At 64.3% G+C, this 363,495-nt stretch carries 327 protein-coding genes, 5 tRNA genes, 2 other RNA genes and 2 pseudogenes; 145 read left to right on the plus strand and 191 right to left on the minus strand.

Annotation, left to right across the window (positions count from 1 at the left end; all coding sequences use genetic code 11):
• Positions 1 to 15: 15 nt before the first annotated feature.
• The 5 genes from ATE64_RS06390 to ATE64_RS06410 all read right to left on the minus strand — a co-directional run bounded on the left by ATE64_RS06390 (position 16) and on the right by ATE64_RS06410 (position 6,127).
• Entirely contained in the window at positions 16 to 945 is a 930-nt protein-coding gene (locus ATE64_RS06390) for a glycosyltransferase (protein ID WP_058453911.1), read from the minus strand.
• A gap of 341 nt (positions 946 to 1,286) precedes the next feature.
• Positions 1,287 to 2,249 carry a glycosyltransferase family 4 protein gene (locus tag ATE64_RS21045; protein WP_082657610.1) on the minus strand — a complete coding sequence of 321 codons (963 nt, stop codon included), beginning with the start codon at positions 2,247 to 2,249 and terminating at the stop codon, positions 1,287 to 1,289.
• A gap of 24 nt (positions 2,250 to 2,273) precedes the next feature.
• Positions 2,274 to 3,578 (minus strand): hypothetical protein, encoded by a 1,305-nt coding sequence (locus ATE64_RS06400; RefSeq protein ID WP_156416534.1) that lies wholly within the window; start codon positions 3,576 to 3,578, stop codon positions 2,274 to 2,276.
• Positions 3,579 to 3,641: 63 nt separating this feature from the next.
• The gene (locus tag ATE64_RS06405) at positions 3,642 to 5,378 is read right to left on the minus strand and encodes a hypothetical protein (RefSeq protein ID WP_231729100.1); all 1,737 of its coding nucleotides are present in this window, start codon (positions 5,376 to 5,378) and stop codon (positions 3,642 to 3,644) included.
• 41 nt (positions 5,379 to 5,419) lie between these two features.
• Positions 5,420 to 6,127: an exosortase C-terminal domain/associated protein EpsI gene (locus ATE64_RS06410; RefSeq protein WP_082657612.1), complete on the minus strand. Its 708-nt coding sequence runs from the start codon at positions 6,125 to 6,127 to the stop codon at positions 5,420 to 5,422.
• A 146-nt stretch (positions 6,128 to 6,273) separates the two neighbouring features.
• Between ATE64_RS06410 and ATE64_RS06415 the strand changes: the two genes are divergently transcribed.
• The 4 genes from ATE64_RS06415 (at position 6,274) to ATE64_RS06430 (ending at position 10,832) form a co-directional block, all read left to right on the plus strand.
• Positions 6,274 to 7,491, plus strand: a complete 1,218-nt coding sequence (locus tag ATE64_RS06415) for a glycosyltransferase family 4 protein (RefSeq protein WP_058453915.1) — start codon at positions 6,274 to 6,276, stop codon at positions 7,489 to 7,491.
• Between the two features lies 1 nt (position 7,492).
• Positions 7,493 to 8,695 (plus strand): glycosyltransferase family 2 protein, encoded by a 1,203-nt coding sequence (locus ATE64_RS06420; protein WP_058453916.1) that lies wholly within the window; start codon positions 7,493 to 7,495, stop codon positions 8,693 to 8,695.
• Positions 8,692 to 9,714: a glycosyltransferase family 2 protein gene (locus ATE64_RS06425; protein ID WP_058453917.1), complete on the plus strand. Its 1,023-nt coding sequence runs from the start codon at positions 8,692 to 8,694 to the stop codon at positions 9,712 to 9,714. The genes ATE64_RS06420 and ATE64_RS06425 overlap by 4 nt, the downstream gene beginning before the upstream one ends.
• A 119-nt stretch (positions 9,715 to 9,833) precedes the next feature.
• Positions 9,834 to 10,832, plus strand: a complete 999-nt coding sequence (locus ATE64_RS06430; RefSeq protein WP_058453918.1) for a glycosyltransferase family 2 protein — start codon at positions 9,834 to 9,836, stop codon at positions 10,830 to 10,832.
• 39 nt (positions 10,833 to 10,871) lie between these two features.
• Here ATE64_RS06430 and ATE64_RS06435 read toward each other — a convergent pair whose 3' ends face one another.
• From ATE64_RS06435 to ATE64_RS06450, 4 genes are read right to left on the minus strand one after another with little or no spacing between them, the layout of a single operon-like run.
• Positions 10,872 to 11,387 (minus strand): DapH/DapD/GlmU-related protein, encoded by a 516-nt coding sequence (locus ATE64_RS06435; protein ID WP_058454144.1) that lies wholly within the window; start codon positions 11,385 to 11,387, stop codon positions 10,872 to 10,874.
• A gap of 48 nt (positions 11,388 to 11,435) precedes the next feature.
• Positions 11,436 to 12,194, minus strand: a complete 759-nt coding sequence (locus tag ATE64_RS06440) for a WecB/TagA/CpsF family glycosyltransferase (RefSeq protein ID WP_058453919.1) — start codon at positions 12,192 to 12,194, stop codon at positions 11,436 to 11,438.
• Positions 12,184 to 13,635 carry an undecaprenyl-phosphate glucose phosphotransferase gene (locus ATE64_RS06445; RefSeq protein WP_058454145.1) on the minus strand — a complete coding sequence of 484 codons (1,452 nt, stop codon included), beginning with the start codon at positions 13,633 to 13,635 and terminating at the stop codon, positions 12,184 to 12,186. The genes ATE64_RS06440 and ATE64_RS06445 overlap by 11 nt, the downstream gene beginning before the upstream one ends.
• Positions 13,620 to 15,236, minus strand: a complete 1,617-nt coding sequence (locus ATE64_RS06450) for a tetratricopeptide repeat protein (protein ID WP_058453920.1) — start codon at positions 15,234 to 15,236, stop codon at positions 13,620 to 13,622. The genes ATE64_RS06445 and ATE64_RS06450 overlap by 16 nt, the downstream gene beginning before the upstream one ends.
• Before the next feature lie 160 nt (positions 15,237 to 15,396).
• On the opposite strand from ATE64_RS06450, the gene ATE64_RS06455 reads away from it, so the two are divergent.
• From ATE64_RS06455 to ATE64_RS06485, 7 genes are all read left to right on the plus strand, one after another.
• Positions 15,397 to 16,038, plus strand: a complete 642-nt coding sequence (locus ATE64_RS06455) for a polysaccharide biosynthesis/export family protein (RefSeq protein ID WP_231729101.1) — start codon at positions 15,397 to 15,399, stop codon at positions 16,036 to 16,038.
• Positions 16,039 to 16,118: 80 nt separating this feature from the next.
• Positions 16,119 to 17,261 (plus strand): hypothetical protein, encoded by a 1,143-nt coding sequence (locus ATE64_RS06460; protein WP_156418164.1) that lies wholly within the window; start codon positions 16,119 to 16,121, stop codon positions 17,259 to 17,261.
• Positions 17,258 to 18,724, plus strand: coding sequence for a Wzz/FepE/Etk N-terminal domain-containing protein (locus ATE64_RS06465; protein ID WP_058453922.1), 1,467 nt, complete (start codon positions 17,258 to 17,260; stop codon positions 18,722 to 18,724). The genes ATE64_RS06460 and ATE64_RS06465 overlap by 4 nt, the downstream gene beginning before the upstream one ends.
• An 8-nt stretch (positions 18,725 to 18,732) precedes the next feature.
• Entirely contained in the window at positions 18,733 to 19,518 is a 786-nt protein-coding gene (locus ATE64_RS06470) for a CpsD/CapB family tyrosine-protein kinase (RefSeq protein ID WP_058453923.1), read from the plus strand.
• Between the two features lie 719 nt (positions 19,519 to 20,237).
• Positions 20,238 to 20,876: a PEPxxWA-CTERM sorting domain-containing protein gene (locus ATE64_RS06475; RefSeq protein WP_058453924.1), complete on the plus strand. Its 639-nt coding sequence runs from the start codon at positions 20,238 to 20,240 to the stop codon at positions 20,874 to 20,876.
• A gap of 21 nt (positions 20,877 to 20,897) precedes the next feature.
• Entirely contained in the window at positions 20,898 to 21,593 is a 696-nt protein-coding gene (locus tag ATE64_RS06480; protein ID WP_058453925.1) for a PEPxxWA-CTERM sorting domain-containing protein, read from the plus strand.
• Positions 21,594 to 21,692: 99 nt separating this feature from the next.
• The gene (locus ATE64_RS06485; RefSeq protein ID WP_058453926.1) at positions 21,693 to 22,709 is read left to right on the plus strand and encodes a cell wall hydrolase; all 1,017 of its coding nucleotides are present in this window, start codon (positions 21,693 to 21,695) and stop codon (positions 22,707 to 22,709) included.
• A 30-nt stretch (positions 22,710 to 22,739) separates the two neighbouring features.
• On the opposite strand, the gene ATE64_RS06490 is transcribed toward ATE64_RS06485, so the two are convergent.
• The 4 genes from ATE64_RS06490 to ATE64_RS06505 form a co-directional block, all read right to left on the minus strand.
• Entirely contained in the window at positions 22,740 to 24,101 is a 1,362-nt protein-coding gene (locus ATE64_RS06490) for an efflux transporter outer membrane subunit (RefSeq protein ID WP_058453927.1), read from the minus strand.
• Positions 24,098 to 25,255: an HlyD family secretion protein gene (locus ATE64_RS06495; protein ID WP_058453928.1), complete on the minus strand. Its 1,158-nt coding sequence runs from the start codon at positions 25,253 to 25,255 to the stop codon at positions 24,098 to 24,100. Before ATE64_RS06495 ends, ATE64_RS06490 begins: the two co-directional genes overlap by 4 nt.
• The gene (locus tag ATE64_RS06500; protein WP_058454147.1) at positions 25,252 to 26,934 is read right to left on the minus strand and encodes an MFS transporter; all 1,683 of its coding nucleotides are present in this window, start codon (positions 26,932 to 26,934) and stop codon (positions 25,252 to 25,254) included. The genes ATE64_RS06495 and ATE64_RS06500 overlap by 4 nt, the downstream gene beginning before the upstream one ends.
• Before the next feature lie 132 nt (positions 26,935 to 27,066).
• The gene (locus ATE64_RS06505) at positions 27,067 to 27,699 is read right to left on the minus strand and encodes a cation transporter (RefSeq protein WP_058453929.1); all 633 of its coding nucleotides are present in this window, start codon (positions 27,697 to 27,699) and stop codon (positions 27,067 to 27,069) included.
• 66 nt (positions 27,700 to 27,765) lie between these two features.
• Between ATE64_RS06505 and ATE64_RS06510 the strand changes: the two genes are divergently transcribed.
• Entirely contained in the window at positions 27,766 to 28,176 is a 411-nt protein-coding gene (locus ATE64_RS06510) for a helix-turn-helix domain-containing protein (protein WP_058453930.1), read from the plus strand.
• A gap of 5 nt (positions 28,177 to 28,181) precedes the next feature.
• Here the strand turns inward: ATE64_RS06510 and ATE64_RS06515 are convergent, their stop codons facing one another.
• Positions 28,182 to 29,186, minus strand: coding sequence for an NADPH:quinone reductase (locus ATE64_RS06515; protein WP_197410111.1), 1,005 nt, complete (start codon positions 29,184 to 29,186; stop codon positions 28,182 to 28,184).
• A 116-nt stretch (positions 29,187 to 29,302) separates the two neighbouring features.
• On the opposite strand from ATE64_RS06515, the gene ATE64_RS06520 reads away from it, so the two are divergent.
• Entirely contained in the window at positions 29,303 to 29,725 is a 423-nt protein-coding gene (locus ATE64_RS06520) for a helix-turn-helix domain-containing protein (protein WP_058453932.1), read from the plus strand.
• A 49-nt stretch (positions 29,726 to 29,774) separates the two neighbouring features.
• Here ATE64_RS06520 and ssrA read toward each other — a convergent pair.
• Positions 29,775 to 30,130: a transfer-messenger RNA gene (gene ssrA / locus ATE64_RS21050) on the minus strand.
• Positions 30,131 to 30,167: 37 nt separating this feature from the next.
• Entirely contained in the window at positions 30,168 to 30,584 is a 417-nt protein-coding gene (mscL, locus tag ATE64_RS06525; RefSeq protein WP_058453933.1) for a large conductance mechanosensitive channel protein MscL, read from the minus strand.
• Positions 30,585 to 30,702: 118 nt separating this feature from the next.
• Between mscL and ATE64_RS06530 the strand changes: the two genes are divergently transcribed.
• The 5 genes from ATE64_RS06530 (at position 30,703) to ATE64_RS06550 (ending at position 34,002) form a co-directional block, all read left to right on the plus strand.
• Positions 30,703 to 31,305 (plus strand): LemA family protein, encoded by a 603-nt coding sequence (locus tag ATE64_RS06530; protein WP_058453934.1) that lies wholly within the window; start codon positions 30,703 to 30,705, stop codon positions 31,303 to 31,305.
• A gap of 1 nt (position 31,306) precedes the next feature.
• Complete coding sequence (locus ATE64_RS06535) at positions 31,307 to 31,831, plus strand: TPM domain-containing protein (protein WP_058453935.1); 525 nt, start codon at positions 31,307 to 31,309, stop codon at positions 31,829 to 31,831.
• Positions 31,828 to 32,643, plus strand: coding sequence for a TPM domain-containing protein (locus ATE64_RS06540; protein WP_058453936.1), 816 nt, complete (start codon positions 31,828 to 31,830; stop codon positions 32,641 to 32,643). The genes ATE64_RS06535 and ATE64_RS06540 overlap by 4 nt, the downstream gene beginning before the upstream one ends.
• A 12-nt stretch (positions 32,644 to 32,655) precedes the next feature.
• Entirely contained in the window at positions 32,656 to 33,336 is a 681-nt protein-coding gene (locus tag ATE64_RS06545) for a hypothetical protein (protein WP_058453937.1), read from the plus strand.
• Positions 33,337 to 33,459: 123 nt separating this feature from the next.
• Positions 33,460 to 34,002: an NUDIX hydrolase gene (locus tag ATE64_RS06550; protein WP_058453938.1), complete on the plus strand. Its 543-nt coding sequence runs from the start codon at positions 33,460 to 33,462 to the stop codon at positions 34,000 to 34,002.
• Here the strand turns inward: ATE64_RS06550 and ATE64_RS06555 are convergent.
• The 5 genes from ATE64_RS06555 to carA form a co-directional block, all read right to left on the minus strand.
• Positions 33,999 to 34,634, minus strand: coding sequence for a rhomboid family intramembrane serine protease (locus tag ATE64_RS06555; RefSeq protein ID WP_058453939.1), 636 nt, complete (start codon positions 34,632 to 34,634; stop codon positions 33,999 to 34,001). The two genes, ATE64_RS06550 and ATE64_RS06555, sit on opposite strands and share 4 nt — an antisense overlap.
• A 25-nt stretch (positions 34,635 to 34,659) precedes the next feature.
• Entirely contained in the window at positions 34,660 to 35,136 is a 477-nt protein-coding gene (gene greA / locus ATE64_RS06560) for a transcription elongation factor GreA (protein WP_058453940.1), read from the minus strand.
• A gap of 97 nt (positions 35,137 to 35,233) precedes the next feature.
• Positions 35,234 to 38,554: a carbamoyl-phosphate synthase large subunit gene (carB, locus tag ATE64_RS06565; protein ID WP_058453941.1), complete on the minus strand. Its 3,321-nt coding sequence runs from the start codon at positions 38,552 to 38,554 to the stop codon at positions 35,234 to 35,236.
• A gap of 2 nt (positions 38,555 to 38,556) precedes the next feature.
• Complete coding sequence (locus tag ATE64_RS06570; RefSeq protein ID WP_058801286.1) at positions 38,557 to 39,279, minus strand: hypothetical protein; 723 nt, start codon at positions 39,277 to 39,279, stop codon at positions 38,557 to 38,559.
• Positions 39,276 to 40,460, minus strand: coding sequence for a glutamine-hydrolyzing carbamoyl-phosphate synthase small subunit (gene carA / locus ATE64_RS06575; RefSeq protein ID WP_058453943.1), 1,185 nt, complete (start codon positions 40,458 to 40,460; stop codon positions 39,276 to 39,278). Before carA ends, ATE64_RS06570 begins: the two co-directional genes overlap by 4 nt.
• Before the next feature lie 131 nt (positions 40,461 to 40,591).
• Between carA and ATE64_RS06580 the strand changes: the two genes are divergently transcribed.
• From ATE64_RS06580 to ATE64_RS06620, 9 genes are all read left to right on the plus strand, one after another.
• The gene (locus ATE64_RS06580; protein WP_058453944.1) at positions 40,592 to 41,044 is read left to right on the plus strand and encodes a GatB/YqeY domain-containing protein; all 453 of its coding nucleotides are present in this window, start codon (positions 40,592 to 40,594) and stop codon (positions 41,042 to 41,044) included.
• Positions 41,045 to 41,099: 55 nt separating this feature from the next.
• Positions 41,100 to 42,977 (plus strand): DNA primase, encoded by a 1,878-nt coding sequence (dnaG, locus tag ATE64_RS06585; RefSeq protein ID WP_058453945.1) that lies wholly within the window; start codon positions 41,100 to 41,102, stop codon positions 42,975 to 42,977.
• 37 nt (positions 42,978 to 43,014) lie between these two features.
• A complete protein-coding gene (gene rpoD, locus ATE64_RS06590; RefSeq protein WP_058453946.1) occupies positions 43,015 to 45,042 on the plus strand; it encodes an RNA polymerase sigma factor RpoD in 2,028 nt (675 codons plus the stop codon).
• Positions 45,043 to 45,271: 229 nt separating this feature from the next.
• Positions 45,272 to 46,147 (plus strand): glycosyltransferase family 4 protein, encoded by an 876-nt coding sequence (locus ATE64_RS06595; RefSeq protein ID WP_167541746.1) that lies wholly within the window; start codon positions 45,272 to 45,274, stop codon positions 46,145 to 46,147.
• A gap of 27 nt (positions 46,148 to 46,174) precedes the next feature.
• A complete protein-coding gene (locus ATE64_RS06600) occupies positions 46,175 to 46,942 on the plus strand; it encodes a glycosyltransferase family 25 protein (protein WP_058453948.1) in 768 nt (255 codons plus the stop codon).
• A gap of 344 nt (positions 46,943 to 47,286) precedes the next feature.
• The gene (locus ATE64_RS06605; protein WP_058453949.1) at positions 47,287 to 47,583 is read left to right on the plus strand and encodes a PspC domain-containing protein; all 297 of its coding nucleotides are present in this window, start codon (positions 47,287 to 47,289) and stop codon (positions 47,581 to 47,583) included.
• 265 nt (positions 47,584 to 47,848) lie between these two features.
• On the plus strand, positions 47,849 to 48,520 hold the full coding sequence (locus tag ATE64_RS06610; RefSeq protein ID WP_058453950.1) for a hypothetical protein: 672 nt from the start codon (positions 47,849 to 47,851) through the stop codon (positions 48,518 to 48,520).
• A 95-nt stretch (positions 48,521 to 48,615) separates the two neighbouring features.
• Entirely contained in the window at positions 48,616 to 49,461 is an 846-nt protein-coding gene (locus tag ATE64_RS06615; protein ID WP_058453951.1) for a MoxR family ATPase, read from the plus strand.
• Positions 49,461 to 49,886, plus strand: a complete 426-nt coding sequence (locus ATE64_RS06620) for a GFA family protein (protein WP_058453952.1) — start codon at positions 49,461 to 49,463, stop codon at positions 49,884 to 49,886. Before ATE64_RS06615 ends, ATE64_RS06620 begins: the two co-directional genes overlap by 1 nt.
• On the opposite strand, the gene ATE64_RS06625 is transcribed toward ATE64_RS06620, so the two are convergent.
• Entirely contained in the window at positions 49,877 to 51,274 is a 1,398-nt protein-coding gene (locus ATE64_RS06625) for a methyl-accepting chemotaxis protein (protein WP_058453953.1), read from the minus strand. The two genes, ATE64_RS06620 and ATE64_RS06625, sit on opposite strands and share 10 nt — an antisense overlap.
• Before the next feature lie 614 nt (positions 51,275 to 51,888).
• Here ATE64_RS06625 and ATE64_RS06630 point away from each other — a divergent pair.
• Together ATE64_RS06630 and ATE64_RS06635 are read left to right on the plus strand one after the other, a co-directional pair.
• The gene (locus ATE64_RS06630; RefSeq protein ID WP_058454148.1) at positions 51,889 to 53,067 is read left to right on the plus strand and encodes a VWA domain-containing protein; all 1,179 of its coding nucleotides are present in this window, start codon (positions 51,889 to 51,891) and stop codon (positions 53,065 to 53,067) included.
• A gap of 133 nt (positions 53,068 to 53,200) precedes the next feature.
• Positions 53,201 to 54,007, plus strand: a complete 807-nt coding sequence (locus ATE64_RS06635) for a lipid II flippase Amj family protein (RefSeq protein ID WP_082657615.1) — start codon at positions 53,201 to 53,203, stop codon at positions 54,005 to 54,007.
• Here the strand turns inward: ATE64_RS06635 and ATE64_RS06640 are convergent.
• From ATE64_RS06640 to ATE64_RS06650, 3 genes are read right to left on the minus strand one after another with little or no spacing between them, the layout of a single operon-like run.
• Positions 54,004 to 55,248 carry a Xaa-Pro peptidase family protein gene (locus ATE64_RS06640; protein WP_058800163.1) on the minus strand — a complete coding sequence of 415 codons (1,245 nt, stop codon included), beginning with the start codon at positions 55,246 to 55,248 and terminating at the stop codon, positions 54,004 to 54,006. The two genes, ATE64_RS06635 and ATE64_RS06640, sit on opposite strands and share 4 nt — an antisense overlap.
• A gap of 14 nt (positions 55,249 to 55,262) precedes the next feature.
• Complete coding sequence (locus ATE64_RS06645) at positions 55,263 to 56,468, minus strand: DUF1343 domain-containing protein (protein WP_058800161.1); 1,206 nt, start codon at positions 56,466 to 56,468, stop codon at positions 55,263 to 55,265.
• The gene (locus tag ATE64_RS06650; RefSeq protein WP_058453955.1) at positions 56,465 to 57,031 is read right to left on the minus strand and encodes a DOMON-like domain-containing protein; all 567 of its coding nucleotides are present in this window, start codon (positions 57,029 to 57,031) and stop codon (positions 56,465 to 56,467) included. Before ATE64_RS06650 ends, ATE64_RS06645 begins: the two co-directional genes overlap by 4 nt.
• A 181-nt stretch (positions 57,032 to 57,212) precedes the next feature.
• Between ATE64_RS06650 and tyrS the strand changes: the two genes are divergently transcribed.
• Both tyrS and ATE64_RS06660 read left to right on the plus strand, forming a co-directional pair.
• Complete coding sequence (gene tyrS, locus ATE64_RS06655; RefSeq protein ID WP_058453956.1) at positions 57,213 to 58,439, plus strand: tyrosine--tRNA ligase; 1,227 nt, start codon at positions 57,213 to 57,215, stop codon at positions 58,437 to 58,439.
• A 75-nt stretch (positions 58,440 to 58,514) separates the two neighbouring features.
• A complete protein-coding gene (locus ATE64_RS06660; protein ID WP_058453957.1) occupies positions 58,515 to 58,856 on the plus strand; it encodes a PilZ domain-containing protein in 342 nt (113 codons plus the stop codon).
• On the opposite strand, the gene recG is transcribed toward ATE64_RS06660, so the two are convergent.
• Entirely contained in the window at positions 58,853 to 60,919 is a 2,067-nt protein-coding gene (gene recG / locus ATE64_RS06665; RefSeq protein WP_058453958.1) for an ATP-dependent DNA helicase RecG, read from the minus strand. The genes ATE64_RS06660 and recG overlap by 4 nt on opposite strands.
• A 173-nt stretch (positions 60,920 to 61,092) precedes the next feature.
• Here recG and ATE64_RS06670 point away from each other — a divergent pair, with 173 nt between their 5' ends.
• Positions 61,093 to 61,353, plus strand: a complete 261-nt coding sequence (locus tag ATE64_RS06670; protein WP_058454150.1) for a succinate dehydrogenase assembly factor 2 — start codon at positions 61,093 to 61,095, stop codon at positions 61,351 to 61,353.
• Positions 61,350 to 64,844 carry a transcription-repair coupling factor gene (mfd, locus tag ATE64_RS06675; RefSeq protein ID WP_058453959.1) on the plus strand — a complete coding sequence of 1,165 codons (3,495 nt, stop codon included), beginning with the start codon at positions 61,350 to 61,352 and terminating at the stop codon, positions 64,842 to 64,844. Before ATE64_RS06670 ends, mfd begins: the two co-directional genes overlap by 4 nt.
• Here mfd and ATE64_RS06680 read toward each other — a convergent pair.
• Entirely contained in the window at positions 64,841 to 66,040 is a 1,200-nt protein-coding gene (locus ATE64_RS06680; RefSeq protein ID WP_058453960.1) for a GGDEF domain-containing phosphodiesterase, read from the minus strand. The genes mfd and ATE64_RS06680 overlap by 4 nt on opposite strands.
• A 60-nt stretch (positions 66,041 to 66,100) precedes the next feature.
• Between ATE64_RS06680 and moaA the strand changes: the two genes are divergently transcribed.
• From moaA to ATE64_RS06695, 3 genes are all read left to right on the plus strand, one after another.
• Positions 66,101 to 67,108 (plus strand): GTP 3',8-cyclase MoaA, encoded by a 1,008-nt coding sequence (gene moaA / locus ATE64_RS06685; RefSeq protein WP_058454151.1) that lies wholly within the window; start codon positions 66,101 to 66,103, stop codon positions 67,106 to 67,108.
• A gap of 43 nt (positions 67,109 to 67,151) precedes the next feature.
• Positions 67,152 to 67,922, plus strand: a complete 771-nt coding sequence (locus ATE64_RS06690) for an NAD kinase (RefSeq protein ID WP_058453961.1) — start codon at positions 67,152 to 67,154, stop codon at positions 67,920 to 67,922.
• Between the two features lie 61 nt (positions 67,923 to 67,983).
• A tRNA-Asn gene (locus tag ATE64_RS06695) sits at positions 67,984 to 68,058 on the plus strand.
• 916 nt (positions 68,059 to 68,974) lie between these two features.
• Here the strand turns inward: ATE64_RS06695 and ATE64_RS06700 are convergent.
• The 4 genes from ATE64_RS06700 to ATE64_RS06720 all read right to left on the minus strand — a co-directional run bounded on the left by ATE64_RS06700 (position 68,975) and on the right by ATE64_RS06720 (position 74,507).
• Positions 68,975 to 69,622: an outer membrane beta-barrel protein gene (locus ATE64_RS06700; RefSeq protein ID WP_058453962.1), complete on the minus strand. Its 648-nt coding sequence runs from the start codon at positions 69,620 to 69,622 to the stop codon at positions 68,975 to 68,977.
• 352 nt (positions 69,623 to 69,974) lie between these two features.
• Positions 69,975 to 70,577 carry a hypothetical protein gene (locus ATE64_RS06705; protein WP_058453963.1) on the minus strand — a complete coding sequence of 201 codons (603 nt, stop codon included), beginning with the start codon at positions 70,575 to 70,577 and terminating at the stop codon, positions 69,975 to 69,977.
• Between the two features lie 1,137 nt (positions 70,578 to 71,714).
• A complete protein-coding gene (locus ATE64_RS06715) occupies positions 71,715 to 73,400 on the minus strand; it encodes a caspase family protein (RefSeq protein ID WP_167541747.1) in 1,686 nt (561 codons plus the stop codon).
• A 111-nt stretch (positions 73,401 to 73,511) separates the two neighbouring features.
• A complete protein-coding gene (locus tag ATE64_RS06720) occupies positions 73,512 to 74,507 on the minus strand; it encodes a hypothetical protein (protein WP_156416536.1) in 996 nt (331 codons plus the stop codon).
• Positions 74,508 to 74,671: 164 nt separating this feature from the next.
• Here ATE64_RS06720 and ATE64_RS06725 point away from each other — a divergent pair, with 164 nt between their 5' ends.
• The 4 genes from ATE64_RS06725 (at position 74,672) to ATE64_RS22180 (ending at position 79,854) form a co-directional block, all read left to right on the plus strand.
• Positions 74,672 to 76,378, plus strand: a complete 1,707-nt coding sequence (locus ATE64_RS06725; RefSeq protein ID WP_058453967.1) for a hypothetical protein — start codon at positions 74,672 to 74,674, stop codon at positions 76,376 to 76,378.
• A gap of 616 nt (positions 76,379 to 76,994) precedes the next feature.
• Positions 76,995 to 78,107, plus strand: a complete 1,113-nt coding sequence (locus ATE64_RS06730; RefSeq protein WP_058453968.1) for a helix-turn-helix transcriptional regulator — start codon at positions 76,995 to 76,997, stop codon at positions 78,105 to 78,107.
• Between the two features lie 140 nt (positions 78,108 to 78,247).
• Positions 78,248 to 78,856, plus strand: coding sequence for a PEPxxWA-CTERM sorting domain-containing protein (locus tag ATE64_RS22325; protein WP_156416538.1), 609 nt, complete (start codon positions 78,248 to 78,250; stop codon positions 78,854 to 78,856).
• Between the two features lie 23 nt (positions 78,857 to 78,879).
• Complete coding sequence (locus ATE64_RS22180) at positions 78,880 to 79,854, plus strand: PEPxxWA-CTERM sorting domain-containing protein (protein WP_082657618.1); 975 nt, start codon at positions 78,880 to 78,882, stop codon at positions 79,852 to 79,854.
• 556 nt (positions 79,855 to 80,410) lie between these two features.
• Here ATE64_RS22180 and ATE64_RS06740 read toward each other — a convergent pair.
• Positions 80,411 to 81,049: a hypothetical protein gene (locus tag ATE64_RS06740; protein WP_156416539.1), complete on the minus strand. Its 639-nt coding sequence runs from the start codon at positions 81,047 to 81,049 to the stop codon at positions 80,411 to 80,413.
• A 191-nt stretch (positions 81,050 to 81,240) separates the two neighbouring features.
• Positions 81,241 to 81,849, minus strand: coding sequence for an outer membrane beta-barrel protein (locus tag ATE64_RS06745; RefSeq protein ID WP_058453970.1), 609 nt, complete (start codon positions 81,847 to 81,849; stop codon positions 81,241 to 81,243).
• 1,043 nt (positions 81,850 to 82,892) lie between these two features.
• Between ATE64_RS06745 and ATE64_RS06750 the strand changes: the two genes are divergently transcribed.
• Positions 82,893 to 83,159, plus strand: a complete 267-nt coding sequence (locus ATE64_RS06750) for a DUF3892 domain-containing protein (protein WP_058453971.1) — start codon at positions 82,893 to 82,895, stop codon at positions 83,157 to 83,159.
• A gap of 242 nt (positions 83,160 to 83,401) precedes the next feature.
• Positions 83,402 to 84,549, plus strand: a protein-coding gene (locus ATE64_RS06760; protein ID WP_104959270.1) for an IS3 family transposase whose coding sequence is annotated in 2 segments (ribosomal slippage) — positions 83,402 to 83,660 and positions 83,660 to 84,549 — 1,149 coding nt in all. Because the reading frame shifts where the segments join, the coding sequence is not laid out codon by codon here.
• 52 nt (positions 84,550 to 84,601) lie between these two features.
• Here the strand turns inward: ATE64_RS06760 and ATE64_RS06765 are convergent.
• Positions 84,602 to 87,040 carry a S8 family peptidase gene (locus ATE64_RS06765; protein ID WP_231729331.1) on the minus strand — a complete coding sequence of 813 codons (2,439 nt, stop codon included), beginning with the start codon at positions 87,038 to 87,040 and terminating at the stop codon, positions 84,602 to 84,604.
• 31 nt (positions 87,041 to 87,071) lie between these two features.
• The gene (locus ATE64_RS06770; RefSeq protein ID WP_058453974.1) at positions 87,072 to 88,103 is read right to left on the minus strand and encodes an ATP-binding protein; all 1,032 of its coding nucleotides are present in this window, start codon (positions 88,101 to 88,103) and stop codon (positions 87,072 to 87,074) included.
• A gap of 338 nt (positions 88,104 to 88,441) precedes the next feature.
• Here ATE64_RS06770 and ATE64_RS06775 point away from each other — a divergent pair, with 338 nt between their 5' ends.
• Positions 88,442 to 89,779 carry a DUF4365 domain-containing protein gene (locus ATE64_RS06775; protein ID WP_058453975.1) on the plus strand — a complete coding sequence of 446 codons (1,338 nt, stop codon included), beginning with the start codon at positions 88,442 to 88,444 and terminating at the stop codon, positions 89,777 to 89,779.
• Entirely contained in the window at positions 89,769 to 91,226 is a 1,458-nt protein-coding gene (locus tag ATE64_RS06780) for a hypothetical protein (RefSeq protein WP_058453976.1), read from the plus strand. Before ATE64_RS06775 ends, ATE64_RS06780 begins: the two co-directional genes overlap by 11 nt.
• A 6-nt stretch (positions 91,227 to 91,232) precedes the next feature.
• Here ATE64_RS06780 and ATE64_RS06785 read toward each other — a convergent pair whose 3' ends face one another.
• From ATE64_RS06785 to traA, 3 genes are all read right to left on the minus strand, one after another.
• On the minus strand, positions 91,233 to 92,093 hold the full coding sequence (locus ATE64_RS06785; protein ID WP_058453977.1) for a hypothetical protein: 861 nt from the start codon (positions 92,091 to 92,093) through the stop codon (positions 91,233 to 91,235).
• Positions 92,094 to 92,258: 165 nt separating this feature from the next.
• Positions 92,259 to 92,720 carry a DUF6118 family protein gene (locus ATE64_RS06790; RefSeq protein ID WP_058453978.1) on the minus strand — a complete coding sequence of 154 codons (462 nt, stop codon included), beginning with the start codon at positions 92,718 to 92,720 and terminating at the stop codon, positions 92,259 to 92,261.
• Positions 92,721 to 92,729: 9 nt separating this feature from the next.
• Positions 92,730 to 95,681 (minus strand): Ti-type conjugative transfer relaxase TraA, encoded by a 2,952-nt coding sequence (gene traA, locus ATE64_RS06795; protein ID WP_058453979.1) that lies wholly within the window; start codon positions 95,679 to 95,681, stop codon positions 92,730 to 92,732.
• A gap of 173 nt (positions 95,682 to 95,854) precedes the next feature.
• Between traA and ATE64_RS06800 the strand changes: the two genes are divergently transcribed.
• Together ATE64_RS06800 and ATE64_RS22090 are read left to right on the plus strand one after the other, a co-directional pair.
• Positions 95,855 to 96,175: a conjugal transfer protein TraD gene (locus ATE64_RS06800; RefSeq protein ID WP_058454154.1), complete on the plus strand. Its 321-nt coding sequence runs from the start codon at positions 95,855 to 95,857 to the stop codon at positions 96,173 to 96,175.
• Between the two features lie 16 nt (positions 96,176 to 96,191).
• On the plus strand, positions 96,192 to 96,407 hold the full coding sequence (locus tag ATE64_RS22090; RefSeq protein ID WP_058453980.1) for a conjugal transfer protein TraD: 216 nt from the start codon (positions 96,192 to 96,194) through the stop codon (positions 96,405 to 96,407).
• Here the strand turns inward: ATE64_RS22090 and ATE64_RS06810 are convergent.
• The 5 genes from ATE64_RS06810 to ATE64_RS06830 all read right to left on the minus strand — a co-directional run bounded on the left by ATE64_RS06810 (position 96,394) and on the right by ATE64_RS06830 (position 99,629).
• Positions 96,394 to 96,951, minus strand: coding sequence for a lipocalin family protein (locus ATE64_RS06810; protein ID WP_058453981.1), 558 nt, complete (start codon positions 96,949 to 96,951; stop codon positions 96,394 to 96,396). The genes ATE64_RS22090 and ATE64_RS06810 overlap by 14 nt on opposite strands.
• A gap of 83 nt (positions 96,952 to 97,034) precedes the next feature.
• The gene (locus tag ATE64_RS06815) at positions 97,035 to 97,481 is read right to left on the minus strand and encodes a MucR family transcriptional regulator (protein WP_058453982.1); all 447 of its coding nucleotides are present in this window, start codon (positions 97,479 to 97,481) and stop codon (positions 97,035 to 97,037) included.
• A gap of 28 nt (positions 97,482 to 97,509) precedes the next feature.
• The gene (locus ATE64_RS06820) at positions 97,510 to 98,430 is read right to left on the minus strand and encodes a HEPN domain-containing protein (protein ID WP_058453983.1); all 921 of its coding nucleotides are present in this window, start codon (positions 98,428 to 98,430) and stop codon (positions 97,510 to 97,512) included.
• A 60-nt stretch (positions 98,431 to 98,490) separates the two neighbouring features.
• Entirely contained in the window at positions 98,491 to 98,727 is a 237-nt protein-coding gene (locus tag ATE64_RS06825) for a sigma factor-like helix-turn-helix DNA-binding protein (protein ID WP_167541749.1), read from the minus strand.
• Between the two features lie 8 nt (positions 98,728 to 98,735).
• Positions 98,736 to 99,629 (minus strand): zincin-like metallopeptidase domain-containing protein, encoded by an 894-nt coding sequence (locus ATE64_RS06830; protein ID WP_058453985.1) that lies wholly within the window; start codon positions 99,627 to 99,629, stop codon positions 98,736 to 98,738.
• 541 nt (positions 99,630 to 100,170) lie between these two features.
• Between ATE64_RS06830 and ATE64_RS06835 the strand changes: the two genes are divergently transcribed.
• On the plus strand, positions 100,171 to 100,395 hold the full coding sequence (locus ATE64_RS06835; protein WP_058453986.1) for an AlpA family phage regulatory protein: 225 nt from the start codon (positions 100,171 to 100,173) through the stop codon (positions 100,393 to 100,395).
• A 56-nt stretch (positions 100,396 to 100,451) separates the two neighbouring features.
• Here the strand turns inward: ATE64_RS06835 and ATE64_RS06840 are convergent, their stop codons facing one another.
• The 7 genes from ATE64_RS06840 to ATE64_RS06875 form a co-directional block, all read right to left on the minus strand.
• On the minus strand, positions 100,452 to 100,775 hold the full coding sequence (locus ATE64_RS06840; RefSeq protein WP_058453987.1) for a DUF736 family protein: 324 nt from the start codon (positions 100,773 to 100,775) through the stop codon (positions 100,452 to 100,454).
• 723 nt (positions 100,776 to 101,498) lie between these two features.
• Positions 101,499 to 103,274 (minus strand): ParB N-terminal domain-containing protein, encoded by a 1,776-nt coding sequence (locus ATE64_RS06850; RefSeq protein ID WP_058453989.1) that lies wholly within the window; start codon positions 103,272 to 103,274, stop codon positions 101,499 to 101,501.
• A gap of 431 nt (positions 103,275 to 103,705) precedes the next feature.
• On the minus strand, positions 103,706 to 116,149 hold the full coding sequence (locus tag ATE64_RS21550) for a calcium-binding protein (protein ID WP_167541750.1): 12,444 nt from the start codon (positions 116,147 to 116,149) through the stop codon (positions 103,706 to 103,708).
• A gap of 643 nt (positions 116,150 to 116,792) precedes the next feature.
• The gene (locus tag ATE64_RS06860) at positions 116,793 to 117,284 is read right to left on the minus strand and encodes a toxin-activating lysine-acyltransferase (protein ID WP_058453991.1); all 492 of its coding nucleotides are present in this window, start codon (positions 117,282 to 117,284) and stop codon (positions 116,793 to 116,795) included.
• Between the two features lie 1,001 nt (positions 117,285 to 118,285).
• Positions 118,286 to 119,755, minus strand: coding sequence for an HlyD family type I secretion periplasmic adaptor subunit (locus ATE64_RS06865; RefSeq protein ID WP_058453992.1), 1,470 nt, complete (start codon positions 119,753 to 119,755; stop codon positions 118,286 to 118,288).
• On the minus strand, positions 119,752 to 121,956 hold the full coding sequence (locus tag ATE64_RS06870) for a type I secretion system permease/ATPase (RefSeq protein ID WP_231729218.1): 2,205 nt from the start codon (positions 121,954 to 121,956) through the stop codon (positions 119,752 to 119,754). The genes ATE64_RS06865 and ATE64_RS06870 overlap by 4 nt, the downstream gene beginning before the upstream one ends.
• Positions 121,957 to 122,169: 213 nt before the next feature.
• Positions 122,170 to 123,339 (minus strand): site-specific integrase, encoded by a 1,170-nt coding sequence (locus tag ATE64_RS06875; RefSeq protein ID WP_058453993.1) that lies wholly within the window; start codon positions 123,337 to 123,339, stop codon positions 122,170 to 122,172.
• A gap of 393 nt (positions 123,340 to 123,732) precedes the next feature.
• Between ATE64_RS06875 and ATE64_RS06880 the strand changes: the two genes are divergently transcribed.
• Positions 123,733 to 124,206 carry a hypothetical protein gene (locus tag ATE64_RS06880; protein ID WP_156417336.1) on the plus strand — a complete coding sequence of 158 codons (474 nt, stop codon included), beginning with the start codon at positions 123,733 to 123,735 and terminating at the stop codon, positions 124,204 to 124,206.
• A 94-nt stretch (positions 124,207 to 124,300) separates the two neighbouring features.
• On the opposite strand, the gene ATE64_RS06885 is transcribed toward ATE64_RS06880, so the two are convergent.
• Together ATE64_RS06885 and ATE64_RS06890 are read right to left on the minus strand one after the other, a co-directional pair.
• A complete protein-coding gene (locus tag ATE64_RS06885; protein ID WP_058453995.1) occupies positions 124,301 to 125,062 on the minus strand; it encodes a crotonase/enoyl-CoA hydratase family protein in 762 nt (253 codons plus the stop codon).
• Positions 125,063 to 125,128: 66 nt separating this feature from the next.
• Positions 125,129 to 126,679, minus strand: coding sequence for an acyl-CoA synthetase (locus ATE64_RS06890; RefSeq protein WP_058453996.1), 1,551 nt, complete (start codon positions 126,677 to 126,679; stop codon positions 125,129 to 125,131).
• A gap of 133 nt (positions 126,680 to 126,812) precedes the next feature.
• Between ATE64_RS06890 and ATE64_RS06895 the strand changes: the two genes are divergently transcribed.
• Genes ATE64_RS06895 through ATE64_RS06915 form a run of 5 tightly spaced genes read left to right on the plus strand, consistent with a single transcriptional unit; the run spans position 126,813 to position 131,927 of the window.
• Positions 126,813 to 127,121 (plus strand): hypothetical protein, encoded by a 309-nt coding sequence (locus ATE64_RS06895; protein ID WP_058453997.1) that lies wholly within the window; start codon positions 126,813 to 126,815, stop codon positions 127,119 to 127,121.
• A gap of 5 nt (positions 127,122 to 127,126) precedes the next feature.
• A complete protein-coding gene (locus ATE64_RS06900; protein ID WP_058453998.1) occupies positions 127,127 to 128,632 on the plus strand; it encodes an AMP-binding protein in 1,506 nt (501 codons plus the stop codon).
• 9 nt (positions 128,633 to 128,641) lie between these two features.
• A complete protein-coding gene (locus ATE64_RS06905) occupies positions 128,642 to 129,634 on the plus strand; it encodes an enoyl-CoA hydratase/isomerase family protein (protein ID WP_058453999.1) in 993 nt (330 codons plus the stop codon).
• A complete protein-coding gene (locus ATE64_RS06910; RefSeq protein WP_058454000.1) occupies positions 129,631 to 130,596 on the plus strand; it encodes a CoA transferase in 966 nt (321 codons plus the stop codon). Before ATE64_RS06905 ends, ATE64_RS06910 begins: the two co-directional genes overlap by 4 nt.
• Positions 130,593 to 131,927, plus strand: a complete 1,335-nt coding sequence (locus tag ATE64_RS06915; RefSeq protein WP_058454001.1) for an amidohydrolase family protein — start codon at positions 130,593 to 130,595, stop codon at positions 131,925 to 131,927. The genes ATE64_RS06910 and ATE64_RS06915 overlap by 4 nt, the downstream gene beginning before the upstream one ends.
• On the opposite strand, the gene ATE64_RS06920 is transcribed toward ATE64_RS06915, so the two are convergent.
• Positions 131,924 to 133,108, minus strand: coding sequence for a thiolase family protein (locus ATE64_RS06920; RefSeq protein ID WP_058454002.1), 1,185 nt, complete (start codon positions 133,106 to 133,108; stop codon positions 131,924 to 131,926). The two genes, ATE64_RS06915 and ATE64_RS06920, sit on opposite strands and share 4 nt — an antisense overlap.
• Positions 133,105 to 133,518, minus strand: a complete 414-nt coding sequence (locus ATE64_RS06925; RefSeq protein ID WP_058454003.1) for an OB-fold domain-containing protein — start codon at positions 133,516 to 133,518, stop codon at positions 133,105 to 133,107. The genes ATE64_RS06920 and ATE64_RS06925 overlap by 4 nt, the downstream gene beginning before the upstream one ends.
• 107 nt (positions 133,519 to 133,625) lie before the next feature.
• On the opposite strand from ATE64_RS06925, the gene ATE64_RS06930 reads away from it, so the two are divergent.
• The 5 genes from ATE64_RS06930 to ATE64_RS06950 are packed head-to-tail and all read left to right on the plus strand — an operon-like array spanning position 133,626 to position 140,086.
• On the plus strand, positions 133,626 to 134,939 hold the full coding sequence (locus ATE64_RS06930) for an amidohydrolase family protein (protein WP_058454004.1): 1,314 nt from the start codon (positions 133,626 to 133,628) through the stop codon (positions 134,937 to 134,939).
• A gap of 3 nt (positions 134,940 to 134,942) precedes the next feature.
• On the plus strand, positions 134,943 to 136,211 hold the full coding sequence (locus ATE64_RS06935; RefSeq protein WP_058454005.1) for a cytochrome P450: 1,269 nt from the start codon (positions 134,943 to 134,945) through the stop codon (positions 136,209 to 136,211).
• Between the two features lie 22 nt (positions 136,212 to 136,233).
• Positions 136,234 to 137,709 (plus strand): aldehyde dehydrogenase family protein, encoded by a 1,476-nt coding sequence (locus ATE64_RS06940; RefSeq protein WP_058454006.1) that lies wholly within the window; start codon positions 136,234 to 136,236, stop codon positions 137,707 to 137,709.
• Positions 137,710 to 137,720: 11 nt separating this feature from the next.
• Positions 137,721 to 138,953, plus strand: coding sequence for a CaiB/BaiF CoA-transferase family protein (locus tag ATE64_RS06945; protein ID WP_197410112.1), 1,233 nt, complete (start codon positions 137,721 to 137,723; stop codon positions 138,951 to 138,953).
• 14 nt (positions 138,954 to 138,967) lie between these two features.
• The gene (locus ATE64_RS06950) at positions 138,968 to 140,086 is read left to right on the plus strand and encodes a Gfo/Idh/MocA family oxidoreductase (protein WP_058454007.1); all 1,119 of its coding nucleotides are present in this window, start codon (positions 138,968 to 138,970) and stop codon (positions 140,084 to 140,086) included.
• Here ATE64_RS06950 and ATE64_RS06955 read toward each other — a convergent pair.
• From ATE64_RS06955 to ATE64_RS06970, 4 genes are read right to left on the minus strand one after another with little or no spacing between them, the layout of a single operon-like run.
• A complete protein-coding gene (locus ATE64_RS06955) occupies positions 140,083 to 141,252 on the minus strand; it encodes a thiolase family protein (protein ID WP_058454008.1) in 1,170 nt (389 codons plus the stop codon). The genes ATE64_RS06950 and ATE64_RS06955 overlap by 4 nt on opposite strands.
• Complete coding sequence (locus tag ATE64_RS06960; protein WP_058454009.1) at positions 141,249 to 141,644, minus strand: Zn-ribbon domain-containing OB-fold protein; 396 nt, start codon at positions 141,642 to 141,644, stop codon at positions 141,249 to 141,251. Before ATE64_RS06960 ends, ATE64_RS06955 begins: the two co-directional genes overlap by 4 nt.
• The gene (locus tag ATE64_RS06965) at positions 141,641 to 143,041 is read right to left on the minus strand and encodes an MFS transporter (protein ID WP_058454010.1); all 1,401 of its coding nucleotides are present in this window, start codon (positions 143,039 to 143,041) and stop codon (positions 141,641 to 141,643) included. The genes ATE64_RS06960 and ATE64_RS06965 overlap by 4 nt, the downstream gene beginning before the upstream one ends.
• 1 nt (position 143,042) lies before the next feature.
• Positions 143,043 to 143,825, minus strand: a complete 783-nt coding sequence (locus ATE64_RS06970; protein ID WP_058454011.1) for an SDR family NAD(P)-dependent oxidoreductase — start codon at positions 143,823 to 143,825, stop codon at positions 143,043 to 143,045.
• A 118-nt stretch (positions 143,826 to 143,943) separates the two neighbouring features.
• Here ATE64_RS06970 and ATE64_RS06975 point away from each other — a divergent pair, with 118 nt between their 5' ends.
• The gene (locus ATE64_RS06975) at positions 143,944 to 144,600 is read left to right on the plus strand and encodes a TetR family transcriptional regulator (RefSeq protein ID WP_058454012.1); all 657 of its coding nucleotides are present in this window, start codon (positions 143,944 to 143,946) and stop codon (positions 144,598 to 144,600) included.
• Positions 144,601 to 144,745: 145 nt separating this feature from the next.
• Here the strand turns inward: ATE64_RS06975 and ATE64_RS06980 are convergent, their stop codons facing one another.
• The 7 genes from ATE64_RS06980 to ATE64_RS07010 form a co-directional block, all read right to left on the minus strand.
• Positions 144,746 to 145,573, minus strand: coding sequence for a coniferyl-alcohol dehydrogenase (locus ATE64_RS06980; RefSeq protein ID WP_058454013.1), 828 nt, complete (start codon positions 145,571 to 145,573; stop codon positions 144,746 to 144,748).
• A gap of 35 nt (positions 145,574 to 145,608) precedes the next feature.
• Positions 145,609 to 146,982, minus strand: coding sequence for a phosphotransferase family protein (locus tag ATE64_RS06985; RefSeq protein ID WP_058454014.1), 1,374 nt, complete (start codon positions 146,980 to 146,982; stop codon positions 145,609 to 145,611).
• Entirely contained in the window at positions 146,982 to 149,189 is a 2,208-nt protein-coding gene (locus ATE64_RS06990; RefSeq protein ID WP_058454015.1) for a CoA transferase, read from the minus strand. The genes ATE64_RS06985 and ATE64_RS06990 overlap by 1 nt, the downstream gene beginning before the upstream one ends.
• Before the next feature lie 3 nt (positions 149,190 to 149,192).
• Complete coding sequence (locus ATE64_RS06995) at positions 149,193 to 149,621, minus strand: OB-fold domain-containing protein (protein WP_058454016.1); 429 nt, start codon at positions 149,619 to 149,621, stop codon at positions 149,193 to 149,195.
• Between the two features lie 5 nt (positions 149,622 to 149,626).
• On the minus strand, positions 149,627 to 150,844 hold the full coding sequence (locus ATE64_RS07000) for a hypothetical protein (RefSeq protein ID WP_058454017.1): 1,218 nt from the start codon (positions 150,842 to 150,844) through the stop codon (positions 149,627 to 149,629).
• Positions 150,845 to 150,911: 67 nt separating this feature from the next.
• Positions 150,912 to 152,138 (minus strand): alpha/beta fold hydrolase, encoded by a 1,227-nt coding sequence (locus ATE64_RS07005; RefSeq protein ID WP_058454018.1) that lies wholly within the window; start codon positions 152,136 to 152,138, stop codon positions 150,912 to 150,914.
• Complete coding sequence (locus tag ATE64_RS07010) at positions 152,135 to 152,845, minus strand: FCD domain-containing protein (protein WP_058454019.1); 711 nt, start codon at positions 152,843 to 152,845, stop codon at positions 152,135 to 152,137. Before ATE64_RS07010 ends, ATE64_RS07005 begins: the two co-directional genes overlap by 4 nt.
• 130 nt (positions 152,846 to 152,975) lie before the next feature.
• On the opposite strand from ATE64_RS07010, the gene ATE64_RS07015 reads away from it, so the two are divergent.
• Positions 152,976 to 154,091: an amidohydrolase family protein gene (locus ATE64_RS07015; RefSeq protein WP_058454020.1), complete on the plus strand. Its 1,116-nt coding sequence runs from the start codon at positions 152,976 to 152,978 to the stop codon at positions 154,089 to 154,091.
• Positions 154,092 to 154,126: 35 nt separating this feature from the next.
• Here ATE64_RS07015 and ATE64_RS07020 read toward each other — a convergent pair whose 3' ends face one another.
• The 8 genes from ATE64_RS07020 to ATE64_RS07055 all read right to left on the minus strand — a co-directional run bounded on the left by ATE64_RS07020 (position 154,127) and on the right by ATE64_RS07055 (position 163,764).
• Positions 154,127 to 155,377 (minus strand): MFS transporter, encoded by a 1,251-nt coding sequence (locus ATE64_RS07020; RefSeq protein WP_058454021.1) that lies wholly within the window; start codon positions 155,375 to 155,377, stop codon positions 154,127 to 154,129.
• 81 nt (positions 155,378 to 155,458) lie between these two features.
• Positions 155,459 to 157,927, minus strand: coding sequence for a TonB-dependent receptor (locus ATE64_RS07025; RefSeq protein WP_058454022.1), 2,469 nt, complete (start codon positions 157,925 to 157,927; stop codon positions 155,459 to 155,461).
• A 119-nt stretch (positions 157,928 to 158,046) separates the two neighbouring features.
• Positions 158,047 to 159,066 (minus strand): DUF2889 domain-containing protein, encoded by a 1,020-nt coding sequence (locus tag ATE64_RS07030; protein WP_058454023.1) that lies wholly within the window; start codon positions 159,064 to 159,066, stop codon positions 158,047 to 158,049.
• Positions 159,067 to 159,076: 10 nt separating this feature from the next.
• Entirely contained in the window at positions 159,077 to 159,871 is a 795-nt protein-coding gene (locus ATE64_RS07035) for an SDR family oxidoreductase (RefSeq protein WP_058454024.1), read from the minus strand.
• A gap of 23 nt (positions 159,872 to 159,894) precedes the next feature.
• Entirely contained in the window at positions 159,895 to 160,689 is a 795-nt protein-coding gene (locus ATE64_RS07040; protein WP_058454025.1) for an SDR family oxidoreductase, read from the minus strand.
• On the minus strand, positions 160,689 to 161,507 hold the full coding sequence (locus ATE64_RS07045; RefSeq protein WP_058454026.1) for an SDR family oxidoreductase: 819 nt from the start codon (positions 161,505 to 161,507) through the stop codon (positions 160,689 to 160,691). Before ATE64_RS07045 ends, ATE64_RS07040 begins: the two co-directional genes overlap by 1 nt.
• On the minus strand, positions 161,507 to 162,997 hold the full coding sequence (locus tag ATE64_RS07050; protein ID WP_058454157.1) for a class I adenylate-forming enzyme family protein: 1,491 nt from the start codon (positions 162,995 to 162,997) through the stop codon (positions 161,507 to 161,509). Before ATE64_RS07050 ends, ATE64_RS07045 begins: the two co-directional genes overlap by 1 nt.
• A gap of 8 nt (positions 162,998 to 163,005) precedes the next feature.
• Complete coding sequence (locus ATE64_RS07055) at positions 163,006 to 163,764, minus strand: SDR family oxidoreductase (protein WP_058454027.1); 759 nt, start codon at positions 163,762 to 163,764, stop codon at positions 163,006 to 163,008.
• Between the two features lie 95 nt (positions 163,765 to 163,859).
• Here ATE64_RS07055 and ATE64_RS07060 point away from each other — a divergent pair, with 95 nt between their 5' ends.
• Genes ATE64_RS07060 through ATE64_RS07085 form a run of 6 tightly spaced genes read left to right on the plus strand, consistent with a single transcriptional unit; the run spans position 163,860 to position 169,401 of the window.
• Positions 163,860 to 164,639 carry an enoyl-CoA hydratase/isomerase family protein gene (locus ATE64_RS07060; RefSeq protein WP_058454028.1) on the plus strand — a complete coding sequence of 260 codons (780 nt, stop codon included), beginning with the start codon at positions 163,860 to 163,862 and terminating at the stop codon, positions 164,637 to 164,639.
• Entirely contained in the window at positions 164,640 to 165,551 is a 912-nt protein-coding gene (locus ATE64_RS07065; protein WP_058454029.1) for an SDR family oxidoreductase, read from the plus strand. It abuts the gene before it with no gap.
• The gene (locus ATE64_RS07070) at positions 165,548 to 166,303 is read left to right on the plus strand and encodes an enoyl-CoA hydratase/isomerase family protein (RefSeq protein WP_058454030.1); all 756 of its coding nucleotides are present in this window, start codon (positions 165,548 to 165,550) and stop codon (positions 166,301 to 166,303) included. The genes ATE64_RS07065 and ATE64_RS07070 overlap by 4 nt, the downstream gene beginning before the upstream one ends.
• A complete protein-coding gene (locus tag ATE64_RS07075; RefSeq protein ID WP_058454031.1) occupies positions 166,303 to 167,454 on the plus strand; it encodes an acyl-CoA dehydrogenase family protein in 1,152 nt (383 codons plus the stop codon). Before ATE64_RS07070 ends, ATE64_RS07075 begins: the two co-directional genes overlap by 1 nt.
• A 4-nt stretch (positions 167,455 to 167,458) precedes the next feature.
• Positions 167,459 to 168,361, plus strand: coding sequence for an acyl-CoA dehydrogenase family protein (locus ATE64_RS07080; protein WP_058454032.1), 903 nt, complete (start codon positions 167,459 to 167,461; stop codon positions 168,359 to 168,361).
• The gene (locus ATE64_RS07085) at positions 168,358 to 169,401 is read left to right on the plus strand and encodes an NAD(P)-dependent alcohol dehydrogenase (RefSeq protein ID WP_058454033.1); all 1,044 of its coding nucleotides are present in this window, start codon (positions 168,358 to 168,360) and stop codon (positions 169,399 to 169,401) included. The genes ATE64_RS07080 and ATE64_RS07085 overlap by 4 nt, the downstream gene beginning before the upstream one ends.
• A 10-nt stretch (positions 169,402 to 169,411) precedes the next feature.
• Here the strand turns inward: ATE64_RS07085 and ATE64_RS07090 are convergent, their stop codons facing one another.
• The gene (locus tag ATE64_RS07090) at positions 169,412 to 169,975 is read right to left on the minus strand and encodes a TetR family transcriptional regulator (RefSeq protein ID WP_058454034.1); all 564 of its coding nucleotides are present in this window, start codon (positions 169,973 to 169,975) and stop codon (positions 169,412 to 169,414) included.
• Between the two features lie 62 nt (positions 169,976 to 170,037).
• On the opposite strand from ATE64_RS07090, the gene ATE64_RS07095 reads away from it, so the two are divergent.
• The 4 genes from ATE64_RS07095 to ATE64_RS07110 are packed head-to-tail and all read left to right on the plus strand — an operon-like array spanning position 170,038 to position 173,963.
• Positions 170,038 to 171,225: a cytochrome P450 gene (locus ATE64_RS07095; protein ID WP_058454035.1), complete on the plus strand. Its 1,188-nt coding sequence runs from the start codon at positions 170,038 to 170,040 to the stop codon at positions 171,223 to 171,225.
• Between the two features lie 4 nt (positions 171,226 to 171,229).
• Positions 171,230 to 171,664 (plus strand): VOC family protein, encoded by a 435-nt coding sequence (locus ATE64_RS07100; protein ID WP_058454036.1) that lies wholly within the window; start codon positions 171,230 to 171,232, stop codon positions 171,662 to 171,664.
• Positions 171,665 to 171,687: 23 nt separating this feature from the next.
• Positions 171,688 to 173,172, plus strand: a complete 1,485-nt coding sequence (locus ATE64_RS07105; protein WP_058454037.1) for an aldehyde dehydrogenase family protein — start codon at positions 171,688 to 171,690, stop codon at positions 173,170 to 173,172.
• A 2-nt stretch (positions 173,173 to 173,174) separates the two neighbouring features.
• Positions 173,175 to 173,963, plus strand: coding sequence for an SDR family oxidoreductase (locus ATE64_RS07110; protein ID WP_058454038.1), 789 nt, complete (start codon positions 173,175 to 173,177; stop codon positions 173,961 to 173,963).
• Here ATE64_RS07110 and ATE64_RS07115 read toward each other — a convergent pair.
• The 5 genes from ATE64_RS07115 to ATE64_RS07135 form a co-directional block, all read right to left on the minus strand.
• Entirely contained in the window at positions 173,960 to 175,465 is a 1,506-nt protein-coding gene (locus ATE64_RS07115) for an AMP-binding protein (RefSeq protein ID WP_082657626.1), read from the minus strand. The genes ATE64_RS07110 and ATE64_RS07115 overlap by 4 nt on opposite strands.
• Positions 175,462 to 176,217: a GntR family transcriptional regulator gene (locus ATE64_RS07120; RefSeq protein WP_167541751.1), complete on the minus strand. Its 756-nt coding sequence runs from the start codon at positions 176,215 to 176,217 to the stop codon at positions 175,462 to 175,464. Before ATE64_RS07120 ends, ATE64_RS07115 begins: the two co-directional genes overlap by 4 nt.
• A gap of 123 nt (positions 176,218 to 176,340) precedes the next feature.
• On the minus strand, positions 176,341 to 177,201 hold the full coding sequence (locus ATE64_RS07125; protein WP_058454040.1) for a glucose 1-dehydrogenase: 861 nt from the start codon (positions 177,199 to 177,201) through the stop codon (positions 176,341 to 176,343).
• Positions 177,194 to 177,697 (minus strand): hypothetical protein, encoded by a 504-nt coding sequence (locus ATE64_RS07130; protein ID WP_058454041.1) that lies wholly within the window; start codon positions 177,695 to 177,697, stop codon positions 177,194 to 177,196. Before ATE64_RS07130 ends, ATE64_RS07125 begins: the two co-directional genes overlap by 8 nt.
• Positions 177,694 to 178,551 (minus strand): SDR family oxidoreductase, encoded by an 858-nt coding sequence (locus tag ATE64_RS07135; protein WP_231729105.1) that lies wholly within the window; start codon positions 178,549 to 178,551, stop codon positions 177,694 to 177,696. The genes ATE64_RS07130 and ATE64_RS07135 overlap by 4 nt, the downstream gene beginning before the upstream one ends.
• A gap of 108 nt (positions 178,552 to 178,659) precedes the next feature.
• Here ATE64_RS07135 and ATE64_RS07140 point away from each other — a divergent pair, with 108 nt between their 5' ends.
• Genes ATE64_RS07140 through ATE64_RS07165 form a run of 6 tightly spaced genes read left to right on the plus strand, consistent with a single transcriptional unit; the run spans position 178,660 to position 183,540 of the window.
• On the plus strand, positions 178,660 to 179,520 hold the full coding sequence (locus ATE64_RS07140) for an SMP-30/gluconolactonase/LRE family protein (protein WP_058454043.1): 861 nt from the start codon (positions 178,660 to 178,662) through the stop codon (positions 179,518 to 179,520).
• Positions 179,513 to 179,935 (plus strand): nuclear transport factor 2 family protein, encoded by a 423-nt coding sequence (locus ATE64_RS07145; protein ID WP_058454044.1) that lies wholly within the window; start codon positions 179,513 to 179,515, stop codon positions 179,933 to 179,935. The genes ATE64_RS07140 and ATE64_RS07145 overlap by 8 nt, the downstream gene beginning before the upstream one ends.
• 42 nt (positions 179,936 to 179,977) lie before the next feature.
• Positions 179,978 to 180,439 (plus strand): helix-turn-helix domain-containing protein, encoded by a 462-nt coding sequence (locus ATE64_RS07150; RefSeq protein WP_058454045.1) that lies wholly within the window; start codon positions 179,978 to 179,980, stop codon positions 180,437 to 180,439.
• Entirely contained in the window at positions 180,436 to 181,503 is a 1,068-nt protein-coding gene (locus ATE64_RS07155) for a phosphotransferase family protein (protein ID WP_058454046.1), read from the plus strand. Before ATE64_RS07150 ends, ATE64_RS07155 begins: the two co-directional genes overlap by 4 nt.
• A gap of 13 nt (positions 181,504 to 181,516) precedes the next feature.
• On the plus strand, positions 181,517 to 182,797 hold the full coding sequence (locus tag ATE64_RS07160) for an acyl-CoA dehydrogenase family protein (RefSeq protein WP_058454047.1): 1,281 nt from the start codon (positions 181,517 to 181,519) through the stop codon (positions 182,795 to 182,797).
• The gene (locus ATE64_RS07165) at positions 182,794 to 183,540 is read left to right on the plus strand and encodes an SDR family NAD(P)-dependent oxidoreductase (protein ID WP_058454048.1); all 747 of its coding nucleotides are present in this window, start codon (positions 182,794 to 182,796) and stop codon (positions 183,538 to 183,540) included. The genes ATE64_RS07160 and ATE64_RS07165 overlap by 4 nt, the downstream gene beginning before the upstream one ends.
• On the opposite strand, the gene ATE64_RS07170 is transcribed toward ATE64_RS07165, so the two are convergent.
• Both ATE64_RS07170 and ATE64_RS07175 read right to left on the minus strand, forming a co-directional pair.
• Complete coding sequence (locus ATE64_RS07170) at positions 183,537 to 184,388, minus strand: NAD(P)-dependent oxidoreductase (protein ID WP_058454049.1); 852 nt, start codon at positions 184,386 to 184,388, stop codon at positions 183,537 to 183,539. The genes ATE64_RS07165 and ATE64_RS07170 overlap by 4 nt on opposite strands.
• A 4-nt stretch (positions 184,389 to 184,392) precedes the next feature.
• Complete coding sequence (locus tag ATE64_RS07175; protein WP_058454050.1) at positions 184,393 to 185,373, minus strand: nitronate monooxygenase family protein; 981 nt, start codon at positions 185,371 to 185,373, stop codon at positions 184,393 to 184,395.
• Positions 185,374 to 185,442: 69 nt separating this feature from the next.
• Here ATE64_RS07175 and ATE64_RS07180 point away from each other — a divergent pair, with 69 nt between their 5' ends.
• On the plus strand, positions 185,443 to 186,441 hold the full coding sequence (locus ATE64_RS07180) for an NADPH:quinone oxidoreductase family protein (RefSeq protein ID WP_058454051.1): 999 nt from the start codon (positions 185,443 to 185,445) through the stop codon (positions 186,439 to 186,441).
• Here ATE64_RS07180 and ATE64_RS07185 read toward each other — a convergent pair.
• Genes ATE64_RS07185 through ATE64_RS07205 form a run of 5 tightly spaced genes read right to left on the minus strand, consistent with a single transcriptional unit; the run spans position 186,438 to position 192,003 of the window.
• On the minus strand, positions 186,438 to 187,367 hold the full coding sequence (locus tag ATE64_RS07185) for a nitronate monooxygenase (RefSeq protein WP_156417337.1): 930 nt from the start codon (positions 187,365 to 187,367) through the stop codon (positions 186,438 to 186,440). The genes ATE64_RS07180 and ATE64_RS07185 overlap by 4 nt on opposite strands.
• Positions 187,368 to 187,372: 5 nt before the next feature.
• On the minus strand, positions 187,373 to 188,431 hold the full coding sequence (locus ATE64_RS07190) for a hypothetical protein (protein ID WP_058454053.1): 1,059 nt from the start codon (positions 188,429 to 188,431) through the stop codon (positions 187,373 to 187,375).
• Positions 188,428 to 189,798: a wax ester/triacylglycerol synthase domain-containing protein gene (locus tag ATE64_RS07195; RefSeq protein ID WP_058800302.1), complete on the minus strand. Its 1,371-nt coding sequence runs from the start codon at positions 189,796 to 189,798 to the stop codon at positions 188,428 to 188,430. The genes ATE64_RS07190 and ATE64_RS07195 overlap by 4 nt, the downstream gene beginning before the upstream one ends.
• Positions 189,799 to 189,801: 3 nt before the next feature.
• Entirely contained in the window at positions 189,802 to 190,788 is a 987-nt protein-coding gene (locus ATE64_RS07200; protein WP_058454055.1) for an acyl-CoA dehydrogenase family protein, read from the minus strand.
• Between the two features lie 3 nt (positions 190,789 to 190,791).
• A complete protein-coding gene (locus tag ATE64_RS07205) occupies positions 190,792 to 192,003 on the minus strand; it encodes an acyl-CoA dehydrogenase family protein (RefSeq protein WP_058454056.1) in 1,212 nt (403 codons plus the stop codon).
• Between the two features lie 97 nt (positions 192,004 to 192,100).
• Here ATE64_RS07205 and ATE64_RS07210 point away from each other — a divergent pair, with 97 nt between their 5' ends.
• A complete protein-coding gene (locus ATE64_RS07210) occupies positions 192,101 to 192,892 on the plus strand; it encodes an acyl-CoA thioesterase domain-containing protein (protein ID WP_058454057.1) in 792 nt (263 codons plus the stop codon).
• A 2-nt stretch (positions 192,893 to 192,894) separates the two neighbouring features.
• Here ATE64_RS07210 and ATE64_RS07215 read toward each other — a convergent pair whose 3' ends face one another.
• The 3 genes from ATE64_RS07215 to ATE64_RS07225 are packed head-to-tail and all read right to left on the minus strand — an operon-like array spanning position 192,895 to position 195,812.
• Complete coding sequence (locus ATE64_RS07215) at positions 192,895 to 193,692, minus strand: enoyl-CoA hydratase/isomerase family protein (RefSeq protein ID WP_058454058.1); 798 nt, start codon at positions 193,690 to 193,692, stop codon at positions 192,895 to 192,897.
• Positions 193,685 to 194,479 carry an enoyl-CoA hydratase-related protein gene (locus tag ATE64_RS07220; RefSeq protein ID WP_058454059.1) on the minus strand — a complete coding sequence of 265 codons (795 nt, stop codon included), beginning with the start codon at positions 194,477 to 194,479 and terminating at the stop codon, positions 193,685 to 193,687. The genes ATE64_RS07215 and ATE64_RS07220 overlap by 8 nt, the downstream gene beginning before the upstream one ends.
• 46 nt (positions 194,480 to 194,525) lie before the next feature.
• On the minus strand, positions 194,526 to 195,812 hold the full coding sequence (locus tag ATE64_RS07225) for a MaoC family dehydratase N-terminal domain-containing protein (RefSeq protein WP_058454060.1): 1,287 nt from the start codon (positions 195,810 to 195,812) through the stop codon (positions 194,526 to 194,528).
• Positions 195,813 to 195,887: 75 nt separating this feature from the next.
• Here ATE64_RS07225 and ATE64_RS07230 point away from each other — a divergent pair, with 75 nt between their 5' ends.
• Positions 195,888 to 197,375 carry a class I adenylate-forming enzyme family protein gene (locus tag ATE64_RS07230; protein WP_058454061.1) on the plus strand — a complete coding sequence of 496 codons (1,488 nt, stop codon included), beginning with the start codon at positions 195,888 to 195,890 and terminating at the stop codon, positions 197,373 to 197,375.
• 32 nt (positions 197,376 to 197,407) lie between these two features.
• Here the strand turns inward: ATE64_RS07230 and ATE64_RS07235 are convergent, their stop codons facing one another.
• Both ATE64_RS07235 and ATE64_RS07240 read right to left on the minus strand, forming a co-directional pair.
• A complete protein-coding gene (locus ATE64_RS07235; RefSeq protein ID WP_058454062.1) occupies positions 197,408 to 198,631 on the minus strand; it encodes an acyl-CoA dehydrogenase family protein in 1,224 nt (407 codons plus the stop codon).
• Position 198,632: 1 nt separating this feature from the next.
• On the minus strand, positions 198,633 to 199,724 hold the full coding sequence (locus ATE64_RS07240) for an acyl-CoA dehydrogenase family protein (protein ID WP_058454063.1): 1,092 nt from the start codon (positions 199,722 to 199,724) through the stop codon (positions 198,633 to 198,635).
• A 103-nt stretch (positions 199,725 to 199,827) separates the two neighbouring features.
• On the opposite strand from ATE64_RS07240, the gene ATE64_RS07245 reads away from it, so the two are divergent.
• The 4 genes from ATE64_RS07245 to ATE64_RS07260 are packed head-to-tail and all read left to right on the plus strand — an operon-like array spanning position 199,828 to position 204,252.
• The gene (locus tag ATE64_RS07245) at positions 199,828 to 200,628 is read left to right on the plus strand and encodes an enoyl-CoA hydratase/isomerase family protein (RefSeq protein ID WP_058454064.1); all 801 of its coding nucleotides are present in this window, start codon (positions 199,828 to 199,830) and stop codon (positions 200,626 to 200,628) included.
• A 59-nt stretch (positions 200,629 to 200,687) separates the two neighbouring features.
• Entirely contained in the window at positions 200,688 to 201,782 is a 1,095-nt protein-coding gene (locus ATE64_RS07250; protein WP_058454065.1) for an acyl-CoA dehydrogenase family protein, read from the plus strand.
• Positions 201,779 to 202,984 (plus strand): acyl-CoA dehydrogenase family protein, encoded by a 1,206-nt coding sequence (locus tag ATE64_RS07255; protein ID WP_058454066.1) that lies wholly within the window; start codon positions 201,779 to 201,781, stop codon positions 202,982 to 202,984. Before ATE64_RS07250 ends, ATE64_RS07255 begins: the two co-directional genes overlap by 4 nt.
• A 17-nt stretch (positions 202,985 to 203,001) precedes the next feature.
• Positions 203,002 to 204,252, plus strand: a complete 1,251-nt coding sequence (locus tag ATE64_RS07260) for an acetyl-CoA C-acetyltransferase (RefSeq protein ID WP_058454067.1) — start codon at positions 203,002 to 203,004, stop codon at positions 204,250 to 204,252.
• 775 nt (positions 204,253 to 205,027) lie between these two features.
• On the opposite strand, the gene ATE64_RS07265 is transcribed toward ATE64_RS07260, so the two are convergent.
• Complete coding sequence (locus tag ATE64_RS07265; protein WP_058454068.1) at positions 205,028 to 205,330, minus strand: hypothetical protein; 303 nt, start codon at positions 205,328 to 205,330, stop codon at positions 205,028 to 205,030.
• Positions 205,331 to 205,551: 221 nt separating this feature from the next.
• Between ATE64_RS07265 and ATE64_RS07270 the strand changes: the two genes are divergently transcribed.
• The gene (locus ATE64_RS07270; RefSeq protein ID WP_058454069.1) at positions 205,552 to 207,453 is read left to right on the plus strand and encodes a potassium transporter Kup; all 1,902 of its coding nucleotides are present in this window, start codon (positions 205,552 to 205,554) and stop codon (positions 207,451 to 207,453) included.
• A gap of 3 nt (positions 207,454 to 207,456) precedes the next feature.
• Here the strand turns inward: ATE64_RS07270 and ATE64_RS21555 are convergent, their stop codons facing one another.
• From ATE64_RS21555 to kdpF, 7 genes are all read right to left on the minus strand, one after another.
• A complete protein-coding gene (locus tag ATE64_RS21555) occupies positions 207,457 to 207,600 on the minus strand; it encodes a hypothetical protein (RefSeq protein WP_156416547.1) in 144 nt (47 codons plus the stop codon).
• Positions 207,601 to 207,699: 99 nt separating this feature from the next.
• Positions 207,700 to 208,437 carry a response regulator transcription factor gene (locus ATE64_RS07275; RefSeq protein ID WP_058454070.1) on the minus strand — a complete coding sequence of 246 codons (738 nt, stop codon included), beginning with the start codon at positions 208,435 to 208,437 and terminating at the stop codon, positions 207,700 to 207,702.
• The gene (locus ATE64_RS07280) at positions 208,434 to 211,103 is read right to left on the minus strand and encodes a sensor histidine kinase KdpD (RefSeq protein ID WP_058454071.1); all 2,670 of its coding nucleotides are present in this window, start codon (positions 211,101 to 211,103) and stop codon (positions 208,434 to 208,436) included. Before ATE64_RS07280 ends, ATE64_RS07275 begins: the two co-directional genes overlap by 4 nt.
• Positions 211,100 to 211,690 carry a potassium-transporting ATPase subunit KdpC gene (gene kdpC, locus ATE64_RS07285; RefSeq protein ID WP_058454072.1) on the minus strand — a complete coding sequence of 197 codons (591 nt, stop codon included), beginning with the start codon at positions 211,688 to 211,690 and terminating at the stop codon, positions 211,100 to 211,102. Before kdpC ends, ATE64_RS07280 begins: the two co-directional genes overlap by 4 nt.
• 10 nt (positions 211,691 to 211,700) lie before the next feature.
• Complete coding sequence (kdpB, locus tag ATE64_RS07290) at positions 211,701 to 213,737, minus strand: potassium-transporting ATPase subunit KdpB (protein ID WP_058454073.1); 2,037 nt, start codon at positions 213,735 to 213,737, stop codon at positions 211,701 to 211,703.
• Positions 213,738 to 213,749: 12 nt separating this feature from the next.
• Entirely contained in the window at positions 213,750 to 215,453 is a 1,704-nt protein-coding gene (gene kdpA, locus ATE64_RS07295) for a potassium-transporting ATPase subunit KdpA (protein WP_058454074.1), read from the minus strand.
• A gap of 12 nt (positions 215,454 to 215,465) precedes the next feature.
• Entirely contained in the window at positions 215,466 to 215,555 is a 90-nt protein-coding gene (gene kdpF, locus ATE64_RS07300) for a K(+)-transporting ATPase subunit F (RefSeq protein ID WP_058454075.1), read from the minus strand.
• 414 nt (positions 215,556 to 215,969) lie between these two features.
• On the opposite strand from kdpF, the pseudogene ATE64_RS21105 reads away from it, so the two are divergent.
• Positions 215,970 to 216,263 (plus strand): annotated as a pseudogene (locus ATE64_RS21105) (diaminopimelate decarboxylase); the annotation flags it as partial.
• A gap of 152 nt (positions 216,264 to 216,415) precedes the next feature.
• On the opposite strand, the gene hemN reads toward ATE64_RS21105, so the two are convergent.
• The 10 genes from hemN to ccoN are packed head-to-tail and all read right to left on the minus strand — an operon-like array spanning position 216,416 to position 225,668.
• Positions 216,416 to 217,708, minus strand: a complete 1,293-nt coding sequence (gene hemN, locus ATE64_RS07310; RefSeq protein ID WP_058454077.1) for an oxygen-independent coproporphyrinogen III oxidase — start codon at positions 217,706 to 217,708, stop codon at positions 216,416 to 216,418.
• Positions 217,709 to 217,766: 58 nt separating this feature from the next.
• Positions 217,767 to 217,997, minus strand: a complete 231-nt coding sequence (locus tag ATE64_RS07315) for a hypothetical protein (protein ID WP_058454078.1) — start codon at positions 217,995 to 217,997, stop codon at positions 217,767 to 217,769.
• The gene (ccoS, locus tag ATE64_RS07320; RefSeq protein ID WP_058454079.1) at positions 217,994 to 218,146 is read right to left on the minus strand and encodes a cbb3-type cytochrome oxidase assembly protein CcoS; all 153 of its coding nucleotides are present in this window, start codon (positions 218,144 to 218,146) and stop codon (positions 217,994 to 217,996) included. Before ccoS ends, ATE64_RS07315 begins: the two co-directional genes overlap by 4 nt.
• Positions 218,143 to 220,257, minus strand: coding sequence for a heavy metal translocating P-type ATPase (locus ATE64_RS07325; RefSeq protein WP_058454080.1), 2,115 nt, complete (start codon positions 220,255 to 220,257; stop codon positions 218,143 to 218,145). The genes ccoS and ATE64_RS07325 overlap by 4 nt, the downstream gene beginning before the upstream one ends.
• Positions 220,254 to 220,724: a FixH family protein gene (locus ATE64_RS07330; protein ID WP_058454081.1), complete on the minus strand. Its 471-nt coding sequence runs from the start codon at positions 220,722 to 220,724 to the stop codon at positions 220,254 to 220,256. Before ATE64_RS07330 ends, ATE64_RS07325 begins: the two co-directional genes overlap by 4 nt.
• Positions 220,721 to 222,178 carry a cytochrome c oxidase accessory protein CcoG gene (gene ccoG / locus ATE64_RS07335; protein ID WP_058454082.1) on the minus strand — a complete coding sequence of 486 codons (1,458 nt, stop codon included), beginning with the start codon at positions 222,176 to 222,178 and terminating at the stop codon, positions 220,721 to 220,723. The genes ATE64_RS07330 and ccoG overlap by 4 nt, the downstream gene beginning before the upstream one ends.
• Entirely contained in the window at positions 222,165 to 223,088 is a 924-nt protein-coding gene (ccoP, locus tag ATE64_RS07340) for a cytochrome-c oxidase, cbb3-type subunit III (RefSeq protein WP_058454083.1), read from the minus strand. The genes ccoG and ccoP overlap by 14 nt, the downstream gene beginning before the upstream one ends.
• On the minus strand, positions 223,081 to 223,239 hold the full coding sequence (locus ATE64_RS07345; RefSeq protein ID WP_058454084.1) for a cbb3-type cytochrome c oxidase subunit 3: 159 nt from the start codon (positions 223,237 to 223,239) through the stop codon (positions 223,081 to 223,083). Before ATE64_RS07345 ends, ccoP begins: the two co-directional genes overlap by 8 nt.
• Complete coding sequence (gene ccoO, locus ATE64_RS07350; RefSeq protein WP_058454085.1) at positions 223,236 to 223,997, minus strand: cytochrome-c oxidase, cbb3-type subunit II; 762 nt, start codon at positions 223,995 to 223,997, stop codon at positions 223,236 to 223,238. The genes ATE64_RS07345 and ccoO overlap by 4 nt, the downstream gene beginning before the upstream one ends.
• 12 nt (positions 223,998 to 224,009) lie before the next feature.
• Positions 224,010 to 225,668 carry a cytochrome-c oxidase, cbb3-type subunit I gene (gene ccoN / locus ATE64_RS07355; protein ID WP_058454159.1) on the minus strand — a complete coding sequence of 553 codons (1,659 nt, stop codon included), beginning with the start codon at positions 225,666 to 225,668 and terminating at the stop codon, positions 224,010 to 224,012.
• A 166-nt stretch (positions 225,669 to 225,834) separates the two neighbouring features.
• Here ccoN and ATE64_RS07360 point away from each other — a divergent pair, with 166 nt between their 5' ends.
• The gene (locus ATE64_RS07360; RefSeq protein ID WP_058454086.1) at positions 225,835 to 226,506 is read left to right on the plus strand and encodes an OmpW family outer membrane protein; all 672 of its coding nucleotides are present in this window, start codon (positions 225,835 to 225,837) and stop codon (positions 226,504 to 226,506) included.
• Positions 226,507 to 226,533: 27 nt separating this feature from the next.
• Here the strand turns inward: ATE64_RS07360 and ATE64_RS07365 are convergent, their stop codons facing one another.
• The 3 genes from ATE64_RS07365 to ATE64_RS07375 form a co-directional block, all read right to left on the minus strand.
• Positions 226,534 to 226,761, minus strand: coding sequence for a hypothetical protein (locus tag ATE64_RS07365; RefSeq protein WP_231729106.1), 228 nt, complete (start codon positions 226,759 to 226,761; stop codon positions 226,534 to 226,536).
• Between the two features lie 236 nt (positions 226,762 to 226,997).
• Positions 226,998 to 228,287 (minus strand): acyl-CoA dehydrogenase family protein, encoded by a 1,290-nt coding sequence (locus ATE64_RS07370; protein ID WP_058454087.1) that lies wholly within the window; start codon positions 228,285 to 228,287, stop codon positions 226,998 to 227,000.
• Positions 228,288 to 228,306: 19 nt separating this feature from the next.
• The gene (locus tag ATE64_RS07375) at positions 228,307 to 229,662 is read right to left on the minus strand and encodes a phosphotransferase (RefSeq protein ID WP_058454088.1); all 1,356 of its coding nucleotides are present in this window, start codon (positions 229,660 to 229,662) and stop codon (positions 228,307 to 228,309) included.
• 271 nt (positions 229,663 to 229,933) lie between these two features.
• On the opposite strand from ATE64_RS07375, the gene ATE64_RS07380 reads away from it, so the two are divergent.
• Entirely contained in the window at positions 229,934 to 230,740 is an 807-nt protein-coding gene (locus ATE64_RS07380) for an enoyl-CoA hydratase-related protein (RefSeq protein WP_058454089.1), read from the plus strand.
• A gap of 59 nt (positions 230,741 to 230,799) precedes the next feature.
• On the opposite strand, the gene ATE64_RS07385 is transcribed toward ATE64_RS07380, so the two are convergent.
• From ATE64_RS07385 to ATE64_RS07395, 3 genes are read right to left on the minus strand one after another with little or no spacing between them, the layout of a single operon-like run.
• Positions 230,800 to 231,402: an HD domain-containing protein gene (locus tag ATE64_RS07385; protein WP_058454090.1), complete on the minus strand. Its 603-nt coding sequence runs from the start codon at positions 231,400 to 231,402 to the stop codon at positions 230,800 to 230,802.
• 33 nt (positions 231,403 to 231,435) lie between these two features.
• Positions 231,436 to 232,152, minus strand: coding sequence for a hypothetical protein (locus ATE64_RS07390; protein WP_058454091.1), 717 nt, complete (start codon positions 232,150 to 232,152; stop codon positions 231,436 to 231,438).
• Entirely contained in the window at positions 232,136 to 232,702 is a 567-nt protein-coding gene (locus tag ATE64_RS07395; protein WP_058454092.1) for a hypothetical protein, read from the minus strand. Before ATE64_RS07395 ends, ATE64_RS07390 begins: the two co-directional genes overlap by 17 nt.
• 146 nt (positions 232,703 to 232,848) lie before the next feature.
• Here ATE64_RS07395 and ATE64_RS07400 point away from each other — a divergent pair, with 146 nt between their 5' ends.
• The gene (locus ATE64_RS07400; protein WP_058454093.1) at positions 232,849 to 233,295 is read left to right on the plus strand and encodes an Rrf2 family transcriptional regulator; all 447 of its coding nucleotides are present in this window, start codon (positions 232,849 to 232,851) and stop codon (positions 233,293 to 233,295) included.
• A gap of 51 nt (positions 233,296 to 233,346) precedes the next feature.
• On the opposite strand, the gene ATE64_RS07405 is transcribed toward ATE64_RS07400, so the two are convergent.
• Together ATE64_RS07405 and ATE64_RS07410 are read right to left on the minus strand one after the other, a co-directional pair.
• Positions 233,347 to 233,422: transfer RNA gene (locus ATE64_RS07405), tRNA-Ala, on the minus strand.
• 143 nt (positions 233,423 to 233,565) lie between these two features.
• Complete coding sequence (locus ATE64_RS07410) at positions 233,566 to 233,889, minus strand: FYDLN acid domain-containing protein (RefSeq protein WP_058454094.1); 324 nt, start codon at positions 233,887 to 233,889, stop codon at positions 233,566 to 233,568.
• 125 nt (positions 233,890 to 234,014) lie between these two features.
• Here ATE64_RS07410 and aroA point away from each other — a divergent pair, with 125 nt between their 5' ends.
• Positions 234,015 to 235,343, plus strand: coding sequence for a 3-phosphoshikimate 1-carboxyvinyltransferase (aroA, locus tag ATE64_RS07415; RefSeq protein ID WP_058454095.1), 1,329 nt, complete (start codon positions 234,015 to 234,017; stop codon positions 235,341 to 235,343).
• Positions 235,340 to 235,969, plus strand: a complete 630-nt coding sequence (locus ATE64_RS07420; RefSeq protein ID WP_058454096.1) for a (d)CMP kinase — start codon at positions 235,340 to 235,342, stop codon at positions 235,967 to 235,969. Before aroA ends, ATE64_RS07420 begins: the two co-directional genes overlap by 4 nt.
• Here ATE64_RS07420 and ATE64_RS07425 read toward each other — a convergent pair.
• Entirely contained in the window at positions 235,953 to 237,239 is a 1,287-nt protein-coding gene (locus ATE64_RS07425; RefSeq protein WP_058454097.1) for an adenylate/guanylate cyclase domain-containing protein, read from the minus strand. The two genes, ATE64_RS07420 and ATE64_RS07425, sit on opposite strands and share 17 nt — an antisense overlap.
• 433 nt (positions 237,240 to 237,672) lie before the next feature.
• Here ATE64_RS07425 and rpsA point away from each other — a divergent pair, with 433 nt between their 5' ends.
• The gene (rpsA, locus tag ATE64_RS07430) at positions 237,673 to 239,388 is read left to right on the plus strand and encodes a 30S ribosomal protein S1 (RefSeq protein WP_058454098.1); all 1,716 of its coding nucleotides are present in this window, start codon (positions 237,673 to 237,675) and stop codon (positions 239,386 to 239,388) included.
• A gap of 208 nt (positions 239,389 to 239,596) precedes the next feature.
• Positions 239,597 to 239,875, plus strand: a complete 279-nt coding sequence (locus ATE64_RS07435) for an integration host factor subunit beta (protein WP_054587431.1) — start codon at positions 239,597 to 239,599, stop codon at positions 239,873 to 239,875.
• A gap of 134 nt (positions 239,876 to 240,009) precedes the next feature.
• Here the strand turns inward: ATE64_RS07435 and ATE64_RS07440 are convergent, their stop codons facing one another.
• Together ATE64_RS07440 and ATE64_RS07445 are read right to left on the minus strand one after the other, a co-directional pair.
• Positions 240,010 to 240,777, minus strand: coding sequence for an ABC transporter permease (locus tag ATE64_RS07440; RefSeq protein ID WP_058454099.1), 768 nt, complete (start codon positions 240,775 to 240,777; stop codon positions 240,010 to 240,012).
• Positions 240,774 to 241,718 carry an ABC transporter ATP-binding protein gene (locus tag ATE64_RS07445; protein ID WP_058454100.1) on the minus strand — a complete coding sequence of 315 codons (945 nt, stop codon included), beginning with the start codon at positions 241,716 to 241,718 and terminating at the stop codon, positions 240,774 to 240,776. The genes ATE64_RS07440 and ATE64_RS07445 overlap by 4 nt, the downstream gene beginning before the upstream one ends.
• A gap of 89 nt (positions 241,719 to 241,807) precedes the next feature.
• On the opposite strand from ATE64_RS07445, the gene ATE64_RS07450 reads away from it, so the two are divergent.
• The 6 genes from ATE64_RS07450 (at position 241,808) to ATE64_RS07475 (ending at position 249,280) form a co-directional block, all read left to right on the plus strand.
• Positions 241,808 to 241,893, plus strand: a tRNA-Leu gene (locus ATE64_RS07450).
• Positions 241,894 to 242,039: 146 nt separating this feature from the next.
• Entirely contained in the window at positions 242,040 to 243,533 is a 1,494-nt protein-coding gene (locus ATE64_RS07455) for an ABC transporter substrate-binding protein (protein ID WP_058454101.1), read from the plus strand.
• A 42-nt stretch (positions 243,534 to 243,575) separates the two neighbouring features.
• Positions 243,576 to 243,998, plus strand: coding sequence for a DUF4112 domain-containing protein (locus ATE64_RS07460; protein ID WP_058454102.1), 423 nt, complete (start codon positions 243,576 to 243,578; stop codon positions 243,996 to 243,998).
• 90 nt (positions 243,999 to 244,088) lie between these two features.
• Positions 244,089 to 246,200 carry a prolyl oligopeptidase family serine peptidase gene (locus tag ATE64_RS07465; protein ID WP_058454103.1) on the plus strand — a complete coding sequence of 704 codons (2,112 nt, stop codon included), beginning with the start codon at positions 244,089 to 244,091 and terminating at the stop codon, positions 246,198 to 246,200.
• 197 nt (positions 246,201 to 246,397) lie between these two features.
• Positions 246,398 to 247,792 carry a phosphomannomutase/phosphoglucomutase gene (locus tag ATE64_RS07470; protein ID WP_058454104.1) on the plus strand — a complete coding sequence of 465 codons (1,395 nt, stop codon included), beginning with the start codon at positions 246,398 to 246,400 and terminating at the stop codon, positions 247,790 to 247,792.
• 156 nt (positions 247,793 to 247,948) lie between these two features.
• Positions 247,949 to 249,280: a dicarboxylate/amino acid:cation symporter gene (locus ATE64_RS07475; RefSeq protein ID WP_058454160.1), complete on the plus strand. Its 1,332-nt coding sequence runs from the start codon at positions 247,949 to 247,951 to the stop codon at positions 249,278 to 249,280.
• Here the strand turns inward: ATE64_RS07475 and ATE64_RS07480 are convergent.
• Genes ATE64_RS07480 through ATE64_RS07495 form a run of 4 tightly spaced genes read right to left on the minus strand, consistent with a single transcriptional unit; the run spans position 249,277 to position 254,116 of the window.
• Complete coding sequence (locus ATE64_RS07480) at positions 249,277 to 250,593, minus strand: mannitol dehydrogenase family protein (RefSeq protein WP_231729107.1); 1,317 nt, start codon at positions 250,591 to 250,593, stop codon at positions 249,277 to 249,279. The two genes, ATE64_RS07475 and ATE64_RS07480, sit on opposite strands and share 4 nt — an antisense overlap.
• Positions 250,590 to 252,002 (minus strand): glucuronate isomerase, encoded by a 1,413-nt coding sequence (gene uxaC, locus ATE64_RS07485; protein WP_058454105.1) that lies wholly within the window; start codon positions 252,000 to 252,002, stop codon positions 250,590 to 250,592. Before uxaC ends, ATE64_RS07480 begins: the two co-directional genes overlap by 4 nt.
• A complete protein-coding gene (locus ATE64_RS07490) occupies positions 251,999 to 253,306 on the minus strand; it encodes an MFS transporter (RefSeq protein WP_058454106.1) in 1,308 nt (435 codons plus the stop codon). The genes uxaC and ATE64_RS07490 overlap by 4 nt, the downstream gene beginning before the upstream one ends.
• Before the next feature lie 24 nt (positions 253,307 to 253,330).
• Positions 253,331 to 254,116, minus strand: coding sequence for a hypothetical protein (locus ATE64_RS07495; RefSeq protein ID WP_058454107.1), 786 nt, complete (start codon positions 254,114 to 254,116; stop codon positions 253,331 to 253,333).
• 173 nt (positions 254,117 to 254,289) lie between these two features.
• On the opposite strand from ATE64_RS07495, the gene ATE64_RS07500 reads away from it, so the two are divergent.
• On the plus strand, positions 254,290 to 255,342 hold the full coding sequence (locus ATE64_RS07500; RefSeq protein WP_058454108.1) for a LacI family DNA-binding transcriptional regulator: 1,053 nt from the start codon (positions 254,290 to 254,292) through the stop codon (positions 255,340 to 255,342).
• Between the two features lie 6 nt (positions 255,343 to 255,348).
• Here ATE64_RS07500 and ATE64_RS07505 read toward each other — a convergent pair whose 3' ends face one another.
• The 3 genes from ATE64_RS07505 to kduI form a co-directional block, all read right to left on the minus strand.
• A complete protein-coding gene (locus ATE64_RS07505; RefSeq protein WP_058454109.1) occupies positions 255,349 to 256,359 on the minus strand; it encodes a sugar kinase in 1,011 nt (336 codons plus the stop codon).
• Between the two features lie 9 nt (positions 256,360 to 256,368).
• Positions 256,369 to 257,136: a 2-dehydro-3-deoxy-D-gluconate 5-dehydrogenase KduD gene (gene kduD / locus ATE64_RS07510; protein WP_156416548.1), complete on the minus strand. Its 768-nt coding sequence runs from the start codon at positions 257,134 to 257,136 to the stop codon at positions 256,369 to 256,371.
• A gap of 139 nt (positions 257,137 to 257,275) precedes the next feature.
• Complete coding sequence (gene kduI / locus ATE64_RS07515; protein ID WP_058454110.1) at positions 257,276 to 258,118, minus strand: 5-dehydro-4-deoxy-D-glucuronate isomerase; 843 nt, start codon at positions 258,116 to 258,118, stop codon at positions 257,276 to 257,278.
• Between the two features lie 264 nt (positions 258,119 to 258,382).
• Here kduI and paoA point away from each other — a divergent pair, with 264 nt between their 5' ends.
• The 3 genes from paoA to paoC are packed head-to-tail and all read left to right on the plus strand — an operon-like array spanning position 258,383 to position 262,186.
• Entirely contained in the window at positions 258,383 to 259,027 is a 645-nt protein-coding gene (paoA, locus tag ATE64_RS07520) for an aldehyde dehydrogenase iron-sulfur subunit PaoA (RefSeq protein ID WP_058454111.1), read from the plus strand.
• Positions 259,024 to 259,974, plus strand: coding sequence for a xanthine dehydrogenase family protein subunit M (locus tag ATE64_RS07525; RefSeq protein ID WP_058454112.1), 951 nt, complete (start codon positions 259,024 to 259,026; stop codon positions 259,972 to 259,974). The genes paoA and ATE64_RS07525 overlap by 4 nt, the downstream gene beginning before the upstream one ends.
• 4 nt (positions 259,975 to 259,978) lie before the next feature.
• Positions 259,979 to 262,186 (plus strand): aldehyde oxidoreductase molybdenum-binding subunit PaoC, encoded by a 2,208-nt coding sequence (paoC, locus tag ATE64_RS07530; RefSeq protein ID WP_058454113.1) that lies wholly within the window; start codon positions 259,979 to 259,981, stop codon positions 262,184 to 262,186.
• A 16-nt stretch (positions 262,187 to 262,202) separates the two neighbouring features.
• Here paoC and ATE64_RS07535 read toward each other — a convergent pair whose 3' ends face one another.
• Complete coding sequence (locus ATE64_RS07535) at positions 262,203 to 262,781, minus strand: nucleotidyltransferase family protein (RefSeq protein WP_058454114.1); 579 nt, start codon at positions 262,779 to 262,781, stop codon at positions 262,203 to 262,205.
• Between the two features lie 33 nt (positions 262,782 to 262,814).
• Between ATE64_RS07535 and ATE64_RS07540 the strand changes: the two genes are divergently transcribed.
• Positions 262,815 to 263,786, plus strand: a complete 972-nt coding sequence (locus tag ATE64_RS07540; protein ID WP_082657631.1) for an XdhC family protein — start codon at positions 262,815 to 262,817, stop codon at positions 263,784 to 263,786.
• A 15-nt stretch (positions 263,787 to 263,801) separates the two neighbouring features.
• Here the strand turns inward: ATE64_RS07540 and ATE64_RS07545 are convergent, their stop codons facing one another.
• From ATE64_RS07545 to ATE64_RS07555, 3 genes are read right to left on the minus strand one after another with little or no spacing between them, the layout of a single operon-like run.
• Positions 263,802 to 265,202 (minus strand): efflux transporter outer membrane subunit, encoded by a 1,401-nt coding sequence (locus ATE64_RS07545; RefSeq protein ID WP_082657644.1) that lies wholly within the window; start codon positions 265,200 to 265,202, stop codon positions 263,802 to 263,804.
• Positions 265,195 to 268,362 carry an efflux RND transporter permease subunit gene (locus ATE64_RS07550; RefSeq protein ID WP_058454115.1) on the minus strand — a complete coding sequence of 1,056 codons (3,168 nt, stop codon included), beginning with the start codon at positions 268,360 to 268,362 and terminating at the stop codon, positions 265,195 to 265,197. The genes ATE64_RS07545 and ATE64_RS07550 overlap by 8 nt, the downstream gene beginning before the upstream one ends.
• 10 nt (positions 268,363 to 268,372) lie before the next feature.
• Positions 268,373 to 269,539 (minus strand): efflux RND transporter periplasmic adaptor subunit, encoded by a 1,167-nt coding sequence (locus ATE64_RS07555; RefSeq protein WP_058454116.1) that lies wholly within the window; start codon positions 269,537 to 269,539, stop codon positions 268,373 to 268,375.
• Between the two features lie 111 nt (positions 269,540 to 269,650).
• Here ATE64_RS07555 and ATE64_RS07560 point away from each other — a divergent pair, with 111 nt between their 5' ends.
• Positions 269,651 to 270,298, plus strand: coding sequence for a TetR/AcrR family transcriptional regulator (locus tag ATE64_RS07560; protein ID WP_156416549.1), 648 nt, complete (start codon positions 269,651 to 269,653; stop codon positions 270,296 to 270,298).
• Between the two features lie 81 nt (positions 270,299 to 270,379).
• Here the strand turns inward: ATE64_RS07560 and ATE64_RS07565 are convergent, their stop codons facing one another.
• Together ATE64_RS07565 and pepN are read right to left on the minus strand one after the other, a co-directional pair.
• Positions 270,380 to 270,904, minus strand: a complete 525-nt coding sequence (locus tag ATE64_RS07565) for a hypothetical protein (protein WP_058454118.1) — start codon at positions 270,902 to 270,904, stop codon at positions 270,380 to 270,382.
• A 124-nt stretch (positions 270,905 to 271,028) separates the two neighbouring features.
• Complete coding sequence (gene pepN, locus ATE64_RS07570; RefSeq protein ID WP_058454119.1) at positions 271,029 to 273,644, minus strand: aminopeptidase N; 2,616 nt, start codon at positions 273,642 to 273,644, stop codon at positions 271,029 to 271,031.
• A gap of 47 nt (positions 273,645 to 273,691) precedes the next feature.
• On the opposite strand from pepN, the gene ATE64_RS07575 reads away from it, so the two are divergent.
• Positions 273,692 to 274,483 (plus strand): hypothetical protein, encoded by a 792-nt coding sequence (locus ATE64_RS07575; RefSeq protein ID WP_058454120.1) that lies wholly within the window; start codon positions 273,692 to 273,694, stop codon positions 274,481 to 274,483.
• Here the strand turns inward: ATE64_RS07575 and ATE64_RS07580 are convergent.
• The 14 genes from ATE64_RS07580 to ATE64_RS07645 all read right to left on the minus strand — a co-directional run bounded on the left by ATE64_RS07580 (position 274,480) and on the right by ATE64_RS07645 (position 292,201).
• Positions 274,480 to 275,745, minus strand: a complete 1,266-nt coding sequence (locus ATE64_RS07580) for a DUF445 domain-containing protein (RefSeq protein WP_058454121.1) — start codon at positions 275,743 to 275,745, stop codon at positions 274,480 to 274,482. The genes ATE64_RS07575 and ATE64_RS07580 overlap by 4 nt on opposite strands.
• A 70-nt stretch (positions 275,746 to 275,815) precedes the next feature.
• A complete protein-coding gene (locus tag ATE64_RS07585; RefSeq protein WP_058454122.1) occupies positions 275,816 to 279,232 on the minus strand; it encodes an efflux RND transporter permease subunit in 3,417 nt (1,138 codons plus the stop codon).
• Positions 279,233 to 279,278: 46 nt separating this feature from the next.
• Complete coding sequence (locus ATE64_RS07590) at positions 279,279 to 280,454, minus strand: efflux RND transporter periplasmic adaptor subunit (protein WP_058454123.1); 1,176 nt, start codon at positions 280,452 to 280,454, stop codon at positions 279,279 to 279,281.
• A 298-nt stretch (positions 280,455 to 280,752) separates the two neighbouring features.
• Positions 280,753 to 281,025 carry a GlsB/YeaQ/YmgE family stress response membrane protein gene (locus tag ATE64_RS07595; RefSeq protein ID WP_197410113.1) on the minus strand — a complete coding sequence of 91 codons (273 nt, stop codon included), beginning with the start codon at positions 281,023 to 281,025 and terminating at the stop codon, positions 280,753 to 280,755.
• A gap of 1,078 nt (positions 281,026 to 282,103) precedes the next feature.
• Positions 282,104 to 283,093 (minus strand): quinolinate synthase NadA, encoded by a 990-nt coding sequence (gene nadA / locus ATE64_RS07600; protein ID WP_058454124.1) that lies wholly within the window; start codon positions 283,091 to 283,093, stop codon positions 282,104 to 282,106.
• Positions 283,094 to 283,164: 71 nt separating this feature from the next.
• Positions 283,165 to 283,878, minus strand: a complete 714-nt coding sequence (locus ATE64_RS07605; RefSeq protein WP_058454125.1) for a hypothetical protein — start codon at positions 283,876 to 283,878, stop codon at positions 283,165 to 283,167.
• Positions 283,879 to 283,941: 63 nt separating this feature from the next.
• Positions 283,942 to 284,589: a DUF4230 domain-containing protein gene (locus tag ATE64_RS07610; RefSeq protein WP_058454126.1), complete on the minus strand. Its 648-nt coding sequence runs from the start codon at positions 284,587 to 284,589 to the stop codon at positions 283,942 to 283,944.
• The gene (locus ATE64_RS07615) at positions 284,586 to 285,362 is read right to left on the minus strand and encodes a hypothetical protein (RefSeq protein ID WP_156416550.1); all 777 of its coding nucleotides are present in this window, start codon (positions 285,360 to 285,362) and stop codon (positions 284,586 to 284,588) included. The genes ATE64_RS07610 and ATE64_RS07615 overlap by 4 nt, the downstream gene beginning before the upstream one ends.
• Positions 285,347 to 286,264, minus strand: coding sequence for an MBL fold metallo-hydrolase (locus ATE64_RS07620; protein WP_058454166.1), 918 nt, complete (start codon positions 286,262 to 286,264; stop codon positions 285,347 to 285,349). Before ATE64_RS07620 ends, ATE64_RS07615 begins: the two co-directional genes overlap by 16 nt.
• A gap of 155 nt (positions 286,265 to 286,419) precedes the next feature.
• Positions 286,420 to 288,114 carry a M56 family metallopeptidase gene (locus tag ATE64_RS07625; protein ID WP_058454128.1) on the minus strand — a complete coding sequence of 565 codons (1,695 nt, stop codon included), beginning with the start codon at positions 288,112 to 288,114 and terminating at the stop codon, positions 286,420 to 286,422.
• A complete protein-coding gene (locus ATE64_RS07630) occupies positions 288,111 to 288,479 on the minus strand; it encodes a BlaI/MecI/CopY family transcriptional regulator (RefSeq protein WP_058454129.1) in 369 nt (122 codons plus the stop codon). Before ATE64_RS07630 ends, ATE64_RS07625 begins: the two co-directional genes overlap by 4 nt.
• 263 nt (positions 288,480 to 288,742) lie before the next feature.
• Complete coding sequence (locus tag ATE64_RS07635) at positions 288,743 to 290,017, minus strand: glycosyltransferase family 4 protein (protein WP_156416551.1); 1,275 nt, start codon at positions 290,015 to 290,017, stop codon at positions 288,743 to 288,745.
• A 389-nt stretch (positions 290,018 to 290,406) separates the two neighbouring features.
• Positions 290,407 to 291,297, minus strand: a complete 891-nt coding sequence (locus tag ATE64_RS07640; RefSeq protein ID WP_058454131.1) for an OmpA family protein — start codon at positions 291,295 to 291,297, stop codon at positions 290,407 to 290,409.
• Positions 291,298 to 291,592: 295 nt separating this feature from the next.
• Entirely contained in the window at positions 291,593 to 292,201 is a 609-nt protein-coding gene (locus ATE64_RS07645) for a hypothetical protein (RefSeq protein ID WP_058454167.1), read from the minus strand.
• 14 nt (positions 292,202 to 292,215) lie between these two features.
• Between ATE64_RS07645 and ATE64_RS07650 the strand changes: the two genes are divergently transcribed.
• The 4 genes from ATE64_RS07650 (at position 292,216) to ATE64_RS07660 (ending at position 294,269) form a co-directional block, all read left to right on the plus strand.
• Complete coding sequence (locus ATE64_RS07650; protein WP_156418169.1) at positions 292,216 to 292,560, plus strand: hypothetical protein; 345 nt, start codon at positions 292,216 to 292,218, stop codon at positions 292,558 to 292,560.
• Between the two features lie 96 nt (positions 292,561 to 292,656).
• Positions 292,657 to 293,106: a hypothetical protein gene (locus ATE64_RS22095; RefSeq protein ID WP_156416553.1), complete on the plus strand. Its 450-nt coding sequence runs from the start codon at positions 292,657 to 292,659 to the stop codon at positions 293,104 to 293,106.
• Between the two features lie 454 nt (positions 293,107 to 293,560).
• Positions 293,561 to 293,947 carry a DUF805 domain-containing protein gene (locus tag ATE64_RS07655; protein ID WP_231729108.1) on the plus strand — a complete coding sequence of 129 codons (387 nt, stop codon included), beginning with the start codon at positions 293,561 to 293,563 and terminating at the stop codon, positions 293,945 to 293,947.
• Positions 293,948 to 293,954: 7 nt separating this feature from the next.
• Complete coding sequence (locus ATE64_RS07660) at positions 293,955 to 294,269, plus strand: I78 family peptidase inhibitor (protein ID WP_058454133.1); 315 nt, start codon at positions 293,955 to 293,957, stop codon at positions 294,267 to 294,269.
• Positions 294,270 to 294,278: 9 nt separating this feature from the next.
• Here ATE64_RS07660 and ATE64_RS07665 read toward each other — a convergent pair whose 3' ends face one another.
• On the minus strand, positions 294,279 to 294,764 hold the full coding sequence (locus ATE64_RS07665) for a YHS domain-containing (seleno)protein (RefSeq protein ID WP_058454134.1): 486 nt from the start codon (positions 294,762 to 294,764) through the stop codon (positions 294,279 to 294,281).
• 139 nt (positions 294,765 to 294,903) lie between these two features.
• On the opposite strand from ATE64_RS07665, the gene ATE64_RS07670 reads away from it, so the two are divergent.
• The 14 genes and pseudogenes from ATE64_RS07670 (at position 294,904) to ATE64_RS07730 (ending at position 303,196) form a co-directional block, all read left to right on the plus strand.
• Positions 294,904 to 295,308, plus strand: a complete 405-nt coding sequence (locus ATE64_RS07670) for a hypothetical protein (protein WP_058454169.1) — start codon at positions 294,904 to 294,906, stop codon at positions 295,306 to 295,308.
• A gap of 116 nt (positions 295,309 to 295,424) precedes the next feature.
• Complete coding sequence (locus tag ATE64_RS07675) at positions 295,425 to 295,913, plus strand: rhodanese-like domain-containing protein (protein ID WP_058454135.1); 489 nt, start codon at positions 295,425 to 295,427, stop codon at positions 295,911 to 295,913.
• 67 nt (positions 295,914 to 295,980) lie between these two features.
• Positions 295,981 to 296,355 (plus strand): hypothetical protein, encoded by a 375-nt coding sequence (locus ATE64_RS07680; protein WP_058454136.1) that lies wholly within the window; start codon positions 295,981 to 295,983, stop codon positions 296,353 to 296,355.
• Positions 296,356 to 296,633: 278 nt separating this feature from the next.
• Complete coding sequence (gene leuA / locus ATE64_RS07685; protein WP_058454137.1) at positions 296,634 to 298,298, plus strand: 2-isopropylmalate synthase; 1,665 nt, start codon at positions 296,634 to 296,636, stop codon at positions 298,296 to 298,298.
• A 127-nt stretch (positions 298,299 to 298,425) separates the two neighbouring features.
• Complete coding sequence (locus tag ATE64_RS07690; protein ID WP_058800164.1) at positions 298,426 to 298,734, plus strand: antitoxin Xre/MbcA/ParS toxin-binding domain-containing protein; 309 nt, start codon at positions 298,426 to 298,428, stop codon at positions 298,732 to 298,734.
• A gap of 8 nt (positions 298,735 to 298,742) precedes the next feature.
• A complete protein-coding gene (locus ATE64_RS07695; protein WP_331458595.1) occupies positions 298,743 to 298,952 on the plus strand; it encodes a hypothetical protein in 210 nt (69 codons plus the stop codon).
• 14 nt (positions 298,953 to 298,966) lie between these two features.
• Positions 298,967 to 299,212: pseudogene (locus ATE64_RS07700) on the plus strand (alpha-isopropylmalate synthase regulatory domain-containing protein); the annotation flags it as partial.
• Between the two features lie 66 nt (positions 299,213 to 299,278).
• Positions 299,279 to 300,076 carry a HipA family kinase gene (locus tag ATE64_RS07705; RefSeq protein WP_058457543.1) on the plus strand — a complete coding sequence of 266 codons (798 nt, stop codon included), beginning with the start codon at positions 299,279 to 299,281 and terminating at the stop codon, positions 300,074 to 300,076.
• Positions 300,073 to 300,921, plus strand: a complete 849-nt coding sequence (locus tag ATE64_RS07710) for a DUF3037 domain-containing protein (RefSeq protein WP_058457544.1) — start codon at positions 300,073 to 300,075, stop codon at positions 300,919 to 300,921. The genes ATE64_RS07705 and ATE64_RS07710 overlap by 4 nt, the downstream gene beginning before the upstream one ends.
• Before the next feature lie 94 nt (positions 300,922 to 301,015).
• Positions 301,016 to 301,948 carry a hypothetical protein gene (locus ATE64_RS07715; protein WP_058457545.1) on the plus strand — a complete coding sequence of 311 codons (933 nt, stop codon included), beginning with the start codon at positions 301,016 to 301,018 and terminating at the stop codon, positions 301,946 to 301,948.
• A 304-nt stretch (positions 301,949 to 302,252) separates the two neighbouring features.
• Positions 302,253 to 302,459, plus strand: coding sequence for a cold-shock protein (locus ATE64_RS07720; protein ID WP_058457546.1), 207 nt, complete (start codon positions 302,253 to 302,255; stop codon positions 302,457 to 302,459).
• 2 nt (positions 302,460 to 302,461) lie between these two features.
• On the plus strand, positions 302,462 to 302,725 hold the full coding sequence (gene infA / locus ATE64_RS07725; RefSeq protein WP_058457547.1) for a translation initiation factor IF-1: 264 nt from the start codon (positions 302,462 to 302,464) through the stop codon (positions 302,723 to 302,725).
• A 105-nt stretch (positions 302,726 to 302,830) separates the two neighbouring features.
• Positions 302,831 to 302,974, plus strand: a complete 144-nt coding sequence (locus ATE64_RS21570) for a hypothetical protein (protein ID WP_156416554.1) — start codon at positions 302,831 to 302,833, stop codon at positions 302,972 to 302,974.
• A 27-nt stretch (positions 302,975 to 303,001) separates the two neighbouring features.
• Positions 303,002 to 303,196 carry a hypothetical protein gene (locus tag ATE64_RS07730; RefSeq protein ID WP_058457548.1) on the plus strand — a complete coding sequence of 65 codons (195 nt, stop codon included), beginning with the start codon at positions 303,002 to 303,004 and terminating at the stop codon, positions 303,194 to 303,196.
• A gap of 9 nt (positions 303,197 to 303,205) precedes the next feature.
• Here the strand turns inward: ATE64_RS07730 and ATE64_RS07735 are convergent, their stop codons facing one another.
• The gene (locus ATE64_RS07735; RefSeq protein ID WP_058457549.1) at positions 303,206 to 303,883 is read right to left on the minus strand and encodes a DUF6445 family protein; all 678 of its coding nucleotides are present in this window, start codon (positions 303,881 to 303,883) and stop codon (positions 303,206 to 303,208) included.
• A gap of 80 nt (positions 303,884 to 303,963) precedes the next feature.
• On the opposite strand from ATE64_RS07735, the gene ATE64_RS07740 reads away from it, so the two are divergent.
• The 3 genes from ATE64_RS07740 to ATE64_RS07750 all read left to right on the plus strand — a co-directional run bounded on the left by ATE64_RS07740 (position 303,964) and on the right by ATE64_RS07750 (position 305,901).
• Positions 303,964 to 304,587, plus strand: a complete 624-nt coding sequence (locus tag ATE64_RS07740) for a TetR family transcriptional regulator (RefSeq protein WP_156416555.1) — start codon at positions 303,964 to 303,966, stop codon at positions 304,585 to 304,587.
• A gap of 67 nt (positions 304,588 to 304,654) precedes the next feature.
• The gene (locus ATE64_RS07745; protein WP_058457551.1) at positions 304,655 to 305,110 is read left to right on the plus strand and encodes a nuclear transport factor 2 family protein; all 456 of its coding nucleotides are present in this window, start codon (positions 304,655 to 304,657) and stop codon (positions 305,108 to 305,110) included.
• The gene (locus ATE64_RS07750) at positions 305,107 to 305,901 is read left to right on the plus strand and encodes an arylamine N-acetyltransferase (protein ID WP_058457552.1); all 795 of its coding nucleotides are present in this window, start codon (positions 305,107 to 305,109) and stop codon (positions 305,899 to 305,901) included. The genes ATE64_RS07745 and ATE64_RS07750 overlap by 4 nt, the downstream gene beginning before the upstream one ends.
• A gap of 1 nt (position 305,902) precedes the next feature.
• Here ATE64_RS07750 and ATE64_RS07755 read toward each other — a convergent pair whose 3' ends face one another.
• A complete protein-coding gene (locus ATE64_RS07755) occupies positions 305,903 to 306,496 on the minus strand; it encodes an SRPBCC domain-containing protein (RefSeq protein ID WP_058457553.1) in 594 nt (197 codons plus the stop codon).
• Positions 306,493 to 307,503: a GlxA family transcriptional regulator gene (locus ATE64_RS07760; RefSeq protein ID WP_058457554.1), complete on the minus strand. Its 1,011-nt coding sequence runs from the start codon at positions 307,501 to 307,503 to the stop codon at positions 306,493 to 306,495. Before ATE64_RS07760 ends, ATE64_RS07755 begins: the two co-directional genes overlap by 4 nt.
• 139 nt (positions 307,504 to 307,642) lie before the next feature.
• Here ATE64_RS07760 and ATE64_RS07765 point away from each other — a divergent pair, with 139 nt between their 5' ends.
• From ATE64_RS07765 to ATE64_RS07780, 4 genes are all read left to right on the plus strand, one after another.
• Positions 307,643 to 308,470 carry an alpha/beta hydrolase gene (locus ATE64_RS07765; protein ID WP_058457555.1) on the plus strand — a complete coding sequence of 276 codons (828 nt, stop codon included), beginning with the start codon at positions 307,643 to 307,645 and terminating at the stop codon, positions 308,468 to 308,470.
• A 59-nt stretch (positions 308,471 to 308,529) separates the two neighbouring features.
• Entirely contained in the window at positions 308,530 to 309,024 is a 495-nt protein-coding gene (locus tag ATE64_RS07770; RefSeq protein WP_058457556.1) for a hypothetical protein, read from the plus strand.
• Positions 309,025 to 309,163: 139 nt separating this feature from the next.
• Positions 309,164 to 310,054, plus strand: coding sequence for a carbon-nitrogen hydrolase family protein (locus ATE64_RS07775; RefSeq protein WP_058457557.1), 891 nt, complete (start codon positions 309,164 to 309,166; stop codon positions 310,052 to 310,054).
• A gap of 82 nt (positions 310,055 to 310,136) precedes the next feature.
• Positions 310,137 to 311,108 (plus strand): nitronate monooxygenase family protein, encoded by a 972-nt coding sequence (locus tag ATE64_RS07780; RefSeq protein WP_058457558.1) that lies wholly within the window; start codon positions 310,137 to 310,139, stop codon positions 311,106 to 311,108.
• A 193-nt stretch (positions 311,109 to 311,301) separates the two neighbouring features.
• Here ATE64_RS07780 and ATE64_RS07785 read toward each other — a convergent pair whose 3' ends face one another.
• From ATE64_RS07785 to ATE64_RS07840, 13 genes are all read right to left on the minus strand, one after another.
• Positions 311,302 to 311,781 (minus strand): AHH domain-containing protein, encoded by a 480-nt coding sequence (locus ATE64_RS07785; protein ID WP_058457559.1) that lies wholly within the window; start codon positions 311,779 to 311,781, stop codon positions 311,302 to 311,304.
• Positions 311,778 to 312,614: a hypothetical protein gene (locus ATE64_RS07790; protein WP_058457560.1), complete on the minus strand. Its 837-nt coding sequence runs from the start codon at positions 312,612 to 312,614 to the stop codon at positions 311,778 to 311,780. The genes ATE64_RS07785 and ATE64_RS07790 overlap by 4 nt, the downstream gene beginning before the upstream one ends.
• Positions 312,615 to 312,704: 90 nt before the next feature.
• Complete coding sequence (locus tag ATE64_RS07795; protein ID WP_058457561.1) at positions 312,705 to 314,666, minus strand: potassium transporter Kup; 1,962 nt, start codon at positions 314,664 to 314,666, stop codon at positions 312,705 to 312,707.
• Positions 314,667 to 314,722: 56 nt separating this feature from the next.
• Positions 314,723 to 315,385, minus strand: coding sequence for a cytochrome c biogenesis factor (locus tag ATE64_RS07800; protein ID WP_058457562.1), 663 nt, complete (start codon positions 315,383 to 315,385; stop codon positions 314,723 to 314,725).
• Entirely contained in the window at positions 315,382 to 315,807 is a 426-nt protein-coding gene (locus ATE64_RS07805; RefSeq protein WP_197410114.1) for a cytochrome c-type biogenesis protein, read from the minus strand. The genes ATE64_RS07800 and ATE64_RS07805 overlap by 4 nt, the downstream gene beginning before the upstream one ends.
• Positions 315,808 to 315,935: 128 nt before the next feature.
• Positions 315,936 to 316,466, minus strand: coding sequence for a DsbE family thiol:disulfide interchange protein (locus ATE64_RS07810; RefSeq protein WP_058457563.1), 531 nt, complete (start codon positions 316,464 to 316,466; stop codon positions 315,936 to 315,938).
• Entirely contained in the window at positions 316,463 to 318,430 is a 1,968-nt protein-coding gene (locus ATE64_RS07815; RefSeq protein WP_058457564.1) for a heme lyase CcmF/NrfE family subunit, read from the minus strand. Before ATE64_RS07815 ends, ATE64_RS07810 begins: the two co-directional genes overlap by 4 nt.
• Before the next feature lie 112 nt (positions 318,431 to 318,542).
• Entirely contained in the window at positions 318,543 to 318,980 is a 438-nt protein-coding gene (gene ccmE, locus ATE64_RS07820) for a cytochrome c maturation protein CcmE (protein ID WP_058457565.1), read from the minus strand.
• A complete protein-coding gene (locus ATE64_RS21980) occupies positions 318,977 to 319,132 on the minus strand; it encodes a hypothetical protein (RefSeq protein WP_167541752.1) in 156 nt (51 codons plus the stop codon). Before ATE64_RS21980 ends, ccmE begins: the two co-directional genes overlap by 4 nt.
• Positions 319,133 to 319,135: 3 nt before the next feature.
• Entirely contained in the window at positions 319,136 to 319,882 is a 747-nt protein-coding gene (gene ccmC, locus ATE64_RS07825; protein ID WP_058457566.1) for a heme ABC transporter permease CcmC, read from the minus strand.
• Positions 319,883 to 320,315: 433 nt separating this feature from the next.
• On the minus strand, positions 320,316 to 320,669 hold the full coding sequence (locus tag ATE64_RS07830; protein ID WP_058457567.1) for a YbaN family protein: 354 nt from the start codon (positions 320,667 to 320,669) through the stop codon (positions 320,316 to 320,318).
• Positions 320,670 to 320,818: 149 nt separating this feature from the next.
• Positions 320,819 to 321,868 (minus strand): Glu/Leu/Phe/Val dehydrogenase dimerization domain-containing protein, encoded by a 1,050-nt coding sequence (locus tag ATE64_RS07835; RefSeq protein WP_058457568.1) that lies wholly within the window; start codon positions 321,866 to 321,868, stop codon positions 320,819 to 320,821.
• A 98-nt stretch (positions 321,869 to 321,966) separates the two neighbouring features.
• Positions 321,967 to 322,043 (minus strand) — tRNA-His (locus ATE64_RS07840).
• 102 nt (positions 322,044 to 322,145) lie between these two features.
• Between ATE64_RS07840 and ATE64_RS07845 the strand changes: the two genes are divergently transcribed.
• Positions 322,146 to 322,826, plus strand: a complete 681-nt coding sequence (locus tag ATE64_RS07845; protein ID WP_231729109.1) for a 2OG-Fe(II) oxygenase — start codon at positions 322,146 to 322,148, stop codon at positions 322,824 to 322,826.
• Positions 322,827 to 322,900: 74 nt separating this feature from the next.
• Here the strand turns inward: ATE64_RS07845 and ATE64_RS07850 are convergent, their stop codons facing one another.
• Entirely contained in the window at positions 322,901 to 323,647 is a 747-nt protein-coding gene (locus ATE64_RS07850; RefSeq protein ID WP_082657636.1) for an SIMPL domain-containing protein, read from the minus strand.
• A gap of 134 nt (positions 323,648 to 323,781) precedes the next feature.
• Here ATE64_RS07850 and ATE64_RS07855 point away from each other — a divergent pair, with 134 nt between their 5' ends.
• The gene (locus ATE64_RS07855; RefSeq protein ID WP_058457569.1) at positions 323,782 to 325,560 is read left to right on the plus strand and encodes an ATP-binding cassette domain-containing protein; all 1,779 of its coding nucleotides are present in this window, start codon (positions 323,782 to 323,784) and stop codon (positions 325,558 to 325,560) included.
• Between the two features lie 743 nt (positions 325,561 to 326,303).
• Here the strand turns inward: ATE64_RS07855 and ATE64_RS21575 are convergent.
• Together ATE64_RS21575 and ATE64_RS07860 are read right to left on the minus strand one after the other, a co-directional pair.
• Positions 326,304 to 326,855 (minus strand): hypothetical protein, encoded by a 552-nt coding sequence (locus ATE64_RS21575; RefSeq protein WP_156416556.1) that lies wholly within the window; start codon positions 326,853 to 326,855, stop codon positions 326,304 to 326,306.
• Positions 326,856 to 326,944: 89 nt separating this feature from the next.
• A complete protein-coding gene (locus ATE64_RS07860) occupies positions 326,945 to 327,352 on the minus strand; it encodes a DUF6456 domain-containing protein (protein ID WP_058457453.1) in 408 nt (135 codons plus the stop codon).
• 161 nt (positions 327,353 to 327,513) lie between these two features.
• Between ATE64_RS07860 and ATE64_RS07865 the strand changes: the two genes are divergently transcribed.
• Both ATE64_RS07865 and ATE64_RS07870 read left to right on the plus strand, forming a co-directional pair.
• Positions 327,514 to 328,074 carry a helix-turn-helix transcriptional regulator gene (locus ATE64_RS07865; protein ID WP_058457425.1) on the plus strand — a complete coding sequence of 187 codons (561 nt, stop codon included), beginning with the start codon at positions 327,514 to 327,516 and terminating at the stop codon, positions 328,072 to 328,074.
• 106 nt (positions 328,075 to 328,180) lie between these two features.
• On the plus strand, positions 328,181 to 329,350 hold the full coding sequence (locus ATE64_RS07870; RefSeq protein WP_058457426.1) for a glycosyltransferase: 1,170 nt from the start codon (positions 328,181 to 328,183) through the stop codon (positions 329,348 to 329,350).
• A gap of 4 nt (positions 329,351 to 329,354) precedes the next feature.
• Here ATE64_RS07870 and secF read toward each other — a convergent pair whose 3' ends face one another.
• Genes secF through yajC form a run of 3 tightly spaced genes read right to left on the minus strand, consistent with a single transcriptional unit; the run spans position 329,355 to position 332,350 of the window.
• The gene (secF, locus tag ATE64_RS07875; protein WP_058457427.1) at positions 329,355 to 330,335 is read right to left on the minus strand and encodes a protein translocase subunit SecF; all 981 of its coding nucleotides are present in this window, start codon (positions 330,333 to 330,335) and stop codon (positions 329,355 to 329,357) included.
• A gap of 15 nt (positions 330,336 to 330,350) precedes the next feature.
• Positions 330,351 to 331,970, minus strand: coding sequence for a protein translocase subunit SecD (gene secD, locus ATE64_RS07880; RefSeq protein ID WP_058457428.1), 1,620 nt, complete (start codon positions 331,968 to 331,970; stop codon positions 330,351 to 330,353).
• 50 nt (positions 331,971 to 332,020) lie between these two features.
• A complete protein-coding gene (gene yajC, locus ATE64_RS07885) occupies positions 332,021 to 332,350 on the minus strand; it encodes a preprotein translocase subunit YajC (protein WP_058457429.1) in 330 nt (109 codons plus the stop codon).
• 272 nt (positions 332,351 to 332,622) lie between these two features.
• Between yajC and ATE64_RS07890 the strand changes: the two genes are divergently transcribed.
• The 4 genes from ATE64_RS07890 to ATE64_RS07910 all read left to right on the plus strand — a co-directional run bounded on the left by ATE64_RS07890 (position 332,623) and on the right by ATE64_RS07910 (position 335,458).
• Positions 332,623 to 332,699: transfer RNA gene (locus ATE64_RS07890), tRNA-Pro, on the plus strand.
• A 202-nt stretch (positions 332,700 to 332,901) separates the two neighbouring features.
• On the plus strand, positions 332,902 to 333,795 hold the full coding sequence (locus tag ATE64_RS07895; protein ID WP_156418596.1) for a hypothetical protein: 894 nt from the start codon (positions 332,902 to 332,904) through the stop codon (positions 333,793 to 333,795).
• Between the two features lie 392 nt (positions 333,796 to 334,187).
• Complete coding sequence (locus tag ATE64_RS07905; RefSeq protein ID WP_197410115.1) at positions 334,188 to 334,772, plus strand: hypothetical protein; 585 nt, start codon at positions 334,188 to 334,190, stop codon at positions 334,770 to 334,772.
• Positions 334,773 to 335,224: 452 nt separating this feature from the next.
• On the plus strand, positions 335,225 to 335,458 hold the full coding sequence (locus ATE64_RS07910; RefSeq protein WP_231729110.1) for a zincin-like metallopeptidase domain-containing protein: 234 nt from the start codon (positions 335,225 to 335,227) through the stop codon (positions 335,456 to 335,458).
• Positions 335,459 to 335,577: 119 nt separating this feature from the next.
• Here the strand turns inward: ATE64_RS07910 and ATE64_RS07915 are convergent, their stop codons facing one another.
• Positions 335,578 to 335,928, minus strand: a complete 351-nt coding sequence (locus tag ATE64_RS07915; RefSeq protein WP_058457432.1) for a hypothetical protein — start codon at positions 335,926 to 335,928, stop codon at positions 335,578 to 335,580.
• Between the two features lie 77 nt (positions 335,929 to 336,005).
• On the opposite strand from ATE64_RS07915, the gene ATE64_RS07920 reads away from it, so the two are divergent.
• Positions 336,006 to 337,184 carry a recombinase family protein gene (locus tag ATE64_RS07920; protein WP_082657637.1) on the plus strand — a complete coding sequence of 393 codons (1,179 nt, stop codon included), beginning with the start codon at positions 336,006 to 336,008 and terminating at the stop codon, positions 337,182 to 337,184.
• Between the two features lie 155 nt (positions 337,185 to 337,339).
• A complete protein-coding gene (locus ATE64_RS07925) occupies positions 337,340 to 338,083 on the plus strand; it encodes a sulfite exporter TauE/SafE family protein (protein WP_058457433.1) in 744 nt (247 codons plus the stop codon).
• 39 nt (positions 338,084 to 338,122) lie between these two features.
• Here ATE64_RS07925 and ATE64_RS07930 read toward each other — a convergent pair whose 3' ends face one another.
• Both ATE64_RS07930 and ATE64_RS07935 read right to left on the minus strand, forming a co-directional pair.
• Positions 338,123 to 338,467 (minus strand): EF-hand domain-containing protein, encoded by a 345-nt coding sequence (locus ATE64_RS07930; protein ID WP_058457434.1) that lies wholly within the window; start codon positions 338,465 to 338,467, stop codon positions 338,123 to 338,125.
• A 140-nt stretch (positions 338,468 to 338,607) separates the two neighbouring features.
• Positions 338,608 to 339,585, minus strand: a complete 978-nt coding sequence (locus tag ATE64_RS07935) for an NADPH:quinone oxidoreductase family protein (protein ID WP_058457435.1) — start codon at positions 339,583 to 339,585, stop codon at positions 338,608 to 338,610.
• A gap of 72 nt (positions 339,586 to 339,657) precedes the next feature.
• Here ATE64_RS07935 and ATE64_RS07940 point away from each other — a divergent pair, with 72 nt between their 5' ends.
• The gene (locus ATE64_RS07940) at positions 339,658 to 340,227 is read left to right on the plus strand and encodes a glycosyl hydrolase 108 family protein (RefSeq protein ID WP_058457436.1); all 570 of its coding nucleotides are present in this window, start codon (positions 339,658 to 339,660) and stop codon (positions 340,225 to 340,227) included.
• Positions 340,228 to 340,289: 62 nt separating this feature from the next.
• Positions 340,290 to 340,703 carry a holin family protein gene (locus tag ATE64_RS07945; protein WP_058457437.1) on the plus strand — a complete coding sequence of 138 codons (414 nt, stop codon included), beginning with the start codon at positions 340,290 to 340,292 and terminating at the stop codon, positions 340,701 to 340,703.
• A 111-nt stretch (positions 340,704 to 340,814) separates the two neighbouring features.
• On the opposite strand, the gene ATE64_RS07950 is transcribed toward ATE64_RS07945, so the two are convergent.
• The 15 genes from ATE64_RS07950 to dapA form a co-directional block, all read right to left on the minus strand.
• Complete coding sequence (locus ATE64_RS07950) at positions 340,815 to 341,291, minus strand: SRPBCC family protein (RefSeq protein WP_058457438.1); 477 nt, start codon at positions 341,289 to 341,291, stop codon at positions 340,815 to 340,817.
• Positions 341,292 to 341,302: 11 nt separating this feature from the next.
• Positions 341,303 to 343,948 carry an alanine--tRNA ligase gene (alaS, locus tag ATE64_RS07955; RefSeq protein WP_058457439.1) on the minus strand — a complete coding sequence of 882 codons (2,646 nt, stop codon included), beginning with the start codon at positions 343,946 to 343,948 and terminating at the stop codon, positions 341,303 to 341,305.
• Between the two features lie 63 nt (positions 343,949 to 344,011).
• Positions 344,012 to 344,596: a hypothetical protein gene (locus ATE64_RS07960; protein WP_167541753.1), complete on the minus strand. Its 585-nt coding sequence runs from the start codon at positions 344,594 to 344,596 to the stop codon at positions 344,012 to 344,014.
• A gap of 15 nt (positions 344,597 to 344,611) precedes the next feature.
• Complete coding sequence (locus ATE64_RS22330) at positions 344,612 to 344,746, minus strand: hypothetical protein (protein ID WP_269433201.1); 135 nt, start codon at positions 344,744 to 344,746, stop codon at positions 344,612 to 344,614.
• A 100-nt stretch (positions 344,747 to 344,846) separates the two neighbouring features.
• A complete protein-coding gene (locus ATE64_RS07965; protein ID WP_058457441.1) occupies positions 344,847 to 345,446 on the minus strand; it encodes a hypothetical protein in 600 nt (199 codons plus the stop codon).
• Positions 345,436 to 346,062, minus strand: a complete 627-nt coding sequence (locus ATE64_RS07970; protein ID WP_058457442.1) for a glutathione S-transferase — start codon at positions 346,060 to 346,062, stop codon at positions 345,436 to 345,438. The genes ATE64_RS07965 and ATE64_RS07970 overlap by 11 nt, the downstream gene beginning before the upstream one ends.
• A gap of 17 nt (positions 346,063 to 346,079) precedes the next feature.
• Complete coding sequence (gene speB, locus ATE64_RS07975) at positions 346,080 to 346,895, minus strand: agmatinase (protein ID WP_058457443.1); 816 nt, start codon at positions 346,893 to 346,895, stop codon at positions 346,080 to 346,082.
• Between the two features lie 236 nt (positions 346,896 to 347,131).
• Positions 347,132 to 348,214, minus strand: a complete 1,083-nt coding sequence (gene recA, locus ATE64_RS07980) for a recombinase RecA (protein ID WP_058457444.1) — start codon at positions 348,212 to 348,214, stop codon at positions 347,132 to 347,134.
• Positions 348,215 to 348,331: 117 nt separating this feature from the next.
• Positions 348,332 to 348,688, minus strand: coding sequence for a response regulator (locus ATE64_RS07985; protein ID WP_058457455.1), 357 nt, complete (start codon positions 348,686 to 348,688; stop codon positions 348,332 to 348,334).
• On the minus strand, positions 348,681 to 351,041 hold the full coding sequence (locus ATE64_RS07990; RefSeq protein WP_058457456.1) for a response regulator: 2,361 nt from the start codon (positions 351,039 to 351,041) through the stop codon (positions 348,681 to 348,683). The genes ATE64_RS07985 and ATE64_RS07990 overlap by 8 nt, the downstream gene beginning before the upstream one ends.
• A gap of 107 nt (positions 351,042 to 351,148) precedes the next feature.
• Positions 351,149 to 353,197, minus strand: coding sequence for a M13 family metallopeptidase (locus ATE64_RS07995; RefSeq protein WP_231729111.1), 2,049 nt, complete (start codon positions 353,195 to 353,197; stop codon positions 351,149 to 351,151).
• Positions 353,198 to 353,320: 123 nt separating this feature from the next.
• Complete coding sequence (locus tag ATE64_RS08000) at positions 353,321 to 355,390, minus strand: M13-type metalloendopeptidase (RefSeq protein WP_058457446.1); 2,070 nt, start codon at positions 355,388 to 355,390, stop codon at positions 353,321 to 353,323.
• A 96-nt stretch (positions 355,391 to 355,486) separates the two neighbouring features.
• A complete protein-coding gene (locus tag ATE64_RS08005) occupies positions 355,487 to 356,074 on the minus strand; it encodes a DUF2062 domain-containing protein (RefSeq protein ID WP_058457457.1) in 588 nt (195 codons plus the stop codon).
• 32 nt (positions 356,075 to 356,106) lie between these two features.
• Positions 356,107 to 356,592, minus strand: coding sequence for an SsrA-binding protein SmpB (gene smpB, locus ATE64_RS08010; protein ID WP_058457447.1), 486 nt, complete (start codon positions 356,590 to 356,592; stop codon positions 356,107 to 356,109).
• A gap of 9 nt (positions 356,593 to 356,601) precedes the next feature.
• Positions 356,602 to 357,477: a 4-hydroxy-tetrahydrodipicolinate synthase gene (gene dapA / locus ATE64_RS08015; RefSeq protein ID WP_058457448.1), complete on the minus strand. Its 876-nt coding sequence runs from the start codon at positions 357,475 to 357,477 to the stop codon at positions 356,602 to 356,604.
• A gap of 99 nt (positions 357,478 to 357,576) precedes the next feature.
• Between dapA and ATE64_RS08020 the strand changes: the two genes are divergently transcribed.
• Together ATE64_RS08020 and greB are read left to right on the plus strand one after the other, a co-directional pair.
• On the plus strand, positions 357,577 to 359,604 hold the full coding sequence (locus tag ATE64_RS08020; protein ID WP_058457449.1) for a lytic transglycosylase domain-containing protein: 2,028 nt from the start codon (positions 357,577 to 357,579) through the stop codon (positions 359,602 to 359,604).
• Positions 359,605 to 359,609: 5 nt separating this feature from the next.
• Positions 359,610 to 360,092 carry a transcription elongation factor GreB gene (gene greB, locus ATE64_RS08025; protein ID WP_058457450.1) on the plus strand — a complete coding sequence of 161 codons (483 nt, stop codon included), beginning with the start codon at positions 359,610 to 359,612 and terminating at the stop codon, positions 360,090 to 360,092.
• 3 nt (positions 360,093 to 360,095) lie between these two features.
• Here the strand turns inward: greB and ATE64_RS08030 are convergent, their stop codons facing one another.
• Positions 360,096 to 361,808: a caspase family protein gene (locus ATE64_RS08030; RefSeq protein ID WP_058457451.1), complete on the minus strand. Its 1,713-nt coding sequence runs from the start codon at positions 361,806 to 361,808 to the stop codon at positions 360,096 to 360,098.
• 258 nt (positions 361,809 to 362,066) lie between these two features.
• Here ATE64_RS08030 and ATE64_RS08035 point away from each other — a divergent pair, with 258 nt between their 5' ends.
• Complete coding sequence (locus ATE64_RS08035; RefSeq protein ID WP_058457452.1) at positions 362,067 to 362,729, plus strand: hypothetical protein; 663 nt, start codon at positions 362,067 to 362,069, stop codon at positions 362,727 to 362,729.
• Positions 362,730 to 362,735: 6 nt separating this feature from the next.
• On the opposite strand, the gene ATE64_RS21985 is transcribed toward ATE64_RS08035, so the two are convergent.
• Together ATE64_RS21985 and rnpB are read right to left on the minus strand one after the other, a co-directional pair.
• Complete coding sequence (locus ATE64_RS21985; RefSeq protein WP_167541754.1) at positions 362,736 to 362,891, minus strand: hypothetical protein; 156 nt, start codon at positions 362,889 to 362,891, stop codon at positions 362,736 to 362,738.
• Positions 362,892 to 362,965: 74 nt separating this feature from the next.
• Positions 362,966 to 363,350, minus strand: an RNA gene (rnpB, locus tag ATE64_RS08040) — RNase P RNA component class A.
• Positions 363,351 to 363,495: the final 145 nt, after the last annotated feature.

Below are 363,495 nucleotides of genomic sequence, written 5' to 3' on the forward strand. Positions count from 1 at the left end.
TGCCGGAATCGCGCATTAGTCCAATATGGTGGCCAAACGATGGCGCCAGTCATGCCGGGTGCGAACATGTTCCACATTGCGTTCGCGGATGGTCGCTAGCTTCTGCGGTTCGGCGCACAAGGCGTGGAGCATGGCCAACGCCTCTTCTGGGGCCTCCGGTAGTTCGATGGTCGCCTCCGGCCAGTCGAGCAATTCGTCGGCTTCCTCGGTGGAGGGGCGGGAGCCAGCGACTATGCAGCCTGCCGCGAGCGATTCGAACCAGCGCTGGCCGACGATGGACATCGGCACCCGCAGCGGACTGGTGATATGCGGGTCATAAGCGAGCGCGATCAGGGACGATTGCGCCAACTTCCAGAAATGCATGCGGTGTAGCCGCATATCATCGATGGCACCGATAGACAGATGATCGGTGTGGTGGAAGATGTAAGGGCTTTCCGGGGTATTCATCGCTTCGGCGACCGTACGGGTGATACCTGGCAGCTGCCGTCCGTAAGCGAGCACGGCAATCGGACGATCACTGTTAAGACCATTCACCAGCGTCGTATCTGTCGCCAGCGGCACGTGCCGCGCAATGGCGCGATGCTCCGGTCGGAGGCTCTCATAAACAGGGCGGAATGGCAGGCACAGCCGGTCGACGCTATCCTCCAGGCTGAACGCCGGGCGCAGGCGGCTTGCGATGGCTCGCGCCGGACCGGGCAGCCGTTCGATGAACTGCTGACCGCGCGAATAGAGTATGTGCGGCGTATCCCAGCAATCGAACAGGTAAACCACGACGCGATTGCCCGCTTCACGGAGAGCGCGCAATTGAGTCTCCAGAGGCGGCAATTGATAGAAAGCCAGCAGGACACAGACGATCGTCGCGTTCCTTGCTTGGGCGGGGCTTTCCGGCAGGAGACACAGCTCGGCGTCATGCTCCCGCAGCAATATATTCTCCAACTCCGCCATGCAGCACATGGCCGGAGACCGATCGAGATTCCGCATCGACAGAACGTAAATCTTCCCGCCGGTACCGGATGTATAAACAGGAGCTCTACTCACTGCCTTCACCATATCAGGATCGGCGTTTATAGGGTGCGGCAGGCCGCGCCGCGCCTGACGTCGCGAAAAGTGGAACAGATGACACTTTCCGGACGAACGGACGCCAAGGCAGCTTGACTGGGCCTGAGCCAAATGCGGAATGGTACGGCGATGGCATCCCTTGCGTCCTTTTCATCCCCGGTCGCCAAATCGGGCAACGCCGTTTAAGTTCCAGGCGATCTTCACGGTCGAGGGCTGGTTCGCCTGTGTCAAATTCGCAAAACTACTCTCGCAAGCTGCGCCCCCCATGATCGGTCGCGATCATAGAGCGCCTCGCGAACGACTGCCAGTTGATCCGACATTGCCGCAACACGCCCTTCGTTCACCATCAAGTCGCGCAACTCCGCTTCCATCGCGTCCTGACTGTCCGCCTCGAATATCGCGCATCCGTCACCCAAAGCAGCTATAGCGGGAACGATCGAACTCATGAGCGAGGGGACGCCGTGAGCAGCCGCCTCGAAGCCCACCACGGCAAGCCCCTCGTTGAAAGCCGTTCGCGTCGGACAGACCAGTAAATCCGCGGCATCGATTGCCCGATGCACCGCTGTCCCGTCCAGCTTGCCCACGAAGGAAACGCGCGGGTCATCGAGCTTGGCGATCAGCGCTTCGAGTTCGGCGGTTGCGCTCCCTGCACCCGCAAACACCAAAGTGAGATCCGGAAAGTCCGACTTCAACGCAGCAAACGCGTCCAACAGCATAAAGACGCCTTTGTCGTGCTCGATCCTGCCAAGATACAAAAGGTTACGAACTCGGCTGACGCGTTTCACAGCATGCCGATGCGCCATCTGAGGAATCTGTGCCAATCCCTGTACCCGCCCCAAAGTCACTTGCGCAATCTGCCTCGCGCATTCGGCCGATGTGCAAATCGCATCGTCGATCGACCGGGCGCGCCATGCAGTTTGTGCTTTTCGATAGACTCCTTTTGCACCGCCCAAGCGTTGCCCCATAGGCCAGAATGTATTGTGCGCCGTCAGCAACAAGCGCTGGCTGCGCCGCGCGAGCCTCGGCCAGAACGCCGACGGAAAGTCGGTTGCCGCAAGGATCAGATGGGGCGCAAATGCATCGATTGCAGAACACACCCGGTTTCCATAGTCATTCTGCGCCGCAAAATATTCCTTGCGGCTATTCCAGCTACCTCGCGCGATCCGATGAAAAGAGTGGGACCGGTCCATCTGGTCCTTCGGAACGGATATCTTTTACCGAGTACGAGCCGGGCGTCCGGGCGAGCTCGCAGTCGCGAACACGGCGCCGGCGATCAACCACGTCAGTGGCACGATCGATGAGTTGGGAACGCTGTCCAGCAGATTGATGGCGAGCAACGCGCAGAGGGCGGCCGATGGAACCGAAATGGCCTCGAGCGCCTTGCGCCGCCACAAGAGGCTGACGGCTCCGATCGACAGCAGGCCGAACATCGACAAATACCCCGCCCAGCCCCACGTGCCGAACGCAATGATCCAGCTGCCGTCGGTGACGCTGTTGTCCCTCCCCGTTTCGGGGTCGTAAATGCGATTCCGGCCCCAGCTTCCCCAGCCGAACATCGGCTTTTGCGCGACTTTCTGAAGCAGCTCATCCTCGTTTATCAGCCGCACTCCGAGCGAATCGCCGCGATCGGTGCTGAAAGCGTTGGTCATTTCGGATATCGTCGCCGTGGGGATCAGTCCGGCGGCGCGCACCGCGGGGTAGAGCAGCACCAAGCCGCATAGCGCCGCGCTCAGCAGGGCAAGCCGCCGGGCGCGCAGGAACGCGATCGCCGGGACCGTCACCGCGGCGAGCACGAACGCCCCCAGCGATTTGCACAGCACCAGAATCAGCGCCAGATAGGCTGCGAACAGTCCCGACCGGGTACGGCGCGTTCCCGTGGCATCCTTCCACCGCGCGGCGGCCGCCGCCAGCGCCATGGCACAGAAGATCGCGACTAGCAGACCGTGGCCCAGGAACACCACGGGGCGAAAGCCGCCTCCGCGCACCTGTTGCCCGAAGCTGTGCGGAAAAAAGCCGTAGATCAGCCGGTGCAACTGCGGACTGAGCCGGATTTCGATCAGCATCAATACCGAATAGGCCAGCGCCGCGAGCACCAGCGCAAAGAGGAACTGGCGGCGGCGCTCGTCATTGTTCAACAAGCCATAGCCAGCCACAAACGGGATAAGCGTGATGACGTTCAAAGCCGCCTGCGACGCAGCGTCGTACAATGTCATCGGCGGAATGAAGCGGTCGCCGTAGAGGAAGGATTCGGGATTGAAGACCGATGTCGCGAAGGGCGAGAAGACGAACAGCACGGCCAGGCCGACGATCGCGGGATTCTTGAAGGCGCCGAGCCATCGTTCGCGCGCGAACAGCGCGCAGCCGATCAGGATCGAGAGGTTGGAAATGCTGGTCTTGTCGAGCGGCGGCACACCCGAAAACTCGAACGAGGTCTTGACGGGGAGCAGCAGATAAGCGCCGAGAACCGACCACATGAGCGCCCGGTGTGCGGGGAGCGTCGCAAACAGCAGGATCGCCACGCACGGCCAGACGCCGAGGACCAAATAGGCAAACAGATTCGGAATCGAACGCCCCCCGCGCGGTTATTCAGCGGTCGGCATATGCGGCCGCGGGACGTTGCAGTCCAGCAGCGCGCGCATTTTGGGGCTGTTTTCATTCGGCGTGTCATAGCTCGCCTTGGCGCCCCAGCTTCCCCACCGGGTCCCTTGCCGCCCCACACTGTTGAAATGGGCGAGCAGGCTGCAACCAAGGTCGCGATGCACCCGCATGAGTTCGACATAGAGATCATACATGCGCGGATGCGACTGCGCCGGCGCCAGCGCCGGACCATAGGGCAACTCCGCCTGCCCCTTGGGCTGGATATGCTGTCCTCCCTCATAAGCGATGTAGGCAAGTCCATTGCGCTTCGCGAAATCGATCGTCCGGGACAGGCTGTCGCCGGCGCGCAGTTCCGCCAGCGTCGCCGCGACATCGTCGATCACCATATCGGCTGTCAGCGCCGCGCCAAGGCTCGCCCATTTCTCATAGGCCGCGTCGCGAGGCCCGACATAGGCAGCGGGCGACACCGTATCGACCCCGCCGTTTTTGAGACACCACCGGATCGTGCGTTGCGACGCGTCGAACCAGGCCGCCTGGACCGCGCCGACCCGCACCAGCCGCTTCGCATCGGCTCCCGCCCATTCGCGCTCCCATATGGCGAACGTCCGCCTGAACAGCGCCCCGATCCGCTCGGGGTGATCCTTCCCCTCGGTCTTCGCGGCATCCTTCCAGGGATTCCCGCCCTTCGCTTCGACCAAGGCGCCCGCCAGCGGCGAATTCAGCATCCAGCCGGCCTGCAGAAAGCCCCAGTTCCAGACCTCGTTCGAATATTCGAGATAGACTTTCAGCTTGGGGTCAAGCGTCTGATGCACCAGCTTCGCAAACTGTGCGATATAGTCGTCGGTCGCACGGTGCGGGATGCAAAACCACGGATCGATCTGAAGCGTGTTGCATAGCTGGACCATCAATTCGATCGAGACGCCGCCCGAAAACTTCATCTGGAACGGTGTCGGCGCAGGACCGAAGCGGGCGTCGGGATCGCCCCGCGTCGCCACCATCGTATAGAATGTCGGCCGTTTCCGGTTGCGCCAATGTTCTTCGATCGAGTTGTTCGTGCCTGCCCAATCCATGAACCGCAGGCAATGGAACGGACGGCAGAAATCGAGGAATTCGGGCAGGAACGGATCGCGCGTCAGGTCCGCATTCTCGTCGGCTTCCGCAACCAGCCGGATATTTCGGATGTGATTGCCGCGCTTGGACCGCCTGATGATGATCCCTTCGTAATTCTTCCTGTCATTCCGCATGCTCAGTTTCACGCGGCCCGGTCTGCTCGATATGATCCGGGTAGAGGCCGTCGCGTCGATCTCGCCTTCCCCGTCATAAAGCAGAATATAGGTTCCTGGCGGTCGCCAGTTAGGGACAAGGGTCGCGACCGTTTGAGGTTCCGAAAGCCCGGGGCTGCGGACCGGCACCTCGAGCGGGTAACCGTCCTCGTCATACTGGAACGCTGCCGGGACATTGGTGTTGTCCGGCCCGGCCTTGCTGAGATTCTTCGTGTACCAAGGCCTTGCCCCCAGAAACAGGTTCCGGAAGGGAAAGCCCGGCTCCCAGTCCGCGATTCCGGCCAGATTCATGCCGATGGGCAATTTGGGAAAGCTGTCGCCGCGCGGGATGGGAATCGGTTCCTCACGCGTCGCGGCCCACAGTCCGCCGAGACCGGCCGTAAAGACGCCCGCGCCGGCCGCGGAAGCCAGCATCAACGACCGACGATCAATCTTCATCGGCCGGCAGCCCGTCGGTTATCGAGCCGCCGACGCGGCGTTCAAAACAAGACATTGTTCCGGAACTCGCTGGAACAGGCTCGGGCAAAAGCCTGCAGGAATTCCTCGAGCGCGTCGGGCGAATAGCCGGATGCCCCCTCTATCGTCGAGACGCGGAAAAGCAGCCCGTCGGGAGAAACACCCCGAACATTCGCCAGCGCCATTGAGATTCTCTGTTCGGCCCACCCAACGGGAAAATCCCTACCTACACGGACCCAGTACAGAATCTCCTCCTTCGGGCCGCCACGATCGGCGATCAGCTTTCGCGCGGCGATGCGGCGACCGTCGAAATCGAGCGACACAGCCTTGGAAAAAACGATCGGGAAACCCGCCGCCGGATAGCAAACCTCGGGCCGATGGACCTGAACGTCATTCTGCTGGATATTGTTGTACGCTAGTAGCACCATCATTGTGGGCAACCCGTCGCCTTGGTAGATACGGGTTTCGAGATTCTGATAGAGATTGTCGGAAAACGGGTCGGGGGCAGCGGTTACCAGTTCGCTGCTCGTCCGCGACCGCCACCTGCCCGCAGCCCCAGGGATCATCTTGCGGAACCGCTCTTTGGGGATGGGCGCGGCCAAGGCTCTCGGCATGTTGAGGGAGGAGATGGCGGCGGCCGCCGCCAGCCCTAGGCCAATCAGGGCGCCTCGCCGGTCGATCATCCTGCTATCGGCACGTTCGCCCGGCGAAAAAATGTTGCGTCTGGTCATATTAGCCCTTTGGATCGGCCGCTCATGCTTAGTCGCCGTCGGACAAACTCGCCAACGAAAAAGTTCCCCACTATAAAAGGGCGCGGCTTGCAAAGCTGTTCGAACAGCCTAGGCGGGAAACAACGCAAGCGTTCGGGGGGCCAAGCTTGAGAATTGCGTATCTGGTAAATCGCTATCCGGCGACAAGTCACAGCTTCATTCGCCGCGAGATCGCAGCAGTCGAGGCCGCAGGCGCAGAGGTGTTTCGCTTCTCGGTCCGCCCCGCGGACCTCGCCGCCTTGCCCGACCCGCGCGACCAGGCGGAAGTCATGCGAACCGAGACGCTTCTAACCCCAGGCGGCCTGCGACTCCTGCTGCGGTTGGCGGGGCGATTCCTCCGATATCCGGGCCGCGGCATCGTGGCGACGCGGACAGCCTTTGCGCGCGGGGAATGGAAGGTCGCGCCGATTATAAGGCGCGTCGCCTATTTGGCCGAAGCCGCCGAACTGGCCGCGCGGATGCGGGCGTTGAAGGTCGATCACCTGCACGCCCATTTCGGGACAAATCCCGCAATAGTGGCCCGGATCGCCAGCAAATGGAGTAGCATCCCCTACAGTTTCACGGTCCACGGGCCCGACGAATTCGACCTCGCCGCCCCGCTCGACCTCACCGGGAAGATCGCCGACGCCCGATTTTGCGTGGCAATTAGCAGCTTCGGGCGCAGCCAGTTGATGCGCTGGAGCGCGTTCGACGACTGGAGCAAGATTGAGGTGGTCCGGTGCGGCGTAGACGAAATGTTCCTCAATGACGGCGCCCCGTCGCCTGTGCCTGCCACGCCGCGCCTGTGCGCCGTCGCGCGATTGAGCGCGCAAAAGGGCATACCGCTGCTGATCGAGGCCGCGAAGCGCCTCAGGGACGAAGGCAGGCATTTCGAACTTGTCCTGATCGGCGATGGCGAAATGCGGGACGAGATCGAACGGATCGTCGATCGCCACAGCCTCAAAGCGATAGTTCGGATCACTGGATGGGTGAGCGCCGACGAGGTGGTCGCGCATCTGTCCGAGGCGCGCGCTATGGTCTTGCCCAGCTTTGCCGAAGGGCTTCCGGTCGTGATCATGGAGGCGCTGGCACTCGAACGCCCTGTCGTTGCCACCGCAATTGCCGGCACCCCCGAACTCGTCGACCATAGGTGCGGCTGGCTTATTCCCGCGGGATCCGTCGACGCGCTGACCGATGCGATGCGCGCGGCGCTAGACGCCTCGCCTGCCGAGCTCGCCGCGCTGGGCAGTGTCGGAAGGGAAAGAGTGCGCGACCGGCACGATGCGAGCCGGAATGGCCGCGAACTCTATCGCCTGTTCCAGCTCCATCACGACATCGGCCGATGACATGATCGCGCTGCTGGCCTGGCTCCTCGCCCTCCCCCCTCTGATCGCTCTTTCGATTTTCGTTCTTGAAACGCTGCTCGGCCTCGGGCGGCTTCGCGAAGCACCGCCACCTCCGGGGCAGCCGAAAACTGTCATAGTGATGCCCGCGCACAATGAAGCCACGACGATCGGGTCGACTCTCGACCGGCTGCAACCAGCCCTCAGCCAAAATATTCGCCTGCTAGTCGTCGCTGACAATTGCACCGACGACACGGCGAAAATCATCCAGTCGCGGGGTCATGCGGTGGTCGAGCGCCATGACCCGGAGAACCGGGGCAAGGGCTTTGCGCTGGCGTTCGGACGCGACCATCTGCTCGCTTCTCGCGACGAGCGCACGCTCGAATGCGTCGTCGTCCTCGACGCCGATTGCGAGACCGACGCGGCATCGCTGTCGACGCTCACGCGGACCTGTGTCGCGCGGCGCGTGACTGTCCAGAGCCGCAATATCCTCCGGGAAGCGAGCGATGCCCCCGCAAAGGTCCAGATGTCCAGTTTCGCGTTCTGGATCAAAAGCGTCGTCCGCCAGCGCGGCGGGATGCGTTTGGGTGGCGCGGCCCTGGTGACCGGGACCGGAACGGCCTATCCTTGGGCCCTGTTCAAGACGCTTCCGCTGGCAACCGCGAACATCGTCGAGGACTTGGCGATTGGTATCCACCTGACGCGGAACCGGCAGGCGCCAATCTATCTGGACAGTGCCTCGGTCCGGAGCGCGGCCGCCGATGAGGCGGCGACGCTGAGCCAGCGCACGCGCTGGGAGCACGGCTTCCTCCAAACTGCCCGGACATTCGCTTTCAGCGCGATCCACGACGGCATCCTGTCGCGGAATCAAAAGCTGCTCCACCTCGGCCTTCACCTTCTCGTTCCACCCCTGACGTTGCTCCTGCTCGTATCGCTCACAGCGCTCGCAGCAACCGGCGTTCTGGCGTGGCTCGGCGGAGATTGGTCTGCCTTCGTCGCGCTGGCTGCCGCGATCCTGCTGGCAGCCGCCGCTATCCTGCTCAATTGGGCGGTCGAGGGGCGGCGTTGGCTCAGCGCCCGCGCGATGCTCCAGCTGCCGCTCTACATGGTATGGAAGCTGCCGGTCTATCTCGGTTTCGTGCGCGGCAAGAGCGTCGGCTGGGTCAGGACCGAACGAACCGACGCGGGAACGGAACAGCGGCCTTGACCAAAATCCTGACCATCATCGTCAATTACCGCACCCCCGAACTGGCCGAAAAATGCCTTGCAGCGCTCGCCAGCGAACGATCGGGTGACGCCGGTCTCTCGGCCATCTTGGTCGATGGCAATTCTGGCGACGGGTCGGCGGAGCGGCTCGCCGGCTTTCTGGCGCTTACCGGGTTCGACGGATGGACCGACCTGCTTCCGCTCGATTTCAACGGCGGGTTCGGTTGGGCGAACAATCAGGCGATCCTCAGCCGCGGCACCGACCTTCCCGACTATATCTACCTCCTCAATCCCGACGCCGAGGTCACGCCTGGCGCCGTCGCGTCGCTCGCCACGGCGCTCGATACGCATCCCCGGGTCGCGGCCGTGGGTAGTCAGCTTATCGAACCCGACGGCGCCCCCGCCGCCTCGGCCTTTCGCTTCCCCTCCCCGGGCCGCGAGTTCGTGCGCGGATCGCAAACCTTTGCTCTGCATCGGCTGCTGGGCATTCCGCCGATCGTTCTGGCGCCGGGCGAGGCAGGTCCGGTCGGCTGGGTAACCGGCGCCAGCGTAATGCTGCGCCGCGATGCGCTCGCCGCAACCGGCCTGTTCGACGACGGCTTCTTTCTCTATTTCGAGGAAGTCGAACTGATGCGACGCCTGACCCGCGGCGGCTGGCAGATATGGTGCGAACCACAAAGCCGAGTCCGCCATATTGGCGGCGCATCGACCGGCGTCGACGGGAAACAGGTACGAAAGCCGAAACCGGCCTATTGGTTCGCATCGCGCAACCGATACTTCACGCGCAGCGGTGGAGCCGCCTACGCCTGTCTCGCGAACCTTGCCTGGCTGTCCGGCTTCGCGCTGATCGGGGGCCCGCGCATGTTGCTGTCACGAACGGCACGTGCCAACGCAACTGCGGGGGAGACGCGGGGCATCATCCAGGAGGGCATCTGGCCCGCGGCACGGCATCGCAGGGCCTCGATCGCCAGAATTGGCTCGGCCTTTGGTCAATTGCCCCGCTGGGCGGAGGATAGTTGACCGATCCGGAATATCGCCCGCGGACGTATCGAAACGCAGAAAGTCCAAAGCAATCATCGCTAATCGAGTGAGCGCATGACAAGAAGATTCCTGAGCCCCTCTCTGTGGATACTACCTGCATGACGTCGCGACACAAACTCGGAATCGTGGTGATCGGACGCAACGAGGGCGAACGCCTCAAGGCCTGTCTGGCGAAGCTGCCTAACGGGCCCACCACCGTATATGTCGATTCCGGATCGCAAGACGGCAGCGTGGAGTTCGCGCGGGGACGGGGAATCGACGCGTTTTCGCTGACGTCAGACAAGCCGTTCACGGCTGCACGCGGACGCAACGCCGGTATCTGTCACCTGTTGGAACGGCACCCCGATCTTGAGTTCATCCAGACCGTCGACGGCGACTGCCTGATCGATGATCACTGGCTTGAAAAGGGCGTCGCCGCGCTGGAGGCGCATCCCACGGCAGGGGTCGTCTTCGGAAGCCTCCGCGAAGTGAACCCCGAAGGCAGCCTGTACAATTACCTGTGCGACAGATCGTGGAACGCACCCGTCGGCGAGGCCGAAAGCTGCGGCGGCATCGCGATGCACCGGGTTGCCGCGATCCGGCCGGCGGGCGGCTTTGACGAAACGCTGATCGCCGGAGAAGAATCCGACCTTTGCCTGAAGATCAGGAAGGCCGGCTGGTCTGTGCTGAGCGTCGACGCAGAAATGGGCCTTCACGATGCCGCGATATTCGAATTCTGGCAATGGCGACGCCGGATGCGGAGGACGGGCTATGCCTACGCCGAACATGTCGCGCGAAACGGCAAAGAAAGCCTGCCGAGCTGGAAGAGAGAGGTGCTCAGATTTTCTTTCTGGGGCTTGGCCCTCCCCCTGTTCATCGTGTTCGCCGCCTTCTCCCTGTTCTTCGCCAACAGGTCGTTGTTGTGGTTGGCGGCACCCCTTTCGCTGTACCTCCTTCAATTCTTCAGGATATGGAGGCGCGAGAGGGGGAAGAGCCGATATGCGATCCGGATCGCGCTGCTGACGGTGTACGAGAAATTTGCCGAGTTGGCGGGCGCTTTTCAATTCTTGACGAAACCGTTCGCCGGCAAGCGATCGAAGATCATCGAATATAAGTAGAGCCGCGCCGCCGCGATCCGTCGCCGCGCGTAAGCTTGCTCAGTTTTCGGGCACGAGCCGACCCGGATTTCCGACCACGACGCCATAGGCGGGGACATCCTTCAGCACCACCGCATTCGCCCCGACGCGCGCATGGTCGCCGATCGTGACCGGCCCTATGATCTTCGCGCCCGCGCCGATGTCGACATGGCCGCCGATCGTGGGAATGCCCCGGTCGTTCGCCCCGATCGTCACTTGCTGAAAGATCAGGCAATTGCACCCGATCTCGGCGCCGGGGTGGAGGACGATGCCGTTGGGATGCGGGATCAACAGACCACCACCGATCCGGCTGTTGATCGGAATGTCCGCGCCGGTCACGGCCGACCAGAAGCGATGCCGCAGGACCGCCAGCTTGCGCGCGAAGGGCGCCAGGATACCCCGTGCGTCCTGATAGCGCCGGATGCTGGCCAGCAGCGCCCGGGGCGGATCCCATGCGCCCGCTGCCTTGCGCTCGCGCGACCAGTCAGGGTCGGACGCCGATATTGCCGGCTGGCCTTCGGGATCGAGGATCGCCATGGGATATCGCTGTTCCTTCGAAATGCTGTCCGTCGGCGCCATCAGGGTCTAATGCCTGCGCCCGCGCCACGCCAAGGCGAAAATACGCGGGCCGGTGACCAGGTAACGCTTCCACAGGCGCCTCGGTTCGCTGAGCAGGCGGAACGCCCATTCAAGATGGAGGTGCTGCACCCAGATGGGGGCTCGCCGTTTGCGGTCGACGAGGAATTCGATCGAGGCCCCGATGCACAGTCCGATACCGCGGCCACGCGGGTCGGCCTTGCATTTCGCAGCGACAATCTCGCTTTGCGGCGAGCCGATCGCGAAAAAGGTGAAATCGGCGCGTTCGCGCGCTACGAAATCGACGATCGCATCGATGGCCCGTTCGTTGCGGAGCACGCCCATCGGCGGAAGATGCTGGACGATTTCAAGGTCCGCGAAGCGCTCGCCAAGTTCGGCCATCATCGCCTCGTCACCGCCGACGAGAGCGATCTTTCGACCGGCGAGCCATCGGTTGCGAAACAGATAGGCCGTAAGGTCGCTGCCCGTCACGACATCGAGCCGGATCCCGCGGAAGCGCGCCAGAAGCTGGAGAATACGGCTATCGCACAGGCGCATCGCCGCGTTGTCATAAGCCCCCTCCAACCGTCCGGTCGTCGCGTTTCGGTGCCTGGGATTGAGCAGCAGGACGTGGTCGACGTTGGGCGTGACGACATAGGAAAAGCAATCGCGGCCCGCGAGCTCGACAAGCTCGCGCGCAACCTGTTCATAAGACGATCCGGTAAATTCGATGCCGAGAAACCGAACACCGTCTGCGTCAGTAGGCATTCTTGTCCCAGACCAGCTTGAACAGGGTTTCGATCATGATCCTGAGGTCGAGCAGCGGCGACCAGTTCTCGATATAATAGATGTCATATTCGACCCGCTTCCGCGCCCGATCGGTGGTCGCGATCTCGCCGCGCAATCCGCGGATCTGCGCAAGGCCGGTGATCCCCGGCTTGACGCGATGCCGCGCCGTATAGCCCCGGACGGCGTCGAAATAATATTTGTCGCCGACGCGCATCATCGTCGCGTGCGGGCGCGGCCCGACCAGCGACATATCGCCGCGCAGGACGTTGAACAGCTGCGGCAATTCGTCGATGCTGGTGCGGCGGATGATCCGCCCGACCCGGGTGACGCGGGGGTCGTCCTTCTGCGTCCGCGCCGCGCCGCTGACGTCCTGCCGGTCGACATACATCGAGCGGAATTTCAGCACCGAAATCTCGTTGTTGTTGAAACCGAAACGCTTCTGCCGGAACAGGATCGGCCCCTTGCTTTCGAGGCGGATCGCCAGCGCCGTGAGCAGCAGGAGCGGCGATAGCAGGAGCACGGCGATCAGCGCGATGCCGCGGTCCATGACCTCCTTGAGAATGCCGTCGACGTCGCGGACGGGCTGTTGCCAGATCGTGAAGACGGGGATCGAGCCGAGGAAGTTGATCCGGTATCCCGCCTTGAGTTCGAGCGCTTCGGTAGGCAGAACACAGATGTCGATCGACGCGGCGCTCAGCGTCTCGGCGATATAGGCCAGCCGGTCCTGCTTGATCTCGGGCAACGCGAGGATGACCTGATCGAGATCACCGTCGCGCGCAAGGTCAAGAAGCGCTTCGAAACCGCCGAGATAGGGCAGTTCCTCGACATCGTTCTTCGTACGGCTGCGATCATCGGCGTAGCCGATGATCCGCAAATGCGGCAGGCGCTGGATTTCGAGAAGTTCCAGCACCTTGTCGATCGTCGCCTTGCCCGACGCGTAAAGCGCGACCCGCTGCCCGACGACGCCCTTTTCCATCAGGTTCCAGATCAGCTTCCGAAAAACGATGCGACTCACGAAGAGCGCAATCATGCTGAAACCGATGAAGTAAAGCGCGAACCCCCGCGAGAATTCACGCATCATCTCGAGCTGGAAAATCACCAGGCTGGTAAGCGCCGACGCGAGCAGGAAGTCCGCGATGGCACTCCCCCCTACATCCTCGCCCTGCCCTCGGAAGACCGTATAGCCATCGCGCGAGATGCGGATGAGGAAATAGTTGATGCACATGATGATCGCGCCGGTGCTGTGCAGACGCGCGTCGTAATAGTAGCCGATCGTCAGATCATAGACCACGACCGTCAGGAGATAGGCGCAGAAGAAGCAGGCCACATCGTTCGCGACGCCGAGCGACCGCAACACATTCGACGTGAAACGGATATGACCGCTGCTACGCCGCGGGACGGGCTTCAGCTTCCCGTGCATACGCCCCCCGAGGTCGCACATATTTTTTCGGGGCTGATGCGCGCGAACAGGCCGCGCCGCCGCGGCGTGCCCGGCGGGTCGTCGACGAGGAAGGATACGCGCGCGCGGGCAAGGCCGGCCTCGGCCTTCGCCGCACATAGCGCGTCGCCATATTGCGAACAGGTCCGCGAGTAGACGGCCCAGGCGCGAACCGAAGAGGGTTTCGCGATCGCAACATCCTGGTCGAGCGTCACCGCCCGCTGCCGGTCGCCGACGCGGAGCAGGAAGGCGCGATAAGCGTCGGCGAGTTCCAAGCTTTGCGGCAGAAAATCCATGCCGCGCTCGAAGGTCTGCCGCGCCCGGATGTCCTGCCCCTTGGCGATATAAGCGCGGGCCAGTTCGACATAGCCAAGGTAGTTTTCCGGAGAGTCCGAAACAACGACGTTCGCGTCCTCGATCGCCCGATCGAGGTTCCGTTCCCAAAGGCTCCGGGCTGCCCTCACCAGGAGGGCGTCCTCGTTTCGCGCGTCGGCCGCGAGCACCCTGCTCGCCAGCTCATAGGCATTTTTCTTGTCCCCCTGCGCCAGCAAGATCCTGGCCATTAGCGCCTGGCCCTCAAGGACATGCTCGTCGAAGAGTCTCGAAATCAGGCGCTTCGCTTTATCGGATTCCCCCGCGTCAAGATAGAAGCGCGCCAATATTATCTGCTGGGCCCGCGTTCCGCTCCCCGAAATATATTGGAGTTGCGCATCGGAAAGCGGGCGGCGATCATATTCCCGCCACAGCTGAACGAGCCTTGCGAGAAGCTCCCGATCATTGGGTGACCTGCCCATAGCCTTGACAATCTCGCTCCGCGCGGCCGCGATTTCGCCTGTCTTGTAAAGCAGATTGGCATAGTCGAGCACAAAATCTTCATTATAATCCATCGTCTTCAATATGTCGGGGAGGATCGCCTTCATCCGCTTCCCGTCGCCCTGCAACCGGTAGATCTCAAGCCGCGTGACGTTGAGCGCGGGCGTCGTACTGCCGCTGGCGATCGCCTCATCTACGGCTTTCAGCGCGACATCCGTTTTCCCGTCCAGAGCATCGAGGCGCGCGAGCAGGATGATACCTCCTTCATCCCTGGCATTGAGCGCGAGAATATCCGACGCCATCTTCCGCGCGTCGGCCGGGCGCCCATCGTCGATCGCGATAAAGCCCTTGACCAACATGGCCTGGGTCGCACCCGGCATAAGCAGCAACAGCCGGTCGGCCGCGTCATTGGCCTCGCGAACGCGTCCCGTCTGCAGGCCAAGTTCGGCGATCGCCTGAAGAATTTCCGGATTGTCGGCCTGCAGGTCGAGCGCCATCGAATAGGCATTGAAGGCGCTCGTCAGCTGTTGCGCCCGCAATTCGATCCGCCCCAGCAGGATATAATAGTCCGCGACGTCGTCCCGCTCGGCAATCGCCTCGCGGATCGATTTGCGCGCCGCCTCGACGTCGCCGGCCGCCAGCTGGCTTTCGGCGATAGCGGCGTTTTCGGCGGCGCGTTGCGCCGAATCGGCACACCCCGATGCGACCGCCAGCCACAGGGCGAGCGGCAGCATCCGCATTGCGAGCCGAAAAGTCGGGAGAAGTGCCAAGCCGCTGCCTTATGTTAACATATGAAGCCGGTCGTTGTTACGAACGCTTCTGGATAGGCCGTTGATATCGCTGTTGGGTTAATGCGGTTGACTTTTCCCGGCAAGTAGGTCCAATCGATCCAACCGCTTAAGAGCGGTGTATTTCCATTAGAGGTGATCCGTGAACAGAGCGACCGCGGTGCTGTTTATAGGCCTGGCGGCCGGTTTTGTCACAACGGCTGCGGCGCAGCCATCGCTGCCCGTCGCGATTCAGTCGACCCCGGCGGCCGGCGCCTCGCCCGCAGCCTCCCCGCTTCCGGTTTACCGTATCAACCCGGGTGACGAGCTGGAGATCAACGTCTGGCGCGAGGATCAGCTCCAGCGCGTCGTCAAGGTTTTGCCCGACGGTTCACTGAGCTTTCCGCTCGTCGGATCGATCCAAGGCGCGGGCCGGACCCCCGTGGAGATCGAACGCATCATATCCGCCGCGCTCACCAACAAATATGTCGACGGCAAGGTGCCGGACGTCACCGTTGCAGTGCGCAGCCCGTCGGGACTCCAATTTTCGGTCATCGGTAAAGTCAAAGGTCCGGGCATCTTCACGCCCGGACGCTATGTCACGCTGCTCGAGGCGTTGAGCTTCGCCGGCGGCGCGGACGAGTTCGCAAGCCTCGACAACATCGTCATCGTCCGCAAGTCGGGCGCGGGGCTGGTGTCGATCCCGGCGCGGCTCGGCGGGATCCTGCGCAGCAAGTCGGTGAGCAGCGAAGCGGTGAAGAATATCCCGATCATCGAAAGCGGCGACACGGTCATCGTGCCATGAGCGAACGGCCCCTGTTCCGACATCGTGCTCTTGGCTATTCGCTGCGACGTGGCGCTTGCACCGGCGCGGTCGCAGTCCTGATGACGACGCCCGCCTATGCACAGATTGACAGCGAGGTCGTGGTTTCGGCGTCCGCCGGCTATGACAGCAATCCGTTCCTCGCGTTCGGCGGCGATCGTGACGTCGCCTCGTTCAGGCTTGAGTTGGTACCGACGATTTCGCGGTCCGACGAGATCAGCAGCATCCGTGTTTCAGGCCGGGTCGAGCATGTCGAATATGCCCGTCTTTATGATTCGGCGCAAAATCTGTCGGCGAACGTCGATGCGACCTATCGGATCAACGAACGTCTCGACGTTGCCGCGCGCGTCCAGATCGCCAGCACGATATCGACGACCGACTTCACCCGCCCGGTCGAAGCCGGCGGAGATGGTGACGGCCTTCCGCCGCCGATCGACGACGACATCACCTTGCTGGGCGACCGGCAGCGGCGGAACACCGCGTCAGCGCAAGCCTCGTTGCATTATGTCGCGAGCGAGTTCGACGATATCCGCTGGACCGCGCTCGTGCAGACGCAACGCTATCCCTCGTCGAACAACCTCGAAGATTCCGACTATGCGTCACAGCAGATCGCCTATACGCGGCGGCTGAACGAGGATATCACGCTCGGCGGGGTGCTTGCGGGAAGCATCAGCAATTTCCGCAACGGCCGCGCCGGCGACGCCAAGATGATTTCACCGCAACTGTCGTTCGGCATCCGCTTGGCGCCGCGGTTCGAAGTATCGGGCAGCGCCGGCCTCTCCTTCACACGCACCAAATTGGCGCAGGGGACGAGCAGTTCCACGACCTTCGCGGGCAATCTGAGCCTTTGCTACAAGGTGACGCTCGACAATTTCTGTTTGACCGGCTCGCGGCAGGTCCTGCCCTCCGCGATCGGCGGCGTCCGCGAGCAAAGCTCGATCGGCGCGTCCTATTCGCGCCGGCTGTCGGAGCGTGACACGATCCAGCTCGGTGGCAGCTATGCAACCGCCTCCAGCCCGTTGACCGGTATCGGCGGCGATTTCGAGAGCGTCCGGGGCTATGCACGTTACGACCGCCAGCTCACAGAGAAGCTGACGCTCTTCGCGAGCGCGGGTTATTCGGATTCGTCCGACGATTTGGGCGGCAAACGGTCGAACGTTCAGGGGGTCATCGGCATTTCCTATCGGTTCGGGGGCGTGCGATGAGCGACGATCGTTTGGAACGGGAGGACGAAGGCGGGAATATCCTCACCCACCTGCCCACGATCATCCGCGAGCGCTATCGCTGGCTGCTGATTCCGGCTGTCCTCAGCTTGATCGCCGGGGTTGCCGCGGCCTTCCTGCTACCCACCGTCTATCGCTCGACCGCGACCCTGCTCGTCGAATCGCCGCAGCTTCCCGAGGATGTGGTCGGGACGCAGGACGGCGACGTTGTCGACCAGCGGATCGCCAAGATCCGGCAGCAGGTTTTGAGCCGCCCGCGTCTCATCGAGCTGATCCAGAAATATCGCCTCTATTCCGACGAGAGAGCGCGCAAGTCGCTTTCCGAAACGATTGAGCAGATGCGCAAGGCCACGACGATTGAGGCAGTCTCCGCCGAACTTCAGCGCTCGGGAGGAAAGTCGTCGACGATCGCCTTCACGCTCAGCTTCGATTACAAAACGGCGGCGCAGGCACAGGCCGTTGCGCAAGATATGACCGAGCAGGTGCTGCTGCTCGACGCCACGAAGACCTCCGAGCAGGCGGCGAACACAGTACAATTTCTGACCGATCAGGCCGCGGCGCTGCAAAGCCAGATCAGCGAGCTCGAAAACGCAATCGAGACGGTCAAGGCGCAGAACGGCCTGGCGCTGTCGAACAGCGGGGCGCTCATTTTTGGCGGATCTACCGGCGGCTATGATGCCCAGATCATCGCGTTGCAGCGCGACAACGCACAGCTGGCGGCGCAAAAGGAAGCGCGCAAAAGTTCCGCCGACCGCGATCCGATCGTTGCGGCCGCCGAAGCCGAACTCGCCGCGGCGCAGGCGCGCTATTCCGACGACCATCCGGACGTCGCGATCGCACGCCGCCGCCTTGCGCAAGCCAAAATCCTTGCCGCGAGCAATGCGGCCAAGTTGCCTCCCGACATGATCGACCAGCAGATTGCGTCGAACAGCGCGCAAATCGCAGCGCTTCAGGCGGCGAAGGCTCAGGAGGTCGGACGGCTGTCGGCCGCGCAAAGCGCACAGGCGCGCGGCCCGCTCGTCCAGGAACAGATCGCGCAGCAACAGCAGAAGCTCGACGGCCTCAACAAGCAATATGAGAGCGTATCGACGCGGCTGCTGTCCGCGCAGGCGAGCGCCAAGGCCGAAACCGAACAGAAGGGCGAGCGCCTTTCGGTCATCGATCCGCCGGTCGTCCCCGAAGATCCGAACTCTCCCAACCGGCCGCTCCTGATCGCTGGCGGGCTGGCCTTTGGCCTCGGCTTCGGGCTGTTTCTGATCCTGGCGGTCGAGCTGTACCTCCGCCCCATTCGCGACGTCCTTGACATCCGTGCGGTGACGGGAGCGATGCCCATGGTCTCCATTCCGACCATCGATCCGGCAAACCAGCCTTCCACGAGCTGGTGGCAGCGGCTTCGATCCCTTATTCCACGCCGCAAGCACGCCTTGCAAAGTTCGGGTGACTAGAGCGGCCGATGAACAGCTTTCCCAACCTTCCACAACCTCTCGGGGGCACACCGCTCATAGCGGGCCTTCCGGGAATCGGCGAAGTACCCGATGCGCGCGACCTGGAGCTCAGCGAAAAGCTGGTCGGCTTCGAATCCAAGGATCCCCGCTCGCGCTCGTTCAACCTGCTCCGGACCCAATTGATCAAGAAGCTGGCGGAAAGCGGCGGCCGGCTCGTCGGCATCACATCGCCGGCGCCCCATGCCGGCAAGTCGTTCGTCGCCTCCAACCTTGCTGCGTCGATCGGGCAGCTGCCGAACAAGCGAACCTTTCTCATCGACCTCGATCTGCGGCGCGCAACGATCGCCCGGATCTTCGGCCTCGATGTGCCCGAAGGTATCACCGAATTCCTTATCGGCGACGAGATCGAACTGCGGCAGATCGGACGGCGCATCGGCGAGAGCAATCTTGTCGTCTATCCGACCCTCGCGGCTCCGGTGAATTCGGCCGAACTGATGGTCAGCGAACGGCTCGATGATCTGGTGGCGCGCGCGCGCGCGCTCGGCGACGACGCCATCGTCATCTTCGACCTTCCGCCCGTGTTCGCAAACGACGATGCCATTCTGGTGGCAGAGAAGCTCGATGGGGTGCTGCTCGTCATCGAACAGGGCGTGACGACGAAGAAGCAGCTCCAGGGCGCGATGCAACTGATCCATCCGACGCCGCTGCTGGGGACCGTGTTCAATCGCTTCACCGGCGGCAATGGCGATCCTTATGGATATGGCGGGAAGTACGACAGCTATTACAATAGCTGAATAAAGGCAGGCGCAGCCGACGAACCCGGCGACTGGTGGCTTAGTCGCTGCGTTGCCTATTGGTCCCGATTCTCGTCCAAACTGCGCCAAAACGGGCCACCGCTCTTTCGCCCGGCCAAATTCGGCACGACGAGCCCGCCACCCTCGCGCGCCTCGGCGAAGTATCTGAGCCCGCGCCGGTTGCGCCATCGCTCTTGCGCGGAATTCCGTCAAACGGACGGGATTCCGGACTTTACAAAATAAAGCAGCAACAGCGGGTTATACCTCATTTCGGCGGCATTACCATTCGCGGCGATGATGTTTCACTATGGAACACACTTGCGACCATCCGGCTCCGATCACGCAGGTGCCCCGCGCTGGCCAAATTTTTTCCCTTTTAGAATCAGGATTCTAGGATGAACCGCCGCCTTGACGCTCGAAAGCGCCAACGGCGGAAATCTGTCCACGGTCGTTACAAATCATAACAACACATTGACAAACTTTAGCAAATCACAGTAACCCGAATGCGGAAGCAAGCAGCAGACTTGCTGTGAATATCGCGCAGTTCGGGTCGGAATTTGCGCTGGAAGCACACCCAATGGGGCTTCCGGCGACGAGTCCTTTTGGCCCGACGGGCGCGGCTTCGCGTTCAATCGGGATCGGGTGCTGTCGAGGGACGGTGCTCGCCTTCGGGGATCACCCCCGATGCTTGGGGTCTCGGAAACCAAAGTGGGGGTAAAGTGAAGAAATTTCTGCTGGCGGCTGCGGCTGCCCTTGCATCCTTGTCGGCCCCGCAGGCCGCATCCGCATCGACGATCGTCAACGCAGGCTTCGAAGCTGGCCCGGTCGGCCTTGGCGCGCCGACCGGATGGTTCACCCTCAACCCGCTGCGCGTCGCGACCGTATCGTCGTTCGGCGGCTACACGGCGCAGGAAGGCTCGCAGTTCGCGGTCATCGCCACAGGCATTCAGGGCATTCCGACCCTGCTGACGCAGCTCTTCTCGATGACGCAGGGCGAAACGATCAGCTTCATGGTCGCCTTCGCGACCACCGAATCAAACTTCAACGACTTCGGCGGTCTCGGCATCTTCGATTTCTCGAACCTGTCCGGAACGACATTGTTCAGCCAGTCGGTCAGTTCGGTCGGTGCCGGCACCGCGGGTCCGTGGACGAAGGTCAGCTTCACCGCGCCCACCAGCGGTTTCTACTCGATCAACGCGACGGTCCAGAACGTCGGGAACAGCCGCAACCCCAGCTATCTGCTGCTCGATGCGCCCGGCGTGCCCGAACCCGGGACGTGGATGCTCATGCTTCTCGGCATCGGCGCGGTCGGCTTCTCGATGCGCCGCCGCCGGAACCTGCGCGTAAATTTTGCCTGAAATCAGTTTGGAAGATTGGGGATGACCATGATCAAGAACAGCCTTGCTTTAGCGTTGACGCTTACCGCGGTGACGCTGTCGGCAACCACGGCCAACGCCGCGACCACGGTCGACGTCAAGACCGGAGTCGGCGCACCGGGAACGACCGACGCAAATTGGTCGATCGAAACGCCGAGCGCCGAGCTGGTGGCGTCGATCCCGCAGCTGATCCACGCAAACTGGTACAGCGGCGGTGCTCCGGCCGGCCAGAATGGCAATGTAGATGGCGCGCGATGGATCACACCGAATGCCGACGGCACGCTCAACCAGCCGGTGGGGACGGTAACTTACTCGACCATTTTCAAACTTAGCGAGATCGCGACCGCAGCGACGCTGACGGGCAATTTCTGGTCTGACAATCGCGTCACCCAGATCCTGCTCAACGGCATTGCGATCTACAACAACGGCAGCAGCGCTTCGCAGTTCGGTGGCGGCACCGGCGTTCCGCTGAACATCAGCACGAACCTCCTCGCTGGCGCGAACACGCTTTCGTTCCTCGTCCAGAACGACTCGGGCACCAGCGGTCCGGGCTCGAACCCGGCGGGCCTCCGCGTTTCGGCGGTCTTCTCGGCGGTCCCGGAACCGGGCACGTGGATGTTGATGCTCCTCGGTTTCGGCGCGGTCGGTTTCTCGATGCGCCGCCGCCAGAAAACGCAGGTCCGGTTCCAGTTCGCCTGAACTCGACCGCGGCCAGCTTCTTGGGCAAAGAAGGGGCGGCCTTGATGGCCGGCCCTTTTTGCTTCAGGCTTGGGTCGAAAGAGAGTGGTTGACGTGCAGATGAAGCAGCGATCCCTGCGACTTCCTGCCCTGCTCGGCGCAAGCGGGTTGCTGATGCTTGCGGCGCTTTATGCCATCTATCTGTCGCTCTCGCTGCCGCACCGGTCGTCGGTCGATTCCCCGTCCCGGCGCGAAGCGGCTGCACGTCCCGCCCCCGAGCCCGAAGCTTTCCGCTTCCGCCCGGGCATCGACGCGCAAACCGCCGAACAGATCAACGCGGCGGTGCCGCAATCCGACGAGCCGCTGGTGGCCGCGCGGCCGTTCGCACTGAACCTGCCGTCGACCCAGATGAACACCAAATTGTCGGCGGTCGATTGCCTGACCGCGGCGGTTTACTACGAGGCGGCGTCCGAAACGCTGACCGGTCAGCGCGCGGTCGCGCAGGTCGTCCTCAACCGGATGCGCCACCCCGCCTACCCCAATTCGGTCTGCGGGGTCGTCTTTCAGGGCTCGCAGCGCAAGACCGGTTGCCAGTTCACCTTCACCTGTGACGGTTCGCTGAACCGGCGCCCCTCGGCGAGCGGCTGGGCGCGCGCGCGCGCCGTCGCGGCGGCGGCGCTATCCGGCTATGTCGAACCCAGCGTCGGCCTCGCGACGCATTATCATACGCTTTGGGTGGTTCCCTACTGGAGCGCCAATCTCACCAAGCTGCGCACCGTCGGATCGCATATTTTCTACCGATGGAGCGGCCGCAGCGGCACGCGCAGCGCGTTCGTCAACCCCTATGCCAATGCCGAGCTGCTTCCGGCGTCGGCGGTCACGAGCCTGTCGGGCTATCTGCTCGAGACCTCCGGCGCGCTCCCGCTCGACCCTGCGATCGCGGACGGCGATGCCGCGGCCTCGGTGCCCGCCGTCCAGACGGGACTGATCGCACCGCCGAGAGGCGAACTCAGTTCCGCGGCCCAACCGGTCCTCGGCAAGAGAGGCAGCGAGCTGGCGCCGACCGACTCCAGGCTCAAGAGCGACGCATCCGAACACCGGCTCCTCGAGGATCAGGCGCCGCGCCTCAATCGCTGAGCGCCGCCGCCTTCCGCGCGCAGCGCTGCCTCACGGCTGGGCCGTGCCCCCGCCCAGGGCTTGATAGAGCGCGACATAGGAGGTCAGCCGATCGGCGCGCAGCTGAATCAGCGCGAGATCGACCGATAGCAGCGCTCGCTGCGCATCGATTTGCTCCAGATAGGGCGAATAACCGGCGCGGTAGCGGTTCGTCGCGTGGCGGAGCACTTCGGCGACCGCGGCGCGCTGTGCAAGCAAGGCTTGTTCCTGCGCGCCCAGCCGGTCGATCAATGCAAGCTGGTCCTCGACCTCGCGAAACGCGGTCAGGACCGCCTTGCGATAGGCGAATGCGGCCTGGTCGCGCTGTGCGGTCGCAGCATCGAACTGCCCCTCCAGCCGCCCGCCCGAGAAGATAGGGGCGAGGATGCTGCCGCCGATCGACCAGATGGTGATCGGATCGCTGAGCAGAGACGAGATCGCCGCGCCGCCCGATGCCGACAGGCGGATCTGCGGCAGGAATTGCCCGCGCGCGGCGCGCAGATTGGCGTCGGTTGCGGCGAGCGAATATTCGGCCTGCGCGATGTCGGGACGGCGGCGCACAAGGTCCGACGGCACGACCGCCGGCACGACGGGGGTCGCCAGCGCATCGAAATCGGCCCCGCGCGTTATTGCGTGCGGGGTATCGCCGACGAGCAACGACAGCGCATTTTCCTGCCGCGCAATCGCCGCTTCGATTGTCGGGATTTGCTGTTCGGCGGCGCGGTATTCGGCTTCGGACTGACGGAGTTCGAGCTCCGACGTATAGCCCGCCTCGGCGCGGTCGCGCGCGATGCGCAGCGCCTCGCCGCGCTGGACGAGCGTTTCCCTAAGCACCTTGAGGCGATCGTCGAGCGCGAGCAAGGTGATGTAGCCGCTCGCCGCCGTCGCGCTGACCGACAGCGTCGCCGCTTCTTGCGCGGCGGCCAAGGCGGCGGCGCTGGCACGCGCGGCATCGTGCCGCGCCGCGTTGACGCCGAACAGATCGACCTCATAAGCCGCCTGGAATGTCGGCTGCGCCGAGGTGCTTTCGCTCGGCTGGCCAAACGCGTTGACCGTGCGCGCCTCCGACCCCGGCACGCTTGCCGACAGGCTGGGCAGCAGCAGCGAGCGTGCGACGCGTTCCTGCGCGCGCGCCTCGGCCACGCGCGCCGCGGCGATGGCGAGGTCCGTATTGTTCGCGCGCGCCTGCTCGACCAGCGCAGAAAGCTGCGGGTCGCCGAACCGTGCCCACCATTCGCGCTCGACCGTGCCCTCGGCAGGCAGCGACGTGCGCCAGTCGGCGGGCGGCGCAACGACGCTCGCCTCGGGCCGCGGACTGATGGCCGGGGCGCACCCCGCGATCAGCAGCGGCAGCAACAGCGCCGCGCGTCTCACCGCCCGCCGTCCGTTTCGACCGTCGCGATCACCGACATGCCGGGCCCGAGCCGCTTGGCGAGCGGCTGTCCGGGATCAATGCGGATGCGCACCGCGATCCGCTGCGGCACCTTCACGAAATTGCCCGATCCGGTGTCAGGCTTGATGATGCTGAACTCGCTCCCCGCCGCCGGGGCGACACTTTCGACCGTCCCCTTGAGCTCGACCCCGCCGAGCGCATCGACCCGGAAATGCGCCTTTTGCCCGACCCGGATGCTCGCGGTCTGCGCCTCCTTGAAATTGGCGACGACCCAATGCGTTTCCGGCACCAGATACATGAGCTGGGTGCCGGGGTTCACGAGTTGTCCGACGCGGACCGCGACCTCGCTCAGCCGGCCGGCGCGCGGCGCCCGGATCACCGTGCGCTCCAGATCGATGTCGGCAAGTCCCCGCGTCGCTTCGGCATTCTGGACGCCCGCCTTCAGCCCGCCGCGCCCGACGGTGACCGAGCGCACCTGCTCGAGCGCAATCTGCCGCTGCGCCTGCGCCTGACGCACCGCCGCCTCGGCCTGCCGGAGCGCCGCGAGCGTCTGGTCGCGCTCGCGCAGCGACACTGATCCGGCGTCGACAAGTTCGTTGACGCGGCGCATGTCGGCCTGCGCGCGCTGGAGCTGCGCACCGGCATTGGCCACCGCCGCATCCTGCAGGCGCACCTGCGCCTCGGCCGAACGTTCGCTCTGCTCGCTGTTGCTGAGGCTCGCATTCTGCGCCGCGATGTTCGCCGCGCCCTGCGCGACGCGCTCGCGATAGATCCTGTCGTCGATCCGAACGAGGACCTGCCCCGCCGCGACGCGCTCGAAATCCTGCACCAGCACCTGCGTCACATAGCCGCCGACCTGCGGCGAGATGATCGTCGTCTGGCCGCGAACATAGGCATTGTCCGTGGTCTGGCTGTCGGGCCGGAACGGCGGCAGGCCCCAAGCATAGAGGACCGCGAGCGCGCCGAGCAGGATCAGCCCGCTGAACAGGATGATCTGCGATCGCGACCGGTCGGGTCGCCAGCCGCCACCGCCTTGAGGCGGTTCGGGCTCGGCCGGCGCCGCTTCAGCCGGCGCGGGAGGAGCGGGAGGCGGCGTCTGTTCGGTTGCGGGTGCCGGTTTCTTGTCGTCGGTCATTTTCTTTGCGCCAACATCTGCTGGAGGATGGACAGGTCCGCTGCGAGCGGGCTGTAGCCGCGCCGTCGATCGCGCAGCCAGCGAACCAGCATGATCACGAAGCCGAGCGCGGCACCACAGCCGATCAGGAAGAATACGTCATTATAGGCGAGGACACCCGCCTGACGCACGGCTTCCTGAACCGCATTGCGTCCGGCGACCGCCGACCGCAGCGCCGGATCGCCGATCGAGCCGTTCAGGCCGCTCGACAGATAGGCGAGCGCCTGCACCAGCGCGGGGTCGTCCGTTGCGAGCCCCTGCCCCAGCGTCGTAAGATGTGCCTTCGCGCGGACGGTGAAAAAGGCCGACAGCGCCGCCGTGCCCGCGAGCCCGCCGATCGTCTGCGAAAGATTGAACAGCGCCAGAAAGCTGACAATATAGGACGGCCCGCGCGTCAGGGCGCGCAGGAAACCCTCCATCAGCATGGGTCCGATGAAATAGACCGACGCGAAGGCGATCGCTGCCTGCGTCAGGTAGAAATCGGACGGCCGCGACATCAGTCCCGTCCGTGTGTCGGCGAAAGCCGCCACCGCGATGATCGCCAGCGATATCAGGGTCGAGATGCGAAGATCGGTGGGATTGAGCCCGACCAGCGGCACGAATACCCCGGCCAAAGCCGCCAGGGCAGTTATTGCATAGAAGGTCACGAGCTGGTCGTTGACATAGCCGAGCGACGTCAACAGCCCGGTCGCGCCGAAATTCTGCTCCGACAGAACGACGCGAATGAACGCACCGGCCAACGCCAGCTTCAGCAGGTCGCTGCTCGCCATCCAGCGCGTCTCGAGCATCGGCTTCTCGCGGTTATGCTCGATCAGCAAGGCGGCACCGATCAGCAGCACCGCGGGCGCCAGCAAGGTGCCCAACCACGGCGTCGGCCACCAGATGATGCGCCCCTGCACCAAGAAACTGCAAAGCAGGCCGACCCCGACGGCAAGCAAGGGAAAGCTGATCATATCGAGCAGCCCGAAGGCGCGCACTTTCACCCCTTGCGGAAGCGGCAGGATGTTGACGAGGCCGACAGTGACGAGCGAAAGGCCGAACTGCAACGCGAACAGGTTTCCGATGTCGCCGTCGTACACAAGGATCGGAGAGATCGCCCGGGCGAGCGGCAGTCCAATCTGAACGACGCCAATGCCAAGGACGAGTGCGATCAACTTTTGCGGACCCGGCAGGCTTTGCATCATGTAGAAGATCGCAAGCGTCACCAGCCCGCTCGCGGCGATCCCGGAGATCGCGCGCGAGACAAGCTCGACCTGATAGCCCGCATCGAAGAGCTGCACGAAATTGGCGACGACCAAGGCCAGCATCGTTGCGCGCACGAAGCGCTGTATTCCGAAATGCTGGCGAACCTTGAATAGCAATATGCTCATGCAGGCGTTGGTCAGGTTGTAGGCCACCGTCACCCAGCCGGTATCGACCGGCGTCAGCGCCATATTCCCCTGCAAGACAAGCAGATTGGCGAGAAGCAGGCCGTTGGTCAGCCCCGCCACCAGCCCCAAATAGATGCCGATCGCGAAATAGGCGATCCGGCGTCCTTTGGGGTGGTCCGGATTGGCTGGCGATCCTGGTATCAGCGGCCGCTCGTGCGGCTTCAGCACATATTCCGCGGGCGGAGCGACGGGTACGGCTGGATCAGCCACGCCGGTCGACCCGCGACGGACGGGGCGCTGCATTTCTATAGGTCAGTTCAAGCCCCGTTGCCATTCTGCGCCGCACAATATGCGCGAAGACCGCATTGGCAAAGGGCAGAAAATCACATCTCGATCTCGGCATTAAGCCGCTTCGGCTGCGGCGCGGCCGAGATCGCCGCGCGCGTGGCGGAACACGTCGACGCTGCCCCATATCGCCAGCGCTGCCATGATCGCCGCGACCGCAAGGTCGGGCCAGCCCTGCCCCGTTCCCAACACACCGAGCGCCGCCGCGAGGACTGCAAGGTTCCCGATCGCATCGTTGCGCGAGCATATCCAGACCGAGCGCATATTCGCATCGCCCGTCCGATAGCGATAGAGCATCAGCGCGACCGCAACATTCGATGCCAGCGCCAGCGCACCGATGATTCCCATCGTCTCGGCCTGCGGCGCGGTGCCGGCGACAAAGCCCCACACCGCCGAGCCAAGCACCCAAAGTCCGAAAGCGAGCATCGTCGCAGCCTTGAGCAGCGCTGCGCGGGCACGCCACGCCAGCGCCATGCCCGCGACGCCCAGACTGATCGCATAATTGGCCGCATCGCCCAGGAAATCGAGCGCGTCCGCCTGGAGGGCCCGCGAATCGGCGGCGACGCCCGCGACGATCTCGACCCCGAACATCGCGGCGTTGAGGATCAGCGCAATCCACAGGATGCGGCGCCACCTGGGATCGTTCAGCGCGGTCTTGCCGCTTTTTCCTGCGCAACATTGGTCGGCCATGCGAAACCTCTTGGTTCTTCGATTCGACATCCCATATGCACCCTGTAGCAACTACAGGGTCAAGCAATGAAAATCGGCGAACTGTCGAAGGCCACCGGCACCAACATCGAGACCATCCGCTATTACGAGCGGATCGGACTCCTCCCCGCCCCGCTTCGAACCAATGCGAATTATCGCAGCTATGGTGACGCGCACCGAACGCGGCTCAGTTTCGTGCGTCACTCGCGCGACCTCGGCTTCACGATCGAGGAAATCCGGTCACTGCTCGACCTTTCCGACCACCCGGACCGCGATTGCGGCGACGCGGACCGCATCGCGTCTGCGCATCTCGAACAGGTCGAGGCGAAGATCGACCAGCTCTCGGCGTTGCGCGACGAACTGACCCGCATCGTGGGCCGCTGCCGCGGCGGCCTCGCCGGCGATTGCCGGGTGATAGAGGCGCTCGGCGACCATGGACAGTGCAGCCGCGCGCATTAGCCCGGTCAGGGGGTCACGATAATCTTGCCGACGGTCGTTCCCGCTTCTTGCGCCCGATGCGCATCGACGATCCGCTCGAGCGGATAGCGCGCCGCAATATTGTGCGTGAGCTTGCCCGCGGCCAGCGCCTCGCCGATCGCCTGCGCGGCTTCGGCGTGGGCCGCGGCATCCATGACATAGACGAGCACGAAACGAACCGTCGCGTCGAGCATGACGAGCGGCCAGAACGGCAGTGCGGGTTCCGGAACCGCGTCCGACGCATAGGTCGCGACGACGCCGCGCGGCGCGAGCAGGCTCATGATGACATCGAGGTTCGCACCGAAAGCGACTTCGACGAAACGATCGATGCCGCGCTCCCGCCCCGTGATCTCGCGAACGCGCGCGACGATGTCGTCGGTCTTGCGGTTGACGATGAAGTCGGCGCCCGCCGCCCTTGCCGAATCCGCCTGCTCGTCGCGGCTCACGCTCGCGATCACCGTCGCACCGCCGAGCTTGGCGAACTGAATTGCATAACGGCCGACCGCGCCCGCGCCGCCCGAGACGAAGACCGTCTTCCCCGCGACCGGACCATCGGCAAAGACACTGCGATGCGCGGTCATCGCGGGCACGCCGAGGCTGGCGCCGTCTTCGAACGAGGCGTTGTCGGGCAGGATCGAGACCTGCCGCACCGGCAGCACGACATATTCGGCAGCGGCGCCGAGCGCCCGGCCCAGCTGCGCTTCGTAGAACCAGACGCGCTTGCCGATCCAGTCGCCGTCTTCGGCCGATCCGGCCGCGACGACTTCGCCCGCGCCATCCTGATGCGGGATGACCAGCGGATAGGGCATCTCGGTGCGTCCGCGTGCGCCCTGCCGCGCCTTGGTGTCCGATGGGTTCACGCCCGAGGCGCGCACGCGAATGAGCAATTCGCCCGGCGCAGCGACGGGGACGGGCTGCTCGCCGACGATCAGCACATCTTCGGCGCTTCCCTTCCGCTCGTACCAGGCGGCCTTCATGACGGATTGTTCCACGGCATTATCCTCTTTCGGGTTCGACTCGCTGGGCAACAGACCGTGCCCGTTGCCCGAATCGATATATGCCGGTATCTATAAATTCATAAGTACGCACATTTTGGACATGTACAATCATGAATGTAAGTATTACTGAAAATATTGGAGAAAATTCGAAAACGCGGTCCGTCCGTCGTCGCGCCGGGCGGACGGGTTGCAGCGTCGAGGCGACGCTGTCGGTGATCGGCGGTGTGTGGAAACCGGTGCTGCTGTTCCACCTGCTCGGCGGCCGCCTGCGCTTCAACGCGCTCTGCCGCCTGACGCCGAATGCGACGCAGCGGATGATCACGCTGCAGCTTCGCGAACTGGAGGCGGACGGCATCGTCGCCCGGACTGTCTATCCCGAGGTGCCGCCGCGCGTCGAATATGAACTGACGCCGCTCGGCCATTCGCTGAAGCCCGTGCTGCTGAGCATGCGATCGTGGGGCGCCGATTTCCAGGCGAGCCTCGACGAAAGCCGCGTCGCGGCGCAGCCATGCGAGGGCGCAGAGCCGGCGTAATTGAGGGAAAGGTGGGACGATTCTGTTGCCCGGCTCGTCCCCAGCCGCTGGTATCCGATTCTGTTGCCCGGTTCGGTCCGAACCGCGTTCTATTTGAATAACCTTAGGCCGTGAGGCTTATCGGTTACGCAGCCAGAGCGAGTGCTTCGTTATCGTTAGCACTTATAGGTTTGAGCCTTGAACGGGTTACTCAGCCCGGAAGAAAACATCGTCTTTGAACACACGTCGATCCTGGTTCGGCCCCGTCAGAAACCCTCGATCCCTTTGGGAGAGCGTGGGTTTGTGGTGGAGCCGCCGGGTACTGCCCCCGGGTCCGCTGTGTCTATTCCACGACACCATTTATCCTCATAGCCGGTCGAAACCGGCACAACCCATATAGGAAACCCGCCCGCGCTTTGGAAGAGCGCAGGCGGGTCATTCGTCCTGAATCGGGCTCAAACCCCTATTTTTTCCGCAGTTCGTCCCGGATTTCCGTAAGCAGATCGACCTCGCTCGGGCCGGCCGGCGCATCGGGTCCGCGGCGCATCACCTTGTTCACCCACTTGACCAGCAGGAAAATGACGAAAGCGAGAATGAGGAAGTTGATGACCGCGGTTAGGAAGGCGCCATAGCCGATCATCGCGACGCCGGCCTTCTTGAGCGCCGCATAGTCGGTCGCTGCGATGCCTTCGGGGATGCTGCCGAGCAGGATGAACTTGCTCGAGAAATCGACCCCGCCGAAAATCCAGCCGACCAGCGGCATGATCAGGTCGGCGGTCAGCGAGGTCGTGATCGTCGCAAAGGCGCCGCCGATGATGACGCCGACCGCGAGGTCCATGACATTGCCCTTGGCGATAAATTCCCTGAATTCGCTCAACATGTTGCGGCTCCCCGGATCGTCGATCTTGCGCCCTGAACGTGCCGCGGTGATTGCACAAAGGCAAGCGCGATCCTATTATGTGTGTTGTTGCGGCAAAACGCCGCGCGAGGGAGCATTGATGACCATGACCTATCGTTCCGCCCGCTGGCTGATTGTCCCGGTTGCCGCGCTGTCGCTGTCCGCCTGCGGCATCAACAGCGTTCCCACCAAGGAAGAGGCCGCGAAGGCCAAATGGGCCAATGTCGAAGCGGCGTACCAGCGCCGCGCCGACCTGATCCCCAACCTCGTCGAAACCGCAAAGGGCGCCGCGAAGATCGAGCAATCGACACTCGAAGGCGTCATCCAGGCGCGCGCGTCGGCGACGCAGGTCAAGCTGACCGCCGACGACCTTGAGGATCCCGCGAAGGTACAGGCCTTCCAGCAGGCGCAGGGCAATGTGTCGAGCGCGCTCGGCCGCCTGCTGGTCACCGTCGAGCAATATCCCGATCTCAAGAGCCAGGCGCGCTTCGCCGATCTGATGACCCAGCTTGAGGGCACCGAGAACCGGATCAACATCTCGATTCAGGACTATAACGCCGCGGTGCAGGATTATAACACGACGATCCGCACCTTCCCTGACATCATCGGGGCCAAGATCGTTCATGGTGCAAAGCCGATGACGCCGTACAAGGCGGTCAGCCCGAACGCGAACCAGGCGCCGAAGGTCGACTTCGGTCAATAAGGTGCGCGCCGCCGCCCTTGCCTTCCCGCTCGCGATCCTTGCCGTCGCGGGCGGATGCAAGGCGGCGCAGGAGTCTGCAGCCGCCGGCGAGACAGCGGCGTGCGACGGCGTCCCGCCAGTGAAGATGGCCGGTCGCGTAACCGATGCCGCGGACATTTTGACCGCCGACCAGGAGGCACACTTGTCCGATCGGCTGGCCCGTTACGAACAGCGCACGAAACATCAGATGGTCATTGCAACGGTGCCTGACCTGCGCGGCGCGCGCGTCGACAATTTCGGTACCTGCCTCGGCAATCGCTGGGGCATCGGGCGCAAGGATCAGTACGACGGTGTCGTGATCCTCGTCGCACCGAACGAAAGGCAGATGCGCATCGCGACGGGCAGTGGAATGGAACAGATGTTGACCGACGAAGAAGCCCTCGCCGTCGTCCACCAGATGACGCCGCGCTTCGGGGATCGCGACTATGCCGGCGGCCTGTCGGCAGGTATCGATGCCATCGCGGCACAGACCGGAGATCCGCAATGAGATCGCTTTTGCTCGGCTGGGCGCTGGGCCTGTCGTTGCTGGCGGCCCCCGCGACCGCACAAACCTTTCCCAAGCTGACGGCGCGCGTCGTCGATCAGGCCGACATCATCCCGCCCGCCGAGGAAGCTGACCTCAACATCCAGCTTGAACAGGTCGAAAAGACGACGGGCCACCAGTTCGTTGTCGCGACCGTGAACAGTCTCGAAGGCTATGACATCGCCGACTACGGCTATCGCCTCGGCCGCGACTGGGGCATCGGCGACAAGGAGAAGGACGACGGCGTCGTATTCCTCATCGCTCCGAACGAACGGAAGATGCGGATCGAAGTCGGCCTGGGCCTGGAACCCGTGCTGACCGACGCGCTATCGGGCCGGATCATCCGCGACGTCGTGACGCCGAAGTTCAAGGACGGCGACCTTCCGGGCGGCATCCAGGCCGGCGTCAACGCGATCGCGCAGCAGATCCAGCTCCCGCCCGAGGAAGCCGCCGCGCAGGCCGCCGCGGCCGACAGGGCCGAGCGCGACCGCGCCGACGACGGCGACATCGGCGGGCTGATCTTCATCGGCTTCATCGTCTTTTTCTTCTTCATCCTGCCGATGCTCTCCGCCTTCGGGCGGCGCGGCAGGAAGCATCGCCGCAACCGTCCATGGGGCGGCGGTCCGATCATCATCTGGGGTGGCGACGACTGGGGCGGCGGCTCTTCGGGAGGCTCCTCATGGGGCAGCGGCGGCGGGTCGAGCTGGGGCGGTGGCGGCGGCTTTTCGGGCGGCGGCGGCAGCTTCGGCGGCGGCGGTGCCTCGGGCGGCTGGTAGGGGAACGGAGCCATGAAAGTCAGTCACGTCAGCGCCGCCGATCACGACCTCGTCACAGCCGCGGTTGCCGCGGCCGAGGATCAGACGAGCGGCGAGATCGTCACCGTCATCGCGGCGCAGTCGAACGATTATGACGATGTCGCACTGGTCTGGGCGAGCGTCATCGCTTTCCTTGCCATGTCGGTGATCGCGCTGTTTCCCGAATTCTACCGGGGGCTTTACGATCGCCTGACCGGCGGTTGGGGGCATGAACTAACCGCCAATCAATGGCTCGGGACAGTGATCGCTGTGGGCGTCCTGAAGTGGATCGGGATGTGGCTGATCCTGCTGTGGCGCCCCTTGCGCATCTGGCTGACCCCGCGCGCGATCCTTGCGGCCCGCGTCCGTGCGCGCGCGATCGACCTGTTCAAGGTCGGGACAGAGGCAAAGACGCTCGGACGCACCGGCGTCCTCCTCTACGTCAGCCTGCGCGAGCATCGCGCCGACATCGTCGCCGACGAGGCGATCGCGGCGAAGGTCACTCCCGAGGTCTGGGGCGATGCGATGGTGGCGCTCATCGACCGCGTGCGCGCGGGCAAGCCCGGCGAAGGCATGGCCGAGGCGGTGCGCCAGATGGGCGTCGTGCTCGCCGCACATTTTCCGCGCGGCAGCGAGAATCCGAACGAACTGCCCGACCGGCTGATCGAGCTTTAATTCCTTCGTCATTGCGAGCGGCAAAGCCGCATGGCAATCCAGAACGGCGCACACCGCTCTGGATTGGTTGGCCTACCGGCCGCCTCCGGCACCGCTTCGCTCGCAATGACGACAGGATAAGATATGACCCGCCCCTCCCCCGACACCCCCATCGAGACGCGGTGGGAAGGCCGCTTCATCACCGTCAAGCAGCAAGGAACGTGGGAATATGTGTCGCGCTCGCGCGGCATCCACGCGGCGGTGATCCTTGCCATCGACGAAGCCGCGGACGGGCGCCACATCATATTGGTCGAGCAATATCGCGTGCCGTTGAAGGTCCAGTGCCTCGAGCTGCCCGCGGGGCTTGTCGGCGACGACGCCAGCGGCGAGGCGGCGGAAACTGCAGCCGAGCGCGAACTTGAGGAGGAAACGGGCTATCGCGCCGCAAACTGGCGCACGGTTGGCGAATTCTTCAGCTCGCCGGGGATGGTCAGCGAAAGCTTCACGCTGCTCGTCGCGACCGGCCTGACGAAGGTCGGCCAAGGCGGCGGCGTCGATGGCGAGGATATCATCGTCCACCGGGTGCCGCTGGACGGGATCGAGGATTTCGTCGCGGCGAAACGCGCCGAAGGGTGCGGGATCGACGTGCGCGTCGCGATGCTGCTGGCGGGCGGGCTGCTCGCCTAACGCCCCCCGAAGCGCCAGCGCAGCAGCGGACGCGCGAGGAGCAGGCCAGCGAGGAAGCCGCCGACATGCGCCCAGATTGCAATCGCGCCGAAATCGCCGCCGCCGCTGAGACCGAGGAGCAATTGCAACCCGATCCACGCCAGCGCGAGCCACAGCGCGCGCACCCAATGCGCAGGGATCGGCCCGATCGCCTTCGTCTGCGACCGACTGAAGATCAGCGCGAACACCGCAATCAGCGCCGAAATCGCACCGCTGGCCCCGATCATCGGCACGGCCGATGCGGGATCGGCCAGATATTGCGCAAATGCGCCGGCATAAGCCCCGACGACGAGCAACACCCCCATCGCCTTCGCGCCCAGCGGCGCTTCCAGCTGGCGGCCGATGAACAGCAGGATGATCAAGTTGAAGATCAGGTGGAGCCAACCCGCATGCAGGAAGGCCGAGGTCAGCGGCGTCAGGATAAAGGGCACCATCGTGCCCGGCGACGCGATCAGCTCGCTGCCGAACCGCGCGGGAATGAAGCCCGCACGGATGAATGCGTCGAGCTGATATCCGCTGACCCAGGTCAGGAGAAAGACGACGACGCACGCGAGCGCGTAGCCCGTGACCAGCGGCGCATCCTGCGGCTTCATCGCCTTGGCTCCGTTCGCCCCCGGCTCAGACGAACTCGATCTTCGTCACCAGATAATATTTGTCGCCCGACGGCACGGTCACTTCAACCTCGTCGTCGACCTTGCGGCCGATCAGCGCCCGGCCGAGCGGCGAGTTGTAGCTGATCTTGCCGTCCTTCGCGTCCGCCTCGGCCTGGCCGACGATCTGGTAGCGCACCGGCTTGTCATCCTCGTCGGCGAGCGTGACGGTCGCGCCGAAGACGATGCGGTCGCCCGACAGCGTCGTGGGGTCGATGATCTGGGCGCGCGACAGACGATCCTCAAGGTCGCCGATCGAGGCTTCGACCTGACCCTGACGTTCCTTCGCGGCGTGATATTCGGCATTTTCCGAAAGGTCGCCATGCGCGCGCGCTTCCTCGATCGCATCGACGATCAGGGGTCGCTCGGCCTTCAGAGCCGCGAGCTGGGTGCTCAGCTTCTCATAGCCTTCCTGCAGCATCGGAACCTTTTCAACGCTTGCCATTATCCTGTTGTCCTTCGTCAATAATCCTGCCTCGGCGGTTGAGCGCCGAGCGGCTGAGCCGCTGTTTCCGTAATGTCGGGGAGGTGGAGCGGTACCCTCAATAATAGTCCTGAAGCGGCTTTACTTCAAGACTATGCGCGCGCAGCGCCCCGATCGCCTGCGTCGCGGCATCGCTTGCCGCGGCCGTGGTATAATAGGCGATGTCGGCCGCCAGCGCCGAGGCGCGGATCGATTGCGAATCCTGCAGCGACTGCCAGCCTTCGGTCGTGTTGAAAATCAGCTGCACGTCGCCGTCCTTGATCCGGTCGACGATATGCGGCCGCCCCTCGGCGACCTTGTTGACGCGTTCGACCTCGATACCCTGCTGCGCGAGATAGTCGGCGGTGCCGCCGGTCGCGATCACCTTCCAGCCCCAGGCGCGGAGCTGCTTCACCGCACCGACGATGCGCGGCTTGTCGCTGTTCTTCACCGACACGAACAGGCGCCCCTCTGTGGGGAGGCGGTCGCCCGCGCCGAGCTGTGCCTTGGCGAATGCAAGGTTGAAATTGCGATCGATTCCCATGACTTCGCCGGTGGACTTCATTTCCGGTGACAGGACAGGGTCGGTGCCGGGGAAGCGCGCGAAGGGGAAGACCGCTTCCTTGACCGCGACATGCGCGATGTCGCGATTGATCTTCGGCAGGTCGGCGAGCTTCTCGCCCGCCATCACGCGCGCCGCGATCTTGGCGATCGGCGAACCAACGGCCTTAGCAACGAAGGGCACGGTGCGGCTGGCACGCGGATTGACCTCGATGAGATACACATCCTCGTCCTTAACCGCGAACTGGATGTTCATCAGGCCGCGAACGCCCAGCGCGCGCGCCAGCGCATCGGCCTGGCGCTCGATTTCGGCGACGATATGCGGCGGAAGGCTGTAGGGCGGGATCGAGCAGGCGCTGTCGCCCGAATGGACCCCGGCTTCCTCGATGTGCTGGAGCACGCCCGCGACCACCACATCGGTCCCGTCGCACAGCGCATCGACGTCGACCTCGATCGCGTCGCGCAAATAGCGGTCGATCAGCACCGGCGAATCGCCCGACACCTGGACCGCGGTCTCGATATAATTTTCGAGCTGCGCCTGATCGTCGACGATCTCCATCGCGCGGCCGCCGAGCACATAGGAAGGCCGCGTCAGCACCGGATAGCCGATGCGCGCCGCGACCGCGACGGCTTCCTCGCGGCTGCGCGCGATACCATTCTCGGGCTGCTTGAGCTTCAGCTTGTTGACCAGCGCCGCGAAGCGCTCGCGGTCTTCGGCGAGGTCGATCGCGTCGGGCGAAGTGCCGAGGATCGGGATTCCCGCTTCGGCCAGCGCCTGCGCGAGCTTCAGCGGCGTCTGGCCGCCGAACTGCACGATCACCCCGACAAGCTCGCCCTTCGACATTTCGACGTTGAGGATTTCGAGCACATCCTCTGCGGTCAGCGGCTCGAAATAGAGGCGATCCGACGTGTCATAGTCCGTGCTCACCGTCTCCGGGTTGCAGTTGACCATGATCGTCTCATAGCCCGCCTCTTCCAATGCGAAGCACGCGTGGCAACAGCAATAATCGAACTCGATCCCCTGCCCGATGCGGTTCGGACCGCCACCGAGGATGACGACCTTCCTGCGATCGCTCGGGTTCGCCTCATTCTCGGGCTTGCCAAAGGTTGGCGCCTCATAGGTCGAATAGAGATAGGGCGTCTGGGCCTGGAATTCGGCGGCGCAGGTGTCGATCGTCTTGAACACCGGCCGCACGCCGAGCTTGTGGCGCAGCGCGCGCACCTCGGCCTCGGTCACGCCGCCGGTCATCGCCTTGACGGCCTCGTGGATCAGCCCGCTGCCATGCGCGGTCGCGCGGCGCGTACCGGGGCGCAGGTTCGCCGATTGCAGCGCCAGATAGGCGAGCCGCTTGTCGGAGAAGCCCATGGCCTTGAGCCTGCGCATCCCTTCGGTGTCGCGCGGCAGGCCGTTCGCCATCACCTCGTTCTCGGCCTCGACGATCTCCGCGATGCGTTCGAGGAACCACATGTCGTAGCCCGCGATGCGGTTGATGTCCGCGAGCGGCAGGCCTTCGCGGATCGCCTGCGCGGTGTTGAGCAGGCGGTCGGGCGTGCGCTTCGCGAGCTCGCTCTTGAGTTGCTCGTGGCTCGCACCAACCAGCCGGTCGACGAAGTTGAAGCCGCTGAGGCCGGTTTCGAGCCCGCGCAGCGCCTTCTGCATCGATTCATGGATCGTGCGCCCGATCGCCATCACCTCGCCGACCGACTTCATCGCGGTCGAGAGCGTCGCCTCGGCGCCCTTGAACTTCTCGAAGGCAAAGCGCGGGATCTTGGTGACGACATAGTCGATCGTCGGCTCGAACGACGCCGGGGTCACGCCGGTGATGTCGTTCATGATCTCGTCGAGCGTGTAGCCGACCGCGAGCTTCGCCGCGACCTTGGCGATCGGGAAGCCCGTCGCCTTCGACGCCAGCGCCGACGAACGCGATACGCGCGGGTTCATCTCGATCACGATCAGGCGGCCGTCCTTCGGATTGACCGCGAACTGCACGTTCGAACCGCCTGTTTCGACACCGATTTCACGCAGCACCGCGATGCTCGCGTTGCGCATGATCTGATATTCCTTGTCGGTCAGCGTGAGCGCCGGCGCGACGGTGATGGAATCGCCGGTATGGACGCCCATCGGATCGACATTCTCGATCGAACAGATGATGATGCAATTGTCCTTGCGGTCGCGCACCACCTCCATCTCATATTCCTTCCAACCGAGAAGCGACTCCTCGATCAGGACTTCGGTGGTCGGCGAGGCGATCAGGCCGCCGCGGACGATATGCTCGAACTCCTCGCGGTTATACGCGATGCCGCCGCCGGTCCCGCCCAGCGTGAACGACGGGCGAATAATCGACGGCAGCCCGGTGCGTTCGAGCACCGCGAACGCCTCGTCGACCGTATGTGCGACGCCGCTGCGCGCGCTTTCCAGACCGATCTTGTCCATCGCGTCGCGGAATTTCTGCCGGTCCTCGGCCTTGTCGATCGCCTCGGCATCGGCGCCGATCATCTCGACGCCATATTTCGCCAGCGTCCCGTCGTTGAAGAGCGCGAGCGCGGTGTTGAGCGCGGTTTGCCCGCCCATCGTCGGCAGCACCGCGTCGGGGCGCTCCTTCGCGATGATCTTCGCAACGATCTCGGGCGTGATCGGCTCGACATAAGTGGCGTCGGCGAGGTCGGGATCGGTCATGATCGTCGCCGGGTTGGAGTTGACGAGGACGATGCGATAGCCCTCCTCCTTCAACGCCTTGATCGCCTGCGTCCCCGAATAGTCGAACTCGCACGCCTGACCGATAACGATCGGGCCGGCGCCGATGACGAGGATGGATTGGATGTCGGTTCTTTTGGGCATCGCTATTGTTTTTCTTCAGTCTGTAGATTGGCTGGAAAAGCTCTGGCTGCATCGGACTGGACCTGCCGCGTGCACCAGTCCACCGCCGCCTGCAGGCCCGCAGTCTTGATCGGATAGCGGCGCGTCTCCCATCCGTCAGGCAGCTGGTTCTCCGCCTCACGCTGGTCAACGTCGCGCCAATTGCGCGATTTATAGCCCCATTCGATCTTCTTCGCGCCAATCAGGTCCGGATAAATGCGCGAGAGGTGCATAAAGGAATCCGATTCTGATGCACGAACCGCTTGGTGACCGCGCCAGACAGGGAGGATCACTCGCTCGGGGTCCGGGTCGGGCGGATAACTATGGTTGGAGAATGTCGGCGCTGGCGTGGCGATATTCCGATACTCGTAGCGCCGCCCGTCGACATAAAGCCAGAGCGCGTCGCCAGTAAGCGTGATATCGGACCTCTCGTCATCCTCGTCGGGTAGTCCGTGGAAGCTCAGGCGGAGTGATCGAAAACTTCCATCGCCCTCAACCTCAAACAAAACGTCTTCGCTCGCCCCTTCGCACAGGATTTCGCCGACATAAGGTTGCCCCTCATGCCAGTTGATTTCAGTCTGGGCCTTCAGCTCGAAGCCATCCAGTTTGGCTATCGCGAAATCGAAGGCCTGCGGCAACGTCGCTCCGGGTTGCCCAACGGCAACCGAAGGCAAGAGCATCAGGAAAAGGGCGAGCGAACGCCTCACTTCAACCCACCCACAAACTTCTCGAACAGATAGAAACTGTCCTGCGGCCCCGGGCTCGCCTCGGGATGATATTGCACGCTGAAGGCGTTCTTGCCGGTGATCGCGATGCCGCAGTTCGATCCGTCGAACAGGCTCTTGTGCGTTTCGACCACACCGCCGGGCAGCGTCGATGCATCGACCGCAAAGCCGTGGTTCATGCTGGTGATCTCGACCACGCCGTCCTCGGCACGCTGCACCGGATGGTTCGCGCCGCGGTGGCCCTGATGCATCTTCACGGTTTTCGCGCCCGCCGCGATGCCAAGCATCTGGTGGCCGAGGCAGATGCCGAAGATCGGGACGCCCCGCTCGAGCAGACCCTTGATCACCGGCACCGCATATTCGCCCGTCGCGGCGGGGTCGCCGGGGCCGTTCGACAGGAATACGCCTGCGGGGCGCAATGCCATGATCTCGTCGAGGCTGGTCTTCGCGGGCACCACGGTCACGCGCGCGCCGGCCTTCACGAGGTTGCGGAAGATATTGTCCTTCGCGCCATAGTCGACCGCGACGACATGCGGCGCGGGATCGCCCTCGCGCTTGTGGTCCGACGCCTCATATCCCGACCCAAGATGCCACACGCCCGCGTCCCAGCTGCCCTGCCGCTCGCGCGTGACGGTCTTGGCGAGGTCCATGCCCTCCAGCCCAGGCCAGCCCTGCGCCAGCATCAGCAGCTTATCGAGGTCGAACTTGCCCTCGGGGCTGTGCGCGACCACGCCGGTCGGCGCGCCGCCGTCGCGGATGCGGCGCGTCAGCGCGCGCGTGTCGATACCCGCGAGCCCGATCAGACCCTGCGCCGCCATCCAGTCGGGCAGCGTCTGGACGCTGCGAAAGTTGCTGGGCAGCGTCGGCAGCTCGCGCGTGATGCAGCCGATCGCGGCGCGCTTTTCGCGCTCCATATCCTCGGGGTTCGCGCCGACATTGCCGATATGCGGAAAGGTGAAGGTGATGATCTGCCCGGCATAGCTCGGGTCGGTCAGGATTTCCTGATAGCCGGTCATCGCCGTGTTGAAACAAATCTCGCCTACGCCCGCGCCGCTGGCGCCATAGCCCACGCCCCACAGGATCGTGCCATCGGCAAGGACAAGAACGCCAGTCGCGCCCGTGGGCGGGGTTTTGGGCGCGGCAGAGGGGTTGGCTGGTGCCATTCAACATGCTCCGGACGGGGGGCTAAACGGCCGACCAAGTAGGAGGCAAAAAAGTGATTCACAAGCTATCGGATTCGGAATCTTGCCGCTAGAGAGGGCCTTTCCGAAATTTGTGAGCCATGGGGACACGCATGATTCGTGACGACATCAAGGCTGCGCAGGTCGCCGCGATGAAAGCCGGCGACAAGGCGCGTCTGGGCACCATCCGGCTGATGCTGGCCAAGATCAAGGACAAGGACATCGAACTCAGGACCGGCACCGCGCCGGCCGACGACGATGTGCTCGTCACCGACGTGCTGCAGAAAATGGTCAAGCAGCGCCGCGAGTCGATCGCCATGTACGAACAGGGCGGCCGCCCGGAACTCGCCGACGTCGAGGCGGCCGAGGTCGTCGTGATCGAGGAATTCCTGCCCGCGCAGCTCAGCGATGACGAGGCGACGGCGGCGATCAAGGCGATCGTGACCGAGCTGGGCGCCGAGAGCCTGAAGGATATGGGCAAGGTGATGGCCGCGGTGAAGGACCGGCTGGGCTCGCAGCTCGACATGAGCAAGGCGAGCGGGTGGGTGAAGGCGGCGCTCTCCTGAGACACACGCTCGCCGCCTGCTTGCGGGCGGATGCAGGCAGAGGCATATCGAAGATATGACCCTCACCCCGCAATGGCTGGACGAACTGCGCTCGCGCATCACGCTGTCGACCCTCATCGGCCGCACCGTGAAGGTCACGCGTGCCGGGCGCGAGTATAAGGCCTGCTGTCCCTTCCATAACGAAAAGACACCCAGCTTCACGATCAACGATGAAAAGGGCTTCTACCACTGCTTCGGCTGCAGCGCGCACGGCGATGCGATCCGCTGGATGACCGACCAGCGCGGCCTCAGCTTCATGGACGCGGTCAAGGAACTGGCCGCCGAGGCCGGCATGGAAGTCCCGGCCGCCGACCCGCGCGCCGCGAAGAAGGCCGAGGAGCAGGCTAGCCTCCGCGACGTCGTACAGGCCGCGGCCGACTGGTTCACCGCGCAGCTCGCGAGCAGCAACGGCGCTCCAGCGCGCGACTATCTGGCGAAGCGCGGCATTTCGGAGGCAACGCGCAAGGCTTTCGGCTTCGGCCTTGCCCCCGACAGCCGCTCGGCGCTGAAGGAAGCGCTCAAGAAATTTCCGACCGCGATGCTCGTCGAATCGGGGATGCTGATCGCCGTCGACGACAAGGAGCCCTACGACCGCTTCCGCGGCCGCCTGATGATCCCGATCCGCGATGCGCGCGGGCGGGTGATCGCGTTTGGCGGGCGCATCCTCGGCGACGGCGAGCCCAAATATCTGAACTCGCCCGACACCCCGCTCTTCGACAAGGGGCGCACGCTCTACAATCTCGACAAGGCAAGCCCCGCGTCGCGCCAGACGAACCGGATCATCGTCGTCGAAGGCTATATGGACGTCATCGCGCTCGCCGAGGCGGGGATCGCCGATGCCGTCGCGCCGCTCGGCACCGCGCTCACCGAGAACCAGCTCGGGATGATCTGGCGGATGGTACCGGTGCCGGTGCTCTGCTTCGATGGCGACAGTGCGGGGCAGAAAGCAGCGATGCGCGCGGCGATGCGCGCCCTGCCCCTGCTCCGTCCGGGCTTCAGCCTCGCCTTCGCGACCTTGCCCGCGGGGCAGGATCCGGACGATCTCGTCCGGGCGCGCGGATCGGCCGGTTTTGTCGATATTCTGGAGGAAGCCCAACCGCTCGTTGAACGCCTCTGGGCGCACGAAGTCGCGGCAGGGCCGCTCGCGACGCCCGAGGAGCGCGCGGCGCTCAAGACCCGGCTGCTCGCCCATGCCGACGCGATTCAGGACGCCGACGTCCGCCACCATTATCGCGAGGCGTTCCGCGAAAAGCTCGACGCGCTCTTCGCCCGCAAGCAGCCCGACCGCGGCCCCCGCGTGCCCTGGGCGCCGCAACCCCAGCGCGGCGGCCGCCGCTTCCAGCCCGACCCTCGCCTTCAGCCGCCCGGCGAGGAGACGCGCACGCTCAGCCAGAGCGGCATCGCCGGGCCGCTCGCCGCGGCGTTGCTCGGCGGATTGCTCCGCTATCCGGAGGCGCTTCGCCGGCACGAGGACGAGCTGTTTCGCCTCCCCATCCCCGATTCCGGCGACGCCGAACTGCTCCGCGCAATGCTTGACATCGCAAATGGCCAAGAAGGGCTTGATTGCGAGGGGTTGCTTGCCATATTGGAGCCAATGAAAGTGTATAATAGGGCGATGACATTGCTCAGAGCCGACGGAATGCACTTCTCATTCAATCGCAGGCTCGAAGGCGAAGAGGTTGATGCAGCACGCGAAATCGCGCTGCGTGATCTTGACGAATATATCGGCGTGCTGGTCACCCAGCCCGAAATCCGCGCCCGGCTTGCCGAGGCGACCGCGGATTTCCAGCGCACGATGGACGACGAAGGCCTGGCGCGTCAGCAAAAACTGCGCGCCATGGATGAGGAACTGACCCGCCGCCTGGCCGCGCTGTCCGACAGCACGAACCAGTGACGACCATTTTACAGATGCCCCAAGGCAGGAAGAATTGATGGCCACCAAGAACACCGCAGCCGACACCGATACCGACACCGACGGCCCGCTGATCGACCTAAACGAGGCCGACGTCAAAAAGCTGATCGCGCGCGGCAAGAAGCGCGGTTACCTGACCTATGACGAGCTCAATGCGGCGCTGCCGCAGGACGAGATGTCGTCCGAGCAGATCGAGGACATCATGTCGGCGATCAGCGACATGGGCATCAACATCGTCGAGAGCGACGAAGATGTGCAGGAAGAGGCCGAGCAGGAGGCCGACGACGATATCGACGTCACCTCGAACTCGGGTTCGCTGACCGCGCCCGCCATCGAGAAGAAGAAGGAAACGGTCGATCGCACCGACGATCCCGTTCGCATGTACCTGCGCGAAATGGGCGCGGTCGAGCTGCTCAGCCGCGAGGGCGAAATTGCGATCGCGAAGCGCATCGAGGCGGGCCGCGACACGATGATTCTCGGCCTGTGCGAAAGCCCCCTCACCTTCAACGCGATCATCGAATGGTCGAACGCGCTCAACAACGGCGACATGCAGTTGCGCGAGATCGTCGACCTTGAGGCGATGCTGTCGAAGGATCCCGCGCCCGAAAACCTCGACGAGGAAGGCGCCGAGGACGACGGCGAGATCAGCGAAAAGACCGCCGGCGTCTCGTTCAAGGACGAGGATGAGGTCGAGGAAGAGCCTTCGGCCGACGAAGACGACGAAGATGGCGAAGGCTCGTCGGGCAAGCGCGAGACCTTCGAGGAGGACGACGAGGACAACACGCTGAGCCTCGCGGCGATGGAAGAATTGCTCAAGCCCGACGCGCTCGAGAAGTTCGCGAACATCACCAAGAGCTTCAAGGCGTTCCAGAAGCTGCAGGAAGCGCGCCTCGAATCGCTGTCGGGCGGCGAGGAATTTCCGTCGGCGTCGGAAAAGAAGTACCACAAGCTGCGCGAGGAACTCACCGCGCAGGTCGAGAGCGTGCAGTTCCACGGCACCAAGATCGAATATCTCGTCGACCAGCTCTACAGCTACAACCGGCGCCTGACCGCGCTGGGCGGCCAGATGCTGCGCCTCGCCGAGCGCCACAAGGTGCCGCGCAAGGCGTTCCTCGACAATTATGTCGGGCGCGAGCTCGAAGAGAATTGGCTCGACCAGGTCGGCGGCATCGACAAGAAATGGGCTGCTTTCGCCGAAAATGAAGCCGGCGCGGTCGACCGCATTCGCGTCGAGATCAGCGAAATCGCGCAAGCCGCGGGCATGAGCCTGGTCGAATTCCGCCGCGTCGTGAACATGGTCCAGAAGGGCGAGCGCGAAGCGCGCATCGCCAAGAAGGAGATGGTCGAGGCGAACCTGCGTCTCGTGATCTCGATCGCGAAGAAGTACACGAACCGCGGCCTGCAGTTCCTCGACCTCATTCAGGAAGGCAATATCGGCCTGATGAAGGCGGTCGACAAGTTCGAATATCGCCGCGGCTACAAGTTCTCGACCTATGCGACCTGGTGGATCCGGCAGGCGATCACCCGCTCGATCGCCGATCAGGCGCGCACGATCCGCATCCCGGTCCACATGATCGAGACGATCAACAAGCTGGTCCGCTGCAGCCGCCAGTTCCTTCACGAAAGCGGCCGCGAGCCTACCCCTGAGGAAATGGCCGAGCGCCTGTCGATGCCGCTCGAAAAGGTCCGCAAGGTGATGAAGATCGCCAAGGAGCCGATCAGCCTCGAAACGCCGATCGGCGACGAGGAAGACAGCCACCTCGGCGATTTCATCGAGGACAAGAACGCCGTCATTCCGGTCGACGCCGCGGTGCAGTCGAACCTCAAGGAAACGGTGACCCGCGTCCTTGCGTCGCTGACACCGCGTGAGGAGCGCGTGCTTCGCATGCGCTTCGGTATCGGCATGAACACCGACCACACGCTCGAGGAAGTCGGCCAGCAGTTCAGCGTGACCCGCGAACGCATCCGCCAGATCGAGGCCAAGGCGCTGCGCAAGCTGAAGCACCCGAGCCGCAGCCGCAAGATGCGCAGCTTCCTCGACCAGTAAGCCGAAGGCCGGGGGATATCGGACGATGGGGGGAACGCGCGGTTCCGCTGCCATGTCAGAAGCCCCCTCGCCGACGCGAGATTCGCGCCACGGTTCCCGCATTCTCGTCGTCTCGATCGGCGATGCCGGCGATGTCGGGCATCCGCTGACGGGTTATAGCGCGCTACTGGCCGACAGCGGATGCGGGGTGGAACAGCGCGTCATTCGTGAAGGATCGAGCCCGCGCCAGGTGCTGCGCGCGCTGTGGCTGACCCGTGATGTCCGCTCGTTCGACGCGGTTATCGCAAGCGATTATACGGGGGCCTTCGCAGTGGCGGTCATGGCGCTGTTGCTCCGCAGCCGCGCCTTGCTGATCGCGGTCGGGTTCAACCTCTCGCGGCGCCCTTTCCGGTCAGGCCACGCCGCGATCGACCGGATCGTCGACAGGGTCTTCGCGCGGCTGGACAGGATCGTCGTTCACTCCACTCCCGAAGCCGATCAGTTCGTGGCGCTACACACCCTGGATCGGCGAAGGTTCTCCGTCGTCCCTTGGGGCTTCGACCTGCCGCCCGTCGCGGACGACGTCGCGGCCCTGGTTCCTCGCACGCCTTATGTGGCCATGATTGGCCGCAACAATCGCGATTTCGAGGCAGCCGCGGTCGGATTGCAGGGGACCGGCATCGGCGGCGTGTTCGTGGGTTGCGGCGACCTGCAAGCGGCCGGAGACACCGAACTGCGGACATTTCCGACGCTTCCGTTCGACCAGTGCCTCGGGATCATGCGGAATGCGATAGCCAGCCTGATCATCCTCAACGACGGAAATCGCGGCGCGGGCCATATCACCGCGGTCGCCGGCATGCTGCTCGAACGGCCGCATATCTTTTCCGACGCGCCGGTCATCGGCGATTATCTGCAGGACCGGGTGCACGGCATTGCGGTTCCCTTTGGTAAGCCGGAAGCCTTGCAGCACGCGATCCGGCAGTTGGCGGACGATCCCGCGCTGCGCGAGCGATACGGCCGCCAAGGCCGCGAGACCGCGCTCACCCAGATGAGCAACGCGGCATTCAGCCGCAAGATCGCGCATATTGTGCTGGGCGAACTCGGCCGACGGCGCGTCGGGCCATAGACTGAACGTCGCGGGAGCCGGACACATATGACGGACAATCAGGCTTCGCAAGGACCGGCGACGACGCGGGACGGGTCGTCCGGACGTCATCTGCTCGACCTGTTCGGCGCCGTCCGCATCATCAACCTGCCGAACCGGACCGATCGGCAGCGCGAGATGCTCGATGAACTGGGGCGCATCGGCATCGCGGGCAACGACCGCGTCGCATTCCACGCCGCCAGCCGCTTCGAAGATGCCGCCGATTTCCCCACGACCGGCGCGCGCGGCTGCTTCCACAGCCACCTCTCCGTCCTGGAAGAGGCTGCGGCAAGCGGCGCGCGAGCAGTTCTGATCCTCGAAGACGATCTCGATTTCGAACGCGATTTCGACGCGCTTATGCCCGCGGTTCGCGAGGCGCTCGATCGGGTCGGCTGGTCAGTCTTTTTCGGCGGCGCGCTCAATCTGTCGTCCGACGGACCGGTGACGCCGATTGAAAGGCTGGTCCCCGAAACAGCGGTGATGGGCGCGCATTTCATCGCCTTTCGCGGCGATGCGATCGGTGCCGCGGCGTCCTACCTCCGCGCGATGCTCGACCGTCCGGCGGGCTCGCCGCTGGGCGGCCCGATGCACGTCGATGGCGCCTACAGCTGGTTCCGGCGCGAAAATCCCGCGTTCGAGAGCTGGATCGCTAAGCCTTTCCTCGGCCACCAACGCCCGTCGCGCACCGACATCCACGAGCTTGGCTGGAAAGACCGAATCCCGCTCGTTCGCGATCTGATTGCACTAGGCCGCCGATTGCGGCGGCGCATACAATAGGGCTGCGCGTTTTCGTCGACGCCCTTTCAACAGCGCACGCTTGCGCACACCGTGACCAGAAATGCTGCACCGCACAATTAGCGGCTGCGCGACTTCGGTTTTTCATATTTTGCTCCCAGATAGCGCCAATGGCGGGACCGGTGTAACCGGAAGGCATTGCGCCACCGAATGGCAATCAGCCCCATTAAATGGGAATCGCTTTGCCATGAGGCAGGACCAACCGACCCGCTTGGACAAGAAAAAGCGGAAAAAACATGGGGATGCATAAATTGGCACGCGCATTGCTTAGCAGTGGGTACGAACGCGGCTCCCCCTCCGCCGCGGCCAAAGGGAAAGACAAGACGATGCAGACCGAAACCACCAATCTCTTCCGCCGCCGCGATACCTTCTTCGGCATCTGCGAGGCCGTGGGCCAGGATTTCGGGTTCAACCCGCTCTATCTGCGTCTGGCGTTCATCGCGCCGCTCTTCTTCTTCCCGGTGCAGACCTTCGCCGCCTATTTCGCGCTCGGTTTCATCGTCCTCGCCTCGCGCCTGCTCTTCCCGAACAAGGCGGCGGCGGTCGAAACGCCGGTGCAGACCGCGGCTGAACCCGCGGCCGCCAAGGAAGAAAAGACCGAGGAGTTCGCGCTCGCGGCTTGACGGGACACGGACCGGGCATCCCCCTCTCCCCGCCCCGTCCGCACCCGCAACGCATGGCGTCCATGTGCGCCATGGCAATCGGGACCGGCAAGTTTCCCCCGTGCTTGCCGGTCCCTTTGCGTGCATCCTGTCCCCATCCGGCACAGCCCGTCATGCAATTGAAAGCTGGCTTATAAACGGGACGTTTACGACGTTCGCGTAAGGCTCTCGTCTTGCAATCACGCGCGTCGGGCAGCGATCCGGCGCCACAGGCAAGGATCCAGCGTTGAGCCAGTCGACCCAGCCCAAGCTGCAAACGCGCGGCGTCGCCGAACTGCTCGACAATCTGGTCGCCAGCGAGGGCACCGGCGCGCATCCGCACATCAGGACCGGGGCGCTGTCGAGCGGCCCGCAAGCGATGCGCAATCTTGCTGATGCCGTCCATTTCATCGGGCTGCTCCACGGTCGCTACCCCGGCGTGGTCGACAGCGCCGCGCGCAAGGCGATCGATCCCGCGTCGCGCAAATGGATGGAGGAAGCCGCGCAGGCCTTTGCCCAGGAACGCGCCTTCCTGTCGAAGATCGCTGCCGCCGCCGGCCCGGTGCCCAGCACGCAAGGCCAGGCGCAATGCGAAGCCGCCGTCGCGGCGCAGCGCCGCGCGCTCGACATGCTCGCCGAGTCGGACCGCCAGGGCTGCGCCATCGGCGCCGCGATCGCGCTGACGCTCGACTGGCGCACGATCCGCGTCCTCCTCGACATCAGCGCGCAGCGGCTCGAGATGACGGTGCCGCGCTGCACGCTCCCCGACCTTCGCGACACGGCGCGGGTCGCGGCGCAGGTTGCCGAAACCCCCGCGGTCGAGCGCGCGATAGCGTTCGGCGCGCAGCAGCTGATCGCCCAGCATAGCGGCCTATGGGATCTGCTCGCCGCGCGCGCCGCCAGCCGCGCCCATAGCTGACCAACGCCTCCCTCTGCCGACGGAGGGGAGATTCGCTTGCGCCCCCTGCGCCGCTGTGCCATTTCGCTTGACGTTCACGTTAAGGGAAAGAGCCGATGCGTTTCGAGGGTACCAGCGCCTATATCGCCACCGACGACCTGAAGGTCGCGGTCAACGCCGCGACGATGCTGCGCCGCCCGTTGCTCGTGAAGGGCGAACCCGGCACCGGCAAGACCGTGCTGGCCGAGGAAATCGCCAAGGCGTTCGACGCGCCGCTGATCACCTGGAACATCAAGTCGACCACGAAGGCCCAGCAGGGCCTGTACGAGTATGATGCGGTTGCGCGCCTGCGCGACGGCCAGCTCGGCGAAGAGCGCGTTCACGACATCCGCAACTATATCAAGAAGGGCAAGCTGTGGGAGGCGTTCACCTCGCCCAAACTCCCCGTCCTCTTGATCGACGAGATCGACAAGGCCGACATCGAATTCCCGAACGACCTGCTCCAGGAACTCGATCGCATGGCCTTCCATGTGTACGAGACCGACGAGACGATCAGCGCCAAGGAACGCCCGATCGTCGTCATCACCTCGAACAACGAGAAGGAACTGCCCGACGCCTTCCTGCGCCGCTGTTTCTTCCACTATATCAAATTCCCCGACCGCGACACGATGGCCGACATCGTCGAGGTTCACTTTCCCGGCATCCAGAAGACGCTGGTCAGCCGCGCGATGGACATCTTCTACGACGTCCGCGACGTGCCGGGGCTCAAGAAGAAACCCTCGACCAGCGAACTCATCGACTGGCTGAAGCTGCTCCTCGCCGAGGATATGCCGCTCGAGGTCCTCCAGAACCGCGACGTCGGCAAGGCGATCCCGCCGCTCCACGGCGCGCTGCTCAAGAATGAGCAGGACGTGATGCTGTTCGAAAAGCTCGCCTTCATGGCGCGGCGCCAAGGCGCCTGATGGTCTATACCGGCCGCTGCGCGTGCGGCGCGGTCGAAGTCCGCATCGACGGCGAACCGCTCGCTGTACGCCAATGCTGGTGCCAGCACTGCCAGAAGATCGCGGCGGGAGGGCCCACGCACAATGCGATCTTCCCGACCGATGCCATTATGACCGACGGCATCACGGCGTCCGACAGCTATGTCGCCGACAGCGGCAACACCCTCACCCGCTCGCATTGCGCCGCGTGCGGAACGCCGATGTTCAGCGCGTCATCGGCGCGGCCGCAGATGCGCGTCGTGCGCTTGGGCGTGCTCGACCAGCCGCACGGTCTCAAACCGACCGCGGCGATCTGGACAGGCGAAGCGCCCGACTGGGCGATCCTCGATCCGGCGCTAGAGCAGTTCCCAGCGCAGCCACCTGCGCCGCCCAGCCCTCAGAGCTGATAGGCGACCTCGACGTCGCCCCAGCGGCGGCCGTTGATCACCGCGGGCATATAGACGTTGCGCACGGTCAGATAATTGATGCCGTCGCCTTCCTGGCGATAGACCGTCATGAAGAAGGGCGCCGTGCTGCGCTTCGCCGCCGCGTCGGTTTCGTCATACAGGATGCGGCCGTTGCGGCAGTGCGCCGTATCATGCTCCAGATCGCCCGTCGGCGCGCGCGAGCATTCGGTGATGTGCGTCGGCAGGAAGCCGTTCATGTCGCCCGCCGACGACATCTTGATCTCGGGATGCTCGGCGACGATGCGGTCGAACAGCGGGCGCCAATTGGCATCCGCCCAGTCGCACAGCGTGGTGCGAAAGCGTTCGGGGTTCGAGTTCGGCACGCGCACATAATTGGTATCGAACAGCTGCTCCATCGAGAGTTCGCCGCGCTCGATCGCTCGTTCGGCAAGCCCGACGAATTCGTCGCGAACCTGCGCCGCGAGCGCGACGATCGCCGAGTCCTGCGGGCTGACCCCGGCCGAAATCACCGCGTTGAACATGCGATTGGAGACATGCTCCATCGACAGGATCGAATCGCGCGTGCCGTCGAGGGTCGCGCTGTTGTCGCGCACCGAGGTGACGACGCGGTCCAGCGCCTCGCGAACCTTGGCGCCATTTGCATGGACCATTGCCGAGCTTTGCGCGATGCGGTCGCTCTGATCGTCGAGCAATGCGACAAGGTGGGTCGCGTCGTGCAGCGCCTCGGTGATCGTCTCGAACTGCGCCTCGGCGCGGCTCGACTGCTCGACCCCCGACTGGATTTCGGTGACGAGCCCGCTCGCCTCGGCGGCGAGGCTGCCGATGCTGCGGCGAATCTCGTCGGTTGCGCCGCGGGTATTCTGCGCGAGCTTCTTCACCTCGGCGGCGACGACCGCAAAGGTGCGTCCCGCGTCGCCTGCGCGCTCTGCCTCGATCGCGGCGTTGAGCGCCAGCATATTGGTGGTCTTGGCAATCTGTTCGATCGACTGGCTGACCTGCTGCACCTGCTCCATCACCGCCGCAAAATTGGTGACGTGGGTGCCGAGCCGCGCGACAAGGTCGATGACCGAGCGAAATTCGCTGACCGCCGCGTTGACGCGTTCGGCGCCGGTGTCGAGCTGTTCGCACGCACGCGCCGAGAGCAATTTCGCCTCGTCGGTCGAATCGGCGATCTGGCGCTGGTCGTTTTCCAGACTGACGACGAATTCCTCGAGCCGGCCGAGCTCGGAGATCTGCCGGTCCATCTGGTCGGTCGCGCGCTTGATGCGCCCCGCCGCGTCGCTGCACCCGACGGCAAGCTCGCCGCAGTCGCTGGCGACCGACTGGTCGAGCAGCTGCGCGGCCGGATTGATCGGATCGAATTTCATTGCGCACCCACGTCCCTGAATGATCGCAAAGCTATGCCGAACATTGGTTAACACGGGGTCAAGACGCTTTCCCGACGGCGGCGCGATATGGCAAAGTTCAGGAAAGTTCAGCCTTGTGCGCCGCCCGTTTCGGACCGGGGGATTGCCGAACGCCTCTCGCCCGCCTTGCCGCGTTGATCCACCACATGAAAGAGCCGGATGAAGGCTGGCACGGCCGGACAATGTAGGAAAGGCCTTTATTTGCGTCGGCTTTGGGGTGGTTTCCAGACATTCGTCACCCCGGACTTGATCCGGGGTCCACGACTTCAACGCCGCGATGGATCCCGGATCCAGTCCGGGATGACGAAGAAAGGAATATCCTCCCTGCGGCGCAGCCATGGGGAGGGGGACCGTCGCCGCAGGCGATGGTGGAGGGGCCCCGACCTCGCGCGAATTGCCCCTCCGTCAGCGCTTCGCACTGCCACCTCCCCATGGCTTCGCCACGGGGAGGAACCAAACGGCAACCTCCGGTCGAAACTCGTCATCGGCAAAACCGTCCCGCACCTCTTGGCAATCTGCTTTACGTTCACGTAAAGTGATTGCGCGCGCCGCGCGAACGCGATACGCCTGCGCTCATGCTTCTGGGCTTTCTCGACGAACTTCGGGCCGCGGGCATTCCCGCCAGCCTGAAAGAGCATCTGCTGCTGCTGGAGGCGCTCGACCGCGAGGTGATCGACCGGACGCCCGAGCAATTCTATTATCTCAGCCGCTCGATCTATGTGAAGGACGAGGGGCAGCTCGACCGTTTCGATCAGGTCTTCAACAAGGTCTTCAAGGGTCTGCTCACCGATTACGGCCAGAACCCCGTCGATGTGCCCGAGGAATGGCTGAAGGCGGTCGCCGAGAAATACCTCACCCCCGAGGAGATGGAGGCGATCAAGTCTCTGGGCGACTGGGACGAGATCATGGAGACGCTGAAGAAGCGGCTCGAGGAACAGCAGAAGCGCCATCAGGGCGGCAACAAGTGGATCGGTACCGGCGGCACGAGCCCCTATGGCAATTCGGGCTATAATCCCGAGGGCGTCCGCATCGGCGGCGAGAGCAAGCACAAGCGCGCCCTCAAGGTCTGGGAGAAGCGCGAGTTCCAGAATCTCGACAACACCAAGGAACTCGGGACACGCAACATCAAGATCGCGCTCCGCCGCCTGCGCAAATTCGCGCGCGAGGGCGCCGCCGACGAGCTCGACATTCCGGGCACGATCGACGGGACCGCGCGGCAGGGCTGGCTCGACATCCGCATGCGCCCCGAACGGCGCAACGCGGTCAAGCTGCTGCTGTTTCTCGACGTCGGCGGATCGATGGACCCGTTCGTCAAGCTCTGCGAAGAATTGTTCAGCGCCGCGACGACCGAGTTCAAGAATCTCGAATTCTTCTACTTCCACAACTGCCCGTACGAAGGCGTGTGGAAGGACAACAAGCGCCGCTGGTCCGAGCGCCACCAGATGTGGGACATCCTCCACAAATATGGCCACGACTATAAGCTGATCTTCGTCGGCGATGCGTCGATGAGCGCTTATGAGATCACCCACCCGGGCGGCAGCGTCGAACATTTCAACGAGGAGTCGGGCGCGGTCTGGATCCAGCGCATGACGCATGTCTATCCGGCCGCGGTGTGGCTCAATCCGGTGCCCGAGGCGCATTGGGGTTACACCCAGTCGGTGAAGTTGATCAAACAGCTGATGAACGACCGCATGTACCCGCTGACCCTCGCCGGGCTCGACGATGCGATGCGCGAGCTGACGCGCAAGCACTAGGCGCCAACCACTCCATTTCCGTCATTGCGAGCGGCGAAGCGCCGTGGCAATCCAGCGCCCGCGTAAACCGCCCTGGATTGCTTCGCTTCGCTCGCGATGACGAGACATCCGCTTCCTCCCTATTAGGCCCGCCATGATCGACCTCCCCCTCGTCACCATCCTGCTGCTGACCGGCTTCATCAACCTGATCGGCGCGCTCGCCTATGCCGCGCGCATCGCCGGCGTCCGGACGCGCCGCATCGCGATGTCGTTCGCGCTGTTCAACATCCTCGTGCTCTTCTCGCGCACCTCGAACAGCTTTTTGGGTCCGTTCCTCGCAAAGCGGATCGAAACGCGCATCCACGCGGGCAGCGGCGCCTCGCTGTTCGTCGACATGCAACTGGTTCTGGCGGCCGCCAGCGTCGCGACCTTTATCGGCATCCTGCTGGTCCCCACGGGCCAGCGCATGTTCGCCGCCGCGATCGGCTGGTATCAGAACAACCGATCGACGACTAAGCTCGCGATGAAGGCGATGAGCCCGAGCGGCCTTCGCACCCTCCGCGCATCGCTCACCATTCCCAGCTTGTCGCACCTGAAAGCGTGGAAGATGCCGAAGGGGATCGGCTGGGGCGTGCTGATCGCCAACTGCCTCGCGCAATCGCTGATCGCGGTCGGCGTCGTGGCCTCGCTCTACGCGGGCTATCTCGCCCCCGAATTCCGCGTCACCGCCTCGCAGCTGTCGGCGCTGATCAACGGCTTCGCGACCATCCTTCTGTTCGCGTTCATCGACCCACAGCTATCGGTAATGACCGACGACGCGGTCGAGGGGAAGGTCGACGAGGCCGATTTCCGCCGCGCCATCACCTTCATCTCGCTGAGCCGCCTCGCGGGCACGATCCTGGCGCAGGCGCTGCTTATCCCGGCCGCGACCTTGATCGCGTGGGTCTCGGTCCACGTCTAACCGAAGGGCCGATCGATCGAAGGCGGCGGTTCGCTGAACCATTTCGGGCCGTTGTCGGTCATGTAGAAACAGTCTTCGAGGCGGATGCCGAATTCGCCCGGGATGTAGATACCCGGCTCGTTCGAGAAGCACATGCCCGGCGCCAGCTTCGTCATCTCGCCATGGACCAGGTTGACCGGTTCGTGCCCGTCGAGGCCAATGCCATGACCGGTGCGGTGCGAAGTGCCGGGCAGCTTGTAGCCCGGTCCCCAGCCGAGATTCTGGTAATAGGCGCGCACCGCGTCGTCGACCGCCCCCGCGGGCGTGCCGAGCTTCGCCGCGGCGAAGGCGACATCCTGTCCCTTGCGCATCTGCTCCCACACCTGCCGCTGGCGCGCGTTCGCCTTGCCGTACACGAACGTCCGCGAAATATCGGACTGATAGCCGTGCACCGTCGCGCCGCAGTCCATCAGCACGACCTCGCCATCCTTCACCGCCTGCGGCTTGCCCGACCCGTGCGGATAGGCGCTCGCCTCGCCGAGCAGGATCAGCTCGAATTCGCTCTGCCCGCCGAGCGCCTGCGTCGCGGCCTTCATGATCGCGCCGATGTCGGCGGGTGTCATCCCCGCCTCGATCCGCGGCGCCGTGTGGCGATAGGCGGCGATGGTGATGTCGGCGGCGATCTGCATCAGCGCGATTTCGGCCGCCGATTTGTGCATCCGGCATCCGCGCACGACCGGCGCGCCATTGACGACGGTCGCGCCCGGCATCACCCTTTGCAGGCCGTCCACGGCGAAATAGCGCACCGTCTCCTCGACTCCGATCCGGCCCTTGGCGAGCCCGCGCTTGCCCAGCCATGCCGCGACCGCCGCCAGCGGATTCTCATCCTCGTTCCACATCAGCACCTCGGCCTCGATGCCCAGGCTCTCGCGTACCGACGGTTCCTCGAAAAAGGGCGTGACGATCGCCACCTCGCCCTCGCGCGTCAGCACCGCGGCGGTCAGCCGCTCGCTCCGCCACCATTCGACCCCGGTGAAATAGATAAGGCTCGACCCCGGCTCGACCAGCAACGCGCCGATGTCGTTCGCGCGCATCAACTCGGTCGCCCTGGCGATCCGCGCCATGCGCTCGGCCTTGCCGATCGGGACGGCCTTTGCGGCAAGGTTGGGAAGGCCTGCGGTATCGGCGGCGAACCCCGATACCGGCATTGTCGCTGCCAGCCCGGTCAGCGCCGCCTTCCCGAGAAATTGACGCCTCTGCATCGCCGTCCCCTTCTTCAATAGATCAGAAGATCCGAAATTTCTTCGCGCCCCCCCGCCTCATCCGGCAGCGCGAGCGCGTCGAGGTCGCCCGGCGTCGCACTCGCGTCGTCGACCCATAAGCGCAGGCTCGGGCCGCCATTGATCACGTCGATCGCGAGCACATCGTCGGTATATTCATATTTGAAATCCTTGCCGCGCCAGATCGGATAGTCGGGGTAGAGCGACCGGATCGCCTTGAACCCCAGCGCCTGCACGCGCCACGGCCGGAACGCCGCATGATCGTACCACGCACCCTCGGCATGGATGTGAATGCCGTTGTTGAGCTGCTTCATATGCTTGTGAAAGGTCGGCTCGAACCAGATATCGCGCAGCTTGCAGCCAGCGAGCCATTCGGGCGCGAGGCGGCGCATTTCGGCGATCACCGCCTTGGCATCGATATCGGGCGCGCCGAACAGTTCGAGCGGGCGGGTCGTCCCCCTGCCCTCGCTCAGCGTCGCACCCTCGACCATCACCGTGCCAGCATAGGCGCGCGCCATGTTGAGGTTCGCGGCATTGGGGCTGGGGTTGATCCACACACGCTCGGCGGGCCAGCCGAAGCCCGGCCCCTCGGGCTCCCAGCCCTCCATTTCGATCACGCGATAATCGACGTCGAGGTTGAAGTGGCGGATGAACCAGCGCCCCATTTCGCCCATCGTCAGCCCATGGCGCATCACCATCGGCCCGGCGCCGACGAAGCTTTCCCAGCCTTCGCGCAGCCGCGTCCCCTCGGCGGGGCGGCCCGCGGGGTTCGGGCGGTCGAGCACCCATACCGCCTTGCCATGCTGCGCTGCGGCTTCGAGCACGTAGAGCAGGGTCGTCACATAGGTGTAGATACGGCAGCCGAGATCCTGCAGATCGACGAGCATGACGTCGAAGGTGTGCATCGACTGCCCCGACGGCCGCCGCACCTCGCCATAGAGGCTGAACACCGGCATGCCGTAAGTGGGATCGGTGAAGTCGGGCGACTCCATCATATTGTCCTGAAGGTCGCCGCGCACGCCATGCTGGGGACCGAACACCGCGGTGACCTCGATCCCCGCCGCGACGAGGGCGTCAACGCTGTGGGTGAGGTCGGCGGTGACCGAGGCGGGATGCGCGAGCAGCGCAACACGCTTGCCCTGGAGCGGCGCGCGAAGCGCGGGATCGGCGAGCAGGCGGTCTATACCGAAGAGGGTCGTCATGCCCGCCCGCGTGCCTCAAGCGTCAGCGCAAAGCAATCGGGATGATGGAAGTCGGGCTTGCCCGGCGGATGCCGGAGCGCCCAGTAGCTTTTGGTGCCGTCGACTTCCTCGATCACCGCGGCGAGCGCGAGCTTCGATCCGGTGTCGGGAAAGATACCGGGCTCGACGCGCAGGGCATAGCGGCCGACCTCGCGCTCGACCTCCATCATCCACGGCGCGAGATCGTCGGCGCGCAGCAGCGAGCGATAATCGTCGAACTGGTAACAGGCCCATCGGCCGTCGGGGGCATAGTTGAACTCCGTATAGTCGGGCTGCCCCTCCTCGGTCAGGAAAGCCTCGAAGCAGGTGCCCTGCCACAGGCCGTCGGTGCCGCTGTCGGCGATCACCAGTTCACCCTCGCCCTGCGGCAACACGATCGCTCCGATCTCTCCCTCGACGACGAAGCGCAGCGCAAAGCCCTCCTCGAACGACAGGTCGACCTCGACCGCGATCGAACGCACCCCCCGGGCCGGCGTGTCGGGGTGGCAAATCAGTTCGCGCCGTTCGCTAGAATAGCCCGACATTCAACCCTTCTCCGTTCATCCCGAGCTTGCCGAAGGCAATCCCTCTTCGTCACCCTGGACTTGATCCGGGGTCCATCCACCCTTCTTGAGGAAGCGGGACCCCGGATCAAGTCCGGGTGATGATAATGGAAACATGAACCAGTTGGGTTTGCCGCACCGCCATGCTAAGCGCCCGCCCACCATGACGAACTTCAAATCCGACCTTCTGCGCCTGCTGGACGAGCGAGGCTATATCCACCAGATGACCGACGCGGAAGGGCTCGACGCCCTTGCCGCGAAGCAGATCGTCCCCGGATATATCGGCTTCGACGCGACCGCGCCCAGCCTGCACGTCGGCAGCCTGGTCCAGATCATGATGCTGCGCCGCCTGCAGCAGACCGGACACAAGCCCGTCGTCCTGATGGGCGGCGGTACGACGCGCATCGGCGACCCCACGGGCCGCGACGAGAGCCGCAAGATGCTGTCTGACGAAACGATCGCGGCGAACATCGCGTCGATCTTCAGCATCTTCCAGCAGTTCCTGACCTTCGGCGACGGTCCGACCGACGCGGTGATGGTCGACAACCAGGACTGGCTGGGCAAGCTTGGCTATATCGAATTGCTGCGGGAAGTGGGCACGCATTTCACGATCAACCGTATGCTGACGTTCGATTCGGTCAAGCTGCGGCTCGACCGCGAACAGCCGATGACCTTCCTCGAATTCAACTACATGATCCTGCAGGGCTACGATTTCCGGCACCTGTCCAAAGAGCGCGGCGTGCGCCTCCAGATGGGCGGGTCGGACCAGTGGGGGAATATCGTCAACGGCATGGAACTCGGCCGCCGCATGGACGGTGCCGACCTCTATGGTTTGACGACTCCGCTGCTCACGACCGCCGCGGGGACCAAAATGGGCAAAACTGCTTCGGGTGCCGTGTGGCTCAATATGGGACAGCTGCCCCATTTCGATTACTGGCAATATTGGCGCAATTGCGACGACCGCGACGTGGGTCGATTCCTGAAGCTGTTCACCGACCTGCCGCTCGACGAAATCGCGCGGCTGGAAGCGCTCGAGGGTGCCGAAATCAACGAGGCGAAGAAGATCCTCGCGAACGAAGCGACGGCGATGTGCCGCGGCGCCGAGGCGGCGCGAGTTGCCGCCGAAACGGCGGCGCAAACCTTTGAAAAGGGCCATATTGGTGGCGATCTGCCGCAGGTCGTGGCCCCCGCCGACGGCATCACGATCGTCGACGCGCTGCGCGAGCTCGGCTTCGCGGTTTCGAACAAGGAAGCGCGGCGCAAACTCGACGAGGGCGCGGTCAAGGTTGACGGGGTCGTGGTCCGCGATCCGCATCACCGGATCGAGCCCGCGAACGACCCGGTTCCACTGAGCCTGGGCGCAAAAAAACACGGGCTGGTGACGCGATGACCGCGCCGATGTCGTTTACCGATTCTTCAGCATTCGCGTAGAACGTCCATGGCAAACCACAAAGGTCCGGGACGTATGCGTAAGATCGATACCAGCAAAGCCCATTATGTCGGGCTCGACCAGCGGATTGCGCCGCGTAGCGACGTTTATTGCCGCCTTCCCTTCGTGCTGCCCGACGGGCGGCAGGAAATGTGCACCTGCGTCAACATCAGCGCCGACGGTTTGCTGATGCGCTACGAACGCGGGCTCGAACCCGGCGACCTCGTCGTGTACCGGATGCCGATCATCGGCCGCGTCGCGGCGAAGGTCATCTGGTCGCTCGGCGGCAAGGCCGGTGTGCAGTTCGAAAAATCGATCGCCGCCGAAGATTATCTGCCGATGATCCGCGCCATGGGCGCGCGCGGCGACGTCAACTAGCCGCTCCTGAGCAGCGGCACCGCGGCGTCGCGCTCGAACAGATAGAGACAGAGGCGCACCGCCTCGCCTCTTGCTCCCTCCATGCCACCGTCGCGCTCGACGAACAGGCGCGCATCGTCGTGGGCCACCGGCAAGAGCCGTACCAACTGCTCGGGCGTCGCGACGCGATAGTCGGCATCGCCCGACTGCTTGAGCCCCAGCAGTTCGCCGCCGCCGCGCAGTTCCAAATCCTTTTCGGCGATGACGAAGCCGTCGTTCGTATCGCGCATCAGCGCGAGCCGCTCGCGCGCGGTCTCGGAGAGATTTTGCGAGCGCAGCAGCAGGCACACCGACTTGGCAGCGCCGCGCCCGACGCGGCCGCGCAACTGGTGGAGCTGCGCGAGCCCGAAATTCTCCGCATGTTCGACGATCATCAGGCTGGCCGCGGGGACATCGACCCCGACCTCGATCACCGTCGTCGCAACCAGGACGCCGATCTCGCCCGCCTGGAAGCGCGCCATGACGTCATCTTTCTCTGGCCCTTTCATCCGCCCGTGGACCAGCCCGACGCGCTGGTCGCCAAGCCGCGCGCGGAGCAGCGCGGCGCGATCCTCAGCCGCCGCGAGTTCGCTGCCCTCGCTCTCGGCTACGAGCGGGCAGACCCAATAGGCCTGCGCCCCCGTTGCGAGATGCCGGTCGAGCGCGTCGATGACATCATCGAGCCGGTCGAGCGAAATGACGCGCGTATCGACCGGCGTGCGCCCCGGCGGCATCTCGTCGAGCTGCGACACGTCCATCTCGCCATGGTTGGCGAGTTGCAGCGTCCGCGGGATCGGGGTGGCGGTCATCACCAGCAAGTGCGGCGGCCGCGCCGCCTTTTGGGTCAGCATCAGCCGCTGCGCGACGCCGAAGCGATGCTGTTCGTCGACCACGACAAGGGCCAGATCCTTGTACGTCACCGCCTGCTGGAAGATCGCGTGCGTGCCGACGAGAATGTCGATGCTCCCATCAGCCAGCCCCATCAGCGTCGACTCGCGCACCTTCCCCTTGTCACGCCCGGTCAGGATCGCGAGGTTCACCGGCAGCCCGCCGAGCATCCGCTGCAAGGTCGCATAATGCTGGCGCGCAAGAATTTCGGTCGGTGCGAGCAGCGCCGCCTGCGTCCCCGCCTCGACCGCGGCGAGCATCGCGCGGAGCGCGACGAGCGTCTTCCCCGATCCGACGTCGCCCTGCAGCATCCGCAGCATCGGCGTGTCCTGCGCCATGTCGCTGGCGATCTCGCGCCCGACGCGTTCCTGCGCACCGGTCAGCCCGAACGGCAGCTGCAGCGCCTCGACCAGCCGGCCGTCGCCGCGCACCGCCCTGCCTCGCCGGTTCCTGAGCCCTTGGCGGATCAGCATCAGCGCGACCTGGCTTGCGAAAATCTCATCATAGGCCAGCCGATCGCGCGCCGCCTCGTCGCGCGGGCTGGCGTGCGCGCGCTCGATCGCTTCGCGCCAGGTCGGCCAGCTTCGGTTCGCCAGCAGCGGCGCGTCGATCCATTCGGCAAGCTCGGGTCGCCGTTCCAGCGCCACCGCGGCGAGTTGCGACAGCCGCGCGTTGGTCAGCCCCTCGGTCAGCGGATAGACGGGCTCGTGCACCGCGATCCCCGCCTCGTCGTCCGGCTCGGCGACATGGTCGGGGTGCACGATCTGGCGCATGTCGCCATAAAGGTCGAGGCGCCCCGACACGCGGCGCTTTTCGCCCAAGGGAAACAGCTTGCGCGCCAGCCCCGAGGTCCGCCCGAAATAGACGAGCCGCACATGATCGCCCGCACTGTCGAACGCTTCGACCCCGAAAGGGGCGCGCGGGCTGCGACCGGGGCGGTAATCCTGTGCCGTCAGCTCGACGATGATCGTCTGACCGGGAAGCGCTTCGTCGAGCCGGTCGACCGGGACGCGTGAGATCAGCCCGGTCGGCAGGTGGAACAACACATCGACGACGCGCTCGAGCCCAAGCCGCGTCAGCGGCTTGGCAAGCTGCGGCCCGACGCCTTTCAGGTCGGTCAGCGCGGCAAAGAGCGGATTGAGTATCTCGGGTCGCATCGCTAGGGCGTGTCTAGACCTGAACCCTTCGTTTTGCCCAGCCCTTCATCTCCGTTCGCATCGAGCGAAGTCGAGATGCCCGTCGGCGCTGCGCAAGACCGGTGGGTGTCTCGACTTCGCTCGACACGAACGGATCGGGACGATGTTTGTCGATCGCATTCTGGAAACCCGCCATGCAAGACCGCCTCAAACGCCTGAAATTCCGCGCCTGGCACCGCGGCACGCGCGAGGCCGACTATATGATCGGCGGCTTCTTCGATCGCTATGCGGCTGAGTGGAGCGAAGAGGAACTTCGCTGGTACGAGACCGTTGTCGAGGAAGACGATGTCGACATCATGAGCTGGGCGCTCGGCACCGGCGAGCCGCCCGCGCATCTCGACAACCCGCCGCTGATCGCGGCGATGCGCCGGCTGGACTATATTCCGCTGCCATGACCCGAAGCGCCGCCGATATTTTTGCCGCCATTGCGTCGGCTTCGGCGCCGCTGACGCTCGCGCGCGCGGCCGACGGGTTTCTGCCGCTGCTGCTCGCCGACCTCGCGCGCGCCAGCGACAAGCGGCTCGTCTATGTCGCGACCGATGATGCCGCGATGCAGGCGGTCGCCGACGCCGCGCCCTTCTTCGCGCCCGACCTGATCGTCCATCGCTTTCCGGCATGGGACTGCCTGCCCTACGACCGCGCGGGCCCGTCGATGCGGGTCAGCGCCGACCGGCTCGCGACGCTTTCCGCCCTGCAGGCGGCGCCGAAGCGCGGCGAGTTGATCTTGACCACCGTCGCCGCACTCACCCAGCGCACGCTCACGCCGTTCCGCATCCGCCAACTTGCGACGACGCTCGCTGCGGGGCAGCGGATCGACCGCGATGCGCTCGCCGAGCTGCTCGTCTCGAACGGTTTCAACCGCGTCGATACCGTTGCCGATCAGGGCGAATTTGCCGTGCGCGGCAGCCTGCTCGACCTGTTCCCGGCGGGCGAGGAGACCGGCCTTCGCGTCGATTTCTTCGGCGACGAGATCGAAAGCATCCGCCGCTTCGACCCCGCCGACCAGCGCAGCCTTGGCCCTGCCAAGGCATTGCAACTGCTCCCCGCGGCCGAAACCCTGCTCGACGAAGCGACGATCAAGCGCTTCCGCTCGAGCTACCGCGAAATCTTCGGCGCGCAGGCGACCGGCGATCCGCTCTATCAGGCGGTCAGCGAAGGCCGGCGGCAGGCGGGCATGGATCACTGGCTGCCGCTGTTCGAAGAGCGGCTGGCAACCCTGTTCGACCATATCGATCCCGCAACCCCGGTGCTGCGCAGCCACCGCACCGACGCGACCGCCGAGACGCGCTTCGACGCGATCACCGACTATCATGCGAACCGCGTCGCCGCCGAGCGCGAGCAGGCGGGCAGCTATCGCCCGCTCGCGCCCGAAACACTCTATCTGACTGCAAACGAGTGGGCATCCGCCGAGCGCGCCCGCCCGATCCACATGGTCTCGCCCTTCGACGTCCCGCCGTCGCCATCGGTGATCGACCTCGAAACCTTTGCGGCGCGCGATTTCACCCCCGAGCGCACCGCGGACCTCAATGTCTATGACAAGGTCGCCGACCATCTGTCGGACGAGCGCCGCAAGGGGCGCAAGACGATCATCGCCAGCTATTCGGGCGGTGCGCGCGAGCGCCTGTCGGGGCTGCTGCGCGACCATGGGGTGACGTCGCTCGCTCCCGCCGACAGCTGGCAGGACGCGCTCGGCACCGCATCGGCCGAAAGCGGCGGCGCGACCGCGATGGTCGTCCTGCCGCTCGACCATGGCTTCGCGAGCGATGCGATCAGCCTGCTGACCGAGCAGGACATTCTGGGCGAACGCCTCGTCCGCCGTCAGAAACGCCGCAAGAGCGCCGACGCCTTCCTCGCCGAGCTCGCGACGCTCAGCGTCGGCGATCTCGTCGTCCACCTCGACCATGGCATCGGCCGCTACGAGGGACTGACCTCGATCCCGGTCGGGAGCAGCCCGCACGATTGCGTCGCGCTCACTTACTCCGGCGGCGACAAGCTCTACGTCCCGGTCGAAAACCTCGACGTCCTCTCGCGCTACGGCGGCGAGAGCGACGGCGTCGCGCTCGACAAGCTCGGCGGCGAGGCGTGGCAGCGCCGCAAAGCGCGGATGAAGGAACGCATCCGCGAGATCGCGGGCGAACTGCTCGCGACCGCGGCGCAGCGCGCGCTCCGCCCCGGCGAGGTTCTGGCGCAGGACGCCGCCTACCCCGCCTTCGCCGACCGCTTCCCCTATCAGGAAACCGACGATCAGGACCGCGCGATCGGCGACGTGCTGGAGGATATGGCGTCGGGCCGCCCGATGGACCGCCTCGTCTGCGGCGACGTCGGCTTCGGCAAAACCGAGGTTGCGCTCCGCGCCGCGTTCGTCGCGGCGATGGCTGGCGTGCAGGTCGCGGTCGTCGTCCCGACGACCTTGCTCGCGCGGCAGCATTACACGAATTTCGTCGAACGCTTCAAAGGCTTCCCGGTCAATATCGGCCGCCTGTCGCGGCTCGTGCCCGCGGGTGAAGCGCAGAAAACGCGCGACGGCCTTGCCAGCGGCCAGATCGACATCGTCGTCGGCACCCATGCGGTGATCGCGAAATCGGTCGAGTTCAAGAACCTCGGCCTCGTCATCGTCGACGAGGAGCAGCGTTTCGGCGTCGTGCACAAGGAACGGCTGAAGCAGCTCAAGGCCGACGTCCATGTCCTGACCCTCACCGCGACCCCGATTCCGCGCACGCTCCAGATGGCGATGTCGGGCCTCCGCGAACTCAGCGTCATCCAGACGCCTCCGGTCGATCGCCTCGCGGTACGAACCTACGTCGCTCCATGGGATCCGGTGGTCATGCGCGAGGCGCTGCTGCGCGAGCATGATCGCGGCGGCCAGAGCTTCTTTGTCGTGCCGCGGATCAAGGACCTGCCTGATATCGAGGAATTCCTGCGCAGCCGCGTACCCGAAATCAAATATGTCGTCGCGCACGGCCAGATGACACCGACCGAGGTCGAGGACCGCATGAGCGCCTTCTACGACCGCAAATATGATGTGCTGCTATCGACGACGATCGTCGAAAGCGGGCTCGATATTCCGAGCGCGAACACGTTGATCATCCACCGCGCCGACCGCTTCGGCCTGGCGCAGCTCTATCAGCTCCGCGGCCGCGTCGGGCGGGCGAAGACGCGCGCCTATGCCTATCTCACCACGCCCGAGGGCCGCGCGATCACCGACACCGCCGAAAAGCGGCTCAAGCTGCTCGGCGATCTCGATACGCTCGGCGCGGGTTTCCAACTCGCGAGCCACGACCTCGACATTCGCGGCGCCGGGAATCTCGTCGGTGACGAGCAGTCGGGGCATATCCGCGAGGTCGGCTTCGAACTTTACCAATCGATGCTCGAAGAGGCCATATTGGTGGCCAAGGCCGAGGGCATGGGCGCCGCGCCGCCGCGCGAAGCCTTGTCGCCGGTCATCACCGTCGACGCGCCGATCCTCATCCCCGAGGATTATGTCCCCGACCTGCCGCTGCGCATGGCGCTCTATCGCCGCCTCAACGAGGCCGAAGACCGCCCGGCGCTCGACGCCTTCGCGGCCGAGATGATCGACCGCTTTGGCCCGCTGCCACTCGAAACCGCGAACCTGATCCAGCTGATGGAGATCAAGGCCAACGCCAAGGCGGCGGGCATCGCCAAGCTCGACGTCGGCATGAAGGGCGCGCTCGTCAGCTTCCACGGCGACGCTTTCGCCAATGTCCCCGGCCTTATCGCCTATGTCGAGCGGCTGAAGGGCCGCGCCCGCATCCGCCCCGACAACAAATTGTCGATCAGCGGCGATTGGGTGAGCGCCGGAGCGCGGCTCAACGGCGCGCTTCAGCTGTCGAAGGGATTGGGCAAGCTCGCGAAACAGGCCGCCTAGGCGGCGAGAAGCCCGGGAAGCTGGTCGCCTGCCACTGGCCCCGACTTCAGGAAACCCTGCCACGTCGCGACACCCAGCTCCTTCAGCCGTTCGAGCTGTTGCGGCTTCTCGATGCCTTCGGCAACGACCAGCAGGCCGAGCGCGCGCGCGAGGTCGACGATCGCGCGCACGACGATGCGGTCGCGATCGCTGTCGTCGATCGTCCGCGTAAAGCCGCTGTCGATCTTCAGATAGTCGATCGGCAGCCGCGCGAGCAGCGACAGGCTCGAATAGCCCGTGCCGAAATCGTCGATCGCAATCGCGCAGCCGAACGCACGGATCTGCGCCAGTTGCTCCGCCGCGCTCGCAGGGTCGCTCAGCATCGCCTGCTCGGTGAGTTCGAGCGTCAGGCGCGCGGGGTCGACATTTGCCTGCCGTGCCATACCGGCGAACCGTTCGGCGAATTCGGGATCGCCAAGGTCGGCGGCGGTGATGTTGAGCGAGACGCGAATGTTCGCCAGCGCCTCGGGCCATGCCGCGATCTCTGCCAATGCGACATGGTGCGCATGTTCGGTGAGTTCGCGTTCGAGGCGCGCCGCGCGGGCCGCGGTGACGAGCGGCCCGGCGCCGAGCAGGCCCAGCTCCGGGTGCTGCCAGCGCAGCAGCGCCTCGACCCCGCTCATCGCGCCGGTCGCGACATCATATTGCGGCTGATAGTGGATCACCACCTCGCCGCGCGACAGCGCAGCCATCACCATCGCGCCGTCGCGCGCCGACGCCGGGCGCGCCAGCTGGTCGCTCGCGGTCCGGAGCTGCTCGACGACAGGTTCGTCGCGCGCGATCAACGCCGCGGCGATGCGAATCGCGAGGCGGCCCTTGGGATCGCCCACCATCGGCTCGGCCAGCGCAACATGCAGCGCGCGTTCTTGCGCCCTCAGCGCGCCAAGCGACAAAGGCACCGCCGGAACGATCAGGAAGCGCGGCCCGTCAATCCGGTCGACGCGGCTCCCCTGCCCGAATTCGTCGGTCGCGAAACTTTCGAGTCGACGGCCGATCTCGTCGAGCACGGCGTCCCCCGCTGCGGTCCCGGCGCTATTGTTGATGCGCGCCATCTGGTCGACCTGAACCAGCATGACGCCCACGTCGGCGTCGTACCGTAAATGAAGATTTTCCAGCGTTCGGACGCAGCCGGACAGCGACTCGGATATGCGATTCATCGCGCCGCCTTATCAGGCTTTCCTTGCCAAGCCCTTCCATTTTGCATCATGATCGTGCCGATGTCCGCGCTTTCGCCCCGGCCCGCCGCAACGTTGACCGACGCCCATGGCCGCCGGATCGAGTATCTGCGCCTTTCGGTCACCGACCGCTGCGACCTGCGCTGCCGATATTGCATGGCCGAGGACATGCAGTTCCTGCCCAAGGCGGCGGTGCTCAGCATCGAGGAAATGGGCGAACTCGCAGAGCTTTTCGTCGCGCGCGGCATCCGACGTATCCGCCTGACCGGCGGCGAACCGCTCGTACGGCGCGGTATCGACACGCTCGCCATGCGACTCGGCGCGCTGATCGGCAACGGACTCGACGAACTGACGCTGACCACCAATGCGATGCGGCTGGCCGAGCATGCCCCGATGCTGGCGGCTGCCGGCGTGCGGCGGATCAACGTCAGCCTCGACACGCTCGACCGCGAGGCTTTTCGGCACATCACGCGGTTCGGCGACCTCGACGTCGCGCTCCGCGGGATCGCGGCGGCGCAGCGCGATGGCATCGCGGTCAAGATCAACATGGTCGCTCTCGCCAACCTCAACGAGGATCAGCTCCTGCCGATGCTGCAGTGGTGCGCCGCGAACGGATGCGACCTTACGTTGATCGAGACGATGCCGCTGGGCGAGGTCGAGGGCGACCGCAGCGATCATTATATCCCGCTCCACCAGTTCGTCGCGCCGCTGCGCGCCGAACGGCAGATCTGGCCCGTCGACAAGTCGACCGGCGGCCCGGCACGCTATTTCGCGATCGAGGACAGCCCGGTGACGCTCGGCCTCATCACCCCGCTCAGCGACAATTTCTGCGCGACGTGCAACCGCATCCGCCTGACCGTAGAGGGGCGCATCTATATGTGCCTTGGTCAGGACGACCATGTCGACCTGCGCGCGGCGCTGCGCGACGGCGGCGACGTCGACGGCTTGATTGACGCCGCATTGGCTGGCAAACCCCGCGCGCATGACTTTCATATCGAACGAAAGTCCACACCGGCGGTCGCGCGTCATATGAGTGCAACGGGCGGCTAGGATAGCCTCGCCCAGGGATTTTTCAGGGGGCTCGGGGACCAAAATGCAACGCAAGATCGCGCTCGTCGCGTCGAACGCGCCGGCGGCCGAGGAGGCCGAGGCCGAGCTTCGGCCGCTCTACGATTTCGTCGACCTCAACGAGGCCGACCTGCTGATCGCGCTCGGCGGCGACGGCTTTCTGCTGCACATGCTGCACCAGTTGCTCGACCAGCGGCGCAGCCTGCCCGTGTTCGGCATGAACCGCGGCACGATCGGCTTCCTGATGAACGAGTTTCGTGTCGAGGGGCTGCTCGACCGCCTCGCCGCCGCGCGCCCCTATCTGATCCACCCGCTGTCGGGCGACATCACGACGATCAGCGGCGAACGGCACATCCTACCCGCGATCAACGAAATCTCGCTGCTCCGCGAAACGCGCCAGGCCGCCAAGCTCGAGGTCATGATCAACGAAAGGACGATGCTCGAGGAACTCGCCTGCGATGGCGTCCTCGTCTCGACCCCCGCCGGATCGACCGCCTACAACCTCAGCGCGAACGGCCCGATCCTGCCGCTCGATTCGGCGATGCTCGCACTGACGCCGATCAGCCCCTTCCGCCCGCGGCGCTGGCGCGGCGCGCTCGTCCCCGAATCGACGAGCATTCGCTTCAACGTCCGCGAGGCCGCAAAACGCCCGGTCAGCGCGGTCGCCGACCAGCGCGAAATCCGTGACGTGAAGACGGTATTGGTCACCACCGACCGCAGCCGGCCGCTGACTTTGCTTTTCGATCCCGACCAGGGATTGGACGAACGCATCGCGATGGAACAATTTATCGTTTGAGGTCTTGCAAAATCATTCGCGCGGCGGCAAAGGGGCCGCCTTGCCCGCCACGGCGGGGTGTTCCTCGGTAGCTCAGCGGTAGAGCAATCGACTGTTAATCGATCGGTCGTAGGTTCGAATCCTACCCGGGGAGCCACTTTAAACGTCCAACATATTGATAAGATTGAAAAATCTTGCGCCGGCGTTTACTGTCCCCACATATGTCCCCACAATTAGAATGCGCTCAGAAGAGATATTCTGTGTCGGCCACGCGTCACTGATGGGTTCCGCATTGATCGCGACCCGATCCATCGAATCATGATCCGCTTGCCGCGAAACCAGGTAACGCTATCGGGGATTAGTCATAGGCCTGCGCTGTCCGCCTATCGCGCTTTGCGGATAGAAATCGAAATTGCGCGGACGCGCTTTTTGTAGAGGGCGACACCAGCCGGCACCGCTATCCCGTCAATCTGGGTCCATTACGCAAAATCACTCCACTTCGGATTGCCTGGCCCGAGCTCGGGCGATCGCCGCCACGTCTGCGCCCGACAATTCTGTTTGCGCAGAGTCCGTGATTTGCCCGGTGACACTGAACTTTGGGCTTGAGCCATTTGTCGAATGAGCATCAAGCCGTCCTTTCGGAACACCCGCTGCGTTTGGGCGCGCACACCGCAGCCAGTCAGGCGCGGGGTGATCTCGTACCATCCATTCAATGCGGCTGCTCGGACAACGGCATTCACGTCGGGGAAGTTTTGCCGGCACATCGTGTCAAAAAACGGCGTCATAGAGTGCCGGGTCGGGATCAAGTGCCTTCTCTGCGTGCGCGCAATTGATGAGTGCCGCGCTCAGAAGCAGGGAATAGCCTTGTTTGCGCAATTTCATTCGCCAACTCCCCCTGCACCGGTGTTGGCATAATGGCGTGGGCATTAAGGCCGCATAAGATTGGAAGACAAATGTGCGAATAGTTCGGGCGGCTTCTCGCGCCCCGGGGGAACTTGAAGGGGAAGCGAAGTCACCATATTCTTCGCATCATGAATGGCCGGCCCGGAGACATGTCCGGACCGGTCTCGAATTCAAAAGCGAACGCCAAATCCAGCCAGAACTTGGTGACGGTCGAAACCAAGTGACACCTTCTCGGTGCCTTCGCTGACCTTGTAGTCCTTATAATTGGTATAGCGATATTCGGCTTTGGTGTAGAAGTTGCCGGCAATCTGAGCCTCGATACCACCGCTAAATCGAACGCCTCCGCGGCTGTCCGACAACGAGAAATTATTCGCCGCGTCGAGCTCGTCAACATAGCTTACGCGGGCCTTTCCGTTGGCGTAGGCAGCACCAACGTAGAGCCGCGCCGTTTCGGCAACATATGCACCAATGCGTCCGCCGATCGCATAGCTACGCTTCACCGAAAAACACGCAGAGTCGTTACCAAAAATCTCTCCGCAACGCTTGTTGCTGGCAAGGTCGATGCTTCCTTCAACGCCGACAAAGGCCTTACTCGAAATGCCGAGATCGTAGCCAATCGTTCCGCCAAAGGCGGCACCGCTCGAAGACTCGCTCTCGCTGAAATCGCCCGCAGGATCGGCGCTATCGGCATAGGAGATTTTGCCGCTCGTGTTGTCGTAACCCGCCGTGAATTCGACCCGCGCGCCGCCAGCGTTCTGTGCCATGGCTGGGGTCGACACGAGCGCCGCGATCGACAGCGTTGCAAGATATTTAAGCAATTCAACCTCCTGGAATGCTAGGCAAACTTTCCTGATTGCCTTTCTTTAACCGGAGACGATATCTGCCCCACCGTGGTTAACAATTCCTTTCCCGCCGACTGCGGGCTCGGAGATAAATGTTCATTATGGACGCAATTGTGCTCGGCAATTTGGGTGGCCGACCGATATCGACACCCGTAACATCCCACGTCGCTTCAAGACTGGGTGTCAAAGGGCACAATCATGCCATCTTTGAAACCCCGGTACACGATACGGAGTGACGAGTCGCACGGGGCCGGACCGGACCAAAAACTGCAAAGAGTTCGTTTTTTGGACCTTTGTACCCGTCACCCCCTACAAGCGGACAGGTGGATCAGTCCGGCAGTGCTGAAGAGACGACATTCCGCCCTGCGGCCTTTTCCTCAGATTGCGGCAAGAGTGCCATAAGGGCGTCCTTATCAGGACGCCAAGCAAAACGCAGAGGCTCCGCAATATATGCCGTCACAGACGTTTCTGCCGGAATGCTTGCGCTCGTACCGTGAATCAAAAATCCCCCAAGTGGTGAAACGAGGAGCATCGTCCCGACCGAGAGGGCGGTGTGACTTTTACCTTCATCGGACACGTTGCCGGTCAACCGCACGGGCCCATCAGGCATTTCTATGCTGATCAATTGGATATCGAGCTTGCCCTTTTTGCCGACATGACCGTTGCGCTGCGCCCGCGACACCTGTCCGATGACCGAAGTGCCGACCGGGACCACGACCGTGCCGCGAAAACTCACATCTTCGACGACCTCAAGGCGCACGCGGTCGCCGGGCTTACTGTCCTTCGTGGAAAGCGGCGCCGTCGTTTGCAGACGCAGCGGTGTCCCAATGGGCAGATAATAGCGCTTCGTCGATACCGAGGGCGGATAGTCAACCGCCGACTCCAAATCGGCCGTCTGTGCGTGCGCGCTCCCGGCCACCAACAGTGCCATCGTACCGCAAATGGTTCCCCAGTTTCTCATAGCCCCGCCTCCGCTTCGACTCATGTCGAACGAAGTTAGGCTGCGAGAGTTAAGAAAAGACAATCAACAGCTTATCTATTTGCGAAATGCGTTCGCTATAGTAAGGATCGCACAAGCGGACCGACGCATGAACAGCAAGCCTAGCGGCGGAGAGAGTGATTGTGTCGCCTGTTAGGCAAGAGACTATCCGCTTCAGCGAGGAAGCGCCTCCGATCGGGCACTGAGTCGGCCCGGGACCGAGATCCGATCGGAGCGTCGACAATTCAGCTCGGAGTTGCAGGGACCAGTTGAGGAACGAGACGAGATCGCAAGCATATGCGTCGGTGATGCGACCGGTCTGGTTGTTCGCTCCTACATGAACATGGTCGGTGCGCGTCCCATTGCTGATGGGGCACCGCAGCCGGGCTCGTTACTCTTGCAGCCTGCAAGACCGATGACCTCAGGCCCGTTCCACTGCTGGACCTGGCCGGTTTGAGACAGTCTGCTTTCAATCTTCAAGGTGTTGAAAGCTGCCGTGGGTGGAGATCATGCAGCCCTGAACCGGAGCGTATCCACCAAGAGCTTGAATGCCGGCGAGGCGAAGCGGCGATTGGGGTAATAGAGGTGATCGCCGGGTTCGGATGGCGGCGGGTGTGCCGCAAAATAAGCGGGCGAACCGACCACCGCCATCGGGATGTCGGGTCCGAGACGTGCCGCGATTATATCCTTGTCGACCTGTCCGCCGAGCCGCATCCCGGCGTCGAAGCATTCGGAGACGATGTCGGTCAGGCCATAGTCGATGATGTCACCACCACTTAAAGAGCGGGTTTGAGTGAGCGACTTCCGGAATGTGCGGTCGTCCCGCGGCCGGTGGGGTGTTTTGGGCGAATGGTCGATACATCCTCGTATAGCGTCGACCCCATGCTTTGCCGGCAGCGCGGCGGCCCTGCCGTCTGCTCTCCCGGAGGATCGAGCGGCCTTTGCGCGCGTGGCTATTCGTCCAGCGATTGCGTAATGGAGGTATCGCCGCGGACATTTGTGCCGGCAACGGGAGAACAAAGGCGGAAGATTGGTACGTCCGGGACATTCAGGGCGCCGATGCGAAGGCGCGGTTGACCGGGGTCGCGGTTATTTCGGGCGAGCGGCCGGGTCGAACAGATTGTTGCGCGACGGAAGAAATACCGACCCGACGCGAAGCCGATCGGAGTGCTTGGGCTTGCGCTTTCCGAGCCAGACTTCGAGCGTTCCCGCTGAAGACGTGGCTCCGGTCGGAGTCATCAGCTTTGCGGTCACGCCGTACCCAAGCGCGTGCTGCAGTGAATCGGCTAGCTTGAATGCAACGTCACGGTCGTCGGCGCTGTAAAAGCGCACCTCGGTGTTTTCCGGCGACGCCTCGACTATTTCGACGTCTGGCACCGATCGAAAGCGCCCTTTTTCTTCGCTCATCTGACCCTTGAGGCGGCGAGCCAAATCGCGGCCCGATTTCGTCGGCGCGTGCCAATATACGGTCGCCTCAGATGCCCTAGGCGGAACCGCACATAGGAAGACGCTTACGTAAAACGGTGTCGTACTTGAGAAATACCGCTGGAGACCAACGGTATTGCCTTCCATCAATAGCTCGGCAATCTCATCCTCTCCGGATCCTTTCCAAGGATCGGCAACGACCGCATTGTTGAGAAAACGATATTCTGCGCGACTGTTGGTCTTCGTACTCAATGCGCGAAGCCTGACAGCGACAATCTGGCCCGGGGATATCTTTGCGCGCTCGGCAATCATATTCGCATAGTCCGTTGCCTGGGCCTTGCGTCCGTCCGCGTCGGCCCCGTCGTCGCAATAGAATATGTCGACCGTTTTTCCTCGCTGTTGCGGCAGGCCCCGCGATCCATAGACACTATAAATGTCATTTGGCGACTTCGCTGCGCCCGAACCTTGCCGCACCGGCAGGGTCGACGAGCCGTCCGACTGGATTTCCGCGCGTCGCATAGGCGGATCGAGTTGGGCATATTGGACGCGCGCCGTTGATACGGCGGAGGTCGAGACCGGTTGCTCTTTCCGGTCATCCGGGACGCAGTCTGCAAAACAAGGGATATAGAGCGAACCCATCACTGCGGGGATCTGTGGCGGAATATTGGTTCGAGTCTTCCTCAAAATCTCGCTGTTGACCGAATGGAAGATCGCCAGCACGTCATCTCTGGGTTTCAGCGCATCACGCAGCGTCCTTGCATAGAGGCCGTTGTCCGGGGTGCTCGCCCGGCCTTGCGCCGAGACGGCGACCACGATGCCCGGGAGCAGATTATCTTCGGGGCGCGGCACGGTGATGCGCCGAAATCCGTCTCCCTTCAGTTCCTGTATGACGGGATCGCTTCGGCAAGCATCGAGAATGATGGTCAGCCCGCCCTCGGTAATATTGCCGACCGCCGAAGTGAAATCCGCCGATACGTCCAGCGCATCCCCGATCAGCAGCTGGGCCTCGGACCCTGTTGCGATCTGCGTCCGGACGGTTTCGAAATCGGGCCGCGCGTTGACGCCGAAGAGGAACGTCCTGCTATCGATTTGTACGCCATGCCCGGCATAGTAGAATACTGCGATCGAGTATGGGTTTCGCAGTATCTTCTCGACGAACTGGCGAACCTCGGCAACCATCTCGAGTGTAGTGAGGTCGCATTTCTGTACGATTTCGGTCTCTGCCCACCCGATCGTGACGAGACCGTCGGCGACATTCTGGGAATCGCGGCAGGCATTCGGAAGATCGTTGAGCGGCGCCGCGCCAGTCTCGCTCGGCTGAGCGGGCTTGTACTTGCTGTTTCCGATCATTAGTCCGATATGCTTGGGCTCCTGTTCGGAGCTCCGCGTTTGCGCCGTTGCCAGCTCCGTCGTCGTCAGGAGAAGCGCGACCAGTCCGAGGCGGCATGCATGCATCGGCTATCACCAACCGATATCGTCATATTTTCGGGGAACCCGATCCGGCAGCTCTCTGGTGTCCAGTTCGATCTCCGCCGACCGGGTCGGAATCCCTTTCCCCGTCATCTCCGCCAAACGCTTGTTTCGCATTTCGGTGATTTTTTCGGTTACCGTCCATTTCGACGGCATCCAGAGCCGACCGGCGTTCAATATGCGGCTGTTCGTCGTCCGCTTGATGTTGCAATCCCGCACCTGTCCGGTCGGGAGCGCAGGGCATGTCCCCTGGAAAAAGGCCCAGCGATAACCAAAACCGGCGTCGCTGCGCCCCTTGCCTTGCGCAGAGAAATATTTGAATCCTTTTGCGCCCGTGGAGGTCGGTAGCGGAGCGCCCCGCCCGTCGAGATAGCCGAGGAACACGACATTGTGTCCCGAGTTGTTGCTGCGGTTGAAATTGATGAAATCCCCCGGAACAAGCTTTTCGAAGGGAAGCTCCTCGCCCATGCCAAACCTTGCCAGCGTATGGCCCGTCCCGTTCGACGTGACTTCGGCATACATGAAGAAATTCGCGCGCAGGGAGAGTTCGGTACCGCGAGCCCAAAGCGGGAGCGGAGCCTTCGCATAGGGGCTCTTGTCGCCGGTGTCGGCAGCATAAAGGTTGATCGCCGTGAGAATGGTCTCGGTAACGGCCGCGACGCACATGCTGGGCGCGGGCGCCGGCGCACCGCTCGTCTTCTTCACGAAGCCTCCCCCATAAGGAATGTCGTGCGTAAAGGCCTTCTGGATGTCGTATCCGCCATTGGCGCGCTCAGCGTTCAGTTTGGCGACGGCGCGCAATATATAGGGATTAAAGTCCTGTGCGGCCGCAGCCGGCCATGCGGCGCTCGCAAGAAGTATGACCCCCGACACGCGTAGAAAATTGCCCATTCTATCCCCCTCCGGATGCTCAGCAACAATTAATTCTTGCGAAAAAGGTAATATCAGGTCGGCATACTCAATAAGGTAAGCGACTAAGGAGGTCAACGTGTCGAACCCGTATCTAAGTCAAATTGGATCATTCTCTTTCGTGATGTTCAGGCGGACGGACGAGATCCCACACACGCCTTCGCGATCGGACATGATTCCTGTTTGCGCAGCCTCGATTGAATAATATAGTTCTACCAAATGCGAACGGTGGGGGATTGATCATGCAACTCGCTCGGCTTGGATTTTGGTGTGCAGGCGCCGCCGCGGCCCTGTTCATGCCGTGCGCGGCGATGGCTGCGGAGGGGCAGGCCTGCCCAGCGAACAGCAGCCCGGAGCCGGAGGTCAAGCTCGGGCCGCTCAAGGTGGACCGCTGTTACGAGTCCTACAGCCAAACGGAAAGGACCGCCTTTCAGGATATTTCCAACTATTACGGACAGGTGCTGATGTCCGTAAGTGGCGGCACGAGCATGGATCTCGACAAGAGCTTCGGAAAGGCCCTTGCGAACTTCTTCGGCGTCAAGGACCGCTTCACCGCCCTCGTCACGGTCGCCGTCTATGCGAAGATCGCCGACGAAAATGTCCTTGTGTATGAGAAGCCGGTTTTCGACATCACCCGTGACAATAGCGGCAAGACGACCCTCTCGGCCAGTATCCTCGGCGGCAGTGCGATCGCCGCCTCGCCCACCTTCGCGCTGGACGCCTCGAACACGGAGGTGTCGACGCAGATCAAGGTCGCGCTGGTCAATAACCGCAAGCTGGAAAGCCTGGGCGTCATCAAGGAAGGTGTCGAGCTCGCCTCGAAGATGGGCGGCCCCGGCAGCCTGGTGACCGCCGTCGGAGAGCCGGCCTTTGCGGCAGTTGCCGCCCGCATCCAGTCGACTTACGAAGCAACGCTGTCGGACCAGGAAACCAGCAACCTCGATACTGTTCTGAAGTTCGACCATGATGCGGGCGTGAAGGCCGTTACCTACCGGGTAGCCTTTCCCGTCGCGGGCGGCGCCGCCTCCAAGATCGATGTCAAGCTGTGGCTGGCGACCAGACAATCGTTGCTCACCGGCGAACTGCGTACCGATGCGCAGGGCCGCAAATGGCCCGACGCATCGGCGGTTCCGGTGTCGCGCTGGGCCGACCGCATCCGCCTCGCAACGCGGTCGGGAGGAATCGCGCCGACCTATCTTTCGACGGCGCTCGATCAGCAAGGCGTCCCGCAGAAGCTTGAAGAATTGAGCCTCGCGAATGCGGCAGGAGAGCAGATCAGCCGGCAGGAGGCGGTCAACAAGAGTTGCCGCGCGCTGCTATCTGCCCTTCAGAAGGGTCCCTATCGACTGAGCGAGGCCGATGCCCAGCTGATACTGTACAACGAGCTCGAGCGAGGCGGCGTCTTCGAACGATATGACGCCAGCACGCTCGGCTGCACCAGCCTGCTCGTGCCGGTCTGGAAGACGCGCTACGATCTGGCGCCTGCGAGCCACAGGCCGAAACGGGATATACCCTTGCAGGCGAAGGTCAAGCGGCTCACTCGAATGGCCGGCAGCTGGGCCCAGCCGACGCCGGAATCGCGGCTCTTCGCGCTCAGTGACGATTTTGCACCTCGCGATGTACACATGCAAGCGCCTGTCGGGTTCATTCAGGGCGTCGTGGTCAGCGAAGACCCGCCCGGCTTTCAGAAATATCCGGTCGCGGTGAAGCATCTCGCGGAGCGAAAGAAGAGCTGCTTCGGCAATTTCAAGCCGACCGCCGACACCGACCCCACCGCAACCGCCTTCATCCAGTTCGAGGGCGATCCGACGCTGTATCTCGCGACACTTCGTTTCGACGATCGTGCGGACTTCCTCATGGACCCCGGTCCGCGCGTCGAGGGCATGGATCTGCGCCTGGCATCAGAAGCGGACCGGGCGACCTATAATCAGAATGGCAAGTGCCTCTGATCGCGAAGGGTTAGGCCTCGCCCAAAAGCCGGACGAAATGTGCGTCCGGCGCGCGCGGGTTTTCGAACTGGATTCGTGCGGCGATTGCGGAACTTCACCCGGAATAGGCTGGCGCTCCTGGCCGATTTCAGACTGGCAGGTCTCGGGCTGGAAACTTCGGGAGCGGACATTCACCTTCGCCGAGCGCTACGATGGATCGGTCGCCGGAAAGCGCAATGTCGCCGCAATCTCTGCTTCGGCCGTGGTTTCTTCGGCGATAGGCAGCCGGAGGGTCATTTCCTAAGCGTTTGCCCCCCCAAAGGTTCGGCCAGAGTCCGTAAATGGTGTCAAAGCAGCCTCATTCTGGTGGGTTCAAGAATAAGGCGTACCAGGGTTCGCGACACGGGCCAGAGTTCGCGACACGGGATTGATTGCAGATATGGAGCTATTGACTGGATCTTTGGCTCGGACTCTTGCAACCCAACTTTATCATTCCGAAGCGACCGCTTTTGCCGAGGTCTTGGCGCCACGTCGCACCGGAAGAGAAATTTATATGGTTGCTGGCTCAACCGCAGATGATAGCTTTGGGACGAGAGCATAATTTTCATGCCGGAAGGTTGGTCGAATGGGGCGATCAATGACTTTGACCGAAGCCGATGCAGGCCGCATTATTCAAGGCTTCGCCGACGCGACGCTGGACCCCAAGTTATGGATGCCGGCGCTTCAGGTAATGAGCGACGTCATGGGCTCGGCATCGTCGGCTATGGAGCTTGCTGATCTCAATACGGGCGAGGCAGTCATGAACTGCACGTTCCCGCTGGATGACGATACTGTGGCTCTGTACGAGGAGCGCATCTTTCATATCAATCCTCGCGTAGGCAGGGCGCGCCGGGCAGCGGTCGGCGCGATCATCGACGATCGTACGCTGTTGGTCGAGGGCGATCCCCACATGGCCGAGTTTATGGACTGGCTGCGGCACACGCCGCATCGATATGTCAAAGGGACCAAGCTGTTTCAGGCCGAAGGGCACGAAATCTACTTTGGTTCTTACTTCTCAGAAGCACATGGTCCGCCAGAGGGATGGCACCACGACGCCCACGAACGAATTATTCCGCATCTCGTGAATTACATGCGCGCCGGTCGGGTGTTATCACAGGGAAAGCTCTCTAATGAACTTGTGCGGCTTGAGGCTCTGCATTCAGATCGTCCGTTTGCGCTGCTGAGCCGATCTGGCAAGATCATCGAATGCTCTGTCGGCTTTGAGTCGGTCATACGATCCAAGGGCATCCTCGACACGCACAACGGCGTGCTGGCAGCGTCAAGCTCACGCCACCGACGTTCGCTTGAGAGCTTCTTTCGGGCTGCGCTCGGTGAAGATCGACTGACAAAGCCCCCTATGCCTGTGAGGCTATCCAGCGCTGCGGCGCCGCGGGGTATTGTACTGCACGCAGTACCGATTGCGCCGGGCAACGATGTCTTCGACGTCTTCCGACCCGCGGTGCTCGTCACGGTGACCGATCTGGACAAGCCAGCGTCATTGAGCGTGGAAAAGCTGACGGCGATATTCGACTTCACTGTTCGCGAGGCAGAGGTCGCCGCTTTAATCGGCACCGGGCAATCGACCGGTCGGGCTGCCAAGGCGCTCGGTATCACCGAACATACCATTCGACATCATCTGAAGGCGATTTTCGGGAAGCTGGAAATTTCTCGGCAGGCCGAGCTTATATCCATCGTCATGAAGCTCGGTTAGCCCAAGCGCCGCACGCCTTTGTGCCAGTTCGGCGCATCTCCCATCGGTTGGCACTTCATGTCCCCTGTTTGAGGGAGGACGTGATAAATGAGCGTCGGCTAAGCTTCCGCCATCTAACCTGCTAAAAAATGGGGGTTCACATGGAGACGGGAGCGCGCATCGCATTGTTTGCGGCTGCTTGCTGGTTTTCAACGACTGCAAACGCCGCATACTTTATCCAGGCGAGCGAAATTGGCGGCAATGTCGTGTTTACGGGTAGTGGAAGCCTGAATCTTACCGCGCTGACTCCGTCAAGTCTCATCGCGCCAAACACGTCATTCGTCTACGCTTCTGGTAGTAGCATAATACTTGGCAACCTCGAGGCTACTCAGTTGTTTTCCGGGATCCTGCCGCCTGGCAATTTTGGGAGCGGGAATTTCGCCGGTACTACCACTACAACTGGCGCTCAAATTGGCGTTCTAGGCACCAATCTTCGCGCTCCCCTAGGCTATATTTCGGGCGCGTCTTTAGGCACTTCTACCGCCACGTTCGAAAGTTCGACCCTTAGCTCGCTTGGATTGGCTGCTGGCAATTACGTGTGGAGCTGGGGCCAAGGAGCGTCATCCGACACGCTTACGTTGCAGATCGGAGACGTTTCGGCTGTGCCAGAACCCGAAGCTTGGGGGATGATGCTGCTCGGCTTCGGACTCATCGGGGGCGCCCTGCGTGCTCAGCGTCGGCAGACCACGATCCGAGTATATTACGCTTAGCAGATTTGAAGGAGGTTCGTCTCATGACGGTGCGTTCGTTCCTAACTATCGTGTTAGCCAGCTCTTCCCTTTTGCTCTCACCCGCAGATGGGGCACGTGCCGCCGAAGTCATTGGCGGCTTCGCTATCACCGGGACACAGGACGCGTATGACGCGAGTTATACGTCCGGAAACGATACGGTCTCTGCTCAAGCCGGATCTCCGGGATTTGAGATGTCGGCTCGTTCGCAAACGTCCGCCTGGCAAAACAAGATTGAGATACTTTCTGACCTTTCAATGCCACCCGGCGGGGCTGGGACCTATGCCTACGCTGCTGCGCAATCATTCTACGCAGTCAATCAGGTGCTGACGGGACCGGGTAGCACCGCGCAAGCGAGCTATCAGTTTAGCGTCGGTGGAAGTTTTGTGCCTGGTCCGGAAGAGTATTTTCCGGACACCGTAACACCCCAAAATTTGGCGATATTTCTCGTCGCCTATTATGGCAAATCGCTGTCGACCGAATTACGGCCTGACGGCGTGTTTGTGGTCAAAACGACGAATGGGCAAACGACGCTGAACCTGCTTCCCGATCATCCGGCATATATCGACGAAAACCTGCCTTTCATAATTCCTGGCAGTTTTGCCTCTGCATGCGCTGGACTTTCATGCAGGTCGCCCATCGATTTCAATAATTACCTGATGAACATCAACGTCGACATCGAAACTGGTCGGGATTTCAGCGTGATCGCTTATGTTTCGTCATTCACCAACGGTCGGACGGATTTCTTTAACACAGTCAAGCTCAATTCGATCACCATCGATCCAGCATACACGCTCACCGCCGACGACGGAGGCGCGCTGGTCCGCGGTGCCGGCGGAGAATATACTTTGGCTGCCGCCGTCCCTGAGCCAGCCACGTGGGCGACCATGCTCCTCGGGCTCAGCGTGATCGGCGGCGCGATGCGCTATCGCAGGCGGCCCAAGGACGTTGTTGGCTACGCCTGCCCCCGCGAGGTATGAGGCAACATCTGCGCCGCCTATGCGTTTGAATTTTAACCTCGTCTCGCGGGAGCGACTCCGCGAGGCGGGGCCCGCTTTTTCACAAACTGCCCCCGCCAACGCGACGGGGGCAGTTGGGAAGGTTGAGGCACAATGGCATGGTCGCATGATCCATTGCGCCGAGACACTTTACCGGACGCCGCTTCCGAGACATTGATCAACGTCAAATTGGAGGCGAAAGTTCCTCCGGCTGCGGTAATCGTTAGATAAGCTGCGGCCCCTCAACGAACGCGCGGCGCGAATGGGCAATGTCGACCTGCGGTCGCGCGCCAGCACGCTTAGCGCATCCGCCTCGGACATTCGAGCGTGGCTTTTCGAGGCTGAGTCCCGTGTCGTTTGCCATCTATGACAGCCACAAATTGAGCGGCGAGGTATGCACGGCCGCAGGCGTCATGCTATGTTTGAGTGAGGTGGCGATCTTCTAGCTGGGTCGCGACAAGTCAACCTGAAACTACGGGAAAGACCCGAAAGGGGCAGCGAGTTGATTCCCGCTCCCCCCCGATGATCGCGGAATCCCTTATCCGCCGCTAGGCGCGCTTGTTGCCGGCGCTGCGACTGGGACGGTCATTGGTGGCGCTGCGACGGGAACGTCCAGCGGTGCGGGGCTAACGTTTGCGAACGACAACTCGACATCCTCGTCGATGAAGCCGCCGACCGTACCTCCCTTGGGCAAGACTGCGCTCGTTCCGGTCATGAAGAAGCCCGCTATGGGAACAAGCACGACCGCGCCCACGACACCTGCGGTGCCGGTGACCCCCTTATCGTCGAACGTGCCGGTGAGCCTGATCTGGCGACCGTTGATGCGCAGATAGAGCACGCGCGCATCGAGCTTGCCCGACTTGCCCCACATGCCCTTGTTGCGGACATTGGTGATCTCGCCCCAAGCGGGCGTTCCCGATGGAATGACGGTGATGTTGTTGACGACAACCGGCTCTGCGACTTCCAACATGAAGCGCTGGCCCACGCGAGCGGCCTTCTTCTTGGTCGTGATCTCCTCCATCAAGCGGAGGACAACCGGGGTTCCTGCCCGAAGGACGGCATTGGTTTTCGGCATCTCGGCAATAACAGCGGACGGCGCAGCTCCCACATCCTGAGCATAGGCGACTGGCGCGCAGGCAAGAGCCACCGCAGACGCGGCAAGCATATAGATATTCATGATAGACCCACTCCCCCAAATAGAACCGCACCTATAATTGGATGTGCGGCTGATCGACAATATTGAGCAGCCCAATATTGCCATAATGGATCAGATATTTGCGTCGCTCTACGAAAAGAAAATCCGTCTTGCCCAAAAAAAGGGGACAGAGACACCCCCGCCCGCAAAGATCGCAGTTGCTGGCGATTGAATCAGAAGCGGTAGCCGCCCGAGAGGACGACCTGGTTCCGCTTGGTGCTGATGCCCGTATTGAAACCGTCGTACTTGTAGTCGCCATAGTCCGAGTAGCGATATTCAAGGCGGCCGAAGATCGGACCCGAAACATACTCGGCGCCAGCGCCAATGCGGAAGCCTCCGAGATTGTCACCGGCAGAGAAGGTATCCACGCCGTCGTTGTAGCGGAGCTTCACGCGAGCATTGGTGTAGCCACCCTTAGCGTAAAGCAGCACATTCTCGCTGACCGGCACGCCCAGGCGAGCGCCGACATAGAGATCGCGACCCGCAGCAAGCGATGCTTCGTCGCCGACAACATCGATATCGGTCACTGTTTCCTTGGTGGTCGAATCGGAAAACTCGCCTTCGAGACCGAGAATGACGCCGCCGAGGTCAAAGTCGTAGCCCGCGGTGACGCCGTAGTTGAGGCCCCCTTTCGAGCCATCTTCGCCCGCGAAACCTATTGTGACGCTATCGTACCCAACAACAGCGCCCAGCTTAAATCCATCAAGCCTTTCGCTATCCTGAGCATGGGCAGGAACCGCGATGAATGACGCCGCCAAAACCAGACCAAGAAAATTTTTCACTATTATTTCTCCATTGTCGCTCTTTTGAGACGAAGCGCGTAAAGACTTTATCTTTCAGATAAGTCAACCGCGATCAGGAGAATTACTGAAAATTCACTCAAGTGTTGCAAACGGGCAACGAAACGGTGAATGTTTCCCGGCGCTTAGCAGCGAGCGTAGTCGGATGCAAAAATCAGAGCGACAAGAATTGAAACCAGAATGAAATTACCCCGGGCGGCCACGGAGCGACCGGCCCAGCCGGTCAATCGTAAGATTCCCCATTTTCTTGCCAAATGGCGATGCCTCGCGGGCCACACCTGCAAGTCGTCCTTTCATTACAATCGCATAGCGAACCCCTGAAGCATCAGTGGAGGCGACACTGCGGCTCTGCAAAGCTGCCATTCAGCCCCGCACGCCCAAGAAGACTGTGCGCCAAAAATTCTGTCGACTGGAAATCACCCGCTGGATCTGGCCGGTTGCGGTCAGGCGGCTATCGGGTATCAGTCCGGGGATAGCCGACGATGGCCTCACCTGGATAACCGCACCCACTCGGCGAAGTAACGGTATTGCACTTTTGAAGGAAAATCCGAGCGAACGAAGCCGCCGAGATTCCGAGTCGGCGAAGATCACTAAAGGAACTATCCGACGCAGCGCCGTTACCACGCACCGATAAACTGGTCGAAACGATATCAGTTGGCGCAATTGATCCGGCACCCGTTCAAACATAGTCAGCCTAACCTCAGCATTTACCGCGATTCTTTGCCGCGAGCTGGGCCTGTCACAAATAGAATGCTGAATTTAAATCAGAAAACCAGACATTTGCGCGATTCCGACCCGCGCGACGAGTCAAGATTTTTATTTCAGTATTTTTACACGCGCCACTCTTGATCGATTCGCGATTTATGTGGTGACAGTAACGCATGTCCGGCGCCGTTATCCCTGGCAGGTCAGCGGCACCGGACATGCTTTGATTGAAACGCACCGTCAGGCAGCGTTCCGTCGCCGGGTTTGCGACCCGTCGCGCGCAGCGTCAAGCCCTGCCGGTCCATTAGGAATGGACTATTATGAGCGATTACCAGATTACCGCCATCCGGCCGGACGGCAACGATACCGATCGGAGGATCGATGCAGTGCAGATCAACGGCACCCTCTTCCCCATCGACAGAGTGATTGGCTGGATCCAGTCTGGCGAGCACAGGTTCTGGGTACTTGCCCAAGCGCGCAGCGTATGGGTCATGGTTGGGCGGCATACGCAATCGGGCCGCTATTATCTTACAACGGAGGGCGATGGCTTCCCGCCGAACAATTTGCTCAACCTGCCGCGCGTCTGAACCGACGCCCCTCATCGTTCCCACTGACGATGGGGGGCACTGCACTCGCGCTTTCAAATCTCGTAGTGAGGAACAAAGACCTCAATCTGATTGCGATGCTAGAAAGTGAAGCGACGAGCTACTTAGACACCCCCAGCCCTGCCATAGCGAAGTGGCTCGACCCTCGTAAGCCTGAGCCAAGTGGCCTGCTGCCGGTTTGGTGGACACCGAGATAGGGTGTTTCCACCTATCGGAGGTCCACAATGCAAAGAAGGAAGTTCAGCCGCGAGTTCAAGCTTGAGGCGGTGAGGATGATCCGCGAACGCGGGGTGACGATCGCCCAGGCATCGCGCGATCTGGATGTGCATGCGAACGTGCTGCGTAAATGGGTTCGGGAGCTTGCCGCCGATCCGGGTCATGCCTTTCCCGGTCACGGTCAGATGAAGCCGGAGCAGATGGAGATCGATCGCCTGCGGCGCGAGCTGGCCAAGCTGAAGGCGGAGCGCGACATCCTAAAAAAAGCCGCCGCCTACTTCGCGAGGGACTCGATATGAAGTTCCAGTTCATCGCGAAGCACCGAGGGATCTGGCCGGTGGCATGGATGTGCGGGGCGCTCGGTGTCTCGCGAAGCGGCTTCCATGCCTGGCTGATCCGCCCGCCGTCGCAGCGTGCCCGCGACGACGAGGTGATCGGTGCGAAGGTCCGCGCCAGCCATGTAGGAAGCTATCGCACCTATGGTGCGCGCCGTGTCTGGCACGACCTGCTGGCCGACGGGATATCCTGCGGCCTGCACCGGATCGAACGGCTCATGCGGGCACAGGGTCTGCGAGCCAGGCCGCGGCGACGCGGGCTTCCCAAGGATCATGGCGATCGCTCGGTCATCGCCGGCAACGTGCTCGATCGCCAGTTCACGGCCGACAGGCCGAACCAGAAGTGGGTGGCCGACTTCACCTATATCTGGACAGCCGAGGGATGGCTCTATGTCGCCGCGGTGATCGACCTGTTCTCGCGCCGGGTGGTCGGATGGTCGATGAGCGTCAACATGACGGCACAGCTCGTCACCGACGCGCTGATCATGGCGATCTGGCGGCGCGGCAAGCCCGACGCGCTGCTGCATCACTCGGATCAGGGAAGCCAATATACCAGCGAGCAGTTCCAGCGGCTCATGGCCGATAATGGGGTCACCTGCTCGATGAGCCGGTCCGGCAATGTATGGGATAATGCCGCCATGGAGAGCTTCTTCTCCTCGCTCAAGACCGAGCGGATCGGGAAGAAGGTCTACCGCACGAGGGCGCAGGCGAAGGCCGACGTGTTCGATTATATCGAATGCTTCTACAACCCGACCCGGCGTCACTCGACCCTGGGTTACCTCAGTCCTATCGACTTCGAACGTGAAGCTGGGGTAGCCTGAATGAACCTATCTCGGTGTCCATCAAACCGGCAGCAGGCCAAAGCGGTAGCAATTAGGCCGGGCCTGCGGCCGCCCTAAGCTGAGGCCGTACAATCGCGCGGACCTGATCGTATATTTCGACAACGCCCGGCATGGTCATCGTGACCGCCAGTCCGAACACGACGGGTTCGTCGATCACTGCCGCTTGATCGGGATCGCGTTGCACATGCAGCGGAATCGTCATCTGCGGTGTGACAGCGGGCGCGCGGTCACCGCTCCAAGAGCGTGTGAAGATTGTGCCGCGGTTTGTCTGGTTCCCATCGGGCTGGCTCGCATGCGCCCTTATTGCAAACCCTTGCGCTTCCGGCTCCAGTATCTTGAGCCGGCAGCTGCGATAGCTTTTCCGTCCCGGTGAGACGGGAGAGAACCAGGCGAGAGTTGCCGACAAGCTGTGCGGCCGCGCCCGCCCGCCCATAGCGAGCGGCACGGGCACCTCGACGGTCACTGTTCTGTCGCGGAGAAGCTGCCCTGTAGCGAAGAAGGTCGCGCGGTCGGCGGCGCACGCAACGGCGTCATCAGCTTCCACGTAGCCGAATCCTAGAAAGCGACGAATGCTGTCTTTCTGGCGGCTCGCTTGTCCCTGTCCTGCCGGGCCAATCGTCTGCTTGATCAGGCTGGCGATGTCGACGGGCCACTCGGCCGGATGGACGAGAAGCGCCTTCAGGATTACGGCCCGGCTGATGGGAGGTAGGCCGAGGAACTCGTCACCATATTCGGCCTCGAGCGCATCGTGGATGCGGTGACAGGTGCGCGACGCCAGCGCTGCAGCGGCGCTCGTGCCGCTCGTGTAGCCATCGATGTTCTCGCGACCGTTTGCCGGCGGCGCGGCGACCCTGAGGCCGGCGTGCCGGGTCGGACGATTTGGCCGGACGTCGATATGATCGTGTGTTCGAACCACCTGTAGATGCTCGCGCGCGCCGGGCATCAGGATATCAGGCTTCACGGCATTGGCGAAGCCAGGCCCGAGTGCACTCGAAGGGTTTGAGGTGCGGTACTCAGGATAAGGGTCGATCAGCATACGCGCGAGCCCCCTCTCCTCCGCCGTCACGGCATCTTCGTTGCATGCGCCGACTGTAACGCCGTTCAGTGTCTCCGCGGGCGACAGAAGCCGACGGTTGCCAGCGATATTGTTGATTGCGACCTTCGTCGCTGCAGCGCGTTCGAGCGCATTCGCCCCCTCGAACGCGATGCTCGTTGGGAAGGCGCTGACGCCGAAGGGAGCAGTCTGGTTGCCCGCGCTGACGATAAAGAGAAGTCCGAAACGATGCGAGAGCCGGTCGATCAGGCGCGCCCAAGCCGACAATTGGCCATGAAACGGGCGGTGGGCGTTGCCAAGCGATAGATTGACGATCAGGACGTCGGGCATAGTTTCGCGGAGCCGCAGAACTGCCAGATAGATAAGGTCGATCACTAGGCGGTCGTCCGGAAAGGCGTCGCAGTTCCCCATTACCGGTAGTACATGGATCTGCCTCGGCAGCGGCATCTCGTGCCGGTTGCGGTCACCGTGCACGATGAGCGATGCCATCGCGGTGCCATGCGTGCGATTTGCGACGAGCGCGCCAGGCACGAGATCGAACGGATCGTCGATGCGGATATGGTTTGCGAGCAGGCGGTGATTGGCGACGGGTACGCCGTCGAATAACGCGAGGATAGGCGCGCCGAGAAGCGCGGGCGCCGCCTCTGGCGCATCACCGTCTTGCGGATCATCTACGTCGAGCGACGTTGCGACCGCCTGCGGCCGAATATACATCACAGACTCCAGTCCGGCGATGCCTTCCTCGGCGCGCTGAATGATCTGCTGCACTGCCCAGACTGGGAGATCAGCGAGGAGCGAATGATAGGCGATGTCCGGGATACGCGCGCTTGATATCAGCTTACCCCCGCGCGCAGCGATAGCGGCGATCACATTAGCTGCATTCTCGTCGGCGGCTGGCTGATTGCTTCGAAACACTAGCTCGATCTCGAGGCGTACGGGATCGTTGTCGGGGCGCCCCTCGACCTCAAGCGCCAGTACGCCCGCTTCATGGTCGTTGACGCGATCGGCAGGGCCCCAAGGCCGGAGATCGCGAAGGCGTTCAAAGACATTCGCCCAAGGAGTCTCGCCACGCTCAAGCCTTCCCGCCTGCCAGCGGCGCCAGAGCGATTCGATATTCCGGAGCGCCGCGAGATCGGGAACCATGAGATAAGCGACGGGAGCTTTGTCGTCGTCGTCGCCCTGCATTTCCTCCTCGTCGATCAGTTCGAGCCCCGCGATCGAGCGCACAGCGTTCGCGAAAGGTCCGATCGCGCCGCGGACCTCAAAGACCAACAAGCGTTCGGGCGCGAGCGCGGTAGCGTCGGCGCGAAGCTCGAGCGCGCTACCCCCGCGAGCCAAGATATCGGACAGACGCTGGAACTTGGGGCCAATGCGTGCCGTCTGGCGAGCGCCCGAAAATGCATCGGGCTGCGGCACAGGCCTTGGCTGGCCAATTGCGCGCGGGCGATCAGCTTGGGGTTGGAGCCTTAGAAGCGGCTTCGTTGGATCGCTCGGCATCAAGTACCTCAGGCGTTACGCGCTTAGCCCAAAGGTCGAGTTCCGCCTGCAAAGCAGCATCGATGGAAGACTCCCCCAAGCCTAATATTTGTCTGCGCCGGACATTCTGGCTGAAGTCCAACGCCTCTGCGTAGCTTATATTCCCGAGCTTGGCAGCAATCTTTGGCGCGGAAAGCTTGGGCAATTCGCTCCAATTTGACATGATCCGATCGAGAAACACCGATATTTCGGTTTTGCCGGGCGCCGGCATCGCCAACCGCATCTGGAATCGCCGCCAGACGGCCCGGTCGAGGAGCTCTCCGTGATTGGTTGCGGCTACGACAATCACATAGCTCGGGAGCTGGTCGAGCTGCATCAGGAGAAATGAGACGACGCGCTTGATCTCGCCGGTCTCATGGGTATCGCCACGCTCCTTCCCGATCGCGTCAAACTCGTCAAAGAACAGAACGCTCGGCTGCGTACGGACGTAGTCGAAAAGCTTGCGAAGACGCGCATTCGTCTCCCCGAGGTAGCTCCCGATGAGCGCGTCATATCGAACCGTGAAGAAAGGTAGACCCAATCCCTCGGCAATCGCTTCCGCAAACGAGGTCTTGCCATTGCCGGGCGGACCCGACAGCAGCACCCGATGCCTGGGTTCGAATCCGCTCGCGCGAAGCACGTCCGCACGCTGATGTTCTTCGATGAGCTGGCGGCCGCTTTCGCGTGCCGGGAGAGGTAGCAACAGATCGGAAAGCGAAAGCCGAGCCTCCACCTCTAGAATAGCCTCACGGCCGTTCGCGACATTCAGATGTGGCGAGGTCGCGGTGAGCGCCGGGGGCGTGACGGGAACGGCTGCGAGTGCGCGTTCGATCCGGTCGGCTACGATAAAGTGCTTCTTCGACCGTTCGTCCGCGACAAGAGCCTCAGCTGTGCTGCGCAGGCCCTCGCGGTCACCAGCCGCGCCAGCGCGAACGAGCGACACCAAGAGATCACTACGGGCCATGGCCAACTATCCTTTTCCCCGGGACGCCGAACAAGGCGATTCCCATCGTAGAATCGTTTCAACGCCGGCTGTCTGCCTTCCGACAGCCGAAACCAAGCTGAGTCGAATCGAAAACGGGCTGAACCGAATCGGCCATCCACGTGCATGACGCTATTGATGCCTGCCACCGCGCCGCAACTTCTTTAACACCGACGAGTGCGACGGCTGTGGATGAAAGCGGGATAACCGATGGGTCGTGACATTTCCGACTCAGACCATAGAACAAAAATAGAACAGTTTCTAGCTCTGCCTGCTAAAAACAACATGGCTTTGTTGCCAAGATGTTCTATCAAAGGCGGATGGCGAAGAAGATCACCGACAACCAGCTGATCGGCGAGCTAGGCGAAGCCGCGGTCCGCAAGCGTTTCCTTTCGATCGGCTTTCAGTTCGATCACCGAAGCCGCTTGGAGGCAGGTATCGACGGGCTGGCTGAGGTCATGATCGACGGCGAGCCGACGGCCCGCATGATTGCCGTCCAAATCAAATCGACCAGAGCCGGCAAATACCGGTCCGAGACCGATACCGGCTTCACTTATCTGCTCGAACTCAAGGATCTTAACTACTGGAAGACATCCAATCTGCCCGTCATTCTCGTCCTGTATCGCGAGAGCGACGACAGCCATTACTGGTGCCAAGTTCAGACCCAGCCTGGAACGGAGCAGCGACTGCTGTCGTTCGACAAGAGCGGCGACAGCCTCGACCGAGCCGCACTCGACCGGCTCGCCGCACTAACAGTCCCGGTGAATGGTTTTGGCTACTATGTTCCCCCGCTGGGCGGCGGCGAGACCGCGCTCGTGAACATGCTGCCGCTCACGCTGCCGCCGGAGATTTACGTCGCGAGCACAGCCTTTGATCGCAAGTCAGCCATTAAAGAGCTCTTCGACCAAGAAGAACCACCCCGCTTCGATTGGGTCATTAAGGATGGCACCTTCTGGTCCTTCCATGACCCACGGGAGGCGGTCACCAGCGCCATCGTCGATGTCGATCAGGTCGAAGCGATCGAAACGCCCCTGATCGCCTTTCATGACGAGATCGACGAGCAGAATAACTTCTCGTTTCTACTGCGTCAGACATTGCAGCATCAGATGCAGGATGACCTCGCCTGGAATAAGGAGAACAAGCTGTTCTTCATTCGAGCGATCGAAGACAGCCAACCGCGAACATTCCACTACCAGTCTGCCAAGGTGAAGACGAAAGCGGACGTCGTGAACGTAACGATGAGCACGAAGGTGCCCGGTAAGGTCGGCTTCGTAAGGCATCACGCCTTTGTGCCTAGGTTCGAGTGCATGATGGATCAGTGGTTCCTCATGGTCACCCCGACCTATCATTTCACAACCGACGGCTTTTATCCCCACCCCCATCCCGACGCCTTGCTCTCGGGAAAGAAGAGGTTGGAAAACAACGCGTCAATCCGCGGACAAGTGATCATGTGGCACCGCTTTCTGACACAATATGAACAGCACGATAGTGGTTTGTTTTCAGAAGTGCAGACAGCAACGGCAGTGACGCTTCGGTTCGGACCTCCGCCTGAGGTGGATTTGCCGACCACAGTCCCCGATGATGTATGGGGCCGCCCGAAGAAGAGCCCATCGCTTCAGGACGACACCAGCAAGGCGGGGCTGTTCGATGAAGTTTGAGTGCAGGATATTCGACGAGCCGATGCTCGAATTTGGCGATCAGCATAGTCATCCCGACCCGCGGCTGGGGTTGACCGACGCCGGTCCCCTTCAGGCGCCACTCGGCGACAAAATCCGCGTTGGCGTTGTGGGCGACGCCAAGACCGTGGAAGGTTCGAAAGAGTATCTTGCGGCTGCCGCAGGCGGTTTTGCCTCGAAGGCGGAGAGCCATCCGAACATGAACCCTAATTTTCCGGGATTGAATAACAACAATCCCTTTCGATGCGGGTTCGAAATTGATGATGAAGCGTGCGGCACGCTGACGAAAGCGCAGATCGACAAGATACGGAAAGAGCCGAACCACGCCAAAGCCGTCGAGATGGCTGTCGATGCGGTCATGGATATGCTTCAGGCCATGGATGACAGCGGAAACCGGCCTGACGTGGCCCTCATCGCGCTGCCGGTCTCTCTTATAGAGCGGGTCTGGAACGCCAAAACCGACGCAGAGGGCACGACGGAGAAGGAAGATGCAGGAGGTTCGGATGCGCCGAACTTTCGCGGCCTGCTGAAGGCACGCGCCATGCCGCTCAACTTTCCGATCCAGATTCTCTGGGAGGATGTGATCGACGAAAGTGCGAAGATACCGCGCAAGGTGAAGGTAAGCAGCGAACGTAAAATCCAAGATCAGGCCGGCAGGACCTGGAATCTCCTGACGACGCTCTATTACAAGGGAACCGGAAGAATTCCGTGGCGCCGCCTGCCGAAAGAAGGCGAGTTCCGAGCCTGCTATATCGGCGTCAGCTTTTATCGCGATATCACAGGCCAGCAGCTGTGGACGAGCGCAGCCCAGATGTTCGATGAGCGCGGTCGCGGTTTCATTCTCAAGGGCAAGCGTGCGCAGACCGAGACGCGCGGCCGTCATCCCTACATGACGGACGATGATGCCTATGAGCTCGTAAAGGGCGCCCTCAAGGCCTATCGCGATCACCACAAGCATCCGCCAGCGCGGGTCATCGTCCTGAAGACGTCGCGCTTCCGGGACGAAGAGGCCGAAGGTATTCTGCGCGCGTTGGACGAAGCGGAGACCGAGTACCGCGATCTGGTATGGGTGCAAGAATCATACGACGCCAAGGTTTTGAGGGATGGCGATTATCCCGTCTTGCGGGGAACATTTGTCGAACTCGACGGCAAGGGGCTTCTCTACACGAACGGCAGCATTCCCTATTATGGTACGTACCCGGGGTCATATGTGCCGCGTCCGCTGCTTTTATGTCCCCATCCGAGCAGCGACAGCACCATCGCCCAAATCGCGGAGGAGGTGTTTTCTCTGACAAAGATCAACTGGAACTCGACACAGATGAACCAGCGCCTGCCCGTGCCGATACGCGCTGCCCGTAAAGTCGGCGAGGTTTTGAAATATATGAAAGAAGGGCAGATTGTCAGTCCGGATTACCGCCGCTACATTTAAGGACAACTAGGCGGTATTGCCCTTCATCCTTTCGTCGAAGACTTCGTCCCGGGCGCGCTCAAGTTCACCATATCGACCATCGGCAGCGGCGCGCGCTACGCGACCTTGGAAGCACGCGACCTCGCCATGCGATGTGCCGAATACATCCTGGTAGTCGGCTACGACCTTTACCGTAACGGCAATAAAGACGGCTCCTTCGAGCAAGGCACCGACCTCTACATCATCCCCCTGCCGCAATGCGAGGGGAGCTGAAGTCCAGGATTCTGCCGAAGGAATATCCTGCCGCCAATGCGCGTTTTCTAATTCAGGCTCGATGCCCAAGACTAGGCTGCGCGCTTCGCCCTCGGCGTAGGTTACTGCCAGATGCGCATTGTATAGCCAGCGCAGCCGGCGCGCTGGCGAAAGGCCGGAGTTCTGGAATTTTACTCTCGTCTTAAGCTGACCATCCTCGCCGAGCTGGCACTCGACCGATTGCACAACGACATATGCGCGGGCTTGTACACGGCTATTTTCGGTCGCGATCCGGTTCGCGGCTGCCGCCAGCGCGATAGTGCGCTGCCCTTGCAAGAACGCGAAAATTAAGCCGATCAGTGCAAAGGAACTCGCCAATAGAGATCCGAAGGTAAGCCACAGCGACCATCGGGCAATCGAGGTGCCATCTTCGGCAGCTACGGCGGACCGCAATGCTATGCAGTTCGCGATGTCGCCTCTTTGCAGGTGCCGACACACGTTCGACACGTCGTCTGGGCCGTGCAGTGCTTGCCGACCAACCAAGAACCCGACGCCGATGGTAAGTGTGACCGCTAGTGTGATGGCCAGTATTATGATTGCCCAACGGTATTGGGTCGGTTCAGCTGCCTTTGTCATGGAGCTGCTTCTAGCATGATGCTCGGGCAATTCGGCAACGCGTAACCTAGGCGGTCAGGTCGGCGCCGGATCATATCGTCGAAAGGCCGCTTTCGGGTACCGTTCAATCGATGCCCGCATGGCAGACATCAGGCGCATAGCGGCTGCACCGCATTGCGCCCGAGGCTAGACCCAGACGGCTACGCCGACCAAGGTCAAGAACATTCCGCACAGCACCCCACCCGTACCTGCCCAAGTTACCCACCAATCCTGCTCGTCGTTCGAGCGCTTCTGCTTGATCATGCCCTCGACCCGGCCAAGCGACCGCGCGAGCGCATCGCGCGCCTCCACGAGGAGCTTGCGGTCATCAGCCCGGTAGGTGATCAATCCTTCGTGCATTTCCGTGGCGATGGTCAGCGGCGTGAGCCGCATCGCCGGTCGATCGTCGATGCGGGCAAGCCACTCCTCCACTTGCGTGAGCCGCAACGCCATGTCGCGGAGCGTTAGCGAGTAATCGGGCAGCTTGTCCTTGGCCGCGGTGAGGCCTTCGATCGCGGAGCGCTGAAACGATATCTCCCGGCGCAACTGTTCGAAGGCGGTGGCGGCATCGGCGGGTTGCTCGGCGGTGGGGGCTGGTTTCTCGGTCATGGACGCAGTCTACATCCCTATCCCCATGCCGCGTCCACGGCCTAGACTTAGCTGGAGATCCTGAGACAGCGTTTTCGTGCTCATTACGTCCAGCCCGAGCTGGGCGCGGCGATTCTGGAGCAGCGACTCGAGCTGCGGATCGCGGTGCAGGCTCTTCGCCATGTCGCTGAGATTGGCACGCGCCGCGTCGCGCGCGGCATAGGTCGGGGCGTCCTTCACGCGCGCGCTCTCCTTCTTCCATGCCGCAACGAACAGATCGGCCCGCTTCTCGGTATCGGCGGCCAGCCGGACGCGATCGCGCGCCGCGCGTTCGGCCGCAACTCGCTCGGCAGCGCGGCCTGCGTCTCGGCGGTCCATCTCGGCCATCGCGCCATCGGTCCGACCCTCCGCCGCATCCTTCGTGAGCTGGTAGCTCTTCCCGAACGCTTCGCGCAGATCGTTCGCGCCCCCGGGGCGCAGCGCATCGAGCTCCGCCCGGGCCGTGCGATAGGCATCGAGCTCGTGCGGCAGTTCCTTGCCGCCGGCGCGCCGGATATCGACGATCTGCTTCGTGATGCCGGCAAAGCGCTCGACGGCCTTGTCGAGCGGTGAACGCGACGGCGCGGCTTCGAGCGACCGGGCGCTGATGCGGACCTTGGCAAGCCTGACCGAGCGCTGCCGTTCCGGCGGCACCGCCGCGGGCGTCGCGCGCGCGATGGTGAGGTTCAGCCCGTCAAAGATGCCGCGCTTGGGCTCGGTCGACTTCGCGGGTGCCGCCACCCGATAATCGCTCGCCATATCCTTGCCTCGTTCGCGCGAGGCAGCACGCACAAGCTTGTTCTGGCTCGCAAAATCGTCGCGGCCATAATATAAATCCACCTGCTCGCGGTGCCTGGATAGCGCGACATAAGTCGAGTGGCTGTCTACCCCCGGCGTCGCGAGCACCTGCACGCGGTCGACGGTCATGCCCTGCGCCTTGTGGATGGTCGCGGCATAGCCATGATCGACATGGGCATAGTCCTTCAGGTCGAAGGCGATGCTACGTCCGTCGTCGAGCATCACTGCCATCCGAGTCCGGTCGACATTCTGGACCGTGCCGAGCGAACCATTCTTCACGCCGATGCTCCGCTCGTTCCTAAGGAACATGACGCGGTCGTTCTCGGCGAACATCCGCTCGCCGTGTTCGACGGTGATAGCAACCTCGGCCCCGAGCGCGCCGTTCGCCTTCAGCCGGTCACGCACTTCCGCATTGAGCGCGCGCACCTCGTCGTTGGTGTGGGTCAGGATGATCCGGCTGGCATCGGGATGCGGCTGACGATCACGATCCCAGGCATCGACCAGCTCGGTCCGGGCCGCTTCGCGCGTGTCGGCCGCATGGACAAATCCAGCCTCGGCATAACGCCCGATCGCCTCGCCGGTACGCCCGGTCGCAAGCTCACGCGTCGCTTCGCGCTGCCAGTCCTCCTGCTGCCGGCGGATGTCCATGATCTCTACAGCGCCATGGCGTTCGGCCGCAGCGCGGAACGCCGCACCTGCTTCGATCGCCTGAAGCTGCTGCGGATCGCCGACCAGGACGACCTTGGCGCCCTGACGCTCCGCTTCGGACACGACGCGTTCGAGTTGCCGCGTGCCGACCATCCCCGCCTCGTCGATGACGAGGATATGTTTGTCGGTGAGCCGCTCGCGATCGTTCGCCCATTGATGTTCAAGGCTCGCCAGGGTTCGCGAACCGATGCTCGAGCCATGCTCCAAACCCTCGGCGGCGATACCGGACAGCGCGGCGCCCTGCACCTGATAGCCCGCCGCCTCCCAAGCCTCTCGCGCAACGCCGAGCATCGCGCTCTTCCCCGTCCCGGCGTAGCCAATGACATTGCAGATACCACGCGACGACGTGACATGCTCCAGAGCCCCGCGCTGTTCGGCGGAGAGCTCGAGCCCCCGCGCCGAGGCATTCGCCAGCGCTCGTTCGCGAAGGCGGTCGGCGACAGCGTGATTACGCCGCGCGTCGAGGGTTGCGGTAGCGCGCTCGAGGCGCTGCTCGGTCTCGATCATCGATCGCGAGGTGAACCTATCCTCCCCGCGCCCGTCCTGCCCGAGCGCCACCAGATCGGGTGACGCCCTCACCGCCGACATCACCGCGTCGAACTGCTCCTTGCCGTCGCTATGCCGGTGCACGAACATCGCAAGGTCACGGTTCGTGAACGTTGCTTGGCGGTGGGTGATCGCGTCGAGCGCAATGCCGGGATCGGCGATGATCTTTGCGCCGTTCGATCGCGCGATCTCCAGATGCTCGGCGAGACGGTCGGCCTCCAGTCCCTCTGCCGCCATGCGTGATGCTGCGGGGCCGATCTTGTGCTGCGGCTCGAGATCAATGCCCTGCGCTTCGAGCGATCGATGATCGACGCGCGCATCGATGTCGAGTGACGCCAGCCGTTCGTTCACATGGTCCGCCCAGGCTTCGCGCCAATGGGTCAGAAGCTCGGTGCGGTTCCACTCGCGCGCCTTGGCGCCGAACTCCGCGCTGCCATCCTCGCCAATCTTGATCTCGCGCATCGTCAGCATGACGTGCGCGTGCGGCTTGGCGAGCCCGTCGGCAACGATATCCCAATGGACATTGAGATCGGCGATCATGCCGCGTTCGACAAACTCGCGGGCCACGAAGTCGCGCGCAAGCTCGATGCCTTGCTCCTCGGTCATCTCGCGCGGGATCGCGAACTCGATCTCGCGGGCGAGCTGAGCATCCTTCCGAAGCTCGGCAGCCTCGACATCATTCCAGAGCTTTTCGCGATCCAGCCAGCGTTCGTCCGCTCCTTCGGGCAGCATCACTTCGCTGTGGGCGACGCCCGCCTTGTTCGAGAAGTCGTGGCTGCGACCGAGCCGCTCGTCGTGCAGGCGACCGGCCGAACGATAGGCTGCGGCAGCGACTGCGCTGCTGCCGACCGCGCGGGAAATGACTTTTGCCGAGAAATGATAGATCGCCATGGCGGCCATCCATTTACGGCAAAACGAGCACGTCGGCACGACGTATAAGCGCGCCCTCACACGATTTCATCGCGCTCGGGATCACAAAGTCGCAAGAGATTTCAGCGCCTTGTAAGCGCTTGAGACTCAGCATAGCTGGCTCGTCCGACCCCAGGACTATGGAAGGACAGATGATGCGCAAACCACGTGATTACGACGCCGAGCTTCAGGCGCTCACCGACAAGGCCAAGGCGCTCAAGACGAAGAAGCAGGGGCAGCTCGGCGAGCTGGTCATAGCAACGGGCGCCGACGTGCTGTCGATCGAACAGCTTGCAGGCGCGCTGCTCGATGCCGCGAGCACCGACGGATCGCGGAAGGAGGCGTGGCGCAAGAGCGGCGCGGCCTTCTTTCGCGATGGCGCCCGCGCTCGCAAGGGGGCTGGCCGCGACGCGAGCGGCGCACCGGCGAGCGGTTCAGGCGCGGAACCGCCTCCAAGCGAAGCGGGCGCGGCATGACACGCGAGGTTGGCAGGTGAAGCGCCGCGAGCGAACGCGCCAGCTAATCGAGCTCGGCGGCCTCGTCGCCAAGGCCGATCTCGTCGAGCTTACCGGTGACGATCGCGCCGTGATCCTCGGGTTGCTTGTCGAAGCCGCCGCAACGCTACGCGGCGAAGCGCGCGAACAGCAATTGCTGCTATGGCGCCGCCGGGGGCGGCGCGCGTTCGCGGACGCGATCAGTGCCGGGTGAAGTGGATCATCGACCAGTTATAGCCAAGCGCGCGAACGCGCGCTTCGAGCTCGCCCAGAGGTACCGCGCCCGGCTTGGCGTTGCGGGTGAGCACCCAAAGGTAGCGGCCTGATGGCTCGCCGACGATCGACCATTCATAATTGTCGCCATGGTCGAGCACCCAGTAGTCGCCGTAGAAGGGGCGGAAGAAGGACACCTTCAATTTTGCATTCGTTGCCGTGTCCTCGACCTTGGCCTTGCCGACCGACTTGCTTAGCTTTCCAGTCGGTCCGCCCTTGCGGCCCTGATTGACGACGCGCACGCTGCCGTCACGGTTCAGCGAATAGTCCGCGGTGACGGCTTCGAGCCCTTCTTCGAAGGAGGCGTCGTAGCGATATTGCTCGTACCAGCGGCCCATGTAGCGGCGAAGATCAACCGCCTTCGCGGGCTCGGGCACCGCGTAGTTCCCCACCGGGCCGGGACGCGGATAATATTTCCAGATAAGATAGCCGATCGGCGCGGCCAGAGCGGTTGCCGCGCCGACGGCAAGAACCGGTTTCTTCATGGATACTCCGTGGAATGTTGGTCCACGGTTTTACGCACGGCGGCGAAGTTCGTTGCCGCGACAAGGGCGCGGCCAACCGGACGCTACTTCGCTTTCGCGCGGCCGCGCGCGGCGGGCTTGCGGCCGCCGCCGCGGCCTTTCGTGCCGAGACCGATCTGCTTCGCCAGTTCGCGGCGCTTTTCGGCATAATTGGGAGCGACCATCGGATAGTCCTTCGGTAGGTTCCATTTGGCGCGATAGTCGTCCGGCGTCATGCCGAAGTTGGTCATCAGGTAGCGCCGCATCATTGTGAGCTTTTTCCCGTCTTCGAGACAGACGATGTAATCCGGCTTCACCGATGCGCGCACCGAAACGGCTGGCTTTTGCGGTTCAGGCTGGGGCTCGGCCTCCGCCGTCGAGGACAGACCGGCAATCGCGTCGTGGACCGCACGGATGACCAGCGCGATATCCGATATGGCAACACTATTGTTGCTAACATGGGCGGCGACAATGTCGGCGGTCAGCATGACCAGCGTTTCGGAATTTTCCATCGAATGTCCTTTTGGAGAGCAGGCGCGATTACTTCGCCCGCGCCTCTAGCAGCGCGATGCGCTCCGAACAAATGGCATGAACCGCGCGACCCAATTCTTCGACGCGTTCGCCGAGCCAGACGAGCTCTTCCTCGGTGATGCGGTAATGTTTCGAGTAGCGCGCCTTCACATAGGCTTCCTTGAGCTTTTCAAAGCGCGAGCGATCGGCCTTCAACTCGCGCGGCCAGGCATCGACCAAGCGCATGTCGATGCGCTCGGCCTGTGTGCGCAGGAATCCGAGATTGTGAACGTGGGGGGTGTAGAAAGTGCAGACGAGGAGAACGCAGTGATAAAGGCGCTCTGCAGCCTGATGAAGGATGAATGCTGCGTCGCGGAGCTCATTCTGCGAGACGAAGAAATGAAATCCTTTTTGAGCGCTGGCCGCTAACGGCATCCACTCGTCAAAATACTCCTGCGCCATAGCCAGCGCCTGCTCGGGCGTCTTCGGTTTGGGCTGGTGCAGTTCCTTGTCGTCGCTCTGGTAGAGCGCGATCCCGTCGCGCGCGACGTCCATGAAGAAATATCGCCCATGCGCGAGCCCGTCATTCACCTCCTGAATGGTGTGGACGATGAAGTTCACCGGGGTCTTGAGTGTCTGGTCGATCAAAAGCTCGCGGGCCAGCCGGTCATCGAGCTTCGACCAGACATCGACCTTGTCGGTCAGCCGCTTGTCGGTGACGATAATCAGCAGATCGAAGTCCGAGCGATAGCCTTTCGCGGTGTGCGGCTCGTCGACCCACCCGCCGCGCGCGTAGCTGCCATAGAGGATGATCTTGTCGATCCGGCCCTTCTTCTTCCAGTTCATCGTCGCGAGCGCGAGCGCATCCTCAAATTCCTCGAAGATGATCTGCTTCACCCGCTCAAGTTCGCGCTGCTTGTTTGCCGGGAGATGATCGAGATCGGTACGCATTGATTTCACCCTGTAATCGCGCGGGCCGGATGGCAAGCGCCATCCGGCCCGCGCGGCTTCCTAAAGCCGGAATCGCCACAACCATGGATCCTTCTCGTCCATGGCAGTCATGAGGACGCGAAGCGCACCCGCAAAATGCCATTCGACGTCTGCGATCGTGACGCCGAACCGCTTCGCGATGTCAGAGTAGCGCATCTCTTCGACACGGATGGCGAGAAAGACTTTGCGGTCCATCTCCTCCATACGGTCAACGGCGCGCTCGGCGCGCCACAGGCGCAGCCGGTCTTCGCGCGACATGCGCGGGCTCATTGATCGCCTCCCGCGAAGGTGAGCAGATAATCGCTCGCCTTGCTGGCCGCGCTTGCCGCGCGGAAGATCGCCTTCTCGTCGCTGCGCAGCACCGAGAGCCACGAGCCGATATAATCCGAATGGCGAACCGTCGGTGCGATACCGAGCGAGGCGCAGGTGAACGCCGCCGCCATCTCGGCCACAAGCTCTTCCTTAGCGTAGGCCTCCGACCCGAACCCGCCCTTCTGGTCGCGATTCAAACGGCTGCCGTGACCGGTCCAATGGCCGAGTTCATGCAATGCGGTGCGATACCAGTTCACAGGCTCGGGAAACGCAGCCTGCGGCGGCACCTGCACAAAGTCATGGGAAGGGCTGTAGAACGCCTCGCCGCCGCCAATGTTGAACGTGGCGCCGCTGGCGGCGATCAGCGCGTCGGCCTCGGCAATTGCCAGCACCGGATCGGGACCGACCATCGGCGCGATATAATCCTCGGGCAGTCCCTCGCACTGATCGACGTTAAACACGACAAAGCGCTTGAGGAATGCCACCTGCCGCGCCTCGCGATCCTCGCCGCGCGCAGCCTCGGCTTCGGCCTTTGGCGTGAAGCGGTCGGCGTAACAAATGACCGTGCCTTTCTCGCCGCGCCGGACATTGCCGCCTGCGGCTTCTGCCTGGCGATAGGTCAGCCAGCGCTGCGAGGCGTAGCCCTTGGCGATCACCTCGGCCCAGAGGATCAGGACATTGATGCCCGAATAGTACCGCGCGGTTCCGGCATTCTGCGGCATCATGCAACCGCATGCCGCACTGTCCCACGGCTGCACCCATGGCAGCCGCCCTTCTTCGAGCTCCACGATGATCCGGTTGGTGACCTCCGAATAAAGGCTCGCCCTCTCGGTACGTTCCTTGCGCATATTCTTTCTCCTTCCAGCCACCGCACCCCGGCCCGGAAGGGGGCGGAGGTGGGCGGCAGGAAGGAGCCGGCAGACTCGCATCATCGGGCGGGCTGCATCCGCAGGATCGCAACGAAGTGTAGAACCCGCGGAGCGGGTTGCGGGCCGTCCGGGCGGGGCTAAGGCGAGTGACGCCCGCCTCCGCCCCCGCAGCGCCGGGGACAATCAACGCCGCCGCAACGCGGCGACAGCCTGCGCGCCAGCGACGCCCTTCGTACGATGGAACGGACCGACGCCGCGCCGCTTTCGGCGCACCACTTACGAAGCGCGACCGGTCCAATCAGACGGCTTGAGACGGAAAGTGCGCGGATGCGAAAATTATTTCATCTGCCTCTTGTCGTACTGCGGGAAGCAGCAGGAAGCACCGGGATACGTCAGCGCCGCATCTGGCCGCTTGTGACCGGCTTGGGTCCCTTTTCAGGCGATTGAAGCTGACCGAAATTCTCCCACATGCTGAGCGCTGAGAGGTGGCACGCAGCGTCAACTGAAGGAGAATATGTCCATGGCATCCCAGTCCCCTCCCGATCGCTTCCTCCGCCTGAACAGCGTTCTCGATCGCACCGGTCTCAGCCGGGCGACGCTCTACCGGAAGATCGCAGACGGTACCTTTCCACCGCAGAAGAAGCTCGCGACGCGTTGCTGCGGCTGGCGCGAATCCCACGTCAATATCTGGCTTCGCAATCCGGTGTCGTTCACCCTGAAAGACCTGCCACCATCCGAAGACTGAATGCCAGACACGGCAAGGCCCCGCGCCGCGGAAGCGGCGCGGGGCGGAAGTCCGCCTCAGTCGGCGGGGTTCCAGATGAGCGCGTAGCCGTCCTCGCCATCCTGGCCGGCAGCGCGGCCGAGGTTCGCATAGAGCCGGCGCGGTCCGAACTCGGGAGCGGCGAGGCTCAGCGACACATAGGGCTCGCCCGATTGCTGTCCGACGCGGATCCAGCCGGCACCGATCTCGACGCCTTCGGACCAGACCCGGTAATCGGGCTGGACGTCGCCGCTCTTCGAGCGGTTGGTCCGGATTTCGATCGCCGCGCGGATCGAGAGGGTTTTGAGCTGGCCCACGAAACCCGTTTCGATGGTGCCGTTCACAAAGCCGATAGCTGCCATTGGTCGTCTCCTTGAATGTGCCGCGGGACCATCCCTGCGACATGGGCGGACCAAGGACCGGCGCATGAGGCGGCTCGCGAACCCGCAGGGCCGCAGCAAAGCGGAGGGGTGCGGCGGCGCGATTATTTGGAGCAAAGCGGCCGCGAGGAGACTGCGCAGCATGCGGGGAAATAATCGCGCCGCCGCGCTTTCGCGGGGCGCCGCGCCGGTTCAAGTCACATCGCCCGTCGCCGGGATGGTCCTGCAGAACGGGTGGAGCGAGCCCGCGCTATCCGCGTGAACGATCAAACGCAGAAACTTGAGTGAGAAATGCGATCTAACCGCGAACTGTGGCTACGATCAGAGCGACCGCGCCCGAGTTGGCAGTCCGTCTTCCTATCGGCTCATGCCGCGCGGCAAGAAAACGATGTCCAAGGCATGCGATTTGGCGTTTTCGTACAATCCTAGGGTCAGAACCGATATTATCGGGCTCGCCAACTTCCGTCCGGGCTTGGCGATTAGCGACCCCGGCAAGTCAGGATGGTGGGGCGAAGGATGCAGCATCCTCGTATGGGCGGCGCGAAGGCAACTTCGCGTCGCCTCTTTCCTTGGCTGAACCGCGGGCCGTCGCCGCTTGCGGCGGCGGCGCGCCCAAGTCATGAGCGCCGCGCCGGCCCACAAGGCCGCGCGTCATTTTGCGCCCGCAGAAAATATGGCGGGCGACCGAAGCCGCCCGCCGTCCTTTCATGCTGCCAAAGGCTGTGCGTCTTTCGCATCGGGTTCGGGCGCTGCCGGAGCCGCAAGCTCGTGCGCGACCCGCTGCGCCGATTTGACGCTGCCGACCCCGCCCCGCGTCGTATAGGCCGACGGCGGGAAGGCCATCCACAGCGGCACCCACGGCTCTGCCTTGGCGCGGCCGTTCGTGCCCTCAAGGCAATCGGCGATGATCGCTTTCAGCGTTATGCCCTTCTCACCGGCGTTCGCTGCGGCAACCTCCGGTCCCGCGACCTCGCCGGTGATGGCGAGCAGCACTTCGCGGTCGCGAAGCTGGTCGAAGAAGGCCGCGTCCGCCGACCAGTGCTGGCGCATGTCGGTGCCAAGATGAAGGCCGATCATCTCCACCGCCTCGCTTCCCGCCTGCAACGTCTCGCCCATGACGATCGCCACAATCTCCAGCACCACCGGATCGGGAAGGTCGAGCAGCCGCGCAAACAGCGGGGCAAAAGGGGGACGGTTCAGCGGCCTTCCCGTGACGGTGGGAGCTTCCGCATCAAACCCCAACACCGCCAGCACCGCGCGGCGTTTCTCGTCGAACGCCGCTTCGGCGGAACAGCTCTCGACGCTCTCGGCAATATCTTCCTTCGGCGCGCGCTGGCTCTCGACATCGACGCGCCAGAGGTCGGCGCCCGCGATGACGTGCGCGAGCATCGCCCGCAGCGCGACGCCGCCATGCCCCGCGAGATCGGCGCGTACCGCCGCATGACGATGAAGGTCGATATAGGCATTGAGCGGGCCCGACACCTCGGGACGAACAGGCTTGGCGATTTCGGCATCGCCCTCCCCGTCTCCGCCCTCAGTCGAAAGCCGCTTCGCTTCCTTGGCGGTGACGAAGCCTTCGTGGAAGGTCACCTCGCCGCTCTCGCGAACCTCGACATAGATGCGGCCGCCCTTACGCTTGCCCGCATGGGCAAAATCCCACGACCGGAACCAGTCGCCGCGCCCCATGACGACGACATCGGACCATCCCGCTTCGAGATACTCGGCCCTGCGCGCCTCGATGGCCGCCATCTGCGCCGACCAGAAGCCATCGGCGTCGGCAAAGAAGCTGTCCTCACCGAACAGGTCGGACACGACAGCAAGCTTCGCTTCACCGGCATCGAACAACGCGTGCTTCACCGCGATAGCCGTGCCGCCGAACAGCCATGCTTTCAGCTGATGGCCGGTCGGGCAATAGGCGCCTTCGTCGTCGAACAGCGCGAGCCATGATTTCTGCTGACTCTTCGATGCGAGGGTCAGGTGGCGAACCGTGCCCGCATCGATCTCGCCGCCGCGATAGAGGGTGCGGATACGCGGGAGCAGATTGCCGAGCGCGAGAATGCGCTTCACGGCGCGCGGCTCGAACCCGAAACTGTCTGCGACCTCCTCGACGCTGCGCCCCGCCTTCACGAGAGCCACGAACGCTTCCCACTGGCTGACCTCGTCGGGCTGCACCCGCGCGAGATTTTCGAGCATCGACGCTTCGAGCGCATCGGCATCGTCGCCTTCGTCAAGAATGGCGCAAGGAATGGGCCGAACCGCCCCGCCCTCACGTGCAACGGCGCCTACGGCGGTAAAGCGCCGACGCCCCGCAACGATCTCGTAGTGGCCTTCGGAACAATTCGGCCTAACCAGCAGTGGTACCAGCACCCCGCGCGCGCGGATGCTCGGCATAAGGTCGGTGACGTCGGGGTCTTTCCCCTTCCCGCGCATATTGGCGGCTGCGATGGACAGGTTGCCCAGTTCAATGAAATCCAGCTTCATGACTTTCTTCCTTCTCTCACCACACCCGGCCCCGGACGGCGGGGCGGGCGGCGAGAAAAGGCGACGGGATCGCGCCAAAGGACGGCGCGCACCCGAAGGGCCGCAACGATGAGGAGGAGCCGGGCATCGCCCGGCTTGTGCGACGGCCGAGCGGTCCCATAGCCGTGCGCCGAACGACACGCTGTCCGTGGCCGGCCCACCGGCAACGCCGCCGTGCGGCCAGCGCGGCGTCCTCGTCGGATAAGAGACGCGCCCTTGGCGAAGCCGCAGGCGGGGCGGCGTGCGTGCGCAACTGTGCCTAGCCGCCGCCCCGCCAAGATCAGCAAGCCAAGAGCGCCGCGCGGCAACCCAAGCAAACGCGCGACCTCTGGCGGCAGCCTGCCGCTGCCAGTGTGCGCTCATTTGAGGCCCGCTCTTTTTGCGCCTGGGCGCTATGCGAAGAACTCCAGAATGGGATCGTTCCCGCGAGACCATTTGGACATTTCTCCTGCCGGCTGGGCGCCAAAGGATGCCATGTCCTGAATCATCGCGGCCAACCTTTGATCCATGTCGGTTCCGCGATCATTGCTATCAACATCGATGCGCGCCGAGCCGCCCGACCAGAGTTCGACATCGAAAATCTCCGGTCGATGGAGCATATGGCGACCCGAGCCGTCGATAGCTCCGAAATATTGGCGAGCGCCGCGAATATCGCGCAGCGCTCTCATTTCCGAGCGAAGTGCCATATTCGAAACATCACCTTCCGAAGAAGACGGAGCCTTGTCCGACGCCCCGGCATCGCCCGAGTTGCCCGCCACAAAGCTCAGCGCGACATCCGAGAGAGCGGCCGTCGAGCCGTTGAGCCGGGTGAAACCACCCGTGTTGACAACGACATTGTCATTCCATCCCCAGCTTTGCTCGGTCGCGGTGCCTGCGAGATTAATCGAACGGATCCCGGCCTGCGACATCGAGAGATACTCTCCGGTGCCAACAACACCGTCACCGTTCGCGTCCTTCCAGACGTGGAAACTGCCCCACGCCTGATCCGCAACCGACAGAAGGCCATCACCGTTGGTGTCAAAGGCAGAGAGGCCATCAAGGTCGGACTTTGCGCCATATTTGTCATCGACGAACGACAGTTCGCGAGCGTCGGTTACGGTGCCGTCGCCATCCCGATCCAAAGTCAGGAAGCCGTCGCCACTGCTGATCCAGCCTGTAGCGTCACGAATGCCGTCACCCGTCCAATCAAAACGAGCCGTCGAGAGCGAACGATCGATGAGCTTTGCCCCATTGCCGTCGAGATCCAGCACGATTGGCGAGGACAAGGAAACCTGAACGCCATTTTTAAACTCTGCCGTCTCGATGCCGGAAAGCGTGTCGGTGCCGTCGTTTCCATCGACACTCGCCTGATTGTCGACAATCTGGATCGCCCCCGCGCTGGTCGTGATCGAATAGCTCGCCTGAAGCCCGGCGAATACGGCGATGTCATTGCCGGCACCCCCGATCAGCGTGTCGTTCCCCGCATTGCCGCGCAGGACGTCGTTTCCGTCGCCGCCGTCGAGCACATTTGCAGCCGTCGTGCCCGAAATCGTGTCGGTACCCGCACCGCCGATGACATTCTCGATCGAAATCAGCGTGTCGGTTTCGGTGCCGGACTGGGCGTGATTGGAACTCGCGGCAAGATTGATCGTCCAGCCGTTCGCCTCCGCGCTATAATCCGCGGTATCGGTGCCCGATCCGCCATCGATCGTGTCATTGCCAAGCCCGCCGGTGATCCGGTCATTGCCCGCCCCGCCCACAAGATTGTCGGCTCCGGACGACCCGATCAGAATATCGTTGCCGTCATAGGCGTCGATCTTGGTAATACCCGTGAGCGTAATGCCGGCAAAGCTAAGAATATCCGCTCCCGTCGAGCCCCAGACGGCGACATTCGAGAAGCCACCGGAACTGATCGCCTCGATCCCCGAAATAGAGCGGAGTCCGATCCAGCTATTATTGGCCGTAGCGACGATCAGATCGTTTCCATCGCCGCCGCTCACATAATCATAGCCATCGCCAGCGGCACCATATTGGAAGATGTCGTCACCCGCACCGCCATACAGGCCGTCGTCCGCAGCGCCACCGTTGATCGTATCGTTTCCATTACCGCCATACAGGCGATCGGCGCCGGCTGCGCCGGTGATCATGTCATTTCCGTCGAGACCGAAAATGGTGTCAGCGGCTGAAGTCCCGATCAATGTGTCCGCCGCAGCCGTACCATAAAGCGCCGTTCCGATTGTCGTAGCACGATCCCAGATCGTGCCATCGGCAAAACGGACTTCCTCGACCCAGTAGGAGGTCGTGCTGCTCGCCTGGTTCTTGATCGTGACCTTCTCGCCGGTCGATCCGATTGTCAGGATTATGTCGTTACCCGAGCGCGAGATAGACACATCGTCAGCGAGAATACCGGCTCCGAAAACAAGCGCGTCCAGACCACCAGAACCTCCGCTGCTCGTGCTCACATATTCCAGAATGACGTCCTGGCCATCGCCAAGGTTGAAGACATAGGTGTCGTCGCCGCCATTTCCGGTCAACGTATCGTTGCCAAGGCCCGCCAGTATCTGGTCTGCTCCCGCCGACGCGACAATCGTATCGGCCCCGGCCCCGCCATCGATCGAGGTAATGCCGCTGAGGATTATCCCGGAGAGGTTGATATTGTCGTTGGTGCCACCGAATATCAGCTGCGACGACATGCCGTAGATGGCTTCCACCCCGACCGGGGGCGCTGCCAGACGAATGGCGAGGCCAGACGCGGTCACGCGAAGCTGGTCCGTGCCGTTGCCCCCGTTTATCGTGTCAGCGCCATCGGTGGCACTGGTGATTTCGAAAATATCGTCGCCGTCACCGCCCGACAATATGTCATCGCCAGCGCCGCCGCGAATGACGTCGGACTGCGCCGAACCGGTGATCGTATCGGCGCCATCGCCGCCCTCTATCCGCAAAATTCCCGTCAGCGAAACGGCGGCGAAATTGAGGGTGTCGGCCTGATTGCTGCCGGCAACAATCACGTTGGCATGCGAACCGGCGCTGATCTGTTCGATACCAGCAATGCTGCTGAGGCCGATAACGCTGTTGCCAGCGATCGCTTCGATCCGGTCCAGGCCATCGCCACCAACGACGCCCGCCGCGCCATAGTTGCCCGAGACCTTGTACACATCGTTGCCCAGACCGAGATCGACAACTGCGAAACCGCCGGAGCCAGTGAAAACATCGTCTCCGGCCGCAAGATAGACCTGAGAAATTCCGTCGACAGCTGTCGCGCTGAAGTCGAGAATATCAGCCTCGTCGGTCCCCGTTATCGAGACATTCGTAAATCCGCTTGCCGAAATTTCTTCAATACTGTCGATCGACGCGAGGCCGATCACCGTGTCATTTTCGGCGGCCTCGATCCGGTCGTGTCCAGAACCGCCGTTAACGGTATCGAGTCCAGCCTCGCTACCGCGATAGACAAAAATGTCATCGCCGCCGACGCCGCTCAGTACGTCGTCATTTTCGTCGCCCTCCAAGCGGTTGCCCAGATCGTTTCCAGTCAGTTGGTCGCGGCCCATCCCGCCCACGACCGCTTCGATACCGGTGAACAACTCCTGTCCTTCAGCCGCTCCGGACGTTACGATCGATGCCGTTCCAGTCGTGAGGTTGATCGACCAGTCGTCAAGCGAGAAGGAATAGTCGAGCGTATCGAATCCGGCGCCGCCGTCGAATTCATCGGCGCCGGTTCCGCCGGACAAGATATCATCGCCATCGCCGCCGTTGAGGATGTCCTCGCCACGACCACCACGGAGATCGTCGTTTCCATCTCCGCCATTGAGGGTGTCGTCGCCAGCCCCTCCATCGATGATATCGCCTCCACCAAGCCCGGCGAACAAGTTGTCGGTATCGCCTCCCATGATGAAATCGCCATCAGACGTGGCGGGCTGGTTGCCGTAATAAGCCAGCAATTGATCGCGGCTCCAGGTTGTGCCGTCATGGAAGCGAACCAGTTCGACACCTTGGCCGCTCGTTCCGGCAAGCTGGTTGACCAATCGAATCTCATCCCCGCCGGTCCCGATCAAAAGGACAAGATCGTTCGGGCTTTCGGCGCGACGCCTCAGCGACAGGTTCGCCGACGAGATGCCTGCCCCAAAGATCAACTCGTCCGTATCCGTCGAAGCCGAATACTCAAGGAGGGTGTCCACACCGTCCCCCAGGCTGTAAAGGTAGCGATCTGAGCCAAGCCCTCCAGCTAGCAGGTCGTTACCCAAGCCGCCGACCAAATCGTCCGAAGTGATAAAGCCGCTGATCGTGTCGACGCCTGTTGTAGCGACACCCGCCAATGACTGCGCGAGCAACGTTTTCATCGACATGATGGAGCCATCGGAGAATTCGAGGAATTCGATTCCGGCGCCGACCTGAGCCCCCTTATTCTGATCCTTTAGCAGGATCGAACCCGAGTTTCCGGAGAAGGTCAAAAGAATATCGGACGAATTGCCAACTGCGTGAGAAGCCCGGAGGTCGACCGCAAGAATCCCCGTTCCGAAAATGATCCGGTCGTCTGCGCCGACGGGACTAGTCCCGTTCGCCACCGCGTTGCTGGAGCCCTTTTCAACAATTACGTCGTTGCCGTTGCCAAGAGCGTAACGGTAGGCATCACCGCCAGCTCGTCCCTCCAGAATATCGTCTCCGCCCAGCCCTTCTATGGCTTCGCCGAAATTCGTGCCGATCAGCGTGTCATTGCCGGACGTCGGGACAAGGCCCGACCGGGCCAAGAGGTCGCTCCTGTTCCAGGTCACACCATCCGCAAATCTGACCTCCTCGACACCGCTTGACGCGCTGGCCTTTTGTTGATCGAGATAGATGAGATTATGGTCGTCGATGTAGAGAACGATGTCCTGCGCATCAGTCGGAGAGGTGAGAACGCGCACGTCGGTGCTGTTGACGCCTTCCAGGGTCAGAATGTCTGTCGCCGCAGCATCCATTGGATCGTAGATCGTGTCATAGCCATCGCCGCGCCGGAAAACGTAGGTGTCCGACCCTGCGCCGCCGCGTAGCGCGTCATCCCCGCCCATGGCACGGATCGTATCGCCGGAACTCGCACCGATGACTTCGTCGTCGCCCATGGTGACGGGCTGCGCCATTCCTCCGATCGTCGTCCCGGATGTCAGCAGTTTGAGATCGGCCAGCGTTACCACCGTACCGTCAAGAAAGCGCACTTCCTCAATTGTGCCTGAACCGCCAGCGTTGCCGCCCACGATCTGAATCCGATCCTGCGTTCCGATTATGGAAAGCAAGAAATCCGCTCCGTTGTTGAGCTGCGTCACGGCGATATCGCTCGCGGCGATCCCGGGCCCGAACTCGATCCGGTCGACACCATTACCATAATCGCGGACTGCGTCACGACCATCGCCGCGGTTGAATATATAAGAATCGGCACCGTCGCCGCCGCTCAGATAATCGTCCCCCGTGCCGCCTATCAGCCGATCGACACCGGCATTGCCCCAAAGGGAATCATTGCCCGCCCGCCCTTCGAGCGTCTCGCCGGAAGTGCTGCCATAGAAGCGATCGTCGCCGCCCGTCGGCTCTGTTCCGCGTTGTAGAATATCCGTGAGGCTCCAGACGGTGCCATCAACAAAATGAACTTCTTCCACGGTGTTGCCGGCGCCGCTTGCATTCCCTCCGATGACCTGGATCTGATCGTTGGTCCCAATAATCGAAAGCAGGAAGTCCGCGCCATCGTTCATCTGGGTGACGATTACATCGGATGCGGAAATACCCGCGCCGAACTCGATTCTGTCTACCCCGGATCCATTGTCGTAAATCGCGTCACGGCCATCACCGCGGTTGAACACATAAGTGTCGGAATCGGTCCCGCCGCTCAAATAGTCGTCACCGGCACCGCCGATCATCCGGTCGGCACCGGCATTGCCCCACAGCGAATCGTCGCCCGCCTGACCTTCGAGTGTCTCACCTGTGCTGCTGCCGTGGAAGAGGTCGTCGCCGGCCGTCGGCTGTGTTGCGCGCTGAAGAATATCGGCGCGGCTCCAGACCGTGCCATTTGCGAAGTGGACTTCCTCGACAATGTTGCCCGCGCCGCTTCCGTTGCCCCCGATGATCTGGATCTGATCATTGGTGCCTGCGATCGAGAGCAGGAAGTCGGCGCCATCGTTCAGCTGGGTGACAATCACATCGGATGCCGCGATGCCCACCCCGAACTCGATCTTGTCCGTGCCCGATCCGCCCTCGTTGATTGCGTCACGGCCATCGCCGAGATTGAACACATAGGTATCAGAGTCGGTGCCGCCGCTGAGATAGTCGTCACCGGTGCCGCCAATCAGCCGATCGGCACCGGCATTGCCCCACAGGGAATCGTCGCCCGCTTGGCCCTCGATCGTTTCGGCGGCACTGCTCCCATAGAATCGGTCGTCGCTCGCCGTCGGCAGTGTTGCGCGCTGGAGCATGTCTGCCCTGCTCCAGACCGCGCCATTGGCAAAGTGGACCTCTTCGATGATATTGCCCGCGCCGCTTCCGTTGCCCCCGACAATCTGGATCTGATCGGTCGTGCCCCCGATCGACAGCAGGAAATCCGCGCCATCGTTGGTCAGGGTAACAATCACATCCGCGGTGCCGATGCCCGCACCAAACTCTATCCGGTCGACGCCGGAGCCATTGTCACTGATGACGTCCCGGCCATCGCCAAGGTTGAAAACATAGGTGTCGGCATCATTGCCGCCGCTCAGATGATCGTCACCGGCTCCGCCGATCAGCCGGTCAATGCCGCCATTCCCGAAAAGCCTGTCGTTCTTTGCAGCGCCGTTGATCACTGTCGCGGCGTTGGTGTCGTTCACCGTGATTCCCGCCGACAGAGCCGCGCTTGCGAGCACGGCAGCGTGATTCCAAATCGTGCCGTCGGCGAACCGAATTTCTTCGATCGCATAACTTGTGTTGGCGCCGTTACGGATCAGTATCTGGTCCGATGTGCCGGTGATGCGGAGCAGCAAATCGTCACTTATCCGGCTTATGGTAACGTCGGCCGCCGCAATACCCGGTCCGAATTGGATCGCGTCCGTAGCGGTACCGGTGCTCTCGAGTATGACATCCTGTCCATCCCCAAGATTGAACAGATATGTGTCGCTTCCCGTACCGCCGGCGAGGAAATCGTGCCCCGATCCGCCGATCAGTTGGTCATCGCCTTCGCCTGCCGAGATGGTGTCGTTTCCGGCACCCGTAGAAATGATGTCGGCGAGACGCGATCCGGTAACGCCATCACCGCTTGCGGTCGAATCGGCCGCCAGCAGTTGTCCAAAGATCTGGGCCCGGTTCCACACCGTCCCGTCCGCAAACTCGATCGCATCGAAACCCCAATCATAAAGGGCGCCCCGATAGCTTTGTGTATAAAGCTGGCCCTCGAGAACAATCGAACCTTCATGCCCGGCAAAGCCGATAAGCATATTGTTGGCGTTCGCCGGGTCGCGGGCGAAAATGATGTTCGAAGTGGTGATTCCCGCCCCCAGCACCAGCCGGTTTACGCTGGAGCCGTCATCCGTACGCTCGTCATGCAGCCGGTCGTGCCCGTCGCCCAGATTGTAGAAATAGGTGTCCGAACCATATCCCCCGTCCAGATAGTCATTGCCCTGTCCACCGGTCAGTTGGTCATTGCCTTCGCCCGCCGAGATAAGGTCGTTGCCGCCCCCGCCAGAAAGAATGTCGGCATAGCGTGAGCCAATGATGCCATCCTTGTTCCCCGTCGAATCCGCCGCCAGCAACTGCGAAAAGAGCTGTGTCCGGTCCCAGACAGTACCGTCGGCGAACTCGATCGCATCGAACCCCATATCGTAGCGAGCGCCCTGATAGTCCTGCGTGTAGAACTGCCCCCTGAGGGTGATCGATCCCTCGTGTCCGGCAAAGCTGATGCGAAGATGGTTGGCGTCGGCAGGGTCGCGCACGAGCACGATATTCGCAGTAGTAATACCCGCGCCCAAAACCAGCCGGTTTACGCTACCACCATCGCCCTTCCGCTCGTCATAGATCTGATCATGGCCGTCACCGAGATTGTAAAAATAGGTGTCGCTGCCCCAACTGCCGTCCAGATAATCATTGCCCTGTCCGCCGGTCAGCTGATCATTTCCTTCGCCTGCCGAGATAAGGTCGTTGCCGGTCCCGCCTGAAAGGATGTCGGCATAACGCGAACCCGTGATGCTATCGTTGTTCGCGGTCGAATCGGCCGCCAGCAACTGCGAAAAGAGCTGCGCCCGGTTCCAAACCGTTCCGTCGGCAAACTCGATCGCATCGAAGCCCCAATCGTAGCGCCCACCGCGCCAGTCAGACGTGTAAAACTGATTGTTGAGAACCAGCGATCCTTCATGTCCAGCAAAGCTGACACGGAGATCGTACTCGTCGGCCGGGTCGCGTACGAGAATGATGTTCGAGGTGGTTATCCCCGCACCAAATACCAGTCGGTTTACGCTGCCGCCATCGCCCGTGCGATCGTCGGTGATCCGGTCGTGTCCGTCGCCGAGATTGTAATAATAGGTATCGCTTCCGTCGCCACCATCGAGGTGATCATCGCCGAGACCACCCCTCAGCTGGTCATTGCCGGCAAGGCCGGTAATTTGCTCATCCAGCGGAGTTCCCTCAACAACATCTGCGCCGCTTGTCGGAACCAGAAGAATGCGGGCAAATATGTCGCGCAAGGTCCAGCTTGTGCCGTCAACGAACCGAACTTCTTCGATCGCGTTCTCACCTTCCGACAGCGACTGCGCGGCAAGCGTTACGCTCCCTTGCCCGCCCGCAATCGTCAGCTTGATGTCGCGCTGTGCCGCTGCCGACCATGTAACCGCAATATCACCGGCACTGATTCCGACACCGAATTCCAGCACGTCGACATCTGCTGCATAGCCGATATCGGAAATGATGTCGTCACCACCGCCGAGATCGAAGACGTAGATATCCGAGCCAAACCTACCAGCGAGCTGGTCGTTGCCCCCACCGCCGCTAAGGCGGTCATCGTGGATTGTGCCCGAAAGTTGCTCATCGGTCGCGTTGCCGATGACATTCTGCCCTGCATTTTTGGAGAAAATAGCGCGAGAGATCAGGTCACTGCGGCTCCAGGCCCCGGTCTCGAAGCTGACTTGGTCAATGCCCGAAACCGTCCCGAACGAAACGCCGCGCAGGTCGAGCCGGTCGCCTCCACCCATCTCCCCGACAAACAGCAACAAGGCTTCGCCGGCAGAGCGCGCCACGACGCTAATCTCGTTCTGCTCGATGCCGTGCCCGAACTCGAGCGTGTCGCGGTCGGCAGCGCCCAGGCCAGTATCGGAAATCAGATCGATCCCGTCACCGATGCGATAGATGGCCGTGTCGCTGCCTTCCCCTCCATCGAGCCGATCATTGCCACGTCCGCCCTCCAGAAAGTCGCCGCCACCGCGGCCATTGATGGAATCATCTCCTGCACCGCCGTTCAACCAGTCTGAGCCTTCGTCCAAAACGCTGGGCGCGCCATCCGCCCCGGTCAAGTAGTCGTTGCCAGCATCGCCCGAAAGCACATTGCCGCTACCAGTCCCAGCCCACAGCACATCGTTTCCGTTGCCGCCGAAGAGCCAGTCGTCGAGGGTACCGCCGATCAGGCGATCATTCCCGTCTTCGCCGAACAGATCATCGCCGGTGTTGCCACCTATCACGATGTCATCGCCGGCACCCGCGCGCACGACGGTAGCTACCGAAACGCTGTTGCCCGCTTTGATGATCTCGCTGGCCGACGTGCCTTCCTGAATCGTCTTGGATCGCGTATCGATCGTGTCATCGAGCGCTTGGTTGCCCAAATAGATGGCACGCTCGCCGTTCCGGCGATCGCCGCCAATCGTCTCGAACCGGAACCTTACATCGCGGGCGTCGACCTCTGCCTGATTCACGAGATAGGCGAACCCCCCGTCCCAATCATGTTCGTTGCGTTTGAACAACCCGAGATCGGATATTCGCGAAAAGGTCAGGAGCCAATCGGCAGTGAAGACCGAATTGGGTTCCGCGGCGATCAGAGCGTTCACCGACGACGATAAGGCGAGGTAGGTTTTCAAGCGGTCGGCTACAGCCAAATTGCCGAGCAGGACATCCAGACCGAAATCGACATTTGTCACCAGACCGTCTGGATCGCTCATATCGTCGGCATTGGTGCTGTCCTTATACCCCGAAGCCATCGTCGCGAAGAATGCGCGCTTCAAATAGACATCACCGCCGAGAAACTGAAAATCGCTGGCGGCTTTCATCACCCCATATTCAATGAGATCCCTGGCTTCCTTGAACTTGACGCGATTCTCGCTGCTGAAATCGTCCTCCCAATAGACATAGCGCTTGCCCCGCATGCCATAGGATCCGGTTTCGATATCGGTGCCATTAACCAAGGTTCCGCCAATTTTGTCGATGATGCCGTTCATCGAGCTGGCTGCCATATTGCCGAGTTCGCGAGCGGCCGCGCGCTTGCCGCCGTCCTCCTTCCAAACCTGCGATACGAGGAAAGTCCCATTTTCCTCATCGAACTGGACGATAGCACCCGACTTCGGCGTGCCCGTGAAAATTCCTCCGATCAAACCTCCGAGCAGGTTACCCAAAAGCGAGCCAATGGCTGCCCCCAGCACGGGGACCGGGATTGTCGTCTGCCCGACCAGACTGCCCAAACTCGTACCGATCGACGAACCGATTTGCTCGCCTACTTCATCCCAGCTGGCAATTTCATTGGCCAGCGTGCTGCCGATGAAACTTCCCGCGACGTTGCCAAGGTTGTTGAGGAAATCTTCACTGCCGATACCGTCGAAAACGCCGCTATCGCCACCGCCGATGATGTCAGCAATATTATCCGCTATGACGCTCAGCGTATAATTTGCGAGACTGCCGACGGCCTGCCCTGGGATGCCTTCGATTCCAAGTTGATCGATCAGCTCGGCCGTTATCATTGCGCTGAGCGTACCGAGGCCCGCCTGCTGCAGGTCGGTCAGAAACTCCTCTCCGATCCCGCCAAATGCCTGCTCGATGCGAGAGATCGTGTTTTCGCCGCTATCGAACACCAGCGTGTTCAAAACGTCGCCAAAATTCGCCGATAAGGTGGATATGACGGCCGAAGACAGGGTCTGTGTGAGAGCGTCTCCGCCAATGAAGTAACGGCCAAAGACGTTTGCAATAGTTTGGCTGGCATTGACAAAATCAATGCCGATTTCGCTATTCGCCAAGCGGATCGTCGTGGGCTCGCCTCCCCCCGATTTGACGATCACATCCCCATCGCGATGGTAGACCACCCCGGTTTCATAGAGCTTGCCACCGACGATGTAGGCCTCGATGGAAATTTCGCTCGACACGGGCACCGAGACGAGGGCCGCGTCAGGATTCCGCGGATCCTGAGCGATCCCTTGCACCAATCGGCCATTGACCGAAATCGTGCCGTCAGAATTGCGTACCACCGTATATGCAGGCAGCCTGCCAGATGGAGTTTGGGCGACGCTGTCTCCAGCAGCCAAATCGCTTCCTCCCCACGACCCGCCACCGCTTCGTCCGCCGCCGATTAAAGTCACGTCGCCATTGGGAAGCCGGTCAAGAAAGTCCCTGAAAATGTTTGCCGCTTCGCCCAGCAGGTCTCCGCTGACAAGAAACTGCCCTTCGCCCGTAACCGGGTCGCGAAACTTTACATAGGCCGATCGAACGGTTCCATCGCGATTAGCAGTGACGACAATCTCGCCCTGCTCGCCCGGATCGAATGTTCCTACCCTGATTTCGTCGCTGTCGATTCTTTGCCGCGCACGACTAACGCGCAACTGGCCGTTCGCATCCCGCGTATAGATGTCGACGAACAAACCCATGCCGTCGCGGCCATAAAATACTCCGGAGCCACCACTGAACAGGAGGTCGACGACATTCTCGCCAGCTACCGATGAAGCCACGCCCGCTGCGCCGACGAGTATTACGTAGCCGGTGATACCGATCGGTCCGCCCAACAACATCGGCGAGAGCAGCTCGGCCGCAGCGGCAGAACCTGCCGCGCCCGCCAAGAGCGAGGTAGAGACTTTTGCGGTTTCGCGTGCGACGCCCTCCTTGTCACCGATATCGTAAAGATGCTTGATGGTAACCGCCGCGGCGGCGATTTCCAGCAGATCCCCGATCGGGCCCGCATAAGTTCCAGCGACTTTTGCTCCCTTTAGGAAGGTGGCAGTCTTCGCCAACCGCTCGAGATCCGAGTCTGCGAGTGGCTTCGCAACTTCGTCAAATGCGAAGGCCGCTTCGCCCGAAATACTATTGATTCCGCTGGTTGCTGCCGGAGTACCATCCGGGAAAAATTCAGCGGCAACCTTGATACCTCCTGTGGCGCCAAACTCCACCTTCCCTTTCATATTACTTAAGGACTGGCCGGAGACTATATCTAATACCTCCTTGCGGGCTATTTCGGCAGCCTCTACAGCAGTTGCACCACCAGAAAGTGCTTGCGACAATGCGCTATTATGGAGGTTAACGAGGTCGAGCCTCGAGATACCATCGATCGAAGTTACGTTTGGGTTAGCAAGAAGCTCAGGAAGCTCTACAGACGAAAAGACCGTCGCAAAATCGTCAGAATTAGTTAGCTTAGCATATGGGCTTATAGTAATTACATCGCCCGATGCCCTAGATGCTAGCTCCATCGATGCTTGAGACCATAGCGGCTGAATAGCATCATACACATATTCTTGTGAAAGCCCATCTATATCTAAGCGCTCGGCTATGAAGAGTTCGAATTCAGAACTAGATAAAACCTGACCAATACCAGTATCGTTATCGATGAAGAGAGCATCATTCGCTTTGCGCATTTCCTGCGCTATTTCATATGTTCTGCTGAAGGTCTCCTTTCTAGAAACGGCATCAGCACTCATTACATCACCGCTGTACAGGACAACGGTCTTCCCAGGAGGCATTTCCCATTCTATTGTGGCAATCTCAGATAAAAGCGAGTCAATATTTAAATCTGCACTGCCAGTTCCACTCAAATATGCCCTGATCTTGTTAAGAACTGCATCTGCCGTTGTCATATCAAATGCCCCAATAATCTAAATAAATGAAACATTTGAAATACGCTTTGCTTTCGCATTAATTCTAGAGCTTGACAAAATGTCCCTCTCTTTGAAATATAAAATTATTAGATCTTTGGCGCTTATTCCATGAAACAATCCAGAAGATTCAACATCTTTTCTAGAAAAAATCCAGTTGTCATAAAATATGGCCTTTCCGTCAGTCTCGTCGAAACTGCTATTAGGACTCTCGACCTTCTCGCAATAAAGCTTCCTTTCCAAACCATTCCCCTTGATCGTAAGGGCAGATCCATCACGGAATGACTGGACGTACATTTCGAACCCGCTGGTCCCGAGAATCAGACTAGCTTCACTCCAATGTACATTTTCGATATTTTGGTCAGTCACATTGTTCTCCGCAGGTACACGTTGCACGCATTCACAACTAGCGATCCATTCTCGCAAGTAAGATGCGGGAAAGCCAATAATCTCAACTGCCTATTTGGAATCATCGACTGGAAACGAGTTCTGCAAGCGCCTGCTTCGTGGCGCCCACCAATTCGATCCCTGCCGAAGACGGCACTTGGATTACATGGGCATCCAACGTGACAGGATCGACTCGAAGCATACTGAAGCCCCGGCCTGACAGCGGCCCCGTCACGAGGTCCGCCATCATGAGTTCGGCATGTCGGTTTAGCTCCGTCGCGAATGGCGCGATGAATTCGATCAGCCAAAGGCGATCTCCCGCCCTCCATTCCCTTTCTTCCAGGCGGAGTTTCTTGGCACGGAGTCCGGCAAGCATCTTTCGCTCTCCCACCTCGCCAAGCAACGCCCAAAGCGCAACCCCCACGGGACGTTCGCCGTCACGGAAGATGTGGAATTGCCGGTGGAGGATTGCAGGCATCACAAGCCAATTCAAATCACCCACGGTGATGTCGCGATGGTTACGAGACTGGCTCAACAGCCAAGTGATTTCTCCCAGCGCATGGCTGACCGTCACAGGAAACTTCGCACCGGCAGTGCGGCCACGGGATGTCACGACGCCGCGACCTTTCGGTTCTCGGCATGCGCCTCGATTTTCGGAATCCGAACCAGAATCGCCTCCCTCGTCAAATGTTATCGTCTCGGATTTTCTGTCGGAAAACAATCGACAAAAGGACCAATACGGATACTTTTAACGCGCAGTTACGGCGTCGGCAGGACTTCCGCGGCGATCAAGAAAATGGTTAACGCGATCATGGCTTCAATCGGATTGCTCGACCGACGGGAGAAACGTCGCAATGGCGCATTGAGAATTGGTGCCCGGATCAGAAAACCCATCCGACCATAATAAGCGGAGCTTTCACACCTTGCCTCGACGGCATGCGCGAGGGTTCGTCGTGATCTGATCCACGCGACCACTCAGCCGAAGCGCTCAAACTTGCAAGCCAGTCAAACAATAGCCCGCGCCTACGCTCAACCGCTGTCGGACCGCAACCGACCCACGACGCAAAAATCAGTCCGACTTCCTAAGAGATCGCAACTGAAGAAGCCTTTCCCTTGCCTCCGACAACCCTGGCGAATTCGTGGATTCGCCTGCGGGTATGGCGCGGCCATATCTCTCGTTGCCGACGGGTGGCGAATAAACATATCGACCGTTGCGATCTGATCTCGCCGCTTGCACATAAAGCTTTTCCGCGTGCGAAAGGTCGCGCGGGACGCCGTCGCCGTATTCATACCGAATGCCCAACTCCAACTGAGCAAGCTTGTTGCCCGACGAGGCATGACAAGTCAGGTCGCTCACTGAAGCAGAGCGGTAGTCCGATATGGAGCCGCATGTTTCCCGATGAGCGCAACTCGATAAGAGAACAGGTAGAATTAAAATCTTTAACATTTTAATCGCTTCCATTAAGTCCTCCTGAATATTTACTCCATAATTTTACAAAAAATGAGATTCTTCGCTGATATCTCTCTTCTAATATATATAATAGCGTAGAATATCCGGATTACGACCGATTTATTCTACCGTTCTCGCGCAGCCTCATCCAAGGACCGCGTTATGGGCGATAGCAAATACTGGATTATCCGACGCTCGCCAGTTTTGATTTCCGCCTGAACGGCCAAACCCGGCCCGATTGGCTGACTGCCGCCGTCAACGTAGATCGTTCGGCGCAGCAACCGGATACGCGTCGTATATACGAGCCCCGGCTGCACCATACGGCCATCACGATCACGCTGCTCCGCGGCGCCCGGCTCGCTCGTATCGACCGCATCGCTGCTGATGCTTTCAACAATACCTGGGACGACACCATAATCAGTGAAGGGGAAGGCTTCGAGCTTCACGCGCACCGGCTGACCTTCTCGGATGAAGCCAATGTCTTTGTTCTGGATGCGCGCCTCTACCACGGGGTCTGCATTGTCCGGAACGATGATCATCAAGATTTGCGCCGGTTGAACAACACCGCCAATCGTCGCGATTGCAAGCTGCTGTACCGTTCCCGACACAGGCGCACGCAACTGCAAATAAGCTTGGCGCCGTTCGGTCTTGATGACCTCTCCCTGCGCCAATCCCGACCTCTCTTGGCTTTCGGCCAATTCAGTAGCCGCTATCTTACCAAAGCTGCCACGCAACCTCGCAAGCTGCGCGTCGATATCAGCGATGGTCGCGCGCGCACGCGCAGCATTTGCTTGCTGAACCTCGACATTTTGGACGTGTTCAATTTTGAGCTGCTCATACTCGAGCAATCGGATTTTCGAGAAATATCCTTTTTCGGATAGCTCGCGCCGCGCCGCGAGCTGCTGCTCAACGATAGGCAATGTCTGCTTCAGTTTCGAGATTTCAGCATTTACGCTGGCCATTTCCGCAACTTTTTCTGCGCGTTGTTGCATCAGGCTCGCCCGCTCTCCCTCATATTCAGCCACGGCCGAGCGGACGTACTGCGATTGCGTTTTGGCAATATCATCCGGCGTTCCAGCGGGCGCGGCGAAACGCGAAGCCTTCCCGTCCAAATGCCCAAGCAGCGCCCTATTCCGAGCAGCATCGATCTGGGCGTTACGCAGCCCATTGTTAGCCTGCTCGGCTTCAGCACCGATCACCGTCGGATCGAGCTCTATAAGCAATTGCCCAGCCTCTACATGTTGACCATTCTTAACATGGATTGCTCGGACATAACCGATCTCGATCGGCTGAATCTGTTTCACATTGCCGGAAGGAATCACCTTGCCGCTCGCAGTCGCAACGACGTCGACCCGGCCGACAATCGACCAAATCAGTGCAATGACGAAAAGTCCGCACAGCGAGAGCATCAGCCAGCGCCAGCCCGGGCTCGGCGGCTTCTCGACGATTTCGAGCGCGGCGGGCAGGAATTCATGGTCGGTGCGCGGTTTCGCTGCCGCATCGGCGGCATCCTGCAGGCGCCAGCTCGTCCTGAGGATCGCCCAGTGACGCGCAAACGCGGGGAAACGTTCGCTGAAGCGGTTGCCGAGGCTCATGCCGCGGTCACTCCCATCTGCTTCGTATAGAGCTGCGCATAGCGTCCACCGGCACGGAGCAATTGCTCGTGGCTGCCCTGCTCGGTGACCTCGCCCGCCTCGACGGTGATGATCCGGTTGCACTGGCGGACGGCCGACAGACGGTGCGCGATGATAATCACGGTGCGGCCGTTGGCGATACTCGCGAGATTGTGCTGGATGATTTCCTCGCTCTCGGCATCGAGCGCCGAGGTCGCTTCGTCGAAGATCAGGATGCGCGGATCGTTCACGAGTGCACGCGCGATCGCGATGCGCTGGCGCTGACCGCCGGACAGGTTCGCGCCGCGCTCCTCGATCACCGTGTCATAGCCGTGATTCATCTGGAGGATGAATTCGTGTGCGCCCGCAAGTTGCGCCGCTGCCATCACGCTTTCCATGGGCCGCGTCGGATCGCCCAGCGCGATATTCTCGCGCACCGTCCGGTTGAAGAGGATATTCTCCTGCAGCACGACGCCGATCTGGCGCCGGAGCCAAGGCGGATCGACAAGTGCCAGGTCGACGCCGTCGACGAGCACGCGCCCCTGTTCGGGAATATAAAGGCGCTGCACCAGCTTGCTCAGCGTCGACTTGCCCGATCCCGACGGCCCGACGATGCCGAGCATTTCGCCGGCCTTGAGTTCGAGCGTAATCCCGCGCAAGGTTTCGGGCATGTCAGGGCGATAGCGGAAACGCACCTTGTCGAAGCTGACGTCGCCGCGGATCGGCGGCAGGCTGGCGCGACCCGGGTTATATTCGGGCTCGGCGGGCGTGTTGAGGACGTCGGCGAGGCGGTCCACAGAGATGCGGACCTGCTGAAAGTCCTGCCAGAGCTGCGAGAGACGCAGGATCGGCGCGGCAACGCGGCCCGAGAGCATGTTGAAAGCGACGAGCGCGCCGACCGACAGATCGCCCGCGATCACCGCCTTCGCGCCGAAATAAAGGATGGCGACGGTCGTCAGCTTCGAGACGACCTGGATCAGGTGGCTGCCGGTGTTGGCAAGCTTGGCGACATCGAACCCGGTGTTCGTATAGCCCGAGAAGAGCTTTTCCCAGCGGTCGCGCATCTGCGGTTCGACCGCCATGGCTTTGAGCGTTCCGATCCCGGTCACGGTCTCGACCAGGAAGGACTGGTTCTCCGCGCCGCGGCGGAATTTCTCCTCGAGCAGGACGCGCAACGTCGGCGAAATGGCCATCGAGATCGCGACATAGCAGGGGATCGAGAGGAGGACGATCAGCGTCAGGAAAGGCGAATAGAGGAGCATCACCGCGAAAAAGACGATCGTGAAGAAGAGATCGATGACGACCGTCACCGCGTTCGAGGTCAGAAACTGGCGAATATTCTCGAGCTCACGAATGCGCGCGACGCTGTCACCGACCCGCCGCGCCTCGAAATAGCCGAGCGGCAGGTTCAGCAAATGGCGGAACATTTTCGACGACAGCTCGCTGTCGACGCGGTTCGTCGTGTGCGAGAAGAGCCAGTTGCGAAGCGCCGACATCACCGTCTCGAACAACAGGATGACCGCGAGCCCGAAGGCGAGCACGTCAAGCGTCGTCATCGACTGGTGGACGAGCACCTTATCGATCACCAGCTGGAAGAAGATCGGCGACACCAGCCCCATCAGCTGGAGAAAGAAAGAGCCGATGAGTACGTCGCGCAGCGGCTTGCGGTATTTGACGAGCGCGGGGATGAACCAGGCAATGTCGAAGGGTCGCTTGTCCCCCGCCATCGCCTCGCGTGAAGTCAGGAGCAGCAGCTTGCCGGTGAAGCGCTCGGCCGCCTCCTCCGCAGTCCATATTTCGGGTCGCTCGGCATCGCCGCGCTGCACGAGATAGCGGGGCTTCAGGCTCGCATCCTCGATCTTGAGGACAATTACATTGCCCGCGGAGCGGCTTTCGGCGAGCGCGGGGAGCGGAAGCTTGACCAGTTCGTCGGGCCGCGCGGTGCGAATCCTGGCGATCAGCCCGAGCCGTTTTGAAATGCGCGCGAAATCCTCGACCGTCCAGGGATCGTCGCCGCGCCCGCGATCGTGGATTATTTGCGCCGGATCGGCCGCCGTGCCGAGAAACTTCGCGAGCAGGATGAAACAGGTCAGCGAGGGATCGAGCGGATTTTTCTGCTCCGGTCGGCTGGGGTCTGCGGCAGACGTCCGTCCAGCCACATTCTCTCCGTCCATTTCCGACATGTGTTACCCCATTAGACTGAACACTGCCCCAGCGAACCCGAATCGCACTCCGCGGTCAAATCCAAGTCGGCAGTTTTCGGCCTCTACCATTCTTTATTTCGTAGAGAACTAGGCATCTCAAATTGCTATTTAATCTGGATACGATTCAGAGACGGTCACGACCTTCCCGCCGTTCTAGGTTACCAAATCAGGCTTGGCCCGTGCCCTACATTGCTAACTCCGATCAAATGGCAGTTTCGAATTTCCCGCCATCACGAATGCGCCCCAATCTGTCATCAATTGCAACCGGAGCGCCTTGAGATCACTCCTGAGATATGCCTTTTCAACCGCAGTGCCGACGCTGTGAGCTAGAGCCATCTCGGGAACCATCGCGGGAACGTGAGGCAGTTTCTCCGCTGCCCAGTCGCGAAAGCTCGAGCGAAAGCCGTGGACCGTTTCGGACCGTCCGGCGAGCTTCATCATCCTAGACAGACTCATGTCAGTGAGCATCAACCCGTTGCGCGAGGGGAAAATCAGGCCGTCATCGCCGAAGCGATCCCGCGCGAGTTTCAGAACGGCAGCCGCGTGATCGCTAAGCATGACCACATGAGGCTCTCCGGACTTCATGATCGAGGCTGGTCGTCGCCATTCTCGTGCCCGCAAATCAACCTGGGTCCAATCGGCTTTCCTGACCTCTCCGCTTCTAGCAGCCGTCAGGATAGTGAACATCAGTGCGAGACGGGCAGGCGACGCTTCTTTCACTCTTTCCGAGGCGAAGAATTTTGGCACCTCCGGAAAAGGCAGCGCGGAATATCCCTTAGATTTGGGTTGCCTGGCCAGCCCGCGACTTAGATCGGCAATTTCTGGCACCGATTTGGAGCGCCATCCATTTGACTTGGCAAATGCGAGAACTTGCAGAATGCGGTGCCGGACCTTGCGGGCGATCTGCGGCTTCGTCGTCCATATAGGAGCCAGCGCGCCGAGAATATGTGACGTCTCGATATCGCCTACCCGTTTTCCTCCTAAAGACGGAACCGCGTGCAGATCCAGGGAGGCCTTGAATTGGAGGGCAGTCTTCTCTGTCCACCCCTTGCCAAGTTCGGCATAAGCAAGTGCAACAGCCTCTTGGAAAGTAACAATGCGAATCTTCCCCCGGTCACGCTCGGCGATCGCGTCATCGCCTAGCCGAGCAACTCTCCTAAGCCGAGCAGCTGCATCGCGCGCCTCGGCCAATGTCACATAGTCCACCGAGCCCAATCCGATGTCTTGCCGTCGACCCTGATGCTGCACGCGCAAAATCCACGATCGCGACCCGCTAGGCTTTACGCGGAGATAAAGGCCTTTGCCGTCGCCATAAGTGCCGGGACGGGCATTCTTCACTTTCAGGCAGGTCAAATTCGTCATGTGGAGCCATCATTTCTGTCCCCACATTCATACCCACATCACGTTTGCGCTGCAGAGAAATGCAAAGGAATTTCTTGAGATGATTATATCACAATTTCAATGAGAAAGATACCCATCTGGGCATCCCATGAGATAGCCTGAAAACAGGAAAAAATGGCTACCCGGGGAGCCAACTTCTCTGAAATTATCTCGCCTCGTCATCGGTCAGAGGTCGTCCATAGTGTGGCTCCCACAAAGCCTTCGCCTCATCGACAAAGGCGGCCGAGAAACTTGATGGACGGACATCCGGAAGCGTGTCTGCGGCGCGAAGCCGCTTGACGCCCTCTCGCTTTCTGCTGGCTGAATAGTCGTGCAATTTCACTGATCCCGTCAGCGTCATGATATTCCGATCCGGTGAACGCGAGCCGCCGCTTCGCCTGCGTCCGGAGCATGCTCCGCCGTCACCTGGAGCAAGAACCCGCGTCGCCGTTCGGCGAAAGATTTGACCGCTTCGATCATAGCCATCTATGGTCTCCACAACCGTCGGCCGGAGACCCGAGCATGAGCAACATCGCGGATTTTCGATCCCAGCTGATCGAGCTCTCGGCGCGCGCTGCCAGAAGGCCGGAGGATTTCGGCGAAGGCGTGCGCCTGCTTTTCTCGTGCGGAAGCCGCAATCTGCCATCGGCGCTCGCCCAGGCCGAAGCCTGCGGCATGGAAGCTCGGGGCGTTGGCCGGCGCCATATCCTCGTCGAAGTCCAGAACCGCGCGCCGACGGCTGAATGGCTTGCCGGCGAAGGGGCAGCGATAGCGGGATATTTCGAGAGCATCGGGGGCGTCAATCCGCAGATCGGCATCGACCGGGGTCCGGTCGACATCGACGACTAGGCACGCGAACCAGCTTCGGGTGAAAGCCCGCAGGCCCGCATTCCTGTCGGCACCATGCCCGGCAACCCGGATGGGCTGACCCCGGCGCTTTCCCTTACTGCCCCGTCCAGTTCGGCTTGCGCTTCTCGGCGAAGGCCGCAGCGCCTTCGCGCGCATCGGGCGACTGAAACACCTCCGGCAGAAGCGCGTCCTGCCTTTCCCATCGCTCACCCTGCGGCCAGCCGCGCGACTCGCTGATGATCTGCTTCGACACGCGTACCGCAGCCGGCCCGTTGTCCGTGATTTCGCGGGCGAGTGCCATAGCCCCGTCGATCGCCGGCCCTTCGCTGATCCGGTTGATTAGCCCCAGCGCCATGGCCCGCTCGACATCGACAAAATTGCCCGTAAGCGCCAACTCCATGGCGACACGATAGGGAATCTGGTCGGGCAGACGCATCAAACCGCCTGCGCCCGCTGCGAGGCCCCGCTTGGCTTCGGGTATCCCGAACTTCGCCCCGGCACTGGCAACGACGAGATCGCAAGCGATCATCAGTTCGAGCCCGCCGGCAAGTGCATAACCATCGACTGCGGCAATGAGAGGTTTAACGGGCGGCTTCAAGACCAGTCCGCCGAAACCGCGTCCTTTGACCACCGGGCTCTCCCCCCGCAGGAAGCCCTTGAGATCCATGCCCGAACAGAAAGTGCCGCCGGCGCCGGTCAGTATGGCCACGCGCAACGCAGGTTCGGCGTCGAGACGGTCGAGCGCCTCCGCAATGCCTTCGGCCACCGCCTTGTTCATTGCGTTCCGTGCCTCGGGCCGGTTCATCGTGATGACAAGAATCCCGTCTTCAACGCGCGTCGCAAGCTCTTCGCTCATAAATGTTCCTCCTTGATAACCGGGCAAGCTGTCCGCCCGGGCGACCTTCGCGCCGATGTCCCCGATTCAACCGGTGCGCTCGTGCGCCCAGTATCGATCACGGATCAGCCTCTTGTATAATTTCCCGGTATCGAGCCGCGGCAGCGCGGGATCGAAATCGACCGAGCGCGGACATTTGACCGGACTGAGGTTCGAGCGGCAGAAGTCGATCAGTTCCTGCGCGAATTCGGGCGTCGCATCAGCGGGGTCGAATGGCTGCACCACCGCCTTCACCTCTTCGCCGAAATCGGAATTGGGAACACCGATCACCGCGGCATCGGCGACGCGCGGATGCGTGATGAGCAGATTTTCGGTTTCCTGCGGATAGATATTCACGCCGCCCGAAATGATCATGAAGCTCTTCCGGTCGGTCAGGAAGAGGTAACCATCGGCATCGACATGACCGATATCACCCAGCGTACTCCATTCCGGATGCGCGGGATGACGCGCATCGCGCGTCTTTTCGGGATCGTTCAGATACTGGAAATCCCAGCCGCCTTCAAAATAGACGAGGCCATCGACGCCCGGGGCCACCTCCTCGCCCGCTTCATTGCAGATATGAAGCGTTCCCCAGTCGGCGCGTCCGACCGATCCCGGGCGTTCGAGCCATTCCTCAGGCGTGATGAAGGTCGATCCATTGCCCTCCGATCCACCGTAATATTCGTAGATGATCGGCCCGAGCCATTCGATCATCTGCCGCTTGATTCCGATGGGACAAGGCGCCGCGGCGTGGACGATCTTGCCGAGTGACGAGAGGTCGTAGTGCAACCGGACAGCCTCGGGCAGCGCGAGCAGGCGGACGAACATCGTCGGAACCATCTGCATGAAGGTCACCCGGTAGCGCTCGATCAGGCGGAGCGTCTCTTCGGCGTCGAATTTGTCCATGACCACGAGCGTTGCGCCGAGGCGGTGCGCGACCATGCCATAAGCGAGCGGCGCGGTGTGGTAGAGCGGAGCCGGCGACAGGATTACACTGCCCTCCCCGACACCATAACGTCCCGATATGCGCTCGGCGAGCATGTGGGGCTCGTCGGCAGGACCGCCTGTCAGCGGCAGGCGTATTCCCTTCGGGCGCCCCGTAGTGCCCGACGAATAGACCATGTGAAAGCCGGCCGATTCATCCGCAATGCGATCCGCCGGTTGGGCAGCAAGAGCCTTCTGCCAGGACAGGAGCCCATCAAGTCCGCTACCGAGATCGAAAATGTCGGCCACCCCGGGGACCAGCACGGCGCGATCGCGAACGAGGGTGGCTGCTGCCGGGATATCGGCGTGGGTTACGAGCAGCCGTGCCTGGCTGTCGTTCGCGATATAGGCGGCTTCCTCGGCGGTCAGCTGGCTCGATATCGGGCAGATATAGAGGCCCGCACGCTGGGCTGCCCAGTAGATCTGGAAATATTCGAGACAATTTTTCAGCCAGATAGCGATCGTGTCGCCTGCGGCAATACCGCGTGAGCGGAAGAGCTGCGCACCGCGGTTGGCGATGGTTTCCAGTTCGCAATAGCTGACCGAGACACCGCTCGCAGCCATGACGATTGCCGGCCGATCGGGGGCTGTCTGCGCAAATTGCCTCGGATGCATCCCCGTCCCCCTCTCCGTGCACACGCTTTTTGAGTTATATAACTACGTTTACTTTCTTTGTCGATTGACTTATTGATGTCGGGAAAGCGACAGGTGGCCGGATCCGAACGGCGACGGGAAAGGATGGAAGAGGATGGATTTGAGACCGGGATCGCGATGGAAGAGCGCGGTGTGCGACGCGCAACTGGTAGTGGTCCGCCCGCCGAGCAGTGCCGGTGAACTGCAGTGCGGCGGGGTCGCGGTCGTCCCTATCGACGATATGAGGGCACCGACCGGCGCGATCGACCCGCGGTTCGCGGACGGCGTCGCGATCGGAAAACGCTATGTCGATGAAGCAAGCGGACTCGAAGTGCTCGGTGCCAAGGCCGGTGCGGGCTCGCTCGCCTTCAACGGGGTCGCGATGGCGATCAAGGGTGCTAAGCCGCTGCCGGCCTCGGACTGATATCGATGCGGACGCCGCTGCTCCTCGATATTGCCGCCGATGCCTGTCCCGATCGCCCTGCGCTCGGCGGCGGCGAGGAAGGTGATGATTTCGCTTCCTATCGCGCTCGTGCCAGCTGCGTCGCAGCATGGCTCGCAGCGCAAGGAAAGGCGAACACCGCCTTTCTGGGGATGAACGGCACAGCGCTGCCCGTGCTGGTCTTCGCCTGCGGTATGGCCGGGACGCCTTTTATTCCGCTCAATTACCGCCTCGCGGACGACGACCTCAACAAGCTCGTCGCCCGAAGCGCGCCGTCGACCCTGATCGTCGACGACGACATGCTGCCACGCATCGCGCCAACCGACGGCGTCACGCTCATCGCCCGGAGCGATTTCGAGGCCGAGTTCATGGCGGGGGCGCCCCCCGAAAAAATCGACCTGCCGGAAGCCGAGAACGAAATTGCCGTCCTGCTGTTTACCAGCGGCACGACGGGCGACCCGAAGGCCGCGGTGCTGCGTCACGCCAATCTGACATCCTATGTCATGTCGACGGTCGAGTTTCTGGGCGCGGGCGAAGAGGAAGCGGCGCTGATTAGCGTCCCCTCCTATCATATCGCGGGGATCTCGGCGATATTGACCGCGGCCTATGGCGGGCGGCGGATCGTCTATCTGCCCGCGTTCACTGCGGAAGATTGGGTCGCGACCTGCGCCGCGGAAGCCATCACCCATGCGATGGTCGTGCCGACAATGCTCGACCGTATCCTCGACGTCATGGAACGGACCGGCGAGACGCTGCCCGCGCTGCGCGCACTTTCCTATGGCGGCGGCAAGATGCCCGAACCGGTCATCGCGCGCGCGCTGGCGAAGTTGCCGCATGTGGCCTTCGTCAATGCTTATGGCCTTACCGAAACCAGTTCGACGATCGCGCTGCTCGGCGCCGAGGATCATCGCGCCGCCTTCGCCTCGGACGAGCCGGCCGTTCGCCGCCGGATCGCGTCGGTCGGCCAGCCGCTTCCGAGCATCGAGCTCGAGATCCGGCGCGAGGACGGCAGCCCGTGCGCGCCCGGCGAGCAGGGCGAGATCCATGTCCGCGGCGAGCAGGTGTCGGGCGAGTATTTGCACAAAAAGGCGATCGCCGACGACGGCTGGTTCGCGACCAACGACGCCGGCTGGCTCGACGAGGGCGGCTACCTGTTCGTCGAGGGACGGCTCGACGATGTCATCGTGCGCGGCGGCGAGAATATCTCGCCGGGCGAAATCGAGGATGTGCTGCGCAGCTTCGACGATATCGCCGATTGCGCCGTACTCGGTATTCCCTGCGTCCGATGGGGCGAAAAGGTGGTGGCGGTTATCGTCTCAAAGTCGGGTCAACCCGATACGGTGGCGATGGCGGCGGCGATACGCGCGAAACTACGCTCGACCAAGACGCCCGAGCAATGGTTCGTGCGCGACGCCCTGCCCTATAACGAGACCGGCAAGCTGCTGCGCCGGGTCCTCAAGGCCGAACTGGCGGAAGAGGTCTGCGCCGGATAGGAAGGCGCGATGACCGGGCCCGACCATCTCGATGCCGACCGCCTCTCCGCACCGGGCGGACATCCTCTGTGGCTGGTCGATGCAGCGGCCTGGCGCCGGCCCGTACCTCCGATCCAGGCGGTGGTGATCGGGATCGATCGCGCGGGCACCCTCCCGGACACCCGCACGGACGATTTCGACCTGCTGTTGACGTCGGCGGCCGACGCCCCCCGGCCATGGGTTTCGCTCGGCGCGCACGATTTTAATGCCGGCGTCGAGCGATTGGGCGCGGCGGTCTCGGCCAATCCGCTGGCGGCGACAATCGCCGCGCAGGTACTGCGGCTCACAGAAAAGCTGACGATGGCCGATGCACTCGCGGTGGAATCGCTCGCCTATTCCTCGCTGCTCGGCGGTGGTGAATTTGCGCGTTGGCACGCAGCGGCGAAGATCGATGCGGGCGCACCGGTCCCGCCTGCGCCGGTCCTGATCGAACGCGCCGGCAACCGGATCACCCTGACGCTCAACGATCCCGCCGCTCGCAACGCGATGACGGCGACGATGCGCGACGCACTATACGAGGCGCTCGCCAACGCCCTCGACGACCCCACCCGGCCCGAGCTCATCCTGCGCGGCGCCGGAAAATGCTTCTCGACCGGCGGCGCGCTGCCCGAATTCGGCACCGCGCGCGATCTGGCAGAGGCCCATGCCGTACGGACGCTGCACAGTTGCGCCCGCGCGCTCGACGCGCTCGGCGCCCGCGCAACCGTCCGGCTGCACGGCGCCTGCGTCGGCTCGGGTGTCGAGGTCGCTGCTGCCGCGCATTGGCGGATCGCGACATCAGATGCATGGTTTCAGCTGCCCGAGCTTTCGATGGGGCTGATCCCGGGAGCGGGTGGCACAGCGACGGTCACGCGCGCGATCGGACGGCACCGGACTCTGTGGATGCTGCTGTCGGGCAAGCGCGTCGGCGCGGCGCAGGCGCATAATTGGGGACTGGTGCACGCGATCGAGGGCGGCGCATGACTGCGCTGCTCGATGCGGTGGCGGCGGCTGGCGAGCGGCTGGTCGCCGCATCGGGCGGGCGCATCGCCTTCGACCCGCGCCGCGCGCTGTCCCGGCACGATGACCTGACGCTCGCCGCGCCGGGCGAGTGGTCGCCGAACCGCCATTGCCGGATGGTGAAGTGCAGCGAGGGCTGGATGGCGGTGTCGCTGGCCCGCGCGGAGGACCGCGAACTGGTGCCGGCGTGGACGGGCGCGGGACTCGACGACGAACCGTGGCAGGCGATCCTGGCCGCGGCCGGGGGGCGTACGGCGGACGCGATGGTGACGGCGGCGGCGGAGCTGCATATGCCGGTGGCACGGGTCGGCGAAGCCTCGCCGCTGGTGCTATCCGAGCTCCGGAACTGCGAGGCGAAGGACGGGATCGTACTCGACCTGTCGGCACTTTGGGCGGGTCCCTATTGCGGGGCGCTGCTCGCAGCGGCGGGGCATGCGGTGGTCAAGGTCGAGAGCGACGGGCGGCCCGACCCGACACGGCTGCATACGCCGCAGCTCGATGCGCGCCTGAATGGGGACAAGCGTCACGTGTCGGCCGAAATCGACGGCGCCGAACTGCGCTCGATGATCGGCGAGGCGCGGGTGCTGATCACGTCGGCGCGGCCGCATGCGCTGGCGCGGCTGGGGCTCGATGAAGAGCGTCTGTTCCGCATCAATCCCGACCTGTTGTGGATCGCAATCACCGCGCATGGCTGGCGCGGCGAGGCGGCGATGCGGGTGGGGTTCGGCGACGATTGCGCTGCGGCGGGCGGGCTGGTGCGCTGGACCGAGGAGCGACCGCAGTTCGTCGGCGATGCCCTCGCCGATCCGCTGACGGGATTGACCGCAGCGACGCTGGCGCTCGAGGCGCTGGCGGGGCAGCAAGGCGGGGTGATCGACGTTTCGCTTGCAAGGACGGCGGCGACTTTCGCAAAAGCGGTGGCGTGAGCGACAGTTTCGACCTGATCATCCGCAATGCACGCGGCGCCGACGGCGCCCCGCTCGCGGCGGGGGTGCGCGATGGGCGCATCGCCGCCATGGGCCCGGCGGTAGCCGGGCATGGCCCCGAATATGATGCGCGCGGGCTGACGCTCGGCGGCGGGTTGCACGATCACCATCTGCATTTGCTGGCGACCGCGGCACGGATGGAGTCGGTCGATTTGACCGATTGCCGCAGCGTCGATGCGGTGATCGCCCGGGTGCGTGCGGGTGCCGGCGCACCGGGGACTTGGGTGCGCGCGATCGGCTATGACGAGCGGGTGGCCGGGCTACCCGAGCGCGCAACGCTCGACCACTGGCTGGCTGACCGGCCGCTGCGGGTGCAGGATCGCACAGGGGGTTATTGGTTGCTCAACAGCGCGGGGGTGACGCTGCTCGGCGAAGCCCCCTTTCCCGCATGTGTCGAGCTTGGCGCGGACGAACAGCCGAATGGGCGGATCTGGCGCGGCGATGCGTGGCTGCGCGACCGGATCGGCGCCGCGCCGCCCTCGCTGGCGGCGCTGGGAGAGAAGTTCGTCAAATGGGGTGTGACCGGCGTGACCGATGCCGGGGCTTCGAACGGCGCGGCCGAGGCGGCACTGCTGTCGGGGGCGATGCCACAGCGGCTGGTGATGATGGGAACCGAGGCTTTGCCCGTGTGCGACGGCTATGCTCTTGGGCCCGTGAAGCTGCTGCTCGACGAAAATGATCTGCCGCCGGTCGAGGCGGTGGCGGCGCGGATTGTGGCGGCGCGGGCGCTGGCGCGGAATGTCGCGGCGCATTGCGTGACGCTGGGTGAACTGGTCTTCTATCTGGCGGCGCTGGAGGTTGCAGGCGGCGCGAAACCCGGCGACCGGATCGAGCATGGCGGGGTGATAGCGGCGAGCCTGATCCGCGACATCGCAGCGGCGGGTCTGACGGTGGTGACGCAGCCCAACTTTATCCATGATCGCGGGGATCGCTATCGGGCCCAGATGGACGGCGATATGCTGGGCGACCTCTATCGGCTCGGCTCGCTGGCGCGTGGCGGGGTGCGGGTGCTCGGGGGGTCGGACGCGCCTTATGGCGATGCGAACCCCTGGGTGGCCCTGCGCGCGGCGACCGATCGGCGGACGCGGGGCGGTGATGTGATCGGGGGCGGCGAAGCGGTCGGCCGGGCCGCGGCGCTGGCGCTATATCAGGGACCGCTTGCGGTCGGGGCGCCGGCGGACCTGATGCTGTACGATTGGCCCGGCGATAGCGACGGGCTTGGCGCCGTGGCGCTGACGCTGATCGGCGGCGAGATCGTCTGGCAGACCTAGTCGCGGACCAGCAGCATCGCACCCGCGAGCGGGCCGCCCGAAGTGGAGGTCGCACAGATGCGGGGGTCGCCCTTCACCTGCCGCGCCCCCGCGCGTCCCCATAGTTGCGTGCAGGCTTCGTGCACCGCGCCGTAGGCATGAAGCCGGCCGCCCGACAGCGCGCCGCCGCCGGTATTGACGGGCAGGTCGCCATCGAGCGCGATCCGCCTTCCGCCTTCAATGAAATCCTTGGCGCCGTAGCGCTCGCAAAAGCCGAAATTTTCGAGCCAATTGATCGTGTGGAAGCTGAAGCCATCGTAGAGCTGCGCGATGTCGACGTCGGCGGGTTTGAGGTCAGTGCGGCCCCACATCATCTCGGCGACTCTGGGCTGCGCCTGCGTGTCGAGCTCGGCGAGTTGTGTCCAGCTGTTGCGGTAACGCATCGACGAGCCGATCGCCTCGATCCGGATCGGCTGGTTCCTTAGGCCCCGCGCGACGTCCATCCGCGACACTATGATCGCAGCGGCGCCGTCGATCGGCACGTCGCAATCGTACAAGCGCAGCGGCGTCGCGATGATCGGCGAAGCGAGATAATCGTCGAGGCTGATCGGCGTCTTGTAGATTGCCTTGGGATTGAGCGCGGCATTGCGACGCTGGTTGACCGCGATCTGCCCGACCTGCTCGGGAGTAATCCCGCTCTTGTGGACATAAAGGTTGAAGAACAGCGCCTGCTGCAGCGCCGCGGCGTAGGTGTAATAGGGCGCGTACCACGAAAAAGGCCCAGCCTGCCGCTGCCCTTCGCGGAGCAGCGAGTTGGCATAAGCGGTTTTGCGCGCGGTCGCTTCGTACATCGTCCGAAAGATCAATACATTGCGACACAGCCCCGCTGCGATCGCACCGATCGCGTTGAATACCGCACCATATTGGCCCGGTGCTTCACCGCCGCCCGCATACCAGTTCACCTCCAGCCGCAACGCGTCCTGCAACGCCGCGCAGCCGACCGGCGAGAAACCCGAACCGTCCGCGCGCTCGCCTGGCCAGGTCGCAATGCCGTCGATATCGGCGCGTGTCAGGCCCGCATCGGCGATGGCCTCGAGCGCGGCGTCGACGGTCAGCGCAAGCGCCGACCTGGTCGCGCCGCGCGACACGTCGGACATGCCGACGCCGCTGATCGCGGTATTCTTTTCGGCGAAGCGGATCATGATTGGACCGGCCGGAAAAGCGGGATCCACAGATCGCCGGACGGCTCGAAAACGACTTCGACAGCCATGTCGAACGTCACGTCCTCGGTCGCACAGTCGACAATATTGCAGGGGATGCGGACATCGTCCTGCTCGTCGATTGAGACAAGCGCGAGCACATAGGGAACCGGCAGACCCGGTACCCACGCCTTGTGATTGACCGTGAAAGTGACGACGCGCCCGCGCCCCGACACCGCTTCGGGCGCGACCTTGCGGCTTTCGCATTGTGGGCAGAACGGGACCGGCGGATGCACGTAATATTCGCAGTCCCCGCAACGATGGATGGCAAGCCTGCCCTCTCGCCCCCACGTCCAATAGGCTTCGCTGTCGCGGTCAATGACGGGCAGGATGCGCGGCGGTGCTTCAGTCATTCTGACTCTCCCACTTATAACACCAGGTCATAAACCAATAGTTGACACATCGTCAATTTTTGCGATGATGCGCGCAACAACAAATCAGCTGGAAGAGGAGAGTCGCCATGCGGATGGACGATATGGTCATCATCAGTGTGGACGATCACGCGATCGAACCGCCGGAGGCGTTCATTCGCCACTATCCCGAGGGCAAGAAAGATCGCGCGCCGCGCATCGTCCAGGACAAGGGCAAGGACGTCTGGCTGTGGAACGGCCAGCGCTTTCCGACGATCGGGCTGAACGCGGTGGTCGGCCGGCCGCGCAGCGAATATGGGATGGAGCCGAGCTCGTTCGAGCAGCTGCGCCCCGGCACCTATGATCCGAAGCTGCGCGTCGACGACATGAACGCGAACGGCGTGCTTGCGTCGCTCAACTTCCCGACGATGCCCAGTTTCGCCGGTGGCACCTTCGTCGGCATGGCGCAGAAGGATCCCGAAGAGGCACTGCTCGCCTGCCGCGCGTGGAACGACTGGCATGTCCAGGAATGGTGCGCCGCCGCGCCCGGCCGCTTCATTCCGATGTGCCTGATCCCGATGTGGAGCATGGACGACACGCTCGCCGAACTGAAGCGGATGCGCGATCTGGGCGTTCATGCCGTCAGCTTCTCCGACAATCCGTCGAACATCGGCCTGCCGAGCATTCACAACGAATATTGGGAGCCGTTCTGGAAAGCGTGCAGCGACTACAAGATGGTGATCAACTGCCATATCGGCACCGGCGCGCGCGCGATGCATCCCTCGCCCGAAAGCCCGATCGATGCGTGGATCACCGCGATGCCGATCTCGATCGCCAACTCGGCCGCCGACTGGACCTTCGCCAAATTCTGGCAGCGCTACCCCGATCTACGCATGGCGCTGAGCGAGGGCGGCATCGGCTGGATCCCCTATTTCCTCGAGCGCGCCGATTTCACGCACGAGCATCATCACGAATGGACCTTCACCGATTTCGGCGGCGAGCGTCCGTCGGACCTGTTCAAGCGCCACATCATCTGCTGCTTCATCGACGACCAGTTCGGGGTGAAGAACCTCGAATATATGAACGAGGACATGGTCTGCTACGAGTGCGACTATCCGCACTCGGATACAGTATGGCCCAATGTTCCCGAATATCTCTGGGCATCGGTCAATGGGTTGCCCAAAGAAACGATCGACAAGATCACGCACCTCAATGTGATGCGCGAATATAGCTTCGACGCCTTCGCGCTGAACGGCGGGCGCGAGAATTGCACCGTCGCGCACTTGCGCGAACTCGGCAAGGACGTCGACGTCAGCCCAAGGCACAATCTGGGCGGGCTCAAGACCGACAGCATGGATGCGATCGGCCAGGCGCGGCGTCCGGTGACGTCGGGCGACATCGAACGCATGTTTGCTTCGGCCTGATCGATGGCAACGATCGCCGAACGCTGCCCGGTTGCGCGCGCCGGGGCCGATGCTCCGCCCGCGCCGGCGCATGTGCCGCCCGAGCTGGTACTCGACACCCGCTTTGCCGCGGGGATCGTGCCCAACGACCTTGTGGAGCCGTATCGCCCCGGGGACATTGTGCGCGACGCGGCCTTCCCGCCCATTCATTATTACCCTTGGCCGATCAGCGGCAACCGCCATGGCGCCTGGGTCGTGACGCGATATGAGGACATCCGCCGCGTCTATGAAGACAATGACCTCTTTTCCTCCGAAGGCGTCGCGCAGTTCCAGATGCTCGCAGGAGAAAACTTCCCTTCGATCCCGCTCGGCATCGATCCGCCCGATCATGGCCGCTATCGCAAATTCCTGAACCCCTGGTTCACCCCCGTGGCGATGAACGAACGCGAACCGCGCATCCGCGAAATCATCGGCGGGATGATCGACGAATTCGCGGGCAAGGGCGAAGTCGACATCGCCTATGATTTCGGGCGGGTCTTTCCCGTAAAGGTCTTCCTCGACCTGATGGGCTTTCCCTTTTCGATGTTCGATCAGTTCCTCGATTGGGAATGGAATATCCTGCACGAAGAGGCGATCGAGAAGAAGGCCGAGGCGGTGCGCGGCATCCTCGCCTATCTGCGTCACTTCATCGCCGAAAAACAGGCGGCTCCCGACAATACGCTCGGCAGCTATATCGCCAATGGGTCGATCGACGGCCAGCCGCTGACCGACGACGAGATCATTGGCATGACCTGGTTCCTGTGGCTCGGCGGGCTCGACACCGTCGCCTCCACCGTCAGCCAGATGTTCCGGCGCCTTGCGATGCACCCCGGCTTGCAGGCACAAATCCGGGGCGACAAGTCGCTGATCAACTCGGCCGTCGAGGAATTCTTGCGCACCCAGCCGCTCGTCAATTCGGGCCGCAAGGTGAAGCGCGATTTCGAATGGCACGGTGTCCAGATCAGGGCGGGGGACTGGGTCAGCGTGTTCAACACGTCCGGCAATTTCGATGACGCGCAGTTCGCTTGCCCGCACCAGTTCGACGCAGCCCGCAAGAACAATCGCCATTTCACGCTCGCGGGCGGGGTCCACATCTGCCTTGGCGCGCATCTTGCGCGGCGCGAGCTGCGCGTGTTGCTCGACGAATGGTTCGACCGCATCCCGCACGAATTCCGTATCAAGGAGGGCACCGACACGACGGTCGTCCCCAGCCTGCTGTCGATCCGCAACCTGCCGATCGTCTGGAACAGCTAGACCGCCTGACAAGGACAGAAGCATGGCCTTTTTGAAATATGACGACGCCATTTATGTCGGCGGCGAATGGCAGAAGACCGACCAGCGCGAGGCGGTGATCAATCCGGCCGACGAGAGCCTGTTGATCGAAGCCCCAGTCGGCAGCGCGGCGCAGGTCGATGCTGCGATCGGCGCGGCCCGTCTGGCGTTCGATCAGGGAGATTGGGCCTATATGCCTGTGTCCCAGCGGCAGGCGATATTGAACCGCTTCCTCGATGCGCTCGACGCGCGCAAGGCCGCGATTATCGATATGATCGTCGCAGAGGCGGGAGCCACGCGGATGCTCGCCGAGTTCCTGCAATATGGCATTCCGATGAAGCATGCGCGGCGGACGGTCGAGCTCGCCTCGCGTCCCGCGGTGTCCTCGCTACCGGTCGAGCTGACCCCCAATGCGCAGGGCCGCACGACGCTGGGCACCGGGGTGGTCAGCCGCGAACCGGTCGGCGTCGTCGCCGCGATTTCGCCGTACAACTTCCCCTTCTTCCTCAACATTGGCAAGGTGATCCCCGCGCTTGCGGTGGGCTGTACCGTGGTGCTGAAACCTTCGCCCTACACGCCGATGGAGGCGCTGGTCCTCGGCGAGATCGCCGACGAGGTTGGGCTACCCAAAGGCGTGCTGAGCATCGTGACCGGTGACATCGAAACCGGCAAGCTGCTCACAACCGACCCCCGTGTCGATCTCGTCCATTTCACGGGTTCGGACAAGGTTGGGTCAATGATCCAGTCGCAGGCGGCGCCGACGCTCAAGCGCATCGTGATGGAGCTGGGCGGCAAATCGGCGCTGATCGTCCGCGCCGACGCCGATATCCAGAAGGCTGCGGCAGCGGGCATCATGGGCTTTACCACCCATGGCGGCCAAGGCTGCGCGCTCACCACACGGCACCTGGTCCACAACAGCATCCGCCCGCAATTCGTCGCGGCGATGCAAGCGATGCTCGGCCATCTCAAGATCGGCAACCCGGCCGATCCGACGGTCAATTACGGTCCGCTGATCCGCGAAGTTGCGCGCAAGCGCACCGAGGATTATGTCGCGATCGCGCAGGATGAAGGCGCGACGCTCGTTGCGGGCGGCAAACGACCCGAGGAGCTCGAAAAGGGTTTCTATTACGAGCCCACGCTGTTCGACAATGTGAAGAACGATAGCCGTCTGGCGCAAGAAGAAGTGTTCGGGCCGATCGGCGCGGTTATCGGCTTCGACGACGATGCCGAAGCCATTGCGATGGCGAATGACAGCGATTTCGGCCTGTCGGGCGCGATTTTTTCGGCCGATGCAGGCGAAGCCTATCGCATGGCGCTGAAGCTGCGCACCGGCGGTGTATCGATCAATGGCGGCGCCGGCACGATGCAGTCCGACGCTCCGTTCGGCGGGATCAAGCGCTCGGGCTATGGCCGCGAATATGGCGAGGATGGCCTCAACGAATTCACCTATCAAAAGGTGATCGGCTTTCACGCCGAATAGGGAGAACGCGCATGACCAAAGTGATGTCCGGCATCCGCGTCCTCGAGGTCGCGCAATTTACCTTCGTGCCCGCGGCGGGCGGCGTGATGACCGACTGGGGCGCCGATGTCATCAAGATCGAGCATCCGGTGCGCGGCGATGCGCAGCGCGGTATCCAGATGCTGCAGCGGCTTGCGGTCAATCCGCAGCGTTCGTCGCTGATGCAACATCCGAACCGGGGGAAACGCAGCGTCGGGATCGACATTTCAACCGAGGAAGGCCGCGAACTGCTCTACGAGATCGCGAAGACCGCTGACGTTTTCCTGACCAACTATCTCCCCTCGGCGCGGCAGAAGCTGGGGATCGACATCGAGCATATCCGCGCGGCGAACCCCGACATCATCTATGTCCGCGGCAGCGCCTTCGGCGACAAGGGACCCGAGCGCGACAAGGGCGGTTTCGACAGCACGGCCTATTGGGCGCGCGGCGGCTCGGCGGTGCTGGTGACGCCGAAGGAGCTCGACGGGCCGCTGACTCAGCCGGGACCGGCCTATGGCGACACCATCGGCGGCATGAACATCGCGGGCGGCATTGCGGCGGCGCTGTTCCACCGCGAGCGCACCGGCGAGGCGACCGAAGTCGATGTGTCTTTGCTGTCTTCCGGCATTTGGGCGACCGCCTGCTCGGTCGATGTCGCGATGGAACTGGGCGCCGATCCGTTCGAAAACCAGATGCCCGGCGGCAGCCAAGCCGTGGGCACCAATCCCTTCATGGGGGTGTTCAAGACATCCGACGGCAAGTTCATCAACCTGACCGTGCTGTCGCCCGGCCCTTATATCGAGGATGTCTTCGGCCATCTCGGTATCCCCGAGGCGGCGCAGGACGAACGTTTTTCGACTGCCGAGGCGATCATGGCGAATGCGACCGAAGCCTATCCGCTGGTCAAGCAAGCGATCGCGGCGCAGCCCTATGCCTATTGGATCCAGCATCTCAAGACGATGAAGGGGCAATGGGCCGCGTACCAGTCCGTGCATGACGTCTCGAGCGATGAGCAGGTACTGGCGAACGACCTGATCTTCGAGGTCGAGAGCGCCGATGGGGGTGCGCCGATCCGGCTCGTCGCCAACCCGGTCCAGTTCAACCGTGCCGGCGTCCAAAATACCCGCGCGCCCGAGGCATCGGAGCATACCGAGCTGTTCCTGATGGAATTGGGGCTCGAATGGGACCGCATCGAGGATCTCAAGGACAAAAAGGCGATCGCCTGACGGGCAAAGGCGGCATGGCCGTCCCTCCGCTTCGCGTCGGTATCATTGGCGCGGCTTGGGGCGCCAGAGCACATCTGCCTGCCTGGCGTAGCCTCGACGGGATCGAAGTCACCGCGATCTGTACCTCGCGCCCCGAAACGGCCGCCAAGGCGGCATCAGACTTCGGCATCGCGCGCGCGTTTCATGACTTTCGCAAAATGGCGACCGACCCCGAAATCGATATCGTCGATTGCGGGACACGGCCGCCGCTGCGCTTTGCCATGGTGATGGCGGCGCTCGGCGCGGCCAAGCATGTCTATAACGGCATTCCATTTGCGAAGGATCTCGCCGACGCAAAAACCATGGTCGACGCGTGGCATAAGGCGGGCACTGTAGCGGTGGTCGATGCCTTCATGCAGGCCGTGCCCGCGATGGTGCAAATGAAAGCGATGGTCGACGCGGGATGGATCGGCGAAGTCTTCGGCGCCGATATCGCGTTCGAAGTGCCGTTGTTCAGCGCCGCACAAACCAACGTGCCGGGCTATGTCTGGTTCGCCGATGCCGCCAATGGCGCCAGCGCGGGACGCAACCTCGGCAGCCATATGCTGAGCCTCCTCGTCCATTTCTTCGGGCCCGTCGCATCGGTCGCTTCGGATATGTCGCTGGCGCTAAAAGAATGGCCGCTCGCGGGGGAAATCATTCGCCCAGAAGTCCCCGACCGCGCCTCGATGCTGCTGCGCCATGCGTCGGGTTTGCCGACGCGGCTGGAGGCGAATTGGTCGAAGATCGGCGGCGATGGATTTCGCTTTTCGGTCTGGGGATCGAAGGGGCGGCTGGAAGCACGCGCGCCGGTGTTCCCGATGGCGCACGACACAATTCTATCGGGGACGCGCGATCCAGCGCTGGGCACCGCGAAGATGGAACCAGTCGAAATTGAGGCGGAATATCTGCACATATCCGGCTGCCACGCCATTCATGACAGACCCGAGACCGGATTGCTCGCGTTGGCGTCGATCTTTGCGGCGATGCGCGATGCGATCAACGGTATAGGTCGAGCCGCGCCGGATTTCGCCCAAGCGTACCATGTGCATGCCATCGTCGAAGCCGCCACTCAGGCCGCGAGCGAGCGGCGCTGGATCGACCTTGCCATCTAGTCCCTCCGCAGCAGCATCGAACCCGCGATGAAGCCGCCGCCCATGCCGCACACAGCGGTCTTGGCGCCCTCCACCTGTCGCCCATCCGCTTGGCCCCACAGCTGCGTACAAGCCTCGTGCAGCAATCCAAATCCGTGGAGCCGTCCGCCCGACAATTGGCCGCCGCCCGTGTTCACCGGGAAACGCCCTCCCGGACCGATGTTACCCTCCGCTATGAAATCTTTCGCTTCACCATGACCGCAGAAACCGAAGGCCTCGAGCCAATAGGGCACGAAGATGCTGAAGCCGTCGTAAAGCGCGAGCACATCGACGTCGGCAGGCCTCATTTCGGTACGCTTCCACATCTCCGCGGCCGCGTCATGGGCGCCCATCGTGGTGAGATCGGCGCGTTGATCCCAGCTTTCCTGCGAGCCGAGCGCCGCGCCCATTGCCTCGATCGCCAGCGGTGGGCGCGCGCAATCCTTTGCCGCGTCAGCGGCCGAGACGATGATCACGCACGCCCCGTCGATCGGCACGTCGCAGTCGAACAGGCCGAGCGGCGACGAGATCATCCGCGCGCCCAGATAATCCTCCATCGTCAATGGCGATTGCATAACGGCAGTGGGGTTATGCTGCGCAAAGGCGCGCTGGCCGGTTGCGATCATGCCCAGATGCTCGCGGGTCATGCCGAACTCGTGGAAATAGCGCGTTGCCATCCAGCCCGCCCAGTTCGACGCCGACATCGCATTCGCCGGAACGAGATAGCTGTACCAGCCGCCGAGCCGCGCGCGCCCCGCGCCGGGAATGCTCGCGCGCTGGGTCGCGGTTTGCGAGCTGCTTTCGGTAAGCGCGCGAAAGCAAAGCACGTGGCGCGCCTGCCCGGTGGCAACCGCCATTGCAGCCACCATCAGCGGCGCCATCTGCGACGGGCCATCGGGGACGGCGCTATGCCAGCGGGTCTTGAGGCCAAGCGCGTTACGGACTTCGCCGGTGCCGAGCGGCGACATGCCGGGCGAGTTGTCCGCCTTGCCCGGATAGGTCGAGATGCCGTCGATATCCTCTTTCGTCAGGCCCGCGCATTCGAGCGCGCGACGCGCGGCCTCGGCGAGATGCACCATCGCGGGGCGTCCGGTCTTGCGCCCGATGTCGGACATGCCGACCCCGGTGATCGCGGCGTTGAGGGTCATTGCGCGGGCTCCCACCGGGGGAGCCATATGTCGTCGATGTTGAGGAAAACGACTTTCATTGTCTGGCCGATGGCTACGCTTTCGGGGTCGGCGTTCACCACCTCGGCGGTGACGCGCACGCCGGGGGCGCCATCGATATCGACCACCGCGAGCGCGAAGGGCACCGCCATTCCGGGCGCCCATGGCTGATGGTTGACGGTATAGGTGTAGACGGTGCCGGTGCCGGGGACGGCGCGGCTTTCGACCTTGTCGCTCCAGCATTTGGGGCAGATCAGCTGCGGCGGGTGGATCGCGTGCCGGCAGTCGGCGCAGAAGGCGATCATCAGCTTGCCCTCGGCGCCGCCGGTCCAGAAGGCGGTGTTTTCGGGGGTGAGTTCGGGGAGCGGTCTCATGGTTGTTCCTGCGGCTGGATGTTGCGCGGCAGCGCAAAGGCGACGAGGATCGCCGCAATGCACAGCGCGACGATAACGACGACGGTGAGGTCGTAGGCGAAGGGCGAGGGATAGGTTTCGTCGCCGCGGCGGACGACATCGACCGCGAGCAAGATCGTCACCATCTGCGCGCCGATGCCCAGAAACAGCTGGCGAATGACGGTGAGCATCCCCGAAATCTCGCTGATCCGCTCCGGCGGCGACGCCTGTGCGATGATCGTCGGGGCGACCGAAAAGAGCATCGTCGCGCCGAAGCTGATGACGATAAGCTGGGCGACAACAACCGCAAAGCTGTTCACGTCGAGAATGAAATAGAGGAGCCAGCCGACGGTTGTGACCAGCCCGCCCACGACGATCGCGAAGCGTCCCCCTCCCCGTCCGGCGAGCCAGCCGCCGAGCGGTCCTGCAAAGGCCGAACTGAGGTTAGATGGCAATTTGGCGAGCCCGGCCACGGTCGCCGAGAAGCCAAGCCCGGCAACGGTCCATGCCGGCGCCTGAAGCAGCAACGAGAAGAAAACGGTAATCTGCAGCGTGCTCATCGAAACGAGCGCGGTGACGGCGCCGCCGACGGCAATCGTGCGGTTGCCGAAACTGCGGATCGCGATCAACGGATTGGGGCTGGCGAGGCTGCGTTGCACCCACCAGGCGACGAGCGCGATACCGGCGACGAGCGCGGCGAGCGACCAAGGATCTCCCCATCCCCAATCCTTTCCGGTGCTGAAATAGACGAGGATCAGCGCAACCCCTGGCGCGAACGCAAGCCCCGAGAACCAGTCGACGGGTGGTCCCGAAAGGCGGCGCGGCGATACCGGAACGAAGGCGAGCAGCGCGAGCGCAGCGGTGATGCAGAGGCCCGCGCTGGTGAAGAAAATGCCGTGCCAGCTGAACTGGTCGACGACCATGCCGCCGATGACAAGCCCCGCCGCGGTGCCGATCGACGCACCCGAAATCATCAGCCCGATCGCCATGGGGGCGCGGTCCTTGGCCATATTTTCGTGCACGAGTCCGATGCAGAGCGGCAGGATGGCGCCGGTAACCCCCTGCATCAAGCGGCCGGCGAGCAGCACCGGAAAATTGGTCGAGAGCGCACTGATCAGCGAACCGACCGCGCCGATCGCAAGGACAACGATCAGCGTCCGGCGCCGCCCGAACATGTCGCCGATCCGGCCCACCACCGCCGCAATCGCGGCGCCGACGATGAGGTAGCCGGTGATCAGCCAGCCGACCATCGCGGGATTGCCGAAATCCTGAATCAGCCTCTTCAGTGCTGCGAGGATCATCGCGGTCTCGAACGAACCGGTGACCTCGGCAATCCAGAGCGCGCCGATCAGCAGCGGAAGGTTGCGGCGCCCCTCCACCCTAGTCGGCGGCCTGTTTCGCCCCGTCGGGCACCCCGACCTGCGCCGCGCGCACCTCGACAAGGTCGATCCCGATGTCGGCGGGAAGTCCGATGACGGCGAGCAGCGCCTCGGCCATCGATTCGGGCGCGGCCGATTCGCCGGTCATCGCGGCATGGCCGGTTTCAACGATCTTCTTGTAGAAGGCCTCGACCGTCTCCTGCGACCAGGCCTTGCCGCCCGAACCGCCCTTGACCGATCCCGAGCGCAATATGGTGACGCGGATATCGTCGGCGCGCAGTTCATCGCGCAGCCCCTGGCACAGCGTTTCGACCGCAGCTTTGGTGGCGGCGTAGAGCGCTAGCATCGGAAACGGCATGCGGACCGATTCACTGCTGATCGCGACGATCTGCCCCTTGCTGGCGCGCAGGTGCGGGATGCTGGCGCGGATCAGCCACGCGACGCCGAGGATGTTGATGTCGACATGACTGCGGACGATGTCGTCGCTGCCATGCTCGAAAGCGAAGGGGTGATAGACGGCGGCGTTGGCGACGACGACATCGATGCGACCAAAATGTTCGACAGTCTGCGCGACCGCGGCATCGACGGCGTCCGAGGCGGTGACGTCGCAGGGCAGCGCGAGCACGGCTTCACCAAATTCCTCGGTGAGCGACGCCAGTTCGTCCGATGGGCGGGCAAGGCAGGCCACGCGCATTCCTGCTCCGACCAAAGCGGCGACGAAATGCCGCCCCATCCCTTTCGATGCGCCGGTCACTACCGCGACCTTGCCCGCCAGCCTCTCCATCCCGAATCCCCGATTTCCGTCTGTTTCTTATCATTTTTGACGATACGTCAATTTTTTGCCATATCGCAAGCCTGCTGTTAGGATTGGGCATGAAAAACAGGGGCAGGACCGGATTTCGATGACCGAACAGGCGCTGGTGGATCAGGACGCGCCCGAAGCGATTCGCCGCAAGCTGGGCGCCAAGGGGCAGCGCACGCGGCAGCAGCTGATCGACGCGACGGTCGCGCTGCTCGAAACGCATGGGCTGCGCGACGTGTCGGTGGTCGACGTGGCGCGCGCCGCGCAAACCTCGCCGGCCACTTTCTATGTCTATTTCAAGGGCGTGCCCGAGGTCGTTCTTGCGGCGCTCGAAAGTGCGACGCAGACCTCGCCCGAACTGGAAGCGATCATCGCACGCGACTGGTTGAAACCGGGGGCCGCGGCGGACGCGCGGATGTTCGTCGATCACTACACCGAAATCTGGAACCGCAACCGCACGATCTTCGTCGTCCGCAACCTGGCCGCCGAAGAGGGCGACGCGCGTTTTTACGAGGCACGCATGAACCTGGCGCGGCCGATCATGGGCGCGATCAGCGAACAGGTCGAGCGCGCGCAGGCGGCGGGCCGCATTCCCGCCGACCTTTCGCCACGGTCATGCGCGGGGACGATGCTGATGATGCTCGAACGCCTGTCGGCCATCGGACCGATGAGCCGCGACGATGATGGGGTCGGCTATGCCGACCTCAAAGCCGCGGCGGCGCATAGTATCGCGATGATGCTGGGCGCGCGGGAATAGCTGTAGTGAACCTCCCTATGCCGGAGGCTTGGGGAGGTGGCAGCGCGGAGCGCTGACCGAGGGGCGATAGCGCAGCGTAGCAGCCCCTCCACCACTCGCTGCGCGAGCGCCCCCTTCCCCATCGCTTCGCGACAGGGAGGATTCGTCATGCCGCGGACGCTTCCGCAATCATTTGCTGGATGTTGAGCACGCCGGTGGCGAGTCCCCCGGCGAGGCCAGCATCCACCGGCAGGCAGACCCCGCTGACAAAGCGCGCCGCGTCGCTGTTGAGCAGGATCAGCGGCAACGCCTGTTCCTCGGGGGTCGAATAACGCCCCTTCGCCTTGGCGAATGCGCCGAGCACCGCGTCCCCCGCAATCTTGCGGAATTCGCCAAGCATGGGCGTATCGATCGGACTGGGCATCGTGCAATTGATGCGGATGTCGCGGCCGATCAGGTCGGGCGCGCTGACCTGCGTCCATGTGTTGATGAGCTCTTTCGACAGCGTGTACGGATCGCCAAGGTCGGCGGCGCGGTCGGCGTACCACTGCCGCGCTTCGGCAAAGTCGGTGATGCCCATAAATTCACGCAGCAACGGCTGCCGCGCCAGATAGCCCATGCCGGCAAGCGACGAAACGCTGACGATCGCGGCGCCGGGATTGAGGTGCGGAATCCAGCCCTCGGTCCACGCGCGGATGCCCAGAAAGTTGACGGTGACGACATCCTCGCCGGGGAAGGTCTGCGGCAGACCCGAGACGTTGAACACGGCGTCGATCTTGCCGCCGATGCTGGAGATCCCGGCGGCGATGGCGTCGGGCTTTTTAAGGTCGACTTCGGTGAAACTGGCAAGGTTCACGGGGGAGGCTTTGATGTCGGCGCCATGCACTTCGGCACCGAGATCGACCAGCAAGCGGGCCGCGGCTTCGCCGGTTCCCGAGAAGCAGCCCATGACGACGACGCGCTTGCCCTTATAGCCCAAAATATCCCTAGCCATTGACCCAGACCTTCCTGATCTTTCCCGAGAAACCATTATTCCAGCGGCGCAAATTTCGTGCCGGCAAGCCCGCCCATCGCGTCGGCCAACAGCGCCGCATCGCGCGTTTCATGCGCGTTGCAGAGGATGATCGCGCGCTCCGTGGCGATCCGATCGCCCGCCACTTCGTCGCGGAACGCGGACCAGGCGGCAGCATGGCTGGCAAAATCAAGACCCAGCGCCGCCTCGATCTCCCGTTTTTCCGCCGCATGGAATCCCGGCTCGAAACGCTCGATCGCGCGCCACCATTTGATCAGGCGCGCCATGCCCTTGGCCTTTACCGCCGCCTGCTGGTCGGAAATGCGCGGCACGATGCTGTCGCGGATGTCGGCAAGCGCGATAGCGAAACTGCGGTCGTGCGCGCCGACCGGCGCTTCGGGCAGTGCGACCGGCGGCAGATCAATTCCCGCCGCTTCCGCCAGCGCCTCCGACAGCACGCGCCGATGGATCGTCGAATAGACGAGGTTCATGCCGAGATTGGGCGGCGGCGGCGCGTCCGGATCGTCGTAGCGCGAGCGCCGCGCGAAGCCCGTCTGAAAGAGAAGCCGCCAGTAGCGTACTCGCGCCAGATCGACCTTGTGCCCGCCCGCCGCTTCATAGGCCGCGAACGCTTCCGGAAGCGGGACGAAACCTTGGAACAACATGCGCAGGCAGAGCATCGCGAGGTCGGCCATCGGGTCGCCGTAGTGAACGAGTTCCCAGTCGAGCAGCGCGGTCACCCGCTCGCCCTCGAAAAGGAAATTTCCCGGCCCGGCGTCGCCATGGACGATCACCGGCGCGGGCATGTCGGCGGGAATATTCGCCTCGAGCCAGTTCAGCGACAGGTGGATCAGCGGGTCCCACACCTTTCCGCTGTTCGCGGCGCGCAGCGCAGCGAGGCGCCGCTTGATGAAGGCTTCGGCGGGTTCGACCGGACCCATGCCCGCGACCGGGGTTTCGACCACATCGATGCGGTGGAGCGCCGCGAGCTGGCCCATGAAATCGCGCGCGAGTGCGCTGCGCTGGCCCGCGTCGGCGATGCCGCCAAAACGGTCGTTACCCGATACCATGCCGCACACGAGCGCGCGCTGGTCGGCAACCGACGCGAAATAGGGAGCGACGCGGACGCCCGCGCCCGCGAGAGGTCCCGAGAGCGCGCGCAGCACCGCCGCTTCGCGCAGGAAGGCCGCATCGTCGCCCGCCCCCGCCTTGTGCACGTCGTAATTCATATAGGCGCTCGCGGTGCGCCCGTCGGGCCAGGCAAGGTCGAGTTCGGCGCCGTCGCGCGATGCGCCGCCGCCGCCGCGCGGGCGGACGGCGGTCACGCGTGCGCCGCTTGCCTGCTCGACTGCGGCGGCAAGGCCTTCGGGAAGGAGGTCGGCTGGCGCCATCAGCCGACGATTTTCGCTTCGCGGAAACCCGCGATCTCGGCGTCCGAATAGCCGATTTCGCGCAAAATTTCGTCGCTATGCTGGCCGACCGCGGGCGCGCAACGCTTGAAGACGATCGGCACATCGCCGAAATGCCAGAAGGCGCCCGGCTGTTCGACGATGCCGTAAAGGGGCTGCGGCAGGAGCGAAACGAGATTCAGGTCGCGGTTCTGCGGATCGTCGAAGAAGCGGTTCATTGCATCCTCGAAATTGACGATGTCGCCGGGAACGCCGGCGGCTTCGAGCGCGGCGAGGAGGTCGGCGGCGGTTCGGCCTTTTGCGGCAGCCTCGAACTGCGCTTCATCGCCGAGCAGATTGCGCAAGGCGGCTTGTTGTTCAGGCTTGTGCGCGGCGACCGCGACCCACTGGCCGTCGGCGCATTCATAAATGCGGTGGTACGGCGAGAAGCCCGTCTGGTCGCTGGTCAGATGATAGGTTTCGGTAAGGTTCCCGTCGGGCCCGATCAGCCGCTCGCCTTGCGTGAACGCGGCGACGCCGAGGAGCGACGTGTGGGTCGTGTGCCCCCTGCCCCCCGCGCGCTTTGCGTAGAGTGACGCCATGATCTCGATGAGGCAGCTTTGCGCCGAGGTGACGTCCATCGTGCCGGGGCGGTTGAAGACGGGCTTGTTCCCCTCGCCGGCATTCTCGAATTCCCAGCCGGCGATGGCGTTGAAGATCGAGTCATAGCCCGGCCAGTTGCCGCGCGAGCCACGCTGGCCGTAGGCGCTGACATAGTTGAATGCGACGTCGGGGTTGTATTTGCGGATGCCCTCTTCGCTGAGGCCAAGTTTCGCAGCGCCCTTGAAGCGCATATTGTGATGCACGACTTCGGCCCACCGGATCAGCCGTTCGAGGATCGGCTGCGCTTCGGGCTTCGTCAGGTCGAGCGCGAGGCTGCGTTTCGAGCGGGCCGCGGCCTGATAATAGCGGTGCATGAAACGGATACGGTCGCCGGTCAGCGCCTCCACCTTGATCACATTGGCACCCATGTCGCCCATCATCGACGGCCCCATCGGGCCGGCGAGGAACATGCCGAGGTCGAGGACGCGGACGCCTTCGAGGATTTCGGCGGGCGCGGCGCCGTTGCCGGTCGCTGCGGGGGGCGGGGTCCAGTCCGCGTCGCCACCCTCGCCGAGACGCGGCGCGGGGCGACCCTGCGGCAGGTCGGCGTCGGTGTGGAAGGGGACGTTCGGCTGGCGCGTCTTGCCCAGATCGGGGTCGTCGACTTCGATCACGAAGCCGTTCGCCTCTACCTCCGGATGGCGCAGGACTTCGCCCATGGGATAGGCGGGTTCGACCGCGATATCGGCGGCGCGCATGTCGGCGATCCAGCGATCTCGCGGGCGGCGGCGGAAGGCGTCCTCGACGCCTTCGGGGGTTTCGAGATCGACGTCGGTCTCGGCCATCACCTCCCACATCGTCGGCATTGTGGCATAATCAAACTGGCGCGTCGGGTCCATGATCTGGAGCCAGTCGCCGTCCTGGCATTGGAACAGCTGCTGCGCCATCGCGCGGGGCACGTCGGGGGCATAGGTCGGCGGATTGGGCATCGGCCCTTCGCTGTTGCGCGCCCAGACGAGCGGCAGCGTCGAGAGGAAACCCTGGAACAGCGAGGTATGCGCGGCGCCGCCCTGCCCCGATTGAAGCCGCATGACGAGCCGCGCGAGGATGCCCGATGCCGCAAGGTGCGCCGCCGCCCAGCTGCCCTGGCGATAGCGATAGACGATGGGGCCGCCGCGGTAGCCGTCGTTCTCGTAGAGCGCGCCGACGCGCGCGGCGACGAGCAGGTCGTCGGCGCCGCGCTCGACGTCGGGGTGGTCGTGCGGGCTGCCGGTGATGCCGCAGGTGACGAGGCGCGGGAAAGACGCTGCGAGTGACGCGTCGTCGAGACCCAACGCCTCTGCCTGTTTCGGCGTGAACTGGTGGAGGAGGACGTCTGCGCCGGCGAGGCGGTCGGTCAGGCCGGCAAGGCCTTCGGTGGTGTCGAGGTCGAGGACGAGGCTGCGCTTGCCGCGATTCCAGTTGGCGAAGGGCGCGGTGCCGCGGGCGGGATCGCCGCCGGGGCGCTCGACTTTCAGGACATCGGCGCCGAGCTCGGCGAGCATCAGCCCCGCGACCTGGACCGCCATCCCCTCGCCGATCTCGACGATGCGAAGGTCGCCAAGCATCGCTCAGGCCTTCTTGAAGTTGGGGAGCACCCAGTCGTCCTGGATCGGGGTCCAGTCGACGGTTACCTTCATCCCGATATGGACATCCTCGGCATCGCAGCCAGAGACGTTGGCGTTGAGGCGGGTGCCCGGCGCGCCGTCGAGGTCGACGACGACGGGGACATAGACATAGTCCTCGCCATTCTTGGGGTTCTTGTTGCAGATCGCGTAGCTGAAGACGGTGCCGGTACCGGGGAGCGTGGGCCATTCCTTGGCGCGGCTGCCGCATTCGGGGCAGACCGCGGTCGGCGGCATGCGGAAATGGCCGCAGTCGCCGCATTTGCACGCAGTGAGCTTGCGCTCCTTCGCCGCCTGCCAGAAGGGTTCGGTATCGGGGTTGGTGGTGATGCGGATCTGGTCGCCGGGAAGCGCGCGGGCAGGGCCGTAGGTCATATGGGTCAGTCCTTGCGCAGGATGAGGCTGGAGACGGGAAGCGACGCCGGGCCGCCCGAGACGAGCGCGAATTCGGCGTCCTTGACCTGGTTGATCGCGGTGCCGCGCACCTGTTCGACCCCCTCGACGATATGCGTCATGCCGATGATATAGGCCTCGTTGAGGTTGCCGCCGTGGGTGTTCACCGGGGTGCCGCCATTGACGCCCTTGCCGGTGGCCGGATCGTAGCGCAGCTTGCCGGAGAGGACATAGTCATTGCCCTCGCCCTTTTCGCAAAAGCCGTAATCCTCGAGCTGCATCAGCACCATCGGGCTGAAATGATCGTAGATCAGCGCGACGTCCATATCCTTGGCCGAAAGGCCCGATTGCGCCCAGACGCGATCGGCGGTGAATTTGTGGCCCGAGCTGGCAAAATGCGGGTCTGGCATTCCCATCCAGGCAAAGGCGCGGCCCCATTCGCGCTGGCCGCCATGCGCCGCGGCGTGGACGACCGCCGGCTTGTGGCGGCAGTCCTTCGCGCGGTCCATCGTCGTCGTAATCACCGCGACGGCGCCGTCGGTCTCAAGACAAAAGTCGAGCCGCCGGAGCGGATCGGCGAGCATCACCGAGGCGTCATATTGTTCCTTGGTCAGCGGCTCCTTGCGTACCGCCTTCGGCCGGTTGTGGGTGTTGGCGCGCGTCGCCATCACGACCTCGCCGAATGCATCCTGCGTCGTGCCATAGAGGTGCATGTGACGGCGTGCGAGCACAGACATCAGATGGCCGGGGCCGACAAGGCCCGAGGGCTGGAGGAAGCTGTTTTCGGGATTGGGCGCAGCCGAACCGAACACGACGCCGAGGCGGTGCTGCGGTAATTGCTGCAACGCCATCAGCGTCACCGTATAGGTGCAATCCTCGTTCATCAGCCCCGCGGTGGCGAGGCCGATCGCGCCGGGGCAGCCGCCGCCGCCGCTGGTCAGCGTCGCCGACCAGCTGATGTGCGGCATTCCGAGCGTTTCCATGAGGGAAGCGGTATCGAACTTGTCGAGATAGCCCGCGCCCGCGGTCGAATAATAGGAAAAGCCATCGATCTGCTTGTGGCTGATCCCCGCATCGGCGCACGCGTTCATGATCGCCTCGGCCGCCATGTCGTTGATCGTGCGCGGCCAGCTTTTGCCGCGGACATAATAATCGGTCGCCCCGATTCCGACGATCGCGCACTTGTCCTGATTGGCCCAGGCCATGCTTCTCTCCCGATTCCCAGTTATCTAACTAGGTTCAATATGATGCCGAGCACCGCTTGTCCAGCCGTCAAGCGAAATGGAGTTTCCGATATTTTCCGCGGAAGTAGAGCAAGGGATCGCGGCGGGGTTCGAAAATCGCTTTGACGACACGGCCGACGAGCAGGAAATGGTCGCCGCCGTCGTGTACCGCGTCGCGCACGCACTCAAAGCTGCTCAGCGATCCGGTCAGCACCGGCGTGCCGAATTCCCCTACCTCCCACGGGGTCGCGGCGAAGCGATCCTCTCCCTTCCCCGCGAAGCGGTTCGATGTCGGCTGCTGGCCGATCTGGAGCACGTTCACCGCGAAGCGTTCGGCCTCGCGCAGAAATGGCGCGCTGCCCGCATTGTTGGCGATGCAGACGAGCAGCAGCGGCGGGTCGAGCGACACCGAAGTGAAGCTGTTCGCCGTCAGCCCGATCGGACGGCCGTCGGGGCAGAACGCGGTGACGACGGTGACCCCGGTCGCAAAACAGCCGAGCGCGTCGCGGAAGGTCCGCGCGTCGGAGCCGGCGCGATATTCGGGCGAGCCGCGCGGCGCGCGGCGCTCGAGAAAATCGATCAGATGGCCGCCGAGCGCATCGACCCGGTCATCGGTCACGACGAGCGCCGCGTCCTCCACTTCGACGAGCTCGCCATCGGGAAGCCTGTCGACGAACGCTTCTGCGTCCCTACGCGACACGATCTCGCTCATTGCGCCGCGAACATAGAGCGTCGGGAGCGCGATATGCTCGGCGACGCCGGCGAGCCGCTCGGTCATCGCTGCGGCGTCAAAGGCACCCAGCATCCGGATGTCCCACTGGGCCTGGCCCGGCGCGAGCGCCGCGACGTCGCGGAGCCGCGCGCCGATCTTTTGCGATACGGCGGGATCGACGTTGAGCGGGAGGTCGACGAGCACCAATCCGGCCGCGAGCATCGCCGCATCGCGCTCCAGTGCCGCGGCTGCGATCCATCCGCCAAGCGTCGAGGCGACGACCACCGGACGCGTGCCGAGCTGCGCGAGCACCGCGCGCAAATCTTCGACCATCGCCTCGAAATCATAGCGGCCGTCCTCGGGCCACTCGCTGCCGCCGTGGCCACGCAGATCGAGGCTGATGACGCGGCGCCCGGCCTGTTGCAGCGCGTTGGCTATGCTGTCCCAAACGCGGCGGGTTTGTCCTGCGCCGTGGATCAGCAGCACCGACGGATCTTCGTCTGCCCCGATCACCTCCGCCTCGAGCCGCACGCCGGCGAAACCGCGATATTCAACGACGCTCATGCCTTGGCCTCCTGCATGGCTTCGCCCAGGTTCAGCCAAATATCGAATTGCTCCGACCGACGCCGCATCATCAGGCGCGCGATATCGGCGTCGCCGTCGATGATCGCCTGACACAGGCTGCGTTGCATCGCGCGCGTGCGTTCGCGCCGATCGGCGTCGGCGTAGAGATCGCTGCCGCGCTCATCGAGGCCAAAGCTGTAGCCGATCTCCATCACCAGTTCGACGACGGGATTGCCGCTCATCCGCGCGATCATCCGCGCCAGCTCGACCTCGGCAACGATCAGTTCGCGCGCGGTGTCATGGCCGTCGATCCGGTCCAGGAAATCCTGCATCCGTTCGGCATCCTCGGGCGTCCGCAGGCGCGCGGCTGCGACCGCGGCCTCCTCCGACACCGGGCGCGTCACCTGGATGACATCGCCAAGGTTCGCGCCGCGCATGCGCAAAAAGCGCGCGAGCGACTGGATCGCGTCGCGGGCGTCGGGGCGCTCGGCGAAATACCCCCCCTTGGTCCCGCGCCGGATGCTGATCAGCCGGTCGCGTTCGACCATCTTGGCCGCCTGGCGGAGGGTCGGCCGACTGACCCCGAAGCGTCCGAGCAGCTCGTCCTCGGCGCCAAGGTAATCGCCGGGATTGGCGGCAAGGCTCAAGCCTGCCAGCGCGCGCGCGGTGCGGCTTGCGAGCGTTTCGTTAGCGCCAGCGGTCTGCATCAACATCTCCCTTAACAGGTATCTATTTATGGGATAAATCGGCCTATGTCCAGAATCTACTTGCTCCAACTTGTATAACTAGGTAGTTATTAAGCGAGATCGGACCACCCGAGTCGAGAGGATGACTGCCATGAAACCCTTTGTGTTCAGCGCCGACAGCCACATCATGGAACCGGCCGATATTTTCCTGGAAGGCCTGCCCGCGTCGCTGAAGGATCATGCGATCCACGCCCGCAAGGAAGGCGAATATCTGATCACCGGCACCAAGGATAAGATCATCTATCGCCTGCGCGTCGGCCAACACCGCGAAAAGGCGCTGGGGGACAACGAGCGCAGGGGCATTCGCGAGATTTCCGGCCGGCTCGAAGATATGGAGCTGGAAGGGATCGACAGCGAAATCTGCTTCCCCTCGCTTGGTCTCTGGCTCTATTGCCTCGACAATGCCGATGCCGAAGCGGCATCGGCGCGCCTCTATAACGACTGGAACGACAGCTTCCTCGGCGGCCATGCCAATCGTTTCGTGCGTTGCGGCATGTTGCCCGTGCTCGACTTTTCGAACACGCTCGCCGAACTCGACTATCTGGCGTCGAAGGGTTTCACCGCCGCGATGTTACCGGCGGTGTCACCGCCGAACCTGCCCAAATATAACAGCGAGGCGTGGGATCCGGTTTTTGCCAAGGCGGCAAAGCTGGGGATCGTGTTCGTCATGCACACCGGTACCGGGCTTGAAACCGTCGTGATCGAACGGGGTCCGGGCGCGGGCATCATCAACTATACCAACCAGATGACCGACGCGCAGCAGACCGCGATGTATCTGGTGTCGGGCGGGGTGCTCGACCGCAATCCCGGGGCGCGGGTCGCCTTTATCGAAAGCGGCGCTAGCTGGCTCGTCGCGCTCGCGGAGCGCATGGACGAGGTGTCGGTCGCGCATGCCAATTTCGTCTTTCCGAAGCTGAGCCGCGCTCCGAGCCAGATCGTCGATGACCAGGTCTGGGCGAGTTTCCAGCACGACCGCGCCTGCATCACGTCCGCCGCCGCCGGCCTGCCCGGCGCGAAGAATATCATTTGGGGTTCGGACTATCCGCACGCCGAGGGCACGTTCCCGATCAGCCGCCGCATCGTCGACGAACTGTTCGAAGGGCTGGACGTCAGCGAAGAGGTGCGCCGCAACATATTGGGATTGAACGCCGCGCGGCTGTTCGGGATCACGCCCGAGGTCGCCACGAGCGAGAAGATCGCGGCCTGAGGCTTCTCCCTCCCGCCTGCGGGAGGGGAATCCGCTCACCCTTCGATCGGCCTCGCCGTCCTGCCCGCCATGATCGCTGCAACTCCGCCGACCAGCAGGCACCCCGACAGGATCGCCAGCGCCGGCTGAAGCGACAGATCGCCATAAGCCGGCGTGAACGCCTTGCTGAGATAACCCGCCACCGTACCGCCGAGGCCGACCCCGGCAAGCCCGATGAACATGTTGATCGTCGCCGACATCATCGCGCGCATCTGAACCGGCACCTGTGCAAAGCAGAGCGCGATGATCGGCCCGAGGTGCAGCGTCATCATGAACTTCACAACGACGAAGCAGGCGAGCGCCAGCCAGGCGTTGCTGGTCAACGCGAAACCGACGCCGAAGGGAAAAGAGATCAGCAAGCCGATGCCGGCGAACCAGCCGTTGAAGCGCGGGTTCGCCTGGCCATATTTGTCGCTGACCCAGCCCGCGACGAGATTGCCAATCACCAGTCCCGCGGCCATCGCGCCACCGAGCCAGAAGCCGGTCTCGGTCTTGTCCAGCCCGTGTACGCGCTGAAAGAAGGACGCGCCCCACAGGATGAAGGCGAAACCGGTGAGCGGGACCATGCAGAGCAAAAGCCCGACCCAGCGCAGCGAAGGGTTCGACGCCATCGTGCGCAGCACCTCGCCGAGGCTCGTCTGCGGCGGTAGCGCAGGCCCCACAATACCGCGGCGGCGCGGTTCGGCGGCGAGCAGATAGACCAGCAGGCCGACGCCGATGCCGGGCAGACCGACGATCAGGAAGACCGTGCGCCAATCATACCATTGCGAAAGCCAGCCCGCGAGCGCGAGCCCACCCGAGAGGCCGACGGCGTTGGCGGCAAGCATGACCGAGATGACCGTCGTGCGGCGATCCTTGGGGAAGATATCGGTAAGCAGCGACATGCCGGCGGGGCCAGCGCCCGCCTCCGCCGCGGCAAGGCCGATGCGCGCGAGGAGCATTTGCCAGAAACTATGGGCAAATCCGGACAACGCAGTCGCGAGGCTCCAGATCGACACGCAAACCGCGATCACGAGCCGCCGGTCGCCGCGGTCGGCGTAGCGCGCGATCGGAAAGGCAGCGATCGCGTAGAAGGCGGCAAAGGCGATGCCGGTGAGCAATCCGAGCTGGCCGTCATCGAGGCCGAGCTCCAGCTTGATGTCGTCCTGGAAGAGCGTGAAGACCTGACGATCGACATAGCTAAGGATCGCAACGATCACGAGCAGCCCAAGCGTCAGACCACGGCGACTGGAGGCTTCCGACGTCATATTTTTCCTTTCCCGGAAAAAAAGAGGGAGGGTCCGGCCAGGCCGTCCCCTCCCCATTGCTCCGAGGAGCGCCCTGTGGTCCTAGAATTCGACGCTGGCGGTCACGCCATAAGTGCGCGGTTCGTTGTAGGTCGCCGAAATATATCCGACCGGCGCAACCAGCTGGTTTTGAACATATTCGCGCTCGTTGGTGATATTGCGCGCAAACACGCCGATCTCGAACCGGTCGAGAAACTCGACCGAGGCGCGCGCGCCGAGCAGGCCGAGCGCCGGCCCGGTGGTCGCAGCGATGATCGCGTTATTGTCGGGATTGGGCGCATAGTTGTAGATGTCGAGCGGCACCTTGCTGCGCCACGAATAATCGACGTGAAGGTTGACCCGCGCGCGGCTGCCGACCGGCGTGGTATAGTCCGCGGCGAGCGAATATTGCTTCTTGAACACGCCGCTGAACCGTTCGAACGAGCGGTCGCCGGTCAGATCCGAATAGCGGACATATTTCGGATCGACCAGCGCGCCGGACGCCTGGACGGTAAAGCCTTCGAACAGCACGGCGGTCAGTTCGGCCTCGAGACCGCGAATGCGAGCCTTGCCCGCGTTGCCGAGCAGCGTCGCGGTGCCGGGAACGGTCGCCGGGGGCACGGGTGGGACGGACACCAGCGTCGAACGCTGAATGTCGTTCACGTCGCTCGTATAGGCCGCGACGTTCAACCGCACGCGATTGTCGAGAAACTCGCCCTTGAAACCGACTTCGTAAGAGTAGGCCACTTCGGGTGCGAAGGGGATGAACGCAGCCGTATTCGGCGCGCGGAGATTCTGCCCCCCCGACCGGAAACCCTTGGCGGTTTTGGCGTAGACAAGGATATCGTCGTTGAGCTTGTAATCGACGCTGGCCGTATAGGACCATCCGCCGAAGCTGTCGCGGCGCTTGAAGGCGCACTGGACCGGATCGACGATCTCGCCGGCACTGAATGCCGGAACGCCGGCAACCACCGCGCAGGTCGTCAACCCGCTGGTGCGGTTGAAATTGTTGCTGCGCGTTTCGAGACCCTTGTCGTCGACCGAATAGCGCAGGCCGCCGGTGAACGACAGCTTGTCGTTGAGATGCCAGGTCGCCTGGCCATACATGCCGATGCTGTCGTTATCGATATACCCCCAGAAATGCGACGTCACCGGATTGAGGACCGGGACCGTGATCGAAATCGACTGGTCAAAGCCGCTTTCATGGAAGGCGAACGCGCCCGCTGCAAAGTCGACGGCATCGCCGAACATCTTGCCGGTGAACTGGAGTTCCGCCGATTGCTGCTTCAGCTCCTGCTGACTTTCGGTGAAGTGGATCGGGTAGGCCGAACCGTCGAGATCGAAGCCGGCGTTGGCGCTGACCTTGCGATAGCTAGCGATCAGTTTCGCCTGACCGAAGCTGGTGTCGAGCGCACCGGTAAAATTATAGGTCTGCGTCTTGGCGTAGACATAGGGAATCTCGTTGTTGGCGGTGATCCGCCCCCCCGCCGCAAGCCGCGCCGCTTCCGTTGCGAGAATCGCCAGGCCGGGCGCCGTCGCGCTAGCCGGCGGATTGCCGTTCAATATGCCGACGAATGTTCCGCTGGTGGCGGCGGTATTGTAGGTAGAATTGGCGCCGCTGAACGCCCGCGTCGTATAAACGAGATTGCGGCTCGGCGCAGCCTCGTCCATCTTGAAATATTCGCCCGAAAACAGGAGGCTGAGGTTGTCGGTCGGCTGGATGAGCAACTTGCCGCGCGCCTGCCAGCGGTCGCGGTTGTCGAGCTTGAGACCGTCGAGATTGCCGCCGACCGGGCGCCGCGCGACGGCGGTGGTGACCGCAGTCACCGCGCTGGCCGTGTTTGCCGGAACGCTGTTCGTCGTATAACCGTCGCGGCTAAATCGCTTGCCCGCAAGGCGGATCGCGACCTTGTCCCCGATCGGGATGTTGACGACCGCCGTCGGCTCGAACTCGTTGAAGCGTCCGTAGGTTGCGGACAGTTTGCCGCTGAATTCGCCGAGCCGCGGGTCGTTGGAGTTGATCAGCATCGCGCCGCCCGTGGTGTTGCGCCCGAACAAGGTACCTTGCGGACCTTTGAGCACCTGGACCGAGCTGATATCGAGCAGGGTCGTGTTGAGGCCATAGGCGCGCGCCCAGTAAACGCCGTCCACATAGGTGCCGACCGAGGGGTCGAGCGTCGCAAGCGTGTCGTTCTGAAATTGGCCGCGGAGCGCAACGGTGATGCCAGCGGGGCTGTTCGACCCCGAGCGGATATAAAGCCCCGGGGTGAAGTTCGCGATGTCCTGGACACGGATAACGCCCTGAGCTTCAAGGCTCTCGCCAGTAAAGGCGGTCACCGCAACGGGAACATCCTGCAGATTTTCGTTCACCTTGCGCGCCTGGACAATGATGTCTTCGAGACCGACGGTTTCGTTCTCTGCCGGCGGCGGCGGGGTGGTTTGCGCGAACGCGGGTGTCGATGACAAGGCAATGGCCGTCAGCGAGACCGCGGTGAGCATCCGGAACGAATCGCGCTTCTGCTTGAAATTCATGGTCAACATCCTCCCCGCGAGGCTTCATATGTCCTCGCTACGTCAGTTGTATAACTAGGTCTAACAAGATAGACAAGTGAATTGCGCTTTCCGTTGCGGAAATCGTAAGATTTTTCCCTTCAATCCGGCGCTTTGGGTAATAATCGTGCGAGGGCCGGCACGTCGGCAAGGGCGCGCAGGACATCGTTGAGATGGGTGCAGCCGAGCGTGCCGGCGAGCGTATCGAGAACCGCCTGCCGAAATTCCGGGACATTCTGGCCGACCATCCGCGCCGCCTTCATCGAGGCACCGGGGCATTCGCGAAACGGCAGGATCAGCGGCAAGGCCTGAAGCGAAAGCAGGGTTTCGCTCGCTTCGTCGATCTCCGCATAGACCCGATACTCGTGGATCGCGGTCCGCGTCCCCTCCGGATTGGGCCCGCTGTCCTGAAAGCCCGCGTCGACCTTTAGCACGCCTTCCGCGCGCCAGATGTCGATGCGGCGCGCGCGTCGTGCCAGGGGGCGGGCGACCTGTTCAGGCATGGTGTGCCAGCCGGCCGGATCGTTCGGGTTGGCGAGCGGACCGACTTCGGTCGATGATTGATGCTCATGGTCGACCCCACCACCTTCCGACAACGAACTCGCGCCTTCGGTGAAGCCTGTGCAGATGTTGAGCATCCGTCCCTTGTTCCCGGCGGTCGATTGCGTGCCCTTGCTGCGCATCGCCGCCTGCCAGTCGTCGATCCAGCGCGACCATATCCAACCCGCGACGAGGCTGGCGCCAGCGAAATCATCGAGGAGCTGAAAGGTGGGCGTGCCGCGGATGTCGCCCAGCGTCGCCGCGAGCGCGTGGCGGCTGGCGCCGCCTGCGCGCACCCCGACCATTTCCTGAAGCCGCGGGTGATCGGGCGTGGCCGATATTTCGAGTATCTCGCGGATCGGTGACGTCCGGATGCGAAAGTCGCCGCGGGCGAGTTCCACCGCTTCGCCCTTGAAAGAGGTCAGTAGATCGCGAGCGCGCCCGGCCATGATCCACGCCTGGCCGAAGCCATCGGGCCAGTCGGAGTCGATCGAAGTCGTGCGCCGGATCGAGCCTGGCCGACGCGCGGGCGCCGGGCCCGCCGACTGCCGGGCAAAGGGAAATTGCTGGGGAGCGTTCAAGACCTTGATCCTATTTGGGCGGCATACGGATGGCGCCATCGAGCCGCAGATTCTGGCCGTTGAAATAGCCATTACGGACAAGCTCCAGCACCAGCGAACCGAACTCTTCGGGATGGCCGAGGCGCTTGGGGAACGGCACCGAAGCCGCCAAACCTTCGAAAACAGCCGGCGCGCGATCCTTGACCGCAAGCATCGGCGGCGTCGCAAAAATGCCGGGCATGATCGAATTGACGCGGATGCCAAGGTCCATCAGATCGCGCGCCAGCGGCAGGACGAGCCCGTTGACCCCAGCCTTGAGCGAGCCATAGCCGACCTGCCCGATCTGCGCATCCTGCGCAGCGGCCGACGCCGTGAGGATGATCGCGCCGCGCTCGCCATCGTCGTTCAGCGGCTCGGCATTCGCCATGCCGAGCGCCGACAGCGATGCCAGCCGGTAGCTGGCGATCAGGATGCCCTGAGCGGAGAAGGCGTAGTCGTCGGTCGAGTAGCGGACATAGCCGCCCGTCGCCTTGTCGTAACGGACGGTCTTTCCGCCCTTCGATATTTGCGCGCAGTGGACGAGCACCCGCTCCTGGCCGTGTGCGGCGCGCGCGGCCTCGTACCCCGCGACGACACTGTCCTCGCTGGTGATATCGACCTTGCAGAAAATCCCTCCGATCGCGTCGGCGACCGCTTTTCCGCCCTCTTCATTGACGTCGAAGATCGCGACCTTCAGCCCCGCGCCCGCAAGCGCTTCGGCACTAGCGCGGCCAAGGCCCGAGGCGCCGCCAGTGACGACTGCAGACAAATTCTTGTCGAGTTTCATGCCCTTGTTTCCTTGCTTTCAGATTATTGCAGAACTTCAAGATTGCCGCCATCGACGATCAGCACCTGACCGGTGATGAACCCGGCACGATCCGAACAGAGGAAGGCCGCGGCAGCCGCCATATCCTCGGGCGTTCCCATTCGCTGGACGGGCCACGCGCTGACGCGCTCGGCGATATGGTCTTCGTAGGTCTGGCCTTGGGCCTCGGCGATCTTCGTAAACACGTCGCGGAATTGCGGCGTCGCGATCGCACCGGTGCCCAGCGTGTTGACGGTAATGCCGAAGGGACCGAGTTCGGCGGACAGGGTTTTCGAGAGCGCCAGCGCGCCGACGCGGTAGGTGTTCTGCGCCGCACGTGCGAGCTTGCGGTGCGGCGCCTTCACCGAGTTCGTGCCGATCGTCAGGATGCGGCCCCAGCCCTGCCCGCGCATATGCGGAAACACCGCCTGCACGGCCCAGCGGAACGCCATGACATTGTTGTTGTTCGCGGCGACAAAAGTCTCGTCATCGACGTCGAGGAAAGACCCTTTGGGGCCGGAGTCGACGTTGAAGATCAAAATGTCGGGCGCCCCGAACGCGCCGGTCGCTGCGTTGACCGCCGATGCTATCCCGTCCCTGGTCGTGCAATCAGCGGAGATGCCGGCGACCTGCCCGCCTGCCGCTCGCACCTCTGTAACCGCAGTATCGATCGTCGCCTGCGTCCGCGCGGCGATCACGGTCTTGCAGCCTTCGCGCGCGAACTCGTGCGCGCAGCCGAGCCCGATACCCTTCGATCCGCCGAAGACGAGCACAACCTTTCCGGCAATCCCGAGGTCCATCAGGGCGCCTTTCCCTGCTGGAGCTTGAGCCGTTCCTGCAAGATGTCGTTGCGACCCGGCGACGCCGCGACGGTCGAGCCGCCGTCCATCTTGATCGTCGTACCGGTGATATAGTCGGACTTTGCCGAGGCGAGGAACAGGCAGGCGTGCGCGATATCGGCCGGCGTACCCGCGCGGCCGACGGGAACGGTGGCACCATAAGCGGCGAGGCCCTCGTCGCCGAGCACCGCTTTGGCGCGGTCGCTGGCGACGAGGCCCGGATTGATCGCGTTGACCGTGATCCCCTCGCCCACGACGTCGCCGGCAGCGGCGCGAATGAAAGCGTCGAGCGCAGCCTTCGCCATGCCATAAGCGGTCATGTTGGGAACGACGTTGAAGGTGCCGTTGATAGAACCGATCGCAATGAATCGCCCGCCGTCCTTCGCGTCGGCGAGATGGGGCCGCGCGGCGTCGAGCAGCCACCAGGCGGCTTTCGCGATGCTCGCAAAGCCCGCTTCCAGACGCTCGTCGTCGACGTGGCCCACCCCGCCGTGCGGAATGTCGGCCGCGGCGTGGACGATGATGTCGACGGTGCCGAACGCTTGCACCGTTGCTTCGACGAGCGCACGGCAATCGGCGTGACGCGCGATGTCAGCGGCGAAACATTCGGCGACGCCGCCCGCCTTTTCGATCTCGGCCTTCACATCCTCGGCATAGGATATGGTACGAGCGCCGAGCATGACCTGTGCGCCTGCTGCCGCGAAGGCCTTGGCGATCCCGCGCCCGACGCCGCGCCCGCCGCCGGTGACGATGACCGACTTGCCGCTGAAATCTTCCATCACGACGCTCCTTCGAACAGGGACTGCAATCCCGGCGCGGATGGTTTCATCGAAGGAGTGCGCGGAAAGTCGGAAACGTAGCGGATGTGTACCGGAACCTGATACGTGATCAGCCGCTCCTTGAGCCACGCCTTGAGAACTTCGACCTCCGGTTCGGCTGCGCCGTCCTTGAGGATGATTGCCGCCGCGGGCACAGCCCCGAGCCGCGCGTCGGGCACGCCCACCACCGCGGCTTCGCGCACGGCGGGATGATCGTTGATCGCACGGGCGACATCGTCGGGATGGATCTTGAACCCCCCTCGGATGATCGCATTGTCGGCGCGTCCCCGGATATAAAGAAAACGATCGGCGTCGAGCACCGCACGATCGGTCGTGCGCAGCCATTGCATGTCGTTGTCAAGCTGGCGCCCCTTGAGCTCAAGCAAGCCTTCGGTCCCATGTGGCAAGACCGCGCCGCTTTCCGCATCGACGACGCGCGCCTCGATATCGCCGTGGACGCGGCCGACGGCGCCGCGCTTTTCCGTCCAGAGCCGGCGAAAATCGTCGATCGTCCACCCGGCAATCGCACCCGCGAATTCGGTCGCACCATAGTTGCCGCAGATCGGAATATCATATTTGGCGAGAAAGGCATCGACGAGATCGGGTGAAAGCGGCGCAGTGCCCGAGATTAGCGACTTGAGGCTCGACAGGTCGGCGGGGTCGACGTCGGCGTCGAGCAGCATGCGCACCGCCGAAGGGACTGCGGGAGCGACCGCAGGACGGTTGCGCTTCACGGCAGAAACCCACGCCTCGACGGTGAATTTTTCAAGGAGCGCGATCTTTCGTCCTGCCGCGAGCGCCCCGATGCAGCCATAGATGCCGCCGATATGCGTGAGCGGATTGACGATCATCGTACAGCCCGAGTTGAGCTTCGGCGGATCGTCGAAGCTGCGCCCGCGTTCATATTTCGTGAAACCGCGAAAGCTCGCATCGAAGGAGTCGCGGCTCAAGGGGACGCGTTTCGGCGTGCCCGTGGTGCCGCTGGTGAGCATTTCGATCGCGACGCCGGGTGAAGTCTGCACCGCGGCGCGCCTTTCGCTCGGGACGACGCGCGCGCCTTCGAGGCGCGCGCCGATCTCGACGACGGCCGAGCCCGCGCGCTCAAGCGCCTCGGTGACGCCCGGCCGGGCGAGATCGGTCGCGTCGGCGATGACGACCGGAAGCCCGAGCCCTTCGATGTCGTCGAACAGCTTTGCGTCGGGCAGGATGGGGTTGAGGGTAACGAGGCAGCGGTCGGTCGAAAGCACCGCGACGATCGCGGCGACATGGCCGGGACGGTTGCGCAGCATCACGCCGACGCGCGTATCCGCGGGCAGTCCCATTGCTTCGAGCCCATTCTCGATCGCGCGGACAGTCTCCGCGATCTGTCGCCAGCTATAGTCGTGCCCTTCAAAATCGATCTCGGTCCGATCCGGATCGAGCGCCATGATCGCGCGCAGTTTTTCGGTCATCAACGCCATCAGAGCGCAAGGCCTCCGCTCGCCTCGATGATCTGGCCGGTGACCCAGCGCGCATCGTCGCCCAGCAGCATCATGACCGCGCCCGCGATGTCGTCAGGCTCGCCAAGGCGCCCCATCGGCGTGTGCTTCGCGGTGGCCTCGTCCCAACCGGGCGTTTCGCGCAGCGCGGTGATGAAGTCGGTGGCGACGGCACCGGGCGCAATGCAGTTGCAGGTGATCTGGCGCTTGGCGACCGCGAGCGCGGTCGAGAAGGTCAGGCTCTGCACCGCGCGCTTGGTCATCGCATAGGCGGCGGCGAAAGGCTGGCCGACCTTGCCCGACATCGACCCGATATTGACGATGCGCCCGCCATCGCGCAGCCGCGGCAGCGCGGCTTGCGTGACAAAATGCGGGCCCTTCACATTGACCGCGAACAATTCGTCGTACAGGTCCTCGCCCGCGCCCTTGAGCGTGCCGTCGCGGCCGCCGCGGCCGACGCCGGCATTGTTGATCAGAAAATCGAGATTGGGGGCGCCGCCGAACTGCGCATCGCACGCCGTGAACAGCGACTCGATCCCCGCGAGCGTCGAAACGTCGGCCTGCACCGCGAACGCCTTGCCGCCCGCCGCGACGATCCCCGCCGCGAGCGTCTCGGCGGCCTCCTTGCTGCCGGCGTAGTTGATCGCGACATGCGCGCCTGCGGCGCCGAGTCGCTGCACGATCGCAGCGCCGATGCCGCGCGAACCGCCGGTGACCAGTGCGGTCTTGCCTTCGAACATCCGCTTTCTCCCCATTTCCTTGTCCTGACATAATTGACCTAGTTATATAACTCGTGCAAGACCTATATCGAAATGCTTTTGGGAGAAGCGCGGTCATGGCTGATCAGATCTTGAGCGAGCGCGACGGTTCGCTGCGCATCATCACGCTGAATCGCCCCGAGCGGCACAATGCGATGGACGACAGCATGTCGGCGCTGTTCCAGCAGCTCGTTGGCGAGGCGCTCGACGAGACCGAGTCGAATGCAATCCTGATCCGCGCGACCGGAAAAAGCTTCTGCTCGGGGCGCGACACCAACGTGCTGGGCCAGCGCGCACGCGACGAGAGCGATTTCCATTTCGTGCGCCGCCACCAGGAAGGCCGCCTGCGGATGCAGGAATCGACCAAGCCGATCATCGCCGCGCTGAAGGGGGGCGCTATCGGCGGCGGGTGCGAACTCGCGCTCGCCGCCGATATTCGGATAAGCGACACGACGCTGAAAATGGCGCTGCCCGAGATCCTCTACGGGGTGCTCCCCGATACCGGCGGGACGCAGATGATGACCGCGCTGATCGGTCCGTCGCGGACCAAATATATGGTGATGACCGGGCAGAAGATCGACGCTGCGACCGCGCTGGAATGGGGCGCGGTCGATTTCGTCGTCGAACCCGATGAACTCGACGCCCGGGCGCTGGCGGTCGCGCGCGATATCGCCGCCAAACCGCCGATCAACCTCGCGATGGCGAAGGAGATGATCAACCTGATGCACGGTGCGACGATCCGCACCGGCACGCGCGCCGAGCTTTATGCGCAAAGCTATCTGTTCAAGACCGACGATTATCACGAGGCACGCGCCGCGATCCGCGAGAAGCGCGCGCCGCACTATAAAGGCAAATAAATGGCCCTCCCCGCCCCGCCTCCGCTTGGCGCGAAAGCGCTGCCCGATGGGACCTATGCCGGACAGGTTGTCGCCGTGACCGGCGGCGGCACCGGGCTGGGCAAGGGCATGGCGGTCGAATTTGCCAGGCTGGGCGCCAAGATCGCGGTGCTGAGCCGCAAGCCCGAGCACCTCGAAGCCGGGCTCGCGGCGATCCGCGACGTCGGGGCCGAGGCGATCGCCGTCGCGTGCGACGTGCGCGATCCCGATGCCATTGCGGCGGCGTTCGACGCGATCGAGGCGAAGCTTGGCCCGGTCGATGTGCTGATCAACAATGCCGCGGGCAATTTCCCCGCGCCGGCGGAAGAAATGACGCCGAACGGGTTTCGCACCGTCGTCGATATCGTCCTCAACGGCACCTATAATTGCAGCCGCGAATTTGCGATCCGGCGGCTCGCGGCGGGGCTGCCCGGCGCGATCCTGAATATCGGGGCGACCTATAGCTGGACGGGGGGACCGGGCACGTCGCATTCGGCGGCGGCGAAGGCAGGTGTGACCAACCTGACGCAGAGCCTTGCGGTCGAATGGGCACCTGACGGCATCCGCGTCAATTGCATCGCGCCGGGGCGCTTCCCGCACGACGATCTGCCCGACCATATGACGCGCCACCGTGTCGGCGAGCGCGGCGATAACACGATCCCGGGAATGCGCGTTGGCGAGGTGCGCGAACTCGGTTGGGCGGCGACCTTCCTCTGCTCGCCCTATGCGACCTATATCAGCGGGCACACGCTGGTCGTCGATGCCGCGAACTGGCTGCGGCGGTCATTGGTGATGCCCGAATTCGTGCCGATCCGCGAGCAGTTCGGCAAACGCGCGCGCGAAAGCGGAACGGCAGCGGCGGCAATCGCCAAAACGCGGGGAGACGTGGCATGAGCGAAGCGCTCGTCCTGCGGCACGACGCTGGCGGCATCAGCACATTGACGCTGAACCGTCCCGCCCAGCGCAACGCGATCAACCGCCAGCTGTTTCGCGAATTCCGCGCGCATATCCGCGATATCGAAGCCGATGGCAGCGAGGTCGGCCTGATCGTCGTGACGGGCGCGGGGGAGCATTTCTGCGCCGGGCATGATCTGAAGCAGGCGCCGCACGCCGATGCGCTCGGCTGGCTGCGGCAGGAGATGCTGATCCTCGAACGGCTGACGAAGTTGCCCCAACCGGTGATCGCGAAGGTGCGCGGCAGTTGCTACACCGGCGGGCTGGAATTCGCGCTCTCGGCCGATTTTATCGTCTGCGACACTAGCGCACGCTTCGCCGATACGCATGGCAAATGGGGGCTGGTTCCAGGCTGGGGCCTGTCGCAGCGCCTGCCGCGCCGCGTCGGCCAGGCGAAGGCGCTCGAAATGATGCTGACGTGCCAGCCCTATACTGGCGAGCAGGCCGCAGCGATGGGCCTTGCCAATTATTGCGTCGCCGATGACGAACTGGATGCCAAGGTTTCCGATCTCGCCGCGCTGATCCTCGGCAACAGCCGCCACAGCAATGCCGAGAACAAGCGGCTGATTTACGACACCGACGGCATGGCGCTCGGCGCGGGGCTGAACCACGAATTGATGCGCAACGCGGGCTTTGATCCCGCGATGCGCAAGAAGGGCGAGCCCATCGGCAGCGCGAAAAAGGCCGATTGATGGACATCGGCTTTTCCGTCGAAGAGACGCGCTTCCGCGAGGAGTGCCGCGACTGGTTGCACGCCAATGTGCCCGCAGAGAAACGCCCGCTCGACGCCGCCGACGCGATCGGTTTCGACAAAGCGTGGCAGCGGCGGCTGTTCGACGCCGGCTGGGCGGGGATCAACTGGCCTGCCGATTATGGCGGCCGCGGACTGTCGATCGTCCAGCAGGTGATCTGGCTTGAGGAATATGCAAAGGCGCACGCCCCATGGATCGGCGCCAATTTCGTCGGGATCAACCATGGCGGGCCGACGCTGATCCTGAACGCGAGCGAGGAGCAGAAGGCCTATCACCTGCCCCGCATCCTGAAGGGCGAAGCGATCTGGTGCCAGGGCTTTTCGGAGCCGGGCGCGGGTTCGGACCTCGCGGGCATCAAGACGCGCGGGCGGATCGAGGGCGACGAGCTGGTCGTCAACGGGTCGAAGATCTGGACGAGCTTTGCGCATGTCGCCGACTGGCAGGAACTGGTGCTGCGGACCGAGGAAGGGTCGCAGCGGCACGCCGGGCTGAGCTGGGCGATCTGCGACATGCATGCGCCGGGGATCACGGTGCGGCCGATCAGGAAGATGTCGGGGCAGACCGAGTTTGCCGAGGTTTTTTACGACGATGTCCGCATACCGCTTTCAAATGTCGTCGGCGGGCTCGGCAACGGATGGAAGGTCGCGATGTCGACGCTGAGCTTCGAGCGTGGAACGGGCTTTATCGCCGAGCAGGTCAAGGCGGGGCAGGAGATTGCCGAGCTGGTCACGACTGCGCGCGCGAACGGAATGATCAAGGACGACCGCATCGCCGACCAGTTGTCGCAGATGCGCGCCGAGGTCGCGGCGCTGCGCGCAATGACCTACCGCAATATTTCCGAAGTCGTGCGCACCGGGCAACCGGGGCCCGAAGCGTCGGTGATCCGGCTGTTCACCGCGGAGCTCGGTCAGCGGCTCGAGCGGATGGCCGTGCTGTTGATAGGCGAGGACTTGATCGACTTTGCCTATGGCGACGACAACGCGGTGCAGGATTATCTCCGCGGTTTCGCCTCGACGATTGCGGGCGGCACGGCGCAGATCCAGCGCGACATCATCGGCGAGCGCTTGCTCGGCCTGCCCAAATCGAGGTGACGCGATGGATTTGACTCTGAACGACGAGCAGGAAGCGCTGCGGACCGCGACCGCCGACTGGTGCCGCGACCATATGCCGCTGGAGGGAGCGCGGTCGCGTCCCGCCGGTCTTTGGGGCGATCTCGAAACGATGGGGTGGACGGGCATGACCGCACCCGGATTGGACCTGGACCATGCGACCGAGGCAGTCGTGTTCTCCGAGCTCGGCCGCGTCCTCGCGCCGATCGGGCTGATCTCTACTGCAGCGGCCCATCGATGGTTCGCTGACAGTATCGACGGCAAGGTCGCGCTGGCGCTGCCTGCCGACGAACCCCGCGATATGCGCGTGCTCGATCCGGGCGGTGCAAACGTGGCGCTGATGTGGACAGCCGGCGGGTTGCGCCTGTTCGATATGCCGAACGACCGAACACACGCGCCCACGATCGACCCGTCGACCGACCAGAGCCGGCAGGAATGGACGGCCTCGGTGGGGACCAAGGACGCCGCCGCGCCGCTGCACCTGCAACTGCTGGCCGCAGCCTATGCGGTCGGCTGCGCCGACGCGGCGCGCGACATGGCGGCCGATTATGCCAAGCTTCGCCACCAGTTCGACCGGCCGATCGGCTGGTTCCAGGCGCTCAAGCATATCTGTTCCGACATGGCGGTGCGCGCCGCGGTGGCGCGTTCGCAGCTCCATTATGCCGCCTGTTCGCTCGACGCGCGCGATACCGACGCCGCTTTTCATATCGCCGCCGCCAAGCGCCTCGGCGACCAGGCCGCGCTCGATAACGGCCGCGCCAATATCCAGGTCCATGGCGGCATCGGCATGACCGACGAGGCCGCGCCGCATCTCTGCCTGAAGCGCGCGCACCTGCTGCAGTTCATCGCCCCCGCCGACGCCGCTTTGTTACTGGAGGATGCTGCATGACCGAAGCTGTTGCCGCCTGGGGCGCCACTGCCCCCGATGCCGCCCTTGCCCCGATGCCGATCGAGCGCCGCGAGCTGCGCGCCGACGATGTCGCGATCGACATCCTCTATTGCGGCGTCTGCCATTCGGACCTTCACACCGCGCGCAACGACTGGGGACGGACACGTTACCCCATCGTTCCGGGGCACGAGATCGTCGGGCGCGTCAACGCAATTGGGAGCGCGGTCGACGGCTTCGCGATCGGCGATGCGGTCGCTGTCGGCTGCCTCGTCGATGCCTGCCTCGAATGCCCCAATTGTGCCGAGCATCAGGAGCAATATTGCCCCGGTAGCGTCGGCACCTACAACGGCCGCGACCGGCACGACGGCAGCCAGACGCAGGGCGGCTATTCGAAACGCGTGATCGTGCGCGACAAGTTCGTGCTGCGCGTTCCCGACGCGCTCGATCTCTCCAGGGCGGCACCCTTGTTGTGCGCCGGCATTACCACCTGGTCGCCGCTGCGGCATTGGGGTGTCGGTCCCGGCAAGCGGGTCGCGGTGGCGGGCCTCGGCGGACTTGGTCATATGGGGGTTAAATTCGCCGCCGCGCTCGGCGCCGAGGTGACGATGATTACCACCTCGCCGTCAAAGGCCGACGATGCCCGTTCTCTCGGCGCATCGCATGTGCTGATCGCGACGGACAAGGAGGCGATGAAGGCAGCGACGGGCCGCTTCGATTTCATCCTCGACACAATCCCGGTCGCGCACGAGTATCAAAACTACCTGCGCCTGCTCAAAACATCGGGCCATCTCGTGATCGTGGGCGCGGTCGATCAGATGCCCGGCTTTCATTCGGGGCTGCTGCTCGGCGGCCGCAAATCGGTCGCGGGCTCGGCGATTGGCGGGATAAAGGAAACGCAGGAGATGCTCGATTTCTGTGCCGAGCATGGCATCCTGCCCGAGACAGAAACCATCGCGATGGCCGACGTGAACACGGCTTACGAACGGATGGAGAAATCGGACGTCAAATATCGCTTCGTGATCGACATGGCGACGCTGTGACATGTCCGGCCTAGTCGTCGACGATGGCCTGAAACGTGTCTTCCAGCCAACGCCGCAGGCCGGGCTCGACCGGCCCCGCAAATTGCCGCAGCGGCAACTGGTCGCGATAGGTGAAAAAGCCGAGCGAAACGACCATGAAGGCGGCCGCCTTGACCTCGCCGGCCTCGCCCCCGAACCATTCGGACAATGGCGCGAGCACATGGTCGTGCAACAGGCGGAGCGCGACGGCGCGCGCTTCGCTGTCGGGCGCCGCGCCGAACAGGATCGGCAGCGGCTGCACCCGCCCCTTCTCCTCGTCGGCGAAGCGCGCCATGATCGCGCGACCGAACCCTTGCTTGGGCAAGTCGGTCATCATCCGCGCATCGAGCGCCGCATCGAGCGCGGCCTCGAACAGTTTCAGCTTGCCACCGAAATAGCGGCTGACCAGCGACGGGTTCACCCCCGCGCGCGCGGTAATGTCGCGCACGCCAGCCTCGGCAAATCCTTTTTCCGCGAAAATTTGCTGCGCAGCAAAAAGGATCGCTTGCCGCGTCCGGTCGGCGTCGCGTGCCTTGTCGTTGATTGCCGTTGCCATGCTGCCTCCCCGTTGACTCTTGATGTAAACCGCCGTTTACTTGAGCGCAAGAGGAGAGGACCATGACCGAGTCGCAGACCCCGGCGCGTTCGCCGGTCTATGAGTTCGACTATATCGCCGACCCCGGCTTGCTGGCCGACGTCCATGATCGCTATTGGGAACTGAAGGAGACCGCGCCGCCGGTGTTCTGGACCAATGCGCATGGCGGGCACTGGATGTGCAACACCGCATCATCGGTGTCTCAGGTAATCCGGCATCCGGAGATTTATTCGAGTCGATATCTATCGATCCCGCCCAATCCGAACCAGCCGGCGATGATCCCCGAGATGCTCGACCCGCCCGAGCATCGCCCTTACCGGCAAATGCTGCGCCCCTTTTTTGAATCGAAGGCAATCGCGCCGCTAGAGGCGCGCGTCGTCGAATGGACCGACCAGCTGCTCGGCGACATCGCCGATGCCGGAGAATGCGAGTTCGTATCGAGCATCGCGTCGCGCTTGCCGGTCGCGGTGTTTATGGAATTGTTCGGCTTTCCGATGGAGAAGTTCGACGAATTCCGCCATCTCGTCGTCGGCTTTTTCAACGCCCGCGCGACCCCCGATGAGCGCAACGCGCTGGCACAGACGATCCTCGGCCATCTCGCCGAGCTGATCCAGCAGCGCATGGCCGAACCGCGCGACGACATGATCTCGAAGATCATCGTAAGCGAGGTGGAGGGGCGCCGGCTGACGTTCGAGGAGCTGATGTCGATCGGGTTCCTGATGTTTCTCGCGGGGCTCGACACCGTGACCAATGCGATGAGTTTCGGGATGCGCCACCTCGCGCACGACGAGGCGCTGCGCCAGCGCGCGATCGACGATCCCGATGTGATCCCCGATCTCGTCGAAGAATTGCTGCGCCGATACGCCTTTGTCGCGACGCCGCGCTACATCGTCGCGGATACCGAGCTGGAGGGCGTAAAGCTCTTCGCCGGCGACTGCATCCTCGCCCCGCTGCCGCTCGTCGGTTGGGATGAAGGGCTCAATCCCGATCCAAAAACCGTATCGGTCGAGCGGCAATTCTATCGCCATGCCGCGTTCGGATCGGGCATCCACACCTGCCTCGGCCTCCACCTCGCGCGGATGGAGCTGATCGTCTTCTATCGCGCCTGGTTCGCCCGCATCGGCCATTTCCGTCGAATCGAAAAGGGCGACGAGACGTGCCGCGGCGGCAGCGTGATGGCGCTCGAACATCTGCATCTAGCGTGGAGTTGAAGCGATGGATCAAGCCTTGCATATGCTGATGGTGCCCGCAGGCGACACGGCGAAGCTACGCAAATTCTACGTCGACGATCTCGGCTGGCAGACGTGGGGACCCGACATGCCGGGGTCTTTGATGCTGCGCGCCGGGACCGCAGTGATCGTCTTCGTCCCGCACGACTATCTGGCCGCCGAAAGCGGCATCGAGCTGTCGGCGACGCCGCGCGCGGTCAATGCGATCTTTGTCGAGACGAAGGCCGACGTCGATGCGCAGTTTGCCGGGGCTATCGCCGCCGGCGCTACAATCACCAGCCCGATCCGCGATCGCGATGGCGGGCTGTACTCGGGCTATTTCGCCGACCCCGAGGGCAATGGCTGGGAGATCGTCTGGAGCCCGGCGATGCGACCGGGCGCCGACGGCGGCCTGACGCTCGCCCTGCCCCAAACCGACTGACAGAAAAGAGAAGAGGATCCATTATGGCAAGCGCAGCACCCGCAGTTCACCTGCATCTGGGACATGAGCAACGCAGCAGCGGCAGCGGCGGGACACATCCGCATCTCCACCCCGTCACCCAGTCGGTGCAGGCGGACATCCCGCTTGCCGGGACGAAAGAGGTCGAGGAAGCGGTCGCCAAGGCGGAAGCGGTGCGCGAGCAATGGCGCCGAACGCCGCCCGAAACACGCCGCAATATCCTCAACCGCCTCGCCGACCTGCTCGAGGAAAACAAGGCGGACCTTGCGCGCGCGGCGGCGCTCGACGGCGGCACGACCTTGATGGTCGGCGAACGCGGGGTCGAGACCGCGGTGGGCTGGACGCGCTATTATGCCGGCTGGTGCGACAAATTGTCGGGCGACCTGCTAAGCACCTTCGATACGCGCGGCGAGCTGTCCTACACGGTGCCCGAGCCGATCGGCATCGTCGGGATCATCATCACCTGGAACGGTCCGCTGATCTCGCTGGGCATGAAGGTGTGCGCGGCGCTCGCCGCGGGCAATTGCGTCATCTGCAAGCCCGCCGAAATCACCCCCTTCGCGCCCGAGCTGTTCGCGCAATTGTGCACAAGGGCGGGGGTACCCGATGGCGTGCTGTCGATCCTGCCCGGCACCGCCGAAGCGGGCGATGCGATCGTGCGGCACAAGAAGATCCGCAAGATCAGCTTCACCGGCGGGCCGATCACCGCGCGCAAGATCCTTGCGGCGTGCGCCGAGGAGATCAAGCCGTCGGTGATGGAACTGGGCGGCAAATCGGCGAGCCTCGTCTTCCCCGACTGCGATATTCAGGCGGCAGCCGAACGCGCGGTGTTTTGGACCGTTGGGTGTCTGTCGGGTCAGGGCTGCGCCCTCCCCACCCGCCAGCTTGTCCACGCCGACATCTACGACGATTTCGTCGCGCGACTGAAGGCGATCATTGGCCAGTTCAAGGTCGGCGACCCGATGGATCCGACCGTCGCGGTCGGGCCCGTGATCAACAAGGCCGCGGTCGACCGCATCACCGGCATGTTCGACCGGGCCAAGGCCGACAATGCTGCAACCTTCCTGCTCGGCGGCGGACGCTGCGGCGGCGATCTGGCGAGCGGCAATTTCATCGAACCGACGCTGATCGTCGATGCCGATCCCGACCATGAAATCAGCCAGGTCGAAATCTTTGGACCCGCCGTCGTCGTGATCAAGTTCCACGACGAGGACGAGGCGGTCGCGATCGCCAACAACAGCGAATATGGGCTCGCGGCCTATATCCAGTCGAACGACCTGCAGCGCGTCCACCGCCTGTCCGAGCGGCTGAACGCGGGCGGCGTCTATAATAATGGCGGGTTCCAGATCAATCCGCACACCCCCTTCGGCGGCATCGGCATTTCGGGTTTCGGCAAGGAAGGCGGCAAGGCGGGGATCGACGAGTTCCTGCACTACAAGACCGTTACCGTCGGCGTCGGCGCGCCGATCTTCCCGAAGCAGGAGGCATGAGCATGGCCGATTTCACCAACGACCAGTTCCGCCTCGACGGCAAGGTCGCGATCGTCACGGGCGCGGGTGGGCGCGGCAACAGCATCGGGCGGGCCTATGCGGTCGGCTTGGCCAATGCGGGCGCCAGCGTCGTCGTCGCCGACCTCAACAAGGAAGGCGCCGAGCGCGTGGCCGCCGAGATCAACGATGCCGGCGGCAAGGCGATCGCCGTGCAGGCCAACATCGCCGACGAAACATCGGTCGCGGCGATGATGGAGGCGACGCAGGCGGCGTTCGGCGGGCTCGATATTCTCGTCAACAATGCCGCGTTGATGGTCGAGGCGGTCGGGACCCCTGCAATCCAGACGAGCATCGCCGATTTCGAGAAGCTGATGCGCGTCAACCTGACTGGCGCGCTGATCTGCTCAAAGGCCGCGGTCCCCCTGTTCCAGGCGCGCGGGGGCGGCAAGATCGTCAATCAGCTGTCGGCGGGGGGATTCCCCGCGCAGACCACCTACGGGATCAGCAAGGTCGCGCTGCTCGGGCTGACGACGACGCTCGCGACCGAGCTTGGCCGGATGAACGTCAACGTCAACGCGATCGCGCCGGGGATGACGATGTCCGACGCGGGCAAGGCACTGACGCCGGAAGAGAGCCCGTTCGTGCAAGCGGCGATGGCGCGTGTGGTCAAGCAGCCGCGCGGCGAGCCGCAGGATCTGGTCGGGGCGTTGTTGCTGCTTTGCTCTCCGGCCGGCGACTGGATTACGGGTCAGGCGCTGAACGTCGACGGCGGGTTCATCATGCGCAACTAAGCGCTTCGCCGGAGTTCGTGCTTCAGCACCTTGCCCGATGCATTTCGCGGAAGCGCAGGCAGGATGGTGAGGCGCTCGGGGGTCTTCTGCCGGGCAATCCCCGCGCCAGCGAAGTGGCTGCGCACGTCGTCCAGGGTCAACCCCGCGCCCTCGGCGAGTACGACGCATGCGCGCACGACTTCACCCATTCGGTCATCGGACGCCGCAACCGCCGCGGCGTCGACAATCGCCGGGTGCGACAGAAGCACGGACTCGACCTCCTTCGACGAGATATTCTCGCCCCCACGGATAATGATATCCTTCTTGCGGTCGGTGATCAGCAGATAGCCGCTCTCGTCGAGGCGACCAATGTCGCCCGTGCGGTACCAGCCGCCCGGAAGGAACGCGGTGTCGTTCAGCGCGGGGTCGAGATATCCCATGAACAATTCGGGTCCGCGCGTGCAGATTTCGCCATCCTGACCCGCCGGGACGTCGGTGCCATCGTCATCGACGAAGCGCATCTCCGACCCTGCGATCGCGCGGCCTTCGGTGTGGAGCTGCTTGTCGAGGGGGTCGTCGACGACGCCCGAGGTCACCGTCGGATGCTCGCTCGACCCGTAGCAATGATAGACCGCAAGGCCCTGCGCCTGACAGCGTTCGATCAGCGACGGCGGCACGGGCGCGGCGCCGACGAGATATTGGCGCAGCGACGTCAGGTCGTTGCCATTGGCATCAGCCGCCGCGATCATGCCCGACAGGTGAAACGGCGTGCCCGACGATGTGGTCACGCGATGCCGATCGACCAGCTCCGCCGCCACTGCGGGGTCCCACTGATCCATCAGCACCAGCGGCGCTCCCTGGCACAGGTAGCGATACATCGACAGCGCGCCCGCGACATGCCCCGGCGGCCAGGGCGAGATCACGGCATCGTTTCCGTCGCCGCCGCGCATCGCCCGCATCGTCGCCAGTTCGGCGAGCAATCCGCGCGCCGAATGCATCACACCCTTCGGATCGGCAGTCGTACCCGACGTGTAAACGAGCAGCGCCAGCGCATCGGGGTCGACCGGTACCGGGTCGCCGATGGGGCCGTCGGCCTCGAGCGCGTCAAAATCGGGGCCCGTTGCGACATGGCGTTCGAGCGCAGGGAGGTCGCCGCAATCCGCCACCAATCGATCGTATTCGACATTGCGGAAGCGGTCGGGCGTAAATAGCCATCTGGCGCCCGACTGGCGCAGGATGAAGCCAAGCTCTTTGGCGCCATAGATGGTGACGATCGGCAGCATCACGGCTCCCGACTGCGCCGCCGCCACTGCCACCACGAGCCACTCGCGCCAGTTGGGAATCATGCACCCGACGATATCGCCAGAGCCGACGCCCGCCGCCGTCATTCGCGTGCCCATACGTCGGCCCGCCGCGACCACCTCGCCCAATGTCGTGGTGCAGGGTCGCATATCGGAGGCGACGGTGAGCGGCGCATCGGGCGCCCGCGCCGCCGCAGCGGTCATCGCCTCGATAAAGCTCATCCGTGGAGCGAGTCGACGATCCGCTCGCCCTCGCCGCGCACGGCCCAGGTTTCGTTGGCGTTGCGCAGGTGAAGACGCCAATGCGCGACGGCTTCCTCGACCTCGCCCTTTTCGATCAGGCCGATCAGCTTGTCGTATGATTTGAAACCGGCGCGAATGCTCTTCATGCGTTCCTCGGTCGAACGCGGGTGGCGGCGCTGATAGTCGTTCTGGTGGGTGCGCGCGAGATTGAGCAGCATACGATTCATGAAGCTGAGCGTCTTGTTTCCGGTCGCCTCGACGAGCACCTGGTGGAAATAGGCGATATTGTCGATGAACTCGTCATATTGTTCGTTCGTCAGCATATCGCCCAATTCCTTGAGCACCGTCTTGAGCTTCGGCATGCCCGGCGTCTCGCCCTTTGCCGTCGCCAGCCAGCGGACGACCGTCGGCTCGATCGCAAGGCGCGCAGCGTAAAGGTCGGCGATGGTCGTACCCTGCGATTCGAGCACATAGCCGGCGTAGCGCGAGACGAGTTCGGTCGAGGGGCGATGGACGCGCGCGCCGCTGCGCGATCCGCGCACGACACTGATCAGGCTTTCGGCTTCGAGGATGCGGAAAGCTTCGCGCAGCGTCGGGCGCGACACGCCGAGCGTCGTCATCAGCACGCCTTCGGGCGGGAGCGAATCGCCTTCGGTCAGTTCGCCGCGGATGATTTGCGCGCGGATCTGGTCGGCGACCAATTCCGACGTCTTGGGAACCCGAATTCGCACGTTGTCCCTATCGCTCTGCAATGCATCTGCCCCTTTGCCAAAACCCGTCAGATCGGGGTTTTTCCTTGCTGCGTCATTATGGTGCCCCGCGCAATTTCGCAATGCCGGGCGCCGATCCGTCGCTCAAGCGCCAAAAGCCAGTCCTTCGTTCAACGTCCACCGGCGGTCGCGCCCGCGCACCCAGCCCGACGACGCCCAGGTGCCGCCATCGACGGGCAGCAATATGCCGGTGACATAGGCCGACATCGCGCTCGCCAGAAAAACCGCCGCATCGCCGCATTCCGTATCGACGCCCTCGCGGCCCAACGGAATCAACCGGTTCATCGCATCGATATCGTCGTCGCTGCGCTGCTTCCACGTCGCCGGATCGACGGGCCCGGCGCGATTGCCCTGATTGCCCGGGGTGATCGTATGGTCGGGTGCGATGCAGTTGACGCGAATGCCGTGTCCCGACAATTCGACCGCCATCGACTTGGTGAAGCTGAGCATCCCGGCCTTGCACGCCGCATAGACCGCGAAATTCGGCGCCGCGCGGCTCGCCTCGATACTCGCGACATTGACGATCGCGCCGCCGCGCCCGCCGTCGACCATGTGCTTCGCGGCGGCTTGTGTCGCGATCAGCATCGACATCAGATTGATGTCGATATGCTTGCGCATGCTGCGCTCGCTCTGCTCGAGGAACGGCCGCGCCGATACGCCGCCGGCATTGTTGATCAGAATATCGAGCCGCCCGAACTCCGCAGCGGCGGCATCGACCCCGGCGCGCAACGCGTCGCTGTCCATGACGTCGCCGGCGATCGGCAGCGCCTGCCGGCCATGTTCGCGCACTCGTTCGGCGGCCTCCTCGGCGCGCTCGGGAAAAATGTCGAAGATCGCCACGTCCGCGCCCGCCTCGGCAAGCCGCAGCGCGATGGCGCGCCCGATGCCCCCGCCGCCGCCGGTGACGAACGCGGCCTGCCCGTCGAGGCGCGCGCGATCAGTCATCGAGGTCGATCCCCATGACCGCGCCAGTGACATAGGCGGCATAATCGCTGACCAGATAAGCCGCGAGATTGCCGAGCGTGTCGCCCGCGTCGCGGGTCAGGACGCTGTTCACGCGAATGCCGTCGCGCGCCCATTCGACCCCGAGCGTCTTGGTGAGGTTCCCGAGCGCGCCCGCGGCTGCCGCCTGATCGGCGCCGAGCGCCTGTTCGGGGGCGCCGACGAAAAGTATCGCGCCGCCCGTACCGCGCGCACGGCATTGCCCGGCAAAATCCTTCGCACCGAGAAAGCGACGGTCGAGCCCGGCGTCGAGACTGTCGCGCCATTCGGCATGCGTCAGTTCGTGCGCAAGCTTGATCGGAGGCGGCGGTGCAATGTGAACCCAGATGTCGCAGTCACCCGCATCGACGAGCGAAGCGCCTTGCGCAGCCAATGCCGACGCGATTGCCGGACACTCGCCCTCGATGCGCGCGCGCTTACCGTTCAGCCAGCCGCTCATTGCCACCCCCAAGGCCCGTCGGCGCGTTCGCGCGGCGGGACGAAATCGGGCATCATCAGCGAGCGGCGCAGGCTTTCGCCACCATCCTGCACGATCACCTGCCCGGTCATGTCGCCGAACAGCGGGGTGCAGGTCATCGCCGACAGCCACCCGAATTCCCAGATATTGCCGGTGCGACCGGCGGGGATCATGTTCTGGAGTGGTGCGATGCCTCCCTCGCGGCGCCCTGCGGTCGACGTGTCGTGGGGGAAAAAACCCGCGGCGATCGCGTTGACACGGATGCCATGGGGCGCCCAGTCGGCGGCGAGTTTCTTCGTCATCGTCGCCTGCGCGGTCTTCGCTGCCGCGCTATGCGCGTCGCCGGGAAAACCGGTCCAGATATATTGCGCGCTGTTGTTGACGATCGCCCCGCCCTCGCCGCGCGCGATGCGGCGCCGCGCAAATTCGGTCGAACAAAGGAAGGTGCCGTCGATCGCGATCCGCGTGACCGCATTCCATGCGTTGGGCGAAATATCCTCGGCAAGGATCGGGAAATTGGCGCCGGCATTATTCGCGAGCAGCCCAATCGGGCCCAATTCGCGCTCGGCCTCGTCGAAAGCGGCAGCGATCGCCTCGGGCTGACGAACATCGCAGCTCATCGCATGGGCCCGAACGCCGAGCGCCGCGATCTGCGCCACGCCTTCTTCGGCACGTTCCATACTGCGCCCCATGACAGCGACCTGCGCGCCGCCCTGTGCAAAGGCCTTCGCCATCGCGAGGCCCATCCCCGATCCGCCACCGGTGACGAGCACGGTCTGCCCGGCAAATATGTCGGCTGGATAGGGCGGCTCGTCGAACGGTGGCGGTGTCGCCACGATATGATGCTGCGGTACCGGCAATGTCTCTCTCCCGGCGCCGAGGGTTGCGCGCTCCCCCGCCACGTGTCAAGACATACATAACTAGGTTATATAGGAGAGGGTCGGATGGAGATCGTCGCGGAAGGCCTTGCCTTTCCCGAGGGCCCGGTCGTCATGGCCGACGGGTCGGTGATCGTCGTCGAACTGGCAGGCGGACGCATAACCCGCTGCTGGAACGGCCGGACCGAAGCCGTTTGCGAGATCGGCGGCGGACCGAACGGCGCGGCGATTGGACCCGACGGTGCGCTCTATGTCTGCAACAATGGCGGGCTCGACTTGGTCAAATTCCAGAATGCGCGCGGCCCCGGGCACGAAGGGCGGGTGGAGCGCGTCGATCTGTCGACCGGCAAATTCGAACGCCTCTACGACAGCTGCGACGGCATCGCACTGGAGGCGCCGAACGACATCGTCTTCGACGCCGACGGGCGGATATGGTTCACCGACCTCGGCAAGACTCACGACGGGATCCGCACTGCGAGCGGGTTGTTCAGCGCGTTGCCCGACGAATCGTCGATCGCCGCGATCAACCGGCACGCGGTGTCGTACAACGGCATCGGCCTCTCGCCCGACGGCATGCACGTCTATGTCGCCGACACGCATCAGGCACGGCTATGGCGTTATGATCGCAAGGTCGAGGCGCAGCGCCCGACGTGGATTGCAACCGCGCCGGGGCCGGTCGGGTTCGACAGCCTGGCAGTCACGGCGGCTGGCAATGTCTGTGTCGCGACGCTGTATGCGGGCGGGATTTCGACGATCACGCCCGGCGGCGACGTGTCGAAACTCGCCATCGAGGGCGACCCCTATGTCACCAACATCGCCTTTGGCGGCGAGGATATGCGCGATGCCTATATCACCCTGTCGAAGACGGGACGGTTGGTGAAGACACGCTGGGGCGAACCGGGGCTGAGGTTGAACCATAATGGCTGACGTTGCCGCCGACCGCGACGCGATCCGCGACCTTCTCGCACGCTATACCTATAACGGCGACCGGGGGCGCGTGGCCGAACTGGCGGCGTGCTTCGCCGACGACGGCGTGCTGGACTATCCGGGTGCGAGCCCGACGGGCCCCGAAGCGATCGCTGCCTCGCTCGGGTCCGGAACGCGCGATCCGCGGCTGACGTTCGTTCGCCACCATATCACCAATCCGCTGATCGCGATCGACGGCGATCAAGCAACGGCGCGCAGCTATTTCGCGGTGCACAGCAATTTCGGGCCCGACCACAGCGGCACCTATGACGACCGGCTGGTTCGCACCGAGGGCGGCTGGCGCTTCGCCCACAGGAGGGTCCGTGTCGACTGGCAGGCCGAGACTTCGCTGTTCCGGCGGATGACGACGCGCTGAATCACTATTGACACTATGATGTCATTTTGACATCCGAGTGTCATGATCGCACAGCGCTTCACCGATTTCGAACGATTCGCCGACGAGGTCGCGCGATTGCGCGGCCGGATGCGCGCGCTGTACGCGGATACCCGCGCCGAAAGCGGGCTTGCCGAAATGGAGCTCACCGTGCTCACCGCCGTGGTCAACGCCGCCGACGCCCCGACGGTGGCGCAGATCGGCCGTAGCCTCGGCCACCCGCGGCAGGTCGTGCAGCGCGCCGCCAACCGGCTCGCCGAACTGGGCCTCGTCGCGTTCGCCGACAACCCCGATCACAAGCGCGCCTCGCTGATCGTCGCGACCGACGCCGGCCGCACGCTCAAGGCGGTCGACCATCAGCGTGCTCAGGCCGTCACCAACGCATTGCTGGCGCGGATCGACAGAGCGACCTTCGCGGCGGCGGCGAGCCAGCTGCACGCAATCCGCGCCGGTATCGAGGCCTATTTGCGGGAGCGCGACGAATGAAGGACGATATCGCGGCGCTCGCCGATCCCGAACGGCTGACGCCGTGGCTCGACGCGCATATTCCGTCGCTCGGCGCCGGTCCGTTGACGGCAAAGAAAATCCACGGCGGCACGTCGAACGTCATCCTGTCGCTGAACCGCGGCGGCGATACGCTAATCCTCCGCCGCCCGCCCGCGGTGCCGCCGCCGGGCAGCGAGAAGAGCGTGATGCGCGAGGCGCGGGTACTCACCGCGCTCCGCGGAACCGATGTCCCGCACCCCTATTGTCACGGCAGCTGCGCCGATGCCGGCGTGATCGGCGCGCCCTTCTACGTCATGGATCTCGTCGAGGGCTGGCCGGCTGACCTTAGCGGCGGGAAAATCCACGACCGCCCGCCCTTCGACAAACCGCCGCATGCGCGCGAGGTGCCCTACGCGATGGTCGACGGGCTGATCGCGCTCGCCAATGTCGATTACAAGGCGGTGGGCCTCGAGGACTTCGGGCGCCCCGACAATTTTCTCGAGCGGCAGGTCGATCGCTGGGAAGGGCAGATCAGGAGCTACAAACAGCTCTATGACCATGAATGGCGCGAACTGCCAGGCTATGCGCTCGCTCGCGACTGGCTGCGCGCCAATATCCCGGACGACTTCCGGCCGGGAATCATTCACGGCGATGTCGGCACGCCCAACGCCCTGTTCGCCTTCGATCCGCCATGCCGCCTGACCGCATTGATCGACTGGGAGCTGTCGACGATCGCCGACCCGCTGCTCGACCTTGCCTGGTTCTGCAACGGCATTCGCGACGATCGTTTCCCCGGCCATGTGCCTGAAAAGGTGCTCTACAATGTCGGCGGCTGGCCGACGCGGCAGGAATTGATGGCGCATTATGCCGCGGGCACCGGGCGCAGCATGGCGAGCTTCGATTATTATCTCGTGCTCGCGATGTTCAAGGGCGGCTGCATCCTCGAATACAAGGTCGCGCAGGCGGCCAAGGGCATTTTGAGCGCCGAAACCGGCCGCTTCTTCGACCGGCTGGTGCGCGGCAATTTCGCCGAAGCCGAAAAACTCATCCGCCTGATCGGCTAACCAAGGACAGTCCATGATCGATTTCCGCATCGAACCCGAATTGCAGGCGAAGCTCGACTGGATGGCACGCTTTGTCCGCGACGAATGCGAGCCGATGGATATCCTCTTTCCCGGCCACGGCGCGCCCTATGACGTCGCGAACAAGGAATCGCGCGCCTATATGGCGCCGCTGCAGGAGCAGGTGAAAGCGCAGGGGTTGTGGGCTTGCCATCTTGGCGCAGACTTGGGGGGGCCGGGCCATGGCCAGCTGACGCTCGCGTTGATGAACGAAATCCTCGGGCGCAGCTATTGGGCGCCGACGATATTCGGCACCGCCGCGCCCGACACCGGAAACAGCGAAATCCTCGCGATGTTCGGCACCGGCGAGCAGAAGGCCCGCTTCCTGGAGCCGTTGATGTCGGGCACGATCGTGTCGACCTTTTCGATGACCGAGCCGCAAGCCGGCGCCGATCCCAAGGAATTCACCTGTCGTGCGTATCAGGACGGCGACGAATGGGTGATCGAGGGCGAGAAATGGTTCTCCTCGAACGCGCGCTACGCCGCCTTCCTGATCGTCATGGTGGTGACCAATCCCGAAAACCCGCCGCATAGCCGGATGTCGATGCTGATCGTGCCGACCGACACGCCGGGGATCGAATTCCTTCGCCATTCGCAAACGATGGGCGACAGCAAGGGCGCGGACGACGGAACCCACGCCTATATCCGCTATAACAAAGTCCGCGTTCCGCTCGACGCGATGCTCGGCGGGCCCGGCGAAGGGTTCAAGGTGGCGCAGGCGCGGCTCGGCGGCGGGCGCGTCCACCATGCGATGCGCACCGTTGGCAAATGCCAGCGCGCGATCGACATGATGCTCGAACGCGCAGTGTCGCGGCGGACGCAGGGCAAGCAATTGAGCGAACACCAGTTCGTCCAGGGGGCGATCGCCGATTCGATCATCGAGCTCGAGCAGTTCCGCCTGCTCGTGCTCAAGACCGCGTGGATCATCGACAATGAGCCGCATGGCGCCGCCCGCACCCATATCGCGATGTGCAAGGTGCAGATGGCGAAGGTCTATCACGACATCGTCCAGCGCGCGATCCAGCTGCACGGCAGCCTGGGGGTGACGCTCGAAACGCCGCTTGCCGACATGTGGATGGGGCTGCCCAGCCTCGCGCTCGCCGACGGTCCGACCGAAGTGCACAAGGCGCAGGTTGCGAAGGCGCATCTGAAGAACGCCAAGCCCGCGGCGGGGTTGTTCCCGAGCGAGCATATCCCGACGCGGCTCGCCGCGCTGAAGCAAAGGAGCGCGGCATGATCCCCGACCCGCTGTTCGATTTCACCGGGAAAATCATCCTCGTCACCGGCGGTTCGCGCGGGCTCGGCTATCAGATGGTCAAGGCCTTTGCGGAGCGCGGCGCCGATATCATCGTCGCGAGCCGCAAGCTCGACAATTGCGAGGCGGTCGCCGCCGAGTGCCGCGCGCTCGGGCGCCGCGCGCTGCCCTTTGCCGCGCATGTCGGCAAATGGGCCGAGTGCGACGCCCTGATCGACGCCGCCTACGCCGAGTTTGGCCGCGTCGATGTGCTGGTAAACAACGCCGGGATGTCGCCGCCGATGCCGAGCCACGACATGCCCGAAAGCCTGTTCGACAGCGTGATGAACCTCAATTTCAAGGGCCCCTTCCGCCTCGCCAGCCAGATCGGCAAGCGCATGGCCGACGGCGATGGCGGGGCGATCATCAACATCAGCTCGACGGGCGCGCTGATGGCGTTGCCCGGCGTAGTCCCTTATGGCGCGGCGAAGGCGGCGCTTAATGCGATGACGGTGTCGCTCAGCCGCGAATATGGCCCGAAAGTACGCGTGAACACCATTTCGGCAGGGCCGTTCCTGACCGATATCGCCGATGCCTGGGACGCGAAGAAGCGCGAGAAGCAGCCTGTCGCGCTGGGCCGTCCGGGCAATCCGCCCGAGATCGTCACTGCCGCGCTGATGCTCGCGAGTCCGGCTTCATCCTATACCACCGGCGCGCTGCTGCGCGTCGACGGTGGGCAGCGTTAGGGCTGCCCGCGGTCGCGCCAGCTATGCTGCGGGCGATAGCCGATCAGTTCGGCGGCGCGCGCCGACGACTGGAGCGATTGGAAACCCTCGATCGTGCTGAGCGGCACATTGGGGAAATATTCGCCCATCAGCCCCGCGCTCGGCCGATCGATCAGCGTGTCCGCTGCGGCGATAAGCAGGCGCTGGTGGCCGGTGACCGGTGCCTCGACCGCGCGAACGCACCCCGCTGCGGCATCCTCGGCATCGACATAGGACCAGAGATTCCATTTCCGCCGCGCCGGGTCGGCCTGCATCTTTTCCAGCCCGGCATAGTCATCGGCTGCAAAGACGTTGGAGAAACGCAGTGACACGATCGCCATGTCGTCATGCCAGCGAACGAATGTATCGGCCATCGTTTCGCCGAGCTGTTTCGCGAGGGCATAGGACCAGTTGGGCCGATCGGGATGCGTTTCGTCGAGCGGCGCGAAGGCTGGCGGCTCGTCGAATGGCAGGCCGAGGATTGTCTCGCTCGATGCCCATACGATCTTGCGGATGCCCAGCCGCGCGCAGGCCGAGAAGATATTGTAGGTCGAGCGTGTGTTGACCGCGAACGTCGCCTCGTCGGTTGCCAGTCCCGGCGCGGGGATGCCGGCAAGGTGGACGACAGCATCGGGCACGCCGCCCGCGGGATCGATCCCCGACAGCGCGCCCATCACCGCACCGAAATCGGTGCAATCGCAGCGCAGCTGGCGCCCGGGCTCGATCGGGCCCGCGATATCGAGTCCGGTGGCGCGATGCCCGGCCGTGCGCAATGCGGCGAGCGCGGGTCGCCCGATCTTGCCGGCGCTGCCGGTGACGACGACCTTCACGGCGTCAGCGCCGGAAGCCCGCGAGCCGCTGATCGAGGATCGCTTCGGCTTCGCCGATTATGCGGTCGATCAGTTCCTGACAGGTCGGGATATCATGGATCAGTCCCTGGACCATGCCCGCCCAGAAGACGCCCTTGCTGAGATCGCCTGTCCGCAGCAACTCGCGTCCCGCCGTGCCGGCGACCAGTCCCTGGACATCGCCGAATTTCGCATCGGGCTGCGACAGGCGGCGAACGACCTCTTCGCTGACTTCGCTTTTGCCGACGCGCGCGGTGTTCTTGAAATTGCGGAAGATCAGAAAGCTGCCGCGCTCGTCGTTGTCGACATAGGCCTGCTTCACATTGTCATGCACGGGCGCTTCTTTGGTCGCACAGAAACGCGTGCCCATGTTGATGCCCTCGGCGCCGAGACTGAGCGCGGCGATCAAACCGCGGCCGTCGCCGAAACCGCCCGATGCAAGCATCGGGATCTTCACCTTGTCGGCCGCCGCCGGAATCAGGATCAGGCCGGGGATATCGTCTTCCCCCGGATGCCCTGCGCATTCAAAGCCGTCGATCGAGATGATGTCGCAGCCAGCTTTCTCGGCCGACAGTGCGTGGCGCACCGCGGTGCATTTGTGGAGGATGGTGACACCGTGCGGCTTTACCCGTGCCCAGATCTCGCGGACCGCCGGGGTGCCGGCGGTCTCCATGATCTTGACGCCGCTCTCGACCACCGCATCGGCGTAAGCGTTGTAATCGGGCGAGTTAATCGTTGGAAAGACCGTCAGGTTGACGCCGAACGGCTTGTCGGTAAGCGATCGGCAACGCTCGATCTCGTCACGCAGCGCTTGGGGACTCGGTTGGGTCAGCGCGGTAATGATGCCGAGCCCGCCGGCGTTCGATACCGCGCTCGCCATGTCGGCGGTGCCGACCGCCTGCATCCCGCCCTGAACGATCGGATGTTCGATCCCCAGCATTTCGGTGATCCGCGTTTTGAAACCCATCAGCCTACCCCTTCCTATACTTATCTAACCTAGTTATACTTCTTATATTCGCGTGACAAGAGGTGTCCTATGACGATCCTGCCAACAGCCATTCGCCGCGCCGTCATGGCGGACGAACTGGGACCGCCCGACGCCTATCGGCTTGTCGATCATGACCCGGGGCCGCCTTCGCCGACGCAAGTCCGCATTTCCGTCCGAGCGGCGGGGATCAGCTTCGTCGATGTGCTGACCGCCGCCGGTGGCTATCAGGTGAAGCCGCCGGTCCCTTATATCCCCGGCAGCGAATGCGCGGGGGTTGTCGACGCGACCGGCGACGAGGTGCGCGATTTCGCGGTGGGCGACAGGGTTGTCGGGAGCGGCTGGGGCGGCATGTTCGCCAACGCTGTAAACCTGCCCGCTCGCACGATACGCCCGATGCCGCAGGCACTGTCGTTCGAGGAAGCTGCCGTGTTCCCGGTGAGCTACGCGACGGCCTGGCACGCGCTCGTCGACCGCGGGCGGCTCCAGGCGGGCGAGACGCTCCTCGTCCTCGGCGCGGGAGGCGCTACCGGCTATGCGGCGGTGCAGATCGGCAAATATCTGGGCGCGCGCGTGATCGGATCGGCGTCGAGCGAAAGCAAACGCGCACTCGCGGCCGCGGGCGGCGCCGATGCGGTCGTCGATGCGCGTGGCGACGACTGGCGCGATCAGGTCAGGGCGGCAAACGGCGGCCAGGGAGTCGATGTCGTCTTCGATCCGGTCGGCGGCGAGGCGACCGAGCCGGCGTTTCGGTCGCTGGCGTGGAACGGGCGGCATCTGGTCGTCGGCTTTCCAGGAGGGATCGCCGCGCTGCGCACTAACCTGCCATTGCTCAAAGGCGCAAGCCTGATCGGCGTCGACATTCGCCAGTTCGGAATCTTCGAGCCCGAAAAAAGCGCCGCCAATCGCGATGCGGTGTTCGGGCTGGCAGCGGAAGGAAAGCTGAGGCCTGCGATTGCGCGAAGCTCTGCGCTCGCGGACTTTCAGGCGGCGATGGAGGATGCGGCAGCGGGAAGAAGTGCGGGACGGATCGTGCTGACGATGGATTAGTCCCAGCCGCGTGTCAGGCCGGAAAGGCGCCCGCGCCAGTCGGGCACCGCAGGCAGCGCGTCGAAATCCCTCGTCAAGCGCGCGACCAGATCGGCGACCGGCTCGACTGCGTCGATCAGCCCCGCGCTTTGCCCGGCGCTCCAGATGTCGCGCCACGGCATGACGCCCTCGGGCATCGGCGAACGCACGGCGGGCAGCGCCTTGGCGTCGAGACCGACCGCTTCGATCGACTGGCGCATCCAATGCGCCGGGACGCCGTTCATCGCGGCCGATGCGACGATATCGTCGGCGCCCACCGTGGGGATCATCGCGCGATGCCCCTCGACGACGCCGCTCTCGGGCGTTGCGATGAAGCGGGTACCCATGCAGGCAATGTCGCCGCCGAGTGCGAGCGACGCGGCAATACCATGCGCGTCGGCGATGCCGCCCGCGACGATCAGCAGCCCGTCGAAGATGCGTCGCACCGCGGGGACGAACGCCATCGGCGTCAGAAAGCCGGTATGCCCGCCTGCTCCGGCACAGGTAAGCATCAGCCCATCGGCACCCGCGGCGATCGCCTTTTCGGCATGCTTCATCGTCGTCACGTCATGGACGACGCGCCCGCCCCAACCGTGCACGCGCGCGACGAGCGCCGAGGGATCGCCGAGGCTCGAGAGCACAAGGGGCACGCGGTAGCGTTCGAGCAGATCGAGCCGGTCCGCGGCCTTCGGATCGGTTCCCCAGCGGGCGGGCATATTGACGATCGGCGGCGCACCGCCCACGGCGGCCAGCGCCTTCAGATAGGCCTCGAACTCGGCAAAGGACGTGACGGTACCGCCCTGCCAACCACCGATCACCCCGGCACGGCAACAGGCCACCGCGAGCGGCACCGACGAGGCGAAGCTCATCGGGGCGCACATCAGCGGCAGCACAAGATTCGAAAGCACCGCGGTCAAGCGGTCGCCTTCAACGCGTCGAGCATGCGCGTATAGTGCTGCGGATTCCACACATCCTGATCCTCGCCCCAGCCGATCCCGCCGTCAATATCCCAGCGCATCAGCTGGTTCACGCCATATCCCGCTTCGCTCATCGTGCTGACGACGAAACCCTCGCTGACCATTTCGCGGCCCAGCTCGTCGACGAGTTCGACCTGCATATGCGTGCTCCAGCCGGTCTTGGGGCTGCGGAAGGTGCGCATCCGCGATCGGGCGGGATCGAGGCTGCCGAAGGTGCCGTCGCGGCGGATCCAGCCGGCGTTCATCGGCGCCCAGCCGTCGGCGCCGCCATCCTGTACGCGCACGAAGCCGAGGAAGCCGGTGCCGTCACGGCGATGGCCGAAGATATATTGGATGCGCCCGCGCCCGCGTTCGCGCTCGATTTCGCGCCAGCGCGCACCGCCGGGATGCTTCACCCGCTCCATGTCGTTCGCATAGACTTTAGGGCTCGCGGCATAGGGCCCGCCGCGAGGGCCCCAGGTGCGGTCGCGCACGCCGATCCCGTCGATGCGGATACGTTCGCCGCGCAAGGTCATCCAGCCTTCGACATGGCCAAGCTGGTCGTAGTGCGGCGTTGCCATGAACGGCGGCTTGCCCGGCGGGAAGCGATGCGGTTCATGGAGCCCGGTGTGCGTGAAATCGAGCGCAAAGCCGCGCGCCGGGTCCTCATACTGGAGGTGATATTTCATGCCCGGTTCGAGCATCTTGAGGTTGTAGCCGCCGCCGTTCTTGTCGCCGGGGAAGACGATGTCGGTCAGGTCGGGCGCGTCGGGCATCGGCGCTTCCTCGACCTTGCGATAATAGGCCATGCGCGCCTGGTCATACCCCTCGTCGTCCCACGCGAAGATACGCCAGGTGACGCTCTTGCGGTTGGGATAATAGGGCGCGTGGATCCAGCAGCCGATCTTGCGTTCGGGGATGCTGAACGACCACCAGTTGGTTTCGGTCTCGTAAGGATCGTCGGACAGCTGGTGGTAGCGGTCGTCCTCGGGCTTGAAGGCGAGATCGTCGGTCATGCAAGAGACTCCAGTTCGTCGAGAGCGGCGGTGAAGAGCGCGGCGATACGGCCGACATCGGTGATCTTCGCGGCATCGGCGATGACACCCATGTCGAGATTGTCGTCGCTGCGCCGCGACGTGATGTTGAGGAAGCGGCCCGAGCCGATGATCGGGACGGGGTAATTATGAAGTTGGCGAAAGCCGGCATAGCTGCGTGCTTCCGCGGGGCCGGGGACGTTCGACAGCGTCAGATTGCCGGGAAGCAGCCGCTTGCCGCCCGCCATGCGCTCGGCGAAGGCGGCGCGGCGGTCGCGCGCGCCAAATGGCTTCTCGGCGGCGTCGAGAAGCGCCTCGTCATGGCCGGTGCGCTGCATCTCGGATGCCATCGACGACTGGATCGCGCGAAGGCGCTCGACCGGATCGCGGAGATGGGTCGCGAGGTGCGGATGCAGGGCGACAATGCGGTTGCCGAACATCCCGTGCGCGTCGCGGCGGTACGAACGCGCCGAATTGACCACCAGCGGGGTTGCGGGGAGATCGTCGATCTCGATCAGATAATTGCGCAGCGCGGTGCTGGCGAGCGTCAGGAAAATGTCGTTGACGGTCGCGTCGAGTTTGGCGCCTGCCGCTTTCACCCGCGCGAGCGGCAGGCTGATCGTCGTATAGCGGCGCCGGTCCGAGGTTGGCCCCGACATTTTGAGCTCCGGCGTCGGTTCGCGATCGTCCTTGAACGCTTCGAGCGCGGCGAGCGCTTCCTTGCGGCGCGCGGCTTGGGCGGCGCGCAAATCGGCCTCGGTCGCAAAGCGTGCCTCGGCACGCTGACACCATTTTTCGGGCTCGGGCAGTCGCGCATCGGCGAAGCGCGCGGTTGCTGGCGGCGCCGCGTCGCTGAGCAGGCCGAGGATGGCCTGAAACCCGATGCCATCGGCGACGCTGTGATGAACCTTGAGATAGATTGCGCTGCCGCCCGCCGTAAGTTGTTCGAAGACATGCGCCGCGAAGGGCGGCCCTGACAGGTCGAGCCGCCGCATATTGAGCGACGCGACCGCGTCGTAAAGCTCGGCCTCGCTCCAGGCACCGTCGTGCGGCTCGACGGCGACGAGCGTTTCGAGATCGGCGCGCGCGATATCGGCCCAGACGTCGCTGTCATAGCCGTCGGGCGCTTCGTGCAGGCGCACGAGGAGCGGCGTCGCCGGGAGCCGATCGGCAAGCTGGCGGCGGAGCACGGCGGCCAGCCCTTCCTGCGCGTCAAGCGGCACGTCGAGAATGATCAGCGCGCCGACGTGCATCGGCGAGGCGTCGGTCTCCGACAGGATCATGAAATGATCGTCGGGGCGCAGCCTCCGCACCCCCGGCGCCAATTGCAGGCTGTCCGGCGCGTTCACCGCTTACCAGCTGGCCAGATCGGCCGCCCGCGCGCGATGCTCCGACGGGCTGCCGAGCCAGGCACGGTCGAACAAGGCGCGGCGGAACCAGTAGTTGAGGCCATATTCCCATGTGTAGCCGATACCGCCATGCGCGGCGACCGCAGCGCGCGTCGCGCGGACATAGACGTCGCACAGATGCGCTTTCGCCATCGCCGCAGCCCTAGGCGCATCGGGAAGCTCCGCATCCCACGCATAGGCGGCGTACCAGACGAGCGCCCGCGCGGGCTCGACGTCGAGCGCCATATGCGCGAGCTGGTGCTTCAGCGCCTGAAAGCGCCCGACCGGCTGCCCGAACTGCTCGCGCTCCTTGGCATAGGCGACGCTCATGTCGGTGACCTTCTGCGCGCCGCCGAGCGCGTCGGCGGCGCAGAGCACCAGTGCCGCATCGGCAAGGCGCGCGGTGATCGGATCGGCGGCGGCGAACAGCATTTCGCCCGCGCCTTCGGCGAATGCGACCTTCGACACCGGCCGCGTGCGATCCGAGGCCCTGACCGCTTCGATCGTCACGCCGTCACCCGCGGGCACCAGCCGCACGCCCGCGGCGCGGTCGACGACCAGGAAGATATCGGCGGCGCGCGCGCAAGGGACGAACGCGCTGCCGCCGTGCACCAGCGTCGCGACGGCTTCGCCACTCGCCAGGGCATCGAGATTGGCTCTGCCGCTCGCCGCAGCCGCCGCGACGGCGAGGAGCTGGCCGATGAGCGGCCCTGCCGCCGCCGCCTCACCCGCCACCTCGCAGGCCAGCGCGGCGTCGAGCAACCCCATACCGCTGTCGGGTAACAAGATGCCGCCAAGGCCGAGCGCCATCAGCGCATCCCAGCTCGCGCGGTCGAAATCGGCGTCGCCGTCGGCGAAGGCATGGATACGCTCGATCGGCCAGCTGTCGGCGAGCGTGCCGCGCACGGCTTCCTGGATCGCCTTCTGTTCTTCGGTCAGGTGAAAATGCATCGGTCAGCGTTCCCCGCTCATCGCAAGATCGCGCGGCAGGCCGAGGCCGCGTTCGCCGATGATGTTGCGCTGGATGTTCGATGCGCCGCCGGCGATCGAATTGCCGAGGCTGCCCATGATCTGGTCGAGCCATTTTTCGGGGCCGCGCGGCCCGCGATTACCGCGTCCGCCCGCGCCTGCGGGCTCAATGAAGGCATGTTCGCCGATCAGTTCCTGCGCCAGCAGTGCCATCTCATGCCCGATCTCGGTGAGCAGCAGCTTCATCATCAGCGACACCGGCCCCGGATCCTCGCCCGCCGCGGCGCAACTGAACAGGCGAAAGCTGGTGTAGCGGTGCGAGAGGACGAAACCCTCGATCTGCGCGAGCTTGTCGCGGATCACAGGGTCGCCGATACGATCGACTTCCTTTGCCAGTTCGACCAGCTTTGCGAACTGGCGCCCGAGTCCGTCGGCGCTGCCGATGCTCGCGCGCTCATGCTTCAGCGTCGTGCGGCTGACATACCAGCCCTGCCCGCGTTCGCCGACCTGCCACGACACCGGCGTTTCGGCATTGTCGAAGAAGAATTCGCAGAAGGTGTGATCGCCCTCCTCGCCCGTCATCTGGCGGATCGGCCGCCGGGTGACACCGGGCTGGTTCAGGTCGATGAGCAGGTAGGTAATGCCGTCATGCTTCGGCGCGTCGGGCTCGGTGCGCACGAGCATGAACATGTGCGTCGACTGCATCCCCTGCGACGTCCAGATCTTCTGGCCGTTGATGATCCACTTGCTGCCGTCGGCAGACAATTCGCCCTTGGTCCGCACGCTTGCCAGGTCGGATCCCGATCCGGGCTCGGAATATCCCTGCCCCCAGATATAATCGCCCTCGACCGTCCCCCGGATGAAGAGTTCCTTCTGCTCGTCGGTCCCTTTTTCGAGCAACGTCGGCACGGTCATGTTCATGCCGTTGCCACCGACCTCCATCGGCGCGCGGGCGCGGGCGAATTCCTCACGGATCACCTGCGCCTTGATCACGTCGACCGGCTGCTCCGACCCGCCATAACGCTTCGGAACCGCGCGATAGAGATAGCCCGCTTCGGTTGCGGCGGCACGAAAGGCGCGGATGAAGGCCTTGAGATCGGCACCGCGCAAGTCCGCGGCGGGCGGCCAGTGCGACGACAGAAAGGCGCGGACGTCCGCGCGAAAGGCTTCGGCGGCCTCGCCATAGCTCAGGTCCATCGCACGCTCTCCCTCGAATCTGGTCAATCCTATGCCCGAGTTATATAACTACGTCAAATATGTTGTGCGCTTACGCGAGCTTGATTAGGAGGGATTGATGAGCCTCGATACAATTACCGTTCCGCATTATTTCATCGCCGATGGCGAAGGTTTCGACCCGTCGGGTCTCGCGCGCAATCCTTGGTTCGCCGACGCTGTCGCGGGAGGGCCGATCGCGGCGCTGATCGGGCATATCGTCGAGGATGCGGGCTTCGATCCCGATTTCGAGATCTGCCGCCTGACGATCGACATTTTGGGAATTGTTCCGCGGACGCTGCTGGTACCCCGCATCGTGCCGGTGCGGCAGGGGCGGCAGGCGCAGCTTCACCGCGTCGAACTTATCGCGGGCGGCAAGCTCGTCGCGCAGGCGCATGTCCTTCGCGCGCGGCACCTCGACACTCCCGAATTCCCGCCGCCCCAACCGCACCCGGCACCCGCAGACGTGCCCGAGGATAATTTTCTCATTGGCGCCAGCATGGCAGGGGCGATCAAGACGCGCCCGATCATGGGCCGGGTCCGTGAACCCGGCCGCGGCGTATCGTGGATGCGAATGGATGGCGAGGTCGTTTCGGGCGTTCCGACATCGCCGTTCGTGAAGGCGTGCCTCTTCGCCGATTTCGGCAATGGCGTTGGTAGCGCGACGCATGCGCATGAATGGAGCTATGCCAATCTCGACATCTCGGTCCAGTTCCTGCGCATGCCGCGCGGCGACTGGTTTCTGCTCGACGCGCATACCGAGGGTGCGGGCAACGGCCATGCCGTCGCGCAGACGATCTTCGCGGACGAGGACGGCGTCTATGCCAAGGGAACGCAGACCGTGTTCGTGGGGCCGGGTCGCCCGCGCGATTGAGACTATTCGCCGCGAAACTGCGGCGTGCGTTTTTCGGTGACCGCCGCCAGTCCCTCGCGATGATCCTTGCTACCGAGGAGCAGCGCCTGGTTCGGCAGGTTCGCCTGCCATTCGGCCTCCATGCTGCTTTCGAGCGCGCGCTGGATCGACTGCTTGACCGTCGCATAGCCGAGCGGCGCCGAGGCCGCGAGTTCGCGGGCCAATGCCATGCCGCGCGCTTCCAGACCGTCCCGCGCGACGACTTCGCTGACCAGTCCGATAGCAAGCGCCTCTTCGGCGCGCACCTGCTTGCCGCGGAGGCACATCTCCATCGCACGGCCCAGTCCGACGATGCGGGGCAACAGAAAGGTTCCGCCGAGCGGCGGCATGATGCCGAGCTTGATCCAGCTTTCCTGGAACATCGCGGTATCGGCAGCGACACGAAAATCGCACGCGAGCACGAGTTCGCAGCCGACCGTCACCGCCGCCCCCTGCACCAGTGCGAGCGTCGGTTTGGGGCAGCGATAGATCGCCCGCGCCGCGCCCTGGAAGTTCGCGTAGACCGTGTCCTTGATCTCGCTGGCCGACATGCCCGTCAGCCGTTGCAGAAACGCGAAATCGGCGCCGACTGAGAAATGCTTTCCTTCGGCGGCGAAAATGATCGCGCGCACGTCGCGCTCACCCGAGAGCGCGGCAAAGGCGTCGCGAACCTCGCCGAGCATTTCGGGCGACGACGCGTTGCCGATATCGGCCCGCGCGACGACCACCGCCGCAACGCTGTCCTCATGACGATCGATGCGGATATGCGTGAAATCAGCCATCCGGATTTTCGGCCTTCTTCTTCTCGCGCCAGATCATCGCGGTCGCGCTTGTCGACAGGCCCATATTCAGCGCCTCGGCATCGAGCGCGGCCTCGAACGCCCAGTCTTCGGCATTGTTGAGGTTGGTTTTCATATAGCGATAGCCCATGCGCGGACCGTCGGCGAGGCGCCGCGCCGCCGCCATCGTCGCGTCGTGCAGCGCTTCGTCGTCGAACAAGCGCGTATAGATGCCTTTTGCAAAAGCCTCTTGGGCGGAGAGCTTCTCGCCGAGCAGGAACAGTTCGCGCGCCACGCCGGTGCCGACGATCTTGGTCCAGAACCAGGTCGACCCGAAATCGCCCCCCGCCCCGATGCGGTCGAAGGCGGTCAGGAAGCTCGCACTCTTGCCGGCGAAGCGCAGGTCGCACGCCCCGGCGATGCCGATCCCCGCGCCCGCGACCGGACCGTTGACCATCGCGATCGTCGGCTTGGGCATTTCGTGGAGCAGGCGCGAGGTTTCCATGAACCCGCGCAGCCGGACGAAGCTCTGTTCGTTGCGGCTTCCGACGTCGGAATTGGCGGGCACGACCGCCTTGTCGGCGCCGCCTTCCTTGAGATCGCCGCCGGCGCAGAACCCCCTGCCCGCGCCGGTCACGACGACGCAGCCGACCGACGCATCGCGCGCCGCGTCGGCGCAGGCGTCGGCGAGCGGCGCCATGATCGAGCTTGTCAGCGCGTTGAGCCGGTCGGGCCGGTTGAGGGTGATGGTGCGGACCCCCGCATCATCGTCGATCAGCACTTCGGACATGGATTCCTCCCCTGTTCCGTTCTTGTCGAAGGGAATGGAGGGCGAATCAATCCCCGCCAAGTTCGCGGTGGCGCGCCAGCATGCGCACTGCCTTCTCGGCGAGGTCGTCGGGCACGGCGGGATAAAGCGGTAGCGGGCGGGACTTGCTCGGCAATGCGATCGTCGCGGTCGCGCGCACGGTTTCCTCGTCGCGCTGGTTGGTGAATTTCACCGCCACATCGACGAAACTCTGGCCACCCTCCTCCCGTTTCGCGAGCACTTCGCCGGTCACGCGCTGGACGTCGCCCATATAGTTGAACTTGCGGATCTCGTCGTGAATGTGGGTGATGACGGCATCGTCGCCGGCCCAGTCGCTGAGATATTGCCACAGGTAATTTTCGCGCATGACCCCATAGTCATAGGCCATCGGATTACCGATCGCTTGCGCCCAGGTCGGGTCCCAGTGCAGCCGCTGCGCGACGTCGGGAATGCCATATTCATTCTTCACATAGAAGGCCGGGATGCGCTGGCGGTTCTTGTGCGCGAGGCGGTTAGCGGTCGGCGCATAGGGCACGAAGCCGTAACCGCCGGCATGAAAGCAGATCACGTCCGTGACGGTCAGCGGGCCCTTGGCCTGCAGCCCCAGCGAATCACCCTTCTCGACGCTTTCGAACCAGCGCTTTTCGGCGCCCTGGACGCGTTCGGCGGCATAGATATCCTCAATCGCTCGCATTTCCTCGTCGGTGTAGGTCGCGGGCTCGATCGACGAATATTTGCCCTTCTTGGCGGCGGTCTTGCGCTCGGTCAGTACGCGCAGGATGCGATAGACCGCGACGACCTCGCCGCGCTGGTTGATTTTCACGTCGCGGCGCACGCCGATCACCGAACGCCCGGCGAATTCGGACTGCTTGACCTCGCAGGTCTCGTCGCCGTTGAAGCTGTAGATTGTATCGCCGGGATAGATCGGGCGATAGAAATCCCATTGCGAGCCCGAGACGAAGACGTGGATCCCCTTGAACAGACTCTTGCGGAGTGCCTTGATCTCGTCGGGAACGGGGTCGCCCAGCATCGGCCGGTTGATGACGCCCGCCATCATCCCGGGCGCGATGACGCTGCCCCAACGGGTCTTCTTCGCATAGTGCGGATCGGTATAGAGCGGGTTGTCGTCGCCGATACCGTGCGCGAAGTTGCGGATATTATCCTCGGTCGCGACCTGGATATATTCGCGCGTCTTCGCCGCCTGGTCGAACCCCAACAGCTTGCGCTGCCGCTCTATGTCTGCGTCGGTAATCTCGTAGGCGACGGCCTTCTGCCACTCTTCGCTTTCCTTGATGTCGTTTTTCGCCTCGGCCATCGCATATCTCCCTTGTCACCAGTTGTATAACTAGGTAATACATCCCCAATAGCGAAGCAAGGGGATAGTGCCGTAATGGAAGTTCGCCGCATCAGCGATGCTTTGAAGGTGCGTGCGCAGCATCAGGCGAGCGAGATCGCGCACGACGATACACGGCGCCAGATCAGCTTCGCCGAATGGGATCGCGAGGCCGACGAGATCGGCGGCGGCCTCGCCGCGGCGGGCCTCGTTCCCGGCGACCGCGTGTTCCTGCCGATCAGCAATGCACGCGCGGTCGAAATGGCGATCGCGGTGTTTGCGGTGTTCCGCGCGGGCGGGATCGCCTGCCCGATCAACACGCGTCTCAACCCGCGCGAGATCTCCGACTATGCGGCTCTATGCGAACCGCGCTTCTGTCTGACTGACGCCCCCGAGTTGGTGAAGGACCTGGAACTCGACGGTTGCTGGCATGTCGACGCAATGCCGCGCGACCTGTCCGCGCTTCCCGATCAGGCCAGCCTCGACCCCAACGCCGATGCCGAAATCCTCGGCACGTCGGGCACGACGGGCAAGATCAAGGGTGTCGTCGTCTCGCATCCCGACCTGATGACCGGGGTCACCGGCTATAATCAGGACCGCTCGCGCTCGACCCTGAACGCATTGCCGCTCACCGGCTCCGGCGGCAATATCGGCATCGTGATGCTCCCCGCGCGCGGTGGCGCGACCGCGATCACCCAGCCGAAGTTCGATCCCAAGGGCTTCCTCGAGCTGGCGAGGCAAAAGCGCCCGAACCTGATCTATTTGGTGCCATCGATGCTGCGTCTCGTGCTCGATCATCCCGACGTTGCCGACTACGACATGGCGGGGGTCAAATATCTGATGACCGGCACCGCGCCGCTGCCGCACGATTCGGTGAAACGCGCGGCCGAACTGTGGCCGCACCTGCGCATCCGCAACAGTTACGGCATGTCCGAAGGCGGGGTCGGGCTGGGCACGACCAGCCAGGAGCAGGTGCTGAAGCCCGGCTGCGTCGGCAAGCTGCCGGCGCATATGCAGATTCGTGACGAAGCGGGCAATGTCATATCCGAGCCAAATGTCGTCGGTGAAATCTACGGCTGGCAGAAGCACCCGCGTCGCTACTGGAACGACGCAGAGGCGACCGCCGAGAGCTTCAAGGGCGGCTGGACCAAGACCGGCGACCTCGGCTACGTGGATGAAGATGGCGACCTGATCATGGCCGGCCGGTCGAAAGAGTTGATCATCCGCGGCGGCTACAACATCACGCCGCTCGAGATCGAGACCGTGCTGCATCTGCACCCGGCGGTCCAGCAGGCCGCGGTCGTCGGCGTGCCGCACGAGGTGCTGGGCGAGGATATTGCGGCGGCGGTGACGCTTCGCCCCGGCCAGGCCGCGACAGGCGACGAGATCATCGCCTTTTGCAGGGAGCATCTGGGCGACAACAAGGTTCCGCGAACGCTGGTGGTGATGGACACGATGCCGCTCAATCCGAACGGGAAGATCTTGAAGAAGGATCTGGCTGCCCCGCTGGCGAAGGCCGCGGCGGAGCGGCGACGGGCGGCCTAGCCCGTCCTCTCCCTAAAGGAGAGGGAGACAAATTACCCCTTCAACGTCTCAAATGGCACATCCTTGTCCATTCGCACTTCGCCCGGCATCCCCAGAACGCGTTCGGCGATCTGGTTGCGCAGCACCTCGTCGGCGCCGCCTGCGATGCGCATCACGGTCGAATAGATATAATCATACTGAACGTCACCGGTCGCGGTGTCGCCCGCTTCGGGGGCAATGCCCGCGAGCCCGCGCAGCTCGAGCGCGAGGCCATTGGTCTTCTGGTAGCGCCCCGCATAGGCAAGCTTGACCATCCCCGCGAGTGCGCCGGGATTTTCGCCTTTGGAGACCATGGTCCGCAGCCGCGCCTGAAAGAATCGTTCGCCCTGTTCGTCGGCGAGCGCTTCGGCAAGTTGCTGGCGCACCGCACGGTCATCGAGCATCGTACCGCCATGGCCATCGGGGGTCGCCGCGGCATAATCGAGCAAAGGCCCGATCCCACTGCGATGCGCTCCCGAGCCGAGGCGTTCGCCCATCAAGACGGTCATGCAGCAGGCCCAGCCCTCGCCCTCGGCGCCGATCCGGTTGGCGTCGGGGATACGGACGTCGGTGAGGAAGGTTTCGTTGAACTCGCTCGCGCCCGAAATCTGGCGGATCGGGCGCGTCTCGATTCCCGGCGTCTTCATGTCGACGACGAAGAAGGTTAGCCCCTTATGCTTGGGCAAGGTTGGGTCGGTCCGCACGACCAGGATGCCCCAGTCCGTCAAATGCGCCCAGCTCGACCAGACCTTCTGGCCGTTGACGATCCAGTCGCCGCTGCCGTCATCGGCACGCACCGCCTTGGTACGCAGCGCCGCGAGGTCCGAGCCCGCGGCAGGCTCGGAGAAGAGCTGGCACCAGGTCAGGTCGCCCTTCAGCGTCGCTTCGATAAAGCGTGCGCGCTGTGCGTCGGTGCCGTGTTTCGCGATCACGGGCAGCGCCATGCCCGTACCGATCGAAGTGAAAGGCCCCTTGGGCAGGTGATATTTGCCCTCTTCCTCGGCGAAGATCACCGCCTCCGCGCCCGACAGGCCGCGCCCACCGAGCGCCTTGGGAAAGGTCAGGCCCGACCAGCCGCCCTCGTAAAGCGCGCGCATCCACGCCCGGCCACGATCGGCCTCTTCGGTGTCGGGTATTTTTTCGCCCGGCGTCAGCTCGTGCGCTGGGGCATGCGCAGCGAGCCAATCGCGCGCTTGCGAGCGGAAGGCGGCTTCTTCGGAGCTGTCGTTGAAATCCATCTTACGCCGCTTTCACTTGGCTGCCCGGCTGCGCGTTCAGCAACCGGTCGGCCCAGAAACCCCGGTTGCCCAGATGCACGCTGAGCATGCGCTCGCGCCGGTAATAGAAATGGCAGTTCGCCTCGAAGGTATAGCCGATGCCGCCGTGCACCTGCAGATTCTCGCGCGCCGCGAGTTCGAAGCATTTGATGCCCGACAGGCGCGCCGCCGCCGCCGCTGCCGGCAGATCGTCGGGCGAAGACTCGGCTGCCCAACCGCCAAAATAGGCATTGGAGCGCGCGAGTTCGGTCGCCACCGCGACATCGGAGAGCTTGTGTTTGATAGCCTGATACCCCGCGAGCGGGCGTCCGAACATCTGGCGTTCCATTGCATAGTCGCGCGCCATGCGAAGGCAGGCGTCGGACGCTCCCACGGCTTCGAACGCCGCAAGCACCGCCGCATGGTCGATCAGCCGGTCGAGTTTGCCTGCTCCCGGCATTGCCTCCGCCACGGCGTCGGCGAAATCGAGGCGGTAGTGCGGGCGCAGCTGGTCAAAGCTGTCGAGCTTCGTCCGCGTCACGCCGGGCTGATCCAATTCGACCAGCGCAAAGCTGCCTCCCGCGACGAGAACGACCGCGATATCGGCGATGCCGGCGTCGGCGACCGGAGACTTACTTCCCGAAAGGCGCCCGCCCGCGAGCGATGCGCCCGTCGCAAAGACCGGCCCCGGCCCCTCGGCATAGGCGAAGGTCGCGAGCGCATCGCCGCTCGCCAGCTTGGGAAGCCACGCCGCCTTCTGCGCCTCGCTTCCAGCGAGGCGGATCGCCTCGGCTCCCAGGATGATCGAACTCATGAACGGCACCGCAGCATTCGCAGCGCCGAGCGCTTCCATGATCACGCCAAGGTCGAGCGCGCCAAGGCCGAGCCCGCCTTGCTCTTCGGGAATCGCAGCACCGAGGAAGCCCATGTCGGCGAGCGCGCGCCACAACGGCTCGTCCCATTCGACGCCCGAGTCGATCAGTGTTCGCAGACGGTCGAACGACGACATATCGGCCAGAAGCGACCGCGCTTGCTCGCCGAGCATTTTCTGTTCATCGCTAAGGTCGAAATTCATCGCAGGCCTTGCCCTCTTGTTGTGGTCTGTGTCATAGCGAGTTGTATAACTAGGTCAACCATGAGAAAGCCGAATGAGAACGGCCGGAGAGGAAGCCCCGCCCATGCAGTATGAAACCATTCTGGTCGATATCGCCGATCATATCGCTACGATCACCCTCAACCGGCCCGAGGCGATGAACAGCTTCACCAAGCAGATGATGGACGAATTCGAACATCTGTGGAAGTGGATCGCGCGCGAGGACGATGTCCATTGCTGCGTGCTCCGCGCCGCGCCGGGCAAGGCGTGGTGCACGGGGGTCGACGTCAAGGAATCGCAGAAGCCCGGTGGGACCGTCGTCGACCTCGCCAACATCTGGCACTGCGAAGACCCCGGCAATTACCTCGGGCCCAAGTCCATGAACTGCTGGAAGCCGATCATCGCCGCGGTGCACGGCATGGCGGCGGGCGGCGCCTTTTACTGGCTCAACGAGAGCGACATCATCATCTGCTCCGAGGAAGCGACCTTCTTCGACCCGCACGTCACCTATGGCATGACGAGCGCGCTCGAGCCGATCGGCATGACGTATCACATGCCGCTGCACGACGTGCTGCGGATGGTGTTGCTCGGCAATGACGAGCGCATCGGCGCCGGTACCGCGCTGCGCATCGGACTGGTGAGCGAAATCACGACGCTGGACGAGCTGTGGCCGCGCGCGCACGAACTGGCGACGGCGATCGCGGCTAAACCCCCGGCAGCGACCGCCGGTTCGATCAAGGCGATATGGGAATCGCTCGACCTGCCGCGCAGCGTCGCACTCCAGCAGGGCCTTAAATATTGCCAGATCGGCAACCCGGTCGGCGTGCCGCAGGTGAACCGCGCGGCGCTGATGGCCGACAAGGCCAAGAAATTTACGATCCGCTAGCGGAAGCGTCGCGTCGGACCGAGAAATAGACCTACGAAAAAGCGAGGGATTGGACACGCATGTCGATTTTGTATGACGAAGGCCAGCAGGCGATCGCAACCGAATCGCGCCGCGTGCTCGAAGCGCGGATGAACAAGGACGAGCTGTTGCCACTGCTCGAGATGACCGGCCGCTATCACGAGGGATTCTGGAACACTGCCAAGGAACAGGGCTGGACCGCCCTCGCGTTGCCGGAGGAATATGGCGGGCTTGCACTGGGCCTCGTTGAACTCGGCCTGATCGCGCATCAGGCGGGCCGTACCCTGAGCGGCGCGCCCTTCCTGACTTCGGGTTTCGGCTGCGCCAAAGCGATCGAACTTTACGGGTCGGACGAGCAAAAGACGCGCTGGCTGCCCGGGCTTGCCAGCGGCGAAATCGTCGGCGTCGTCGCCTTTGCGTCGGGCTCCGATCCCCTGCCGATCTACCCGGCAATCCGCTTTGCCGATGGCCGGATCAGCGGGCGGGCGACCGGGGTTACCGGCGGCCTCGTCGCCGACATCGCGGTGGTCTACGCCATGGGGTCCCTGGGCCCCGTTCTCGTCGTGGCCGAACTTTCCGATGTCGAGCGCAGCGCCATCGGCGGCTTCGACAACAGCCGCTGCTACGCCCACCTTGGTTTCACCGATATACCGGCGCAGCCGCTGGCCATCGACGGCGCAGCGCGCGAAGCCGCGCTCCACATCCTCTCGCTCCAAGCAGTCATTACCGCGCACGAGCAGACGGGGGGCGCCGAGGCGATGATGGAAATCGCGCGCGATTATGCGCTGACGCGCCGCGCCTTCGGCCAGGTCATCGGCGCCTTCCAGTCGGTCAAGCATCGCATCGCCGAGCTGTACGGCCTTGTCGAACTGGCACGCGCGAACTGCATTCATGCCGCATCGCGCGAAGACAATGATGATTTCATCGTCGCGGCGGCTGCGGCGCGCCTGTCGGCGACCGAGGCTTATGACACCGCCGCCCGCGATTGCATCCAGATCCACGGCGGCATCGGCGTGACCTGGGAAATCGGACTTCACCTCCACATGCGCCGCGCGCGCAGCCTCGCGATCGAGCAGGGCAACGGGCTGTTCTGGGAAGATATATTGGTCGACCGCCTGACGGGAGAAGCGGCATGAGCGATCTCGAAGCCTATCGCGCCAGGGCTGCCACCTGGCTCGAATCGATGGTGCCAGCGTTCGGCAAAGCAGCGCGCAAAGGCTTGTCCGAAGCCGACGACCTTGCCCTTGCCCGCCGCTATCAGGCCGCAAAGTTCGAAGCTGGCTACGCGGGCATCAACTGGCCGGTCGAATATGGCGGTCAGGGGCTCGGACATCTCGAAAAGGTGACCTTCGACAGCGAGGAAATGAAGCACGGCTTCCCCAACGCCTATTTCGGCATCTCGCTCGGCATGCCGGTGCCGATCCTGATGCAGTTTGGCGAAGACAAGGCCTTTGTGAAGGAGCGCGTGCTGAAGGCGCTGCGCGGCGAGGAAATCTGGTGCCAGCTCTTTTCGGAACCCGCGGGCGGATCCGACCTCGCCGGGCTAAGGACCAAGGCCGAACCCGACGGCAACGGCTGGAAAATCAACGGGCAAAAGGTCTGGACGAGCTGGGCGCAATATAGCGATTATGGCGTCATCGTCGTCCGCACCGACCCGAATGTGCCAAAACACAAGGGACTCACCTATTTTTGGGTCGACATGAAAGCGCCCGGCGTCACCGTGCGTCCGATCAGGCTTGCGGGTGGCGACAGCCACGTCAACGAGGTGTTCTTCGACGATGTGAAGGTCGACGACGATCACCGCATGTCGCCCGTTGGCGGCGGCTTTGCGGTCGCCATGGCGACGCTGATGATCGAACGCTATGTTGCGACCGACAGCGGCGGCTTCGGCCCGCATCTCGACCTGTTCGTCGAACTGGCGAAGGCTACCCTGATCAACGGCAAGCCCGCGATCGCTGACGGCCGCATCCGGCAGCAGATCGCGCGCAATTATGCGATGCGGAACGGTCTCAATTCGATCACCGCGCGCGCGATGGCGATGATGCAGGCGGGTATGGTCCCGGGCCCCGAGGGCTCGCTCAACAAGCTGGTGTCGGTGCGGTCGCGCCAGAAGCTGTCCGAACTCGCGATCGACCTTCAGGGCAACGACGGCTTCGCCTTCGACGACCACGCCTCGCAAAAGGAGGATTGGACGTCGAGCTGGATCAACGCGCCCACCGGCCGCATCGCGGGCGGCGCCGACGAGATGCTGCTCAACACCATCGCCGAGAAAATCCTCGGCCTGCCCCAGGACCATCGCCCCGACAAGGGCGTCCCCTTCAACCAGATCCCCGCCTGACCACAAGGATTCACGCCATGACCGAAGCCTATATCATCGATGCCGTCCGTACCCCGCGCGGGATCGGCAAGCCCGGCAAGGGCGCCTTGTCGCATCTGCATCCCCAGCATCTCGCCGCGACCGTTCTCGCCGCGATCCGCGACCGCAACAATCTCGATACCGCGACGGTCGACGACATCATCTGGTCGACCTCGACCCAGAAGGGCAAGCAGGGGGGCGATCTCGGCCGCATGGCGGCGCTTTCGGCCGGCTATGACACCAAGGCATCGGGAACCACGCTCGACCGCTTCTGCGGCGGCGGCATCAGCACGGTGAACTTCGCCGCGGCGACCGTCATGTCGGGCATGGAAGACTGCGTCATCGCCGGCGGTACCGAGATGATGAGCTATACGGCAACCCTCGCCGCCGAGGAAGCCAATGCCGGGATCAAGCCGCTCGGCATGGGATCGGGCCATGCCGCGCTCGATGCGATCCATCCTCAGTCGCACCAGGGCGTCTGCGGCGACGCGATCGCCGCTCGCGAGGGCATCAGCCGCGAGGCTGTCGATGCTCTGGCGCTCGAAAGCCAGAAGCGCGCCGCCGTCGCGATTGCCGAGGGCCGCTTCGACAAGTCGGTGGTCCCGGTCCTCAATCCCGACGGCAGCGTTGCGCTCGACCGCGAGGAATTCCCGCGCCCCGAAACGACCGCCGAAGGGCTCGCCGGGCTCAAGGCGAGCTTCGGCGCGCTCAAGGATTTCGACCTTGGCGGCGGCGTGACGTTCGCCAAGCAGATCCAGCGCGTCTATCCGGGCCTCGAATGGGAGGGCATTCATCATGCAGGCAACAGCTCGGGCGTCGTCGACGGGGCCGCGGCGATCCTGCTGACGTCGAAAGACTATGCCGACAAGCACGGGCTGAAACCCCGCGCCCGCGTCGTCGCCTATGCCAATGTCGGCGACGATCCGACGCTGATGCTCAACGCGCCGGTTCCGGCGGCAAAAAAGGTGCTCGAAAAGGCCGGGCTGACGAAGGATGATATCGACGTCTGGGAAATCAACGAGGCCTTTGCCGTCGTCGCCGAGAAGTTCATTCGCGACCTCGATCTCGATCGCGAAAAGGTCAACATCAACGGCGGTGCGATGGCGCTCGGCCACCCGATCGGCGCGACGGGATCGATCCTGATCGGCACCGCGCTCGACGAGCTCGAACGTTCGGGGGGCCGCTACGGCCTCGTCACCATGTGCGCTGCGGGCGGCATGGCTCCTGCCATCATCATCGAGCGGATCTGATCCGCTCGCAGCTAACCGCTCCGGGGCTACCTTGCACCCCGGGGCGGTACCGGCACGCATCAGGTTGGCCGGGAGCGGCGAATTTACATCATCGCTGAACAACCGCTTACAGGGAGAACGCCCAATTTAGAGGCGGGATGCAGCCTCCGCTCAGGCATCGAAAGAATGGCTGCTTTCGCATTCTGGCCCGGCAATGTCAGAATGGCCAGACGCAGGCGCAAAGCGGTCGCCATTTATCTCATGCCCGCAGTTCGACCATTTGCGATCTCCTCTGAAATCATTCGATAACTTTGGAGCAAGAGGCCGATTTGCGTAGACTCCTGTACCAGCGCAGTTCGAACTTCATCTACGAACCGGAGCCATTTCCTTCCTTTTGGCGTTTTTGCGCTAAAACCCGCGTCCGCGAGTTCCTCGCGGGGCAGGTTTTGCACAATGATATCAAATGGTTTTGGGAAGGTCACATCGACCGCTCCGTCCTTGTACGTGCAGTTCGACAGTGAATGGCCGAGCATGTTTCGCTTCGAGGTGAAGTTTCACGACATTCCGCTTTGTTTCGTCCGGCCGCGCAAGCGGACCTTAGTCGCAGAATGAACAGCCATCTGATGAGAGCTTCGGACGGCGATCAGCCATCCGAAGCCTTTGCTATTAGAAAGATGCCGTAACGCTCGCCACCGCGGCATCGGCGATAGAGCCAGTTCCATCCAGGCCCTTGCTGAAATCGGGCTGCAGGCGTGCCGCGTAGGCAATCGGGCGGATTTCAATCCTGCGCGCGTGGTCACAAATCGCGGTCGAACCCGTCCGGAGAGTCGAAGGAAGACATCGGCAAACGCCGCCAGCGCTCCGAAACCTCCAGGGTCTCCCACAAGCCGGGTCCGACGAACAGGAGCGCGCTGCCGCCACTGCCGCACAGGAAGACGATCGCAGAAAGGAGCATCATGAACGACGACGGCTCGCGGGGCGATGTGGCCAGCGCCATCTGATGAAGCCGGACGGCAACCGACCAACCCAGTACCAGAAGTGCGACGCCGCCGGCCCGCAGGCCCAAATTGGCAGCGAGCGTTTCATGCCATTTCTTCATGTCAGACCTCCAGAAGGAGGCCGTTCAATTACGCATGGCTGCGTAGGAAATCGAGATAGGGAAATGCCGTCCGGCGTTGAGATTGCATATGATCGACCGGAAAACGCGGGAGCTGTTGGTGAATCATATGTAATTCATATGCAAAATTCGCTCATCCAACATGGAGAATATATGCCGATCCATGTCATTGCCGACGTGTTGAGAGACTATGGGAGGGCGTGATGAGCACGAAGAGCGGCGATGCCGAAACCGGGACCGGCACCCATGCGAAAGCGCGTCTTTCGACATTGGCGCTCGGGGCGCTCGGCGTGGTCTTCGGCGATATCGGCACCTCCCCGCTCTATGCCTTGAAGGAAAGCTTCGTCGGCCACCATCCGCTGACTGTCGATCACGTCCATATTTATGGCGTGCTCTCGCTGATCTTCTGGACGATGACGCTGATCGTCACGATCAAATATATCTTGATCGTGATGCGCGCCGACAATGATGGAGAGGGCGGGAGCATGGCGCTTCTTGCACTCATTTCCCGCACCCTTGGTGAAAACCGCTGGACGCCCGCGATCGCCATGCTCGGCGTGCTTGCAACCGCGCTTTTCTATGGCGACGCCATCATCACCCCCGCCATCTCGGTGCTTTCAGCTGTCGAGGGGCTGACGGTCGTCGAGAATTCGCTCGGACAGTTCGTTCTGCCGATCGCGATGGTTATCCTTCTGGGCTTGTTTCTGATCCAGCGACGCGGGACAGAAAGGGTCGGAGCATTATTTGGTCCCGTAATGGCGATCTATTTCCTCGTTCTGGCCGTGCTCGGCGTCTCCAATATCGTTCGTCATCCCGAGATACTCCAAATCGTCAACCCGCTCTGGGCATTGCGCTTTTTCACGCTCGATCCGCAACTGGCCTTTCTGGCACTCGGCTCGGTGGTTCTCGCGGTGACCGGCGCCGAGGCGCTTTATGCCGACATGGGGCATTTCGGGCGCAAGGCGATCAGCATCGCATGGCTTTACGCCGCGCTCCCCTGCCTCATGCTCAACTATATGGGCCAGGGCGCGCTGCTCATCGACGATCCGGCTGCGGTAGCCAATCCCTTCTTCCTGCTCGCACCCGAATGGGCGCGGCTTCCTCTTGTCATCCTCGCGACGCTGGCCACCATCATCGCCAGCCAGGCGGTCATTTCGGGGGCGTTCTCGGTCACGCGGCAGGCCGTTCAGCTCGGCTTCCTTCCCCGCCTGCGGATTCTCCACACGAGCGCTTCGACCGTCGGACAAGTGTATGTGCCGTTCGTCAACTGGACGCTGCTCGTGCTCGTCATCGCGCTTGTGCTGGGCTTCCGCAGTTCGAGCAACCTTGCCGCGGCCTACGGCATCGCGGTTACCGGAACGATGGTTCTCACCGCCTGCATGCTCGGCATATTGACGTTCAAGGTCTGGCGCTGGCATCCCTTGCTTGCCGGCGGCGTGACGGGCCTCTTCCTCTTGATCGATGGCGCCTATTTCGCATCGAATGTGACAAAGATTCCCGACGGCGGCTGGTTTCCCCTTCTCGTCGCGGCGACTGCGTTCGTCCTGCTCACCACCTGGTCGACCGGACGCAAGATCATGCGGCGCTACCTCCAGCTCGGCGCGATGGATCTCGACCTGTTCGTCAAAGCCACGGCAACCTCGGTCAAGCGCGTCCCCGGAACGGCGATATTCCTTTCCTCTTCGGTGGATGGCGTGCCGCCGTCGCTGCTGCACAATGTGAAGCACAACAAGGTCCTGCACGAACGTGTGATCATCCTGACAGTCGTCACCGACGACGTGCCGCACCTTCCGCCGGAAGAAGGCGTCAGCGTAATCGCTTCGGGCGAAGGCTTTTATCGCGTGCGATTGCGGCACGGCTTCATGGAGGACGTCGATATCCCGGCCGCGCTAAGCGCTTTCGATGGCGCAGGCGGCCCGATCAACGGCTTCGAGACCAGCTATTTTCTCAGCCGCCAGACACTGATCGCCTCCAGCAAGCCAGGCATGGCCATCTGGCGAGAGAAGCTCTTCGCCTGGATGGTCCAGAACGCCGAAAGCCCGATGGAATTCTTCAAGCTTCCAAGCAATCGCGTGGTCGAGCTCGGATCGCAGGTCGAGATCTGACAGTCACCCGACCATTTCGGCGACAAAGGCGACAAGCGCCACGATACTGCACATATAGACGCTCAGCAGCAGCGGTCCCTGGGCGCCAAGCCAGTCGACGACCCGCTCGCGCGTGCCCGACGGGGACTCGATTTCCTTTCTGTTCATGGGATGCATTTAGGCGATCCGGCCATTTGAATTCGAGAGCGGGAAAGCCCTGACCGCATAGAATTTCCATATATTCGCCGTCGATGCGCCCGGACCTTCTCAGTTGGTCGAAGCGCCTTCCTCGGCGACGCGGTCGCTCTCTCCCTCGCTGCCGAGCCGAAGGCGATAGCCGATACCGAGCTCGTTACAGATGATTTGCGGCCGTTGCGGGTCGGCTTCAAGTTTCTGGCGCAATGTGCGGACGAGGACCCGCAGATATTCGACATGATGTTCATGCTCGTTCGGCCAGACTTCGGCCATGATCTGGTTGTGCGTGATGACGCGGCCCGGAAAGCGCGCCAGCTGGGCGAGCACTGCATATTCCTTGGGCGTCAGATGAACTTCCTTGCCGCCCTTCGTGACGGTTCGCGCGATCAGATCCATCATCACGTCGCCCACCGACAGCGTGAGGTTTCCGCCGTCGCGGGTGAGCCGGTTACGCAGTGCGACACGCACGCGGGCGAGCAGTTCGTCGGTGTCGAACGGCTTGGTCAGATAGTCGTCGGCGCCGAGATCGAGCGCCGCCACTTTCTCGTCGGTCGCATCGCGCGCCGACACGACGATCAGGGTCGTGTCCGATTGCTGTTTGAACAGCGGCACGAGTTCGAGCCCGTCGCGATCGGGCAGCCCGAGATCGAGCAAGGTGATGTCGGGTCGCTCCTCGCGCAGCCGCTCGGTCGCCTCGCGCGCATTTTCGGCCTCGACGATCGCATAGTCGGCCCGTGCCAATGCCGCGTGGATCAGCCGGCGAATATGGGGTTCGTCATCGACGATGAGGACCTTGTGACGGACTTTCATGGGATATCCTTGTCGGTGAGATTCGAGATGATCAGCGCTTCGGGAATGTGGATCGTGAAGCGCGCGCCGTGCGGTTCGGCATTGTTGCCCGCCTCGACCGTCAGCCCCATCGCCTCGGCAAAGCCCTTGACGATCGCGAGACCGAGTCCGGTGCCATGCTTGGCGCGGTCGCTCCCCTCGAGCCGGGTAAAGGTTTCGAAGACGCGCTTTTCGTTGCCGGGCGCGATGCCGCGCCCCTGGTCGATCACCGACAGCGCGATCGAGTCGGCCGTGCGGCTGGCGCGGATGATGATCGGTGTGCCGGGGTCGGCATATCGGCCGGCATTGTCGAGCAGATTGATCAGACAATGGTGGAGCAACACCGGATCGACGCGCACCAGCGGGATATTCGAGCTGATGTCGATCTTCACCTCATGCCCCGCGAGCGATGCCCGCGTGTCGTGAGCGGCGCTTGCCGCGGCGTCGAACAGTTCGGTCGCCTCGACCTTCATCGGCAGCGCCCCCGCCTCGACGCGCACCATGTCGAGCAGGTTCGAGACAAAGCGATTGAGGCGCAGCGCCTCGGTCTCGATCGTCTCGGCCATTTCGGGCGAGGGATGGCGGCGCATTTCCTGCGCGGCCGAGAGGATCGTGGTGAGCGGGGTACGGAGGTCGTGGCTGACCGACGAGAGCAACGCCGCACGCAGCCGGTCGCGTTCTTCGATCTGCCGCGCGTGGAGCGAGGCTTCTTCGAGTTCCATGCGGTCGAGCGCGATCGACGCCTGATCGAGCAGGCTCATCAGCAGCGGCACCTGATCCGAGCGCACCGGTTCGCGCGCATCGTCGCGCGTCATGCCGAGTACCCCGAGCACGCCGCGGGTGGTGCGAAGCGGGTGGAAGAGCCAGTCCGACGCGGTGAGCGTCGACGAACCGCGTCCGGCGGGTTGCTCATTGTCCATCGCCCATTGCGCCGCCGCGCGCTCGATCTGCTCGAGCCGGTCTTCGGGCGGCACCGCGGCGCGGAGCATCGGGCCGTCGGCGGAAGGCAGGAGGAGTACGGTGCGGACGTCGAGCAGGCGTCCGACCTCGGCGCAGATCGCCTGCATCAGCGTGTCCTGATCGGGGGCGGCGGTGAGCTGGCGCGAGAAGCTTGCGAGCGCGGCGTTCTGGCGCGCGCTCGACTGCGCGAGATCGGCCTGCGCGCGGACGCGCGCGGCGAACTGGCTGGTCACCACAGCGACGCCGAGCAGCACGAAGATGCTGATGACATTTTCGGGATTGTTGACCGTCAGCGTGCCAGTCGGCGGCAGGAAGAAGAAATTATAGGCGAGGCTCGACGCGAGCCCCGCGAACAGGCCGGCGCGCACGCCGAAGGTCGCAGCGGCGAACATCACGGGGATGAGGTAGAGCAACGAGATATTGCCGAGATCGATGACTTCGAGCAGCAGGCGGCCGAGCACGGTCATCAGGGCGACCAGCGCAAGCGACACGACATAGTGCGATGGCTTGCCCCAGCGGCCGGGAACCGCGGCCGCGCGGTGCTGGACCGTCCGCGTATCAGGCTCGCCCGGCAGGACGTGCACCGCGACATCGTCGATCGTCCGCACGAGCTGGTCGACGACCGAGCCGTGGCGCAGCTCGAACCACCACGGCCGCGCCGATTTACCGACCACGATCTGCGTCGCGCGTGCATCCTCGGCAAAGGCGCGCAGCCCCTCGACGACGCTCGCCGCCGGAACAGTCGCGGTCGAGGCGCCGAGCCGCGATGCAAGCGCGAGCGTATCGGCAAGCTGCCTGCGGTCGTCATCGGTCATCGCCTGGCTGCGCCGCGTCTCGATATAGACCGCGGTCCATGGCGCCTTCAGCGCGTCGGCGAGCCGCTTGCCCGCGCGCACCAGCTCGGCGGCGACGGGCAGTTCGCTGACCGCGACGACGATCCGCTCGCCGACCGCGAAACTGCCTGCGAGCGCGTGGCTGCGGACATGGTCGAGCATCTGCGCGTCGACCGCCTGCGCGGCGCGGCGGAGCGCGAGCTCGCGCAGCGCGGTCAGGTTCGACTTCGAGAAGAAGTGGGTGAGCGCGCGCGTCGCTTCCTGCGGAATATAGACCTTGCCGTCGCGCAGCCGCTCGATCAGCTCGTCGGGCGGGATGTCGACGACCTCGATCTCGGCGTTTTCGAGAATGCTGTCGGGGACGGTTTCGCGGACGCGGACGCGCGTGAAGGATGCGACGACGTCGTTCAGGCTTTCGACATGCTGGATGTTGAGCGTCGAATAGACGTCGATCCCGGCGTCGAGCAGTTCCTCGACATCCTGATAGCGCTTGGGATGGCGGCTGCCCGGCGCATTGGTGTGCGCCAGTTCGTCGACGAGGACCAGCTGCGGCCGCCGTTCGAGGATCGCGTCGATGTCCATCTCGCCGAGGCTATGGCCTTGATGCTCGACCTGTCGCCGTGGGATGATCTCGTGGCCGTGGACAAGCGCCTCGGTCTCGCGGCGGCCGTGCGTCTCGACCACGCCGACGACCACATCGACCCCGGCCTCGCGCCGGTGGCGGCCGTCGGTCAGCATCTCCCACGTCTTGCCGACGCCGGGCGCGGCGCCGAGGAAGACTTTCAGACGGCCGCGGCCTTCCTGCGCCGCCTGACGCAGAAAGGCCTCGGGTGATGGTCGGTCGTTTCCTGTCACGCGGCGGGTTTAGCCCCAAAGGCATCGAGTCGTCGATTGAGCTCGAACACATTCACCCGCGGCTCGCCGAGGAAACCCAGAATCGGGCCTTCGACGCTCCGTTCGACGAGTCCGCGAACCGCGGCGGGGTCGATGCCGCGCGCCTTTGCGATCCGATCGACCTGATAAAAAGCCGCCTCGGGGCTGATATCGGGATCGAGCCCCGAGGCGGAGGTCGTCACCAGGTCAGGCGGGACATTGGCCCCTGGCGCCGTTTCGGAAAGTTTTGCGACGTCACCCTTCACGCGGTCTGCGAGCGCCTGCGAGGTCGGGCCGAGGTTCGAGCCCGACGAGGCGAGCCCATCATAGCCCTTGCCCGCCGCCGACGGCCGCGTGTTGAAATAGCGATCCGACGTGAAAGCCTGGCCGACGACGGTCGAGCCGACGATCTTGCCATTCTCCTCGACGAGGCTGCCGTTCGCCTGGCTCGGAAAGAGCGCCTGCCCGAGGCCGGTGAGCGCCAGCGGATAGGCGAGCCCGAGCAGCGCCGCGAAGAGCAATGTCATGACGAGCGCGGGGCGCAGCGAGCTGATGATATCCTTGTTCATGTCTTTATCCTCAGACCAGACCCAGGCCGCCAACGGCCAGGTCGATGAGTTTGATGCCGATGAAAGGCGCGACGAGGCCGCCAAGCCCATAGATGGCGAGGTTACGCGCGAGCAGCGGTCCTGCCCCCATCGGCCGATAGGTCACGCCCTTCAGCGCGAGCGGCACGAGCAGCGGGATGATCAGCGCGTTGAAGATGATCGCCGACAGGATCGCGCTTTCGGGGCTGGTCAGTCCCATGACGTTGAGCACGCCAAGCCCCGGATAGAGCACGATGAACATCGCGGGGATGATCGCGAAATATTTGGCGACGTCGTTGGCGACCGAGAAGGTCGTCAGCGCGCCGCGCGTCATCAGCAACTGCTTGCCAAGGCCGACGACCTCGATCAGCTTGGTCGGATCGCTGTCGAGATCGACCATATTGCCCGCCTCGCGCGCCGCCTGCGTGCCGGTGTTCATCGCAACGCCGACGTCGGCCTGCGCGAGCGCCGGAGCGTCGTTGGTGCCGTCGCCGCACATGGCCACGAGCCGCCCGCCCTGCTGCTCCTTGCGGATCAGCTCGAGCTTGTCCTCGGGCGTCGCCTGCGCGAGGAAATCGTCGACCCCCGCCTCGGCGGCGATCGCCGCGGCGGTGAGCGGATTGTCGCCGGTGATCATCACGGTACGGATGCCCATCGCGCGCAGTTCACCGAAGCGTTCGCGGATGCCCGCCTTGACGATGTCTTTCAGGAAAATCGCGCCAAGTAGCTGGCCGTCTTTCGCGACAGCAAGCGGCGTGCCGCCGGCGCGCGCGATCTCGTCGGTGATGCGGCGAAGCTCGGTCGCGGCGGCGGTCGCGCCCGCGCCCGGATTGGCGCGCAGCACCGAATCGACCGCGCCCTTCTGGATCACGCTGTCGCCAAGCTTGATGCCCGAGATGCGCGTCTGCGCGGTGAAAGGGATGATCTCGGCCCCTGCGGGCAGGTCAGCCCTCGTCTGGCCGAATTTCTCGCGCGCGAGTGCGACGATCGAGCGCCCCTCGGGGGTTTCGTCGGCAAGGCTGGCGAGCAGCGCTGCCTCCGAAAGCACCGACATCGACTGGCCCCCGACCGGACGGAACTCGGTCGCCTGGCGGTCGCCGACGGTGATCGTTCCGGTCTTGTCGAGCAGCAGGACGTCGATATCGCCCGCCGCCTCGACCGCGCGGCCCGATTTCGCGAGCACGTTGAAGCGGACGAGGCGGTCCATGCCCGCGATGCCGATCGCCGAGAGAAGCGCCGCGATCGTCGTCGGGATGAGCGTGATGAGCAACGCCGCAAGGATCGCGACCGGAATGCTGCCGCCCGCGTAGGAGGCAAAGCCCGGGATCGTGCCGACTGCGATCAGGAAGATGATCGTCAGCCCCACGAGCAGCAGGGTCAGCGCGATTTCGTTCGGCGTCTTCTGGCGCTCGGCGCCTTCGACAAGCGCGATCATCCGGTCGAGGAAGCCCTGCCCCGGATTGACCGTCACCTGGACGCGGATCTCGTCCGAAATAACGCGCGTGCCCGCGGTGACCGCGCTGCGGTCGCCGCCCGCTTCGCGGATCACCGGCGCGCTCTCGCCGGTGATCGCCGCTTCGTTGACCGAGGCGACGCCCGCGACGACTTCGCCATCCGACGGGATCAGGTCGCCGGTTTCGACGAGAACGATGTCGCCGACCTTGAGCGCGCTAGCCGGAACGCTTTCATAGGCATTCCCGTCTCCCTTCAGCTTCTTGGCGGTCAGGTCGGCCTTGGTCGCGCGCAGCGAGGCGGCCTGCGCTTTGCCGCGCCCTTCGGCGAGCGCTTCGGCGAAGGTGCCGAAGAGCACGGTCAGCCAGAGCCAGATGACGAGCTGCAGCTTGAAGCCGGTGGCGAGCCCATCGTGACCGACGACAAGCAGCACCGTCAGCAACGTCGCGACGACCGCCGTGGTGAACATCACCGGATTGCGGATCAGCTCCTTCGGGTTGAGCTTGCGGAAGGCGTCGCCGATCGCCGGGACGATCAGGTCAGCCGTGAAGAGAGACTTGGTTTCGGACCGAGCCATTTGCATATGTCCTTAGAAGAGCTGGCCGTTGATCATCGCGAGATGATCGGCAATGGGACCAAGCGCGAGGCTGGGCAGGAAGGTCAGGCCGCCGACGATCAGCACGATGCCGATCAGAAGGCCAGTCCACAGCAGTCCGGTGGTCGGGAAGCTGCCCGCGGTCGCCGGCGTGTATTTCTTCGCCGCGAGACCGCCCGCGATCGCCAGCATCGGGATGATGACGAAGAAGCGGCCAAGCCACATCGCGACGCCAAGCATCCCGTTGTAGAATGGTGTACCGGCGGTCAGGCCGGCGAAGGCCGAACCATTGTTGCCGACCGCGCTCGTGAACCCGTACAGGATTTCCGAGAAGCCGTGCGGACCCTTGTTCAAGGGGCCCGCGAGCCCCGCCTCCGTCACCGACGCAATCGCGGTGCCGCCGAGGATGATGAGCGGCAACACTGCGATCGCGAGCACCGCGAGCTTGACCTCGCGCGCCTCGATCTTTTTCCCCACATATTCGGGAGTACGCCCGACCATCAGGCCGGCGACGAACACCGCGAGGATGGCGAAGAGCAGGAAGCCATAGATGCCCGCGCCGACGCCGCCGATGACGACTTCGCCGAGCTGGATGTTGAGCAGCGGGATCATCCCGCCAAGCGCGGTGAAGCTGTCGTGCATCGCATTCACCGCACCGCACGAGGCAGCAGTCGTGACGACCGCGAAGAGCGACGAAGCGGCAATGCCGAAGCGAACTTCCTTGCCCTCCATATTGCCGCCGGCCGCGCCAAGCTGATGAAGGATCGGGTTGCCCGCAGCTTCCTGCCAATAGGTGACCGTAACGCCGGCGAGGAAGATCGTCGCCATCGCGGCGAGGATCGCCCAGCCCTGGCGCTGGTTACCCACCGCCTTGCCAAAGGTCCAGGTCAGGCCGAAACCGATCGCAAAGATCGACAGCATCTGCACGAGGTTGGTCACCGCGTTCGGGTTTTCGAACGGATGCGCCGAATTGGCGTTGAAGAAGCCGCCACCGTTGGTGCCGAGCATCTTGATCGCTTCCTGCGACGCGACCGGGCCGAGCGCGAGCGTCTGCTTGACGCCTTCGAGCGTCGATATATCTACCGATCCTGCGAGAGTCTGCGGCACGCCGTTCGCGATCAGGAAGATCGCATAGACGACGCAGATCGGCAGCAGCAGGTAGAGCGTGATCCGCGTCACGTCAGCCCAGAAATTGCCGATCGTCTTCATCTCGCGCCGCGCAAAACCGCGGAACAACGCGAAGGCGAGCGCGATGCCCGTCGCCGCCGACAGGAAGTTGTGGATCGTGAGCCCGAGCATCTGGCTGAGGTTCGACAGCGTTGCCTCACCCGAATACCATTGCCAGTTGGTGTTCGTCGTAAAGCTGATCGCAGTGTTGAAAGCGCCGTCGCTCCCAACGCCTGCATAGCCGAGCGGATTTCCGGGCAAGACGCCTTGCAGCCGCAGAATCGCATAAGTGAAAAGCAACAGCACGACGTTGAAGATCAGCATGTGGACCGCGTAGCGGCGCCAGCCCTGCTCTTCGTTCGGGTCGATGCCCGACAACCGGTAAAGGCCGGCTTCGACCGGCCCGAGGATCCGGTGGAGCGGCGTCCGCTCGCCCGCGTAGAGCGCGTACATCCACTTGCCCAGCGGCTTGGTGAGCACCAGCAATATGGCGACGAAAGCGATGATCAGAAGCCAGCCCTGAAAGGTCATGGCGCGCCTCCCTTAAAAGCGTTCGGGCCGTGCGAGCACGGCGACGAGATAGAGAAGAAGGCCGACCGCGGTGAGGCCCGCGAGCCAGAGGTCGAGAGTCATGGTCGCCAATCCCTAAGCGTCGTCGCACAGCCGCGCATAGCCAAGGCTCGCGGCGACGAGGGCAAGGATGATGCCGACCCAGAGAAGATCCTGCATGATTTTGCTCCGGCAGGACGCCCGCCACGGAAGGTGGCACGAGTCGTCTGCGGGCTTCCAAATAGGTCAGGCCGACGTTTGAATGCGAGACGATGAAATCGGCCGCCGCATAGTATTCTCGTATGATTTCGCGAATTCCGCGGCGCAGCGCGCCCGAGCCACGATTTGGCGCGCAATCGATGCCGTTGATCTCGCACGGCATAGCAGAATTTCAACGCCACCGACGCCCGACCAATCTGGAGAAAAAATGCGCCGCCCGCGCATAACCGGATCTCGACTCTCCGGCCTCTCCTCTCGGCCGGAGGGTCTTCAATCTGGGGAAAACGTTCTACGGCGAGCATCGTCGGCCCAATCTGCGAGAGCGGCGATACTTTCGCGACGGAGCGCATGATCGACATGGTCGACGAAGGCGACCTCGCGCTGTTCCATACTGCCGGCGCCTATGGCGCCTCGATGGCATCGACCTATAATTGTCGGCCCCTCGTCCCGGAAGTGCTCGTAGATGGCAACCGCTTCGCCGTAGTCGCCGAACGCGTCGCCCCGCATGACCTGCGACCGCAGCGACTGGCGCCCTGGATGACGGTCAAGGAACCACTCGCCTCCGCGGCCTAATTCCCCGTTCAAAGCGGGACCACGGCACGCACCTCCGCGCGACTCCTCAAGACGAACGCCTTACCTTGGCGCGGATCAGGCCGAGGCTGGTGGCCGGTTGCTCCCTCGCAGCTGTTGGCGTTGGACAGGCGAAAGCCGACTTGATCCCGCAATTATATCGCACCTCGGACGCTATCGAACTGGGCTGCCACATGGCGCGCATAGGGTAAGCCTTCGTCGCTGATCATCAGATCGTCGGCGTCCCATTCGATGATGCCTCGACGCTCGTAATCGGCGAGAACATCTTGGACACGATTCTTGTCTGTTTCGATACGCGCCCGCCCGTTGCATAGAATGTTCCGAATAGTCTGTCCCCGCAGCTGCTGCACATCGTCGATAGTGACACCGCGCACCGCAGTCAGGCACCCCTCTCCGACCAGATCGCGGTACGGTCCCGCCCGCTTTTCATTCTGAACGATCAGGTCTGAAAAGCGACTGATCGCGCTCGCGCCGAAACCAAGCAACACCGGCGCGTCGTCGTCGGTGAAGCCCTGAAAATTGCGGCTCACGCGCTGTTCCTTGGCCGCAATTGCCAAGGGGTCATCGGGCCGGGCGAAATGATCAAACCCGACGGGAATATAGCCCGCGTCGGTCAAGCGCCGGTATCCGTGCGCTGCCTGTTCGAACCGAAGCCGCTGGTCGGGCAGTCCGCTGGCGTCGATCTGCCGCTGACGCGGGATCATGTCGGGCAGGTGCGCATAGCCGAACAGCGCAATCCGGCTCGGCTCAAGGCGGATCGTCTCGTCGAGCGTGGCGTCGAGGTCGGCGAGCGACTGACCGGGCAGGCCGTACATCAGGTCGAAATTGATCGCGTCGATATCGCGCAGGCGCAGCGCTGCGACGACCCGTTCGATATGCGACAAGGGTTGGATCCTGCCGATCGCCTGCTGGACATGCGGCGCGAACGTCTGGACGCCGAGGCTGACGCGCGTGACGCCTGCGGCCGCGAGCACCAATGCCCATTCGGCCGAGAAACCGCGGGGATCGAGCTCGATCGACACGTCTGGCCGGTGCGCGTCGAAGACCGTGAGGATGCGATCGAGCAGGCGTACCAACTCTACCGGCGCGATCGCGTTCGGGCTGCCGCCGCCGAACGCGATGCGCTGGACGCGTCCGCGCCCGCCGAGCCTTTTCGCGACAAGGGCAATCTCCGCGCGGAGCGCGACGAGATAGTCGGCCAGTCTCTGCTTCCGCCCTGCCGCCCCGGTGTTGCAACCGCAATACCAGCATATCTGCTCGCAAAAGGGGATATGGACGTAGAGCGAGATCGGGGTCGCCGCCTCGATCGCGTCGAGCGCGCGCGCATAATCGGCGGCGCCGACATCGCCGGTAAATTCCATGGCGGTGGGATAGCTGGTGTAACGCGGCACCGGCTTGGCGAGCAAATCGGGGTGATAGGACCACATATGGGCCTGCTAGGCCCGTGCCCGCGCCCGGTCATTGACCGGGATCAACACAGACGAATCAACAGCAGCGCTTTTTGACGCCGTCCGATTTGCTCCGCCGGTCGGCGACTGCGTGGCACGCCTTGGCACAGTCGCGGCGGTTATCGGGGTCGGCGGGATCGCCGGGGACGATCATCCGTCGCGCCGCGCCGCCGCACGACGGCACAGTCAGGATATGCGCCTCGACCGCAATCGGCGGCTGCATGAGCGCGGCCGCGCCCATCGCGACAAAGATGTTGCGGATGTTCATACCGACTCTTCCTCCTCCTCGACGAAGATACGCAGAGCGGCGCCGTCGAGATCGTCGAATTGCCCCTTGCGGAGCGACCAGAAGAAGGCGGCGAGACCGAGCAGCCCCAGGCCGAGCGCAATCGGGATCAGGAAGACCAGCCCGTTCACCGGATCGCCCCCTTCAGTCGCAGCGCGTTGCCCACGACAATCAGCGACGATCCCGACATCGCGATAGCGGCGACGAGCGGCGTGACGAGCCCCATGAAGGCGAGCGGCACCGCCACGGCGTTATAGCCGATGGCGAGGAGGAAATTCTGTCGCACCACCGCCTGTGTTCGCCGCGCCATTCGCACCGCCTGCACCACCGGCATGACCCGGTCGCCCAGGAAGATGCAGTCGGCCGCGTTCTTGCCGACGTCGCTCGCCGATCCCGGCGCGATCGACGCATGACCTGCGGCAAGCGCGGGGCCGTCGTTGAGGCCGTCGCCGACCATCAGCACCTTGCGGCCGAGCGCGGCCTGGCGTTGGATTGCCTCCAGCTTGTCCTGCGGGCTCATCCCCGTCTGCGCGGTCAGGCCGAGCTGGCGCGCCACCGGCGCAACGGCCTCGGCCCGGTCCCCCGAGAGGATCATCGCTTCGACGCCTTCGCGCGCCAGCGCGTCGATCGCCTCGCGGGCGTCGGGCCGCAGCCGGTCCGCGAAGCGGATCGTCGCGACCGCCTTACCCTCGACCGACAGCTCGGTCGCGAGCGCGTCGCCCAGATCGCTGCACTGCGGCCGCCCGAGTTTGACGGTGCTGCCTGCCCATTGCGCCTCGATGCCGAAGCCGGGGGTCTCCGCGATCAACGTCACTTCAGCGGGACGCACGTCAAAACGCCGCAGCCCGCGGGTCAACGCCTCGCTCAGCGGGTGTCGGCTCGCCTGCGACAGCGCGAGAATCAGCGACTTCACGCCGATGTCGAACCGCTCGAGACCGATGGCCTCGGGGCGCCCGAGCGTCAGCGTGCCGGTCTTGTCGACGAACGCAAGATCGACTTCGGCCAGCCGTTCGAGCGCCGAGCCGTCCTTGACGAGTACGCCCGCGCGCATCAGCGCGCCCGCCGCGACGATCTGCGCCGCGGGCACCGCAAGGCCGAGCGCACAGGGACAGGTGATGATGAGCACGGCGGCGGCGATCAGCAGGCTGTCGTGCCAGCCCGCTCCCGCGACCATCCAGCCAGCAAATGCCATCAGCGCAAGGCAATGGACCGCCGGCGCATAGAGCCGCGCCGCGCGGTCGGCGATGCGGACATAGCGCGATTTGCCCTGCGCCGCTTCGCCCATCAACCGCGCTATGTCGGCGATGGCGGTGTCGGCGCCCGCCGCCGTCACGCGCACGCGGATCGGTGCGTCGAGGTTCAACGTGCCGGCATGAACCCTCTCGTCGGGGTGGACCGATTGCGGCGCGCTCTCGCCCGTGAGTAGCGAGAGATCGAGCTGGCTGGCTCCGCCGACCACGACACCGTCGGCCGCCAGTCGCTCGCCAGCCGCGACGAGCATGACCATGTCGGGCTCGAGCGCGGTCGCGTCGACCCAGCGGCTGCGGCCGTCTTTGCCGAGTACCGTCGCGCCGCTTCCCATGTTGCGCAGCAGCGCCGTCACGCCGCCGCGCGCGCGGTCGCGCATCACGCTGTCGAGCCAGCGGCCGCAAAGCAGGAAAAAGAGCAGCATGACCGCGCCGTCGAAATAGGCGTGCTGGCCGCCGGTCGCGGTCTCGTACAAGCTGATCGCACAGACGAGCACGACGCCGATGCTGATCGGCACGTCCATATTGGCGCGGCCGTGGCGGAGCGCTCGCCACGCCGAGCGGAAGAAGGACCGCCCGGCATAGGCGACGGTCGGCAGTGCGATCGCTGCTGACAGCCAGTGGAACAGGTCGCGCGTCGCCCCCGCCGCCCCCGACCAGACCGACACCGACAGCAGCATGATGTTCATCATCGCAAAGCCAGACACCGCAACGGCGCGCAGCAGTTCGCGGCTCGTTTCGGCTTCGGCGTCGGCTTCGTCTGGACCGGTCCCGATTGGATGCGCCTCGAAGCCCAGATGGGAAAAGGCGCCGATCAGGGCGGGCATGTCCGTGTCGGGCAGATAGGACAGATGCACGCGCTTTTCGGTAAAATTGACGCGCGCCGCGGCGATGCGCTTGTCGCGCACCAGCCCCTGCTCCAGCTTGGCGATGCATCCGGCACAGCGGATGTCGGGCACGGCAAAGTCGCGTTCGACGAGAGCGGCGGCGCTCATTGCAGATCCTCGCGATAGCGGGCCTCATCGGCGCCGCGTCGGACAATGAGGTCGAGCCGCCAGCGCCCCATCGCCAGCGGCTCGACCGAGCGCAGCCCCCCGCCCGCCGCCGGCTCGAAACGAAGCGCGACGGACGCGGTGCGCCCAACGGGGTGATTGACGGTCGCGGAGGCCCGAACCCCCTCCAGCGACCGGCCCTTCTTGCGGATGGTCAGCAGGACATGCCGGCCCGCGTCGAGCGTCACCCCCGTATCCCATCCCAGCAGGGCCTGCGCGTCGGCGCGTTCAAGCCACCGGTTGTAATTCTGGCTCGCGACATAGCTGTTCTCGACCACCGTGCCGCCAAAAGTCGACATGGCGAACCGCGCCATGGTGACATTGACCGCGATCACGACCGCAAAGAAAGCGACGAGGATCGCCGTCATATGCCGACCGGTGAAACGCCGGGGTGTCGATGTGTCGGTCATTGTCCTGCCTCCGGCCGGTCGAACTGGATGGTGTCGCTGTCGCCGCGCGGATCGCCGTCGAGCCCGTGCGTTGCGATCGTGAAATCCTGCCGCGCCGGACCGGCGCCGGGCGCGGCGATGAAGAGCTTGATGCTCGTGACGCTGTCGGCGGGCAGCGCCAACTCGATCCGCTGCGCCGCATTTTCGCGCATGCCGGCACCCGTCCACAGCACCGCGCCGGGAAGCCCGCTGACCGTGACCGCGACCCGGCGTGGCCGCGTTTCCATATTGCGCAGCTTCAACGTGTAATTGTTGCGGATCTGGCCGTCGGAGAGCTGGACGTAGAGCGGGCTGCGATCGTGCTGGACCGCAAGGTCGAGACGCGTGCGCTGGCCGAGCGAGAAGAGCATCGCCGCGCCGATCGCGCTCCAGACGCCGAAATAGAGCAAGGTGCGCGGGCGCAGCAGCGTCTTGCGGATCGGCCGCCCCGCGCCGCCCGCCTTTTCGCTCGCCACATCGTCGAGCGTGCAATAGTCGATGAGGCCGCGCGGCCGCCCGACCTGTGCCATCACCCCGTCGCACGCATCGATGCACAGCGCGCAGGTGATACAGCCGATCTGCGGCCCTTCGCGAATGTCGATCCCGGTCGGACACACCGCGACGCACTGGTTGCAGTCGATGCAGTCGCCGAAGGCGCCGGGATGCGCCTGTGCTTTCTTGACGCTGCCGCGCGGCTCGCCGCGCCAGTCCTTGTAGGTCACCAGCAGCGATTTTTCGTCCATCATCGCGGTCTGGATGCGCGGCCAGGGGCACATATAGATGCACACCTGCTCGCGCATGAAGCCGCCGAGGATGAAGGTCGTGGCGGTGAGGACAGCGACAGTGCCATAGGCGATCGGCGCCGCCTGCCCGGTCCAGAAATCCACTGTTAGCGTCGGCGCGTCGGCGAAATACATGATCCAGGCGCCGCCGGTCCAGAAGGCGATCGTTAGATAGATCAGATATTTGACTGTCCGCTTTGACAGCTTTTCGAAGGTCCACGGACCGTTCGCCAATCGCACCTGCGCGTTGCGATCACCGTCGACCAGCCGGTCGACATGCTGGAACAGGTCGGTCCACACCGTTTGCGGACAGGTGTAGCCGCACCAGGCACGCCCCACCGCGCTGGTGACGAGGAACAGACCGATCCCTGCCATGATGAGCAGGCCCGCGACATAATAGAATTCATGCGGCCAGATTTCGATCTGGAACATGTAAAAGCGCCGGTTCGCCAGATCGACGAGCACCGCCTGGTCGGGCGCATAGGGCCCGCGATCCCAGCGGATCCACGGCGTCGCATAATAGATCGCGAGGGTCACCGCCATGATCGCCCATTTGAAGCGGCGGAAGGGGCCGTTCACCGCCTTCGGGTAAACGCCCTTCCGCGCCGCGTAGAGCGGCGCCGACTGGCCGGAGAGATCCTCAGGGCTGGCCATCGGCTCCCGTCCCTTCGGCGACGGGCGCCAGCCCCTTTTCGCCGCCGCCCAGCGAATAGACATAGGCCGACAGCATCTTGATCGTCACGGGATCGAGCCGGCCGCCCCAGCGCGGCATCACGCCGTTGCGCGGCTGGTTGACCGTCGCGGTCAGGCTGTCGCGGTCGCCGCCATAAAGCCAGATCGCGTCGGTCAGTTTCGGCGCGCCGAACTGGCGTCCGCCCTGGCCGCCCGCGCCGTGGCAGACCGCGCAATTGTCCGCAAACAGCGCCGCGCCGCGCGCCGACGCGGCGCTCGCCTTTTCCTGCCGGCTGATCACCCGCACAAAGCTGACGACGTCGCCGATCTGTGCCGCGTCGAGAATGCCGTCGCGGCCGAAGGCGGGCATCAGGCTGGTGCGCGTGTCCTTGTGATCGGGGTTCCGGATGCCGTGCGTCACCGTATATTCGATGCTGGCGAGGTCGCCGCCCCACAGCCAGTCGTCATCGGTCAGGCTGGGGTAAAGGTTTTTCACCCCCGCGCCGCCCGCGCCATGGCACTGGACGCAATGGACGCGAAACGCCGCGCCGCCGCCCTGAACCGCCGCCTGCATCAATTGAGGCTGCGCCGGCAGGTCGGCGAGCGCGGTCGCGGCGATGGCATTGACGGTCGGCGCGCGGCGTTTTGCATCGGCCGCCATTTCCTTCACAAGGTCCCCTCGGCTCGACCAGCCGAGCACGCCCTCGGTCGCGCGGTTCACCATCGGCCACGCCGGATAGAGGACGACATAGGCCAGCCCCCAGACGATCGTCGCGTAAAAGGTCCAGAGCCACCAGCGCGGCAACGGCGTGTTGAGCTCCTCGATCCCGTCCCATTCGTGACCGACCGTGGTCGTCCCGGTGGCTTCGTCGATACGCTTGTGCTCAGCCATGCTCGTCGTCCTTGAAGATCATGTTCGCGGCCTCTTCGCTGCGCGCGCGGGCGTTTGGCCGGAACGGCCAGGCGATGAGGGTGAGGAACAGCAGCGCCATGGCGAGCAGCCCCCAGCTGTCGGCAAAATGGCGGAGGTCGTTATAAGTCATTGCGCCACTTCCGTTTCGGACGGCCGCTCCTGCGGCGCGGCCTTTTCGACGTCGACGAGCGTGCCGAGCATCTGGAGATAGGCGATCAGCGCGTCCATTTCGGTGAGCCGGTCGGGGTCGCCGTCGAAGTCGCGGACCTGCGCTTTCGGATAGCGTTTTTGCAGGTCCAGTCCGGCGGCCGGATCGACCTGCGCCGCAAGATCATCGTTCGCCTTCGCAATGTCAGCCTTGGTATAGGGAACCCCGACGCGATAGAGCGCAGTCAGGTGGTTCGCCATGTCGCCCGTATCGAGGTCGCGATCGGCAAGGAAGGCGTACGGCGGCATGATCGATTCGGGCACCACGCTGCGCGGGTCGATCAGATGCGCCTTGTGCCATTCGTCGGAGTAGCGGCCGCCGACGCGCGCGAGGTCGGGTCCGGTGCGCTTCGACCCCCATTGAAAGGGGTGGTCGTACATGCTCTCGGCAGCGAGGCTGTAGTGACCGTAACGCTCAACCTCGTCGCGGAACGGACGAATCATCTGGCTGTGGCAGGTATAGCAGCCCTCGCGCATGTAGATATTGCGCCCGGCGAGTTCGAGCGGGGTATAGGGCCGCATCCCCTCGACCTTCTCGACCGTGTTGTCGATCCAGAAGAGCGGCGCGATCTCGACGATGCCGCCGATCGCGACGGTGAGCAGCGCGAGCGCGCCGAGCAGCGTCACATTTCGTTCGACTTTCTTGTGACTGAAGCCCTTTTCGGCGGGTTTGGTGGCCATGGTCCGGACTCCTTATTCGGCGGGAACGGGCACGAGCGGACGGTCCGCCGCGGCGTTGTAGGGGGTTTCGGTCATCGGCTTTTCAGCGCGGACCTTCCCGCCGAGCGTTGCCCAGACGTTTGCGATCATGATCAGGAAGCCCGCGAGATACATCGCCCCGCCCGTCGCGCGGATCAGGTACATCGGATGCATCGCGGCGACGCTCTCGGCAAAGCTGTAGACGAGGTAGCCGTCCGCCCCATATTCGCGCCACATCAGCCCCTGCATGATGCCCGCGACCCACATCGACGCGGCGTAGAAAACGATGCCGACGGTCGCGAGCCAGAAGTGCCAGTTGACCATGCGCAGGCTGTACAGCCGCGGACGTCCCCACAGGCGCGGCACCAGATAATAGACGCAGGCAAAGGTGATCATGCCGTTCCAGCCAAGCGCGCCGCTGTGCACATGGCCGATCGTCCAGTCGGTGTAGTGCGACATCGAGTTGACCCATTTGATCGACATCATCGGGCCCTCGAAGGTGCTCATCCCGTAGAAGGCGAGCGCCATCACCATCATGCGGATAATGGGGTCGGTGCGGATCTTGTCCCACGCACCGTTGAGCGTCATCAGGCCGTTGATCATGCCGCCCCAGCTCGGCATCCACAGGATGACCGAAAAGACCATGCCCAGCGTCTGCGCCCAGTCGGGCAGCGCGGTGTAATGAAGGTGGTGCGGCCCCGCCCAGATGTAGAGGAAGATCAGCGACCAGAAGTGGATGATCGACAGGCGGTAGGAATAGACCGGCCGTTCGGCCTGCTTCGGCACGAAATAATACATCATCGCGAGGAAGCCCGCGGTCAGGAAGAAGCCGACCGCATTATGCCCGTACCACCACTGCGTCAGCGCATCCTGGACGCCGGCGAAAGCGGCGTAGCTCTTCGACCCGAAGATGCTGGCGGGCATCGACAGATTGTTGACGAGGTGCAGCATCGCGATGGTGATGATGAAGCTCAGGTAAAACCAGTTCGCGACATAGATGTGCGGCTCGCGGCGCTTGACGATCGTACCGGCGAACACAACCAGATAGGCGACCCAGACGATGGTCAGCCAGAGGTCGACATACCATTCGGGCTCGGCATACTCCTTTGCCTCGGTCACGCCCATCAGATAACCGGTCGCGGCGAGTACGATGAACAGCTGATAGCCCCAGAATACGAAGCGCGCGAGCGTCGGAAAGGCGAGCCGCGCGCGGCAGGTACGCTGCACGACGTAAAAGCTCGTCGCGATCAGCGCGTTGCCGCCAAAGGCGAAGATCACCGCCGACGTGTGCAGCGGCCGCAGACGTCCGAAGGTCGTATATTCGAACTCCAGGTTAAGTGCGGGAAAGGCGAGTTGCAGCGCGATATAAAGCCCCGCCGCCATCCCCGCGATGCCCCAGAACAAGGTCGCGATGACGCCCCAGCGGATCGGGTCATCGTCATAGACGCCCTGATCGGCGGGCATTTTCAGTATCCCGCGCGCGATGCCGTCGAAATCGGCACGCGATACCGTCGCCCATAACGCGATCAGACAGGCGAGCGCGACGATCACCATATGCACGGCGAAGGGCGCATCGACCGCAACCGCCGCCGCCACCAGCGCCAACAGGGCAAGCGCCAGCCAGCCGCCCGCTTTCGTTACCAGACCGTCCATATCGCAAGTCCCCATCGAGCGCGGTCGAAAGCCGCGCGGTTCGGAACCGCTCTGGGCGTGGCGGCGCCCGAAAACATTGATCGGGATCAAAGAAAAGGTTGCGCCACATCAATGTGAACCGACCGCAACGGGCGCAGAGACCGCCCGTCAACGGAGGAACCTACCCATGAAAAAAGACTATCTCTCCCTGCTCGCGCTGGCGACCATGGCCGCCGTTCCCGGTCAGGCGGCTGCGAAGGCGGGCGACGTGCAGTTCAAGATCTTCGCCACCTACGTGGCGCCCGACGGCAAGATCACCGACGTCAAGACCGACCGGATCGGCCTGCCCGCCGGAACTCAGGCCAAGGCCGACGACAATGTGACGCCGACGGTCGCGATCGAATATTTCGTGTCCGACGCCGTCTCGGTCGAGACGATCGCCGGCGTGACGCAACATGACGTCGACGGCCGCGGCGCGCTCGATGGCGCAACGCTCGTCTCCAACGCCAAGATCGTCCCGGCAACGCTCACCCTCAAATATCATTTCGGCAAGGATGGCGGCATCCGCCCCTATATCGGCGCGGGGCCGAGCTATTTCATCTTCATCGACGAAAAGCCCGGCGCCACGACCCGCTCGCTCGGCGCGACGCGCCAGAAGATGGGGGACAAGGTCGGCGCGGCGTTGCAGGCAGGGATCGACATTCCGGTAAACGACCACGGGCTCGCGCTGTCGTTCGACGCCAAGCGCTATTTCCTGCGCCCGACCGCAACCTGGTATGCGGGCACGACCGAGGTGATCAAGACGCGGCACAGGCTTGATCCCTGGGTGATCAGCGCCGGCGTCGCGTTCCGCTTCTAGTTCCCCCGAACTGGCGCCGGCGGCCGGTCAGCCCGCCATCATTTCCATCGCCGCGCGGTCGTTGATCACGATTTCGCGGCGAGACGGCAGGTCGAGCAGGCCGTCGGCGCGCATTTTGGTCAGCTGGCGGCCGAAGGGCAGTTCGAACCCGGCCTGCGTGTCGGCATGACACCCCCGCCCCGCTAATCGTTCCGACATCTCAAGCAGGAAGGACGCCACCTTCTCCGACGCGGACTTGCGTCCAAGCGGCATCATCCAATGCCGTGCGCGCTCGCGTTCATCGAGCGTGCGGCGGAGCAATTGTAGCCAACTCGAATAGCAAGCCCTTCGCTGCACAGCTTGGGAGGATATTGCCCGGGAACGCCGATGGCCTCCAAATCTTTCGTCCGGAAAATTCGCTCCGTTTCGCCAGATCGATTGCGCGCTCTCGCAATGATAATCGGCGTTGCAGTTCCGGGTGCTTCGAGGTCTCCAGAGCAAATTTCGGTGGGTTACCCCAGCGTTCCCTTGCGCGGCCCCATATAGCCGAACAGATAGGCGGCGACTTTCCGCATCTGGATTTCCTCCGCGCCTTCGGTGATGCGGTAGCGGCGGTGGTGGCGATAGATATGTTCGAACGGCTTGTGCCGCGAATAACCGATGCCGCCGTGGACCTGCATCGCGCGGTCGGCGGCTTCGCAGACGAGGCGGTTCGCCCAGTAATTGCACATGCTGACCTTGTCGGACAGCGTTCGCTCGATCTCCTTGTGCGGCGTGCGGTCCATCTCCCACGCGGTCTTGCGGATCAGCAGGCGCAGCATTTCGGCCTGCGTCGCGAGTTCGACGAGCGGGAACTGGATTGCCTGGTTTTTCGCGAGGGCTTCGCCGAACGGCTTGCGTGACCGCGCATAACGCACACTTTCCTCGATGCAGTAGACCGCCGCGCCCAACGATGACGCCGCCTGCCGGATGCGGTTCTGGTGGACGAAGCTCTGCGCGATCGACAGCCCGCCGCCGACCGGGCCCAGCCGCGCGCTGTCGGGCACCCAGACGCCGCTGAAGGTCATCCGCGGATGATCGGTCGGCATGTTGAAGGTCCACATATATTCGTCGACCGTCATGCCTTCGGTGCCCGTCGGCACGAGCAGGCATGTGATGCCTTTTGCATCGCCATCCTGTCCGTCGGTGCGGCAGAAGGTCGCGCAGTGGGTCGCGACATGCATGCCGGTGATCCACATCTTGCGGCCGTTGATCAGCCAGCCGTCGACGCCATCGCGGGTTTCGCGCACCGCGCGTGTCTCCATATGCGTGGCGTCCGATCCATGGTCGGGTTCGGTCAGGCCGAAGGCGGTGCGCCGCTTGCCCTCGAAGCCGCCGAGGATGAATTCCTGCTTCTGTTCCTCGCTCGTCGCGAACTGTTCGAACATCTCGACGAAGGGGAAGTTACCGACGATGCTATGCTCGTTCTGGAGGTCGTTGTGGAGGCCGAGGCCCTTCGCGGCGAAATGCTCGCGGATCACCGCCATCCACAGATTGCTGCCGTCCTTGCCGCCATATTTCTTCGGCGCCGAAAAACGCCAGTGGCCCGCGGCATCGGCCAGCCGCGTCGCCTGGCGCAAAAGCTGCTCCCACTCGTGCCGCGGCAGGCCCTGATTGTCCCAGTCGGTGCGGCTATGCTCGCGCCGGTGGTCGAAGAAGCGGATATTGTCGTCGGCATTCTCGAGCGGCCTGATCTCGGCTTCGATAAAGGCATCGAGTTCGTCCAGGTAGGCCTGCAAATCGGCCGGAACCGCAAAATCCATCGTCTCTCTCCCGCTTATCCTATCCGTTCCACGCCGCGCGCGCCGCCGCCAGCGCGGCATATTTTGGGCTGTCGACGGTGCATTTGTCGAGCGCCGCGCGGCGCAGGCGCGCGAGCAGGCCCGGTTCCGCCAGCGTCCGCTCGCCCGACATCAGCGCGTCGGACAGCGCCTTGTCCTCGGCGCGCACCCCGGCATCGAGATCGCGCATCACGATGCCGAGCGCGTTCATTGCCACCACCGCTTCGAATTTGTCATGGCCTTCGGACTTCGGCTTGACCGCACCCTCGATCCAGTCGCGCACCGCCTGCACCATCTCGCGGTTCGTCGGCTCGCCGAACGGCACGGACATGGCCGGGGGCGACGGCGGCAGCACCCGCGCCCCCTCCGCTTCGGGTGCATCCACCCCGATGAGTTCGACCAGGTCGAGTTCTTGCTCCGCCGTTCGCCGCCCGATGACGACGCGCTCGACCGTCGGGTCGGCTCCGTTCCGCCACGCCTGCCCCATCTGCAGGCAGCCGAGCGCCCACCAGAGCGTGCGATAGACAAGCCAGAAGCGGAACCGCGCCGAATCGATCGGGCGGCCACCCGCCGCCCGATAGGCAGCGAAATAATCCTCGAGACTGCCGAGGCCGAAGGCGGGCCGCTCGATCCGGCCAAAGCGCCACACCGCCATGCAGCCGAAGGCGAGATCCTCATGCGCGTCGCCCAGATGCGCGAGCTCCCAGTCGAGCACCGCGGCGAGGCCGCCCCCGTCCTTCGCGAGATCGACCATCACATTGCCCATGCGATAGTCGCCATGGACGAGCACGGGATCGGCAGGCGCGGGCAGATGATCCTCGCACCAGCGGATCGCGAGCGCGATCGCCGGACGATCGCCGCCATAGGACAGGAACCGCGCCTTGAGCTCCGCGAGCGCCTCGGCGGTGTCCATCAGCGGGATTGCGGCGGGAATCGCCGCGCGCGGGATCGCGTGGATGCGCGCGAGCTCGCGGCCGAGGTCGGCGAGCAGGGACGGCGGCGGGTCCGCCAATATCTTCGCCGGGCTCACCTCGGCGACGATGCGGCGCATCACATAGCCGGTGCCCATGCCGTCGGCATCGGACAGCACGCCGACGACTTCGGGCGCCTTCACCCCCGCCGCGTGCGCCGCGATCACCAGCACGGCCTCGTCGGCATGGCCATAGGGCCGGCCCGCCATATAGTCCGCCGACGGTGCGCGGCGCAGGACATAGCCCGCCGATCCCGCCGGGCCCGACCAGTCAAACGCCCAGCTTTCCATATTCGCACCGCCCGACAAACGGGCCAGGCCCGACAGTGTGCCCCGGCCGACGATACGGGTCATGAATGTGCCGAGCTTCTCGTGCAGATCAGCCATCGCCCCCACCGTCGCATCCCTTCATCGATCTTTACTTGGCATCACGATTAAACAAACCCCGCCGGCCGACCGATGCAAGGGCCGCAGGTATCATTCCGCAGATCCGGACGTTTTTCGTGCGCCGGTACCCTGCGAGAGGCATCCCTTCAGCCGCAGCAGACCGCGCGGACATCGCCATCCAACACCCCTTGCGTTCGTCCGCCAATTAAGCCACAACTTTACGTGAACGTAAAGGTAAAGACCAGCGAACAGCCGAGAGGATTTCTTCCCCATGACCGACGTCCCCAGCTTCGACAGCATCAAGCTCGAAATCGCCGACACTGTCGCGATCATCACGCTCAACCGCCCCGATCGGCTGAATTCGATGCCGCCCGCGATGGCCGACGATATTCGCGCCGCGCTCGATCATCTGCCGAGCCTCGGTGCGCGCGCGTTGCTGATCACGGGCGAAGGACGCGGCTTCTGCTCTGGCGCCGATCTGGCGGATGACCGGTCGGGTGGTGGCGCGGTCGGCGGGGGAGCCCGGAGCCGCAACGCGCTGCGTGGGCATTACAACCCGATGCTGCTCGCGCTCGCGAATCTCGACATCCCGGTCGTCGTCGCGATCAATGGCCCCGCCGCCGGTGTCGGCTGCAGCTTCGCCCTCTCGGGCGATTTCACGATCGCGGGCAAGAGCGCCTATTTCCTGCAGGCCTTCGTCAACATCGGCCTGGTTCCCGACGGCGGCTCGTCGTGGCTTCTCCCACGCCTCGTCGGCGTGCCGCGCGCACTGCAGATGATGATGCTGGGCGAGAAGATTACGGGCGATCAGGCGGCCGACTGGGGCATGATTTACAAATGCGTCGAGGATGCCGATCTGCTGGCGGAAGCCAAGGCGCTGGCAACACGCCTTGCCAACGGCCCGACGATCGCCCTCGGCACGATGCGCAAGATACTGCGCGACGGGCTGACGCAGGATTTCGCGACCACGCTCGACGCCGAAGCCAGGGGCCAGTTCATCGCGGGGGGCACCGCCGATGCCGCCGAGGGCATCCTGGCGTTCCAGCAGAAACGCAAGACCGAGTTCAAGGGCAAGTAAGCCGGGGCGCATCGGCGCAAATGCCTGTGGCCCCCGGCTTTCGCCGGGGTGCACAGATTTTACTCCGCCGCTTCTTCGACCATCACTTTCTTGTAGATGCTCGTGCGAGGATAAGAGCAGAGCCGCTCGACCATCGGCGCGAAGAATTCGAGCGGCAGCGTATCGTAATCGGGATCGAACGCCGGCGCGTCATATTTCTCGCAGAATTCGGCGCAGGCGGCCGCATAGGGACTGTCGGCGAACTGGTCGCGCATGTCGCGATCGAGGCCGATATAGTGGAAGAAATAATGGCCCTGGAAGATGCCGTGATGCTGCACGATCCAGAGATTCTCTTCCGACAGAAAAGGCTTCAGGATCGCCGCCGCGACGTCGGGATGGTTGAACGCGCCCAGCGTGTCGCCGATATCGTGGAGCAACGCCATCACGACATATTCCTCGTCGCGGCCGTCGCGGTGTGCTCTGGTCGCGGTTTGCAGGCAATGTTCGAGACGGTCGACCGGAAAGCCGCCGTAATCGCCGCCGAGCAGCTTCAGATGCTCGAGGATGCGGGTGCCGTTGTTCGGCGCGAATTCCTTCTGCTCGCGCGCGATGATGTCCCAGTCTTCCTGCGTTCCGTCGATCATCGAGCGGAACGTCGCATGCTCGTGCGTCATGTCGGTCATGGCAGCCTCTCCTGAATTGGCGGAGAGCCTATCCTATTCGTTGTTATTTGCAACGTTATAGGTCTTGACCTCGGCCTGGGTCAGGCAGCGGCGCGTCGACTTGTCCTCGGCATTGGCGATCGCCTTCTGCCGGTACATCACCTCGGTCAGCAGCTTGCGCGACACCCCCATGCGGATCAGGAAATCATTGTCTTCGCTCGCCAGCAGCGCGGCATCCTGTTCGATGTCGCCGATCAGCTCCTTGGTCGCGTCGGTCCCCATCGCGACGCTCATGTCGATCGACTGGCGATCGCCGGTACGCGTGAACATATGGACGATGAACAGCCCGCCGGGATCGATCACGCGCGGCTGTCCGCCCATGAAGATGAAGTTGCACGCGCTGAAACACGCCCATCCCGCCGGAATCCGCGTCATCAACCCGAAGTTCGAGCGGATGATGCGCCCCGCCGCATTGCCCGCACGCGCATCGCCGCCGGGCGAGCTCAGCCAGACTTCGCCGACATCGGGATTGGCCTCGAGCGCCTTTTTGAGCCGGTCGGGGGCGCCGGCATCGATCCGCCCCTCGGCGAGCAGCACCTTCGTGCCGCCCTTGGTCGCCGGCGTGAAGGTCATCGTCGGATTCGCCGACCAGCCGGGCGCGGCCGGACAGGTCGGGTTCGCAGGGTCCATCTTGACCTTCGCTGCGCCGGTCAGGCTAGCGAGGCAGGCGGCCGCCAGCGCGACGCGTGCGATCCTAGGCCGCAAGGACATAGCGCGACTGTCCCGGACCGCGGCACATCTTCTTGGAAACCCGCGTTTCCTCGCCCTCGACGATCACCACGTCGGTAACGTTCATGCAACTGGTGCCGTCGGCGAGCTGGTTCTTCGACGCGACGGTCGACGATCCGCTGACATTCTCGCGCGTCGTGCTGGTCCAGTTTGCGGTTTCTCCGACGTCGCCGCCGCGCGTCACCTGCTCGGTCGCGGCCGCCGCCTGCACCTGCTCCTTCGGGTCGAGCTTGCAGGCGATGGCGTTGGTCAGCGTGCCGCTGACCTCGGCGATCGGAACATAGCTGTAGACGCCAGCCTTGCTCGCCGCGCTGCCGATCGCGCTGTCGAGTACGCCGCCGATGATCGCACGGCCCGCACCGCTTCCCTTCTTGCCCTTCGGACAGCCGCCATTGTCGCTGTCGCTCGACGTCGGCGCCGGGCTCGGCGTCGTCACCTTGCGCAAGATGCTGCCGAACTGCGCCTGCGCCGGAGCCACGGCGAGTATGCAGGCCGCCATCATGGCCGGGGCACCCCATAATCTGTGCTTCATCGAACCGTCCCTCACCGCACCCTTATCGGGCAACTCGCGACCCCTGTCGCATCAATTCATGCCATCTGCTGTGATTTTCATCAACAACCGGCGAAATGTCATGCAGACAGGTTGAATTAAGGCTGAATATGTCACAGTAACGCCCCATGCTTTCGCAAAAGACCCGTTATACGATCCGCGCGTTCCAGCATCTTGCCGATCACTGGGGTAAGGGGCAGGTCCAGCTCGCGGATATTGCGGAAGCGCAGAATATTCCGCCCAAATTCCTGACCGTGATCCTGTCCGAAATGGCGCGCGAAGGGCTGCTCATCTCGCAGCGCGGGCGCGACGGCGGCTACCAGCTCGCGCTGCCGCCGATCGACATCAGCTATGGCGACCTCGTCCGCCTGACGCGCGGCTCGCTCGCGCTCGTCCCCTGTGCCGCGCGCAACGCGCACGAGCATTGCAAGAACTGCCTGCCGGAAGCCGAATGCCGGCTGCGCAGCCTGATGCTGAAGGTCCGCGACGACACCGCCTCGATCCTCGACCGCATTACCCTCGCCGACCCGATCGAGCTCGAACCTGTGTTCGAGAAGGACGAGGCGGCGGAATAGCCGCCCTAGTCAACGCAACAAAAAAGGCCCGCTTTCGCGGGCCTTTTGTAATGGTGGAGCCTAGCGGGATCGAACCGCTGACCTCTACAATGCCATTGTAGCGCTCTCCCAGCTGAGCTAAGGCCCCGTGCCATTTTCAGGATCGCCCTGGCCAATATTCTTGGCTAGTGCGACCGGGACGCCGCCTTTACCAGCGCGCGTCCGTTATGCAAGGGGCCAAATGCGTTCGAGGACGCTTTTTTGATCCCCTGCGTATCGAACTCCAGAAGATCAGCCTTCTTCGTCCTCGTCGTCGCCGGTCGCGACGCCCAGATCGTCGTCGCCGCCCAGATCGACGTCGTTATCGGGCGAATCGGTGTCCTCATCGACATCGACGTCCAGATCCAGATCGTCATCCGCCTCCGGTTCGGCCGCGACCTTGCCCGGCTTTTCGACTTCCTCGAACGGCATCGGCTGCTTCGATTTCAGGACCGATTCCGGTAGCCATGCATAACCGCAGTTGATGCAGGTGACCGGATCGTCCTTGGTCAGATCATAGAATCGGGTGGCACATTTCGGGCAGCTGCGCTTCGCGCCCCATTCAGCCTTTACCATAACAGCCTCGTAAACCTCTGAAGAAAGGATAGGAATTTCGGAAGAGAGACAGCGCCGACAGGGCCATCCGCCAAATTGGCGTGCGCCTTGCCAGATTGTTTGCCCGCTGTCAAAAGCCGCACGCCATGACAGACCAGACCGCCCGCCCGCGCCGCTTTTCCGCCTCCGCTCCGCTCAAAGGTAGGATCGCGATTCCCGGTGACAAGAGCATCTCGCACCGTTCGCTGATGCTGTCGGCGCTCGCGGTCGGAACCAGTCGCGTCACCGGGCTCCTCGAAGGCCACGATGTTCTGGCGACCGCCGCCGCGATGCGCGCGATGGGCGCGGGCATCGAGCGGTGGGGCGACGGCGAATGGGTCATCGACGGCGTAGGGGTCGGCGCGCTGCTCCAGCCACGCGAAGCGCTCGACATGGGAAACAGCGGCACCTCGACCCGCCTCCTTATGGGGCTCGTCGCGAGCCATCCGATCACCGCGACCTTCGTCGGCGACGCCAGCCTGTCGGGCCGCCCGATGGGGCGCGTCATCGACCCGCTGTCGCAGATGGGGGCCGACATTTCCGCGTCACCCGGTGGCCGCCTGCCGCTGATGGTGCGCGGCCTCGCCCCCGCGATCCCCCTCGCCTATCGCCTGCCGATGGCGTCGGCGCAGGTGAAGAGCGCGGTATTGCTCGCGGGGCTCAACACCCCCGGCATCACCGAGGTGATCGAGCCCGTTCCGACGCGCGACCATAGCGAACGGATGCTGAGGGGCTTCGGCGCCGACCTCAGCGTCGAAACCGAACCCGACGGCACCCGCCACATCCGCATCCGCGGCGAGGCCGAGCTCAAGCCGCAGACGATCGTGGTGCCCGGCGATCCGTCGTCGGCCGCCTTCTTCATCGTCGCCGCGCTGCTCGTCCCCGGATCGGACGTCACCATCGCGAATGTCGGGCTCAACCCGACGCGCGCGGGCCTCGTCGAGGTGCTGCAGGCGATGGGCGGCGATATCGCCCTGCTCGACGCGCGCGAAGTCGGCGGAGAGCCCGTTGCCGACCTTCGCGTCCGCCACAGTGCCTTGAAAGGTATCGAGATCGACCCGGCCGTCGTGCCGAGCATGGTCGACGAATTCCCGATCCTCTTTATCGCCGCTGCGCTTGCCGAGGGTCGCACCGTCACGACCGGCCTCGACGAACTGCGCGTCAAGGAAAGCGACCGCCTTGCCGTCATGGCGGCGGGTCTGCAGGCCATCGGCGCGCGGGTTGAAGAAAGCGAGGACGGCTTGATCATCGACGGCACCGGCGGCGACCCTGTGCCTGGCGGGGCCACCATCGCGGGCCATCTCGACCACCGCATCTGCATGAGCTTTGCGGTCGCGGGGCTCGTCAGCAAGGCGCCGGTCGAAATCGACGACATGGCGCCCGTCGCGACCAGCTTCCCGAATTTCGAGGCTTTGCTCGAAGGGCTGCAGGCGTGATCATCGCCGTCGACGGCCCCACCGCGTCGGGCAAGGGCACGATTGCGCGCGCGCTGGCCGCCCATTTCGGCCTGCCCGTACTCGACACCGGGCTGCTTTATCGCGCGGTCGGGTATCAGACGCAGCTCGGCCACGGCGATCCCGACAACGCCGCCGACGCACTCGCCGCCTGCGACTTCCCCGACACGCTGCTCGACGATCCCGCACTCCGCTACGAAAGCACAGGCGGCCTCGCGAGCCGCGTGTCGATCCACCCGGCGGTACGCAAGGCGCTGTTCCAGCGGCAGGTGGATTTCGCGAACCAGCCCGGCGGCGCGGTGCTCGACGGGCGCGATATCGGCACGGTCATCGCGCCGCACGCCGACGCCAAGCTGTTCGTCACCGCCTCGCCCGAAGAACGCGCGCGCCGTCGTCATGCCGAAATGCGCGCGCGCGGGGTCGATGTGACCTATGACGCGGTCCTCGCCGACGTCCACGCCCGCGACGCGCGCGACACCGGCCGCGCCGACGCACCGCTGCTCCGCGCCGACGACGCGCTGCTGCTCGACAACAGCGAAATGGATATCAACGAAGCGATCGCGGCGGCGATCGCCTTCGTCGAGGAAAGGGTCAGGCGACCCAGCTGATCTCGGGCAGCGTTTGACGCTCGGGGGCAGGCCCGGCGTGATAGACGCAAGTCTCGCCCATGCCCTTCAGCATCTCGTTGTGCGGCGGCCCGAAAGCGGCGCGATCCTTGGCGCGCAGCCAGGTGCTTTCCGAAATCGCGATACCGTTGACCGGCGCCGTGCCTTCCAGCCGCGCCGCCATGTTCACGGTCTCGCCCCAATAATCATAGGCCATCCGCGTCGCGCCGATGACGCCGCCGACGACCGGCCCGCTGTGGATGCCGACGCGCAGGGCGACGTCGGTGCCCGCCACTGCTTGCAACTCGGCGACGCCCGCCAGCACATCGCGCGCGAAGGCGATGGCGGAATCGGCGCTGTTCCCGCTCGTCACATTGCCACCCGCGATCGCGAGATACGCATCGCCGATCGTCTTGACCTTCTCGACCCCATGCTTTGCCGCGCAGGCGTCGGCATGGTTGAAGAAGGCATTGAGCACCTCGACCAGATGCCCCGGCGACACGCGCTTCGCGAGTTTGGTGAAGCCGACCATGTCGATGAAGATCACGCTCGCGTCGGCATAGGCGTCGGCGACCATCCGCCCATCGCGGATGCGCTCGACCGCGGCGGGCGGCAGCATGTTATAGACGAGTTCCTCATTCTTCCGGCGCTCGGCCTCGAGCGCCTCGGCGAGCGCGAAGGCGCCGCGGCTCGACCGGTCGATGGCGACGTTGATCGCCAGCATGATGACGGCCCCGCTCGAATAGCTGAGCAGCGCGTACCACATCCCCGCGTCATGGCTCTGCACCGGCAGCACGGTTGCGAGAAAGACGAACAGGTCGAGCCCGAGCCACAACAGGAAGAGTCGCGGGCGGCCCGCCAGCACGACGGCGGCAAAGGCGCTGACCCCGAGCCGGTTCATCACCCCGACCGCGTGCATCTCCTCCTGCATGTCGATCAGTTCGTCGAACAGGATCAGGTTGATATGGCCGAGTAGAAAGACGATCCCAAGCAGGGCCGCAAAATCCAACCCCGGCCGCGCGACATAGCCCGACCAGAAGGTCGATGCGATATAGGCGCCCGCGAGCGCGATCATCGCCCCGAACAGCACCGCCAGCTTCGCCGTATCGACCGGATTGACCAGCAGCGGATTGACGATCGTGTAGGCCAGCGCCACCAGCATGAACAACACGCCATAGATGCGCACGAACGGCAGGCGCAGCGTGCGCGCCGTTTCCTGGACTCGCGCCTCGACCGCCGGATCGGCGAACTGGCCGTGCGACATCACCTGCATGGAGACCCCTCTCGATTGCGTGGGAGAATCTATAAGCAAGGTCTTACGATGGGGTTTACCTTCGGCGCGCGCCCCTCCTCGTCGCCTTTGACTTGATCCGGGGTCGATTCGAGCGGCGAGGACATGGACCCCGGATCAAGTCGGGGTTGACGATGAAAGCGAGGTTTCGCCTTGCTTTTGCGCACCCTCCGCCATATATGCGCGCCGTCCGACAGGCTTTGGCCGGTCGAGGCACGGACAAACCGCCGCTCTTCGAACATGAGCGTCGGGCGTGACGGGATGCACTCGTCGCGCCCTTTTTGCTTTGCTCCTGCCCCGATTGGCAAAGGCTGGAAGGATGTCCTGCATCGCATCCGGCGGGCAGGACAGATCGGCCAAAAGACCAGCGGAACCAACCGCTTGGCCGGAACAGATGAAGTAAGGAAGAACCCATATGGCCTCTACGGCTTTTCCGTCGCGCGACGATTTCGCCGCGATGCTCGACGAATCGCTGGGTGGTGCTGATGGCGGCTTTGAAGGCCGCGTCGTCAAGGGCACCGTGACCGCGATCGAAAATGACCTGGCAGTGATCGACATCGGCCTGAAGAGCGAAGGCCGCGTGCCGCTTCGCGAATTCGCGATGCCGGGCCAGAAGGCCGACCTCAAGGTCGGTGACGAAGTCGAAGTCTATGTCGACCGCGTCGAAAACGCCAATGGCGAAACCATGCTGTCGCGCGACCGCGCTCGCCGCGAAGCCGCCTGGGACCGCCTGGAAGAAGAATTCAACAAGGAAGCGCGCGTCGAAGGCGTCATCTTCGGCCGCGTCAAGGGCGGCTTCACCGTCGATCTCGGCGGCGCCGTGGCGTTCCTGCCCGGCAGCCAGGTCGACATCCGCCCCGTGCGCGACGTTGGCCCGCTCATGGACCTTCCGCAGCCCTTCCAGATCCTCAAGATGGATCGCCGCCGCGGCAACATCGTCGTGTCGCGCCGCGCCATCCTCGAGGAAACCCGCGCCGAGCAGCGTTCGGGCCTGATCCAGAACCTCGAAGAGGGCCAGATCATCGAAGGCGCGGTCAAGAACATCACCGACTATGGTGCGTTCGTCGACCTCGGCGGCATCGACGGCCTGCTCCATGTCACCGACATGAGCTACAAGCGCGTCAACCACCCGAGCGAAGTCATCAACATCGGTGACACCGTCCGCGTCCAGATCATCCGCATCAACCGCGACACGCAGCGCATCAGCCTCGGCATGAAGCAGCTCGAAAGCGATCCGTGGGAAGGCGTCGCCGCCAAGTACCCGGTCGGTGCGAAGCTGTCGGGCACGGTCACGAACATCACCGACTATGGTGCGTTCGTTGAACTCGAACCCGGCATCGAGGGCCTGGTCCACGTCAGCGAAATGTCGTGGGTCAAGAAGAACGTCCACCCCGGCAAGATCGTTTCGACCAGCCAGGAAGTCGATGTCATCGTTCTCGAAGTCGACAGCGACAAGCGCCGCATCTCGCTCGGCCTCAAGCAGGCCCAGTCGAACCCGTGGGGCGCCTTTGCCGAGGCTCACCCGGTCGGTTCGGTCGTCGAAGGCGAAGTCAAGAACGCTACCGAGTTCGGCCTGTTCATCGGCCTTCCGGGCGACGTCGACGGCATGGTCCACATGTCGGACATCGCTTGGGGCATCTCGGGCGAAGAAGCGCTGCACCTCCACCGCAAGGGCGAGAATGTGCAGGTCGTCGTGCTCGACGTCGACGTCGAGAAGGAACGCATCAGCCTCGGCATCAAGCAGCTTGAAAAGGGCGCTCCGGCCGTTGGCGGCGCCAACACTGCCGGTTCGGGCTCGCTGAAGAAGAACGACGTCGTCACCGTGTCGGTCCTCGAAGTCCGCGACAACGGCCTCGAAGTGCAGGCTGGCGAAGATGGCGCCACCGGCTTCATCAAGCGCGCCGACCTCGGCCGCGACCGCGACGAACAGCGCCCCGAGCGCTATCAGGTCGGGCAGAAGTTCGACGCAATGGTCACCGGCTTCGACCGTTCGAAGAAGCCCAGCTTCTCGGTCAAGGCAATGCAGATCGCCGAAGAGAAGGAAGCCGTCGCGCAGTACGGCTCGTCGGACTCGGGTGCGTCGCTCGGCGACATCCTCGGCGAAGCGCTGAAGGCCGGCAAGAAGGACTGATAATTTCGTCCCTCTGCCGTCAGGCAACAGAAAAGGCCCGCGAAGTGTCCCTTCGCGGGCCTTTTTCTTTCAGTGATATATTTTGACCGAACAGTGATTCATGATACTCTCCGGGCCGCGTTGGGAGGGGTCCTCACGCAATCCGAACCGGCAAAGACCGGATGGCCTGCATCCCGCGGGGTGCGCGTGATATGTCAAGGGGAAGCAAATGATCCGGTCGGAACTGGTTCAGAAGATCGCGAGCGAAAACAGCGACTTGCGCCTTGAAGAGGTCGAACGCATCGTCGACGCCTTTTTTGATTCCATCGTGGATCAACTGGCCTCGGGCGGCCGCGTCGAACTCCGCGGCTTCGGGGCCTTCTCGACCCGCTCCCGCGAATCGCGCACCGGCCGCAACCCGCGCACCGGCGCTCCGGTGGCTGTGAAAGCGAAGGCAGTCCCCTATTTCAAGCCGGGCAAGGAAATGCGCGAGCGTCTGAACGACTGATCGCGCGTCTCAAACCTTCGTCATTGCGAACCCGGCGAAAGCGGGGCGAAGCAATCCCGAACGGTGAGCGCACACTGTGGATCGACGCATCGCTTCGCGCCTCGCAATGCCGCGGAAGAGGAAGGGTCGCGGCCTCAATTCTTGAGGCGGTAACCCGTTCGAAACACCCAGAAGATCACCGCCAGGCACAGCGCCAGGAACAGCGCAACCGCCCCCATGCTGACTTCGATCCCGACATCTCCCTGCCCGAAGAAGGTCCAGCGGAATCCGCTGATCAGATAGACGACGGGATTGAACAGCGTGACCGCACGCCACGCCGCGGGCAGCATGTCGAGCGAATAGAAAGCACCGCCCAGAAAGGTCAGCGGATAGACGACGAGCAGCGGGATCACCTGCAACTGCTCGAAACTCTGCGCCCAGATACCGATGATGAAGCCGAACAGGCAGAAAGTCACCGCCATCAGGATCATGAAGGCGACCATCAGCAGCGGGTGCGCCACCTGCACATCGACGAAGAAATGCGCGGTCGCAAAGATGATCGCACCGATGATCACCGATTTCGTCGCCGCCGCGCCGACATAGGCGATCAGCAGTTCGAGCGGCGACATCGGCGAGGATAGCATCTCGTAGATCGTCCCCGTCCATTTGGGCATGTAGATGCCGAAGCTCGCGTTGCTGATGCTTTCGGTGAACATCGTCAGCATCATCAGGCCCGGCACGATGAACGCGCCATAGGGCACGGTGCTGACGTCGCTCATCCGGCTGCCGATCGCGGAGCCGAAGACAACGAAATAGAGCGTCGTGGTTATGACGGGCAGCATCAGGCTGGTCCAGAACGTACGCCCGAAGCGCGCCATTTCGAACAGATAGATGGCACGAATGCCGCGTAAATTCTTGATCATGCGGCGCGTTCCTCGGTCTTCGTCTCATGTACCAGCCCGACGAAGATATCCTCGAGCGAACTCTGTTCGGTGTGGAGGTCCTTGAACTGGATGCCGCGGTCGCTCAGCCGCCGCAGCAGCGACGGCACGCCCGTGGCCTCGGCCTGGCTGTCGAATTCATAGACCAGCTCATGCCCCTCGCCGGCGAGCACCAGATTCCACTGGGCCAGTTCGGCGGGCACCGCATCCAGCGGGTCGGCGAGGTTGAGGGTCAGCGTCTTGCGCCCCAGCTTTTTGATCAGCGCGTCCTTCTCCTCGACCAGGATCAGCCTGCCCTTGCTGATCACCCCCACGCGGTCGGCCATCTCCTCGGCCTCTTCGATATAGTGGGTGGTCAGGATGATCGTGACGCCGCGTTCGCGAAGACCGCGCACCATGTTCCACATGTCGCGGCGCAGCTCGACGTCGACACCCGCGGTGGGCTCGTCGAGGAACAGGATGTCGGGCTCGTGGCTCAGCGCCTTCGCGATCATCACGCGGCGCTTCATGCCGCCCGACAGCTCCATGATCTTCGCATTGCGCTTGTCCCAGAGTGACAGATCCTTGAGCAACTGCTCGATGAAGGCCGGATCGCTGGGCTTGCCGAACAGCCCGCGCGAAAAGGTCACCGTCGTGATTACCTTCTCGAACGCGTCGGTATGCAGCTCCTGCGGCACCAGCCCGATCATCGAGCGCGCGGCGCGATAATCGCGCGCATGATCGTGCCCGCCCACGGTCACCGTCCCCGCGCTCGGCGTGACGATGCCGCAGACGATGCTGATCAGCGTCGTCTTGCCCGCGCCGTTCGGCCCAAGCAGCGCGAAAATCTCGCCCTTGTTGATGGTAAGGTCGACACCGGCCAGCGCCTGGTGCCCGCTCTTGTAAGTCTTTCCGAGGCCGGAAATGTCGAGGACGGCAGTCATGCCATCGCGTCTAGCCGAGCCGCCGCGCAGCGGGAAGCCGCAAACATCGCTTGACCTCCAACGGGCCATCGGCTTGACCCGCAAGCCAAGCGGACGTGGCGAAATCGGTAGACGCAGCAGACTTAAAATCTGCCGTCCTAGTGACATGCGGGTTCAAGTCCCGCCGTCCGCACCAAAGTCAAATCGGGAGGTCGAATCGCCGGGGCCGCGTTTCGGCTCGCCTGACGCGCTCGATCTGGATCCGCCGGCCGGCCGAGCGGCCACCACGGATACGACAAAGCCGTGGCCTTCGCTCCGGTGCCGTCCTAGGATAAGGCCATAATGCGCCCAATTCGTTCTGCTGTCGTCCTTCTGCTCGCCGCCTCCACCTCGCTCGCGCTCGCGAGTTGCGGGCTGTTCGGGTCGCGCGGGCCCGTGAAGATCGCGGCGATCGGATCGCTCAACCCCGCTTCCACGCCGCTGAGCGGGGAACTCTCGGCCGCCAATGCCGCCTTGCTCGACGCGTCGGCGCAAGGGCTCGTCGGTTTCGACGGCGATGGCCAGATCGACGTCGGGCTCGCCGATCGCTGGACGGTCACCGCCGACGGGCGCAGCTATATCTTCCGCATCCGCGAGGCCAAATGGACGAACGGGCGCAAGGTGATGGCGGAGGATGTCGCGGCGACGCTGCGCTCTTATCTCGCGCCCGCCAGCCGCAACCTGCTCAAGGATGATTTTCCCGAGATCGACACGATCAAGGCGATGACCGACAGCGTAATCGAAATCCGCCTGACCGTGCCGCAGCCGAACATGCTGGAATTGCTCGCGCAGCCGACGATGGCGATCGTCTATAAGGGGATGGGCTGGGGGCCCATGCGCGCGAAGCGGATCGGCCGCGCGGTGCTGCTGTCGCCCGTTCCCGACCCGCTCGCCGAAGATCCCGACGCGGCGGAGGCGGCGGCGAACGATCCCAAGGCGTCGATCGAACTTGTCGGCACCTCGCCGGAGGGCGCGCTCGCGCGGTTCAAGAACGGCTATGCCGACGGCGTCCTCGGCGGGCGCTTTTCGACCCTCCCCTATTTCATCGCCTCGGACATCGGCCGGTCGCGGCTGGTCGTCGATCCTGCGCCGGGGCTGTTCGGACTGGTCTTCACCCGCGCCGAAGGATTTCTCGCAACCGATGCTAACCGCGACGCGCTGTCGCGCGTCATACGGCGCGAGCGGCTGGTCGACGCCTTCGGGCTCGCCGAATGGCAATCGCAGGTCGCGATGCGCCCCACCGCGCACCGCCGCGACGGCGGCCCGGCACCGATCCAGCCGGCCTGGAACGATTATGACGATCCCTCGCGCCTCGCGCAGGCGCAGCGCGCGGTCAACGCCTGGCGCAGCGGGGGACGTGCGATCGATCCGCTGCGCATCGCGGTTCCCGACACGCCGGGCGGCCGCATCCTCTACGCCTATGTCGCGGCGGATATCGCGCGGCTGGGGATCGAGACGCGGCGCGTCAACATGGCCTCGGCTTCCGACCTTCGCCTGATCGACGAGGTCGCGCCGAACGACGACGCGCTGTGGGCGCTGCGCCGCCTGTCGTGCCAGCGCGACACGCTGTGCAATCGCGAGGCGCAGGAACTGATCGACCAAGCGATGGCCAATATCGACGCGGGCCAGCGGGCCGAACAGATTAGCGAAGCCGAAGCGGTGCTCGCGCGCTACACCCCCTTCATCGCGCTCGCCGCGCCGCTCCGCTGGTCGGTCGCCTCGCAGCGGTTGACCGGCCTGCGCCCGAACGCGCGCGGCGCGCACCCATTGAATCGCCTGATCACGCCCCCCAATTAATGTGGTGGCGCTTCACCCCCGAGCGCTTTTGAAAGGACCCGCATGGCCCCTTCGACTCCCAATCCCGACGCCATTTTCGACGCGCTGATTCAGAACCGGCGCGATCCCGCTTCGCTGCGCAAGCGGGTCGAGACGCTGGAAATGCTGCTCGAACGCAGCTTCGTCATTCCCGGCATCAACCGCCCAGTCGGCCTCGACGCGATCGTCGGCCTAGTTCCCGTCGTCGGCGATGTGATCGCTGCGACGATGGGCGCTTATCTGATCTGGGAGGCGCGCAATCTCGGCATGTCGAAATGGCAGATCTGGCGGATGGTGGGCAATCTGGGCGTCGATACCGCGCTCGGCGCGGTGCCGCTCGTCGGCGATGCTTTCGACTTCCTGTTCCGCTCGAACACGCGCAACCTCAAGATCATCAAGAAGCATCTCGACAAGCATCATCCGGGCACGATCATCATCGATCAATAGGGTCGCCCTCCCCCTTCCCCTCGGGTGTCTGGTGGTGCTAGCACAGCGCTGCCATACGCGCCGCCATACCCCAGGGGAGAATTCCAAGACATGATCCGCGCTACCCTTGCCGCGCTTGCCCTCGGCTCGTCCTTCCTCGCGGCCGCAGCGGCGGCACAGGACACCCAAGATCCCTATCTCTGGCTCGAGGATATCGAGGGCGCGAAAGCGCTCGACTGGGTCAAAAAGGAAAATGCCGCCACCGACAAGCTGATCCGCGGCCGCTCCGGTTTCGAGAAGGACCGCGAACGCGCGAAGGCGATCCTCGACGACGACCGCCAGATCGCCGAGCCGGGCGAGGTGATGGGCGATACGATCACCAGCTTCTGGCGCGACGCGGCCAATCCGCGCGGCATCTGGCGCCAGAGCCCGCTTGACGCCTATCTTGCGGGCAAGCCCGTCTGGACGACGCTGATCGACGTCGACGCGCTCGGCAAGGCCGAGAAGCAGAGCTGGGTCTGGCACGGCGCCGATTGCCTCGCCCCCGACTACAAGCGCTGCCTCGTCTCGATCAGCCCCGGCGGCACCGACGCCGATATCGTCCGCGAGTGGGACCGCACGACAAAAAGCTTCGTCGCGGACGGCTTCACCCTGCCGCAGGCGAAGAGCAGCGTGACATGGGAGAATGCCGACACCTTGCTCGTCGCGACCGACTATGGCGCGGGCAGCATGACCGCATCGGGCTATCCGCGCATCGTCAAGCGCTGGAAGCGGGGCACGCCGCTCTCGGCCGCCGTGACGGTCGCCGAGGGCGAAGCCGCGGACGTCGGCATCAATGTCTTCGCCTTCATGGACAGCGACAAGCGCCGGACGATGATCAGCCGCAACAAGACCTTCTACACCAGCGACATCCTGTTGCCGAACCCCGGCGACGGCGATTTTGACCGCAGCGTCATTCCCGACACCGCCGACATCCGCGCGGTCATCGACGGTCAAGTCATCATCTTCCTCAACGAGCCCTACGCCGATTTTCCCGCGGGCTCGCTCCTCGCGCTGCCGCTCGATATCCTCGCCAGCGGCGGTCAGGTGCCCTTCGTGCCGGTGATGACGCCGACGAAATCGCAGGCGATCGAAAATGTCGCCGCGAGCAAGAATGTCCTGTGGGTGAAGGCACTCGACGACGTCGAGGGCAAGCTGTTCGCGCTTCGCCGCGACCAGCCGAACGGCCGCTGGAGCCAGACGGAAGTGCCGGTCGCCGCCAATGCAACGATGAGCATTGCCGGAACCGTCGACGACCGCGACCTCGCCTTCGTCACCGCCGAGACGATGCTGATGCCGCCGACGCTCTATGCCGTAGGCGAGAGCGGCGCGCCGCAGGTGGTGCAGAGCCTCCCCGCGACCTTCGATGCGAAGGACATGCGCGTCGAAAAGCGCTTCGCGACCTCGAAGGACGGCACCAAAATACCCTATTTCCTCGTCCGCAAGACAGGCGCGGCCGACCCGGTCCCCGCGCTCGTCCACGCCTATGGCGGCTTCCGCGCTGCGCAGACGCCCGGCTACCTCACCGGCCAGCCCTATCGCGCCGGCCCGCTCGGCCTGTTCTGGGTCGAGGACGGCAATGCCTATGTGCTCGCGAACATCCGCGGCGGCGGCGAATATGGCCCCGCCTGGCACCAGGCGGCGCTCCGCGAGAAGCGTCAGAACAGCTTCGACGACCTCCATGCCGTCGCCGAGGATCTGATCGCGACCGGCGTCAGCGCAAAGGGCAAGATCGCGATCTCGGGCCGTTCGAACGGCGGCGTCCTCGTCGGCGCGGCGATGGAGCAGCGGCCGGACCTTTACGGCGCGGTCATCTCGGGCTCGCCGCTCAAGGACATGAAGCGCTACAACAAGCTGCTCGCGGGCGCTTCTTGGGTCGCCGAATATGGCGATCCCGACAATCCCGACGACTGGGCCTTCATGTCCAGATATTCGCCCTATCAGAATATCCGCAAGGGCGTGAAATATCCGCCGATCTTCCTCTATCTCTCGACCAAGGACGACCGCGTCCATCCCGGCCATGCGCGCAAATTCGCCGCGCGACTGACCGAATATGGCAACACGGTCTATTATCACGAATATCTGGAGGGCGGCCATTCGGTCGGCGCCGATCATGCCGAGGACGCGGTGCGCGCGGCGATGCTCCACGCCTTCCTGACGATGGAATTCGCCGGGAAGAAATAGGGTCGGCCCCTGCGGCGGGCACCGTCATTGGCTGGGTGGCGCTGCGCGCGGCCCGCCGCAGTCCCGTCATAGATTGCCTCCACCCGCAGGAATTTGGGGTTTCGCCCGCCGCAAACTTTGGCAGTGACTTGTCATCGACCTGTCGCGATGGCAGGCAATCCGGCGATTACCGAAACAAGCCAGCGAGCCAACACCCGATGACCCATATATTTCACGCCTCGATGCTCCGCGAATATGACATCCGCGGGGTGGTCGGCGACACGCTGTCGGCGGCCGACGCCTATGCGATCGGGCGCAGCTTCGCGACGCTGATCAAGCGTGCGGGGGGCAAGCGGATCGCCGTGGGCTATGACGGGCGCCTGTCGTCGCCGATGCTCGAGGCTGCCCTGGTCGAGGGGATCAACGCGGCGGGCATCGACGCGCTGCGCGTCGGGCTCGGCCCCACGCCGATGCTCTATTACGCCGCCTCAACCGAGGATGTGGACGGCGGCATACAGATAACCGGCAGCCACAATCCCCCCGACTATAACGGCTTCAAGATGGTGTTTCAGGGTCGGCCCTTCTTCGGCGCCGACATCCAGCGGATCGGCGAAATCGCTGCCGCCGGCGACTGGGAAGCCGTCGATGCCGGGGGCGAAGGCACGTCGGAGAGCATCGACATCGTCGACGCCTATGTCGACCGTCTCGTCGAAGGCTTCGCCGGCGGCGCCTTCCGCATCGGCTGGGACGCCGGCAACGGCGCGGCGGGCACGGTGATCGAAAAGCTCACGGCGCGGCTTCCGGGCGAGCATCATCTTCTTTTTACCGACATCGACGGCCATTTCCCCAACCACCATCCCGATCCCACGGTCGAGGCCAATCTGGCCGACCTGCGCAAGCTGGTCGCGGAGAAGAGCCTCGATTTCGGCGTCGCTTTCGATGGAGACGGCGACCGCATCGGCGCGATCGACGGTCAGGGCCGCGTAATCTGGGGCGACCAGCTGCTCCAGATCTATGCCGAGGCCGCGCTGCAGGAGATTCCCGGCGCGACGATCATCGCCGACGTGAAAGCGAGTCAGGCGCTGTTCGACCGCATCGCCGAAATGGGCGGCAAGCCGTTGATGTGGAAGACCGGCCACAGCCTGATCAAGGCGAAGATGAAGGAAACCGGCAGTCCGCTGGCGGGCGAGATGAGCGGGCACATCTTCTTCGCCGACCGCTATTACGGTTATGACGACGCGCCCTATGCCGCGGTGCGGCTGATCGAGGCGGCGCACAAGCTGGGCAAGAGCGTGACCGAACTGCGCGGCGACATGCCGGCGATGGTCAATACGCCCGAAATGCGCTTCCAGGTCGACGAAGTGCGCAAGTTCGCCATTGTGGACGAGGTTCTCCAGCGACTGAGCAGCGCGGGTGCCAATGTCGACCGCACCGACGGCGCGCGCGTTATGACGAATGACGGCTGGTGGCTGCTTCGTGCGTCGAACACGCAGGACGTTCTCGTCGCGCGTGCCGAGGCGAAGGACGAAGCGGCGCTCGAACGGCTGATCGCGGCGATCGACGACCAGCTTGAACAGTCGGGTGTCGTGCGCGGTCCGCAGGCAGCGCACTGACCCGACGCGGCCCGCAGGCAGCGCACTGGCCAACGCTTCCGCGCCATCAATTTCCGGCGCGATCGGGCAGCGCGCGGTCTGGTCATGCCGCGTCTTGCGCGGGATGTGCAGCGGCGGCAAAGTGCCGCGCTCGGGAGGGTATCACGCGTGGCCGCTATCACGATCGATCAAACCGGACAGCCGCCGGTCGAGGCCAAGCCTTTCTACCGTCACCTCTATGTTCAGGTGCTCGCCGCGATCTTTTTCGGCGCGCTGATCGGTCATTTCTGGCCGGCGACGGGCGAAGCGCTGAAGCCCCTCGGCGACGCCTTCATCAAGCTGGTGAAGATGATCATCGCGCCGGTGATCTTCCTGACTCTCGTCACCGGCATCGCGGGGATGAGCGAACTGCGTTCGGTCGGCCGCGTCGCGGGTAAGGCCTTCATCTATTTCCTCTTCTTTTCGACACTCGCGTTGATCGTCGGGCTGGTGGTCGCCAATACGGTCCAGCCGGGCGCCGGCATGAATGTCGACCCCGCGACGCTCGATACCGCGGGGGTGAGCGGCTATGTCGAGAAGGCGGCGCACAACAGCATCGTCGATTTCCTGATGGCGATCATCCCGACCACGCTGATCTCGGCGCTGACGGGGGAATCGCTGCTGCAGGTGCTGCTGGTGTCGATCCTGTTCGGCATCGCGCTGTCGATGGTCGGCGAACCGGCCGCTCCCGTGCGCGACCTGTTCGAACGCGTCGGGCTGGTGGTCTTCAAGCTCGTCGGCATATTGATGCGCGCGGCGCCGATCGGCGCGTTCGGCGCCATGGCTTTCACGATCGGCAAATATGGCATCGAATCGCTCGCCAATCTCGCCGGGCTGGTCGCGACCTTTTACCTGACCTCGCTGATCTTCGTGCTCGTCGTGCTCGGCGCCGCAGCGCGGCTCGCGGGTTTCTCGATCCTGAAGCTGATCCGCTACCTCAAGGCCGAACTGCTGCTGGTGCTCGGCACCTCGTCGTCCGAGAGTGCGCTGCCGAGCCTGATGGAGAAGATGGAGCGCGCGGGCTGCGCCAAGTCGGTCGTCGGGCTGGTCGTGCCGACCGGCTATTCGTTCAATCTCGACGGCACCAACATCTATATGACGCTCGCCGCGCTGTTCATCGCGCAGGCGTGCAACGTCGACCTGTCGCTCGGCGACCAGATCGCGCTGCTGCTGATCGCGATGATTTCGTCGAAGGGCGCCGCGGGCGTCACCGGCGCGGGCTTCATCACGCTGGCCGCGACGCTGTCGATCGTGCCGTCGGTCCCGGTCGCCGGCATGGCGCTGATCCTCGGCGTCGACCGCTTCATGTCGGAATGCCGCAGCCTCACGAATTTCATCGGCAACGCCGTCGCGACCGTCGTCGTCGCGCGCTGGGACAATGCGCTCGACCGCGACCGGCTGCGGCGGGCGCTCGATGGCAATCCCCCTTCGACGCTTGCGGCGGCGCCAACCGAGCAAGACATCGATTAGGGCCGCCAGGGCGAGGCGATCAGTCCAGCCGGCCCGAATATCCGCTGTACCGCATCGGCGCCGGCTGCCGCTGCCTTGAGCGGCGCGGCAAGCGGATCGTCGATCGGGCGGTCGCTCCGCAGAAAGTCGATCCACGCGGCGACCGCCGTCTCCAGCGCCGGGCAACGCCCGCCCCGCGCCTGATGCCACGCCAGCGTTTCGAGCCAGCGCTGCGGAATCTTCTGACTGCCGTCCATCGCGATCTGGATCAGCCGGTGATGCAACGCCGGATTGGCGAAACGATCGAGAAGCGCATCGGCATAGGCGCCAAGATCCTGCCTCCGCGCCGCGTCGATCGTCGGTGCGGCTTCGCCGCGCATCAGCCGTTCGATGACCGGGCGAATCGCGGGGTCGGCGATCGCCCGATGGACGAATTCATGCCCCCTACCCAGCCCGATATAGGCGAGCGCCGAATGGGCGCCGTTGAGCATCCGCAGCTTTGCGGTCTCATAGGGCACGGCGTCGGCGACCAGCTCGGCGCCGACAGCTTCCCAGCGCGGGCGCGGGCCAGCAAAATCATCCTCGATCACCCACTGGCTGAAGTTTTCCGCGATGACCGCGCCCTCGTCACGGACGCCGAGCGCCGCTGCGACGGCGGCACGATCTGCGTCGGTTGTCGCGGGAACGATGCGGTCGACCATCGTCGCGGGGCAACGGCATTCGCGGTCGAACCAATCGATCAGATCGGGATGTTCGGCGGCGAGATACTGGCGCATCAGTGTCTTCAAGGCCGCACCATTGCCCGTGAGATTGTCGCAGCTGAGCAGGGTCAGGCCGGTCAGGCCAGCCGCCTTGCGTGCCGCCAGACCGGCGCCGACGAAGCGGTAGAGGCTCGATGACCCCCTGGCAGCGTCCAGATCGAGCGAACCGCCGGGGCGGTGCATGTAGCCTTTCTCGGTGACGGTAAGGCTGACGATGTGCGTTGTTGGCGCGGCAATGGCATCGACAACCGCCTGCGGATCATCGGCCGCAACGATCACCTTTTGCACCGCACCGATCAGGCGCAGGGCGGTTCCTGCGGCGCTGCGCCTGCTCACCGTATAGAGCCCGTCCTGCGGGTTCAGCTGTGCGGCGACGTCGCCCGAGCGCAGCGATACGCCGATAATGCCCCAGTCGCGGTCGCCGGTCCCCATCGCAGCGTCGGTATAGAGTGCCTGATGCGCGCGGTGGAACGCGCCGATGCCGATATGGACGATTCCCGGCTTCTGATCCGCGCGGTCGTAGTCCGGCACCTGCACCGACACAGGGAGCGGCGTTTGCGCCGACAGCCTCACAGCTTGTACGCGGCCTTGGCGAGATTGTAGCTCAGGTCGGTCGCAAGCTCGGCCGCCTCCCACTCCTCCATCCGGTGCTCGGCGACGAGTCCGGCAAGGAAGCCGCAATCGATACGCCGCGCGACATCGTGGCGCGCCGGGATCGACAGGAAAGCCCGAGTGTCGTCGTTGAAACCCACCAAATTGTAGAATCCCGCCGTCTCGGTCGTCTGGCTGCGGAACCGGCGCATCCCCTCGGGGCTGTCGTGGAACCACCAGGCCGGGCCGAGCTTCAGCGCCGGATAATGGCCCGCGAGCGGCGCCAGCTCCCGCGCGTAGCTTGTCTCGTCGAGGGTGAAGAGAATGATCGTGAGCCCCGCCTCATTGCCATAGCGGCCGAGCAGCGGACGCAGCGCATGGACATAATCGGTGCCGGTCGGGATATCGGCGCCCTTGTCGCGGCCGTAATGCTCGAACAGCCAAGAGTTGTGATTGCGGAACGCGCCGGGGTGTATCTGCATGACGAGCCCGTCGTCGAGGCTCATCCCCGCCATCACCGTCAGCATATGGGCACGGAACAGCTCGGCATCGGCGGGGCTGACCTCGGCGCCGGTAACGCGCGCGAACAGCGCCTCGGCCTCGGCGTCCGACAGGTCGGCGGTCGCTGCAGTCGGGTGACCATGGTCGGTCGAGGTCGCACCCATCGCCGCAAAGAAGGCGCGGCGATTGCGGTGCGCGGCAAGATAACCGGCGTAACTGAAGGCATCTTCGCCCGATAGCTCGGAGAAGCGCGCAAGATTGTCGCGGAAGCGCTCGAACTCGGGATCGACCACCGGATCGGGGCGATAGGCGGTAATGATACGCCCGCTCCATTCGCCGCTCGCATTGGCGGCGCGGATCGCGGCGTGATGATCCAGCGTATCGAGCGGGCTTTCGGTCGTCGCGATCACCTCGATCCCGAAGCGGTCGAACAGTGCGCGCGGGCGAAAGGGGTCGGTCGCCAGCGCCTCGGTGATGCGGTCGTAATAAAGGTCCGACGTCTCGGCCGAAAATTGTACGTCGAAACCGAAAACCCCGGCGAACACCCAGTCCATCCACATTCGCGAAGGGGTGCCGCGGAAAAGACGATAGTTGCGGGCGAACAACCGCCAGCTTTCGCGCGGATCGGCGTCGCGATTGCCGATGCCGAGCGCATCGAGCGATATGCCCTGCGAATAGAGCATGCGGAACACATAATGGTCGGGATGCAGCAGCAGCTCCGCCGCATTGCCGAAGGGCGCGTTGTCCGCGAACCAGCTCGGGTCGGTGTGCCCGTGCGGGCTGATGATCGGAAGGCTGGCCACCTCCGCGTACAATCGGCGCGCAATGTCGCGTTGCCCCGGATCGGACGGAAAGAGGCGGTCGGGATGCAGGGTCAGCGGACGCGTCATGCCGCGGCAGCTTCGCTCTCTATTGCAACGGGCGCAAGGCGCGGGCTGAGCAGGTGGATTGCCAGCACCGCGAGGAAATAGACCACCGTGCAGGCAGCGAAGATGATGGTGTAATTGCCCCCCGTCGCATCGAGCACCAGCCCGGTCGACTTTGCCATGATCATTCCGCCGATACCGCCCGCGAAACCGCCGAGCCCGACCACCGAACCGACTGCGCGTTTCGGGAACATGTCGGGCGGGATCGACAGGATCGTCGACGAAAAGGCCTGATGCCCCGCCAGCGCGATCCCGATGAGGAGAACCGCGAGCCACATATTGTCGAGCCCCGAGACGAACAGCAGCGGCAGCACGCAGCATCCCGCGCCCAGCATCGTCGCCTTGCGCGCGAAATTGACGCTATGCCCCGTCTGGATCAACTTCGATGACACCCAGCCCCCCAGGATGCTGCCGGCGTCCGACAGCAGGTACATGACGACCATCGGCAGCAGCACGACCTTCAGGTCGACGTCATAGGTCGTGCTGAAATATTTCGGCAACCAGAAGAGCATCAGGAACCAGACCGGGTCGGTCAGGAACTTGCCCAGAGCATAGGCCCATGCCTCGCGCTTGGTAACGACCGCGCCCCAGCCGAGCCGCTCGATCTTCTCCGGCGGGTCATGCTCGATCCACGCGAGCTCGGCGGTGCTGACCTTCCCGCTCTCGCGCGGATTGCTGTAGAGCCAGAGCCACAGGAGCAACAGGACGACGCCGAACACGCCGGTGACGATGAAGGTTTCACGCCAGTCGAAGCCGAGGATACGCATGAAGAGCGCGATCGTCGGGGCGGTCAGGATCACGCCGATCGTCGTCGCGCTGTTGACCCAGCCGATCGCGTAGGACCGCTCCTTTTGCGGAAACCATTCGCTCGACGCGCGGACGACCGCGGGGAAATGCCCCGCCTCGCCGACCCCCAGGATCACGCGCGCCATCATGAAGGAGACCACCGACGAAGCGAAGCCATGCGCGACATGGCCGATCGTCCAGATCGCGATCGCGATTCCATAGCCGATCTTCGGCCCGAAGCGGTCGATCAGCCAGCCCATGAGCAGGAAGCCGAGCGCATAGGCGGCCTGAAAGGCGGTGACGATGTTGCCATAGTCGTTCTCGCTCCACCCGAGCTCGTCGCCGAGCGTTGGCGCGAGCAGGCCGAGCATGGTGCGGTCGATATAGTTGACCGTCGTCGCGGCAAAGAGCACCGCCACGATCAGCCAGCGATAGCGACCCGTCCGCGGAACGGCGCCTGCGTCCGCGATTGCCTCTGCCATATATCTCTCCCGCTGGTCTGTCTCTTATCCTGTAATTGCACAGCCGACGCGGATTTCTCCGCCAAAGAGCGCATCGCCCCGTTGGCCGGGCCGGATTTCATGGATTCCGGTGATCGCCCCGGTCGACACCCAGGTGCCGGGGGTGATCGCGATACCGCGCGCGCGCAAGGTGCGGATCAGGAAAAGCGCCGATCCGAACGGACCGTCGAGCATCGTCTCCATCGTCGCGCCGCCGACCGCTGCATCATCGACGAAAAATTCGACAGGCATGCGGATCAGGTCGGCATCGCGCCAGCCGGGGATCGCGGGGCCGAGGATCAACCCCTTGTTATTGCCATAGTCGGAGGCCGTGACCGCTGGGCCATGCTGGTTGATCGCGGGAAAGGGCGAGCTTGCGATCTCGATGCCGGTGCGCACCTCTATGATGATGTCCTTCACCGAATCCATGTCATGATCGCGCGTGCCGACATCACCCAGGCGCAACAGGACTTCGGCCTCGACCGCCGCGAAACCGTCGGCATAGACCGGCATTGCGGGCCGCTGCCCCGTACTGCCGTCGAAAATCTCGTCGCTGAAAATGGGGCCGGTCAAGCGGTTGTCGCCATAGGTGCCGACCAGTTCGGTGGCGATGCGGCCGACCTTCCAGCCGCCGACACGGCGCCCGTCGGACGCGATTGCCGCATCCTGGATCGCATAGGCCTCCGCCATGCTCGCGGGCATCGCGCCGGGATACGAGGTAAGCGGTGTCTTTTTTTGACGCGCCGCGAGAAACGCCTTGGCGATATTCTGCTGTTCGTTCGTTGCCGGCATCTTTGTGATATCCCTCTTCCGCGGAATGTTCTAAAAGACACCGGTGTCAAAAGCAAGCGAATAGCCGTGGCCGCGGTTGATTTTGCGCGGCCAAGCCTTCACTAGGGACGGTACCGGCCGAAAACTGGGCTTGGCGCTTCAGGTGCGCGGCGCGGTGGAGAGAAAGCGTTATCATGGCGGCACGCGCGGGCGGACAAGGTGGCAAGCAACCGACGATCAACGATGTCGCGGCGCTCGCGGGGGTTTCGAAAAAGACGGTCAGCCGCGTCATCAACCGGTCCGAGTTCATCAGCGAAAAAACCCGCAAGTCGGTGCAGCAGGCGATCGACACGCTCGGCTTCGTTCCCAATCCGCAGGCGCGTGCGCTCGCCTTTCGCCGCAATTTCCTCATCGCGCTGCTCCACGACAATCCGAACGCGCAGACGGTGCTCAATTTCCAGCAGGGCGTTCTCGACGCGATCAAGGACAGCGATCTGGCGCTGCTCGTCCGCCCGGTCGATCGCGGCTCGGACAAGCTGCTCGACGACGTGCGCCTGTTCCTCGAAAAGCAGCGTCCGATCGGCGCGATGCTGCTGCCGCCGATTTCGGAAAATGACGATCTTGCGAAACTCTGCGGGGATCTGGGCGTGCGCTATGTTCGGGTCGGATCGGCGCCGCTCGACGATGCAAGGCATTGCGTGTCGTCGAACGATCGCGAGGTCGTCGCCGAGGCGGTCGGCAAGCTGATCGCGCTTGGCCACCGCCGCATCGGCTTCGTGCGCGGCCCCGCCGGCTTCCGCTCGGCCGCCGAACGCGAAGAGGGATTCCGCGCGGCGCTCGCCGCGGCGGGCCTGTCGCTTCCCGACGAACTCTACGCGCCCGGCAACTATCGCTACACCGCAGGAGTCGAGGCGGGCGAGGCGATGCTGTCGCTCAAGGAACCGCCGACCGCCGTTTTCGTGTCGAACGACGAAATGGCAGCAGGCGTGATGAGCGTTGCGCATGGCAAGGGTCTGTCGGTTCCCGCAGACCTGTCGATCATCGGTTTCGACGATTCGCCAACCGCGACGCATATCTGGCCTGCGCTCAGCACGGTGCGCTGGCCGATCCGCGAGATGGGATCGCGTGCCGCGCGTACGCTCGTTGCCGATTTCCTCGGCTCCAGCGCCAAGGCGGCCGACGATGAAAATCCGGTGATGCCGTCGACCTTCATCGAACGCCAGTCGGTCGCGCCGCCGCGCGGCTGACCTGCTCTATCGCCGGACGTCGAGCGCCCCGGAATGGAAGGCGTCGATGTCGCTTTGCCCGAAGCGGCTGGCATCGCCCGGCAGCGAATGTTTGAGGCAGGCGAGCGCGAGTCCGCTTTCCGCCATCGCGCGCGCATCGCCGCCCGACAGATGCGCATGAAGCACCCCCGCTGCGAAGGCGTCACCGGCACCGATGCGGTCGACGATGCCCGTCACATCGACGTCGGCCGTCTGGTGGCTTGCGTCGCGCAGGTCGATGCGTGCCGCGATGCGATGATGGTCGGCGGTGACGGTGTGCCGCGCGGTCGATGCGATCAGCCTGAGGTTCGGAAAGGCCGAAAAACCCGCTTCGGCCGCTTCCCGCCGCCGATCCTCTCCCTCGCCGCCGAACGCGCGCTCAAGCACCAGCGACAGGTCGCGGTGGTTGCCGAACAGGATATCCGCGGTTCCGATCAACTCCGACAGGATCGCACGCGGATCGCCGTCCCACGCGTCCCACAGCATGGCACGATAGTTGCCGTCGAAGCTGACCGGTACGCCCAGCCGCTTCGCCGCGCGAGCCGCCGCCAGCGCAGCTTCGGCCGAGCGTGGCCCGAGCGCGGGGGTGATCCCCGACAGGTGCAGCAGCCCCGCCCCCGCCAGCAATCGGTCGAAATCATAATCGTCGGGCCCGGTCGTCGCGAAGCTCGATCCCGCACGGTCGTACACGATTTCCGACGCGCGCAGCCCGGCGCCGACGCTCAGGAAATAGAGGCCCATCCGCCCGGGGTGACTGGTGACGGCGCTACAATCGACACCGGCGCCGCGTACCGCCGCCACCGCTCCGCGACCCAGCGCGTTGGGTGGGATGGAGCTGACCATCGCGCAGTCGTGGCCGAGATGCGCGAGGCCGATCGCGACATTCGCTTCGGCGCCGCCGACATGAAGCGACAGCGCGGGCGACTGCATCAGCAGCTCGTTGCCCGGCGCGGTCAGGCGGATCAGCAGTTCGCCGAAAAAGACAAGGCGGGCGGTCATGGCGCGATGCTAGCGCGCGAGCCAGCCGCCGTCGACGGCGAGGATATGGCCCTGCACATAGTCCGACGCCGAGGAAGCGAGGAACACCGCGGCACCGCCGATGTCGGCGGGATCGCCCCAGCGCCCCGCCGGAATACGTTCCATAATCTGGCGATTGCGCGTCTCGTCGGCCTGCAGCGCGGCGGTGTTGTTCGTCGCGATATAGCCCGGGGCGATCGCATTGACCTGCACGCCCTTCGCCGCCCATTCGTTGGCGAGCAGCTTGGTGAGCCCGCCGACCCCCGATTTGGACGCGGTATAGCTCGGCACGCGGATGCCGCCCTGAAAGGTGAGCATCGAGGCGATGTTGATGATTTTGCCCGAGCCCCCCTCCTTCTCGATACGCGCAATCATGTGGCGACCCACGCTCTGACACAGGAAGAAGAGCGTCTTGAGATTGGTGTCCATCACCGCATCCCAGTCGTCCTCGGTGAAATCGACCGCGTCGGCGCGGCGGATGATGCCGGCATTGTTGACGAGGATGTCGATGCGGCCGAATTCGGCGAGCACCGCATCGACAAGCGGCTGCACCGCGCCGACGCTCGACAGGTCGGCGGCAAAATTTTCGCCCTTCCGTCCGAGTCCGCGCACCTTGCCGACGGTCTCGTCAGCGGGCGTGCGGCCCGCAGCGGCAATGTCGGCCCCCGCCTCGGCGAGCGCCACCGCGATCCCCTGTCCGATGCCGGCGTTGGCGCCGGTGACCAAGGCGACTTTTCCGTTTAGGTCGAACAATGACATCGGTCGTCTCATCCTCTCGTCATGCTGAACCTGTTTCAGCATCCATGGTCGGTCCCCTCATCCGGCGCGGCAACTTGGGAAGGGTCCGGCCCTGGACCCTGAAACAAGTTCAGGGTGACGAAGAAGACTGGAACGTTCTTTACGACAGCTGACAGATGTCGAGGACGTTCATGTCCGTATAATCCTGATTCTCGCCCGCCATCGCCCAGATGAAGGCATAGGATTTCGTACCCGCACCCATGTGGATCGACCACGGCGGCGAGATCACCGCTTCCTCATTCTGCATGACGATGTGGCGCGTCGCCTCGCCCTCGCCCATGAAATGCATCACGCGGTCGGTCTCGACATTGTCGAGTTCGAAATAGAAATAGATCTCGCTGCGGCGCTCGTGGATATGCGGCGGCATCGTGTTCCAGACACTGCCTTCCTTTAGCACGGTAAGCCCCATGACGAGCTGCGCGCTGTCGCAAACGCCGGGAATGACGAGCTGGTAGATCGTGCGTTCGTTCGATTCGGCGAGGCTGCCGCGGTCGAGCGCATTGGCGTCGGCGATGCCGAGCTTTCGCGTCGTGAACGCCTTGTGCGCCGGGCACGACGCCAGATAGTAGCGCGCGCCCTGCCCCGCGAACTCGACGTCCGTCGCGCCCATCGTCACATAGAGGCAATCCTTGTTGCCGAGCGTGAAGACCTCACCGTCGACGGTGATGGTGCCTTCCACAGACGAAATGTTGACGATCGCAAGCTCGCGTCGCTCGAGAAACGGGTGCCCGGCCGCCGACGGCGGCTCGGTCTGCGCCGGCAGCTTGACCGGCGCGCCGCCGACGGCAACCCCGCCGATCACGAAGCGGTCGGCGTGGGTGTAGTTGAGAACGCACTCGCCGGTCCGGAACAAATTCCGGATCAGATAGCGGTCGCGAAGCTCCGCGTTCGATACGTCCTCCATCATCGCGGGATGGGTGGCGTAATAGGTGCGATCGAACATGGCGGCATCCTCGAATGAGATTGGTTTGCGGCAGGAATAAAGAACAAGGTAACCGGTGTCAATATCGTGCCCGAGCTGCCATTGGACTGAAAAGCGGCGACGCCGCGAGACTCCCGATTGCCGTACCGCACATCCCTATGATACCGTTCGCGCACCACCGAAAAGATTGCGGGGCGGCGATGCATCGTCCCATCCGGCACATAATGGCTCAAAGCTCTGCGGGGACTGCAATCCGCGGGCGCATCAGACAATCGGGGACATGATATGGCGCCATCAGACGAGTTTCCCATTTCGCGGCGCGGACTGCTGGCCGGCGGCGCTGCGTCGGTCGCCACCGCGGCGGTCGCCAGACCCGCGATGGCCGAGACAGAATCCGCCAAGGCTCCGGCAAGCCCGCCGACCGCGAAGGTCGATTTCGAAGTCAACGGCACCGCGCACTCGCTCGAACTCGATACGCGCACGACATTGCTCGACGCGCTGCGCGAGCATCTGCGCCTGACCGGCACCAAGAAGGGTTGCGACCACGGCCAGTGCGGCGCCTGCACCGTCATCGTCGACGGGCGGCGGATCAACAGCTGCCTGTCGCTCGCGGTCCAGCACGAGGGCGACCGGATCACGACGATCGAGGGGCTGGGCCAGCCGGGCAATCTGCATCCGATGCAGGAGGCCTTCGTCGTCCACGACGGATATCAATGCGGCTATTGCACCCCCGGCCAGGTCTGCTCGGCGGTCGCGGTGCTGGACGAGATCAAGGCCGGCATCCCTAGCCATGTGACCGCCGACCTCACCGCCGCGCCCGCCGTCACGCCGCACGAACTGCGCGAGCGGATGAGCGGCAATATCTGCCGCTGCGGCGCCTATTCCAACATCGTCGAGGCGATTATCGACGTCGCGGGAGTGAAGGCATGAAAAGCTTCACCTACGAGCGGGTCGACACCCCCGCCGCCGCCACCGCCGGCTTTGCCCGCACGCCGGGCGCGCGCTTCATCGCGGGCGGCACGAACCTCCTCGACCTCATGAAGCTCGAGATCGAAACCCCCGCTCATCTGATCGACGTCAGCCGGTTGAAGCTCGACACGATCGAGCCGACGAGCGATGGCGGGCTGCGGATCGGGGCGATGGTGCGCAACACCGACCTTGCCGCCGACGCGCGCATCCGGCGCGACTATGGCCTCGTTTCGCGCGCGCTCGTCGCGGGCGCCTCGGGCCAGCTTCGCAACAAGGCCACGACCGCGGGCAACCTCCTCCAGCGCACGCGCTGCCCCTATTTCTACGACACCAACCAGCCGTGCAACAAACGCCGGCCGGGCAGCGGCTGCGCCGCCATCGGCGGGTTCAGCCGCCTGCACGCTGTGGTCGGCGCGAGCGAGGCCTGTATCGCCACCCACCCCAGCGACATGGCGGTCGCGATGCAGGCACTGGACGCGATGGTCGAGACGGTCGACAAGGCGGGCAAGACGCGCCGCATCGCTCTCGCCGACCTTTACCGCGCGCCGGGTAGCACGCCGCACCTCGAAACCGCGCTGGCGCCGGGCGAGTTGATCACTGCGGTGACCCTGCCGAAACCCGTCGGCGGCACGCATATCTATCACAAGGTCCGCGACCGCGCCTCCTATGCCTTCGCGCTGATCTCGGTCGGCGTCGTCGTCCAGCCCGACGGCAGCGGCCGCGTCGCGCTCGGCGGGGTCGGTTACAAGCCGTGGCGGGTCAAGGCCGCCGATGCGGAGCTGCCGCGCGGCGCGAAGGCGGCGACCTCGGCGCTGCTCGCGGGCGCGAAGACCAGCCACGAAAATGCCTACAAGCTGCCCCTCGTCGAGCGCACGCTCGCCGGGGTGCTGGCGCAAGCGAAAGGCTGAACCGATGAAGTTCGACACGCCAGCGACCGAGAACCCGATCGACCAGCTCAAGGTCGTCGGCAAGCCGACCAGCCGGATCGAGGGGCCGCTCAAGACCAGCGGCACCGCGCCCTACGCCTATGAACGCCACGACGCGGTGCCGAACCAGGCCTATGGCTTCATTGTCGGGTCGGCGATCGCCAAGGGCCGCATCGCGTCGATGGATCTTGCCGAGGCGAAGGCGGCGCCCGGCGTCCTCGCCATTGTCACCGCGGCCAGCGCCGGGATGCTCGGCAAAGGCGACTTCAACACCGCCCGCCTGCTCGGCGGACCCGAAATCCAGCACTATCATCAGGCAATCGCGATCGTCGTCGCCGAAAGCTTCGAACAGGCGCGCGCGGCGGCAGGGCTCGTCCGCGTCCAATACACCCGCGACAAGGGCAATTTCGACCTCGCGAGTTCGCTCGACGGGGCAATCAAGCCTCCGGCCTTTTTCGGCACCGAACCCGACAGCAGCTTCGGCGATTTCGACGCCGCCTTCGCCTCGGCACCGGTCAAGCTCGACGAACATTATACGACCCCCGACCACAGCCATGCGATGATGGAGCCGCACGCCTCGATCGCAAGCTGGGACGGCGACAAGCTCACCCTGTGGACATCGAACCAGATGATCGCCTGGTCGGTCGGCGACGTCGCGAAAACGCTCGGTATTCCAAGGGAGAATGTCCGGCTGGTCTCGCCCTATATCGGCGGCGGGTTCGGCGCCAAATTGTTCGTCCGCGCCGACGCGATCCTCGCGGCACTCGGTGCCAGGGCTGCCGGTCGGCCGGTCAAGGTCGCACTGCCGCGTCCGCTCATCGCGAACAACACGACCCATCGCCCCGCGACGATCCAGCGCATCCGCCTTGGCGCGACATCCGACGGCAAGCTGACGTCGATCGGCCATGAAAGCTGGTCGGGTGACCTCAAGGGCGGCGGCCCCGAAACCGCGGTCGGGCAGACGCGCCTGCTCTATGCCGCGCCCCACCGCATGACCGCGATGCGCCTCGCCGTCCTCGACCTCCCCGAAGGCAACGCGATGCGCGCGCCCGGCGAGGCGCCCGGGCTGATGGCGCTGGAGATCGCAATCGACGAAATGGCCGAAAAGCTGGGCATGGACCCCGTCGCCTTCCGTATCCTCAACGATACGCAGGTCGACCCCGAGAAGCCCGAGCGCAAATTCTCGCAGCGCCAGCTCAACGAATGCCTCCGGATCGGCGCCGACAAATTCGGGTGGGCGGCGCGCAATCCGAAGCCCGGCCTGACCCGCGACGGCCGCTGGCTCGTCGGCACCGGAGTCGCCGCCGCCTTCCGCAACAATCTCAACGAAAAATCGGCGGCGCGCGTGCGGCTCGATCGCGCGGGCCGGGTGATCGTCGAGACCGACATGACCGACATCGGCACCGGCAGCTATACGATCATCGCGCAGACCGCCGCCGAAATGCTGGGCGTACCGCTCGATCAGGTCGAGGTCCGCCTCGGCGACTCGCTCTTCCCCGTATCCGCGGGCTCGGGCGGCCAGTGGGGCGCGAACAGCTCGACCGCCGGCGTCTATGCCGCTTGCGCCAAGCTGCGTACCGCTATCGCGCAAAAACTGGGTCTCGATCCGGCAAAAGCCACCTTTGCGAACGGCAAGGTCAGCGCCGGCGGAAAGAGCATCGCGCTCGCCAGGGCGGCGGCCGACGGGGAGGTCGTGGCCGAAGACATGATGGAATATGGCGACCTCGCGCAGACCTTCCAGCAGTCGACCTTCGGCGCACATTTCGTCGAGGCGGCGGTCGACGCCGCGACCGGCGAGATCCGTCTGCGCCGGATGCTTGCCGTGTGTGCGGCAGGGCGCATCCTCAACCCGAAGGCGGCGCGCAGCCAGGTCATCGGCGCGATGACGATGGGCGCGGGCGCGGCACTGATGGAGGAGTTGGCGGTCGACAAAAGATTCGGCTTTTTCGTCAATCACGACCTCGCCGGCTACGAAGTGCCCGTCCACGCCGATATACCGTCGCAGGACGTGATCTTCCTCGACGAGGTCGATCCGACCACGTCGCCGATGAAGGCAAAGGGCGTCGGCGAACTGGGGATTTGCGGCGTCGCGGCGGCGGTCGCCAACGCGGTCTATCACGCAACCGGCATTCGCGTGCGCAACTATCCGGTCACACTCGACAAGCTGATCGACCGCCTGCCGGCGATCGCATGACGCGGCGGCGCGACTGCTACCGCACGGAGAGGTCCGAGGGGCGGTCGATGTCGGCGAGGTCGCCGGCGGCTGCCGGAACCAGCGCCGCCGAGGCAAGAAGCGCGCGCCCTCCCCGATCGCCCGTTGCCGTACCCAGTTCGTCGAACACCGCGCGCGCGAACAGCGCCGGAGGCGTCGGCACGCCATCGCGGCTCGATGCGACGACCGGCGCCGTTTCGAGATCGAACCGCGCCAGTAGCTTGCGCAGGTGCGCCGCGCGCACGAAGGGCATATCGGCCAGGCAGAGCAGCGCCGCCCTCTCGGGACCGGACGCCGCCGCCCCGATACCAAGCCGCAGCGAGGCCGACAGGCCAAGATCGGTATCCGGGTTGGCGACGATCTCGAACCCTTGTGCCGCGAGCAGCGTCGCAAGGTCGCCGTCACGATCGGGGCAGACCGCGATACGCCGCGCTGGCGCAAGCTCGACGATCGCCGCCGCCGCACGAAGCGCGACGGGCATGCCATCGATCGGCGCGAGCAGCTTGTCCGCGGCGCCGAACCGGCTCGACCGGCCCGCGGCCAGAAAGATGGCGGCAACCGCGCCCGGATCGATCATGTCGCTTCCTCCGTTGCGCGACTGTCCGGCAAAATGAACCCGCTGGCAATCACCCCCGCCGACATCCTGCGCTTTGCGCTCGACGCGCCTGCCGGAGACGCCGTGCTCGTCACGCTGGTCGGCATCGCGGGGTCGTCGCCACGCGCGCTGGGGGCGCAGATGGTCGTCCGATCGGACGGCGACTATCGCGGCTCCTTCTCCGGCGGCTGTATCGAGGCGGCGATCGTCGGCGAGGCGCGGTCGATCCTCGCAACCGGGGAAAGCCGCATCGTCCGCTTCGGCGCGGGATCGCCTTATATCGACATCCGCCTTCCCTGCGGCGGCGGAATCGACCTGCTGTTTACACCCCGCCCCGACCCGCGGGCGATCGCCACAACGCTTGCCCGCCTCGATGCGCGTGAACCAGCCGCGATCTCTATTTCGGACGCTGGAATAACCGCTGCCCGGTCCACCGCAACATGCGGCTGGTCGGGCGACAGCTTTCTCCGGCTCTTTGTTCCGTCCCTGCGCATCGTCGCGATGGGGCACGGCGATGCCTTGGTCGCGACCGCGCGCCTCGCCCATTTCTTCGGCGCCGATGTTCGCGCTGTTTCTCCGGCGTCGGCGGACGTGGCCGAGCTTGCCGCCACCGGCATCGCGGCAATGCCGATCGACCACCGCGCCCCTCCCCCGCTTCGGGGCGACCGCTGGACCGCCTTTATCCTGCTGTTCCACGACCATGAGTGGGAAGAGGTCCTGCTCCCCTGGGCGCTGCGGCAACCGCATCTCCATGTGGGCGCCATCGGCGGCGCGCAAAGCCGCCGTGACCGGCTGAGGATGCTACGCGGCAAGGGATTCGGCGAATCGACCCTCGAGCATTTCCGGACCCCCGCCGGGCTGATCCCGGCAACGCGCGATCCGGCAACGCTTGCCCTGTCGGTCATCGCGCAGATCGTCGCCGCCTATCAGGCCGAGGGGCCGGGTGCGCAAAAGCGAGCGACCGAAGCCGTAAGCCTTTACGACTGACCGGCGAGCCCACGGTCAGGCAGGCCCGACCAACCCTCCGCCCAGCGCGACATAAAGTGTCACCAGATTGTCGGCCTGCGCGCGGCGCAGTTCGATCAATGCCTGTTCGGCGGCGAACAGGCTGCGTTCGGCGTCGAGCACTTCGAGATACGTCGAAACGCCCTCGCGGTAGCGTTTGCGCGCCAGGTCGGCGATGCGGCGCGTCGCCAGCGTACCGCGCTCCTGCGCCTCGACCTGTTCGGCAAGATAGCGCCGCCCGGCGAGCGCATCGGCGACTTCGCGAAAGGCCGACTGGACCGTCTTTTCATAGGTCGCGACCGCGATATTCTCGCGCGCCTCGGCGACCGTCAGATTGCCCCGGTTGCGCCCGAAATCGAAGATCGGGAGGGTGATCGACGGCCCGAAGCTCCACGTCAGCCCATTGTTGGTAAACAGGCCGTCGAGCGCGCTCGACGCGAAACCGACATTGCCGGTCAGCGAAATCGACGGGAAGAAGGCGGCGCGCGCCGCGCCAACGTTGGCGCGCGCCGCGCGAAGCTGTTCCTCCGCCGCCACGATGTCGGGCCGAGCGACGAGCAGGTCCGACGGCAGGCCAGCCGACAGCGCCGGCGGCGATGACTGGGCGGCCAGCGACAGCGGCGCGGGCAGATCGGCCGGAAGCGGACCGCCGACGAGCACAGCAAGGAAATTGTCCGCCTGCGCCTTCGCGAGCTTCAGGCTCGCAAGCTGCGTTTCGGCCTGCGTAAGCAGCGTTTCCGATTGGCGATAGTCGAGCGCCGAAGTCACGCCCGCATCGAGGCGCAGCTTCGCGATCCGCAGGCCTTCGCGCCGGCTGGTCACCGTCGCCTCGGCAAGCTCGATCTGCTCTTCGGCGCCGTGCGAGGCGAAATAGGTCGATGCGACGTCGCGAACCAGCGTCAGCCGGAACGCGCGCTCGGCCTGCTGCGTCGCGAAATACTGGCTGCGCGCCGCCTCCGACAGATTCTTCACCCGGCCCCAGAAATCGAGTTCGAACGAGGTGACGCCGACTCCGACCGAATAGCGGTTCGATGTGTCGGTTCCGGCGCCGGTCAGCGACGGGCCCCGGCTACGCGCGGCCTCTGCGCTCGCGCCAACGGTCGGCAGGCGATCGGCGTCCTGAATGCGATAGAGGCCGCGCGCCTCCTCGATGCGCGCGACGGCCACCGCCAGATCACGATTGCGCTCGATCGCGCGCGCGATCAGTGCTTCAAGCTGCGGGTCGGCGAAAAAGTCGCGCCACGCGACGTCGCTCGCGCGCTGCCCCGGCGTCACGTCATTCTCGAACCCCTGCGGATAATGCGCGTCGGTCGCCAGCGGCGGCCGCACATGCTCGGGCGCGAGGTTGACGCAGCCGGTCAACGCGATCGCGGCGAAAGGGACGGCGAACTTACGCATGGCCGGGCTCCGGGTCATGATGACCTCGCTCGCCGGGCGCGGGCGGTCGCTTGCGGCTCAGCCATTTGCGCACCGACAGATAGAAAAGCGGGATGAAGAAGATGCCGAGCAGAGTGGCGGCGATCATTCCGCCCATTACGCCCGAGCCGACCGCGATGCGGCTCGCCGCGCCCGCGCCGCTCGCGATGACCAGCGGCACCATGCCAAGGATGAACGCCAGGCTGGTCATGATGATCGGGCGCAGCCGTAGCTTCACCGCTTCCATCACCGCGTCGAGCGTGGACTTGCCCTCGGCCTCCTGCTCGATCGCGAATTCGACGATCAGGATCGCATTCTTCGCCGACAGGCCGATGATCGTGATCAGCCCGACGTTGAAATAAATGTCGGCGCTGAGCCCGCGCATCATCGAGAAGAGCACCGCGCCGAGCACGCCGAGCGGCACGACGAGCAGCACCGCGACGGGCACCGACCAGCTTTCATAGAGCGCCGCGAGCAGCAGAAAGACGACGACGAGCGACAGGCCGAGCAGCATCCCGATCTGCCCCGCGGACTGTTTCTCCTCATAGGAAATGCCCGTCCATTCATAGGAGAAACCTGCGGGCAACGAGGCCGCAAGCCGCTCCATCTCCGCCATCGCCTCGCCGGTCGACTGGCCGGGCGCGGGTTCGCCCGAGATCGTCATCGCGGGATAGCCGTTGTAGCGCTGGAGCTGCGGCGCCTCGGCCGACCATTCGGCGGTGCTGAACGAACCGAAGGGAACCATCTCGCCCGCCGCGCTCCGCACCTTGAGGTCGGTGACGTCCTGCGGGGTCATCCGGCTCGCGGCGTCGGCCTGGATCAGCACGCGCAGCACGCGGCCCTCACGCGTGAAGTCGTTGGCATAGGCGCTGCCAAAGGCGATCGCGAGCGTCGCGTTGACGTCGCCGATCGACAGGCCGAGGGCGCGCGCCTTGATGCGGTCGATATCGACCTTCAGCACCGGTGCATCCTCCTGCCCCTCGGGACGGACGTTCGCCAGCAGCTTGCTCTGCATCGCGCCGCCCAGCATCTGGTTGCGCGCCTGCATCAGCGCCGCGCGGCCGTTGCCGCCACGATCCTGCAGCTTGAACGTGAAGCCGCTCGCGGTGCCGAGTTCGGGAATCGACGGCGGGCTCAGCGAGAAGACGAACGCTTCCTTGATCCCCATGAACGCGCCCATGGCCTTGCCGGCGATCGCATCGGCGCTGTCCCCGTCGCCCGTGCGCTCGTCCCACGGCTTGAGCGGGGTGAACATGATCGCGTTCGCCTGCCCCTGACCGAAGAAGCTGAAACCGCGGACGAGTACGGTGTTCGCAACCTGCGGCTGCGCGGCGAAGAATTTTTTCACCTGGGCCGACGCCAGATCGGTGCGCTGCGTCGTCGCGCCCGGCGGCGCCTGGACGACGGTGATCAGATAGCCCTGATCCTCCTGCGGCAGGAACGAACCCGGCAGGCGCGTGAAGAGCAGCGCGGTCACCGCGACCATCGCCACGAAGACGCCGAGCCAGCGCAGCGGCGACGACAATATGCGTCCGACGCGCCCCTGATAGCGATCGGTCGTGCGGCCGAACCAGCCGTTGAAGCGGGCGAAGAAGCGGTCGAATCTTTCGCCGATGGGCCCGCTCCGCTTCTCCTCATCGTGCGGCTTGAGCAGCGTCGCGCAGAGCGCCGGGGTCAAGGTCAGCGCGAGCATGGCCGAAAAGGCGATGGAAATCGCGAGCGTCAGCGAGAATTGCCGATAGATGCCGCCCGTCGAGCCGGGGAAGAAGGCCATCGGGATAAACACCGCGATCAGCACCAGCGTGATGCCGATAATCGCCGAGGTGATCTGGCTCATCGCCTTCACCGTCGCTTCATAGGGCGACAGATGCTCCTCGCTCATGATGCGCTCGACATTCTCGATCACGACGATCGCATCGTCGACGAGAATGCCGATCGCCAGCACCATGCCGAACAGGGTCAGCACGTTGATCGAAAAGCCCGCGATCCAGAGGCCGAGGCACGCGCCCGCGAGCGCGATCGGGACGACGATCGTCGGGATTACCGTCGCGCGCCAGTTCTGAAGGAAGAGAAACATGACCAGGAAGACCAGGATCATCGCTTCGCCCAGCGTCTTCACCACCTCTTCGATAGACAGGCTGATAAAGGGGGTCGTGTCGTAGGGGATCGACCAGGTGACGTCGGGCGGAAAGCCCTTCGAAAGCTCTTCCATCCGGCTGCGGATACCCTCGGCGGTCGACAGCGCGTTGGCGCCTGGCGTCAGCTGGATGGCAAGGCCCGCCATCGGCTTGCCGTTGAGCTCCGAGGAAAAGACATAATTCGCCGCGCCCAGCTCGACGCGCCCGACGTCGCCCAGCGTTACCGCCGAACCGTCGGGGTTGGCGCGCAGGATGATGCCTTCGAATTGCTCGGGCTTGGTGAAACGCCCCTGCGTCGTGATCACGGCGTTGAGCTGCGCATTCTTTGCAAGCGGCTGGTCGCCGAGCTGGCCGCCCGGCGTCTGGCTGTTCTGCTCCTGCACCGCGCCCAGCGCTTCGGCGGGTGACAGATTGTGCGAAGCGAGCTTCTGCGGGTCGAGCCAGATGCGCATCGCATATTCGGGCGCAAAGGCCTGGACGTTGCCGACGCCGTTCACGCGGCGCAGCTCGTCGAGCACGCGCGTGTTCGCGAAATTGTTGACCTCCATCGGGTCGGTGTTGCCGCTCTTCGACGTGATCGCGACGATCAGCAGGAAGCCCGAATTGGCCTCGGTGACCGAGATGCCTTGACGGCGCACATCGTCGGGCAGGCGTTGTTCGACCCGGCGGAGACGGTTCTGCACCTCCAGCTGGGCGTCATCGATATTGGTGCCGGCTTCGAACGTCAGCGTGATCGAGGCCGTCCCGTTCGATTCGCTGGTCGAGGCCATGTAGAGGAAGCCCTCGACCCCGTTCAGCTCCTGCTCGATCACCTGCGTGACATTCTGCTCGAGCGTGCTCGCATCGGCGCCCGGATAGGTGACGCTGATCGTCAGCGATGGCGGCGCGACCGAGGGATATTGTTCGACCGGCAAACCGCGCAACGCGATGATTCCGGCCAGCAGGATGCCGATGGCGATGACCCATGAAAAAATGGGCCGGTCGATGAAAAAGCGCGGGCTCATGCGGCGCGGCTCAGCGTTTCTTCGTCGCGGTTTTGGCGGGCGTCGGCCGCGTCGCCGCGGTTCCGCCGACCTTGGCGGTCTGCCCCGGCTGGACCTTCTGCAGCCCGTCGACGATCACGCGGTCGCCGGCGCGCAGCCCGTCGAGAATCGCCCACTGCCCCTGTTGCATCATGCCGAGCTTCACCGGACGGATCGTGACGATGTTCTTTGCATCGAGGATCATCACCGTCGCCGCATCGGCCGACAGCTTGACCGCGCGCTGCGGGATCAGGATGCCGTTCGGCCTGAAACCGGCCTTGATACGCGCGCGCACAAATTGCCCCGGCAGGAGTGTATCGGCGGGATTGGGGAATTCGGCGCGCAACGCCGCGGTGCCGGTCGCCTCGTCGATCGACAGGTCGAGGAAGTCGAGATGCCCGACCACCGGATAGGGGGTGCCATCCTCGAGTACCAGCTGCACCTCGACCCGGCCCACCGGCGGAATCTGCAGCTTCCCGCTTTCGATGTCGCGGCGGATCGCCATCAGATCCGAACTCGACTGGCCGAAATTGACATAGACGCGGTCGATCTGTTCGATCGTCGTGAGCAACGTGCCCTGCGCCGCGCTGACCAGCGCACCCTCGGTCACCTCGGCGCGCCGCGCCCGGCCGGCAATCGGCGCCGTCACGCTCGCATAGCCCAGGCTGAGCCGCGCCGAATCGAGATTGGCCTGCGCCGACTGGACGTCGGCCTCGGCGGTGCGCTGCGCGGCAACCGCAGCATCATACTCCTGCTTGCCGATCGCCTGTTCGGAGAGCAGCGGCTGATAGCGGCCGACCACCTGCCGTGCATTGGCGGCGGTCGCCTGCGCGCGGGCAAGCTGGGCGCGCGCCGCATTGACGTTCGCGGTCAACTGGCGCGGATCGATCCGAAACAGCGCCTTGCCCGCGGCAACATAGCTGCCTTCCTCGAACAGGCGGCGCTCGACGATCCCGTCGACGCGCGCGCGCACTTCGGCAGTGCGATAGGCCTGCACACGGCCGGGCAGCTCGATGATGTTGGGAACAGGCTGCGTCCCGACCGTCACGATGTTGACCTCGGGCGGCGGAGGCGCAGGCGGCGCTTCCGACGAACAGCCAGCCAGCAACAGGGCCAGCGCAGCGCCGGCGGCGCTTGCAAAGGGACGGACGCGACTCATAGGGACCCCTGAAAAATTCGCTGTTTTGGTGAACGTCGACGGATGGAAACCGTTGCGCTTTGGCGCGGTGTAATTTAAATTACAGAAAAGAGCAAGGGAGAGGACGGGCAGTTGGTCGAGAATGAAGTGACTCTATGTCAAACCGATAGACCCAAGGGGCCCACCAGTCCGCGCGAACGGCGGTACGAGGCGATTCTCGACGCCGCCGAAACGCTGTTCATGGATCAGGGATATGACAGGACGAGTCTCGCCGAGATCGTCCGGCGGTCGGGCGGCTCGCTCGCGACCCTCTACGAGCTGTTCGGCAACAAGCAGGGCCTGCTTCATGCGATCGCCGTACGCTGGCGCGACGAGACGATGCATGGCCGCGTCAACCAGGTGGAGGCGTCCGATACGTCTGCCGTCGAAATCCTGATGGGCTTCGTCCGCCGCGAGATCGGGCTTTGGCAATCGCCGCGCACGGTGGCGCTGTTGCGAATGCTGGTTTCCGAGGGCCTTCGCGACCGCGAATTCGCGTTGCAAACCTATCGCGACCTTCACCTTCCTTTCATTGCGGAGGTATCCGCATTATTCGCCGAATGGGCTGCCACCGGCAAGGCGGCAATCGACGATCCGGAAGCGGCCGCGCATCTTTTTCTATCGACGATTTCGGGCGACATGATGCTCAACCGCCTGTTCGGCGTGGAAGACGCCATGCTCGACGAAGCGCAGATCCGCTGGCGGCTACAGCCATTTTTCAGCCATTTCAGGATCGCCTGACCGCCCGATCGCCGACAGCGCGCCCGATATACGGCTGGGCACCGACGGGGGCCGATGGATTTGCGGCGGCCGTCGGCGAACCTATCGGGCCTTCCGGATCGAGATCGAAATTGTCCGCACACGCTTGTTGTAAACTGCGATACCGGCCTCGACGACGATCCCGCCGCTCTGCGTCCAGCGCGCAAAGTCGTTCTGCTTCGGATTGCCCGGGCCGAGCTGCGGTTCACCCATGGTGATCGCCGGTGAGAGTATTGCAGCCACATCGGCGCCCGACAGGCTGGTGTTTGCCGATCCCGTGATCTGACAGGTCGCGCTGTAAACGGGGCTCGAACCATTTGTCGTCGTGAGCATCAGGCCATCCTTGATGAACACGCGCGGCATTTGCACGGGCGCCGTTCCGCTGATCAGTCGCGGCGTGGTTTCGTTCCATCCGTTCAACGTTGCGTTTCGGGCAACGGCGTCGACGTCGGGAAATCTGTCGCGGCACATCGTCGTGAAAGCGGCGACATAGCGCGCCGGGTCGGCCTCGGGCGCTTTCTCGGCTTGGGCACCGGCGATGAGCGCCGCGCTGGAAATCAAGGCATACCCCGTCACGCGTATCGACATCGACCCACTCCCGTTCTGCGGGCTTCCATGCCTCGCAGGGACTTAAAACCGGGTCAAATGAGAAGGTTACTATAGTCTTGCGCCAGAAATCGAAAGGCAGGTTCCGGCCCGCCCGAAGCCGACGCTAGCCCAGCAAGCTCTTCGACGCCTGTTCGGTCACGTCGCGCGACAGGCCCGGTTGCGCGAGAATGCGTTGCAGTTCGGCCTTCATCATCGCCTGCCGCGCCTCGTCGAAGCGTTTCCAGCGGCCGAGCGGCGGGATCATCCGCGCCGCGGTCTGCGGGTTTTTCGGGTCGAGCGCGATGACAAGATCGGCGATCAGCCGGTAGCCCGCGCCATCGGCCTGATGAAACGCCGCCTGATTGCCCGTCAGCGCACCATAGAGCGAGCGCACGCGATTGGGGTTCGCCAGCGTGAAGTCGGGATGCTCGGCGAGTTCCCTCACCGCATCGACGGTATCGGGGCGCAGCGACCAGGCCTGCACCTGGAACCATTTGTCGAGTACCAGCGGATTGTCGCGATAGCGCTGGTAGAAGATATCGAGCGCCGCCACCCGTTCGTCGCTGTCGCCATGCGCCAGCGTCGCGAGCGCCGCCTGCCGTTCGGTCATCCCATCGGCGTCGGAGAAGATCCGGAACGCGACCGCCGGCGTATCGGGCAATCCCGTCGCCGCGAGGTACGCAAGCGCGACGCCGCGCAGGCGCCGGCCCCCCTTCGCCTTGCGCGACAGGATCGCGGCGGGCGGCGGCGTTTCGGCCAGGATCGCGCGCCACTCGGCTTCCAACGCACCGCCGATCGCCGCCTGCAGCGCCAGCCGCTCGCGGCGGATCGCGTCGGGGTCGACGACGACCATCTGGTCGCCGACGAACGCTTCGCTCGGCAGCAGCACCGCCTCGGCAACGAATGCCGGATCGGCGGCGCGTCCGCCAAGCGTCTGCGCGACGGCGTCGATCACGACGCTGTGATCGACCTTCTCGCCCGACACGGCGGCGACCAGCGTGTCGAGCATCAGCTGCTGCAACGCCTCATAGCGCGCGAACGGATCGTCGTCGTGTGCCGCAAGCCACGCCAGTTCGCCGTCCTCGCGCGCGAAATCGACGATCACCGGCGCTGAAAAACCGCGGTTCAGCGACAGCATCGGCCGACTGCGATAATGGCCGAGCGACACCGCCATCTCGGCGCGGTCGAGCAGGACAAGCCGTTCCTCCTCGATGCCATGCCCGCCGTCGAGGTCGAACGCCTTGATCCGTAGCGGGATCAAGGTCGGCGCCTTGTCGGGCTGGCCGGGCGTCGCGGGCACCGTCTGCGCGAGGTGCAGCACGCGCTCGCCGGTGGCCTCGTCGCTCTCGATGCGCGCGGTGACGCGCGGCGTCCCCGCCTGTTCGTACCAGCGCCGGAACAATTTGAGGTCGACCTCCGCGCCCTCCTCGATCGCGCGGACGAAATCCTCGCACGTCGCCGCCTCGCCGTCGTGGCGTTCGAAATAGAGATCGGTCCCCTTGCGGAAGCGCTCGGGGCCGACCATCGTGTGCATCATCCGGATGACTTCGGCGCCCTTGTTATAGACCGTCGCGGTATAGAAGTTGCTGATTTCCTGATAGGAGTCGGGCCGGATCGGATGCGCGAGCGGCCCCGCATCCTCGGGGAATTGTGCGGCGCGGAGCAGGCGCACATCCTCGATCCGCTTGACCGGCGGCGAGCCCATGTCGGCCGAAAAGCTCTGGTCGCGAAAGACGGTGAACCCCTCTTTCAGGCTCAGCTGGAACCAGTCGCGGCAGGTGACGCGGTTGCCCGACCAGTTGTGGAAATATTCGTGCGCGACGACGCCCTCGACGCCGTCATAATCAAGGTCGGTCGCGGTGTCGGGGTCGGCGAGGATGTAGCGGGTGTTGAAGATGTTCAGCCCCTTGTTCTCCATCGCCCCCATGTTGAAGTCGCTGACCGCGACGATGTTGAACAGGTCGAGGTCATATTCGCGGCCATAGACCTGCTCGTCCCATTTCATGCTGTTCTTGAGCGCCTGCATCGCGTGGCTCGTGCGCTCGACGTCGCCTTCGCGCACCCAGATGCCGAGTTCGACCTTGCGCCCCGACAGGGTGACGAACTCGTCGCGATTGACGACCAGGTCGCCCGCGACGAGCGCGAAGAGGTAGGAGGGCTTCGGCCACGGATCTTCCCACAGCGCCCAGTGCCGCCCGCCGCCATTCTCTCCCTCGGGAGCATCGCCCTTTTCGATGCAATTGCCGTTCGACAGCAGGATCGGAAACAGCGCCTTGTCGCCTTCCATCCGCACCTTGTAGCGGCTCAGGACATCGGGCCGGTCGGGGTGGAAAGTGATGCGGCGAAAGCCCTCGGCCTCGCACTGGGTGCAGAGCATCCCGTTCGACGCGTAGAGGCCCATCAGCTGCGTGTTCGCGGCCGGATTGATCGCGGTGTCGACCTCGACCACCGCCTCGGTCCGCTCGCCGAGATCGACGACCAGGTCGGGCCCCTCCATGCGCCAGTCGTTCCAGCCCTCGCCGTCGACGCGCACCGCGAGTGCGGTGAGCCCGTCGCCGCGCAGCATCAACGGCACTGGCGCGTCGGCGCTGCGCACCACCGACAGCGCGGCGGTGACGCGCGTCTCGTCGATCCCCAGCGCGAAATCGAGCGCGATGTCGGGAAGCTGCCATTCGGGCGGCCGGTAATCGGCGCGGTGGATGGTGACGGGAATGGCGGGCGTGGAAGAGGCGTCGGTCATGAACGAGGGTCTAGGCGCGGCGCCGCAGGCGCGCAATAAGCGCTGCAATGGCGAAGATGCTGATTTTCGGAATGGGCTATGCCGCGGGTCATCTCGCGGAGCGCCTGCGCGCGCGCGGCTGGGACGTGGAGGGCACCACGCAAGACGGGCGCGGTGAGAGCATCGCGTTCGCCGACGAGGCTGCGGTAATCGGCGCGCTGCGCTCGGCGACGCATATCCTCTCATCGGTCCCACCTGCAGGCGGCCGCGATCCGGTCCTCGACCGTTTCGGACAGGCGATCGCCGTCGCCCCTGCCGGCTGGGTCGGCTACCTGTCCTCGACCGGCGTCTATGGCGACACGGGCGGCGCGTGGGTCGACGAAAGCGCGCCGATCAAGGGCCGCCGCCCCGACCGCAACGCCGCCGACGCCGCATGGTCGGCGCTGCGCGGCGACGTGCGGGTCTTTCGCCTGCCCGGCATCTATGGCCCCGGCCGCTCGATCCTCGACCGGATCAACGAAGGCCGCGCGCACCGGATCGACCTGCCCGGTCAGGTTTTCAGCCGCGTCCATGTCGATGACATCGCGGGCGGCGTCATGGCGTCGTTCCGCGGACCGGCGGGCATCTACAACCTCGCCGACGACGAGCCCTGCCACCAGAACCGGCTGGTCGAATGGGGCTGCGCGATGCTCGATGCGCCCCTTCCCCCGCTCCTGCCGCTCGACGAAGCCGGCCTCTCGCCTGCCGCGCGCGCCTTCTATGCCGAGAACCGCCGCGTCGCGAACGGCAAGGCGAAGCGGCTCCTGGGCTGGGCGCCACGTTATCCGACGTTTCGCGAAGGGCTCGCGAGCCTCGTCTAAAGCAGCACATCCACCGCGTGGATCAGCACGCCGACCAATCCGCCGACCAGCGTGCCGTTGATGCGGATATATTGCAGGTCGTCGCCAACCGCATTTTCCAGCCGGTCGGTGATCGTCTTGGCGTCCCACCCGCGAATCGTGTCGGACACGAGCTTCAGCGCCGTCTCGCCATAGCTGTCGACCGTCCCGACCACCGCGCGCCGGGCATAGCGATTGAGCGTGCGCTTCAGCCCCTCGTCCTCGCCCAGCATCGTGCCGAACTGCGTGACGAGCTCACCGATCCGCCCCGCGAGCATCGTGTCGGGGTCGCGCGCGGCCTTGAGCAGCGCCGCGCGCCCCTGTTCCCACAATCCGTCGAGCCAGCGCTTGACCGCCTTGTTTTCGAGCAGCTCGTCGCGGACCTTGGCGACCTTCGCCTGAACTTCGGGATCGTGCTGCAGGTCGAGCGCCATCTTGGCGAGCCCTTCCTCGACACGGATGCGCAGCGGGTGCGTCTCGTCGACCGCCATTTCGCTGAGCAGCTTCGACAGCCCCGCGACGATGCGGTTCGAGATGCTCTCGTCGAGCCCGGTGAAGCGCACGATCGCGTTCGAATTGTCGTGGACCATCTGGTGGATCAGATGTTCGTTGAGTTCGAGCGTCTTCGATCCCCATTTGACCATCGCGTCGAGCAAGGGCTGGTGCCGCCCCTCGGCGAGCGCCGCCTGCAACGCCTGCCCGAGTAGCGGCGCGACGTCGAGGTCGCGCAGGCGGTCGGCGATCGCCGACTTGACCATGCCGCCCAGCCGCTGCTGGTCGAGCGCGCCGAGCCCGTCGGCGATGATCCGCGACGCGCCGAGCTTGAGCCGCCCGCCGCCCTCGGCCGGCTGCGACAGGAATTTCCCGACCGCGCCCGCGACGTCAACCGTCTGCATCTTGCGCGCGATCAGCCGCGGCAGCAGGAAATTGGTGAGCAGGAAGCGCGCGAGCGTGTCGCCGATGCGGTTCTTGTTGCGCGGCACGATCGCGGTGTGCGGGATCGGCAGGCCCAGCGGATGGCGGAAGAGCGCGGTCACCGCGAACCAGTCGGCCAGCCCGCCGACCATCGCCGCCTCGGCAAAGGCGCGCACGAAACCGACCGCTGGATGGACGTGATCGAAATAGCGCGCGGCGAGGAACACCGCCGCCATGACGATCAGCAATCCGGTCGCCACCACACGGATATTGGAGCCCCGCGCCGGAATGGCGACGCCTATCGGCCGGGAAAGAAGGCTGTCGGTCATGCGAACCAAATGGCGAAACGCCGCAAAGGTTGCAACCGGCGCAGCGACTTACCGCGCCGGTTCGCCTGCATTATTCCGCCGGTTCGGGCGCCGCGGCGCCGTGCGGCTTCACATCGTCGCCCTTGCGATAGGTCAGAAGGTTGCGCGAGAAGAAGCGGCCGAGGCGCTTTTCGATGCTGTCGGCCAGGCTGAACCCTGCGGGCACGATCAGCAGCGTCAGCAGCGTCGACAGGGTCAGCCCGCCGATCACCACGACGCCCATCGGGGCGCGCCACGCGCCATCGCCCGACAGCGACAGCGCCGTCGGCACCATGCCCGCAACCATCGCGACCGTCGTCATCACGATCGGCTGCGCGCGCTTGCGGCCCGCATCGAGCAGCGCCTCCATCTTGCCGACGCCATGATCCATCTCCTCGATCGCGAAATCGACGAGCAGGATCGAATTCTTCGCGACGATGCCGAGCAGCATCAGCAGGCCGATATAGACGGGCATCGAGATTTCCATGCCCGTAATCAGCAGTCCGAGCAGCCCGCCCAAAGGCGCGAGCAACAGCGACGACATGTTGACCAGCGGCGACAGGAAACGGCGATAGAGCAGCACCAGCGTCGAGAAGACGAGCAGCAGGCCAGAGACGACCGCGATCAGGAAATTGTTGATCAGTTCGGCCTGCCACTTGGCGTCACCCTGGATGATCTTGCGCACGCCCTGCGGCATGTTCTTGATCGCCGGCAGCGCGTCGATCTTCTTCTGCGCGTCGCCGGTGACAAGGCCGGGCGCCAGGTCGGCACCGATCACGATGCGCCGCGTCTGGTTATAGCGGCGCAGTTCGGTCGGGCCGGCGCCGAAGCCGATCTCGGCGACCGACTTCAGCGGCACCGTCGTCCCGCGCGAAGTCGGGACGGGCAGATTCTCGATCGTCGCGAGCGCGCGGCGCGAATCTTCGGACAGCAGCACGCGGATCGGGATCTGGCGATCGGACAGCGAGAATTTCGCGGCATTCTGGTCGATGTCGCCGATCGTCGCGATACGGATCGTCTGGCTGAGCGCCGAGGTCGTGACGCCGAGTTCGGCGGCAAGGTCGAGGCGCGGCTTGACGATGATTTCGGGGCGCGGAATGTCGCCCTCGATCCGCGGCGAGCGCAGCTCCTTGAGCTTGCTCATCTCGGCCACGATCTTCAGCGCGTGGCTCTCGAGCAGCGCCGGATCGTCGCCGCCGATGACGAAGGTCAGGTCACGGCCCGAAAAACCACCCGACTGGCTCTGGAACGACACGCGCGCGTCGGGAATCGCCGCCATTTTCGGCTGCAACCCGCGTTCCCAGTCGACGCTGGTCTGTTCGCGCTTCTTCTTGAGCGTGATGTACACCGTGCCGCCGCCGACATTGACGTCATAGAAGGCATTCTCGACCGTCTTGTCGGCTTCGAGAATATCGTTGATCTCGTTCGAGATATGCTCGCTCTGCGCCAGCGTCGACCCCGGCGGCAGCTCCCAGCGCACCTGGCTGTAATCGCTGTTGATCGTCGGCTGGAACTGCTGCGGCAGCGTCGCGAACAGAAAGATGCTCGTCGCGAAAGCCGCGACGCCGATCCCGACGATCCAGACGCGATGGTCGAACAGCCGCGCGTAGGTGCGCTGCGCGATCGATTTCGCCCAATGGGTAAAAGCCCACTGGCGCACGCCGAGTGCATAGGCGGCCGCGCCGATGATGATCTGGAGCATACCGGCGGCAAGATAGGCGCCGACGATGCTCAGCGGCGTCAGCAGCAGGAAATGGATCGCGGCGTTGGGCGCATCCTGCCCGGCAGGAACCGGCCGGAAAAAGGTCGCGACCTGCAACAGGCCGACAAAGCCCGCGACCACCAGCGGCACGATCAGGTAGATCAGCCGCGTCGAGGTCAGCGCGTAGGTCGCGCGCTTCGCCTGATGCTTGCTGTTGTCGAGCGTCCACGCAAGGATGCGCTCATAGCGGTCGACCCACGGGCCCGAGGCGTGATCCTGCTCGCCCTGCGCCGACAGGAAATAGGCGGCGATCATCGGGGTGATCATGCGCGCGACCGCCAGGCTGACGAGCACCGCGAACACCACGGTCATGCCGAACTGGATGAAGAACTGCCCCGACACGCCGGGCATCAGCGCGACGGGCAGGAACACCGCGACGATCGACATCGTCGTCGCGACGACCGCGAGGCCGATCTCGTCGGCGGCGTCGATCGCGGCCTGATAGGCGGTCTTGCCCATTCGCATGTGCCTGACAATATTCTCGATCTCGACGATCGCGTCGTCGACCAGCACCCCGGCGACGAGGCTCAATGCGAGCAGCGACAGGCCGTTCAGCGAAAAGCCCATCATGTCCATGAACCAGAAGGTCGGGATCGCCGACAGCGGGATCGCGAGCGCACTGATCAGCGTCGCGCGCCAGTCGCGCAGGAACAGGAAGACGACGACGACGGCCAGCACCGCGCCCTCGATCATCGCGGCCATCGAGCTGCGATATTGTTCCTTCGTATATTCGGTGCGCGTGAACAGGATCTTGAAGTCGACCTTGGGGTTGTTCTTCTTGATCTCGGCGAGCTTCTTCATCGTCTCGTCGTGGACGGTGACGTCGGACGAACCCTTCGCCTTTTCGATCGAGAAGCTCAGCACCTGCTTGCCGCCGATCTTCGCGAGGTTGCGCTGTTCGGCATAGCCGTCGGTGACCTTCGCGACGTCCGACAGGCGGATCGTGCGGCCGTTCCCGATCGAGATGCGCGTGTCGCCGAGCTGGAACGCGTTCGCGGCGTTGCCGAGCACGCGCACCGCCTGTTCGCTACCCGCAATCTCGGTGCGCCCGCCCGCCGCGTTGACGTTCACCTGACGCAGCTGCTGGTTCACCTGGCTCGCGGTCAGGCCATAGCTCTGCATCCGCGCGGGATCGAGGATCACGCGGATTTCGCGGTCGACACCGCCCGAGCGGCGTACCTGGCTCATGCCGGGGATCGAGAGCAGTTCCTTCGCGACCGTATTGTCGACGAACCACGACAATTGCTCCAGCGTCATGTCGCGCGTCTCGACCGCGAAATAGGTGATCGGGCCGCCCGCGATATCGACGCGCACGACCTGCGGTTCGAGAATGCCGTCGGGCAGGTCGCTGCGGATCTGCGAGATCGCCTGGTTGACGTCGTTATAGGCGCGGTCGATCGGGGTGCCGATCGCGAACTGGACCATCGTGCGGCTGTTGCCCTCGCTGACATAGGAGGACATTTCGTCGACGCCGCTGACGCTGCGCACCGCGGCTTCGACGCGCTGCGTCACCTGCGTCTCGAGTTCGGACGGCGCGGCGCCCGGCTGGGCGACGATGACCTGCACCGCCGGGAATTCGATGTCCGGATTGTCGTTGACGTCCATCCGGTTGAAACTGACGACCCCCGCCAGCAGCAACAGGATGAACAGCACGATCGGCGGCACCGGATTGCGGATGCACCAGGCGGAGATGTTGCGAAAGCTCATGATTCAAACGCCCTTGTGCGCCCGCAGGCTGCGTGTGCGACCAATTTTACTGCGACGATTTCTGGACCACCGGCTTCACCTTGTCGCCGGGGTTCAGGAATGCGCCCGCCAGCACGACGACCTTCTCGTTGCCGGTCAGTCCCGACGCGATCGACACGCCGCCGTCGGTGACGGTGCCGACCTTCACCAGCTTGCGTTCGATCTTGTCGTCCGCGCCGACGACCAGCACGAAATTGCCGTCGGGTCCGCTCTGCACCGCGCTTTCGGGGAGCAGCGGCGCCTGTTCGGTGCCCGAGACGAGCCGCGCGTCGGCGAAGCCGCCGGGGCGGAGCGCGGCGCTGTACGGGACCGCGATGCGCACCGTTCCCTGCCGCGTGTCCATGTTGACGATCGGCGAAACCTGCCACACCTGCCCCGCGATCTGCAGGTCGGTGCCGACCGGCGTGATCGTCGCGCGGGTGCCGACCTTGACGCGCTGCAAATCGGCCTCGGCGAGCTGCGCCAGCATTTCCATCTCGCCGCCGCGCGCCATGCGGAACAGCACGCCGCTGCCCGCGCCGACGACCTGGCCGGGTTCGACCTGACGCGTCAGGACCAGCCCCGCCGCCGGGGCGACGATGTTGAGGCGGCCGTTGCGCGCCAGCGCTTCCTGATATTGCGCCTGCGACACGCGGACGCGCGCGTTCGCGGCATCGCGGGTCGCGCGCTTGCGGTCCATGTCGGCCTTCGAGATGAAGCCGCGGCCGACCAGCGCCTGCGCGCGCTCCAGCTCCGCCTGCGCCAGATCGGCATCGGCCTGGGCAACCTTGATCGAGGCCGCGAGGCTCGCCGCCTGCTGCGACTGGACGGCGCGGTCGATCACCGCGAGCGTCTGGCCCGCGCCGACCCACTGGCCGGGCTCGACAAGCACGCGGACGACCTGTCCGCCCTCGCCCGCGATGCCGACCGGCATTTCGCGGCGCGCCGCGATTGTGCCGTTGGCGGCGATCGCCGCCTGCACCGAGACGCGGCCGGGAATGACGACGGTGACGTTCGGCACATTCTGCGCGCCCGCGCCGCCGGCGCCGCCCGCCGCCGTATCGGCGCCCTTGCTGTGCGCGAACGCATACCAGACGCCGAGCAGGATGACCGCGATCAGCGCGACCGCCGCGATCGTCAGCATCCGCTTGCGGCGGTTGTCATCGGCTTCGTAAAAGCTTTCGGTCCCCGCCAGGCTGTCCATCGAATCCACTTTCCGCTCGTAATTCACGCCACATCCCCTCGGCCGCCGGCGTGCTGCCGACGGCGGTGCAAGCCGCACCGCACGGGCACAGCCCAATTTCCGGTCGGTGTATTACCCTATTAAATCACCACGCGCAAGGGGTGAAACAGGCCCCTCGCCCCACCCTCCGGGCACCGCGTCATAGGCAGGTCGGGCAGAAAATTCCAGTAGTTGGTCATCAAAAAGGGGCGGCCGACATGCGCCGACCGCCCCCATTTCTTCGCTGTCAGGTCCGGATCGGACCCGGCCGTTCGCGCCGTCAGCGTACCCTGCCGCGCCGGATCAGGTTGACGATCGCCAGCAGGATGATCGCGCCGATGAACGCCGTGACCAGCGTCCGCCAGTCGAACGCATCGCCGCGCAGGTGTCCGCCGCCAAAGACGCCGCCCAAGAGCAGCCGGCCGAGGATAGACCCGACGCAACCGACGATGATATTCAGGAAAATGCCCTGCTGGGCATCGGTGCGCATCACGATGCTGGCGAGCCAGCCGATAATGCCGCCCATCACAATAGCGATAATGAAACTAATCATGATTGACCCCCTACGATCAATGGTCTGCCCGACGTTGTGGACAGCCTGTGCTACCCTAAATCACTGCAATCGCCTAGCGAAATGGCGGAGCGCGCGCGGTTGCCGGGGCGCCGTTCACCGAGGACAGGCGCAAGGTACGAAATCGATCATCCCTATGATCTCCCCTTTCCGGTCGGCGAGCCCGTCAGCAGGCGATCGGGCAGCCGCCGATACGCGAATAATGCGAGAGGGGTGGAAAAGGTTCCCGGCCGCGACCCAAAGGCCACGGCCGGGAAGAGGAGGATCAGTTCCGATCGGGGAACTGCTCCGGGTCGCAACACCGGCATAAGCAGCCTTGTTTGACCGCGATGTGACGCCGATCACTCGGTGGAATTTTTTTGGGAAAAGGCTGCGGCGTCGCCGCGGCGCCCGGCAGGGAGCGGATGTCCCCCGTCCGCGCATACGAAATGGGGGCCGACATCGCTGCCAACCCCCACTATCCGGTTACGCCCCTCGCCTCGCTTCGCCGCTGCATCCCGGTTCCCTGTCCTTTCGGTCAGTGACCCGCAAAACGCCTCGCCGCCGCGTGCGCCGGAACGGTCCGGCGATGGTTCGGTCGGCCCCCTTTCGGGGGCCGGCCTCACCTGGAAAGCCCTTCATCATCTCGTCCGTGCCTCTGCCGAAACAGCTGCGCTTTCAAAGCGATGGACTGCATTTCCGTACCTGATCGGGTCCGCTTCAACTCGTGGGAATCGCTGCGTTCCGTGATCCGGCTATCGGTTGCCTTCCTCGTCGTCCCTCTCCGTTCTCGTCCGGCCAGTCTTGCAACTGCCCTTCTCGTCCCGGCGGTCCGTCGTCTCCGGCGTCCGATGATTTGAAGCTGTCACGAACGCGGGATGCCGCCAACAGAAAATGCACATAAAGCAGCAATCATGCCCGTTCGCTTGTGGATAAGTCCGGCATTAGCAACAAGCGGATTCGCTGCAGCATTTTTGTAATAGCAATGCAGCATTTTTGAATTCATCGGCCGGACCGAAATGCGCGACTCGCCGCCGCGACTCGATTCGCGAAACCGCAAAAAGCGACTCGCCGCCGCGACTCACGCGCGTCCGAGGTCGCCCTTGCCGACGGTCCCCGATGCCATTTCGAGCATCCGGTCGAGACTCTTGCGCGCAGCGAGGCGGAGCCCTTCCTCCATCTCGATCTGCGGCTTGAGGTCGCGGAGCGCGATGTACAGCTTCTCCATCGTGTTGAGCGCCATGTACGGGCAGATGTTGCAGTTGCAGTTTCCATCCGCGCCCGGCGCGCCGATGAAGGTCTTTTCGGGCAGCGCGAGTTCCATCTGGTGGATGATGTGCGGCTCGGTCGCGACGATCAGCGTGTCGCCGGGGAAGCTCTTCGCGAACTGCAAAATGCCGCTCGTCGATCCGACATAATCGGCATGGTCGACGATGTGCGGCGGACATTCGGGGTGCGCCGCAACCGGCGCGCCCGGATGCTGCGCCTTCAGCTTGAGCAGTTCGGTCTCGCTGAACGCCTCGTGGACGATGCACACGCCCGGCCACAACAGCATGTCGCGTCCGAACTTGCGGTTGAGATAGCCGCCAAGGTGCCGGTCGGGGCCGAAGATGATCTTCTGGCTTTCGGGGATCTGGCTGATGATCGTCTCGGCGCTCGACGAGGTGACGATGATGTCGCTCAATGCCTTCACCGCCGCCGAGCAGTTGATGTAGGTCAGCGCGATATGGTCGGGATGCTTTTCGCGGAAACGCTTGAACTGTTCGGGCGGACAGCTGTCCTCGAGGCTGCACCCGGCGTCCATGTCGGGCAGGATCACCGTCTTCTGCGGGCTCAGGATCTTCGCGGTCTCGGCCATGAACTTGACCCCGCAAAAGGCGATCACGTCGGCGTTGGTGTCCGCCGCCTTGCGTGAGAGCTCGAGCGAATCGCCGACGAAATCGGCCAGATCCTGAATCTCGGGCTTCTGGTAATAATGCGCGAGGATGACGGCGTTGCGCTCCTTGCGCAGGCGCTCGATTTCGGCGCGCAGGTCGAGACCCGACAGATTTTCGCGAACGGGAGCAGTCATGGCTTTTCCTTTTATGGCTTTGCCTTGCGCGGCGCTCTACACCGCGTCCGCCATAAGGGCAATTCGCCGTATCAGCTTGCCGTGAGCTTCGCCGCCAGCGCGGCCACCGGCGGCGTCAGCGACAACAGATAGACGATCACGCGCACCGCGATGACAAGCAGCGCGACCGCTTTCGTCGCCGGATGGACGTGCCCCAGCGTGCGCCGGTCGTGCGCCGCGATGATCCCGACGACCGCTAGCTGGATCAGCGCGACCGGAATGTCCGACCAGCCGATCATCAGCGGCATCGGCAGCAACCGGCCGAGCGCGGGTTCGAGGATCATGATCGTCGCGCCGATCATCAGCCGCCGGTGCCATTCGGTATCGCTGCGCCGGCGGATCGCCATCATCACCGCCAGCCCGAATGCGAGCGCCTCGATCGTCGTGAGCGCAAGGAAATAGGGCGCGGTAAAAAAGGGCGGGAAGCGGTTCAGCGCCAGCGATGCCAGCCCGACGAAAATGCCGAGGCAGACGATCAACACCGCCAGCCCCGCTCCCATCCAGCCGAGCCGCCGGTGCAGCGCCAGATTGCCCCGCGCCTCCAGCGTCGGCTGAACGATCAGCAACCCGAGCCACGCCAGCATCGCGACCCCGTGCAGATGCACCCAGAAGGGCGCCTTCACCGGATCGACGAAACCGCGCAGCCCAAATTGCACGAAACCGAAGATGATGAAGACGGCGAGCCCGATCGCCATCCGTTGCCAGAACCGTTCGGCGCGCGCCGCGCCCTCGACCATCGTCGCCATGCCCCATTCCCCTCGCAGTCTGCCCGCGCGGAGAATATCGCATCCCCGAACCTTGCGAAAGGGTCAGTTCGCAGGGTCGTCCGCGAAGCGCGCGGCGACTTTCGCGTCGATCCCCGCGGCCTTCAGCGGCATCGCGAAGCTCTGCTCGACCGCGGTGCGTGCGGCGCCCTGCGCCAGCCGCATCGGCACCGTCCCCTTCGCCTGCTTGATCAACTCTTCCTGCGCCGCCTTGCGGTTCGCGGCGTCGAGCGTCTTTTCGGCATCGGTCAGCGTCAGCAGGATCACCCCGTCGCGAAACTCGCTGATCGCATCGATGTCGATCTCGGGGCCCGCCAGCCGCAGCGGCGGCAAGGTGACGGTCAGCGCATTGGTGCCCGCATCCCAGTCGAGGTCGGACTGCCTGAGCTTGCCAAGGTCAAGCTCGTAGCGGACCGTCCCCGGCATGATCAGCGTCTTCTTCGCCTCCAGCCCCAGCCGCGACTGCGTCGAGGTCACGACCGCGACATAGCGCGCGGTGAAGGGCACGAGCACATTCTGCTCCTGCAACCCCTGCAGGCTCGCCGCGACGACGGTCTCGGGGTCGAAGCCCTTCTGCCAGTCGCGCCAGGCGCTGACCGCCCACCAGGCGGCGAGCGCCAGCAAAGCCGCCGCCGCGAGCAGGATCAGGCGCGGCAACAGGCGCGGTGCGGGCGAGGACGCGGGTGTGGTCATGGCGTGGTGTAATCCGAACAATCGGGCGCCGGCCGGTCCATTTCATAGCGCGACGTCGCGGGGTTGTAATGCAGCACGCGGTCATAGCTGCAGCGGGGATCGGGCGCACGCACCAGGTCGGCGCGCTTCAGCCTCACCGCGCTATTGTCCTCCGACCGGCGCGAGGTGCGCGGGAAGGTCGTCGCGGCAGCGCGATAGGTGAGCGCGGGCCACCAGCCGCCATCGGCGGGGGCAGCCGTCAGCGTCGCGGCAAAATCATATTCGTCGTGGCACGCCTCCAGCCGGTCCTTCATGCCCTGCTCCGAAAAGCAGGCGCGGATCATCAGCGAGCCGTCCCAAACGATATCGAGCACTTCGGCGCCGAGCGCGGTCGATCCCGGCGCGCTGCCGAGCTCGAAAAGATGCAGCCGTGCCGCCGATCCGCCGCCGCCCGAATACATCGCATTCTGGCGGCCGAGGATGCCGACCAGATAGCGCGGCGCGCCGTCCCCGCCCTTCGCGGCGATCAGGTTCGGCCAGAGTTCCTGCGCTCCGGCATCGTCAAAGCCGGGCAAGGCGATTGACGTCGGCGCGTCCGAGGCCGGCGACGTCACCCGCAGCTCCGCCGCGCCCGCACCGTCTTCGGTGACCGGGATTTCGAGGCACAGGCTCCTGTCGGGCACGCAGTGCCGATCGCCATCCTTGACGAGCGCGACCACCGCGCCGTCGCCATCGGCGGGGGCGGGCACGGCGGCCGCCAGCACCAGCGCCATCAGCATCAGGCAAGCACCCACTCATCATCTTGCGACCGCACGACGCCGCGCGTCTCGAGGTCGAGCAGGTGCGCGAGCACCGACCGCCCGGCGGCGCCGGTCAGCCGGGGGTCGAGACCCTTGTACATATGCTTCACCATCTCGGGGATCGCGCGCGTCCCCTTGTCGAGTTCGCGCAATATCTGCCGCTCGCGCTGCTTGCGATGGCCCAGCATCCCGCGCACGAGCTGCCTCGGCTTCGTCACCGCGGGGCCGTGCGCCGGATAATAGATGCGGTCGCCGCGCTCATACAGCTTCGACAGGCTCGCCATATAGGCGGCCATGTCGCCGTCGGGCGGGCTCACCACGCTCGTCGACCACGCCATCACATGGTCGCCGGTGAACAGCGCCCCGCTTTCGACGAGCGCGAAGCAGAGGTGGTTCGACGTATGCCCCGGCGTCGCGACCGCCTCGATCGTCCAGCCGTCGCCCGAAATCCGCTCGCCGTCGGTGAGCACGCGGTCGGGCGCATAGTCGCTGTCGAAGGCCGAATCCGCGCGCGGCCCGTCATCGGCCAGCGCCAGCGGCGCGCAGCCGATGATCGGCGCGCCCGTCGCCTCCTGCAAGGGGCGTGACGCGGGACTATGGTCGCGGTGCGTGTGCGTGCAGAGGATCGCCGTGATGCGCTGGCCCTCGGTCGCGCGCAGGATCGCGTCGACATGCCCGACGCCGTTGATGTCGGCGGGGTCGCCGATGCTCAGCCCCGATCCGGTCGGGCCGGGATCGATCACCGCGACGTCGCTCCCGGCCCCGACGATCCACGTCTGGGTGCCGGTGAAGGTATAGGGCGAGGGATTGGGCGCGAGCACGCGGCGCACCAGCGGCTCATGCTGCTCGCAGTCGCCGGCGCGGATCGTGTCGGGCCAGGGCTTTTCGTCGCTCATGCCCGCCCATGTGGCACCGCGCCGCGCGAAGGAAAAGGCCCGGGCGAGAAAAAGCCGGGCCAATAGAGAAAGGGAGCGGACATGGGCCGCCCCCTTTCCCCGCCCCTATCGCCGGCGCCACCGGGGAATGGGCGCCGGTCAGGAAGTTGTTGCCGTCAGTCGTCCGATTTCTCGATGTCGGCGATCGCCCTGTCGATGTCGGCGGCGACCTTCGCGCGCATTTCCTCGGACAGGCCGCGCGCCGCCTCGCCCTTCTTGAAGCCGTCGCGCGCCTTCTTCAGCGCCGACAGGCGGGCCGCCTTGCTCTCGGCGGTGTCGCCGCAGCGGATCATGTAGATGTGCTGGCGCTTGTTGCCGTCGACTTCCTCGCGGTTGACGATCGGCGCGGTCTTCGACCCGTCGCCGCACTTGCCGATCGCGATCGCCTTGCCGTCGAAGCTCTGCCACGCGCCATGCGCGACCATCGGCGGCAGGGGCGGCATCGGGGGCATCGGCGCCATCACGGTGCGGATACGCTCCTTGCGCTTTGCCTCCAGCTTGTCGGCGATCGCCTCGGCCTGCGCGCCGCCGATCCCCTGCTCCTTCAGCGTCGCAAGCACATCGTCGCGCGACAGGCTGCCGGGGGTGCGGATCTCGACGCGCTTGTACTTGCCGTCGGCGGGCGCGAGCATCACCGCGGGCTTGCCCTCATCGTCGCCGTCCTGGCGGATCACGATGCGGTGGACCTCGCGCTTCTTCCCGTCCTTTTCGGCCGCGTCGCCGTCATGCTGCTCGGTGAAGATCATCACATGGGGCGCATCGGGCGCGGCCGGGGCCTCGGGCGGCAGCGGTGCGTCGGGCGCGGCAGGCGGTGCCGGGGGCGTCGGCGGCTCGGCGAGCTCGGCCTGCGCGCTCGCGGTCGCGGGGGGCACCAGGGTCGCGGTCGTCGCCAGCACCGCCACTGCGGCAGCCCCCACGAGCAACCGGCCGACCAGCCCGCGCTTCTTCGAAATATCCTCCTGCATCAGCATCGTCAGTCTCTCCTGCAGATTGTCGTGGACCGCCATCGGCGCCGCGAGCGACAGCCGCGATCCGACCGCCGCCTTCGCGATGGCGGTGGCATAGCGCGCGGTCCGCACATTGCGCGGGGCGGTGTCGGTCATCGTCAGCACGCGCGCGTCGCACGCCGCTTCCTGGTCGAACCGGAAGGCGCGGATCGCGCGCCAGGCCAGGGGGTTGAACCATTGCGTCGCGAGCAGCAGCAGCGCCGCGGCATTCGCCCACAGGTCGCCGTGGCGATGGTGCGACAGCTCGTGATCGATCGCCAGCGCGCGTTCCTCGGTCGCATAGCGGGCGAAGAAATCGTGCGGCACCGCGACGAAGCGCCGCCACAGGCCGAACGCGACCGGCCCGTCGACCGCGTCGGTCATGATCAGGCGGATACCTCCCAGCGGCTCGAGCTCGACCGCGCCCTTCAGCACCCCGGCGCGAAAACGCTGGTGCGACAGCGCCGCGCTCATGAGGACCGCAACGAAACCGAGCGCCCACAGCGCGAACAGCAAGGGCAGCGCATCGGCAAAGGTCCAGCTCGCCTCCGGAATCGCGACCGGCGTCCCGACCGCCTCGGCGGCGTCGACGACCTCCATCAGTACCACGTCGGCGGGCACGCCGCTCGCCGCGACCGGCGCCGGATCGGCGAAGGGCAGCGGCGGCAGCACCAGCCGCAGCGCCGGGACGAGCCACAACGTATAGGCGAGCTGCGGACCGAAATGGCGGGCAAAGGGCTTGCGGATGACGAGCACCGCAAGGACGAGCGCGGCGGTGGTGATCATCGTGTCACCCCACACCTGCATGATCATCGCGGCGCTCATGACTTGAGCTTCCGCAGCAGGGCTTCGATCTCGGCGATGTCGGTGTCCGACAGCGCCTCGCGTTCGGCGAGATGCGCGATCAGCGGGCTCACCCGCCCGCCGAACAGCCGATCGACGAAGCGCTGCGATTCCTCGCCGACCGCGTCGGCGCGCTCGACCGCGGGGCTGTAAAGATAGCGCCGCCCGTCGGCCTCCGCCGTGACCGCGCCCTTCTGGACCAGCCGCGAAAGCAGCGTCTTCACCGTCGCCTGCGTCCAGCCGTTGATCTTGCCGATGCGCTGGGTCAGGTCGGCCGCGGTCTGCGGAGCCTCGTCCCACAGCGCCGACAGCACCTGCATTTCGGAATCGCTTGCTCTTTCCGCCATGGTGGAACCCCTCCTCTTGGCGTTGATCTGCAATGCGACTACAAATGTAGTCAATCGGCTGAATGCTGCATGAACAAAATGAACGGCAGTCGATATAGCTGCCACAACGCCATCGAGATGGAGCGGCGCGGAGCGCCATGCCGGCCGGGGAAGAAGACGTCTCGAGTGGCGAAGATGGCCCGCGTCGGCGCGATCCCGCGGAACCACCCGGCGAAAACCCGGCGCTTCGCACGATGTTGGATGCCCTCGCTAGGGTCCCGACTCTAGGCGGCGACGTTCGAGACGGACTTCACGTCGTAGAGCGCGTCGTAGGTGTGCAGCGGAACGTGCGCCGAAAATATGCTCGCGATCAATCGGTCGACCGCCGCGGCATATCCAAGCGATCGTTCGGTAAATTGGACAGAAGCGGAGGCGCACGCTGATTGGAGGCGAGCATAGGTGGCGGAATCGTCGGCCAGCGTTCGGATCGCATCAAGATAACTGTCGATATTCTCGGGCACAGCTTCCAGGATACATTCGCCGATCACGGGGAGCGCATTGGACAACCTGCTGGTGATGATGGGCTTGGCGGTAAGCACAGCTTCGGCGCAGACCAGCGGCATACCCTCGCAAAAGTCGCCGCGGGTCGGCACGATGAGGGCGTGGCAATTATGGTAGGCAGCATCGAGTTCGCCACGTTCGAGACGTCCGCGCAGCGTAACGCAGTCTCCCAGACCGAGCCGATCGACCTCGGCGCGAAGCTCGGACAGCGCCCCGCCGTCCCCGCAAACTTCGATCGATACGGCGCGCCCCGGCGCATTGCGAAGCGCCTGCGCCATCGCGAGAAGATCAAATACCCCTTTGCTCCGTTCCACACGACCCGAAAACAGAAGCCTGAACGGCGAGGCGGGATCCGCGAACGGATCGACGGGATGGGGATCGCTCGCGGCAAACTGAGACGTCCATCCGAAATACCGCAGGTGCGCGGCGCCGTCGGAGCGGGCTTGTACGCCGCATTCGGGCGAGCAGCCCATCGCCCCGGCCGCAATATGGCGAAAGAACCACGAATCCAGCTTCCGGATAAGCGTCTTGAGCGTTCCCCGCGGTTCGAAGCCGTTCGGCCAGCGCACGTTGTGAAAATTCACCGCGACCGGGATGCCGAGCAACTTGAACAGGGTAAGCATGAAATAATGCGTCGATCCGGAATCGATGATCGCCAAATCGGCCCCGATGCGCCGTGCATAGACAGCAAGCCGGACGCCATACCATATACGCGAAAGATGGAAGCCGAGGCCGGTCGCCCCCTCGCCCCGGCGCGGCAGGTTTTGGAAGGTCAGGCCGCCCTGTTCGACGCGCCCCGCGTCGGGGTTGCTGGTGACCAGTACGCCAGTGATACCATGGGCGACAAGCAGGCGGCGGAGTTGCTGCGAAAACGAATAGCCGGTGACGCCGGCTACAATGCCGCCATCGCGCATCGCGTCCGCAACGATGTTGCCCGGTCCGAGAGCGCAGAAAATTTTCATTGCGGAGTGTCTATCTTCGTCGCGCAGCCGTGCCAACACCCGCCTCGGGCAATTGAGCCAATATGGGATGGCGCCCAGATGTCGGGATTTTTGACACCCCCGCGCCCCGGTAAGGAATCGCTAACCAGCGTCCCCCGCCAAAATCCTGGGCAGCGGCAAATTGGCACGCGCCTTGTATGGTATCAGACGTTCCCGAGTGTTCCGCTCAATGGAGCGGTGGGGGACATCGGTCTGGTCCCTGATGTCCCCTGCCCCCACTCCGGAAATCCCCACTTGCCCCCGACGCAAACGGGGGGCGGAGCGGCCGAAAGGCCCCGCCCCCCGGATGCTTTTCATGCCATCGCCAACCACGCCCCGCGCCCGCGCACGAAAAAGGCGCGGGAAGCGATGCCTCCCGCGCCTTTCGTATCGTGGCGGTGCGCGTCTTACAGGCCGTCGAGCCCCTTACTGACCAGCACGTTCACCGCGACGCGGCGGTTCTGCGCCTTGCCTTCGGGGGTGCTGTTGTCCGCGGTCGGGTCGGCCTCGGCCATGCCGGTCGGGGTCAGCATGCGATAGGGCTTCCAGCCGCACGCCTGCTGCAGATAGTTCACGACGCGGCCGGCGCGCTTCTCGCTGAGGACCTGGTTATACTCCTCGCTGCCCACCGAATCGGTGTAGCCGACGACGAGGAGCAGGGCATTGTCCATGCCCTCGGCCTGGCTCGCGGTAGCGCACAGATCGGCCTTCGCCTGCTCCGACAGCACGGCCTTGCCGGTGTCGAAGTTCACGTTCATCGTGCTCTTGATGTTGTATTTATCGATGTCGCCCATACGGCCGCGCAGCGCTTCGGTGGCCGCAGTCTGCTCGGCAAAGCGCTGGTCGGTACCGGTACGGATCATGTTCGCGGTGCGCAGATCCTTGCTCTTCAGAACGACCTGGTTCGCGACCAGCCCGCCGTCCCACTGCAGCGTCTCCACCGTGACGGGCAGCCCGTTGAGCAGCGCGTTCGCCGCCATCTTGCTGCTGCCGAGGCCCAAGAAGCCGCCATTCGCCTTGACCTTGGTGCTCTCGCTCAGGAAGACGACGGTGTTGGTGCCGTCGGCCGCCGTCACCTGCATCCGGTTGCCGCTGCGCGCCGAGATCATGCCTTCGAGCTTCGGCCCTTCGGTCAGTTCCGACAGCGGGGGGATCTGGGCATAGACGGTCGCAACGGCTTCGCCGCTGCCCGCGGGCTGCGCGTCCTGAGCCTCCTGCGCCGCGAGGCTCGCCGAGGCGGGGCCGGCCAGCATGGCCAGCGTCAAAACAAATCCTGAACTCTTCGAAACGGCACCCATAAGCTACTCCTTCAACGGGGTGGCAGGGGCAAGCGCGTTCAGCATGACCCCTTCTGGCACAGGAATACTCGCCGGATGGCCGAAGGTTGCGCGGGTCGTCCGGCGCTGTGCACGGCTAGCCGACAACCGCCGGTGCCGTCCCAAGCGCGGAATTCCGCCTCGAATTCGGCTTTTTGCAATAAGAGCAATGCCCTAACTTTCCCGGCACCGCGACGCGCGCCGGCAACGGTCCGCTCAAAAAAAAAGCGCGGGAACCGGATGGCTCCCGCACTTTTTCCTGTTCGCCGCGACGCGATCAGTCGGCCGGGGTCGGCGCCGGTTCGCTCGCGGGGGCGGCATCGGCGGTGGTATCCGACGCGGCCGGCGTGGTTGCCGTTTCGGCGATGGCCGCGGCAAACTGGTCGGCGGTAAAGCTCATCGCCAGACCCTTGCCGGTCAGGAAGAAAGCCTTGCGCGGCAGGCGCACCTCGCCCTTGTCGGTCGTGACGATCACGCCCTCGGCATCGGTCGCCTTGACCTTGCCGACGACCGAGGCGCCGGTCACGCCGCGGATTTCGGCGCCGGGAACCAGCGCGGTTTCGAGCGCGGCGGCGGCATCGGCCGCCTGCTTGTCGAGCGCGGCGGTCAACTGCGCGGCGGTGATGGTGATGGCAAGGCCCTTGTCGGTCTGCGCAAAGGCGTTGGTCGGCAACGCGGCCTTCCGGCCGCCGAAGTCCACCACGACGACGCTGCCGTCGTTGCTCGCGATCGGGCCAAGCTCGACGCCTGCCGAGTCATAGACTTTGGCGCCGACATCGAGTTTCACGGCCGAAGCGCCAGCCTGCGCCTGCGCCAGCGCGGCCGTTCCGGTCGTCGCGGCGAGGGCAAGGGAGAGCGAGGTAATCAGGCCTGCATATTTACGCATTTCGAGCATTCTCCTTGGGAAGCTTTGAGTTGGGATCGTCCAACCAACGCGCGGGCGCGCCCGAAAACACCCCCGCATCCGCCGAACCGTTGCCGTGGCGGGACGAGCCGATGGAATGGTACGGGCCGAAAGCCGGTCCCCCGATCGCGGGCGCACCCGGCAAGATCGGCGCCGCACGCCAACCCGACAAGTTCTCGGGCAGCAACCAACTCGCCGGAATTCAGCCAGGACAGCGCGGCGCATTCGGCAACCGCCGCAGTGATGGATGCCGGATCAAGTCCGGCATGACGAAGGTCTGGAAACGGCCGATTGCTGCCCTAACCATCATCGTCACCCCGGACTTGATCCGGGGTCCATGACTTCAGCGCTGCAGTGGATCCCGGATCAAGTCCGGGATGACGAATGACCGCATACGACCGATTGCGGACAATTAGGCAATGGTGCAATCTGGGACAATGACGCTAAACCGAACCTCCTCGCTTCTTTTGATTGTCGCGCTCTCAGGATGCAGCAATGCGAACGAAGGGACGGCGCGGGAGCAGATTGTTCACAGTCAAAATGCTGACCCTTCGGACGACCCCAGTTACGGCAATCCACAGCATATTGCGGCGCCATTTCGATATGTATTCGAGGAAAGTTCAGTCGAACTTTGCTCGGCATCGGTAACCCAAGACGCGCCAGCATGTCTTCATGATAGCCAACGATGCTGGCTGGTTTTCGATGACAAAGCCAATAAGGATATGGATCTGATAACTAACCAGCATTTTATCGCTGAAGAAGGAACATATTGGATCGAAGGCGTTGGCAGGATCACCACAGCCAACGGTGGTTTCGGTCATCAAGGTGCGTATGGATGCCAAGTCGAAATGACCAGTGTGAGCCGATTTGTTAAGATGCATAGCTAGGGGGGAGAGCCTTAACCCTATTACGTGATGTCCGCTTCCCACCCCATTTCAGCCAATAACAGCTGTTCCGAACGCTAGGGCTGCAAACGACCGGAAGCTGACCTATCCTCCATCGTCACCCTGAACTTGTTTCAGGGTTCATGGTCTGCCGTTTCCTTCGGCGCGGCGCCGGATGCTAGGCCCGGCCATGGCTGCTGAAACAAGTTCAGCATGACGACTTTTTGCGTGCCCACCCTCCACCCCGAACCTGCCCCTACCCCCCGATTTCGCGTCGTCGGGCATCACTACTCAATTCTTCTCCGCCGCAGCGATGAAGCCAGCGCAGCCCTCGTCCCACGTCGCCTTCCGCCCTACCCGCATTAGCCGTTTCTTCACCCCGACGGGTCAAAAGCGATCCCGGCTTCGCACCGCGACGCCGGGGGCAGACTGGGGGATTTCTATCGACTGGATGCTGATGCCGCTGATGCGCTACGCCGATTTCAGCGGGCGATCACAGCGTATGGAATATTGGATGTTCACGCTCTTCTACATTCTCGTGATCGCCGTTCTCGTCAGCTTCGCCATCTTCTTCGGCAGTCCGGCGGGCGAGGAGCATACGCTTGCCGAGAATTATTTTCTGGTCGTCACCCTGCTCTTCATCGTCGGGACGATCATTCCGTCGATCGCGGTCACCGTCCGCCGCCTGCACGATCAGGACAAGTCGGGGTGGTTCTACTTCATCAGTTTCGTCCCCTATGTGGGCGGCCTGATCCTGTTCGTGTTCATGTGCATCGACGGGACGCCGGGACCGAACCGCTACGGGCCCGACCCCAAGGGCGGCTACGCCGACGTCTTCGGCTAAAGGCGATATGCTTCGCCAGCTCGGCGCCGCAGGTCTTGCCCTCTCAGCGCTGGGTGGGTGCGCGTCGACCCAAATACCGGACGGCGACGCCTGCGGCGCATCTGCGCTTCAACGCTTCGTCGGGCGCGACTTTGGCTCCGCGATCGCTGATGGAATCGCGCGGCGGACCTATGGAGGACTCGGCGAACAGGCGGTGCGTCGCAGCAAGCGCTCGGTGCGGACGATCAGGCCCGGGGACACGCTGGTCGCCAACTATGATCCCCATCGCGTCAACGTCTCGATCGACGAGTCCAATACGATCACCGCGATCCAGTGTTTCTGACGCGAGTTCCTACCCCCCGAATTTCGCGTCGTCGGGGATCACCGCCCAATTCTTTTCCGCCGCGGCGATGAAGCCGGCGCGGTCCTCGTCCCACTTCGCCTTCACCTCCTGATTGAAATTCAGGTACAGCTTCCCGTCGACCACGGCATAGGCCAGCGGATCGCCCGGCGCGAGATAGCCGCGCGACATCGCCCACGAACAATGGCCGCCATATTGCGGCGCGAAGGCGGCGGGATCGGCCTTGAACGTCGCGGCATGCGCCGCGCTCGCGAAATGATAGACAGCGCCGTCATGCTCGACGGCAAAGGCGGCGTCGCCCTTCACCGGCACGCCGTCGCCTTCGAAATAGCTGACGGCGTCATAGCCGCTGACCGCAATATGGCCGCCCTCGACCCCGACATAGACGGGCTTGGCCCACGCATAGGGGGTGAACACCGCCGCCGACAGCGGCAGCGCCGCCGCCGCGAGCAGCGCGAACAGGACATGTTTTTTCATGGGACGGACTCCGATCTGGTTTCGTCCCCGGTTCGCCCCGAAATCGCGCCCGGTTACACGGGTCTGGCGCGCGCCGGTTCGGCGGGGGTTCATCTTCGCGTGGTAATCCCTATTTCAAGGGGATCAGGGAATGCGCGCGATGAAGACACCTGCCCTCTATCTGCTTGTCGCTTTCGCGGCGCTCGCCGTCCCCGCGCATGCGCAGGACGACGATCTCGCGCAGACCGGCTCGCCGCCGCAAAAAACCTCGATCCTCTACACCTATGGCGACGATCCCTGTCCCGAGACGACGGGCGACGAGATCGTCGTCTGCGCGCAGCAGCCCGAATCGGACCGCTACCGCGTCCCCAAGGATCTCCGCCATCAGGACGAAGAGGCGCCCGCCGGCGGCGGCTCGTGGGCGTCGAAGGTCGAGGGCTATGACGCCATCGCGCGCCAGACGCGCCCCGACAGCTGCTCGCCCGTCGGCAGTTACGGCTTCACCGGCTGCGCCGCCGCCGCGCTGCGCCAATGGTTCGAGGCACGGCGCGCCGGAACGCCCTGACGCGCGCCCCCGAGGCCCGCGTTTCCAGCGCGCTCGTCGGCATCCTGATGGGCATCCCCATTCATCGCAGAGCCAGCAAGGCGCGCGCATAACGTCCCCGTTCGAGGGAGGATATCATGCGCAAAGCCTTGCTGGTTGCCGCGGCGTTCATCGCCACCCCTGCGCTGGCGCAGGCCAACCCCCAGATCGACTATCCCGCGTTCCAGACGCTCACCGCCAGCGTCGCGCCGCAGCGCGCGACGCGCCTCCTCAAGTTCGACGCCTTCAAGGCCGAGGCGGCAAAGCCCGGCACCCTCCTCCTCGACGCACGCTCGAAGGATGCCTTCGCCGCCGGGCATATCGCGGGCGCGGTGAACCTGCCGCTCACCGATTTCACCGCGGAGAGCCTCGCCGCGGTGATCGGCGCCAACCCCGACCGCCCTATCCTGATCTATTGCAACAATAATTTCCGCAACGACGCCGCCCCCGTCCGCATGAAGGCCGCGCCGCTCGCGCTCAATATCCAGACCTTCATCAACCTCGTCGGCTACGGCTATCCCAACGTCTGGGAGCTTGCGGACGTGATCGACATGGGCGATCCGGCCGTCGGCTGGGTAAAGGGCTAAGCCCCCAATCTGTCACACGACTCCGCTAACAGGGCCTTGCCTTTCCCTGTTCGCAAGGAGTCTCCCCATGAGCGAATTGGTACGCGAGATCGTCGAACTCAACGCCGGCATCGACGGCGACGAGGACAGCCCGCTGCTGGTCGTAGAGGTCGAAGGCCTCGCCCCCACCGCGGGCTGGACCAGCGTCCGCCTCGAACCCCATGTCTATATCACCCCGCCCGAGGACGGCTTTCAGGATTTCGACCTTGTCGGCGACCGCCCGCCCCATGATGCTTCGGGCGATGCGGCGGCCGACGCGCTGACCGAGGTCGAGGCCGCCTGGGAAGGCCCGCTCGAGGACTGGTGCATCGGTGTCCGCGTCCACGCGGTCGACAATATGCTCGAGGATGAGGTCTTCGAACCGTGGGACGAAGACGGCGAGGACGAGAGCGAAGCCGCCTGAAGAATTACCCTCCCCCTGCACTTCGCCGGGCCGCGAAGGCCCCTTCGCGGCCCGGCGACATTTTCTGACCCGCGGCGGTCTGCCGCGAAATTTTCGGCACCTGCCTCTTGCCAAGCGCGACATTTTGCATCATTGCGACGGCCATGCGCGGCAACGCCCTTCTTCTTCTGCGACTTACACGCCCTTGGGCGTGACACTGGCTGCGCGCTAGTCGCGGCCACCCGCTCAAGGGTCCGATCGACAAGCGACACCAACCCGGCAGAAGAAGTTTACACCCCATGACCATGCTCACCGACCCCTCGGTCAAGTACAGCGCCTTCCCGCAGGTTCCCTTGAGCCACCGCGAATGGCCCGGCCGCGTCACCACCAAAGCCCCGATCTGGCTCTCGACCGACCTGCGCGACGGCAACCAGTCGCTGATCGACCCGATGGATGCCGAGAAAAAGACGCGCTTCTTCGACCTGCTCGTCAAATGCGGGTTCAAGGAGATCGAGGTCGGCTTCCCCGCCAGCGGCGCGACCGACTTCGACTATATCCAGGGCCTCGTCCGCGGCGGCCGCATCCCGGAGGGCGTCACGCCGCAGGTGCTGACGCAAAGCCGCGCCGACCTCATCCGCACCAGCTTCGACAGCCTCGCGGGCGCGAAGACCGCGATCGTCCACGTCTATAACGCGGTCAGCCCCGCGTGGCGCCGCATCGTCTTCGGCATGGAAATGCCCGAGATCAAGGGCATCGCGGTCGAGGGCGCCAAGCAGCTCCGCGACAACGCCGCGCGCCTGCCCGGCACCGACTGGCGCTTCGAATATAGCCCCGAAACCTTCTCGACCGCCGAGCTCGATTTCAGCATCGCCTGCTGCGAGGCGGTAATGGACATCCTCCAGCCGACCACCGACAAGCCGATCATCCTCAACCTCCCCGCGACGGTCGAGGCCTCGACGGCGAACATCTACGCCGACCAGATCGAATATTTCTGCAAGAATTTGCCGAACCGCGACGCCGCGATCATATCCTTGCACACCCACAACGACCGCGGCACCGGCGTCGCGGCGGCCGAGCTCGGCCTGCTCGCGGGCGCCGACCGCGTCGAGGGCTGCCTGTTCGGCAATGGCGAGCGCACCGGCAACACCTGCCTCGTCACCATCGCGCTCAACATGTACACGCAGGGCGTCGACCCGCGGCTCGACTTCTCGAACATCGACGAGGTCATCCAGACGGTCGAATATTGCAACAATTTGCCCGTCCACCCGCGCCACCCCTATGGCGGCGAGCTCGTCTACACGGCGTTCTCGGGCAGCCATCAGGACGCGATCAAGAAGGGCTTCGCCGCGCGCGAGCGCCAGAATGACGAGCGCTGGGAAGTCCCCTATCTGCCCATCGACCCCGCCGATCTCGGCCGCAGCTACGAAGCGGTGATCCGCGTCAACAGCCAGTCGGGCAAGGGCGGCGTCGCCTGGGTGCTCGAACAGGACAAGGGCCTGAAACTGCCCAAGAAGATGCAGGCGAGCTTCAGCCACGTCGTACAGGCGCTCGCCGACGAGACGAGCCGCGAACTCGGCGCCGAGGATATCTGGCACGCCTTCGAGCGCCAGTATCTCACCACCGAAGCCAAACGCTTCCAACTCGTCGACTGGCATGAGACGCACTCGGGCGCCGACCGCATCTTCGCCGGCAAGCTCACCATCGACGGCAACCCGCGCAGCGTCAGCGGCCGCGGCAACGGCCTGATGTCGAGCGTCATCGCCGCGCTCAGCGAAAGCGGCGGCCCCGTGATGGACATCGTCGACTACAGCGAACACGCGATCGGCCAGGGCAGCAATGTGCAGGCCGCGGCCTATGTCGAATGCCGCACCGCGGACGGCAGGAGCCTGTTCGGCTGCGGGCTGGATACGGACGTCGCGACGGCCAGTGTGCGGGCAATCCTCAGCGCCGCGAATGGGGCGTAATTCGGGGGCGGCCTTACAATCCGCCCCCCGCGACCCCATATGTCATTATCGCGGCAGACGTTTTTTCGTAGGCCACCGCGACTGAGAGACGCTTGGCGCTCCCGCTTACGCAAGAGGAGCCGCGCCGATGAGCAGCAAACCCGACCCCGATTCCGCCACCCCCGCCCCCGCTCTCGCCCCGGCAAAATCGTACTCCAGCCGCCTGTTTCGCCCCAAACGCACCGCGCTGCCGCGCGACGATGCGCGACGTCAGGGCGACATCAGCAGCCTTGCCTATCTGACGATGGGCGGCCGCGACGCGGCAGTGGCATTCCTCAACGCCGAAAATCCCGCACTCGGCGGCCGCCCGCTCGCGCTCGCGACCGCCAGTGCCGAGGGTTATGCGCGCGTCGCCGCCGCGATCCGCGCCTGGTCGCCGGACCCGGCCGCCGGATGACCCGCGCGATGAACCTCGCTTTGCCCGAAAGCGAGGTGAACGCGCTCTGCACCGCCGCGGGGATCAGCGTCAGCGTGATCGAACCGCTGCCGTCGGGCGGCACGCACCTCGTCTGCACCACCGGCGCGGGCGCCGACGAAATCCGCCTGCGTCTCGCCGGCCACCTGATCGAAGGGGCGGTCACCCGCTATCGCTTCTATCGTCCGCCGGGCAAATAGGCCGCGCCCCGCACAGCGTCAGCGGCCGCGGCAACGGCCTGATGCCGAGCGTCATCGCTGCCTTGAGCGAAAGCGGCGGCCCGGTGATGGACATCGTCGATTACAGCGAACACGCGATCGGCCAGGGCAGCAATGTGCAGGCCGCCGCCTATGTCGAATGCCGCACCGCGGACGGCAAGAGCCTGTTCGGCTGCGGCCTCGATACGGACGTGGCTACGGCGAGTGTGCGGGCGATTTTATCGGCGGCGAATGGGGCTTAAATCTAGTTTCAAGCAAAGTACTCGACAGCTTCGTATATCGAGGTAATTAAGGCCCTAAGGGGCAACATGATCAGACATATTGAAGCTCTCGAGTATCTTGGCGTAGCGGCTGGCGGCCGGAACGAACCGTTACAGGTGACGGGCGTTGACAGCGATGGGGAGTTACTCGACCTATACCTTAAGCCATCAGGCCGACCTGAACTTGGATTTGAAGGCCTTTCAAACGAGCTTCTCGCGGCGATGATCGCCGGCGAGTTGGGACTTCCCGTTTGCGAACCCCTCATTGTCAGCATGACCCCCGAATGGATCGCAACGATTCCCGACAACGGCCTCCGCGTAGTACTTCAGCAGAGTTGCCCCTTGGCTTTCGGATCGAGGGGCGCTGGAAAAGGCTGGAAGCTTTGGTCGGACGGCGACACCATTTTGTCAGATCGTCGCGCGGCCGCTCTATCGATTTTCGCCTTTGACGCGTTCACCGGCAATGCCGACAGAAGAGACGTCAAACCAAATCTATTGGTACGTGGTCCCGACCTCAGAATGATCGATCACGAACTTTGCTTTGGGCTGCGGATGAAACTGTTTCCTCGTGTCGCCCCCTGGGAGCTAGGAAACTTGTCTCATCTCACCAACGCTAGCCAGCATGTTCTTGGCCCATTGCTAAAGGGCAATAGGACGTTAGACTTCGCGGCGCTACGGACACCGTGGGCCAACATCGCCGACGACCGCCTTGCAGACTTTGAGGCTTGCATTCCTATTGAATGGTCGGCAGCAGCGGCCGCGATGACCGACGCGATAACTCACGTTAAGACTGTGCGTGATAGAATCGACGACTGCCTTGTAGAAATCGAACGGACTTTGCGATGACCATGCGCAATCCATATTCATATGTACTGCTGCGATATCGGCATGATCCGCTATCGGGCGAGTTCCTCAACGTCGGCGTAATCCTTTACGCCCCGGAAACTCGTTTTCTGGGCGCAAAGATGCGCAAGACGCTCGGCAGACTCGGAAAGGCCTTTCCCGGCATTCAGAAGGCCGAGGTAACACAGGCCTTGAGCGCAATCGAGCGCGCCCTCGATCGCAAGCGTAAGCACCTAAAGGAACACTATCTTTTTGGCGATGACCTGAAGGATGCGTTGGCTATCGCTAGCTCGGTGCTGCCCATTGATGACAGCAGCTATGTGTGGAGTCCCCTGCGCACAGGTTTGACCGATGATCCGGCCAAAGCTCTCCAAATTACATACGACCGGTTCGTCTCCCAGTATGATGAAGAGAATAAGTCCGGCCGTGATGACGCCGCCGTTTGGCAGCCTGTTAAAGAGATTTTGTCCGCTCGAAACTTGATCGACCGATTACATCCAAAGACGATAACCTCCCCCGTTGATGAGGTCGAATTCGTCAACGCGTGGAAAAATGGCGTGTGGCACTGCTATCAGCCACTTTCATTTGACCTCAGCACGTCCGAAGGAATCCGTGAGAAGGCAGCGAGGTGGTCAGGGCATATGACCGGCTTGTCGAAATCTGATGAGCAGATACAGCCCTACTTCATCGTGGGCGCTCCGGCCCATTCGGAACTTAAGAAGGATTACAGCCGGGCCATCGAACTACTCAAAGCCAGTGCGCTAGAGCCAAAAGTATTCGAAGAGAATCAATCTGATGAACTGGCTGATCTGATCGCCTCACAAATGAATAGGAGTGCGCGGGCCTAAACGCCCGCGCTGGGATCAGACAGAAAATCCCCTTTCCTACATTTCACCCATATGGTTCATTCTGTCGGTTTCACCCAACCGAAAGGACGAATCGATGGACGACGCCGCCCCCAATCCCGCCGACATCCCCGCCCCCGGCAGCTATCACTGGACGCCCGCACTCCAGCGCGCGTTTCTGGAGAGCCTCGCGACCACCGGGTCGGTGAAGATCGCCAGCACCTCGGTCGGCATGTCGCCGCGCGCGACTTACGACCTTCGGCACAAGCCGCAGGGCGCGGCGTTCCGGCTCGGCTGGGCGGCGGCGGTACTGATCGCGCGCTCCCGGCTCGCCGACGAGCTGCTCGACCGCGCGATCTGGGGGCATGACGAGATCACCACCGTCACCCGCGAGGACGACCGCAGCTTCACCAAACGCCGCCGCATCGAATCGCGCCTCGGCCTCGCGATGCTCGCGCGGCTCGACAAGATGGTCGAAACCCGCGCGCAAGCGGGCGAGGAGATGCTGGCGCAGATCATCGCCGGCGACTGGCCGGGCTTCCTGTCGCTCTTCGATATCGACAGCGACAACAAGGATGCCGAGGGCCACAACGCGGCGCTCGCGCTCTGGCTCGCCGGCCGCGACAATCGCGCGGGCCCGCTCGCCGCCCTCTGCCCCGACGATGCAATCGCGAGTGAAGTTGCGCAGAATTACGCCGATTTCGGCGAGGATGGGCAAACCCCCGAAACCCCCGAAGAGGCCGCCGCGGCGATGACCGTCTGGTTCGACGACCGCGCCGGCGAGTGGCGCACCGACTTCCCGCCGCCCGAGGGCTTCTACGGCTATGAGGATGGGCAGTTCGGCGACCCCGCCTATGCCCGCGAACTCGACGACGACGAGCTCGAACTCTATGAGGTGCGGCGCATGGCCGAGGTCACCCCGCTGCGCCAGGCCGGCGAAGCCGCGCGCCGCGCCTTCTTCGCCCTCCCCGCCCCCGCCAACGACCCGGCGCCCGAAGGCGGCAAGGTCCGCAACAGCGCGAGCGGTTGAGTGTCCCCGCCACTTCGTCATCGCCGCGAAGGCGGGGACGCAGCGAAGCGGGTGGAACGGCGCCGCAGCGCTGTTTCGCGATGTCGCCACCGGGCCCCCGCTTGCGCGGGGATGACCGGGGTTCGGAATGGCGCGAAATCCCCCAACCTTGACTTTTCAGGAAAAACCGCCCATATCGGCAAGGCTAACGTCGCATGCGACGGAATTTGACGGCCCCTTGGGGCAGACTCTTCCCTTCACACGCTACCAGCTCCGCCGGTGCTTTTGCCGGTGGATTCCCGTTTCTCGTGAAAGGAAACACCCAATGGCCATCGGCACCGTAAAATTCTTCAACTCCGACAAGGGCTACGGCTTCATCGAAAATGAAGACGGCTCGGGCGACAGCTTCGTCCACATCACCGCGGTCCAGGCCGCGGGCATGGACACGCTCCAGAAGGAGCAGCGCGTCTCCTACGACCTCGAAACCGGCCGCAACGGCAAGGTCTCGGCGATCAACCTCCAGTCGGCCTGATTTTGGCCAAAGAGGAACTGATGACTTTCGAGGGGCAGATCGACGAGATCCTGCCCGACGGACGCTTCGGCGTCGTGCTCGAAAACGGTCATCGGGTGATCGTCTATACGGCGGGCCGGATGCGGCGTTTCCGCATCCGGTCGGTCGTCGGCGACGCCGTGCGCGTCGAGATGACGCCCTATGACCTCAGCAAGGGCCGCCTCGTCTACCGCGAACGCGGCGGCGGGCCGGTTCCCCCCAGCCAGCGCAAACGGCGCGGGCTCTGAACCAGAGCGCCAGCGCAAGCGGCGCGGGCTCGGACCGGGGGTCGGCGCATACGGCGCGGGCTTCCCACAATAAAATACGTAAAATCAAAGATAAAGATGATGACTATGTTTAATGCAAATTCGATTTTTCCCGCTCTGCCCGCGCTGTCGCTGGCCGGCAAGGCACAGACGGCCAGCCCGTCGCGCCGCCGCCGCCCGACGCTGTCGCGCCGCGAGCTCCGGCGTCTGATCGCCGATATGGTCGATTGATCGACCTTCAACCTTGAGGAAGCAGCCATGTCGGCCACCATCGATTTCTACCTGACGCAGGCGGGCAAATGTTCGGAAGAGGCCAAGGCCTCGCCGCTGACCCAGGTCCGCGACCGCAACCTGCGCGCCGCCGCGGCGTGGCAGGCGATGGCCGACAAGCTGCTCCATTCCGAGAAACTGCGCGCCGAAAGGGAAGCGGCCGTCGCGGCCGCGAAGATCTGACCCGGCGCCTCAGCCGATCGACAGGAAAGCGGTGACCGTCAGCCGCCCGCACCGCGGGTCCGCCGACAGCGCCGCACCGGGCGAAATCGCCCCGCTGTGCAGGTTCCAGCTCGGATAGAGCAGCGCCCGATTATAGGTACCGGGCTCGGTCCGGATGCATTCGAACAGCGGCGTGTCGCCGGCGACATAGGCGGCAGACGGCGGTCCGCCATAGCGCAGCTCGGTGTCGAGGTGGCGAAAGAACAGCTCGCGCCGCGCCTCGGTCACCGTCTCGAACCCGGTGGCACGATGGCGGAAAAAGGCGGTGCCGTCGCCGCCCGCCGGGTCGAGATAGTGGACCAGCGCGATGCGGTCGGCCCCGAAGGCGTCGACGTGCGGCAGGCGCTGCGGCACCGTCAGCGCCCCGGGCGGCGTCGAGACGATCGAAAAGCTCGCGTCGATCACCTCGACCGCGCCGCGCCGCCCAAACGCATCGGCGGCCGCGGCAGCGATGACAGGAAGCGCGGCGGCAAGATAGGTGTCGGGCAAGGCGGCGCGGACGCCGGGATAATGATTATGTGCGGGCTCGAACGCCGCCCCGGCGGCAAAGCCGCACAAGGCGCCGGGATCGGGCGCGAAATCGTCGAGGATCGCGATCGGCTGCGCCTCCGCGCCGATACTCCCGATCCGGACCGTCGTCGCTGTCATGGGCGGACCATAGAGACGGGACGGGACAAGAGCCAGTCGGTGCGGCTTGGCGAATCGAGAGACAGGTGTATCATGGCGAAATGACGATCTCACCCGGACACGACCCGCGCGCCAACCAGAAACAGCGCACCCGCAGCGCGATTGTCGAGGCGGCGATCAAGCTGCTCGGCACCGGCGTCCGCCCGACCGTCCCCGAGGCGGCGGCGGCGGCGAAAGTGTCGCGCGCGACCGCCTACCGCTATTTCCCGACACAGGACGCGCTGCTCGTCGAGGCGGCGGCGCACGGCCCCGCCGACGCGGTCGAGGCGCTGCTCGATCGCGCGCCCGGCGACGACGCCCGCGCGCACCTGCTGAAGCTACAGGCGGGATTCCTCGACATGGCGATCGCCGAGGAAGCGGCGATGCGCGCCGCGCTGCGTGCCTATCTCGACGCCTGGTTCACCGCGCGCGAAAAGGGCGAGACGGCGCGCGACATCCGCGAGGGCCGGCGGATGCGTTGGATCGCGACCGCACTTGCCCCCGAACTCGCGGCGCTGCCGACCGCGCAGGCGCAGCGGCTGCACGCCGCGCTCGCGCTGACGATGGGGATCGAGCCGCTCGTCGTGATGAAGGATGTCTGCCGTGCCGACGATGACGAGGCGCGCGCGACGCTGGCTTGGGCGGCGGAAGCGCTGCTCGCCGCGGCGCTCGATGCGAGAGAGTGAGATATTTATCTTTACATGAGACTATAGTCTCAATATATACGCGCCATCGCCCCAGGAGAATTGTGCCATGAGTCCCACCTCCGCCCTCACCCAAGAGCGTATCGACCAGCTCATCGACGATCATTTCCGCTATGAGGCGACCGACGATGTCGACGCCGTCGTCGCCAGCCTGACCCCCGACGCCGCGCACCACGTCGTTCCCTCGCCCGTCGGCCCGATCCGTGGCCGCGACGCTGCGCGCGCCTTCTACCGCCGTCTGTTCGACGCACTCGCTGGTGAGCAGGTCACGCCGGTGCGCCGCCTCTACGGCCCCGATTTCGTCGTTGACGAGGTGCTGTGGCAGGGGCGCGTGATCGACGGTTCGATCTTCCTCTGCGACGGCCGCACCGGCCGCGTGACCTTCCGGATGCTTCACGTCTTCGAATTCGAGGGCGACCTGATCCGCAGCGAACAGGTCTGGTGCGACCTCGCCGCGATCCAGGCGCAGCTCGGCGTCGGGACGCGCGACAAGGTCGCGGCATGACCGGCGCGACGCCCGACCACCTCGCCGCCTATCTGGCGCGCATCGGCTTCGTGGGCGACGTGCGCCCCGATCTCGAAACGCTGACCGCGCTCCACCGCGCGCATGTCGAGAGCATCGCGTGGGAGTGCATCGACTGCTTCCTCGGCCGCCCGACGACCCGCGATCCGCGCGCCGCGTTCGACAAGATCGTCACCGGCGGCCGCGGCGGGTGGTGTTACGAGATGAACGGGCTGTTCGGCTGGATGCTCGAGGCGATCGGCTTTTCGGTGACGCGCCTCGCGGCGGGGGTGATGCGCGAACAGCTCGGCGACAATGCCATCGGCAACCACCTCCTGCTCATCGTCCATCTCGATCGCGATTATCTCGCCGACGTCGGGCTCGGTTCGGGGCTGGTCGAACCGATCCCCTTTGCCGAGGGCGATTATGTCCAGCGCCATGCGACCTTCGGGCTGCGACCTTTGGCGGACGGCTGGTGGCGCTTTCACAACCAGCCCGATGTGCTGCCGCCCAGCTTCGACTTCTCCCCCGATGTCCGCGACGAGGCGCTGCTGGAGGGGGCGTGCAATTGGCTCCAGTCGGACCCGGGCTCGCCCTTCCGCCAGAATGTCGTGATTCAGCGCTATGGTCCGCACGGTCTCGACTCGCTTGTCGGCCCCGCGCTGATGCGCACAAATGCCGACGGCACCGAACGGCGCGAGCTGGCCCAGCAGGCCGACTATGCCGCCGCACTCCGCGACGGCTTCGGGCTCGATCCGGCCGACGCCGCCGCGATCTGGGCGCGGCTCGGATAGATCAGGGCGCCGGCGTTTCCTCCGCCGGCCGGGCCAGCGACTGGCGCAGCGCGTCGAGCGTCGCCGCATTGCCCCTGGCAAAGAAAGACTGCAGCGCCCGGCCGCCCTCATTGTCCGGATAGCCGGTCGACGTCAGCCGCACGCGCGTTGCATCGCCAACCGGCTCGAGTTCCAGGAAGGAAGTCACCTGCTTGTAATCCTCCCAGTGCGGGAATTCGTCGGGCGCCTTGATCGTGCGGAACACCAGCAATCGCCCCGGGATCGCCGCGACGAACCGCTGCCAGATCGCCCCCGGCCCGCCAGGAAGCTCGTCGGGGTTATAGCTCGTCTCCAATATGTCGCTCTCGCCCTCCGCCCAGCGCGCGAGCGGCGCCGCCCAGCGCTTCCAGCCCTCGGGGGTCGAAACGGCGATCCAGACTGCGGCGGGCGGCGCGGCGACGACCAGCGAATGCGTCATCGTCGCGGTGCCATCGGCCTCGGTCTTCGTGGCGGTCTCGACCGGTTCGGGAGCGGCGGCCACCGTGACCGGCGGCTCCTGCCCCGCAACCGGAGCGGCGGCGAGCAGCAGCGCGGCCAGAGCCAGCGGGCGCATCATGCGACGTCCGCCAGCGGGGTCGGCGCCGAGAAGCGCTGGCGATAATCCTGCGGCGACAGGCCGGTGATACGGTGAAACAGCTTGCGAAAGGCGGCGGCATCCTCATAGCCGACGCTCCACGCGATCTGGTCGACCGTCCGCCGCGTGAACTCCAGCAGCTCGCGCGCCTTGCCGACACGGATATGCTGGACATATTCGACCGGGGTCATGCCGGTGGCCGCCTTGAAGCGGCGCTGGAAAGTCCGCTCCTCCATCCCCGCTTCGCCGGCCATCTCGGCGACCGCGACCGGCCCCGCGCCTTTCGCCTGAAGCCAGTGCTGCACTTTCAAAATCGCCTCGTCGCCATGGGTCAGCTTCGGCGCGAAGCTGGCATAATTCTTCTGCTCGCGCCCCGACGGGTCGATCAGCAGGAAGCGCGCGGTCTCCATCATCACCGACGGGCCGAGCAGTCGCTCGACGATGCGCAGTCCCAGATCGGTCCATGCCATCAGCCCGCCCGCGGTGATGATGTCGCCGTCGTCGACCACCATCCGGTCGGCCTCCATCCGCACGTCGGGAAAGCGGTCCCTGAACGCCTCGGCAAAGAACCAGTGCGTCGTCGCCGGCCGGCCGCTCAGCAGCCCGGTCGCCGCGAGCGCGAACGCCCCGCCGCAGTTCGACGCCAGGACCGTCCCTTGCGCGTGACGGTCGAGCAGCCAGCGCGCATAGGGAGCAACCTCCTCGGCCTCGAGCAGCTTGTGCAGACTTCCCGGCGCGATCAGCACCGCGGGCGAATTGCCGCCCGGCTCATCGGGGTGGCTGTCGAAGCAACGCGCGAAGCCGCCGCCCTCCTGCAATCGCCAGTGGCTGACGCGGATCGGCGGCCGGCCATGATCGACCGCGAAGCGCCCGGCGACATGGAACAGGTCGGTGATCCCATGGACCATGCCGGTCTGGCAGTCGGGGTAGAGCATCATCCCGACCTCGACCAACGCGGGCGGCGCATCGGACACCTTCAATCTGGGCATGGCGGCTCCCCCAATCGATCGTTTGTCGGAATCGGCCCGCATATTGTCGCGTCCGCCAATCCTGCGCAAGCGAAGCCGCGTCTATCTGTCCTTTCACCGGCGGACGACCCGCCCCTCACGAAGCGAAAGGAACCACGACATGACCACGATCACCACCACCGACGGCACGCACATCTTCTACAAGGACTGGGGTCCGAAGGACGGACAGCCGATCATCTTCTCGCACGGCTGGCCGCTCAGCGCCGACGCCTGGGACGCCCAGATGGTGTTCTTCGCCAACCAGGGCTTCCGCACGATCGCCCATGACCGCCGCAGCCATGGCCGCTCGGACCAGGTCTGGGACAACAACAATATGGACCAATATGCCGACGACCTCGCCGAACTGATCGAACAGCTCGATCTGAAAGACGTCATCCTCGTCGGCCACTCGACCGGCGGCGGCGAAGTCACCCGCTACATCGGCCGTCATGGCACGACCCGTGTCGCCAAGATCGCGCTGATCGGCGCCGTCCCCCCGCTGATGCTCAAGACCGAAGCCAATCCGATCGGTCTGCCGCTCGACGTCTTCGACGGCATCCGCAAGGGCACTTTCGACAATCGTCCGCAGTTTTTCAAGGACCTGACGCTCCCCTTCTACGGCTACAACCGCGAAGGCGCCGTGATCAGCGAAGCGGTGCGCGACGACTTCGTTCGCCAGGGCATGAACGGCGGCCTCAAGGGCCTGCTCGACAGCATCCGCGCCTTCTCGGAAAGCGACTTCAACGAAGACCTCAAGAAGTTCGACAAGCCGACGCTTGTCCTCCACGGTGACGACGACCAGATCGTCCCCGTCAACGCCTCGGCCCGTTCGACCGTGAAGATCGTCAAACATGCGGTGCTGAAGATCTACGAAGGCGCCGACCACGGCCTGACCGTCACCCATCAGGACCGGTTCAACGCCGACCTTCTCGACTTCGTCAACGGCTGATACACCGGAGGCGCGGGTTCCCCCAACCGCGCCTCCTCTCTTTCCAAAGGAGACGTGCCATGATCCTCGGTTTGACCATCCCGCAGTTCACCACGCTGCACGTGCTGATCAGTTTCGTCGGCATCATCGCCGGGCTGATCGCCCTCCCCGCCTTCGCCCGCGGCCGCATCCTGCCGCGCACGAACGTCATCTTTCTCTGGTTCACGCTGCTCACCAGCCTGACGGGTTTCCTCTTTCCCTTCGTCGCCTTCACCCCGGCGCTAGGGGTTGGCATCTTCTCGACGCTGATCCTCGCGGTCGCTCTGTGGGCCTGGTACGGCCGCAAGCTCGCCGGTGGCGCCGCATCGGTCTATGCCGTCACCGCGACGATCGGCCTTTGGCTCAACCTGTTCGTGCTCGTCGTCCAGTCGTTCCTGAAGGTGCCCGCGCTCAACGCGCTCGCTCCCAACGGCAATGAACCGCCGTTCGCCGCGGCACAGGGCGCGCTGCTGGTCGTGATGATCGGCCTTGGGTATCTCGCCTTCAAGGCGAGCCGCAAACGCGCGACAGCGTGAATGGAGGGCCGTGTGTCCCCGCGCAGGCGGGGACCCATCTCCCGCCGGTTCGGACTGGCGCCGACTGGAGATGGGCTCCCGCCTTCGCGGGAGCACGGACTATTTCATTTGGCGGGCAACTTGCCCTAGAAGCGCCGCCATGACCGCCTCTAACCACCCCGACAAAGTTCGCGTCGCCGCCGTCCAATACGGCCTCCGCGGAATTTCCGGCCCCGAAGATTTCGAGCGCCAAGTCGAATATTTCGTCCTCTCCGCCGCCGACTATGGCTGCGACTTTATCACCTTCCCCGAACTCTTCCCGATGCAATTGCTTTCGTCGGGCGAGCGCCTTCCAGCCTCCGAAGCGATCGCCACGATCGACGCCCTCACCCCGCGCTTCACGGCCTTCATGACCGACCTCGCGCAGCGCTACCGCATCAACATCGTCGGTGGTTCGCACCCCGTTCGCATCGGCACCGGCGCGACGCGCAATCGCTGCCATATCTTCCTCCGCGACGGCAGCGCCCACTACCGTGACAAGCTCCACCCCACGCCGTCCGAGCGCGAGGCATGGGGCATCGAAGGCGGCACCGCGCGCGACGCCGACGTGATCGAAACCGACTGCGGACCCGTCGGCGTCATGATCTGCTACGACAGCGAGTTTCCCGAACTACCCCGCCGCCTGATCGACCGGGGCGCCGAAATCCTCTTCGTCCCCTATTGCACCGACGACCGCCGCGGGCACCTCCGCGTCCGCTATTGCTGCGCCGCGCGGGCGGTCGAGAACCAATGCTATGTCGTCACCGCAGGCGTCACCGGCAATCTGCCCGACGTTTTCAACATGGACATCCACCACGCCGAAAGCGCGATCCTGACCCCGTCGGACATGCCCTTCGCCCGCGACGGCATCGCCGCCGAGGTCACGCCGAACAGCGAAGGCATGGCGATCGCCGACCTCTCGCTTGCCGACCTCAGGCAAGCACGCGCCAACGGGGCGGTCCGCAACCTCGCCGACCGCCGCCTCGACCTCTATCGCGTTGACTGGAACTGAAGACGACGCCAGCGCATCCCTCTTGCGCGACTTTCCCTTTACGTTAAGGTAAGTTTCAAACAGCAACCGGAGAGTGTGATTCATGAGCCTTCCCCCGATCTTCGACCGCCTGCGCCTGCCTGTCATCGGCTCGCCGCTGTTCATCGTGTCGGGACCCGAACTCGTCGTCGCCCAGTGCAAGGCGGGCGTCGTCGGAAGCTTCCCCGCGCTCAACGCGCGCCCTCAGTCGCTGCTCGACGAATGGCTCCACCAGATCACCGAGGAACTTGGCGCATGGGACCGCGACAACCCCGATCGCCTCTCGGCGCCCTATGCGGTCAACCAGATCGTCCACAAATCGAACGACCGGCTCGAACAGGATATCGCGACCTGCGCCAAGTGGAAGGTGCCGATCACGATCACGTCGCTCGGCGCGCGGGAGGAACTCAATCAGGCAGTCCACAGCTGGGGCGGCATCACGCTGCATGACGTCATCGACGACCGCTTCGCGCGCAAGGCCGTCGAAAAGGGCGCCGACGGCCTGATCCCCGTCGCCGCGGGCGCGGGCGGCCACGCCGGCCGCCAGTCGCCTTTCGCGCTGGTGCAGGAAATCCGCGAATGGTTCGACGGTCCGATTGCGCTGTCGGGGGCGATCGGCCACGGCCGCTCGATCCTCGCCGCGCAGGCGTGCGGTGCCGACCTAGCCTATATCGGCAGCGCCTTCATCGCCACCGCCGAAGCCAACGCCGATCCGGGCTACAAAAACGGCATCGTCGAGGGCCGCGCGGCCGACATTGTCTATTCGAACCTCTTTACCGGCGTCCACGGCAATTATCTTCGCCAGTCGATCGTCGCTGCAGGCATGGACCCCGACAACCTGCCCGAGGGCGACCTCAAGACGATGAACTTCGGTTCGGGTGGCAACACCAAGGCGAAGGCATGGAAGGACATCTGGGGTTCGGGACAGGGTATCGGTTCGGTCTCGGCGGTGCGCCCGGTCGCTGAATTCGTCGCCGAACTCGAGGCGCAATACCTCGCCGCCCGCCGCGAACTCGAAGCGAAGGTGCGCCTTTGAGCCCCGCCGCCGATCTGTCGGCGATGACGGCCTAGGGGTGGGGAGCTGCCGTTCTCTATTTCCGTTCGTGTCGAGCGAAGTCGAGACACCCGGCAGCCTTGCGCCTAGCCCGAGGGGCATCTCGACTTCGCTCGATGCGAACGGATTAGGTTGGGCGTCACGTCCACTTCCGGTCGAAACCAGCCATTCCACCCTACGCGCCAAACAGCTTGTCGATCGCCTCGTCCAGATAGGGCCGGTTGGCGAACAGCCGCATCGGATCGCGGCGGTTGAGCCAGAAGCCGCCGCCGTGCCGGTCGGTCAGCGCGCGCCGTATCGTGTCCTGCAACAGGCCGAGACGCATGATCGCCGTGCGCCGCGCCAGGGCGAGATCGGCCCCAGCCTGTCCCGTGAAATGCACCCTTATCTGTTCGACGCGCGCCACCAGCACGTCGCTATAGCCATGATGCGGCCCGCGGTGCAGCGCATGACCCGACCATAAGGCTGTGCGCTCGCAAGCGGGCAGCATCAGCCCGTTTCGTTCGAACCGGTTGAGAGCGAAGCCCTGCGAATGGAGCGCGTCGAACATCGCCGCCATCTGCTCCCGGCCCTGCAACGCGAGGGGGATCAGGTGATGGCGCTGAAAGCCGGGAAGCGGCGGCGGAGCGCCCTGCCAGCGCCGTGATGCCGTCAAAAGCTGCTGCCGAATTCCACCATAACCGTCGCGCCGCCGTCTTTGCGGCCGCGCCCCGGCGACAACGACACCCATTCGCCGGGATTGAGCCCACGCATCCGCCGCGCATCGGCGACCGGGCCATGAAGCATGATGTCGAGCGCCAGCCGCGAAAGCCGCTTGACCATTTCGGCGACCGTCCACCCGGCCGGCATCCGGCCTTCCAGTTCCTGGCCCCCGAACAGGGCCAGCCCGCGCGTCCGCACGGCCGCCCCCACGCCGCTATCGGCGAGGCGAAAGGCGATCAGGTGCAGCACCGGCGGCATACCGCTCGCCAGCATTTCGGTCACGGCTGCACGAAATTGCTCTGCCTCCGACCACAGGCGCGCCGGCGACCAGAAATAATGGCTCGCGTCGAGAAGGTCGATCAACAGCACCTGCATCTTGAAGATTTCGCGCAGCCGTGTCGACTGGGTGCGATCGTCGGCAATGCGCGGCTCTTCGAAAAACACCCACGCCTGCCCGGCATCATTCCAATCCGGCGGCAAGGACGCAGCGAGTCGGCTCGTCGCGGGATGATCCGGATCGGCGCATTCGATAGCGGCTGCAGACGCTTGCCCGGCGAGCAGCGCGACCTCGCCAAAGCGCAGCCGTAATAGCCGCCCGTCAATCAGCGCGCCGGCGTTATCCGCCCGCTCGACCCGCTCGGGCCGGAGCCCCATCCGCCGGAAAGCGGCTTCGACTTCGTCCGGGGCGGCGCCGGCAAGCGCCCTTCCGACAACCAGCGCAAAGGGTTCCGGACAGGCCGGACGGGTCGATTGATCGCTGAGCCCCGACTGCATGATGCTGGTCACCCCCTACGGGTTCACCCTTGCATCGCAAGGCTTGCCAAAATGTTCAAATGCTTATTCGAACATTGCAGCAAGTTAACCGCGCCGATCCGGTCAGATCGCGACCTGGCTTCCCAGTTCGACCACCCGGTTGGTCGGCAGGCGGAAATATTCCATCGCGCTTTCCGAATTGCGCAGCATCCATGCGAACAGTTTTTCGCGCCAGATCGGCATTCCCGGCTTGCTCGCCGCGATCAGCGTCTGGCGCGACAGGAAAAAGCTCGTCTCCAGCATCTTGAACTCGCCGCCGCAGCCCGTCGTGCGCTTGAGCGCCTCGGGCACGTCGACCGGCTGCATGAAGCCGTAATTCAGCACCAGCCTATGGAACCCCTGCCCCAGCGCCTCGAGCTGGCACAGCTTCGATTCGGGGACGAAAGGCACATCGGCGATCTTGATCGTCAGCAGGATGATCCGCTCGTGCAACACCTTGTTGTGCTTGAGGTTGTGGAGCAGCGCATGAGGCACCCCGTCCGAGGAGGAGGTCATGAACACCGCCGTCCCTGGGACGCGCGTCGCGCTGTTCGCGGCGGATTTGACGAAGACCGGAATCGGCATCGCCCCCTCGGCCATTTCCTGCTGCATCAGCTTGCGTCCGCGCGACCATGTCGTCAGCAACGTGAAGATCGTCAGGCCGATCGCCAGCGGCACCCAGCCGCCATCGGGCACCTTGATCAGGTTCGCGCCGAAATAGGCGATATCGACGATGAAGAAGACCGCCAGCACCGGCAGCGCCTTCCACGCCGGCCAGCGCCACAGCACGAACAGCACGACGCTCATCAGGCAGGTGTCGATGAACATCGCGCCGGTCACCGCGATGCCATAGGCGGCGGCGAGGTTGCTCGACGATCCGAAGAACAGCACGAGCAGGATGACCATCACCATCAGCCCCCAGTTGACGATCGGGATATAGATCTGCCCCTGCGCCGACGCGCTGGTGTGGTCGACGCGGAGGCGCGGCATGAAACCCAGCTGGATCGCCTGCTGCGTCAGCGAGAAGGCGCCCGATATCACCGCCTGGCTCGCGATGATCGTCGCGAGCAGCGCCAGGACCACCACCGGCACGCGCCACGCCTCGGGCATCATCAGGAAGAAGGGGTCCTGGATCAGCTGCGCGGTCGGCGCGACCTCGGCCGCGAGCACCATCGCGCCCTGCCCCATATAGTTGAGCATCAGCGCCGGCAGCACGAAGCACAGCCAGCTGAGCCCGATCGGCGCGCGTCCGAAATGCCCCATGTCAGCGTACAGCGCTTCCGCCCCCGTCACCGCGAGCACCACCGCGCCCAGCGCGATGAATGCCGTGAAGCCGTCGTAATAGAAAAAGCGCAGCGCGTTGATCGGATTGAGCGTGTGCATGATGATCGACGGGTGGTCGAGGATATGCATGATCCCCAGCACCGCCAGCATCGTGAAATAGAGCAGCATGATCGGCCCGAACAGCGCCCCGACCTTCGCCGTCCCGCGCGACTGGATCGCGAACAGCCCGATCAGGATCGCCAGCGCGATCGGCACGATATAGGGCTCGAACCCGCGGCTCACATATTGCAGACCCTCGGTCGCCGACAGCACCGACATCGCCGGGGTGATCATGCTGTCGCCATAGAAGAGCGCGGTCGCGAACACGCCCAGCAGCACGATCGGCCACGTCCAGCGCTTGCCTTCCGATTGGCGGCTGATCAGCGCGAGCAGCGCCAGGCTGCCCCCTTCGCCCTTGTTGTCGGCGCGCATGATCGTCAGCACATATTTGAACGTCACGACCAGCATCATCGACCAGAAGACGAGGCTCAGCACGCCATAGATATGGAGCTGGTCGGCCTCGATAGAATGGTGGCCGGCAAAGGTCTCGCGAAACGCGTACAGCGGGCTCGTCCCGATGTCGCCGAACACCACGCCGACCGCGCCGACGGCAAGCTTCAGCTTGCTATCGCTATGATGTCCGTGGCCGTAATGGACCGTTTCGGCGGCAGCAGTCGAGGCGGATACCGCCCCGGTTGCTGCCTGTTGCGACTCAGCAGTCATTGCGCGCCTTTAGACGAGCTTGCCCGATGATAATAGGTTCCAAATCGGAACGCACCTCAGCGGGCGGCCGATGCCGCAGCGGGCGTTTCGGGCGGCAGCGCCGGCCCCATCGCCTCGCGCAGTTGTGCAAGTCGCATCTCGAGATCCGGCCGCCACGGCGCCCCTTCGGGCGAGCGCGCAAGGAGGCCGCTCCACACCGCCTCGGCGCCTTTCAGGTCGCCGCTCTGCGCCATCGCGAGCCCGGCGAAGAAGGGCGGCGCCGGATGGCTCGGATCACGCTTCGCCGCCTCGTCGAACGCCAGCGCCGCCGCGGGCGACATCACCCCGCCGCCATGCGCGACGAGCGCATTGCCGAGCCCGACCCACAGGTCGACATTGTCGGGATATTTCTGCAGCCCCTTTTCGAGCGCCTGCGCCGCGAGCGCGGTCTTGCCCGTCCGCATGAAGCCGTCGGACATGCCGATCCACTGCGCCGCGGGGCCGAAGCGGTCGGCCATCCCCTGCTGACGGTCGGTGATCGCCTCGCCGAAACCATCGGGCTCGGCCGCCTTCGCGACCGGATGGCCGGGCAGCGACGGGCTCCCCTGCAAGGCATAGCCCGCGAGCCCCAGCATCACCGCCGCCCCCGCGAGCGGCCGCGACGCGGCGGGCAGCTTGCCGAGCCAGAAGATGCCGCCGACGGTCGCCAGCGCGGCGAGCAGGATCCAGAGCCAGATCATATCTCGCTCTCCCCGTCGCCATCGCTCCGCCGGAACCGCCCGAAGGCGAGCCAGCCGCCGAGCGCAAGAAACAATAGAGGCCCGAACCAGAGCAGCGCGGTCGCCGCATCGAGCGGCGGGTCATAGGTCACCCAATTGCCATAGCGCGCGACAAGCCACTTGCGGATCGCATCGGGGCTCTCGCCCGCCGCGATCTTCGTGCGCACCTCGTGCCGCATGTCGCCCGCGAGCGGCGCATCGCTGTCGGCAATCGACTGCCCTTGACAGACAAGGCAGCGCAGCGTCTCCATCAACGCCTTCGCCTTCGCCTCCTGCGCCGGATCGCGGAGCTGCTGATAGGCATAGGGTGCCGGTGGCAGCCGGTCCTGGGCGGTAGCAGACGCCCCGGCAAAACACGCAAGCACCGCGAGGAAAAAAGCCATCGCGCCCCTGCGAAGGCAGGGGCCCATCACCGGGAGGCGCGTCATCAGGCCACGGGCTGCGCCAAACCGCGAGAGCACAAGATGGGCCCCTGCCTGCGCAGGGGCGCGGAGGTCTTGCGCCGCCCCCCTCACTTCATCGCCTCCAGCTTGGCGATGATCTCGGGCACCTGCTCCTGCAGGATCACGCCCTGGATCTGCTCGCGGATGATCCCCTTGCCGTCGATCAGGAAGGTTTCGGGCACGCCCGACGAGCCGAGCGCGATCTGGACGCTGCTCTGCTGGTCCGACCCGATCCGGTCGAACGGATTGCCGTTTTCGCGCAGGAAGGCCGCGACATCGTCGGGCCGGTCGCGGATCGCGATGCCGTCGATCGGCACGCCCGCCGCCTTCAGCGCCTCAAGCTGCGGCGCCTCGGCACGGCACGGGATGCACCAGCTCGCGAACACATTGACCAGCCGCGGCTTGCCGTCGGCGAGCTGGCTGCTCTTCAGCCCCTCGACCCCCGCCGTCGCGGGCGGCAGGTCGAACAGCGGCATCGGTTTGTTGATCCACTGCGACTGGATCAGCGTCTCGGCGGGCACCGTCAGGCGATAGACGAAGGCGCCGAACAGCAGCCCCATGATCGCCAGCGGCACGAACAGGACCCAGCGGCTCCTCATGCGAAGCGCTCCTGTGCTTTGCGCGCCCGCCGCGCACGCCAGATTTCGAGCAATTGCGCGCGGCCGAGCAGCGACAGCGTGGCGCCAACCGCGATCAGCGCGCCACCGAGCCATATCCACCAAACCAGCGGCTTCCACCACAGACGCAGCTGATAGCGGTCGGCCGTCCCGTCCGCGCTCGTCACCGCCTGGCCGAGCACGACATAGAGCTGCCCGCCCGGCCGCGTCAGCAGCGCGGCCTCGTTGGTTTCGGTCGGCGGAGTGCCCATCAGCCCCGGGAACATGCGCGCCTCGGGATGCAGGGTGAACGACGCACCCGACGGGATTGTTGCGATCAGCGTCCCGCGGATCGCGGTATAATTCGGCCCGGCGATCGGCGATACGCCCGCGAACTTCACGCTGAAATCGTCGACCTTCACCGTCTCGCCCGGTGCCGCGGCGACCAGCCGTTCCTTGATGAAGGCGCTCTCGGCCGCCATGCCCGCCAGCGCGACCGCCACCCCGAAATGCGCAATCACCATGCCCCATGTCGGCAGCGGGGTGCGACGCAGGTTGCGCTTCCACAGCGGCGCGAGGCTCGCCACTGCGACAACACCCGCGACCGTCATGCCGAGCAGCGGCAGCACGCCGACGTCGCCCCCAAATAACACCAGTCCGAACAGCACGACCGCGCCCGCGAAGATGGCGACCGGAAGCCGCGTCCACAATTTCCTGCCATCGTCCTTGCGCCAGCTCAGCAGCGGCCCCGCGACCATGACGAGGCAGAGGATCAGCGCCAGCGGCCCCGCGACCTTGTTGTAATAAGGGGGCCCGACCGAGATCTTTTCCCCCATCGCCTCGGCAACGATCGGATAGAGCGTGCCGAGCAGGACGAGCGCGAGGATCGTCGTCAGCAGCAGATTGTTGATCACCAGCGAGCCTTCGCGGCTCATCAGCGCGAACTTCTTGCCCTCGGCGACTGCCCCCGCGCGCAGCGCGAACAGCGTCAGCGCGCCGCCGATATAGAGCGCCATGAGGACGAGCAGGAAGGTCCCGCGCTCGGGATCGACAGCAAAGCTGTGGACGCTCGTCAGCAGGCCCGACCGCACGATGAAGGTGCCGACCATCGACATCGAGAAGGCGATCACCGCCAGCATCACCGTCCACGCGCGCAGCGCATTGCGCGTTGCAGTCACCGCGACCGAGTGGAGCAGCGCGGTCCCCGCGAGCCACGGGATCAGCGAGACATTCTCGACCGGGTCCCAGAACCACCAACCGCCCCAGCCGAGCTCATAATAGGCCCAATAGCTGCCGGCGGTGATGCCGAGCGTCAGGAAGATCCAGCTGCCCAGAACCCACGGCCGCATCGCGCGCGCGAACGCCGGTCCGATTTCGCGCGTGATCAGCGCGCCGACCGCAAAGCTGAAAGCCACCGAAATCCCGACATAGCCGACGTAGAGCGTCGGCGGGTGGAAGGCGAGACCGGGGTCCTGCAACAGCGGATTGAGCCCCTGCCCGTCGGGCGGCGCCACCGGCAACCGCTTGAACGGGTTCGACGAGAACAGGAGGAAAGCGAAGAAACCGAGGCTCAACGCCGCCTGCGCCGCGAGCGTCGCGATCAGCGTGTCGTTGCGCAGCCGCTTCTCGAAAATCGCAACCAGCGCGCCCGAGACGCCGAGGATCGTCAGCCACAACAGCATCGACCCTTCGTGATTGCCCCACGCCCCCGCGACCTTGAACAGCATCGGCTTCAGGCTGTGGCTGTTGCGCGCGACGAGCTCGACCGACATGTCCGATCGCACAAAAAGGGCGATCAGCAAGGCAAAGGCGGCCGCGGTGAGCAGCCCCTGCGCGACGCTCGCCGGCCGCACGAGTGCGGCGAGGTCGTCCTTGCCCGTCCGGACGAAGGCGATCCCCGCGACCAGCGACAGGCAAGCAAGCGCCGCCGCGATCCAGAGCAGAGCGAGGCCGAGTTCGGCGATCATCTATTTGTCGCCGAATGACAGGCCGTCGCCCCCGCGAAGGCGGGGGCCGCTGGCAGCCTTGCGCAATGCTGATAGCGGCCCCCGCCTTCGCGGGGGCGACGGAAAAAGCTAATCATACCTTGGGCGCCACCTTCATATTCTTCGGCATGTCGCCCATCTGCGGCGGCATGTAGCGCTCGTCATGCTTGGCGAGGATACGGTCGGCGACGAAGACCCCGTCGGCGCGCATCCGGCCGTCGGCGACCATCCCCGAATTTTCGGCAAAAAGGTCGGGGACGATGCCCTTGAACTGCACGGGGATCGAGGCCTTGCCGTCGGTCGCGACGAAATCGATCGTCAGCCCGTCGGCCTGCCGCTTGATGCTCCCCGCGGCGACCATGCCGCCCAGCCGCATCGGCTCGCCGACGGTCGTCTTGCCGGCGACGACTTCGGCGGGAGTCCGGAAATAGGCGGCTTCGTCGCGTAGCGCACTCGCCGCGAGCACACCCGCACCCGCGACACCGCACAGCGCGACCGCGGCCAGAATCAATCGCTGATGCTTCGCCTTCATTTGCGGTCCTTGCGAAGCGCGTCGCTGCGCTTCTCGGCTTTCGCCATCGCGCGCCAGCTCGTCCACAGCACGCCGCCCGTCAGCAGCGCGGTCAGGATATAGGCGGCCGCCACATAGGCCCACTGCCCGCCCCCGCTGATCACCCCCGTCATGCCTCAATGTCCCTCGTCGTCGGCGAGCCGCCGCAGCCGCGCCGCAACGCGGTTGTCGGCGATGATCCGCCGCATCCGCATCAGCACGATGGCGCCGAATAGCAGCGAAAAGCCGACCAGGGTCAAGCCTAAAGGCCAGAGCAGCGTCCGGTCGATGCTCGATCCACCCAGCGTGATGCTCGGCCCCTGATGCAGGCTGTTCCACCACACGACGCTGCGGTTGATGATCGGAATGTTGACCGCGCCGACCAGCGCATAGACCGCCGCGCCGCGCGACAGCGAGCCGCCTTGCCGTTGGCCCCCCGCTCCGTTGGCGTCGCCGTTCGTCAGCGCGATAAATCCCGCATAGAGAAAGAGGAGGACGAGCATCGAGGTCATCCGGCCGTCCCATTCCCACCAGGTGCCCCACGTCGGCTTGCCCCAGATCGATCCGGTGGCCAGGCACAGCGCGGTGAACAGCATCCCCGGCACCGCGATCGCGCGCGCCGCGATTCCCGACAACGGATGGCGCCAGACGAGCTGCACCAGCCCCGCCACCGCAAGGCTCGTCCAGCCGCCCATGCCGAGCCACGCGGAGGGCACATGAACATAGAGAATGCGCGCGGTCTCGCCCTGCTTCGCCTCGCCCGGCACCATCGTCAGGCCCGCGAACGCTCCGCCCAGCACGAACAGCAGCCCGACGCCGAGCAGCCACGGGGTCAGCGGCTTGGCGATCGCGAGGAAGCGGGTGGGGTTGGCGTAAGCGTGCATCGGTCTCGCGTCGTCTTTAGGTGAGGCCGATTTGTCGGTCCAGTGAATTGCCCCGGCGCGACCCGGCGGGGCTGATTTCGCCCGTAGCGAGCCGGAGGTCAAGCCTCGCCCCATGCTCCCTGCCGTGGCAAGCCGCGACCCAAACGGCTGCGACCGTTGATCCTCCCTGTGGCGCAGCCATGGGGAGGTGGCAGCCCGGAGGGCTGACGGAGGGGCGGAGCGCGTAGCGCTCGGGCTGACGGAGGGGCGGAGCGCGTAGCGCTCGGGCTGACGGAGGGGCGGAGCGCGTAGCGCTCGGGCTGACGGAGGGGCGGAGCGCGTAGCGCTCGCTGACGCTCGCGGCCCCTCCACCACCGCTTCGCGATGGTCCCCCTCCCCATCGCTTCGCGACAGGGAGGATTTCTCTTCTTCGTGCAACGCTCGCCTCGGAGGATCACCCCTCTGGCCGCGTCCAGATCCAGCTCCCCGTTACCGCCGCCGCAATCACCGGTAGCATGACCCACGGCCAGGGCGACAGGATCGCCGCCAGCACGATACTCGCGGCGAACGCGACAGTCGCCGCAACCTTGCCTTTGCGGCTGATCGCGCCCTTCTCGCGCCAGGCGACGATATGATGTCCGAAATGCGGATGGTTCAGCAGCCACGACTCGAGCCGCGGCGACGAATTGGCGAAGCAGAAGGCCGCAAGGATGACGAACGGCACCGTCGGCAGTAGCGGCAGAAACGCACCGATCGCACCGAGTCCCAGCGAAGCCCAGCCTGCGACCAGATAGAAGTGCCGTTTCATCGTAGGCTGGCTTAGCGGAAATCGCCGACAACAAAACCCCTCCCGCTTGCGGGAGGGGCAGCGAGACTTGCAAGCTTGCTTGCTAGGGTCAGGACCCTAGTCGCAGCGGGGAGGGCTCGGTGCGCCCACCTTCCGACTGTCGAACAGGATCACCCCCGCCCGATCAGTTTCTGCGCCATCCGGTCGGCAACCACCGACGCAGGCGTGCCGCTCGCCTTGCTCTCGGCCCATATCTCGGCGAGCCGGCCGGGGATCAGGTGGATGCGGCTCTCGACTTCCTCGCGGCTGCCCTGCCCCAGATATTCCAGCGCGACGTTGATGATGCCGCCCGCGTTGATCACATAGTCGGGGGCATAGACGATGCCGCGATCGTGAACGCGCTGGCCGTCGGCCGCAGTCGCCAGCTGGTTGTTCGCGCCGCCCGCGATGATCGGCACGCGCAGCTTCTCGATGCTGCGCTCGGTCAGGATCGCGCCAAGCGCATTGGGGCTCAGCACGTCGGCCTCGACCTCCATGATCGCCGCCGAATCGGCGAGCTCGGCGCCCAGCTCTTCGGCCAGCGCCTTGGCGCGCGCCAGATTGACGTCGGCGAGGGTCAGCTTCGCGCCCTCGGCCGCCAGCCGCCGCGCGACCCCGCCGCCGACGCTGCCGACGCCCTGTATCGCGACGCGCACGCCCGCCGCGCTGTCGGTGCCGAGGCCTTCGCGAATCGCCGCCTTGATCCCCAGATAGACGCCGAGCGCGGTGAACGGCCCCGGATCGCCGCCGGCCTCGCCGCTCGCGACGGGCAGCCCGCTGACATGCTTCGTCTGCTTAGCGATCTCGACCATGTCGGCGTCGGTGATCCCGACATCCTCGGCGGTCACATAGGCGCCGCCGAGCGAATCGACCGCGCGGCCGAATGCGGCGAGCAGTTCGGGCGTCTTGGCGCCATTTTCGTCGGCCAGGATCACGCCCTTGCCGCCGCCCATCGGCAGGCCCGCCATCGCATTCTTGTAGCTCATGCCGCGCGACAGGCGCAGCGCATCGGTGATCGCCGCCGCGCGCTGCGGATAATGCCAGTAGCGCACCCCGCCCGCGCCGGGGCCGAGGTGCGTCGAATGGACCGCGATAACCGCCGTCAGCCCGCTCGCCCGATCGCGGAACATGTGGACATGCTCATGATCGTCGAAATCGGCGAAATCCCAGACAGCAGACATGCGCGACTCCTCGCGTTAGAAAATTACGTTAGGGCGTAATAATCCGTCATGGGGCAAGTGTCACCCCAAATCCCGCATATGCGCAATGATGGTGAAAATGGGGCGACCAACGGGGCTCGAACCCGCGACCTCCGGTACCACAAACCGGCGCTCTAACCAACTGAGCTATGGTCGCCACACGCCCGGCGAAACCGCCTGCGACAGCGCGCGGCGATAGGCGCGCACCCCTTGTTCGTCAAGCATTGTTCGCATGGCCCCGCCCCACTAAAAGCGCGCCATGGCTGGCAACGATCATGTCGACATGGCGACCTCGGGCGCCGACCGCACCGCGGACCGGCTCTCCGCCGTCCCCGGCATCCGCCGCGCGCCTTCGCCGAAACTGCAGCAGTTCATGCTGACGCGCTTTCTCGATGCCGACACATGCGCCGCGCTGATGGCCCTGATCGACGGCGACGCGCGCCCCTCGACGATCGCCGATCCGAACGGCGACGAAGCCTTCCGCACCAGCTCGACCTGCGATCTCGACCACCGCAATCCGATTGTCGTCGCGGTGAACAACCGACTCCACGATCTCACCGGCATCCCGCTCGAATATGGCGAGCCGCTGCAGGGACAACGTTACGACGTCGGCGAGGAGTTCAAGGCGCACACCGACTATTTCGATCCCGGCGGCGCCGACTGGGAAACCTATTGCGCGATACCCGGCCAGCGGAGCTGGACATTGATGATCTACCTCAACGAGCCGCCCGCAGGCGGCGCAACGCGCTTCCTTGCGACCGGAAAGATGCACCAGCCCGAAACCGGCAAGCTGCTCGCCTGGAACAATGTCCGCCCCGACGGCACCCCCAACCCCGACACACTCCACCATGGGATGAAGGTGCGCAAAGGCCGCAAATATATCATCACCAAATGGTTCCGCGAGCGCCCCTGGCCGTGGGCGGAGGGGGAACTGGGCTGAGTGAACCCCGGCGAAAGCCGGGGCCCATTGGCAGCGGCCTTTATCTTTGCTCCAGCTTTCGCCGGGGCACCAGATTACCGAACCAACCGATACTGAAAGCTGAGCGTCAGCGTATTGGCGACCTGCCCCGGCTCGACCGGCGTCGCCTTGCCCGCCGCGTCCATCGCCTGCAGGCGCACCATCGGCATCGGCGGCTGCGGCCCGCCGAAGCTGCCTTCGCTGATCGAGACCAGCTCGGCGCCGCGATAGCCCGCAAGCCGCGCATAGTCCGCCGCCTTGGCCTCGGCCGCCTTGATCGCGCTGCCGCGCGCGCCAACGAGCTGCGCGTCGGGATCCTTCATCGCGAACCACGGGCCGTCGACATTGGTGCCGCCCGCCGCGACCAGCGCATCGAGCAGCGGCCCGATGTCGTCGATCCTGGGCGTCGTCGCGCGCACGCTGTTCGACACCTGATAGCCGATGAAGCGCGGCGGCTGGCCGTTGCCGTTGTTGCTGTAATCATATTGCGGCGACAGGTTGATGCCGCTCGTCTGGATGTCCTCGGCCTTGATCCCCTTCGCCTTGGCGGCGGCGATCAGCTTGTCCATCGCGGCGGCATTGAGGCGCATCGCTTCGACCGCGGTCGGCGCGGTCGTCGTCACCCCGGCGCCAACGGTCGCCTGATCGGGGCGCGAGCGCACTTCCTCGCTCACGCTGAAGGACAGAATCGGACCCTGCGTCGTAGCTGTCGTCACCGTCGAACCTCCTTGCTGCGCGATGGCCGGCGTCGCGGCCGCCAGCACCAGGCCCGCAGCCATAGCGGTGAGCATTTGCTTCGTCATTTCATTCTCCTGTGAACCGGTGTTCCGGCCTTGTGTGATCCCGCCCCTCCAACGCTGACGGAGCGGGTGCGTTCCGGCCTTTGCTCTGTCGGCGCTTGCATGATGCTGAACGCGCCAGTAGCGAGCCGTTCATCATGGCTGCCCCCATTCTCTCTTACGAAGGCGTCGGTCTGGTTCAGGGCTCAGGCTGGCTGTTCCAGGATCTCGACATCTATATCGGCGAACGCGACCGGCTCGCGCTGATCGGCCGCAACGGCGCAGGCAAGACGACCTTGCTCAAACTGCTCGCGGGCCGCATCGAACCCGACAAGGGCAAACGCACGATCGTCCCCGGCACGCATGTCGTGCTGCTCGAGCAAGAGCCCGACTTCCGCGGTTTCGCGACGCTGATGGACTATGCCATCGCCGGCCCGGACGCCCCGCCCGAGCATGAGGTCGCGGCCATTGCCGACCAGCTCGGCATCGACATGGGACGCGAGGCCGCGAGTGCCTCGGGCGGTGAACGCCGCCGCGCCGCGATTGCCCGCGCGCTCGCGCAAAATCCCGACGTGCTGCTGCTCGACGAGCCGACGAACCACCTCGACCTCGCGGCGATCGACTGGCTCGAATCGTGGCTCGCGCGCTATAGCGGTGCCTTCGTCGCGATCAGCCACGACCGGACCTTTCTGACCCGCCTGACACGCCAGACCTTGTGGCTCGACCGCGGCAGTATCCGCCGCAAGGAAATCGGCTTCGGCGGCTTCGACGCATGGATGGAGGCGGTGTTCGCCGAGGAAGCGCGCGCCGCCGAAAAGCTCGACGCAAAGCTCCGGCTCGAGGCGCATTGGCTCGAACGCGGCGTCACCGCGCGCCGCAAGCGCAACCAGGGCCGCCTCGAAAAGCTGCACGAAATGCGCGCGACCCGCGCTGCGATGATCGGCGGCCCCGGCGTCGCCAAGCTCGGCCTAGCCAACGACGACGTCCGCTCGAAATCGGTGATCACCGCCGACTATATCACCAAGCGCTTCGGCGACCGCACGATCATCAGGGACTTCACCTTCCGCGTTCAGCGCGGCGACCGCATCGGCATCGTCGGCGCGAACGGTGCGGGCAAGTCGACCTTGCTCAAACTGCTCACCGGCGAAATCCAGCCCGACGAGGGTAGCGTCACCCTCGCGCCGACGCTCGACGGCATCGTCATCGACCAGCAGCGCAGCCTGCTCGCCCCCGACAAGACCGTTCGCGACATTCTCGCCGACGGCGGCGACTGGATCGAGGTGCGCGGCGTCAAGAAGCATGTGCAGGGCTATCTCAAGGACTTCCTGTTCGAGCCCGGGGTCGCCAATGCCAGCGTCGGCGCGCTTTCGGGCGGCGAACGCTCGCGGCTCTTGCTGGCGCGCGAATTCGCCCGCGAATCGAACCTGCTCGTTCTCGACGAGCCGACGAACGACCTCGACCTCGAAACGCTCGACCTGTTGCAAGAGGTTATCGCGGATTACGAAGGCACCGTCCTCCTCGTCAGCCACGACCGCGACTTCCTCGACCGCACCGTGACCGTGACGCTCGGCCTCGACGGATCGGGCAAGGTCGACATCGTCGCCGGCGGCTACGCCGACTGGGAAGCGAAGCGCGTGAAGCCCGCCGCCGCGAAGGCCAAGGCCGCGCCCAGCGAAACCACGCCTCCCCCGCCGCAGGCGCGCAAGAAGCTGAGCTACAAGGACCAGCGCGACTACGACCTGCTCCCCGCCCGGATCGAGGAGATCGAGAAGGAAATGGCGGCCATCGAAACCGAGCTCTCCGACGGCAGCCTGTTCGCGCGCGACAGCGCGCGCTTCAATGTGCTGACGGCAAAGCTCGACAAGCTGCGCGATGACAAAGCGGCAGCCGAGGATCGCTGGCTGGCACTGGCGGAAGAGGTCGAAGCGCTGGGCTAGCGTCCGCTTTGGGGTGGAAAGCAGACGTTGCCCACTAGCGTAAGTTAGCGAGCATTCCTCCGCACGGCGCCGCCTTATCTGAAATTCCAGAGCGCTGAGTGATTACCACTGTTTTGTTGCCAATCTGGACTTGGGCCGGCAGCTTCGTCTGGTCTGCTTCCATAAACTCAACAACAAGCTCAGTCGGTGACGACCACCTCAGATTAACCCCCCAACTGCACTCGCTTCGCGTGGCCCCATATAGCGCACCGGCAGCAACAGTGTCGTCTGTTTCTGCGCGCGATGGCCGCAGTTTAATTTCGTATCCAAACGCAGTCGTTGCGCCACCATTCGTCTCGAACAGAATGGCGCGGGTCGTTCCGTCAGGTGAGGTAACTGACGCGACCTCATCGCTGCTGGGCTGGCCTATACAGCTGCAGAGCAGAAAAACTGTTGGAAGCAGAATGATGGGGCGCATCAGGTAAACTTGCCACGGAGCGTTTATGTCCGCAATCGGTCGATAGCGGTCATGTAAAGGCGTCGGCGTCTGACCGACCGAAATGGGGTGGGGAGCGGTCGTATCAACAACGTCGCCCCCGCGCAGGCGGGGGCCGCTAGCCGCCTATTCCTGCGCGGCCGCGTAAACCGACAGCGGCCCCCGCCTGCGCGGGGGCGACGGCTTATTTCGGTCGTTTCCTGCCATTCCGTTCAGATTGGCGATGAACGGCGACGCTGGGGTGGGAAGCGGACGCATTGCTTGCCCATCAGCCCGACGATTTTGATTGATCGCAAGGCATCGAAATCCCTTTAGGCGACACCAAAACGGCGGCGCCTTCGTTGCGATCTGTTATAGCTCCAAATATTATCTTTGTAATACCTATGTCTTTAGAGTAAAAAAACTCGTCTTTGCGAGTCTCATTCACGTATCCACAGGAAAAATTGACTATTTGTGATTCTTTATATAATCCACTGTCATTGGATTTACACTTTAAATTATTTCCTTCCCAATTTCCAATTGGTGGCCATTTTTTAGGGATCACAACAAAATCAGATATCTCATATCCACTTTCGGTTAATGATCCATCCTTTGAAATGGGTTCATCATCGTCAGATCCCCCTGGGCTCGAAATGCCTAGCTCAACGTGACGGCCACGCTCAGAGAAAGAAAATAAAATTGATGATCCATCGCTTGCTATGTATTTTGCTCTGTAGTTTCCAGTAACGCAGGATGCTTTTTCAAAATCACTCAAATAACAGGATGAAATAATAAGTGATGCAGTGAAGGATGTCGCGATTCTCAACCATTTGACGGCCATGATTGGTTTCCCTCCACACACTCTCTCCCGTCGCCATATTAACCTTAAGGCGAACGTCCGCAATCGATCGATAGCGGACCTCGCCCCCTTCACTCCGTCCCGTAAAACCGCGCCAGCCGGTCGAGCGCCAGCCCCAGTACCAGCTTCCCCGACCGCGTGGGCCAGCCCAGCGCCTTCTCCGCCCCTCCGATCCCCTCTCCAGCACACACAACGCGCCAGCAGATATCGGCAAGCCCCGGCCCGACATGGTCGATCGCCGCATGAAAGCGCCGGTGCGCGTCGATCCGTGCCAGCGACGCATCCGAAGCCCGCGCTCCGCCACGCCCCTTTGCCGGCGGCGCCGCGTCCCACCGCATCGTCACCCGCGCCGCCAGCCCCGCGCGCTCGTAATCGGCGCGCAGCCGCTCGCCCGCGTGCAATTGCCCCGGCGTCAGCATCCCGCGCGCTGCCAGCCAGGCGATCGGGCTCTCGGCCACATTGACCGTGACATGCCGCATCACCTGCGGCCCCGCCTTGTCCGGATCGATCCGGTCGTCGGGATGGATGCGCGTTTCGAGGCGGCGTGCAGTCATGCGATTCTCCTGCCTTGCACGACCGGCTTGACATTGGATTATTTTGTAGGAAAGAAGAAACCGATTTGGTTATTCGGGGATAGGCAATGATCAACAGCATCCGCGCCGTGCGTCGTGCCAAGGGGCTGACGCTTGAAGAAGTCGGGCAGCGCTGCGATCCGCCGACGACCGCGCAGACGATCGGCCGCCTCGAAACCGGCACGCGAACGCTGTCATTGGGCTGGATGAACCGCATCGCCAAGGCGCTGGGGGTCGAAGCCGCCGAGCTCGTCCAATTGCCGCAGGATACGCAGCTCACCATTACCGCGCACCTCGGCGCCGACGGTGCCCAGGCGCCGACGCGGGTCGAACAGGCGCTCACCGCGCGTCCGGGCGAGGATATGGTCGCCGTGCGCGTGACCTCGTCGATCGGCGATTATCGCGCGGGCGACGAAATCTGGTGCCGCCGGATCGAGGGAGACTGGACGACTGCCCTCAACCGCGACATCCTCGTTCCCCGCCCGGCCGGCCGCTTCTTCTTCGCGCGCCTGCTCAACGTCGACGGCGAAAAGCTCCACCTGCTCCCGCTCGGCACCGGTCAGCGCCAGCAGGTCGTGAGCAACCCGCCATGGGCGGCGATCGCGGTTAGATTGATCCGGACGTTGTGATCCTGAAGCCCGTCATTGCGAGCAAAGCGAAGCAATCCAGAGCGGTTTACGCGCAGTCTGGATTGCTTCGCTTCGCTCGCAATGACGAAGAGGTGGATGGGCGAGTATGACTTCCCCTCTTCGCGTCCTGTCGATCGCCACCCTCTTCCCTGACGCTGCGCGGCCGAACTTCGGCCTGTTCGTTGAAAGAAGCCTGCGCGCGCTCGCCGCGCAGCCCTGCATCGACCTGACCGTCATCGCACCCGTCGGACTCCCGCCCTTCCCGCTTTCGCTGCACGAGCGCTACCGTGCTCTCCGCGCATTGCCGCACGCCGAGCAATGGAACGGCCTCACCGTCCATCGCCCACGCTTTACGCTGATCCCGCGGTATGGCGCCCGCTTCAATCCGGCGCGGGTCGCACGAGCCGTCCTGTCGGCCGTCCGAGGCCAGTCGTTCGACGTCGTCGATGCGCAATTCTTCTATCCCGACGGTCCGGCCGCGATGCGCGTTGCCGACGCGCTGGGCGTGCCCTTCTCGGCAAAGGCACGCGGCGCCGACATCAGTCATTTCGGCCACGACCCGGCGACCTCGCCGCAGCTTCTCGCGGCCGCGGACAAGGCCTCCGGCCTTCTCGCCGTATCGGACTCGATGCGCCGCGAGATGGCGGCCATCGGCATCGACCCCGGCAAGATCGCAGTTCACTACACGGGTATCGACGGCGCGCGGTTCCATCCGGCGGACCGCGCCGCCGCGCGCGCCGCATTGGGCATGGACGACGCGCCCGCGCTCGCCACGGTCGGCGCACTCATCGCTCGCAAGGGGCAGGCGCTCGTCATCGAGGCGCTGCCTTCGCTGCCCGGCGTCCATTACTGGCTGGCGGGTGCAGGCGAGGAGGAAAGCCGCTACCGCGCACTCGCCCAGCGGCTGGGCGTCTCAGACCGCGTTCATCTGATGGGTCCGGTCGCCAACGCCGACCTGCCGATGCTCTATAGCGCCGCCGACATCGTCGTCATGCCATCGGCGAGCGAAGGGCTGGCCAATGCGTGGGTAGAGGCGCTCGCCTGCGGCACCCCCATCGTCATCAGCAACGCGGGCGGCGGCGCCGAACTCGTCACCGCTCCCGTTGCCGGGCGCATCGTCGACCGCACCCCACAAGCGATTGCCGACGCGGTCCGCGCGCTGCTCGCCGCGCCGCCATCACCGGCGGAGGTCGCCGCCACGCTGGGCGGCCGCTTCGACTGGGACCGCAACGGCCGCGAGCTGGCGGAGCATCTCCGCCGCTGCGCCGGCCGTTAGTCGATCATACCACTGCGCCGTCGTCCTTGCGCGTCACGCGCTCGGCGCCTTCGTTCGCGGCGGTCGTGCGGGGAATGAAGCTGTCGGAGCCGACCTTCAGCCACACGAGCACCGGCGTCGACATCAGGATCGACGAATAGGTGCCGACGAACACGCCGAACAGCATCGCCGCGGTGAAACCGAAAATCACGTCGGGACCGAAGATCAGCAGCATCGCGAGCGCCAGCATCACCGAAACGCTGGTCATCACCGTGCGCGACAGCGTCTCGTTGATGCTGAGGTTCAGAAGCGGCACGATGTCCATCTTGCGATATTTCTTCAGATTTTCGCGCACGCGGTCGTACACCACGATCGTGTCGTTCAGCGAATAGCCGACGATGGTGAGCAGCGCCGCGATGCTGTTCAGGTCGAACTGCAATTGCGTCACCGCAAAGAAACCAAAGGTCAGCGCGACTTCGTGAAACAGGCGGCCCAATGCGCCGACACCGAACTGCCATTCGAAGCGGATCCAGATATAGATCGAGATGCCGAGCATCGCGAGCGCGAGGCTCAGCGCGCCGGTGCTGATAAGCTCGCCCGACACCTTGCCCGACACGGTTTCGACCGACCCGGTATGCGCGGTCGGGAACGCTTTCTGGATGCCCGCGACCAGCTGCTTGCCCGCGCGGTCGGCGACGGTCTTGTCGCCCTCGGGCAGCGCGGTGCGGATCGACACCGCCTTGTCCGATCCGAACTGCTGGATCGTCGGCTCGCCGAGGCCGATCGCGCTGACCTTTTCGCGGATCTGATCGATCGGCGGCATCGTCCCGTTGAATTCGACGCGCACCGACTGGCCGCCGACGAAATCGACGCCGAGGTTCAGCCCCTTGACCGCGACGAGCGCGATCGAGATGGCGACGAGGATGAAGCTCATGGCCGAAGCAAGCTTCCGCCATTTCAGGAAATCAATGTTCGTGTCGTCGGGGACGAGTTTCAGCAAACGCATGATGTCGCCCTTTCCTTAAATGTTGATCGACGCCGGACGCGTCTTGTGCAGCCAGCGCGACGCGAACAGGCGCGTGACGGTGACCGCGGTGAAGACGCTGGTGACGATGCCGATGGTCAGCACGACGGCAAAGCCCTTGATCGGACCCGAGCCAAACCAGAACATCAGCGATGCCGCGATGACGTTGGTGACGTTGGCGTCAAAGATCGCGCGGCTTGCTTCCGAATAGCCGAGTTCGACCGCCTGGAAGACGCGCCGCCCGCGATGCAATTCCTCGCGGATACGCTCGTTGATCAGCACGTTCGCGTCGACCGCGGCGCCGATCGTCAGCACGAAGCCCGCGATACCCGGCAGGGTCAGCGTCGCGTTGAACGCCGCCATGATCGCGATGATCAGGAAGATGTTGAAGAACAGCGCAACGTTGGCATAGACGCCGAAGCGGCCATAGACGAGCACCATCAGCGTCAGCACCGAAACGGTCGCGACGATCCCCGCGATGATGCCCTTGCGGATCGAATCGGCGCCGAGCTCGGGCGTGACCGTCCGTTCCTCGACCACCGTCATCTTCACCGGCAACGCACCCGAGCGCAGCGAGATCGCGAGGTTGTTCGCGGTGGCGACGGTAAAGCTGCCCGAAATCTGGGCGCTGCCGCCGAGGATCGGTTCGTTGATCGACGGCGCCGACAGCACGCGGCCGTCGAGGACCATCGCAAAGCGCTTGCCGACATTCTGCGCGGTGACCTTGGCGAAGGTCGCCGAACCGCCCGAATCGAAACGGATGTTGACGACCGGCTGCCCCGACTGCCCGTCATAGCCCTGCTTGGCGTCGAGCAGCTGCTCGCCGCTGATCATCACCTGGCGGCGCAGCACTTCGTAAGGAGCTCCGCCGGCATTGGCGCCTTCGGCATAGGGAACGATCTCGCTGCCCACCGGCACACGGCCCGCCGCGACCTCGGCGGGGTCGGCGTTGGCGTCGACCATCCGGAATTCGAGGCGCGCGGTCTTGCCGATCAGGTCTTTCAGCTGCTGCGGATCCTGCAGGCCCGGCACCTGCACGACGATGCGGTCGTCGCCCTGCCGGATGATCGTCGGTTCGCGCGTGCCCAGCGCATTGACGCGCTTGTCGATGATCTCGCGCGCCGTATCCATCGCATTCTTGATCGCCTCCGTCTGACCGGCGGCCGTCGGCGTCATCACGATCCGCGTCGTATCGATAACGTCGATCTGCCAGTCGCGCTGCCCGGTCGAGATTCCGGCCCCGCCGGTTTCGTTGAACAGGCGGTCGCGCGCCGCATCGAGCTGCGTTTGATCGCGGACGAGGAAGCTGATCTTGCCGCCCGCGGTCGACAGTTCGCCGATCGCGATATCGTCGTCGGGTCCGCGCTCGCCGCGCATCGCGGTACGCACCGTCTTTTCCATGTTCGCGAGCTGCGTCTTCTGCAGGTCGGCGACGTCGGCCTCGAGCAGCAAGTGGCTGCCGCCGGCAAGGTCGAGGCCCAGATTGACCTTGATCTGCGCGATGCTCGGCAGGCTCTCGAACGTCTTGGACGGCAGGAAACTGGGAATGGAAAAAAGGATACCGAGCAGCAGGATGATGCTGATGCCGATGGTTTTCCAGCGCGGGAAATCGAGCATAGGGGGGATTCCGGTTGGTCTGGGCGGCGCGCAGCGGCGCCGCCGGAACGTCAGTCGTTCGCGGGCTTGCCGCCGGGCGCCAGCACGTCGGACAGGGTCGATTTCACGACCTTGATCTTCACGCCCTGCGCGATTTCGACATCGGCGAATTCATCGTCGACGCGCGTCACCTTGCCGACGATCCCGCCGCCGGTCACGACCTGATCGCGCGGCTTCACCGCCGCGATCTTGTTGCGATGCTCCTTCATCCGCACCTGCTGCGGGCGAATGAGGAAGAACCAGAAAACGACGAAGATCAGCAGATAGGGCACCAGCATGATGAAACCGGCGGCCCCGCCCCCGGAGCCAGCCGCCTGGGTCAGAAGCAAATTAGTCGACATGAACGAAAGACTTTCTCTTTGCAGCGGCACCCGTCCAGCGGAACGGGCGGGCACAATAATGGCGCGGCGCCTATCACGCGGGGAATATGGACGCAACCGCTCGCTGCGCAGCCTCCCCCGCCAGACCCGTCCCACATGGGGGCCGCCGCCGACAGATCAAGGCGGTAGCGGCCATGGCATCGCCGCACCCGCCGCCGGTCGACTTTGCTCAGGAGAGCCTTGCATCGTTTGCCAACCCGCGCTAGGGGCCACGCCTGCCCAATCGGGCCGGTCGGGACGTAGCGCAGCCTGGTAGCGCATCACACTGGGGGTGTGGGGGTCGGAGGTTCGAATCCTCTCGTCCCGACCAATATTTCAATAACTTAGCGGCGATTTCTCAACAACACACCACCCCAGCTTTGCTCTGGTGGTGCGCTGGTGGTGCAGATATTGCCAGTATGTTCTCATCGTGATGCATCGCTGAGCATCGAAAATGAACATCGCCAGCCCCCTTTTCCGAATTGAACGCCGGGCCGATTCCCCCTAATCCGACTGGACGGATGCAGGAGCAATTGCCCCTCAGCCCCGCCGAGTTCGTCAAAATCCGGGACGGCTTCATTGCGTTTCTCAAGCAACCGGCTGGGACACCCATCGAGCTGATTATTCCGAAGGATGTTCTCGACGCGATGGCATTGGCTGCGCGCCGGGGCCGCAGGCGTCAACAGGTCCTCGATGTCCTGCGCGGCATCTCCATAGTGGCTGTTGCGGTTGGCGCAGCTCTTGCCGTGTTCAGGGAGCCAATGGCCGTCGGAGTTGCGGTCCTGCTGGCCAGTGGGGTGACTTTCGTTTGGGCGCACAACAAGAGCAAGATTCGCTTCGAGCCAGAAATCGACGAGCTGGTCACCGAGCCGAATGTCGTGCTCCAACGCAATCTGAGAGCGCTGGAAGATTACAAGCATCTGATCGCGAACGGCGACATCATTTGCGACGAGCGGCTGCCGGATGGAACGGTCAAGCCGCTGTCACAGAAAGCACGTGCTGCCTTCCTCGCGGACCATGGCTCCCTCTTTGTCCTCAGCCGCGATCAATCGCTTTGGCAATGCACCCCGCACAGGCCAATTCCGATGAGCGCCTTATGGGTCAGACTTGGCGGGCGAGTTGCGCCCGTCTTCGTGACATCGCGCACCTTGCTTGAAACCCCAGATCGCGAATTGTTCGATAAGCGCATCAACTGGCTTCTGTCACATGCCGACAAAGCGGGTTCAAAAGCCAAGGGATTTCGCGAAGCGATCCAGATCATCGTCGCACTGCGACGCCCGGAGTTCGAAGGCAAGACATTCGAACAGAAGAAAGAAAAGCTGCGCGACGAAGGAACGGCTGATAGCAGAATGGAGAAAATTCACGCAGGCATCTACCCGCCATTCAATGGCTTTCTCCGCAATTTGCCGATGCATGAATTTCCGTGAATGTGGAACTGAATTCACCCTGACGCCCCGATTTGCGACCTCCTGCATTCCAGCGAATGAAAGGACCACGCAATGCCTCCGAACCGGGACCAGCTCCTGACCGTAACTGACGTGCTCAACGTCACCGGCTTCAAATCCCGCACCACACTGTATCGCCGCGCACGCAGCGGCGCATTTCCGTGCCCCTGCCATATAGGCGCGGGCAAAATCCGTTGGCGCTCGGGCGACATCGAGGACTGGCTGAGCAGCCTCCAGACCCGTCGCTACTGACCTGCCCCACCGCCGAACCGGCCCAGCTTAATTGCTTGGCGGGCGCACCTGCCCTCACCCCCACGAACACTTGCAATCGTGATTTCACGAAAGGATGCCCCATGTCGATTTTCCAACGCGTCATGGATCGGCTCGCCGATTCCATCTGGATTGGCCGCAAGGTCAATCTGCGCTTCACCGCTGAATATCGGACTGCCTGCTACGTCGTGCCGCTGATCAACAAGCTGCTCGCCGAGGGCGAGGACGGTGACACATACCGAGCCGCGCTTGTCCCGTGGCACGAGGCCGAGCGGCCACCGCTTGCATCCTATCAGGGTGACACATCCCGGTGCAGGATCGACGGGCCTTGGCAGGAAGCTGGGCGGGACTGGGTTCCGCTTGGCGGCTTGATCTTGTCACCCGGCGTTACTGCCCATCTTGATCCGTTCGAGGCGCAGGCACTTCACGAAAAGATGCAGCAGGCGATTGAGGCCGTCATTCGAACGTGGGTCGAAGATCACGATCTAACCGCACTGCCACCGGTCCCGGAGCATTTCGACAGGTGCAGGGCTGACCGGAAAGCCAAGGCGCTGATCGCGGCTTTGGCTGGCGGCGACCGGCAGGCAGATGCTTCGACAAAGCCGCCCGCTGCCACGGCCAAAACTGCATCTGGCGAACCCGTTCCCGCGCTTTGCGCCGTATGCCGGAAGGGGCTGGGTCATGCTTGAACCGAACCGCCAAAAGGCAATGTTGGGGGGCTGCGATGCTACGCATCGAGCCAGCAATTCAGATACACACCTCACGCACGGGTGCATGGCGCAATTCTGCGGGTTTGGCGGGATGCTAATAGCCTCTCGCCAAAGGTCAGACCGCGAGAACGGCGTAATTCTGCCATTTTCCGCGATGGCAAATAGCATCTCATCGGGTGCGGCACGATGAGCGCCCGCGCCCAGACCGTGCGGCTAACCCCCGCCCGTCATCGCGCCCTTGCCGGGTTCGCCAAGAGCTATGGATTAAGCGAATATGCGATGCTCGCCCGCGTCGTAGACGCGGGCCTTGCCGCCCTCGTTCGCGGGGCAGGCAACCAGATCGACAACCGCGAGATCGTCAGCGAACTGGCGTCGGTCAGCACCCGCATAGTCGATGTCGAGCGGATGCTGGACCGGGCATTGTTCACCGCTTGCTGCCCTACGCCCGAGAAGAATTGTGTGCAGAGCTTGGCGCGGCATTCCTTGCCGCCGACCTTGGCATTGCCCTGGAGCCGCGCCCTGATCATGCCAGCTATATCGCGAGTTGGATCAAGGTCTTGCAAAACGACACCCGCGCCATTGTGCAGGCCGCAGCTCATGCCGAACGCGCCGTCGCCTTCCTGCATCAACTAGCGAACCCCGAAGCGATCAAAGAGGCGGCATAGCCCGCCAATGATTGAGGCCGCCCCGGTCTGGGGCGGCCACTTCGTTTGACCCGCCCACCCGATCCCATAAGCGGGCCGCTCCCTTCGGTCGCAGCCTGCGATAGAGAAGCATTGCGAGATCACATCATTTGATCGAGCGCGGCGATCGTTTCGCCAAGCACGCGCCTCAGCGAAAGGAGGCTTGCGCCCAGCGACATTTCCGGCCTTTCGGCCATCAACATCATGGCCTTCAGCACCGCGTTGGATTCCCGCGCCAACAGAATCAAATGCACGCCACTTGGGGCATTGGTGCCATTCAGCCAGTTTTTCGCGGTGCGATCACTGACGCCTGTCCATTTCATGATCATCTTCGTGCCGTTGCGCGTCGATCCAAACTCGACCTTCAAAGCCGAGGCGATCACCTGCGCGAATTCGGCATCCGTCAGTCTGTCGCGACCGACCGGAAATGAACTTCCCTTCTTCGGAAACATGTTGCCCTCCCTTTGCTGTTAGAGAGGAGAGAGCAGGCAGCGGAGAAGCATCCGGGCAACATCAAGGCGCGACCACGATGGTCATTGAATGGAAAACAGACGATGAATTCCGATCAGACGGCTCGCCACCAAAGCGGGCCGCTGAATATGTCCGTATGTCCACCGATCATCAGCAATATTCGACTGACAATCAGGCGACAGCAATACGCGCATATGCCGAGAGGCGGGGATTCGAGATTGTCCGCACCTATGCCGATGAAGGCAAAAGTGGCCTTCAAATTGGCGGGCGCGATTCCCTGCAACAGCTTCTCGCGGACATCGACGGCGGCAACGTCGATTTCGAGGCCGTTCTCGTTTATGACGTTAGCCGGTGGGGGCGTTTCCAAGACCCGGATGAAGCGGCCTATTATGAGCTGCGCTGCAAACGCGCCGGGATCACCGTTCACTATATCGCCGAACAGTTCGAGAACGACGGCACCATTGGTTCGTCGATCATCAAAACCGTCAAGCGGGCGATGGCCGGTGAATACAGCCGCGAATTGTCGGTTAAGGTGTTTGCGGGGCAATGCCGCCTTATCGGCCTTGGCTATCGCCAAGGTGGCGCACCTGGCTTCGGGCTGCGCCGGATGCTTGTCGATGAACGTGGCCAGCACAAGGGCATTTTGGCCCGTGGCGAGCACAAGAGCATCGCTACGGATCGGATCGTGCTGGTGCGGGGGCCGGATGAAGAAATCGCGACTGTCCGCGACATCTACCGCCAGTTCGTCGAGGACGGCAGATCGGAACGGCAAATCGCCGATTGGCTGAATGCCCAAGGCATCCGCTCCGACTTAGGGCGTGCATGGACGCGCGGTGCGGTCCACCAAATTCTCATCAACGACAAATACGCCGGTCACAACGTTTGGGGCCGCACATCCTTCAAGCTGAAAACCCGGCACGTTCGCAATGATCCATCGGACTGGATCAGGCACGACCAAGCATTTCCGGCCATTGTGTCGCAGGAGTTGTTCGAGCAAGCCCGCCGCATCATCGAGGAGCGGTCAAAGCGTCTGACCCTTGAGGAAAGCGTGCTGCGGTTTGGAAGCCGGAACGGGCAACTTGTCGATTGCCATTTGGGTAAGTGCCGCACGCATCGTCTACCGCCTTTGCTTGGTCCGCGAATCATTCTGGTGGTGCGCTGGTGGTGCAACTTGGTGAAACAAGGCGCATCAAAATGGCACCGCGCGCAACGCCCTAAGTTATCAAAAAGTGGCTGATTTCTTAGGGAAAATCAAGAATTATCGGAGCAATTGCGTTGCACCATGAACCCCCAAAAAAAGCGGCTGGGGGTGTGGGGGTCGGAGGTTCGAATCCTCTCGTCCCGACCAATTTCACCGCAAGACTGCGGTTTGCACGGAAAGCGTGAACAACGATGCAGGCAAGCGCGCTGATCGTCGTCGCCGCTTTCCTCACCTCCATCCTTTCGGGCGTTTTCGGCATGGCCGGGGGCATCGTCTTCATGGGCGTGCTCACCTGGCTCTTGCCCGCCGCACTCGCGCTCGCGCTGCACGGTGTCATCCAGTTCGCGTCGAACACCTGGCGCTTTCTGCTCCACCGGCGGCACATCGCGTGGCCGGTGCTGGTCTGGTTCGGGCTCGGATCAGCCGCGTCGCTCGCGCTCTTCTCTGTCAACCTGTTCGCGCCGACCAAATTCCTCGTTTTCCTCGGACTCGGCCTGACCCCGATCCTCGTCTGGCTTCCCGAACGCTGGATCCGGCTCGACGCCAGCAAACGCTCGCACGCGGTCGCAGGCGGCTTCGTCGCGAACGCCATCTCGCTGATCTCGGGTGTCTCCGGGCCGGTAAGCGACCTGCTGTTCGTCAACACTATGCTGAACCGGCATCAGGTCGTCGCGACCAAGGCGGTGATGCAGGCGATGGGCCATGCCTCGAAGATTCTCGTTTACGGCGGCCTGCTGGTCAGCGCCGAAGGGCGCGAAGCGCTCGCACTTCCCGCCACCCTCGTCGCCGTCGCGGCGTCGATGGCTGGGATCAGTGTCGGAGGCATCATCCTCGACCGGATCAGCGACGCGCAGTTCCGCCTCATCCGCCGCTGGCTGGTGACGCTCGTCGGGCTCGCCTTTCTCGTTCAGGCGATCCGGATCGCGGTCGCCTGAGGGCGGCGCCCCTCTTCGGGACGCCGCCCTCGGCACCGGTCAGTTGGCGTCCTGCGCCGGCGCGTCGCCCTGCGGCGCTTCGGGCGGAGGAGCCGAGGCACGGGCGCTGCGCATCGCCTCGATCTCGCTCTTGTCGACGAAGCCGTCGCCATTGGCGTCGAGATGCTTGAAGAAAATGTCGATCTTTTCGGGCGCCGCGAGCGAGGGATCGCCCTGTTTTTCCGCCCGCATCTGCGCCATCTTGGTGATCTCGGCCTTGTCGAGCTTGCCGTCGCCATTGGCGTCGATCATTGCGAAAATACGCCCGCCGTCGTGCGGCGGCTGGGCATGGGCCGCGGGAGCGATAAGCGCCAGCGGCGCGGCAATCAGAATCCGTTTCTTCACAAATCGTCCTTTATCGATGGGCGGCGCTGCCGCCAGATACCCTGAACAGGTGCACCCCGGACGCTCCATGGCGCGGCGATTGTCGCAAAACTATGCCGGATGCGGCGGGGCGTTCCCCGCGCCCGTCCGGTGATCGAGCATCAGGGGCGCAACACGACCTTCCCCACCGCCTCGCGCTTCTCGAGCATCGCAAAAGCCTCCCGCCAGTCGGCCAGATCGAGCACGGCGTGGACATGCGGCCGGATCCTGCCCGCTGTCGCCAGCGCATCCACCGCCGCGACATTCTCGGCCCCGCGCCCGGGAAAGCGCCGCCCATATTCGCCCGCACGAACGCCAACGACCGAGAATCCCTTGATCAGCGGCATATTGACCGACACCTCGGGAATGCGGCCCGACGCAAAGCCGATCACGAGCAGCCTCCCGCCGAACGCGATGCAGCGCGTCGATTCGTCGAACACATCGCCGCCCACCGGATCGAAGATCGCATCGGCGCCCTTGCCGCCGGTCAGCGCTTTCACCTCGTCGCGAAAGCCCGGCTCGGCGGCGATCACCGCTTCGGGCGCATAGAGCCGCGTGATCGCCTCGCGCTTCTCCGCGCTGCTCGCCGCTGCGATCACGCGCGCGCCCTGCGCCTTGGCCAGATCGACCGTCGCGAGCCCGACGCCGCCCGCGGCGCCATGCACCAGCACCCATTCGCCGGGTTCGACCCGCGCGCAGCGGACCAGCGCGACATAGGCGGTCAGGTAGGCGACCGGATAGGCCGCCGCCGCCTCCCAGCTCATCGCCTCAGGCTTTGAACGGAGCGCCCCAGCAGGAACAACGGTATATTCGGCCATTGCCCCGAACCGGTTGCCGCCGACCACCGCGTCGCCGACTCTCCAATCGGTGACGCCCGCGCCGACCGCATCGACTTCGCCCGAAAATTCCAGACCCGACACGAAGGGCAGATCGGGCTTCAGTTGATAACCGCCGCGCGTCATCAGCAGGTCGGGGAAATTCACCGCCGCGGCCCGCACGCGAACGCGCACCTCGCCCGCCCCCGGCCCCGGCACCGGAAGGTCGACCAGCCCCGCACCGGCATGGTCGGGCAGCAATTCACGCACCTGCAAAGCCCGCATCGAGAAAGGCCTTTCCTACAATGTACCCATATGGTTCGTTTACGGCGCACGACAAACCGAAAGGAACGAATCATGCCACGACCCGATCCATCGACCTGCGACGCCGACGCGTTGATCGACGCCGTCATCGACCGCGAGGGCCGATATGTAAACCACCCCGCCGACCGCGGCGGCCCGACCTGTTGGGGAATCACCGAAGCCGTCGCGCGGGCGCAGGGCTATGACGGCTCGATGCGCGATCTGCCGCGCGCCGAGGCCGCGATCATCTACCGCCGCCTCTATTGGCTGCGCCCCGGCTTCGACAAGGTGGCGCTGCGCGCGCCCCGGATCGCCGCCGAACTCTTCGACACCGGCGTCAACATGGGCACCGCGGTCGCGACGGGCTTCCTTCAGCGCGCGCTCAACGCGCTCAACCGCTCCGCGCGCGATTATCCCGACATCGTGGTGGATCGCGACATCGGCCCGCGCACCCTGTCGGCGCTCGACGGCTTCCTGAAGGCGCGCGGCAAGGGCGGCGAGACCGTCCTGCTGCGTGCGATGGAGGCGCTGCAGGGCGAACGCTACATCGCGCTCGCCGAACGCCGTCCCAGCCAAGAGGCGTTTCTCTACGGCTGGCTCGCGAACCGCATCGCGGGCGGCTGATGCCCCATCGCGCGTCATTGGGCTGAACTTTACTGAACTTTGAAACCTTGAGGAGCATTGCCATGAGCATCATCGAAGGCCTGATCGGCCCGATCGCCAAGCTGATCGACAAGATCATCCCCGACCCGGAAGCACGCGACCGCGCCAAGCTCGAGCTCTTGAAGCTTGAGGGGAGTCAGGAGATGGAGGCGATCCGCACCCGCATGACCGCAATCGTCGCCGAGGCGAATAGCGCCGACCCCTGGACCAGCCGCGCCCGGCCGAGCTTCCTCTATGTGATGTATGCGCTGCTGCTATGGGCGATCCCGATGGGCCTGATCGCCGCCGCCCGGCCCGAGATGGCGAAGGGCATTGCCGAGGGTATGAACGCCTATCTCGCGGGTATTCCCGAGCCGCTCTACGCGCTCTTTGGGACCGGCTACCTCGGCTACACCGCCGCACGCGCGTGGGGGAAGGCAAAGGGGGTGGAAGGGTAAGTACCCGCCATCAAATCCCGTTCGCATCGAGCGAAGTCGAGATGCCTCGAAGGCAAGCGCGCATGATGGGTGTCTCGACTGCGCTCGACACGAGCGGAGTCGGAAGTTGGCTTAGCCCTCCACCACCGCCGCCAGATTCGCCAGCGAACTCGTCAGCCCCGCCACATGATCCTTCGCCGAAATCCCCGGCGGCACGTGATGCGCATCGATCGTGACAAGCGTGCCGCCGCCTTTGCGCGAGAGATACCAGTGCATCGCCATCGTCCCTGAAAAGCGCGGATCGTCGGATTCGAACTCGACCTCCCAGACGATCAGCCGCCCGTCGTCGAGCACCGGAATATGGACCTGGACAATATCGCTGTCGTCGTCGCTCTTGGTGTCGACGTCGGGGTCGTCGAAGATCAGCCGCAGGCGGAAACCGCCGCCTTCGGTCAGATCGCAATGTTCGAATTCACCCGTCGCCCCGCCGGGCGGCAACCAGCGCGCGAGCTTGTCGGCGCTGGTGAAGGCGGCGAACACATCGACCAGTGGCGCCGCGATCAGCCGTTCGGCATGATCGGTGCGCCGCGTCTTCTTGGTCGGTTTCAACTTGTTCGACTTCAGGCGAGCGCGGCTTTTACCGCGGCGACGGCATCGTTCGCCGCGCCGCCGTTCGGACCGCCGCCCTGCGCCATGTCGGGACGGCCGCCGCCACCCTGCCCGCCGAGCGCCGCGACCGCGGCCTTGACCAGATCGACCGCGCTGTGGCTGCCGGTCCTGTCGTCGGTAACGCCCACGGCGACCGAAGCGCGTCCGTCGTTGACCGCAACCAGCATCGCGACGCCGCTACCTACCTGCTTCTTCAGGCCGTCGACCGTGCCGCGCAGTTCCTTGGGATCGAGCCCGTCGACGACCTGCGCGAGGAACGCCACATCGCCCACCTGCTCGACCGCCGGGCCCGCCGCCGCACCGCCGCCGCCGCCCATCGCAAGTGCCTTCTTCGCGTCGGCCAGCTCGCGCTCGGCCTTCTTGAGCTGCTCGGCAAGCGCCGCAACGCGCGCCGGCACCTCGTCGGGCGACGTCTTGAGCGCCGCCGCCGCCGCCTTCAGCGCGTCGTCGCGGCCGTTCAGCCACTGGCGCGCAGCTTCGCCCGTCAGCGCCTCGATCCGCCGCACCCCCGAAGAGACCGCGCTTTCGCTGACGATCTTGAACAGCGCGATGTCGCCCAGCGCGCGGACGTGCGTGCCACCGCACAGCTCGACCGAATAGTGATGATCGTCCGCCGCGCCCATGCTGAGAACGCGAACCTCGTCGCCGTATTTCTCCCCGAACAGCGCCATCGCGCCCGCCGCGATCGCGTCCTCGGGGGTCATCAACCGCGTCGTCACCGGCTCGTTGCCGCGGATCTGTGCGTTCACATCGGCTTCGATCTGTGCAATCTCCTCGGCGGACAGCGCCTTGGGGTGCGAGAAGTCGAAGCGGAAGCGATCCTCGGCGACCAGGCTGCCTTTCTGCGTCACATGGCCGCCCAGCCGGTTACGCAACGCCGCGTGCAGCAGGTGTGTCGCGCTGTGGTTGGCGCGGATGCGATCGCGCCGCGCGGCGTCGACGGTGAGCTGGACCGTATCGCCGACCTTCAGCGTTCCCGCCTCCAGCTTGGCCTGATGCGTATGCAGGCGGCCGAGCGGCTTGCCGGTGTCGCTCACCGACGCCTTCGCGCCTTCCAGCGTCGCGATCGTCCCCGCGTCGCCCATCTGCCCGCCGCTCTCCCCATAGAAGGGCGTCTGGTTGGTCAGCACGACCACCTCGTCGCCCGCCTTCGCCTCGCCGACCGGCTTGCCGTCCTTCACCAGCCCGATCACGGTCGCCTCGCCCGCGGTCGATGTATAGCCGGTGAACTCGGTGCTGCCGTTGGCTTCGGCGAGGTCGAACCAGATTTCGTCCGACGCCTTGTCGCCGCTGCCCTTCCAGGCCGCGCGCGCCGCCGCTTTCTGCTGCGCCATCGCCGCGTCGAAGCCTTCACGGTCGACGTTGATGTAGTGCGACCGCAGCGCATCCTCGGTCAGATCGTAAGGAAAACCATAGGTATCATAGAGCTTGAACGCGACCTCGCCGGGCAGCGTATCGCCTTTGCCCATCTGGGCTGTCGCTTCGTCGAGCAGCCGCAATCCCTTCTCGAGCGTCTGGCGGAACTTGACCTCCTCGCGCTCCAGCGTCTCGGCGATCAGCGGCTGCGCGCGGATCAGCTCGGGATAGGCCGCGCCCATCTCGGCGGTCAGCGACGGCAGCAGCCGATGCATCAACGGATCCTTGGCGCCCAGCAGATGCGCATGACGCATCGCGCGCCGCATGATCCGGCGCAGCACATAACCGCGGCCCTCGTTCGACGGCAGCACGCCGTCGGCGACGAGGAAGCTCGACGCGCGGAGGTGGTCGGCGATCACGCGGTGGCTGGCTTGGCTTCCACCCTCGGCCGGAACACCGGTCAGATCGACCGACGCCGCGATCAGCGCCTTGAACGTATCGGTATCGTAATTGTCGTGAACGCCCTGCAGCACCGCCGCGATGCGTTCGAGCCCCATGCCGGTGTCGATGCTCGGTCGCGGCAGGTCGACGCGTTCGCCGCCGGGCAACTGTTCATATTGCATGAACACCAGGTTCCAGATCTCGACGAAGCGGTCGCCATCCTCCTCCGGCGATCCCGGCGGGCCGCCCCAGATATGGTCGCCATGGTCATAGAAGATTTCGCTGCACGGACCGCACGGCCCGGTGTCGCCCATCGACCAGAAATTGTCGCTGGTCGGGATGCGGATGATGCGATCCTCGGGCAGACCCGCGATCTTGCGCCACAGGTCATAGGCCTCGTCATCGGTGTGATAGACGGTCGCGGTCAGCTTTTCCGGCGGCAGGCCCCAGGTCTTGGTGATCAGGGTCCATGCGTGGTCGATCGCCTGTTCCTTGAAATAGTCGCCGAAAGAGAAATTCCCCAGCATTTCAAAGAAGGTGTGATGCCGCGCCGTATAGCCGACATTGTCGAGGTCGTTGTGCTTGCCGCCCGCGCGCACGCACTTCTGCGACGAGGTCGCGGTGCTGTACGGACGCTTCTCCAGCCCCGTGAAGACATTCTTGAACGGCACCATCCCCGCGTTGACGAACATCAGCGTCGGGTCGTTGTACGGCACCAGCGGCGCCGACGGCTCGATATGGTGGCCCGCCTCCCCGAAATAGTCGAGGAAAGAGCGGCGAATGTCGTTGGTCGAGGTCATGCGCGCGATCTAGTGCGACACGCCGCGTTTCTCAAGCATTACGAACGAGAAGGTACCGCGCCGTCAGCGCGCGCACAGTCCGTCGAGTTCGTCGTCGGTCAAACCCCGTTGCTCGACCAGCGCGGTCGGAATGAACTGCACGTCATATTGCGAGATGCGATATTCATTCTCGCGCACCCGCTGCACCATGATCCCGCCGCACGTCCCCTCGATCCCCGGATGATCGTCGATCACCGAAAAGAAGGCATAGGCGCCCGGATAGGCAGCCCCCGCCGGATTGTTGCTCCACGTCACGAACTTCGGCGTGAGCGTCCCTGCGCTGCCCGTGCGCCCCTGCGTCGCGCCCTTGACCAGCCCGTCCCAGTCGGCCTTGCTGATCTCGATGATCGGATCCATCATCGCCATGCCAGCAGCATCGCCGCGGTTCAGCCGATCGAGAAAGCGCGTCACGAAGACCGTCACATTCGCGGTCTCCGACGCGCTTGCGGTCCAATCGGCGGGCACCGGCTTGTACGGATCGGTCGCCGGATCGAAGCAGAAGAAGTTCTGGCGCAGATTCTCGATCAGCATCACGTTGCGCGCCGTGTCGATGCGGCTGTCGAAATAATGCCGGCCAAAGCGGGTTCCGAGCTTGCCGCAGCGACGCACCGCCTCTGCCTGCACTCATTCCATGACCTTGCCGAAGGCCGCCGATTCAAAGCTGTCGACCGTCGCTGTATAGCCGCGGCCGGGCACCGCATCGATCCGGATTCCCGGCTCGGTAACCGCCAGCATCAATGCCATCGCCAGAAAACTCATGCCGCCCACCCCCTGTTGGCGCCGCGCTCCACGGCGGGGATCATATGGGATCGGGCGGCAAGGCTCGACAAGTCTAATTTCTTCGGGTTGTCTGACCGCCTCAAAAGGAGGTGGCGATGCCCTTGCCGAGATAGCAGGGCAGTTGCTGCAGGACATCGGCCTTCGGCACGCCATCCTCCACCAACTGGGGCGGGACTTCGGACGTGTCGATCCGCACCACGGTGAAGCCGTCGCCCGGTTTCGCGCGGTGAACGACAACATAGCCGCAGTCCATCGTCCCGTCCGCCCGGTCGCCGCGAAAATCGAAGGCGGCGTAAAGCCCCGGGGGCTGTCCGGCAGGGTCGGGATACCAGCTCAACCGCAAAACACGGATCCGGCCATCGGCCCAGATCGCAGCGCGCTTGCGCAGGTTCATTTCCCATTCGAGCCGCGGGTTCGCCGCCTGGAAGGACAGGCGCAGCATCGCATAGGCCGCAGCATAGTCGCGCCGCGCCAGCGCCAGCGTATATTCCGCGAAACGATCAACCGCTCCCTCCTCATCCGCCGCCGTCGGCTTGAAGATCACGCCCCCGGGCACGACCACGTCGCGCTCGACCTCGGGCGCGATCAGCGGCGGCGCGCCGAAAGCCGCCGGGATACCGGAAAGGAGGAAAGCCGACACCAACCACAACCGACCGCCGGGCCGGCGATCAATAGCCATAATAGGCGCCGCCCTTCTCCCGCGCGCGGCGCCACGCCGGCCGGCCGTGGCACGCATTCACGAAATTGGCGAGTTTCGGAAAGCGCTGCGCCAGTCCCTGCATGATTGCGATCTCGGCCGGAAAGCTCAGCATGATGTCGGCGGCGGTCAGATTATCGCCGACGAAATGCCCATCCTCGCTGACCGCGCTTTCCATATAGGCAAAATGCGAATCGAGTTGCTGCGTGATCCGCGCTTCGAGCGGCGCGGCCGCTTCGCCGAGACGCGCCGTATAAATGCGCAGCAGGATCGGGGTCATCGCCGAGCCTTCGGCAAAATGCATCCATTGCAGGTGGCGGACATGGTCGTCGGTGCCTCGCTGCGGCACCAGTTTCTCACCGCCATGATAGTCGCAGATATATTCGGCGATCGCCGCCGACTCGATGATGATGCGCCCGGCATCCTCCAGCACCGGCGACTTGCCGAGCGGGTGAACCGCGATGAGTTCGGCCGGCGCGAGATTCGTGACAGGGTCGCGATCGTAGAATTTGATTTCGTAGGGCGCGCCAATCTCCTCGAGTAGCCAGAGGATGCGCTGCGAGCGGCTGTTGTTGAGATGGTGGACGATCAGGCTCATCGCTCTCTCCTTCGGGGTCAATTTGGATAGGGTCCGTTGCGGTCGATCAGCGCCGCGAGTTCGCGCACCAACTTGGCGCCGAGGATCGCCGTGACGCCGCCCACGTCGCGGCCGGGATGATGCTCGACGATATCGGCGCCTACGATCGGTGCGGTCTGCTTGTGGAGGACCGCCAACACCTCGCGGACGGTCAGACCTCCCGGCTCGGGATGCGCGACGCCGGGCGCTTGGGCCGGATCGATCCCGTCGAGGTCGATCGAGATGTAGAGCGGACCTTCGAGTACGGGCACCGCGCCCGGCGTGAACCCGGCCATCGGGACGATCTCGACCCCGAAGCGCTCGGCCTGCTCGCGGCAATGTCCGTTCAGCGTCCGGATGCCGACCTGCACCAGCCGCCCGGCATGGCCAGCCTCGCAAATGCGCGCGAAGGGTGATGCGTGGCTGCGCGGATTGCCGCCGAAATCGTCATAGAGATCGGGATGCGCGTCGAAGTGAAGGATGTTGACCGGGCCAAAACAGGTTGCCGCCGCCTCGACGAGCGGAAAGGTCACCGCATGATCGCCGCCGAGCGCCAATGGCACCTCACCATCTTCTTGCAGCATGGTGACGTGGCGCCGGATCGCCGCATCGTCGCGCGCCGTGTCTTCGCTGAGCGGCAGGTCGCCGTCGTCGGCAAAGGCGATATCGACGCCGATCTCGGGCCCAAGCTCGCTCGCCAGATTGCCGCGCTCGCTGCGCAAGGCGGCGCGGATCGCCGCCGGTCCCGCCGCCGCACCGCGCTCGAAGCTGCTGTTGACGTCGGTGGGCAGGCCAAAAAGACGGATCGCGGGCATGGGCTGCTTGTAGCCGCTGGCGAAGGTCGCGCAAGGCGCTGGTGGTTGAGAATTGGCTCAAGGAAATCGCCATTCCCCGATCACCGGCGAGCAATGGACGGCGGGCGGGCCGACCTGCAGGAGAGGGGCTGCGCAGGTACGGTGCGGTCGCAAGGAGACCGCGGGGCCCGCCGCCGTCGGCTGGCCGGTTTCCCCCGAGATCGGGGAAACCGGCCGGATGGCGTCAGTAGCGGCGATCAAAGATCGCCATCGTCGCCTTCATCATCGGGGCCGGCCATCATCTCTTCGGCCACCGCGTCGGTACGGCTGCGGATCGCGCTTTCGAGGCGCTGCATCAGTTCGGGATTTTCGGTCAGGAAATTCTTCGCATTCTCGCGGCCCTGCCCGATGCGGATCGAGTCATAGCTGAACCAGGCGCCCGACTTTTCGACGAGCCCGGCCTTGACGCCAAGATCAAGGATCTCGCCGATCTTCGAAATGCCCTGCCCGTACATGATGTCGAACTCGACCTGCTTGAACGGCGGTGCGACCTTGTTCTTCACGACCTTCACCTTGGTGGTGTTGCCGACGATCTCGTCGCGATCCTTGATCTGGCCGGTGCGGCGGATGTCGAGACGCACCGATGCATAGAATTTGAGCGCGTTGCCGCCGGTCGTGGTTTCGGGATTGCCGTACATCACGCCGATCTTCATGCGCAGCTGGTTGATGAAGATCACCATGCAGCGCGAACGGCTGATCGAACCGGTGAGCTTGCGCAGCGACTGCGACATCAGGCGCGCCTGAAGCCCGACGTGGCTGTCGCCCATCTCGCCCTCGATCTCCGCCCTCGGGACGAGCGCGGCGACGGAGTCGACGACGAGCACGTCGATCGCGTTCGAGCGGACGAGCGTGTCGACGATTTCGAGCGCCTGCTCGCCCGTATCGGGCTGCGACACGATCAGTTCGTCGATGTCGACGCCCAGCTTCCGCGCATAGACGGGGTCGAGCGCGTGTTCGGCGTCGACGAAGGCCGCGGTGCCACCCATCTTCTGCGCCTCGGCGATGCAGTGCAGCGCCAGCGTGGTCTTGCCCGAGCTTTCGGGGCCGTAGATTTCGATGACGCGTCCGCGCGGCAAGCCGCCGACGCCGAGCGCGATGTCGAGGCCAAGCGAGCCGGTCGAGATCGCCTCCACCTGCATCGCTTCCTTCGAGCCCAGCTTCATCACCGAGCCCTTGCCGAACGCGCGATCGATCTGCGCGAGCGCGGCGTCGAGCGCCTTCTGCCTGTCCGTTCCGTTCACTGATTTCCCCGATTCGACGAGTGACAATTGTCCGGCCATGACCGTCCCTTTCCAGCTCTAGAGCGACGGCAGAAGCATCGCAATGGCAGACTATGTACCATATTTGTTCTCATGGAACAAGTGGGGAACAAAGAAAAATCGAAGGGGACGAAATGCTCAGTTTCCGGCCGAAAATTCGTGCAGAACCGCTTCGATATCGCTTATCCGGAACGGCTTGGCGACCAGCCGCCGGTGCGCATGTTCCGCCGGAATGATGTCGCCGCCGCCCGAGGTGAAGGCAAAAGGAATCCCGCGCGCGGCCAGTGCATCGGCGATCGGCCAGCCCTTTTCGTCGCCAAGGTTGATGTCGACGAGCGCACCGCCGATCGCTTCGGCGCCGATGATCGCCAGCGCCTCCTCATTCGTCGTGGCCTGCGCGGGTTCGGGCAGGCCGAGCGCGTCGAACATGTCGACGAGCATCATGCCGATCAGCACATCGTCCTCGACGAGCAGAATGCGATTCGCGTCAGCCATCGGACGCCCGATGCGCCGCATTGTCGAGCGCCGCCGACACCGCCTCGGCAAGCTGCGCGACCGAGAAGGGCTTGGGCAGGAAGGCGACGTCGTCGATGTTGATCGACTGGCGAAGCTGCTCCTCGGCATAGCCCGACATGAACAGGACCGGCAGCGCCGGCCGCTTCTTGCGCATCTCGCGCACCATCGCGGGCCCGTCCATCGTAGGCATCACGACGTCGCTGACGACGAGATCGACCTTTTCCATCCCGGCGAACCGTTCCAAGCCTTCTTCTCCCTGCGATGCAGTGACGACCGTATAACCCGCACGGGCCAGGGCTCGTTCCGCGACCGCACGCACCATATCCTCATCCTCGACGAGGAGAATGGTACCCGTGCCCCACTGGCTCTTTTTCGGCTTCGACACCGGCGTGGGCGTCGCCGGTGCGCCGTGCTCGGCGCGGTGGACGGGGAGGTAGATGGTGAAGCTGGTTTTGCCGGGCTTGCTGTCGGCAAAGATGAAGCCTGCCGACTGCTTGATGATGCCATAGACCGTCGACAGCCCGAGCCCGGTGCCCTTGCCGACGTCCTTCGTCGTGAAGAAGGGCTCGAAGATCTTCGGCAGCACGTCGGCGGGGATTCCGGTGCCGGTGTCGCTGACCTTCAGCGCGCTATAGTCGGCGGGCGGCATGAACTCGCTGCCCATCTGGCGCACGTCGGCCGCCGATACCGGATAGGTCTCGATCGTCAGCGTCCCGCCGCCGGGCATCGCGTCGCGCGCATTGACCGCAAGGTTGATGATCACCTGTTCGAGCTGCCCAGGATCGGCACGCACCGCGCCGAGCCCGCGGCCGTGATGGACCGACAAATGGACGGTATCGCCGATCAGACGTTTCAGAAGATGCGACACCTCCGAAATGACGTCGGGCAGTTGCAGGATCTGCGGGCGCAGCGTCTGCTGGCGCGAGAAAGCAAGCAATTGCCGGGTCAGGCTGGCGGCGCGGTTCGCGTTGCTGCGGATCTGCTGGATGTCATCATAGTCGCTGTCGCCGGGCGTGTGACGCATCAGCATCAGGTCGCAGCTTCCGAGCACCGCAGTCAGGATATTGTTGAAGTCGTGCGCGACGCCGCCCGCAAGCTGGCCGACCGCCTGCATCTTCGACGCCTGGGCGACCTGCCGCTTGAGCCGCGATTCCTCGCTCGAATCCTTGAGGCTGAGCAGCACCGCCGCCTCGCCGAGCCCGCGCACGCCGACGACGCGCATCGACACCGGATCGTCACCCTGCCCGACCAGCCGGATCGACAAGTCGCCTCCGACCTGTTGCCCGCTGCTGTGGCGCCGGATCATGTCGGCGAGCGGCCCCTTGTCCTCGCCGACGACAAGGTCGCCCGGATAGCGTGGCATCCGGCCTTCGCCGACATTGCCAGCGCGCTTGAACGCACGGTTCATGTAGAGAAATCGGCCGTCGCGATCGACCAGCGCGAGCCCGAACGGGAGCAGCGAAAGCAAGGTTTCGACATAGGCCTGCGCAGTGCCGCGATCGGCGGGCCCGATCTCCTCGTCGAGCATCGTCAGCAGCACCGGTCCGTGGGTGTCGGCGGGGGCGAGCGGGATCTGGATCATCCGCACCGGCGTCGCGCGGTCGCCCTCGCGCGCGAAATAGAGTGAACCCGCTTCGTCGAGCCGCAGCATCGCCGACACGTCGCGCCCGACATAATGTGCCTGATCGGCCTCATCGAGCGCGCGGAGCAGAAAGGCGCGATTTGCGGAGCGGAGCCGCCCCTCGGCGCTGACGAGCGCCGCCATGACGCCCGCCTGCGCGAGCGTCAGGCCCGCCGGCCCGTCGAGATGGCGGACGATCTCGGTCGCAAGATCGAGCCGTTCGTTTGCCGAAAAGCGCCAGACAAGATAATCCTCGGCCTGCCCGGTACGGAAGATATGCGCACGAAGCTGCAACGGACCGACGGCGATATCGTCGGCGACCCCCTCGCCGTCGCGCCATGCGGTGCGGCCGGCGTTCTTCAATGCCTCGGCGCCGCGTGCATCGACCGGCAGACCCGGCGGGGTGACGAACCCGCCGAACCAGGTCGCGAACAGATCGTTGGCGCAGACCAGCCGTCCGCCGCGGTCGGTCACCGCCACCGCGACATCGTCGTGGTTCACCGCGACGCGCAGCATCGTCCAGTCGGGGAGCGCCGCTTCACCTGCGGCCGCCTTGGGGAACAGACGGCGGGCCAGCAAGGTACCGCCCGCCGCGATCGCCAGCCCGGCTAGAAAGCCCGCCGCCAGTACGACGTTTCCGGTCGCCCAGAACAGCAGGCCGACCGACAGGAGCGCAAGACCGCCGAGCACGGCCAGATCGACGCGCGACAGATTGAACCGCGCGCCGAGCGGTCCCGCGGGGCCCGCCCCCCTGCTGAAATCGGTCTCAGCGGAGGGCAGGCTTTGCGCGGTCAAATGACGCTCTTTCTATAGCCGCATCACCAGATGCGGACACGATCCTTTGGTGCCAGATACAGCTTCTGGCCTTCCTTGACGTTATAGGCCTTATACCAAGGGTCAAGGTTGCGCGAGACCCAAGTCCGCTGGATCGAGGGCGAATGCGGATCGGTCGTGATACGCTGCGCCAGATTCTGCTCGCGATAGTTGCGCCGCCACACCTGCGCCCAGCCGAGGAAGAAGCGCTGGTCGCCGGTCAGCCCGTCGATCACCGGCGCTTCCCCGCCGCCCAGCGACTTCCTGTATGCGTCATAGGCGATGGTCAGGCCGGCGAGATCTGCAATGTTTTCGGCGAGAGTAGAGCGCCCATCGATCCTCAGCCCAGGAAGCACTTCATATGCTCCGTATTGGGCGATGAGAGGCGCGCTGGCCCTACGGAAGGCATCATGATCATTCTTGGTCCACCAATTCACAGAGCGGCCACTTTCATCGTAACCCGCGCCAAAATCGTCAAAATGACGACTAATCTGGCTGGCAATCGCAGCACCGATTGCCCCGTAATTTACCGCCGGATCGGCATGACGGTCAAAAAAGGGGGGCTGAAGAATGGCTGCGGTAATGACGATCTCGTTTCGGTTATAAGCAGCATAGCCGTTAACTTCGATCGGGCTGAGACCCCATTCCCAATCACGGATTGGTCCGGCGAGACGGACCATTTCGTCATCGTGTGCAAATTGATTGCTCCGGAGCGCGTTCCCGAATGCGTCGTCGGAGCGGATCTCCAAGCTACTATAATCTTTCCAGTGTGTCGGATACCCCAACTTGAACCGCATAGCCGCAAGTTTGCGGAGCGCCTTGGCCTTCGTTTTCGGTTCCATCCAACTCAAGGCCTGAATGCGCCGAGCGGTCGCTTCCCGGATATCGGCGGCCAATTGATCCACCGCGGCGGCGGTGTCTGCTGAATAATACAGTGCTATGTACTGCCGCGATACCGCGTCAGGAAGAATTTTGGTTGTGAACTCTGCAGCTCTCTCTCTTCTCTGCTCGTAACTAACCGACGGCGGCCCACCAAAATAACGAGCCGATTCATCAGCGACGACCTTCGGCAGGACGGTGGCGAAACAATCCACGCTTCGGACTAATAGCAAGTCACGCAAAACGCCGATCGGCGCATCAGAGATGAATTTTGCTTCGTCCGCTATCAAGTTTGGATGAAGGACCAGAACAGATTGCCCATGCACTCCGACAGCGCGCAGATAGACGTCCCAATCGAAGTCTGGACTGATCTCTTTCAACTCCTCCACGGTCAGAGCCTTCAAAGGACTGTTGCCAGCGCTCGGATGCAGCGTCGCCAACTGCTCCTCGAATGCGTAGAGAGTTTCAGCACGCGAGGTTGCGTCCGACTCTCCGATCAAGGTCAGGATCGTTTCAAGATGCCTGATATAGCTGGCGCGAGACGCGGCAGCACTTTCTCCTCTTCCCGAATAGATATCGCGGTTGGATGCGCCTGTACCATGCTGCATCACAGTATAAATATATTGCCCGGGTTGGAGTTCGTCAGGCGCAACAAAACCGCTAAAAAAATGTTGAACACCATTGCGATCCGCCTCGGCAAGCAGGGCTGGGAGCCCAGCTTTATCGACGGCACGAACTTTGTTTAACCAAGAATCGATCGGCGCAAGCCCTCTTGCCTCGATCGCTGCGTCGTCCAAAAAAGAGGAATAGGCTCGGCCTATTGCACTGGTCGAATCACCCTTCGCATTTTCAAGAATCGCGCCAACGCGTTTCTTCGCGGTGTCGCCCAATTCAGTGAATATGCCGTAATTCGATCGGTGAGCGGGTATTTCCGTTACTTCAGACCATGTGCCATTCGCGTAGGAATAAAAATCATCTCCGGGCTGAATCTCCTGATTCATGCCAGCTGTATCAAAACCGAAATTCCCAATGCTCGATTTGGACGACGGACTGTACGTAACGGGCGCCTCGGGATTCCCTTCTGCTTGAGCCACTGACGCATTAGAACCGATCAACGCAATCGCCAATAATACAACTTTTGCGTTCGACATTTTTCCCTCCGCCAGCTCATCCAATTCTGGAGTGCCCTGCCGGAAATGAAGACGCAAGCATGGTCAAAGCGACAACCGTCAAAAAAACGCCCGTCCCATGCCAAATAGACAGGAACGGGCATTCAGATCATCGCTGCAGCGTTGCCATTACCAGATACGGACGCGCTCCTCAGGCTTAAGATAAAGCTTCTGGCCATCTTTGATGGCATAGGCCTTATACCATGTGTCGAGGTTGCGCGCGACCCACGTCCGCTGAATCGACGGCGAATGCTCATCCGTGGTGATGCGCTGCGCCAGATTCTGCTCGCGATAGTTGCGCCGCCACACCTGCGCCCAGCCGAGGAAGAAGCGCTGGTCGCCGGTCAGCCCGTCGATCACCGGCGCCGGCTTGCCGCCGAGCGACTTCTTGTAGGCGTCATAGGCGATGGTCAGGCCGGCGAGATCGCCGATATTCTCGCCGAGCGTAAAGGTGCCATCGAGATGCTCGCCGGGCAGCACTTCATAGGCATCATACTGTGCAACGAGCGCCTTTCCGGCCGCCTCGAACGCCTTGACGTCCTCGGGCGTCCACCAGTCGGCCAGCTTGCCCGTCTCGTCATATTTTGCGCCCTGGTCGTCGAAATGATGGCTGATCTCGTGACCGATGACCGCACCGATGCCGCCGTAGTTGATCGCAGCGTCGGCCTTCGGATCGAAGAAGGGCGGCTGCAGGATCGCGGCGGGGAAAACGATCTCGTTCATCCCGAAATTGGCATAGGCGTTGACCTCCATCGGGGTCATCCCCCACTCCCACCGGCGGATCGGACCGCCGAGGCGGCCGATATTGTCGTCATGCGCGAACTGGTTTGCGCGCAGCGCGTTGCCGAACAGGTCGTCGCTCTTGATCTCGAGCTTGCTGTAATCCTTCCAGCGGTCGGGATAGCCGATCTTGGTCGTGAAATTGGCGAGCTTCTTTTTCGCGCGCTCCTTGGTCGCGGGCTGCATCCACGTCAGGTTGCCGATGCGCGTGTCGAGCGCGGCGAGGACATTCTTGACCAGCACGTTCATCGCCGCCTTGGTTTCGGGCGGGAAATATTTCGCGACATAATCCTGCCCGACGGCTTCACCCATATTGTTGGTGGTGAAGTCGACGGCGCGCTTCCAGCGTTCCTGCATCTGCGGGGTGCCCGACAGCGCGGTGCCATAGAAGGAGAAGGCTTCCTTCGCGACCGCGTCGGGCAGCACGCCCGAGAAGCTGTCGAGGCTGCGGACGGTCAGGATATCGCGGATCACGCCGATCGGCGCGTCGGCGATCAGCTTCGCTTCGCCGGTAAAGGCGCTCGGCTGCGACACGAGGAGCGAGTCCTCCTTGACGCCGATGCCGCGAACGAAGGTCGTCCAGTCGAAGCCCGGCGCGATCTTGGCCAGTTCGCCGACGGTCATCTTGTTATAGACCTTGGTCGCGTCGCTGCTGTCGTTCTTGTCCCAGTGGACCGTCGCGATCTGCTTTTCGAAATCGTAGATCGCCTTGGCGCGCGTGCCGGCGTCCGCCTCGCCTGCCAGCGTCAGGACGTTTTCGAGATGCTTGAGGTAAGCGGCCTGCAGCTTGGTGTTGCGCTCGCTGTCCTTCAGATAGAAATCGCGGTCGGGCATGCCGATGCCGCCCTGCCCGATCGTGTAGATATAGACGTCGGGATTCTTGTCGTCCTGCCCAACATAACCGCCGAAGAAGTGCGCCACACCGCTGCGGTCGGCCTCGGCGAGCAGAGCCGCAAGGCCTGCCTTGTCAACGCTCCGGATCTTCGCCAGCCACGGTTGGATCGGCGCGAGGCCCTTCGCCTCGACCGAGGCCGAGTCGAGGTAAGACGCATAGGCGCGGCCGATCATGCTGTTCGGGTCGGCCTTTGCCGCCTCGAGGATTTCCTGCGTGCGCTTCTGCGACAGGTCGGCAAGCGCGGTGAACATGCCGTAGTTCGACTTGTCGGCCGGTATCGTGGTGTTCTTCGCCCAGGTGCCGTTGGCATAGGCGTAGAAATCGTCGCCCGGCTGAACGGTCTTGTCCATGCCGGTGAGGTCGAAGCCGAAATCGCCGATTTGCGGCTTGGCCGGTGCGGCGGTCGCGGGCGCGGCGGTCGCGGGTGCGGCCGCGTCGTTAGCAAACGCGGGCACGGCGCCCAGCAGCATGGCGCCCAGCGCCGCGGTCGCCATCAGGCGCGAAGAAATATTCGGACGGTTCATGATGTTCCCCAGATGAACAAATGGATAGCGCGCCCGCGGTTCCCTCCGCCAGCGCGATCTTGCGATGGAACAGCTATAGGCTCGCGGGGGCCGGGTTCAACCGGCGACAGTGTCGCTCGTCGACGCCTCAAGTCGTTTGTCGCGCGCCCGGCGAATTTTGCGCCGCCAGCGCAGGCGTATCCAGGCATCCCAACCGACCGAAGCCAGAACATAGCCGACAACAGCCGAAACCACCGAAATGACGAACAGGCCGGCGACGCCGCCCAGTAGCGCCGGCCCGGCGTTCGCGGTGAACCAGTGCCACCATTCGATCAGCGACGCCCCTTCATCGTACAGGACATAGAGGTCGGCGACATTGGTTCGAAGCCCGAACAGCACATTGCCCAGCCACACCGAAGCGGCAAGGATGAACGGCGTGGTCAGCGGGTTGGACAGAAAGGTCATTGCCGCGCCGATCGGGATATTGGCACGGAACGGCAAGGCAAGCAGCGCCACGCCCGCAATCTGGACGCCGGGGATCAGAAAGAAGATACCGACGAACAGCCCCAGCGCGGTGCCGCGCCGCACCGACGTGCGCGTGAACCGCCACAAATGGCTATGCGCGACGCGGTGTGCGAACGGCTTCACGAACCGGCTTTCGAGCAGGTCCTCCCGCGTCGGCGAGTTGCGGCGGATCCAGTTCATGACCGCGGCCTTGTCGCGAGGCTCACCGCCGCTCATCCGCGGTCCTTCAGCAGGCGCTGCTTGTCGCGCTTCCAGTCGCGCTCCTTGATCGATTCGCGCTTGTCGTGCGCCTTCTTGCCCTTGGCGAGCGCGAGTTCGACCTTCGCGCGGCCGCGGCTGTTGAAATAGACCGACAGCGGGACGATCGTCATCCCCTGCCGCATCACCCCGGCGTGCAGCTTGTTGATCTCGCGCCCGTTCAGCAGCAATTTGCGCGGCCGCCGCGGTTCGTGATTGAAGCGGTTGCCGTGGCTGAATTCGGGGATGTTGGCGTTGATCAGCCACACTTCGCCGCCGGTGACCTCGGCATAGCTTTCGGCGATCGTGCCCTCACCGAAGCGCAGCGACTTCACCTCTGTGCCCTGCAGCGCGATCCCCGCCTCGAACACCTGCTCCACGGCATAGTCGAAGCGCGCGCGCCGGTTCTCGGCGACGACCTTTTTCTTGTCGAATTCGGCGGCGGACTGCGGACGGGCCATGGAACGAACCTAGAGAACTCCCGCCGCGACCAGTGCGGCATCGACGGCCGCGCGCGATGCTTCGGACGCCGGAATGATAGGTAGGCGCACTTCGGGCGAAAACCAGTCGTGGATCCGCGACAGCGCATATTTTGCCGGCGCGGGCGAGGAGTCGGAAAACATCGCCTTGTGCAGGCTGAACAAGCGGTCGTGGAGCACCAGCGCTCCTGCCCAGTCGCCTGCGGCGCAAGCAGCGGCAAAGTCGGCGCAGAGGCGCGGCGCGACATTGGCGGTGACCGAGATGCAACCGGCGCCGCCTAGCACGGCGTGCGGCAGCCACAGATCGTCGTTGCCGCTGAGCTGGCAGAAGTCCGCGCCAGCCCCCGCGCGATGCACAGTGACACGCGCCAGATCGCCGCTCGCGTCCTTGATCGCGACGACAGTGGGAATTTCGGCGAGCTGGCACATCGTCTCGGCGCTGATGTCTGCGACGGTGCGGCCGGGGACGTTGTAGACGACGATCGGCAGGTCGCACGCATCGGCGAGCGCCCGGTAATGCGCGATCATACCGTCCTGCGACGGCTTGTTGTAATAGGGCGCGACGACCAGCGCCGCCGCGGCGCCGGCTTGCTTCGCATAGCGCATGTGGCGAATCGCAGTCGCGGTGTCGTTGGACCCGCATCCGGCGATGACGGGGACGCGGCCCGCCGCCGCCTCGAGGCAGGCGTCGATCACCCGATAATGTTCTTCAAAGCCGAGCGTCGGGCTCTCGCCTGTCGTGCCGCACGGGACGAGCGCGCTGGTTCCTTCGTCGATCTGCCATTCGACCAGCCGTTTGAACGCCGGCGCATCGAACGCACCGTCGCGAAATGGCGTCACCAAGGCGGGAATCGACCCCGAAAACATGCTCCGCTCCTTTACAAAGACTCCATGCGACCGATAGAATTGGCCGGGGCGCCGCTATTGGACGTCTATTCAGCGCCCCGCAAGGAGTTTGGCACTAAAATGCCCCGCATGATTTCGCTGCCCCGTATTTCCCGTCTGGCGCTCGCGCTGGCCCTGGTCGTCCCGGCCACAGCGCATGCAAGCGAACTCACCCCCGAACAGATGGCATGGTATCGTGCCCAGATGGGCCTTGCCGCGCAGTCGGCCACGCCGCCCTCGACCAGTTCGGTCGGTGACGCTGTGCTCGAATGGCGGCGGCTGACCGCGAACAACATCGCCTCCTTCGACCAGCTCTCGCGGTTCCTGATGGCGAACCGCGGCTGGCCCGATGCCGAGAAACTGCGCGTGCGCGCCGAAAAGGCGATCGCGCTCGACAGCTATGATCCGCAGCGCACCCTCGCCTTTTTTCAGGCCTATCCGCCGCGCACGGCCAGCGGCGAGCTTCGTCTCGCACTCGCGCTCAACGCGACCGGCCGCCGCGACGAGGCCAATGCCGCCGCGCGGCGCGCGTGGACCGGCGGGATCATCGACGACATGGAGGTCAGCCGCGCGTTGGGCTTCTTCTCCGGCGCCTTCAGCCCGGCCGACCATGACGCGCGGATGGACCGGCTGCTGTGGACCGGCTCGACGATCGCGGCGGGTCGCCAACTTACCTATACGTCGCCCGAGAAGCGCGCGATCTTTGCCGCCCGGCTGGCGATGCGCGGCGGCGCAGTCGATGCGGCGCTCCAGTCGGCGGCCGTCGAGAGCGCCAACCCCTCGCTGCTCCGCACCGACGCGGGCTATATCACCGACAAGGCGACGTGGCTGCGCAAGAGTGGCCGCGTCGGCGAGGCGCGCGCGCTGCTCGCCGCTCCGCGCGCGCTCGCCAAGGCGCCGACCGATACCGAGGAATGGCTCGAAACATTGCTCACCAACGCGCGGGCAGCCGATGCCGCGGGCGATAAGCAGACCGCCTTCAATATCGCCAAGCAGATCGACGACAGCTTCGCGCCCGGCGTGGTGATCCGCGAGGCGCCGCTCAGCGTGCGCGACGATTTTACGTCGCTTGCGTGGCTCGCGGGGCAGCTCGCCTACAAGGATCTGCGCCGTCCGGCCGAGGCGGTGCGCCTGTACCGCGCCTATGGCGAGGCGGCGCGTTCGGCGCAGACGCGCACCAAGGGCTTCTACTGGGCCGGCCGCGCCGCGCTGGCCGCGGGCGACCGCGACACCGCGAACCGCTATTTCGCCGATGCCGCCGAACATTATGATCAATTCTACGGCCAGCTCTCGCTCGAACGCCTCGACCGGCCACAGCCCAGGCCAAAGCCCGAACCGACGATCCATGTCAGCAGCGACCAGAAACGCGCGTTCGAGGACGACCGGCTGGTACGCGCGGCGCGCGCCCTCGGCGAGATCGGCGCGTGGCGCGAGCAGTCGCAGTTCCTGCGCGCGCTCGCCCAGCGCGCGTCCTCACCCGCCGACCATGTGCTCGCGGGCCAGCTCGCCTCTTCGATCGGGCGCCCCGACCTGGGTGTGATGATCGGCCGCAGCGCGCAGGCGAACAGCCTCGACGCGGTCGAAGTGTCGGGCTTCCCGACGGTGCGCGTCCCCTCCGGCCATGAGAGCAACTGGACCTTCATCCATGCAATCACGCGGCAGGAAAGCCAGTTCGACCGGCAGGCCATCAGCCATGCCGGCGCGCGCGGCATGATGCAGCTGATGCCCGGGACGGCACGCGAGGTCGCGGGCAAGCTTGGCCTCGGTTATGATGCGGGGTCGCTGACCGCCGACACCAATTACAACATGACGTTGGGTTCGACCTATTTCCAGCAGATGCTGAGCTATTTCGGCGGCAGCTATCCGCTCGCGGTCGCGGCGTACAATGCGGGGCCCGGCAATGTGAACAAATGGCTGCGCGCCAATGGCGATCCGCGCGGCGGCGGGATCGACATGGTCGACTGGATCGAGGCGATCCCGATCTTCGAGACGCGCAACTATGTCCAGCGCGTGCTCGAAAATGCCGTCGTTTACGACACGCTCCGCGACGGGCGCAGCGTGCCCAAGGCGCCGCTGAGCTTCTACCTCGGCAAGCGCGACCCCGGCTGATCCCGATGGCGGGGGAGAAGACCAACATCATCAGCCCGGCGGGCTTCGCCGCGCTGCGCGCCGAATATGACACGCTGTTTGCAAAGGAACGGCCGAAGCTGGTCGAGACGATCAGCTGGGCGGCGGGCAACGGCGACCGCAGCGAGAATGGCGACTATATCTATGGCCGCAAGCGGCTGCGCGAGATCGACCGGCGGCTGTCCTTCCTCGCGCGGCGGATGAAGGCGGCGCGCGTCGTCGATCCCGCGGCGCAGCCCGACAAGAGCCGCATCTGGTTCGGCGCGACCGTCGAGCTGGCCGACGACGATGATGCGCGTCGCACCGTCACGCTGGTCGGCGACGACGAGGCGGAAGCCGGCGACGGCCGGATCGGCTGGAACAGTCCGCTTGCCCGCGCACTACGCGGCGCAGCGGTGGGCGATCTTCGCACCGTACAGCTTCCCGCCGGACCGAAGGAATGGGAGGTGATGGCGGTCACCTACCCCTGACGGTCACTCGCCGATACCGGCGATCAGGTCGCGTTGGTCTTTCCGGAGTTCGGGCAGGTCGCGCGCGAGCTTCGCCCAGAAGACCGCCTCCTTCGGGTCGGCGGCGACGCCATCGCCCTTCGCATAGGCCCAGGCGAGGATCGCGCGCGATCCAGCGAAACCCGCGCGTGCGCCGACACCGCAGTCCTCGATCGCGTCCTTCAACGACTTGTCCGCGAAATGCGCCTCGCAGAGCCAATGACTCCCCTCGGGATTCCCCGCATCGGCGATCGCGCGCAGGCGTTTCAGGTTCGCGTCGCGCGTGGTTGCAAAATAGGTGAGCGCGAAGATCGCAGCGGGATGCCCCTTTTCGGCCGCCTCGGCATAGAGCGCCTGCGAGCGCACGAAATCGGGCGGGCCGAAGGTGCCCGAGGCCAGGCGATAGGCGAGATGCGTCTTCGCCTTCGAAAAACCGGCGTTCGACGACGCGACATAAAGGTCGTAGGCGCGTTTCACGTCGGCGGGCGTCGGATCATTCTCGAGCAGCAGATAGGCAAGCTCCTGCTGTCCCGCCGGAAAACCCTGCCCCGCCGACTGCTCGAGATAGGCGCGCGCGCGGGGCACATCCTTTTTCACCCCGACCCCGAGCGAGAACATATAGCCTGCGAGATGCTGCGCGAGCGGATCGCCGCCATCGGCGAGCCCGATCAGCTCGGCGGCGGGATGGTGCGACAGCACATCCGCGATGATGATCGGCTCGTCCTCGACCGCGAGCCGGTCGAGCGAAATGTCGGCAAGCGCGCCGGGCTTCAGCGCGCCGCGGGCGACTGGTGGCGGCCCCGGCGGCGCGGCAAATGCGCCGAGCGTCCCGCCGGACTTCGCGCGCTCGGGGACCTCGGGCGGCGCGACGAGATAATAATCGTCGAACCAGCTCCCATAATGGAAGGGCTGCTGCGGCCCCAGCTCCATGCCATAGGTGCGCTTGTAAACATCGCGCGACACGACCTTGAAATAATCGGAGATTTCGAGCCCCGGAATGCCGAGTTCCGCGACCACCGCCGCCGCGAACGGGCTGACCGGCGAACCCACCGGCGCAAAGTCGAGCGCGGGACGGCCCTTTGCGGTCGAATAGAAGACCGCGCCCTGCCCGATATCGAGCAGGCCGAGCGGCGCCGATCCCGCCTCGCCCTTCGCGACGTCGGTGTCCTCGATTCGCACCACCGGGTCGGGCGTGCGGCAGGCATCGACGAACAGCAGCGTGAAGGCGCCCGGCGGCACGACGCGTTTCACCAGCGCCTCGATCGACAGATAGCGCTTCTCGACATCGGCGCGGCGCGTCGCGGGCGGCGCCTCGACCGGCACCAGCCAGTTGCGGCCGCCATATTCGAAGCCGTGCCCGGCGTAGTAGAGGACGACCGACTTCGCGCCCTTCGCTTCCTCGGCGAATTTCGCCAGCGCGGCGTCGAGTCCGGCCTTGTCGGCGTTGTTGACGACGCGCGGCGAAATCCCGGCTTTCGCCATGGCGTCACACACATAGCCGATGTCGTTGACGGCATTTTTGAGCGACGGCCATTCCCAGTCGTTATAGGCGCTGTTGCCGATCAGCAGCGCGACGCGGTCGCCCTTCAGCGGCGCGGTGCCGCAGGTTGCCGACGGCTGCGCCGACGCCGCCGGAGCGAGCCCTCCCATCAAGACGAGCGCCGCCGCCAATGCCGCCCGATATCGCCAACGCATCATTTCGATTTTTCCCACCCCGGCAAATAGCGAAACCGCAGAAAACCGCGCAACTTCACTCGCAATTCACACCTCTTGCACCCCGCCAGCGCGCCTGCCCGCAACCGGTCGACGCGGCCCCGGAGGCAAGGGTAGGTCAGCGGAATAGTGTAGGAAAGCCCAAATCATGTCGAACTGTGCGCCGCGTCACCCCGCGTCGCTGGACGGCCCGCTACGCGATGCTAGGGTCAGGACCCCAATCTGATCGCGAGGGAGACGAAGATGACGCGAAGCCTGGCCCTGATCGCTGCGTTGCTGCTCGGCGGAACCGCGCACGCGGCGCCGCCGCCCGAGCCGAGACCAGCGGTTGCCGACGAGACATTGCAGGACGGGCTCGAACTCGGCGAAGAGATCGAGGCGCGTGTCGATGGCGACCTCAACGGCGACGGCGACCCCGATACCGCGTTCGTGGTCGCAAGCCCCGACGCGCGGACACTTTATGTCGTCCTGAGCTATCGCACCGAGGTCGATTTCGGACATGATCCCGCGGGCAGCGCCAAGCTGGCGACCGACCCGCTCGGGCCCGCCGAGCTGTCGATCAGCAAGGGCGTACTCGTGGTGAAAGACCTAACGGGAGGCACGACAGCGCTGGCCTCGACCTATCGCTTCCGCGCCAACAAGGCGAAGGCTCCTCCAAGGATGCGGCTGATCGGGCTCGATACCACGCTCTACAGCCGGACCTGGGCGCACGACGGCAGCGAGATGAGCTGGAACCTGCTAACCGGCGACATCGTCGCGTCGACGCTGAAACTTGTCGGAAAGGGTGAGGACGCGAGCTACGACAAGCAGTTCACGCGCAAGTCGAAACGGCCTGTCACGACCGTCTATATGGAAGATACGCCCGATCCCGAGGAAGAACTGATCCGCGCGACCCGGGCGAAATAGGCGGCGTTATTGCTGGAGCAGTGCCGGCACGATCCAGACTGCGGACAGCACCACCACCGCAAGCAACAGCGAAATCGCAAGGACGTAGCGCACGCCATGTTCCTTCACGCCGCCGCTCGCTTCAGTCTCGGTCACCTCGACATGGTCATCGACGACTTGCATGGTTCGTCTCCCTTCTGGTCCGCATCAAACGCGGCCCCTCCACGCGCGGTTCCCGCGCATCGAATGGGGAGAGATAGGCCAGAGGGTCTGTAAGCCGGGTTCTGTCCACCCCGTTGCCGGGGATGGGCGATCATTCCTCTAGGCGGCCGGTTGCCCCGACGCTCAAGCAGTCAACCCGGACGGCGCGGCCGGAACCAGCCCTGAGTTACCTCGTGCCATCCCTATTCGACCTTGCTCCCGGTGGGGTTTGCCATGCCGCGTCCGTTACCGTCCGCGCGGTGCGCTCTTACCGCACCCTTTCACCTTTCGCCGGGCCGAAGCCTTTGGCGGTCTGCTCTCTGTGGCACTTTCCCTGACCCCGGTTGCCCGGAGCCGCCGGACGTTATCCGGCACCGTGGTTTCCGTGGAGCCCGGACTTTCCTCCCCCGCTTGCGCGGCGGCGATCGCCCGACCCTCTGGCTGGGCGCACTATAGCGCGAATGGAGCGGCATTGCGAGGGATTGTGCGGAAGGGCTGTTTTGGGGTGGTGAGTTCTCGGTCAGCTTTCAGGCCGAGCGGAGCATGACGGACTAAGGGCGAACCTCATCGCCTGCGGCATATCGTG

This window comes from Sphingopyxis sp. H073 (genome assembly GCF_001468395.1).
GTDB lineage: Bacteria > Pseudomonadota > Alphaproteobacteria > Sphingomonadales > Sphingomonadaceae > Sphingopyxis.

Coding starts and splice junctions, on each gene's coding strand:
- ATE64_RS06390 (WP_058453911.1), bottom strand. CDS start 945: ATGGCGGAGTTGGAGAATATATTGCTGCGGGAGCATGACGCCGAGCTG.
- ATE64_RS21045 (WP_082657610.1), bottom strand. CDS start 2,249: ATGGACCGGTCCCACTCTTTTCATCGGATCGCGCGAGGTAGCTGGAAT.
- ATE64_RS06405 (WP_231729100.1), bottom strand. CDS start 5,378: ATGAAGATTGATCGTCGGTCGTTGATGCTGGCTTCCGCGGCCGGCGCG.
- ATE64_RS06410 (WP_082657612.1), bottom strand. CDS start 6,127: ATGACCAGACGCAACATTTTTTCGCCGGGCGAACGTGCCGATAGCAGG.
- ATE64_RS06420 (WP_058453916.1), top strand. CDS start 7,493: ATGATCGCGCTGCTGGCCTGGCTCCTCGCCCTCCCCCCTCTGATCGCT.
- ATE64_RS06430 (WP_058453918.1), top strand. CDS start 9,834: ATGACGTCGCGACACAAACTCGGAATCGTGGTGATCGGACGCAACGAG.
- ATE64_RS06435 (WP_058454144.1), bottom strand. CDS start 11,387: ATGGCGATCCTCGATCCCGAAGGCCAGCCGGCAATATCGGCGTCCGAC.
- ATE64_RS06440 (WP_058453919.1), bottom strand. CDS start 12,194: ATGCCTACTGACGCAGACGGTGTTCGGTTTCTCGGCATCGAATTTACC.
- ATE64_RS06445 (WP_058454145.1), bottom strand. CDS start 13,635: ATGCACGGGAAGCTGAAGCCCGTCCCGCGGCGTAGCAGCGGTCATATC.
- ATE64_RS06460 (WP_156418164.1), top strand. CDS start 16,119: ATGACGACGCCCGCCTATGCACAGATTGACAGCGAGGTCGTGGTTTCG.
- ATE64_RS06465 (WP_058453922.1), top strand. CDS start 17,258: ATGAGCGACGATCGTTTGGAACGGGAGGACGAAGGCGGGAATATCCTC.
- ATE64_RS06470 (WP_058453923.1), top strand. CDS start 18,733: ATGAACAGCTTTCCCAACCTTCCACAACCTCTCGGGGGCACACCGCTC.
- ATE64_RS06480 (WP_058453925.1), top strand. CDS start 20,898: ATGACCATGATCAAGAACAGCCTTGCTTTAGCGTTGACGCTTACCGCG.
- ATE64_RS06485 (WP_058453926.1), top strand. CDS start 21,693: ATGAAGCAGCGATCCCTGCGACTTCCTGCCCTGCTCGGCGCAAGCGGG.
- ATE64_RS06495 (WP_058453928.1), bottom strand. CDS start 25,255: ATGACCGACGACAAGAAACCGGCACCCGCAACCGAACAGACGCCGCCT.
- ATE64_RS06505 (WP_058453929.1), bottom strand. CDS start 27,699: ATGGCCGACCAATGTTGCGCAGGAAAAAGCGGCAAGACCGCGCTGAAC.
- ATE64_RS06510 (WP_058453930.1), top strand. CDS start 27,766: ATGAAAATCGGCGAACTGTCGAAGGCCACCGGCACCAACATCGAGACC.
- ATE64_RS06520 (WP_058453932.1), top strand. CDS start 29,303: ATGAATGTAAGTATTACTGAAAATATTGGAGAAAATTCGAAAACGCGG.
- mscL (WP_058453933.1), bottom strand. CDS start 30,584: ATGTTGAGCGAATTCAGGGAATTTATCGCCAAGGGCAATGTCATGGAC.
- ATE64_RS06530 (WP_058453934.1), top strand. CDS start 30,703: ATGACCATGACCTATCGTTCCGCCCGCTGGCTGATTGTCCCGGTTGCC.
- ATE64_RS06540 (WP_058453936.1), top strand. CDS start 31,828: ATGAGATCGCTTTTGCTCGGCTGGGCGCTGGGCCTGTCGTTGCTGGCG.
- ATE64_RS06545 (WP_058453937.1), top strand. CDS start 32,656: ATGAAAGTCAGTCACGTCAGCGCCGCCGATCACGACCTCGTCACAGCC.
- ATE64_RS06550 (WP_058453938.1), top strand. CDS start 33,460: ATGACCCGCCCCTCCCCCGACACCCCCATCGAGACGCGGTGGGAAGGC.
- ATE64_RS06555 (WP_058453939.1), bottom strand. CDS start 34,634: ATGAAGCCGCAGGATGCGCCGCTGGTCACGGGCTACGCGCTCGCGTGC.
- greA (WP_058453940.1), bottom strand. CDS start 35,136: ATGGCAAGCGTTGAAAAGGTTCCGATGCTGCAGGAAGGCTATGAGAAG.
- carB (WP_058453941.1), bottom strand. CDS start 38,554: ATGCCCAAAAGAACCGACATCCAATCCATCCTCGTCATCGGCGCCGGC.
- carA (WP_058453943.1), bottom strand. CDS start 40,460: ATGGCACCAGCCAACCCCTCTGCCGCGCCCAAAACCCCGCCCACGGGC.
- ATE64_RS06580 (WP_058453944.1), top strand. CDS start 40,592: ATGATTCGTGACGACATCAAGGCTGCGCAGGTCGCCGCGATGAAAGCC.
- dnaG (WP_058453945.1), top strand. CDS start 41,100: ATGACCCTCACCCCGCAATGGCTGGACGAACTGCGCTCGCGCATCACG.
- rpoD (WP_058453946.1), top strand. CDS start 43,015: ATGGCCACCAAGAACACCGCAGCCGACACCGATACCGACACCGACGGC.
- ATE64_RS06600 (WP_058453948.1), top strand. CDS start 46,175: ATGACGGACAATCAGGCTTCGCAAGGACCGGCGACGACGCGGGACGGG.
- ATE64_RS06605 (WP_058453949.1), top strand. CDS start 47,287: ATGCAGACCGAAACCACCAATCTCTTCCGCCGCCGCGATACCTTCTTC.
- ATE64_RS06615 (WP_058453951.1), top strand. CDS start 48,616: ATGCGTTTCGAGGGTACCAGCGCCTATATCGCCACCGACGACCTGAAG.
- ATE64_RS06620 (WP_058453952.1), top strand. CDS start 49,461: ATGGTCTATACCGGCCGCTGCGCGTGCGGCGCGGTCGAAGTCCGCATC.
- ATE64_RS06625 (WP_058453953.1), bottom strand. CDS start 51,274: ATGAAATTCGATCCGATCAATCCGGCCGCGCAGCTGCTCGACCAGTCG.
- ATE64_RS06630 (WP_058454148.1), top strand. CDS start 51,889: ATGCTTCTGGGCTTTCTCGACGAACTTCGGGCCGCGGGCATTCCCGCC.
- ATE64_RS06635 (WP_082657615.1), top strand. CDS start 53,201: ATGATCGACCTCCCCCTCGTCACCATCCTGCTGCTGACCGGCTTCATC.
- ATE64_RS06640 (WP_058800163.1), bottom strand. CDS start 55,248: ATGCAGAGGCGTCAATTTCTCGGGAAGGCGGCGCTGACCGGGCTGGCA.
- ATE64_RS06645 (WP_058800161.1), bottom strand. CDS start 56,468: ATGACGACCCTCTTCGGTATAGACCGCCTGCTCGCCGATCCCGCGCTT.
- ATE64_RS06650 (WP_058453955.1), bottom strand. CDS start 57,031: ATGTCGGGCTATTCTAGCGAACGGCGCGAACTGATTTGCCACCCCGAC.
- tyrS (WP_058453956.1), top strand. CDS start 57,213: ATGACGAACTTCAAATCCGACCTTCTGCGCCTGCTGGACGAGCGAGGC.
- ATE64_RS06660 (WP_058453957.1), top strand. CDS start 58,515: ATGCGTAAGATCGATACCAGCAAAGCCCATTATGTCGGGCTCGACCAG.
- recG (WP_058453958.1), bottom strand. CDS start 60,919: ATGCGACCCGAGATACTCAATCCGCTCTTTGCCGCGCTGACCGACCTG.
- ATE64_RS06670 (WP_058454150.1), top strand. CDS start 61,093: ATGCAAGACCGCCTCAAACGCCTGAAATTCCGCGCCTGGCACCGCGGC.
- mfd (WP_058453959.1), top strand. CDS start 61,350: ATGACCCGAAGCGCCGCCGATATTTTTGCCGCCATTGCGTCGGCTTCG.
- ATE64_RS06680 (WP_058453960.1), bottom strand. CDS start 66,040: ATGAATCGCATATCCGAGTCGCTGTCCGGCTGCGTCCGAACGCTGGAA.
- moaA (WP_058454151.1), top strand. CDS start 66,101: ATGTCCGCGCTTTCGCCCCGGCCCGCCGCAACGTTGACCGACGCCCAT.
- ATE64_RS06690 (WP_058453961.1), top strand. CDS start 67,152: ATGCAACGCAAGATCGCGCTCGTCGCGTCGAACGCGCCGGCGGCCGAG.
- ATE64_RS06705 (WP_058453963.1), bottom strand. CDS start 70,577: ATGGCACTGTTGGTGGCCGGGAGCGCGCACGCACAGACGGCCGATTTG.
- ATE64_RS06715 (WP_167541747.1), bottom strand. CDS start 73,400: ATGATCGGAAACAGCAAGTACAAGCCCGCTCAGCCGAGCGAGACTGGC.
- ATE64_RS06725 (WP_058453967.1), top strand. CDS start 74,672: ATGCAACTCGCTCGGCTTGGATTTTGGTGTGCAGGCGCCGCCGCGGCC.
- ATE64_RS06730 (WP_058453968.1), top strand. CDS start 76,995: ATGACTTTGACCGAAGCCGATGCAGGCCGCATTATTCAAGGCTTCGCC.
- ATE64_RS22325 (WP_156416538.1), top strand. CDS start 78,248: ATGGAGACGGGAGCGCGCATCGCATTGTTTGCGGCTGCTTGCTGGTTT.
- ATE64_RS22180 (WP_082657618.1), top strand. CDS start 78,880: ATGACGGTGCGTTCGTTCCTAACTATCGTGTTAGCCAGCTCTTCCCTT.
- ATE64_RS06740 (WP_156416539.1), bottom strand. CDS start 81,049: ATGAATATCTATATGCTTGCCGCGTCTGCGGTGGCTCTTGCCTGCGCG.
- ATE64_RS06750 (WP_058453971.1), top strand. CDS start 82,893: ATGAGCGATTACCAGATTACCGCCATCCGGCCGGACGGCAACGATACC.
- ATE64_RS06770 (WP_058453974.1), bottom strand. CDS start 88,103: ATGGCCCGTAGTGATCTCTTGGTGTCGCTCGTTCGCGCTGGCGCGGCT.
- ATE64_RS06775 (WP_058453975.1), top strand. CDS start 88,442: ATGGCGAAGAAGATCACCGACAACCAGCTGATCGGCGAGCTAGGCGAA.
- ATE64_RS06780 (WP_058453976.1), top strand. CDS start 89,769: ATGAAGTTTGAGTGCAGGATATTCGACGAGCCGATGCTCGAATTTGGC.
- ATE64_RS06785 (WP_058453977.1), bottom strand. CDS start 92,093: ATGACAAAGGCAGCTGAACCGACCCAATACCGTTGGGCAATCATAATA.
- ATE64_RS06790 (WP_058453978.1), bottom strand. CDS start 92,720: ATGACCGAGAAACCAGCCCCCACCGCCGAGCAACCCGCCGATGCCGCC.
- traA (WP_058453979.1), bottom strand. CDS start 95,681: ATGGCGATCTATCATTTCTCGGCAAAAGTCATTTCCCGCGCGGTCGGC.
- ATE64_RS06800 (WP_058454154.1), top strand. CDS start 95,855: ATGCGCAAACCACGTGATTACGACGCCGAGCTTCAGGCGCTCACCGAC.
- ATE64_RS06810 (WP_058453981.1), bottom strand. CDS start 96,951: ATGAAGAAACCGGTTCTTGCCGTCGGCGCGGCAACCGCTCTGGCCGCG.
- ATE64_RS06815 (WP_058453982.1), bottom strand. CDS start 97,481: ATGGAAAATTCCGAAACGCTGGTCATGCTGACCGCCGACATTGTCGCC.
- ATE64_RS06820 (WP_058453983.1), bottom strand. CDS start 98,430: ATGCGTACCGATCTCGATCATCTCCCGGCAAACAAGCAGCGCGAACTT.
- ATE64_RS06825 (WP_167541749.1), bottom strand. CDS start 98,727: ATGTCGCGCGAAGACCGGCTGCGCCTGTGGCGCGCCGAGCGCGCCGTT.
- ATE64_RS06830 (WP_058453985.1), bottom strand. CDS start 99,629: ATGCGCAAGGAACGTACCGAGAGGGCGAGCCTTTATTCGGAGGTCACC.
- ATE64_RS06835 (WP_058453986.1), top strand. CDS start 100,171: ATGGCATCCCAGTCCCCTCCCGATCGCTTCCTCCGCCTGAACAGCGTT.
- ATE64_RS06840 (WP_058453987.1), bottom strand. CDS start 100,775: ATGGCAGCTATCGGCTTTGTGAACGGCACCATCGAAACGGGTTTCGTG.
- ATE64_RS06850 (WP_058453989.1), bottom strand. CDS start 103,274: ATGAAGCTGGATTTCATTGAACTGGGCAACCTGTCCATCGCAGCCGCC.
- ATE64_RS21550 (WP_167541750.1), bottom strand. CDS start 116,149: ATGAGTGCTGATGCCGTTTCTAGAAAGGAGACCTTCAGCAGAACATAT.
- ATE64_RS06865 (WP_058453992.1), bottom strand. CDS start 119,755: ATGAGCCTCGGCAACCGCTTCAGCGAACGTTTCCCCGCGTTTGCGCGT.
- ATE64_RS06870 (WP_231729218.1), bottom strand. CDS start 121,956: ATGTCGGAAATGGACGGAGAGAATGTGGCTGGACGGACGTCTGCCGCA.
- ATE64_RS06875 (WP_058453993.1), bottom strand. CDS start 123,339: ATGACGAATTTGACCTGCCTGAAAGTGAAGAATGCCCGTCCCGGCACT.
- ATE64_RS06885 (WP_058453995.1), bottom strand. CDS start 125,062: ATGAGCGAAGAGCTTGCGACGCGCGTTGAAGACGGGATTCTTGTCATC.
- ATE64_RS06890 (WP_058453996.1), bottom strand. CDS start 126,679: ATGCATCCGAGGCAATTTGCGCAGACAGCCCCCGATCGGCCGGCAATC.
- ATE64_RS06895 (WP_058453997.1), top strand. CDS start 126,813: ATGGATTTGAGACCGGGATCGCGATGGAAGAGCGCGGTGTGCGACGCG.
- ATE64_RS06900 (WP_058453998.1), top strand. CDS start 127,127: ATGCGGACGCCGCTGCTCCTCGATATTGCCGCCGATGCCTGTCCCGAT.
- ATE64_RS06905 (WP_058453999.1), top strand. CDS start 128,642: ATGACCGGGCCCGACCATCTCGATGCCGACCGCCTCTCCGCACCGGGC.
- ATE64_RS06910 (WP_058454000.1), top strand. CDS start 129,631: ATGACTGCGCTGCTCGATGCGGTGGCGGCGGCTGGCGAGCGGCTGGTC.
- ATE64_RS06920 (WP_058454002.1), bottom strand. CDS start 133,108: ATGATCCGCTTCGCCGAAAAGAATACCGCGATCAGCGGCGTCGGCATG.
- ATE64_RS06925 (WP_058454003.1), bottom strand. CDS start 133,518: ATGACTGAAGCACCGCCGCGCATCCTGCCCGTCATTGACCGCGACAGC.
- ATE64_RS06930 (WP_058454004.1), top strand. CDS start 133,626: ATGCGGATGGACGATATGGTCATCATCAGTGTGGACGATCACGCGATC.
- ATE64_RS06935 (WP_058454005.1), top strand. CDS start 134,943: ATGGCAACGATCGCCGAACGCTGCCCGGTTGCGCGCGCCGGGGCCGAT.
- ATE64_RS06940 (WP_058454006.1), top strand. CDS start 136,234: ATGGCCTTTTTGAAATATGACGACGCCATTTATGTCGGCGGCGAATGG.
- ATE64_RS06945 (WP_197410112.1), top strand. CDS start 137,721: ATGACCAAAGTGATGTCCGGCATCCGCGTCCTCGAGGTCGCGCAATTT.
- ATE64_RS06950 (WP_058454007.1), top strand. CDS start 138,968: ATGGCCGTCCCTCCGCTTCGCGTCGGTATCATTGGCGCGGCTTGGGGC.
- ATE64_RS06955 (WP_058454008.1), bottom strand. CDS start 141,252: ATGACCCTCAACGCCGCGATCACCGGGGTCGGCATGTCCGACATCGGG.
- ATE64_RS06960 (WP_058454009.1), bottom strand. CDS start 141,644: ATGAGACCGCTCCCCGAACTCACCCCCGAAAACACCGCCTTCTGGACC.
- ATE64_RS06970 (WP_058454011.1), bottom strand. CDS start 143,825: ATGGAGAGGCTGGCGGGCAAGGTCGCGGTAGTGACCGGCGCATCGAAA.
- ATE64_RS06975 (WP_058454012.1), top strand. CDS start 143,944: ATGACCGAACAGGCGCTGGTGGATCAGGACGCGCCCGAAGCGATTCGC.
- ATE64_RS06980 (WP_058454013.1), bottom strand. CDS start 145,573: ATGGCTAGGGATATTTTGGGCTATAAGGGCAAGCGCGTCGTCGTCATG.
- ATE64_RS06985 (WP_058454014.1), bottom strand. CDS start 146,982: ATGGCGCCAGCCGACCTCCTTCCCGAAGGCCTTGCCGCCGCAGTCGAG.
- ATE64_RS06990 (WP_058454015.1), bottom strand. CDS start 149,189: ATGCTTGGCGACCTTCGCATCGTCGAGATCGGCGAGGGGATGGCGGTC.
- ATE64_RS06995 (WP_058454016.1), bottom strand. CDS start 149,621: ATGACCTACGGCCCTGCCCGCGCGCTTCCCGGCGACCAGATCCGCATC.
- ATE64_RS07000 (WP_058454017.1), bottom strand. CDS start 150,844: ATGGCCTGGGCCAATCAGGACAAGTGCGCGATCGTCGGAATCGGGGCG.
- ATE64_RS07005 (WP_058454018.1), bottom strand. CDS start 152,138: ATGAGCGTCGTTGAATATCGCGGTTTCGCCGGCGTGCGGCTCGAGGCG.
- ATE64_RS07010 (WP_058454019.1), bottom strand. CDS start 152,845: ATGCAGACCGCTGGCGCTAACGAAACGCTCGCAAGCCGCACCGCGCGC.
- ATE64_RS07015 (WP_058454020.1), top strand. CDS start 152,976: ATGAAACCCTTTGTGTTCAGCGCCGACAGCCACATCATGGAACCGGCC.
- ATE64_RS07020 (WP_058454021.1), bottom strand. CDS start 155,377: ATGACGTCGGAAGCCTCCAGTCGCCGTGGTCTGACGCTTGGGCTGCTC.
- ATE64_RS07025 (WP_058454022.1), bottom strand. CDS start 157,927: ATGAATTTCAAGCAGAAGCGCGATTCGTTCCGGATGCTCACCGCGGTC.
- ATE64_RS07035 (WP_058454024.1), bottom strand. CDS start 159,871: ATGAAACTCGACAAGAATTTGTCTGCAGTCGTCACTGGCGGCGCCTCG.
- ATE64_RS07040 (WP_058454025.1), bottom strand. CDS start 160,689: ATGGACCTCGGGATTGCCGGAAAGGTTGTGCTCGTCTTCGGCGGATCG.
- ATE64_RS07045 (WP_058454026.1), bottom strand. CDS start 161,507: ATGGAAGATTTCAGCGGCAAGTCGGTCATCGTCACCGGCGGCGGGCGC.
- ATE64_RS07050 (WP_058454157.1), bottom strand. CDS start 162,997: ATGACCGAAAAACTGCGCGCGATCATGGCGCTCGATCCGGATCGGACC.
- ATE64_RS07055 (WP_058454027.1), bottom strand. CDS start 163,764: ATGTTCGAAGGCAAGACCGCACTGGTCACCGGCGGTTCGCGCGGCATC.
- ATE64_RS07060 (WP_058454028.1), top strand. CDS start 163,860: ATGGCTGATCAGATCTTGAGCGAGCGCGACGGTTCGCTGCGCATCATC.
- ATE64_RS07065 (WP_058454029.1), top strand. CDS start 164,640: ATGGCCCTCCCCGCCCCGCCTCCGCTTGGCGCGAAAGCGCTGCCCGAT.
- ATE64_RS07070 (WP_058454030.1), top strand. CDS start 165,548: ATGAGCGAAGCGCTCGTCCTGCGGCACGACGCTGGCGGCATCAGCACA.
- ATE64_RS07075 (WP_058454031.1), top strand. CDS start 166,303: ATGGACATCGGCTTTTCCGTCGAAGAGACGCGCTTCCGCGAGGAGTGC.
- ATE64_RS07080 (WP_058454032.1), top strand. CDS start 167,459: ATGGATTTGACTCTGAACGACGAGCAGGAAGCGCTGCGGACCGCGACC.
- ATE64_RS07085 (WP_058454033.1), top strand. CDS start 168,358: ATGACCGAAGCTGTTGCCGCCTGGGGCGCCACTGCCCCCGATGCCGCC.
- ATE64_RS07090 (WP_058454034.1), bottom strand. CDS start 169,975: ATGGCAACGGCAATCAACGACAAGGCACGCGACGCCGACCGGACGCGG.
- ATE64_RS07095 (WP_058454035.1), top strand. CDS start 170,038: ATGACCGAGTCGCAGACCCCGGCGCGTTCGCCGGTCTATGAGTTCGAC.
- ATE64_RS07100 (WP_058454036.1), top strand. CDS start 171,230: ATGGATCAAGCCTTGCATATGCTGATGGTGCCCGCAGGCGACACGGCG.
- ATE64_RS07105 (WP_058454037.1), top strand. CDS start 171,688: ATGGCAAGCGCAGCACCCGCAGTTCACCTGCATCTGGGACATGAGCAA.
- ATE64_RS07110 (WP_058454038.1), top strand. CDS start 173,175: ATGGCCGATTTCACCAACGACCAGTTCCGCCTCGACGGCAAGGTCGCG.
- ATE64_RS07115 (WP_082657626.1), bottom strand. CDS start 175,465: ATGAGCTTTATCGAGGCGATGACCGCTGCGGCGGCGCGGGCGCCCGAT.
- ATE64_RS07125 (WP_058454040.1), bottom strand. CDS start 177,201: ATGACTGATCGCGCGCGCCTCGACGGGCAGGCCGCGTTCGTCACCGGC.
- ATE64_RS07130 (WP_058454041.1), bottom strand. CDS start 177,697: ATGAGCGGCTGGCTGAACGGTAAGCGCGCGCGCATCGAGGGCGAGTGT.
- ATE64_RS07140 (WP_058454043.1), top strand. CDS start 178,660: ATGGAGATCGTCGCGGAAGGCCTTGCCTTTCCCGAGGGCCCGGTCGTC.
- ATE64_RS07145 (WP_058454044.1), top strand. CDS start 179,513: ATGGCTGACGTTGCCGCCGACCGCGACGCGATCCGCGACCTTCTCGCA.
- ATE64_RS07150 (WP_058454045.1), top strand. CDS start 179,978: ATGATCGCACAGCGCTTCACCGATTTCGAACGATTCGCCGACGAGGTC.
- ATE64_RS07155 (WP_058454046.1), top strand. CDS start 180,436: ATGAAGGACGATATCGCGGCGCTCGCCGATCCCGAACGGCTGACGCCG.
- ATE64_RS07160 (WP_058454047.1), top strand. CDS start 181,517: ATGATCGATTTCCGCATCGAACCCGAATTGCAGGCGAAGCTCGACTGG.
- ATE64_RS07165 (WP_058454048.1), top strand. CDS start 182,794: ATGATCCCCGACCCGCTGTTCGATTTCACCGGGAAAATCATCCTCGTC.
- ATE64_RS07175 (WP_058454050.1), bottom strand. CDS start 185,373: ATGGGTTTCAAAACGCGGATCACCGAAATGCTGGGGATCGAACATCCG.
- ATE64_RS07180 (WP_058454051.1), top strand. CDS start 185,443: ATGACGATCCTGCCAACAGCCATTCGCCGCGCCGTCATGGCGGACGAA.
- ATE64_RS07190 (WP_058454053.1), bottom strand. CDS start 188,431: ATGACCGACGATCTCGCCTTCAAGCCCGAGGACGACCGCTACCACCAG.
- ATE64_RS07200 (WP_058454055.1), bottom strand. CDS start 190,788: ATGCATTTTCACCTGACCGAAGAACAGAAGGCGATCCAGGAAGCCGTG.
- ATE64_RS07205 (WP_058454056.1), bottom strand. CDS start 192,003: ATGGACCTGAGCTATGGCGAGGCCGCCGAAGCCTTTCGCGCGGACGTC.
- ATE64_RS07210 (WP_058454057.1), top strand. CDS start 192,101: ATGAGCCTCGATACAATTACCGTTCCGCATTATTTCATCGCCGATGGC.
- ATE64_RS07215 (WP_058454058.1), bottom strand. CDS start 193,692: ATGGCTGATTTCACGCATATCCGCATCGATCGTCATGAGGACAGCGTT.
- ATE64_RS07220 (WP_058454059.1), bottom strand. CDS start 194,479: ATGTCCGAAGTGCTGATCGACGATGATGCGGGGGTCCGCACCATCACC.
- ATE64_RS07225 (WP_058454060.1), bottom strand. CDS start 195,812: ATGGCCGAGGCGAAAAACGACATCAAGGAAAGCGAAGAGTGGCAGAAG.
- ATE64_RS07230 (WP_058454061.1), top strand. CDS start 195,888: ATGGAAGTTCGCCGCATCAGCGATGCTTTGAAGGTGCGTGCGCAGCAT.
- ATE64_RS07235 (WP_058454062.1), bottom strand. CDS start 198,631: ATGGATTTCAACGACAGCTCCGAAGAAGCCGCCTTCCGCTCGCAAGCG.
- ATE64_RS07240 (WP_058454063.1), bottom strand. CDS start 199,724: ATGAATTTCGACCTTAGCGATGAACAGAAAATGCTCGGCGAGCAAGCG.
- ATE64_RS07245 (WP_058454064.1), top strand. CDS start 199,828: ATGCAGTATGAAACCATTCTGGTCGATATCGCCGATCATATCGCTACG.
- ATE64_RS07250 (WP_058454065.1), top strand. CDS start 200,688: ATGTCGATTTTGTATGACGAAGGCCAGCAGGCGATCGCAACCGAATCG.
- ATE64_RS07255 (WP_058454066.1), top strand. CDS start 201,779: ATGAGCGATCTCGAAGCCTATCGCGCCAGGGCTGCCACCTGGCTCGAA.
- ATE64_RS07260 (WP_058454067.1), top strand. CDS start 203,002: ATGACCGAAGCCTATATCATCGATGCCGTCCGTACCCCGCGCGGGATC.
- ATE64_RS07265 (WP_058454068.1), bottom strand. CDS start 205,330: ATGAAGAAATGGCATGAAACGCTCGCTGCCAATTTGGGCCTGCGGGCC.
- ATE64_RS07270 (WP_058454069.1), top strand. CDS start 205,552: ATGAGCACGAAGAGCGGCGATGCCGAAACCGGGACCGGCACCCATGCG.
- ATE64_RS21555 (WP_156416547.1), bottom strand. CDS start 207,600: ATGAACAGAAAGGAAATCGAGTCCCCGTCGGGCACGCGCGAGCGGGTC.
- ATE64_RS07275 (WP_058454070.1), bottom strand. CDS start 208,437: ATGAAAGTCCGTCACAAGGTCCTCATCGTCGATGACGAACCCCATATT.
- kdpC (WP_058454072.1), bottom strand. CDS start 211,690: ATGAACAAGGATATCATCAGCTCGCTGCGCCCCGCGCTCGTCATGACA.
- kdpB (WP_058454073.1), bottom strand. CDS start 213,737: ATGGCTCGGTCCGAAACCAAGTCTCTCTTCACGGCTGACCTGATCGTC.
- kdpA (WP_058454074.1), bottom strand. CDS start 215,453: ATGACCTTTCAGGGCTGGCTTCTGATCATCGCTTTCGTCGCCATATTG.
- kdpF (WP_058454075.1), bottom strand. CDS start 215,555: ATGACTCTCGACCTCTGGCTCGCGGGCCTCACCGCGGTCGGCCTTCTT.
- hemN (WP_058454077.1), bottom strand. CDS start 217,708: ATGTGGTCCTATCACCCCGATTTGCTCGCCAAGCCGGTGCCGCGTTAC.
- ATE64_RS07315 (WP_058454078.1), bottom strand. CDS start 217,997: ATGAACATCCGCAACATCTTTGTCGCGATGGGCGCGGCCGCGCTCATG.
- ATE64_RS07325 (WP_058454080.1), bottom strand. CDS start 220,257: ATGAGCGCCGCCGCTCTCGTCGAACGCGACTTTGCCGTGCCCGACATC.
- ATE64_RS07330 (WP_058454081.1), bottom strand. CDS start 220,724: ATGACCGACACATCGACACCCCGGCGTTTCACCGGTCGGCATATGACG.
- ccoG (WP_058454082.1), bottom strand. CDS start 222,178: ATGGCCAGCCCTGAGGATCTCTCCGGCCAGTCGGCGCCGCTCTACGCG.
- ccoP (WP_058454083.1), bottom strand. CDS start 223,088: ATGGCTGAGCACAAGCGTATCGACGAAGCCACCGGGACGACCACGGTC.
- ATE64_RS07345 (WP_058454084.1), bottom strand. CDS start 223,239: ATGACTTATAACGACCTCCGCCATTTTGCCGACAGCTGGGGGCTGCTC.
- ccoO (WP_058454085.1), bottom strand. CDS start 223,997: ATGGCCACCAAACCCGCCGAAAAGGGCTTCAGTCACAAGAAAGTCGAA.
- ccoN (WP_058454159.1), bottom strand. CDS start 225,668: ATGGACGGTCTGGTAACGAAAGCGGGCGGCTGGCTGGCGCTTGCCCTG.
- ATE64_RS07360 (WP_058454086.1), top strand. CDS start 225,835: ATGAAAAAAGACTATCTCTCCCTGCTCGCGCTGGCGACCATGGCCGCC.
- ATE64_RS07365 (WP_231729106.1), bottom strand. CDS start 226,761: ATGATGCCGCTTGGACGCAAGTCCGCGTCGGAGAAGGTGGCGTCCTTC.
- ATE64_RS07370 (WP_058454087.1), bottom strand. CDS start 228,287: ATGGATTTTGCGGTTCCGGCCGATTTGCAGGCCTACCTGGACGAACTC.
- ATE64_RS07375 (WP_058454088.1), bottom strand. CDS start 229,662: ATGGCTGATCTGCACGAGAAGCTCGGCACATTCATGACCCGTATCGTC.
- ATE64_RS07380 (WP_058454089.1), top strand. CDS start 229,934: ATGACCGACGTCCCCAGCTTCGACAGCATCAAGCTCGAAATCGCCGAC.
- ATE64_RS07385 (WP_058454090.1), bottom strand. CDS start 231,402: ATGACCGACATGACGCACGAGCATGCGACGTTCCGCTCGATGATCGAC.
- ATE64_RS07390 (WP_058454091.1), bottom strand. CDS start 232,152: ATGTCCTTGCGGCCTAGGATCGCACGCGTCGCGCTGGCGGCCGCCTGC.
- ATE64_RS07395 (WP_058454092.1), bottom strand. CDS start 232,702: ATGAAGCACAGATTATGGGGTGCCCCGGCCATGATGGCGGCCTGCATA.
- ATE64_RS07400 (WP_058454093.1), top strand. CDS start 232,849: ATGCTTTCGCAAAAGACCCGTTATACGATCCGCGCGTTCCAGCATCTT.
- ATE64_RS07410 (WP_058454094.1), bottom strand. CDS start 233,889: ATGGTAAAGGCTGAATGGGGCGCGAAGCGCAGCTGCCCGAAATGTGCC.
- aroA (WP_058454095.1), top strand. CDS start 234,015: ATGACAGACCAGACCGCCCGCCCGCGCCGCTTTTCCGCCTCCGCTCCG.
- ATE64_RS07425 (WP_058454097.1), bottom strand. CDS start 237,239: ATGCAGGTGATGTCGCACGGCCAGTTCGCCGATCCGGCGGTCGAGGCG.
- rpsA (WP_058454098.1), top strand. CDS start 237,673: ATGGCCTCTACGGCTTTTCCGTCGCGCGACGATTTCGCCGCGATGCTC.
- ATE64_RS07435 (WP_054587431.1), top strand. CDS start 239,597: ATGATCCGGTCGGAACTGGTTCAGAAGATCGCGAGCGAAAACAGCGAC.
- ATE64_RS07440 (WP_058454099.1), bottom strand. CDS start 240,777: ATGATCAAGAATTTACGCGGCATTCGTGCCATCTATCTGTTCGAAATG.
- ATE64_RS07445 (WP_058454100.1), bottom strand. CDS start 241,718: ATGACTGCCGTCCTCGACATTTCCGGCCTCGGAAAGACTTACAAGAGC.
- ATE64_RS07455 (WP_058454101.1), top strand. CDS start 242,040: ATGCGCCCAATTCGTTCTGCTGTCGTCCTTCTGCTCGCCGCCTCCACC.
- ATE64_RS07460 (WP_058454102.1), top strand. CDS start 243,576: ATGGCCCCTTCGACTCCCAATCCCGACGCCATTTTCGACGCGCTGATT.
- ATE64_RS07465 (WP_058454103.1), top strand. CDS start 244,089: ATGATCCGCGCTACCCTTGCCGCGCTTGCCCTCGGCTCGTCCTTCCTC.
- ATE64_RS07470 (WP_058454104.1), top strand. CDS start 246,398: ATGACCCATATATTTCACGCCTCGATGCTCCGCGAATATGACATCCGC.
- uxaC (WP_058454105.1), bottom strand. CDS start 252,002: ATGACGCGTCCGCTGACCCTGCATCCCGACCGCCTCTTTCCGTCCGAT.
- ATE64_RS07490 (WP_058454106.1), bottom strand. CDS start 253,306: ATGGCAGAGGCAATCGCGGACGCAGGCGCCGTTCCGCGGACGGGTCGC.
- ATE64_RS07495 (WP_058454107.1), bottom strand. CDS start 254,116: ATGCCGGCAACGAACGAACAGCAGAATATCGCCAAGGCGTTTCTCGCG.
- ATE64_RS07500 (WP_058454108.1), top strand. CDS start 254,290: ATGGCGGCACGCGCGGGCGGACAAGGTGGCAAGCAACCGACGATCAAC.
- ATE64_RS07505 (WP_058454109.1), bottom strand. CDS start 256,359: ATGACCGCCCGCCTTGTCTTTTTCGGCGAACTGCTGATCCGCCTGACC.
- kduD (WP_156416548.1), bottom strand. CDS start 257,136: ATGTCATTGTTCGACCTAAACGGAAAAGTCGCCTTGGTCACCGGCGCC.
- kduI (WP_058454110.1), bottom strand. CDS start 258,118: ATGTTCGATCGCACCTATTACGCCACCCATCCCGCGATGATGGAGGAC.
- paoA (WP_058454111.1), top strand. CDS start 258,383: ATGGCGCCATCAGACGAGTTTCCCATTTCGCGGCGCGGACTGCTGGCC.
- ATE64_RS07525 (WP_058454112.1), top strand. CDS start 259,024: ATGAAAAGCTTCACCTACGAGCGGGTCGACACCCCCGCCGCCGCCACC.
- paoC (WP_058454113.1), top strand. CDS start 259,979: ATGAAGTTCGACACGCCAGCGACCGAGAACCCGATCGACCAGCTCAAG.
- ATE64_RS07535 (WP_058454114.1), bottom strand. CDS start 262,781: ATGATCGATCCGGGCGCGGTTGCCGCCATCTTTCTGGCCGCGGGCCGG.
- ATE64_RS07540 (WP_082657631.1), top strand. CDS start 262,815: ATGAACCCGCTGGCAATCACCCCCGCCGACATCCTGCGCTTTGCGCTC.
- ATE64_RS07545 (WP_082657644.1), bottom strand. CDS start 265,202: ATGCGTAAGTTCGCCGTCCCTTTCGCCGCGATCGCGTTGACCGGCTGC.
- ATE64_RS07550 (WP_058454115.1), bottom strand. CDS start 268,362: ATGAGCCCGCGCTTTTTCATCGACCGGCCCATTTTTTCATGGGTCATC.
- ATE64_RS07555 (WP_058454116.1), bottom strand. CDS start 269,539: ATGAGTCGCGTCCGTCCCTTTGCAAGCGCCGCCGGCGCTGCGCTGGCC.
- ATE64_RS07565 (WP_058454118.1), bottom strand. CDS start 270,904: ATGTCGATACGCGTGACGGGGTATGCCTTGATTTCCAGCGCGGCGCTC.
- pepN (WP_058454119.1), bottom strand. CDS start 273,644: ATGACCGACGCCTCTTCCACGCCCGCCATTCCCGTCACCATCCACCGC.
- ATE64_RS07575 (WP_058454120.1), top strand. CDS start 273,692: ATGGCGAAGATGCTGATTTTCGGAATGGGCTATGCCGCGGGTCATCTC.
- ATE64_RS07580 (WP_058454121.1), bottom strand. CDS start 275,745: ATGACCGACAGCCTTCTTTCCCGGCCGATAGGCGTCGCCATTCCGGCG.
- ATE64_RS07585 (WP_058454122.1), bottom strand. CDS start 279,232: ATGAGCTTTCGCAACATCTCCGCCTGGTGCATCCGCAATCCGGTGCCG.
- ATE64_RS07590 (WP_058454123.1), bottom strand. CDS start 280,454: ATGGACAGCCTGGCGGGGACCGAAAGCTTTTACGAAGCCGATGACAAC.
- ATE64_RS07595 (WP_197410113.1), bottom strand. CDS start 281,025: ATGATTAGTTTCATTATCGCTATTGTGATGGGCGGCATTATCGGCTGG.
- nadA (WP_058454124.1), bottom strand. CDS start 283,093: ATGACTGCTCCCGTTCGCGAAAATCTGTCGGGTCTCGACCTGCGCGCC.
- ATE64_RS07605 (WP_058454125.1), bottom strand. CDS start 283,878: ATGGCGACGATGGTCGAGGGCGCGGCGCGCGCCGAACGGTTCTGGCAA.
- ATE64_RS07610 (WP_058454126.1), bottom strand. CDS start 284,589: ATGACCACACCCGCGTCCTCGCCCGCACCGCGCCTGTTGCCGCGCCTG.
- ATE64_RS07620 (WP_058454166.1), bottom strand. CDS start 286,264: ATGAGCGACGAAAAGCCCTGGCCCGACACGATCCGCGCCGGCGACTGC.
- ATE64_RS07625 (WP_058454128.1), bottom strand. CDS start 288,114: ATGAGCGCCGCGATGATCATGCAGGTGTGGGGTGACACGATGATCACC.
- ATE64_RS07630 (WP_058454129.1), bottom strand. CDS start 288,479: ATGGCGGAAAGAGCAAGCGATTCCGAAATGCAGGTGCTGTCGGCGCTG.
- ATE64_RS07640 (WP_058454131.1), bottom strand. CDS start 291,297: ATGGGTGCCGTTTCGAAGAGTTCAGGATTTGTTTTGACGCTGGCCATG.
- ATE64_RS07645 (WP_058454167.1), bottom strand. CDS start 292,201: ATGCGTAAATATGCAGGCCTGATTACCTCGCTCTCCCTTGCCCTCGCC.
- ATE64_RS22095 (WP_156416553.1), top strand. CDS start 292,657: ATGACGCTAAACCGAACCTCCTCGCTTCTTTTGATTGTCGCGCTCTCA.
- ATE64_RS07655 (WP_231729108.1), top strand. CDS start 293,561: ATGCCGCTGATGCGCTACGCCGATTTCAGCGGGCGATCACAGCGTATG.
- ATE64_RS07660 (WP_058454133.1), top strand. CDS start 293,955: ATGCTTCGCCAGCTCGGCGCCGCAGGTCTTGCCCTCTCAGCGCTGGGT.
- ATE64_RS07665 (WP_058454134.1), bottom strand. CDS start 294,764: ATGAAAAAACATGTCCTGTTCGCGCTGCTCGCGGCGGCGGCGCTGCCG.
- ATE64_RS07670 (WP_058454169.1), top strand. CDS start 294,904: ATGAAGACACCTGCCCTCTATCTGCTTGTCGCTTTCGCGGCGCTCGCC.
- ATE64_RS07675 (WP_058454135.1), top strand. CDS start 295,425: ATGCGCAAAGCCTTGCTGGTTGCCGCGGCGTTCATCGCCACCCCTGCG.
- ATE64_RS07680 (WP_058454136.1), top strand. CDS start 295,981: ATGAGCGAATTGGTACGCGAGATCGTCGAACTCAACGCCGGCATCGAC.
- leuA (WP_058454137.1), top strand. CDS start 296,634: ATGACCATGCTCACCGACCCCTCGGTCAAGTACAGCGCCTTCCCGCAG.
- ATE64_RS07690 (WP_058800164.1), top strand. CDS start 298,426: ATGAGCAGCAAACCCGACCCCGATTCCGCCACCCCCGCCCCCGCTCTC.
- ATE64_RS07695 (WP_331458595.1), top strand. CDS start 298,743: ATGAACCTCGCTTTGCCCGAAAGCGAGGTGAACGCGCTCTGCACCGCC.
- ATE64_RS07705 (WP_058457543.1), top strand. CDS start 299,279: ATGATCAGACATATTGAAGCTCTCGAGTATCTTGGCGTAGCGGCTGGC.
- ATE64_RS07710 (WP_058457544.1), top strand. CDS start 300,073: ATGACCATGCGCAATCCATATTCATATGTACTGCTGCGATATCGGCAT.
- ATE64_RS07715 (WP_058457545.1), top strand. CDS start 301,016: ATGGACGACGCCGCCCCCAATCCCGCCGACATCCCCGCCCCCGGCAGC.
- ATE64_RS07720 (WP_058457546.1), top strand. CDS start 302,253: ATGGCCATCGGCACCGTAAAATTCTTCAACTCCGACAAGGGCTACGGC.
- ATE64_RS21570 (WP_156416554.1), top strand. CDS start 302,831: ATGTTTAATGCAAATTCGATTTTTCCCGCTCTGCCCGCGCTGTCGCTG.
- ATE64_RS07730 (WP_058457548.1), top strand. CDS start 303,002: ATGTCGGCCACCATCGATTTCTACCTGACGCAGGCGGGCAAATGTTCG.
- ATE64_RS07735 (WP_058457549.1), bottom strand. CDS start 303,883: ATGACAGCGACGACGGTCCGGATCGGGAGTATCGGCGCGGAGGCGCAG.
- ATE64_RS07740 (WP_156416555.1), top strand. CDS start 303,964: ATGACGATCTCACCCGGACACGACCCGCGCGCCAACCAGAAACAGCGC.
- ATE64_RS07745 (WP_058457551.1), top strand. CDS start 304,655: ATGAGTCCCACCTCCGCCCTCACCCAAGAGCGTATCGACCAGCTCATC.
- ATE64_RS07750 (WP_058457552.1), top strand. CDS start 305,107: ATGACCGGCGCGACGCCCGACCACCTCGCCGCCTATCTGGCGCGCATC.
- ATE64_RS07755 (WP_058457553.1), bottom strand. CDS start 306,496: ATGATGCGCCCGCTGGCTCTGGCCGCGCTGCTGCTCGCCGCCGCTCCG.
- ATE64_RS07760 (WP_058457554.1), bottom strand. CDS start 307,503: ATGCCCAGATTGAAGGTGTCCGATGCGCCGCCCGCGTTGGTCGAGGTC.
- ATE64_RS07765 (WP_058457555.1), top strand. CDS start 307,643: ATGACCACGATCACCACCACCGACGGCACGCACATCTTCTACAAGGAC.
- ATE64_RS07770 (WP_058457556.1), top strand. CDS start 308,530: ATGATCCTCGGTTTGACCATCCCGCAGTTCACCACGCTGCACGTGCTG.
- ATE64_RS07775 (WP_058457557.1), top strand. CDS start 309,164: ATGACCGCCTCTAACCACCCCGACAAAGTTCGCGTCGCCGCCGTCCAA.
- ATE64_RS07780 (WP_058457558.1), top strand. CDS start 310,137: ATGAGCCTTCCCCCGATCTTCGACCGCCTGCGCCTGCCTGTCATCGGC.
- ATE64_RS07795 (WP_058457561.1), bottom strand. CDS start 314,666: ATGACTGCTGAGTCGCAACAGGCAGCAACCGGGGCGGTATCCGCCTCG.
- ATE64_RS07800 (WP_058457562.1), bottom strand. CDS start 315,385: ATGATCTGGCTCTGGATCCTGCTCGCCGCGCTGGCGACCGTCGGCGGC.
- ATE64_RS07805 (WP_197410114.1), bottom strand. CDS start 315,807: ATGGCTTTTTTCCTCGCGGTGCTTGCGTGTTTTGCCGGGGCGTCTGCT.
- ATE64_RS07810 (WP_058457563.1), bottom strand. CDS start 316,466: ATGAGGAGCCGCTGGGTCCTGTTCGTGCCGCTGGCGATCATGGGGCTG.
- ATE64_RS07815 (WP_058457564.1), bottom strand. CDS start 318,430: ATGATCGCCGAACTCGGCCTCGCTCTGCTCTGGATCGCGGCGGCGCTT.
- ccmE (WP_058457565.1), bottom strand. CDS start 318,980: ATGAAGGCGAAGCATCAGCGATTGATTCTGGCCGCGGTCGCGCTGTGC.
- ATE64_RS21980 (WP_167541752.1), bottom strand. CDS start 319,132: ATGACGGGGGTGATCAGCGGGGGCGGGCAGTGGGCCTATGTGGCGGCC.
- ccmC (WP_058457566.1), bottom strand. CDS start 319,882: ATGCACGCTTACGCCAACCCCACCCGCTTCCTCGCGATCGCCAAGCCG.
- ATE64_RS07830 (WP_058457567.1), bottom strand. CDS start 320,669: ATGAAACGGCACTTCTATCTGGTCGCAGGCTGGGCTTCGCTGGGACTC.
- ATE64_RS07835 (WP_058457568.1), bottom strand. CDS start 321,868: ATGTCTGCTGTCTGGGATTTCGCCGATTTCGACGATCATGAGCATGTC.
- ATE64_RS07845 (WP_231729109.1), top strand. CDS start 322,146: ATGGCTGGCAACGATCATGTCGACATGGCGACCTCGGGCGCCGACCGC.
- ATE64_RS07850 (WP_082657636.1), bottom strand. CDS start 323,647: ATGACGAAGCAAATGCTCACCGCTATGGCTGCGGGCCTGGTGCTGGCG.
- ATE64_RS07855 (WP_058457569.1), top strand. CDS start 323,782: ATGGCTGCCCCCATTCTCTCTTACGAAGGCGTCGGTCTGGTTCAGGGC.
- ATE64_RS21575 (WP_156416556.1), bottom strand. CDS start 326,855: ATGGCCGTCAAATGGTTGAGAATCGCGACATCCTTCACTGCATCACTT.
- ATE64_RS07860 (WP_058457453.1), bottom strand. CDS start 327,352: ATGCGGCATGTCACGGTCAATGTGGCCGAGAGCCCGATCGCCTGGCTG.
- ATE64_RS07865 (WP_058457425.1), top strand. CDS start 327,514: ATGATCAACAGCATCCGCGCCGTGCGTCGTGCCAAGGGGCTGACGCTT.
- ATE64_RS07870 (WP_058457426.1), top strand. CDS start 328,181: ATGACTTCCCCTCTTCGCGTCCTGTCGATCGCCACCCTCTTCCCTGAC.
- secF (WP_058457427.1), bottom strand. CDS start 330,335: ATGCGTTTGCTGAAACTCGTCCCCGACGACACGAACATTGATTTCCTG.
- secD (WP_058457428.1), bottom strand. CDS start 331,970: ATGCTCGATTTCCCGCGCTGGAAAACCATCGGCATCAGCATCATCCTG.
- yajC (WP_058457429.1), bottom strand. CDS start 332,350: ATGTCGACTAATTTGCTTCTGACCCAGGCGGCTGGCTCCGGGGGCGGG.
- ATE64_RS07905 (WP_197410115.1), top strand. CDS start 334,188: ATGGATCGGCTCGCCGATTCCATCTGGATTGGCCGCAAGGTCAATCTG.
- ATE64_RS07915 (WP_058457432.1), bottom strand. CDS start 335,928: ATGTTTCCGAAGAAGGGAAGTTCATTTCCGGTCGGTCGCGACAGACTG.
- ATE64_RS07920 (WP_082657637.1), top strand. CDS start 336,006: ATGGTCATTGAATGGAAAACAGACGATGAATTCCGATCAGACGGCTCG.
- ATE64_RS07925 (WP_058457433.1), top strand. CDS start 337,340: ATGCAGGCAAGCGCGCTGATCGTCGTCGCCGCTTTCCTCACCTCCATC.
- ATE64_RS07935 (WP_058457435.1), bottom strand. CDS start 339,585: ATGCGGGCTTTGCAGGTGCGTGAATTGCTGCCCGACCATGCCGGTGCG.
- ATE64_RS07940 (WP_058457436.1), top strand. CDS start 339,658: ATGCCACGACCCGATCCATCGACCTGCGACGCCGACGCGTTGATCGAC.
- ATE64_RS07945 (WP_058457437.1), top strand. CDS start 340,290: ATGAGCATCATCGAAGGCCTGATCGGCCCGATCGCCAAGCTGATCGAC.
- alaS (WP_058457439.1), bottom strand. CDS start 343,948: ATGACCTCGACCAACGACATTCGCCGCTCTTTCCTCGACTATTTCGGG.
- ATE64_RS22330 (WP_269433201.1), bottom strand. CDS start 344,746: ATGAGTTTTCTGGCGATGGCATTGATGCTGGCGGTTACCGAGCCGGGA.
- ATE64_RS07965 (WP_058457441.1), bottom strand. CDS start 345,446: ATGGCTATTGATCGCCGGCCCGGCGGTCGGTTGTGGTTGGTGTCGGCT.
- ATE64_RS07970 (WP_058457442.1), bottom strand. CDS start 346,062: ATGAGCCTGATCGTCCACCATCTCAACAACAGCCGCTCGCAGCGCATC.
- speB (WP_058457443.1), bottom strand. CDS start 346,895: ATGCCCGCGATCCGTCTTTTTGGCCTGCCCACCGACGTCAACAGCAGC.
- recA (WP_058457444.1), bottom strand. CDS start 348,214: ATGGCCGGACAATTGTCACTCGTCGAATCGGGGAAATCAGTGAACGGA.
- ATE64_RS07985 (WP_058457455.1), bottom strand. CDS start 348,688: ATGGCTGACGCGAATCGCATTCTGCTCGTCGAGGACGATGTGCTGATC.
- ATE64_RS08000 (WP_058457446.1), bottom strand. CDS start 355,390: ATGAACCGTCCGAATATTTCTTCGCGCCTGATGGCGACCGCGGCGCTG.
- ATE64_RS08005 (WP_058457457.1), bottom strand. CDS start 356,074: ATGAACTGGATCCGCCGCAACTCGCCGACGCGGGAGGACCTGCTCGAA.
- smpB (WP_058457447.1), bottom strand. CDS start 356,592: ATGGCCCGTCCGCAGTCCGCCGCCGAATTCGACAAGAAAAAGGTCGTC.
- dapA (WP_058457448.1), bottom strand. CDS start 357,477: ATGTTTTCGGGGTCGATTCCCGCCTTGGTGACGCCATTTCGCGACGGT.
- ATE64_RS08020 (WP_058457449.1), top strand. CDS start 357,577: ATGCCCCGCATGATTTCGCTGCCCCGTATTTCCCGTCTGGCGCTCGCG.
- greB (WP_058457450.1), top strand. CDS start 359,610: ATGGCGGGGGAGAAGACCAACATCATCAGCCCGGCGGGCTTCGCCGCG.
- ATE64_RS08030 (WP_058457451.1), bottom strand. CDS start 361,808: ATGATGCGTTGGCGATATCGGGCGGCATTGGCGGCGGCGCTCGTCTTG.
- ATE64_RS08035 (WP_058457452.1), top strand. CDS start 362,067: ATGACGCGAAGCCTGGCCCTGATCGCTGCGTTGCTGCTCGGCGGAACC.
- ATE64_RS21985 (WP_167541754.1), bottom strand. CDS start 362,891: ATGCAAGTCGTCGATGACCATGTCGAGGTGACCGAGACTGAAGCGAGC.